General features: G+C 40.9%; 309 protein-coding genes, 2 tRNA genes and 1 pseudogene. 130 read left to right on the top strand and 182 right to left on the bottom strand.

Going from position 1 to position 324,772, the window contains the following annotated elements; translation table 11 throughout:
- Positions 1–564 precede the first annotated feature (564 nt).
- The 3 genes from CH352_RS11815 to CH352_RS11805 all read left to right on the top strand — a co-directional run bounded on the left by CH352_RS11815 (position 565) and on the right by CH352_RS11805 (position 3,136).
- A complete protein-coding gene (locus CH352_RS11815; RefSeq protein WP_244283361.1) occupies positions 565–1,059 on the top strand; it encodes an SCO family protein in 495 nt (164 codons plus the stop codon).
- A 123-nt stretch (positions 1,060–1,182) separates the two neighbouring features.
- Positions 1,183–2,730 carry a methyl-accepting chemotaxis protein gene (locus CH352_RS11810; RefSeq protein ID WP_100707301.1) on the top strand — a complete coding sequence of 516 codons (1,548 nt, stop codon included), beginning with the start codon at positions 1,183–1,185 and terminating at the stop codon, positions 2,728–2,730.
- Positions 2,731–2,854: 124 nt separating this feature from the next.
- Entirely contained in the window at positions 2,855–3,136 is a 282-nt protein-coding gene (locus tag CH352_RS11805) for a hypothetical protein (RefSeq protein ID WP_100707329.1), read from the top strand.
- Between the two features lie 90 nt (positions 3,137–3,226).
- Here CH352_RS11805 and CH352_RS11800 read toward each other — a convergent pair whose 3' ends face one another.
- Both CH352_RS11800 and CH352_RS11795 read right to left on the bottom strand, forming a co-directional pair.
- Complete coding sequence (locus CH352_RS11800) at positions 3,227–3,889, bottom strand: hypothetical protein (RefSeq protein ID WP_125169481.1); 663 nt, start codon at positions 3,887–3,889, stop codon at positions 3,227–3,229.
- Between the two features lie 306 nt (positions 3,890–4,195).
- Positions 4,196–4,597, bottom strand: coding sequence for a DUF1761 domain-containing protein (locus CH352_RS11795; protein ID WP_100707299.1), 402 nt, complete (start codon positions 4,595–4,597; stop codon positions 4,196–4,198).
- An 89-nt stretch (positions 4,598–4,686) separates the two neighbouring features.
- On the opposite strand from CH352_RS11795, the gene CH352_RS11790 reads away from it, so the two are divergent.
- Positions 4,687–5,091: a winged helix-turn-helix transcriptional regulator gene (locus CH352_RS11790; protein WP_100707298.1), complete on the top strand. Its 405-nt coding sequence runs from the start codon at positions 4,687–4,689 to the stop codon at positions 5,089–5,091.
- Between the two features lie 26 nt (positions 5,092–5,117).
- Here CH352_RS11790 and CH352_RS11785 read toward each other — a convergent pair whose 3' ends face one another.
- Together CH352_RS11785 and CH352_RS11780 are read right to left on the bottom strand one after the other, a co-directional pair.
- The gene (locus tag CH352_RS11785; protein ID WP_100707328.1) at positions 5,118–5,966 is read right to left on the bottom strand and encodes a pectate lyase; all 849 of its coding nucleotides are present in this window, start codon (positions 5,964–5,966) and stop codon (positions 5,118–5,120) included.
- A gap of 70 nt (positions 5,967–6,036) precedes the next feature.
- The gene (locus CH352_RS11780) at positions 6,037–6,534 is read right to left on the bottom strand and encodes a DoxX family protein (RefSeq protein WP_100707297.1); all 498 of its coding nucleotides are present in this window, start codon (positions 6,532–6,534) and stop codon (positions 6,037–6,039) included.
- A gap of 417 nt (positions 6,535–6,951) precedes the next feature.
- Between CH352_RS11780 and CH352_RS11775 the strand changes: the two genes are divergently transcribed.
- Positions 6,952–8,112, top strand: a complete 1,161-nt coding sequence (locus CH352_RS11775; RefSeq protein ID WP_100707296.1) for a glycosyltransferase — start codon at positions 6,952–6,954, stop codon at positions 8,110–8,112.
- 101 nt (positions 8,113–8,213) lie between these two features.
- Entirely contained in the window at positions 8,214–8,756 is a 543-nt protein-coding gene (locus tag CH352_RS11770; RefSeq protein ID WP_100707295.1) for a DJ-1 family glyoxalase III, read from the top strand.
- Between the two features lie 52 nt (positions 8,757–8,808).
- On the opposite strand, the gene CH352_RS11765 is transcribed toward CH352_RS11770, so the two are convergent.
- From CH352_RS11765 to CH352_RS11755, 3 genes are read right to left on the bottom strand one after another with little or no spacing between them, the layout of a single operon-like run.
- On the bottom strand, positions 8,809–9,903 hold the full coding sequence (locus CH352_RS11765) for a DUF1574 domain-containing protein (RefSeq protein WP_100707294.1): 1,095 nt from the start codon (positions 9,901–9,903) through the stop codon (positions 8,809–8,811).
- A gap of 13 nt (positions 9,904–9,916) precedes the next feature.
- The gene (locus CH352_RS11760; protein ID WP_100707293.1) at positions 9,917–11,416 is read right to left on the bottom strand and encodes an MBOAT family O-acyltransferase; all 1,500 of its coding nucleotides are present in this window, start codon (positions 11,414–11,416) and stop codon (positions 9,917–9,919) included.
- Positions 11,417–11,420: 4 nt separating this feature from the next.
- Positions 11,421–11,912, bottom strand: coding sequence for an NYN domain-containing protein (locus CH352_RS11755; protein ID WP_207766702.1), 492 nt, complete (start codon positions 11,910–11,912; stop codon positions 11,421–11,423).
- A 74-nt stretch (positions 11,913–11,986) separates the two neighbouring features.
- Between CH352_RS11755 and CH352_RS11750 the strand changes: the two genes are divergently transcribed.
- Entirely contained in the window at positions 11,987–12,835 is an 849-nt protein-coding gene (locus CH352_RS11750; RefSeq protein ID WP_100707291.1) for a hypothetical protein, read from the top strand.
- A gap of 3 nt (positions 12,836–12,838) precedes the next feature.
- Here CH352_RS11750 and CH352_RS11745 read toward each other — a convergent pair whose 3' ends face one another.
- Complete coding sequence (locus CH352_RS11745; RefSeq protein WP_100707290.1) at positions 12,839–13,300, bottom strand: PaaI family thioesterase; 462 nt, start codon at positions 13,298–13,300, stop codon at positions 12,839–12,841.
- A gap of 97 nt (positions 13,301–13,397) precedes the next feature.
- Between CH352_RS11745 and CH352_RS11740 the strand changes: the two genes are divergently transcribed.
- Together CH352_RS11740 and CH352_RS11735 are read left to right on the top strand one after the other, a co-directional pair.
- The gene (locus CH352_RS11740) at positions 13,398–14,405 is read left to right on the top strand and encodes a patatin-like phospholipase family protein (RefSeq protein ID WP_100707289.1); all 1,008 of its coding nucleotides are present in this window, start codon (positions 13,398–13,400) and stop codon (positions 14,403–14,405) included.
- A 105-nt stretch (positions 14,406–14,510) separates the two neighbouring features.
- Complete coding sequence (locus CH352_RS11735) at positions 14,511–15,089, top strand: TetR/AcrR family transcriptional regulator (protein ID WP_008592165.1); 579 nt, start codon at positions 14,511–14,513, stop codon at positions 15,087–15,089.
- Between the two features lie 173 nt (positions 15,090–15,262).
- Here the strand turns inward: CH352_RS11735 and CH352_RS11730 are convergent, their stop codons facing one another.
- The 3 genes from CH352_RS11730 to CH352_RS11720 all read right to left on the bottom strand — a co-directional run bounded on the left by CH352_RS11730 (position 15,263) and on the right by CH352_RS11720 (position 20,045).
- A complete protein-coding gene (locus CH352_RS11730) occupies positions 15,263–17,176 on the bottom strand; it encodes an AMP-dependent synthetase/ligase (RefSeq protein WP_100707288.1) in 1,914 nt (637 codons plus the stop codon).
- A gap of 80 nt (positions 17,177–17,256) precedes the next feature.
- Positions 17,257–18,369, bottom strand: coding sequence for a helix-turn-helix domain-containing protein (locus CH352_RS11725; protein WP_100707287.1), 1,113 nt, complete (start codon positions 18,367–18,369; stop codon positions 17,257–17,259).
- Between the two features lie 41 nt (positions 18,370–18,410).
- Positions 18,411–20,045: a glycerol-3-phosphate dehydrogenase/oxidase gene (locus CH352_RS11720; protein ID WP_100707286.1), complete on the bottom strand. Its 1,635-nt coding sequence runs from the start codon at positions 20,043–20,045 to the stop codon at positions 18,411–18,413.
- Between the two features lie 157 nt (positions 20,046–20,202).
- Between CH352_RS11720 and CH352_RS11715 the strand changes: the two genes are divergently transcribed.
- The gene (locus CH352_RS11715) at positions 20,203–22,212 is read left to right on the top strand and encodes a PP2C family protein-serine/threonine phosphatase (RefSeq protein ID WP_100707285.1); all 2,010 of its coding nucleotides are present in this window, start codon (positions 20,203–20,205) and stop codon (positions 22,210–22,212) included.
- A gap of 134 nt (positions 22,213–22,346) precedes the next feature.
- On the top strand, positions 22,347–24,041 hold the full coding sequence (locus tag CH352_RS11710; protein ID WP_100707284.1) for an FAD-binding oxidoreductase: 1,695 nt from the start codon (positions 22,347–22,349) through the stop codon (positions 24,039–24,041).
- Between the two features lie 41 nt (positions 24,042–24,082).
- Here CH352_RS11710 and CH352_RS11705 read toward each other — a convergent pair whose 3' ends face one another.
- From CH352_RS11705 to CH352_RS11695, 3 genes are read right to left on the bottom strand one after another with little or no spacing between them, the layout of a single operon-like run.
- Entirely contained in the window at positions 24,083–24,847 is a 765-nt protein-coding gene (locus tag CH352_RS11705) for an enoyl-CoA hydratase/isomerase family protein (protein WP_100707283.1), read from the bottom strand.
- Between the two features lie 17 nt (positions 24,848–24,864).
- Positions 24,865–25,674, bottom strand: coding sequence for a hypothetical protein (locus CH352_RS11700; RefSeq protein ID WP_100707282.1), 810 nt, complete (start codon positions 25,672–25,674; stop codon positions 24,865–24,867).
- A gap of 19 nt (positions 25,675–25,693) precedes the next feature.
- Positions 25,694–27,709: a tetratricopeptide repeat protein gene (locus CH352_RS11695; protein ID WP_100707281.1), complete on the bottom strand. Its 2,016-nt coding sequence runs from the start codon at positions 27,707–27,709 to the stop codon at positions 25,694–25,696.
- Between the two features lie 115 nt (positions 27,710–27,824).
- On the opposite strand from CH352_RS11695, the gene CH352_RS11690 reads away from it, so the two are divergent.
- Both CH352_RS11690 and CH352_RS11685 read left to right on the top strand, forming a co-directional pair.
- Positions 27,825–29,273 (top strand): hypothetical protein, encoded by a 1,449-nt coding sequence (locus tag CH352_RS11690; protein ID WP_100707280.1) that lies wholly within the window; start codon positions 27,825–27,827, stop codon positions 29,271–29,273.
- Positions 29,260–30,372, top strand: coding sequence for a cysteine desulfurase family protein (locus CH352_RS11685; RefSeq protein ID WP_100707279.1), 1,113 nt, complete (start codon positions 29,260–29,262; stop codon positions 30,370–30,372). Before CH352_RS11690 ends, CH352_RS11685 begins: the two co-directional genes overlap by 14 nt.
- Before the next feature lie 42 nt (positions 30,373–30,414).
- Here the strand turns inward: CH352_RS11685 and CH352_RS11680 are convergent, their stop codons facing one another.
- Positions 30,415–31,542 (bottom strand): deoxyguanosinetriphosphate triphosphohydrolase, encoded by a 1,128-nt coding sequence (locus tag CH352_RS11680; protein WP_423789713.1) that lies wholly within the window; start codon positions 31,540–31,542, stop codon positions 30,415–30,417.
- 144 nt (positions 31,543–31,686) lie between these two features.
- Here CH352_RS11680 and CH352_RS11675 point away from each other — a divergent pair, with 144 nt between their 5' ends.
- From CH352_RS11675 to CH352_RS11665, 3 genes are read left to right on the top strand one after another with little or no spacing between them, the layout of a single operon-like run.
- On the top strand, positions 31,687–32,316 hold the full coding sequence (locus CH352_RS11675; RefSeq protein ID WP_100707277.1) for a DedA family protein: 630 nt from the start codon (positions 31,687–31,689) through the stop codon (positions 32,314–32,316).
- Between the two features lie 47 nt (positions 32,317–32,363).
- Entirely contained in the window at positions 32,364–32,915 is a 552-nt protein-coding gene (locus CH352_RS11670) for an HNH endonuclease (RefSeq protein ID WP_100707276.1), read from the top strand.
- Positions 32,916–33,431, top strand: a complete 516-nt coding sequence (locus CH352_RS11665) for an LIC11661 family lipoprotein (RefSeq protein ID WP_100707275.1) — start codon at positions 32,916–32,918, stop codon at positions 33,429–33,431.
- Here the strand turns inward: CH352_RS11665 and CH352_RS11660 are convergent.
- Genes CH352_RS11660 through fliS form a run of 3 tightly spaced genes read right to left on the bottom strand, consistent with a single transcriptional unit; the run spans position 33,428 to position 34,784 of the window.
- Positions 33,428–33,910, bottom strand: coding sequence for a molecular chaperone DnaJ (locus CH352_RS11660; protein ID WP_100707274.1), 483 nt, complete (start codon positions 33,908–33,910; stop codon positions 33,428–33,430). The genes CH352_RS11665 and CH352_RS11660 overlap by 4 nt on opposite strands.
- A complete protein-coding gene (locus CH352_RS11655) occupies positions 33,889–34,323 on the bottom strand; it encodes a hypothetical protein (protein WP_100707273.1) in 435 nt (144 codons plus the stop codon). The genes CH352_RS11660 and CH352_RS11655 overlap by 22 nt, the downstream gene beginning before the upstream one ends.
- A gap of 8 nt (positions 34,324–34,331) precedes the next feature.
- Positions 34,332–34,784 carry a flagellar export chaperone FliS gene (gene fliS / locus CH352_RS11650; RefSeq protein ID WP_100707272.1) on the bottom strand — a complete coding sequence of 151 codons (453 nt, stop codon included), beginning with the start codon at positions 34,782–34,784 and terminating at the stop codon, positions 34,332–34,334.
- An 86-nt stretch (positions 34,785–34,870) separates the two neighbouring features.
- On the opposite strand from fliS, the gene purN reads away from it, so the two are divergent.
- From purN to fsa, 5 genes are all read left to right on the top strand, one after another.
- Positions 34,871–35,497, top strand: coding sequence for a phosphoribosylglycinamide formyltransferase (purN, locus tag CH352_RS11645; protein ID WP_100707271.1), 627 nt, complete (start codon positions 34,871–34,873; stop codon positions 35,495–35,497).
- Position 35,498: 1 nt separating this feature from the next.
- Positions 35,499–37,040 (top strand): bifunctional phosphoribosylaminoimidazolecarboxamide formyltransferase/IMP cyclohydrolase, encoded by a 1,542-nt coding sequence (gene purH / locus CH352_RS11640; protein ID WP_100707270.1) that lies wholly within the window; start codon positions 35,499–35,501, stop codon positions 37,038–37,040.
- 1 nt (position 37,041) lies between these two features.
- Positions 37,042–37,674, top strand: a complete 633-nt coding sequence (locus CH352_RS11635; RefSeq protein WP_100707269.1) for a hypothetical protein — start codon at positions 37,042–37,044, stop codon at positions 37,672–37,674.
- Positions 37,675–37,706: 32 nt separating this feature from the next.
- Positions 37,707–38,417 carry a hypothetical protein gene (locus CH352_RS11630; RefSeq protein ID WP_100707268.1) on the top strand — a complete coding sequence of 237 codons (711 nt, stop codon included), beginning with the start codon at positions 37,707–37,709 and terminating at the stop codon, positions 38,415–38,417.
- Between the two features lie 69 nt (positions 38,418–38,486).
- Positions 38,487–39,131: a fructose-6-phosphate aldolase gene (gene fsa, locus CH352_RS11625; protein WP_100707267.1), complete on the top strand. Its 645-nt coding sequence runs from the start codon at positions 38,487–38,489 to the stop codon at positions 39,129–39,131.
- A 22-nt stretch (positions 39,132–39,153) separates the two neighbouring features.
- Here the strand turns inward: fsa and CH352_RS11620 are convergent, their stop codons facing one another.
- From CH352_RS11620 to CH352_RS11610, 3 genes are read right to left on the bottom strand one after another with little or no spacing between them, the layout of a single operon-like run.
- Complete coding sequence (locus CH352_RS11620) at positions 39,154–40,188, bottom strand: DUF1574 domain-containing protein (RefSeq protein ID WP_100707266.1); 1,035 nt, start codon at positions 40,186–40,188, stop codon at positions 39,154–39,156.
- Positions 40,189–40,196: 8 nt separating this feature from the next.
- On the bottom strand, positions 40,197–41,606 hold the full coding sequence (locus CH352_RS11615; RefSeq protein ID WP_100707265.1) for an MBOAT family O-acyltransferase: 1,410 nt from the start codon (positions 41,604–41,606) through the stop codon (positions 40,197–40,199).
- The gene (locus tag CH352_RS11610) at positions 41,603–42,358 is read right to left on the bottom strand and encodes a pseudouridine synthase (RefSeq protein ID WP_100707264.1); all 756 of its coding nucleotides are present in this window, start codon (positions 42,356–42,358) and stop codon (positions 41,603–41,605) included. The genes CH352_RS11615 and CH352_RS11610 overlap by 4 nt, the downstream gene beginning before the upstream one ends.
- Before the next feature lie 93 nt (positions 42,359–42,451).
- Between CH352_RS11610 and lipA the strand changes: the two genes are divergently transcribed.
- Together lipA and CH352_RS11600 are read left to right on the top strand one after the other, a co-directional pair.
- Positions 42,452–43,357, top strand: a complete 906-nt coding sequence (gene lipA, locus CH352_RS11605; protein WP_100707263.1) for a lipoyl synthase — start codon at positions 42,452–42,454, stop codon at positions 43,355–43,357.
- Between the two features lie 44 nt (positions 43,358–43,401).
- Positions 43,402–43,677, top strand: a complete 276-nt coding sequence (locus CH352_RS11600) for a hypothetical protein (RefSeq protein WP_423789706.1) — start codon at positions 43,402–43,404, stop codon at positions 43,675–43,677.
- A 95-nt stretch (positions 43,678–43,772) separates the two neighbouring features.
- On the opposite strand, the gene CH352_RS11595 is transcribed toward CH352_RS11600, so the two are convergent.
- Positions 43,773–44,954, bottom strand: a complete 1,182-nt coding sequence (locus CH352_RS11595) for a lipoprotein LipL45 (RefSeq protein ID WP_100707261.1) — start codon at positions 44,952–44,954, stop codon at positions 43,773–43,775.
- Between the two features lie 90 nt (positions 44,955–45,044).
- Entirely contained in the window at positions 45,045–46,253 is a 1,209-nt protein-coding gene (locus CH352_RS11590; RefSeq protein WP_207766694.1) for a PQQ-dependent sugar dehydrogenase, read from the bottom strand.
- A 98-nt stretch (positions 46,254–46,351) separates the two neighbouring features.
- On the opposite strand from CH352_RS11590, the gene CH352_RS11585 reads away from it, so the two are divergent.
- Entirely contained in the window at positions 46,352–47,683 is a 1,332-nt protein-coding gene (locus CH352_RS11585) for a radical SAM protein (protein ID WP_100707259.1), read from the top strand.
- Here the strand turns inward: CH352_RS11585 and CH352_RS11580 are convergent.
- Genes CH352_RS11580 through CH352_RS11570 form a run of 3 tightly spaced genes read right to left on the bottom strand, consistent with a single transcriptional unit; the run spans position 47,680 to position 49,731 of the window.
- Complete coding sequence (locus CH352_RS11580) at positions 47,680–48,372, bottom strand: TIGR00266 family protein (protein ID WP_100707258.1); 693 nt, start codon at positions 48,370–48,372, stop codon at positions 47,680–47,682. The genes CH352_RS11585 and CH352_RS11580 overlap by 4 nt on opposite strands.
- Positions 48,373–48,375: 3 nt before the next feature.
- The gene (locus tag CH352_RS11575) at positions 48,376–49,047 is read right to left on the bottom strand and encodes a TIGR00266 family protein (protein ID WP_100707257.1); all 672 of its coding nucleotides are present in this window, start codon (positions 49,045–49,047) and stop codon (positions 48,376–48,378) included.
- A gap of 18 nt (positions 49,048–49,065) precedes the next feature.
- Positions 49,066–49,731, bottom strand: a complete 666-nt coding sequence (locus CH352_RS11570) for a TIGR00266 family protein (RefSeq protein WP_165780189.1) — start codon at positions 49,729–49,731, stop codon at positions 49,066–49,068.
- Between the two features lie 90 nt (positions 49,732–49,821).
- Here CH352_RS11570 and CH352_RS11565 point away from each other — a divergent pair, with 90 nt between their 5' ends.
- The 3 genes from CH352_RS11565 to ptsP all read left to right on the top strand — a co-directional run bounded on the left by CH352_RS11565 (position 49,822) and on the right by ptsP (position 53,500).
- Positions 49,822–50,487: an SDR family oxidoreductase gene (locus CH352_RS11565; protein WP_207766699.1), complete on the top strand. Its 666-nt coding sequence runs from the start codon at positions 49,822–49,824 to the stop codon at positions 50,485–50,487.
- A 260-nt stretch (positions 50,488–50,747) separates the two neighbouring features.
- The gene (gene lpxC / locus CH352_RS11560; RefSeq protein WP_100707254.1) at positions 50,748–51,653 is read left to right on the top strand and encodes a UDP-3-O-acyl-N-acetylglucosamine deacetylase; all 906 of its coding nucleotides are present in this window, start codon (positions 50,748–50,750) and stop codon (positions 51,651–51,653) included.
- Between the two features lie 104 nt (positions 51,654–51,757).
- The gene (gene ptsP, locus CH352_RS11555; RefSeq protein WP_100707253.1) at positions 51,758–53,500 is read left to right on the top strand and encodes a phosphoenolpyruvate--protein phosphotransferase; all 1,743 of its coding nucleotides are present in this window, start codon (positions 51,758–51,760) and stop codon (positions 53,498–53,500) included.
- Between the two features lie 49 nt (positions 53,501–53,549).
- Here ptsP and CH352_RS11550 read toward each other — a convergent pair whose 3' ends face one another.
- The 3 genes from CH352_RS11550 to CH352_RS11540 all read right to left on the bottom strand — a co-directional run bounded on the left by CH352_RS11550 (position 53,550) and on the right by CH352_RS11540 (position 57,053).
- Positions 53,550–54,221, bottom strand: coding sequence for an LIC11631 family protein (locus CH352_RS11550; protein WP_100707252.1), 672 nt, complete (start codon positions 54,219–54,221; stop codon positions 53,550–53,552).
- A gap of 115 nt (positions 54,222–54,336) precedes the next feature.
- Positions 54,337–56,379, bottom strand: coding sequence for an AMP-dependent synthetase/ligase (locus tag CH352_RS11545; protein WP_100707251.1), 2,043 nt, complete (start codon positions 56,377–56,379; stop codon positions 54,337–54,339).
- A gap of 167 nt (positions 56,380–56,546) precedes the next feature.
- On the bottom strand, positions 56,547–57,053 hold the full coding sequence (locus tag CH352_RS11540; RefSeq protein WP_100707250.1) for a TlpA family protein disulfide reductase: 507 nt from the start codon (positions 57,051–57,053) through the stop codon (positions 56,547–56,549).
- A 102-nt stretch (positions 57,054–57,155) separates the two neighbouring features.
- Between CH352_RS11540 and CH352_RS11535 the strand changes: the two genes are divergently transcribed.
- On the top strand, positions 57,156–57,575 hold the full coding sequence (locus CH352_RS11535; RefSeq protein ID WP_100707249.1) for a hypothetical protein: 420 nt from the start codon (positions 57,156–57,158) through the stop codon (positions 57,573–57,575).
- On the opposite strand, the gene CH352_RS11530 is transcribed toward CH352_RS11535, so the two are convergent.
- The 9 genes from CH352_RS11530 to CH352_RS11490 all read right to left on the bottom strand — a co-directional run bounded on the left by CH352_RS11530 (position 57,552) and on the right by CH352_RS11490 (position 69,294).
- Positions 57,552–58,688 carry a glycosyltransferase family 4 protein gene (locus CH352_RS11530; protein WP_100707248.1) on the bottom strand — a complete coding sequence of 379 codons (1,137 nt, stop codon included), beginning with the start codon at positions 58,686–58,688 and terminating at the stop codon, positions 57,552–57,554. The genes CH352_RS11535 and CH352_RS11530 overlap by 24 nt on opposite strands.
- Before the next feature lie 28 nt (positions 58,689–58,716).
- On the bottom strand, positions 58,717–59,568 hold the full coding sequence (locus CH352_RS11525; protein WP_100707247.1) for a 3'(2'),5'-bisphosphate nucleotidase CysQ: 852 nt from the start codon (positions 59,566–59,568) through the stop codon (positions 58,717–58,719).
- A gap of 9 nt (positions 59,569–59,577) precedes the next feature.
- On the bottom strand, positions 59,578–60,018 hold the full coding sequence (locus CH352_RS11520) for an LIC11625 family surface-exposed protein (protein WP_100707246.1): 441 nt from the start codon (positions 60,016–60,018) through the stop codon (positions 59,578–59,580).
- A 60-nt stretch (positions 60,019–60,078) separates the two neighbouring features.
- Positions 60,079–62,280, bottom strand: a complete 2,202-nt coding sequence (locus tag CH352_RS11515) for an ATP-dependent helicase (RefSeq protein ID WP_100707245.1) — start codon at positions 62,278–62,280, stop codon at positions 60,079–60,081.
- 12 nt (positions 62,281–62,292) lie between these two features.
- A complete protein-coding gene (locus CH352_RS11510) occupies positions 62,293–65,190 on the bottom strand; it encodes a BamA/OMP85 family outer membrane protein (RefSeq protein WP_100707244.1) in 2,898 nt (965 codons plus the stop codon).
- 88 nt (positions 65,191–65,278) lie between these two features.
- Positions 65,279–65,746, bottom strand: coding sequence for an ExbD/TolR family protein (locus CH352_RS11505; RefSeq protein ID WP_100707243.1), 468 nt, complete (start codon positions 65,744–65,746; stop codon positions 65,279–65,281).
- Between the two features lies 1 nt (position 65,747).
- The gene (locus CH352_RS11500; RefSeq protein ID WP_100707327.1) at positions 65,748–66,353 is read right to left on the bottom strand and encodes a MotA/TolQ/ExbB proton channel family protein; all 606 of its coding nucleotides are present in this window, start codon (positions 66,351–66,353) and stop codon (positions 65,748–65,750) included.
- A 131-nt stretch (positions 66,354–66,484) separates the two neighbouring features.
- Positions 66,485–68,191, bottom strand: a complete 1,707-nt coding sequence (gene recN / locus CH352_RS11495; protein WP_100707242.1) for a DNA repair protein RecN — start codon at positions 68,189–68,191, stop codon at positions 66,485–66,487.
- A 119-nt stretch (positions 68,192–68,310) separates the two neighbouring features.
- Positions 68,311–69,294 carry a GDSL-type esterase/lipase family protein gene (locus tag CH352_RS11490; protein WP_100707241.1) on the bottom strand — a complete coding sequence of 328 codons (984 nt, stop codon included), beginning with the start codon at positions 69,292–69,294 and terminating at the stop codon, positions 68,311–68,313.
- Positions 69,295–69,559: 265 nt separating this feature from the next.
- Between CH352_RS11490 and CH352_RS11485 the strand changes: the two genes are divergently transcribed.
- From CH352_RS11485 to CH352_RS11475, 3 genes are all read left to right on the top strand, one after another.
- The gene (locus CH352_RS11485; RefSeq protein WP_100707240.1) at positions 69,560–70,264 is read left to right on the top strand and encodes a histidine kinase; all 705 of its coding nucleotides are present in this window, start codon (positions 69,560–69,562) and stop codon (positions 70,262–70,264) included.
- Positions 70,248–71,018 (top strand): SDR family NAD(P)-dependent oxidoreductase, encoded by a 771-nt coding sequence (locus CH352_RS11480; RefSeq protein ID WP_100707239.1) that lies wholly within the window; start codon positions 70,248–70,250, stop codon positions 71,016–71,018. The genes CH352_RS11485 and CH352_RS11480 overlap by 17 nt, the downstream gene beginning before the upstream one ends.
- Before the next feature lie 454 nt (positions 71,019–71,472).
- Positions 71,473–71,775, top strand: coding sequence for an ArsR/SmtB family transcription factor (locus tag CH352_RS11475; RefSeq protein ID WP_008592190.1), 303 nt, complete (start codon positions 71,473–71,475; stop codon positions 71,773–71,775).
- A 40-nt stretch (positions 71,776–71,815) separates the two neighbouring features.
- Here the strand turns inward: CH352_RS11475 and rfaD are convergent, their stop codons facing one another.
- From rfaD to CH352_RS11455, 4 genes are all read right to left on the bottom strand, one after another.
- Positions 71,816–72,781, bottom strand: a complete 966-nt coding sequence (gene rfaD / locus CH352_RS11470) for an ADP-glyceromanno-heptose 6-epimerase (RefSeq protein WP_165780188.1) — start codon at positions 72,779–72,781, stop codon at positions 71,816–71,818.
- Between the two features lie 41 nt (positions 72,782–72,822).
- Positions 72,823–74,580, bottom strand: coding sequence for a UbiD family decarboxylase (locus tag CH352_RS11465; RefSeq protein ID WP_100707238.1), 1,758 nt, complete (start codon positions 74,578–74,580; stop codon positions 72,823–72,825).
- Between the two features lie 23 nt (positions 74,581–74,603).
- A complete protein-coding gene (locus CH352_RS11460; protein ID WP_100707237.1) occupies positions 74,604–75,722 on the bottom strand; it encodes an A/G-specific adenine glycosylase in 1,119 nt (372 codons plus the stop codon).
- A gap of 232 nt (positions 75,723–75,954) precedes the next feature.
- The gene (locus tag CH352_RS11455) at positions 75,955–76,707 is read right to left on the bottom strand and encodes an SDR family NAD(P)-dependent oxidoreductase (protein ID WP_100707236.1); all 753 of its coding nucleotides are present in this window, start codon (positions 76,705–76,707) and stop codon (positions 75,955–75,957) included.
- 155 nt (positions 76,708–76,862) lie between these two features.
- On the opposite strand from CH352_RS11455, the gene CH352_RS11450 reads away from it, so the two are divergent.
- A complete protein-coding gene (locus CH352_RS11450) occupies positions 76,863–77,753 on the top strand; it encodes an AraC family transcriptional regulator (protein ID WP_100707235.1) in 891 nt (296 codons plus the stop codon).
- Between the two features lie 49 nt (positions 77,754–77,802).
- The gene (locus CH352_RS11445; RefSeq protein ID WP_100707234.1) at positions 77,803–78,498 is read left to right on the top strand and encodes a Pr6Pr family membrane protein; all 696 of its coding nucleotides are present in this window, start codon (positions 77,803–77,805) and stop codon (positions 78,496–78,498) included.
- On the opposite strand, the gene queG is transcribed toward CH352_RS11445, so the two are convergent.
- Positions 78,463–79,401 (bottom strand): tRNA epoxyqueuosine(34) reductase QueG, encoded by a 939-nt coding sequence (queG, locus tag CH352_RS11440; protein ID WP_100707233.1) that lies wholly within the window; start codon positions 79,399–79,401, stop codon positions 78,463–78,465. The genes CH352_RS11445 and queG overlap by 36 nt on opposite strands.
- Positions 79,402–79,417: 16 nt before the next feature.
- Here queG and CH352_RS11435 point away from each other — a divergent pair, with 16 nt between their 5' ends.
- Positions 79,418–79,780 carry an LIC_11502 family protein gene (locus tag CH352_RS11435; RefSeq protein ID WP_100707232.1) on the top strand — a complete coding sequence of 121 codons (363 nt, stop codon included), beginning with the start codon at positions 79,418–79,420 and terminating at the stop codon, positions 79,778–79,780.
- Position 79,781: 1 nt separating this feature from the next.
- On the opposite strand, the gene CH352_RS11430 is transcribed toward CH352_RS11435, so the two are convergent.
- The 6 genes and pseudogenes from CH352_RS11430 to CH352_RS19250 all read right to left on the bottom strand — a co-directional run bounded on the left by CH352_RS11430 (position 79,782) and on the right by CH352_RS19250 (position 85,771).
- Positions 79,782–80,705 carry a DUF350 domain-containing protein gene (locus CH352_RS11430; protein ID WP_100707231.1) on the bottom strand — a complete coding sequence of 308 codons (924 nt, stop codon included), beginning with the start codon at positions 80,703–80,705 and terminating at the stop codon, positions 79,782–79,784.
- A 13-nt stretch (positions 80,706–80,718) separates the two neighbouring features.
- Entirely contained in the window at positions 80,719–81,474 is a 756-nt protein-coding gene (gene map, locus CH352_RS11425) for a type I methionyl aminopeptidase (RefSeq protein WP_100707230.1), read from the bottom strand.
- Between the two features lie 7 nt (positions 81,475–81,481).
- Complete coding sequence (locus CH352_RS11420; protein ID WP_010515511.1) at positions 81,482–81,715, bottom strand: hypothetical protein; 234 nt, start codon at positions 81,713–81,715, stop codon at positions 81,482–81,484.
- Between the two features lie 238 nt (positions 81,716–81,953).
- Positions 81,954–84,320, bottom strand: a complete 2,367-nt coding sequence (locus tag CH352_RS19285) for a SpiroCoCo family coiled-coil protein (RefSeq protein WP_423789712.1) — start codon at positions 84,318–84,320, stop codon at positions 81,954–81,956.
- A pseudogene (locus CH352_RS19255) lies at positions 84,297–85,535 on the bottom strand (SpiroCoCo family coiled-coil protein); the annotation flags it as partial. The pseudogene CH352_RS19255 and the gene CH352_RS19285, both read right to left, overlap by 24 nt.
- A 92-nt stretch (positions 85,536–85,627) precedes the next feature.
- On the bottom strand, positions 85,628–85,771 hold the full coding sequence (locus CH352_RS19250) for a hypothetical protein (RefSeq protein WP_423789705.1): 144 nt from the start codon (positions 85,769–85,771) through the stop codon (positions 85,628–85,630).
- On the opposite strand from CH352_RS19250, the gene CH352_RS11410 reads away from it, so the two are divergent.
- From CH352_RS11410 to lmtA, 7 genes are all read left to right on the top strand, one after another.
- Positions 85,730–86,380, top strand: coding sequence for a class I SAM-dependent DNA methyltransferase (locus tag CH352_RS11410; protein ID WP_423789704.1), 651 nt, complete (start codon positions 85,730–85,732; stop codon positions 86,378–86,380). The genes CH352_RS19250 and CH352_RS11410 overlap by 42 nt on opposite strands.
- 96 nt (positions 86,381–86,476) lie before the next feature.
- Positions 86,477–86,779, top strand: coding sequence for an STAS domain-containing protein (locus tag CH352_RS11405; RefSeq protein WP_100707228.1), 303 nt, complete (start codon positions 86,477–86,479; stop codon positions 86,777–86,779).
- 52 nt (positions 86,780–86,831) lie between these two features.
- A complete protein-coding gene (locus CH352_RS11400) occupies positions 86,832–87,743 on the top strand; it encodes an ABC transporter ATP-binding protein (protein ID WP_100707227.1) in 912 nt (303 codons plus the stop codon).
- A 3-nt stretch (positions 87,744–87,746) separates the two neighbouring features.
- Entirely contained in the window at positions 87,747–88,493 is a 747-nt protein-coding gene (locus tag CH352_RS11395) for an ABC transporter permease subunit (protein ID WP_100707226.1), read from the top strand.
- Complete coding sequence (locus CH352_RS11390) at positions 88,490–90,154, top strand: GldG family protein (RefSeq protein WP_100707225.1); 1,665 nt, start codon at positions 88,490–88,492, stop codon at positions 90,152–90,154. Before CH352_RS11395 ends, CH352_RS11390 begins: the two co-directional genes overlap by 4 nt.
- A complete protein-coding gene (locus tag CH352_RS11385; protein WP_243396359.1) occupies positions 90,151–91,155 on the top strand; it encodes a DUF4340 domain-containing protein in 1,005 nt (334 codons plus the stop codon). Before CH352_RS11390 ends, CH352_RS11385 begins: the two co-directional genes overlap by 4 nt.
- A gap of 84 nt (positions 91,156–91,239) precedes the next feature.
- The gene (gene lmtA, locus CH352_RS11380) at positions 91,240–91,998 is read left to right on the top strand and encodes a lipid A Kdo2 1-phosphate O-methyltransferase (RefSeq protein ID WP_100707223.1); all 759 of its coding nucleotides are present in this window, start codon (positions 91,240–91,242) and stop codon (positions 91,996–91,998) included.
- Between the two features lie 21 nt (positions 91,999–92,019).
- Here lmtA and CH352_RS11375 read toward each other — a convergent pair whose 3' ends face one another.
- Complete coding sequence (locus CH352_RS11375) at positions 92,020–92,739, bottom strand: LIC_11490 family protein (protein WP_100707222.1); 720 nt, start codon at positions 92,737–92,739, stop codon at positions 92,020–92,022.
- Positions 92,740–92,843: 104 nt separating this feature from the next.
- On the opposite strand from CH352_RS11375, the gene CH352_RS11370 reads away from it, so the two are divergent.
- Complete coding sequence (locus CH352_RS11370) at positions 92,844–94,061, top strand: hypothetical protein (RefSeq protein WP_100707221.1); 1,218 nt, start codon at positions 92,844–92,846, stop codon at positions 94,059–94,061.
- Positions 94,061–94,525, top strand: a complete 465-nt coding sequence (locus CH352_RS11365) for a chemotaxis protein CheX (protein WP_100707220.1) — start codon at positions 94,061–94,063, stop codon at positions 94,523–94,525. Before CH352_RS11370 ends, CH352_RS11365 begins: the two co-directional genes overlap by 1 nt.
- On the opposite strand, the gene CH352_RS11360 is transcribed toward CH352_RS11365, so the two are convergent.
- Together CH352_RS11360 and CH352_RS11355 are read right to left on the bottom strand one after the other, a co-directional pair.
- The gene (locus CH352_RS11360) at positions 94,522–95,484 is read right to left on the bottom strand and encodes a tetratricopeptide repeat protein (RefSeq protein WP_100707219.1); all 963 of its coding nucleotides are present in this window, start codon (positions 95,482–95,484) and stop codon (positions 94,522–94,524) included. The two genes, CH352_RS11365 and CH352_RS11360, sit on opposite strands and share 4 nt — an antisense overlap.
- Position 95,485: 1 nt before the next feature.
- Complete coding sequence (locus CH352_RS11355; protein WP_100707218.1) at positions 95,486–96,091, bottom strand: LIC_11485 family protein; 606 nt, start codon at positions 96,089–96,091, stop codon at positions 95,486–95,488.
- 223 nt (positions 96,092–96,314) lie between these two features.
- Between CH352_RS11355 and CH352_RS11350 the strand changes: the two genes are divergently transcribed.
- Positions 96,315–98,033 carry a DUF342 domain-containing protein gene (locus CH352_RS11350; RefSeq protein ID WP_100707217.1) on the top strand — a complete coding sequence of 573 codons (1,719 nt, stop codon included), beginning with the start codon at positions 96,315–96,317 and terminating at the stop codon, positions 98,031–98,033.
- Here CH352_RS11350 and CH352_RS11345 read toward each other — a convergent pair.
- The 3 genes from CH352_RS11345 to xerD are packed head-to-tail and all read right to left on the bottom strand — an operon-like array spanning position 98,030 to position 99,835.
- Complete coding sequence (locus tag CH352_RS11345; RefSeq protein ID WP_100707216.1) at positions 98,030–98,434, bottom strand: LA_2478/LA_2722/LA_4182 family protein; 405 nt, start codon at positions 98,432–98,434, stop codon at positions 98,030–98,032. The genes CH352_RS11350 and CH352_RS11345 overlap by 4 nt on opposite strands.
- A gap of 60 nt (positions 98,435–98,494) precedes the next feature.
- Positions 98,495–98,920 carry an ATP-binding protein gene (locus CH352_RS11340; protein WP_008592233.1) on the bottom strand — a complete coding sequence of 142 codons (426 nt, stop codon included), beginning with the start codon at positions 98,918–98,920 and terminating at the stop codon, positions 98,495–98,497.
- An 18-nt stretch (positions 98,921–98,938) separates the two neighbouring features.
- Positions 98,939–99,835, bottom strand: a complete 897-nt coding sequence (xerD, locus tag CH352_RS11335; protein WP_040507921.1) for a site-specific tyrosine recombinase XerD — start codon at positions 99,833–99,835, stop codon at positions 98,939–98,941.
- A 173-nt stretch (positions 99,836–100,008) separates the two neighbouring features.
- On the opposite strand from xerD, the gene CH352_RS11330 reads away from it, so the two are divergent.
- Both CH352_RS11330 and CH352_RS11325 read left to right on the top strand, forming a co-directional pair.
- Positions 100,009–100,557, top strand: coding sequence for a tetratricopeptide repeat protein (locus tag CH352_RS11330; protein WP_100707215.1), 549 nt, complete (start codon positions 100,009–100,011; stop codon positions 100,555–100,557).
- Positions 100,554–101,648: an LA_2486 family SGNH/GDSL-type esterase gene (locus tag CH352_RS11325; RefSeq protein ID WP_100733512.1), complete on the top strand. Its 1,095-nt coding sequence runs from the start codon at positions 100,554–100,556 to the stop codon at positions 101,646–101,648. Before CH352_RS11330 ends, CH352_RS11325 begins: the two co-directional genes overlap by 4 nt.
- A gap of 72 nt (positions 101,649–101,720) precedes the next feature.
- On the opposite strand, the gene CH352_RS11320 is transcribed toward CH352_RS11325, so the two are convergent.
- Positions 101,721–103,151, bottom strand: coding sequence for an MBOAT family O-acyltransferase (locus CH352_RS11320; RefSeq protein WP_100707213.1), 1,431 nt, complete (start codon positions 103,149–103,151; stop codon positions 101,721–101,723).
- Positions 103,141–104,451 carry an LA_2490 family SGNH/GDSL-type esterase gene (locus tag CH352_RS11315; protein WP_100707212.1) on the bottom strand — a complete coding sequence of 437 codons (1,311 nt, stop codon included), beginning with the start codon at positions 104,449–104,451 and terminating at the stop codon, positions 103,141–103,143. The genes CH352_RS11320 and CH352_RS11315 overlap by 11 nt, the downstream gene beginning before the upstream one ends.
- 170 nt (positions 104,452–104,621) lie before the next feature.
- On the opposite strand from CH352_RS11315, the gene trxB reads away from it, so the two are divergent.
- Positions 104,622–105,569, top strand: a complete 948-nt coding sequence (trxB, locus tag CH352_RS11310) for a thioredoxin-disulfide reductase (RefSeq protein ID WP_100707211.1) — start codon at positions 104,622–104,624, stop codon at positions 105,567–105,569.
- Positions 105,570–105,640: 71 nt separating this feature from the next.
- Here the strand turns inward: trxB and CH352_RS11305 are convergent, their stop codons facing one another.
- A complete protein-coding gene (locus tag CH352_RS11305; RefSeq protein ID WP_100707210.1) occupies positions 105,641–106,363 on the bottom strand; it encodes a hypothetical protein in 723 nt (240 codons plus the stop codon).
- A 30-nt stretch (positions 106,364–106,393) separates the two neighbouring features.
- Positions 106,394–107,272, bottom strand: coding sequence for an early set domain-containing protein (locus CH352_RS11300; RefSeq protein WP_100707209.1), 879 nt, complete (start codon positions 107,270–107,272; stop codon positions 106,394–106,396).
- Between the two features lie 122 nt (positions 107,273–107,394).
- Between CH352_RS11300 and CH352_RS11295 the strand changes: the two genes are divergently transcribed.
- On the top strand, positions 107,395–111,099 hold the full coding sequence (locus CH352_RS11295) for a tetratricopeptide repeat protein (protein ID WP_100707208.1): 3,705 nt from the start codon (positions 107,395–107,397) through the stop codon (positions 111,097–111,099).
- Between the two features lies 1 nt (position 111,100).
- Here the strand turns inward: CH352_RS11295 and CH352_RS11290 are convergent, their stop codons facing one another.
- The 3 genes from CH352_RS11290 to thiS form a co-directional block, all read right to left on the bottom strand.
- On the bottom strand, positions 111,101–111,931 hold the full coding sequence (locus CH352_RS11290; RefSeq protein ID WP_100707324.1) for a WecB/TagA/CpsF family glycosyltransferase: 831 nt from the start codon (positions 111,929–111,931) through the stop codon (positions 111,101–111,103).
- 98 nt (positions 111,932–112,029) lie between these two features.
- Positions 112,030–112,698 (bottom strand): thiamine phosphate synthase, encoded by a 669-nt coding sequence (locus CH352_RS11285; RefSeq protein WP_100707207.1) that lies wholly within the window; start codon positions 112,696–112,698, stop codon positions 112,030–112,032.
- Positions 112,699–112,705: 7 nt separating this feature from the next.
- Entirely contained in the window at positions 112,706–112,906 is a 201-nt protein-coding gene (gene thiS, locus CH352_RS11280; protein ID WP_100707206.1) for a sulfur carrier protein ThiS, read from the bottom strand.
- Positions 112,907–113,008: 102 nt separating this feature from the next.
- Here thiS and CH352_RS11275 point away from each other — a divergent pair, with 102 nt between their 5' ends.
- Positions 113,009–113,347 carry a hypothetical protein gene (locus CH352_RS11275; protein ID WP_100707205.1) on the top strand — a complete coding sequence of 113 codons (339 nt, stop codon included), beginning with the start codon at positions 113,009–113,011 and terminating at the stop codon, positions 113,345–113,347.
- Here the strand turns inward: CH352_RS11275 and CH352_RS11270 are convergent, their stop codons facing one another.
- The 3 genes from CH352_RS11270 to guaB form a co-directional block, all read right to left on the bottom strand.
- Positions 113,348–114,046, bottom strand: a complete 699-nt coding sequence (locus CH352_RS11270) for a 16S rRNA (uracil(1498)-N(3))-methyltransferase (RefSeq protein ID WP_100707204.1) — start codon at positions 114,044–114,046, stop codon at positions 113,348–113,350.
- Positions 114,046–114,789 carry an outer membrane lipoprotein-sorting protein gene (locus tag CH352_RS11265; RefSeq protein ID WP_100707203.1) on the bottom strand — a complete coding sequence of 248 codons (744 nt, stop codon included), beginning with the start codon at positions 114,787–114,789 and terminating at the stop codon, positions 114,046–114,048. The genes CH352_RS11270 and CH352_RS11265 overlap by 1 nt, the downstream gene beginning before the upstream one ends.
- 81 nt (positions 114,790–114,870) lie before the next feature.
- On the bottom strand, positions 114,871–116,397 hold the full coding sequence (gene guaB / locus CH352_RS11260) for an IMP dehydrogenase (protein WP_100707202.1): 1,527 nt from the start codon (positions 116,395–116,397) through the stop codon (positions 114,871–114,873).
- 88 nt (positions 116,398–116,485) lie between these two features.
- Here guaB and CH352_RS11255 point away from each other — a divergent pair, with 88 nt between their 5' ends.
- Positions 116,486–117,646 carry a DUF1577 domain-containing protein gene (locus tag CH352_RS11255; protein ID WP_100707201.1) on the top strand — a complete coding sequence of 387 codons (1,161 nt, stop codon included), beginning with the start codon at positions 116,486–116,488 and terminating at the stop codon, positions 117,644–117,646.
- A 64-nt stretch (positions 117,647–117,710) separates the two neighbouring features.
- On the opposite strand, the gene CH352_RS11250 is transcribed toward CH352_RS11255, so the two are convergent.
- Together CH352_RS11250 and CH352_RS11245 are read right to left on the bottom strand one after the other, a co-directional pair.
- Positions 117,711–118,994 (bottom strand): EAL domain-containing protein, encoded by a 1,284-nt coding sequence (locus CH352_RS11250; RefSeq protein WP_207766693.1) that lies wholly within the window; start codon positions 118,992–118,994, stop codon positions 117,711–117,713.
- A 95-nt stretch (positions 118,995–119,089) separates the two neighbouring features.
- Entirely contained in the window at positions 119,090–120,865 is a 1,776-nt protein-coding gene (locus tag CH352_RS11245; RefSeq protein ID WP_243396357.1) for a hypothetical protein, read from the bottom strand.
- On the opposite strand from CH352_RS11245, the gene CH352_RS11240 reads away from it, so the two are divergent.
- Entirely contained in the window at positions 120,858–122,399 is a 1,542-nt protein-coding gene (locus tag CH352_RS11240) for an LA_3751/LA_3752 family putative glycosyltransferase (protein ID WP_100707199.1), read from the top strand. The genes CH352_RS11245 and CH352_RS11240 overlap by 8 nt on opposite strands.
- Before the next feature lie 93 nt (positions 122,400–122,492).
- Here the strand turns inward: CH352_RS11240 and CH352_RS11235 are convergent, their stop codons facing one another.
- The 3 genes from CH352_RS11235 to CH352_RS11225 all read right to left on the bottom strand — a co-directional run bounded on the left by CH352_RS11235 (position 122,493) and on the right by CH352_RS11225 (position 125,602).
- Positions 122,493–123,986, bottom strand: coding sequence for an FAD-binding oxidoreductase (locus CH352_RS11235; protein WP_100707198.1), 1,494 nt, complete (start codon positions 123,984–123,986; stop codon positions 122,493–122,495).
- Between the two features lie 17 nt (positions 123,987–124,003).
- Positions 124,004–124,729, bottom strand: coding sequence for an SDR family NAD(P)-dependent oxidoreductase (locus CH352_RS11230; RefSeq protein ID WP_100707197.1), 726 nt, complete (start codon positions 124,727–124,729; stop codon positions 124,004–124,006).
- 75 nt (positions 124,730–124,804) lie between these two features.
- Entirely contained in the window at positions 124,805–125,602 is a 798-nt protein-coding gene (locus CH352_RS11225) for an arginyltransferase (protein WP_100707196.1), read from the bottom strand.
- A 56-nt stretch (positions 125,603–125,658) separates the two neighbouring features.
- Between CH352_RS11225 and CH352_RS11220 the strand changes: the two genes are divergently transcribed.
- The 5 genes from CH352_RS11220 (at position 125,659) to CH352_RS11200 (ending at position 129,882) form a co-directional block, all read left to right on the top strand.
- Positions 125,659–125,970, top strand: coding sequence for a hypothetical protein (locus tag CH352_RS11220; RefSeq protein WP_100707195.1), 312 nt, complete (start codon positions 125,659–125,661; stop codon positions 125,968–125,970).
- 4 nt (positions 125,971–125,974) lie between these two features.
- Positions 125,975–126,370 (top strand): ribonuclease HI family protein, encoded by a 396-nt coding sequence (locus tag CH352_RS11215; RefSeq protein ID WP_100707194.1) that lies wholly within the window; start codon positions 125,975–125,977, stop codon positions 126,368–126,370.
- Between the two features lie 45 nt (positions 126,371–126,415).
- Positions 126,416–126,757 carry a hypothetical protein gene (locus tag CH352_RS11210; RefSeq protein WP_100707193.1) on the top strand — a complete coding sequence of 114 codons (342 nt, stop codon included), beginning with the start codon at positions 126,416–126,418 and terminating at the stop codon, positions 126,755–126,757.
- A complete protein-coding gene (locus CH352_RS11205) occupies positions 126,754–128,049 on the top strand; it encodes a CCA tRNA nucleotidyltransferase (protein ID WP_100707192.1) in 1,296 nt (431 codons plus the stop codon). Before CH352_RS11210 ends, CH352_RS11205 begins: the two co-directional genes overlap by 4 nt.
- 249 nt (positions 128,050–128,298) lie before the next feature.
- Complete coding sequence (locus tag CH352_RS11200; RefSeq protein ID WP_100707191.1) at positions 128,299–129,882, top strand: outer membrane beta-barrel protein; 1,584 nt, start codon at positions 128,299–128,301, stop codon at positions 129,880–129,882.
- Between the two features lie 102 nt (positions 129,883–129,984).
- Here CH352_RS11200 and CH352_RS19050 read toward each other — a convergent pair whose 3' ends face one another.
- From CH352_RS19050 to CH352_RS11150, 10 genes are all read right to left on the bottom strand, one after another.
- Positions 129,985–130,128, bottom strand: a complete 144-nt coding sequence (locus CH352_RS19050; protein ID WP_165780187.1) for a hypothetical protein — start codon at positions 130,126–130,128, stop codon at positions 129,985–129,987.
- Between the two features lie 185 nt (positions 130,129–130,313).
- Positions 130,314–130,715, bottom strand: a complete 402-nt coding sequence (locus CH352_RS11195) for a hypothetical protein (RefSeq protein ID WP_100707190.1) — start codon at positions 130,713–130,715, stop codon at positions 130,314–130,316.
- A gap of 36 nt (positions 130,716–130,751) precedes the next feature.
- On the bottom strand, positions 130,752–134,045 hold the full coding sequence (locus tag CH352_RS11190; RefSeq protein ID WP_100707189.1) for an efflux RND transporter permease subunit: 3,294 nt from the start codon (positions 134,043–134,045) through the stop codon (positions 130,752–130,754).
- Positions 134,045–134,776, bottom strand: a complete 732-nt coding sequence (locus CH352_RS11185; protein WP_100707188.1) for a hypothetical protein — start codon at positions 134,774–134,776, stop codon at positions 134,045–134,047. Before CH352_RS11185 ends, CH352_RS11190 begins: the two co-directional genes overlap by 1 nt.
- A 5-nt stretch (positions 134,777–134,781) precedes the next feature.
- On the bottom strand, positions 134,782–135,777 hold the full coding sequence (locus tag CH352_RS11180; protein ID WP_100707187.1) for an efflux RND transporter periplasmic adaptor subunit: 996 nt from the start codon (positions 135,775–135,777) through the stop codon (positions 134,782–134,784).
- Complete coding sequence (locus CH352_RS11175) at positions 135,774–137,192, bottom strand: TolC family protein (RefSeq protein ID WP_100707186.1); 1,419 nt, start codon at positions 137,190–137,192, stop codon at positions 135,774–135,776. Before CH352_RS11175 ends, CH352_RS11180 begins: the two co-directional genes overlap by 4 nt.
- A gap of 575 nt (positions 137,193–137,767) precedes the next feature.
- Positions 137,768–138,250, bottom strand: coding sequence for a hypothetical protein (locus CH352_RS11165; RefSeq protein WP_100707185.1), 483 nt, complete (start codon positions 138,248–138,250; stop codon positions 137,768–137,770).
- Positions 138,247–140,967, bottom strand: a complete 2,721-nt coding sequence (gene secA, locus CH352_RS11160) for a preprotein translocase subunit SecA (protein WP_100707184.1) — start codon at positions 140,965–140,967, stop codon at positions 138,247–138,249. Before secA ends, CH352_RS11165 begins: the two co-directional genes overlap by 4 nt.
- A 68-nt stretch (positions 140,968–141,035) precedes the next feature.
- Positions 141,036–141,731 carry a type 1 glutamine amidotransferase gene (locus tag CH352_RS11155; protein ID WP_100707183.1) on the bottom strand — a complete coding sequence of 232 codons (696 nt, stop codon included), beginning with the start codon at positions 141,729–141,731 and terminating at the stop codon, positions 141,036–141,038.
- Entirely contained in the window at positions 141,728–142,357 is a 630-nt protein-coding gene (locus tag CH352_RS11150; RefSeq protein ID WP_100707182.1) for a TlpA family protein disulfide reductase, read from the bottom strand. The genes CH352_RS11155 and CH352_RS11150 overlap by 4 nt, the downstream gene beginning before the upstream one ends.
- Before the next feature lie 131 nt (positions 142,358–142,488).
- Here CH352_RS11150 and CH352_RS19090 point away from each other — a divergent pair, with 131 nt between their 5' ends.
- From CH352_RS19090 to CH352_RS11115, 7 genes are all read left to right on the top strand, one after another.
- Positions 142,489–142,974, top strand: coding sequence for a DNA primase (locus CH352_RS19090; protein WP_243396355.1), 486 nt, complete (start codon positions 142,489–142,491; stop codon positions 142,972–142,974).
- Between the two features lie 42 nt (positions 142,975–143,016).
- Positions 143,017–144,357: a 6-hydroxymethylpterin diphosphokinase MptE-like protein gene (locus CH352_RS11140; protein WP_100707321.1), complete on the top strand. Its 1,341-nt coding sequence runs from the start codon at positions 143,017–143,019 to the stop codon at positions 144,355–144,357.
- A gap of 108 nt (positions 144,358–144,465) precedes the next feature.
- Entirely contained in the window at positions 144,466–144,957 is a 492-nt protein-coding gene (locus CH352_RS11135; RefSeq protein WP_100707319.1) for a response regulator, read from the top strand.
- Entirely contained in the window at positions 144,890–146,254 is a 1,365-nt protein-coding gene (locus tag CH352_RS11130) for a HEAT repeat domain-containing protein (protein WP_243396354.1), read from the top strand. Before CH352_RS11135 ends, CH352_RS11130 begins: the two co-directional genes overlap by 68 nt.
- A 1-nt stretch (position 146,255) precedes the next feature.
- The gene (locus CH352_RS11125) at positions 146,256–146,747 is read left to right on the top strand and encodes an LIC_11959 family protein (protein ID WP_100707180.1); all 492 of its coding nucleotides are present in this window, start codon (positions 146,256–146,258) and stop codon (positions 146,745–146,747) included.
- A complete protein-coding gene (locus CH352_RS11120; RefSeq protein WP_100707179.1) occupies positions 146,744–147,244 on the top strand; it encodes a hypothetical protein in 501 nt (166 codons plus the stop codon). Before CH352_RS11125 ends, CH352_RS11120 begins: the two co-directional genes overlap by 4 nt.
- A gap of 44 nt (positions 147,245–147,288) precedes the next feature.
- Positions 147,289–147,362, top strand: a tRNA-Ile gene (locus CH352_RS11115).
- Between the two features lie 328 nt (positions 147,363–147,690).
- Here the strand turns inward: CH352_RS11115 and CH352_RS11105 are convergent.
- Positions 147,691–148,020: a hypothetical protein gene (locus tag CH352_RS11105; RefSeq protein WP_100707177.1), complete on the bottom strand. Its 330-nt coding sequence runs from the start codon at positions 148,018–148,020 to the stop codon at positions 147,691–147,693.
- 256 nt (positions 148,021–148,276) lie between these two features.
- Between CH352_RS11105 and CH352_RS11100 the strand changes: the two genes are divergently transcribed.
- The 5 genes from CH352_RS11100 to CH352_RS11080 all read left to right on the top strand — a co-directional run bounded on the left by CH352_RS11100 (position 148,277) and on the right by CH352_RS11080 (position 154,631).
- On the top strand, positions 148,277–150,160 hold the full coding sequence (locus tag CH352_RS11100; RefSeq protein ID WP_100707176.1) for a PAS domain S-box protein: 1,884 nt from the start codon (positions 148,277–148,279) through the stop codon (positions 150,158–150,160).
- An 89-nt stretch (positions 150,161–150,249) separates the two neighbouring features.
- Entirely contained in the window at positions 150,250–152,127 is a 1,878-nt protein-coding gene (locus CH352_RS11095) for an alpha/beta fold hydrolase (protein WP_100707175.1), read from the top strand.
- Between the two features lie 60 nt (positions 152,128–152,187).
- On the top strand, positions 152,188–152,763 hold the full coding sequence (locus CH352_RS11090; RefSeq protein WP_008592198.1) for a bifunctional nuclease domain-containing protein: 576 nt from the start codon (positions 152,188–152,190) through the stop codon (positions 152,761–152,763).
- Between the two features lie 97 nt (positions 152,764–152,860).
- Entirely contained in the window at positions 152,861–153,214 is a 354-nt protein-coding gene (locus CH352_RS11085) for a phasin-related domain-containing protein (RefSeq protein WP_100707318.1), read from the top strand.
- 97 nt (positions 153,215–153,311) lie between these two features.
- Positions 153,312–154,631, top strand: coding sequence for an MFS transporter (locus CH352_RS11080; protein ID WP_100707174.1), 1,320 nt, complete (start codon positions 153,312–153,314; stop codon positions 154,629–154,631).
- Between the two features lie 56 nt (positions 154,632–154,687).
- On the opposite strand, the gene CH352_RS11075 is transcribed toward CH352_RS11080, so the two are convergent.
- The 7 genes from CH352_RS11075 to CH352_RS19040 form a co-directional block, all read right to left on the bottom strand.
- On the bottom strand, positions 154,688–155,296 hold the full coding sequence (locus CH352_RS11075) for a hypothetical protein (RefSeq protein WP_100707173.1): 609 nt from the start codon (positions 155,294–155,296) through the stop codon (positions 154,688–154,690).
- A gap of 167 nt (positions 155,297–155,463) precedes the next feature.
- Complete coding sequence (locus CH352_RS11070; protein WP_100707172.1) at positions 155,464–156,678, bottom strand: Lsa36 family surface (lipo)protein; 1,215 nt, start codon at positions 156,676–156,678, stop codon at positions 155,464–155,466.
- 34 nt (positions 156,679–156,712) lie between these two features.
- Positions 156,713–157,843 (bottom strand): acyl-CoA dehydrogenase family protein, encoded by a 1,131-nt coding sequence (locus tag CH352_RS11065; RefSeq protein WP_100707171.1) that lies wholly within the window; start codon positions 157,841–157,843, stop codon positions 156,713–156,715.
- 14 nt (positions 157,844–157,857) lie between these two features.
- The gene (locus CH352_RS11060; RefSeq protein ID WP_100707170.1) at positions 157,858–160,008 is read right to left on the bottom strand and encodes a cAMP/cGMP-dependent 3',5'-cyclic-AMP/GMP phosphodiesterase; all 2,151 of its coding nucleotides are present in this window, start codon (positions 160,006–160,008) and stop codon (positions 157,858–157,860) included.
- 32 nt (positions 160,009–160,040) lie between these two features.
- Positions 160,041–160,355, bottom strand: coding sequence for a thioredoxin (gene trxA, locus CH352_RS11055; protein WP_008592903.1), 315 nt, complete (start codon positions 160,353–160,355; stop codon positions 160,041–160,043).
- A 53-nt stretch (positions 160,356–160,408) separates the two neighbouring features.
- Entirely contained in the window at positions 160,409–161,218 is an 810-nt protein-coding gene (locus CH352_RS11050) for a hypothetical protein (RefSeq protein ID WP_100707169.1), read from the bottom strand.
- A 5-nt stretch (positions 161,219–161,223) separates the two neighbouring features.
- On the bottom strand, positions 161,224–161,394 hold the full coding sequence (locus CH352_RS19040) for a hypothetical protein (RefSeq protein WP_165780186.1): 171 nt from the start codon (positions 161,392–161,394) through the stop codon (positions 161,224–161,226).
- Positions 161,395–161,510: 116 nt separating this feature from the next.
- Here CH352_RS19040 and CH352_RS11045 point away from each other — a divergent pair, with 116 nt between their 5' ends.
- The 4 genes from CH352_RS11045 to CH352_RS11030 all read left to right on the top strand — a co-directional run bounded on the left by CH352_RS11045 (position 161,511) and on the right by CH352_RS11030 (position 164,939).
- Positions 161,511–161,759 (top strand): Sec-independent protein translocase subunit TatA/TatB, encoded by a 249-nt coding sequence (locus CH352_RS11045; protein WP_100707168.1) that lies wholly within the window; start codon positions 161,511–161,513, stop codon positions 161,757–161,759.
- Positions 161,760–161,816: 57 nt separating this feature from the next.
- The gene (gene tatC, locus CH352_RS11040) at positions 161,817–162,614 is read left to right on the top strand and encodes a twin-arginine translocase subunit TatC (protein WP_100707167.1); all 798 of its coding nucleotides are present in this window, start codon (positions 161,817–161,819) and stop codon (positions 162,612–162,614) included.
- 1 nt (position 162,615) lies between these two features.
- Positions 162,616–163,716, top strand: a complete 1,101-nt coding sequence (rktP, locus tag CH352_RS11035) for an Arg-Lys translocation region protein phosphatase RktP (RefSeq protein ID WP_100707166.1) — start codon at positions 162,616–162,618, stop codon at positions 163,714–163,716.
- 176 nt (positions 163,717–163,892) lie between these two features.
- Complete coding sequence (locus tag CH352_RS11030; protein WP_100707165.1) at positions 163,893–164,939, top strand: NAD(P)-dependent alcohol dehydrogenase; 1,047 nt, start codon at positions 163,893–163,895, stop codon at positions 164,937–164,939.
- Positions 164,940–165,066: 127 nt separating this feature from the next.
- Here the strand turns inward: CH352_RS11030 and clpX are convergent, their stop codons facing one another.
- The 8 genes from clpX to CH352_RS10990 form a co-directional block, all read right to left on the bottom strand.
- Positions 165,067–166,338, bottom strand: coding sequence for an ATP-dependent Clp protease ATP-binding subunit ClpX (clpX, locus tag CH352_RS11025; RefSeq protein WP_086446494.1), 1,272 nt, complete (start codon positions 166,336–166,338; stop codon positions 165,067–165,069).
- A gap of 12 nt (positions 166,339–166,350) precedes the next feature.
- Positions 166,351–166,944: an ATP-dependent Clp endopeptidase proteolytic subunit ClpP gene (clpP, locus tag CH352_RS11020; RefSeq protein WP_008592146.1), complete on the bottom strand. Its 594-nt coding sequence runs from the start codon at positions 166,942–166,944 to the stop codon at positions 166,351–166,353.
- Positions 166,935–168,323: a trigger factor gene (gene tig / locus CH352_RS11015; RefSeq protein ID WP_100707164.1), complete on the bottom strand. Its 1,389-nt coding sequence runs from the start codon at positions 168,321–168,323 to the stop codon at positions 166,935–166,937. Before tig ends, clpP begins: the two co-directional genes overlap by 10 nt.
- A gap of 37 nt (positions 168,324–168,360) precedes the next feature.
- Positions 168,361–168,432: transfer RNA gene (locus CH352_RS11010), tRNA-Gly, on the bottom strand.
- Between the two features lie 65 nt (positions 168,433–168,497).
- Complete coding sequence (locus tag CH352_RS11005; protein ID WP_100707163.1) at positions 168,498–169,106, bottom strand: molybdenum cofactor guanylyltransferase; 609 nt, start codon at positions 169,104–169,106, stop codon at positions 168,498–168,500.
- The gene (locus tag CH352_RS11000) at positions 169,093–169,530 is read right to left on the bottom strand and encodes a molybdenum cofactor biosynthesis protein MoaE (protein WP_100707162.1); all 438 of its coding nucleotides are present in this window, start codon (positions 169,528–169,530) and stop codon (positions 169,093–169,095) included. The genes CH352_RS11005 and CH352_RS11000 overlap by 14 nt, the downstream gene beginning before the upstream one ends.
- A gap of 1 nt (position 169,531) precedes the next feature.
- Positions 169,532–169,774 carry a MoaD/ThiS family protein gene (locus CH352_RS10995; RefSeq protein WP_100707161.1) on the bottom strand — a complete coding sequence of 81 codons (243 nt, stop codon included), beginning with the start codon at positions 169,772–169,774 and terminating at the stop codon, positions 169,532–169,534.
- Positions 169,775–170,719, bottom strand: coding sequence for a GTP 3',8-cyclase MoaA (locus tag CH352_RS10990; RefSeq protein WP_100707317.1), 945 nt, complete (start codon positions 170,717–170,719; stop codon positions 169,775–169,777).
- A gap of 79 nt (positions 170,720–170,798) precedes the next feature.
- Between CH352_RS10990 and CH352_RS10985 the strand changes: the two genes are divergently transcribed.
- The 5 genes from CH352_RS10985 to CH352_RS10965 all read left to right on the top strand — a co-directional run bounded on the left by CH352_RS10985 (position 170,799) and on the right by CH352_RS10965 (position 173,762).
- Positions 170,799–171,887 (top strand): HesA/MoeB/ThiF family protein, encoded by a 1,089-nt coding sequence (locus CH352_RS10985; protein ID WP_100707160.1) that lies wholly within the window; start codon positions 170,799–170,801, stop codon positions 171,885–171,887.
- A 125-nt stretch (positions 171,888–172,012) separates the two neighbouring features.
- Positions 172,013–172,393 carry an ArsR/SmtB family transcription factor gene (locus CH352_RS10980; RefSeq protein ID WP_100707159.1) on the top strand — a complete coding sequence of 127 codons (381 nt, stop codon included), beginning with the start codon at positions 172,013–172,015 and terminating at the stop codon, positions 172,391–172,393.
- Position 172,394: 1 nt separating this feature from the next.
- The gene (locus CH352_RS10975) at positions 172,395–172,913 is read left to right on the top strand and encodes an SRPBCC family protein (protein WP_100707158.1); all 519 of its coding nucleotides are present in this window, start codon (positions 172,395–172,397) and stop codon (positions 172,911–172,913) included.
- Positions 172,910–173,305, top strand: a complete 396-nt coding sequence (locus CH352_RS10970; RefSeq protein WP_100707157.1) for a hypothetical protein — start codon at positions 172,910–172,912, stop codon at positions 173,303–173,305. The genes CH352_RS10975 and CH352_RS10970 overlap by 4 nt, the downstream gene beginning before the upstream one ends.
- 4 nt (positions 173,306–173,309) lie before the next feature.
- A complete protein-coding gene (locus CH352_RS10965) occupies positions 173,310–173,762 on the top strand; it encodes a VOC family protein (protein ID WP_100707156.1) in 453 nt (150 codons plus the stop codon).
- Positions 173,763–173,805: 43 nt separating this feature from the next.
- Here the strand turns inward: CH352_RS10965 and CH352_RS10960 are convergent, their stop codons facing one another.
- Positions 173,806–175,920, bottom strand: coding sequence for a molybdopterin oxidoreductase family protein (locus CH352_RS10960; protein WP_423789711.1), 2,115 nt, complete (start codon positions 175,918–175,920; stop codon positions 173,806–173,808).
- Between the two features lie 139 nt (positions 175,921–176,059).
- Positions 176,060–176,740 (bottom strand): arylesterase, encoded by a 681-nt coding sequence (locus CH352_RS10955; RefSeq protein ID WP_100707154.1) that lies wholly within the window; start codon positions 176,738–176,740, stop codon positions 176,060–176,062.
- Between the two features lie 107 nt (positions 176,741–176,847).
- On the opposite strand from CH352_RS10955, the gene CH352_RS10950 reads away from it, so the two are divergent.
- Both CH352_RS10950 and hemW read left to right on the top strand, forming a co-directional pair.
- Positions 176,848–178,632 carry a glycoside hydrolase family 3 protein gene (locus CH352_RS10950; protein ID WP_100707153.1) on the top strand — a complete coding sequence of 595 codons (1,785 nt, stop codon included), beginning with the start codon at positions 176,848–176,850 and terminating at the stop codon, positions 178,630–178,632.
- Between the two features lies 1 nt (position 178,633).
- Positions 178,634–179,800, top strand: a complete 1,167-nt coding sequence (hemW, locus tag CH352_RS10945) for a radical SAM family heme chaperone HemW (RefSeq protein ID WP_100707152.1) — start codon at positions 178,634–178,636, stop codon at positions 179,798–179,800.
- A 1-nt stretch (position 179,801) separates the two neighbouring features.
- Here the strand turns inward: hemW and CH352_RS10940 are convergent, their stop codons facing one another.
- From CH352_RS10940 to ilvB, 4 genes are all read right to left on the bottom strand, one after another.
- A complete protein-coding gene (locus CH352_RS10940; RefSeq protein ID WP_100707151.1) occupies positions 179,802–181,877 on the bottom strand; it encodes a methyl-accepting chemotaxis protein in 2,076 nt (691 codons plus the stop codon).
- A 49-nt stretch (positions 181,878–181,926) separates the two neighbouring features.
- Positions 181,927–184,002 (bottom strand): methyl-accepting chemotaxis protein, encoded by a 2,076-nt coding sequence (locus tag CH352_RS10935; RefSeq protein ID WP_100707150.1) that lies wholly within the window; start codon positions 184,000–184,002, stop codon positions 181,927–181,929.
- A gap of 107 nt (positions 184,003–184,109) precedes the next feature.
- Entirely contained in the window at positions 184,110–184,589 is a 480-nt protein-coding gene (gene ilvN / locus CH352_RS10930; protein WP_100707149.1) for an acetolactate synthase small subunit, read from the bottom strand.
- The gene (gene ilvB / locus CH352_RS10925) at positions 184,586–186,295 is read right to left on the bottom strand and encodes a biosynthetic-type acetolactate synthase large subunit (RefSeq protein WP_207766692.1); all 1,710 of its coding nucleotides are present in this window, start codon (positions 186,293–186,295) and stop codon (positions 184,586–184,588) included. The genes ilvN and ilvB overlap by 4 nt, the downstream gene beginning before the upstream one ends.
- A 249-nt stretch (positions 186,296–186,544) precedes the next feature.
- Between ilvB and CH352_RS10920 the strand changes: the two genes are divergently transcribed.
- Complete coding sequence (locus CH352_RS10920) at positions 186,545–187,663, top strand: tetratricopeptide repeat protein (protein WP_100707147.1); 1,119 nt, start codon at positions 186,545–186,547, stop codon at positions 187,661–187,663.
- A gap of 1 nt (position 187,664) precedes the next feature.
- On the opposite strand, the gene CH352_RS10915 is transcribed toward CH352_RS10920, so the two are convergent.
- Positions 187,665–188,624, bottom strand: coding sequence for a metallophosphoesterase (locus CH352_RS10915; protein WP_100707146.1), 960 nt, complete (start codon positions 188,622–188,624; stop codon positions 187,665–187,667).
- A 97-nt stretch (positions 188,625–188,721) separates the two neighbouring features.
- On the opposite strand from CH352_RS10915, the gene CH352_RS10910 reads away from it, so the two are divergent.
- Together CH352_RS10910 and CH352_RS10905 are read left to right on the top strand one after the other, a co-directional pair.
- Positions 188,722–191,268 (top strand): methyl-accepting chemotaxis protein, encoded by a 2,547-nt coding sequence (locus CH352_RS10910; RefSeq protein WP_100707145.1) that lies wholly within the window; start codon positions 188,722–188,724, stop codon positions 191,266–191,268.
- An 83-nt stretch (positions 191,269–191,351) separates the two neighbouring features.
- Complete coding sequence (locus CH352_RS10905) at positions 191,352–191,624, top strand: hypothetical protein (RefSeq protein ID WP_010515454.1); 273 nt, start codon at positions 191,352–191,354, stop codon at positions 191,622–191,624.
- Positions 191,625–191,630: 6 nt separating this feature from the next.
- On the opposite strand, the gene CH352_RS10900 is transcribed toward CH352_RS10905, so the two are convergent.
- Positions 191,631–193,634 (bottom strand): phenylalanine--tRNA ligase subunit alpha, encoded by a 2,004-nt coding sequence (locus CH352_RS10900; protein WP_100707144.1) that lies wholly within the window; start codon positions 193,632–193,634, stop codon positions 191,631–191,633.
- Positions 193,635–193,829: 195 nt separating this feature from the next.
- Between CH352_RS10900 and CH352_RS10895 the strand changes: the two genes are divergently transcribed.
- The 6 genes from CH352_RS10895 to CH352_RS10870 all read left to right on the top strand — a co-directional run bounded on the left by CH352_RS10895 (position 193,830) and on the right by CH352_RS10870 (position 201,681).
- Positions 193,830–195,131 (top strand): ABC1 kinase family protein, encoded by a 1,302-nt coding sequence (locus CH352_RS10895; RefSeq protein WP_100707143.1) that lies wholly within the window; start codon positions 193,830–193,832, stop codon positions 195,129–195,131.
- Positions 195,128–195,361: a FeoA family protein gene (locus CH352_RS10890; RefSeq protein WP_008592751.1), complete on the top strand. Its 234-nt coding sequence runs from the start codon at positions 195,128–195,130 to the stop codon at positions 195,359–195,361. The genes CH352_RS10895 and CH352_RS10890 overlap by 4 nt, the downstream gene beginning before the upstream one ends.
- A gap of 3 nt (positions 195,362–195,364) precedes the next feature.
- Positions 195,365–197,506 carry a ferrous iron transport protein B gene (feoB, locus tag CH352_RS10885; protein WP_100707142.1) on the top strand — a complete coding sequence of 714 codons (2,142 nt, stop codon included), beginning with the start codon at positions 195,365–195,367 and terminating at the stop codon, positions 197,504–197,506.
- Positions 197,507–197,508: 2 nt separating this feature from the next.
- Complete coding sequence (locus tag CH352_RS10880) at positions 197,509–199,464, top strand: LTA synthase family protein (RefSeq protein ID WP_100707141.1); 1,956 nt, start codon at positions 197,509–197,511, stop codon at positions 199,462–199,464.
- Between the two features lie 95 nt (positions 199,465–199,559).
- On the top strand, positions 199,560–200,573 hold the full coding sequence (locus CH352_RS10875) for an N-acetylneuraminate synthase family protein (RefSeq protein WP_100707140.1): 1,014 nt from the start codon (positions 199,560–199,562) through the stop codon (positions 200,571–200,573).
- Between the two features lies 1 nt (position 200,574).
- Positions 200,575–201,681 (top strand): M23 family metallopeptidase, encoded by a 1,107-nt coding sequence (locus tag CH352_RS10870; RefSeq protein WP_100707139.1) that lies wholly within the window; start codon positions 200,575–200,577, stop codon positions 201,679–201,681.
- Here CH352_RS10870 and CH352_RS10865 read toward each other — a convergent pair.
- Positions 201,678–202,559: a DUF4349 domain-containing protein gene (locus tag CH352_RS10865; RefSeq protein WP_100707138.1), complete on the bottom strand. Its 882-nt coding sequence runs from the start codon at positions 202,557–202,559 to the stop codon at positions 201,678–201,680. The genes CH352_RS10870 and CH352_RS10865 overlap by 4 nt on opposite strands.
- Positions 202,560–202,588: 29 nt before the next feature.
- Positions 202,589–203,329: a TrmH family RNA methyltransferase gene (locus CH352_RS10860; RefSeq protein WP_100707137.1), complete on the bottom strand. Its 741-nt coding sequence runs from the start codon at positions 203,327–203,329 to the stop codon at positions 202,589–202,591.
- A 244-nt stretch (positions 203,330–203,573) separates the two neighbouring features.
- On the opposite strand from CH352_RS10860, the gene fliF reads away from it, so the two are divergent.
- The 7 genes from fliF (at position 203,574) to CH352_RS10825 (ending at position 210,507) form a co-directional block, all read left to right on the top strand.
- On the top strand, positions 203,574–205,274 hold the full coding sequence (gene fliF / locus CH352_RS10855) for a flagellar basal-body MS-ring/collar protein FliF (RefSeq protein ID WP_100707136.1): 1,701 nt from the start codon (positions 203,574–203,576) through the stop codon (positions 205,272–205,274).
- Positions 205,274–206,242 (top strand): FliG C-terminal domain-containing protein, encoded by a 969-nt coding sequence (locus tag CH352_RS10850; protein WP_100707135.1) that lies wholly within the window; start codon positions 205,274–205,276, stop codon positions 206,240–206,242. Before fliF ends, CH352_RS10850 begins: the two co-directional genes overlap by 1 nt.
- Before the next feature lies 1 nt (position 206,243).
- Complete coding sequence (gene fliH, locus CH352_RS10845; protein ID WP_100707134.1) at positions 206,244–207,167, top strand: flagellar assembly protein FliH; 924 nt, start codon at positions 206,244–206,246, stop codon at positions 207,165–207,167.
- 200 nt (positions 207,168–207,367) lie between these two features.
- Positions 207,368–208,732: a FliI/YscN family ATPase gene (locus CH352_RS10840; protein ID WP_100707133.1), complete on the top strand. Its 1,365-nt coding sequence runs from the start codon at positions 207,368–207,370 to the stop codon at positions 208,730–208,732.
- Positions 208,733–208,735: 3 nt separating this feature from the next.
- The gene (fliJ, locus tag CH352_RS10835) at positions 208,736–209,308 is read left to right on the top strand and encodes a flagellar export protein FliJ (protein ID WP_100707132.1); all 573 of its coding nucleotides are present in this window, start codon (positions 208,736–208,738) and stop codon (positions 209,306–209,308) included.
- Between the two features lie 157 nt (positions 209,309–209,465).
- Positions 209,466–210,107, top strand: coding sequence for a periplasmic-type flagellar collar protein FlbB (locus tag CH352_RS10830; RefSeq protein WP_100707131.1), 642 nt, complete (start codon positions 209,466–209,468; stop codon positions 210,105–210,107).
- A 4-nt stretch (positions 210,108–210,111) separates the two neighbouring features.
- Positions 210,112–210,507 (top strand): TOBE domain-containing protein, encoded by a 396-nt coding sequence (locus CH352_RS10825; protein WP_100707130.1) that lies wholly within the window; start codon positions 210,112–210,114, stop codon positions 210,505–210,507.
- A 46-nt stretch (positions 210,508–210,553) separates the two neighbouring features.
- Here the strand turns inward: CH352_RS10825 and CH352_RS10820 are convergent, their stop codons facing one another.
- The 17 genes from CH352_RS10820 to fliN form a co-directional block, all read right to left on the bottom strand.
- Positions 210,554–211,588, bottom strand: coding sequence for a DUF3089 domain-containing protein (locus tag CH352_RS10820; RefSeq protein ID WP_100707316.1), 1,035 nt, complete (start codon positions 211,586–211,588; stop codon positions 210,554–210,556).
- 70 nt (positions 211,589–211,658) lie between these two features.
- Positions 211,659–212,192, bottom strand: a complete 534-nt coding sequence (gene gmk / locus CH352_RS10815; protein WP_100707129.1) for a guanylate kinase — start codon at positions 212,190–212,192, stop codon at positions 211,659–211,661.
- Between the two features lie 14 nt (positions 212,193–212,206).
- The gene (locus tag CH352_RS10810; RefSeq protein ID WP_100707128.1) at positions 212,207–212,488 is read right to left on the bottom strand and encodes a DUF370 domain-containing protein; all 282 of its coding nucleotides are present in this window, start codon (positions 212,486–212,488) and stop codon (positions 212,207–212,209) included.
- Entirely contained in the window at positions 212,488–213,696 is a 1,209-nt protein-coding gene (locus tag CH352_RS10805) for a hypothetical protein (RefSeq protein ID WP_100707127.1), read from the bottom strand. The genes CH352_RS10810 and CH352_RS10805 overlap by 1 nt, the downstream gene beginning before the upstream one ends.
- Before the next feature lie 63 nt (positions 213,697–213,759).
- Complete coding sequence (locus CH352_RS10800) at positions 213,760–214,125, bottom strand: hypothetical protein (RefSeq protein WP_100707126.1); 366 nt, start codon at positions 214,123–214,125, stop codon at positions 213,760–213,762.
- A gap of 5 nt (positions 214,126–214,130) precedes the next feature.
- A complete protein-coding gene (locus CH352_RS10795; RefSeq protein ID WP_100707125.1) occupies positions 214,131–216,113 on the bottom strand; it encodes a FapA family protein in 1,983 nt (660 codons plus the stop codon).
- Positions 216,114–216,141: 28 nt separating this feature from the next.
- Entirely contained in the window at positions 216,142–216,942 is an 801-nt protein-coding gene (gene whiG / locus CH352_RS10790; RefSeq protein WP_100707124.1) for an RNA polymerase sigma factor WhiG, read from the bottom strand.
- Positions 216,943–217,164: 222 nt separating this feature from the next.
- Positions 217,165–217,650, bottom strand: a complete 486-nt coding sequence (locus CH352_RS10785) for a hypothetical protein (RefSeq protein ID WP_100707123.1) — start codon at positions 217,648–217,650, stop codon at positions 217,165–217,167.
- Positions 217,647–218,552, bottom strand: a complete 906-nt coding sequence (locus CH352_RS10780) for a MinD/ParA family protein (RefSeq protein WP_008597222.1) — start codon at positions 218,550–218,552, stop codon at positions 217,647–217,649. Before CH352_RS10780 ends, CH352_RS10785 begins: the two co-directional genes overlap by 4 nt.
- Positions 218,553–218,593: 41 nt before the next feature.
- Positions 218,594–219,871: a flagellar biosynthesis GTPase FlhF gene (gene flhF, locus CH352_RS10775; protein ID WP_100707122.1), complete on the bottom strand. Its 1,278-nt coding sequence runs from the start codon at positions 219,869–219,871 to the stop codon at positions 218,594–218,596.
- A gap of 39 nt (positions 219,872–219,910) precedes the next feature.
- Positions 219,911–222,028, bottom strand: a complete 2,118-nt coding sequence (locus tag CH352_RS10770; protein WP_100707121.1) for a flagellar biosynthesis protein FlhA — start codon at positions 222,026–222,028, stop codon at positions 219,911–219,913.
- A gap of 15 nt (positions 222,029–222,043) precedes the next feature.
- The gene (locus CH352_RS10765) at positions 222,044–223,246 is read right to left on the bottom strand and encodes an EscU/YscU/HrcU family type III secretion system export apparatus switch protein (RefSeq protein ID WP_243396352.1); all 1,203 of its coding nucleotides are present in this window, start codon (positions 223,244–223,246) and stop codon (positions 222,044–222,046) included.
- Positions 223,246–224,025, bottom strand: coding sequence for a flagellar biosynthetic protein FliR (gene fliR / locus CH352_RS10760; RefSeq protein ID WP_100707119.1), 780 nt, complete (start codon positions 224,023–224,025; stop codon positions 223,246–223,248). Before fliR ends, CH352_RS10765 begins: the two co-directional genes overlap by 1 nt.
- Positions 224,026–224,034: 9 nt before the next feature.
- Entirely contained in the window at positions 224,035–224,298 is a 264-nt protein-coding gene (gene fliQ, locus CH352_RS10755; protein ID WP_100707118.1) for a flagellar biosynthesis protein FliQ, read from the bottom strand.
- Positions 224,295–225,089: a flagellar type III secretion system pore protein FliP gene (gene fliP, locus CH352_RS10750; protein ID WP_207766691.1), complete on the bottom strand. Its 795-nt coding sequence runs from the start codon at positions 225,087–225,089 to the stop codon at positions 224,295–224,297. Before fliP ends, fliQ begins: the two co-directional genes overlap by 4 nt.
- A 56-nt stretch (positions 225,090–225,145) precedes the next feature.
- The gene (fliO, locus tag CH352_RS10745) at positions 225,146–225,925 is read right to left on the bottom strand and encodes a flagellar biosynthetic protein FliO (RefSeq protein ID WP_100707117.1); all 780 of its coding nucleotides are present in this window, start codon (positions 225,923–225,925) and stop codon (positions 225,146–225,148) included.
- Entirely contained in the window at positions 225,922–226,995 is a 1,074-nt protein-coding gene (gene fliN / locus CH352_RS10740; RefSeq protein WP_100707116.1) for a flagellar motor switch protein FliN, read from the bottom strand. Before fliN ends, fliO begins: the two co-directional genes overlap by 4 nt.
- 313 nt (positions 226,996–227,308) lie before the next feature.
- Between fliN and CH352_RS10735 the strand changes: the two genes are divergently transcribed.
- The 6 genes from CH352_RS10735 to ilvA all read left to right on the top strand — a co-directional run bounded on the left by CH352_RS10735 (position 227,309) and on the right by ilvA (position 232,334).
- A complete protein-coding gene (locus tag CH352_RS10735; RefSeq protein WP_100707115.1) occupies positions 227,309–227,668 on the top strand; it encodes an ArsR/SmtB family transcription factor in 360 nt (119 codons plus the stop codon).
- A 63-nt stretch (positions 227,669–227,731) separates the two neighbouring features.
- Positions 227,732–229,300, top strand: coding sequence for an MFS transporter (locus tag CH352_RS10730; protein WP_100707114.1), 1,569 nt, complete (start codon positions 227,732–227,734; stop codon positions 229,298–229,300).
- A gap of 49 nt (positions 229,301–229,349) precedes the next feature.
- The gene (locus CH352_RS10725) at positions 229,350–229,805 is read left to right on the top strand and encodes an SRPBCC family protein (RefSeq protein ID WP_100707113.1); all 456 of its coding nucleotides are present in this window, start codon (positions 229,350–229,352) and stop codon (positions 229,803–229,805) included.
- A 67-nt stretch (positions 229,806–229,872) separates the two neighbouring features.
- On the top strand, positions 229,873–230,343 hold the full coding sequence (locus tag CH352_RS10720; RefSeq protein ID WP_100707112.1) for an SRPBCC family protein: 471 nt from the start codon (positions 229,873–229,875) through the stop codon (positions 230,341–230,343).
- Positions 230,344–230,472: 129 nt separating this feature from the next.
- Entirely contained in the window at positions 230,473–230,691 is a 219-nt protein-coding gene (locus CH352_RS10715) for a hypothetical protein (RefSeq protein ID WP_100707111.1), read from the top strand.
- Between the two features lie 101 nt (positions 230,692–230,792).
- Positions 230,793–232,334 (top strand): threonine ammonia-lyase, biosynthetic, encoded by a 1,542-nt coding sequence (gene ilvA / locus CH352_RS10705; protein WP_207766690.1) that lies wholly within the window; start codon positions 230,793–230,795, stop codon positions 232,332–232,334.
- A gap of 25 nt (positions 232,335–232,359) precedes the next feature.
- On the opposite strand, the gene CH352_RS10700 is transcribed toward ilvA, so the two are convergent.
- From CH352_RS10700 to asd, 3 genes are read right to left on the bottom strand one after another with little or no spacing between them, the layout of a single operon-like run.
- Positions 232,360–232,851, bottom strand: a complete 492-nt coding sequence (locus tag CH352_RS10700; protein ID WP_100707110.1) for a hypothetical protein — start codon at positions 232,849–232,851, stop codon at positions 232,360–232,362.
- Complete coding sequence (locus CH352_RS10695; protein WP_100707109.1) at positions 232,848–233,177, bottom strand: DUF971 domain-containing protein; 330 nt, start codon at positions 233,175–233,177, stop codon at positions 232,848–232,850. Before CH352_RS10695 ends, CH352_RS10700 begins: the two co-directional genes overlap by 4 nt.
- A 1-nt stretch (position 233,178) precedes the next feature.
- Entirely contained in the window at positions 233,179–235,401 is a 2,223-nt protein-coding gene (asd, locus tag CH352_RS10690) for an archaetidylserine decarboxylase (RefSeq protein ID WP_100707108.1), read from the bottom strand.
- Positions 235,402–235,466: 65 nt separating this feature from the next.
- Here asd and CH352_RS10685 point away from each other — a divergent pair, with 65 nt between their 5' ends.
- On the top strand, positions 235,467–236,402 hold the full coding sequence (locus CH352_RS10685; RefSeq protein ID WP_423789709.1) for an LIC_11366 family protein: 936 nt from the start codon (positions 235,467–235,469) through the stop codon (positions 236,400–236,402).
- A 13-nt stretch (positions 236,403–236,415) separates the two neighbouring features.
- On the opposite strand, the gene CH352_RS10680 is transcribed toward CH352_RS10685, so the two are convergent.
- The 5 genes from CH352_RS10680 to CH352_RS10660 all read right to left on the bottom strand — a co-directional run bounded on the left by CH352_RS10680 (position 236,416) and on the right by CH352_RS10660 (position 242,735).
- Positions 236,416–237,054: an START domain-containing protein gene (locus CH352_RS10680; protein WP_100707107.1), complete on the bottom strand. Its 639-nt coding sequence runs from the start codon at positions 237,052–237,054 to the stop codon at positions 236,416–236,418.
- A gap of 110 nt (positions 237,055–237,164) precedes the next feature.
- Positions 237,165–239,336 (bottom strand): 7TM diverse intracellular signaling domain-containing protein, encoded by a 2,172-nt coding sequence (locus CH352_RS10675; protein WP_100707106.1) that lies wholly within the window; start codon positions 239,334–239,336, stop codon positions 237,165–237,167.
- A gap of 88 nt (positions 239,337–239,424) precedes the next feature.
- On the bottom strand, positions 239,425–240,606 hold the full coding sequence (locus CH352_RS10670; protein ID WP_008592059.1) for an acyl-CoA dehydrogenase family protein: 1,182 nt from the start codon (positions 240,604–240,606) through the stop codon (positions 239,425–239,427).
- A 143-nt stretch (positions 240,607–240,749) separates the two neighbouring features.
- A complete protein-coding gene (locus CH352_RS10665) occupies positions 240,750–241,934 on the bottom strand; it encodes a sterol desaturase family protein (protein ID WP_100707105.1) in 1,185 nt (394 codons plus the stop codon).
- 18 nt (positions 241,935–241,952) lie between these two features.
- Positions 241,953–242,735 (bottom strand): SDR family NAD(P)-dependent oxidoreductase, encoded by a 783-nt coding sequence (locus CH352_RS10660; protein ID WP_100707104.1) that lies wholly within the window; start codon positions 242,733–242,735, stop codon positions 241,953–241,955.
- Between the two features lie 174 nt (positions 242,736–242,909).
- Here CH352_RS10660 and CH352_RS10655 point away from each other — a divergent pair, with 174 nt between their 5' ends.
- Together CH352_RS10655 and CH352_RS10650 are read left to right on the top strand one after the other, a co-directional pair.
- The gene (locus CH352_RS10655) at positions 242,910–243,563 is read left to right on the top strand and encodes a glutathione S-transferase family protein (RefSeq protein ID WP_100707103.1); all 654 of its coding nucleotides are present in this window, start codon (positions 242,910–242,912) and stop codon (positions 243,561–243,563) included.
- Positions 243,564–243,714: 151 nt separating this feature from the next.
- On the top strand, positions 243,715–243,951 hold the full coding sequence (locus CH352_RS10650; RefSeq protein WP_086446559.1) for a hypothetical protein: 237 nt from the start codon (positions 243,715–243,717) through the stop codon (positions 243,949–243,951).
- Between the two features lie 6 nt (positions 243,952–243,957).
- On the opposite strand, the gene CH352_RS10645 is transcribed toward CH352_RS10650, so the two are convergent.
- Entirely contained in the window at positions 243,958–245,922 is a 1,965-nt protein-coding gene (locus tag CH352_RS10645; RefSeq protein WP_207766689.1) for a M3 family metallopeptidase, read from the bottom strand.
- 96 nt (positions 245,923–246,018) lie between these two features.
- On the opposite strand from CH352_RS10645, the gene lsa23 reads away from it, so the two are divergent.
- A complete protein-coding gene (lsa23, locus tag CH352_RS10640) occupies positions 246,019–246,618 on the top strand; it encodes a surface adhesion protein Lsa23 (protein ID WP_100707101.1) in 600 nt (199 codons plus the stop codon).
- 74 nt (positions 246,619–246,692) lie between these two features.
- Positions 246,693–247,868, top strand: coding sequence for a MaoC family dehydratase (locus CH352_RS10635; protein WP_100707100.1), 1,176 nt, complete (start codon positions 246,693–246,695; stop codon positions 247,866–247,868).
- A gap of 44 nt (positions 247,869–247,912) precedes the next feature.
- On the opposite strand, the gene CH352_RS10630 is transcribed toward CH352_RS10635, so the two are convergent.
- The 3 genes from CH352_RS10630 to metK are packed head-to-tail and all read right to left on the bottom strand — an operon-like array spanning position 247,913 to position 250,383.
- Complete coding sequence (locus CH352_RS10630) at positions 247,913–248,227, bottom strand: ATP-dependent Clp protease adaptor ClpS (protein ID WP_100707099.1); 315 nt, start codon at positions 248,225–248,227, stop codon at positions 247,913–247,915.
- A 36-nt stretch (positions 248,228–248,263) separates the two neighbouring features.
- A complete protein-coding gene (locus tag CH352_RS10625) occupies positions 248,264–249,223 on the bottom strand; it encodes a transketolase family protein (protein WP_100707098.1) in 960 nt (319 codons plus the stop codon).
- Positions 249,223–250,383 (bottom strand): methionine adenosyltransferase, encoded by a 1,161-nt coding sequence (gene metK, locus CH352_RS10620; RefSeq protein WP_100707097.1) that lies wholly within the window; start codon positions 250,381–250,383, stop codon positions 249,223–249,225. The genes CH352_RS10625 and metK overlap by 1 nt, the downstream gene beginning before the upstream one ends.
- Positions 250,384–250,578: 195 nt before the next feature.
- Here metK and CH352_RS10615 point away from each other — a divergent pair, with 195 nt between their 5' ends.
- The 3 genes from CH352_RS10615 to CH352_RS10605 all read left to right on the top strand — a co-directional run bounded on the left by CH352_RS10615 (position 250,579) and on the right by CH352_RS10605 (position 253,942).
- On the top strand, positions 250,579–250,977 hold the full coding sequence (locus CH352_RS10615) for a ParB N-terminal domain-containing protein (protein ID WP_100707096.1): 399 nt from the start codon (positions 250,579–250,581) through the stop codon (positions 250,975–250,977).
- A 232-nt stretch (positions 250,978–251,209) separates the two neighbouring features.
- Positions 251,210–252,016: a major surface lipoprotein LipL32 gene (gene lipL32 / locus CH352_RS10610; RefSeq protein ID WP_100707095.1), complete on the top strand. Its 807-nt coding sequence runs from the start codon at positions 251,210–251,212 to the stop codon at positions 252,014–252,016.
- A 171-nt stretch (positions 252,017–252,187) separates the two neighbouring features.
- Positions 252,188–253,942, top strand: coding sequence for an acyl-CoA dehydrogenase family protein (locus CH352_RS10605; RefSeq protein ID WP_100707094.1), 1,755 nt, complete (start codon positions 252,188–252,190; stop codon positions 253,940–253,942).
- 117 nt (positions 253,943–254,059) lie between these two features.
- Here CH352_RS10605 and CH352_RS10600 read toward each other — a convergent pair whose 3' ends face one another.
- Positions 254,060–254,749: an oxidoreductase gene (locus tag CH352_RS10600; protein WP_100707312.1), complete on the bottom strand. Its 690-nt coding sequence runs from the start codon at positions 254,747–254,749 to the stop codon at positions 254,060–254,062.
- Positions 254,750–254,983: 234 nt separating this feature from the next.
- Between CH352_RS10600 and CH352_RS10595 the strand changes: the two genes are divergently transcribed.
- Complete coding sequence (locus tag CH352_RS10595) at positions 254,984–256,261, top strand: adenylate/guanylate cyclase domain-containing protein (RefSeq protein ID WP_207766697.1); 1,278 nt, start codon at positions 254,984–254,986, stop codon at positions 256,259–256,261.
- Positions 256,262–256,276: 15 nt separating this feature from the next.
- On the opposite strand, the gene amt is transcribed toward CH352_RS10595, so the two are convergent.
- The 3 genes from amt to CH352_RS10580 all read right to left on the bottom strand — a co-directional run bounded on the left by amt (position 256,277) and on the right by CH352_RS10580 (position 260,688).
- Positions 256,277–258,550, bottom strand: coding sequence for an ammonium transporter (gene amt / locus CH352_RS10590; RefSeq protein ID WP_100707092.1), 2,274 nt, complete (start codon positions 258,548–258,550; stop codon positions 256,277–256,279).
- Positions 258,551–258,761: 211 nt separating this feature from the next.
- Complete coding sequence (locus CH352_RS10585) at positions 258,762–259,097, bottom strand: Mpo1-like protein (RefSeq protein ID WP_100707311.1); 336 nt, start codon at positions 259,095–259,097, stop codon at positions 258,762–258,764.
- 79 nt (positions 259,098–259,176) lie between these two features.
- Entirely contained in the window at positions 259,177–260,688 is a 1,512-nt protein-coding gene (locus CH352_RS10580; protein WP_100707091.1) for a cryptochrome/DNA photolyase family protein, read from the bottom strand.
- A 191-nt stretch (positions 260,689–260,879) separates the two neighbouring features.
- On the opposite strand from CH352_RS10580, the gene groES reads away from it, so the two are divergent.
- Together groES and groL are read left to right on the top strand one after the other, a co-directional pair.
- A complete protein-coding gene (groES, locus tag CH352_RS10575; protein WP_100707090.1) occupies positions 260,880–261,167 on the top strand; it encodes a co-chaperone GroES in 288 nt (95 codons plus the stop codon).
- 18 nt (positions 261,168–261,185) lie between these two features.
- Complete coding sequence (groL, locus tag CH352_RS10570) at positions 261,186–262,826, top strand: chaperonin GroEL (protein ID WP_100707089.1); 1,641 nt, start codon at positions 261,186–261,188, stop codon at positions 262,824–262,826.
- 55 nt (positions 262,827–262,881) lie between these two features.
- On the opposite strand, the gene CH352_RS10565 is transcribed toward groL, so the two are convergent.
- The 6 genes from CH352_RS10565 to lipB all read right to left on the bottom strand — a co-directional run bounded on the left by CH352_RS10565 (position 262,882) and on the right by lipB (position 272,155).
- Complete coding sequence (locus tag CH352_RS10565) at positions 262,882–267,846, bottom strand: LA_1737 family protein (protein ID WP_243396349.1); 4,965 nt, start codon at positions 267,844–267,846, stop codon at positions 262,882–262,884.
- Entirely contained in the window at positions 267,839–268,060 is a 222-nt protein-coding gene (locus tag CH352_RS10560) for a DUF167 domain-containing protein (protein ID WP_207766688.1), read from the bottom strand. Before CH352_RS10560 ends, CH352_RS10565 begins: the two co-directional genes overlap by 8 nt.
- Positions 268,061–268,080: 20 nt before the next feature.
- Positions 268,081–269,670, bottom strand: coding sequence for a murein biosynthesis integral membrane protein MurJ (gene murJ, locus CH352_RS10555; protein ID WP_100707087.1), 1,590 nt, complete (start codon positions 269,668–269,670; stop codon positions 268,081–268,083).
- Positions 269,671–269,707: 37 nt separating this feature from the next.
- Positions 269,708–270,412 (bottom strand): STAS domain-containing protein, encoded by a 705-nt coding sequence (locus tag CH352_RS10550; RefSeq protein ID WP_100707086.1) that lies wholly within the window; start codon positions 270,410–270,412, stop codon positions 269,708–269,710.
- Between the two features lie 6 nt (positions 270,413–270,418).
- Positions 270,419–271,399, bottom strand: coding sequence for an LIC_12071 family protein (locus CH352_RS10545; RefSeq protein WP_100707085.1), 981 nt, complete (start codon positions 271,397–271,399; stop codon positions 270,419–270,421).
- Positions 271,400–271,465: 66 nt separating this feature from the next.
- Entirely contained in the window at positions 271,466–272,155 is a 690-nt protein-coding gene (lipB, locus tag CH352_RS10540) for a lipoyl(octanoyl) transferase LipB (protein ID WP_100707084.1), read from the bottom strand.
- On the opposite strand from lipB, the gene CH352_RS10535 reads away from it, so the two are divergent.
- From CH352_RS10535 to CH352_RS10525, 3 genes are all read left to right on the top strand, one after another.
- Positions 272,133–272,666: a type II toxin-antitoxin system antitoxin SocA domain-containing protein gene (locus CH352_RS10535; RefSeq protein WP_100707083.1), complete on the top strand. Its 534-nt coding sequence runs from the start codon at positions 272,133–272,135 to the stop codon at positions 272,664–272,666. The genes lipB and CH352_RS10535 overlap by 23 nt on opposite strands.
- 5 nt (positions 272,667–272,671) lie before the next feature.
- Positions 272,672–273,028 (top strand): aspartate 1-decarboxylase, encoded by a 357-nt coding sequence (panD, locus tag CH352_RS10530; protein ID WP_100707082.1) that lies wholly within the window; start codon positions 272,672–272,674, stop codon positions 273,026–273,028.
- Between the two features lie 187 nt (positions 273,029–273,215).
- Positions 273,216–274,064: a hypothetical protein gene (locus CH352_RS10525; protein WP_100707081.1), complete on the top strand. Its 849-nt coding sequence runs from the start codon at positions 273,216–273,218 to the stop codon at positions 274,062–274,064.
- Between the two features lie 75 nt (positions 274,065–274,139).
- On the opposite strand, the gene CH352_RS10520 is transcribed toward CH352_RS10525, so the two are convergent.
- Both CH352_RS10520 and CH352_RS10515 read right to left on the bottom strand, forming a co-directional pair.
- Positions 274,140–274,382: a hypothetical protein gene (locus CH352_RS10520; RefSeq protein ID WP_100707080.1), complete on the bottom strand. Its 243-nt coding sequence runs from the start codon at positions 274,380–274,382 to the stop codon at positions 274,140–274,142.
- 80 nt (positions 274,383–274,462) lie between these two features.
- Complete coding sequence (locus CH352_RS10515; protein WP_244283360.1) at positions 274,463–274,765, bottom strand: hypothetical protein; 303 nt, start codon at positions 274,763–274,765, stop codon at positions 274,463–274,465.
- Between the two features lie 99 nt (positions 274,766–274,864).
- Here CH352_RS10515 and CH352_RS10510 point away from each other — a divergent pair, with 99 nt between their 5' ends.
- The gene (locus tag CH352_RS10510; RefSeq protein WP_100707079.1) at positions 274,865–276,346 is read left to right on the top strand and encodes an HDOD domain-containing protein; all 1,482 of its coding nucleotides are present in this window, start codon (positions 274,865–274,867) and stop codon (positions 276,344–276,346) included.
- Positions 276,333–277,133: an ABC transporter ATP-binding protein gene (locus CH352_RS10505; RefSeq protein WP_100707078.1), complete on the top strand. Its 801-nt coding sequence runs from the start codon at positions 276,333–276,335 to the stop codon at positions 277,131–277,133. The genes CH352_RS10510 and CH352_RS10505 overlap by 14 nt, the downstream gene beginning before the upstream one ends.
- On the opposite strand, the gene topA is transcribed toward CH352_RS10505, so the two are convergent.
- The 6 genes from topA to CH352_RS10475 form a co-directional block, all read right to left on the bottom strand.
- The gene (topA, locus tag CH352_RS10500; protein WP_100707077.1) at positions 277,134–278,978 is read right to left on the bottom strand and encodes a type I DNA topoisomerase; all 1,845 of its coding nucleotides are present in this window, start codon (positions 278,976–278,978) and stop codon (positions 277,134–277,136) included. It lies immediately after the preceding gene.
- A gap of 38 nt (positions 278,979–279,016) precedes the next feature.
- Entirely contained in the window at positions 279,017–279,865 is an 849-nt protein-coding gene (locus CH352_RS10495) for an oxygenase MpaB family protein (protein ID WP_100707076.1), read from the bottom strand.
- Between the two features lie 177 nt (positions 279,866–280,042).
- Positions 280,043–280,972, bottom strand: coding sequence for a cysteine synthase A (gene cysK / locus CH352_RS10490; RefSeq protein WP_100707075.1), 930 nt, complete (start codon positions 280,970–280,972; stop codon positions 280,043–280,045).
- A gap of 123 nt (positions 280,973–281,095) precedes the next feature.
- Positions 281,096–282,166, bottom strand: a complete 1,071-nt coding sequence (locus CH352_RS10485) for a hypothetical protein (protein ID WP_100707074.1) — start codon at positions 282,164–282,166, stop codon at positions 281,096–281,098.
- Between the two features lie 51 nt (positions 282,167–282,217).
- On the bottom strand, positions 282,218–282,775 hold the full coding sequence (locus tag CH352_RS10480) for a gamma carbonic anhydrase family protein (protein WP_100707073.1): 558 nt from the start codon (positions 282,773–282,775) through the stop codon (positions 282,218–282,220).
- A gap of 102 nt (positions 282,776–282,877) precedes the next feature.
- Positions 282,878–284,464: an LA_3751/LA_3752 family putative glycosyltransferase gene (locus CH352_RS10475; protein WP_100707072.1), complete on the bottom strand. Its 1,587-nt coding sequence runs from the start codon at positions 284,462–284,464 to the stop codon at positions 282,878–282,880.
- 59 nt (positions 284,465–284,523) lie between these two features.
- Here CH352_RS10475 and lepB point away from each other — a divergent pair, with 59 nt between their 5' ends.
- The 8 genes from lepB to CH352_RS10435 all read left to right on the top strand — a co-directional run bounded on the left by lepB (position 284,524) and on the right by CH352_RS10435 (position 291,593).
- Positions 284,524–285,081, top strand: a complete 558-nt coding sequence (gene lepB / locus CH352_RS10470; protein ID WP_100707071.1) for a signal peptidase I — start codon at positions 284,524–284,526, stop codon at positions 285,079–285,081.
- A gap of 196 nt (positions 285,082–285,277) precedes the next feature.
- A complete protein-coding gene (gene gap, locus CH352_RS10465; protein ID WP_100707070.1) occupies positions 285,278–286,285 on the top strand; it encodes a type I glyceraldehyde-3-phosphate dehydrogenase in 1,008 nt (335 codons plus the stop codon).
- Between the two features lie 3 nt (positions 286,286–286,288).
- Positions 286,289–287,473, top strand: coding sequence for a phosphoglycerate kinase (locus CH352_RS19165; RefSeq protein WP_100707069.1), 1,185 nt, complete (start codon positions 286,289–286,291; stop codon positions 287,471–287,473).
- A 24-nt stretch (positions 287,474–287,497) separates the two neighbouring features.
- Positions 287,498–288,250, top strand: coding sequence for a triose-phosphate isomerase (gene tpiA, locus CH352_RS19160; RefSeq protein WP_100707068.1), 753 nt, complete (start codon positions 287,498–287,500; stop codon positions 288,248–288,250).
- Positions 288,251–288,385: 135 nt separating this feature from the next.
- Complete coding sequence (gene secG / locus CH352_RS10450; RefSeq protein ID WP_100707067.1) at positions 288,386–288,766, top strand: preprotein translocase subunit SecG; 381 nt, start codon at positions 288,386–288,388, stop codon at positions 288,764–288,766.
- The gene (gene lenA / locus CH352_RS10445; RefSeq protein WP_243396346.1) at positions 288,702–289,466 is read left to right on the top strand and encodes an endostatin-like outer membrane lipoprotein LenA; all 765 of its coding nucleotides are present in this window, start codon (positions 288,702–288,704) and stop codon (positions 289,464–289,466) included. The genes secG and lenA overlap by 65 nt, the downstream gene beginning before the upstream one ends.
- A gap of 5 nt (positions 289,467–289,471) precedes the next feature.
- Positions 289,472–290,596 (top strand): LIC_12097 family sensor histidine kinase, encoded by a 1,125-nt coding sequence (locus CH352_RS10440; protein ID WP_100707066.1) that lies wholly within the window; start codon positions 289,472–289,474, stop codon positions 290,594–290,596.
- Between the two features lies 1 nt (position 290,597).
- On the top strand, positions 290,598–291,593 hold the full coding sequence (locus CH352_RS10435) for a response regulator transcription factor (RefSeq protein WP_100707065.1): 996 nt from the start codon (positions 290,598–290,600) through the stop codon (positions 291,591–291,593).
- A gap of 42 nt (positions 291,594–291,635) precedes the next feature.
- Here the strand turns inward: CH352_RS10435 and CH352_RS10430 are convergent, their stop codons facing one another.
- From CH352_RS10430 to rpsF, 14 genes are all read right to left on the bottom strand, one after another.
- Positions 291,636–292,724, bottom strand: coding sequence for a hypothetical protein (locus CH352_RS10430; RefSeq protein ID WP_100707064.1), 1,089 nt, complete (start codon positions 292,722–292,724; stop codon positions 291,636–291,638).
- Entirely contained in the window at positions 292,721–293,977 is a 1,257-nt protein-coding gene (locus CH352_RS10425) for a CinA family nicotinamide mononucleotide deamidase-related protein (protein WP_100707063.1), read from the bottom strand. The genes CH352_RS10430 and CH352_RS10425 overlap by 4 nt, the downstream gene beginning before the upstream one ends.
- Complete coding sequence (gene argS, locus CH352_RS10420; RefSeq protein WP_100707062.1) at positions 293,974–295,740, bottom strand: arginine--tRNA ligase; 1,767 nt, start codon at positions 295,738–295,740, stop codon at positions 293,974–293,976. The genes CH352_RS10425 and argS overlap by 4 nt, the downstream gene beginning before the upstream one ends.
- Positions 295,741–295,782: 42 nt before the next feature.
- Complete coding sequence (locus CH352_RS10415) at positions 295,783–296,016, bottom strand: hypothetical protein (protein ID WP_100707061.1); 234 nt, start codon at positions 296,014–296,016, stop codon at positions 295,783–295,785.
- Positions 296,009–296,782: a DNA repair protein RecO gene (recO, locus tag CH352_RS10410; protein WP_100707060.1), complete on the bottom strand. Its 774-nt coding sequence runs from the start codon at positions 296,780–296,782 to the stop codon at positions 296,009–296,011. The genes CH352_RS10415 and recO overlap by 8 nt, the downstream gene beginning before the upstream one ends.
- Positions 296,755–297,174, bottom strand: a complete 420-nt coding sequence (ybeY, locus tag CH352_RS10405) for an rRNA maturation RNase YbeY (RefSeq protein ID WP_423789708.1) — start codon at positions 297,172–297,174, stop codon at positions 296,755–296,757. The genes recO and ybeY overlap by 28 nt, the downstream gene beginning before the upstream one ends.
- 64 nt (positions 297,175–297,238) lie before the next feature.
- The gene (locus tag CH352_RS10400; RefSeq protein ID WP_100707058.1) at positions 297,239–299,647 is read right to left on the bottom strand and encodes an HD family phosphohydrolase; all 2,409 of its coding nucleotides are present in this window, start codon (positions 299,645–299,647) and stop codon (positions 297,239–297,241) included.
- Positions 299,647–300,615, bottom strand: coding sequence for a PhoH family protein (locus CH352_RS10395; protein WP_100707057.1), 969 nt, complete (start codon positions 300,613–300,615; stop codon positions 299,647–299,649). Before CH352_RS10395 ends, CH352_RS10400 begins: the two co-directional genes overlap by 1 nt.
- A gap of 4 nt (positions 300,616–300,619) precedes the next feature.
- On the bottom strand, positions 300,620–302,425 hold the full coding sequence (gene aspS / locus CH352_RS10390) for an aspartate--tRNA ligase (RefSeq protein WP_100707056.1): 1,806 nt from the start codon (positions 302,423–302,425) through the stop codon (positions 300,620–300,622).
- Positions 302,426–302,475: 50 nt separating this feature from the next.
- Positions 302,476–303,798 (bottom strand): replicative DNA helicase, encoded by a 1,323-nt coding sequence (gene dnaB, locus CH352_RS10385; protein WP_100707055.1) that lies wholly within the window; start codon positions 303,796–303,798, stop codon positions 302,476–302,478.
- A 12-nt stretch (positions 303,799–303,810) separates the two neighbouring features.
- Positions 303,811–304,275: a 50S ribosomal protein L9 gene (rplI, locus tag CH352_RS10380; protein ID WP_100707054.1), complete on the bottom strand. Its 465-nt coding sequence runs from the start codon at positions 304,273–304,275 to the stop codon at positions 303,811–303,813.
- A gap of 10 nt (positions 304,276–304,285) precedes the next feature.
- Positions 304,286–304,600 (bottom strand): 30S ribosomal protein S18, encoded by a 315-nt coding sequence (gene rpsR / locus CH352_RS10375; RefSeq protein WP_100707053.1) that lies wholly within the window; start codon positions 304,598–304,600, stop codon positions 304,286–304,288.
- A 14-nt stretch (positions 304,601–304,614) separates the two neighbouring features.
- On the bottom strand, positions 304,615–305,055 hold the full coding sequence (locus CH352_RS10370; protein WP_086446612.1) for a single-stranded DNA-binding protein: 441 nt from the start codon (positions 305,053–305,055) through the stop codon (positions 304,615–304,617).
- Positions 305,048–305,323: a 30S ribosomal protein S6 gene (gene rpsF / locus CH352_RS10365; RefSeq protein WP_100707052.1), complete on the bottom strand. Its 276-nt coding sequence runs from the start codon at positions 305,321–305,323 to the stop codon at positions 305,048–305,050. Before rpsF ends, CH352_RS10370 begins: the two co-directional genes overlap by 8 nt.
- 318 nt (positions 305,324–305,641) lie before the next feature.
- On the opposite strand from rpsF, the gene CH352_RS10360 reads away from it, so the two are divergent.
- Positions 305,642–305,920 carry a FitA-like ribbon-helix-helix domain-containing protein gene (locus tag CH352_RS10360; protein ID WP_100707051.1) on the top strand — a complete coding sequence of 93 codons (279 nt, stop codon included), beginning with the start codon at positions 305,642–305,644 and terminating at the stop codon, positions 305,918–305,920.
- Positions 305,904–306,308: a type II toxin-antitoxin system VapC family toxin gene (locus CH352_RS10355; RefSeq protein ID WP_100707050.1), complete on the top strand. Its 405-nt coding sequence runs from the start codon at positions 305,904–305,906 to the stop codon at positions 306,306–306,308. The genes CH352_RS10360 and CH352_RS10355 overlap by 17 nt, the downstream gene beginning before the upstream one ends.
- Here CH352_RS10355 and CH352_RS10350 read toward each other — a convergent pair.
- The 3 genes from CH352_RS10350 to purU form a co-directional block, all read right to left on the bottom strand.
- Positions 306,305–307,513: a CapA family protein gene (locus CH352_RS10350; RefSeq protein WP_100707049.1), complete on the bottom strand. Its 1,209-nt coding sequence runs from the start codon at positions 307,511–307,513 to the stop codon at positions 306,305–306,307. The two genes, CH352_RS10355 and CH352_RS10350, sit on opposite strands and share 4 nt — an antisense overlap.
- Before the next feature lie 108 nt (positions 307,514–307,621).
- Positions 307,622–309,028 carry an SLC13 family permease gene (locus tag CH352_RS10345; RefSeq protein ID WP_100707048.1) on the bottom strand — a complete coding sequence of 469 codons (1,407 nt, stop codon included), beginning with the start codon at positions 309,026–309,028 and terminating at the stop codon, positions 307,622–307,624.
- Positions 309,029–309,066: 38 nt separating this feature from the next.
- Positions 309,067–309,930 (bottom strand): formyltetrahydrofolate deformylase, encoded by an 864-nt coding sequence (purU, locus tag CH352_RS10340; RefSeq protein ID WP_100707047.1) that lies wholly within the window; start codon positions 309,928–309,930, stop codon positions 309,067–309,069.
- 255 nt (positions 309,931–310,185) lie between these two features.
- On the opposite strand from purU, the gene CH352_RS10335 reads away from it, so the two are divergent.
- The 3 genes from CH352_RS10335 (at position 310,186) to CH352_RS10325 (ending at position 311,426) form a co-directional block, all read left to right on the top strand.
- A complete protein-coding gene (locus CH352_RS10335) occupies positions 310,186–310,593 on the top strand; it encodes an Hsp20/alpha crystallin family protein (RefSeq protein WP_100707046.1) in 408 nt (135 codons plus the stop codon).
- Between the two features lie 10 nt (positions 310,594–310,603).
- Complete coding sequence (locus CH352_RS10330) at positions 310,604–310,996, top strand: Hsp20/alpha crystallin family protein (protein WP_100707045.1); 393 nt, start codon at positions 310,604–310,606, stop codon at positions 310,994–310,996.
- Positions 310,997–311,084: 88 nt separating this feature from the next.
- Complete coding sequence (locus CH352_RS10325) at positions 311,085–311,426, top strand: DMT family protein (protein WP_010515410.1); 342 nt, start codon at positions 311,085–311,087, stop codon at positions 311,424–311,426.
- Positions 311,427–311,479: 53 nt separating this feature from the next.
- On the opposite strand, the gene CH352_RS10320 is transcribed toward CH352_RS10325, so the two are convergent.
- The 12 genes from CH352_RS10320 to CH352_RS19155 form a co-directional block, all read right to left on the bottom strand.
- Entirely contained in the window at positions 311,480–312,088 is a 609-nt protein-coding gene (locus CH352_RS10320; protein WP_100707044.1) for an SCO family protein, read from the bottom strand.
- Positions 312,085–313,122 (bottom strand): multicopper oxidase domain-containing protein, encoded by a 1,038-nt coding sequence (locus CH352_RS10315; protein WP_100707043.1) that lies wholly within the window; start codon positions 313,120–313,122, stop codon positions 312,085–312,087. Before CH352_RS10315 ends, CH352_RS10320 begins: the two co-directional genes overlap by 4 nt.
- 16 nt (positions 313,123–313,138) lie before the next feature.
- Positions 313,139–313,453, bottom strand: coding sequence for a phospholipase (locus CH352_RS10310; RefSeq protein ID WP_100707042.1), 315 nt, complete (start codon positions 313,451–313,453; stop codon positions 313,139–313,141).
- A 51-nt stretch (positions 313,454–313,504) separates the two neighbouring features.
- Positions 313,505–315,511, bottom strand: coding sequence for a PLDc N-terminal domain-containing protein (locus tag CH352_RS10305; protein ID WP_100707307.1), 2,007 nt, complete (start codon positions 315,509–315,511; stop codon positions 313,505–313,507).
- Positions 315,512–315,704: 193 nt separating this feature from the next.
- Entirely contained in the window at positions 315,705–317,147 is a 1,443-nt protein-coding gene (gene nhaC, locus CH352_RS10300; protein WP_100733511.1) for a Na+/H+ antiporter NhaC, read from the bottom strand.
- Complete coding sequence (locus CH352_RS10295; RefSeq protein WP_423789707.1) at positions 317,144–318,115, bottom strand: pseudouridine synthase; 972 nt, start codon at positions 318,113–318,115, stop codon at positions 317,144–317,146. Before CH352_RS10295 ends, nhaC begins: the two co-directional genes overlap by 4 nt.
- On the bottom strand, positions 318,108–319,316 hold the full coding sequence (locus CH352_RS10290; protein WP_100707040.1) for a PilZ domain-containing protein: 1,209 nt from the start codon (positions 319,314–319,316) through the stop codon (positions 318,108–318,110). The genes CH352_RS10295 and CH352_RS10290 overlap by 8 nt, the downstream gene beginning before the upstream one ends.
- 251 nt (positions 319,317–319,567) lie before the next feature.
- On the bottom strand, positions 319,568–321,832 hold the full coding sequence (locus CH352_RS10285) for an alpha-hydroxy-acid oxidizing protein (RefSeq protein ID WP_100707039.1): 2,265 nt from the start codon (positions 321,830–321,832) through the stop codon (positions 319,568–319,570).
- Positions 321,829–322,983 (bottom strand): tRNA 2-thiouridine(34) synthase MnmA, encoded by a 1,155-nt coding sequence (mnmA, locus tag CH352_RS10280; protein ID WP_100707038.1) that lies wholly within the window; start codon positions 322,981–322,983, stop codon positions 321,829–321,831. Before mnmA ends, CH352_RS10285 begins: the two co-directional genes overlap by 4 nt.
- Positions 322,976–323,995: a retropepsin-like aspartic protease gene (locus CH352_RS10275; RefSeq protein ID WP_100707037.1), complete on the bottom strand. Its 1,020-nt coding sequence runs from the start codon at positions 323,993–323,995 to the stop codon at positions 322,976–322,978. Before CH352_RS10275 ends, mnmA begins: the two co-directional genes overlap by 8 nt.
- A gap of 108 nt (positions 323,996–324,103) precedes the next feature.
- Entirely contained in the window at positions 324,104–324,334 is a 231-nt protein-coding gene (locus tag CH352_RS10270; RefSeq protein ID WP_100707036.1) for a hypothetical protein, read from the bottom strand.
- A 65-nt stretch (positions 324,335–324,399) separates the two neighbouring features.
- Positions 324,400–324,772 (bottom strand): GGDEF domain-containing protein (locus CH352_RS19155; protein WP_244283359.1); only part of this gene is annotated, 373 nt, incomplete at its 5' end.

The following is a 324,772-nucleotide window of genomic DNA, read 5'->3' as shown; positions in this document are numbered from 1 at the left end:
CCCAGTCCTTGCTTGCAAGGGCTGGGGGTGTAACAACTTCGGTTAAGTCACGCTACTCTATATGTTTTCGAAGAGACTTTCTCTTCTTTCTAATTCCAAATCATTCCAATCAAGTTTATGATCTGAAAGCAAGCTTTCGGTGCGGATAAACTATGTTTGTAGGAATTCCTACAGGGGATTGGAGATCGCCCCCACCCAAGTTCGGGTGGAGGAGGAGGGCCCGTGGGAGAAGCCTTTTCCCCTATACACTAAAATCTCTTAAATAGCAACTCCAATTTCCATATACAACTCTTGTTGGAATTCCAACAAAACAGTCAAAAGTCTAAATATTTTTTACTAAGAAATAACTTAAACTTAACATATTCATAAATAAATTTCCTTTAATTCTTAAGGCCTTTCTTTAGGAAATTTTTTGAATAAAAAGAAAGTTATTCGTCTTTGGTAATATTAGAGGGTTTTTAAATACCTCTTAGCAAAATGCAAACGGCTATTTGGAAATTTGCAATAGGTGGATTAACGGTAATTTTTCCGTTATTCTATTTTTTACCGAGCTCTTCTTCCGGAATGATGGAAGCAGATAGAAATCTTCCTAAATTTCAAATAAGTGAAGAAGACGGTAAAACTGTAGATATACGCAAAACTTTAATCGGAAAAGAGAATCTGGTCTATTTCGGATATCTAAACTGTAAAACCATTTGCCATGGTAGTTTGCAAAAATTGAAAAACCTAATTTCGAAACAAAAAAATCTTAGACTAGTATTTGTAAGCTTAGATCCCGAAAAAGACACTGAAGAACGTTTCGAGAAATATTTTTCCGATCTTAAATCTGAAACTAAATTTATCCGACTGGAATCGAGGGGTAGGGCTTTCGAACTTGCCAGGCTTTTTGGAATTATGGCATTTTCTTCCAATAAAAACGGAGATATAGATCATCCTGATTCTGTATTCTGGGTTAACTCTCAGGGAAAGATCAAAGGATTATTTTTCGAATTTGATAAACACTGGGATCAAAACCCAAAAGAACTTATAAAATTCATAAGCGACAAAAAACAACAATAGTCCCTTAACATTTAAGCGATTCATAATAAACGAAAATACAAACGGGAACTTTCGAAAGACCGAACCCAAAAGAAATAAAGTCCGAAATCGGGCCTAAAAATAAAAATCCTTCCCGGGAAATATATGAATCCGTCTCAGCATAAACATAGTATCCAAGATACTGCCAGACTAAAATTTAAGGAAGAGACTAAGAAAGTAGATCTTTTCTTTTACATTCTTCTTTTAGCTCATATTCCTTTTGCACTTTTATTATCATTAGAATATGGCACCTGGAAATTCGTCTTAAATTCTTCTATAATCATAGGAATACTTTCGAGCATTGGTTTTTTGTTCTTACGAGGCGAATATATTCTAAGAATTTTAAATGCAGTTCTTATCATGGCCTGGTCAGGAATACTGATCCAGTCTCAGTTCGGAAGAATAGAGATGCATTTTCATGTATTCGTTGCATTAGCATTTCTTCTTTATTATAGAGATTGGAAGACACTTCTTCCTGGCGCGTTATATATCGCAGTCCATCATGGATTATTATCCTTCTGCCAAAGTATCGGATACAAAATTTCAGAAACTCCTGTCATCATTTTCAACTACGGTAACGGATGGGATATCGTTCTGTTGCATGCAATTTTTGTAATTTTCGAGACCGGGACATTAATTTACTTCGCCATAACTTTCAAAAGAGAATTTTTGAACCAAGCGATCAATCTGGCAGAATTAGAAGATGTGCGAAAATACAATGTTTCTATCCAGGGAGAAGTTAGAGAGAAATCCGAATCCGTGAATGGGATTTTGGAAGGCCTGGTTCAAAGCTCGGCAACTGTAGCGGATAGAACTACCGATCAAGCAAATAGTTTAGAAGAAATCAATGTAAGCATGAACCAGATCGCCGATGCGATCTCGGACGTATCCGATTCTGCTAAAAAACAGTTAGAAGCAACCGGGACCTTAGAAAATTCTTTTCAAAACTTGGAGATCAGTTTTCAAGATATGGAAGCTGGGCTTGTTTCAACCAAAGCTTTATTCGAGACCGCGTGGAAACATGCTAGAGAATCGGAAGAAAGTCTAATGGCGATCGAAAAATCCATCAAAAGGATAGAATCTAGTTCTTCCGCGACAACCGCAAAATTGGGAACAATCACTGATATCGCAGATAAAGTAAACCTTCTCGCATTAAACGCATCCATAGAAGCAGCCAGAGCTGGTGAACACGGAAGAGGATTCGCTGTGGTCGCAGACGAGATCTCAAAATTAGCAGACCAAACCGCAAGCACCATCAAAGAAGTTTCCAGGCTGATTCGAGATGGCAAAGAGGAAATGACCAAGAATACTGACATCGTTCAGTCCGGTACAAAAACCATCTCATTGATCTTGGGTGATGTTGATTCCATAAAGGAAAGTCTGGATTCTTTCTTTTCTCTTTTAGGAAAACAAACGGAAATCCGGGTTACAGTAGCAGGCGCTTTGTTTAACGCAGGAGAAATTTCTCAAAATGTGCACCAGGCAACGGAAGCAGAAAAGAAAAGTTTGGAAGAGATCCGAAACTTTTTAGATCAAATCCAAAATTCAAATGCAATCATCGCAACCCAAGCAGTTGAGGCAGCAGACCAGGCCAGAAAATGTGAAGAATTAAGCGATTCTTTACAAAAACAGGTCCAAGAATTCAAAGCCTGAACTCTAAAACCAGACCAGGAAATTTCTTTCTCAACTTAGAGAGAATTTTCCATTCTGCACAATTTTTCGTTTGAAATATTTTCTTTCCAAAGGAAAAGTTCCTATTTGTTTCCGGACCCTTACTATGAAAAAGTTTCTGTTTATTTCCGCTTCCGTATTAGCCGTTGCGGTCTTTTTAGCAATTCCAGGCACAATCAGCTCTCAAAGCGGTGATATCGAGGCAGCTATCCAAGCCGCATGTAACCGTTTGGTAGATGGTGGACTATACAAAAGTTGTAAACCAGCCCCAGGATTCTCGCTCGGACAAGGTTATTACAGCCAATCCGCTCAAATTAAATGCCAATGTGAGAACAAATCCGATAACGGAAAAACGATCGTTACCATTTCTCTCTGGCAGGGATATTGATCCTTTCGTAAATCCCGGCTTTCCAAAGTTTGAAGTTTAGAAGATGGACAAGTCGGGATTATGTCGTTTTAGAATTTAAGAACAAGCAATCTATTTCGAACATTTCTTCAGCTCTTTTCGTTTTGCAATTACATTCGATATCACGTCTTTAATCACATCCTTATAATACAGTTGTCCTTCTTTTTGGTCTTCGCCAACCCAGAAAAAGAAAATCAAAGGTAGCCAAAGCCAAGACTTAACCTCATGCAGGTAGGTCTTCCTAAATAGAAATTTTTGATCTTCAAAAACGGAGACATCAAAACTTTCAAATGAAGTCAATCTACTAGGTAAAATACCTAAGCTCATAGTTGAGAGTAATCTTCCGGCATAGCCAAGGCTTGAGAAACTAATCTGATTATTGATCTGAATAAATATTCCTTTGGCAACTTCCGTTCCTTGTTTATCATTCGAGGAGAGAATTCCGGATTCGTTAAAAACCTCCTTTGCCATTACGTCTAGAATTGGATGCGATTGGCCATTGTATTTATCTTCAGTCACTTTTATATTTGTCCTTTTACCGTCTGAAGATTGTTCCGTGCTAATATCGGGAGGAAGCCCATTGATTAGAGTTTTAAAAGCTACAACGCTCAAACAAGAAGAAGGCTCTAAATGATTTCTGGAAAGAGCGGGATCCATTGAATGATAATATAAACAATTAAAACCTATACTCGTTAATATCCCGACGATCAAAATAGAAATAATAGGAGCTTTCATAATCAGCCATTATGGATAGGTGTAAATCGATCGAGTCAAGAACAGTAAATAAATTATTACTTGAATTCTTTTATAAAAAGGACAGGAATCCTATGCCTCCTTTTTTAAAGGCATTCCCGCCATTAGTAATGCGACATAATACCTATTATCGGAAGTTGGGAAATCCCTAGTAAAAGGCGATTCTGATTAAAAATAGCTAATTTGAGCTGCCTGAGAGTATCTTTTCCCAAACCTAAGCTTTCGGAAACTACACAAGCTCGCGGGGTCTCTTCCAAATTCGTCGAAGTGCCTACAAAATCCCGCTTCTCATTTTCCTTTATATGCAAGACCAATTAGAATGCCGCTAATACCAAATTGCAGAAAATGAAAGACTGCTTGTATAGCAAACCAAGAGATCGGATTTACTACTTCAATTTTAGCAGCATTCGCCATTGTAGATACGGAATACAAAAATGTTCCAAAAATAAGGCCAAATTTTAATCCCCCGATAATGGGACGAGCTTCCAAACTTTTGAAATAAGGATAAAGATACGCTAAGACTACTCCCTGTATCAACATTGTAGAAAAGCCCAAGGCAATGATCGGATCCTTCCTATTGTATATGCCGAAGGAATCGTAAAGTTCCTTAAAAAATACGAAATGCCATAATACCCCTAAAACAAAACTAGGAAGAAGATAGCCTAAAACAGCCATTATAAATTTTTTCATAATAATAAACCTCCAGCACATGACTTGCAAATAGCAAGTCATGAATAATAAGTTGCATTTTGCAAGTCATAAATCAAATTTTTAAATAAATGAATAAAAATAACCGTTCTCATTGCCCGATCGTTTTTGCACTCGATATTTTCGGAGACAAGTGGTCGCTTTTGGTCTTAAGGGATTTAATCTTTAAGGATAAAAGATTCTTTAAGGAATTTTTGGAATCTGAAGAAAGGATAGCGACAAATATCCTTTCGGATCGTTTGGAACAATTGGAATTCGCTGGATTAATTTCCAAAAGATCCGATGAAACGAATCGAAAGAGATATATTTATTCCCCCACCCGAAAATCTCTAGATCTAATCCCGGTGATCCTAGAAATTATCAAATGGAGTGCAAAGTATGATCCTAAAACTGAAACTCCTGCCGATTTCCTAGAGCAAGCAGCTCTTCCAGGAAAAAAATTTGAAAAACAAATTCGAAAAAAATTCCAACTCTAAGAGAATAAAATAGATCGCCCGGCTTTTTAAAAATCACTCAGGTCATCATATAAGATCAGATCGTCCAGATACACATTTGCGTAATCAGTTCTGATCCCGGAAGTTCCCCAACTAAAAGTTCCATCCGTTACAGACAATTGCAGAACATTATCTACGTAAAAATCGATATGGTTTCCAATCGAAACCAAAGTCAGCTTGTACCATTGTTTTGTTTGGAAAGACTTTGCATTTCCAGCCTGGTCCTCTAAAGTTCCGGTGGCCAAGGTCGTATAAAGCCCGCAAAGTTTCTTCTTAAAATAAACGGTTCCGTCACTTCGGAGAGATGCCACATATAGATCATTCTCAGTCCTATATCTTGTAAATAGATGGATTCCCTGCCAACTATCCGAGGAAGCCTGCCAAGAATCTATATAGAATCGAGCTTCTAATGCTTGGTCGGTCCACTTCACTCGAGAACCATCGTTCAGGCCTTGGATCAACATTCTGAAATTATAATCTTCCGTCTTGGCCCTTTTATAAACTCCGTTGGAAAGATGTTTAGAGCTCAAGCTGCCGGAAGTAACTTCAATATGAGATTGCATAGATTTATTAGAACTGGCTTCTATAAGACTCCCATCAGCATAGGTTTCAAAGCCCTCGAAAGAAACTCCTGTAGGAGTTTGCCAAGGATAGACTTCGCTGGATCCGCTGGGATAATAACCTGTTCCGGGAAAAAATTCATACGTTCCAGCAGGATTGCAGGAACTCGCCTCAAGTCGGTTTAAAGTTTGAGAAGAAGGACCTAAAACTCGTTCCAAAATGAAATTTGTTCCTAAATCAAAAACGCCTAAGTACAAAAAGCTAGCAAAGCCTAACATTCTAAAGGTGGAAGCCATCTTGTCACCCATCCAATTATTTTCGACCGCCGATCAGACCCCTTTGAGTTTGGAAAGTCAAGTCAGATCTTCACTTATTACTTCCAATGAATATTCTCCGCTTTAAAAAGGAATCCAGAGAAAAGCGACCTGGACCTGAGAAATATAGAAATAAGCATCCGAGTGCCTGCGAATACTCGGATCGAATCTCATGTAGTACTGCCCAAATTCCAAAAATCGGTGGAGCTTGAGGCGGTGCCAAGGGAGAATTTCCGAATAATAGAGGTAATTTTGTTAGATACATTGCAACGAGCATTTGTATAATAAATATGAAGCTTAATGGTTTTGTCAAAATTCCGAGCATCAACATCGTCCCTCCCAAAATTTCCAAACCTCCTATAAAAGATGCCGTCAGATCAGGATGCAAAAATCCTAACTTTGTAAACCTTCCGATTCCCTGATTTATATATAGGAATTTAATGATTCCTTCCCAGATAAAAACTCCTCCTACAAGGATCCGGATAATAATATTACTTCTATCACTCTCCTCAGTTCGAAATAGATGATGAGCTAAATTGCGCAAATACATAGTTTTTCCTTTGGTTTTTGCAACGGTCGAAATCCATGTACCATTGCCCTATAAATTGTTTTACAGTTAGAAGTTAAAAAGTTACAAAAAGTAGAAAGAATACAATATGCCTGAACGAACGATAAAATTAAGAGTTTAAACTCCTATACGAATAACCGGACTCAAAATCACAATACTCCTATTTAAGTTGCCCCGTTTTCCTCCAATATCCGTCTAACTCAATATTCTACCGTTAAGTTAATAATATATTACAAACCGTAATATATTATTTAGACCGTATTACAAAATACGAATAGACCGGTTTCTATTTAAAAAATCCTAACAATACTTCGGTCTGGAAAATTATTTTACCTAGTATGTAATCAATTAATTACTTAAAATCTTGAATTGAAAACTTCCAGATAGGAATTTGGTCCTATGCGACCATCCGTTTCCGTTATACTCCCTACATACAACGAAAGTAAAAATCTACCTATTGCGGCGGATAGGATTACTAGATCTTTGTCCGATTACCGTCATGAGATCATCGTAGTAGATGATGATAGTCCTGATCACACCTGGGAAATTGCAGAACATCTTCAGGAAAAGATCCCACAACTAAAAGTGATCCGTAGGTTGAGCGGCAAAGGATTATCGTCCGCAGTTTTAACAGGTATGGGCGCAGCAGAAGGAGAAGTTTTCGTAGTGATGGATTCTGACCTACAACACGACGAAAAGATCCTTCCTGAAATGATACGTTCTTTCTACGAAAGGGATGTAGATCTTTGTTTAGGTACAAGATACGCAAAGGGCGGATCTACCGGAAAGTGGTCTTTAGCAAGAATCGGGATCAGTAGGTTCGCGAATTTTTTGGCAAAAGGTCTTTTAGGTCTTCCTGTTTCGGATCCAATGAGCGGCTATTTCGGGATAAAACGTTCTGTGTATTCGGAAACTAAAAACTCTATCAATCCAAGAGGTTTTAAGATCCTTTTGGAATTTTTGGGAAGAAGTAAAGAAAATCTTAAAATAGAAGAAATCCCGTATACTTTCCAAACGAGAATGTATGGAGAAACCAAGCTGAATAATTCTGTGATCAAAAGTTTCTTTTTGGCAATCTTAGATATTCGTTTCGGAAAATGGATCTCCCCTACCTTCCTACTTTATTCACTCGTGGGAGCAAGCGGTGTGCTTGTAAACTTAGTAGGATTTTTGATCGCCGAATTATGCAAATTTCCGGAAGTCCAAACGGGCATTTCCTTTTTAGATCCTTTTTCACTTTCCGTATTTTCCGGGATAGAACTCTCGATCCTATCCAACTTCTTCCTAAATAACTACTTTACGTTTTATGAAAGAAGGTATACCGGAAGAAATTTGACCTTTGGATTTCTATTATTCCATTTAGTAAGTATGGTGGGAATTGTGGTGCAGATGTCTGCATTCCATTTTATCTACTACTCTATTTTCAAACAATGGAATGGAGCTTCTGAACTTACATTAAAATTCAGCGCGGATATTCTTTCTATTCTGACTGCGATGGTCTCAAACTATTTCCTGAATTCCAATCTAACCTGGTCAAAAAAGCCGGAACTAAAGAACTAAAAACAAGGTCTCGTCTAAGTTTTAATTGATTTCTTCTCCCTTCTTCTTAAATAATTAAGAAGAAGGTTTGCTACCTTCCCACTCAAGTATCGGAGAAGAATATGCCCAAGGTGTTAGTTCCATTTGCAGATGGAATGGAAGAAATGGAAGCTGTCATCGTAGTGGATGTGCTTAGAAGGGCCGGGATAGAAGTGATCTCTGCAGGAATTTCCACAAAGAATGTTACAGCTTCCAGAGGAGTAAAATTAGTCTCCGATTCACTTTTATCTGAAATCGATCCTTCCTCCTTCGATATGATTATCTTACCCGGAGGAAACCAAGGCACAAAAAATCTAAATGCAAACTCGTTAGTCTCAGATATATTAAAAAAATTTAAAAAAGAAAATCGCTGGATCGGCGCGATCTGCGCGGCACCGAACGTTCTGCTGACTCATAACATTCTTCAAGACCAAAAATTTACCGCGTTTCCGGGAAGTATTCCTCCGAACGAAAAATACACTGGAAGCAGATTAGAACTCTCTGATAAAATTTTAACGAGCATCGGCCCTGGCTCCGCATTCGAATTCTCTTTAAAAATTGTGGAACTTCTTGTCGGAGTAGAAAAAAGAAAAGAAGTAGAAAAGAACTTACATCTTCCTTCTTAAAGATGCAACTTTCTTGCAGGAAAAGCCTGGGAATTCTATCGGAACATACTTCTTACTTTATCTGAGTTTTAGGAAAAGTTTCCTCTAACTTTTTAAAAATATAATCTCCGAATACAGGAAAACAATTCGGGGACATGTGGCCTGGGTCGGCAAATTCTTCGCAATTATAGTTTGGATCCTCGTTCATGTTCCAGAAAGCTGTTCCAGTTTCTTGGTTAAACTTTTCTACAATCGGTTTCCAAACTTCCATTGGAGTTTTGAGTCCTTCCGAAGTTTCGACCTTTCTGGTCATATATAGATTAAAATAAGGACGAGCTACCTTCACCCAAATGGTAGCATAAGGAACATTAGATTCTCTCAATATATGAATGGAATCTTTCTGCATTTCAAACATATTCGTGTGAAATGTATAAGGTTTTAAATAAGAAGAAAAATCCATCTCGGAAGCTTGAAAAAGCTGCTCATCCGTATGTTTCTGTTTAACTAAGTCCCTTGGAGTACTCCCTCTATCTTCCTTTAGCATAGTTAGCACTTTTTGGACAGCTGCCTCATATACCTTTGCCAAAGCGGAAGAATTTTGCATTCTTTCCCAAATTCTCCAAAACTTAGGCCTATCTCTGTACGTATGGAATAGATGTTTGGAAATAAATACGGATAATTCTTCCCGAGAATATCTGGTCCAATGCCTAAAGAAAAATTCCGGAGAAAGCCCGTAGATCAAAACTTCGTCCAAGGCAAGAACTGGAGTCTTATTATAAATTTCTAATGATTGGTCTAAAAGGACAAAATCTGGTCTTGTACCGTCCGATTTAAATCTTTCTATCCAATATAAGAAGTAATCAGGAGAACCGCCTGGAACTGAAAAATTATAAAGCATCCAGTCCGGGTGTTTTTTCTCTAATTCTCTCGTAGGAAGCAAAAGTGCTCTGGAATTTCCGAAGAATACCAGTGTTTTTTTGCGAGCAGATGGATCCTTTTTCAGATATTCTTTCAAATCGAAATATAGGTCCTCTTTGCTGATAAAATTCAGATGAGACAGCGTATTCGAATAATAATATTGAAAAAACTCCAATGTGAACAAGCGGTCCAGACCCAAAGAAATCAAAAGAACAAGTAGAGGAAGAAGTAAGAATGTATTCTTTTTCATAATTATTTCCTGCCTAGAACTGGCAATAGATACAAGCTCCGGAATCTTCCGATAGTAAGGCGATTGCAAAGACCGTCCCCACGCCGCAAGCTACAACGAGCCAATCCTTTCCTTTTCCCCATTGTAATAATAGATCTTTTCTGGATTGGATCCAATGAAATACGATAAATCCCAAATAAGAATATCCTATTTTTTCAATATTCTTCATAGATTCTAAGATAAAAGGAGAAGGTCCGGTTACCAAGGAAATTGAATTTTCTATCCAGCCGAAACCTAAGGATTGTAAAGAAGCAGAAAGATAATCCTGTGTATTGGTCACGAGTCCCACTACATGCTGGAGCATCTTAGTAGCAGAGTTTGCTCTGAACAATATAGCACTGAAAGAGAATAAACAGAATACAAATTGTATCCTTAAAAAATTGAGAATTTTACTTTTGGAATCTTCGTCATTCCAGCCGAACTTACCTACTAAAAATCTTTCGAAAGCGAGTATAACTCCCCAATAAAATCCCCACGCAATAAATGTATAATCCGCTCCATGCCAGACTCCACCCACTGTCATTGTAATGATCAGGTTTAGGTAAGTGCGCCATTCCCCTTTTTTACTTCCGCCCAAAGGAAAATAAATATAATCTCTAAGCCAGAAAGAGAGACTCATATGCCATCTCTGCCACAATTCTCTTCCGGATGGAGAAAACAAAGGTGCATTGAAGTTTTCAGGAAGTTCAAATCCGAAATATAGACCGACCGCTCTTGCCATATCGGTAAGTCCAGAAAAATCGCAATAAACTTGTATCGCATATCCGAATGCTGCTAAAACTAACGAAAGATTATCGTACTGACCTGGATTCGAAAAAACTGGAGCGATCACACCTGCCACGGGATCCGCGATCAGTATCTTTTTGATCAAACCAGAGATCATTAGATAAGAAGCACGGACAATCTTATCCTTGTCCGGATTCAAATGTCCAATATTTACAAAATAATCTTTTGTCCTTAAAATTGGCCCCACGATCAATACGGGAAAGAATATTACAAAACCAAGATATTGTTTGAGACCGATCAATTCTCCTTCCGGTTTTCTATATGCGTCCACAGCTGCGGCAATCATCTGAAAGCTGTAAAAACTCACCGCTAATGGAAGAGAGATCTGCAATATTCTTGGAACTTCGTCAAAAAAAGGATATTTTGTAAGATCAAAAAGTATTCTATTCATAAAATAGAAATATTTAAAGAAACCCAGGTTAATCGCGTTCAGAAGAACTGCAAAGATCATCCAAGCTTTAGCCTTTTCGGAAGTTCTGATCTTAAAGTAAGCGAAGTAATTGAATAGAACGATAATCAAAAAATGAAGAAAGAAATAGATACCGCTTAAGATTGTAGAAGAAGCTACAATATAAAAGATACCGCTCGAAATGAGTAAAAAATCGGATCTTTTCTTTTCCGGAAGGACCCAATAGATAGTATAAACGATAGAGAAAAAAACGAAAAATAAGATCGAATTGTAGAGCACTCTTTTACTTTCCCTTCTTGAATAGTTCCTTCCAGTAGAGAATCTCTCCCGGAGAAAGTTTTGCGCCCGAGTCCTTTTCTTCCCGAGTCGGTTTATCCGCTAAGGCGCTTTCTATTTTTTTTACGAACTCTTCGGATAGTATAGGTTTTGTTCCCAGTCTTTTTGCAAAAGCCAAAATTTCCTGATCGGAAGTGACAACGAATAGATCAGCAGGCCTCGGAGCATATTTGATATATTCTTTGATCAAATCATCCGCCTTTCTTTCCTGGCTGAAATATACCCGTATTTTTCCGTATGAATCTTCTTTGGTTTCGTTCCCTTTTTCTTTTTTACCGTCGAAGAAAACATGGACCTTAGAGCTTTTAAGCTTAGAAGAATAAGATTCCAAAATTCTCAGGAGGCCTACTCTGGCATCCCTCAATCGATTGGAATACATATACTCTTCCAATTCAGGAATTTTGTAAATCAGGTTGAAACCGTCTACGACTAAATGCATCCCTTTAAAACTAGTGACCAGAATGTATGTTTTGGAAAAACTTGTAAACACCGAACCGAATCGGACAATGGCACATGGCGGAAGCAAATTCCCACCCGGCAAAATCCTCTAAAATCCGAAACTTCATACGAACTGTAAAATATTGGAGAAGTGTTTTACCAGGTAGTGCAAGAGATTATTTTCTTTTAAGCCTAGCTGCAATCGACGTATTCTTTTTATTATTCGTAAACTCATACAAGGAATTCATCCACAAGGATATTCCAGCCTACGTTCTCGCATTCGATCTATTCGTCATATTTTTATGGGGAATAGAAGTTTGGATCAAGGTTCGTCAAAAAAAAGACATCAAAAAATATTTGAGAACAAACTGGTACGAATTAATAGGTATTATCCCTCTTTATTTCCTGAGACCATTCTTACTTTTAAGAGGGGTCAAACTAGCAATTGCATTTTATAGATTCGGGACTTCTGGACAGAATGTAAGCGAAGTATTAACTAGAGAGATCACATTCAGATTCAGAGATGTGATCGTGGACACAATTGCAGATGCAGTATTTCTACATTCTTTGGAAAGAGTGGAAGAAGTAATGCTTAGGCTAGATTATAGCCATCTCGCAAAAGAAGCCATCTCCAAACATAATGATCAACTCAACTCCAAGGTAAACGAGTCCTTACAATCTAAGTTTTTATTGGAAGAATTATCCAAGATACCTTTCATGTCGCAGATCTCTCATAAATTAGGAGAAGATATCGGAAGAATGATCGCGGAAGTTCTGGAAACGGAAGTAATCGGTGACATTATGAAAGATATCACTGCAAACATTCTAAAAGAAATGGCGGAACACGTAAAAAAACTTCCTTTAGAGAGGATCACGGAACCGAAAGAGGAAGTAACTTCTCCCCCTTCGATTCCAGAAACTTAATATTCAAGCGGCCCCGCCCGGAAGTCTTAAGATCAAAACTTGAGTAGTGGACTTGGCAAGAAGTTTACCTTCTTCGTCGAAAGCTTCTCCTTCTAGATAAATATGTTGGTTACCTCTTGCGACTACCTTCGCTTGCACCGTGATCCTTTGGTTTTCTTTTACCATGCGAATATAACTAACACTTAATTCTAAAGTGGTAGTAGGTTTACCCGCAGCCAAATAGCATAATGGACCGAAAGTATTATCGAATGCAGCCGCTAAAAATCCACCTTGGAAAACTCCCATTGGGTTGGAGAATCTAGGCTCCACATAAAAACTGCAGACCATCTCCTTCTTCCTTACATAAGAAACGAACTCACCGGACAGTTCCTTGAAAGCAGGAGGAGGGACCTTCAAACCAGGTGCGGCCTTAGAAAACTTCTCCCATTCTTTCTGCATATCTTCTAAATCTTTTTGATTCGCCAAAGTGGATCTCCTATTCTATATTCCGATCTTGTAAAGAAATTGGATTCGGGCAAATTAAAATTGCCATGATTTGGTGACACAACCATTATGTAGGAAAATGAACCCGCTCTTTTTTATAGAAACCAAATTAAAAAGCGGTATCCGGACCGCATGGCAAGAACTAGGAACTAAAAAGGAAATCGCTCTTGCAATCGCGGGAGGTGGGATCAAAGCGTTTTATGGGTTGGGCTTTGCATATACACTAAGGACCTGGGGTCTTAAAATTAAAGAAGTTTCCGGAGTAAGCGCCGGAGCTGCCATGGCAATCAGCACTTTATCCGAAACGGAAGAAGATAGTTCGAATTACTTCCAAGAACTTACTAAACGAAATCCTAAAAACTTTTACTGGAATAGACTTCTAAGGATCAGCGCACCCTTCCCTCATCATGGGATTGCAAGAAGGACCGTAGAATACTGTCTTAGATTTTCCAAACTCATCTCCAAGTCCGCAAAGATCAGGATCCACACCGTAGAAATCCCGAATGAAAGTTTGGATAAAAACAAAAAGGGTCAGCCGATCCAGAGGATCCTTTTTGCTAAGGCAGCTTCTATCATTCGTGCTTATTTTAAGGACGAGACTTTAAGAAGAAAGGGAGAACAACCTTTCGAAGTTATAAAAAAGATGAAAGATTGGGGATGGAGAGAAAAAGTTTTTACGGAGAAGGACCTAACCGATCCTGAAACAATTACCCAAATTGTAATGAACTCTTGCTCCGCCTTCCCAGTATTACCGCTTCAAAGTTTTAACGGGAATTATTATCTGGACGGGGGCTTAACTAATAATCTCCTCCTAGAAAACTTCTCCTCTGACCTCCCTAAGATAGGAGTATTTTACGAACCTACAACCTTGGTAGGAAAATCGCCCTCAGTCTTATCGGACACATTGCTTGTTTCTCCTGATGGACCATTTATAGAGCAAGGGTTTGATTATACTAGTCCAAGCCTAGTGAGGTATGCATTCGAGACAGGACGTAAGGATGCGGAGGATCAAAAGGAAAGGATCTTAAGTCATCTTGACCCAAACTGGAAAAAACACTTGCATTCTTTTTTCGAACAAATAAAATAATTAACTTGCTCCTTCAAAAGAGGAATAGTTCCCCTTTCCTCCTCGAAATGAGCCTTAGAAATAGCGAAAACAGTAAAAAGAAAACACTCTTCAGGACAGCATGAAATGCCCAAAATCGTAAATCACGAAAAATACAAAGCGGAGATTCTCTCTAAATGTGTGGATATTTTGGCCAGACGAGGATATTCGGCTGTCTCAATGCGAGAAATCGCTACCGAACTGGATGTTTCCACCGGAACTCTCTACCACTACTTTTCCACTAAAGAAGATATATTTAAAGAACTCGTAAAGTTCGTACTCAACAAAGACATCGAAGAATTGCAGGTTTATTCAAAGGGAGAAGATAACCAAACGATCGAAAAAAGAGTAGAAGCTCTTTTTACAATGGTAAAGGACAGAGAAACTTATTTCCAAAATCTCCTTTATATCATCTGTGACGTTTCAAGATTAAAAAATCATGAAGAAGAAAAACAACTGATCGCAGAAGCGATGAAAGAATACGTAACCATCATCACAAAACATTTAGGGATCACTAATCCGAATTTAAACAGACTTTTGATCAGTATTATTTTAGGAACAGTGGGCCAAAGGATCGTAGACCAAGATTCCATAAAACTGGATGAGGTAGCGGAAGTAGTGAAAGATTTTATGGGAGTGGTTCTCGCGAACACTTTTACTTTCTGAAATTTTAAGACTTGAGAAACTTGTTGGAATTCCAACAAGGACTGAGCCTGAAAAATCAATTGCAAAGATTAGGATTATATGATATAGGGGCGGAGCGCTCCCACGAGCCACTCCCCACCACCCAAAGCTAGGGTGGGGGCGGCGTTTTTCATTCATGTTGGAATTCCAACATCCTATCTCAAAACTTCTTCCTTCTTACCTGAATAAATATCTCTGATCAATCCTGAATACTTGTCCGTCACAACATGTCGTTTCACTGAAAGTTTCGCAGTAAGTTCATCTCCAGTTTCGAATGGTTTAGGCAATAATCTAAAGTCCACTACCCTTTCGAATGATTTGAATCCATTCGTTGAAGAGATTGAATTTTTAATTACTCCTTGGATTTTCACCGCGCATTTCGCCTCTTCTTCCGCAGAGCTAAAACCTATTCCAGATTTGTAATCAGGAAAAAATTCAGGGTTCGGAACGATCAAAGCAGAAAGATATTTTTGATCCTGACCAATCACCATACATTGAAGTATGAATTCGGATTGGCTTAGAATATTTTCGATCGGGACTGGCTCCACATTCTCTCCACCCAATAGAACGATTGTTTCTTTTGTCCTACCTACAATTTTCAAACAATCATTGTAAGTCATCATTCCTAGGTCTCCGGTATTGAACCATCCATCATTCATCACTTTGCGAGTATTCTCTTCATCATGATAATATCCGGACATGACCTGATCCCCTTTTACATGAATCTCACCCTTAATACCGTATCCTTTAGGTCCTCCCTCTTCTGTGGCCCAAAGAATTTTAGAAGTGTTTGGATCCATAATGCGTATAGAAGTTCCCTTATACAAAGGACCTACAGTTCCCATCACTGCCTGGTCTAAAATACGAACAGAGATTACAGGAGAAGTTTCAGTAAGACCATATCCTTCCAAAACCTGGATACCTATCGCATTGAAAAATTTATCCACGTGAATAGGAAGGGCTCCTCCACCGGACACAGTTCCTTTCAATTTTCCGCCGGTTGCCTGACGGATTTTTTTTAGCACGATCAGATCCAGCAGTGTGGCTGGAAGAATATTCAAAATATATTGTAGAACTTTGAAAATCCCCACAAAAAAGGAAACGATTGCGTTTCTCCCAGTCAGATCCAATTCTCTAAAGCCAAGCCATCTTTTTGCAGACTGAATATTCGAAGAAAAGAAGAGTGCTGCATGAAAAAGATATTGTTTTATACCGGAAGACTTAGCCACAGTCGCGTAAATCCCTTGGTATACACTTTCCCAAAGTCTAGGCGCAGATGCCATGAATGTAGGTTTCACTTTTTTTAGATCTTCCTTCAGAGTTCTAACGGAAGAATAATACGTACCAGCTCCGAAATAGATACATACCATTTCGAACATTCTCTCAAAACTATGCCATACAGGAAGAATGGAAAGGATCCTTTCTCCTGCTTCGAGTTTAATCGGGATACGATTGATCTGGGACATGATATTTCTATGAGTTAAAGGAACTCCTTTGGGACGACCAGTGGTCCCGGCAGTATAGATCAGTGTGAAAAGATCTTCCTCTTGGATTTGGGATATTCTATTCTCCATCTCACGGTTACCAGTTTCTCTCAGTTCTTTTCCTCGTTGCACTAGATCCCAAAACCTGAGTTCCTTTCCAGTACCCTTAGCATTCTTATCTATTAGAATAATTGTATGTACATTTTGGATAGAGTTTTGGTTTTGGTAGAGTTTCTTTAGTACTGAATCGTTTTCTGCAAATACGATCGTTGCACCGCTATGAGGAAGAATATGATTCAGGTCCGAATCGGTAACATCTGTACCTCTCGGAACATCCGCTCCACCCGCCATTACGATCGCATAATCGGCAATGATCCATTCCAAACGGTTGTCTGCAAGAATGGCAGCATGTCCCTGATACGGAAATTCTAATTCTATAAGCGCAGTCCCTAATTGTAGTCCTAACTCGTACAATTCAGAATATCCTACAGATTCGAATTCTCCTGAGGAATTTTTAGTGAGAAACGCGGATTGATTCCCATATTTATTTTTGGACGATTGATATAAATCGGCAAGAGTTTTCATGCCACCTCCTAGGATGGAGGAAAGTATAAAGTGCATTTGAAAATTTGTCGTCCTGGCGTATAACTCAGGACGTGCGAATTTTAAAATTTTAACGAAGCCTTATATAAGATCGCTGTTTTTCTGAATTCGCTAGGTGTAGAGTCCGCAAATTTCTTAAATGCTTCATTGAATGCTGATTTAGAATTGAATCCGACTGATTCAGAAATTGCTAAAATAGACCGTTCCGTATCTTCTAAGAGTAAAACCTTAGCTTCTTCAATTCTCCATGAATTGATATAATCAGAAAATTTCATAGATAGACGTTGGTTTAAAAATTCAGAAAGTTGGTGATTGCTCAGTCCCAATTCTTCTGCAAGTTGAGAAAGTGTAAGGTCTTCGTCCGCGTAAACTTTCTCTCTCTTCATCAATGTTTCTAAACGGTCCTTGATCTTAGATTCATCCATTCCTTTTAGCCTGGATTTTTTATAACGGACCTCTCTTAGACTTTTTCCCACAAAGCCTAACCAATTCGGCTCCCTTTGAGAAAGTAAAAATCCGACTACTAAAAGAACTGGAAGACTGAATATACTTTCTTTTACGAATTCTATTCTTCTTAAAATAGAGCCTGTGAGTCCCCAAAAGATCACAAAACAAACTAGGCATATGAAGATTAAAAACATTCTTCTGGCCCGTTCTTCATTCTCGTCTTGTTCCGAACGAAATAAGTAACTTCTGTACATCCAAAGCAAAGGTAAAAAATAGGAAAGGATGGAAATTTTAGGAGTAATCTGTAAAAACGCTAGAATACTCGAATAACTTTTACCCTGTGTAATCTCTTGTAATGCGCGAAGTCTAAATTCTTCCCCGCCTAACCAAAAAGGTAGAAGTAAAATTACGCAGAGTAGATTAGGTAGAAAATGAAGAAGGATCTCTTTTATAGAAATCTCGAGTCCGAGCAGAGTGATCTGAAAGTGGATGTAAAGAAGAGGAGCAATCCCTAACGCAAAAGGAATATGTATCCCATACAAAACCGGATAAGTTTTGACCAAACCTGAAAGAAATGTTGCACCTCCTACAAGCCAAAGGGAAGAAAAGAACATGATAAGGGCCGCTCTGGTCCTCTCCCCCAAAGAAGCAGGAGAAAGTAAGATCCCTAAAGACCAGATACAGCCAAATGCCGCTCCAAAAACTAAATAGCCGGTTTCTAAATCCATTTAACTTATTTAGAGATAACAGATCGAAACTAGATTAAAAGTCAAAAATGATAACGAGAAAGTATCTCCGCAATTTCCGATTTTTTGCGAGCAGGGTTCCATCCTAAGGTCTTTCCTAATTCTTCTACAATTTTGTGTAAGGATTCGGAAGGAGGAACTCCAGGTACTCCTACTCCGGATCTACGGAAGAAGAAATCTGTTCCCTTTTCAATTTTTTCCTCGGAAGCGATATAACGGATCTCCGCTGTGCTGAATTTTTCTCCGTTATTCAAGCTTACTGATTCGTCGTTTGATTTTTGGTATTTTAGGACTTCGTAAGCTAAACTTCCGTATCGAGCGCCTAAAGTTTCCAGATATTCTCCGGAAAGTTTCGGATATTTTTTAGTTAGCCCTTTGACTAAAGAAGAATGATCCGAAAATTCTCCGGAAGAAAGTGGGATCTGATCCGTTTCGCAAGGTAAAAATTTTCCCGGCAGATATTCGCAGAGTTTATCCGTAATCTTCTCCGCTAGATGTCGACTGGTCGTATACTTTCCACCTAATGCAGTGAAAAATCCAGGAAGTCCTTTTTCCATATGATCTAAAATTTCAGTTTTACGGGAAGCATTGTAAGTGTCCGATTTTTCACCCGGATCTTCCACGAGAGGTCTCATTCCCCCGTAGAAAAAGTCCACGTCCGATTCCGTAAGATCTGAATAACCGAATGCAACATTAATTTCTTCTAATAGATCTTGTACGTCAGATTTGGTGACCTTAAATTTATCCGGAGAATCCGAAAACACAGTATCAGTGGTCCCGATAATTGTTTTCCCTCTCCAAGGAAGGACAAACATATGGGTCTTATCTCTTTTTTTCAAAACGATTGCCTTAGAAACCGTTAAAGCTCTAGTTACAATATGGATCCCTTTGGATCGGACTAACACCTTGTCCATTCCGACTCCTGCTAAAGATTCCACAAAATCCGCCCATGGTCCTGCTGCATTCACTACAGTTTTTGCAAATACTGGATACGTTTTGCCGCTTCTTTTGTCCTTTAAGATTGCTTGATATACTTCTCCTTGTCTGGAGATCGCGACTAGCTCGGTATAATTTAAGGCCTTACCTCCTTTTTTTTCGGCGGAGAAGATAAACTCGCATGTATGTCTTTCAGGATTCGTGTTCTGATAATCGTAATATAAAAATCCGCCTTTTAGTCCTTCTCTAGGAAGACTAGGTGCTTCCATCACTACTTCTTCAGGAGATAAGGATCTGTATTTAGGGATCCAGGAATCCGAACTGATATCCCTATTTCTATCATATGAAAAATAATCGTACATTTTGAGGCCGACATTCGTAATCCACTTTTCAGAATTAGAATATACTGGAATAATAAAGCCTAATGTCTTGAGTGCGTGCGGACTGATTTTTGCGAGTATTCTTCTTTCTCTTAAAGATTCTCTTACCAACCCAAACTCTGCATTCTTTAAATATCTTAAACCTCCGTGGATCAATTTGGAAGTGGCCTGCGTCGTTCCCGAAGCAAAATCATTCTTTTCTACGAGAAGTGCCTTTAACCCGCGTAAGGTGGAATCCCATAAAGTAGTAGCACCCGTGATCCCTCCCCCTATCACTAAGGTATCGAAAACTTGAGAAGAAATCGGAAAGGAAGAAGTTTTAGCGTCTTTCGTTTTGACCATAGATTCACAGTTTGGATTTAAGAACTCGGTCGGTCAAGACTTTAGAAATTACACAAGTTCTTTACTCCAAATGAGCAGATGATATTTTTTGCTTAGACCCGGTTCTTATTTCCTACTTATTTAAGGGACCTGAACCTAACGGAGTTCAATTCAATAGATGTCATATACTTCCTCCCGGGCAGGTAGTTTTCAGAATAAATGGAATTCTATTCTAGGTTTTTTTAAGAAGGACCCGGATAGAGAAGTCTATAAAAAAGAATACGTTGAAGACCTAAAAAGACAAACTCGAAGTATCCAATATCCGGGTGCAGTGCTTGCAATGTTCGTTTGGTTAGGTTTCGCTTTCGGAACAGACCAAAAATTACATCCTGAATTTCCTGAACTTTTTTATTTCCGGATCGGATTTTCCTTAGTTGGCCTTCTTAGTCTAATTTTTCTTCTATTGGACACCCTGTTCAAGATCCCAACTCGTAGATACAGTTTAGAAATGGCGTATGCGTTCATCGCTTATCTACTTCTTTGCACTTCCTTTTTTACGGGTAGAATTGCGGACGATCCTAATTACGTATCCGGACTTCAGATCGCTCTGATGTGTATCGTATTCATTCCACTTCCAAAAAATTCATATTTTGTATTCTTAATATTATCCTTAATTTCTTTCGTAAGTTCGGTTCTTATCTACTCTCCAAACTTGAGCACACCTCAGGCTGCATATTCCATGCAGAATCTGGGAATTGCATTTCTTCTTACCCTGGTATTCTCGGTGATTTTGGAAAGATACCGATTCGTAAGTTTTGTAAGCAGATTTAAGATCCAGGAAAGCAACAGAGAAATTTCGGAGAAGATGTTACAGATTCAAGCATTGAAAGAAAAGCAAGACGGAGATTATTTCTTAACTGCGTTACTTCTTTCTCCTTTGATCAAATTGGACAATTCCGAAAATTCCGCAGTCAAAGTGGAATTCTTACTCGATCAGTACAAAAAATTCTCCTTCAAAGAAAAAGATTATGAGCTAGGTGGAGACTTTTTAAGCGCCTATATCGTAAAGATCCAAGACAGAGATTATACCGCATTTATCAACGGAGACGCAATGGGAAAATCCATCCAGGGTGCAGGCGGCGCCTTGGTTTTAGGTTCCGTATTCAATTCTATCATTAGCCGCACAAGACTTTCCCCGGAGGTCCAATCCAAATCTCCTGAACGTTGGCTGAAAGAAGCCTTCATAGATCTGCAGAACGTATTCGAGACATTCGACGGATTTATGTTGATCTCTGCCGTTTTAGGGATCGTAGAGCATTCCACTGGCGCGATGTATTATATCAATGCAGAACATCCTTGGCCGGTTTTATATAGAGATGGAAAGGCGATGTTCCTCGGGGCGGAATCCAATATTCGTAAATTAGGGATTTCTGAAATGTTCGGGACCAAGATCCAAGTCCAAACATTCCGCATGCTTCCCGGAGATACAATTTTCTGCGGATCAGACGGAAGGGATGATCTGGTCTTAGAAGAGGATTTTTCAGGCAAAAGGATAATGAATGAGGACGAGACAATCTTCTTAGCCTCAGTGGAAGAAAGTGGCGGAGAATTAAAAACGATCCGGAGATCACTGATCAGTCGAGGGAAACTTTCCGACGATTTAAGTATATTATCTATTTCTTATAATCCTTCCAGAAATCCTTACGCGGAAGACAAAAAATCCATTATGGAAGCGGAATCCTCTTTTCAAAAAGGAAATACGAAGGAAGCGATTCGTATCTTGGAAGAAGGTCTAAAAAAGTCCGGCACAGTGGGAGAACGTTATTTTCCTCAAGTCGCCAGACTCCTTTCCAAATGGTATGATAAAATATCCGAATTCAAAAAAGCGGCGGAATGGGCAGAGAAGTCAGTCTCCTGGGATCCATCCGAAACAGAACTTTTATTCTATTCTTCTATTCTTTGGAAGAAGGCATATACCCAGAAAAAAGACACTGAATACTTAAAATCCGCGGCTGAGTTAGGGGAAAAATTAAGAGTACGTTCTCCAAATCATTTGAAAAATTTGATCAACCTGTCGGATATATATAGGTTACTTGGAAATTCTTTCCGGGCTAAAAAGTTATTAGATGAGGCATTCACTCTTGCACCGGACGATCCAAAGATCGCAGAGTTAAAAAAGCGTCTATAGGACTTCTCTCTTACTTGGATGTAGGAGTTCCTACATCTGATATTTGATCCGCATCGAAAGGCCTTTTTACCTTGCCCTCTGGAAAGATTCGTATTTATTGGAAACGTTTTTAATTAATCGGAGATAAGACCAAAATGTTCTACCACGAGCTCAATCCCAAAATCGACTATTCCAGATCTAACCTTAGATGGAACGCCTGGGGTGCAAACGATCAAGACTTCGGTAGAAAGGCGCAGATGCCTGAAATACTCAAACTTCTCCAAAGAGAATTCAAGTTAGACTCTATCCGTGAAACTCCTTCTGTTCCCTTGGATGAGATCAAACTGCCTAATGGCAAATTAAGTTCTAACGATATCAAAAACCTAAGCGCGATCGTAGGTAAAAATAATCTCAAAACGGATAGATATGAGAGGGTCTTTCATTCTGCCGGTAGAAGTTACTACGACGTTGTTCGACTTCACTTCAATACTCTTAAGTCTTTCGTAGACGGAGTAGTTTATCCTAAAAAAGAATCCGAGATCATCAAGATTTTAGAATATTGTTCTAAAAACAAGATCACTATCATTCCGTTCGGAGGAGGATCTTCCGTGGTAGGTGGTGTAGAAGTTTTGAAAGGAAAAGGACAAAAAGCGGTTCTATCCTTGGATATGACTGAAATGAAAGAGTTGGTATCCTTCGATCCGATCAGTATGACCGCAACTTTTCAGGCCGGGATCTATGGTCCTAAATTGGAATACGGATTAAATTTGAAAGGATACACTTTGGGACATTTTCCTCAGTCCTTCGAATACTCTACCCTGGGCGGTTGGGTCGCCGCAAGAAGTGCGGGACAACAATCGAATAGATATGGAAAAATAGAAGAAATCCTAAGTTCCGTAAAACTGATTAGCCCGAGTGGAACGGTAGAAACTTTAAGAGCACCTGCGGCTTCTATCGGTCCGGACTGGAATCAGATCATCGCCGGTAGCGAAGGTTTGTTAGGAATTATTTCAGAAGTAACTGTTAAAATACACAAGATCCCTGAGACTAGAAAGTATTTCGGTCTGGTCTTTCCGGATCTACTTTCTTCCCTCAACTTTATCAGAAAAGCAAACCAAGAAGAGATCAAAACTTCCATGACGAGACTTTCTGATGCGAACGAAACCAGACTTTACGAATATCTGGGAGAATTAGGAAAGAAGAATACACCAATCCGTAAATTGAAAAAAATCCTGCAAAATTCATATCTTAAGTTCGCTGGGATCGGAGAGAACAAATGTGTGGTTTTAGTCGGACTGGACGGGTCTAGACAGGAAGTAGATCATTCTTTCGAGAACCTCAAAAAACTTTGGAAAAAAAGCGGAGCCATCTTCGCCGGAGAAAAATTAGGACAGAATTGGATCCATAGCAGATACAATATGCCTTTTCTTCGAAACCACGTAATGCAATACGGAATGGGAGTCGATACGATGGAGACTTCCAGCACCTACGATAAACTGGAGGATCTGCATAAAGCAGGAATTGAGTCCTTACAAAATTCTATCCCTGGCTCGATCGCTATGTGCCATTTATCTCATAGTTATCATGAGGGAGCTTGTTTATATTATACGATCTTATTTCCAATGGATGCTAAAAAACCGGAAGAGCAATGGTTTAAAATGAAAAGATCCGTTTCAGATACATTCACTTCTTTTAAAGCTCCGATCAGCCATCACCATGGTGTCGGTTTCGACCATAAAAAATGGTACGAATCGAGTTTAGGCAAACCTGGAGTAGAAGCTTTAAACGGACTTAAGAAAGTATTGGATCAGAAAGAAATTTTGAATCCTGGAAAATTATTCCATTCTTAAAAATGCAGCAGGCCTGGGAGAAAATTCCAGGCCTTTACACATCAGGTAAAGACCGGGCGTCTTCTTTCTAAAATAGACTTCATTCCTTCTTGTCCGTTAGAACTAGCGATCGCTTGTGCAAGAAGATCCACATCTCTCTTTTCTAAAGTATCTGCAAGCAAACGTTGAGAATCTCTTAGAGCGATCTTCACTCCTACCACTGATTCCATTGCCATATCTTGGAATTGGGAACACCATTTTCTAGCTTTAGGAATAACTTCTTCCGGAGTAGCAGACTCTTCGACCAGTCCGACTTGGACCGCCTCATCCGCTTTTAATCCTCTTCCGCTATACAATAAATCTCTAGCAGTTTTCATTCCGACTAGGTCTTTCAGAACTGTTCCCGCAGTGGATGGAAAATTGATACCGATGAGCGATTCAGGAAAACCTAATCTTCCTTTTTTCTCTACTAGAATTCTATAATCGGAGAATATTGCGATAACTGCTCCCACTCCCATAGAGTGGCCGTTCATCGCACAGACTACCGGTTTAGGAGAAAATAGAACTCTTCCGCAAGCCCCTAGCGCTTCTCTCAGAACTTCTTTAATTTCTTCGAGGTTTTTACCTACGAAGATCTCAGGATCGAATCCATTCGAAAAAAACTTATCGTTCCTTCCGGATAGAAGAATGGATTTTACGGATCTGTCGTTTTCCGCTTGTTCGAGAACTTCTCTAAATTTGCGGAAAAATTCCCTTCCCAAAGAATTGGTTTCGTTTGTTTTGATATAAAGTTCTAAAATATGGCCGTTTTTTTCTACGTCTAACATATTCACTTTCCTTAATATTAGAACCCGAACACTACTTGATTCAATTTATCAGTGCGGGATACTTTTTTCATTTTAATCTCTATGCGGTTCTGGTCGGCTCCATCCGTTCTGGAAACGATACGGGTGATCGTGGTCTTAGGAGGAAATTCCACTTCTCCTTGTACGCTTGTGACTGCCTTTACGTTCTTGCCACTGGAATCCCATTCCACGGAACGAATTCCGTTTTCCGCAGTGTAGTAAGTCCATTCTTCTCCCGGTTTTCTGACGAGTACAATTCCGTCGTTCGGCTGAACGAGCGTCCATTGTGGTTTGAACAATTCTGCATTTCTATTGGAAAGAAGATAATAGATCACAGGAAAAGGAACTACTGTTTGTTTTCCTGTGCTAGGATCAGATAATATAATATCATCCATAGCTTGTTCATGGATCTTATCCACCGAAACAGCTTTGATCCGAATTGACTGCCCGTCGCTAAACACCTTAGAAACGCTGATCCCGAAGAGTTTATCGGTCAATTCTATCTGCATTTTACCGGTCGGCTTATCATAGAAGATCTTTCCGGCTAAAGAGAATACGTCCTTTTTAGGAAAAAAATTCTGGATACGTATATCGAATTCTCCCGAATAAGAAGTATTCGATTCTTCTAATTTACGAAGGCCGTCTAAATACTTGGAACCTTCCTTAGATTTGGCGCTCCAAAATTTGACCTTTCCTTTTTGACGGAAAGTAACCTCTTCTATATCCGTAGTCACACAAGATTGAAAGAATAGAATAAAACAAAATAATGATCCGAATATAGAAATTCGAGTGAAATGGTTTGTTTTCAAAACAAGTCCTCCCGGTCGTTTAAGATTTACTTGAGACCGGATTCGTTCTTAACCTTTCCAATTTTTCCCGAATTCGAACTTTGTCTTCCTTCTTTTGAAAAAGGGTTTCCGATTTTTCCCAGAATCTTCTGGCATCTGCAAACTCTCTTCTTTCATGATGAACATCTCCTAAATGTTCACAGATCGTAGGATCGGATTCGTTTCTATCCTGTAAAATTTGGAAGGCAAGATTCAAATGTAATAAAGCCTCATCCACTCTTCCCTTTTTATAATAGATCCAACCCAAACTATCTTGATATGCTTCGTTATCAGGAGCGAGCTCCACAGCTTTTCGGATCAGATCGAGCGCTTCATCCAAGCGAACTCCCTTTTCGGAATAATGATAACCTAGATAATTATAAGCGATCGGATTTTCGGGATCGAGTTCCATAGACTTACGAAGATCGGCTTCCATTTCAGGAAGCCTTCCTAGTTTTTCTAAAGTGGAAGCCCTGTAAAAATGATACACGGAAGATTTTGGTTCCAATCGAATTGCTTGCTCGAATGCTCCTCGACTTGCTTCCAATTTTTCCGATTGGAATAGCACAATCCCTAAAAGATAATACGCATAATGATTGTTCGGATCGTTTTTGAGAATATTCTGGATGATCTCTTCGGACTCTTGGATCTTTCCTGGAGGATTTCCTCTTAGCAAGAATGCCAGATGTAATTCGTACTTTTTAGAATCTTCCGGAGAAGATGTATATTGGATCGCCTTACGGACTGAAATAATAGATCTAAAGACCGAGCCGGATTGTTCATAGACTCCTGCTAAAAAGTCGTATTGTTCCGCAAGAATTCTTGGATCCATTTTTTCTTCTTCCGTGATCTTGATTGATTCGAGAAGTAATGTTTCTGCAAGTGTAGTCAATTGGGACTGGAGAGCAATTGAGGCGACTTCCACCAATTCCCTAATATATTCTTTTTTATTAATATTTGCGTCTCTTTTTTGGATCTCCAAAACGCCCAGGCGGATAGAAAGCCTTTTAGGAAATTTTTCTTTTAAAGGAAAAAGTATCTTTCTCGCCTCTGAATATCTGGAATTCAGAACGGAATAAAGCCCGAATAGGACTCCATCCTTATTTAACTTTCCTTTCTTTTTCAGATCCTCAAAATAACCCGCTGCCATAGATCTACTTTCTATAAAGTACATCTCTCCTAACATTAACTCCACGGAAGAATTTCCTTGGATCTCTTGTAAGATTTTCTGTAGTTGTTTTTTGGCTTGGGAAAATTTGCCTAACTGATCTAAAATTTTTGCCAGTAAAAATCGGATCTCCCAGTTTTCGGGTCTCATCTCCAAATAACCGGAAATATAAAAGAGAGCCTTTGTATTTTGGCCTAAAGCAAAATATGTTTTTCCTAAAGATAAATATACGAATTCAGGATATTTAGGATTGGAATCCTTATGTTTGATCAGATCTCTTAAAGAACTTAAATATAGGACAGATTTTGCATCATTCTTCAGAGCGAGCTCAGCAGAACTTAATAAATAATAAAAATCAGGATCTTCCGAAAACTTACTCAGATGAGATTCTAAATATGTGGCTGCCTTATCATATTCTCCGCTGTTTAAAAGAATTGTTCCCTTTAAAATATAGGATTCTCTAAAATTCGGATCGGACTTTTCCGCCAGATCCAATTCTGAAATCGCGTCTTTCCACTGGCCAAGATAATAATGCGCCAAGGCCTTGTTCCAACGGAATACCGCAGAAACAGGAACTCCCACAGCTTCCGAACATCGAATATAATCTTGGAAATTTCGGACCGCTTCTATGATATCTTCGGTTCTTTCTCTTCCTTCGGAATTTCTGGCCTTGTTCATGCTCTCTAAACCGAGAGAATAATAATATGCAGGCCATACAGCTCTCGCCCTTCCGGAAGAATCGGTGTCCCTACATACAAAAACGGAGTCAGTATTTTGGGGAGAAGCAAATAGCGTAACTACATCCAGAACGGATATCAGAAGGATCGGAATAATGCTTGCGTGTTTCATAATCCCCGGACTTGTATAGGGTTTGGAATCGAAAAAAACGAAATCTTCACTCTCTCTACTCTCAAGCGAGGGACTCTATTCGTCTAACGAATTTTCCGGAACCTAAGGAAAGAAATTGTTCAGCATTCTAAAAGAAAAGAAAAAGTTATTCTTAACACTTTTGTTGATTTGGACCCTGGCAGCGATCTATATCTATCCCAGAAGATTCCAAATTTTACGTTCCTTCGCTCTTTGGTTGGAACCTCCCGTCTTAAATCCCTCTCTTTCAGCAAAATTGCAGTCCAAGGGAGACGATCTATTATCTGAAAAAGTAGAATACAGACAGATTGAACATTATCTCAGAACGGACCAATTGTCCAGAGCCTGCGTCCGCGCCTATAGAATTGGGAAAGAAGGTACCGGAGATATTTTTAGGATTCCAAGCTGGATGGAAGCAAAACACCAAGGCTGGACCATGGAAAGACTTTCGAATCCGAGCGAGACCAAATTTTCCACAGGAGAAAAACCTGTGGATCCATTCGAATACTGGGAAGAATTCTACCAGATCCCTCTGGAAGCTTTAGATTATTATAAAAGAGCCTTAAACTATAATCCCTTTGACGGATACAATTCTCCACCGACTCAAGGCTCCCTAGGAAAAGACAAACCGGAAATCGCAGGCAAAAGTTTATTAGAGAAGATCAGGATTTCTTCTTTTGCTTCTTGTCGTCCGGAAGAAGCGATACTCGCTCATTTCCAAGCAATCCAAAGAATAGAAGAACTAGTATTCGAAAAATTGAAAGAAGTAAAGCCTCCGTCTATTCCTTGGTGGAAACGTATCCTGAATTTTTTCAGTTTCAGTTGTAATAAGGAAGAAGAACAGAATGTAACGGAAGATCTTCCCAAAGAGATCCGAATCTGGAAAAAGATCACAGAGTCTCAATCTTCTCCTATTGTATTTTCCGAAGATTATCCGGATACAACTACATTAACCGCGAATAAATATAAAACACTTCTAATGAAAACATTAGAGTTGCTCAGACTTAGAACGGATGAATCTCATCCATCACTTTCGCCGGAAGAATCAGTCTCCTTATTCACAAGAGTTCTATATTTTTCCTGTTCCACAAGAGCCATTCCTGCTGAGGCAAAATATTGGGGAGCAAGTGCAATCGCTGCGATCCCTTGTGAGGCTTCAGATACGGAAGGAGCGAAGGTATTTTATTCCAACTTGAACCGAAATGCTCAACTATTCTATAAATTAGGAGATAGAGATTCCAATTATAGAAAAAAAGCAAAGGATATGTTCGAGGCAGTGTATAAGTCTTCCGCAACCGATCTTGGCACAAGATTCCAAGCTAAACTAATGAGAGTCAGATGTTTATTGCATGAATCCGATTTTGACCAAGCACTCAAAGAATTGGATGCTTTAGATACGGAAGTCTACACGGTAGATCCAAATTATCGCAATGATAAGTCCGGTTACGACGACCTGATCGAAGATAAAAAGAAACTATTGCAGTACACACTTCGTCGAAAAGGAAGATACGAAGAAGCAGACGATATTTTCGATGAAAAGAATTAAATACTTCGATTATAATGCGACCCATCCTCCAATTCCAGGTTTATTAACTAAGATCTTAGAAGAATACGAGGAAGACTTTTTTAATCCCTCCGGGCCTACTCGCTTTTCGTTAGCAAGGCAGGGTAAGATTGAAGAAGCTAGGAAAGTTTTAGCAAAACTCACTGGAAAAGATCCGAAAGGATTTGTTTTCGTATCCTCAGGAACGGAAGCGGATTATTCTTTAATTTACTTTGCAAAACAATCCATCAAAACAACCGCATATCTTTCTCCTTTCGAACATGCCGCCATGTATTCTTCCTTTAGAAGTTTAGGAATTCCTTATAAAGTTTTGGGCACAGATAAATCGGGACTTGTTTCAATTTCAGAATTAGAGTCTCATCTGAAGAATGAGCCGGGTCCTGTGTTTATCCTACACGCAGGCAATGAAACAGGAGTCATCCAACCGATCGAAGAATTAGCCGAAGTTTCCGCTAAATATGGAATGCCTTTTTATTCCGATTTAATCCAGTCATTCTCAAAAATTCCTGTGCCATTTTCAGTTCTAAACGGATTCACATTCTCCGGTCATAAAATCGGCGGAGGACTCGGCTCTTCCGTTCTATGGTTCGATCCGAAACATCTTCCGGAAGGTGGAGTGTTCCAGGGTGGAAATCAGGAGAACGGACATAGGGCCGGAACGGAAAATTCTCCTTCTATTTTAGCCTTGGCAGAAGCTGCAAAGATCCAGTTTGCTGAAATGGAGAATAAGAACAAAAGATTAGAATATTATAGAAATAAGATAGAATCCAAACTCAAAAGTTTAGGTGCGGAAATTGTAGCGGAGAATTCAGCAAGGCTATTCTCCACAACGTTTGCATTGCTTCCTTTGGACGATCTTGACTTTTTTATGATGGGAATGGAAGAGAAAGGATTTGCAGTTTCCACAGGATCTTCTTGCAAATCCAGGTCCAGAGAAGCAGCGCCTTCTCTTTTAGCAATGGGTTATACCAATGAAGAAGCTCTCAGAGCGATCCGAATTTCCACTGGATTATATACAACAGAAGAAGAAGTAGATTCTCTCTTAATTGCTCTGGAAGAAACAATTCTTTCTATCAGATAATAACATGTTTCAAAAATTTAAGCACGCAAATGCGGTCGGAGTCTATTTTCCTATCGTAGATGCCATTTCTTCTGCGTATCTGTCCGTCATACCGGCAACATAATCGCATACACATCTTTCGAGGCCTTCTTTTTCGATCCTTCTCTTGTAGGTTTCTGGAATTGAGTCAGGCTGTTTTCTGAAATGGAAAAATAATGTTTCTATAATATCTCTCCCTCTATCGCTTGTAACTATTACGGAAGGATGTCTATACAATGTTTTGTATAAAAAGGATTTTAATTCCCGGACCTTCTCCCCATAAGCGGGCTCGTACGTTGCGATCCTTTTTCCATCTTGGTAGGCAAGATTCAAATCATTTCGATCCGAAATTTTCCAATCGGAGATCCTCGATTCAATAGTTCTGATCATATTAGAAACCATACTATTGGTCAGTTCTCTGATTACAGTTCGAACGAATACTTTTCCAGCTAGTTTTGGAAATTTACCTTTCAATATTTCAGAAGTTTCTGCCCAAAGGGACAGTGAATTCAGATCTTCCGCTTTTAGATATCCCATTTCTAATCCATCATCTATATCATGACTAGTATACGCGATCTCATCCGCTACATCCGCACATTGTGCTTCTAAACTCGGGCCTTCTTCTTTTCTTTCCTTTCCAAAATTGGAACCGCCATATTCCGCTCCGTGTTTCATCATACCTTTTATGGTCTCTTTGGAAAGATTTAATCCAGGGAATTCCGGATAACGTGTTTCCAACATTGTAACGATCCTCACCGATTGTTTGTTATGTTCGAATCCACCGAATTCGCCCATCAAATCGGAAAGCATATCTTGGCCTGCATGTCCGAAAGGCGTATGGCCTAGGTCATGAGCGAGTGCGATCGTTTCTGCAAGTAAAGAATTGAGTCCTAATGCGGAAGCGATCGTTCTAGAAATCCCTGCAACTTCTAAAGTATGAGTGAGGCGATTGCGATAATTTTCCCCTACTGAGTAAACGAACACTTGGGTTTTATATTGTAATCTTTTGAATGCGCTGGAGTGAACTACCCTGTCTCTATCTCTTTGGAAAGGAATACGGTACGGGTGTTCTTCTTCTTTGTATTCTCTTCCTCCAGTTTCGTCCTGTAAAACTGCGTAGCTTGCTAATAGAGAATTTTCGGCTTGGATAATTTGGTTTCTGTCTTTTTGCACCTGAAACCAATTTGGAACCTAAAAAGACTTAAAAGCAAGCCAAACAAATCTAGTTTTTCGGTTCCAATTTGCTCTGGATAAGTTTCACTGGTGCAATTCTACTCGGAATAGATAGAAGCATTCATGGATCTAGTTAATATCCCGGACTTAGTAAATTTTTTTTCCCGCTTTGGAAATGAGTTCTCTTACCTAGCAGTTTTCTCTACCCTTATTCTATGCGGTTTCGGTCTTCCGATCCCTGAGGATATCTCCCTGGTTTCCGGAGGAGTTTTAGCTGGTTTAGGCTACGCAAATGAACATGTAATGTTCGGAGTAGGAATGGCTGGAGTTCTTGTAGGAGACGGTTCCGTATTTTTACTCGGAAGGGTTTTTGGAGAGAAGGTACTACAAATTCCTTTTATCGCCAAATTTTTAACCCCGGAAAGATTTTCCAAAGTTCAGGAGAAATTTTCCCAATACGGAAATTGGGTTGTATTCATGGCTAGGTTCATGCCAGGTCTTAGGATGCCAATCTATCTAACTGCCGGGACTTCGGATCGAATTTCCTTCTTTAGATTTTTGTTTTTGGATATGTTCGCTGCGGCGATCTCTGTTCCGATCTGGGTTTATCTTGGTCACTATGGTGCAAAAAATTTGGACCAGCTCAGTAACTTAGTCCACCAAGGCCAAATTACAGTCTTTGCATTATTAGGAATTCTTGTATTAGCCCTTGTTCTATATTTCACGATCAAAAAGAAACGTTCCGGGAAATAATACTTTTACTCGACATAATTTTATGAATCTATACAGTTTGGTTAGATATGGATGTTCTAACCCAACCTGTGTTGGTGCTGAACGCGACCTATGTCCCGGTTGCGATCCGGACCGTTAAAGACGCCGTTATCCTTCTTATTCTTAGAAAAGCAGAACTCATTAAAGACGAAAAAGGCCTATTTATCAGGTCTGAAAAGCTTAAGTTATCCACTCCACGAATTATTCTACTCACAGACTATTACAAGGTCCCTAAACGTAAGCATAAGCTCTCTAGAGAAAATATATTCCTGCGAGATGATCATGAATGCGTCTACTGCAGGCGTAAACTTCCTTCTTCCAAACTTACCTTAGATCATGTGATCCCTAAAAGTCGTTGGGAAGAGATCCCTCGGGAAAAAAAACCGAAGGATTATCATACCTGGGAAAACCTGGTCACAGCTTGCCGGGACTGCAATACCAGAAAAGGAAACAAACTTCTCCAAGAACTCAAGTGGGAGATCCCTGAAAATCGGTCGACAAACAAGAGACGTTTTCCACAATTTTCAGTATCCACCCAATTGGTCGAAAAATTCGGCTGGGCGGATTATATACACAGCTAAATGAATCTTTTTTTATCCAGAAGAATATGTATATTCTTCTCTAATCTACTACTCATCCTTTCCTTAGTATCTTGTTATAATTATTCCACAAATCGGATCGTAACGACGCCGCCTACTTTGGTGGGAATCACTTTGATCGGTACTGGAGTTTACGAACTCAGATTGAGGGCCGGAAATCCGGAAGCATTTTTTAGCGGTTATACTTTGTATACAGGAAGTACTGCGGACGCATCTAGGAATCCTGCAGATTTTTCTTCCGGAAAAGCATGTGAACTTCCTTTGAATATGCTTCCAAACCAACCAAAAGAATATTCAATAGAAGTAAATCCGACTGCCGGTCCACTCGCAGTTCCTGGCGCTGGAGAAAATACGAACAGAGTCTGTAAGATTGTGGCTACTTTAAATTCAGGGGATTACGTAACTCTTAGATCTTCAGTGATCTCTTTGGATCTGAATAGTGGAACAAAAGATATCTATGTATTCTCTATGCCTTCGAATACATTACAAGTCCCTTAATCTTTAAACCATACGCTTATCTTTTTAAGAGTGCTCTCAGTATCTTCTTTCCAGATACTTTTGGGAAATTTTTCCAAAAACTCTTCCAATTCTTTTTTAGCGGTTTCTAATTCTTCTCTTAAACGTAGAAGTGCCGGATTATCTTCTTTCTTTAAGTATACCGGATTTCCGTCAGTGAACTGAAAATATTTTTCGATCGCTTGGGCAGCTTTTTGTTTAGCGAGCTTATAAAATTGAAATCCTTCCGGATCTTCTTTAGAATTTTCTAAAATTACAAAAGAATCGTTTTGGAGAGAAGATAACAAAACATCCCTTAATTGGACCAATTCCTTAAACAAAAGATCCGTTTCATATTCTCCGGAATCCGGATGATATTTACGAGAAAGTTCCCGGAATCTGCTCCGGACTAGATTTGCGTCGAATTTTTTGGGGAGTCCGTAAAAGTCCAGGGCACGGCTCAGCAGGTCCCCGTCTTCCAACCTAACTTCCTATGAGCTAGGAATTTTTTGAGTTGGATCTTGGATTGAACCAAGTTCAACTCTTTGCGATATTCCTGCAGAATGATCTCCATCTTTTCCCCTACTTGGGAATTCAAATCCCTGGACTCCTCCAATTTTTGGAAGATCGTATCGGAGAGTCGAATAATTTCCAGAGTTTGAGGAGAAGATTCTTCTAATTGTTCGATCTTACGGTCCAGTCGTTTCATCTTTTCGACTAGATCTGAATTTTGGATTTCCAGCTTGGCAGTGCCTTCTCCGTCTCCAAAACCCAAGATTTGCAACTGGCGTTTTTGGAGTTCTATCAGTTTATCCAAAAAGGAAATTTTCTCCTCGTAATAAGAGAAAAGTTTTTCTTCCGTAGAATTTAGATTTTTAGGAACCCTACCCGCCATTAAAAGTCCTAACCTTGGAGAGAGAGTCCAGTACCTCTCGAACCGGCAGCAGGCATTGGAACCACGGAAGAAGTTTTTTCCTTCTTCTCAATTTCTTCCCAAGCAAGTTTTAGATCTTCCAGGTATTTGATAATTTCGGAAAGGATCTCACTGTCCTTCTTCATATTGGCTTCTAATAAGCGCTTTTTAATATAAACATAAATTCCAAGAAGGTTGTTTGCAACCTCTCCGCCGTTCTCCATGTTAAGAGCAAGCATCAGTTCAGTCACAATTTCTTGGGCTTTTAGGATATTATTGTTCACCACGTCGTACTTGCGGGGTGTATTATTCTCGATGGCAACGTTCAGGAAGCGAATTGCCCCTTCATATAACATCACGATAAGCCGGCCCTGACTCACAGTAGAAATTTCATTGGATTTATACTGTTCGACGGACGCCGTCGATTTTCTAGCAAGTGACATGTGTCTCTCCTGAAATACTTTTCGACAAAATTCCGGACCGCCTTAACGTGGACTGGTAATTCTTATCGTATCGGATGCGAAAATTCTTGGCAAGTCTGATTCCCAAACCCAGAAAAAAGCTTGTCTTTTTGGCCTCTGGGCGGGGGAGCAACCTGAAAGCTGTCCTTCAGGTGATCCAAAAGGGAAAAATTCCCGGAAATCCTGCATTTTTAGTCACAGACAACCCTGAGGCAGGTTCTATACAGATTGCTGCTAGCCATAATGTGCCGGCCAAAATTTTAGACTGGAAGTCTTATTCCAAAAAAGAAGAATACCATCTGGATCTTCTCCGTACCCTGGAAGAAATCTCCCCGGATCTGATCGTGGCCTGCGGGTACATGAGAATTCTAAAACCGGAAATCATCCGAGCCTTTCAAAATAGGATCATCAATATACACCCTTCTCTTCTTCCCTCCTTTACCGGTCTGCATGCTCAGAAACAGGCATTCGATTATGGGGTCAAGTTCGCGGGTTGCACCGCTCATTTTGTGGATGAAGGTGTGGATTCTGGTCCTATTATTTTGCAAGGAGTTGTTAAAATCGAGGAAGGAATGACCGAAAGAGAATTGACTCTTGCCATTCTCAAAGAGGAACATAAAATCCTGCCCCTCGCGGTTAAATACTTCTGCGAAGATCGGCTCTTCATCAAAGACAGGAAGGTCTCAATCCTCTAGCATGGTCAAAATCACTCGTGCCCTTATTTCAGTTAGCGACAAAACAGGACTTATCGGATTCGCTAAGTACCTCGAATCCAAAGGAGTGGAAATCATTTCCACTGGCGGAACCCTCAAAACACTCACAGAAAACGGAATCAAAGCGATCGCAATAGACGATTATACCGGGTTTCCGGAAATTTTGGACGGAAGAGTAAAAACTCTCCACCCTAAAGTCCACGGAGGACTCTTGGGTGTGATCTCCAAACCGGAACACAAACAGAAGATGGAAGAATTAAAAATTCCTAAAATCGATCTGGTAGTTGTGAACTTATATCCGTTCGTGCAAACTGTTTCTAAACCTGGGGTCCATCTGGACGAAGCGATCGAAAATATCGATATAGGCGGACCTTCTATGATCCGCTCCGCTAGTAAGAACTATAGACATACGATAGTAGTTACGGATCCGAACGATTATAAAACGGTTGAAGAATCCATGAAGGTAAACGATGGTTCCGTGGACGCGGATACTTCTTTCCTCCTGATGAGAAAAGCGTTCTCTCATACTGCGATGTATGATACTGCAATTTCTTCTTGGTTCAATAAGCTTGCCGGGGAGAAGTTCCCGGACATTCTAAATCTTTCCTTCACTAAAAAACAAAAACTCAGATACGGAGAGAACCCTCACCAGGGAGCCGCATTCTACGAGCCTTTGTTTACAAAGAGTGAATTTTCTCCTCTTCAAGGAAAAGAATTATCTTTTAATAATATGTTGGATTTTGACGCGGCATTCCATATTTCCGCGCTTCTTCCTGATAATACGGTTTGTATCATCAAACATTTGAATCCTTGTGGGATCGCATATGCAGACGATATATTAGAAGCATTCCGTTTGGCAAAAAGAACGGATCCTATTTCCGCGTTCGGTGGGATCATTGGGATCAAAGGAACAGTCACAGGAGAATTAGCCGTCCTAATCGGAGAAACTTTCGTAGAGGGTGTGATCGCTCAGAAATTCGAACCTGCGGCTTTGGAATATTTTTCTAAAAAGCCGAATGTTCGTCTGATAGAGATCGCAGATTTCCAAGAAGCATTGGATGAAATGGATTTGAGACCGATTCATCACGGAATTCTTCTGCAAGATAGAGATTATGCAACCATCACAGAAAAAGATCTGAAGATCGTTTCTAAAAAACAGCCTACGGAAGAAGATATTCGCGGTCTGATGTTTGCTTGGTCTACTGTAAAATTTATCAAGTCCAACGCGATTGTTTATACGGAAGAGAACGCAACCTTAGGAATTGGTGCAGGACAAATGTCCAGAGTGGATTCGGTTCAACTAGGAGCGACCAAGGCTCTAAACGTTGGACTTTCCGTTGTAGGTTCTTATGTTGCGAGTGATGCGTTCTTCCCTTTCAGAGATGGAATTGATGCGATCGCAAAAGTAGGAGCAAAAGCAATCATCCAACCCGGAGGTTCTATCCGGGACGAAGAAGTGATCAAGGCAGCTGATGAGCATGGGCTGATCATGGTGTTCACCGGCATGAGGCATTTTAGACATTAAGATGGAATTCTTTCTCTACCTAATCTATTTAGTTATCACATTAGTAGTTGTTTCCTTAGGAGACTATTATTTCCGACTTCTTTACTTAAGCGGAAAGGATACTTTCGAAAAACAAGAACTGACTGATTGGGCGAGAATTATTCCTTCTAAGATCGTTTCTATTTTTGAATCAGCGGGAAGTCTTCAATATGGACTTCTCGCATTCGGGCTCTCTGCATTCTTTGCGTATGTCTGGACACTAACCGGGGGACTTATCGGTTCTCCTCATTATACGGATTCTTTTGGAAATTATTTCTTTCTATCCTTTATCATGCCGGTGCTTGTACTTGCATTTTACTCTTTTATTTCTTCCGAAGTTTTAAGAGCGGCCAGGATCTCTCGAAACAGTGGATCCTTTCTGGCAAGACTTCTAAACCAAGAAATTCCCTTACTTTCCGGGATCTTTATCTCTGTGATCGCCTCGAATCTAGCGGTTTACGGCCTCTACCATGAGATTTCCTTTTTATTCGTTCTTCCGAATGTTCTGATCCTTTTGGTCCTTCTGATCTTAAGATGGAACGGAAAGGTAAAATTCGGGGGAATTCGCGTGGACAGAGAGGAAGAAGACCTGGAGGATTTGGGGGAAGATTCCTAATTCTTGTTTGGTTTTCTGCCGATAGTTAAAGAATGAAAGGGCAATCCATCTTCCTGTTCTTATTCTCCCTACTCCTTCCTTGGAGTTCCGTATTTTCTCAGTTTCCGGGAGATAATTCCAGAAATAACGGCTCCAAACCCACCTTAGACGGATTTGCGGAAGTCTCTTGGGAAGCATCCTATGCCCAAGTTAGAGACAAGTTTTTATCCTTAGCAGCAAATCCTCAAAGTGAGGAAAAGATTGAAGTAGTTCATGAAGATAAAGAGAAGTCCCTGCTTGTAAGAAGAAATGGGATCTTCTATCTATACCGTTTTTATTCCACTCCTAAGTTGGTGCTGGATTCCCGCCCGAAAGATAAGAACCAACCTCGTCCTGAAAAAGAAACTTCTCCGGATGAAGACGAACATCTAGAGCCTGGTAAACTATTCTCCGTTGGTGTTTCCTTTCGTTATCTTCCAGGAAAAGAAGTTCAGTCCAAACTGGAAAATAAGTATGGAAAGCCTAAAAAAGAGACCCTGGATGATAAGAAGATCGGGGGAGCAGTCATTTGGGAATTAACCGACGAAAGACAGGCGCCTCCAGCAGGCGGATTCATTGTCCAATGGAAGGAAGCTTATAAAAAACAACCTTTTACAAGAAGAGTGGATTATTTCAGTTCCAAGGTAAAGGCCCAGATCGAAAAAGAATATAAAGAGTTCTTCTCTGCTGAAGAAATCAAAACTTTAAGAGATCTGATCCCGTAAGAAATCCTTGACCGAAGGCCCCTAAGGCTACCACTATCCAGAGAGATTCAAAATCTTTCGGAGCAAACCGTGGAATTATATTTAGATACAGCAAATGTGGACGAGATCAAAGAGATCGCGTCCTACGGTCTTTTGGACGGAGTTACTACAAACCCGTCTTTGATCGCTAAATCAGGTCGTAGCTTTAAAGAAGTGATCAAAGAGATCTGTGCAATCGTGCCTGGTCCTGTGAGCGCAGAAGTACTTGCAACCAAACATGAAGATATGTTAAAGGAAGCGGACGAACTTGTAAAGATCGCTCCAAACGTAGTGATTAAAGTTCCTTTAATTCCGGAAGGATTGAAAACAGTAGTAAAACTAACTGAGAAAGGAATTCCTACAAACGTAACTCTTTGTTTTTCCGCACCTCAGGCGCTTCTCGCAGCAAAAGCCGGAGCCACTTATATTTCTCCATTTATCGGTCGTGTAGACGATACTTCCTGGGACGGAATGGAACTTATCTCCGAGATAAGAGAGATCTATGATAACTACGGTTATGAAACTAAAATTTTAGCTGCTTCTATCAGAGGACCAATCCACTTGAAAGAGTCCGCTCTTCGCGGAGCTGATTGTGCTACTATGCCGATCTCTGCTTACCAGCAGTTATTCAAACATCCTCTCACCGATATCGGTTTGGAAAAATTCTTAGAAGACGCTAAGAAACTTAAGTGGTAAGCCGCTTCGCTTAATCGATTTTTCAGGGAAGTTTTTTCTTCCCTGTGAAATCATTCATTAGAATTTCAGATTGTTCTGAAATACAAAATACACTCTGGTGAGAACCATCGTAGTATAGATCGCAAGAGCTTAATGTATTCATATCGGCCGCAGAAGCGCCATATTTGAATGCAAGTTCCCTGACGCGAGGCCACCAGGATTTTTCGAGCCCTAATTCGTAATATCCCTCTCTATATCCTGGATACACTTTCGGCCAAATCAAATAGGCCTTGATCCCTTCCTTCTCCGCGAGTTTTAAGAATTCTTCCACAAAGAAAAATTCGGTCTCCCCTAAGGTAAATCCGGATAGATAAATACTCTTAAGACGAAGTGCATCCTTTTCTAGTTTTTTAGGATTATTGCTCGCACTTGCATAAGCAAGCTGCTCTCCGTTTCCAAGTTCCAAGATCAGATTTTCGTGATTCTGATCCGGTCTATACTGTTTTAGTTTTCCGCCGGTGAACCTGGACCAAAAAAGTTTAAAACCTGGTTTTATCTTTCGAATGCTGAAGAATTTCTCCTTCCAGATTTCTAATTTATCAGAGAAGGAAAAATTTTCCCAATATGTTTCCTTAAATTCTTGGTCCGCTCCCAATCTTAAAAAAGGTTCATAGAATAAACCCTTAGAATCATCAAACCCTTCCGGGCTGATCACATAAAATACGGCCTTAGGTTTAATTCCTGCTTCTATAATTTTACGAAACCAATAGAAGCCGTAAGCAGGAACAGCTTGTGGTCCCGAAAAATTATACACTGTCCAATCGTTCGCAAAAGAAGGAGGAAGTGTTTTAATAGAATATGGATAAGCTCTAGAATCCCCGAACGCCAAAAGCAAATTTTTGTCTTTGAGAGATCCGTCTTTTTGAAGTTTCTCAAATAGATTTCTTCTTTGAGTGTAATAGACAGGATTTCCTTCTTGGTAAAAAGAAGTTTGGAAGAAGTCCAAAAGGAAAATTTTATCCGCAAAGAATAAAACGATCAGAAAGAGTAAAGGAAGATAGATATATTTCTTTTTCATGATATTTCTCAGAATTGTCCGTAAAAGAAATCAGCGTTTCCACTCGGTAGAGCAAGTAAGACCAAGATCCACACGATAGGAAGAAGCGCCGCTTTCCATTGGAACCTAACCTTAAATTTCTCGGGCCATTCTTCTGCTGAATGGAATAAGATCGCGACTAAAAGTGCAAAAATACAAGGTTCCATATTCGGGAAAGAAACTCCATTCGCCCAAATAAATATTCTTTGCACCGCCGCCAGAGCAGAACCGAAATCAGGAGTGAAGAATAATATCCAGGAGATACTATAAATATTCAGAACGAATAAGTATGTGATGGTTCTTTTTACATAAGGGATCTCAGGAAGGATCTTAACCTTCCAATCATTCAATACTCTTTCGATTGAGAGATATAAACCTGTTAGAACTCCCCAAAGAAGATAATTCAAATTGGCACCATGCCAGAGTCCGCCAAGACCAAATGCTACTAGGTAATTAAAACAAGTGCGCAATGTTCCACTTCTAGAACCGCCGAGTGGAATGTATAAATAATCTCTGATCCAAAAGGAGAAGGTCAAATGCCATCTTCTCCAAAAATCTCCGAACCCATTGAAGAAGAACGGAGCCCTGAAGTTTTGAGGAAGAGTAAATCCTAAAAGTTTCCCCATTCCTCTGGCGATATCGGTCAGTCCTGAAAAATCTAAGTAAAGATAGATCGCAAAGAAATAGACTGTACTTAAAAGTGCCGCTCCTGAAAAAGCAGATGTTTCCGCAAATACCTGGAAGATAGATCCGGACATCAAAACGGAAACTACGGACTTTTTGAAAAGACCGATGACCAAGAGCCAAAGCCCATCTACCATATCTTCCTTTTCCATTTTAGGAGAATCGAATTGGGTTGCCACATCGTTAAACCTTAAGATGGGTCCAGCGATCATAACAGGAAAAAGGAAAATATAAGAAGCAAGTTTGAAAAAACCGATTTCCTCTGCGATCGTTCCTTTCTTCTTATCCACTAAAAGGGAAATGAATTGGAATGTATAATAGCTAATCGTTAAAGGAAGAACCACTTCGAATCCAGCCCAGTCCAAAGACTTGGAAAGTATTCCATCTAAGCTGACCTTGTTTTGGAAATCTGGAATTCCTAAAAATATCCCTGCGAGATCCGCGAAAAAATAGAAATATTTAAAAAAGGCTAAATTAAGAACATTGAATCCGATGGAAACCGGTAAGAACCATTTTTTTGCTAAGAAAAACCGTATGAATGCCCAGTTGATCGCCACCACAAGGATGAGATGGAATAAAAACTTCCAGGAGGAGAATGCGTAAAATAACGCAGAACTTAGAATGAGAAAATATTTCTTTAAAGCGTCCGGAAGATTCCAATACACCAGAAATACTAGACAGAAAAAAAATAAAAATTCTAAACTGGTAAAATTCATGGTCTCCAAACTTTAGGATCGAGTAAGACAAACTTACCTTCTCCGATTTTCAATTTTTCCAAAGAAAGTTTTCCGATACGGATCCTTTGCAGATCGATTACTCTTCCGCCGAGTATTGTGAACATTCTGCGGATCTGTCTCTTTCTTCCCTGCTTTAAGATCACTCTGAATTTAGAAGATCCTTCTCCTTTTGTTAAGGATGTAACCTTCTCCGCTTTTAAAAATTCTCCTTCGTCTATAAATCCCTTAGTGAATCTGTCCTTCACTTCCTTGGAATCCAATTCTTCTTCCAACAGGACTTCGTATTCTTTTTCGGAACCTTCGGATGGATGAGTGATCTCTTGGACTAAATTGCCTTGGTCGGATAAAAGAAGAAGTCCCCTGGAATCTAGGTCCAATCTTCCTGCGATAAAAAGTTTTCCATACTTTTTAGGGAGTAATTCAAAAACAGTATTGGAATGAAAACGATCGTTATGGGAGCAAAGAAAACCTTTCGGTTTATTTAATGCGAGGAACACCGCGCCTGTAGGGGGAACTAATTTTTTATTTCCTACCTGAACTAGATCAGATCCTACCCGGATCTTTGTGCTTAGATTTTTTTCGACGACTCCATTGACTTTCACTTTGCCGGAAAGAATCAATTCTTCCACTTTTCTGCGAGAGCCTAGCCCGCAGTCTGCCAGGAATCGATTGATCCGGATCTCTTTGGAGGAATCTTCCCCTGATTTTTCTTTTGCGCCTTTTTCGCCCAAACTTGCCCTCAGTCCCTCCAGATTCGGACACCCGCCTATTTCCGGCTACCCAAAACACTTGACTCTTTTAGGACTCAGACGGAGGCTTTAAGGGTGAATCCTCTAAAAAAGAAGCCCAGATCCAATGCATATCAACCCGCTCCCGAAAAACCGGATTGGTTAAAGGTCAGGCTTCCTTTCCGGGGAAAGGAAAATCCGGTCGATTTCGTCCGCAGTTCCGTAGAGGACGGAAAACTCAATACAGTCTGCGAAAGCGCTTCCTGTCCCAACCTGAATCATTGTTGGTCCAGAAAAACCGCCACCTATATGCTCGCAGGGGATATCTGCACAAGACGTTGTTCTTACTGTGATGTTGCCTTTGGAAAACCGCTTGCGTTAGATCCGGAAGAACCTCTAAGAGTTGCAGAATCCGCAAAGGCATTAGGCCTAAACCACGTAGTTATCACATCAGTAAACAGAGATGACCTATCGGATGGAGGAGCGGCTCATTATAAAAAAACTGTAGAACTGATCCGAGAAAGATTACCTGAATGCAAAATTGAAATCTTAGTTCCGGACTTCAAAATGAGAGAAGAAAACTTAGAGATCGTTTATTCTTCCAAGCCGGACATATTCAATCATAACTTAGAAACAGTAGAGAGATTATTTCCTACTGTAGCTCCCGCCAAAAAATACGAAAGATCTTTGGATGTTCTGGGGCACGCATCGGGAAGAGGACTTTTAACTAAAAGTGGATTGATTCTTGGACTAGGCGAAACTTTAGAAGAAGTTCACCAAACTCTAAAAGATCTCAGATCAGTCGGAGTGCAGATGATTACCCTTGGACAATATCTGCAGCCAACTCCTACACATCTTCCTGTGAGCGAATATATTCGTCCGGAAGTATTCAAAGATCTGAAAGAATTTGGAAAAGCCTTAGGATTCAGAACTGTGTTCTCTGGACCTTTGGTTAGAAGTTCTTATCACGCGGACGAGCAAGTGCCGTGGTTCGAAAATTAAAAAGGTTCAAAGATAAATTTCCGGAGATTCCGGATACCGGAGAGATGAAAAAGATCATCTTCCATTCTATTCTATCTTATCTTTCTAAACAAAATGGTCATGTTTCCAAAATGGAGATCAAAGACGTTTTATTCGATTCTATCAGTTTGATCCCTGGCTTTAGAGTTGAATGGGGAGAGATCCAAAAATTCGGTAAAAGTAAACTGCTCGTGAATTATAAAGATAAGCTTCTAGTTTTAGATCTAGAAGAAATTTCAAACATGATCCTAAGACTCTGGGATCATTACTTAGACACTCATCCTAATCATAAAGCCAGGTAATTTCGCAAGGAGATCACAGATGCTTATAAATAGAAAAACCCGAGCCACCTTTCGGTAACCCGGGATTTTTCCACCTTTAAGCTTGTGCCTGTGGATTAGTTTTCGGATTTAGTTTGGAAGTCGTAGATAACTTCTTTTACATCATCCTGGTTGATCTTCTTAATACCGTCTTCGGTATGGACGATCATTGTACTACCTTGCTGGTCTACGATCGCTCCGATGATGGTAGTTTTGCCATCAGCCAGTACGATTTTTTCCAGTTTCTCGTAGTAGTTTACAAGATCCTTATTGGTTTTCAGGTTTTTAGGAGCGGAAACAAGAACGTTCTTGAATCTTTTTAGCTCGTCAGATTGACGCTTAGCTAATTCTTCTTCGATTTTCTTTCTTTCTGCTTCGTTAGCAGCGTTAGTAGCTTCGTCTACTTTGCCGGACTTAGGATCGATATTCAGTTTTACTAATTTATCGGTAGTATCTTTGTCCAGAGTAACGATAGTTCTGATCTCTTCTTCTTCGGTTTTGGAAACTCCAGCACCAGTTAGTTTAGTAACCGCTTTCGGAATGTCTTTTTCCAAAGTAGCGTCTAGCTTAGTAAGTTCTTTCTCACCGAATTTTTTATCAGGAGCTTTTACTATGGAAGACTCGTCTTTTTCTAAGATAACTTCAGCTTTGTCTAATGAAGCTTTGATCTTTTGCAATTCTGCATTCGCAGAAATCTCTTCAGCAGTTGCACCTTCCAGAGCACGAACTCTTGGGGATACTGCAACGGATCCTTCTAATACTTTTACGACAGATCTGTCGTTTTTAGTACGATCCACAACGAAAGAAGTTCCTCTAACTCCCGCGATTGCGGTCGGAGTTACTACAGAGAACTGGTCGTCTTTGCTTGCTTTATTTACTTTAGCGAAAACTTTTCCGGAAACTAAGGACAGTCTAGTGTCAGTGTTTCCTTGGGTATTCAAAGCGAGAGCGGAGAATTCCAAGCTAGACTTTTCAGCCAAACGAACAGCTGAACCGTCGGAAAATTGGATATCAACTTTTGCTTTTGCCTTGGTTTCAACTTTGTCCCCTTCTTTCAGGACAGTTCCAAGACTAGCTTTGTCTTCAGTTAAATCAGCGTGTTGGATTTTTGCTTCCCCTACGCTAAATACTACGATTGCCGATGGTTGGCTCTGTTTTGCGTTCGCGGAATCCGCGTTCTCCGCAGGCTTTTTACAAGCTCCGGATGTCAACAGACCGACCATTAGGACGGCTGATGCAACGGAAATGATCTTATTCATACCCCTATCCTTCTTTGATCGAGATTAATCAGAAACCGCGGTGGAGGCAGTCCGATCTATATTGGGTTAACATCTATGGATTTGGGATTTTCAATTTATTTCAATTTTTTTTCCAATTTGGAAGATATTTCCTGAACTAAAATCACCAAAATACAGCTCCCCTGAGGAATCTTGGCCAAATGTGCTGATTAGGAAGTGAGTGCTCCCGAGTACAGTTAGTTTCCTTTTACCTTCTGTTTCGGTAGAGAAACCAAGTAGTTTTCCGGAAACAAAGTCGGCAAAAATGTACCATCCATAGTATTTAGAGAGATTTTTCCCTCTGTAAACATACCCACCAGTGATAGAACGGCCTAAATCATGATCATATTCCAGAATTGGATCGGTTAATCCCGGTTTTTCACATTCCGTCTTAGGTAAAAAGCAGTGAAACCCTTCCTTTATATTCCAACCGTAATTTTTGCCTTTTAGAACCAGATCTACTTCTTCCCACTCGTCCTGTCCTACATCTGCCAGATACAGATCTCCCTTTTTTGTATCGAATGAGAACTTCCAAGGATTTCTAAGTCCATAGGCCCAAATTTCCGGTAAGAAGCCCGGTGAATTTTTATAAGGATTATCTTCCGGAATTTTATAAGGAGGAGCATTGGAATCCAGGTTAGGCGTTATTCGGATCAGAGTTCCTAGATAGGTAGAAGTATTTTGTCCGTGTTTGTAAGGATCTCCACCGGCACCGCCGTCGCCAAAACCAATATATAATTTTCCATCCGGACCAAAACTGAGCTGCCCTGCATTATGATTGGAATAAGGTTGATCCACTCTGAGTAATATCCTCTTACGATCCTGCCAACGAATGACTTTTGAATCATCCCATCGAAATTCTAAAATGAATGTTTGGTCTTTCCCCGCTTCCTTAGAAACAGCATTGATATAAAAGAGTTTATTTTCGGAAAACTTAGGGTGAAATGCAAGGCCAAGTAAACCTTCTTCCGATCTTGTTTCTACGTTTCCCGTAAAATCAGCGATTAGCTTCGATTCTTTATTTGTAAAATTCCAAAGAAGGATTTTTCCTTTCTTCTCCAAGACGACCATCTCGTCTGGAAGGCTGGAATGAAATTGTATATCTGTGATTTCTTTAAATCCGGACGCAACCTGGGTCCAACCGAAAACATATTCTGGTACATTCTCTTTTTTAGGTTTTTGTTTTTTAGTTTTGGCAAGAAGAAGGTCTGCTCTTGCAGAAAGTAACAAGAGTCCCAAAAATAGAGAGAAGGTTAAGATCCTAATGCAAAATCGTCTCATTCTGGCAGAAAAAAATACAGTTTGAAATCTCTCAGTCAAGGATGAAAAAGCCAAAAACTAGCTGCCAAAACTTGCCCACAAACCAGTCTGGAGTTAAGATGAGCACGAGTACCCTTCGCCCCGAATCTTCCATAGCCTTGCTAGAGGAAATGGAAAAAAAATATAAACAGATCCCATTCGAAGCAATTCTGAAGCAGGACATTCTGAGGCAAGGGATCCATTTTCTTCCTGAATCTTTTCAGATAGAGGGGGATTATAAGACCAAGGATTATTTCATCTTCTCCTTTGACCATATTCCACTTGCGGATATGAAAGAAGGCACCGACTCCAAGGCACCAGAAGAGATTAAAATCACTGGCGGTTATTTCGATTTATTACCCACTGTAGTATCTACTCGTAATAATCCGAACTCACCTTATAAAGTGAAACGTATCCCTCCTGGCGAAAAAGATGAAGGAAGACCAGGTCTTTATCTGAACGAAACATTTTTAGGAAAACTGGAATATCCACCTAAGCCTGCTTGGTACAGACACAAAACAAAGTCCGGAAAAATTCCAGGAGAGATCGCACCTGTTATTGAATGGGGATATCTCATCTACTTAACTGTATTCCGCAACTGCCAGTATTTCGGTAAAGACGAAGAATGTGCTTACTGCGATATCAATCATAATTATAGACAACAGAAGAATGCAGGCAGACCTTACACAGGTGTTAAAGACATAGAAGATATTTTAGAAGTTCTATCTTGGATAGATGCGGAAGATGATATCGCAAAAGTTTATACAATCACCGGCGGTTCCGTAATCACTTCTCTCAAAAAGAAGAATGAAATAGATTTTTATTTAGAATACGCACAAGCAATCGAGCAGAAGTTCCCAGGAAGATGGATGGGCAAGATCGTTTCCCAAGCTTGGGAAAATGATGACTGCAAAAAATTCAAAGATGCAGGTATCCAAGTCTATCATCCAAACTACGAAGTCTGGGAACCTGAATTATTCAAAAAAATCTGCCCAGGAAAAGAAGCATACATCGGTAGAGATACTTGGATCAGAAGGATCGTTGATTCAGCGGAAATTTTCGGACCTTCGTATGTGATTCCTAACTTTGTAGGAGGAGTAGAACTTTCTCAGCCTTGGGGATTTGAAACAGTAGCGGAAGCAATTAAGTCTACTGGAGAAGGTTTAGACTTCTTCATGTCCAAGGGGATCATGCCTAGATTTACTGCTTGGTGTCCTGAACCTTATACGACTCTCGGAACACAGGCCGGTCCTCCTCTGGAATATTTCTGTGAATTACTCACAGTCTGGAAGTCTACATTCGAAAAATATAATCTTCCTACACCTCCGGGTTATGGAGAACCAGGACCGGGAAAGGCGGTATTCTCTGTTTCCGCCTTTATGGATGTGATCGGGTACCCGGGAAGGGCTTAGTCCCCTCCTCCTACGCTTGTAGAACGTTGCACTCTTCTCCAGCTATTTGCCCAAGAAGCAAAAGAGTTTTGGTTCCTAGTCTGTAGATAAAGTTTTCCTTTACCTGAAAACTTTGCCACTAGTCCTTCACCGGATAAGAATAGAGATTTTAATCCGCCTACCTTATCTATATGATAATCCAAACTAGGTTCGAATGCCACTATATGTCCTGTGTCTACGATATACATTCCGTCCACATCTACTTGATGAATTGCTCCAAAGCTAGAAAAGAAAAGGTCTCCTGTTCCGGAAACTTTTAGGAAGAATAAACCTTCTCCTGCAAAAAATCCTTTGAAGCCTCCCCATTTGCTGTCTATCACAAGCTCAGTTCCGCCTGCGACATAGGCTCCTCTACTTAAGATCAATTCTTCGTTTTTGAGAGTTCTGTGTTCCAAGTCTCCTTGGGTGGCAGAGGTCAGAAATAATTCTCCATTTCCATTTTCTACGGTGAATGTATTTTGAAAGAAGGACTCACCACTAAACAAAGCTCTTTTTGCAGATGCAAATATTCCACCTTGCGCCTTTGTCTCCATTTTGACCTGAGGAGACATTGCAACCATTGCTCCGGATTCCGCGCGAATGGATTCTCCTGAGCTCATATTCAATTTTAAGATGGGAAAATCAGGTTTTGCTAATATTTCAAATTTCATAGTTTATTCCTTTCTAGGTGGTAATTCGGATCTGAACCAAGCGCCGAGTGTAGGCACATTTCTGGATTGGAGCCAAAGTCTTCCTTTGCCTTTAAATTTGGCGACTAAACCTTCTCCGCCTAAGAAGAATGATTTCCAGCCTCCGAACTTTGTGATCTCGTATTGAAGGCCTTCTTCAAATGCGACTATATGGCCTGTATCTACTATAAATTCACCTTCTACATCCAGGACTTCTATCCCTCCGTAACTGGAGATTAAAACCGGTCCGCTTCCTGAAAGTTTTAAGAAGAATAAAGACTCTCCGCTGAAAAAACCTTTCAGACCTTGGAACTTTGTATCTATATCTATCTCAGGTTTTGATGCGAGGAAGGAACTGGACTGTATAAAAATTGTACCGTTCAATTCCAACTTTTCAATGTCTCCAGGAAGTGTAGGAGCAAGTAAAACTTCTCCGGCTTGTGATGCGGAGAATGTATTCATCCAGAAAGATTCTCCTCCTAAGAAAGCGGCTTTCAAGGATTTGAATAACCCACCTTGTTGTGCTTTGCTAGTTTGCATTTGGATATGAGAGCTCATACTCATCAGAGCTCCCGCTTCCGCCTTAATAGATTCTCCGGAACTTAAATTAACTTTCGCTACGGAATAAGATGGTTTGTATAAAACTTGGATATTCATTTTGATTCCTAATGTTTGTTAAACTGGAAGAAGTTTAGTAAGCCAGCTGATAAATCCGGAAGGCACCCTGGATTGGATCCAAAGAGTTCCGTTACCTGAAAAATTCGCTACCAAACCTTCTCCACCGAGCAAAGTGGATTTCCAATTTCCTCCAGCCTTTCCTACTTTGAATTGTAGAGAATTTTCAAAAGCGACTATATGACCTGTGTCTACAGTATAATTTCCTTCTACTTGAATTGGAATAATAGCACCGTATGAACTTAAGAATACTTTACCTGTTCCTGAAATTTCTAACAAGAACAGACCTTCTCCGCCGAATAGAGAACGAAGACCCCCGAATTTAGAAACAACTTGGATACCAGGGTCGGAAGCTAGATAAGATCCTGATTGTACAAAGATACTTTTTCCATTTAGATCTAGATCAATGATATCTCCAGGAAGATCGGGAGCGAGTCCAATCTCTCCGCCTGAATCAGGAGCAGTATATGTATTGAAGAAGAATGATTCTCCACCGAAAATTTTCCTGGAAAGTGCCGAAAGAAAGCCACTTCCCATTTTGGTTTCCACGCCCATTCTGGAACTCATATACACCATGGCTCCGGCTTCCGATTTAATCGATTGACCGGGACCTAATCTAAGTTTCAATAAGGAGAAGGAAGGTTTATGAGAGATCTGGAATTGCATACGCGGGAAAGTTTGGAAAATATTTTCCGGGGCGTCAATCGATTCCCGGCATCCAGTATTTCTTTCTAGACTTCTTCTTATAGAAATTTAATCCCAATGAAACAAGTTTTGATCACAGGAGCCAATCGAGGAATCGGTTTAGAGCTCGCAAATTTATATTCAGAAAAAGGTTACACCGTTTACGCTGCTTGTAGAAAAAGCTCGGAACCTCTCCGCAGGCTTGGTGTAAAAATTTTTGAAGGTTTAGACCTAACCCAAAGTCATACTTTCGAAACTCTCTCCGGTTTTTTGACCGGGGTCAAGTTAGACATATTCATAAACAACGCAGGTATCCTAATCCCGGATAATTTGGAGAGTGTGGACTTTACAGAACTCGAAACCCAGATCCTGGTAAATGCGATCGGACCTATAAAGTTAAGTCGTCTGCTTCTTCCTAAACTTGGCGCCAACTCCAAACTAATATTTATTACTAGCCGAATGGGGTCTATTGCAGACAATACTTCCGGAGCCTATTACGGATACAGAATGTCCAAAGCCGCTCTGAATGCCGGTGCAGTTAGTCTTGCTCGCGACTTGGCACCTAAAAAAATCTCTGTAGGTATTCTCCACCCTGGGATGGTAGCTACCGAAATGACGGGTAGACAAGGAATTCCACCGAGAGAAGCAGCCGAGGGACTCGCCCATCAGATCGAAAAACTCTCTCTGGAAAGGTCCGGAAGATTCTTTCATCAAAACGGGGAAGAGTTACCATGGTAATTGGATTCTGTCTCCCTAAAACAACACTGTTGTAAAAAAGAGACAGAAGTACAGAAATTTCTTTCAAATTATGTCTAGTAATCTCTGTACCGAGCTATACTGCCCGTCTAAAATCATCTTTTTGCACTGCACCTGGCATGGATATTGCTAATATAGTCCTAAAGGGTTAATTTTTATTGGATCCCATAAGCGTCCAATAGAGGAGAGCCTGGTGCAAAGCGAATGGATTCCGGAATCGAAAGTTTCCGGGGCAGGAAATGATGAATTTCACAGAACATAGAAAAACTCTTAAAGAAACAGTTAGAATTAAGGGGATCGGATTACATTCCGGTAAGGAAGTAAATCTGGTCGGGCACCCTGCTCCTGTTGGAACAGGTATAGTTTTTGAATATAGAAAGGGAGAAGATAAAGCATCCATCCCTGCAGAACTGAGCAATGTTGTAGATACGAGTAACGCTACCACTCTTGGAGACGGACTCCATAGAGTCCAAACCGTTGAGCACCTGATGGCGGCGGTATTTTCCGTAGGAATTACCGACATGGTCTTGGAAATCGACTCAGTAGAAGTTCCGATCATGGATGGATCTTCCCTTCCTTTCCTGGAAGCATTCGAAGGAACAGGTTATACCGAGTTCGAAGAAAGAATCGAACCTATTTATGTAAAAAACCCAATGTGGGTAGTAGACGGGGACAAATACCTTGTGATCCTTCCAAGCGAAACCTGGAAAGTGACCTACACAATCGACTTCCCTCACCCCCTCCTAAAAGGCCAGAATATCACAATCGATCTGGACCGCGACATCCTCAAAAACGAAATTTTACCAGCTAGAACATTTGGATTCTTAAAAGACGTAGAAGCACTCCAAGCAAGAGGACTTGCTATGGGAGGTTCCTTGGACAACGCAATTGTTCTGACTCAAGACGGATATCTAAACGAATCCCTTCGATATGAGAACGAATGTGTCCGACACAAAATTTTGGATCTGGTAGGAGACCTTTCCATCGCAGGAAGACCGATCATCGGACATTATCTGGCCTCCAAGGCGGGACATGCGCTGGACGTTTCCATGGCTAAATTAGTCATGAGCTCCGTAACTGGAAACGAACTGGGCAAATACAAAAGCCGCCGGATCCCACTCTTCAACAGAAAAGCGGCGATGGTCTAATCAATTCGATCTCCCGCCCTCCTTTCTGGGTGGGAGTCCCCGAATTTATAAAAGACTTGTCGATTCACTAAACTACTGTATTTCTACCTGCGGATATTCATTCGATGAATGGCGTTGGAAAAAGAACTACATACATGGGGATAGTCGCTTTTCCCGGCAGATTTTACGGTCGTTGCGTAAAAGTCGGCACGAAGAGAAGACATCTCGCTCACGGCGCCTATATCCACGAGAGCCAAAAACCGGAAGAACTCAAAAAACTTTCTAATGCTCTCGATTCTTCCAAAATAGAATTAAAATCGATCATTTCCAGTCTCAAAACAAGAGAACAAGATAGAGAACTGAAAGAAATTTTAGAAACCCAGGTCACAATTACAGAAGACCCAGGACTACAGGATTCATTCAGAAATCGGATCAAAGAATATAATGAAAACGCATTTTTAGCGGTCCAAAATACGATCAACGAACTCACGGATAAGTTCACTCGTATGGACAATCCATTCTTCCGTGAAAGATCGGATCATTTTCAGGATATCTCAAATCGGATCCTGGAAAACCTATTAGATAAAAAAGAAGAAGTTTCCTTCTTAGCAGACCAATCCGAAGACGTGATCTTGGTTGCTAGGCAATTGACTCCTTCTCAGATGATCCTCATGGACAAGAGTAAAATTCGAGGGATCGCGACAGACCTAGGTGGAAAAACAGGTCATATGGCGATCCTCGCTAGAAACTATGGGATACCAACCATCGTCGGTCTAAAGGAATTTTACAGAAATATTAACGATTTTGAATATGTTTTCTTGGATGCGGACACGGGCCAGATCGTAAGAAATCCCACAATAGAAGAAGTGAAATACTATGGTGCTTCTTCTCCTTTAAGTTTTGAGACCAAGGTGATTAAACCTAAAAAAGCAGTCACAAAAGACGGAATCAAGATCCGACTAAAATGTAATTTGGAATCTGACACCGACTGCGATCTTGCTAAAAAAGCGGATGTGGATGGTGTAGGACTTTTCCGTTCAGAGTCTCTATTCTTAAAATACCAGGACAAAAACGTTTCCGGGGAAGAACAATTCTTAGCCTATAAAAGGATCGCAGAAGGAATGGATCCGAATCCTGTGTACATCCGGACATTCGATATTGGTGCAGATAAATTTTCCACAGGCGAATTTGAAGAGAATCCTTTTTTAGGAAATAGAGGAATTCGATATAGCCTCCAAAATCCGGAATGGTTCAAAGAACAATTGATCGCAATCCTCAGAGCCTCCGCCTATGGAAATTTGAGCATACTACTTCCTATGGTGACAAGTCTAGGGGAGATCAAAAAAACAAAAGAAATATTAGAAGAATGTAAAAGAGAACTCACTGTTAGCAAAGAAAAATTCAATAAAAAGATTAAACTAGGAGTAATGGTAGAAACGCCATCCGCAGTATCGTCAATGGATGTTTTGGCAAGAGAAGTTGATTTTTTCTCGGTTGGGACAAATGATCTTTTACAATATCTAATGGCAGTAGATCGAAATAATATAACCGTTTCCTCTTTATATAATCCATTCCATATTTCCTTTTTAAGAACTCTTGTGCAGATCGTAGAGACCGCTTGGAAATATGAAAGGCCGTTAAGCATTTGCGGAGAGATCGCTTCGGATACAAATTTTACGATCTTACTTTTGGGAATGGGATTCAGAGAACTTTCGATCTCCATACCTTTCGTGGGCCCGATCCGTAAAATTTTAGGATCGGTAAGTTTAAAACAGGCGAATTTTCTTTTAAAGAAGATTTTAGAACTTTCTGAGAATGAAGATTACGAAGCGATCGAAGCGTTCTTATTTAGCAAACACTTAGAGTAAAAAATGGGAATCGCATGTAGGAGTTCCTACATCGCACTCACCAAAAAATCTACTGAATAATATCCGAATATTCCAAACTCAAAAATAAAAACGGATCCTGATCGATCTTCTTTTCTTGTAAGAACAAAGGTCCCAAAGATTCTTTTGGTTTTAGAAAATTCAAATAAGACTGTTTTTCAGTTCTGAGGAAAAAATTCCCTTCCGCTTTTTTCTCGGAATGAAAATGAGAGATCTTTTTGATTACTGAAGGAAGATTCCTTTCTTCCGAATGGATGTCTGAAAATAAGATCAGATAATTTTTCTCTTTCCAAGTTCCTTGAAAAACAAATCCTTCTTTGGAGAAAAATTCTTTAAAAGGGATTTTTTCAGAGATATCTTCCAATCTGGAATATTGGAAAACTTCTTCTGTACCTAAAACTTTAGGTAAGAAAGAATCAATTTTAAGTCCGGGAGCTTCTTCCCAGCCTGCACTTAAGCAGATCCCTTTTTTAAAACTTGGGTTTAGATTTTTGATCTCTAGTTCCGATTGGAACTTCTTCCAAGTTAGTTCAGCTCTCGCGAATATAAATCCTAAATTTAAGACGGAAAATTCTCTTACTCTGGAAAAGTCCCAGACTTCCCTTTCTCTTAACGTGGAAAAATAAAGATTGTCCAGAGCATACAGGTCCGAATGACCATAAGGTTCGAAGATACTGGGTTTAGAGAGGATCGTTTTCGCCATACAGATTAAATATCGGCGGCTTATATAATTCCCCTCAGGGTAAAAAAAAAGCCCCGGTTTACGACCGAGGCTTCTTCTTTCCTTTTTTTAGGGGGTTAACCCATATGAAAAAGGATTATTTATCTGTTGTGTAAGCTTTTTTAATCTTATCCGCGTATTTTTCAGCGATTACGTGACGTTTCATCTTCAACATATTGTTTAACTCGTCTCCTACCTCGAAAGGTTTGGAAACCAAGAAGAAAGGAGTCACCTGCTCGAAGGACTTGAATCCGTTTTTAGCGTTGTTAAGCGCCTTGATCTCTTTTCTATATAGATCCACTACTTTCGGATTTTCGATCAAAGAGTCTTTATTGGAAGTATCCACGCCGTTTTCTTTCGCCCATTCTTCTAACTTGTCGAAGTCCGGAATGATGATAGCTCCTAAATTTTTCTGATCTTGACCTATGATCATACACTGGCTGATATAAACGGATTCTTGGAGCTTGTTCTCGATAGGAACCGGCTCGACGTTTTCTCCGCCTAACAATACGACTGTGTCTTTTGCTCTACCGGTAAGAGTTAGGGTATGTTTGAAGTTGATCATCCCCATATCGCCAGTATTCATCCATCCGTCTACCAGAGCCTTAGAGGTTGCTTCGTCATTTTTGAAGTAACCTTTCATCACTTGCGGACCGTTTACAAATACAACACCTTTACGTCCAAGTCTACCTTTGATCACTTTTCCATTTGCGTCTATCTCTGTTAGAACTTCGTTATTATCATTTCTGATCTGAAGATGAGTTTTAGGAACGATAGAACCTACGGAACCTATGATCAACTTTTGGAAAGTTCTTACGGAAAGTACAGGAGAAGTTTCAGTCATACCGTAACCTTCCAATACGTTGATCCCGATATTGTTGAAGAACTCATCCACATGACGAGGAAGGGCTCCTCCTCCGGAGATAGAAGCTTTCAGTCTTCCACCGGTAGCAGTTCTGATCTTGGAAAGAACGATCTTATCTAAAGTTGCGCTATTTAAGAATACTCCAAGTCCCGCTATAATGTAAAGAGGCAGACTCAAGAAAGAGAATTCAGTAGAAGCAAGCAAATATGCAGCGATCGAAGAGACCACAGTTAAAGTGAAAGGTCCTGTCAGGAGCAACTGGACTAACATTAAGATCCCGTAGAAGAAAGAGAAGATCGGATTTCTTCCGTGATAATCCACTTCTTTGCCGGTAATAAAACGAACTGCAGCGTTTTTCTTGTCTGAGAAGAAATATGCAAGTTTGAATAACCCACGGCGGATCGCAGGAGTCTGGCTTGGATCGTTGATCCTTGTATAAATACCGTTATAGATATTTTCCCAAAGACGAGGAGCAGAACCCATGAATGTAGGTTTCACGGTTGCTAAGTCTTGGCGAAGATCACGAACGTTAGTGTAATAGGTAGCGGCACCTATGCTGATACAAACATATTCCACAACTCTTTCAAACACGTGCCAAACAGGAAGGATCGAAAGTAGTTTTGCTTCAGCATTGATCTTTAACATAGGAGTTACGTTCAATACTTGGTGCATCATATTAGAATGTCTTAATTGAACACCTTTAGGAAGACCGGTAGTACCGGAAGTATAGATCAAAGTGAAAAGGTCCTCAGGTTTGATAGCAGCGACTCTATCTTCTACCTTACGAGAACCAGAGGCTCTTAAACTTTTTCCTTTTTCTATAAGATCGTACATTTTCAGAACGCCAGGAGCTACGGATTCTTTATCCATTAGGATAATCGTTTTCACTTTTCCGAGCTGGGATTTGTTTCTGTTGAATTTCTCCAACATTTTATCGTTCTCTATGAATACTACTTCGGACTCGGAGTGACTAACGATATACACAATCTCCGAGTCAGTGATATCTGTTCCTCTTGGAACGTCAGCCGCACCGGTCATAATAATACCGTAATCTGCGATGATCCATTCTACACGATTATCTGCGAGTAACGCGACATGGTCCCTAGATTGGATGCCTAGGTCGATCAAAGCCTCGGCAAGATTCAGACCTGCTTCGTATAACTCCGAATAGTTGATCGGCAAATAATTCTTTTGCGCGTCTTTGTACAAGAAAGCAGGTTGATTTTTAAATTTTTCTGCCGACTCACGAAATAATTGGGCGAGATTCTCAGCCATGAATGGAAATTCTCCTGAAATGAATTGGAAAGATGGATGATGTCCGGCAGCACCTACCGGTGATCTGATTCCAGATTCAAACTAAATGCTGAAAGATAAATCCTTTTTTTTAAAACGAGTCCGAGTTTGGCTTTTTATTACACGATCGTTATGGATAAAAGCTAATTTTAAGGGGATTCGAGCCAGTTTTTTAGTCTTCCGGTCAATATTGGTAGATCTTTCTCTGAAATTCCGTATTGGGAATGAAGTTTCTTTCCGGATTTACTAAATACGAATAATGCAGGCTGCCCTTCTATTTTGAGAGGGGTCACAAGTTCCCATTTCGGGTCCAAAAGGCTTGGGTATAACATTCCGAATTCGGAAGCAGCTTTTTTAATCTCCTCTAAACTGAGATCGTCTTCCGTATTCACACCTAACACGATGGCAGGAGAATCTTTCAATTTTTCTCTCAGTTTTTCAACAACAGGCACTGCCTTTTTGCAAGGTTCACACCAGCTCGCCCAAAAATCCAAGACCACTAACTTGCCTTTGTCTTCTGAAAATTTGTGGGAATTGCCATCCCAATCTTGAAGGGTCACCTGATAGAGCAACGGTTGCTCGTCCGATCTACAATCGTTTAAGAATAAAATGGAAAAAAGAAGAAGGAAAGCAAGCCAGGCTTTTCTAAAAACCATACTTCCAGATTACAAATAAGAATCAAAGCTACAAGTAATTTACTACCAATTCTACCTTGCTTTAAGGAGTGGAGATCAAAAACTTGTACAAGGTTTTCACCCTTGGAAGAGACCAGGATCTATAATTACTATTTCCAATTTTCCGAATTCCAATCTTATTTGGAAGGTAAAAGGTTCCATGGAAAAGGTATCCATTTTGATTCAGGTGCCCCCGAAGGAACTGCTAAACCCCCGATTCTCTCCGCATTTTTGGATCCCAAAAAAGGATTAATCCTACAATTAAGATCCGGCAAAACTTTAGAAAAGATCTGTACCGAGTGGACTGACGGATCTTGGACAAGAAAAGAAGATCTATTCGTTTGGAATGTGAGCCCAACCGAACAAATCTATTTCCAAGCATTGGATAAAAATCGGATCCATATCCATTGGAAATCTTCGACTGATATTATTTTTTCGGGAACGATAGAAGTGGGAACAAAATCCTTTTTCCAAAAGATCTTAAGCTTCTTTACCGGTAACTAGATCTCTAAAGATCTTTTTGACAAGCAAGGCGGACTTCTTTCTTTCGAATCTTTTCAGATCTACCTTTGGAAACTTAAACTTCTTCTTTTGAAAATCCAAAATTGCATTCTTCCATTCCTCTGATGATTCGGGAGAAATATACACGCAGGATTTTTTTCCTATTTCCCTAAATACTTCTAGATCGGAAACGATACAAGGAAGAGAATAAGCAAGCGCTTCTAAAAGTGGGATCCCAAATCCTTCGTAAATAGAGGGAAAAATGAAAAGACTCGCCTGAGAATATAGATATTTTAATTCTTCTTCATTTACGAAATCGAACCAGTAAAGTTCTCCGGACTCGGAGGACTCTTTGAATTTTCCTAAAAACTCAGGAGATTCCCAACCTTCTTTTCCTGCATGAACCCAAACCAGATCCGATCTTTCTTTTCTGGCTTTTTGATATGCGTTTAGAAGTGTTCCGAAATTTTTTCGAGGTTCTAAAGTAGAAACTGTTAGAAAGAATTTTTTAGGTAGTTTAGCGATCCGTTTTGTAGGAGGAGTTTTGATCTTTAAGATCTCTTTCGGATCATAACCGGGATAGATAACTTCTATTTTATCCTTAGGAAATGAAGAATACTTAAGGATCTCCGAAGAAGTGAATTCGGAGTTTGCCAATATAAAATCGGCCCTTTGGATACTTCTTCTTAAATAGAAAAGCTGCTGGAATCTTGCGATCGGCCTCATAGTTTCCGGAAAACGATAGGCCACAAAATCGTGATAGGTCAAAACTCCGGGAATACTCTTGGATAAGAATAAAGGAAATACTTGCTGCGTTCCCCAAAACAGATCGATCTCATATTTTCTCAATTGGAAAGGAAGGTAGAATGCAAAGTAAATGCCCCCTTTTTTAGAGAATAGACCTTGCCCTATCACAGGCTTTATATTAGGATTTTTGAATAGATCCGTATATCCATCATGGATTGGTCTATGGGAAAAAAGATAAAATTCAAAATCAGGATCTTTTTCGAAACCTTTCAAAACGGATTCGATCAACCTACCCACTCCTGAAACCGGTGTGGATAACGGCCTTGCGTCCAAGGCGATCTTATATTTTTTTCTGTTTAGATTGGACAAACTAAGAATGGCCTTTTCTAAGATTGATTTACCAACGATCTCTAACTGAACCTTGGAGGGAAGTTTTAAACTTTTCCCAAAACTGAGTTACTAATCCGGATTCTCCGGCAAGCAATCCTATCCCAAGTTTAGAAGTTAAAAATGGATAATCTTTACCTGAACGAATTTCCAGATCCTTTCCTAGAGAAGCTCGGAGTATCGCAATCCCACCCGCCACGTCCCAATCGTTTTTAGGTCGGAGAGAAAGTGTTAAAGGATATTTACCAACTGCAACCAAGGCAAGTTTATAAGCAATAGAACCTTTAGGTTCTAATACAAAATCATTTCCATAGTCTAGTTTTTTGAAAAGTCCAGCCTTCGTTTCAGATATAGATACTAAAATTTTAGGAAGCTCCGAAGATTCTAATTTTGGAAGATAGAAAGTATTCTTCCAATCGATCTGATTTTCGATATAGGGGGACTTTAAAATTGTATAATACGATCCCTTCCCTTCTAGCCCCCAAAAAAATTCTCCGGTCGCGGGATTCATTACGATCCCAAAAACAGGTCTACCTTCTTCCAAGAGTCCTAGGCTGATTGCAAATTCAGGATTTTTGGCTACAAATTCTCGTGTGCCATCGATTGGATCTAAGATCCAAACTCTTTCTTCGCCAAGAGAAGAATGAGAAAAATCCGAATCTTCCTCGGAATAAACTTTGTCTTTTAGGATTTTGCGGATGCCGCCTGCGATGATCTCGTTTGCTTGCAGGTCGGCTTCAGTGAGAGGATCCCCTTTGGATTTTTCCATCACATGGAAATTCGTTCCATAGATGGAAAAGATCCGATCTGCGGCTTCCAGAACAAGTTTAGAAACTAATTCCGCTTCTTCCGGAAATCGCATGAAAAAGGATTATTTTCCGGTAGTAGGCGCGGCCGGTTGTTTATCTTCCTTATGAGGCTCTTCGTCCAAATTATCAGGACGAACATAGAATACCTCGTTGATAGGAGTTTGGAGATAAATTTCCGGGTCCATTAGATAACTGTAAAATACGATATACGTTTTGTATTTTACATACACCCCAAAAGTTCCTTTTTGAGGCTCGTACGAAATGGAATCCGCCTTAAGGTCCTTGGTGTATTCCTTATAATCCAGGTATTTGCGATGAAGGCTGTATTTTAAAGCGGAGAGAAGATTTTTTTCCAGGGTCGCTTTTTTAGCGGATTCGGAAACTTTTCGATTCTTATTAAATTCTTCTACTTTATTAAATTCTTCTACTAAACCGCTGACTTTTCCAGCAAACAATGGGGTCCCGAGGCAGATAGCCAAGGCTAGTATTACGATCCGTTTCATTGTTTCTCCTATGTTCCTGTGAATAATATCGGTATTTTAGGGGGTGAACTTTCCCCCTCGTTATAATTTCTCTAAGGGAGTATAGGCAAGGAAAAAGTTCTTCTCCAGGCTCCCAAACTTGATTTTTACCTTCCGGTTTTTGCCGGTCCCTTGAACGGAAATCACCTGTCCGAGGCCAAATTGGGCATGTTTGACCCGATCTCCTTCCCGGATATCTGCCTCTTCTCCTAGAGGTTTGGAAGAATCCTCCCTTTCTCTGGGGGTTTCCTGGATTTTATATGCTCCAGAAGAAGCAGTCGGAGGACCTTGAGGTCTGCGCACTCCCTTTTGGGCGAGAATACCTTCTTCCCCAAAACATTCGGACGGAATTTCAGGAAGGAAGCTGGATGGGATCCGGTCCTCTACTTTTCCGAATTTACGAGAGGTCCTGGAATAGCTCAGATATAATTTCACTCTAGCACGGGTTAATGCTACGTAAAAAAGTCGTCTTTCTTCTTCCTTTCCGTTCGGCTCTTCCAGGCTCATGGAATGGGGGAAGGTCCCTTCTTCCAAACCGGTCAGAAATACTGTGGGGAACTCGAGTCCTTTGGCATTGTGAACTGTCATTAGATGAACATAGTCAGTAAGCTGTGCTGTATCCTCTTCCGAGGTGAGAAGGCTGATCTGATTCAGATACTCATCCAAATTGGGAGAATCTTCTCGGGACTCGTATTCTTCGATGGAGTTCACAAACTCTCTTACGTTCTCTACTTTAGAGACCGCTTCCTCGTCATGACCATCTCTTTCCATATAATCGATCCAGCCAGATCTTGTTACGATCTCTAAGGCGATCTTAGAAGGGAACTCTCCTTTTTCTTTCCGATCGATCAGATCCTCGAATAGATGATAGAGTTCTTTAGCTTTTCCTAAACTTGCTTTCTTTAAAGGAAGATCAGGATGTCCTATCGCTTCTAAAAAAGAAATTCCTTGGTCCAAGGAAAATTTACGGATCTTTTCTATACTGGCTTCGCCTATTCCGCGAGGAGGCGTATTCACGATTCTTAATAAAGAATTGGAATCCATAGGATTTGCGACCACGTTCAGATACGCGATCATATCCTTGATCTCAGCTCGATCAAAGAATCTAAAACCACCGAAAATTTTATACGGGATACCTGAAGATCTGAGTCCTTCTTCAAAATATCTGGATTGAGCGTTTGTTCTGTAGAAGATCGCAAAATCCTTGTAGTCCGCTCCGCGTGCAGACCCCGCTCTTATTTTTTTTACGATATCATACGCTTCTTCAGTTTCATTCTCGAATTGTGAAATAGAAATAGGTTCACCCAATTCGTTATTTGTGAATAATTCCTTTTCTTTTCTTCCGGTATTATTTGCGATCACCTTGGAAGCGGCGCGGATGATCCTGGAAGTAGAACGATAATTTTCCTCCAGCTTGACCACATATGCATTTGGAAAATCACTTTCGAAATTTAGAATATTCGAAATATCTGCTCCTCTCCAAGAATAGATGGACTGATCATCGTCTCCTACCACGCAAAGATTCCCTCTATCTCCGGAAAGCATGCGTATTAAAGTATATTGCGCTTTGTTTGTATCCTGATACTCGTCTACCATGATATAATTCCATCTATCTTGGTATGATTGTAAGACTCCTGGATTCTCTCTGAATAATTCCACGGTCTTTTGGATCAGGTCCCCGAAATCTAAGGCCTGGTTTTTTTTCTTACGTTTTTCATATTCTTCGAAAATGTTTGAGATCATCTGAGATCTGTGGGAAAAATTCTCTTTTCGTATATATGAATCCGAATCGGAAAGTCCGTCCTTCCAGGAAGAAAAGATCCCTGTCAAAGAAGAAGGTTTGTATTGTTTAGGATCCTCATGCAAATCTTTGATCACTTGCTTAATTAAGGATTCTTGCAATACGGAATCATAAACCGTAAACCCGGAAGGCATTCCAAGATAGGAAGTTTCTCTTCGTAAAATATATAAACAGAGAGAGTGAAATGTTTTGATCTGGACATTCCAAGGAATGGAAGGCACAAGTTTTGCCACCCTTTCCAACATTTCTGCGGCTGCTTTATTAGTGAAAGTCAGAGCGCAGATCGAATCAGTTCTTTTATTTAGGATCAGATTCGCGATCCTATGAGTGATTACCCTAGTTTTTCCGGAACCTGCACCTGCTAAAATTAGAACAGGACCTTCCAATCTTTCGACAGCGGCTTTCTGAGGATCGTTCAAGCCTTGCACTAGATCAACTGACAAAGCGAAAACTCCCTAAAATCTGTAATCACCGATACCGAATACGAATTGGAATGCGTTGTCCGATTCATATCTTTCGAAAGGTGCCCAGAAATTTCCGGTAGGTTTTAACTTTTGCGCGAAATAAATACGTAAAGGAAGAACAGGGATCTGAACTCTTAAGCCCACTCCCCAAGAATATCTCATTCTGTCCATTGCAACGTTATCCGATGATAAGATCAATCTTCCTGGGTTATTCAATTCGTCATATGTTACGTCGGCCTTACGTCCATTCTGCAAATTGAAATTATTTTGGATGTACCAGCCGATCGGGTTTGCGGCAATCTGATCCGCCTTATTCTTATCGTAAGATTCGAAATAATCCTTTTTAGTTCCTGTTGCACGGTTCACTTGTTCGTAAAGTGCTCCTCCGTCTAAGAAAACCACAAGCCAGAGTAAGCTAGGTTCTATCGGAATTCGGATCTCCGTATCAAAAAGGATACGATGTTGGGCACCATCTCTCCATTCCACAGGATATTTTTGGTCGTTATAATACCAACCTCTCAAGGACTCGTAACCACCAATGATGAGCAAATCCTGAGGACGAATATAAGGATCCTGAACAGGGTCCTGATTATGAGATCCCCCTGCCGGTGATCTTTGGAAAATAAAAGTATCGGAAGTCCTGAATTCCTGGACAACTCTCCATCTACGAAGTGCGTTGTTCCGGATCAAACCTCCGAATGTAAAGTCGAACCAAGTATGATAGTACTCCGCTAAGACCCTATATTGGTCGAAGTGAGAAGATCCACCCAAATACTGTCCCACGTTATCCACCTGGAAGAGCAGATCGTAACCTCGAGTAGGAGCAAATACGTTATCTCGAATATCATAAGCGAGACCGTTTGTGACCTGAGAACGGAATTGCCATCCCCTTCTCACGTTAGCCAAAACCGCATCAGACACAAGTGCGGTCGGGTTGGAATAAGAATAGAATGCAGGAGTATATCTATGGAAGTGAGTCCAGTTAGTTCCAAGTCTGTGAGCCACACCCATGGTGACCCCCAAACCGTTGTTATCATAGGTAGCGTTCTCAACAGTTGGAGAAGTTGTACTATCCGAAATGGAAATCGTAGAAGTGGAACCTAAGAATATTGTCCGAGAGAAATAGAACATGGAAAGTGAAAGAGACCAAGGAGTATCATACATCCAAGGTTCCGTCCAAGAGATCTGAAAGGATCTGCGATAGGGTCCGAATTCCAAACGTCCCGATACTTTTTGCCCGGTTCCGTTTAAGTTGTTCTCCCCAATCTCTGTGAAGATAGTAAACCCTGTGATGGTTCCATAACCACCACCCATGGAAACCGTTCCGGTAGGTTGTTCTAATACTTCGATGACCAGGTTCATCTTAGTGTCATCCGAACCGGGTCTCATATTAAAGTTTACCTCTTTGAAGTAACCTAGGTTGAATATCCTTTCCCTGGAACGGTTTACTAGACTGGAATCGAATAAGTCACCCGGTTTGAAAAGTAACTCCCTACGGATTACCTTGTCCTGGGTTTTCTTATTTCCTTTGATGATTACGTTTTCGATCTGAGCCAGGTTGTTTTCGCGAATGGTAAAGTCCACATGAACGAACTTACGTCCTCTCAACTCGGGATTATCTCTAAAAATTTCTCTTAACTTGCGAATATTTAATTGTTTGTATTCTTCTTCACAGGATTTCTTTTCCACCTCTGTTCTTCTTGAGGCACAATTTTCATAATATTCTAAACTTTCAGAATCCAAAGAAACGATCTTTCTTCTAGGAATTACCTGAGCGAAAATATGACCTTTAGATCCGTAGAGTTCATTTACTGTTGCCCTATCTCTGGAGAATACGGTCTCGTCGAAAATTTCTCCTGCATCTTTAGAACTATAATCCAAGGATTTTTCGATCTCCGGGATCGTGAATAGAGGTTTTAATTTATCCTTAGGAGTTTCCGGAGGGTTATTCTCTTTGTTTAAGAAGATGGGTCTACCGTCCCCATCCGTAGTCATATCATGGGAAACAGTATATCCGTTAAAATAATAAACCTGCCCTTCATAGAGTTTGATATTAACTATAATTACCCTTCTGTTTTTCTTTTCGGCGTTTTCCCAATGGATCTCCCAGTTAGTGCCTTCACGGATCAATTCTGAATCCAAGTATCCTTTACTTCTCAAATAAGCTTGGATGACTTCCTTATCTTTTTCAAAGGAGCTTTCTTTGAAGTTACCACCTTCAAATAGACCTTCTTCCTTTAACTCCATGAGTCCAATGATCTCTGAAGTTTCGATTGTTTCGTTTCCGTAGATATTGATCTTTGCGACCGGTATCTCTTCTCCCTCGTCGATGATGAAACGGACTTTCACTAAGTTTGTTTTAGGGTCGGGTTTTCCAAGCTCCACTTTTACATAAGCAAGGAAGAACCCTTCATCTTTATATTTTTGTAATATAATATCTCTGGACTTAGTGACTTTTTGCGGAGTGATCACCTCGTTGTCCTTGAGAGGCATTTTGTCTCGAAGGTCAGCCGGAAAAACTTCGTCGGCTCCGATAAATTCAATGTCCTTGACTCTAGGTCGTTCTCTGAGTTCGAAAATAACCCGGACACCACCTTCCATTTCTTCCGCTTTGATATCGATAAAGTAGAAGAACCCGGATGCAAATAATGCTTTTAAGTCTCGGTCTATGATCCCTTTGGTGAGAAGTTTACCTGTTCGGAGTTCCAAAAGACCGCTGATATCCGAGTCGGATGTATTCTTGTTTCCGTTAAATTTTATTTCTCTAACGATCTTTCCGAAATAATCGCTCTTTTTGGAGAAAAGTTGAGAGATCTCGCCGGAGTAAAAAAAGAATCCGCTTACAAAAATAACGGCAAAGGATTTATATATAGATACTTTTCGTTTCAAGAGTCTTTTGAAATCGCCTTAAGGCTTTATTTAAAATCGAGAAGGTCTATACCTTCTCGAAATAAGTCTTTAGATCCACCTGAGCGGATCACTGACCTCCCGGTTGACGAACCATCGCAAGATTAAATCTTGTTACTCCGGCTTCGTTCACTTTATCGATCACCTTGACGATGGTTTGGTAATTCGCTCCACCATCACCTCTGATAATCACCCGATTTTTACTCTGTTCTTTTTTGTCTTTGTCGTCGCCTTGGTTTTGGCCATTGAACAATTTTATCTTTTCTGTCAGTTTTTCCAAAGGAACAGGCTCAGTGTCTTTATCTAGGAAAATTTTTCCGTCTTTATTGACAGTGATAACCAATTCGTCCTTTTTCTTTTCCTGAGCAGTGCTAGAAGATCTAGGGAGTTCTATCTTTACTACTGTGGATTTTTCCAAAGTAGCGTTCATCAAAAAATAAATTACGATGAAGCAGATAACGTCGATCATAGGTGCAAGCTCGATCTGGCCTGCCCTAAAACTTCCGCTTTCTCCCCGACTCCACTTTTTGAATTTCATCTTATTTTAAAAACCTAAGTGCCTGCTCGGAAAGGCTTTCCATTTCGGAAATCGCGTCTTCTTTTTTCTTTTGAAAGAAGTTATGGAAAATATAAGCTGGGATCGCAACCGCAAGTCCCATTGCTGTGGTGATCAATGCTTCACTGATCCCTACTTCCGCTCCTCTTGTTCCGGAACCTTCTGCGAAGGAACGAATGATCCCAAGAACTGTTCCCAATACTCCTAAAAGTGGGGAGATGGTAGCAATGGTAGCTAACGGAGAAAGGAATTTTTCCATTCTTTGGATCTGGTTCAAACCTTGGGTTAAGATCTCATCATCTACGGAAGATGCATTTCTCTTAAACTGGGTGATACCAGCTTGTAAAACCTGGGAGACTGGTCCCTGGCTCAGACTTCTCATCAGGTCGGAGGCTGAGTCGTAGTTTTTTTCTCTGAGTAGATCTTTTACTCTTCTCCAATCGTCCGGAGTAATTGCTTTCCAACGAGAGAAAAAGATCAGCCTTTCTATGATGATTGTAAATCCTACTATAGAAACTAGAAGGATCAGAATAGGTACGGTTTCCGGTGGAATAATAGAAACCAAAGAATCTGTTTTGGCAAGAATCATATCGGCTTGAGGTTCTCCAAGGAGTAGGGTTTCCAACTCGGCTGTCCCTGCCAAACGATTTTTAAAAGGAAGTTTTCCTTTTTACCGGAAGCGAATTTACCCCCGGTAAAAAGAGAAACTGAGAAGACGAATTATACAGCCTTCTTTTTGAGCAGTTCCTTTGCGTGATGGAGAGCGCCTTTGGAGATATTTTGACCCGCGATCATTCTCGCAAGTTCCATAGTTCGTTCCTCCATTCCTAAGAATTCAGTTTCGGAGACAGTTCTTCCCTCTTTGAGTCGTTTACTTACAAGCAGATGATGGTCCGCAGCCGCAGCTATCTGCTGTAAATGTGTTACCAAAATGATTTGGTGAGTCTTAGAGAGGGTTCTAAGTTTTTTTGCTACGTCAGAAGCAATCTCTCCGCCCAGACCAGAGTCAATCTCATCAAAAACTAAAACTTTTCCATCAAAATTGGAACCAAGCACACTTTTGATGGCCAACATTACTCTGGAAATTTCTCCTCCGGAAGCGATTTTACGGAGAGGTCTTGGCTTTTCACCTGGGTTTGGACTAAAATAGAATTCTGCCTGGTCCAATCCGAATTCGTTTACTAAATAAGATTTTCCTTGGGCTTCTACTTCTCCTTCCGGGCTTGTTTCCCAACGAAGTACTACTTGTAGCCCGGCACCTTTCATTCCCAGAACTTCTAATTCAGATTTGAGTTTAGATTCGAACTTATTCAATACTTCTCGTCTAGATTTAGAAAGTTGCAAACAAGCTTGGGTCAATTTGTCTGCCGCTCTTTTCTTTTCTTTTTCCAGAGAAGTTTTAGAATCTAAATTCTGTTCTAAAGCAGAAAGTTCATCTTCCGCCTTCTTCTTTGTTTCTAAAATTTCAGAGATTGAATTCCCGTATTTTTTCTTTAATTTTTGGATTAGGTCCAATCTGGATTGTACATGAGAAAGTCTTTCTGGGGAGAAAAATACTTCTTCCTTTTGGTCTTGGGCAGTAGTATTGATCTCACGGATTGTAACATACGCTTCCTTAAGGGCAGAATCCATTTCGTTTAATGATTCGTTCAAAACTTTGATCTTATCGGAAGCGGCAAGCACCTTGGGAAATATTCCTAAAACAGAAGACTCACTTTCGTGCAAGTAACCAGTGATTATATCCAGGTTCTCTGCGAGTTTTTCGCCGTGAACGAGTAGATTCTCTTCCTTACTCAGTTCTTCCTCTTCTCCCAATTTTAAATTAGCAGAATGGATCTCTTCGATCTGGTATTGAAGTATCTCCTTTTTACGGTTTCTGTCCGCATGAGATAATTCTAATTCCTCTAATCTTTTTTTGAGACTTTTATAGGTTAAAAATCCCTCTTTTACTTCTCCTCTAAGTGCATGTAAACCTGCAAAACCATCCAGTATGTCCAGTTGCTGGGCCTTGTCTAAAAGCAGAATTTGGTCGTTTTGGTTATGGACTTCGGATAGAATCTCTCCTAAACCGCGAAGCACCTGAGCAGAAGAAAGGGAATGATTGATCTGGATTTTTGTTTTTCCGTCTCGGGTGAATTCTTTTCGGATCACAATCGCTGAACCGCTTAGAGGAAATCCATGTTCCCGCATCCAGGTTATGGCGCCTGGATTTTGGGAAACATCGAACTCAGCTTCCAAACAATACTTATCCGAGCCTGTTCGGATATCCATAGTACTGCTCTTTCCTCCGAGTAAGGAAGAAAGAGCATCTAGTAAGAGAGATTTTCCGGAACCAGTCTCCCCCGTAATCGCAGTTAAGCCCCCTCTTAAGTCGATCTGGGCTGATTCAATTAATGCAAAATCTCGAATACTAATTGTCTGAAGCATGGTTTTTCCTCTTAGCTACAGCATACTATTCGTATGATTATATACTTTTGTAAACTATTTTTTTGTATAGTATTTTTATTTTTTCCCTCTCCCAAAATAAAAGAGAAGGAAAAGTCATCTCAATTAGATCGCAACTTTCCTTGAAGCAATTGTTGAAACTGTTCTTTGGGAAGAGTCATCTGTTTCGTTTCATTTTTAGACGGGTTCATTTTTTGGACCGCGCTTAAATCCGTGATTCCTGAACAAGGTTCCTGCGGGTTAGGTTTTTGTCCTTTAATGGCTTGGATCCATGTGCAAGCTATCTTCATATAACCTAATCCACTCGGATGGACTCCGTCACCGGAATAGTCAGGTCCTGGTTGTAAAACTTGGGACATATCTACAAGCGCCATCCTTGCCCTGTTCGCAGGCGGCATATTATTCCAATTATTTGAAATGTAATTATTGTACTTAAAGATGACTTTATTTACCGTATTATAATCGAAAGAATTATAAGGAGCCTGAGGCGCCGAAACTTGGATGATTTTGGCAACGAACACGTAAGCTTTTGGGTTATTGGCAAGTAGCTGGCTAAGCAACTGAAAAAGACTCACCCCAACGGAAGACGCCACTTGATCGATCTGAGCATCCGTTGGATTCTGGATCTTTAAGATCTGCCACATATCATTCGTACCAGAATGGACGAGCGTAATATCCGAAAAGCTAGGCAAACCGGCAATTGGCATCAATGCTTCATTTGTCCAGCCAGGATAACCATCATGCATCTGCGTATTGGATACCCATTGGCTCGTATTTGATCCTCCTGCTTGGTATCCTTCGGTAGTGAATATGATACCATCTCCTTCAAAGGAAAATAAAGTCATCCATCCCCGATAGCCTCCTCCGATTGCAATAGGAGGCGAGCAAATATATTGTCCGATAGCCGGAACTGGGCAAAAAGGAAAACCAGCAGCAAATTGAACTCCATATGTGATGGAATCTCCAAATGGTCGTATACGTACAGGATTTACCAATTTATAAGGAGCAGGTTGCGCGGGAAGTCCCAAACTGCTAAGGATTAGAAAGAGAGGAAGCAACCGAAGAATTAATTTTACGAGTTTCATTTTTATTGATCCGGATCGAAAAAGATTACGAAATATTTTTTCCAAATTAGAAAATCGGCAACCTCAAATCTAGAATTTTAATTATAACGAGCAAGGCAGAAACAGGCCGTTCATCATTATTTCGGTTTAGGTTCGCGAGGGACGCGGCCAGACATTTACGTTTGTATCCTTTTTGAGATCTGGGACCCGAGGATTTTTGATTGCATGAATCGTCCTGGGGGAAACACTGGGTATCGATTTTTCTCCTACAGAGGACTAAACGAGCATGGCAAAAAGTTTCAAAGATCTAGACGCCCAGCTCTCAGAATACATCCTCAGCCGCTCCCGCATCTCCGTTCAATCTTCCAGAATGAATTCCAAATTGGAAAAATACGTTTTACGTATTCTAACAGAAGTTCTGGAAAAATTAGGCCAAACAAGATACATCGAGATGCTGTATACGATCACCAAAGAGATGGCGATCAACGGAGTAAAGGCCAACCAAAAGAGGGTTTTCTTCGAAGATCTTGGTCTGGACATCCGAAATCATGAACATTATGACCAAGGTCTGGCCCAATTCAAAGAGAACTTCTCCGAAAAAATGGCTGACGAATACGGAAAGCGTTGTCTTGCCAGAGGTGTTTTTGTCAAAATTTCGGTCACTTACGCCTCCGAAGGTTTGGTAGTCGAAGTAGTTAATAATACTCCCGTAATCGAGATCGAAGAATCTCGTATGAGGGAGAAAATGCGAAAGGCGATGGAATACAATGATATCGCCGAGTTCTATATGGATAATATGGACAATACTGAGGGAGCCGGTCTTGGGATTGCTCTCATCATGATCCTTCTCAAAAGTGAGAATATTGATCCAAACCTATTCAGGATCCAAACCAGCGCCGCTGAAACTGTCGCCAGGGTAGAAATCCCTTTCACCGACAATTATGTAACCATTAGAAGTAAGGAAATCAACCAAGTTGGAAATCACAAATAAGACTGCCGTAATCACCGGTTCCGCCGGAGGTTTAGGCAAAGAGATGGCCCTTCATTTTGCGAAATTGGGAGCCAATATCGTTCTATCGGATATCTCCGCAGACAAACTTGGTGGAGCTAAAAAAGAGATCGAAGCACTAGGTGCTAAGGTAATCGCAGTTCCGACAGACGTTTCTAAGGAAAAAGACGCTGTTGAACTTATGGAGCAAGCGGTTTCCGCCTTCGGTTCCGTCGATATCGCAGTTTTGAATGCCGGGATCTTAAGAGACGGTCTCTTAATAAAAGCGGATAAACAAACTGGTAAAGTTGCCTCCAAAATGTCTTTGGCAGAATGGCAGGCCGTGATCGACGTTAACCTGACTGGAGTATTCTTAACAGGTAGAGAAGCGGCAGTTCAAATGGTAAATAACGGTACCAAAGGTGTGATTATCCCTATCGCTTCCGTTTCTATGCATGGCAATCCTGGTCAAACCAACTATTCCGCGGCAAAAGCGGGTGTAGCAGCCATGACAAAGTTATGGGCGAAGGAACTCAGCCGTTACGGCATCAGAGTCGCAGGAATTGCACCTGGATTCATCGCTACTGAGATGGTAATGAAAGATATGAATCCGGAAGCTCTAAAAAAATGGGAAGCCTTGATCCCGATCGGTAGATTAGGCAGACCGGATGAAATTGCAAGCACCGCGGTATTTATCGCTCAAAACGATCTTGTAGACGGAGTCGTTTTGGAAATTTCTGGAGGGGTCAAAATTTGACCCCTTTGTTTCTTTTATTCCCTTCTTCAGTCCATTAGTTTTCCTTAATTCTTCCACACTTTTGCCTTCAATAATTCCATTTCGCCTATCTTCGTTAAGCTGAAAGCTTGTTCACACTTCTAAACGTTTTCTTGCATTAGAATTCCGGCAAATTCGAAGTTTATAATAGTACATTTTTAGTTTATTGTTAAATTAGAATATTGAGTTTTTGGGATCTTCTAAACGTAAGAGGGTTCTAATATTCGAAGGATTGAAAGTTATAATATTCAATATATGTAAGCTTTGAGGTTATTACTTCTACAATTGGTAATAAATTATTTTCCATTTTATTTACATAATTATATCATAATTTACATGATTTATAATTTTACAAAAAATAGAGATACTTTTCGGAAATCCTTGTAAATTTCAAAGGTTATGTTAGAGTGGATTCAAATACAACAGAAGGCAGATTATGGCAGCCCAAAAGTTAGAAATTAAAAAAACTCATCTGGATTCTACCATCCGCGGACTTAAAGCAGTAGCTCATCCTGACAGATTAAAAATCCTTCTCCATCTTTCTAGAAAAGAACACAGCGTGGGAGAACTTGTAGACGCACTTGGTATCAGCCAATCAGCTGCATCTCAACACTTAAGCAAAATGAAAGAAGCAGGATACTTAGGAAGCAAAAAAGTTTCTAACCAAGTATTCTACTCTATCAAAGACGCAAAATTCAAAGCATTCGCAAAATCTTTACTTCAGATCTTTTCTAAGTAATTAATAGCTACTGCGGGGTTCCCTTCAAAGGAGCCCCTTATTAATCTTCTTTTCTCAGCAGATCCACGTAATCCGCAATCGCAGTTTCCAAATCAGTAAATCCTTCTTTGTAACCGCTTGAGATCAGCTTTTGAGTCTCAGCTTTTGTATAATATTGGTATTTTGCCTTTAAACTTTCGGGCATTTCCATATATTCTATATTTTCCGGTTTTCCCATCGCCTTAAATAAAGCGGAAGCAAGCGATTTCCAGGTCTCCGCTTGCCCTCTTCCCACATTATATAAACCGAATTTACGGTTTTCTAAAAGAAATAAGCTGATCTTGGCCGCGTCTTTTACGTAAAGGAAGTCCCTTTTTTGTTCTCCATCCTTATAATCTGGACGGTAGGACTTGAATAATCTCAATTTTCCTTCGGAAGAGATCTGTTCGTATCCTTTCAATACTACGGATCTCATGTCCTCTTTGTGAGCCTCTCCGAATCCGAATATATTGAAGTATTTCACTCCTGTGATCTTATCTAAGAATCCTTTTTTCAGGGCATATAGATCGAACATATGTTTGGAGTATCCATACATATTCAGAGGTTTGAGAGAATGGATCGGCGCCTTATCGTCGTATCCAAATTGCCCTTCTCCGTAAGTGGCTGCGGAAGAAGCGTATAGGAAATGTATCTTTTTATGAAGAGACTCCTCCGCTAAGATCTTGGTATATTCATAATTGTTTCTGATTAGATAAGAAGCATCCGTTTCAGTTGTAGAAGAACAAGCACCTAAATGAAAGATATGAGAATAATCTTTTAAGATATCTGTGGTTTGTACTTTTTGTAGAAATTCTTCTTTTTCGGAATAATCTGTATATTCCAATCCTCTTAGGTTTTTCCATTTGGAAGAGGTACCCAAATGATCTACTACAAGGATATCTGAAATACCTTGCTCATTCAGAAGTCTAACTACATTACTTCCAATTAGCCCGGCTCCGCCGGTAACGATTACTCGTTTCATTCCCATTCTTCCATTTGATTAAAGTTCACTTTTCCTAGGACAAGTTCCTATAGGGAATCCAAAAGTCTACCAAATCTATCTTCTACTTGTTTGGAGATTTTAGGATCTTCTTCTAGAACAGGAGGATACCAGGTTTTTAATCTTGCATCTACTAGGATCGGACCCTCGAAAGAAATATGATTTCGAACAACTTTCGAATCTCCGTAAATGTCTGCTGCAGGTTCAAATCTGGTAAATACATTCCAGATAAAATCGTGATCCGATTTGGTTGCTTCTTCCGAATTATCTACTAAGAATACGAATAAAAATCCTTGGGTGATTGCTTCTTTACGTAGTGCCTCTAAGATCCGGTCCCCTTTTTTATATTTCGGTCCTGAAACCACCAAGGCTCCAGGACAATATACTTTCGGATTTTTGAATTTAGAATTTTTAATATTAGAAGTAATCTTCGGTTTTAACTTTTGAGTCTTAGGCCCAACTCCAAGTAAAACCGCCTTGCTTCCTTCGTTTACTTTCGGTCCTGTATAATCCAAAGTATCTTGAGAAATATTAGAGAATATATGTAAGTCAGTCTCAGGTTGAAATCTTTCAAGAGCTGCGAGGAAAGTAGTTTTAAAGTTCATTAATGGGACTTCTTGATCGGTCACGATCAGGAATTTAGTGAGAGACAGTTGTCCTTCTCCTAAAATCCGAAGGGCTCCCATGAAGGCTTCTTTTTTGTATCTTTCTTTTACGATAGCGGCTGCTAAAGAATGCACTCCGGATTCTTCGTAAGCCCAAATTCCTTTTACCTGAGGCATCACGATCGGGAACATAGGAGATAATAAATGTTGTAGATATTCCGCAATCCAATGATCTTCTTGCGGAGGACGTCCTACAACTGTTGCGGGCCAAATTGCATCTTTACGAGCGTAAATTTTATCCACTTCGAATACCGGATAATCATGTTTTAGTGCATAATATCCGTAATGATCTCCAAAAGGGCCCTCTGGTTTTCTGATCTTAGGAGGAATTTTTCCGATCAATGCAAAGTCAGCATCCGCAACAATTGGAAGCGGACTGATCTTTTTATTTTTTAGTACCTTTAATCTTTCACCTAATAAAAGTGAGGCGAGGAGGAACTCACTGATCTCTTCCGGAAGTGGTGCTACTGCGGAAATTGTAAGAGCAGGCGGACCTCCTACATAGATATGTGCAGGCAATGCATTACCTTCCTCTTCCGCCTCGGAATAATGAAATCCACCGCCTCTATGGATCTGTATATGCATCCCGGTAAGTTTTGGCCCGTGGAATTGAATACGATACATTCCCAGATTTCCTTTTCCGGTTTTGGGGCTTTCCGTATAGACCAAAGGTAATGTGATAAATCTTCCCGCATCCTTGGGCCAAGATTTTAATGCAGGTAATTCTTCAATACTCTGCAGCTCCGAATCCAAAATAGGAGCCTTACTAACTTTACGCAGACCTACTTTTAAGGCAGTCCAGGCAAGAGATCTCGCTTCCCAAACTTTTTTAGGAGTCGGAGGCATTAGATGTTTTGCAGTATATGCAATTTTCTGAATAAACTTTTCAGGATCTTCTCCGAATGCGATCTTGATCCTATTTTCCGAGCCGTATAAATTAGTGGCTACGGAAAATTTGGATCCTTTTACGTTCGAGAATAGAAGTGCAGGGCCTCTTTTGGCAACTACCCTTCTCTGGATCTCTGCAATCTCCAGAATAGGATCCACTTCTTCTTTGATCTCCAAAAGTTCTCCTTTTTTAGAAAGTTCTTTTACAAATTCAGAAGTGGATCGAATGCTCATAGTTTTCCTTTTTTATTATAAGTTTAATTTTCTAACCCTGGCAAAACTGCTCCATCTTTAGCCAGCGTTTGTTTGATCTTTTTTGCTATCGAAGAAGGAAACTCAGTCTCCAAATTTTTCCAATTACAATATTTAATCTCTATAGAAGGACGAATTTTACGGAAATTCTCCAGGATCTTCTTTTCCGATTTTTGATCCAGTTCGGTTTCGGAAACGAAACCTTGGATCTTATGGTGTGTAATCGTATGTTTAAATTTGATACCTAGATCGGAAGGTTTTAGATGCCAATGCAAAATAGGATCAGCCTCGTAAGGATTTTTTCCTTCAAAAGAAAAAGGTAAAGAATAGATCGTTTTAAAAAATCTTCTCTCCGGATAACGAACAAGAATTATACCTTGTTTGGTTTTTAAAATAAAAAATCGGATATTTAAAGGGATTTCCTTTTTTCTCTTTTCCATTTCAGGAATACTGTCTTGGACACCATTTTGGTATGCCAAACAATCATCTTGAAGGGGGCATTCAGTACATAAAGGTTTTGGAATACAAATGCGAGCACCCAATTCCATTACCGCTTCATTATGGTCTCCAGGAAATTCCAAATTCAAAAATGAATCTGCGATCCTTTGTAAGGCTGGATCTGCCTTTGGCCCTGATTCTCTGAACAATGCTAAACGAGAGAGAACTCTTTTGGCATTCCCGTCTAAAACTGCAAAAGGTAAATTATAAGAGATAGAAAGAATTGCACGAGCAGTATAAGGTCCTACCCCAGGAAGAGAAAGAGCATCGTCCAAACTTTTAGGAAATTTTCCACCGAACTCATTGACTAACTTTTGAACCCCAGCCAAAAGATTTTTAGCTCTGGAATAATAGCCAAGTCCTTGCCAATAACGAAATACTTCTTCTTCTTCAGCGATTGCAAGATCTTCCGGTTTTGGAAATCTATCTATAAACTTTTCGTAAAGAGGAAGCATTGCAGCAACTCTCGTCTGCTGCAGCATGATCTCGCTCACCCAAGTAGAGTAAGGGGTTCTATTTTTTCGAAATGCCAGGTCTCTTTTTTCTTGGACGAACCAATTTCTAAGCTTTAAATTCGTTTTAGGATCGAATTCGTAGGTCGGAAGATCGGATTGACCGGCGCGCATGTATCTGACTATCCAAGTCTTTTACTCCAGGGAGAAAAGGAGTTTTCGAAGTGGATTTGTTGGAATTCCTACAAAATTCAGGGAAGGGTCTCCCCGCCCTTACTCTGGGCGGGGGCTGGGCGGTGGTACCAAACCCACTGCCATATCACAGAAATCTCAAACTAGCAAGCACATTCCCAACCCAAAATCCTGTAGGACCTCCTACAAGCGCTTCCAGATTAAGTTCCCTCACCTATAACAAAAACCCTCCGGAAACCTCTAAGTCTTGTGCAGTTACCCAAGAGAATTCATCCGATAACAAATTTACGATCACCTTTGCAATATCGTCCGGACTTCCAATCCTTCCCAGAGCTGTCTGATCCGCTAATGGTTGGATATATTCAGGATATTTATCGAATGCGCCACCCCCAAGGTTCGTATGCGTTGGACCTGGAGAAACTGCATTCACTCTGATCATTCTGGGAGAAAGTTCTTTTGCCAGATATTTTGTCCAAGAAGTCAAAGCTGCTTTAGAAGCTCCATAAGCAGAATATCCTACAAAAGATCCGTGGCTGGAAGAACTGGATGTATTTACAATTCTACCATTGTCTTCTATTAATTTAACAAGTTGTTGTGTTATGAAGAACGGCCCTTTAAAATTTGTGTTCAGTATCTGATCGAAATATTCTTCCGTGATCTCCGTAAAAGGCATTCCTCCCCCTATACCTCCGTTGTTCACTAAGTAATCAAAAGTTCTTCTTTTCCAAATCTCTTCTAGGTTCTTTTTTACAAGCTCTGTAAAATTTTCGAAAGAAGACTTTTGGCTTAAATCCAACTTCAGACAAACCGCTTTGGATCCATTCTTCTCTACTTCTTTCACTACATCTTCTGCACCTTTCTTATCAGAATGATAAGTAAGGATCACACCGATCCCACGTTTCCCTAATTCGATCGCTGTATTTTTTCCGATCCCGTTGCTTGCTCCTGTTACAATTGCTACTTTCATAAAGTTCTCCAATACGTTAGATCATAAAGGATTTTTAGATATCGTAAAGATCGGATCATACCGATTGATTGCCTAATACTACCTCACCATTATTAAATTAAAATATCCTTCGGATTTCGCTTTAGAAAATACGGTTCTTATTTTTCTATTACAGAATGAAGGAAATCCTAAAAGAGATTGCCGAACTAACGATCCGAGCAACCACTCAGCCGACAAAGACGGAGCTTCCGAAAGTATTACTTATAAAGGGAGAAGTATCCGAACATCAACTTGCGGCGATCTATGAGCCTATGATCGGATTAGTTGTTCAAGGAGGTAAGACTATCTCCATCGGAGAACAGACTATCCAATTAAAAGCACCGTCTTACTTTGTAATTTCCGCAGATATCCCGGCCACAGGAAAAGTGCAACAAGGCAAGACTGGACCATATATATCCTTGGGTCTTGAATTAGACCAAGATTCCATTCTAGATTTATTAAATGACCTGCCCAAAGATCCTTCGGAAGCACATTCAAATGATGAATTCATGGCGTGTGAAGCTTCGACTGAATTTTTGGAAGCCTGGGTCAGAATGCTCCGTCTTCTAAAAACCCCGGAACATATACCTGCACTTGCACCTATCTATGAAAGAGAAATATTATATAGAGTTCTTCTTGGCCCGCAAGGATGGCGTTTAAGAAAATTCTGCGAAGCGCAAGGTAAAGGACCAAGCATATACCCAGCAATTCGCTGGATCCGGGAAAATTACACTGCATCTATGGAAATCAAACGACTGGCAGCAAAATCCAGATTAGGAGTTACTACATTTCACAGACAATTTAAGCGGATCACCGGCCTAAGTCCTGTCCAATTCCAAAAACAACTTAGACTACTAGAAGCAAGAAAACTTTTAGTTCATAGCGCTTACTCTGCATCACGTGCAGCCTATGAAGTGGGATATGAAAGTGTAACTCAATTCAATCGAGAATATTCCAGATTTTTCGGAGACTCTCCAGTGAGAGATGCTTCTAATGTAAGAGAAAAAATAGCATTGACGAACTTCTGAAACTAATAAGAATCCAGCGATCGATTTTTCTAAACGGAGAAGTAATCATATGCAAACTTCTAAACTGAATCTTACTCTGGCTCGGTTAGTATTCGCTTCTACCGCTCTGGTTTGCTTTATAGGTGTACTATTAGAACTTTGGTATGCCTACTATCACAAATCATCTCTTCCGCCAAACGCAGGTTTTACTCGAACATTCGGTCCTGGAATAGACAGCCTACTCAATCAATTTTCTTTTTTTACGACTCAGTCCAATTTAATTTTAGGGATTACTACTTTACTCCTTGCATTAAATTTGCATCGGACTTCTTCCGCTTTTCATATATGGAGGTTGATCGGGATAATAAATATTACAATCACCGGGATTGTTTTTAATTTCGTTCTGCAGACTGTACCTAAAAATGATATCATCGCAGATACTGCGAGCAGATTAGAACATGATATCGCTCCCATAATTGCAGTGATCGGTTGGATCATCTTCGGGCCGGCAAATAAAGTAACTCTTCGCAGAATTCTTTTAGCCGCCATTCTTCCGATAGCATATGCTATATTCACTCTAATTAGAGGCGCGATTATGGAATGGTATCCCTATAATATTATGGATGTTCCGCGCCTAGGTTATTCAGGAGTTTCGATAAACATTGTAGGGATCTTTGTCCTATTTTTGTTGATCGCAGGATTTTTGGCGTTAATAGATAAATTTCTATCTTCAAAATTTGGTAGAATCTCTTTCCCAAGCAGTTAAATTTCTTTTCATCTGCTTGTAGGAGATCCTACTGACTGCGGAATCCTGAAAATAAGTTTTGAATTCTTTCTCATCCAGATCCGAGAGATTTTCTTTTTTAAATAGATCTCGGATCTTAAATTCACCTATTTCCGTTTTCCAACCTTTCTTACGGGCTTTAACCTGATTCCAAGGACAGATCTCTTGGCAAATATCGCATCCATATACCCAACCATATAGAAAATCTACATTTTCGGATCTATCTTCTATCGTTTTATAAGAGATACATTTTCGAGCATCAATTTTGTAAGGCTCCAATGCGCCTGTTGGACAAGAATCTAGACAGGCTCTACATGTCCCACATCTATCCTTTGCTTTTACGGAAACAAAACTCAAGGGAAGATCAGTAAATATTAAACTGATAAAGAAGAAGGACCCATATTCTTCATGAATGAGATTCGTATTTTTCGCGATCCAACCAAGACCTGCTTCTCTTGCTAAAATTTTTTCAGGAACAGGAAGAGAATCTACTCCCTGTCTAAATTTTTGGTTCGGAAACTTCTTTCTTAAAAACTCCAACAAATCGGAAGCTTTTTTACGAAGAACGGAATGATAATCTTCTCCCATCGCGTATCTGGAAAAACGATAAGGCAGATCTAAGTTTTCATATTCAGGATCATTATATAATGCGCCTAACGCGATCACTGATTCAGGTTTGAATCCGAGCCCTTCCAGTTCTAATCGGAGGTTCATGTTTTTCGGATACCAATCCATATTTCCATGACGACCTTCTTCTACCCAGTGAAGAATATTCTCCTTGTCCTCGGGCGGAACAGAAGCAGGCCCCACTCCGAATAACTGGAATCCGTTTGTCTCTGCGATATTTTTCAGCCTATCCAGAAGTTCTTTACTTTCGAGAAGCATATCTTATTCTTTCTTTATGCAGGAAGGAGAAGAAACATCCTTATATTCTATATCAGGAGGAATTCCTCTCCAGGAACTTTTAATCGCGGCAAAAGAAGCCGGCTTGGATCTTCCTAAAGAAAGAACAAGACCCTTGGGCAGGATTTTACTCGCAGGACTTTTAGGAGCGCTGCGTGGATTTGAAGAGAGAGGACTTTCTCCCTTCTTACCTACTCATAAATATATCTTTGCCGAGATCGTTTCAGATCTAACCGATGCTTATTCTATCCTATCCCAAGAATCGGATGAAAAAATGATTTTACAAGCAGCTTGCGACTTCGGGATCAAAAAAGTATATCACTTAGAATGGAAATTATACTCTTCCCGTGACTTATTCTAATTCAAACCGCGAAAAATATGATAGCGGAGAAGGATACAAGCACCACCGCTTCCAAAAGCCCTGCTCCGAAATTTTGGTCCCTTTCAATTTCTTCCTTTAATGTGGAACCAGGCAACACAACCCAGTCTGCAAAAAAATGTAAAATAGGAATGATAATGAATGCAAGACCCAGATCTAACAATAATAAGATCCCTGTTTGGTATAAGGATTCAAATTCTCTAAACAATGCTCTGGTGAGTAAAATCCCTATAGCAAGTAAAGCTCCTGCAAATGCAGTTCCTGCCGCCAAATTCTGTTTTTCTTCCAACTCTAATCTGAGTTTGTAAGGGATCCAAAGTTTATAATATACTGAGAATAAGATCATCCCGATCTGTCCCACGGAGAAGAATATCACGGAGATAATGGCTCCGACGATGGTCTTTTCCACAAGCGGAGAAACTGCAATTCCCAAACCTTGCGGAAATACTTTCTCTCCTATATCTCCATTCAATGCAGCCGCGATAAAAAAGGAGCTCGCGATGGTCCCTCCGAATAGAACGGAGGCTACTGCTAGGTTTCTTTTTTCATAAATTTCTTCGATTGCGTCTATCCCGCCTAAGATCAAACCATCGTTGATCTTTTGGGAGAGAAGAAGAAGAAGAACTCCTAAGATAGAAAAGGAAGACACTTGGAAAAGATCTCCGAGCAGATCTCCTTTTTCCCCAGGATGAGAAACTATAGTGATAAATAATATAATGACCCCGATATAATAACCGGATAGACTCAGTGCTAAGGCGCTGTTATCGGATTTTACTAATTCCTCGTCTAACTTGCGAGGCTCCGTCCAGTCTTTCAATTTTTTACCGATGTAAAAAACTAAAAATCCTAAAACGAAAAAGGCGAGATCCCTACCTAGTAAAGAAATATATTTCCAAACGAAATCCATGCACGACAGATTACTATGCTTGGGTTAAAATTTCATAGCCTTTTTCAGTGACAAGAATGGTATGTTCGAACTGGGCGGACCATTTTCCGTCCTTTGTAGTAACAGTCCATCCATCCTTTTTAGAAAAGATCACTTCCCAGGTCCCTAAATTCACCATCGGTTCTATAGTGAAGGTCATTCCAGGTTCTAATTTGGCTAGTTTACGGCCGGAGCGGTAATGAGGAATTTGAGGCTCTTCGTGAAAACCTCTTCCTATTCCGTGACCCATTAGATCTCTAACGATCCCATATCCTTTAGGAGTTAAATAGTCATCGATCGCATTTGCTATATCGCTAACACGATTTCCAGGTTTGACTTGCTCTATCCCGATCCACATGGCACGTTCTGCATCTTTTACTAAGCGTTCCACTTCGGGAGAAGTCTTACCACCTACGATAAAAGTACGGGAACTATCACCATGATATCCGTCCACGATAGGAGTCACATCTACGTTGACGATATCCCCTTCTTTCAAAACGTCGATCGCCTTAGGGATCCCATGACAAACGACTTCATTGATAGAAGTACAAACTGATTTCGGAAAACCCTTGTAACCTAGAGGCGCCGACTTGCCTCCATTCTTCTTAGTGAACTCTTCACAGAGATCATTGATCGCAAGGGTACTTATACCGGGTTGAATGAACCCGGATATATAGTCCAGAAGCGCGGCGGCTAGTTTGCCCGCCGCCCTCATTTTCTCGATTTCAGTCTTGTTCTTGATGTAGATCAAGAATGGATTAGAAGTCGGTTGGTCTAACCGTAGTGCGTTTGTTCGCCTCGGTACGTTTTAAAGCATCGTCGATCAGTCCGTATAACTTTTCATTCAAGCCATCGACCGCGTCTCCGGAAGTCATAAAGCCTTTAGATTTGATATAAGCTTTTACCTTGCTTGCGACGATGAGGGTATCCTTTTCAGCGCTTTGAGCCATGGAATTCTTCCTCTTAACAGTAGTTTTCTTTTTTTGTACCATACGAACGAGCTTTTGGGAGCATCTCCTTATTCCATCCCGAGACTTTTCCGGAACGTGTCAAATATACTGTGATACGTTTCCAGACGCCTCGAAAAAAGGAATCATTTTCGGATTGCTTCCATACAATTTCAGTTTTTTATTAAAAACGAAAGGTTTCCCCCATGAAATTTTTTGCATGTCGTATAATACAAGTGGGAACGAGACATATTGGGTGAAAAGATTGGGGTCAAGAAAAAAATCATCCCTTTTTCACCGTCTCGTTTTGAATGATGGTTTGGACCAAAGAAGTTTCGAGCCCTAATTTTTCGGCGATCGTCTCTGGTTGCCAATGGAAATTATGAAATAAATTCAACACTGTTGCTTTCTTTCTAGCTACTAGGGGATCTTGGCCTTGAGTCTTACCGGATTTTCCCCCTCCGGTCTTAGACATATTGGTTTGGACCACATCCATGAATGTAGAAAGTTTTTCGAAAGTATCTTCTGCTTCAGAAAGTAGACCTTCTAGATCATCCTTAACCGATAGAGCACCTTCTTTCATGTCATCTAATCTCTGTTGGAGAGTACTGATCTGTTTATGACGCTCTCCTAATTCAGACATCAGGTCTTCTATCTTATCGAACTTAGCTTCTACAGAAAGTATTTCTTCTTTTCTACCTGCGAGAGTCTCTAGTCTATCATCAGTTTTCTTAAGAGTTTCTGCGACTTCTCTTTCTCTTGCTTCGATAACGGAGATCTCTTTTTCCATCTCACGTATCTTTTGAGCTAACTTGAATGAATTTTCCTTATGACCTTGGCTATCTTGATCAAGCTGCTTGATCTCTTCTCTAACGGAAACAACTCTACCCAAACGATCTTCCAGATCCAAGAAGCGGGATTCCATTTCGAATGCCCTCTCTCCTGCCTCGACCAACTTGCGATGAGTATCATTCCACTGAGAAGATTCTTCCATGATCCTTTCGAATTCTTCTTTTAAGACTTCTGCTTTCTCTTCTATGGAAAGAATTTCCGAACTTCTCTCTTCAGCTTGAGAAATACGGGTTTCTAGATCTTCTTGTACTTTTTTGATCCGAACTAAGTTTTGGTCCAGATCCTCATACGTTTTTTCCGTATGATTTGCATCTTCCAGAGCCTCTTTCATCTCGGAGACAAACTCTTCGGAACGTTCTATAATTTCCTTTACATCTAAGAAGAGTGCAGAACGTTTTTCCGCATCTAGGATCCTTTCGGAGATCTCGTCTACGGAAGAACGTAATTTCTCGGCTTCTTCTTCCAATTCGGAGAAGAGGGAACGTTTTGCATCTTGGATCTCTTCTAGATCTTTGCGAAGATCGATCTGAAGAACACGATATTCTTTTTGTGCCTTCTGGAATTCTTCTCTTCCTGTTTTTAGGAATTCTTCCGAAGATTCTTCGGTTTCTTTCAGTAAATATTTTACCTGATTCTGGAATTCCTTCATCTGGCCTTCGCTTTCTTTGATCCCTGAATCTAAAGCTTCTTCCAGATGTAATTTTACGTCCGCTAAATGTTTTGCGATCCTTTCTTCCAATTGGCTTAATTGGATCTGGCCTTTATCTAACAGAGCGGACAATTGTCTGTTGATCTTGGAATCGATCGTATCGTTCAGACGATCGATTTTTTCTTCCTGTCTTTCGAAGAAATCTTGGCCGGATTCTTTCAGTTTGTCTAGAACAACTCGCGCTTGTTCTCCTGCCTTTTCCAACTGAGATTCGGTAGAAGTACGGATCTTCTCCGCTTGCATTTCTAAAAGTTTTTCGTTCTTACGCAGAAGGTTTTCGAATCTTTCTCCCGCTGCGGAATATTCAACTTTTACGTTTTCCACACTGGTGATTGCTTCTGCTTTCAGATCTTTAAAACGAGAAACAAGCTCCCCTCTGACCTCTTCTCCCTCTTTGTGGAAGTTCGCCTTATATTTAGATACGAACTCTTCGATCTTGTCCTTTTGCTCGGCATAAGATTTGGAAAATTCTTCCAGGTATTCCGCACCTTTAAAGTGGATCTGTCCCAGTCTTTCTTCCAATCCACGGATCGCATCCATGGTATGATTTTTCTGCGATTGTACATCTTCTTCCCAGGAACGAGAGAAGTGTTCGAATCTTCTGTCCATTTTGCGGAACTCATCTTCGATAGAAAGACCGATCTCGCTTACTTTGGATTCTGCTTCGGCAAGAATATCTCCGGCAGTTCCTTCCAATGCTTCTCGGATATCTTTTACATAAGAATCCATTTCTTTCATCCGGGTAGAAACCTGGACGTCGAAAATTTTTACATTCTCTCGAATAGAATCCCATTCAGAACGAAAACGATCCGAATGAGAAGCATGTAATGCACCAACTTCTTCTTCTAAGGAACCTTTCAAATCTTTTACGGAAGCCTCGATCTCTTTCATTCGAGTAGAGATTTGAGAAGAATATTCCTTCACGTTTTCTTTAATAGTTTCCCAGTCCGCACGGAATTTTTCCGCCTGGGAAGTTTGAAGAACTCTTAGTTCTTCTTCCAAAGATTCTCTAACTTGGTCCAGCCTAAGTTTGGATTTTCTTTCTTCTTCTGAACGGGAAGATTCTAATGCGGAATGGAATTCTTTCAGTCCGGAAAGGATTTCCTTTCTCAGATCTTCCGCTTCTATTCTTAAACTGCTGGAAATACGATTGAATTCGTCTTCGAAAGAATCTATCTGACGCATCAGGTCCGCTTTACGGGAATCTGCTTGCTTGAGTAATTTGTTCTCCGCTTCCAAATATTTTTCTTGGAAGATATTGATTGAGTCGTTGATTCCTTCTGCTTGGCGTCTGGTCTCGTTTAAGATTTCGTCGCGTCTAGTCAGAGTTTCCAGGCTCATTCCTTCTATTTCTTTACGAATTGCCTCGATCTCTATACGAACTCCGTTTAGAAATGCTTCTTTAGAGTGAACAACTTGTTCTAATACTTGATCGTATTTTTGGCGAATGACTGATTCATTATGGGAGAATGTTTCCTCTAACTTACGATCCGCAAGTTCCGCCTTCTCATCCACTCTAGTTTCTAAACGATCTATCTTTTCGGATACAGATAAGAATGCTGTCTGCATACGATCTGTTCTTGCATCTATATCTTCTTCTTTTACTTTTACTGATTCAAGAAGAGACTGAACTTCCTCGCGAGCGTTATCTACTTTGCCAACGGTTTCATGATATAATGACTTGGTTTGAGCCTCTAATCTTTGGCGGAAAGCTTCTCCCAATTCTTCCAAACCGGATTCGATACGATCCGCTTTAACTTCTAATAATCCTTCTAACTCCACAATTTTAGAAGCGAGAGATTGTAGAATATCGTCAGATCGGAAATTCAATTTTTCTTGGAATGCTTCGAGTAGGACTTCTGCTTCGGAGCGAAGTTCTTGGATACGATTTCCGATCCCATGTACTTCTTTTTTGCCCAATTCCAATCTTTGTAATCCGTCTTGGATGGACTGTGACTCTTGGCGAATATCGGAAGAAAGATGAACTACTTCTTTTAGATCTAATGTAACTGCGTTTAAAAAATCCCGATTGGAACGAATTGTCTCCAATAACTGCCTGGATTCTTCGTTGAGACCTTTTACCTCTTCCGAAAGTTTTCTGGTCTGTTTTAAACTGATCTCCAGTTCTATTCCGGAATCTTTTACGGATTGGATTTTTTCCAGGGCAATCTCTTGTAATTCTTCCTGGAGTTTGCCAGTATATCTTTTGATCTGGCTGAGCTTATAATTCGACTTGTCCATCCTGCGAAGAAGGATAGTAATGCCTACACTGGCTAAAAAAGGTAAAAGAAGTTCTAGGCCCATACTTAGAGTTTCACGAAGATTCGATGAAGAAAACTCTTCAAAGAATTATGTCGCATCAAATGGATAGGAATACTCGCGAGCAGGGGAATAAATCAAGAATTATTTCTCCAATCCCCAAAAAAAGGCCGTATAGCGCATTTGCAGGCATTTATGACGGGGTCATGAAACGGGCACCTTATCTGGACTGGGCTAAGATGATTTTGGAATCTTACCAGATTGGAACCCAAAAAAACCATCCCAAAATTGCTTTGGATCTTGGCTGCGGCACCTGCAAAATTTGGAAATTTCTACCATCTTCTACAGAGCTTTGGGGAATCGACAATTCTCCTGAAATGCTCCAAATCGCCGATTCTCAAGCAATTAGAGGGATCCGGAAATTAGGGGACCTTCTCTCCTTCCCCCCTATGAACAAATCCTTTGACCTTGTTTTTTCAGTCCATGACACCTTAAATTATTTTCAAAGAGAAGAAGATCTCTCTCGGGTATTTGCCCAAGTTTCGGGTGTCTTGGAGAAGAAAGGAGTCTTCTTTTTCGATGTGAGCACCGCTGAAAATTTTCGAAAAAATTTTCAGGATAAGGTCCTGAAAGAGACCCATGGGAAGACAAAACTTGTCTGGAAGAACGAATTTGATCCGAAAACTTCCATTTTAAAGACCAGTTTAGAATTTTCTCTGAACGGTATTTCTGAGGTGGAAGAACATTTTCATAGAGCTTATCCGCTTGAAACGTGGTCGAAGTTACTACAAAATTCAGGCCTCGAAATTTTAGGAATTGGCTCGGATTATGAGGCATGGGAAATTTTTCCAAAGGCCAATTATTGGAATTTTATGTGCTTAAAAATTTAAGCTGCTTGTTTGGATAGTAGGCGCTTACTTCCTCTGCATTTTATTGTTGGGATGCGCTAGTTTTAGGCGTCTATTTCAACAAACAAGCTGTACCTTATGGCCAAATTAACGATACAAAATAAACACGGAATCGTTCGTTTCGAAAATCAACTTCTGGACGGATACGAAAAAGTTTTCGATGAGATTTCGGAACAGGCATCCAGGGCGCATATCCAAAACCTTACTTTGGACATGACACCAACCAAAAAAATTACTTCTAGCGGCGTTGCAAAGCTACTCACTCTTAGAAACCTTTTGGATCATTTCGGAGTAAAATTAGAGGTAGTGAATCTTCAACCTACTCTAATGGATGTGCTTCGTAAGTTCAAAGTGGATACAATGCTCCGCATCAAGGCATAATTTCCCGGGAAAAAAAGTTGCATAGGTCTTAAGGCCCGAAAGAATAACTTTCGTGGCCTCTCTTCAGGTATCCGATCTTTCTAAATCCTATTTTGGGAAGGTCGCGATTTCCAATCTAAATTTCACCATTCCTAAAAACAAGATCACAGGTTTACTTGGACCTAACGGTGCAGGTAAAACAACCGCGCTTAGAATACTTACCGGATTTATACAACCAGATAAGGGTTCCGTTCTTCTAGACGGAGTCTCTTTAGAAAAAGATCCTCAAAAGATAAAACGAAGATTGGGTTATCTTCCGGAATCTTCCGCAATCTATCCGGATATGACTGTGGGAGAATATTTGGATTTCATCGGAAATGCAAGAGGAATGGATTCCTCCTTCTTCAAAAAAAGAAAAAGAGAAGTATTAGAAATTTGTGATCTAAGATCCCAAACTTTTTCTTTAGCTGGTATCTTATCCAAAGGCACAAGACAGAGATTGGCTTTAGCAGGAGCATTACTTCATGATCCGGATTGGGTTGTTTTAGATGAGCCTAGTTCAGGTTTAGATCCGATCCAAATTTCTCATTTCAGAGAAGTACTGCGAAATTTAGGAAAAAATAAAATAGTATTATTATCCACTCATATACTTTCAGAAGTGGAAGAAACCTGCGACCATGCCCTGGTTCTACATAAAGGGAACCTAGTTGCGGATCTTCCGGTTTCGGAATTCAAAAGATCTGATTCAGTTCTTCTAATAGCCAAAGCGGACAAAGAAATTTTGAAAAAAGTTTTAGAAGGTAAGAACGTTCAGATCCTTTCCGCAGAAAAAGAAGGTGAATATACAAAATTCAGATTGGAATCTTCTTCCCTCAAGCCGGAAGAAATATTTGAGATCATTCGAAAAGAGTCTTTTCCGATTTCAGAATATAAGATTTCTCAAAAGTCCTTAGAATCAGTCTTTCAGGACCTGGTATCCGATTAAGATATGAAACTTCCGAATTTGCCTCCGGGACTTGTTGCCGTTTTTAAAAAAGAATGGGCCAGTTATTTTAATACTCCAATAGGCTATGTATTCTCAATTTTATACTTATTTCTATCTTCCTTCTTATTCTTTTACGGTCTAGGAGAAGGTTCTTTCTGGGACAGAAAAGTTGCCGGAATGGAAGAATACTTCGTATGGACTCCCTTACTATTCGTCGTATTTGTTCCTGCGATCACTATGAGACTTTGGTCCGAAGAAAAAAGATCAGGAAGTTTGGAGATCTTATTCACTTTACCAATCTCAAAATGGGAAATCGTCGGTGCAAAGTTTTTGGCTGCCTGGGCATTTTTAGGATTCACTGTTTGTTTAAGCATTAGTATCCCGTTTTTTATCTGGGCATTCGGAGATTTAGATTTAGGGATCGTATTTGTTGGATACGTCGGCTGCTTATTGCTCGGAGGAGCTTATATCAGTCTTGGGATCTTTCTTTCTTCTTTCGGACGAGATCAGATCAGTTCTTATATTCTCACAGTCCTTGTTTGCCTTTTCTTTTTTCTGTTAGGAACCCAACCTGTTCTGAAATTTTTCGGAGGAGGACCTTCTGCATTTGCGTATTTATTCGCACTATCTTCTCATTTTGAATCCTTTCGTTTGGGGATTATGGATCTTTCGGATACTCTTTACTTTTTTAGTTTTATCTCGGCAAATCTAGCAGGGAACTTTTTTTTTCTTAGGAGAAATTATCCATGAGAGAATTACTCCGTCCCTTATTAGAAATCTCTAGATCTCCTTGGTTTGGGCTCGTAAACGGAATATTACTGTTTATTCTTTTAAATGGGATCTTCTCCGCAATTCCATGCAAAGCGGATCTTTCCAGATCAGGAAGATTCCAAATTACTTCAAGCACTGTAAAAGTATTAAAAGAACTAGATGATCCACTGTATATAGACGCTTTTTATTCTTCAGAGATCCCAGGCGAATATAAGGCAAGAGCAGAACTTAGCAAAGAGCTCTTAAAAGAAATCTCTAAGATCGGAAAAGAAAATGTTTCCTTACGATTTTATGATCCTTCTGCATCGGAAGAAGATGCAAGAAAGGCAGCGGAGTTAGGACTCGAACCTCAGATACTGCAACAAACTTCTAGAAATTCCGCTTCAGTCAAGCAGGCATTTATGGGGATAGTCCTAACCATAGGCCATAAAACAGAAGTTTTATCTTTTGCTTTCTTCACGGAAGATCTAGAATACCAGATCTTAAATTCTATCCGCAAAATGCAAAGACAGGACTTAGACTCGGGGATTGTTCTATTAAAATCGCAAGGGAATCTTTCCATCCAAGAACAAGGTTCTCCTAAAGATAGAATAGAAATTTTCGCAAGAAGAGTTCTTCGAGGTGAATATGGTCCGATTTTAGAATTAGATTTGGAAACAGAAGATCTTCCCCCGGAAACTGAAGTGGTACTTTGGATCGGAGGAGGAACTCTTTCTAAAAATACAGAACGTAAGCTAGACAAATTCATTATAGAAGGAGGAAGTTTACTCCTTCTATCCAAAACAATGGAGTTCAAAACGAACGCAGAAAGAGGAAGTTTTGGACTTCTTTCCGGTGATCTTGGAGCTGGACTCGCACAAAGAAATCCTTACTCGGAAGAGATGGTCCGATTTTTAGAACATTACGGAATTCGAATTAATTATGATATTATCCTAGAACCGGATCATTCCTTACCAATGGGCTCAGTGATCGAAATAGAACCCGGAGTTTTAGGAAAATATCCTTATCCCCCCTGGATCGTTCCGGACCAAAAATCAAAAACTTTAGACAATCACAGTTTGTTTACCAAAAACCAGGAAAGTCTTCTCATACCTTGGTCTTCCAGTCTCAACATTCTGCCCGAAAAACAAAAAGAAGTTCAGTTTACTATATTAGCAAAAAGTGGAAAAGATGCAGAATCCAGAATGGAGCCGATTTCTTTAGGAGAAAAACAAATCCTTTCCACCCCAATCCAAGCAAATGGAGGTCCTTTTATTCTAGGAGTTTATGCGGAAGGAAAATTTACTTCTTATTTCTCGGACGCCAAACAAAAAGCACTGGATCTGCAATCTCAAAACAAGTCACCGAAAACTGGTAGGATCCTAGTATTTGGATCCCCTTATTTAGTCTCCGATCTTCTGGCATTTCCAGAATTTTCGGAAATACTCAAAAACTCGAATATTCCTTTTTTATTAAATGCGATCGATATACTTAAAGGAGAAACGGATCTTTTAGAAGTTCGCTCCAAACAGTCTGCGGTTTTAAAACTAAAACCTTTACCATTCTTCTTAGAAACTTCGATCAGTTTATTTCATTTGTTTTTGGTTCCATGTTTATTAGCTCTTTATGCTTTTCGCCGATTAAAAAGAAGGAACGGATGATGGATTTTTCAAAGCTTTCAGACCTTCTTCGCAGCACATATAAAGAATATCCGCAAATCCTATTATTTTTTGCGAATATACTTTTAGCTATTTTACTTCTAATTGTAAAAGATCCTTGGGATTGGTTCAAAAAGACCTACCAAAATTCGGAGCCATTCTATAAAACCAAATCAGAAGAGATACAAACGATTATCAGCGGCCGCAAAGGACAAGAAAGTATTCTCAATCGAAATTTGGATGGATGGAAAGCCGAGTTACCTTCGGGGCTAATACTGCCCGGAGATTCTGCCAGGATCGAAGAATTGATCCAAACCTGTTTGCATTTACGTAAATTCACTTTGCTCTCTGAATCCAATTCAGTCTCTAAGGAAGAATTCGGATTAGGAGGAGATGAACCAATCATCGAACTTAAAGACGTTTCCGGAAATTCTCTCGGAAAAATTCTAATAGGGGCACCGGTCAGAAAGGGACAAGGAACTTATATCCTGGATGAAAAAAACCAAATCTGGTTAGTTAAAGAAAATCTAAAATCTGTAACAGGTGGAGGCAAACTGGATTTTTTCCTAAGTAGATCTCTAATTCCTCCCTTCCCTTCCAGAGAAAAAGTTTCGAAGATAGCAATTTCAGGACTTTCCTCCATAAATTTTAGTTTAAGTAAACAAGATGAGAATTGGATCTTAGAAACTTCCGGCGGGCAGATCGTCGCATATCCAGAAGAAGTGGAAAACTATCTGGAAGAGATCAAAAAACTAAGTGCAGACGAAGTTCTTTTGGAGAAGTCGGAAGAACTTACTGCAGTTCCTAAAGACAGGAATTTTAAAATAGAAATAGTGACGAACACGGACCGTTATTTAGTTTCTCCGGTTGGAATGACCAAGTTAGGAAGTTATGTTTTCCAGAGAGAGGGCCTAAGCTACAGATTGATCTTGGATCCTTGGAACCTGGAGAGGATCCTACAAAAGGATCTTGCAGACTTTTCTACCAGGTTCCGTTCTCCTTAAACAACTTAAGAATCAATGGTTGACACTCCGAGGGTATAAAAGTTTCCTTCCTTAATAATACTATAAACCTTAAAAGGAATTCGTATGGCATTAATCGAAGAATTGGATCAGCAGGGGAATTTTCTATTTCGCTGGAGATCTTATATACCTGGATTTATTCTTCTCCTTTGTCTATACTCCTTAAGCAAGTTCGAATTTTTAGAAGATTCTTACGAGATCAACTTATACTACGCGGGTGCTTGTTTTGTAGTTAGCTTACTCGGCTTAGCGGTTCGTTGTTTTGTGATCGGTTACGCTCCCGCTCGCACTTCCGGCAGAAATACAAAAGAACAAGTAGCGGATGTGGTCAACCAAGAGGGAATTTATTCCTTAGTTCGCCATCCACTTTACTTAGGAAATTTCTTAATGTATTTGGGACCGGTCCTGTATTTCAGAGACGTTCCTTTACTTTTAGTATTTTCCTTATTTTTCGGATTCTATTACGAAAGAATAATGTTCGCGGAAGAAAAATTCTTAAGAGATAAATTCGGCCAGGATTATTTAAACTGGGCGGATAAGATCCCTGCATTCATTCCTAAATTTTCAGGTTATGTAAAACCTAAACTCGGCTTCTCATTCAGAAATATTCTGAAAAGGGAATATCCAAGCTTATTCGGGATCTTAGTGATCTTCGTAGTATTCGACTATGCTGCAAGTTTTAAGGTAGGATTCGGAGATTGGAGAGAACCTTGGACAGTGATCACCGAGCCTCAAATCTGGGCATTCGGAATTGGCGCTGCGTTTTATACAATCGTTAGAGTTATAGTAAAAACCACCAAGTGGTTGGTGGTAGAAGGCAGATAATTTCCTGCCTTCTTCTTATCTTCAAGCGTTAGCGGTATATTCCAGATAAGATTTGAACTTCTCCCCGTCCTTGGTCAAAAAGATCGGGGTCGGGTATTCTCTTTTTAAAGGAAGTAATGCGAAACCTTGATCGTAAAAAACGATCTTCTCCACTTCATTCAATTTATAACTAAATTCTGAATTTCTAGCCTGGAAAGTAAACCCTCCCGGGATCTCTCTAATACTTCCCTTTCCCATTCTTCTAAAACCTTTCAGAGTCTCAGGACGAATCTTTTCTTGTAATGCCTCATAAGGTAATCTTCCTGAAAGATCTAAGAACAATACTCCTTCCATAGACCATTCTTCTTCTTTAGGGATTCTAGGCTGGGCGCGTTCGGGCTCTGTTACCATTTCTAAAACTTCTCCCCTTTTTGTTTCATCCCAGATCTCAGTTCCGAATTCTTCTGGATCGGAAACTTCTGACTCCGTCTCCCTCGATTCCATTCTCTGTCTTTCAGAAAGAGGACGGATCTTTCTCTCTTCTGCAAATGCAATATCCATTTGAGAATAGATTTCTGAGCGTCCTTGTTTTTTCAGAGAAGCTAATGATTCTTGAGAAATTTTTTTCTCTCTCGCTGGAGCTATATTTCCTTTTGGGAATGAACTTGCGCTAAACTCTTTTTTAGAGTTTGGTTGGAAGGAAACATAAATAAAACAGAGGATCCCTACTAAAATGAGTGCTAAGGCGATATAAAGCATCATTATATGTATCTATCCATTTTCGCCGTTTCTGAAGCATTTTTCGGGCGGTTTTTCTCCTTTACAGATTCCAGGCGCGGCCCAGTCTTCCTTGTGAACGTAGTTTTATGACAAATCCAGACGGAATTTCAATTAAAGATATTTTATTCAAAGTAGGATCGGCGACTTTTCTAACCATTTTAGTCTCGATGTTAATCCTAATGTTCTTAAAGTCGGATGTGGAACAGGTAGGCGTAGATATGCTGGCCGGAAAGGCAAGCATCACAATGGGAAGCATTGACGACCAAAGTGTCCCTATCGATTCATTCAACGCAGCCAAAAGATTCTGTATCCAGATGTACCAAGGTCAAGGCTCCGAGTCACTTTGGGCAGACTGCGCCTTCCAATCTTTAAAAGGACAATATATTTTCCGGAAGATCGGAAATTCGGTTGGTTTCACAATCAGTGAAGAATCCGAAAAACAGGCCCTTATGCAAGAAGCTGAAAAAGTTTCTAAAAATTCGCTCCAGGGAGCAGGATATTCCGAGGAAGACCTGAGAAAACCGATAGAAATTTATCGTCAGTTACTCCAGCAGGCACCGCTTCGCTTTAGGATCGATTATAAAGTGTCCCAGGCCTTATTCCAAAACTTCCTTCCGACAGAGATCCGACGCACGGATGGCGAATTGAATATCATGTCAGAAGCCTCGGGAGCCAGAGTGGACCTGGATGCAGTTTTATACACAGAGGAAGATTTAGTCAAAGCTTCCGAAAGAAATCTGGAGCCTACAGACGCTCAATTGAAAGAGCTCTATGAGAAAGAATCCTTAGATCCAAATACCTTAAAAGGCAAAGACGGTAAACCAGTCCCATTCGAGGAAAGAAAAACCGTCCTAAGAAGTAAGTTCTTATTAGAAGCGCGTAAAAACTCTTTAGAATCTTTAAAAGCAAAATTAGTCGCTCTACAAAACGAGCCGGACGGCCTACAAAAGATCGCTGCACTTTTAGGAAGACAAACTGTTTCTCTCAAAAACAAATCTCTCTCCGATCTGAAAAAGATCAATGCCGGAAAAGATGTATTCTCTTTGAGTTCCGACAAAAAATTCTTACAGGATTTGAGCCTTCCAGGTTTAACCCAAAAGAAAAACATCGGACCTTACAGAGAAGGAGAAAAATACGCGATCGTTTCCTTCTCCGGAGTCAAATTAGGAAATCCGGATCCGTCATTCTTGAGAACCAGGGATAACGGCTCTTTACTCACTGCAATACTCATGGAAATTCCACAGTCCCTAGAGGAAAGTATCAAAGTCGAACGAGCATCCGTTAGATCCGTTTCGGAGGAATAATGCAAATCCGCGCCGAGTTAGTAAACCCATTCCTGGAAGCAGCTACAATCGTCTTCCGGGATATATTACAGACCGACCTGATCCGAGGAAAGATCGGTATCAAAGACACACCGGAAACCACCTTAGAACTTGCGATCATCATCGGAGTTTTAGGAACGTTTAATGGAGAAGTGATCTACGGTTTGAACTACGACGCGGCTTATAAAATTTCCAAAAAGCTGATGCCTGGAATGGGCGATGAAGATATCAAGAATGAATACAAAGATATTTTAGGTGAGATCGCAAATATGACTACCGGTAACGCGATGAATATTTTTGCAACTGCCGGTCAATCGATTGAGATCACTGCTCCAAATATCGTGGATGCAAAAAACGAAACAATCAAGATCCCTAAAAAACAAGCTCTTGGGATCAGTCTATTTTCCAAATTCGGAAAATTAGAAGTAAACGTAGCCTTAACTTAAAGATCGCTTTTTGCAAAAGATTCCATTTCAGTTCTCAAGGGGGAATACACTCCTTGGGACTCGGAAACGGATTTATCCAAATATTTTTTTAAAAAACGTTTTGCCCATTCACCTTCTCCTGCCTTATAGCTGGATTTAAAAAGTAAATAAGCACCCAGTTCTTTTTCTTCTCTTTGTCTTTTGAATTCTCTTGAATTCGTATCTTCCGCATTCGGGAAAGTTTTACCGAAACGATTCCAAAAATCCATCAAATAACTGCGAGCATCCGAATATCTTCCCATTCTGAAAAGCATATCACCTAATTGTAATAATGCTCTGGATCTGTATTCTCCCTCTCCCTCAGTTGCGGTCCTAAGAAGAATGGACTCTGCTTCCGAATTTTTACCTTGCGCCCTAAGAGATCTTGCAGTTTCCAAAGAAGTTTTCCATCGAGAATCGTCTTCCGCCGGCGCTTCCGCGTTTGAATCGGTAGCCTTTGCATTTTCTAATTTAGATAATTCTAATTTTGCCTGGGAACTTGCGGTTCCTTCAGTAGAAGCAGCCTTACCGAATTCTTCTTTCGCTGCGTCTTTCTGTCCATTTCTAAGACGCAAAAGCCCTCTCTCGTAAGCTGCGCGACTTGGATCAGAGACTTCCTTCTTCTTGCCATTTTTTTTATCTTTTCTTTCCGTAAGATTCGGAAGTTTCGTTTTCTTTTCTTTTATTGGCTCTGAAACAGTTTGTTTCGTTTCCGCAATCTTTGGATCTTCACTAGCAGTCAGAGTATTCTCAGATACAACTTCTTCCGATTTTTGTTCTGCAACTACAGAACTCGCATCAATAGGAGGGAGAGGTTCATCCGGAGAAGGACCCTTGGAGGAAAAACTGCCCTCGCTTGGTTCCGGTATAGGCAAAGGAAAATCCGCTGCGAGTTGGTGCGCGAAAAAAAAGATACTTAAAGAAAACAGAATATATTTCATCTCATTCTCCCCTAGGCCTTTGTTCTTTTCTAGGAGGACGGCTCAACCTGGATTCTTCTTTTTCTGCAGGAAGCTCTCTATTAGGTTGCTTTGTGCTTGGTTCTAAACGAGGAGAATCCGATCCTTTATCACTAGGAGCTAAATCTTCACGAGCCGGTCTTTCGTTTTCCGTTGGGAAAAACACTCTTGAATCTCCATCCTTCATCTTAGAATTGCGGATTGTGTCCGACTCTTCCAGTTCAGGTTTAGGGGAAGAAGGTTCCGTCTTCGGTTTTTCCAAAGAATATCTTTCAATATCCAAGGAAGAACTTCCGGAATCCGAGTAAGAAGGATCGCTCCATCTTACGTCCTTTCTTTTCCGATTATATTCTCTTTCTATATCTTCTAAAAATAATGCCTTACGATCCAGTTCTTTGGCTTGGTCTTCTTCCCCCGCCAATGCCAGACCTTTTTGAAAACTAAACCAGCCTAGAACCATTGCTACAAGAACTGCCAAGCCGAGAGCCGCGGTTCCGATCGTTTTTACCACTTTTGGAGGGAGATTTCCCAGAACCTGGTCTATCGATACCCTGATGCTGGTTAGGATGGAGAACGGGTTGAATGCCATACGTTTACCCTAGGATCATCGGTCGAATCCGGAAGTTTTTCAAGGACATAATTTTTGAAAAAAGGAAGGGAAATCCTGACTTGTAGTAACTTCGACAGACCAAATCCAGTCTGAAAAACATTAGATTTGAGAGTTTTTTCTTCCTTTTTCCATTAAGTCTTTTTACAGGTTTTCGATTGTAAAAAATAGGATGGGACTTACTCTCCAACAACGGCCCCCCAGGATGAGCGACTCGATCCGCAATTTTACTGAATCATTATTAAAAGATCTGGAAGAGAACGAAAACGGATTTTTCAAAGTAGAAAATCTGGACGGACTCGCATATCTCACCATCTTCCCCGCAGGAAAAAAAGGAAAGGAAGTAGAATATCGCGAAATTCTAAAACGATTAGAAGTATTTAAAATTTCTGGAATTAGTGAAGAAGAAGTCAAACGTATCCTAAAGACCAAAGACTCAGAACCACACCTGATCGGGAAATGGCCCGGCAAACCGGAAGCATCTAGTCTGGACCTAAAAATTTCGGAAGATAAAATGACAGTCCATGGGATACTTCATCCTCCAAAATTCGGCGGAAAATTATTAACTAGAGACGAGATACTTTCCCAATTACAAGTAAGTGGGATCGTTTTCGGGATTATTGAAGAATCTGTTCTCAAACTTTCTCAGGCGGAAGATTATGGAAAAAGAACTCTTGTTGCCCAAGGCGAACCTCCTGTCCCCGGAAAAGACGGAGATATCAGGATCTTATTCCAACATCCTGGAACACCAACATTAGAAGAAGATGAATTCGGAAGAGTTGATTTCAAAAACATTCAGATCATCCAAAGTGTGAAGAAGAACCAAAAACTTGCTGAAAAAGTGTCCCCTTCACCCGGCAAGCCGGGCAAAAACGTAAAAGGAGAAGTTCTTCCATTCGAAGAAGGTAAACTTGCAGAATGGAAATTAGGTCCTAACGTTAAAATTTCTGAAGATGGAAACTTAGTACAATCTCTCATAGATGGTCGACCTTTAATGGATCGTTTCGGAGTGATTCGTGTTGATGAAGTTTGTTTACTGGAGAATGTAGACTTCTCCACTGGAAACATAAACTTTCCGGGAACGATCATTGTAGAAGAATCTATCGCGGACGGTTTTACTCTCGAAACAGACGGTTCCATCATCGTTAAAAAATCAGTAGGTAAAGTTTTCTTAAAAGCAAAAGGAGATATCGTTCTTTCCGGAGGATTTATGGGAAGAAACGGTGGAATGATAGAATCAGGTTCCGATATCTATGCAAAATTTATAGAACAAGGAAAAATGATCGCTAAAAATTCGATCTTCATCGAAGAAGCTGCGATGCATTCCGAGCTAATCGCGGGAGAATCGGTTGTAGTCAGAGGCGGAAGAGGAGAAATCATCGGAGGCCAATGTGTAGCCGGAAAAATGATTACCTGTACAAAGTTAGGCGCCATCGTAGAGACAAGAACAGTGCTTAGTTGCGGAATGCCTCCGGAACTTCTTTCCGAATTAGAAGATCTGAAATCGGAAATCCGCAAAAACCAGGATATATTAAAAAAAGTAGATACTAGTATCCAAAAATTAAGCGACGACTCCCAAAGAAGAAGTCTTGGCCCGGAAGAAAAAGAGAGTCTACCAAAACTACAGGCGATCCGTCAAAAATATAGTTCTATCCTGGAAAATCTGTTTGCACAGGAACAATCCGCAATTCTATCATTTGATCCCGATAAGGATTCTTATGTAGAAGTTGAGAGAGAAATTTTTCCGGGAGTAGAAGTAAACCTGGGCAGAAATAAGAAGTTCAGCGTAAAATTAAAGGAGATCCCAGGCCCTTCCTTCCTATATTTGGGAGGAGACGGTCAGATCGCTCTTTCTAAGGTAAAACCAAAACGACTCGGGCTCTTACAGGAAGAATCTTCCGACTCCGACTCTTCCACAAATTAATTCCCGTCAGGAAACAATTCCCTGCAAGATGGGATCCCACCCGCCTGCTCCATTTCTGAACAAGGAGTTTTAAGAAGATCGTCCATACAGCGTTTCACTTTTCCGATCTGCTGATCAGTGACCTTTTCATAATCGTCAGGAAGAATGGACTGGTTACTTTGTTCCGCCATACATTGTTCCAGGGAAGAAAATCCGGACCTGGCGGCATTCTGCTCTCCGGAAGGAAGTGATTCCAGATATTGAGCAGAACATTCTAAATTCTTTTTACATAACTCTTTAATATAGTTCTGGCTTAAGTTCCTCACCTCTTCTTTGGATAAGGAAGGTCCCTTTCCGCAGGAAAGAATGAAGATCGAAAATACAAGTATAGAGACAAATTTCATTTGGATCACCGAAAACATATACTCGGATTATACAGAATAGACGGACAATTCTACTATTCTGCAAGCCGTTCTTTTTAATTATTTCATTTTTGTGAGAATCAGCCGATTCCCTTTTCCGGATTGGTCTATATAAAAATGATCCGTTAGTTTTCGTACCAAGTAGAGTCCGATCCCTTCTTCCCTATAATCTCCAGGATCGTATCCTCGAATTTCGGAAATATTTTTTTGAACTCCGAAATCCCTGATCCGAACTTCCATACGATTCTCAAGAACCGTGACTTCTATAAAGATAGGATAATTTGTTTTTCCAAGATAAGCATGTTTAATCACATTTAAAAGACATTCCCCCACTGCCAATTTTAGGTCGGCAGCATCGTAGAGGGAAAATCCTGATTCTCTTGCTAGGTTATAAACGAAGTTCCGCGCTACAGTCACGTAACGCGGATGGGAAGGAACTTGTATCCGAAACTGATTCGAATAGTCGTTTTTTTTGATCTCGGCCAAAATTAGGTTCGGGGGAAATTATCCTCTTGGATGGAATTTCTTATGAACTTCCTTCAGAGTTTTATTCGCCATATGAGTATAGATCTGGGTAGTCGAAATATCGATATGCCCCAAAAGTTCCTGAACCGATTTTAGATCCGCGTGGTTTTCCAACAAGTGTGTCGCGAAAGAGTGTCTCAGAGTGTGAGGAGTCACTTTTTTCTTGATACTTGTTCTTTTGATATAATGGTTCAGAAGTCTCCAAACAGATTTTCTATTAATGAAAGATCCTTTTTTGGAAACGAAAAGATAATCACAATTTCTGTTTTTTAGAATATAAGGTCTGCTTTGTTTTAAATAACGATTCAGAATGTCCAAAGATTTTTCACCGAATGGAACTAGTCTTTGGCGTCCACCTTTACCTTCTACGGTTAAGGTCATTCCGGACATATCCATATCGGTTAGTCTTAGGTTACATGCTTCTGAGATCCTAAGTCCCGAAGAATAAAGAAGTTCAAAAATACATTTGTCTCTGAGTTCATAGAGGTTATCTTCTTTGATCACATTGAACAATTCCTCGATCTCTTCTTGAGTTAGATAATCGGGGATGGATCTCATCACTTCAGGAGTTTCGATCTTCTCCGTTGGATTTGAATCCAGCTTCTTTTCGTCTTTTAAAAATTTATAAAATTGGCGGATGGCAACCACTTCGCGAGCGATCGTCTTTGCTGAAATTTTGCGATTCCTTTCTTCGTTCAAGAAACGAACTATGTCGTTCGCCTGGACTTCCAGGAAGTCGAGATGTTCCTTTTCTAGGAAGTTCTTAAACTTGTTCAGATCGTACCCGTACGAGTAAATCGAATTGTCGCTCAGACCCTTCTCAACCGAGAGGTATTCTTGAAAATTTTGGAGTAGATTCTTATGAGAAGATGTCACTTTCTTAGTCCCGCTTCCGATTATTACAGTACTAAATCCTTCGGACAAATTCTCCCTCGAGATTGAAACTTTTTTAAGATTGCGGCACGAGGAGGCCCGTAAATTGTACAAATTCGACGGGCCGACATAACAAAAAACCGTCCTTTTTCTTATCCCCTAAGGGAAAAAAAACTATGGAAATGAGACAGAAGTTCCGATACGCCATAATTTTGCTTATGTCCCAAATTGCTTTGAATTGCGATTCCTCAGGGGAGCTAGCAAGTAAGGCTAGAGAAAAAGAAGCGCAAGGTAACACTGCAGAGGCTTTATATTATTACGATTTAGCTCTTCGAGAAAATCCGGAAAATTTTACGGCGAATAAAAATTTAGGAATTCTTTTAGCGGAAAGCGGAGAAGCACCCGGATCCGCCGCACTTTATCTGGAAAAAGCTCTCAAAAAAGATCCTAAAAATCCGGAAATACTTCTCTATCTTCTGGAAATTTATTTATTAGCAGGTTCCAGAGACGAGACCGAAACAGTTTTGAGAGGATTTTCGGAAAGTTGGGACAAAGACAGAGAGAGTCTCGCCAAGTTTTTAAGCTCTTGTATCCTAGATTCTAAGAAGAATCTTTCGGAAAGAAAACGTTTTATAGAAAATCGTATACCTGAATCTAATCCAGCTTCGAAGAGACTCTTTGAACTTTGTGGAAAAAAGCTCTATGAGGAAACTTCAGGTAAATGAGAGAGATTTCTTACTCACGAAAGATCCGTTTTCAATTTTTATTATATTCAATTTTTCTTTTTTTTCTTTTAGAAGTCCTGCTTAGACTTCCCACTTTTCCTTCTATTCAATTCAGATTGGATGATAAGAAACTCCACTGCCTCCAAACTTCAGGCGGACTGTTTTCCATTCCTTGGATGAGGCTTTACCAAAACCAAAGTTTGGAATTATACCACCCAGAGAAGAATATTCGATATCATGTTTCTACTGATTTTAGAGGAGAAAGGTTTACTTCTGTTGGTTCGGCAAACGGTAGTGATAGTGCCGGTAGGAATTCCTACAACGTTAATGCACCGGAAATTTGGGTTTTAGGAGATTCAGTCGCCTTAGGCTATTTGGTTTCCGATCAGGAAAGTCTTCCTTGGGCTCTGCAAAATGAACTGATAAAATATAAAAAGTCTGACATTGTTCGAAATCTGGGAGTAGATGCACTTGGAAGTTTCGGCATCCAGGAAAGACTAACCGAAGTTTTACAAACTTCTCCCCCGCCTAAAGTCGCGTATTGGATCTATCATATCTCCGATTTTACGGATTCTTTTAGGGAACTAGAATTACAAAATTCCGTTAAAAAGAGGATATTCGTTAGAGTTTCTTATTTTCTTTCTAAGTATAGTGCCGTATTCAATGCATTCAAAATTTCTTATGAGAAGTATAAGCCTGAGTCAGCGGACAATTTAGTGATCCCTTCTAGTGGTTCCGTTTTAGGTCCAGATCATCCTCATAGAAAAGCCGCTGTTTCTTTATTTACATATGTAAAAGAGAAAAACATCCCGCTGGTTCTTGTATTTCTTCCTGAACCGAACGAAAAGTATGAGCCAATAGTAGATTCCGCATTAGTGAAAGAAGTCAGACAAATCGCAATTGATTCTAAAATCCCGGTGTTGGACCTCCAACAACCGATTTATGATTATTGGAAGAAAGGAAATCAGGAGATCTTTCTTCCGAAAGACGGGCATCCGAATCCAGCTCTGTATCGCTTTATCGCTGAAGAGTTAGGGAAGGGTATTATTAAAATAATTTCGCACGGAGCTCACAGAGAACACGGAGGATAAATAGCTCGCTAAGAAGTCCCTACCTTATAACCCCTCTGTGCTTCTCCATGAACTCTGTGCGAACCCCAAGTTCTAGAACTGAAAATACAAGAAAGGCGCGCTTACGGTTACACTATATAAGATAAAACAGATGGAGATCAGGATGCCTGAGATCCCATAAACCCAGATACGATTTTCGAAAAGTTTTTTTGCCCAAGGAGTTTCTTTTTCCATGAGATAATCGCCGAGCATTAGAATAAATACTGTCAAAAGAACGGATAACGGTACTGGTAAGAAGTCGCCATCTACTCCGGAGAACATTCTACTTACCATTGCCCAACCTACTTGGACACTGTTTCCAATCCCTTCTACCGGTCTTGCTCGGAAGAAATACATGGAAATTCCAAATATAGTAAAAGGATATGCTACTTTGATAGTGCTCGGGATCTTATCCCAATAATTTTTGATACGTTCGAAAGAGAACGCAAATCTTTCTATCACCATTAAACTTGCGTGAACGAATCCCCAGACTACGAAATTCCAATCAGCTCCATGCCAGATCCCGCTCACGAATGTTGTGAGGAATAAGTTGATATAAGTTCTGGAGACTCCTTTTTTGTTTCCGCCTAAGAAGATGTACACATATTCTTTTAACCAAGAACTGAATGAAATATGCCAACGTCTCCAAAATTCGGATACGGTTTGGGAAAGGAATGGTTGCCTGAAGTTGACTGGGATATGAAATCCCATGATCCTTCCTGTTCCGATAGCTACATCCGAATATCCGGAAAAGTCACAATACATTTGGATGATGTATAGAGAGCCCGTTACTGCTAAGGAGAACCAACCGTAATGAAGTGGATCCGCAAATACCGGATCAATGACTGCTGCAATCGGATCTGCTACGAATGTTTTTTTGAAAAGTCCCCAAGCGAGTTGTCTGATCCCCGGGAGTAAATTTTCCTTTTTGAATGTATATGTGTCTAGGAATTGGTGGAGCATGTCCTGAGCACGGATGATCGGTCCAGCCACCAACTGTGGAAAGAAACTTAAGAATAATCCAAACTGGAATAAATTTTCCGCGCGTTTTACTTTTTTATGATATACGTCCACCGCATATGCGATCGCCTGCAAAGTGAAGAATGAGATCCCCATAGGTAGCAGGATCCCTGAAGGATATGCATAGTATGGCTCGCAAGGAACGAGTCCCAGGATCGTATTCCATACCGTAAAAGAAAAATCCAGATACTTGAAGAAGTAAAGTAGAGATAAGTTTCCCCAGATAGCTATATTCAGAAAAAATAATTTTGCAAATCTGGATTCAGACTTATCCATCCAAAGCGTACAGAAATACGTGATCGCGATGGAATATATCAGCAATAAGATGAATGGAACTCTGAAAACTGCGTAAAAATATAAGCTTGTGACTAATAGCCAAAGTTTTTGAAATCTGGAAGGTACCAGAAAATAAACTAAGATGACTATGGGTGCGAAGAATAAATAATGAAGGGAATTAAAGAGCAAGGTCCGTCTCCTTCAATTTGGCCTTGAGAGAATCCGCCGCCCAAATATTTCCTCTTTTTGTAAAATGCCCGTCTTCCGGAATATAATGATCTAAGATCCCGAATTTTTTACCGTTTTGATCGAAACCACACATGGAAGAGGTTTCCTTTTTGAACCGCAGAACTTTCACTCCTCGCTTTTCAAAGAACGAGGAAGCCCTGGTCGCATAGTTTTCTAAAGGGTGGTATTTTCCGTTATTATAACAATAGATCTCTTCTATTTGGATAGGGAGAATTACAGGAACAAGTTTAAATCCCCTTTCCTTGGCAAGATCTATCATCTTTTGGTAATATTCTTGAGTGAGATCAGGCAAAGCAGGAAGAGTTTCAAAAGAAGGGGCCGAATCCACACAAGAAACATGAGATGGGACCGGTTCAGGACACATCGCCCCAAATACTGCAGAGGTTGGTGTGATATCCGAATCGCAGTTTGGCCTTTTAATAGTTCTGAAAAAGGAAGATTTAAAATAAGAAACTACATTTCCGGAAGCATGTTTAGGTCCTGAGGAAACTTGATCTCCATCCAGTAAATTACATCTATAAAACCCTACCGAATCTAACTCTTTACATACGGAAAGTTTTGTGACTGCAAACGTAACTTGGATCTGTTCATAAGCAAGTTTAAGCGCTTGGAGTGTATAAGAAATTCTTGTTAAAATAAATTGTAATTTAAAATTTCTGGCATAGTTCGGATCTTTTTCTCGGATCGCATCCGTTTGGTCGTCGGGTAATATTCCTTTTTTTGCTAGAACTTCCGGCATATCGAAATCGTTTGGAGAGATAAAGAAGAGAACTTCCTTTACGTTATCCAGTTTAGAAGAAATATCTTTAAGTCTGTAGTAGGAACCTCTGGATCCGTAAGCATCGACTCCCAGATTTAAGGCCTGTCTTGCTTCTCCCTTTAATTGGATCCCATCTAAGAGTTGGCAGAATGTATCAGAGTCACCTACTCCGAATCCCATTACCAAACTATCACCTAAACAAAGAAGTTTTGGTTTTCCTGGGATTGGTTCTTCTTTTCCTCTTAGGCCGAGTGAGTTGATACTGAACTGGCCTTCCCATTTACCTGCAAAATGGCTGATATATTTGGATCCGCCAGGCTCTAAAGCCACGTAATAATCTGGATGAAAACTATGGATGAGTTTGAGATCTCTATAATATTGGAGAGAAGGACTGCGCAATAGAACCAAACCGGCTTCGGTTCCGAGGAAGATTAAGATCAAAAAAACTAGGCCGAAAAACGATTTTTTGGCGAAATCCATGAATACTGGATAGCATTTGGATTCCTACCCGGATGACAAGACAATTCATCTAGGAAAGGGACTGTTGGAATTCCGACTCTTTCTTCTCGAAAAAAAAGATCTACTTTACAATTCCCCAGTCTAAAAATAAAATCAATTTAGAATCATTCTAAATTATTAGAGGAAATGAGATGCCCCATAAAGTAGTCATCATTGGATCCGGCCCTGCGGGTCATACTGCAGCAATTTATGCAGCCAGAGCGAATTTAAACCCTGTTATGTACGAAGGATTTATGGCGGGAGGAATCGCAGCAGGCGGTCAGCTCACCACTACCACTGAGGTAGAAAATTTTCCAGGCTTTCCGGAAGGAATAGATGGAACGCAACTTACGAATTTGTTCCGCGCTCAATCTGAAAAATATGGCACTAAAATTATCACCCAGACAATCACAAAAGTCGACTTCTCCAAAAGACCTTTCCGTATTTGGTCAGACGATGAATTGATAGAAGCAGAGACTGTGATCATCGCAACAGGCGCCACTGCAAAAAGAATGTTCATCCCAGGTGAAGATTCTTATTGGCAAAAAGGAATTTCTGCATGTGCGGTTTGTGACGGCGCTCTTCCTATTTACAGAAACAAGGAATTAGCAGTTGTCGGCGGAGGAGATTCCGCGGTTGAAGAAGCGGCACACTTAACCAAGTTTGCATCCAAAGTGTATTTGATCCACAGAAGAGATTCTTTAAGAGCTTCTAAGATCATGCAGAAAAGAGCAACCACTCATCCAAAAATAGAAATTATCTGGAATACTGCTGTAGAAGGCGCACAAGGAAATGGAAACCAACTTACTTCCCTTTCCGTAAAAGAACTTACCACTGGAAAAACAAAAGAACTAGCTGTGGGTGGTTTATTCTACGCGATCGGTCATAAGCCTAATACTGAAATTTTCGAAGGCCAATTGGATCTGGATGAAACAGGTTATATCAAAACTGTTCCAGGTACCACTCGCACAAGTGTAGACGGTGTATTTGCCGCAGGGGATGTTCAAGATAAAACATATCGACAGGCGATCACTGCTGCGGGCTCCGGATGTATGGCAGCACTCGAAGCTGAAAGATGGTTAGAAGCTCAAGAAGAATAAATTTATTCCAAGCTAACCGAGGAGCTTGATCCGAGTGAGCCGAGGATCCTGCTCCGAGCAAGCCGAGGAGCCTATGGGCGATCTATCATCTGACCTCTTTTTTGAAGAGTATCATAAATATATAATGTAGGAAGATTCGGCTTCTTTTTGTTGGGGCCGGACTCTTCTTCCCTTTTTACGATCATAACAAGTTTATTTTCTGGAGTGTCCGGAAGGATTTTTTCCAAATAGAATTTTTTGGGAAGAATTGGAAGTAGTTCGTCAGAGTTCGGATCGTATACAAAGACTTTTTTGGAATCCTTTTGGTTCAGATATCCGTCTTTGTTTGTGTCTTCAGGCATTCCAACGATCACGAATTTTTTTCCAGTTTTTAAACCTGAAAATACATCTTCTGAAACTTCTTGGGCTTCTGAATCTGAACTCAACTTTTCAGGTTCTGCTCCGTAAAAATAATCCCAGATATAAACGCTTTTATTAAATACCTTGCGGTTCCTTCCTGTTTGAAGATCTACGAATACAAGATTTTGGGCATGATTTAATGTTTTACGAGGACCGAAGTTTTCCCTGTCCCGATTAAGTCCGAGTGGATAATATAAAAATTTTCCCCAAACTACGGAAGAATGTTCCACCAGGTCGTCATCCGGTTCCACATATACAGTCTGGATACTGTTAGACGGATGTTTTGCGAGCTCGATCCCTCGGTCGTATACAAACCAACTTTTAAGAAGGGTGAATACGATCAGGATAATGATTATCCCGATCACAAAATATACGGAGAGACGCAACTTTTCCATAGAACGGATCTAAAGAATCCGTTTTATGCCTTAGGGGTCAATCTTCTTTCTTTCCAAAACTCCGGTTCTTGTAGGAACTAATAATGCGGAAGAGATCTCTCCTGTGTCTTCTCTTAACACTGTCAGAGGATTATAAGTATCCACTACGATCTTTCCATCTACTAAGAAGTTGTATTGGTATTCACCCGGTTTTAATTTTTTGACTACTCTAAAGGTTCCATTCCTTTCTTTGATCAAAAAATCGGACTCCGGATCCCAATGATTAAAATCTCCGATCAGACTCACCGACTCAGCTTGGGGTTGATAAATTCTGAATTCGACTGTTCTAAATTCTTTTTCTTCGTAAGGAGAATCTTCTAAGACCCTGGTGCTTGTCTGTTTATTAGGTCCGCCTTCTCTGAATGCGATCCTGGAAACTAAAGAACCTTCTCCATCTTCTACAGTGTCCGGGTTTTCAGGATCATGTGTAAAGATACCGTCTACCTTAAACTTGTATTCATAGGCTGGTTTTGCTTCATAGAGTTGGTCTCCGTGGATGTCCACTACTCCGTAAAATATTCCCTTATCATTCTTCTGTAAGGAAACACATTGCCAATGACTGAATTCTCCGCAAACGCTTACCTCGTCGTTTGCAAGACCCTCATAACTGAATAAAACTCCGCGGTTTAATAATTTTCCGGTCTTTAATGCGGAGAATGTATCCACAAATCGGATAAATCTAGGCGGGACAGCCTTTCTCAAATTTTCCAATTGCCAGAAATAATAAATTTTTTCTTCAGGAAGGGCTTCTTCTCCTTCCTCATAATCCACTGACCGGAAGGCTCCGATCCAATCTTCTGCCTCTTCCGCAGCAAGGGCGAAGGTCAATATCAAGGTAAGTAAGGCAACTGCCTTGGCTTTATGCACCATAAATCGATTGTCGTAGGTTTTCCCGGAAACCCTAAGCGTATTTCCGGGGCCTGTCCTAGATCCGACATAAGGAAAAAATCTTTGCTCTTTCTAAGACCAGCCGATACTATTGGAAGGACTTTATGGCTGATTATTCAGAACAGGAACTGGATCAGATCCGCTCCATCTTGGATCCGTTGAACAAGAATCCGGAATCCTCCGAAGATTTGAATCCTATGCTTTCCTCGTTCCGCGAGAAGATGGGATACGGCGTTCCTATATCTATTGGGGACGACGATGAGGACCAACCGGAAGAAGGATCCGAAGACAGTTTCGATCTTGGCGACGAAGAAGAAGCCGAGCCTACCCAAAAGCCAAAGCCATTATCCTTCTCTGAAGACGATGATATCGATCTAGATGAATTATTAACTGAGCCTTCGCAAGGAGCAAGCGAATCAAGTGCCGATGCGGAAGAAGATCCTTTTGGAGGATTTGACGAAGCTCCTACAGCGTCCGACGATTTCGGAGATTTTGCAACTCCAGAGCCGGAATCAGACCCATTTGCGGATTCGGGACTAGATGATTTTGGCTCTCCTTCCGAACCAGCAGCAGAACTGGAAGATTTCGGGGCTCCTACAAATGAAGAAGACCCATTCGGTGGGTTCGATTCTGCCCCTGCACTAGATACTCCTTTTGATACTTCTCCTACCGAAGACTTCGGTTCTACTCCAAGTGCAGATCCATTTGCAGATTCTGATCTAGGAATGGACGACTTCGGCGCTGGAACTTCCGATTCATCGGAAGATCCGTTCGCAGGTATGGGCGGAGAAGAAGGGCTAGAAGATTTCGAAGCTCCTACAAGCTCAGGTGGAGATGATCCTTTTGCTGCATTCGATGCATCCGGAATGGAAGATACTCCTGGAGACGAATTCGGCTTAGAAGAAGGTGACCCGTTCGGAGCCTCCCCAACTTCCGGAGATTCTGATTTCGGAGACCTAGGTGGTTTCGATTCAGAACCTTCCGACTCTGGAGACTTCGGTGCCGAAGCTCCTACAGACTCAGACCCATTTGCTGACTTCGCACCTGTTTCAGGCGGAGATCATGATCCATTCTCAGATCTTTCGGGAGCGACTTCCGTTCCAGAATCGGACCCATTTGCAGACTTTGCAACAGAACCCGCTTCCCAAATGGAAATGGAATCTGTTCCGGAATCTTCCGATTTTACAAGTTTCTCCCCTGACCTGGATTCAGACTCAGGAGACGAAGATTTAGGATCAGCCGCATTCGAAGAAGACTTACGTTCTTTGGGCGGAGAAGATAAGGACGAGATAGATAAGTCCCTGACGGACGAAGAACTCGCAATTATACAAAGAGAAATACTTCGTTATCCTCCACTCTTACGAAGAACGGTCATCGAGTCGATAGTCCAAGACCGCCTTTCTAAAAAGGCCCAAAGAGATCTATTAGAACTCATTAAAATAGAAAGCACTCCTGAGGATATCGCCGCATTTTTATCTTCCGCGTTAGGAGTCACAGTTCCTCTTACGGATAGAAGCGGAGCTTACTCCGCAGATGGCGTTCCGATTATTTCTTCCGACCCGATCTATACGAGAGAAGGTGTATTAGAAAGAAGGAAGAAGATCCGCAGGACATTCTTCACTGCTGCCGCAGCTCTTTTGATCGGATTTGGAAGTTATTTCACTTACAAGCATATCATTCTTCCGAGACAAGCCGCTCAAAATTATGAAGCTGGCCTCGAACAGATCCGTGAAATGGGAGCAAAAAGATTCGCAGGAACTTTGGGTGAAGAAGATAGAAAAAAATATCTGATCAGTATAGAAGATTCTTATGATAAAGGATTCGATATCGATCCATATAATCTCAAATATATGAACCGGTACGGCGTAGAATACAGTCGTGCAGGAGAATACGAACTTTCCTTCCAAAAATTATTCGGTAAGATAGAACCGGATCTTGGAATGGGAACATTAGATTCTTGGAATAAAAGAGAACAGTCTCCGATGGTCCGATTGGCCCAAGGAGAATCTTGGAATGATAAAAAACTGAAAACCAGCGCTGGTGTAAACAAAGGAATAGAAGGGATCAAATTCCTTTTAGACCAGGAAAAAACTCCAAGAAAAGTTCTGATCGCAGGTGCATTCCTTGCAATGAGACTGAAAGAAAGGACTCATGATAATAATACCTACAGAAATCTAGGCTGGTTCCATTCTCAGATCATGCCTGATTTTGCAGAACCTACGGAAGGTAAAAAAGGAAGATATAAGAACGACGCGTTAGCTGTTGATTATTATTCCAAGGTATTCACTGACGGAGAAAGTCCTTACGATGAGGATTCTACCGCAGGTATCGCTAAAATATATTATAATAGAAGAGAATTCGGAAAAGCAGCGTCTTTTTATAATCGAATTGTTGAAGCGAACCCTACAAGCATTCCAGGCCAAGCCGGCCTTGTTTCCACTTATTTGGAAATGTGGAAAGAAAGTGGGGATCCTCAATTCGTTTTAAATCACCACCGACTGCTTAGGAACAATCTAGATATGGAGTCTGAACTCCCCTTCTACACTCTTGCAAAGTTAGCATCCTTTTACGCTGCTATCGATCCGGAAGAACTGAGGATAAAATATAATATCAATCCTGTAGATCAAGTTTCCGGAATAGAGATAGAAGAAAGCGCAATCCGACTTTTAGACACGATCTACAGAAAGTCCATGGAAGATGAAAGGACCGGAGTGGAGATCGAAGGAAAGGATTACGCAGAAGGCTATTACCAAAGAGGAAAGTATTATCTTTCTCAAAAGGAAAATAGCCAGGCAAGAAGATTCTTCGAAAAAGCGGCTACATTAGATCCTAAACATTGGTTAGCAGTTCTTGAACTAGCAGAACATTCTATCCGAGTAGGAAATTTTGAAGAAGCGAAAGATCTCCTTAAAGAAGCAGAATCTCGTTATGAAAATAGCGAACGTTGGTTCGGCTCTAAAGATGAAGACGAAACATTATTTGAAGGAAATCCTGCTCGTATTCATTTCGATTTAGGAAAGATCAGATATTTATTATCCGCAGGATTATCAGACAAAGATTCTTTAAAAGAATTTCCTGGTCGAAAAATTTATCCGTTCCGCGCTCGTTCCGAATCCGATGGGAAAAGCCTTTCTGTCTTAAAAGAAGAAGAAGAAAAAAGGAATCGTAGGAACGAACTTAGAAACTCACTCCAAGAATTTGCAAAAGTGGATTCGGAAGAACCTAAGTATGATCTAATCCGCAAATGGAGAAGAGAACTCCCCGGCTCCATGCTAAGAGAAATGAAATTTTTCAAAGGCTGGGTGGAATATATGGACTCAGACTTCGACAAATCTTTGGCAGATTGGACAGGTTTCGAAGACAAGGATGAATATTATAATCCTACTCTCCTAATGGCAAAAGGAAATGCATTCTTCTATACTGGTCAGACAAAAACCGCTCTTGGATATTTCCTAAGAGTAAAAGATGATATGGAAGAAAAACTCCCTCAAATGAGTTCTCCTAAAACGGAAGATCCATATCACCAAGAGGTGTATCAGACCCTAACCGCTGCTTATAATAATATTGGTGCTTGTTACGAAACTCTTTCTAAAAAGGCAAATGTACAGGAATCCGAGAATTATACCGCTCAGGCTCTGCAGAATTATTGGAAGGCAATTGAAACTGCGCGTAAGATCAACGAAGCAAGCGAAATCGCACTTTCCAACAAAGATCTTCTATTCAAGAAGGAAGCTCTTAAAAGAGAACCTCTCTTAGAAGATTGGGTTTCACCCACTTTAGATTCGATTAAAGATTTGGTGCGTAAGTAACTTACTTCTTCTTTTTTACAAAAAGAGATTTGATAGCTACAACGATAAAAAATCCGAACATTCTGCTCAGGCGGATTAGTCTCCAAGGGCGGACCATAATTCTCCAAAGCCAAGTTAGACCTTTTAGTTTGAAAACATTCGGAGCCTTTTTTACTTTTCCGGAAAGAATGTCCATAGCAGGACCTACACCGATCACTACTGCGTGACCGAAAAATGCTGTATTATTCTCTACCCAGATCTCTTGGTCCGGGAAATCCATTGCGAGAAATATAATATTCGGACTTGTCTTACGGATGGATTCCTTAACAAGCAACTCACGTTGTGTGTTTAAATATCCCGCATGACGTCCTACGATACGAACTCCAGGAAAATGTCTGGAAAGATTAAAATAAACTTTCTCAACAATCTCTTCCTTTCCGCCTAAAAGAAAAATCGAATAATTTCTAAGCTCGCATAAACGGACTAAGTCCATCATAAGTGCGATTGTGGGAATTCTCTCTTTTAATTCTCCACCTAATTTTTTAGCAGCCCATTGTAGACCTGCACCTTCCGCTAAAATTAAACTAGCTTTTTGCGCGATCCGATGTAACTTCTTTCCTTTACGGATAGCCATTGTCTTGATCGGATCCAAGAGAAGGACGTGATGGAATTTATCCTTCTCTTCCATGAGATGATAAATTTTTGCTACTGCCTCATCTAAGCTCGCGTTATCAAATGGCACACCTAAAATGGGAGCCTTTTCCAAATCGTCCACATTCAGGGTCTGATAATCTAGTAAGTAGTCGCGATCATCCTTCGCAGATAGATGGCGTATTTCCCCTGGCTGTTTCATAGGGATCATCTTATTGGACATAATTTGGGAGTCAATTGAAACTTGGAATTCCGAGCCTCCAAAAACAAGGAAGAAGCGGCATACCTGTCTCAAGTCCTTTACGGATTCTTTATCTCCTTAAGGATACGAATGCAATCGTAAAAAGAATCTCTTTCAGAAGCGGATGCAATCATCGCATACGATAATGGGCCTAACTCTGATAACTCGATAATCTGTTTAGGGCCTATTCCTCCGATCGGAGTGACAGGTATTTTAGCAATTTGTAAGGCTTCTTGGACGCCCAAAATCCCTACTGGAATATCTTCCGTCTCTTTTGAGTTCGTAGCATATACAGGCCCAAGGCCGGTATAGTCCCAGACTCCAGGTTCTAAACCTGCAATGTCTTCCGAATTATGACAGGAAGTACCGAAGTATAGACCGCTAGAGCGGATCTTCTTTTTATCCTCTAAAGATAGAGAAGCATAGTCTTCTTTTCCGATATGAAGCCCGAAACATTTCCATTCTAATGCTTCTTCCCAATAGTCGTTCAATATGATCGGGAAATCAGGAAAGGTATCTATCAGACTTTTATAAACCTTCTTTAATGTATCCAGAGTCTCTTTTTTAGCACGTATCTGATAAAATGGGATCCATTCTCTTTGGTAATTCCAGAGTTCCACGATACCGATCGGGTCCTTGGAAAATTTAGAACAATATTCTAGATCTAAGATTGGATAAATGCCGGGTGCTTTCCAGATACTATGTCTGGGTCTAAGTGGGAATTCCAAAAAGGATTCAACCTCCTCCTACAAATTTCAGGATCTCAATTTTATCCCCTTCCTCTAGGAAAGAATTCTTCCAGTGGTCCCTTTTTAGGATCTCTCCATTTTTCTGGATCGCTACCGTTTCCGGTTTTAATTTTAAGGATTCTAATAGGGAAAATAAATCCGGAGAAGAAAGTTCCTTTAGAGAAAATTCCTTACCGTTTACGATCATTCCATGCACCTCGGTCTAGATACTTCATTCCGGCGGATTCTCCGCTAACGTCGAATGTTTTTTAGTTTACCGTTCTGTCCCGGCCGAAAACGATTTACTTATATGACCCGATTTCTCCCGTTTTTTCTAGCAATCGCACTCCTAGGTATTGTATCGTGTAATACCGGAGAGAGAGATATCAAGGGAAATGCTTTGGCTACTTTCTACGCAAATTGCACCGGCGGATCTTATCCTGCCTGTAAGAATGCTTGCGAAAATAAGTATGGCACCACGGTCACTACAACTAATTTAGCCGGTTTGAATTCCTGCCTTACTTCTTGTAATACAAGCTGTAATGTTTCTACATTTTGTTTCCAATTATCCCAAAGCTGCAAAAGTGATTGCGACAGTTATATGACTAATTGTGTTTTGATCTTAGGTGCTACCGGATTCGGTCAATAATCAGCGCAAGTTTCCTAGTCTAAACAGAGAGGCCGCAAAAATTCCAGCGGTCTCTATTCTTAAAATAGATTCTCCCACATTCACAGATAAAACTCCAAACTGAGAGATCAGTTCTAATTCTTCTTTCCTAAATCCACCTTCCGGTCCGATTAAAACGGTTTTGTTTTGTATGTTATCCGGAGTAATCTGCACTTCAGATCTCGGATCAAAAAGAAGAAGCTCCTCTTTGTTCGATTTCGATCCTTCTAAAAATTTAGAAAGTGCGATCGGTCCTTTGATCTCAGGCAAAAGATCCTGGCCGGATTGAGAAGAGGCTTCCGCAGCAACTTTCAAAAGTCTTTCCGGATTTAGGTCCTTTCGATCCGAATGAGAAAATACTAAAAAAATAAATTCAGTGATCCCAAGCTCGGTTCCTTTTTGGATGAGCCACTCTAGTCGATTCCCTTTCGGAATTGCAGTCGCTATCTTTGCTCTAGCTTTAGGTCTTTCTATTTTTTCCGTGCGGACAAGACTTCCGATTTTAGAAGAAGAAGGTACATTATACACAAAACTTGCACCTACACCGTCTTTGATAATGACAGTTTTATCTTCCGAAAAAACTCGAAATGCTTTTAAATGAGAGATCTCTTCTCCCTCTAGTTTTAGTTCAGGAGAAGAAGAAAATCCAGGTCGAAAAAAAACGATCTCTTCAGGCGACATCAAAGTCTGTTTAGATTATCCAATTCGAATAGAGAAGGATCCGGTTTTACATCTCTGTCCACTTCAGTATATTCCAATACGCTGATCGCACCCGTATTCAGATCCAACATTTCCAATCTACTAACTATATCTTCTTTTGTGATCTTCTGTTTCGCTTTTACCTTAACAGGACCGTACTTTATGTTCATTGTTTTGTAAAGTACCCCGTCCTTATCATGAAAATCTAAACGGATCGGTCTCAATGTATCCGGTTCCAAAAGTAAGATTAGTTTGGAATAAAAATACGGAACGATTGGTCGAAGTGCCACTCGTTTCATCTTCTTACCCGCAATATCTAAATCGCTTTGAACAATCGGATTATAATTTGCTTGGTACGAAGTTCCTGCCAGATCCACAAAACTGAATCCAGTATTGAGGTGATTCTCGTATTTTTCTTCGTCGTTCTTTTTGAAAATTTTTCTGGAAAGTGCATTGAAGGCGAAGATCAATTCTCCGTCTTCCTTGAATAAGATCTTATATTCTAGACCGCGGCCCTTACTTTCGAATAGGGAGAGTGAATCTTCTCCCTTTCTGAAAATACTCATGTCCCAGGTCCAAGAATCACCTGTTTTTTTGATCAGGATCAGGTTTGCTTTGACTAAACCGTCCGTCTTCAAGAGTGCTTGATCCAGTCTAGCGACTAGTTCCTGAGCGACTCTTGCTTTATCAGGTGGAGCCTGAGCGTGGGAAATTTCCCCAGTCATGAAAATCGGGAATATTAGGATTATCGAAATAAGATGAAACTTTTTCAAAACCTTTCCTTCCCGGCAAATCCAAGGCTATTATTATTCTGCTCTCAAACTAGGTGCGCTATAAGAGTAAAGACTATGAACAGAACCTTGGGCCTGAGCGGATTCACTTCTTCTTTCGAATCTAAGTTTTCCTTCTCTAAGCCCTTGGTGTAAATCTTGGACGGAACGGAATCCCATATCTTGAAAAGAAAGTCTGAGTCCAAGGCTTAAATATGGAATAAAGTTCAGAATTGAACCTCTATCCACTACGGAACCGCTAACTCCCTGAGCCACTTTTACTTTTTGGCCTTCGTTAAAATAACGTTTGTCCCCGCCGGCTTTCATTGCCTCGATGCTGGCCATTCCGCGATACTTTTTGAGACGTATTCCATTTTCGTAAAAATACTCTCCAGGTGCCTCGGATGTTCCGGCGAACATAAATCCCATCATACATGCGGAGGCTCCGATTGCCAAAGCATTTGCGATATCTCCAATATTAGAAATTCCACCGTCTGCAATGACAGGAACGTCATATTTTGCCGCATGTGCAGCAGTTTGGTAAACCGCAGTTGCTTGGGCTCTTCCTACAGCCATTGTGTCCTGGGTGATACAGATAGAACCTGGTCCCATTCCGATCCTTAGTCCATCCGCTCCTGCACCGATCAGATTTTCAGCCTGGCCTCGAGTTACAACGTTACCGCCAATCACTTCAAGATTTTTGAAATTAGATTTAATGAATTGGAGCATCTCGATCTGGTAGATTGAGTTCCCTTGGGCGGAGTCAATGATGATAACATCTACTCCCGCTTCATACAATGCAGCGACTCGGTCCCTGGATTCAGGTAGAGTAGAAACTGCAGCTCCACATCTAAGTCTTTTATTCTCATCCTTAGAAGAATCAGGGAATTCCTTATTCTTTTTCAGATCGGAACGACTCACTAAAGAGACAAGTTTTCCGTCTTTGTCTATAATCGGAAGTTTTCCGATCTTTTCTTTTTTGATGATATCGTTTGCTTCTTTTAAAGTGATCCCTGCTTTTCCGGTAATCACTTCCGTAGTCATGACTTTTTCCACAGGGATAGAACGATCTCTTTCAAAATCGATATCTCGATTGGTTACAATTCCTACCAGTTTAGAATTTCTAGTCCCATCTGCGGTGATCGGGATTCCGGTAAATCCCAAAGTCTCTTTGATCCTGTCTAGATCATGGATCGTATTTTTTGGTCCGAGGACAACAGGGTCTGAAATAAAACCGTTTTCGAAACGTTTCACTTTGCTGACTTCAGCAACCTGTTCTTCTACAGTATTATTATAATGAATAATTCCGATCCCTCCCATAAGGGCCTGTGCGACAGCCATGGAGGACTCAGTCACAGTGTCCATTGGAGAACTTACGAATGGTCTCTTGAGTTTGATCTTTTTAGTTAATCTAGTCTCTAGTTCTACGTCGGAAGGATTGAAATCGATAAAACCGGGCAGGACTAAAAAGTCCCGATAAGTAAGCCCGATTTGCATGCTGAAAAGTTCTTCGCCGGATAGGCCGTCTAAAAATTGGGAGTCTCGGTAAGATTGGTTTGACATTAGTGTACCTTACCTATTACATCAAAACGAAGCCAAAGGCTGGAATCAAGATAATTTTCCGCCGGAATCCGATCGACCTAGGAATTTAATGGAAAAGGTTCAAAGGAAACAAAGAGACAAAGAGTTCATCATAGATCCTGGTAAAAAACTCCATATCATTGGAAAATTTCTACTCAAAACAGATCTACTCGTAAGGGATACGGAAACTCACGAATCCGTTCAGCTTCTCTCCGTCAATAAGGACGCCACAAAAATTTTAGTACAAGGTCGAATGGCCGAACAATTTAAGCTGAATGCTCATATTGTTTTGTACAAATTACTCGCGAGATACGTCGAACTAGAATGCGAGGTCCTGGAAGAAAAACCGAATAATCAATACATCATGCAAGTGGAACATGTTTCCATCGCAAGTAGAGAAAGAAAATTCACCAGGATCAAACCTCCGGAAGGAAGTGTTTGGATCACGAACCTGCGTACTAGCAGGACCACAATTGATGCGAACCTATTCAATATCCCTACTTCCGTAAAAGTGAATTTTGCGGATACGGAAAGAACTCTCAAACCTAAGTTCGATATAGTTAAAATAGACGTTTTCAATTCTATAGGGGATAAATTCGATTTAGTAAAAAAGACGGGCAAAATATTATATATTCCTAATACACAGAAGCCGGATTGTTATAAATCTTCCGACCCGAGCGGATTCATAGATTATGAACATGAACTGGGCGATGAAGACGATGTTCGTAAAAAGATCATAGAATACGCCAACCAAAAGATCAAATCGGAGCTGATCGTTCCGGTTATCTATATCAACCATGACGAGCAGGCAATTCCAATCGGATATATACATGCCCAAAATAAGACCAGGGAAATAGATATAACCGAAGTGATGGAAATTAAAACCCTCACTTTTGATATGGTGGACCGGATCAGAGAATCTAATACCATTCTAGTGAAGGAAAGATTCTCAGTTATAGATCTTTCCACTGGCGGTTTGAGAGTAAAGATCAACCATCCGGATTTAAATAGCGAGCTACCTAGAAGAAAAGGATTTACATTCGATATATTTTTCAAAATGCAATCTCCGATTACTGCGTATGGAGTAGTACGTTCTATTGCGAGAGATACGGATGGAAACTTATATGTAGGACTTTCGTTGGAAGGAAATTCTGCAAGGCCTGGAGAGAGAAAACGTTTCACTGACAACGTAAATCGTATGCTTTCCGACTCGGGCGTAAAAGTCGGCTAATATCGAAATAATCTTTATTCAGTTGGATCAAAAGACTACAAAGCTAGCGGAGACTGTAAAAGTTTTAAGGAAAGTCCCACATCCGAACGTCTACGAACAGAACATTTCCTTCTTCCATACTTTTTGAATACGTTACCAAGAGTAGATTGCTTTCTAAATCATAGTATGGATTGCTTGCGATCCAACCTCCGGAAGAGTCTTTTGCATTTTTATAAAATTGTTCTAAGAAATACGGTCTCCAGCTCCAATTCCTTCCAACAAAGGAGTCGTCTTCTATCATTCCGGAATCTGAAATTTCAGAATAGTTAGGAGAAAGTTGTCTTCCTTCATGGTTAGTCACATACATCCTGAAAACGGATTTTTCCAGAAGATAAGAATTTCTTAATTTAATAGTTACGATCCCATTAAGAGAGATAACTTCGATTCCGGAAGATTCTAAACGATCTTCCAGCTCCTTTTCCTTTTTGATCCTTCGTAATAACTGATACTTTTTATAATTAAAGAATAGCTCGTGAAGTTGCGAGAATCGGATGCTCAATCCATTGATATCCATTAATTCAGGCGCAGGTTCTGCAAAATAGAAACCTTGTAAAAATCTGGCACCATAGGTTAAAGCATTATAAAGTTCAGTTTCTGTTTCCAGACCCTCAAACAGAAGAGAACATCCCAAACTTTCCGCCAATCTGGACAAAGTGAATAAAATCTCCTGGAAATTTCGAGAAGCAACGGAACTCCGAATAAGCCCCAGATCCACTTTGATGATATCCGGATATAATGCACCTATACGATCCAGGTTAGATGATTTAGAACCGAGATCGTCTATAGCAACTAAAAATCCAGAGCGTTTGTATAAATTGATCAAAGGTTTTAGCTGATCGATCTCTCCTGAAAAATGCTCCTCTACAATTTCTATCACAATTCTTTTAGGATCCAGGCCGAAACTTTTTGCAATCTGTAAAGTATAAGGTTCTTCATCAGTTTTGGAAGATAAATAGTCCTGCATGAAAGAAGGAGATATATTCAGAAAAAGTTTTGCTTTAGGATCCAGGCCTAAAGTATTACTGATCTTCTCCACCGCTTTTTTGCGAATGGTCCTATCTATTTCTAATTTAAGATTTTTGAATTCTTCTCTTTCGGAAACGGAAAAAGAATGAGGTATATCCGCTAAGAAGAATGGTCCAAGGCTATGGACCACACCCGCCTTATCTATGAAACGAGCAAGAGCCTCGTAACCGAAGATTGAGTCTTTTTCGACGGACAAAATGGGCTGGAAGTAAGGAACAATCTCACCTTCGGAAAACCATTCCCGCCATTTGGATGCATTCCAAGAAGCTCTTCCTTCGCTCATTCTTAACAATAAAATGAGAACCCTGTAAGAAGGATCAAGAATTTAAAATCAAAAGTTGAGATTCAAAGCTAAAAGAAGAATGAAGATAACTTAAACTAGTACCCGACTCCCAGTCCACAGCGGAAATCTTCCGGAATTCCTACCCAAGGAGTTCGTGGCCCAAAATTTCGTATTAAATTTCTATTACCGCCTGAGTTTTCTCGGAGAATTTCCACAAATCTCTCTTTTGTGAAAAGATCTTCTGATTCGGTTAACAATTTCAAGCGATCATAGTATACTTTTAGATTAGGATCTTGGATCTGATTCTTCCCGGAAGTAACTGATTCTAAGTATCCTAAAGGAATATTCCGAGTAAAATGCCCGACTCTCCAGTTAGAAACTGATTTCAATTTACTTAATAAAGGATCCGTTAAAGCATTAGAATCTATAATCTTACGATTTTCACCGGCAAAATAGCCATAAAAGCCTACATTGATCGTAGCACACGCTTTGTCCGGGTCCTTAGGAACCTTTTTGGACTTTCTACCGGCGTCGGCCCAACCATGAGTCGGAAATTCTTCGAATTTAAAGGAGCGTAGAAGATTCGTGCTTCTAAAATAAGCACCTTTCTCATCTTGGATCTCCCCATCGTTCCTAAGCCTAGTATAGTCTTTTGTAATATACAGATAAGAATTTTGGTTTAACAAGAATAAGGCGACAAAAAATAGAACGCTCACTCTAGGAATAGAAGTAAAGGAAAGATCAGCAAACAAGAATACGCACGCCACAAAAGGAAGAGCAAAAAATCTTCCCGCCATAAAATCCCCACCGATCGAGCATACATATAAAATATAAAGCCCTACACCTGCGGAAGTCGCAGCCTGTAAAAACTTCTTTTTCAGTAGAAAATAAGGTAAAAGTAAAATTGCAGAAGTAACCGAAAAAGAAGTGAAAATATCCCAACGAAAACTATTCTCCAAATAATCCAAACCGTAAGGCCATAAATGAGAAACAGTCAGATCAGTGTTTAATTTTGCATAGGCAGTATTCGGGAACAGATATCCGTAATACACTAAAGAAAATGCGGACCAGAAAAAAACAGGCAGGAGTCCCAAAACCGCTGCACAGGCAAACTCCCGCCAGGATCTTTTCTCCATTAAGGGTTTATAGAAATATAAAAGGAATGGAAGCCCCAAAAGAATAGTATCTTGTCTGTTCAGATAAGATAGAGAAAGATAAAAAAAGAAAAGAAGAATGCTACGGAAATCCGATTTTTTTTCCAGATCAAACGCCTTCTCCAAAAACAAAACGATCAAAAGAAATGAAAGAGGATTTTCCAAACCGGAGCTGGAAAAATCCACGAATGCTCTGGAAGTCAGTAACACTAAAAGGATCCAGGAGCCGCGAAACAATCCCCCTTCTCTTTTTCCAAAACGAGAAATGAGCAAATAGGCTGTTGCCCCAATACAAATCCAAGAAAGAATTAAAGAAGAATAATATACTGGAATTTTAAAAAACGAAAGAAGAATGAGTCCGAATAACCAAAGAGGATGAGTGTAAGCCTGAACACGTTCGTAAGTATTCCATCTAAGTCCGTAACCATTTAAAAAATTTTCCACGGTCCGAAAACTGATATAAGCGTCTTCGGTGACCCAGGAATTCACGATCACCACATAAACGAACAGAATACAGGAGATCGGAAAAAAGAATTTTGGAAGAGGTTTTTGGAAGAAGGATCGGATCTTTTCTAAGACAGAATTCACAACCTCCAAAGAAACATTCGGAACCCAAGTGTCATTCAGAATTCGGACGCTAAAGAATGATCCAAAACTTTCCTTCGGGATTTCTTCTTGACCCTGGATTTTCTTAGGACTTCCTAGCAGAATGTTCAATCGTCTTCTTTCCCGGATAACTTCCTTCACAGGCAAACCATCAGGCTTCCTGATTTTCGGAACTGTATTTTTATCCTTATTTCTAGCATGGCAGTACCAAACCGGAATACGGGTTGGGGATGGAGCGATCAAACAACAACAACTCGCGGATCTTTTACAAAACGGTCTGCCAGATTTCTCCTGCAGATACTCAGGAAAAGAAATAGATCCTGAATTTAGATTTTTACCTTTGGATCTTAAAAAAGGGTCCACCATGACCCATGTTTATAAAGGAAAATGTTATTACGTTTTCCCTTTTTACTATACCGCAATCCAGTATCCATTCGCTCTTTTAATGGGAAGATTCGGAAGTTTCTTCTTATCTTTAGTCTTTGGAGTTTTAACTCTAAGAGCATTATTCCAAATTTCAGAACTGTTCCAGTTAAAGGAAAAAGCAAAGTTTTTCTATCTGCTTTTATTACTTTTAGGTTCTGCGTTCAGTTTATTTTCTACGGATCTTTCCGAAACAATCATAGCGATCTATGGAGTCACCCAAGGAATTTATTTTTTACTTAAAGAAGACGAATCTTCTAAATCTATCGACTTAGTATTATCCGGTGGTTTTTTCGGGTTTGCCGCTTTTTTCAGACAGGAAACAATTTTATTAGCCGCGAGTCTTTCCATAGTTTATGCTTTTAGAATATTCAGAAATCCAAAAACTGCATTGTTCCCATTTACTTTCGGTACTCTTTTGATCCTCCAAGCAGTGATCAATTATTCAATCGTGGGGCACCCTCTCGGCTCCAGAGGATATCTCCAAGAGTCCTCTCCTTACGACTTAGTCGCGCAAATCTATTATTTAGGACAATTGGTGTTTTTAGGAAATGGATCCCTGGGATTATTCGGAGCTTATCCTGCATTGGCATTTATCGCTTTATGGAGACCAAAATCCGATCCTTTAACTCGGATACTTTATGGATTAGGGATTTTCATACTTTTATCCGGTTTTTTAACCTCTACTAAATTTTGGCAAGGGGTACTATTCGGACCTAGGTTCTTAATTACCATTCTACCTTTCTTGCTTTTGTTCTTATTTTCTATCTTAGAAAAAAATTGGGAAACTCTTAGCAAGCCATTTAAAATAACAGCCGTCCTTCTTCTTTCTTATTCTATCGTTGGGGGAATCGCATTCGACAGATTATATTACAAATTCACAAAATCGGTTGTTACTGAACAAAAAGAACTCAGTGATCACACTTCTAAAACTGTAATCTATAGAAAAGGTTCCGTGTTTTTACCTTCTAATTCCTTCCGGGAAGAAAGAGAAGTATATGAAATTGATTCTACAGAATCCTTCGACGCACTTTTAGAAAAATTAAATGGCATCGGAAAAACACAGGTAACTATTGTAGGTTTTAAGGATTCCTACCCAAAGGAAATTTTAGTCCCTCAATCTGAACATTTTGAATTTAAAAATAGAATATTCTACCAAAGTCCTTCGATCAATATGGAGACTTTAGATTTCAGTAAAGTCCACGCGAAGCCGCAAAGATAAAAAGAGCCTTTTACTGAACTTTTTGCGATCTAGGAGTTCCTACAAACGAATCAACGTCGCATGTTGGAATTCCAACACGCGACTACGGAAATTTTACTTCCCCCAGACCCTTCTGAATAGATCAGACTCTAATAGATTTTTCGGATCCAGTTTCTTCTTCATAGCTTTGAATTTTTCCAGGTTTTGTTTCGGCATGGACCTTCTGTAAACTTCCGGACGAAGAGTACTATCTTTTGCAAAATAGAATCTTCCTCCATTCTTCACAACGATCTCATCCATTTCTTTGGCAAGTTCCCAAAGTTTAGTTTTATTTCCTTTGGTCATAGGAAAGTCCATAGCCATAGAATAACCGTCTACAGCATGAGTGAGTAAAAACTTATCCGGCCTATGTTTCTTGAATACTCCAAGCCAGTTCACGATCCCTCTTTTTTGGCAAAGACTCAGGATCTCTTCAAAACCTTTAACTGCATTTTCTTTAGGAATAAAACTTTGGTACTGGATCATTGCACCAGGCTTGTACATAAATTTCCAATTCGGAACATAGTCCAAAAGAAAAGCGTATTCTGCATGTCCTTGCTCGTAAGGTTTATTATTATTTAAAAACCCGGAGATCCACTTTCCAAAATTCACGAATCTCATTCCAAGTTTATTGCTAAACGGATACATGAAAAGCCACATCCACGATTTAGGAACGATCCCTAAGAATGTGCTTGGAAGAATTTGATTTTCCAATTTGCAATTTTCAGGAAAGCCAGGGTCTTCTCCTGCTTTTAGATGAACTGCTTTGTGGATTTGGCCTCTTCCCAGACTTTTTCCGGAAGCAAATCCATCCACCCAACCTACAAGATAATCGGATTGTTTGTATTCTTTTTCGAAATAATCATACATCTCTTGGAGGTTTGAAGTATTCACTGGCCAAACCTTCATTTTGCCAGAGTAGATTTTTTTGAGCTTGATGGTTACTGTAAGAAATGCCCCGAGCATTCCAAAACCTGAAATCGCTGAGTAAAATATATCCGAATTCTTTTTAGGAGAACAAACTGATTCTTTTCCATCAGGACTTAAAAAAGTAAATTCTTGGATATGATCTCCGATCGGTCCGACTGCAAAGTTATTCTTTCCATGAATATTCATAGAAAGAGCTCCGCCTAATGTGGGAAACATTGTACCACTTACAACAGGAGGCCAAAATCCTCTTTCGATACCGAACTCCCAAAGTTGTTTGATAGTCACTCCGGACTCCGCTACTAAGATCCCTGTTTTAGGATCAAAGGATAAGATCTTGTTAAAATTACGGATATCTACTACGATCCCTTTTTCGTTAGTCGCAGCGTCACCGTAACTGCAACCACCACCTCTAAATGCAACTTTTGTATTCGTATCTCTCGCGTAAGTGAATAGATCCTTGAAGTCCTGGATAGAAGCAGGTAAGAAAACCTTACTATTGGAGAAATGGTTCATTCCCCAGGCTTCCACCTTTTGGACTGGACTTAAACGAGATTCGAACTCTTTCAGATCGAAACCCATTTTTTTAGTTTTGGGAGTTACCTTTTTTTTAACGGTCTTTTTTTTAGAGGCGGTTGCCATTTTAGATCACCTTTTCCTTAAATGGAAAGTTTTCTGAAAATAAATGAAGGGATAAGTCTAATAATCAAAGAGACTAAGGCCCAACGAGCAGGCACATAGAAGTTCTCTTTTCCAGCATTCACTTTTGCTAATATAACTTGAGCAGCTTCCTTCGCAGTGATCAACCACATAAGACCAGGCAAACCTTCTGTCATTGGTGTTTCGATCATTCCAGGTTTTACTGTGACTACTTGGATCCCTTTTACTGCTAAACGATTTCTTAAAGCTTCCAAGTAAGTGGACATTCCTGCTTTAGATGCGTTATAGACCGGGTTACCTCTACGTCCTCTATCGCCCGCGATGGAAGATATACCGATTATTTTGCCGGCCTTCTTCTCTTGAAAATATGCTGCGGCAGAATCCAACCAAGCAACACAACCAAGAAGGTTGACTTCCAACATTTCCAAATCTTTATCGATAGGAAATTCTTCCGCGCCTACTCTATGCATCACACCTGATGCGTAATAAATTTCGTCCAAGCCGCCTAAAGCTTTTACAGCTTTAGCAAATTCTCCTGGGACTTTGGAATATTCAGTAACGTCGTGTTTAACGAATAAGTTTTTTACCTTGGAAGAAGGAAGTTTTTTCAATTCCTTCTCTCTTCTTGCAAAAGCAGCGACCTGATGTCCTTGTTCGATCAATTGAGATGCAATTTCTTTTCCGATACCGCTAGAAGCGCCTACTACGATGATCTTTTTAGCCATACCAACCTTTCTGAGACGCAAGGCCAGTATGACAAGCCTGATTTGGGCGGTTTCGGAGAGAAGAATGACCCGAGTTTAAGTATGAATACGTTTGTCTCCGTTCGGACCATTTTCTAAAATATAATCATAAAGAAAAGATTCACTCTTCTTCCAAATACCGGTGTTACGATCCAAGATTTCCGCAGGCTTCCAATTCTTTTTATAATCCATCTTAGGATGGCCAGGAAGAAAAAGACCCAATTGAAATTCTTTAAATCCGTTTTCTTTGGCCCAAAGAATAGAAGAAAGAATGAGAAAATTACCCAGACTTCTTTTAGATTCTTCCGGATCAAAAACGGAATACACAGCTGACAAAGTTTCAAGCCCAAGATCTAATAGGATCCAACCTAAAAGTATATCGTTTTTATAAAGGAGAAGTTCCGCAGAATTTTCGGAACCCTCGTACATTTGGAATTTCATGTTCTCCAAAATATCCGACTCTGATTCGCCGTAACTTCCTTCGTGCCGAGACCTTTGGTATTTCACATATAAATTCTTTTTATCAGGATCGATAAGAGGTAGGGAAATTTTCAGAGTCAGATCATGATTTTTTTTGATCATTCTTTTGTGGTTCGAACTAGGAAAGAATTCGGACAACAAGACGCGATAACTCAGGCAATGAGAACATACGGAACAATTGGTCCTATAAAAGAAATTGCCTGACCTTCTGAAACCGAAACGAAAAAGATCATCCAAAATTTCAGGAGGAAGTTTCTCCTTAGAAAAGAAACCCTTCACCTTAGAATTCCTTTCCGGATAATAGGCACATTCCGACTCAGGGGTCTCCGGCAGAGAACCTAAGAATGTAAAATAATCCAACCCCATCTTTGCCATGATATAGATCCATTTTTACATTGCCAAACCAAAGCCCCCGAAGGATAGGACTATTGATGGTATTTGGTTTAATGATGGATCATCCGGCACGTTGGAACGCTTATAGATTGGCTTTCGGATTCACAGTTCTCAGCTATCTTTTTTATTTTTTATCCCTTCCTTTCGTATTATTCGCCTTATTAGCAGCCGGACTATTTTGCCTGATCGGAGGGTTATTCTTTCCTCATACATTCGATCAGTTATATAGGACTTTCCAATTTTTGCTATTAGGCATACTCTCCTTTTTGCTTTCCTTACTGATCCTGATCGGGTATTTAATTTTTTGGAGACCTTTTCAATTCGTTTTCGGATCTAAAAACGAAGACTAAAAAAGTGAAAAAGTTCAAAATATACTGCGACGGCGCATCCAAAGGAAATCCAGGACCTTCTTCCATTGGAATAGCCGTTTACGAAGGCGAAACAGAGGTACATTCTATCTCTCGTAGGATCTCCGACGGAACCAATAATATGGCTGAATGGGCGGCCCTCGAAGCAGGGATAGAATATTGTCTTTCCCAAGGCGCAAGTGAGGTAACTGCCTATCTGGATTCTGAATTGGTAGTCAAACAATTCAAAGGGGAATACAAGGTCAAATCCCCTCACCTTCAAATCGCTAAAGAAAAAGTAAAAGGCCTCACGTCCAAACTCAAACTTTTCTCTATACACCATGTTCTTCGGGAAAAGAATAAAAGAGCGGATAAGCTAGCGAACTTAGCATTCGAATCTTAATAAAAAAAGGTTTCCTCTTGAGATTCCTCTCGAAAAATTCCATGTATGGGCCGTAAGAAAATACTAATTCTGTTCTTACTCTTATTCCAGACCTGCAAGGCAAGTATTTTAGACAAAATGAAAGATCTACAAAAAGAAGGAAAGTATTTGGAACTTGCAATCCTCTGCAACGAGCATACTGACCAAGAATACAAAGAGATCTGCAATACTGCCTGGAATGAAACAGGAAGAAGGATAGATCAAATCCTTTCCCAACAAGCTGATCTTCCCTTCTTACGAGTTTCAGTAGACGAAAAAACCAAAAAGCAAGTTGAGGAAATTTTTTCCAAGAACCCTGCACTCAAAGAACGTTATTTACCGATTTGGAAAAAGATCGTCCAGGAATGATGAACTCCGATCCCAAGCAACTTATCTCCCAAATCCCTTCTCCCTCTTTAGAAGATCTAATAGAGATCAGTACTATAATACGAAATCATGGAGGAGAAGCTTATCTTGTAGGAGGAAGTGTACGTGATTTGATCTTAAATAAGATCCCTCACGAATACGATCTTGCAGTTTCGATCCATCCGGAAGAAATACAAAAGATCTTCAAAAGAACCGTTCCAACCGGGATCAAACACGGAACCATCACAGTATTATTCCATGATAGATCTTACGAATTGACTACATTCAGAAAAGACGAAGATTATTTAGACGGAAGAAGACCCGAGACTGTACAATTCGGAGTAAGTCTGAGCGAAGATCTAAAAAGAAGGGACTTCACAATGAACTCTCTTGCCCTGGATCTTCAAAAAAAGACATTAGTGGACGAACATTCCGGATTAGAAGACATTCAAAATTCTTTAATCAGGACCATAGGAAATCCGGTCTCCAGATTTACGGAAGATGGACTTAGACCAGTCAGGGCCATTCGATTTGTTTCCACATTAGGATTTATGATCCACCCGGAAACCGCCGAAGCAATAGACGCCTGTAGACAAATCACTGGGAAAGTTTCCCCGGAAAGAATACACGATGAATTTTTAAAAATTCTTAAAAGCAAAAATCCGATCGGTGGATTGGATCTATTAAGAAAACATAAAACTCTGGAATTATTCAGCAAAACAAAATTATATTCCGGGGATTGGGAAAAGCATAAAAACGGATTTTCCAAACTTCTCCAGGCTTCCGAAAAATCTAAAATTGCCTATTTTTTAATTTCCTGTTTCTCGGAACAAACCTGGCTTTCAGAATCGAATATATTTTTCAAAGAGCTGAAATTCTCCAACCAAAGGACCAAGGATTCCCAGTTTTTAGTAAGAACCTTATATTCGCTCATCCAACAAAAAGAAGAATTAAGAACTTCCCCTGGACTTCGCGCTCATCTACTTCATCCGATCGCACAATATGCGGGAAAAAAAGATCTATGGGACTGGTGCTTAGAACTTTCCTTTCTTTGGTCCGCATTCTTAAATGAAGAAGCATTCTGGCTCGCAAGCGCAGAACAAGAATGGAAGAAGAGTCCTCCACTTCTTCTATCTGATCTTACCATCGATGGAAATCTGATCCGAGAGAAATTCCCAGAACTTCCTGCGCCTAAACTAGGAGAAGCATTGCGCTCTTCTTTGCTTTCCGTTCTCCAAGATCCAAGTCTCAATTCAGAAGAATTTCTTCTAGATCAGATCCGTAAATCTTACTAATCCGAAAGTAGTAAAAGGGTAATTTGTCGAAGTGCCTACAGCTTTTGTTTAGTCTTTCAGCATTTCAAATTGCGCTTAATTTTTAAGCACTATGTTAATATATAAAAAATAATCCGAAAAGCTTATAAAATATGAGCATCAAATATTGGATTTAGAATCGTTTTTAAGCCTGATTTAGTCTCTTTGCTCATTTTTATCACGTTGGCACACTAGTTGCATAGTTAGGAGCATAGGAGATTTAGGAGAATGATGAGAAAAAAAACAGCCAGCCTCATTGCTACCTTTACTCTGGTGACCGCCTCTTCGATTTTTGCCCAGCCGAAGAAGGAAACGCCGGACCCGAAGGCAGCAGGTGCAGTGAAAGCTGCTCCGGCCCCAGAACCTGAAGATACGAAATGGTATGATAAGGTAGACTTTTCTGGATTTGTGGATGTGTACTACATGTACAATAACAACCCACTCCAAGGAAGCGCCGTAGATACTACCAGAGCATTCGAGACCAGCAACAAAAACTTTGGTGTTAACGCAGCTGCACTTGCTGTACAGAAGACCGCTGAAAAATCCAGCCCTTGGGGATTCCGTGTGGATTTCCAAAACGGACAAAACAACGCCTACCAAGAAGCTCCTTACGTTCAATCCAACGGAATTTACAACTATAACATGCTGAAACAAGCATACATCAGTATGTATTTCCCTGTGTTGAAAGGGATGACCTTAGACGTTGGAAAAATGGCAACGCATATTGGATATGAAGTGTTAGAATCGATGAACAACCCTAACTACTCGATAGGGGCCATCTTCCAAAACACGATCCCGTTCATTCATACCGGTGCTCGCTTAACCACTCAATTTACAGACAAATGGGCAGGAACCTTTTATCTGTATAACAGTGGTGCAGGTACCGGTTATAGAACTGGAGTTCCGGACGGAAGTACTACAAATAACTACTTCTTCGAAGCGGCAACTCAGCATAAAGCGATTGGAACTCAGGTAAAAGGAACCTTGATCGAAGACAAATTGGCCATTACTTGGAACACTTTGTATTCTCAAGATGGTGCTACTGGAAGGATCGATCCAACACAACAATTTGTAGCTGACCAATTAGCGGCTCAAACCGGAGACCCTGCTGTAGCAGCTCTTACTGCTCCATCAGCAAAGTATAATAAAGATTATTGGTTCATGAACCATGCAATCTTGTCCATCACTCCTACCGACAGGATCCAAGTTGATTTGGATTATACTTGGAGTGAGAAAGCAGGTGGTGCCGCAGCAGCAAACCTTGCACAACAGCAGTACAACCCAACAGGTGCGGCTACAGTTGAAACGATCCTAGGTGGAACCGTATCTACCGAAAATACTAAAAGTTCTTATAAAGCTTATGGTATCTTCAGTAAGTTCAAGATCGGTGAAACTTGGGGAGTTAACGTCCGTGTTGAGTATATCGACGATAGCCACAACAACGGTCGCTTGACTACTTTCAACCCGTTCGCAGGATCTCAAGCAGCTAACTCTTGGTATGCAGGAAAATATGCACAAGATAAAGCAATTGCAGAGCAGATCATTGCAGCTACTCCTGCATTGGGAGGCTTAACTGCTGACCAACTACTTGCAGCTTTAGACCCGAAAAACTACAAAGATTACGGTGGATCTTCCAACTACGGACAGTATAAAACATTTACTGTTACTCCAGTATGGAACTATACTGAAAATCTACTCATCAAATTGGATATGAGAAGAGACTGGGCAACCGGTTATCAATTCGTTACCTCTTCCGGTGAGAAAAGCAAAGACCAATACGGTATAACCTTAGGCGTCGTTGCTAAATTCGATTAATTCGAATTCGGTAGATTTCTACGAAAAAGAGCGTCCTTTATGGGCGCTCTTTTTTTATCTTCACTGAGATTGATAAATTGATCTAAATAAGGAAAGAACGGATCAGAAATCCAGCTCAGATTGTCCGGACATCGCAACTAATTGCCTTCTGAAAGAGTGAGGAAGAATATTCCAACAAGATCTGAATGTCTTTTTCCAAAAGCCGGTTTCTGCTTTTTTAAGTTTTGCCTTTAACTGCTCGCTCATCTCAGATCCCTCTTAAGATTTTTAGAGCGAAAAAACTTTAAAAAAATTTCGAACTGTCAGTGATTTCCTAGTTCGGAATTTCAAAAATCTATCCAAGAAATTGTAAGGTCCTTAGATAGATTTTTATGATTTATACGTCGGATAGCAGATCGGTTTTAAAACCGGTTAAGTCTCTAACCCTTCTATTAAGCTACTAAAACCCCATAAACGATAATTGCAATCCCCACTAAATTTGCAGTGACTCCAATTGCACCAATGATCTTTCCGAGAGGAGGATTTTCCTTGAATTCGTCTTTGATCCCTTGGAGCCAATCCACTGTATCTTTCAGAGCGATAAATCCGGATGAAACTGCAAAAGAGATCGCTCCTACCAAAGCAGCAGTCTCTGAAAGAGGAGCCAGCTGAAATGCAAAGACTAACCCTAAAATCATAGCGCCTTGCATCAACGGTCCGATATGAGCAGCTTGCAGATATCTGGAAGGAAATTCAGCCTTCATTCTTGCAAATGCATACGCAAATCCTGTCAGACTTCCGTATGCTAAATTAAAAACTCCGGTTAGGATCAAAATTTTTTCGGGTAAATTCATGTCATCACCTATCTATATTTAGGCTAAGTGCATACCCTAACGCCTTTTTTTAGCGACAACTTTTTTCTTTACCTTCTTACTTCCATTCTTGTGAGTAGGAGAAACATCTTCCAAATCTTCCTCATCGTATAAGGAAACGTATGCTTCCGGATGAAGTTCGAATGTTTCCGCTTCAACAGGATGTTTTCTATCTCCTACCACTACCAAATATAACGAAGGAAGCACGCTCAATACTAGGAATAGTGCGGAGAATAATCCTCCAACGATTACAGTAGCCAAAGGCCTCTGAACATCGGAACCTACCCCTGACGCCAAAGTAGCAGGGATCAATCCGAGAAGTGCAAGTAACATTGTCATCAACATCGGTCGCAATTGGATCACCGCAGCTCGCGTGACCGCTTCTTTAGTAGTCAAAGTAGGCTCATCTATTAGAAGGTGATTTGTCCTGGAAACGAAAAGAACCCCGGACATCGTAGCGATCCCGAAAAGGGAGATAAATCCTACTCCGCTGGATACGTTAAAATAATATCCTCTAAGTAAAAGAGCATACATTCCTCCCACCAAAGAAAGAGGGAGACAAGCCAAAGCTACATAAACGTATTTTAGATTTCTATAAAGTAAGAACAATACTCCAAATATGATCGCGATAGTGACCGGAATAACGATGGCCAACTTTTTACCCACCCTAGCAAGGTTTTCGTATTGTCCTCCGTAACGCACCTCGTATCCTTCCGGAAGTTTTATCTTTTGCTGAACTTTTTTACGAAGTTCATTTACGAATCCACCCTGGTCTCTTCCTCTTACGTTTGTCCTGACTGTGATCGTCCTTCTACCTTCCTGACGGAAGATCATAGTAGGTCCATCTTCCAAGGTAATCTTTGCCAATTGAGACAGCGGAACTCTTTCCCCTTTAGGAGAGATAATTGGCATTGACTCGATCGCTCTTTTGGAAGCTCTATAATCCTTGGAGAATCTGACCACAATCCCGAATCTGGCAGGAGTTTTCGGTGGAATGTCGGAAGGCCCCTCGTATAAAGTACTGATCCTCTGCATTCCAATGGCTGCTTCTACCATTTGTTGTATATCGCTTACGTTGATCCCGTAACGTGCGGCAGCTTCTCTATCAATCCTAACAGTTAACTGAGGACTGTCTGCTTCTTGTTCGATCCCGAATTCACTTGCACCATGCATATCTTTTACGATTTCCAGGACCTCTTCTGCAAGTTTACGCATCACTTTCAAGTCCTGTCCTGATATGAAGACAGCAAGGTCGGCAATGGTTCCCATGATCGCCTCGGAAAGGTTGTCCATGATAGGCTGAGAAAAACTGATCCTTGCTCCAGGAAGTGTTGCTTCTAGATCGTTTTTCATTCTTAGAAGAAGTTCCTGTTTGGTGATTCTTTCCTTCCAGTCATCGTAATCTTTCAAGCTTACGAGTACTTCCAATCTATTTGGAGGAAGCGGATCCGTTCCGTCGTCATTTCTTCCTAGCTGAGAAAGTACCACGCTTACTTGTTCATTTTTATAGATCGTTTCCCGGATCTTAGGCATAAATTTACGGGCTTCCGGAAGAGAAATTCCTACAGGGAAAAATATCCTTAAATTGAAACCGCCTTCATCCATTTCAGGTAAGAATTCTGTACCTAATTTGTATCCGCCTATACCTAAAAGTATGACCACAGCGGCGAAAGTGTAAAGGACCACCCTTTTTGATCTTTCTACGAGATAATCTATTAACTTTTTATAACGTTCTTCCACCCATGCGTAAAAAGGATTATGCCACGCGATCGGTCCAGGCTTCTCCGATTCGAAATATTTCCGGAACATGTAAGTCATTAGTACTGGAACGACTGTCATAGAGAAAATTAATGCTCCGAAGATTGCAAAGGAAATAGTAAACGCCATTGGTTTGAATAGGCGGCCTTCAATACGTTCGAAAGAAAAAATAGGTAAATAAGCAAGTATGATGATCAGAATGGAGAACAAGATCTCAGTACCAACTTCTCCCGCTGATTCGGCAGTGAGCTTAATGATCCCTTTACTCTTGTCGGACGGAGTTGCGTCCCTATATCTTCGGATGATGTTTTCCACCATGATCACTGCACCATCTACTACGATCCCGAAATCGATAGCACCCAAAGACAATAAACTTGCAGGGATCCCAGTCATATTCATCAAAAGAAATGCGAATAATAAAGCAAAAGGAATAGTTGCCACTACCACAAGAGATGCTTTGGCACTTCCAATAAAGAAGATCAGTACCAAACTGACAACCATCACACCTTCCAAAAGTGTCCTTCCGATAGTGCGTAACGTATAATTCACAAGATCACTTCTATCGTATGAAGTTCTTAGTTGGACTCCATCTGGAAGATAGTTCTCATTGATCTCCTTCACCTTAGCTCGGATCCGATCCCCCATCTCGTTCGGATCTCCCCAACGGCGCATTGCTACAAGACCTTGGACTGAAGAATCAACATCCATGATCTGATCGTCGATACGAACAGTATAACCTAAGACCCCGCTCGGAATAGGGTGTGAAATTTCCACTGTGGCCAAATCACGAATAAAAACAGGAACTCCATTCACAGTTTTTACTACGATATTCTCTATATGTTGCGCTTCTCGTATCGCACCTAAAGAACGAATCGGAAATCCTTGCTCACCTTGTAAGAGGAGATTTCCTCCAGTATTCAAGTTATTTTCCTGAACCGCTTGGATCACATCGTTTATCGTAAGTTTATAACGTACTAATTTATCAGGAGAAGTTACTATATGAAATTGTTTAGGTAAACCTCCGAATGTAACTACATCCGCAATTCCAGGAATAGAAAGCATCTTTGGCATTACGATCCAGTCCTGGATCGTTCGGAGTTCCATCGGAGTGTGATTTCCGGAAGACTCCACGACATATCTGAAGATTTCTCCTACTGGAGAACTCATAGGACCTAAAGCAGGCTGGACTTCCTCAGGAATATCCGCATCTGCGACTCTTTCCATAAGTCGCATCCTTGCAAAATAATCGTCTGTTCCGTCTTCGAAAACGAATTGGAATACTACAAGACCGTTGATTGTTCTAGAACGACGAACTGCAACTTTAGGGATTGCATTCAAAACCCTTTCAATCGGAAGAGTAACTCTTTCTTCCACTTCCACGGCTGCTTTGCCTGGAAATTTTGCGATCAAGCGGACTTGGGTGTCTGCGATATCGGAATAAGCTTCTTTTCGAATATCTGTCCAAGCCCAAATTCCTAAAATCGCTACGAAAACGGAAGCGACGATAGTAGGAACTCTATACTTTAATACCGATTCTATGAGTTTATTGATCATTAGTAAGACCTCGTATCGAACAGGTAACCCAGTTGGATCAAGAGTTGCGGATTTTTATAATCTCCGCTTCCAATTCCTCCACCAACCTGCAGAAAGAAATTTCCAAGAAGGAAATCATAGGTAAGCCCTATATATCTTTGGTTTAAAGTTACCTTCTGTTTATCCCTACTTTCATATTCCAGAAAAGTAGCTAGATTTGGATTCTGTTGAGCTACATAAGAACGAACGATCAGATCTTCAAAAGTCGGATCCCTATGTTGATAGCCAGGAAAATCAGAACCTGTAGGATAAGAAGTTTGTCCACCTCTTCCAATCTCAGGAGCAAAAGGATCCACTTGGAATTGCCCGAGTACAACAGAAACGCTATGAGCGATAACGGAAGTTTTCCAAAAGCTAAATCCGAGATCCGCCTGCCATCCCCACCAATGAGGTCCCCAATGACCACCTGATCCGCGTATTACGATATCTTTATAGTAGTAACCTACGTTAAAGTTGATACTTCCCGGAGAACCGATACTTGCCCCATATACGAAAAAGTTCGTAGATTTAGGGAGAGTCTTCTGAGTGAGATCGTTCTTTTCTTCTTCTCCGAATCTGGTTTTGCGCTCTGAGTCGGGAGCCCATTCAGGAGAAATATCCTCGCTCTTATCCTTCTTCTTTTCCTCCGAATAAACGGAAGAAACAAAAGAAAATAAGAATATTATAATAATAAAACTTAGTATTCTTTTCATACAGATTAAAAACCGAAACTAAGTCCTTTTAATAGAATGGCTCCTTCTACAACCACCCTGTCCCCTTTGGTCAAACCTTCCAGAACATTGACTCTTTCTCTGGTGGAAATCCCAAGGACCACTTCTCTTCTGGAAAATTCATGAGGAGTTTCTTCTACAAATACGTAATTTTTACCTTCTACGGTGACCACTGAATTGAAAGGGATCACAACTGAATCACCTCCTGTTTCTTCAGGAAATTTTACCGTTGCGAACATTCCAGGTTTTAATCTATAACCTTCATTTTTGATCGCGATCCTGACTTTTACAGTTCTAGTATAAGGATCTACGTTATCTCCCAACGCTTCCGCGGTGCCAGCCCATTCCTGGTTCGGGAAAGAGTTGAATACAACTCTCACTCTTTTTCCTTTTTGCAGACTGGAAAGTTGTGACTCAGGTACGTCTGAAATGATCCACGCTGTTTGGCCGGGTGCCTTTTTGATCAATGCAGGATTTAAACCGACTGCTCTCAGCTTTCCTTCGAATTCAGCGAATTCAGCCTCATCGTTATTTACCTCGGTTTCTGCTTCGATCAGGTCCTTCTCCGTAGCGACTCTATGTTTGAACATGTCTTTGATACGATCCAAGTTTTTGCGGGATCTGTTCAGACTGTTCTTCGCATGAACATAACCGACATATAGATCGTTCAACTCAGCAGATTCGAATAATACGATCTGTTCCGAATCGGATACGGAAGGAGAAGTAGTGGCAATCAATCTTGCAGGAGCTTCTACGTTTACAAATTCCCCTGGTTTACCTATTTCCGCACTTTTCACGATCTCTAGGCCGGGACTATTTTCCTTAAACTCTATCCTTTCACCATGATCATGGACAATCGCCTTTTGAGGCCGAGGAGCATTCTTCTTCCCGGCCTTGTTCAAGGTAAAAGAAACAATGGAAACGGAAACTACCGCCACCAGAACGATTAATATAATTCTAAGCTTATTAGATGATGGAATCATTTCGAGCTCCCTTCCTTAGCACCACCGGATTCTCCGTTGGATTTGTAACTTGGGACGATCAGCCCCGTTCCGACCGAGTAATTTACTCCTTCGATCGCTTCCATTCTGTCCGTTTGGAGGCGTAACATTTCCACGATACTAGATCTGTATGTTTCGAAGAAGTCGGCGAATTCTAAAATGGATATATAACGTTTTTCGTAACTAAGGATCATATCCTCCGCTAGGTCGGCGTAATCCTTAGTATAGGTGTTTCTGAATTTTTTATAAAGATCGTCTTTTGCTTTTGCGGTTGCCAAAGCGACACTCACATCGTTCTCCACTTCCAAGATCAGATTTTTCAATTCTTGTTTTCTGACTTGGATAGATTTTTCGGCGGCCTTGATATTACCTTGATTCCTATCGAAGATCGGAATATTCAACTGAGCGGTAACCCCCCAATAGTTCTGGAAGGCAGTTCCCCCTCTGTTGTACATAGGGCCGAATGCAAGATCCGGGATCGCGTTCGCGTGCTGTAATTCTAGGTTTGCTTCTTCGTATCTTAATGCTTGCACCGCTTTTTTCAGGTCGGGTCTGTATTCCCTGGCCTTAGTAAGCATATTATCTAATTTTAAACCTTCAATGGTTGCTTTTTCTACGAAGTCCAGGTCCAGAACAGGAACGATTGCGACTGCTTGGCTTTTATAAGTCTCTTCGTTTAGTAAAACTCTTAGATCAGCTTCCTTCTCCAGGACTTTTATCCTGAGATCTTCTCTTTCTTTCCTTAAAAAGAATAAAAGTGCTTTTAAACGTAGAACTTCGGATTGAAGAACAGCTCTTCTTTTATATGCAAGCTCCGCAGAGTTTACCGTTTTATCCAGAGCGATCAAACTTTTATCGTAAAAAGCGATCGCGTCCCTATAATAATGAATAAAGTAGAAGGTCCTACGTAGTTTAGTGATAAGCGCTCTTGCAAGATCGTAAAACTCTTGCTCGCTCATCTTAGCGCTTAACTCGGCAACTCTAATCCGTTTGTCGATCTTACCGCCGAGTAAGAATACTTGTTGGATCTGCACAACAGTTTGTCCCGATCTAGTAAAATCGAAATAACGTTGAGTAGGTTCCGCAAAAATACTCTGATCCACGAAAATGTTCGGGTTCGCATAGAGACCTGCTTGCTCTATGCCTGCTTTTCTAGCGTCTATATTAAATTTAGAAGCGAGTAATAGAAGGTTATTCTTCCAAAGTAATTCTTCAGCCTTGGCAAGTTCCAAACGAACTTGTGTCCTTTCCTGATCTCCGGAAGCAGCCGCGATCTTTTCTTCAGAATACAAAGGATCTATTCCAACGGAAGCCGCACCAGGGCTTGGATCCGGCTGAGATACTGTCTGATTCGTGGCCCAGACCAAGATTAGAAACGTTATTATCTTTTTATTCATAGTTGTACGAAGTTATCCCTAAAGATAGCTTAAGCTTACGCAAAGACCCCCTATGGAACGAAATCGATAGACCTATGGCACGAAAATCGTTCCGAAGTAATATTAGTTGATTAGGTCAGGCTAGGTGGGGGTAGATTTGTTAGGGAGAAATGGAGGAGACGGTTCGATCTGTACCGACCGTCTACAAATACGATCTTAGAATCGAACGTGGATGGAGTCCAAGGATAGCTAGATAAAGCTTCTATGAGAAAGTCAGCAAGTCTGCTGTCTCTTTCTCTAGCCTGTGTATAAACTAATCCTTCGGAATCCGTAAGATCCGATTCAAGGGCAGTTGAAATGTTTTTCTTTGTTTGGGATAAAGAAATATGGCGGCTTTCCTCTTCCTTATCCACCCATTCCAAAGTAGATGAGAAGACTACCAGAGCTATTTGTAAGAAAATCAGCAGAATGTAAGGTATGCGCCGCACTATTATGCCAAAAGAATATAGGAGTATATTCCGTCAATCCTTACTATATATTACGAATAAAGACCCGACTTTCCAATTCGTTTTTGGTTAAATTAAATAGAAGATGGCTTAACGATTTGGACTAGGTGAAGTATGACCCACATGGACTACTGCACCTCGCTGAAAGCGTATTAAAATCTCTCTGTCCGGCCTAGATCCTTCTGCAAATTTGGAAACAGGCCTATAGTATAACCATTCTTCCATTCCCGGTGCCCAATTGTTCACGGTCCTTTTTTCGTCGGGCTCTCCCAGTTTGTTTTTCACAAATAATTTATTTTGGTACAACAAGGACCGAACCAGCTCTTCTCTGATAAAAATGGTAGTGGAAGCTTGTACTGCGTTTGGATCCGCATCTTTGCCCAGTAAACTTATGTCTGCATCCGGAATAGATTTGAGTACGAATTCCTTACACTTTGCATCATCTGCAAAGGTTTCCATACATTCAGAATACAAACGATTTGGACTCTTAGATTCTCTATTGGATTCAGGAGAAAAGTAAGTACATTGAAACAGTAAGAATAGACAAAGAGTAAATACGAAAGAGGATCTCATTTTCTTTTTCTCCGACTGGTTTTCCTTTCAGAGGAACCTCCCCCTCCGGAAGTCACCGGCATTGCTTCTGCCGCAGGATTTTTAGGTTTAGCTCCCTGCAATTCTTGGAAGCCTCCTGTAAGTTCCTGTCCTACTTTTTTATACTCTTTTTTCTCTTCAGGCAACTGAGTTTTTTCAGTAACTTCTACACGAACTAAGAAGCTAACGATCTCATATTTCATGTTCTCGATAGCTTGATCGAATAATCTGAAACCTTGTAGTTTATATTCTACGAGTGGATTCTTTTCACCATAACCGACTGTCCAGATACCTTCTCTCAAATGGTCCATGGAGTATAGATGTTCTTTCCAACGATGGTCCAGAATATCTAAGAAAATATTTCTTTCTAAAAGTTTCCAAACGTCTGCGCCGATACGATCCGCTTTTTCTTGGTAAAAGTTCTGAGCAGCATTATTTAAAGAATCAAAAATAGCCAACTGAGGGTTCTTGGATTTTTTAATTGCGTCTTGGTCTACTTTCCATGGAAGCCCTAGACCTTCGAACCATTCTTTTAGAACATCCCATTCCCAACCGTTAGGATTTCCTCCCTCACAGGTGGCGACCACTTGGGCTTCTATCATTTCTTCTAAGAAACTTTTTGCCTGTCCGGTTACGTCTCCGCCTTCTAAGACTTCGTTTCTCATCTTGTATATGACGATCCTTTGGCGGTTCATTACATCGTCGTATTCCAAGAGATGTTTACGAATATCGAAGTTATGACCTTCTACCCTTTTCTGGGCTCTGGCAATCGCGTTAGACACCATTGGATGCTCAATTTCTTGTCCTTCCGGCATCTTGAGTCTTTCCATGATGCCTGCAATCCTATCGGATCCGAAAATCCTCATTAGATCGTCTTGTAAGGAAAGATAGAATCTACTGGAGCCTGGATCTCCCTGACGACCGGAACGACCCCTAAGCTGGTTGTCTATCCTTCTCGCCTCATGTCTTTCTGTTCCTAAAATATGAAGACCACCTGCTTCCAGAACCTCTTCATGGTTCTTTCTCCAGATTTTTGCACTGGTCAGAATGTCATTTGCTTTTGATTTTTTTGTCTGAGAATCTAATCTTTGAGAAATGGATTCTGCTCTTTCAAAATCTGCACGAACTACCGCTTCTTTAAATTCACTGATCACCGGATCGGATTCTTTCCAAGACTCCAGACTTTCCTTAAATAGCTGAGCACCACCAAGAACGATGTCAGTTCCCCTTCCCGCCATGTTAGTAGCGATCGTGACCGCTGCAGGTTTTCCTGCGTTTGCAATGATCTCCGCTTCTTTTTCGTGGAACTTAGCATTCAAAACGTTATGCGCGATCCCCGCCTGAGCCAAAAGTCTAGCTAGAACCTCAGATTTTTCGATGGAGATTGTTCCAACAAGAACAGGTTGTTTTTTATCACGGCAATCTTTGATCTCGTTTAAGATAGCAGTGAACTTTTCTTTCTCGGTTCTATAAACTCGGTCCGCTGCATCCTTTCTTTGAACAGGAACGTTCGGAGGAATTACGATTACATCCAGATTATAGATCTTATGGAATTCTTCCGCTTCTGTGTCTGCAGTTCCAGTCATACCGGAAAGTTTTTCGTATAATCTGAAATAGTTTTGAAAAGTGATACTCGCTAAAGTCTGGGATTCTCTTGCGATTGGAACTCCTTCCTTAGCTTCCAGAGCTTGGTGAAGTCCGTCAGAATATCTACGACCGGACATCAAACGGCCGGTGAACTCATCCACGATGATCACTTCTCCGTTTTGGACCACATAGTCCACATCTCTCTGGAATATTTTATGAGCTTTTAATGCTTGGTGAACGTGGTGCACTAAATCCACGTTTTGAGGCGCGTATAAGTTTTCGATCCCGAGGATCTCTTCCACATGCGCAACACCCTTTTCTGTCATAAGGGTGTTTTTAGCCTTTTCATCCTTCTCGTAATCCTCGCCTTCGATTAACTTAGGAATGATCTTATCTATACGGGTATATTTGTCTGTGGATTCGTCAGAAGGACCTGAAATAATAAGTGGAGTTCGTGCTTCGTCGATCAAGATGGAGTCAACCTCATCCACGATCGCAAAATAATGCGCTCTTTGCACCTTGTGATCAATATGAGAAACCATATTGTCTCTCAAATAATCGAAACCATATTCGTTATTGGTTCCGTATGTGATATCGGAAGAATAAGCCTTCTTACGATCGTCATGTTCCATATCATGTTGGATGATCCCGACGGACAAATCCAGGAAATCATAGATCGGCTTCATCCACAAAGCGTCCCTTCTTGCCAGGTAATCGTTCACAGTAACAACATGAACCCCTTTACCCGCTAACGCATTTAGATAAACTGCAAGTGTAGAAGTAAGTGTTTTACCTTCTCCGGTTTTCATCTCGGAAATATTTCCCCAATGAAGAGAGATACCACCCATCATCTGCACATCAAAATGGCGCATCCCTAATTTTCTTAAGGCGGCTTCTCTTACTGTAGCAAATGCTTCCGGAAGAATATCATCTAAACTCTCTCCTTTAGCGAGTCTTTCTTTGAACTTTCTAGTTTGAGAAGAAAGTTCAGAATCGCTGAGAGAGCGCATGGACTCTTCCAAAGAATTAATTTGGACTACAATCGGAGTGAGTCTTTTAAGATCTCTTTCGTATTTACTTCCGAATAGGACCCTGAGTAATTTCTGAATCATGTATGCACCATCAACCGTTTCAATTCAATAGATAATAGTCCCGGAATTCGGGACATTGGATAGAAATATTATAAATCCAAAATTCCTTCAAAGAGCGCTCTACCTGCTCTTTCCATCTGAGACCTAAGATCTTCCGTTTCGGGTCCGGGAATCCATCCTGCTTTTTTGATAAACTCAGAATGTACATTCTTCCAGACTTCGAGCATGGACTCGGTCACTTCGAGATGACATTGGATACCGAATACTCGATTCTTATATCCAAACATCTGGTTAGAATAAAAACTTCCTTGTAACAGATGATCCGCGCCTTTCGGGATCTCAAATACATCTTCATGTAAATGGAATGCAGGAAAAGAAGAAGTACCGTTCAATTTCAAAAACGCAGGATTAGAAGGATTCACCACTTTTACATCTGAGAATCCTACTTCTGGTCCCTTCTCCCCTTCATAAACCTTAGCACCTAAAACAGTTGCTAAGATCTGAGAACCCAAACAGATCCCGATCACCTTCTTATCTTTCATAGATACCAAGTGAGATGCAAGCTCCAGCCAAGGTTTGAAAAATTTATGCTGCTCGGGATCATGTACCGTTTGAGGTCCGCCTAAGAATACAACTAAGTCGAACATTTGATGAGCCGCAGGAACTATGTGAACTCGTTCGTCGTATGCGTTATGATAGGTAATCCTATAATTCCTAGCTTGCAAAGAATCTAATAGAGTTCCGGGACCTTCGCAGTCCTTGAACCGAACGATGAGACATCTCATGATTGGCCGGCCATTCTTTTGAAGAAGATCACTTTCATATTTTTAGGGATTTTATTCGGGTCTGATTCTTCACTGATCGGCCCAATAAAATTATAATATAAGATCAAAGGTTTTGTTTTGAATAGAAGTGTTTCCGGAGTTCCAGTTACGAGTCCTTCGGTACGATCCACTTTGAAAGGTGGCTTCATGATGAGAACCGGAAGTTGTATCCCGAATTTTTTAACTTCTTCTTTCATTAGAACTGCAGCTTCTTTCATTTTTTGTTCTGTAGAAAGAGCTTCCGGATTATCAAAAAATATATCCGGGTCCACTATCATGTATAACTTGATATGCGGAGTTTTTTTCAGTTCTGCATTCAGATAATTTAAAACCGGGATTTCCTTAATGCAAGGAAGGCAATTCGGTCCATACACGTTAAGAGCAATTCGATCTGCAGCAATATCCGATATTCGGATATTCTCTCCTTCCAAACTGATGCCTTCAAAATCTTTGACACCTAGATTGGATTGTTCGGATGGAGCACAAACAGTAAGAAGGCTCACTATTAATAAAAGGTTTAGGCGGAAGAAAATCCCCTTGGAAAAGGGAAAACTAAGCCTGGAATCGGAGTTGGCCTGAGAATCCATGGGCGTTTACCAAAATCGAAGATTCTTCCCAGAATTCAAGGAATAAACGAAAGATATAAGGGATTGACAGAGTAGAGAAATTGAGAATGATGGTAGTTTCAAAGGCCTCTATCCCCTCTCAGGAATACAAAATGACCCAGAACCAGAATTCAGAATTCGATATTGTAACTTTGATTGAACTGGCCAAAAAAAACAAGTATGAAAGAGCTGTAGCTGGCTTTCAAGTCCTGGATAGAATCGACAGACTCGAATTACCTAAAAAGATCAAAGGACGCAAACTTGCCGTCCAAGCGATGTTTGCACTCGCAAACGACGAAGTTCAGTATAAATACGTAACTAAAGAAGAAAGAGCTATAACTGAAGCAGAAGCTCAAGGCAACGGAGCCACTTATTCCCAATTCAACGGACTATTCGAGGCTCCCCAAGCTCCCATCGCAGAAGAAGATATGGAAGAAGATTTCATTCCGGAAGAAGCTGCGAAACCTCTTATGGACATGGAAGACGGTGAAGAGGGAGAATCCTACGACGAAGAGGAAGATGATTCCGATGACGACGAGGATGAAGACGAAGAAGATGATGATGATTCCGACGATGAGGAAGAAGAAGACGAGGATTAATCTATCTTCCAGCTTGTCCGGCAATCTGACGGTTCTTTGAATTTGAAGGAGGAAAATTCCTCCTTCCATCTACATTCCACACAAAATCCAATCAAAGAGGGAGAGAGAATCTCCCTTTCTATTCCTCAATCCTTACAAAAAGACGAATTCCTAGTGATTATTGGGATTGGCTGTGGGTATCATGCGGTTTCTTATCTGAAATCTGTCGAAGATACTACAAAAATCCTTCTACTCGAACCATTCTCCGAATTAGAAGCTTTGGTTGGCGCGGAACTTAAGGAAAAATTAGGCAAAGTTCCGATCTATTACGGTTGGGAGAAATTCGAAAAACTAGATAGATCCGACTGGATGCCTACAGGAACCAAGAATCTTCGAATTTTCATTCATCCGAATTATTCCAGACGTTATCCTGATCTAAGCAAAAAGATCTTATCCTTCTTCCAGAAAAAAGAATCTATTTCTCAAAATAAACTAGCGAAGCAAGAATTCGGAAGACTCTGGGTCAGAAACTTCTTCAAACATCTAAAAAAATCCTCAGAAAGTCCGGACTCTTATAGGATCTTGGGAAAAACTCTTTCGCCGAGTCCTGGAAAGATCGGATGTTTTGTAGGAGCTTCGCCAAATTTAGAATCTGAGATCGATTGGATCCGACAAAACAAAGAGAAATTATTCGTACTCAGTTCAGATACTGCACTTGGGTATTTATTAGAAACTGGAATCCAGCCACATGCAGTGCTTTCAATAGACAGCGGACTTGGTACATTCTACCATTTTCCGGAGCACATTCCTGAGAATATTCCAATCTTCACTTGGTTTGGCGGGGCTTGTAGGATCTTCGACCTGAAAAATCCAAAGATCATCTATCTTTCTACTCATCCACTGGACCAAATCCTGGGAGCAAAATTTTATCCAAATGCACCGATCTTGGAAAACCCTAGCCTAAATGTGGCGGGACTCGCAGTTTCACTACTCCAATCATTAGGAGCAGGATCCGTTCTATTGAAAGGATTCGGGTTCGAGAGAGAAGGAGGAAAAACTCACTGCAGGTCCACAGGCTATGAAAGATACGACAGATTTTTCATAGATCGAAAGCGAAGCTTATATAATTCGAGATATACACCTGAATCTCGATGGAGAACAAGAACGAGCGTCCTAGAAATATTAAAAAAATGGAGTCCGATCCCGATTCTTTCCGAAATCGACTCGAATGCCAAGAATGCCGAGGCATTCTCCGGTTGGGAAAATTCCTTGGAGAGCTACCCTTCTTCCTTTCCTGGTTCCGGACAAAACTGGAGAAAAATCTGTTCCGGGATTTCGGAACTTCCAAATGACATCCAGATCCTTCTTCCCAGAGAAACTAGGCTTTTAGATCCAAGAACCTAATTTTGAGTCGAAGATACTACAAGAAGAAGATTCTACTACTTGACATTCCTGGAGAATTCTCCAAAACTCTCTAGTTCCGGGAAACCGGCTACCTTTCGGTCTAGGATTATGAATAAAGGTTATATTATTTGTGTCGATGATGAAGTGTCGGTCCTTGAGACTCTCCAGGAACAGCTTCATAACGAGTTCGGTAAAACTCATGAGATCGAAACCGCACGAAGCGCAGAAGAGGCACTCGCCTTATTGGATGAGATCCAAGCTTCCGGTTATGTGATCGAAGTTATTATTACGGATCAGGTGATGCCCGGTATGAAAGGCGCCGATTTTCTAGAATCGGTCCATAAACGGTCTCCCGATTCGATCAAAATTCTGCTCACCGGTCAGGCCGGCTTGGATTCCGCCATCCACGCGATAAATTTCGGGGGATTGAGCAGATACGTGGAAAAACCTTGGAATATAGAGGATCTAACTAAAGACATCCGATCTTTGATAGATAAGTTCCGGCAGAACCTGGAGAATCAACATTTAGTCAATGAGCTTAACAGAAAAATTAAGGAACTCGAAGAAGAAAACCGCAAACTGCAACAAACAGGCGAATAATCACCTGAAGCATTCCGGTAAAATTTTCCTAGGAAGCATTTACTCGCTCTCCCTGATACTTTGTTTGTTTTCTTTCGGCTCCTTAGCCGCTAAAGAAGCTCCGCCTAAGCCTAAATATACGGAAGAACAGATCCGCAAAAAGAAAGAAGTTCTCTCCAAGGTCTTAAAATACGGAACCACAAAAGAAAGAGCAAGCGCTCTCAGAGAACTAGAAGATTTTCCAAAAGAAGACGCAGGAGAATTGTACGACCAAGTCGGAGTGATCCTTTCCAAGGATCCGGATTGGTCCATGAAAATCTACGCTCTTAGAATTTCAGGAATTCTAAAACTCACACAATTCGAAGATAAGATCATCGCATTATTAAAATATGATCAACAAGACGTGCAGAAAGAAGCTGTCTATGTAGTCAAAAAACTCAAATTCGATTCAGGAATTCCTGTTTTAACCGAATTACTCAAAAGCCAAGACTTCACCAAAAATTCGAATTTTCTGATCGCGCTCATCGAAACCTTGGCAGAATTTCCTCAGGCAAACGAAGCATTCTCCGTATTAGAAGCAAGATTCCAAGAGAAATTTAATGATCCCGAAGTAAGGGCTCAGATCGCACTTTATTTCGGGAAAGTAAAAAGGTCTTCGATTGAGAATGTTCTGATTGCAACAGTAAAAGACGAAAAAGAACCGATTACACTTCGCGCCTACTCGGTAAACGCCCTCGGAAAGATCAAATCAGAAGCTGCAATTACCCCACTCAGAGAACTTTTGGAAAAGATCCGCGCCTTAAAATCCAAGAACGATATTCAGGATTACCAAGCACTCAAGATACATACGATCACTGCCCTTGTCGCCTTAGGAGATAAGGAAATTATAGAAGAATTATATTCTTTCGCAAGAGACGACGATGCAATGGTCAGACTTCGAGCCATCAAACATTTGGCAGAAACAGAAGATCCGGCGGTGATCGAAATTTTAGAGTATAAGGCGCAAAGAGATCCTAGCGAAAAAGTAAAACGTGCCGCACAAAACGCGTTAGACCAACTTCGCAAAAAACTGGATCCTAGTTTTGTTCCTGCAAGCACAGACACTAAACCTACAAAAGATACTAGCACAAGAAAAGCCGGAGGTTCCGGTTCTTCTTCCAGAAGGTCCAGACCTAGCGGTGGAGGCGGAGAAGGTTCCAATCCAGTTCCATTGAGTGGAGAAGGAAGCGGATCCTCCTCCGGAGATGGCAGCGGTGGCGGTTCTTCCGGAGGAGGAAAACCTTCCGGCGGAGAATCCGAGGATCTGGAAAACGATTAGTATGAAACGATTTCTTCTCCTATCCACGATCCTTTGTTTGGTACCAGCATCGGATGGGAGAAGATTGGACGCGGAACCCGCCGGAAACACCTACCGAGGGACAATCACTCTACAAGAACCTAGAGCGCTAGATATAAAAGAATCCTTAACGGATTCTTCTCCGAATTATCCGGAAACAATCAAACTATATTACCAAGGCCTAAAGGAAAACTACGTAGTATTCTATGATTGGAACGGACATACATTATATTATAAATATAGAGATAATAAATTCGATAGAAGATTAAGAAAATATGTTTCTAAGTTGGCTGCCGGTGCGCCTTACGAAGTCACAGGAGAATACCAAGGAATATTCATATTTGAAAACAAAACCATTCGAAGATTCAAGAAGAAAGGAGAAGATACACTCATTGACAGAAAGGAAAAACAATCCATCCCGGTATTCCAGCTAGTCAAATACAGGGAATTGATCTTAGAGGAAATCATCTTTTGATCAGGCTTCCATTCTCCAAAATCTTTCCGTTCGTATTCATTCTCATAAGCATATCCCTAGATTCTGTTCCCTTAGACCCGGACCAAAAAGTCTACCAACCCGGAGAAACATTTACAGAAGACTTTATTAAGATTGATTTTCCGGAAAAAGCTCTCGTCCGCACCGATTCCAGAAAACGTTGGAGAGCAGTTCCGCTCAAAGACAGACCTTGGCTTGCCGTCTGGAGAAAACTGGATAGAGTCGGAGAAGAAACCCTCGGAACCAAGGTATTAGAAGCGGTATTTCCGGACACAACCCCGGAAAAATTCAGCATATACAGGACGGAGATCCTACGCTGGTCCAAAGAGGACAATTCGGGAGGAAATCCGCTCCAACTCTATTTCTTTCTGCTCCGAAAAGAAGACAAGGCCTACACATTTTACATTGCTTTCTATAAAGAACGCCAAGATCTGAAAGAATGGTTTTCCAACCCAAACCGTTACCTAAACCCACAGTAAAATCGACTTGCTAGGAGGCGCGGGCCTCAAAAAATGGAGCCTCCGGGCCTATAGCTCAGTTGGTTAGAGCAGCAGACTCATAATCTGCGGGTCGAAGGTTCAAGTCCTTCTGGGCCCAAAATTTCTTTTCTTTTTACAATCCAAACTTATAGCGGCCCTTTTGAGCGCCCCTTAGGAAGCGAAAAACCCGAAGGGTGACTGAGTGCAACGAAGTCAAATTTCAAATCAAACAAACTGCAATCAAATCAACAGAGACAGGAAGCGTCGCAAATACGCCGCGAGCCAGGAAGGCAAACTGCGTAGCGGCAAGTCCTTCCTTATAATGTTCATCCCGCGGAAGGGATACGCAGGGCGTCAGTCCGGCCTCGCCGGATGAGCGGAACGCGAACCCGTAGTAGCCCGGTCCGAGCGAAGCGAGGAGCCGCCCCGCAAGTCCAACAAACCAATCAACCACCCACTCCGTGATCCAATTTTGCTCTCAAAATCCAATCTACACCAAAATATAAAAAGATACTTCCTGCGTAGAATAGCAGAAAGAAGATCCACTTCGATCTAGAACCGTAGCCTAAGCCAAAATACACGAATACAAACACATTCAAAATATGTTGTATTCCAACAACCATATAAAGCCATAGAAATGCGCGATCCAGATCGGTATAATGTCCGTCCGGAAAACCAATTAGAGATCTTTCATAGAAAAAATAGACCGCGAGTAAAGTTGAAGTGAGCCCAAGATAGATCACTGTCGGTAAAATTCGTTTTTGGAATGCGTTCATGTTCGCTCCGAAATTTCGCGTGTAGGATCTTCGACGAGTCCTTTCACAACAAGACATAAACTCTATTATGGGACAGAATAATGTGAAGAATTTTTAATATTATGTCTTTTGCATTAGTTTTTACGGAAACTGATGTAACTAGAAGCCAGTCTAAATTTTTCAGTTTTGCTTGCCCTCTCATTTGGGATATCGTAATTTGTGTCATAATATCTAAATTAGTCAAAACTTTGACACAATTTACGTTAGGAGAGTCGGGATGATCCAGACCGTAGAAAAAATTTTTAGAGAATACTTCCCCATCCCGGAAGAAAGAAAGAAAACCATTCTGCTTGTGGAGGATGAAGCCATCATCGCTCTTTCTGAAACCCAAAGATTGAAAAAAAATGGGTTCAAGGTAATCTCCGCTTACACTGCAGATGAAGCGGTGCAAATAGCGACTAACGACTACGCCATCGATCTAGTTCTCATGGATATTGATCTTGGAAGAGACGAAGATGGAACAGATGCTGCGGTTCGTATTCTAAAAACAAGGGACATTCCTGTCGTATTTCTATCCAGTCATACAGAGCCAGAGATCGTTGAAAAAACGGAGAAGATCACTTCTTACGGATATGTTGTCAAAAATTCCGGAGAAACCGTTCTAATCGCATCCATCAAGATGGCCTTCAAACTTTACGAGTCCCACCTTCGTTTAAAAAGAAGTGAAGAATCATTAAAGGAAAACCAAGAACTCCTGAAAGCAACATTAAGATCCATCGGTGACGGAGTTATCTCCACAGATGAGTTAGGCAATATTACGGATATGAATTACGTTGCGGAAACTTTGACTGGCTGGTCGAGAGCGGATGCAATCGGTGAACCTATAGAAAGAGTTTTTAAGATCGTAAACGCTAAAACAAAAAGAAGAATGAGAAACTCCGTAGATGTATTTTCCCCGAAAGAAAAAAACATGGGGTTGGAAAACCAAGCGTTACTTATTTCGAAATCTGGTTCGGAACATCGGGTCGCAGAAAGTTCTGCCCCGATCCGCTCCGAAAAAGGATACACTGTCGGCTCCGTTTTGGTTTTTAGAGATATTTCTAAAGAATACAACTTGTTGGAGAATATTAAAGAAAGTGAATCTAGGTTTAAAACTGTCGCGAATGCCGCTCCAGTAATGATTTGGGTTTCCGGTTTGGACAAAAAATGCAATTGGTTCAACCAAACCTGGTTGAACTTTACAGGAAGAAGCATGTGCCAAGAGCTCGGCGATGGCTGGGCAGAAGGAGTCCATCCGAATGACCTAGAGGAATGTATCCAGATCTATTCCAGCCATTTCGACGAAAGAGAAGCGTTTAGCATGACCTATCGTTTAAAAAATAAAAACGGGGACTGGAGATGGATCCAAGATAATGGGCTCCCAATTACGAATGAATCGGGGATTTTTACCGGTTTTATCGGTTCCTGTGTTGATATTACCGAAGCAAAAGAAGCCTTGGAAACTTTGGCAAAAGATCTTCACGAAAGAGAATATCTTTACAAGGAACTCCAACATAGGGTCAAAAACAGTATGAGCATGATCAGTTCTATCGTAGAGATAGAAGCATCCAGATCTTCCAATCCTAAGCTGGAAAATACTTTGGGAAATTTAGTAAATCGGATCCATTCAGTGGGGAACTTGTATGAGATGTTGTATACTTCCAACAATTCTCATTCGGTCCGTTTGGATCGTTATATACAAAAGATCACGGAAAATTTACTAAATGCATTCCAAGAGAAAACAAAAGAGATCTCTCTGCAGTTGGATCTGAACGATCTAGAAATAGACGTAAAAAGTGCGATCCCTCTCGGGCTCATCTTGAACGAACTAGTCACCAATATTTTCAAATACGCATTCCCTAAAAAGCAAGCAGGCAAAATTTCCATCCGACTTTTCAAAGAAGATTCTTGGGTAAATCTAGTCGTCTCAGACAATGGAGTCCCTTTTCCGAAAGGATTCCGCACTGATTATTCTCCGGGGCTCGGACTTCAACTTGTGAACATGTTAGTCGATCAGTTGAAAGGAAAGATACAATGGAAATTGAATGGAGAAAAGGAAGTCTCGATCCGATTCTGCAACAAAGAAGAACACTCGGATCAATTTATATTCGCAAAATCCTAGAAATTTCTTCCCACTTTTTCCGAATTTCCTGCCAAAATTAGTCAGAATTCCAGATTGCCAGAGTAAAGGGCGAAATGGAAACTTAAACAATGGACCAGACCCTAGCCCGAAAGGTCAACCCCAAGCCCCGCAGGAAAGGGAACGCTTATGCGGTAGGAGCGGAAGATATTTATATCTTTCCACTTTCTGAAAGTACTAACTTATTCCTTCAAAAAGTTTGGACTGCATTCGTAAACAAGATGGTCTCCATGACCCTTCCGAATGGAAAACCTATATTCCAATATGCAATTTTCGAGGCGATCCAAGATAAAAACCTTAAGATCGTAGCATCTTCCACTCATTTTAGAATGAAACAGGTGACCGATAGGATCGGTCTCCAAAGTATTGATGACTTTATTCGCAATACGATCCCAATCTCTATCCAAGATCCAGGAAATCTGTCCGCTAGATATTTAAGAGAAGCGATCCTCTCTGTGGAAAAGAAGGCAAGACCCGAAGTCTATTTTCATAGCTTGGACGACGAAAGGGTCCATCCCAACTTAAAGCAACTTCTTACTAAAACAATGAACTATGCCGCTGGAATTCCTTTGTTCGTAAAAGGTTCTCCTATCGGAATGTTATGGGGTATCCGCAGGGACAATATGAGTCCCGAACAAGAAGAAGAAGTTCGCCAGCAATTATACAGTCTTTACGACGTAGTGGACTTTGTAATCTCGAAAGAGATGGGTCTAAAAGGAGATCCTTATTACGCTCGAAAGAATATCGAAAAATCGGATCTTCATTCCAGGGCAAAACATCTATTCTATACCCGAGGTTTCGGCCAAGACGAACCTGTTACTACCATAGTATTTGATTCTCATACCTACCAAAGATCTTACCGTTTAGACGCAAGTTTTCTAATCCCTTCCGGGGACGGATACTCAGTTAGTTTAAAGCGTTTCGAACCGAAGGAAAGGAATGACACTGGTAAGAACCTTCTTCTTATCCCTGGCTTTTTTTGCAGAAGGTCCGTAATGGACAAGGTGGCCAGAGAGTTATCTCTCCGCCATGGTTATAGAGTTTTCTCAATGGATATGAGGGGAAGATCCAGACGGACACTACCTCTTTTCGGTATCCGTGAAGGCTGGACCGTGGATGACTTTATCCAAGAAGATTTTCCGGCAGTTCTGAACTGGATCAAAGAGAATTTTCCGAACGAACAACTAGTAGTAGTCGGCCATAGTATGGGGGGAATGATACCTCGCTTTTATTGCTCCGCATACGAAGAAATCGTAAAAAGAAAAAAGGACTCCTCTTTTCCACTTCCTCGTCCGGACGAACTGATATCTGGGATTGTTTCGATTACTTCTCCGAATTTTGTAAGACTTCAGGCGCAAATTCCAGGTCTGGACATTCTGAAAATGGGACTAAAACTGGTTCCTTCTAAAACGATTTCCGATTTTCTTTTTGATCTGACTTCTTTTTCTCTGCAGACTACTCTTCCCACAGTGGATCTGAATAAATTTTTTAAATTTCTTCTTGGGCTGCATTCTTCTTTGAGAGCGGTTTCATTCGATCTGCATGCAAAAGTTGTAAACCTGAGAGACTTCGTGGGTTATAAACAGATCTCTCCTCCTGAATGGTATTTTTTGATCGAAGATATTTTTTGTGAAGAATCTACAAAAGTAGTTCTTCAATTTTTAAGATCTCAATTGAGCCAAGACAGATCTTTTCTTTCCTACGATGGAACTTTGGATTATACTGCTCTCCAGAAAAATCTGCAGATCCCACTTTTTTCAGTTTTGGGTTCCGTAGATAAAGTAGTTCCGAGCGAAACAATCGAGAACGATCTTGCTGCACTTCCTCATAAAAAAAATAAGATTCTTTCCTACGAACAGGGTCACTTAGGTATCGTTTTCCACATGCCGGTGGTGAAGGAAATGTGCTCCGAAATTGACTCCTGGATCAAAGGATTGGACTCGACTTGATCCCCAGGTTTAGAACGCTTGACATTTCGGGAAACGAAAGATAGGTTCAAATACTAGGAAATGGATCTTTTGGAAGCGACCATATATAATATCTCTCTCACGAATGTGGGCTTTGCCGTATTTTTAAAGGCAAAAGACGATTCGGATCAGAGGGTCGTTCCGATTTTTATCGGTCCTCTCGAAACACATTCAATCACTTCTGTTTTAGAAGGTACAAAACCTCCTAGACCGATGACACACGATTTGATGACAATCCTACTCACCACTTTGGGAGTGCAGATCGTAAAGATTGCGATCGAAGAGATCATAGATAATACCTTCTACGCAAAAATTACTCTACGTAAAGACGAGGAACTAATCGTACTCGACGCTAGACCAAGTGATTCTATCGCGCTTGCACTTCGTGCTAACGCTCCCATTTATTTGGCAAAAAAAGTCATCGAAGAAGCCGGGATAGTAATGAAAGACGACGAGATCCCTGGCGAAACCATCGGAAAAGAAAAAATTTCCCAATTGCCTAAGTCCCAGTTGGAGATCCTACAGGACTCTTTAGATAATGCTCTAAAAGCGGAAGATTACGAGACAGCTGCAAAGATCAGAGATCAGATCCGCAAACTTCTGGAAAATCCCTCCTAATTTCTTTTCAAATCCGCAAAAAATCGGATTTTTACTACGAACATACTGGACCTAAGTGCTTTCCTTTTGTATCCTTGGTTCCCTTGGAGCAACAATCATGGAAAAATCTCTAATGGACATCCTAAATGCCGGAATCGCATTATTTCAATCCGGAGAAGATAAACTAAAACAAAGCCTTTCCGATCTGGACCATGCCTACCAGGATCTGAAGACAAAGGGAGCCCTAAACCAATCGGAACAAGCAAATAGGCTCAGGGACCTGATCCAGAAAACTGTGGGGGACGCTCAGGATAAACTACTCGGCGCGAACGAAAGTTCTAAGGCAGTGATCAGCCAACTCAAAGAGAATTTCGAAAAAATTTCCCTACAAATTGACGAGGCTCTTCCGGAAGAATTTAAAGCAAAGGCTAAGTCCGCTTTAGAAGAGCTGAAAAAGCTCACTAAAAAATAAAATTCGGAAAACTTGATAAAAGCTATTCCTTAGAAAAATTCGGGACAAAGAAAGCGGGTCCCGGATACTAGGCCTCATCTTATTCAGGCCATTCGTGATGAGGAAACAATCCTTCATATTAATACTTACAGTCTTCATTGACATGATGGGATTTTCTCTCATCTTCCCTATCTTTCCAGAAACGCTAAATCATTTCCTGGCCCAAGCGGGTGATCCTGTCTTGGACCTTTTAGCCGGTTGGACTTCCCGCATTTTGGACGGAAGAACAAGTGACTGGAAACTTTTTGTAGCGCTCTTCGGCGGGATCGTAGCCAGTTTATATTCTATACTTCAATTTTTATTCTCACCTATTTGGGGAAAACTTTCGGACGGCACCGGCCGTAGACCTGTTTTAGTTTTTACGTGCACAGGTAGTTTTTTAGGATACTTAGTCTGGTTATTCTCCGGAAGTTTTTCCTTATTCGTTCTTTCAAGACTAATCACTGGACTTATGGGTGGGAATGTATCCGTGGCGACTGCTGCGATGGCGGACTCCACGTCTGAGCAAGATCGTACCAAAGGAATGGGAATGATAGGAGCCGGGATCGGCCTCGGATTTATCGCAGGCCCATCTATCGGAGGAATTTTAGCTCACACGGATCCTTCTTACCTTCTTCCTTTTTTACCTTTAGATAAGATGACGATCTTTCCGTCTGTTGCGCTAATGGCGACTGCAGCATCTTTCGTAAACTTACTCTTAATTCTTTTCAGATTCAGAGAAACTCTTCCTCATCATTTGCGTAAAAAACCGGAAGGAAGAATACATCCTGCATTAGGAGTTTTTGATATAGGTTCCAAAGAGATCATGTATTTGGGTTTCTTAAATTTATACTTCTTGTTGTTCTTTTCTGGATTCGAATTTTCACTTAACTTTTATTTGGATCAGTTTTTAGGATATAAACCGGTTAGTATAGGTTACACTTTCGTTTATATTGGACTCATCATCGTCTTCGTGCAAGGAGGGATTATCCGTAGGATCAGTGGAAAAGTTCCCGAAAAAAATGTTGGGCTTCTCGCTTCCGTATTTTTGATACTCGGATTTTCTTTCTTATATTTTTCCAGCACATCTGTGATCGCTTCCGAACAGTCCACATTCTTATTGTTCGTGGCGTTGACATTCTTGGCAATGGGAAGTGCATTCTTAAATCCTACTGTATCTTCAATCGTATCCTTATTCTCTTCTCCAAGTGAGCAGGGAAAGAATCTGGGGATCTTAAGAAGTTTAGGATCTTTCGGACGAGGAATATCTCCGATTATATTCAGCGTAGTGTATTCCCAAAAAGGACCACAAATCTCCTTCTTGGTATCTGGAATTTTAAGTTTTGTTTTCTTTGGCCTATTCCTGTTTGTAAAACAGCCAACTCATAAGAATCAATAAAGAAGAAGGACCACTGTCCTTTATTAAATAATCAGCTGCGATCGGCGCAGTTCTTCTTAGAGAACTGCGTTTAAAGCTTCTTTCAATCGATTGAAATGAAGATTTTCATTCAGTTTAGATCCATTTTCCAATCTAAGCAAAAATGTATCTCTGACCTGACCTGAATCCGTTACAGCTTTGAAAGATAGAATATCCACTCCGAACAAAAATAAGATCTGAGAGATCTCGAACAAGATACCGGGTCTATCTTCCATCCTGAGATCCATAACTGTGGAATCGCTGATCTCAGAGTTGAATAGGAAAATTTCCGGAGCAGTTTCGACCTTGGCTCTTAAACTTTCCATTTTTTCCGGATGGTTAGCCAGATAGTTCATCACGGACATTCCACCGTAAAACAGCTCGTGAAGATCTGCATGGATTGCATTCAGATGTTCGTCCGTCATAGGAGCACCATCTATACGTTTCACTATAAAGATGTCTTGGATATAACCGTCCATGGAGGTTTCGGCGATTGCCTCTTCTATGTTCCAACCGTGAACATATAGAACTGCAGTGACCCTATAAATGATCCCTATCTCGTTTTTAGAAATATTGACCTTTAGGGCATAGGACTCGCCCCTAGGGATACAAGAGAGATGTAGAGGTTTTCCTGGAGTAGTGATCATCGGATACCTTTGATGCTAAATGCTGAATTCCTAAACACTAAATCCATTGGATTCCAGACTTTTGCATTCTACTAACTATACTGCAAAAGGCGTGCCTTTTTTATATATGATTATAATAAAAATAAGAGAAATGGACAGCCCGGTCCCCCGGGCTGTCGGATTGTATTTTATAGAGCGAATTTAATACCTAGGTTCGCAGAATAGATCTTATCATCAGTAGCCATTGCTTCTGCTAATACCTTGAACATCAATATATTCAATTCGAAGCCACCCACGAAATAATTCATCTGAGTTCTAACGTCAGCGGATCCACTGGTCCTTAAGGATAGTGTACCACCTGCATTACCATTCATCTGCTGGATTACTTGAGGAGGAAGACCGGAAGCATTCGGGTCCAGAGCTAAATATAGAGGACCGCTTACACCCAAATTCAATTTTGTATATCCGGTATTATTAGAAATACCTGCACCCGCAAATAGGGTTAAGATATAGAAGAGTCGAACCCCAGTCCTAATATCCACCGGAACAGATTGCACCTTGGATTGATAAGCGAAGTTCACATCTGCATCCCATCTACCTGTAGCAGGACCGAATGCAACTTTAACTGCGTCAGTTCCACTCGGATGATAATTCATATTGATCTCTTCCCATTTTCTATGGAAGCCAATCCCTAAACTCAGTCCTGTAAATCCGAAGAAGTCCAGCTTAGTATATCTTTCTTTCGCAATCTGAAATCTAACAGTCATTCCAAAACTGTTTATATTTCCTGACATAGATAAGTCTTTAGAAGTGGAATCACTCAGCGATTTAATATCTCCATTAGAGATATTACCTTGGAAGCCGTGAGCATAAATATTGATCCTGTGGAGAAAAGACCTACCTGAATCCTTCTCGTCGTCAGTCGGTTGGTGAGAAGGCCCCTGACCGAGTAACCAGCCTAGGTTCACGCCTACCATTACTCCAGGGTTGATCGAAGCTCCTACATTCGGGAACTTAGGAATAGAAATATCACCGTATTGGATATTGATATCGTCCTTTTTGACTCCGGCAACTCCAAGGCCAGCTCCCACTTGGAATCGGTTAACGGTTCCCGGTCCCATCATGGAAGAGTTAATATTGGCAAGAACAGATGCATCCGCCATGGACTTGGTCAGTTCATTCAAATACTCTTTACGAATGGTTTCTTCCAAACCATTGAACTGAGCCACTGTGGAGGCTGGGATTAAACTACAGACATTATTTCCAGAAGCAGGAGGAATACAAGAAACCTGCGCATCTGCAGAGGAAACTGGGATGAAATATAAGGAAGAAGCTAAAATAAGGAAGGCGGTACATCTAATACACCGCCTAATTATACTCTTTAAAGGAGCCATTCGATCCATTTTACCCTTGGACGATGACTATTTCGAGATTATTTCAGAGTCCTAAACTTCCACCAATAATTTCTTTCATGATTTCGGTGGTTCCTGCGTAGATCGTTTGGATCCTTGCATCCAAATACGCTCTTGCGATCGGGTATTCCATCATATAGCCGTACCCTCCAAAGAATTGGAGACAAAGGTCAGTATGACGTTTTTGCATCTCAGTGGAATAATACTTAGCCATAGAAGCCTCTACAGTTAATTTTTTTCCAGCAATATGCTCCGAAACCACTTTGTCGACGAAGGTGCGGCACATTTCCAGTTCCGTAGCCATCTCCGCCATTTGAAATTTGATGTGTTGAAAACTTCCGATTTTTTTCCCGAAAGCCATCCTCTCTTTAATATATTTTAGAGTCATTCTTTGTACTAGTGCAGTGGCTTCTACCGCTGCAATCGCTAGTACGAGACGCTCTTGAGCGAGTTTCATCATCAAATAACGGAAACCTTGTCCGCCTTTTCCGATTACATTCTCTTTAGGAACTACTACGTCGTTGAAGTATAATTCCGAGGTATCCTGAGCTTTAAGCCCGATCTTCTCGAGATTACGGCCTCTTTCGAAACCTTTCATCCCCTCTTCTATCATAACAAGCGAAATCGTGCCGTTTTCATGTTTCACGGCGGTAATTACTAAATTTGCAAGCTGTCCGTTGGAAATAAATGTTTTTTGACCGTTGACCACATAATGATCTCCTTTATCCACGGCGCTAGTTCTGATATTTTTGAGGTCAGAACCTGCTCCAGGTTCAGTCATAGCGACCGCTAAAATGCTGTCTCCACTGCAACAACCAGGTAACCATCTTTTCTTTTGTTCATCGTTTCCATAAGCACTGATATACGGTGCGATCACATCGTTGTGAAGAGATACGAAAAATCCGCTGTTTCCTGATCTGGAAGATTCTTCTATTACAACAACGTTATATAGGAAGTCCGCACCTGATCCGCCGTATTCTTCCGGAACATCAGGGCACAGCAGTCCGCTTGCTCCCGCTTTTTTCCAAAGTTCTTTCGGGACCATTCCGACTTTTTCCCATTCATGATGATGAGGAGCTACTTCAGTTTCGAAAAACTTGCGTGCCATATCTCGAAAAGCTTCATGCTCTTCGGTAAATTGTAGGACTCTTTCCATTTATATCTCCCGTGTCAATAGACGGTATTCATTCTCATGTAAACGCCGGGATTCCGTTTAATGTACTGGATGAGTTCGTTCTGAGAAATAGAGAACAATTCAGTTTCTGATTCCGCTTGGAACGTGTAATTGGACACCAGCTTTTTGGATATCGAGTAAATCTCTCCCACGAAATCTCCATCGGTCAACTCGGCCAATTTTTTGCCGTGTTGATATACGCTTACTTTTCCATGACGAATAATATATGCCTCGTGGTAAAACGCTTTTTCCGTGATAAGCACTGAACCTTTGTTCACCTTAGAAAGTCTCATGATCATTTCTAATTGAGTGACCTGATGGCTTGTAAGTCCTTTGAAGTGGCGTGAATCTAACAGTGTTTTCCAAGAGTTACTATCACGAATGCTGTTCAGTCTTATTAAATTTTGTCTTAGGTCCGTATTTCTGATAAACTGTAAGAACTTATTCTTCTCAATTGTAAGAGCTACTACATCTGTTTCCGCAAAAACGTCCGCTGCCCTAGGAAGATCTAATACGAGAGAAGCCTCGCCGAAATATTCATACTGTCCATATCGTTTAATGGGCGCTATATCGGAATCTCCAAGTAGTCCTTCGAATTTTACATTCCCGGAAGCGATAATATAGAATTTATCGCCAGGAGTTCCCTTCTTTATGATCTGATCTCCGCGCTTGTATTTTTCTTCGCGGACGATCAATAGGAATTCCTTCGCCTTCTCTATCGGGAAACCGCTGAAAATATCTATTTGGCTTAAGATGTCTAGAAGGTTATAAGCCTCCATATGTTTAGGAGGAGTGATCTCCGGATAAACAGTGTTCTCTATTCCAAAACGAGCCAGTTTGAGTTTGGTATCCGCAGGCATATCCGTTCTTGCGATATGATACACAGTGATCTTTTCCTGGATCTCAGGAGGCAAACTGGCTAAATAACTAACTCTTGTATGAAGAGGAGGAATTCCAGCCTCATGATAAATAATCCTTCTGTCCCAAGGAAATTCCTTTAAGAATTTCCAGCGAGATTCAGGAAGAACTCCCTTCTCATACATCTTATCGTGAACTTCAGGTTCATTCAAATGATCGGAAGTATACACAAAAGATTGGTCTTGGAAGAAGAATTCAAATCCTACGGAAGGAATAGAATGTAATGCATAATGAAAATTGAATTCTCCGCCGTTAATCATCGCAGGTCTTCCTATGATGATTTGTTGGAAATTGAAAAGTTCCAATAGTTCCTTACGGGGGATCTTAGTAAGTGCGGAATATTTACGTATAAAACTTTCCATCACCGTTGCAGTAGCGTGAATAGTGATCTTGGTCTCTTCCATAATTTTTTGGAAGGTTCCTGCGTCATGATCTGCGTGGCAGTGAGTGAGAATAACGTGGTTGATAAGTTTAGGATTCACATTGGACATGCGAAGCCACTCTGTAGAATTTACAGGTGGATCCACCATAATACCTTGGTGGTTCAACCAGATAATAAAACCGGAAGTGTTGTCCTCAGGATCGAATCCATGAGAAGGTCCGAGACAAGTAATCCCAAGTAAAGGTGCTTGGAAAGGCTCCTCTAGTCTATGACCGATCTCATACTTAATATTGAATCCGACTTCTCCAGGGATCTCGGTTTCTTTAGTACCATCAGTAATTCTAAAATCACCTGAAGGAAGTTTACGTACCAAAACCTTTCCCAGGTTGACCATATTATCTCTATCGAATACTTGAAAGTCGACTACATCGTCTAGTCCTTTGTATCCTCTAAAATAACCCATCTCCGCTTTCATATCAGGAAAGCCGAAAGATTCTGCACCGTCTAGATATTCCGATTCCAGATTGATCTCTTCAGGACCCATTAAGGATTCTTTAAGTACTGTGATGAGCTGATCTTTTTGTTCCGCAGTACAAATGATCGTGGTCTTTTTTTGTCTTAAGAAGAAGTTAAAGTAAATCGGGAATTCAAGCTCTGCAGTGCTGATCCCCTTTTCTACATGGAAAAATTTATTAGGAAGTATAAATACCAGGGGTGTCTTTTTTTCGGCCATCGTGTCTTTGATGGTTTCGGGAGGAGAGCCGATCTGAAAGAAGCCCTCACTTGTTTCGACTAAATAACCTCCTCTAGGAAGTTCTATGTATCCCCTGGTTTGTTCTTTTAGCATGGAAAATTCCGCCGCAGTCGAGATCGAATTTTTTATTTATGTCTTTCGATGAAACTTTTGATTTGCGCCTTAGGAAGGGCTCCTATGATCTTATCCACCAATTGTCCGTCTTTGAAAAGTAGAAGGGTCGGCAAGGATTGGATATTTAATTTTTGTGCCGTGTCCTGGTTGTCGTCTACGTTTAATTTTTTAATTTTTAAGATATCGTTCATCTCGGACGAAAGCTCTTCCAGAACCGGGGAAACCATTCTACAAGGACCACACCATTCTGCCCAGCAATCTACTAGAACCATGCCCCCGTTGATCTCGGAACTGAAAGTTGAATCGTTTATTTCGGTCAATGCCATGAGTTAGATTTTCTCCTGTTTTTTTCCCACTCTTTATAACAAATTGGACGGGTCTATTTCTTCTTTTTCTTCTTTTCCTTCTCGGCTTCTATCGACTCTACCTTTTCTTTTAGGGATTCTATCAGGGTTTTTGTCTTTCCTAGGTCCTCTGTTTCGCCTGTTGTTTGCAGGATTTTACGGTTTACCTCCAAAAGGGATATGGATTTTTTCAGATCCCCAGCGTCCTGGGTGGACAAATCGAATTTGGCGCGATATTCCTGGGCGGCAAAGTTACAAAGTTCCAGAATTAAATTATAGTGTTCCTGTCTGGGATAATAAAACGGATTCTCTAAGTCTCTTTCCTTCTCAAAAGCCCGAAAGTCAAAAAGATTCTTACTAAGTATGGCTATTTTGAAATGTATCTCCGGAAAACTCCATTTCCATTTAGAGTTAGAGCCGAATGCCTCGATCGTGTTCGTGGTACAAGTCCTGAGTCCCTTCACGTAATTCAATCTTTGGAGAGGATTAAATTCTATGATTTTGGCGAGAAGGTCCTTATTTTCTCCCAAACCAGACTCGAAGTCGGTTCCGACTACCTTCTCCATAAAGGAAATCGCACTATAAATTTCTTTCCTCCCTTGGTTGAGGTAGGTATCCGATTTCAGATCCAGAATGGCCACGGAGATCTCATTTATCAAAAGGCAGGTATTTATGTTTTTGATAGAATTTAGAGAAAGAGCCACATTGAAGTAAGCTTCCATTTTAGGATCTTTTCTGGACTGGGCTTTTAGAAGGTTCGCTTCCTTCTTCAAATCCTCCAAAAATGCGCGGAAATCCGCTAGTTTCTCCTGGAATTCCTGCTTCTGTTCCTTGGTAAGAGCCATTCTAATTACACCTGCACGTTGATCAAACTTCCGACGGAAAGAGCATATACATAATCGGATTTTGCTGCGGGTTCTTCCGCTTTTTTCCGATCCGCTTCTATTTCTTCCTCTCGACCCGGTTCTCGGACCGGTGGAGGAACGGAGAGTGAATCTAATGGGTTGGATTCTATTCTCATATTCCCGTCCGTTTTTCCTTTCTATCCGAACCGAAGTCCCAATAGAATTATCGGCTTGTTCCTACTAACTATTTGACATATATTACAGAGGCAAAATCCTAACTAAGGAGATAGTTATGTACGCACCACTCGCATTTTTAAATTTAGGCCCTTGGGAAATCTTTTTCATACTAGGTTTAGCTCTCCTGCTTTTCGGGGGCAAGCGACTTCCCTCTTTAGCAAAGGATTTAGGGGACGGAATCCGCCAATTCCGCAAATCTCTTTCCGGAGATGCTGAATCGGAATCCGCTAAAATCCAGGAACCGGAAACAAAACAACCGGCGGCTCCTACTTCTTCTCCTAAAAAGTCCAAAAAATCCGCTTAAATATGATAAGGGCCCTCGGGCCCTTTTATAACCGGGAAGGAATTCCAACCTTTCGATATGCCTTCTAAAAAAAAGAGCCTCTCTACTACTCCCCAACCTATAATCTCCGCTCCGGAAGAAAGTCTTCCTCATGACAGAGAAAAGTTTATGACCCTGGGGGAACATTTAGAAGAACTACGGTCCGTTCTAATTCGTTCCATTCTGGTATTTACGGTTTTCTTCGTGGTAGCTTTGTATTTCGGAGAAGAGCTTCATAAAATAGTGATCAAACCGTACAAGAACATTTTGGGAGAATCTGCTACATTCTACCAAATCAAACTCATGGCTCCTTTTATGGTTTATCTGCGAACAGGATTTATGGTATCTATCTTGATCACCTTTCCTTTCGCGTTAGCTTTTTTATGGGGATTTGTTTCTCCAGCATTAGAGACGAGAACCGCAAGACTCGGAAAAGCACTCATCGCATTTTCCACAATTCTATTTTGGTTGGGAGTTTGGTTGTGTTGGGCACAAGCATTCGAAAGTTTTCTAAAAATATTTTTAGTCACTGTTCGACCTCTGGATATTGAGACAAGGCTTCCAATAGACGAATATTACGATGTATTCTTCAATATGCATTTGATCTTTGGATTGTCTTTCCAACTTCCAGTGATCATGGTATTATTAGCTGCGGTTGGAATATTAAAACTTTCTTTCTTACTTAGTCATTGGAGAGAAGCATTCATAGGGATCGCATTTGCGGCAGCCGTATTATCTCCTGGACCGGATGTGATCTCTATGCTAATGTTATTTGTTCCATTGCTGGTCTTGTTCGGGATCTCATTGGTGCTAATCGCGATTATAGAGAGGAAATGAATTGTTTCCAAATCTTCAATCCAAGCATAAATTAGCGTTCGCTTCTTTTACTGCCTCTTTCGTATTATTTTTATCTTATCTACTTTTAGATGATTTCCTATTTGGAGAAGAGATCAGAAAAGAATTAAGGGCATTTGTTTGGATCCGATTAGGTTTCGGGCTTTTTTTCTCAGTCATACTTGGAATACTCACCTATTTTCTTTTGAATTTAAGTTTTAAATCTCTTAAATCTATTTCCCAGCTATTACAGAACTGGTCCCAGGATGTTTACGAAGATTCAGGAGAAGCAGAGAGAACGGATGAGCTGGGAGAACTTGCTAGACATTTCCGGATCGCTCTCTACCAGAAGAAGACAAAAGAAGAATCTGTTTCCCAAGAATCCTTAAACAAAAAGGAAAGAGAACTTTCAGACAAGATCCAAAAATTTTTCCATAAGATCAGACTTCATAAGATCAAAAACCTGGACATCACTGTTTTTCCTCGTTCCTCCGACAGCGGGGAATCAGATTATGCAAATATCATTCCGACTGCAGACGGTTGTTTTGGAGTATTAGCTGGATTTCCGAATCACGGGGCAATCGAATCTTCTCTCAAGGCAAGGATAGAGGGTATGATCTCCCTTGCTCAGGAGACCACCGGTCTAAGGGGAGAAGATCTACTCTATAAAATCGACAGAGCGCTCAGATCCACTCCAATCTCTTATTTAAATCTTACACTATTTTATTTAGAAACCAGGAACGGAGAAGCAGGTATTCTGCAGTTCCAAAAACTACCTGCACTACTTCACAAAAGCGGGAAAACGAATATATTACCGATCTCTAAACAAGTGTTTTATGATTTTAGAAGTTCTACAAGAGAAGTGAAAAAGATCCAAGTTAGACCCGGAGAATATTTGGTATTTCTAAGCGATAGATTAACGGAACTCACTAACTCAGCAGGCGTTGCGCCACTTTTGATCCAACTCCAAAACTGGAGTTCCGGCAGAGAATATAAAAACTCAAGAGAACTCACGCTGGATTTCGGAAGATTTTTAGAAATGGAATCAGGCAAAAAAGGACTTTCTAAGGCAGCTATCCTGACTGTTGGTCGGGTGAGGGATTAATCAGACCAACGCGGATGCGATCGACCGGAGGTCAGTATTAAATTTTCAGAATAGAAGAAAATAAAAAACAAAACTTACACGTTCCTGTCTAACTAGGGAATTTTTCAGATCGAAAATTCCCGAATTTCTCACCACTTGAAATTCATCCAATATTCCATTAACAAACGAGGAAGAAAATGATCCCAGCAAAAGGTTATGCTGCAGCTATTGCAAAGGCTCCCTTGGCACCTTTTCAATTCGATAGAAGAGATGCAAAAGACCAAGATATAGTCATCGATATTCATTACTGCGGTATCTGTCATTCGGACATTCACCAGGCGAGAGACGAATGGGGAGGATCCATCTTTCCTATGGTTCCAGGCCACGAGATCACAGGTGTTGTGTCAAAGGTAGGATCCAAGGTTACAAAGTTCAAAGTAGGAGATAAGGTAGGAGTCGGATGTTTTGTGGACTCTTGCAGAGAATGCGAACATTGCAAAGCAGGTTTGGAACAATTCTGCGAAACCGGAATGAGCGCCACCTACAACGGGAGAGAACAAGACGGAAAGACCCCAACCTACGGAGGTTATTCCAATAAGATCGTTGTGGATCAGAATTACGTATTAAGAATTCCTGATAATCTTCCTTTGGATGCTGCTGCTCCATTACTTTGTGCGGGGATCACTTTATATTCTCCACTTGCACATTGGAAAGCAGGTCCTGGTAAAAAGGTAGCGATTATCGGCCTTGGCGGACTCGGCCATATGGGAGTGAAGATTGCCCATGCTTTAGGCGCGGAAGTTACAGTACTAAGCCATTCCAATAAGAAGGAAGCGGATGCAAAACGTCTAGGCGCGGATCATTTCTATGCTACTTCAGAAAAAAGCACATTCGCTAAGTTAAGAGGAAGTTTTGATCTGATCATCAACACTGTTTCGATGCCTCTGGATTGGAACGCTTATCTCAGCCTATTGAGAGTGGATGGATCTATGGTAGTAGTTGGTGTTCCGGAAGAACAAGTTCCGATCGGAGCATTTTCTTTGGTCATGGGTCGTAAGAGTCTTGCCGGTTCCCTGATTGGTGGGATCCAAGAAACACAAGAGATGTTGGATTTCTGCGGAAAGCATAATATCACCAGCGATATTGAACTCATCCCAATCCAAAAAGTAAACGATGCTTATGAAAGAGTCGTTAAAAGCGACGTACGTTACAGATTTGTGATAGATATCGCTAGTTTGAATTAAGAGAAAGTTTCGCACCGAGGTCACTGAGAACATAGAGATTTAGAGATATAAGGAATGGAAATATTACCATTTCCTAAAGCCCTCTCAGTGACCTCGGTGTTCTCTGCGCGAAATCGCGTTACCGCTCTTAAGCGATTTTTGGTTCTTTTTTCAGAATTAGTTTCGGAGGTTTGGTTCCGGTTACAGCTTCTTCCGTGATGATCACTTCTTCTACGTCTTTACGAGAAGGAATTTCGTACATCAAATCTAACATTAGATTTTCTACGATAGCGCGTAGTCCCCTGGCTCCGGATGCCCTTTCGATCGCAAGCTGGGCGATCTTGTCGATAGCTGCTTCTTCGAAGGAAAGTTTTACATTTTCCATTTCTAGGATCTTAGTATATTGCCGTAAGATTGCGTTTTTAGGCTCTCTGAAAATACGTTTGAGCATTTCAACACTCAAGTCTTGCAGAGTAGCGATCACAGGCATACGACCTATAAATTCAGGGATAAGTCCGAACTTCATTAAGTCCTCAGGGATCACACGAGCTAAGATCTCACCTTTGCTCTCATCTCTTAAGATTTTGCCGTCTTTCTCATCGCTACCGAATCCGATTGTTTTTACACCGGTTCTGGTTTTGATAATATTATCCAGGTCAACGAATGCTCCACCTAGAATGAATAGAATATTTTTAGTATCTACTTGCAGATATTCTTGGTGAGGATGTTTTCTTCCACCCTGAGGAGGAACGTTTGCTACGGTTCCTTCTATAATTTTTAAAAGTGCTTGTTGCACACCTTCTCCACTCACGTCTCTCGTGATGGATGCGCTGTCTGATTTGCGAGCGATCTTATCTACTTCGTCTATGTAGATGATACCGATCTCCGCTTTTTTGATATCGTTGTCCGCGTTTTGGATCAGCTTGAGAATGATGTTTTCTACATCTTCTCCTACGTATCCAGCTTCAGTAAGTGCAGTTGCATCTACGATCGCAAACGGGACTTTAATGATCTTTGCTAGAGTTTGAGCGAGCAAAGTTTTTCCGGAACCCGTAGGGCCAATCAGAAGAATATTCGATTTTTCTAATTCGATATCCGCCTTTTTGTCTTTGAGATAAATTCGTTTGTAGTGATTATAAACCGCAACGGACAAAGCTTTTTTAGCATGGTCTTGTCCGATTACATATTGGTCTAAGATCGCTTTAATAGCAGCAGGATTAGGGACTTCTCCCAAAAGTTCTGTGCGCTCTTTTTCCTGTTCTGGCTCTTCCGCAATGATCTCATTGCAGAGAGAGATACACTCGTCGCAAATATAAACACCTGGGCCGGCAACCAGTCGTTTTACGGAGTCTTGTTCTTTTCCGCAGAACGAACAAAATAATTTTTGTTTATTATTGGTTCCGGTCGGTTTTTTTGCCACGGGATCCCCCTATCAGTTCTTTTGACGCTCTATCGAAATTACAGAATCAATGATTCCGTATTTTTGGGCTTCTTCCGGAGTCATGTAAAGGTCCCTTTCGGTATCCTTTTGCACTTCTTCCACAGACTTGCCCGTGTGTTTAGCGTACAAACCATTTAACACCTGCTTTAATTTCAGAACTTCCTTAGCTTGGATAGCAATATCGGAAGCCTGACCGGTAGCTCCTCCGGTTGGTTGGTGCATCATAATTCTGGAATGAGGAAGAGCAGATCTTTTGCCCTTTGCCCCGCCAGCCAGAAGAAGTGCCGCCATAGAAGAAGCCTGACCAATACAAAGTGTACGAACGTCGGCCTTAATATACTGCATAGTATCGTAAATGGCAAGTCCGGAAGATACATATCCGCCGGGGGAATTCAGATATAAATAGATGTCCCTGTCCGGGTTTTCCGCGTCCAGAAACAGTAATTGGGCGATGATCACGTTCGCGTAATCGTCGGAAATTGCGTCACCTAGAAAGATAATTCTGTCTTTTAAGAGGCGAGAAAATACGTCATAACGCATTTCTCCACGACCGGTTTGCTCTATAACTGTAGGAATTATTGCCATACTTCTCCAGTTTCCTTATTAGAAAGGAATTCCTTTAGCTGACGGATACTCATCTTCTCGTTGTATTTCTTTTCTACAAGCTGGAAGAGGGTATCGTCTATCTTTTTTGCTAAAAAATTGTCCCGGTAAGTTTCCAGAAGTTTACCTTTTTCCAATTCTTTTTTAAAATCGGCGTCAGACATACCATATCTTGAGGCAAGGGTCGAGATTTCGCGGTCGAAATCCTCGTCCGTCAAAACAATATTTTCCGCAGAAGCTAGTTTCTGTCTGGAGAAATACCCTTTCAGTCTGTTTTCGGCGATGGTTTTGAAAGAGTCCCTTACTTCTCCTAAAGGCTTTTTTACCATTTCCGCGTATTTTTCGATACTTGGGATCTGTTCTTTAGGAATTCTGGCCTGGCCTCTTCCTAAAACATCTTGCATCATATTTTGATACACATGTTCTGATTCTTCCGTAAGATACGATTCAGGGAAAACAAACTTGGAATCTGCTACCAGTTCCTTGTAAATTTCTTCCATCTTTTTGGATTTTACAGCTTCGTTATAATTCTTTTGTAGATCGGTTTTGATCTTATCCTTTAGGACTTGAAGGGAAGAAGAACCATCATATTCACTAGCGAGATCGTCGTCCAATTCCGGAAGAACTTCTTTATAGATCGCCTTCAAGGTCATGGCGAATTCCATTTTTTTACCGGCCAGATCTTCTCTTGGATAATCGCTAGGATAGGTATAGGTGAAGTTCTTGGTCTCTCCGGTTTTGATACCGTATAGGTTGTCGTCAAAACCGGGAAGATTATTAGCTTCTCCTAATTTATAATCACTTGAACCGTTTTTAGCGTTCTTAGGTTCCTGACCGTCTTCCTTCACTTCGAATTCCATATCTACGATATCGCCGTTCTCGGCTCCTTCGCTTGGTTCTCTCAGAAGTTTTCTGGCAAGTTGTTTACGAACGAACTGAAGCTCCTCAGTGATATCCTCGTCGGTCACTTGTACTTCGGGAAGTTTGATCTTGATCTTTTTGTATTTCCCTAAGGAAACTTCCGGATCAGTATCATAGACCGCAGTTGCCACTAAACTTTTTTCAGGAACATAGTCCTCGACAGTAAATTTAGGGAAACGTACAATCTTGTGTTCCAGTTTCCCGGAAAGTTCACTTACAGTTTCTAATAATAGAAGATTGATTGCGTCGTTTGCTACCGAGTCTCCCAAATGGCGTTTTACCATTTCGATCGGTGCCTTGCCGGGACGGAAGCCCGGGATCTTGAGATCCTTTTGTTTCTCTTTATAAGTCTTTTCGAACGCCTTTTCCAGATCGTTCTTATCAAAGGTTAACTTAAGGTCTACGGATGCGTTTTGATTTTTCTTTGTCTTGAATTCCATGGTCTCAGAAGACAGAAAGCGGAGGACGCCTTCTGTAAGCGGGAAACGGGATTCGAACCCGCGACCCCCTCCTTGGCAAGGAGGTGCTCTACCACTGAGCTATTCCCGCATGGTTGGTAGAACCATGATTTCTCTCTCGGACCCCATGTAAATCGGTTTTTGACCGGAAACGTATCACTTTGGAGGCTTTAGATCCTCTGGAGAATTCAGGTTGATGAAGGAAGATTTTTCCATTTCCGGAACCTCCAAAAGACTAGGATTTCCTCTTTGGATCAAAACCTTAGGAGAAATGGAATTTAAGACCCCTTTTTCGAATTCTTGGAATAAAAACCTAAGATACTCGGAAGAATAAAGACCGCATAACGGTTCAATCCCCTCGCCCGTTTGATAAAAAACTCCAGAACCGATTATCTCTTTTTTGGAATATAACCTAGCCAATGTTTTGATCCTCATATAAGGAATATCCACTGCTAGAACCAAAAAATTTTTAACATTAGGATCGTTTTGGAAAGGAAGAAAAGAACTGAAAATCCCTTGGAGAGGACCTTCCAGGTTCTGAATGGAGTCGGATACCAGAAACTCATTCGGAACATGTTTTGAATATTCTTCTCTTTGTTCTTCTCGAATGGAAACTCGAACATTCTTACATAAGAATTTTAGTTTTTTGTAAGATTCTAAAAGAAAGAATTTTTGGCTTTTTAAGGAGAGAAAGGACTTATCCCTTCCCATTCTGGAACTTTTTCCGCCCGCGAGTACGATTCCTACGGAATCAATGGCTCTCATGCACGCAGCCCTTCGACCACTCGGAAGAACCATCGATATAAAATTCCTTTTTCCAGATCGGGACCTCGTGTTTTACTCGGTCTATGATATACCGATTGGCTTCGTAAGCCTCCGCCCTATGCATAGATCCGGTCTCGACGATTACCGCAATTTCAGAAATTTGTAATCTTCCTACTCTGTGAATACAGTTTGCATGAAGAAGGTCCCATTTTTTGCGAGCATCTGCAAGAATTGCCCGGATCATCTCATCTGCCATCGGAGCATATGCTTCGTATTCCAGATGGGTCACCTTCTTCCCCTCGTTTAGATTACGAACGATCCCGGAAAATACCACAAAACCACCCATTTCAGGGATATCGGGCAACTGAGAAGAGACAAAAATCGGAGAAGAAGAAATATGAGAATGTGCTTCTAATACGGACATATCAACCGCCGCTGGAAGGAGGTAGCACTGCAACCACAGAACCTTCCATCAAAACAAAATCATCACCCACAATGGACTGGTTCACTGCAAACCTGCTAACTTTTAAAATAGATTCCGAACCTGGATTTGTATGAGTGAGAATTTTACGAAGATTTAAAATAGAATCCCCTTCGGAGACTTCTATTTTTTTGAGATCCGGAAAATGATCTTTGACTGCGGCAAAAAACAAAAGTTGAATATCCATCTATCCGCCTATATATTTCATAGAAAGTTCGCTTCCGGTAAACTCGTTTTTTTTTGTTTTCATCGCGAGATCCAAAGAATGCTCGAGATCAGACTCATTTTCTGAAACTGGGAAAGAACGAAAATCACTCAAACATCCGTAAATTTTTCCCAAATGGTCCATCCGGAGTCGATTACAACCATCACAGAATGGCCCAGTATGATTTGCAATAATCCCGAACCTATAATCTTCAGGAGTACGAAAATATTTTGCGGTGGATTCAATCGGAGTAATCTCCGGTTCAAAATTAAATTCCCGACCCAACTCTTCTTTGATCTTTGCAGCGGAGAAGAATAACTCGGAATGTTTTGTTCTAAGGGGCCCCATCTTCATTAATTCCAAATATCGGATCGGAAGATTTCTTTCTCCTGCCCACCGAAGAAGAGGACGGATCTGATCTTCATTATAACCTTTTAATACAGTGCAGTTTAGTTTTACTTCCAGCCCTTCTTGGAGGGCTTCCTCTATCCTGTTTAATAAGCGAAGTACAGGAAGATTTTTACCGGAGATCAAAGAAAAAGATTCCTGAGAGAGTGAATCCAAAGAGAAATTCATTCTATCAAGGCCTGCGAGTTTTAGATCTCGGATCAGGCCGTCTCTAAAAAATCCGTTGGAGGTCAGAGCAATATTTGGGATCTTTGCTTCTTTAGCAACTTGAACTAACTTAGGAAGATCTTTATGAAGAGTGGGCTCTCCACCCGTTAAATGGATCTCCTTAAGTGAAATTTTACGGGAAAGAAGATGTATATTTTTACGAAGAAGTTCCGCACTTAGGAAAGAACCGTGTGCTCCTTCTCCATTTAATGCGGTGCCTGGAGCACAATACACGCAGCCGAATCCGCAAGAGGAGGTAACACTCACTCTAAGCACTTCGAATTTTCGGCCATAAGCATCCACGATGTCCAAGCTTACCATACCCGGACGCATATGAAAGCCAATTAAAAAGTCTTGTCTAGCTAGCGAAAATATAAGATCCTTTCCTACGATGAGTCCGGAGCAGAAAAAGTATTTTTCCAGACAAACTAAACTGCCTTTTTTAGGAGAATCCGGTCAAAATGGACTTCTTCAAAAATCCGCATTGGTAATCGGTCTTGGAGGTTTAGGTTCCCCTGCTTCTTTACATTTAGCAACGGCAGGCGTGGGAAAAATCGGCCTTTGGGATTTCGATACTGTAGAATTAAGCAACCTTCATAGACAGACCGCATTCACTCTTTCCGATATCGGTAGAAAGAAAACGGAAGTCACCAAGGAATATATACAAGCCAGGGTACCAGGCATCCTACTTGAAACATTCACTGAAATTTTTTCAGAGAGAATAGATCCAAGTATATTCAATAATTGGGATATTGTTCTAGATTGCACGGACCAGATCCAAGCAAAATATACGATCAATCGATTCTGTATCCGAAATCATAAGCCCTTGGTCACGGCTTCCGTTTTTAGAACAAGTGCTCAAGTAGCGATCTTCTCCCCTTTAGGAAAACCTTGTTATAAATGTTTGTATCCCAATTTGGAAGGCTCCGAACTTCTTTCCTGCGAAGACGGAGGAGTTTTAGGTGTGCAAACTGCAATTGCTGGTTTATACCAAGCATCTTTTGCGATCCAATACCTACTCTCCCCTGAAAAATCCCCCACTAATTCCGCATTCCAATTGGAATGGGAGTCTCCCTTATTCTACGAAACTTTTTTAGAAGCAGATCCGAATTGTACAGAATGTGGTTCTGGCAAAAGAGAAGAACCCCTACGGGGCAAGCCTCTGCGGGACGAGACCCTGAAAGACGAGATCGATCTCAAAGATTGGAAAGAATGGAAGAAGGACCCGAAATATATTCTACTAGATGTAAGAGAATTCGAAGAAAGAAAAGAAACTCCAATAGGTAATTCTATATTTTCTCCTCTTTCGGAACTTTCAGTGGATAGTGCATTGGGTTTTTCAAAAGAAAAAATCTATATTACAATTTGTGAATCCGGCATCAGGTCCAAAAAAGCGGCTAAGATCTTGAAGGAAGCTGGACTCACTGCGTATTCTCTGCAAGGCGGACGAAAAATTTTAGCACTAGAAGAAATTCTTTAAGAATAAGTATCAAATTCCATTCTTCCCCCTCCTTCGTCACACTCCTAACTACAAACGAATTCGAAAATAATTTCCCAAAAAGTACTTGATTATTTAAAATATATAACCATATGGTTATATAAAATATGAATCATGCACTTAGTCAGTCTGCTCGATTGGATGCGACTTTTGCCGCGCTCTCAGACCCAACCAGAAGGGCAATCCTGTCGCGTTTGGCGAATGGAGAGGTTTCCGTAATGGATCTGGCAAAACCATTCTCCATGAGCCAACCAGCAATCTCCAAACATCTAAAGGTTTTAGAAAGAGCGGGTTTAATCTCGGGGATCAAGGATGCACAAAAAAGATTACGCAAACTAGAAGCTAAACCGTTGGAAGAAGCTACTGAATGGCTGGAAAATTATAGAAAATTTTGGGAAGGAAGATTCAAACATTTGGACTCACTTTTAGAAGAATTAAAATTTTCTAAACAACCTTCCCCAAAACGTAAGAATAAGAAAGGAGAATAGGATGAGCAGCTTTATTGGAACCTTAAAGGTAGAAGCTAAAGGAGACAGAGAAATCGTAATGACTCGGGAATTCAGTGCCGGGAAAGACCTAGTATTTGACTGTTTTACAAAACCTGAATTAATCAAACGCTGGTTATACGGTCCGGATGGATGGAGTTTAGACGTATGCGAAGTAGATCTGAAGGTCGGCGGAAAATACAGGTATGTTTGGAAATATTTGAAAGATGGATCTACAATGGGAGCCGGAGGAAGTTACAAAGAAATTTCCGGACCGGACAAACTAGTGCATACCGAATCTTTTGACGAAGCTTGGTATCCTGGAGAAGCTATACTCACGACTACGTTTGTAGAAAAATCCGGCATAACATTTGTTACGATCAATATTTTATACGAAACCAAAGAAGGAAGAGATATAGTGATCAAATCTCCAATGGAAGGAGGAGCTTCTCAAAGTTATAATCGCTTGGAAACTTTACTAGGTACTCTTACTGAAACTTCACAAGGAAGAAAAAAATCATGAATTCAAAAACAAAGTCCATCTTAAAAAGTATTGGAGCGGTAATTACAGGTATTTTGATCAATGTGATACCTGCGATAACAATCGATGCAGTATTACATGTTACTAATTGTTATCCTCCTATGGGAGAAAGAATGTCTGACAGCCTATTCCTTCTCGCGATCTCTTATCGTCTAGCTCTTGCTATTTTGGGTGGATTTTTTACCGCAAAACTTTCGCCATATAGCCCGATCGGCCACGTGATCACCTTGGGTGTAATTGGTACGATCGCAAGTACATTGGGACATATACAAATGGGAGACCAAGGACCCGCTTGGTATTCTATCGGATTGATCGTAATTTCCATCCCGCTCTCTTGGCTGGGTGGATTTATCTACCTAAAACGTAAAGGATAAGATCATGCATAAGGCAACACCATTTTTAATGTTCGAAAAGGGCTTGGAAGAAGCACTCCAATTCTATTCTGGTATATTCAAAAATATGAAAATAGAAAATCTTACTAAGTTAGGAGAAGGTATGGCTTCCGCAAAGTTTGAGATAGAAGGACAAAAGTTTTTGGCCTTTACCGGAGGTCCTCATTTCCAATTTACCGAGGCATTCTCCATCTATATCAGTGCGGAAACTCAGGCAGAAATCGATGACCTCTACGAAAAACTTTCTGCAGGTGGAACTAAACAACCATGTGGTTGGGTAAAAGATAAGTTTGGCTTATCTTGGCAGATCATTCCTCCAATCTTAGAAAAATATCTATATGATAAAAACCAAGAGAAGGCACAAAGGGTGATGCAAGCAATGTTGCAAATGCATAAGATAGAGATATCTAAATTGCAAGAAGCTTACGATAAGAATTAAGTTTTAATCCGCCTGGGTTGGCCCAAGGCGGATCTTTACTGAATTACGCAGATCTTTTACTTAAGGAAACAGGAATGCCACTAAATGCTGCATTTCCGGAGAGTTCATCCAAAACCTGATCGTCAGTCAGATCGTTGATACTGGAACCGGCAAACTTAGATGCAACTTGCAATGAAACTCCTTCTTTTGCATGTCCGAATCCATGAGGAATACTCACCACTCCTCTCATCATCTCTTCCGTAATTTCTGCGGGTAGTCCAATCTTACCTACTCTGGATTCCACAAGCACTACTTCTTCTTCTTTGATCCCGAGTAAATTTGCATCTTCCGGATGTATCATGAGTGTGCAGCGATCTTTTCCAGTCATTAGTTTTGGTAGATTATGCATCCATGAATTGTTGTTTCTTAAATGTCTTCTTCCTATCAGCAGGAATAGGCCCTTCTCTTGTTTATCTGAGAGAAGTTTTTGCTTGTATTTTGCCAATCGATCCAGATCGCCTACTACTTCTTTAGGTGTTAGTCGGATCATCTTTTCTTCTGTCCAAAGTCTTTCCGGAAAACAAGGTTTTAATGCTCCCAGATCCACTCCATGAGGACTGTTTTTCAAAAGTTCCAAACTCATTCCGACAGAAGATCCTGATTTTTCTCCGTAAGGACCGGACTTCAAGGCGTGATCGATGATCGCAGAAGGAGTGATCTTAGTTTTGATCAATTCTTTAGGAAGAGGCTTTTCAGATTTTAGAAGTTCTATTCTTTTCGTTAGATCGGAAAAAATTTCCCAATCGTGAAGCATTCCTTCTTCCGGTTCGAATGCGGGTTGATTATATCTGGCTGTGTTCCTTACCGCAAAAACGTTAAACACTAAATCGTAATGGTCATGCTCTAAGGCAGAACTTGGAGGGAGAATATAATGAGCGTGTTTTGTAGTCTCATTCAAATAAAAGTCCACGCTTACCATAAATTCCAGATTAGAGACCGCCTTCTCCAATTGAGAACCGTTCGGTGTTGAAAGTACAGGATTTCCTGCAGAAGTCACAAGTGCTTTAACCTGGCCTTGTCCTGGAGTTAAAATTTCTTCTGCGAGAGCAGCGACAGGTAATTCTTCGTTAAATTCAGGTAAGTCTCTGACTCTTGATCCGTAGGTGTGAAAACTTCCAGGAGAACTTTTCATCACTCCTTTAGGATCTACCATGTCCACTGCAGGAAGTGTAAACATTGCACCTCCTACCGAGTCCATATTTCCAGTGATACAGTTAATAGAATTGATCAGCCATTGGCAAAGTGCCCCAAATGCTTGTGTAGAAACTCCTACACGACCATAACAAACTGCACCATTTGCTTTGGAGAATTCGAGTGCGATCCTCTCTACTGTTTCTGAGGAGATTCCAGTCAGTTTTTCCGTTTCGGCTGCAGGGTATTGTTCGGCAATTGATTTTAGCTTTAGTAAATCTTCTTCCTTGATTAAAGAATTCTTCTTTGTTAAGTTTTTCTTAAATAATGCATCTATAATGGACAGAAGGAAGAATGCGTCCGTTCCTGGAACGATAAAATGATGTTCGTCCGCGTGAACTGCAGTCTCAGTCTTTCTTGGATCTATGACTACGTATTTTCCTCCTCTTTCCTGGATCTCTTTGAGTCTCTTTTTTACGTCAGGAACAGTCATTAAACTTCCGTTAGATGCGAACGGGTTTCCGCCGAGGATCAAAAAGAAATTGGTTCTATCTATATCGGGGATTGGGACAAGTAGTTGATGACCGAACATCCAATAGGAAAGTAATTGGTGAGGAAGTTGGTCTACAGAAGTTGCAGAATAATTATTTTTAGTTCTTAAGCGTCCTATAAATCTTTGGCCAAATAACATTGTACCGTAATTATGAACGCCCGGATTTCCGCTATATACTGCAATAGAATCGTTTCCGTATTTCTTCTGGATCTCTACAAGTTTTGTAGCAATATCAGTAAGAGCTGTGACCCAGTCTACCTTCTCCCATCCGTTCTCTGTGCGTTTTAAAGGAAATTTGAGCCTGTCAGGATCTTCGTATAAATTTTTAAGTTCAGGACCTTTGGCACATAGATGCCCCCTACTAAACTTATCCTCTTTATCTCCTCTGACTGCGACTACTACATTGTCTTCAATCTCTAATCTAAGTCCGCACATAGCTTCGCATAAAGTACATGATCTATAATGTTGGTGTACCATCTCTTGCCCCTGTCCCAGGAAGGAGTTATCTCCAATCCGAAATTAGAAAGCAAGCATTTACGAATATTACGGAACTTTATATAATTTGAAGTTCGAACTATTTCAATAGTTTGTTCAAATATGGAAGGAGTTGTTTGGAGAGTATCTTATGACCCTCTGCAGTGGGATGGATCCCATCATCTTGATTCAATCTCCTATCTCCAGCAACTCCTTCCAGTAAGAATGGCATAAACTCCGTCTTTTCCTTTTTAGAAACCCTTGGAAAGAGAGAAGCAAACTCTTTTGCGTACACCGGACCCATATTCGGAAGTGTTCTCATTCCGATTAATAGAATTTTAATAGAAGGATATTTTGCCCGAGCCTCTCGAATGATCCTAGTTAGATTGTCCTCGGTCATTTTGGTGGGAAGTCCTCTCAAAGAATCGTTTGCCCCCAATTCCAAAACAAATACATCGTATTTTCTATTTAAAACCCAGTCTAATCTTGCAAGTCCTCCTGAAGTAGTGTCCCCACTCACTCCCGCATTTACATATTCCAGATCCGGATATTGTTTTCGGAGTTCCAAGTAGGCCAAATGGACGAAAGATTCTTCCGGTCCGTTCAAGCCGTAACCCGCAGTTAAACTATCGCCAAAGAATAGGATTTTTTTGCCGTTTGTTTTTGTTTCCATCTTAGGAGTGGCCTGGTGTTCTTGTTCAGATCCTTCTTTATTGCAAGAAGCAACAAAAGAGAAGATTACTAAAATACTAAAAAATCCATAATACGATAAACGGCTCATTTTTTCTCCTATCCCCAATCCGACCCTACTCATTTAACCAAGGTCCCAAAAACTGGGCGCTTCAAGTTCTGCTTTACGAATACGCAACCGATTGGGATCTAGTAAGTATGTTCAAACGGTTACTAGTCGCAGGCATTTCTTCTGCTTGCTTACTCTTCTTATTCTTTTGGTTGGGCCAATTCAGAAGTGAACTCCAAGCCCAGGAAATCCAAGAAGGAATGCTTCGTCAAGCTGAGGAGATTACTTCCAAACTTAGCTCCGAAGAATTAGTAGGTCAAGTCATCCATGTTGCGATCCCAGGGACCGTTTTAGATCCGATCGCTAAAAAAGAAATTGAGACGATCAAACCTGGCGGAGTGATCTTATTCGGAAGGAACTTAGGCTCCAAATCGGAAATCAAATCTTTGAACAAGGATCTTCAAACAAGTGCATTAGAAAATACTGGATTACCATTACTCATTTCAGTAGACCAAGAAGGCGGAAGAGTGATCCGAGTTAAAGACGGAGTGACTCAATTTCCTGGAGCAATGGCACTCGGCCAAACCAAGGACAAGGACATGGCTAAAAAGGTCGGCTTTGTCACTTCTTACCAATTGAGAAAACTTGGACTGAACTTTTTATTCGCTCCCGACATGGATATTAATAATAATCCATTCAATCCAGTGATCAATACTAGATCTCTTGGAAGTAATCTAGAAACGGTATTAAACGCAGGTGTTTCCTATGAAGAAGGAGCAAGACTTGGCGGTTCCATTCCTGTAATTAAACATTTCCCAGGTCATGGGGACACCAATGTCGACAGTCATTTAGGACTTCCTAAAATAGAAAAAACATTGGAAGAATTGAAAAGTTTCGAGCTGATCCCATTCCAAACCGCTATCCAAAACGGCGCTGATGCGATTATGAGCGCGCATATTGTGTATCCCAAGATTGATCCGAATTTCCCCGCGACTCTGTCTTCTAAAATTTTAGGAGACCTACTTCGCAAAGAATTCCAATACCAAGGATTGATCATTACTGATGCAATGGAAATGGACGCGATTGACGAACATTACCAAAAAGAAGATCCGGGTGTGCTCGCTCTAATTGCAGGTGCGGACATTATCTTAATGACTAGCTGGGGTCCAACCACTCAATCCATGAGAGACCAGATCTTAAAGGCATACAAAAAAGGAACCCTAGTCAGAGAAGGAAAAGATCTACTAAAAGAAGCGGTCAAAAGACAAATTTATTATAAATTAAAATACGGGATCATTTCAGAATTTGGAGATCTTGCTAAAAATGGAAGAGCAAATTCCGTGTTCCCAAAAGAATTGCCTGAAGTATTAAAAAATCATTTTGCTGAGCAAGATAAGAATAGAGAAAATTTATTCTCTCAATATTACCAAGATACGCTAAACAGAGATGTAAGCAGAAAGGCGATCGTTTCCTTTCCTAAAACTTTTCTTCCTGAGAGTGCAACTGTCGAAAATACAGTATTCTATTTAAAAGGAGAAGAATTTCTCTCCGATCTGAGATCTCGCTCTATTTCCAATTCTGATTTGGCGACTCTTCGTAAAAAATTAGAAAAGAAAGAAGCAAAACGTGCAGTCGTCCATTCATTCACTCAAACTGAATTGGATCTAGCTCTTTCTCTTGCTCAAAAATTTCCGGAAGCAGAGATCGTATGTTTACATTACGGAACTCCATTTTTGGATCTGCCGGATGCACCAAATCTGAAAATATTATTCTCCTTCTCCCCAACTCCAGAATCCAAAAAGGCATTATTGTATTCAGTATTGGATAGAAAGAATGAGATCCCATTGGTAGATCTGATCTTAAAACCGAATCCCAAAAAAGCAACCGCCGTCACTGAGACGGAAGAAGACTCGGTAAGTAAGAATACAAAATAATTTGGAAACACAGAACCCGGTCATAAAAAAAACAAACAGGCCGGGCATCTATGTACATTATCCATTCTGTGTTCACAAATGTAGCTATTGTGATTTCTATTCGGAAGGAATAGGATTAGATCCTTCTCCTTTAGAAAAGGATCTATTCAGCAAGTATAAAGAAGAAGTTTCACTCAGACTTAAAAATTTTCCCGACTACAAAGACCTAACATTCGATAGTCTATTTTTCGGCGGAGGAACTCCTTCTAAAGCTTCTTATACACAATATGCGGATTTTATAAAATTCTTAAAAAATAATCTAAATCTATCTCCGGACTCCGAGATCACATTAGAATGTAATCCGGAAGACGTAACTCCTGAATACCTGCAAGGACTGTATGATGCCGGGATCAACAGAGTTCATGTGGGAATACAATCGTTTCTTCCTAAAAATCTGAAATTTTTAGATAGGTATTTCGATCCGGAGACTTATTCTAGAACCCTAGAAGCATTACAAACTTCTAAAATAAAGAATTATGGCGCTGATCTAATGTTTGGAGTTCCTGGACAAACTGAAAAAGAATTTTACGAAGATGCAAATTCTGTCCTGGCCTCCGGAGTCTCTCATATCAGCATTTATGCCCTAACAGTCGAAAAAGGCACGGAGTATAGTCGAAAAGTTTCTGCAGGAGCGGTTGCCGCGCCTTCGGAAGAAGTGCAGGAGAAAATCCTCCAAGACTTACCCGATTTTTTGAGATCTAAGGGATTCATTCAGTACGAAGTCTCCAATTATTCCAAACCTGGGCAATTCTCTCGTCATAATATGAAGTATTGGACTTATGAATATTATTTAGGAATCGGTCCCGGAGCCCACGGATTCTTACCTTCAGGCAGATATTCCAATCCAAGAAATACTTCTGCCTACATCAATGGCACTGGAAAAAATCCAACCTCTTACGAACCATCTGATCCATTTGAAGAAATTTTAATATCCCTTTTTAGAATATTTCTTCCGATAGACCTAAAAGACTTCTTGGACTATTTCCCGGATAAAAAAGAAACAATACTCACTAAGTTAAAACAAAAAGCCTCTGAAGGAAAATGCACCTTGGATGGTACAATCTTTCAGTGGGACCCTAAATCAGTTCTATTTTTAGATTCAGAAATTTTAGATCTGACGGATAGGTAACCTAATCCACTTTAAACTTTTCTATCAGTTTGGAGAGTTGTTCCGCTAACATTTGAGTTTCACCTGAGAATGTAGTCAGATCGTCCGCTCCCCCTGCGATTTCCTGAGTTCCTTCCGAAATACTGATAATCGTTTTAGTGATCTCATTCGTTGCGTTTTTCTGCTCGAAAACAGCTTCTTCTATCTGCATACTAAAAGAAGTTAAAGTATTGGAACTAGTTTGAATCCTACTAGTATTCGATTCCTGATCTTTTACGGAAGCCAAGACCTTATTAGCGGAAATTTCGAATTCGTTCACGCTTTGTTTCAGTTTTTTTAATATTTGAGAAGCCTCTTCCACCTTAGAGTTACCGTTCATCACAGCGTCGTTTGTGGAATCAACCAGTTCACCGATCTCCTGCACTGAACTGGAAGTTTGAGATGCAAGTTTACCTATCTCTTCAGCAACTACAGCAAATCCTTTTCCTGCTTCTCCCGCTCTGGCTGCTTCTATTGCTGCGTTTAATGCGAGAAGGTTTGTTTTTTCGGAAATCTCGGTGATAATAGATAAGATTTCCGTAATTCTAGAAGCGCTTTCCCCAATCTCACCCATTGCATTTGTGGAGGCAAACATAGCATTCTCGCCTGTCACTGCTTGTCTTTTAGATTCGACTGCAAGATTGACTAACCCCTGCATCTCTTGATTGATGCTTACAATCTGTTCTTTCAGACGCATCGAGTTACCGTCGATTTCTTTTGTATTCTCCACGGCTTTTTCCATGGACTTACCTACGTTTTGAGCGGAAGCAGCGAGTTCTTCCACAGCCGCGGAAGATTCTTCCGCTGCGGAGGCTTGGGTCTGAGCGATGTCCGCAAAATTCCTGGAAGAAATCGCCATCTCTTCCGATTTAGAACCCAATTTTTCGGAAGAAGATCTCATCTCCTTGACTACGCCGAGAAGATTTTCCCTCATCTGGTCCATAGAAATGAATAGTGTGCCTATCTCATCCTTTACAGGATAATTATTTTGGACTGTGAGATTTCCTTTAGCGATCTCATCCGAGAAACCGATCGCTTTTAAAAGACCGGAACTCACCAGTCGAACGAATATTAAATTTAAAGAAAGTAATACTACAACTAGTATCAGAAAAGAAGAAAGTACCGCTTTTAAAATGATTTCTCCAATACTTTCATAATATACTGAATTTGGAATGCTCACCATTAGCGTCCAAAACTTAGGATCCTTTCCGATATGGAACGGAAAATAATAAGAGGTGTCTCCGCCGGATTCATAGACAAATCTATTTCCTTCTTTTGCGCTTTCCAAATATTGTTTTAATTCGGCTTCATCCGGGATTTTTTTGCCAAGCAATTCAGGATTTTCTCCATTGATCGCATACAAACCGGCGGGAGAAATAAGAGCAATATGACCTTTACCGCGAAAAGGTTTTTTATTTCCTATTCTCTCTTGTAGATTTTTCAGGTCTATATCCATACCTGCGGCGCCATAAAAATGACCATCCACACTGATTGGGACAACGAGAGAGATCATCAGAATACTTTTACCGCTCACGGTATAATGATAGGGACCTACCACACTCATCTTATCAGTCTTCTTAGTAATCTGGTAAAAATCGCCGGTGCCATCCGTATTATTATAATCTCTTAATGGTTCGAGATCCACTAGGTCCTTGGCACGAGCACGATTCAAATAAGGAATAAAACGACCGGACTCGTCGTGTCCCGGCCTGTTCTTATACAGTGCATCTTTTCCGTCATACGCATTCGGTTCGTAACAAAGCCACATACCGAAATAGTCTTGGTTCCGTTTCATGATTTCCTGCAGCGTTTGGACCACCTGTTCTCTCGCCGGAGAAGCGTAGATCAAAGGAAAACGAAAACCGCGGATCAAACCCATACGAGTATTCAACTCTTCCATAATTTCGTAAGTCCATCTTTCCGCAGTGACATCGGAACTTTGTTCCACTTCCTCTCTCAGGTTCTGGTAAGAAGAATAAGAATTATAAGCCGCAAGCAGTGAGAATGCGATAAATAGAACGATGGAAATATATAAAGAAATTCGGAGCCGAATACTCATAAGGGCTCCATTCTTAGAATGGAAAGAAATTTTGGAACGCTTTTTCTTTCTAGCTGACTTTGAATTTTCCGATCAAGTTGGACAATTGTTCCGACTGGCCATGCATATCTCCGGAGAATGTGGTAAGATCGTCCGCGCCTGTAGCAATCTCCTGAGTTCCTTCAGAGATGTTTACGATGGTTTTGGTGATTTCCTCCGTAGCCCTTCTTTGCTCGGTCACTGCCTCTTCAATCTGTAAGCTGAAACTCATCAAAGTATTCGCACTTTCCGCGATCTCTTTCGTATTGGATTCCTGGGTTTTAACGGAACTCAAAACCGCCTTCGCGGATTTATCGAATTCGTCCACCCTCTCCTTGATCCTTAGTAGTATCTGAGATGCTTCTCCCATTTTATTATTTCCATCCAACACTGCGTTGTTGGTAGAATTTACCAATCCCCCAATTTCTTGAACGGAGCTAGAAGTTTGGGAAGCGAGTTTTCCAATCTCTTCTGCTACCACCGCAAATCCTTTTCCTGCTTCTCCGGCCCTGGCTGCTTCTATCGCCGCATTTAATGCGAGAAGGTTCGTTTTTTCGGAAATCTCAGTGATCAAAGAAAGTATCTCATTGATCCTGGAGGCACTATCGCCGATCGCACCCATTGCACGGTTAGAAGTGCTCATCGCGGATTCTCCAGTAACAGCTTCCTCTTTGGAAGAAGCAGCCAAACTTACCAGATTTTGCATTTCCGCATTGATACTTGCAATCTGCTCTTTTAATAAAATTACGTTACCGTCAATCTCTCTCATACTGGAGACGGCTCTTTGCATGGACTTACCTACGTTTTGGGCAGAAGCGGCGAGTTCCTCCACCGCTGCGGAACATTCCTCTGCCGCGGAAGCTTGCGTTTGAGCAACATCCGAAAAATTTCTGGAAGAAACTGCCATCTTCTCAGCTGTTCCGGACAACTTGTTTGTTGATACTCCGATCTCGTTCACCACACCGAATAGATGTTCTCTCATCATATTCATTGCGGATAACAATGCGCCAATCTCGTCATTACGATTATAATCGGAAGAAGCAAGTAGATTTCCTTTTGCTATCTCTTCTGAAAATCCGATCGCCTTTAATAATCCGGCAGAGATCAATTTTTGGAATATAAAATGAAGAACGACTACGATCAAACTCACGATGAGCAAGGAAGAGATAGCATTCTGTAGAAGAACGCTGAATAGTTCTTTTGCAAAAATTGAATTTGGAATGCTTATCTGCATCACCCATTGTTTCTGTCCTTTCCCTATCTTGAATGGAAAAAAATGATGAGTGTGACCATCGGACTCATACGTAAAACGTTCGTGTTCTTCCGATTTGGATTGTATTAACTTTAATTCTTCTGCGTCAGGAATTACCTTACCTACCAGATTATGATCACCGCCATTGGCTGCATAAATCCCTTTAGGAGAAATCAGAGCAAGATATCCTAGACCTCTAAACGGTTTTATATTTCCCATTGTCTCTTGGAGTTGAGCGGTAGTGATATCCATTCCAAGTACACCCCAAAACTTTCCGGCATTGCTTACGGGAACACAAAGAGAGATCATCTGTACTTGCTTTCCACCCGCAGTGTAAGTGTACGGATCCGTTACGAAAGGCTCCATTGTCTTTTTAGGGATCTGATAAAAGTCCCCACTTCCATCGGTAGCCTCATAATTGACGGAAGGTTCTATCACTGCATCAGTAGTCGATTTTACGGAATGAACATAAGTGATAAATCTTCCGGTTGAATCATGTCCCGGCTTATTTTTAAACTGAGCATCAAAGCCATCAAACGCATTCGGTTCATATACGACCCACATTCCGAACCATTTTGAATTTCGATGCAGGATCTCTATCATTGTGTTGATTACTTCTTCTCTTTTAGGATTGGAGAAGATGAGAAGCATTCGAAAACCTCTGGTCATTCCCATAGCAGTATCCAGATAATCCTTCACTTCAAAGGTGTATCTTTCCGCACTTAATGCAGAACCGGACTCTATTTCAGTATGCAAACTACGATAAGAGATCACCGAATTGATCGCAGTAAGCACTGCAAAACCTAAAAATAGAACTAAGGATAGATATAGTGAAATTCGAGCCCTAATACTCATAGGAGGGAATTAGAATAGGTAAATTCCAAATATGGAACAAAAAAACTCTTTTCGATACGAAATTGTACCGATCAATTAACCGGGAAATTCCCGGTCTTTTAACAAAATCAGGTAGATCTGTATTTTAAAGCAATCTGGCCGGTACGCGCGATTTCTTGGATCCCATACTTCTGCATCATTTCCAGAAAATGTTCCACCTGTCTGGTGTTTCCGGAAAACTCGACAGTCATTGTAGTCTTGGTCAAGTCAGCGATCTTTGCCTGGAATACTTCGCAAATAGAAATGATCTCAGTTCGGTTGGAATCTTCTACTTTTACAACAACAAGCACGAGCTCTCTGCTGATACAGTCATGATAGGCGAGATCCTCTACCTCGATCACGTCAGGTAATTTTAGAAGTTGGCGTTTTACCTGTTCAACTACTGAATCATCTCCTTTAACTACGATCACCATATTCGAAATTTCAGGATCCTGGGTAACACCTACCGCGATAGAATCTATATTATAACTTCTTCTGGTAAATAGACCGGACACATGGCTCATCACACCTGGATGATTGTTTACCAAAATTTTCAGTATATGTTTCATTTTTTACCGGCCCGAACTGTGTCGGAAAATTCGATCATGTCTTTTTGGGATTTGCCCGCAGGGATCATAGGGAATACTTTCTCTTCCGCAGGGATCATCACTTCTAGGATCCTTGCATCGTCATCTTCTAAGAAAAATTCCAGCGCCTTGTCAATTTCAGATTTATTAGAAATCCTTAATCCTTTTATGGAATAAGCCTCTCCCAATTTTACGAAATCCGGATTATAATTCCATTCAGACTCTGAGAATCTTTCCTCGTAGAATAATTCCTGCCATTGGCGGACCATCCCCAAGAAATTATTATTAAAGATCAGGATCTTTACACCCTTCTTATACATCGCGATAGTTGCCAATTCCTGGATATTCATCTGGATGGAACCGTCGCCTGAAACACAGATCACTGTTTTATTAGGATTTCCGAATTTAGCTCCAATCGCTGCTGGAAGACCGTAACCCATTGTACCCAATCCGCCTGAAGTCAGCCAACGATTTGCTTCTTCAAAAAGAAAATACTGAGCGGCCCACATCTGGTGTTGTCCCACGTCTGTGGAAACAATTGCCTTTCCCTTACTCTTTTCGTATAATTTCTGTAAGAATCCTTGAGGCTTGATTGTATCCGTAGAATCATCAAATTCTAATGGATGGTTCTTCTTTAATGTATCTAAGAATCCGACCCACTCAGGACGATCTACCTTATTCACTTTTGGAATAAGAGCCTTTAAAACTTCTTTCAAGTCTCCATGCAAAAGATAATCTACGGAAACCCTTTTGTTGAACTCTGCCGTGTCTATATCTATATGAGCACGTATAGCATTCTCCGCAAATTCTCCAGGTTTAGCGACTCGATCGTCGAACCTAGCACCCAAGTTTAGAATATAATCACATTCTAATACAGCCTTGTTAGCATAAGCTGTTCCGTGCATCCCGAGCATCCCGACTGAAAGTTGGTGAGTGCCAGGAAATGCTCCGATCCCCATAAGAGTTGTGGTGACAGGGATATTTCCCTTCTCCGCAAGCTCCTTAATCTCTTTGGAAGCATTCGCATTGATCGCTCCTCCTCCCACATAAAGAAGAGGACGTTTAGCTTTATTTAATGCCGCCGCGAAAGAATCCAGATCTCCTCCGATCGGAGGTTTTTGATAATGTCTAGAATCTATTTTAAGTTTATCCACTTTACGAACGGAAGTAAGTTCAGTCTGAACATCTTTAGGAAAATCCAAAAGAACAGGACCGGGTCTTCCACCTAAAGCGACTAAGGTCGCCTCTTGGAAATGTCTAGCGATATCATCCGCAGACTTGATAAGTGCATTATACTTTGTGATAGGAATTGTGATCCCATAAATATCCGCTTCTTGGAAGGCATCTGTTCCAATTGCGTTGGTCGCGACTTGCCCAGTAATTGCAAGTATAGGAACCGAGTCTAGTTTTGCATCAGTAAGTCCGGTCACAAGGTTCGTAGCACCCGGACCGGAAGTAGCGATACAAACTCCAAGCTTACCTGTAGAACGTGCATACCCTTCTGCCATGTGGATCGCGCCTTGTTCATGGCGGACAAGGATATGTTTTATTTTAGTACTTTTATATAATTCGTCGTAAAATGGCAGAATTGCTCCGCCTGGATATCCGAAGACGATATCCACTCCATATTCTTCCAGGAGTTCGACCATCAAACGGGCACCGGAGATTTTTGCTTCGGTTTTCGGCATCTTTCCCTCGTTAGAATCCATTCCATGCGAACTAAGGGCCCTGTCAAGAAGGAAGAATGGACTATAACTTTCGTATTATTTTATGCGCTGCAAACCGAGATTTCTCTCTTTTTTTCTAATTTCAAATTTTCTTTACGGATTTAGTACCAAGGAAAACCTTTACTCATCCGTCAAAGTAATATTAAATAAAAAATTGAATGAAGGATCTCCCAGATCTTCTTTCTAAATTTAAAAAGGAACTTCGGTCCTATGAACGAGCCTATTGAAAAACCCCAAGCAGGAAAGGAAGAAGAAGATTCAAATTTTGCTCAGATCAAAAGTTTAGCAAAAGAAGCCTACCGTTTTCTGGATAGCAGACAATGGGACAAGGCCGAATCTAAATTGAAGGAACTTCTGGCTAAGGAACCTAGCAATACCTACGGTTTAGTCGGAATGGGAGACCTTCATTTCAAACGAAAGGAATTCAGACAGGCTCTGGATTTTTATAACAGATGTATCAAAGAAGATTCATCCAATAAGTTCTCCTTAATGGGACTTATGAACTGCTATAGAGAGATGAACCTACTCAATCGGGTCATCGAAGTAGCTGAAGAATATAGACATATTACTATCACTGACGCATCCATCTTAAGTAGAGTTGCGGACGCACATAGAAAACTCAAAAACTTCAAAGAATCAGAAGTATATTATATGCAAGCACTGCAGATCAATCCTAAGGATCAGTATGTGATCGTAGGCTTGGGGCATTTATTCTTTGCCTGCCAAAGATACAAAGACGCAATCAGCTGGTGGGAAAAACTTCTAGTCATCCAACCGGATAATATCAAGATCTTAACTGAGATCGGTAATAGTTATCGCAAGATCAAAGACTTTGACGAGGCGATCCGTTATTATCGCAGAGCTGCGGATCTGGATCAAAGGAACTTCTTTGCTCTGTACGGTTTAGCAGAATCTTATCGTGGTAAAAAAGATTTCCGTAAAGCAAACGAGTTCTGGGAAAGAATTCTGGAATTTGATCCGGATAATAAACTGATCATCAATAGATATGCGGATAGTTTAAGAGGTATGGGAGAATTCGACAAAGCATTAGAATGTTTTAATAGAATTCTTTCGGAAGGTGAAGACTATTTCGCACTTCTTGGAAAAGCTTCTTCTTTGAAAATGAAAGGCGCAAGAGACAAGGCAGAGGAAATTTATGTGGATCTTCATAAAAAGTTCCCGATGGATCCTCGCCCTGTTGTAGAACTTTCGGAACTTTATTCCGATTTGGGAAAAAGAGACGAGGCTCTCAAGTTATTAAACGACTTCCACAAAAAGCAGCCTTTAAACGAGGAAGTAAAACAAAAGCTGGATTCTTTCTCGGAATAATTCAGCCTTTTATTTCTATCCGATTTTTCTCCCTCTCTATAAACTCAGGGAGGGGAAAAATTTCCTCCACTCCATTCTTCAAATATTTCGCTTCCGCATCCCAAATCCCATTTTTTCGGATCAGCTCCACATGATGATGCCAGATATTTCCTTCTTTATCTGAAAAGATGCGTGGGACTCGAGCTGGATTTAGATATAATATACCTTCTTCTTTTCTTTTCCAAATCCTAGTCTTAACTTTTAATTTTCTGGAAGAATGATGCATATGCCCTGCGATCACGACCTTGGGCCTTTTGTCTTGGTCCGCAAGTTTTCGGATAAAATCGCCTAGGTCCTTATCACCGAAGTCCCCTTCTTCGCTCTTAAAATCGCAACCCCAAATATCGTGAGCCCTAGCTCCTAAACCGGAAGGGCCGTTATGAGCAAGAATGATCAGATCTCGCTTTTGGAAGTCAATGCCATGGATCAATTCATTCAGTTTTTTCTCCGATTCTTCATAGGAAGAAATTCCAAATACAGATTTGAGAAATACCTGAAAATTAAACCGAGCTCCCATAGAAAGAGGTCTGGCCCCCAAAATAGAAAGCCCCTGCCCGGCCTCGAAAAGATTATATTGGCAAATGTGAGAATCACCCAGATCTTTGAGCAGCTTTTTGTATCGAAGCAGATGAAATGTATGACTTAAGTAGCCCATATTAGGTGTAGCATTGGTGATTTCCATAAGTAACTGAGGAATAGAAGTAGTATCATGATTTCCTAAAATGATATACTTTGGCTTCAGAACTTTAGAGACTAATTGGGCGATCTTATTTGTGTTCCCCGGCCGATTATTCCCAAGGTCTCCGGTGAATATCACAGAATCATAATTACTTTTGGAAAAATACTCAGTATCGACCCAGGTCCAGAATCCATGTATATCGCCCACTACTGCAATACGCTTGTCAGAAGAATCAAATATCAATTTTATATCCCTAAATTTTAGGTTTCGCCTCTAGGCCTTTTTAAAAGAAACTTTTTTAGATCATACTAGGTCGAAAAAAAATCAACCAGGATCGCGCATGAAAAACATAAACAAAGAAATTTCCGTATTCTCCGCAAGATTTCTGTTCTTAACAGAAGGTTTAGGTTATCTGATCGGAACTCCATTTGCGATCGTATTTCTGGTCCATTTTATGGATTTGGATCTAAGAGGAGCTGATTCTCTTTGGTTCGTCATGGGGGTGATCTTCGTTCTAGGACTCATCACCAGTACACTTTCTTCTTTTTATAAATTAAAACCGTTACGAAAATATTCCAAACAATTTGCAGAAGGTGCAGTAACTAGAGAAACTGTGATCGGCGCCCAAAAGGCAGTCTTCCGTCTTCCTGTTCTACACGCATTGGACATACTGGTACGGATCTGGATAGGGGGCGGGATCTTCGTAGTTGCTCTCGGGATCTTTTTGCCTATCAGCAAAACTGATTATTCTATCCTACTAGGGCTGATCGTATTCGGAGGACTTTGGAGTGCCATTTATTTTTACCTAGTCACTGATTGGCTAAAGGACGATCTGACTAGAACGGACCTATTCGGTTCCATTTCATTGGAATCCTTAGTTAAGCTCAATCTTACTAAAACCCTAACATTGATCTTCTTTTCTATCGTTTTGGTCCTAGCGATAGGCGTTTCTTTAGTAGTTTACAAACTCAATTACGAATCTTTAAAGAATGCTTATACAAACCAAATGTTAAATGTGGCCCATACATTAGACCTACTTACCCAAGGTATCTATGAGGACACGGAAGACGAAGCTGACCTCATCATTCGGAACAAAACCCTTGGATCCCTAGTCTCTCAAAAAAATTGGAAAGAGGCGGAGAATTTTCTAAGTAACTTTTTAGGATCCAGCCAAAGATTTGAAGGGATAGCAGTCTGGAAAGAAGCCGGAGATTGGTTTTCTCATTCTGTAGGAACAGGAACATTAGCAAGTAGTACTATTGTGCCATTAACTTCCTCATTCCAACTTCCCGGAGCGGAAGAAATACGAAATACAAACAAAGAAAAGGCATTCTTTTTTAGCGAACCTTCTAAATCTACTCAAAACGGTTCTCCGGTCATTTTGTATATTAGAGAATTTGAATTAAACGACGGCTCTAAGGCATTTTTGGTGTTCTCTGTTCGGATAGGAGATCTAACCAATAATATCGTTCAATCTATTAAGATCGGCAAAACAGGTTATCCTGGACTTCTCACAGCTAAGATGACCTTTCTAAATCATATCAGCGAAAATATGAGACTGAAAAAAATGGAAGATCTCCCGTTTGCAAAATCATTCGAGAATGCACCGGACGGAGTACCGATCAAATACGTAATGGACGGCGCATATAAATCCATGGTAGTTCATACGAATAAAAAATATGGATTTAGATCTTTTGTGACCATCGTAAACGAAGAAGTTTCCAAAGAAGCAATCTCTACGATATTCTATATGTTAGCTATTTCCTTTAGCGGATTGTTTGTGATCGGATTTATCATTTATTTCATTCTATCCAAAAGTTTAAAACCTTTAAGAGATAGCCAAAACCTGATCGAAAAAATGTCGGAAGGAGATCTTACCCATAAGCTAACCGTTCTTTCCAAAGATGAGATCGGAGAGATGGCGATCAGTATCAATGAGTTCAATCGTAAGGTAAAAGGTGTTCTTCATAAAATTTTTGATGCATCTCATAGTCTTGCAAATTCTTCCGAAGAAATGTCAGGAACTTTAAAAACAATCTCCGATAATGCGCAAAGCCAAGCTGCTGCCTCCGAAGAAATTTCCGCTTCTATCGAGGAGATCTCGGCAGGAATGGATGCGATCTCCTATAGAACAAAAGAACAAGTCACTCTTTTAAACTCTCTGGATTCAGAGATGTTCGAATTTTCTTCTTCTATCCAAGCCACTTCTGAAAATCTGGAAAATACTCTTTCTCATGTAAAAGAGATCACGGATGAAGCGAGAAGAGGAGGAAAGTCTTTGGAATTAACGGACCAAAGTATCCGTAAAATTTCCCAGAGCTCGGACCAGATCACGGGTGTGATCGAGATCATCACGACCATCTCGGAACAGATCCATCTTCTCGCGTTGAATGCAGCCATCGAAGCCGCAAGAGCGGGAGCAGCGGGAAAAGGATTTGCAGTAGTCGCAGACGAAATTTCCAAACTCGCGGACAAAACTTCCGATAGTATGAAGGAAATAGAAAACATTATCCAAGCTAACGAAACCGAAATTGGTATCGGAGTCAGCAATATCCGGGACACGGTAAGTGTGATCGGAGGGATCATCCAGAGAATCGAGACAATCTATATCCGGATGAACGAGGTATCTTCCGTGATGGGAGAGCAACTGGTCCGAAATAAGATCGTTAACAAAAAAGGCCAGGAAGTGAAGGAAAGATCGGAAGGTATCCAAACCGCGATCCAGGAGCAGAAGCTGGCGATCGAAGAAATTTCAAAAACAATTTCAAGCATAAACGACCTGACCCAATCTAACGCTTCTTCCACAGAAGAATTGAGTTCCGGTTCAGTGGGACTTGCCCATTTGTCCGAGGATCTGAAAAACCAAGCTGACTATTTCCATTTTTGAAAATGTCCGTCGGATTTTCGGGAGAAAAATAAGATTTCGAAACTTAGTTGCATTTTAGAGAATTTATTCTAATTTGCGCTTATATGGAATGGGAAAAGATCTTAAGGGACTCTGTAAGGGACGGTTCAATCAAAGAATTGTATCTCAGGAGAGTTCCCACCCTGAAAACCTGTGATGATTGGAATAAGGTAAAGGAAATAGGTCTGATTGATCACAAAACCAAATACGCCCATTATAAGGGTGGATTGGTCAAATTCGGGGAAGGTCTTTTTTTCGTGAGCGAAGAAAGGCTCCAAGCCTTGGCTCCATTCCGTAAATGGGAATTCAAAACCAAGATCAAAGTCACTCCGGACTGAAATAGACTATCGAGTAAGGTTGATGATCAGGTTCAGTTTTTCTGCAACTGTGATCACGTCTTGGACCCGAGTTTTATCCACAAGCACTGCGGTTGGTCCAATCTCGTCTAAAACGATCTTCTTCCCCTTGATTTGGCCAAGTAGAAGCTCCATCACGTTCTGGTCTTTTGTACGAACAAGTACACAATCTTCTGCGACTTCCACCACAGGTAGGTTTCCACCCCAATCTTCTAATAAGAATAGAAGGTTTTGTGCAAGTTCCGCTCTGCTAGAAGCTTTTAAGAAGTCTACGAACTCATTCGTTTTGTATCCCAGAAGAATTCCCAATTGGTAGGCTTCTTTGGTCAGAACAAATGTATAAACTCTGTCGTAGTCCTTCAGTTCTGTGAACGCTTTTAAAAGATGAATTCCATAAATAGAAACTTTTTCCGGGAACGCGATCACGGAGAAGTCCGGGTTGATCGTAATTCCGCCCTTCTCCGTAGCTCCTGCGAGCTCTCCAGTTTGGAAGAAGTATTCTCCAAGTTTGGAAAGAGTCAAGAAACGGTTCGGGTATTCTACTTCTAATAATCCGAATAAATGCAGATAGAAGATCGCACTCATGATCTCTTTACGAAGATCAGCCAGATCGGTCTGGAAATTTTTAGTGCGGAAGCCAGGGCTAAAGATCAGATGTTCCCTGATAATATTAGAGAAAATAACGGAAAGATGGATACGTTTGGACTTGATGATCAGGTTCACACATTTGTCCAAGATCATCTTATCGTAGAAAGGCATTTCCGTAGGTTGGAAAACCTCCGGAGGATTTACTCGTTTCATACGAGCCTCGTTCACCTCATGGATGACGAGTTTCATGATCTCGAAAATATCCTTACTCAGGAAACCGTCCAGGTCCCCTCTCAGAATAATATTCTCCCCTTTGATGTCCGCCAAGTTTAAAAGTTTCAGTATAGGAAGGATAAGTTCCATCTGATAGATCTGGCTTTTTTCCGGGAAGATACTGATGTCCGGATTTAATAATTCCTGCTCTGTTCTCTTATGATCCGCCTGTTTTACCTTACCCGATTTTGCCAGAACCAAGCCCTTTCTGCTAATATAAGAAAGAAGCTTTTTAGTATTTAAGAAGAAGTCCAACTCATTGGTAGCGAGTTTTTCCTGTCTTTGGCGAGTTCCTTTTTTAACGGAAGGAAGGATCGGATTGTTTTGGATATATTTTAGAAGTTCTTCCGGAAGAGCAAAAATCCTTACGAACTTTTCCTCTACGAAACAAACATCGGCGATCATTCCCTTTTCAACTAGCGCAGGAATGATCGTCTCGTATTTGCCTCTGCTCATTACGATAAAACTTCTGATATCGTCTGCGTCAGCCGCGCCACCGCTCAGATAGATCCTGACCACAGTGTCCCTTTCCAATTCGGATAAGGACATGATAGCCGCCTCATACGCCTCATCAGAAGTCGCGTGAGTGATAAACTTGCGGATGCTGTCGATCTTTGCAGGCGCCTTGACTGCCTTCTTCCATTCGTTGGAAATATCAGTCAGCTTTTTGCGATCTAAAAGTTTTTCGACGGAGACTTTATATTTGTCCCCTTTTAAGTTTTGGTCTAAGGAAACTAGTCCTGCCAGCTCGTCAAAAGCATGATACTTATCCAGGTTATTGGTAAGTCTTTCTCTGTTTTTTCTTTGGTAGACAAGCTCGTATTTGCGGAGAAGGTTAAGTTCCATCTCCACGTTGATTGGCGGAATGTTTACTTTACGGGAGATCTCTCCCAAAGTGAGAACATTCTTATTTTTTAAGATAGAAGTATAGATATTAACTTGGAGAACGGTGAGCTTTTCGAGTACACCTTTGAGGTAAAACTCATCCTGAAAACTATCGAAAAGGAACTTAACGTTCTTATTCTTTTCTTTGAACGGAAGTTTTGGAATGTTCCAGAGAGATGCGGTCTTCTTTAGGTCATTCAGTTCGAGTTTTTCTAATTCTTGTAATAAAACCGATTCGCCGCTCATACCACTGACCGAAATTCTCGTTCGAAAGCCATACTCTAATTCTCGCCGCTCCCGTAAACCAAAATACGGTTTTCTCGGCGGAACATGCAGAATAGACCCGAGTACCTTTCTTCAGGTTCCTTTATCCAGATTAGAGGATCTTTTCTTCCTGATTTGGATTGTGTTCCTTTCAAGTTCTCTTAATCTGGAGCTGAAATGCCAGGATTCCTAGACCAACTTCTGCAAGGAGTAAACAGCGCTAGTCGTATAGTGACCAGTAGTTATGTTTTTTCCACCAAAACCCTCCTTCTTTTAAAAGATTTGGCTACGGGGGGAAGCGGATCCCGTAATATTCCAGTTCGATTGAGAGAAGCGTTTGAAGAATTAGGCGCAACGTATATTAAATTAGGCCAGTTTATCGCTTCTGCTCCTTCTCTCTTCCCGGAAGAGATCGTAACGGAGATGCAAAAATGTTTGGATTCCGTACGACCTCTTCCTTTCTCCGAGGTCCAAAAAGTATTAAAGAAGGAACTAGGCAGAGATTACCAAAAATTATTCCAAAGTATAGACCCTGTCCCAATGGCATCTGCATCTATCGCGCAGGTCCATTCCGCAGTGACTAAAGACGGCTTGGATGTGGTAGTAAAAGTACAAAGACCTGATATAGAAGGTGCGTTAGGAGCCGATCTCAACCTTCTATTTTTAGCCTCTAAACTATTTGAAATATTCGTACCCGGTCTGAACAAATCAGGGCTTTCAGAGATGGTAGGAATGTTCCAATCTTCCATCTTAGAAGAAATAGATTTTATAAAAGAAGCGAACAATTGTGAAGAATTCGAAAGATATCTTCTATCTTCCGGCGAGACCAGAGCAAGAGTTCCTAAAATTTATAGAGAGCTTAGCACTAAAAGAGTTTTGGTCATGGAGAAATTTTACGGTGCTCCCATCACTGACGAAATCTCTCTTCGCAAATTCAGTTCGGACCCGGCTAAAACTCTTTCCGACGCGCTTGAGATCTGGTTTTCCACACTTTCCAAATCTGGATTTTTCCATGCAGATGTACATGCAGGAAATCTAATGATCCTAAGAGATGGAACGGTAGGTTTTATAGATTTCGGGATCGTAGGAAGGATTTCTTCCAAGGTCTGGGAAGGTCTGATGATCTTTTTAGAAGGTCTTGCATTGAATAGAACCGACAGGATCGCAAGTGGCCTAGTTCGTATGGATGGAACTGCTCAAGGTATAGACGAGAAAAAGTTAGCCAAGGATCTGGAGACTGTTTTCGATCAAATGAGTAAGATGGTCCTGGATATTCAAATGGGAGAGCTGGACGCTTTCGATGAGAAGAAGATGAATACTATCCTTTTCGAGTTCAGAGATATTTCTGATCGGAACGGATTAAAGATCCCTAAAGAATTCGGACTTCTCATTAAACAAATCTTATACTTTGACAGATATATCAAATCTTTCGCACCGGAATTAGATCTGATCCGGGACAGGGAAAAATTTATAAAATGAAATCCAAACTTTTCGAATTAGAAGAGGGAGAATCCGGAAAAATCACCGGAATTAAAAACGAATCAGGAAAAACGGGCCTTGTCAGAAACCTTTTAGATATGGGCTTTCTTCCCGGAACTAAAATCACTGTGGTCCGAAAATTCCAGGACCAAGACAAGATGATCGTAAAACTGGGCCTCGTCCGATTGGCCATTCGAAAATTGGAAGCGGATCTTCTGGAATTGAACTAGTTTATGAAATTATTAAATACTGAAATACATACCCAGGAACATAAAACGGAAAAGTTCCGTGTCTTACTCACAGGGAATCCAAACTGCGGTAAGTCCACGTTATTTAATAGACTTACAGGACTTAGACAAAAAACGGGAAACTATCACGGTGTCACTGTAGAAAAAGCGGAAGGCTCAATCCATACAGAAGATAAAACTATACACATAGTAGATCTTCCAGGCGCATATAGTTTAGGCGGAGAATCGGAAGACAAACAAGTTACAACCCGCATCTTGCTCTCGAAAGAAACGGAAGATAAATTGATCTTCGTACTGGATGCAGTCGCAATCGAAAGAGGGCTTCAATTTTTACTTCAGGTATCTTCTCTCAAGATCCCAATGTTAGTTGCAGTCACAATGAACGATACCTTGGAAAAAAAGGGAGTTCATTTAGATCTGAAAGTTTTATCCAAGGCTTTCGGAGTTTCTTTCTATTTCGTAAACCCAAGGTCAGGAGAAGGTGTAGAGGTTTTAGAGAAAGTTTTGACGGACCCTTCTTCTTATAAGACCCCAAACCCAGATTTTTCCTGGGACAAAAAAAGAACTGCTTTGATCGAGTCCGTACTTTCTAAACTTTCGGTAGACGATCCGGATCCGGTTCGATTCGTATTAGAAAATAGTTTTAAAGAATTCAGCGGAGAAAGTCTGCAAACTGGGCTTCCCTCTTCCAATTTTTTTCCGGAAAAAACTCGTGATTTCATCCGATCGGAATGGGAAAAATCTAAATTAGAATTTTCTTATGGAGAAGAACTTGTCCAAAGATCCATCTGGATCAAAAAACTTTTGTCCAAAGCAATTTCCGGTTCTGAAATTTCCGAAAAAGGGATCTTAGGATTCGCAGACAAAATACTTCTCCACCCTATTTGGGGACTTGCGATCTTTTTAGGGATCATGGCATTAGTATTCCAATTCTTATTCACCTGGTCCGAAGTTCCGATGGATTGGATAGAAGGTAGAATTGGAGCTCTCGCGGATTGGACTGGAAATTATTTACCGGACGGCCCTGTGAGATCTCTCATCCAAGAAGGAATGATAGGCGGCGTAGGAGCAGTTTTAGTATTCGTTCCTCAGATCAGTTTGTTATTTTTATTCATAGGGATTATGGAAGAAAGCGGATATATTGCGAGAGCTTCGTTCCTAATGGACAGGTTTATGGGAAGATTCGGTCTTTCCGGAAAATCATTTATTCCGTTACTTTCCAGTGCGGCATGCGCTGTCCCAGCCATCATGGGAACTAGAACGATCGAAAACAAGGCGGACAGACTTACTACAATTTTAGTATCACCTCTGATTACATGCTCTGCAAGATATCCGGTTTATATTTTAGTAATAGGAACAGTCTTCTCCGCAGAACCTGTTTTTGGGATCTTCTCCCCTAAAGTACTAGCGTTATTCGGTCTTTTTTTATTGGGGATGTTTGCCTCTATGGGAGCTGCGTTCTTATTCAAAAAGACTTTTTTCAGATCAGAGCCTGCTTACTTTTTAATGGAACTTCCCAGATACCAATGGCCTTCTCTAAAAAGTTTATTTTTTACCGTTTATAAGAAACTAAAAGCATTCATAGGAAACGCAGGAAAAGTAATCCTATTTATTTCTATTATACTTTGGTTCTTGGCAAATTATCCAAGGGTAGAAGGTACTAAGACCGAAAATCTAAGCGCCTCACAAGCAAAGTCATTACAAATCTCTGAGTCATATGCAGGAAGAATGGGGAAAATGATGGAGCCTATCTTAGAACCGATCGGATTCGGTTGGAAGATGGGACTCGGGATCATCACTTCCTTTGCAGCGAGAGAGGTAATGGTGTCCACATTGTCCATTGTTTACGGGGTCCAAGGAGAAGATTCCGAAGACGAAAATCTAAGATCAGCTCTCAGAAAGGACAAAGATCCGGAAACTGGAAAACCTGTTTGGACAATCGCAAGCGCTTTGAGTTTACTCGTATTCTTTGCGTTCGCATGCCAATGTATGTCCACTCTAGCAGTAGTAAAAAAAGAGACAAACTCTCTATTTTGGCCATTTTTCATGTTCACGTACATGACTGTTCTTGCATATACTTCTTCTTTTTTAGTTTTCCATTTTTCTAAAGCAATAGGCTGGAATTAAGAATGTTAAAAAGGCTGCCTACAAACTTTAGGATAATTTTATTCTACTCTTTTTGCTTTCTGATCCTTCTTACCATCTTTAGATTTACATTACTCTTTATCTATTTTTCAAAACTGGGAAATTCGCCGACTAGCGAAATAATCACTTCCTTTTTGATCGGGATACGTTTCGACCTATGCGTGATCTCCATAGTGATCGCACTATCTTGGATCTTATCTTCTTTTCATTATCCGAACCGTTGGATAATCTACAGATATATTTGGGGAATTCTACCAATTCCATTATTCTTATGGATGACAGGACATTTGATCGGAGACACGATCTATTTCGGAGAGGCTGATAAACATCTAGGCTACGAAGGTTTTGTATTTTTAGGAAAAGATCTATTCATACTGATAGAAGCAGCGGTCAAAAATGACACTTTAAAAGTGGTTTTAGGACTAATCGGAATCTTCACAGGACTCCCAGCATTAATTTATCTTTTTATAAAATACAATGGGTATCAATATTCTTCTGAAAACAAGACCAAAGAATTAGCACAGATCCCCATCTCAATTATTCTATTACTGCTTCTTTTCCGAGGAGGGCTCCAAGCCAGACCATTAAGATCAACGGAAGCGATCCATTCAGAAAATCCGTTCTTAAACCAGCTTCCTTTGAACGGAGTGTTCACCACTATCATGGACCTAAAGTCCAAATCTATTCTTCCCGAATTACAAATGTCTAATGAAGAATCGATCCGGATCGTACAAAAGGAGATCGATTATCCGGGAGCGAAATTTATCGACCCTGAATATCCGCTCCTAAGAGAAACTTTAGAGACCAGAAAAGAAACTCCTCCCAATATAGTACTCATTCTTCTGGAAAGCTGGACTGGAAAATTCCTGAAACCGAACGGAGATGGTATTGTAGGAGGAAAAGAACTTACTCCTAATTTTAATTCTCTAATAAAAGAAGGCAGATATTATTCCAGATTTTTCGCAACCGGTGGGAGAACTGTGAACGGTCTCATGTCTGTTCTGACCGGAATTCCGGATCGCCCAGGTATTACAGTAGTTAGAACGCATCAAGTTTTAGGAAATTTCGGCGGCTTAGGCTCTTTGTTAAAAACTTTAGGATATTCTACTTATTTCGTGCATGGTGGAGATGTAGGATTTGATAATATGAGTTTTCTTTTTCCTCATTGGGGTTTCGACACAATCATCGGAAAAGAAGAAATTGAAAAAACAGGAAAATACAAATCAGGTGCCTGGGGATTTTACGACGGAGATGTATTAGAAGAACTGCATAGGACCATCTCAAAAGCAAAACAACCTTTTGCTGCAGTCAGCCTTACCCTAACCACTCACTATCCCTACCAATTACCCGAAACAGGAAAAAGTCCTTATCCGGAAACAATGAAGGATGGCGATTATTTTAATACTTACTCTTATTCGGACGAAGCCATCGGAAAATTTATGGAGAAGGCGAAAAAGTCTCCGTATTTTCAAAACACCATTTTTATATTCGTCGCGGATCATACTCATCATAGAGATCTTAATCCATTCGAAGATCGTAATATTCCACTTTTGATCTACTCTCCTAAGTATATTAAGCCTGGACTAGATCCTAAAATTTCCTCTCAGTTGGATATGATCCCCACTATCTTAGGTATTGTAGGTAAGAAGGTTAAATTTTCCTCCTTCGGTAAGGATCTACTTTCTAATTCGCCTCAATCAAAGCCCGGCGGTTCTTATTTTGCATTTTCAAGCGTGATCGGCTGGATCGAGAACGAGTATGCTCTTTATAGATCAACTGAGGGTGAACTTAGGGAAGCCTATCCTATGCCTTGGAGCGAGAACAAGTCAAAGTGCGCTTCTATCAAAGAAACCTGCGATGAGTATGAGCAAAAGGCAAAAGCGTTTTTGAATCTTAGTTATGAGCTTCTGAATACGAACCGGATCTTTCCGGAGAAGTAAGGGCGGTGCCCAGTGGATCAAAAATCCTTCCCTTTCCGACCAGGTATTCCGATCTTAGTCATGAGAGTGTTTAGCCTTTCATTTCAGGAGAAAGAATGTCTTTTTCGAAAAGTTTTCGTTTGGAAGAAAAATGGGAGATTAGTCCGGATTCTTCCCCGTTTATAATCGCCGAGATTGGATTGAATCATAATGCGGATCTGGAATTAGGTAAAAAAACCATCCAGGCTGCGAAAAAAGCGGGCGCAAACGCAGTAAAATTCCAGACCTATAAGACTGAAAATTTTTTAGATATTAAAAATCCGAAAGCTAAGGTCCTGGTAGATATTTTCCAGACTTACGAACTTTCAGAAAAACTACATATTGAATTTCAAAAAGCGGCAAGGGAAGAAGGTCTTTTCTTTTTCTCCACACCACTTGATCCAGGAAGCGTAGACCTTTTAGTAAACTTAGGAGTAGGAGCTCTTAAGATCGCAAGTGGAGATATCGTAAACAAACAGCTTCTCCAAAAATGTGCAGGCACAGGACTTCCATTATTTTTATCCAGCGGGGCTGCGGAAGGTTTTGAAGTCATCCGCGCATTAGAATATTTGGAAGCGGAAAAAGTAAAAGATCTAGTATTATTCCATTGTGTTTCTCTTTACCCTACTCCTCCGGAAAAAGCAAATTTACAAACCTTAGAATATTATAAAAATATATTTAACGGCCCTCTAGGTTTTTCTGACCATACTGCAGGAAGCCTCGCAGGAGCATTAGCGGTATCACTCGGCGCAAACGTTTTGGAAAAACATTTCACCTTAGATAAAGCTCTTCCTGGTCCGGACCATACTATTTCTGTTGATCCTTCTGAACTGAAATCTTATGTAGAAAATGCAAGACTTGCGTTTCAGATGAGAGGTGAAAGGAAGAAGGTTGTACAACCTCAGGAAGCAGGCGGTAGATTTTTCGGAAGAAGAGGATTATACGCGGATCAAAATGGAAATCCGATCTCTCTTCGTCCTGACCTAAGCCAAGAAGATAAAAGATATTTTGATTCTTGGAAGTTAGATGAGGCAAATTCCCTCGTCAAACAAGGCAAGGGTCCGAAACCGGGAGAATCTTTCTTATCTTAATATGATCCGAAAAATCTGTCTTTTATTTACGGCTCTTTCTTTCGGTATATCCGCAGCCCCCAAGTCTTATGGATCCTTGGGTTCCGAAGTGGATTTTTTGGATTTCGGAAAAGTGACAGTGGCACCCTTTTCTTATTCTGTATCTTCTTCTTATGACGAAGAATACGGTGCATTCAATCTATTCGATTCAAATCCTAAATCCTATTGGTATTCTTCCGGGGAGAATAAACCGGAGTGGATCATTGTAGATTTCGGTTCCAAGAGACTGATCAATTCGATCGAAGTATTGGTGCCCATGTTCCGAGGAAAAAGAGCGACTGACGAATACGAGATCCAAGTTCTCCACCAAGAAAACTGGAAAACTATTTTTAAAAACGATAAAGTCGATCTAATCAACCACCATGATCTTCCTCCGATCGACGCTTCAATTCTTAGATTATATTTTCCTAAAAAAGAAGAAAAGAGTATAGTGATCGGTGAATTTAAGATCCTGCTAAATGGTACGGTCCTAAATTCAGTATCCAGTAGATTCACCGGGTACCAATACCCTGTTCCGGACGGACTTCTTCCTGAAAAAGATTATCAACTCCCTGGGGCACCTAGAGAATATAGGAACGGGATCCACAAAGGATTAGATATTTATTATAAACGAGAAAAGATCGGTCCGCCTAGACGTTTGACCTTCGAAGATGTTCTGGTTTCTCCGGCCGATGGAACGATTATCCGCGCAGATCTAGATTATTCTCCTATGACACTTTCTGAATTTCAAAGATATTCTGCATTAGCCCAGAAAAATGGCGTAACTTATGTGGAAAAAGATTTTGGAGGCAGACAGGTTTGGATTGATCATGGGAACGGAGTTATGACTTCTTTTAACCATCTTTCCTCCATAAAAAGAGGGATCAAACCTGGAGCAAAAGTAAAATCAGGCGAAGAGATAGGTAACGTAGGCAACTCAGGTCTCATGGGAGAAGCAAAAGGAAATGATGAAAATATCCATTTGCATTTCGAGATCTGGGTAGATGGAGAATATTTAGGCGCTGGAGTTCCAACTAACCAGATTCGAAAACTTTTACAATTTTTCTTTTCTAAATCGAATCTAAATTAAAGAATTCCTTTAGATCTTAAATAACCTAAAATTTTTACTCCGAAGAACCAAGTGATCCAACCTCCGATTGCTGCAAATGCGTAGAGGAAGGAGAATAATAATCCGTATTTGATAGTCCACTCCAAGGATATTTTACATTTCTTTAAAAAAGTAACAAATCCTCCGGAGACTGCACCTGTTTCCTTTAATGTGAACTTTATCGTACAGAATTCATTCTCCTGATCAAATTCGCCTAACTTCACTCCTAGGTCTTGGATCTTACCTTCTATTTCTAAAATTTCTTTTTCCAGAGAGATCAATTCTTCTATTTTGCCGTTTCTTCCTTTTAAGCTTAAAAGTCCTGCTTTGGATTTTTCCAATGAGATTCGAGTGGCAGTGATGTTTTTATATTCGTTTGTTTTGTCAGTTTTGTTCACTGAGATAGAATCGATGGTTCCGATTGTCTGTATGGATTCTACCATAGAATCGAATTTGTCAGGATTTACTCCTATACCTAACTGTAATGTTCTTTTACCTGCAAGTCCGGATCTTTGTTCGTATTGGATGACACCTTTTGCATCTTCTACCATCTTACGGGTTTTCTTTTCGCTTTCATCAAACTCGGAAGTTTTGGAAGAAACTGCAGCTACCTTCTCGTATTTTTGGGAAGAGGCAGAAATCGGAGCCTTATCTTGGGGAGCATAAAACTTTTCGGACGCATAGTTCTTACGTCCATAATCGAAATTGATAGAAGAACCTTGCTCTTGGTTTACGATATTCGTTTCCGGACCGACTGCATAACTGTAGAAGAGTCGAATTATAAATAAAAAGGCAAAAATCCCTGCAAATACCAAAGAAAATTTTTTAACAAACTTAGAAACGCCGCTGAATTGTTCCATTCTACCCTACTTTTGGTCGAAATATTGATTTATTGGACCCTTGTGGATTCCGATCGGATCCTTTGCAACAAATCTGATTCCACAAGATTTCCGTTATGAAGACACTTTTTATAATAAGAATTTCGGATATAGACCCTCTCCTCTTCCGTTAAAGCCCAGTTGGGGACTTCCTTTCTCAATCTAAATACAAGATGAGAAAGCACAATTGCCACTGTTACCGAAATATTATAACTTTCAGTAAAACCGTACATTGGAAGTTTTAGAAATGCGTCCGCTTCTTCCATAGAATAAGAAGATAATCCTCTTTCTTCCGATCCGAATAATATTGCGGTCGGTTTATCTAACGGCAAAGTATCTAATTCGTAAGAATTTTCTAATATATGAGGAGAAGTTGCCACGATCCTGTAGCCCATCTCCTTTAAACCGCTTATACAATGTCTAGTATTATCGAAATTCTGTTTTTGGTATTTATGGATATGGATCCATTTTTGTGCGCCCAGAGAAATTCCTTCGTTCGGTTTGTAAGTGTTTCGATTCTCCACAACGTGCATCTCGGTTAAGCCTAAACATTCTGAAGTTCGCACCGGAGCACTAGCATTATAAGGTTGGAATATATCCTCCATTACAATTGTTAAGTACTTTGTGCGAAAAGAGGCAACTTCTTGGATCTTAGAAACCTTCTCCGCTGATATTAAAGTTTTAAAATATTCTTCTAACTGCTTCGCTTCTTCTAGATTTATAAAATTTGAATGTTCTTGAGTGAGTTTCATGTTCAAAATGTTTTATTTCCTAGACAATTCCTAAGCGAAAATCGGGGGCCATTGAAATTCCACTAAACATAAGAGTAGCAATTATGTACAACAAGATTTATTTTTCGCTTCGAAGCAGTTTCTAAAAGAGTTAATATAAAAAATCCGTAGAAAATAAAAAAATTCTAAAGTTTTTTTAAAAAGGGATTGTACTTTGTTTCCGAAAATCTATTATGTCCCCTATCTTGTCCGGTGGTGAAGGAAAATGCCCGAGCAATTACAAAAGATTCTGAACAATATCAAGGAGTTCTTCAACTCTTTAGATACTACAAAGAAACTGATTTTAGGTGGAGTAGCGATCACTGTGGTCGTTGCCTTAGGGCTTCTGACAACCGTTTCCTCTCAAAAGAATAAGGTTATACTCTTTCAAAACCTTACTGCAAAGGATTTTGCAGAGGTTACTAAAAAACTGGATTCCATGGGTTATTCTTACAGCACCGGAGACACGAGCATTGTGAGTGTGGATCCGGAACAAAGGCAAGAAATTATCACTAAACTTGCCCAAGAGAACCTGATCCCTGCAGGCGTGCAAGGATGGGAACTATTCAACGTGGAAAAATTCACGGAGACCCAGTTCGACAAGGACATCAAAAAATACAGGGCATTAAAAGGAGCCATCGAGCAATCCTTGATGACCCTAAGACCTGTAGACAAGGCATTCGTAAACATCGCAATACCGGAAGATGAACTGTTTAACTCGAATGCTTCTCCGGTAAAAGCCTCAGTCATTTTACATTTTATCCCTGGAGTCGAAGGGATTTCCAAAAAAGAAGTGAAAGGTATCGTAAACTTGGTCTCCAGAGCGGTTCCTAAACTCAAACCGGAAAACGTAGTAGTCGCAGATGCAGACGGCAAGATCATCTCCGACTTCGAAGAAGACTTAGAAAAAGAAAGATTAGAACTTAGAGTTGTCCAAGAGAAATTGAGGATCCAAGAAGAACAAAGGATCCAAAGATTAATCGACGTTAGAAATACTCTTCGTTGGTTCTTAGGCGGAGAAGACAGAGTAGATATCACTCGCTTTGAGTATATGCTAAACTGGGACAAAGAGTCCTATAAAGACAACCAAGTTTCTCCAGTAATCGAAAGACCGGACGATCCTAATACTCCTTACTCTGAATTAAAGATCGTAGACGGTTATAGTTTAAAAGTTTCTTCCAAAGAAACCAGCGAACAATTCACAGGAAGAGGTTTTACTCCGGATGGCCCTGCAGGAACGGAACCTAACCTTCCACCTGGATACAAAGACACCGACTATCAAAAAGCGGATTATAAGAAAACCGAGAATATTAATAACTTCGAATTCAACAGAAGAGTGAGCGAAGTCCAAAAACAACCTTGGAAGATCGAAAAAGTAAATCTTTCGGTGGTAGTGGACGGTCAATGGACTAAAAAAGAAAACGCAGACGGAACCGGATACGACAGAACTTATATCCCTGTTTCGGATGATGATATTCGAACTGTCCGCAAAAACTTAGAAGCAGCAGTAGGAATAGACAAAGCAAGAGGAGACCAAATCTCCGTAATCAGCATCGCTAAAGACCGCTCTGCTCAGTTCGCCGCAGAAGACGAAGAATTAAGAAAACAGAAAGCGATCCGCCAAATGGTTATCGCATCTTTGGTTATCGTTTTATTCTTAATACTCACTATCCTCATCTACAGAGCGATCAAAAAAGAAATCGCAAGACGCCGCAGACTGCGCGAAGAAGAACTCGCAGCAATGCAGCAGATGATGAGAGAAGCAGCTCTCCGAGTCATGGACGACGGAAGCGCAGAAGTCGAACTCTCTCTGGACGAAAAACTCAGAAGAGAACTTCTCGAAAACGCGATCAACCTTGCCAGGGAAAAACCGGAAGAAGTCGCACAACTTCTCCGCACCTGGTTATCTGAAGAGGAAGCAACCTAATGAGTATCCTGTCCGGAAAAAGAAACCGGGCGGGACAGCTCCTCCGAATCCTGGGGGAGCATCTTCCCCCGGAAGTGTTTCGCCATCTTGGTCCTCAGGACACGTCGAAACTTTTAGAAAGTTTTCACAAGTCCGGCAAAATAGAAGCGAAACAAGAAAGAGAACTTTTGGGATCCTTCTTAGAAGGACTCTCCAGTGTCCCGAAAGAAGGGATCGATCGAGATACCTTGGCTTTAATCCAAGAACTCGAAACCATCTTAAAAGAAGATTTGGTTACAGAACCGGATTGGTCCGAGGAACTCAAATCCTATACAAAGGATGAACTTTCTAAGATCGTAGCGGGAGAATCCGCAGACAGGATCGCACTCATATTCTGCTACGCGGATCCGGATACTTCTGCCAGAGTATTGGAAGAATTCCCGGAAGAAACCCAGGAGGAGATCCTACTTTCCATCCGGAATTTGGACCTTTCTTCTGCGGGACTTATGGACTCTTTGGAGAGGTTTCTACGCTTCAAAAAAGAAGTCCTGAAATCTCCCCAGTCTGGAGTTCCTACCAGGGATAAGGGTGGCAAGAGAGCCGCAGAACTTTTGGGTAAATTGGACCCCCAAGATTCCCAGAAATTATTCTCCCGGATACGCGAAAAGAGCCAGTCGTTTGCCGAAAATATAAATAAGCATTTCTTCCGAATGGAAGACCTGATGGATCTGAGCCGTGAAGCCCTAAACAAGTTTATGGGTGAACTCCATCCGATCGTGACCGCGACCGCTTTTAAAGGCACCGAACCGGAAACGAAACAGGTCTTATTGGAGAGGTTAGATCCTTCTCTTGCCTCCTCCATCCGATTGGAAGAAGATTCTATGGGCCCGGTTTCTCTCGCAGAGATTGAAACCGCTCAGAACGGACTACTTGAAATTTTTAAGGAATCCGTAGAATCAGGAAGAATCAAGTTCCGGAGAAAGAACTAATATGGCAAAACTAGTCTTCAAACCTATCCAGATAGCGGACATGCAGGATCAGGTAGAGCTGCAAATTCCGGACAAATATAAAAAATTCCATAGGGACGAAGACGCCGAAGAGTTCGAAGTCGACCAAGAAGGAAATATTATAGAGCAATACCAAGGTCCTTCCATCGAAGAGATCGAAGCAGAGCTCAACCGTTATAAAGAAGAAACGGAAGAAAATATCAAAACAATGCTCGAAGAATCCCGCCGTAAGTCGGAGGAGATCGAGGAAGAAGGTCGTAAAAAAGCCTTCCAGATGATCCAGGATTCCAAAGAGAAAATCAAACTCGACGAGGATTCAGGTAAGGCCAAAGCGGAACAGATCTTGGAAAGAGCCAAGATGGAAGCCGAAAGAATGATCAAAGAAGCCGAGATGAAAACGGCAGAGATCGAACACGAAGCTTACTTAAAGGGATTCGAAGCAGGACGAGAAGTTGGTTTCAGAAAAGGACAAGGAGAAGTCCGACGCCTTATTGACCGTCTCGGAACAATCGTAGGTAAAGCGATAGATATCCGTGCCGAACTTATCCAGGCTTCCGAAAAACAGATGGTGGAGATGATCCTGATCATCGCTCGTAAGATCATCAAAGACGAGATCATAGAACGTAAAGAAATCGTACTCAATAATATTCGGGAAGCCCTGAAACGTATCAAAGACAGGGACCGCGTGGATATTCGGGTCAACTTTGCGGATTTGGAAATCACCACTGCTCACAAAGACGAGCTTATCAAACTCATGGAGTCTCTTCGCAAGGTCAATATCTACGAAGACTCTCGCGTCGACAGAGGCGGGGTCATTATCGAGACAGATGTTGGTGCCATCGATGCAAGGATCTCTACACAGCTCAAAGAAATCGAAGAAGCTATTCGAAATGCGGAGCCGATCTAATCTAACATTCACGTCCAAACTTAGTCTCCTACCCGGCCGCCGAAACCAAAGGCGGTCGGGTCAGGGGGGTTTTCTTTGTAGGCACTTCGACAGATTTTACTTTGCTCTCCTAAGTGACATAATTCAGTTATATTCTCATTATCACTTGACTCCGGGTAAAATCCCAGGGACAGTATCCTCACTCTTTCGAGCCTAAGATCATGATAGAGAAGAAGTTTCACGAAAAGGTAGACGTCATCTCCAAGTATTTCCTGATCTTGGACCGGACAGAAACCATCCGCAAATCCGGGCGAGTCGTTCGCGTCTCCGGGAACGTAATTTATTCAGAAGGACCTCCGGACTCCAAGATCGGAGAGATCATGGAAGTCCAAAAAGCAGGAACAGAAGGCTACCTACAATGTGAGATCGTAGGTTTCGAAAATCATGTATATACACTAATGCCTTTGGGTCCCGTGGAAGGAGTATATCCTGACGCATTCGTGTTTTCTTCGGGAAGAAGTTTGAATGTTCCGGTAGGCAGAGAACTACTTGGCCGAGTTCTGAACGGCGTAGGACGTCCAATCGACAAGAAAGGGCTTATCATCACTTCGGAAGAAAAATCTCCGGAGGGAGAAAGTATCAATCCTCTGGATCGACCGGTGATCCGGGACATTCTTCTTACAGGCGTAAGAGCGATAGATGGAATTTTAACAGTAGGTAGAGGACAAAGATTAGGGATCTTCTCCGGATCCGGTGTCGGAAAGTCGAGCTTACTAGGTATGATCGCGAGATTCACTAACGCAGATGTAAACGTGATCGCACTCGTAGGAGAACGAGGCAGAGAGGTGAACGAATTTTTGGAAAGAGACCTAGGAAAAGAAGGTCTCGCAAAATCGGTGGTCTTCGCTGCAACCTCCGACGCGCCTAAGATGGAACAGGTAAACTGCGCCCTACTCGCCACTTCCGTTGCGGAATATTTCAGGGAGCAAGGACTTCACGTAAACTTAATGATGGATTCCCTGACTAGATTTGCACATGCAAATAGAGAGATCTCCGTTTCCAACCATGAACCTCCGATCACAAGAGGATTTAGTTCATCTGTTTTTACTAAATTAGCAAAACTTGTTGAACGTTCCGGTACTTCCAAATCAGGAGGAAGCATCACGGGATTTTATACAATACTGACAGACACGGACGAGATGGAAGACCCTATCGCGGATGCAGTCCGAGGTTATATAGATGGTCACATCATTCTTTCCCGTAAACTTGCGGAAAGAAACCATTATCCTGCAATCGATGTGCCCGCTTCTCTTTCCAGGGTAATGCAATCGATCGTAGAGGAAGACCAGTATATGAGAGCTGGTATGATCCGAGAATTGATCTCCACTTATAATTCGGTGGAAGAATTAATCTTATTAAACGCGTATGTAAGAGGATCCGATCCAAAAGTGGATCTTGCCATCCGTAAAAAAGATAAGATAGATTCTTATCTAAAACAAAGACTAGCGGAAAGAAGTCTTTTTCCGCAAACTGTCAGCGGCTTAAAAGATATTTTAAAAGAAGAAAGAGAAGAAGAGGAATTTTAATCTATGAAAAGATTCCAATTCAGGCTCGAGCCAGTACTTCGCTTAAAGAAGATCAAAGAGGACCAGAAACTCAAAGAACTTTCTGAACTTGTAGCGGAAGTAAACCAAAGACAATCCGAAATAGATTCTAACGAAGCCAAGATACATTCCTTATCTTCTACCGAGCTGGGCGGAAGCACAGACTTAAGAGAATATTCTTATTTGCAGACTTATATGAGACAACTTCTAACTCGAAATACAGAGTTAGAGACCGAGATACGTTCTTTCGATGAACCTGTGGGAAAAAAAAGAACGGAAGTTTCTGAGGCAAGAAAAGAAAAGAAGGTACTGGAACTTCTAAAAGAAAACCGCTTCAAGGAGTATATGCATTCCTATAGAAAAGCGGAAAGAATCCAGGCAGAAGAGCAATTTTTAGCAGATCTTTATAGGAAAACTAGGGAGGAAATTTATGGGGACGATAGATCTAAGCGGGATCCGAAAGTATTTACCTATGATACGGGAGGCGTCGAGCGCACCGGTACAGAAGATGCGGGACTTTCTGAACTCAGAAAACTTTACGAGCGTTATAAAAAGTGACCTCCCTTTTTTAGAAGTACGCAAAACAGTAGAATCTTCCGATCCTTTAATCGGGAGTATGGCAAATCTCCAAGATAAAATTTCTCATTTGGAAAATAAGGCAGGAGAATTGGAAAAAAGAATTTCAGGCTCCAGGCTGGACATCCGGGTATAAAAAGTGGCAAGTTTAACTGACAAAGCAAGAGCAGTATATCTAGTACTTCTGATCTTCTTCCTAGTGTTGATCGGATTTTTTGCGTTCCATTATTTTCAGATCATAGACGCTGCTGAAATTTTTCCTTTTTTAAGAACAGAACCTGGCTTAGTGAATGCCGACTCTGAGTCCCCTTCCGAATTAGAAAAGTTGGAATTCCGTAAAGAAATGGAAAGACTCGCCAAAGACAGAGACGAGATCTCTCAGAAAGAAGACGAATTAAAAAAAGAAAAAGAGCGCTTGGAAGCGGAATTGGAAAAGATTGAGGAACTCAAGAGAGGTCTTACTTCCAAGGAGAATGAGCTCAAGTCTTCTGAATCCGAAAGGAATAGCCGAGGTAAGTTGGTTAAGGTTATGGCGGAGAAGGTCGCAAATATGCCTCCGGACAACGCAGTGCAGATGTTAACCAATTGGCCGGATAAAGACATTATAGATGTATTCATTCAAATGGACAAGGACGCGGAACAGGACGGTAGACAAACAATCACCACCTATCTCCTCACCCTGTTCCCTGCAGAACGTAGGGCGAATATTACAAATAAATGGTTATCCCGATCCGACGTGATCAAAGCTCCCGAATCCAATTCTGAGTCGGAAGAACTTTAAAATTATGAAAAAGAAAACAATTCTCTTTTTTTCACTATTCCTAATTTCTACGGGAGCTATTTACTCTAAGAGTAAAAAAGCTTCCACGCCTGCAAAACCTAAATATGTCTCTGGCGAAGAGCTAGTCAATAATCCAGGGAAAGCCGTAGGAGAAACTGTTAGAGTCGCCGGGACAGTAACTCATGTACTATACAAAGGAAATTCTATCCGATTTGTAGTCCACTTCTCTGGAAAACCGGTGGTCTTAGACTCGGACGATTACAGCTTAATGAATCGTGTGTCAGTAGGTTCTTACGTTGAGGTCTGCGGGTTTTATTTAAAAAACAAGAAGTTAGATCTGGATGGAAGAAGAACTGATATGCCTTCTATCGTGATAGAACAGACTTATTGTTCGAATTAAAGTTTCGCACGGAGACACAGATTACTTTTTAAGCTCTGTGTTCTCCCTACTTCTTCTTTAAAAAACTTTCTAATCTTTCTTTAGCGTTTTTTCTAATATTCGCGTAGAAGAAATGAAAATCTCCGGTATGTAAATTTCCATCTTTTCCTAGGTTTGGGGTCCGGCTTATCTCAGGTTCATGTATCCATAAAACTCCGGAATTACATTTCGCGTCAGCAATACCAGGGATCAATTGATCAAAACTTCGATTTATGCTTCCCAAATTTTCCGACTTAGCAGAATACTCCTCATCCTGTTTCCAACTCAATGGATTCACACAAACGGTCTCTTTTCCATATCTGTCCAATAATCTACCAGGAGAATTTCCCCAAATATAGGAATTCCAACCTACAACACATCCTGTTTGTTTCGGATCGGAACATACAGGCAAACCCGTCTCTTCTTGTTTAAAAGGAAACCCGATGGAATAAGAAACAATCAAGTTTTTCTTATATTCCGAATTAGAAGAAATCACCTCTTTAAGTAAACGGACAGAATGCCTGGTGCCTTGGCTATGAGACGCAATGATAAAAGGCCGACCTTTATTCCAGTTTTTCATATAATATAGAAAGGCGTTCTTCACATCTTGGAATGCAAGATCTAACGCGGCCTCACCTTCCGGAGCATCCTTTGTAAAAACAAAAAATGCCGCCTGTCTGTATCTCGGAGCATAGACCTTACAACATTCGTTGAATGCGCTTGCTTGGGTTTTGATCGGATGTTTATCAGTTCTTTCGTTTAGGCTCTCATCTTTTAGATCTCCGTTCCAATATTTAGGTCGAAGAAGTAAAGTAGTTGGATGAATATAAAAAATATCCGCGTCTGCCAAAGATTGGTTTTCCTTTAAACCTGAATTTTCAGGAACAAGATCCGCATTATCTTTTTTATCAGGAAGTGCAGCCCAAAATTCCTGTTTAGAATAATCAGGAGGAGTTAAATTTTTACTCTCTTCAAAATCCTTTCTGGGTTTGATAAGCATTATACATTGGAAACTAATAACTGCGAGTATAGAAACGAAAAGTGAATTGCGTAAGAATTTCATATTACTAGGTCCTTGATCCAAATATAAGAAAGTGGTAATCTGTTCAGGTTTCCGAATTTAGTGGAAATCCTTAAAATAAAATTTCTTCCAAACGAGACAATGCATGGTCCAGCTTATCGTTCACTATGAGATGATCGAATTCGTCTTTGTGAGCCAGTTCTTCCTTTCCGTTCTTGATACGTTTCAAGATACTTTCTTCGGAATCGGTGCCTCTTCCTCGTAATCTTTTCTCCCATTCTTCTTCATTTGGAGGAAGTATGAAAATTGTGATCGCTTCTTTTCCTAATTTTTGTTTTACCTGGGCCGCACCCTGCACATCCAGATCCATGATCACCGATCTACCCGCGGACATACATTGGTTTACGAATATTGCAGGAGTTCCGTAGTAATTATCATGGACCTTGGCCCATTCCAAAAATTCTCCCTTGTCTATTCCGGATTCAAATTCTTCTTTGCTTAGAAAAAAATACGTTACGCCTTCCTTGTCTCCGGGCCTAGGAGCCCTTGTAGTACAAGAAACTGAAAAAGCCAAATCTGGATGTTTGGCTCGGATCATTTGGATGAGTGTGGATTTGCCTCCTCCTGCTACGGAGGACAGAACGATTAGCTTGGGAGATTTCAGTCCTTTTCTTCCTCTTCTTCTGCGATAGAATTATCCCTGCTTTCTATCCTTCTTGTAAGAGCTTCTACTCTTAAGTTGGAAAGGATCAAATGGTTGGAGTCCGTAATTATGATGGACCTGGTCTTTTTTCCCTGGGTCGCGTCTACCAAACTGTTATGACTTTTGGCTTCGTTTCGGATCCTTTTTGCGGAAGCCGAATCCGAATGAATGATACCAACGATTTTGGAAACCATGACTATATTTCCAAAACCAACGTTCAAGACGCTAAATTGGGACATTAGGTCCTCCTATTTCTCTCCAACCTAAATCTTTCGATAATGTCCACCTCACCGGTGGCGAGATCCAAGGCTTCTGAGATTTCTTCATGAGAATATCCTTTTTTCAAGAGGAAAACGACCTTCTCAATTTTACTCGCACCTTCTCCCAGGTCTTTTAGCGCAGTTTCAGAAGAAATTTTTACGGAATCCTGTTTTTGAGGAACGTAGCCGGTCATTTTCCTTTCCAGGATTTTTCCGAAGTTTTCCTCCAAAGGAATTTTATTGTCCGTTCTTTTGGATTTAGAACTCGTTTTTTTAGGATCTAATTCGGGAGCATAATCAGGCCCCGCTTTTAAGTGGCCTCCGCTAATATCTTCCGGAAATTCAATTTTATTTTCTTCGAATGGATCTCCATCCAAAGAAATATCAAATGTAGAACTTGGATTGTACATCGGCTGAGGAGTTCTGGTGGGAGAAATTTCAGACATCAATTCCCCGGAATCTTTCCAGCCCATTACATCTTTGATCTTCTTGCCAAAGTTTTTCAAAATTCCCAAAGTGCCTGAATCTTCTTCTCCGGAAGAAACAGTTTCTTTTTTGAAATTTTTTCTTTCCGGATCCAAAAACGGTTTAGGATTTTCAGTAGAATAATTTTCTCTCAGATTTTGTTTATAAAGTCTTCCTACACCTTCCCCAGCTTTTGCGGCAAGTTCTTGTTTCCGATTTTCTAAAGATTCGGTCGGAACAGTTTTCAGTTCTTTCTGTTTTTCCCTAATGAGAGTAAGATATTCGTTCTTAAATTTTTCCTCATCGGAGATATGCACTTCTTCCCGGTGAGTTAGGATAGAAGGCTCGCTGGTTTCTAATTCTTCCTCTACGCTCTCGAATTCCAATATAGGTTCGGGAGCTACATTCTGTTTTTCTAATTTTATTCCTTCGTTAGAAAATATTCTTTCCGGAAGAGATTCCAGCTTTTGGAGAATAGATTTATATTTATCTTCCAAAGCATCCGAACGTTGGACCAAAATTTTATAAGCTTGGATCTTAGAATTTAAAAGTTCTATCTGACTTTCTGTTTCCGTTTGGATCTCGTCTACTAATGTACGGATCTCTTCGTTGATACGTCGGATCATATGAGAACGTATTCTCTTCGTCACTTGCGCGGACACACCAACGTACAAGCCTACGGCTATAATAATATTTAAGAATAGGACTGTGAATAATTCCATCGCACAAGCGTCCTTTTCGAGGATATTTCCAACAACATTCCTCGGAAAGCCGGCACGTTTTTATTAAGCTATATAGTCCACTGTGGAACGAGTAGGTGTCCGAATTTCGGTCTTTCTACCGCTCTTATCATAGGAGAAAATTCTCTCCTTTCCACCCTCAGGTTTTGGCCCTTTAAAAGAACGGATTTCCTTTTCTATTTCTCCGATCCTTTGGGTGTATGAAGTGCGAAGTCTTTCTCTATATTCAGGTGAAAGAGAAAAAGTCTCGGTGTACATCTGCACCGCGTACTTTTTATCTATAGAATACTCTCGGACCGATTTTTCGTTCTGGGCGATTACATTCGAAAGAGTATGTGGGTTCTCCACCATAGTCCTTCGGACCAGATCGTTCGCGGCGCCGTATCCGGAAAGAGGTTCGTTCAGCCTCATATCCTTTATTTTCCTCTAGATCTGTTTTTTCTCCAGTCTTTTTTATCCGGTTCGGGGTCTTGGTACGGCAATTGTCGGATAACCCCATTCTCTTCCACGAAGCTCTTATGTTTGATCTCGTTACGTGTTTTGAATTCCGCACTTTTGATCTTGATCGTGACCCCTCCGAATAAGGTCTTTTCGACGCTGATTTTTCCGTTTGCGGCTCTTTCTTCTATATATGCCTTGAGATTCTGGATCTCGTTTTCGTATTCTCGGACCCGGATCTCCAGCTTTTCAGTAGCCTTACTTGTTTTGATCAACTGCTGCTCATGGTCTTGGGTGAAAGAAGCAGGGTCATTCTCCTTTCTGGCCTTAAGTGTTTTAAGACTTTTGGAAATCTGCTCGAACTTGTCTTGGTTTTCGGCCAACTTCTCTTCGTATTCGGAGATTTGTTTTAATACTTTAGGGTCTGTTCCCACAATGAGCTCGGTCGCAGGGTTGGCGGAAGATCCTATTACCTTTGCTGCGATCGTATCGGAAGCACGGATCGTACCTCCTACAATCTGTCCCCTCTTACCGTTGGAGATTACTTTTCCACCTGCGCTCACAAAGCAGTGAAGAATTCCTTCTTGGACCACCACATCTTTCTCAGTGACTACGGTTGCGTTCTGTATAAATTTCGCGATTACGTTTCCGCCGGTGGATTCGATCCGGGCTTCGTCTCTTCCGGAAACCCCTTGGCGAATAATAATGTCTCCATCCGCTTCTACGTTTGCTTTTTGGACAGTGCCATAGATCTCTATGTTTCCTGCAGCCTTGACTGAGTAATTATCTTCTACATTTCCAGTGATAATCACAGAACCTAAGAATGTAACGTTACCAGTTTTGATCCCTACGTCACCGTTCACTCTATAAACTGTTTCTACAGAAAGCCTTCCACTCGCATAGACAACTTGACCGTTTACTTCTGCGGTGAGTTTGGTTCTATCTTCGGAAAGGATCGTTCCCTTTCCTTGTTTGAGTTCAGTATCTAATCCGTCTTTTGCAGGTAGAAGTTCGTTGAATAATGTACGACCGTATTTCCCTCTTTCTGCAGGGACTTTTTCCGCAAGAAGTTGCCCAACTACAACGTTTTCTATCAAGTCCATGTCCTTATAGTCCACTTTTCCGGACTCGTCTTCTCTGAAGACTACCTTCTTACTGATACGAACATGGAAGATTACCTGTGCATTCTTTCCGTTAACAGGAGGATCTCCTTCTGCAGCGGTGAAAGGCTGGTTATAGAATTCATCCTCCAACCTTTTTTGGATCTCTTCTTCTTTTACTCCGTATTTGATCCCTGCATTCTTGAGATAATTGACTACATCTTTTACTTCCAGATCCCTTCCTGCTGGTTTAGGAGGAATGAAAGTAATCTTGGCCCTCATCTTATCAGGAGCAATATCCAATACCATCTTCGCCTCGGCACCTTGCCTTGGTTTCATATTGGAAATATAGATCGGCTCTCCCTTGGCCTCTTTTACAATTTTACGGATTTGGTTATCATCTACTTCGGCAATTCCACGAACTGAAAGTCTGCGAGAAACTTCCGAAAGTTCGATTGCCCTTCCTTCGCCAGAAGGTGGATATACAGTAAGATAAGTTCCATTTCTGAAAATTTGAACGACTGCTTTTCCATCTCTGTCCTTAGGTTGTAGGAACTCCTTCAGATCTTTGGAGACTAATTTTCCTGATCCACCGGTTAACTTTTTGTCCAGTTCTGAAAGTTCGTCTAAGAACGTATCTTCAGGAAGAATGGATGCCCGGATATGCCAAGGTTCGGAACCGAAAAGTTTTTTCTTTCCGCGTTTAATGACTATATAATCTAGCTCGTGAGACTTTCTTTTGAGATGAGATGCTGCTAATTGCAGACATTTTTCCAATGTAGGAGCTATGACTTCTACCTGCTCGTTTTGGAGCTTGTCTAGTTCTTTAGATTGGTCTTTTAGAAAGGATGTAAGACTCAAAAGAAACTCCTCCGAGACAGTTAAGTTATTATTTTTTGCTAATAACCGATTTCACCTTTCCTAATTTACTACGAAGTCTTGCTACAGCTCTCGTATGAAGTTGGGAAATCCTAGATTCGGTTACTTCCAATACTTCTCCGATCTCTTTTAAGGTTAGATCTTCGTAATAATAAAGAACGATTACTTTTTTTTCTTTGTCCGGAAGTGTTTTGATCGCTTCCACGATCACGTTTTTGATCTCCTCTTTTTCGATGATCGTGTCCGGGTTCATGTTCATCGGAGATTCTAATGTCTCCATGAAAGAAACCTCGTCGTTCTCATCACCAAGGAACCAAATATCATTTAAAGAGACGAGTGATGTGCCGCTGATCTTAGTAAGAAGGGAGTTGAACTCCTCGACGGAGATCCCCATTTCTTTTGCGATCGCTTCATCTTCTACATGAGCGCCCTCTTTGTTCTCGAGCATTCCGATAATTTGCTCCAACTGTTTCGCTTTTTGGCGAATGGAGCGAGGGATCCAGTCGATGGAACGAAGTTCATCGAAGATAGAACCTCTGATCCGGGTCATTGCATAGGTCTTAAATTTAATCTGTCTTTCCGGATCGAATTTTTCGATCGCATCAAGAAGACCAAACACGCCGTATGAAACAAGATCATCGAACTCTACGTTTTGAGGCATACCAATCGCGATACGACCAGCCACGTGTTTGACTAGAGGAGAGTATTTTTCTACAAGATAACTGCGAATATTTTGGTCTTTAGTTGCCCTATACGACTTCCAAAGTTCGGTTTCATCCGTATTATTGTATTTTTCGAAAAGTTTGGACATAACAACGGAATGGGCTGGTCCTCTGCTTAAGAGTGTCGTGGACCAAACCGATTTGCAATAGCATTTTTTGTCTCAAAAACGGGAAATCAAGCAGTTTTTTGTCTCATTGGGTTTCTGAGCAGATTTACGCTAAAATCGAGATGTAAAAACCGTGAGTCGGAGTTCCTACATTCGAAACCTCTGCGATCTCGGTGCGAACCAAAATTTGTTCTGTCGAAGTTACTATTTGTCTTGGTTGCCGTCGTCTTTCGCGAGCATAGTCCGGATCGCCTCCGCCATTAACTTAGGCTCATTCTTGATCGCAATATTTTCCACGATGATATGATCTCCGAATTTATCCGCTTTTTTACGAGGAATCCCGCTCGCAGCGGCCCGAATTTCGTCTGCGCTACTTGGAGAATCAAAATTAGCGGTAGAAGTATCCATATCCGCATGTTCCGAATGAGAATGACGGCCGCCGCCTTCGTGACCTTCTTCATCTCCTCCGGAATATGCCCCGGTGAAATTGCCGATAAGTTCCAAAAACTCAGGAACCTTAGAAGCTAAAACTGAATATACCCCAAATCCGAAAACAGCCATACCGACCGTGGATAAAAAAGTAATAAATATGATATGGCCAAAGTAATTTCCGACCATGATGCCGCAGACCAGACTTATGATGAGTCCTAAAAAGGAGAAAAAAGCGAGGAAACCAATTTGTAGGTTCACTCTTCCTCGCTCTGTTGTTTTTCTCTAACATCCACAAAATTGAAAAACTTACGGAAGAATCCGGTGATTCCGGAATCATCTAAATTATCCATTTCTTGGTTGAGTAGAGAATATGTGATCCGATTCAAACAAGCGGCAGCTTTGCTCTTAGGTGAATGAATGATATACGGTTTTTGTTCCCGGATACTTTTTTCCACCTCGTCGTCTTGGAAGATGAATCCTAAATTTTCAACTCTCACTTCTAAGAACTGACCGGAAATATCGATCACTCGGTCCGCAACCTTCTTCCCTTCGATGGCGGAACGTACACGGTTCACTACCATCTTAAGATTTTTATCTCTACTTTGGGAAACGATCGCCTTGATCAATCCATAAGAGTCGGTGATTGCAGTAGGTTCCGGTGTGGTAACTACGATCACATCGTCAGCAGGAAGTGTGAGTCCGATCACATTTGAGCTGATCCCTGCTCCGGTATCTATGATCATATAATCATACGAATCCAGATCAGCGAATCCTTTGATCAGATTATTTCTTTGGGTATCGTTCAGGTTTGCAAGTTGAGAATAACCGCTAGCGCCTGCAATGATATCAACTCCTTCCGGAGCTTGGATGATAATATCCTTTAAACTTTTATGTCCCTTGACTACGTGATACAAATTATACTTAGGGATGATCCCTAAGATCACGTTCACGTTAGCGAGTCCTAGATCTCCGTCGAATACTAGAACCTTCTGTCCTGCCTTAGCCATAGAGATGGCCAAGTTTACGGAGATAGTACTTTTACCGACCCCACCCTTTCCGGAAGCGATCGCTATAATCTTAGTCATAGGTTTGGTTGAAGACACGAGTTTCAAACTCGTATTACCCTCGGTAAGTTTCCGCAACTGAGTCGCTTGGTCCATCCTAACCTCTTTCTCTGGGACTTAGGTTTTCTACCGAAACCTTAAGCGGAGAATACTTCTCCGCGGATCTCGATGATTTTTTCCGGATTTACTGCGCATTCGGCGAGTTGGTGTTTTTCCGCTGGGATCATATCGAAGGGAACTTCTTGGCCAACACTTAAATGGGTAAAACCCTTATTAAGTGTATCGGCTAGTTCCAGAAATCCACCCAAAAATTCCGCTTCGTCCAGTTTAGTTAATAAAATTCTACGGAAACCAAGAGGTTCGTAGGCTTTCATTACGGAGTGGGTGTGATGATACGAAGAAGTGGCGGATAATACAAGGATATTTTCAACGTTGTCCCTTTCTCCGAAAGCGGAAAGGTATCCGTACATTTTGCTAAGCTGGTCCACATTACGATGGCTATAACCCGCAGTATCTATTAAGATCAGTTCCGATCCGTCTCTTGCGAGAGTCTCCTGAAAACGTTTCAGATCTTTTACCGCATAAAAAGGCATTTCCATGGTATCGGCGTAGCGTTTTAGCTGCTCGATCGCCGCAATCCTGTAGTTGTCAGTTGTGTACAGAGACACCGATTTTCCCATATGAAGATGGTACTTAGCGGCTAGTTTTGCAATACTTGTTGTCTTTCCGCTACCGGTAGGTCCCACAAAGAAGACTACTTTTCTCTGTCCTCTTCTGGTTCCCTTGAAAATGTCCGGCTCCACTTGCACTCTTTCGGAAAGAACTTCTACAATTTTTTCCTGAACTGCAACTGTGCGAGAGCGATCCAAAGGAGAAAGTCTCTGCTCCACTTGGGAAATAATTTCTTCAGCGTAAGCCTCGCTCATTCCTTCTTTAACAAGTTTATCCCTCATTTTAAGGATATTGGAGTCTTGTTCCTTACGAACGGATCTGGAAATTTTAGGCTCGAATTCTTTTGAAAAAGAAAGTCCTAAATTTTCTTCAGACTCTAGTTCTTCAGAAGTAATATCTATCAGTTCTTTCGGCAAAGAAGAAGTCCTATTTGGGCGAGAAGTTCTTTCTTCCCAGCTCGGCAATTCTTCTAGGCTTCTTCTTTTTTCAGAACCAAGAGTGGACTTTTGTTTGAGTAGTTCTTTTAGGTCTTGGAGTTTTTTCTCCACCTTCTCTCTGGAACTTGCCTTTTCAGGGATACCAACCTGGATCTCCACGACCTTGCGAGCCATGAGACCGGTCCCAAACACCCCACCTTCGGTCAAAATTCTATGTTCGATGACATGGGCTTCTGGGCCATATTTCATCTTCATCTGCATTAGGCAGTCCTGTAGATCCTTGCCCCTTATCTTTGCGAAATCCATGTTATCCTCCTGTTTTTTCGATTAAAATATTACGTTTTCTTAAACCACTTCTGCGGGTTCCGCCGCCTGGGCTTGTGCAATCCTGAGTTCGCCTGCGATTACCGTAGGAACGGAAGAATGCACTTCTTCTAATGCGAGAACGGCAAAGTTCCTAGGCGGGAATTCTTTCGCTAAGAAATAAGCAAAAGGCATTCTGACTTCTCTGTTCACCACATAGATAGGGAATCCTCTTCCTTCCTGGACCCTACGGTTCATATCCGCTACCGATTCCAAAAGTCTTCTTTGGAAATCCGGAGGAAGGACCAAAATATCCCTTCCTTCTAAACGATCTTGCGCGAGAGATTTGTTCAATCTGTCGAGCACCCGACCTTCTACCACGATGACTTGGAGTTTTCCATCCACCATATAATCTTTTACGATCGTATTGGAGATAGACTGTCTTACGAATTCCGTAAGAACATAAGGATTTGGATACTTGCCCATTTTGTTCGCGACTGTTTCCAAAATCGGGACCAGATTGCGAATTCCCAGACCTTCTCTGAGAAGATTTTGAAGAACCTGCTGCAACATTCCCAAATTGCCCGGCTTGTCTGCTTCCAATTCTTGGATAAGTGTTGGGTATTGAGATCTGTAATGATCCAGAAGTTTTTTGACTTCTTCTCTTCCAAGCAAACTAGAAGCATGAGTCGCAAGCAATTCTCTTAAATATGTAATGATAACTGTAGAAGAATCCACCACGATAAAGCCTTTGGACTCCGCATCACCTTTCGAATCAGCAGAGATCCATTTTGCAGTTCTTCCATAAGCAGGTTCCATGAAAGATTCCCCCTCGATGGAAGAAAGGTCCTGACTTTCTGCGGAAGGCATCGCCATTAGTTTTTCAGGGCGGATCGTGCTGGAACCAACCTCCACTCCATTGATCTTAATGGTAAATTGATCCGGAGGTATTTCTAAATTATCTAATATACGAATTGGAGGAATAACGATCCCGCTCTCACGTGCGAATTTTCCTCTTAAGTTGGAAATTTGGTCCATCAATGTTCCGCCTTGGGAAGCATCCACAAGTGGCACCAAATGATAACCGAATTCGATCTCGATCGGCTCGATCCTAAGTTCGTCGTAATAATCCCGAGGTTTGCGATCTCCAACGGCTTCTTTTTCCTTCTTCTCCAAAACCTCAAGCTGTTCTTGTACAGTTTTTTCGAGAGAGTATGCGAGATATGCAAGTCCTCCAGAAAGAAGCACCATGGGAATAAAAGGTAATCCTGGAATAAATGCTCCCATTCCCATGGAAGCGGCGACTACATACAATACCTTTGAGTTTGCAAATAGCTGGGTCTTGAATTGTTTTGCAAGATCGGATTCAGAACCGGAACGAGTCACGATTATACCTGTAGCAACAGTGGTGAGAAGTGCTGGGATCTGAGAAACAAGTCCGTCACCGATCGTGAACTTTCCGTAAGTTTCAATCGCAGATATGAAAGATTCTCCACGGATACTTGCTCCGATAATCACTCCACCAACCAAATTGATCGCAGTGATGATAAGTCCTGCTCGCACGTCCCCTTGGACGAACTTACTCGCTCCATCCATGGACCCATAGAAGTCCACTTCTTCTTCAATCTTCTTTCTTCTCTTGCGAGCTTCCGCCTCATTTATATTTCCGGTAGAAAGTTCCATGTCGATTGCCATTTGCTTACCAGGCAAAGCATCCAATGTGAATCTTGCTGCCACTTCGGAGATACGGGTGGCACCTTTAGTGATCACGAGAACCTGAACGATCACTAAGATTAAGAAGATGATAAATCCAACTACGTATTTACTTAAACCGGATTCGCTTCCTACGATAAATGAACCGAATGCGTCTATGATCGCACTGTTTACTGCAGGACCTTTGGACAAAATTTGTCTCGTCGTAGAAACGTTAAGTGCTAATCGATAGATCGTAGTAATAAGCAATAAGCTAGGAAAAATGGAAAACTCGGATGGCTCCTTAATAGATAAAGAAGTCAAAACAATGAGTAGACTCAAAGCCAAACTGAATAAGATCAGAATGTCTAAGATAAATCCAGGCAGAGGAACGACTAACATTCCGACAATTGCAACTGCTCCCGCACCCAGGATGAAGTCGGATTGTGTGTACCATTTCTTATCCATAATATTCTCCTAGGTTTAAGAAGCGTTTCGGAACGCTTTCCGGAAAGATTCGAGTTTTGTAAAGATCACACTGAGTGCGGTATAGAATTTAGCAGGAACTTCCTGGCCAATCTCCACCTCGTCATAAAGTGTTCTCGCCATTGGGCGGTCTTCAACTGTAGCGATATCATTCGCCTTTGCCACCCGGATAATACGTAACGCGAAATCGTCCACGCCCTTTGCGATCACAATCGGCGCCCTATGTTTGGAAGGTTTATATTCCAATGCTACTGCAAAGTGAGTCGGGTTTGTAATGACCACATCCGCTTTGGGAACTTCTGCCAGCATCTTGCTTTTTTTGATCTGGTCTCGAGCCATCTGTCTTCTTCTGGCTTGCAAAGAAGGATCTCCGTCCTGTTCCTTCATCTCTCTTTTGGACTCGGAAGGAGTCATTTTGAGTGCTTCTTCGTATTCATATTTTTGGAAGAAGTAATCCCCGACGCTGATCGCGAGTAATAGTATCCCCACTACTATAAAAATTTTGAATGCAGTATAAGTGATTAATGCTACGGATTCTTCGAGGCCCATATTTCCGAGCATCAATATTTTGAAGAAGTCCTTCTCTATTACAAAATAAGATACCCAAGCAATTACGGCTACTTTGACTAATGACTTTGCTAAACCGAATAATGTCTGGCGGTTCGGAAGCACCTTTTTGAAATTCGGACGTATTCTTCCAAAATTGAATGCAAGTGCCCTAGGTGCGAATAAAAATCCAGTCTGGACCACGTTACCTACAATCGCAGCAACCACAGTAATTCCCATCAAAGGAAGAAGTAGCTGAGTGATATCTACGAGAGCGTTGTTCAAAAGTTCGCTCATTGCTTCGGAAGTAATCACATTCGCGGAACGTATTCCGAAAAAATATTTTCTCAAAAGATAATAAGATCTCATGAAAAAATATTCTCCCATGAGATACATTAGAACAATACCTGCTAAAAGAACGACAGCAGATGCGACTTCCGGGCTTTTAGGAACGTTTCCTTTTTCTCTTTCTTCCCTTCTTCTTCTTTCGCTGGCAGGTTGGGTACGTCCCTCGTCTTCCGCTGCGAATAATTGCAGGTCGATTCGGAAAGGAACGTTAGCAGGGACTGGCTGTGCGCGTGGAATCGTGTGTTGGAATTCCAACACGTCAAACTTAGAGAAAAGGCCCGATATCTTCTTCCAAAAGGATCCCATTAATTTGGCCATCCTTTCAGCATTAGGTTCATCTTTTCGAAAGAAAGTTGGAAAGCATTGTCCATCTGAGTGATCAAAAATGGAACAATCAATATCATCACTACAAGGCCGATTGCGATCTTGATTGGAAAGCTTAGCTGTAGAATATTCAACTGAGGGGCTGCTTTCCCCATCAAAGCTTCCGAAACAGTGACTAAAAATAGAACTCCAAGTATCGGCAGCGAAATTTTGAAAGCAACCAGGAACATTGCACCTACTGCTTCTTCCATCGCTTTGTAGAGACCATCTTGGATCTCAGGCACAAGTTTCAAAACTTGCACCTTCTCAAAAGAATATACCAAACTTTCGAATAGAAAACGATACGCTCCCAAAGAGAGAAATAGAAGCATGCCTAACATATTCTTAAGAGTACTGATCACAGGAAGACTGGTTTGGGAGATCGGATCTAAGATCTCAGCATAACCGAAACCAAGCTGGACGTTAAAAAATTCTCCCGCCATCTGGAATGAGGAGAATACTAAACTGACCAGAAAGCCCATCAATATCCCGATCAGCGCCTCGGCCATCACGACCAAACCATAATCTGTCATATTACCTGGGATCGGAGGAACAAAAGATGCGCTTACTGGAAATAAAATTACAGAAATCAGAAAACCAAGAGTCATTCTTTGCGGAAAACTGATGGAGGCAAAAGAAAACACAGGAGCAACGGATAGAAGCCCCACAATCCTTGCCAGGATCAGAAGAAACACTTGGAAATTTCCTATAAAGTATTCCATTTTTTGAATCTAAAACTTCTCTATCATCAGGAAGAGATCCCTGGTATAATCTGTCATTGTTTGGAGCATCCAACCTGCAAAGATCACAATCACTGCAAAAATGGATAATAACTTTGGAACGAAAGCGATCGTAGGTTCTTGGATAGAAGTTGTGGTTTGCAAAATCCCTATAATAAGCCCTACCACCATCGCAGTTAGCAAAATGGGAGAAGAAAGTTTAAGAGTCACAAACAATGCGTCTCTGATCAGAGTGATTGCATCTACTTCCGTCATTTATAACTCCTTACGAGCTCGTAGACGATTAAATTCCAACCATCCACCAAAACGAATAAGATCAATTTGAACGGTAAACTCACCATTACAGGAGGAAGCATGTTCAAACCCATGGAGAGAAGTGCGGAAGCAACCACAAGATCTACTACGATAAATGGAATAAAAATGATGATCCCGATCCAAAAAGCTTTCTTAATCTCCGAAAGCATAAATGCGGGAATAAGAACGTAATTCGGAACATCGTCAAAGGATTCGACATTCTCCACTTTTCCGATCTTTAAAAATAGAGCGACGTCCTTAGCGCCACTCGTCCCGATCTGCCTCATCATAAATTCTCTAAGCGGGACCATGGACTTATCGAAAAATTCGTTTGTGTCTATTTTGCCTTCCATATATGGATTCAGGCCCTTCTCATACACAATATTCAAGGTGGGAGCCATGATGAAGAATGTCATGAATAACGCGAGTCCCACCATTACTTGGTTAGGCGGAAGGTTTTGGATAGAAAGCGCCCTTCTCACAAAATCCAATACGATTACGATCTTAGTGAAAGAAGTCAGGGACATTACAATGGCAGGAGCCAAAGAAAGAATTGTGACTAAGAACAAGATCATCAAAGAAAGGCTTGTTTCTCTAGGACCTTTCGCTTCGTTCACATTGATATTCAAATTTGGGATCGGGATCCTAGGAGCCTTTGCTTGGGCAAAAGTCTCTTCCGGGATTGCAATGACCAATACTGCAAAAAGAAGAACACCCGAAAGTATCTTCCACATAACTCTATTATGTCTCATACCTTCAGAAAACTTTTTTCCTGCCTCTGTAGCAAACCCCTCTCCCACTTTTCCCCCTAGTTCAAATCGAATAATCCGTTTTCCAGATTATTCCTTTCCTTCTTAATTTCGTCTAACTTCTCTTTGAGTTTTCTCTGTTTCTCTTTTCTTTCACCCGGTGTTTGGCGAAGAGTTTGTTCTTCCTCTTCCGACTTTCCGGTAAGACGAATATTCAAATCCTTTAATTGTTCCAAAGCAGTGACCAAAAATCCACCTTCCGGAGGTTTAAATTCGTCCCTCATTCTTTGGAGTCTCGCCTTAGTCTCCGTATCCGTAATTTCGGAAATTAAATTAATACCGTTATCCGCTACGCCTAATACAAAAATTTGTCCGGTCACCTCTACTATCTGCAACTGTTTGTTCGTACCAAGATTCAAACTTCCAAGTAGATTCATCTCTCCTCTAACAGGAAGAGAACCTTCTCTGGATTTTGCGAGAGTTCTTAAAATCCAATACGCAGCTCCACAAAGAATTCCGAGTACTAGAACGATCCTAAACAAGATCCCTGCGAGACTTGGCCCATCCGAAACAGGCTTGTATCTTTCTTCCACAGGGTTCGGCGTAGACTCAGGTGCCGTTTCCTTCTTCTCCTCTTGTTTAGGAGCAGAAGATTCAGGTGCCTTTTTGTCCGCTGTGCCTAGTTCCTTCTTGAGAACTTCGTCCATTTGTTCTCTTTCGGAACCTTGAGAATATAAACCCCCGGCAATACCCGATAAAATACAAAAGACTCCGAACGCCAAAGCGAGGGAGCCGAATCCTGAAAAAAACGAATGGATCGTTTGAAAAATTCGGCTCATCCGCCTCCCGACTCCGGCTTGATCCTATCCGCCGGACTTACGATATCCGTTACACGCACACCGAAGTTTTCGTCGATGACCACGACCTCACCCTTCGCAATCAACTTGCCGTTTACCAAAAGGTCCACCGGCTCACCCGCGAGTTTATCCAACTCGATGATGGAACCTTCTCCTAAACCTAAGATATCTTTAATGTACATCTTAGTTCTTCCGAGTTCCACGGTCACAGACATTTGAACGTCCATGAGAAGGTTTAGGTTCGGAGTGCTCTGGGCGCCGCTCGCAGTGGCAAGATTCGGGAAAGAAACTCCTTTCATTCCTACTTGAGAAATTCCGCCGCCTCCCATTCCACCTTGGTAGCCACCGGAAGCATAATCTCCTCCCCCTCCTCCACCGGACCTTTTGGAAAGAGAGAGAATATCATTCGCCATAGATAAGGAAAGAATGAACTGAATTCTGAAGGATGGAAGTCCTTCTATCGCTAAGTTGAAGAATGTCCGAACAAGCGGATCACCTTCCGGAAGTACCAATGCAGCTGGAGAAGTTACATGTCTAGTCTCCGCAGGAGAACCATTTACTCCACCGCCGGTTTTAGCAGCGATCTGAGATTGAAGCGCTCCCATAATAGGAGTCAAACTATCTCTTAAAGTTTGGAGCTGGCCTTCGTCCAGGCCGCCCGAATCGAAACCGCCCATCATCATGTTTGCAATACGGGCCGCATTGTCTGCACCCATTGCAAGCACAACTCTTCCGTTCAGATTTCCTGAATAGGTAGAATATAATAAAAACGTGTTGGACTTAAGTTCTGCTTCTACGTCCTTCCGGGATTTTGCCTCGGAAGTAGGATTCATAAAATTAGAAGTTTTGGAAAGAATGGCCGCTAAGGTATTCCCAGCAGTCATAAAACAATGAGAGAGAAAATCGGACAAAAGGTCCCTATCTACCGGAGAAAGACCGGCAGCTTCCTTGGACCCGCCTCCGGCAGCCATGCTACCGCCTGGATCGAATGTATCATTTGCACCCGCTAAAAGGGCGTCTATTTCTTCCTGGGAAAGGGATCCTTCACCCATCTTGGGCACTCTCTCTTAGTTTTGGATTAGGAGACATAATAAAAAGAAATTTGTCGACCCTTTTTTTTCTTGCTCAGAAAATCGGTGGGAAAAGGCCGGAGAACTTTACTCTATTGGAGCTTGAATTTCACCGATAGTCAATTCGTTTCCCAAAAAGCCCCATCTAATGTAACTTCCTCCCTTTTTGGCGAATTTCTTTTCTGTATAACACCCAGACGATCCTCCTAAGTCAGATTTTTTCTGACTTTTATCGTAGAATGGGCTTGACTGGCGATTTAAAGTCCTGTATTTTACCAAATGGTAAATTAACTAAATGGTTAAATACGATACAGAATCCGATCGACTGAGCAATACTTTCGCGGCCCTCGCAGACCCAACAAGAAGGGAAATCCTTCTCTATTTGGTCTCCGGAGAGGCAACCGTTAAAGAACTGGCAGAACCTTTCAATATGAGTCTACCCGGAATTTCCAAACACCTCAAGGTCTTGGAAAAGGCAGGGCTGATTGAAAGAGGAAGAGAGGCCCAATGGAGGCCTTGCAAGATACGACCGGATGGCCTAAAGGAAGCATCCGGTTGGTTAGATCATTACCGTCATTTCTGGGAAGAAAGTTTGGATCGTTTAGATGCGTATCTGCAACAACTCCAAGGTAAAAATACGGAGCCGGAAAAATAGATCGGCTCCTTCGGGAATTTGTCCCGGTGATATATTAGAATTATATAAAAAGGTACATTCAGAATGTCTGAAACTAAAACTGAAAACTCAACCAAAGCCACCAAGAAAGAGTGGATCGGCTTGGCAGTGATCGCACTGCCCTGCCTGCTATACGCGATGGATTTAACGGTTCTATATCTGGCTGCTCCTCAATTATCAGCGGATCTGAATCCTACTCCTTCTCAACAATTATGGATCATGGATATTTATGGCTTCTTAGTCGCTGGATTTCTTGTGATCATGGGAAATTTGGGAGATAGGATCGGGCGTCGCAAACTTCTTCTCTACGGAGCGGCAGCATTCGGGGTAGCATCCGTTCTTGCAGCATTCTCTACTAGTTCAGAAATTTTGATCCTGACCCGCGCGATCTTAGGGATCACTGCAGCCACTTTAGCACCTTCTACATTATCATTAATTCGTAATATGTTTTTGGATCCGGAAGAAAGGACTTTTGCGATCGGTATTTGGGGAATGAGTTTCTCTTTAGGTGGAGCGATCGGTCCTCTTGTGGGCGGAGTTCTATTGGAATATTTCTGGTGGGGTTCCGTTTTCCTAATGAGTGTTCCGATTATGATCCTTCTTCTTATCGTTGGCCCCAAACTTCTTCCCGAATTTAAAGATCCAAATTCAGGTAAGATGGATCTGCCTAGCGCGGTCCTATCTTTGGTATCCGTACTTTCTATTATCTACGGCTTGAAACAGATTGCAGAGAATGGTTGGGGATTCGTTCCCATTCTTACGATTCTTGCTGGACTTTTGGTCGGAGCGATCTTTATCAAAAGACAAACTACTCTTACTGATCCGATGATAGATCTTCAGTTATTCAAACTTCCCGCTTTCAGCGCTGCGGTTGTGGGAAATACGATGACCATCTTCGTGGCATTAGGAACCTTCTTGTTCATTTCCCAATACTTACAATTAGTTTTAGGACTTTCTCCTTTAGAAGCTGGACTTTGGACTCTTCCAGGAGCAGTGGGCAACGTGATCGGTTCTCTTGCAGTTCCAATGATCGTTAAACACACTCGTCCGCTATATGTAATGTTAGGCGGTTTAGTATTAACTGCTATCGGAATGTTCCTATATGCCCAGATTAATATGGAAAACGGGATTTGGGTGATCATTGTCGGAGCTTTGACCATGTCTCTTGGGATATGTGCAGTCGTGATCTTGGGAACGGATATCATCGTTAGCTCCGCTCCTCCGGAAAGAGCAGGAGCTGCAGCATCCATTTCAGAAACAGCGGCCGAATTCGGTGGCGTTCTCGGAATCGCAATCCTTGGAAGTATAGGCGTCGCAATCTTCAAGTCCAGGATCAATTCAATTGATCTTCCAGGACTTACTCCAGAGCAATGGGAAAGTTCTCATAATACTTTAGCTTCTGCGGTAGCCGTAGCGAAAGAACTTCCGGAACCAAGTAAGCAAATATTGCTCAATACCGCCCGGGACGCATTCACTGATTCTCTACATTTTGTTTCCCTTTTAAGTGTTGGGATCTCAATTGCTTTGGCATTTGCGATCTTCTTCATTTTAAAAGATAGAAAAGAACGGGAAGTAGTCGCAGAACCGGTAGAATTGGATAAAGCAACTAGATAATATTAGAATAATATAAGTTTCGATACTAACTATAAATAAGGAAAATAGAATGAAGGCAGAAGTTTCTATCGTAGGAAAAGAAATTATAGGGGTTAAAACTTTAGATGCCCCAAGAGAATTAGTTTGGGAAGTTTGGACTGACCCGAAGCAAGTTGCTATCTGGTGGGGGCCCAACGGCTTTACGAATACAATTCATGAAATGAGCGTAAAACCGGGAGGGATCTGGAGATTCACAATGCATGGTCCAGACGGTACGGATTATCCTAATCACATTCAGTTCATAGAAGTGGTTAAACCTGAAAAACTTGTCTACGATCATGGAGACGATTCCAATCCGAAACAATTCCATGTAACCGTCCTTTTCGAAGAAGAAGGTTCCAAAACCAAACTTACTATGAGATCCAGATTCCCGAGCGAAGAAGCGATTAAAAACGTAGCAGATTTCGCATTGGATGGGCTTAGAGAAACTCTGGGACGTCTAGAGGTATTCCTGGAAAAGAAATAAGAAGTTTCTGACCTATTCCGGAGTATTTTCGAATATAATAATTTTATAAAGATGGAAGAAGAATCGTATGAACGAGACCAAACAACCTGAATTTAAAGAAATGATACTTACTAGGACTATAAATGCTCCAAGAGACCTAGTTTGGAAGGCTTGGACAGATCCTAATATGGTATCGCAATGGTGGGGTCCACATGGCTTTACCGCACCTCTCTGCCAGTTGGATCTTCGTTCCGGCGGAGAATTACTCATCCATATGAAAGATCCTGAGGGTGGGATCAATCCGATGAAAGGTACATATAAGGAGATCGTTCCTAAAGACAAGATCGTATTCTCCTCATATATCGCATTCGAGATGGATGGCAAAAAACCTGCTGCTGAAATCCTAATCACCATTCTATTTACCGACAAGGGTTCTCAGACCGAACTTCAAGTGCGCGCACTTCCAATCAAGGTGGATCCGGAACTTTATCCTGCAGTGGAAGGTATGGAAGAAGGTTGGACCCAAACCCTGGATAAACTTACAGCGATTTTCGCTTAATTGATCCGGATCCGGTATATATTAAATAAACATTAAGGAAACAGAATATGAAAGTAAATCCGTTGCAAATAATAAGTTTTTGGATCATCATCTTTCCTTTCCAAAAAGGAAAAAGAGCCGGAGCTTAAGATGGACTCAAAAGCGGGAAGTTACTCCCGCTATTTTCATAAACCTACCAACAATGAAGAGATCCAGACAAAAGAAACTCAGCATGAACTTTTTCGTAAGAAAAAGATCTTCTTTACAGCTCTCTTTTCGGTTCCGGAAGAAAAGAAGGAGATAGGTAGATTCTGGACAGAAGCCTTAGAAAGATTAGCGGAACTTCTCCGCAAGATCCAAGGATCTTAAAACTTCAGTATTTTTGACAATAGGCGGAGGAAGATTCTCCTTGGATCAAAAAATCTTTGGAAGTAAATCCGAGTAGATTAAATTCTATCCCCAAGAGCTAAATGCTCTTAGGGATTTCCTTTGTGATAAATTATATCCGCAAAATTTTAGACGCGAGAGTTTACGATGTCTCGGTCCATACACCCTTAGACCCAATGATCAGAATGAGCCAAAGATTAAATTCTTCGGTTCTTTTAAAAAGAGAGGATCTGCAACCGATCTTCTCCTTTAAGATCAGAGGAGCGTACAATCTAATTTCCAGACTTTCTCCTGAGGAAAAAAGATCCGGAGTAATATGCGCTTCTGCAGGAAATCATGCACAGGGAGTGGCACTCTCCGCTCAAAAATTAGGGATCAAAGCAACTATCGTCATGCCGATCACTACCCCATCCATCAAAATAGAAGCGGTTCAATATTTTGGAGCAGAGATTGTTCTGTACGGAGATACTTTTGACGAAGCCTATTCTTATGCTAGGAAATTAGAAAAGGAGAAGAAGCTAAAATTTATACATCCTTACGATGACCCGGACGTGATCGCAGGGCAAGGCACGGTAGGTTTAGAAATTTTACAGCAATATCCAGATCCGATCGAAGCTGTTTTTATCCCAATCGGAGGCGGAGGGTTGGCTGCAGGTGTCGCCTCTTATATAAAATTTTTAAGACCTGAGATCAAAGTAATCGGAGTAGAACCTTCTGACGCAGCTTCTATGAAAGAAGCCATCTCTGCAAACAAAAGAGTTATCTTAGATAGAGTTGGGTTGTTTGCGGACGGAGTCGCAGTCAGACAAGCCGGAGAAGAAACATTCAAAGTTTGTAAAGAACTCTTGGACGATATATTAGTAGCAAATACCGATCAGATCTGTGCCGCAGTGAAAGATATATTCGAAGACATGAGAGTGATCGCGGAACCTGCAGGAGCTCTATCTCTCGCAGGCTTAAAATCCTATACAAATCAAAATCCGAATCGAACCGGAGCACTCATCGCGATCAATAGCGGTGCTAATATGAATTTTGATAGACTCAGACATGTGGCGGAAAGAGCAGAAATCGGAGAATCCAGAGAAATTTTACTCGGAGTTACCATTCCGGAAAAACCCGGAAGCTATCTTAAATTTGTCCAGACCTTAGGAAATAAGATCATTACCGAATTCAATTATAGATACGCCACAGACAAACAAGCTCACGTATTCGTTGGTTTAAAATTGAAAGGCTCCCATTCTGAAAAAGAAAAAGTAATCTCGGAATTGGAATCCTTGGGTTACGAAGTTCTGGATATAAGCGCTAATGAAACTGCTAAGATCCATATCCGTTACATGGTTGGAGGAAGAGTTTCCGAACTAAAAGATGAGATTATCTTAAGATGTGAATTCCCGGAACGCCCGGGCGCTCTCTTGAAATTTTTGGAATCAGTAGGGACCAATTGGAATATTACATTATTCCATTATAGGAATCATGGAGCGGATTACGGCAGGGTATTAGTTGGGTTTCAGGTTCCTTCTCCAGATAGGGAAGGTTTTAGAGAAAGACTTAAAAGTTTAGGATACCCTTATGAAGAAGAAACGAATAACCTAGCTTATAAAATGTTTTTGCGAACGTTTGATTAAGAACGGTAGTAGACAATGCTAATTTTTAGGTATCTACTCTAAAATAGGCCCTTTTGACCATTTTTTGGATATCATATCTTCGCCCTGGATCTTCTCCAAAACAAAAAAACATGATCCCGTACATTATGTTTTCCTTAAATAAAGTGATATGTAGAATATGAAGATTACTTCCCTTATCCTTATAATACACTCTGAACGCGGGGCGACCTGCTACTTCTAATTCTCCGAATTCAAGTATCCTACCATTTCCTTTTTTGATGGATTCTATGATCCCCATCTGGAAATCCCGATTTAATGCGCCTTGATCCACAGGTTCAGTTAATTCCTTTCGAGTGATCAGAACACTTGCCGACTCATTATAATCTTTTGCCGCAAAAATCCCTCCCGCAAACGGTTCCATAGGGAACCAATCGAAAGGAATAATCAGGTTGAGAGGAGAATTAGGTTCCTTCTTTATTTCTGGAGAAAGAGATGAGAATACAGAAAATATCAGAAAGACAAAAAGGACCCGATTCATGGAATTCCCAAGTCCCCAGGTTCTCCCTGCCAATAGAGTCTGAGAGAATCGAAGCTATAAATTCCGGTATTGTGGTAATCTCCCCAAACCAAATTAATTGCGTATCTTCCCACCTTAGAAAAAGACAATAATTTGGCCTCTTTGATCCCGCTAGTCGTCGCTCCTACTTTTCCCCCATGGCCTCCCTTGCAAACTACGCAAGGGCATCTTTTCCTGAGTTCCAAAAGAGGAAATTCGGAGACGACTCCATCTTTCCATTCAATTTTTAGAATATTCTCATCGAATTCTATGTTTTCCGGTGTGGTCGATTTTAAACTAAGACTCATATTATCTAGGAAGTTTTAAGACCTGTTTTCTGAAAGTTCCAATCGTGGTTCCGTAGGTTACCTTTTCGTTAAGAGGAAGGTCAGCAAAATCAAAAGTATCTCTTTCCAGGATCAAGATCACTGTGGAACCCATTTCAAATCTTCCCAGTTCCGCACCTTTTTCGATCATAATGGAAACGTCTTTATAATCTTCTTCCTTAGTAGTTCGGATCAAAGTATTAGTGATGATCTTTTTGTCGTAAGTTACACGGATACGACCTACATTCGAAGCACCTACTTTGATTACCGCAACCAGTCCGAATTCGGTTTGCAAAAATGTGATCAACCTTTCATTCTTAGGGAAAAGGCCTCTGATCCCAAACACTGCCAATTCGTTTACCGGAAAAAGTTTTCCAGGTTCATAATAATATCCTAATATTCTTCCGTATGCAGGAGAATGGATCCTATGATAATCCTGAGGAGAAAGATAGAATGTGATATATTTTCCGTTCTGGAATTTGGAAAGATACTTATCCCCACCTATCAATTCTTTTAGGTTATAATCCACACCTTTTGCCTGAAGGATCACTTGGTCGTTAATATCACCGAATCCTGTGATCCTTGCATCCACAGGAGAAACAAGCGCATTCTCCGCAGAGTCTATAATCCTTGCACCGGCCTTTAAGGCTCTTGTGAAAAATTGGTTTAAGGAATTATACTCTTGGATCTCGAGCTCCGCTTCGTTCAGGTTGATCTTATACGCTTTTGCAAATGCCTTTAAGATCGGGATCATGATAAATCTAGGCAGTCTTAAAGCAGCCAAGATCCCAAAGAGCAAAGAAACCAAGTTTTTCGGCAGAATAGAAAGAAGAAGGAGGTAAAAGTCCTTAAAGATTTCGTAATGTGCCCCACCCTCCAAGAATTTCCGGAGTTCACCCTGGGCCACTTTAGCCAAAAGAACCAAACTAATTAGAACCGGCACGGCGGTAATAAGCGCAAGCCCGTAACCGATACCGAATACTTGTAATAGAAACCCTTCTCCATATTGGACATACGCGTATGCTGAACCAAGCAAAGACGCTACGAATAAAATCCGATAAGCGTTTGCGAATTTTTCTCCGAAGATATAACGAGCGTTTTGTTCTCCAGTATAGAACCATCCGGAGATTGCAACTATGGAGAATAATAAGAAGGATGCAATCAAAGCAAGTCTTGCAGGATCAGTAGGACCGTTTATTAATACGAATAAGAAATTTTTAACAGACTCAAGGTCCTTTACCCCAAAGGAGAATAATGCATAGATCACCAAAGTAGAGATCACAAAACCTTCGAAGAATGTTGCGAGCATACTCACAATCCCCTGCTTTGCAGCGGAATCAGTACGAACCACTCCAGCTACCCCTGCACTTTTTCCGATCCCAGTTTCAGTGGATAAGAAGAACATTCCAGTTCCAGTACTGAAAATCCTTGCAAGAGAAAAACCTCCTCCAAGCAGCAAGGAGAATGGTTGCATCGCTTCCTTAAAGACTGCTTCTAAGAATGCATAAAAATTTCCTAAATGATCTCTAAACAATAGAACATAACTTAAGAAAAATAGAATAAGGCCTATAGGAGCAATATACGAAGAAACTCTTCCAATCCTTCTGATCCCACCTAACACTACGAACACGACTATGATGGAGATCAAAAACGGAACAGTCATCCCTTGGATATCCAGTCCATTCTGCGCTAAAAAGGAAGCTCCTAAAACCGGGATTGCACTTCCCATTGAAAGTACAGTCAACAAACAGGCCAAAGAAAAAGCAATAGCGAGCCATCTAGCTCTAAGTGCCTTTTCGATAAAATACATTGGACCCGAAAGATATCTTCCGCTTTCTAATTTAATCCTGAATCGGATCGCGAGTGTAGAAGAAACAAAACGAAGTGGCATGATCAGAAAACTGGAAAGCCAAATCCAGACTAAAACTCCCGGACCTGCCAGTACCAATGCTAATGCGGAACCGAGTACTGCTCCAGGAAGTAAAGAGGAACCAGTTCCGGCATAAAATGCTTGAGAATGTACCAAACGTCCTCGGGAACCTTTATAGTCCATGTTCCCGGAAAAAATTTTAAACGCTAAAAATAAAAAACGAATTTGTGGAAACTTTAATCGAATGGTTAGGTATAACCCTATAAAAACTAAAAAGTAAAAATACGGTTTTAAAAGATCCAAATCCAAGAACGGAAATAGTTTAGTTGTCAGCATTCCAATCCATCTTTTCCTTAAAAATAAAGGCTTTTACAATTCTTCCCCCGGAAAATTCTGCTAGCATGCCGGGTTCCTACACAGTTTTCACGCATACAGTCCCAAAACCACTCCTTTTTAGAAAGCCGTCCGGCCCCAGTGGAAGAAGAGCAAATTTCTATTCGATCATCATGACTGGGCTTTTGTTTGGAATGATTTCCTTAGGAGCGGAAGAAAGCGTCACGACAACCCCTAAACTGAAGGAAATGCCTGAAAACAGGGTTTCCGAGCCTTCAGATACTTGGGAATTCGGAGCTAGATTCGGTTTTGGAATGAGAGGGCCGAATAGATTCGATCAGAATTTAAACGGTTTTAGTTCCAACTTGAATCCTCTAGTGGCCAGCCAAACAAAGCAGGAAAACACAAGAGGAAGTATCCAAGGAGAATTTTTAGCGAGGACCAGACTGAGCGAAAATTTTAAGATCGGGATGATCGGAGGATATAGATATTTCGATCCGTTTCATCTCACGAATTTAACTTCCGAGCCTTTTTATACGAACCTGAATTTCCAAATGGAAAGTTTTTACGTTTTAGGAATGGTCTGGCAAGAAGGTAGACTGAACAGATACTTCCGTTGGGAGACCGGGTTAGGACTCGGGATCACAAGAGCTTTGTGGGTGACAAAAGGTTACGCAACAAACGGAAAAGAATACTACCAACAAAATGGAAACATGAGAGGAAGTGGGTTGGAATTCCGACTGGAAGGTTCATTGATCCATCCAATCAACGAACGAGTCAGCCTAAGTTTCGGAACTTATTTAGCCTGGATCAATATCACTTCCTTTGACGGTTCCTTTAACGGAGATACCTCGTCCTTCTATGTGAGACAAGACGGCAGGGTTTCCCCACTAACTGAATCAGCTAACCAAGACAATATACTACTCTCCAACCAATATTCCAGAAAGTTGGACATGCAGTCCGCGTATGGCGGACTATTTTTCGGTGTTAATTATAAATTATAAAATCCTAATTTACTTATTTAGGAACGGGAAGGATCAGATCCGGATGTTTGGGAGAATTGACATACTTAGACTCGGTCACCTTCTCTTTCATTTTCCTTAAAGTTTCATAAGGAATATCCACTACTACAAAATTTGCTATCGAAGCAGGAATACTTCCACCCGGTTCGCTTAGGATTTGATACGTGACTTCTATCTCGTCTCCTACCGGCACAAATTTCCAAAAACCTTTGAGAGTACCTCTCACTAGTCCTTTTTTCTCAGCGACAATATTTGCGATAGGTCGAATTGTATAAGTCACAGCCCCAGTTGTTTTGTCCTGGCTGAAAGTAGTGTGGATCACAAAGTCTCTGTCATCCACAGGCCAAGGAGCGCCATTCTGAATATAAATATACTTTTCTCTTGTATTTAAAACTTTAACCGCTTCCGCATGTTTACAATTTTTGAACCAAGTCACGTAATTCGGATTGTCTTCCATTAGAGAGATCACAGTATTCAGATCCGTTTTGAGTTTTGTTTTTCCTCTAAACTCTTTTAGTTCCGAACCTTCTACAGGTCTCGTATGGACTGTGATCCCATTCTTATCCTTCTCCAAATCCCAAGAGAATATTTGAACTGGAATCAAAAGAAAAATAATAAGATATAAATGTTTCATAAGAATACTTAAACCTCTCGGCAAATGATTACGATCAGAACCAATGATCTAACCTGATCAAAAATCAGATCAACCGTAAAATTGGATTAAACTTTATAAGTTAGTAAATATTAATCAATATCTAAGAAGCTCGGTTCTCTTTTATATTTGAGAGGTTTTTGAAGATATTTGATTAAGAGGACCTTATTTCCTTTTTCGTTAAATTTTACCACGTCGAAAACTTTCCGGGTCATCATTATCCCGCGACCATGTGTATAACTTTCCTCGTTTAGTTTTTCTCCGTCCAAATTTAACATCTTCTTAAAATCAAAACCTTCCCCCTCATCTTCTATCTCGAATCCGATCCGTTTCGAATTTAGGGAATAAGCTACTTTTACGTTCCTTGCCCCGTAAAAAGCCTCCCTTTGCCTTTTTTGGATGAATTCCATATAATTTCCGGACTTCATCGCTTCTGTTTTTTCATCGAAGCTAATCCCTAAATTTCCATGTTCGATCGCATTGATCAAAACTTCTCTAAGGCAAGTTCGAATTGCAGTGATCACTTCGGAACCGGCGAACTGGCTTAGGTTAGAAGTAAGTTGCCTACTCAGGATATCCGCATTTCTAAGATAATTATTCACCGTAAAATGCATACTCTCCGAGATCAAAAAGCGGGATAAAATGTCTTCAGAGATCTCCGAAACTTTACCAAGAACCTTTCTTCCAGCTTCACTCTCAAAAGATTGGAGACGGATCTTTACCGGTTTAGGTTCCATTACATATTTCTGTTTGAACTCAGAATGGAATTCGACCGTCTTTCTGGCCCTTAAATGTTCTTCTAATTTTTCTTTTGCGAGAAGAAGAACGATTGAACCTTCCTGGGTATCTACAGTATAGATCAGATCTAAGAAATTTTTACCTTCTACTTCCGCAGGTTTATAGCCAGTGAGTCTTGAAAGAGTACGATTTGCGTCCTTAATATTCCCCTCCTGGTCCAATGTAAGAAGAAGTTCTTCTGCTCCTTCAAACAAATTCCTAAATCTAAGCTCGGACTGTTCTATAGCTTGTTTAGCTTCATTCAAATCTTCTACCTTAGAGGAAAGATCCTTGGAGAGATCATTGACTCTATCCGCTAAAGCTAAAGCCAAGAGAAGAATATGCATTGCAGTTCCGATCTCCACCCCCCAATACGCTAAAGAGATTGTATGAGGAATGATACCGGAAAACCGGAGAATAAATACAAACGCTCCCGTAACTAATACAAACCAGGCACCCAAAAAGAAAAGCGCAGGTCTTAAATTCCTCGAAAATCCCTGGAAGCCCAAATATAAGATCGCAACCAAAGTGATCGTAGACAGAAAAACATAAAGTGCCAATGCGAAACCGAATGGGAAAAAATATCCGACTACAACAAGTATATAAGATAAAATTGATATTCCCTTTAGTAATTTGTTGGAATTCGGATAATTATTGGGAGCATCAAAATAGAACCTAATAAAATCCGCAGTGGTCCCGGAGACCAAAAACGTAAAAGAAGTGATGATATGACTTGCCCACACCACGGAGTTCGGCCAGAAAAATTGGAAAGAATATCCTTGAAGGGACCACTGTGCGAGCACTCCGGCACCAACATATCCGAAAAATGCCAAATACGTTTTTTCCTTTGTGGATAAGAACAAAAACAGATTATATAAAGCCATTACCAAAAGAGATCCGAAATAGATCCCGAGTAATATCTGCTCATTGCTTATATTATGGAAAAAATCCTCAGACTTATACGCAAAGGCGGCAAAGTTGACCGAACTTTTGGTTTGGATCTTTAGATAGACTGTGTCCTTCTCTCCGGCTTTTAACTCTAAAGGAAAGCTCGGAAATCTATATTGGATAGGTCTTTCACCAAAAGGGATTCTATCTCCGCCTCGGAACAAAACCTTGTTTCCTTTGGAGGCAAGATACAATTCTGCCTTGTCCAATTGACTATAATGGATTTCCAAAATCCAAGAAACTGAATGAGAAGATCTGTTTTCTATGGGGATCTTGAACCAATGAGTCAGATCCGAATATCCCAAACTCGCAGAAGAAAGAGGATAAAACTCTTTCTTTTGCATTTTTTCGAAGCCTGTATCACCCTCTTCGTCCGCCCAAACTTCCGCATAGGAAACCAAAGAAATCCCATCATAAGGTAGAGAAGACGGATCGAACGCAAAAACCGGACTGAAAATGGAAAAGGTCAAAAAAGTGAACGAGAGTTTACAAAAAACTCTCCAAGACAAAAAATTCTGAATGTCTAAAAGTCTTTTCACTCTTTTTAAAAAACCGGAGGGAAAAGTTTGACTTCTGCCGGATCGGCAAGCAAGTCAAAATTCTCCCCTTGGAGACTAAAAGAGAATTTTACCCTTTTTTGTTTTTGGATGCCGCATCTTTTATGAGTCCTGCGGCAATTTCGTTCCTCTGGATCTGGCTTGTGCCTTCGTAGATCTGTAGGATCTTAGCATCCCTGTAAAATTTTTCCACAGGGTATTCTTTGGTGTATCCGTAGCCGCCAAAAATTTGCACCGCGTCGGATGCCACTTGGACTGAGGAATCGGATGCATAACATTTTGCCATTGCAGAAAATTTTGCCGCATCTTTATGGAAAGTTTCCGCATACACTCCAGCCTTGTAAGTCAAAAGTCTGGAACCTTCTATCTTGATTGCCATATCGGCGAGCATATGTTGGATCGCTTGGAAAGAAGCAATCGTTGTTCCGAACTGCTCTCTTTCTCTTGCATATTCAATTGCAGCATCGAATGCACCTTGCATAAGCCCAACCGCACCGGCTGCGACTGCAGGTCTAGAAAGTATAAGGGTTTTGAACGCATGTAAAAATCCCATATTCTCTTTTCCACCCAAAAGATTTTCTTCCGGGATCTCACAGTCTTCCATTATGAGCTGTCTTGTTTCAGAACATCTGATCCCCAGTTTATCTTCCTTCTTTCCGAAGGAAAATCCTTTGGTTCCTTTTTCTATGATAAAACATGAAATCCCTCTTGGGCCTCTGTCTTTATCAGTCATCGCAAACACAGTATAAATATCAGCTTGGCCGGCACTACTGATCCATTGTTTGGTCCCATTCAGAACATAACGGTCCCCTTTTTTCACTGCGGTAGTCGCCATCGCAGGAACATCGGAACCTGCACCAGGTTCGGATAAACCGAATGCAGCAGTTTTTTCGCCTGAAGCAAGAAGAGGAAGCCATTTGTCTTTTTGAGCCTTGGTCCCTCCCACATCGATCGGCAAAGCTCCTAGTTTTGTGGAAGTGAATGCGGTATTTACTCCCAAACACCCCCAGGAAACTTCTTCAGCGAGGACGATACCTCCCATCATTCCGTAACCTAGTCCGCCATGTTCTTCGTCGAACAAAGCCTGGTACAATCCTGCTTCTTTAAATTTTTGTAAAATAGCTTTCGGATACTCGTTATTTTCGTCGTAGTGCATTCTGTTCGGAACGACTTCCTTTCTGACTACGTCCCTGACCAGTTCTCTGAGTTGTTGTAATTCCTCTGGTAATTCGAATTGAAGCGGTGAATTCAAGCTTGCCTCCCAATGATATTCTTTTTCAAATTCGGATTTTGATTCCTAGGCAATCTTTAGAAGAAGGTATGGATTGATCAAGCGAAGCTTTTCACTTCGCCTGATAGAATCAGGCTATATTGTTTGTTACACGAACTAAAATATTATTTTAGATTCCAAACTAGAAGACACAATAACACAAACTTCAGGACTTCCCATTTTTCCATCTTAGCTCTTCCGTTCCATACTAGACCCAAACTTAAGAATGCAAAGAAAAACCAAACTCCAAAGCCTGAATACAAGGCCAGAGACATCTTTCCTAATTTTAAAAGTTTTAATAAGTAAGCGGAAAGTCCCGCAAGAACTATGAACTGTAAAACTCCATATACCTTTCTGGAATTAGAAATAGACGGATCGAATTTTGTATAAGTGGACCTGTTTATTTCAGGTACCTTCTTCTCTCCGCCTAACGAATCAGGTCTCCAGTCGGGTTTTTTAATAAGAAGAAGAAGTTTATCTTTCCAACCAGGAGTGGCCTTCACTAAATTCCAAAGAGAAACATATACATGTAAATTTGCCCAGATAGGATTGAATGTAGGAAGAGGTTCCGTTAGTCCGTAGATCGGCTCCTTCTTCTCTTCCGCATACGTTCCGAACATGCGATCCCAGAGGATCAATATTCCTCCATGATTCTTGTCCAAATATTCCGGATCTCTTCCGTGATGGACCCTATGATGAGAAGGAGTGAGTAAAACTTTTTCCATCCAGCCAAGCTTTCCAACCAGTCTAGTATGGACCCAGAATTGATAGATCTTTAAGATCCCGTGACAGATAAAAAACATCCACCAAGGAATTCCGAGTAGAGCCAACGGAAGATTGAAAGCATATTCGAAAATTCTCTGGAACATGGATTGTCTAAGTGCAACAGTCAGATTAAATTCTTCGCTGGAATGATGGGTTACGTGGCAGGCCCAGAGAAAATGGATCTCATGAGTTGCCCGATGGAACCAATAATAAATAAAATCCACAGCGATCAGAACAAACGTCCATGCAAGAAATGATCCTAAATTGAATTCCCAGCCGTTAGCAGTTTTTGCAAAAGGAGATGAAGACGGAAATTCCGCTACATGAAAAAGACTTTGGATAGAATAGTATATTCTAATTTTGTCATATAGAATAATGGCACCTAAAGTGATTATAACTCCGGTAAAAGAGTATAAGATCCCAGTCGCCAAATCGGAGATAGAGTCGTTCCATCTATAGATGGATCTCCTTCTCCCCCATATAAATTCCACCAAAGCTAGCCCTAAGAAAAAAGGAACCGCCTTGTCCAAAATCGTTTCTTGCATATCCCCACACTCTTCTATCTAGTTTACTGTATTTAAGAATTTTGCCAATTTACGGACCAAGAACCTAGGAGTGATCCGAATAGATTGTGCCATTACCTTGTTTGCCATTCCTGAGATTACAACCGCCTTGCCTGCTTTAACGCCTTGGTAACCAATCTTTGCAACATAAGCCGCATCTGCCTTGGGCACAAGAGCGCTATTCAAGATCGCAGACTTATCCATCTCCGCTCTTTTGAAAAATTCTGTTTTAGTCGGCCCAGGACAAAGACATGTAACATTCACACCATCTTTCCGGACTTCTTCCGCAATACCTTCCGAAAAGAATAGAACGTATGCTTTGGAAGCATAATAATTTGTCATCATCGGACCAGGCTGGAAAGCTGCAGTAGAAGCCACGTTTAAAATTTTTCCCGTATGTCTTTCTCTCATGTCCTTCAAAAACAGATGAGTCAACTCCACAAGAGAAGTCACATTGACTTGGATCAGATCCAATTCTTCTTTCAGATCTAAAGAATGGAATTTTCCGTTTGTCCCGAAGCCTGCGTTGTTCACCAGAAGATCCACAATCGCTTTTTTCTTTTTAGCGAAGTCGTAAATTTTTTTAGGAGACTTCGGGTCGGATAAATCTGCGGAAAGGACTTCTACATTCGCTCCTAAACTTTCCATTTCCTTTTTTACGGAGTTTAAGGTTTTAAGATTTCTTGCTACGAGTATCAGATCGTAACCATCTTTTGCGGCTAATTTAGAAATTTCATAACCGATGCCTACGCTTGCTCCGGTAATTAATGCTGTTTTTTTCATGATTTGGAAGATTCCTTTTCAAAAGACTATAAGTGTTTTTTCGCTGCCAATTTTAGATTTAGATTTCCTTTCAGGAAAGTAGAAATTGAAAATTCATCCAAGTTCCTATTCTTTCTGATCTTTCATGAAAAAGACTTTACCACTTTGCTTCTGATTGGATGATCCTAGGCTCTTATGATAAAACTATACGGTTACCCGATCAGCAATTATACGAATAAGGTCAAATTGGCACTTTTAGAAAAAGGTTTGGAGTTCGAAGAGATTCGCACCGGTTTTTCTCAAGATGAGGAGTTCCTGCAAAAAAGCCCGATGGGAAAAATTCCTTATTTAGAAGTAGATGGAAAATATCTGGTAGAGTCCCAAGCTATCCTGGAATTCCTAGATGATGCTTATCCCAACACCAAACGTTTGATCCCTTCCGATCCCTTTGAAGCGGCTGAAGTTAGAACGATTATATCTTTCATCGAAAATTATATAGATATCCCTGCCCGCAGATTGTACGAGTCGATCGTAGAAGGTAAAACGATCTCACCTGAAACTGTGGAATTCACAAGACTCTCCATCCAAAAAGGAGCGAGAGCGCTTTCCAGAGTGGCAAAATTTTCTCCGTACATCGCTGGAAAAGAATTCACTGCGGCGGATTGTTCTGCGTTTGCCACCTTTCAGATCATAAGCGATCATATCGCAGATTGGATCTCTCCGAATCCGCTCTTCGAAATTCCGGAACTGCAAGAATATCTGGATATGATGATGCAGAATCCGAATGCGGTAAAAGTGGACAAACCGAAGTCAGTCGTAATGAAAGCTTTAAAAAGACTCCGCAAATAGAGCGGATCTAAACTTAGATTTTGTGCGCTGCGTTTTCTATTCAGAAAATAAAGAACTTTCATTTCAAAATGAAAAATTATGCCGCGTTGTTGCATTTTGAAAAAAACCTAGTTGACTGGTTCAGTTCGCAAATTAACTTGCTGGTGTCTTTATGGAAGCAGAGAAAGTCATTTCGGTCCCTATCAAAGAACTTCCTCACTTAAAAGTGATCCTAGCCGGATGGTACAATTTTTTAAAGGATAGTTACGATCAGAAAACGATAGACGCAAACGCCTTTAAAGACTCTTTAAAGACGAATGTGGTCTATAATATTGATTCCGACCAGGTAGAATTACTACTTTCAGGCACGGAACAATTGCTTCAAAGTTTCCGCAAAAAACTTTCTTAAGATCTCTTAGGCTACTAAATCATAGAGTTTTAATAGAGCGTCCGGTTCAGGATCTCGTCCAAGAAAACGTTTGAATAGCACCATTGCGTTCTCGGAGCCTCCTTTTTCCAAAACCTCGGTTCTATATTTTACCGCCAGATCCTCATCAAAAATTCCCTTGGATCTAAACGCAAAAAACGCGTCTGCTGCTAAAAGTTCTGCCCATTTATAACTATAATAGCCTGCTGCATATCCTCCTGAGAAAATATGACCAAATCCATTCTGGAATTTGTTATATCCAGGTGGAAAAAGAACACTGACTTCTTTTCGAACAGTATCCAATATATTCTGCACTTCCGCTTCCGAATATTTTTGGAGATGGATCCTTATATCAAAAATTCCGAATTCTAATTGTCGGACCACTCCCATTGCCGCCAGAAAGTTTTTGGTATCCTTTAACTTTTGAGCTAGTTCCTTCGGGATTGGCTTTCCTGTTTCATAATGGAATGCAAAAAAATCCAACACCTCGGGCTCGTAAGCAAAATTTTCCAAAAACTGGGAAGGAAATTCCACTGCGTCCCATTCTACTCCGTTGATACCGCTTACGGGAGGCTCTTCAATTTTTGCACATAGATGGTGGAGTGCATGTCCCATCTCATGGAAAAATGTTACTACATCAGAATGATTTAAGAGAGAAGGAGCGCCATCCTTAGAAGGAGGAAAATTACAAACCACGAATGCAGAAGGAAGGATTGTTTTACCAGAAAGTTTATTTCTAGTTTCCCAATGATTCATCCAAGCCCCACCTTGTTTGTCCTTTCTAGCTTCCAAGTCCAAGTATAATCTTGCGATAATTTCAGAGCCGTTTTTTACATGATAGACTTCCGTTTTAGGATCCCAAATGGGAGCCTCAGTCTTCTCGAATTTTAATCCTAAAAGTTTTTCCAAAAAGGAGAAGGTTCCCTTTACCACAGTATTCTTTTCGAAATAAGGACGGGTCAGCTCTTCGTCAAAATCATAATCCTTCTTCTTTAACTTCTCCGAAACATAGGCGCTGTCGAATGCCTGAAAGTCGGAAATACCAAGTGTCCCAGCAAATTTTTTGAGTTCAGAGATTTCCTTCTCGGCTACCGGCCTTGCAAGTTTTCCAATTTTTTGTAGGAAGTCCAACACTTGCTCCGGAGAATCCGCTACCTTAGTCGCCAAAGAAGATTCTGCATAATTTTTATATCCGAGTAATTTTGCAGACTCATCTCGGAGAGCCAGTATCTCTTCTAAAATTTTTCCATTTCCCGAAGCTCTAGTTACGTATGCTTTATATAATTCTTCTCTCTTGGAACGATTGCTTCCATAGGTCATATAACAATTATAACTCGGGAACTGAAGAGTAAATGTGTAAGTCCCGTCTTCGTTTTTATACAATGCCTTGTCTGATTCAGGAATTTCTTTTACATCTTCTTCGGATTCGATTTTCATTTCGAAAGAATTTGTGGAGTCTAAAAGATTTTGAGAGAATTGATTAGAAAGATCGGAAAGCTTGAGTTGAATTTCTTGCAGTCGACTTTTTTTATCATCTGGAAGTCCGACTCCTCCCAGTTTGAATTGTAGGATCGCGTCTTCTAAGACCTTGTTCTTAGGCCTGTCTAAATAAGATTTTTCTTTCTCATAAATTTGAGAGTATAGTTTGAATAATTCTTCGTTCTGACCCAGTTCAGTATGAAATTCTGTGATCTCAGGGAGGATCTCAGTATATTGTTTTTGGGTTTCTTCACTATTTTTAACACTATTTAGGTGAGAAAGTACAGTAAATTCTTCCTGCAATTCTTCCATAGAATCGTTCAGAGGTCGTATTACAGACTCATAATTTACATCCTTCTTCTGTAAAACTTCTTCCAAAACCTTTTTAGTGTTTTGGATCTTTTCTCTCACCTTCTCCTTTTGGGCAGAAAGTGCAATTTGGGGAAATTCTCTGAATAGAATTAAGGAACTCATCGATTCCAGACTTTCTCTTCCCGAATGGAAAAGCACCTATTTTCCATCTTGACAAGATTGAAAAACTGATTCGAATTCCTCCATCTCGATCCTCTCATGAAATCTTATCTTCTGGTCCCACTATTCTTTCTTTATTTAGGCTGCACGAGTCCGCCTTTGCCTGTATTCAAAAACACAGACGGGATCTGCCCCAAGTCGGATCTTTTCGTATTATCCCAACCTGAGATAGATGTGCAGACCGGGAATGATCTTGTAGGCATCTACTGTAAGGCCAATATCACTCCGATTGGATTCGAATGGGAAATCAGTTTAGTGTTTCGAGATGAGATCCATCCAAGCAGCTGGAAGGATTTTTTCTATAGGGTCTACAGAAGGATACGTTATGGTAGGACCTACGACATAGAAACCTTTTTAGTCCGACTGGATCCAGATGGTAAAACTTTCCAATTGGATCTGAAGAATGTTTACTCAGGAGATCAAATCTTCCAAGAGGACCCAGTCGTCCATAAGGACAGGATACTTTCTTCTTCTTTTTTAGAAAATCGGAACTCACTGCCCATTCTGTATGTAAACACATGGAATCATATGTTTGGGGAGAAGGACAATAATCCGGAGCTTACGAAACAAGAGATCCAAATTTCCGAGTTCCGTTTTGGATCCAGAACCCAACTGGACGGGTATTTCGGGACTTATTAGACCGAAAAAGCCTTTTCCGAGCGGAGGATCTCAAAATCCTGGAAGAAACTAAAAACGAAGCAGGAGTTCTCACTATGGCTAAAATCCCTACTTCCCCCTTCGCGGAACTAGGTCCTAAAACTCCGGTGGAAACCGGAACCGTAAAACGGGGCATTTACGGCAGATATCTGGAAGAATTTACAGAAGGTGCAATTTTCGAACATCCAAGAGAACTGACGATCGATCGTTCTTTTGCCCAAGAGTTTGCTACCACTTTTATGGAAGCAAATCCACTTTATCTTTCCGCTCCTTATGCACAAGCTCACGGATTTAAGGATCTATTAGTTTCTCCTTTGATGGTGTTCAACGTGGCACTTTCCTTGGGAGTTCAAAACGATTCCGAAAAAGCACTCGCGAACCTTGGATACTATGACGTTCAATTCCTGAAACCTGTGTATCCAGGAGATACTCTTTCTGCTAAAACCAAAATTATCAAAATAGATGATAAAGGGCCGGACAAACCGGGGATTGTTCATGTTCGCACAATCTGTTTGAACCAAAACAAGGAATTAGTACTTCAATACGAAAGAAAGATCATGATCTATCACTCCAACGGAAAACCGAAAGGAACTCCTAAACCGGTGATCAAAGATGCTTTCTTCCCGGAGACTGATAGCCCGGTGATCGAACTTCCTGAGCTAAAGTTCCCGAAAGGTTTCGAGACGGCTACTTGGACGGATACTTATTTCGAAAATTTCGCAGCTGGTCAGATCTATATCCACCAAAACGGAAGAACTATCACTGACGAACACTTCCCTTGGACGTACAGAGTTGGGAATACTCACCCGCTTCATTACGACAAACTTTACTCTTCCGGAATTTCCGGACCAATGGGTGGAGAACCTGTCGTTTACGGAGGACTCGTATTTGCATGGTTATGCGGACTTTCTTCCAGAGATGTAACTGAGAATGTTATTTGGGATCTTGGATTCACAGAAGGATATCATACTCAACCTTCTTTCAGCGGAGACACTGTAACTGCGATCACCAGAGTTCTTTCCGTAAAAGATAGAGGAACCGAATTTGGGATCCCTGCGGGAGAAGTCCATCTTCAGTTCATCGGTCTGAAAAACATCAAGGCAAATGACGCCTTCGAAAAATTCGGAGCGGATCTATTCTTAAAAGAGAACGATAAGAAAAAACACGGTAAGGAAAAACTTCCTGAGAAAATTTTCGAAATCGAAAGAAAGATCTTAATTAAGAAGAAATAACACTTCTTTGAAGGCCCGGCACTCAGCCGGGTTTTTTATTACCGTCACTCTTCGAGAGTTGCGCTCATAGAGCCCTTAGAAGCGGGCAAAAGCGGATCCGGTCCGTAATTTAAGATCAAATCCTGGATATGTTCTGCGTGCTCTAATTCTCCGGCAAACACTACAGTTTTTTTTTGAGCGTCTACTTCTACAGCATGACCGAACGCTTGCTCTGGAGTCATCTTGCATACATCCATGAGCATTGTGATCACATATTCGTAGGTATGTTCGTTATCATCCCATAAAACCACTCTCCAGGGGCCTCCGATTTGCACCGGATCTTCTGTGGTGGTTTCTTCTATTGAGGGTGAGTTAGGCATAACCGAATATACGCGTCCCGAGCGGCAGCCGAGGGATTATTTGGATTGGACTGCTTTTTTCGCTAGTTCCACTATGTTTTTAGATCTGAGCCCGAAATAATCCAGAAGTCCGGACCAAGTCCCGGATTTACCGAATGTGTCCTTCATTCCTAATTTCAGAACTCTCACAGGATGTTCCTCGGATAAGAATTCGCTGACTGCGGAACCTAATCCACCGATCACATTATGCTCTTCACAAGTGACAACTGCACCGCAAAGTTTAGCATATTTTAATATAGCTTCTTTATCGATAGGCTTGATGGTCGCCATGTTCAAAAGAGTCGCTTGGATGCCTTCTGCTTCCAGTTCTTTTACTGCGATCATCGCTTCGTTTACAAGAACTCCGTTTGCAATGATAAGAACGTCTTTACCTTCTCTCATCACTTCCGCTTTTCCGATCTCGAATTTGTAATTTTCTCTTTCGATCAAAGGAAGATTAGGACGGCCCACTCTTACATAAACCGGTCCCTTATAATCTGCGATTGCATGGATGATCTGTTTGGTTTCGTTATAATCGGAAGGACAGATCACAACCATTTCTGGAATGGCTCTCATAGTGGCAAAATCTTCGATACATTGGTGAGAAGCTCCGTCCTCACCTACAGTAATTCCACCGTGAGAAGCTACTAATTTTACGTTTAAGAAAGGATAAACTACGCTGTTACGAACTACTTCCCAAGCTCTTCCGGATAAGAACATCGCGAAAGAAGAAGCAAATGGAACGTAACCTGAAAGTGCGAGTCCGGCTGCGTGTCCCACTAAATTCTGCTCTGCAACCCCTACGTTAAAAAAACGATCTGGAAATGCCTTCGCGAATTTATTGGTTTTAGTAGAACCGGAAAGATCCGCGTCTAGTACTACGATATCGGTACGCTCAGCACCTAATTCGTGCAATGCGTCTCCGTAACCGTCTCTCGTTGCTTTTTGATCTGCGCTAGATGCGGATACTGCTCCCATTAACCTTTCAATGCTCCTGCTTTATCAGTTCTTTCCCAGGTGAATGTTTCTCCACTTCTTCCGAAATGCCCGTAAGCAGCGGTTTCCCTGTATTTTCTTCCCTTCTCCAACAATTGTAAGGACTCAGTGATCCCTCTTGGAGTCAGTTTGAAGTTTGCTTTAATTCTTTTTACGATCTCTTCTTCGGAAAGTTTACCTGTTCCGAAAGTATCAACGTGAACCGAAACAGGCTCAGCAACTCCGATCGCGTATGCCAACTGCACCTCACACTGAGAAGCAAGTCCTGCAGCTACTACGTTTTTCGCGATATATCTACCCATGTATGCAGCTGAACGATCCACTTTGGATGGATCTTTTCCGGAGAATGCTCCACCACCATGTCTTCCATAACCACCATAGGTATCCACGATGATCTTACGTCCTGTCAGACCTGTATCTCCGTGCGGCCCACCGATGATAAACTGCCCTGTTGGGTTGATAAAATATTTCGTATCTTTTAAGAAGTTTGCAGGGATTACCTTCTTAATACATTCTTCAATTACGGATTCCTCAATTTGTTTGTGAGAAACTTCAGGAGTATGTTGGGTAGAAATAACCACGGTGTCTATACGAGTAGGTTTTCCGTTTTTGTATTCTACAGTTACTTGAGACTTTGCATCAGGGCGAAGCCAATTCAACTTACCGTTATGACGTAATCCAGCCAGATGTCTAACTAACTCATGAGAGTAATAGATAGGCATAGGCATAAGTTCAGGAGTTTCGTCGATCGCGAACCCGAACATTAAACCTTGGTCACCGGCTCCTTGCTCTTTAAACAGACCTTCTCCCTCGGTAACACCTTGAGAAATGTCAGGGCTTTGGGCATGAATATGAGAAGAAACTACTGCAAACTCAGCGTCAAATCCTAAGGAAATATCATTATAGCCGATCTCTTTGATCACATTTCTTGCGATCTCAGCCGCGTCGATTTTTCCCTTGCTGGTAACTTCCCCGGCGATAACCACTAGGTTTGTAGTTACTAGAGACTCGCAGGCTACCCTGGATTTAGGATCCTGAGCTAAATAAGCGTCCAGAATTGCGTCGGAAATTTGGTCGCAAACCTTGTCCGGATGTCCTTCCGATACGGATTCCGAGGTAAAGATGAAGTCTTGAAGGGACATTCGATTGTAATTCCTGTTAAAATTATTTCGAAGGGGAGAATCTTCCCCGCCTAAAACTATAAACCTATGCAAGTCGTCACTGTCAAGTGAATCCGACCCAACCTTTTCCGATCCCAGAAGGGTCCGGAAGGAAATTTAGTCAAAACTTCTGAAATTGGTTTGTAGGATTTATACGGTGAAAAAAGCATTTCTTAGATGAAAATTCGGGTCTCCGATATTAAGGTAAAGAACCGCATTCGTAAAGATTTGGGCGACTTACATGGCCTAAAATCTTCCATACAAAACTTAGGACTTTTGCATCCGATCATTATCGACCTGGACAATAAATTAGTCTCCGGCGAAAGACGCCTAGAATGTGTAAAACTTCTGGGCTGGGAATATGTTGATGTTCGGATTGTCGATGTACGAAGTAAAAAAGAAAGAGTTTTGATCGAAGCCGAAGAAAACAATGTACGGCTACCGTTTACCCCGGAAGAACAGGAAAGGGCTCAAAAGCTATTAAGAAGATATTCCCATACTGGGATCCTTGGTAGATTATTTGCCTGGCTCATGGATCTTTGGGAATGGTTTTGGTCCTGGCTTTTCAAAAGCTAAACTATTATCTATCCATCATCCCCTCATTCAAGACACTCTTTCCGTTAGGAGAGCTGGAAATTTTTTTACTCTCCTAATGGAACTTGTTATATGATAAGCCGGGATGTAAAATTACCCTTTTGTAAAATTTTTGCACCGCAACAGGGCCCGGAAAACAAAAAATTATTAATTAGATTTACAAAAAGGAATCTCTTCTCTATCTTGAGCAATCCATACCAAGGAGATCTCTCGAATGAAAAAATCTTCGATCCTTATAATCTCCACCGCTATAATGGTCAGCTTTGCTGCATGTATCGGTGGACTTCCCGGCCTACAAAGTAATTTCTCGGTCGGAGAACAAGACATTCCAGGAGTAGGAGTTAAGAAGCTTTTCGCGCCTTATTCTGAAACTGTGAACTATTGGGGATACATCAAACCAGGACAAGCCGCTGACGCAGTAGTAAACGGAAAGAAATCATATTTCCTTTATATTTGGGTTCCAGCAGCTATCGTTGAACTAGGCGTTCGTCTAATTTCCCCTACCGGAGAAATTGGTGAGCCATCTAGCGGCGACTTCGTGAGTGAGGCTTTCAAAGCTGCAACTCCTGAAGAAAAAAGCATGCCAAACTGGTTCGATACTTGGATTCGCGTAGAGCGCTTAGCAGCTATTATGCCGAACCAAATCGAAGGAGCAGCTAAAGGAAAAGCACTTCAAAATCTTGGCGACAATGATGATGGAGACGATACTTACACTGAAGAGCGTCACAACAAGTACAACTCTTTACTTCGTATCCAAATTCCTAATATTCCAAAAAGCTTGGATGAACTGAAAAACATCGACACTAAAAAACTTTTAGTTCGCGGTTTATACAGAATTACCTTCACTACTTACAAAGTAGGCGAAGTTAAAGGTTCTTTCGTAGCTACTGTTGGAGTTCTTGGCCCTCCAGGTGTTCCAGGTCTTTCTCCTATTCTTCACGCAAACCCAGCTGAATTGCAAAAATTGGCTGTTGATGCAGAAGAAAAATTGAAAGCTGCAGTTGCTGGAGACAAGAAGTAATCCTTCTTTTTTCCCGCTTTGCTTAAAGCCGAAAGCCGTCGGGTCAAACCGGCGGCTTTTTTTATATTTTCCCTCCACTTTTTCCCTTTCCATATAAAATCCGAATAATAAGGGTCTCTTAAGAAACAATGTCAGGATGAACAAAAGTTCATTTATATTCGGAGAATATCCATGCTGGAAAATAATTATTTCTTAGAGAATGAAGACTTAAAACAATATTTCGAATCCTTAATAGACTGGGAAGAAGTGGTAGAAGCGTTTGAACAAGGTTTTTCCGACAAAAAAGAATACGAAAAAACCGGAAAAGAAGAATTTGCATTAGCCCCGGGAAATAAGGAAGAAGCCATTGAATTTTATAGATCCGTATTAGAATCCGCGGGAGAGATCGCAGGAAAGGAAGTGGCACCTTTTGCTCAAAAAATGGATGCAGAAGGTTTAATATACGAAAAAGGTAAAGTTCGTTTTCCAAAGGAAATGATAAACGCAGTCAATCAAGTTAAGGATGCCGGAATTCTCCCCTACTCAATCGGCCGTAAACATGGTGGATTAGGTCTACCATGTTCAGTCCAAGCAATTCTTATGGAAATATTTTCCAGGGCAGACGGCTCACTTGCGATCGCCTTAGGCTGTATGAATCTTGCTGAAACCATAGAAAGATTCGGTTCGGAAGAAATGGTAGAAGCTTACGTACCGAAAATGGCGGCAGGAGAACTCTGCGGAGCAATGGCCCTCACTGAACCTAATTACGGATCGGATCTTCCTAACTTGCAGACAAAAGCGATCAAAGGAGAGGATGGAGTCTGGAGGATTACCGGAGCAAAAAGATTTATCACGCATGCTTGCGGTTTCGATAATAAGCCTTCCATTATTCTTACATTAGCAAGAACAGGAAGTCCAACAAGCGGTGCAAGAGGACTCTCCTTCTTCATAGTTAAAAGTGAAGATGTGGAGATTGCCGGAATAGAGAAAAAAATGGGACTTCATTGTTCTCCGACATGTGAGGTCGTCTATGAAAACACTCCAGGTATATTAATCGGGGAAGAAGGTTATGGACTCGTAAAATATTCCATGGCAATGATGAACGGGGCAAGACTTTCCATTGCTGGACAAGCGATGGGAATCGGTGCTGCGGCTTATTACGAAGCCAAAAAGTATGCGGACGAAAGAGAACAATTCGGGAAGAAGATCAAAAATATCCCTGCGGTAAAAAAGATGTTAGATCTAATGGACAGAGAAATTATAGCAATGCGTTCCATTTTACAAGAAGCTTCCAGATCCATAGATCTTTATCATTGGAAATCCGAAAGAATGAAAGAATCCGGTATAGATGAAAAAGAGATCAAAAAAGACAATAGCCTAAAAAAATGGGAAAAACTCGCCAATCTATTCACTCCATTATCTAAATATTATATTACGGAACAGGCAAATAAGATCGCATTTGACGCACTCCAGATCCACGGAGGTGCGGGATACACTTATGACTACGATATTTCCAGGATCTACAGAGATGTAAGGATCACCAATATTTACGAGGGGACGACACAATTGCAGGTTGTGGCAGCAATTGGAGGAATTGTCACTGGGCTCGGAGCAAAAGGGATTTTAAGACAGTACCTGGACGAAGAAATGAGTCTATTCTCCCCTTCCGGTGAACTTTTAGAAAACCGCAAAAAATTAGAAGACTCCCATTCATTCTACACTTCTTTAGAAAATGGAACGTCCAAAGACGAAGTTGCATTCGAACTAGTGGAATCTGCGACTAGAGTCATCATTGGAGTGATCTTAGAAAAAGGCCTGAAAAAACTGGATGGAGAGGCGAAGGTGCAAAGAGCGGCTCTGGTTCATTCTTATAACCAAGATAGCACAGCTTTATTAGAATATAATAAAATCCGCATCCAGAATAAGAAGGAAGTAGCACTAGTTTAATTTCGCACAGAGATCACGGAGGACACAGAGAGACTCACCATGTAGGAACTCCAACATAATCTGTTGCTGTATCTTTGTGGCGAACCTTGGCGGTCTTTGCGGCTCCGTGTGCAAAAACTAAAGAATCGTATCCAAATTCGCTCTCGCAGAAGAAGCTCCCAAAATCTGGATCTTATCCGATTCTATGATCTGCTTTCCTGTTTTTCCTGACCAAGCCAAGTTCAACATGGACTTGGCAACTGTCTTTGCATGAATGGATCTGTATTTTTTAAAAGGACCTATAAGTAAAGGATTGATCAAGAAGGCAAGTTTGGACCCGATCTTCTCCCCTAACCTGAACTCTTTTCTATCCCCTTCTAAAAGAGAAGGCCTGAAAATTCCGAAAGTTTCAAAACCGAGTTTGGAAATTTCTGCTTCTACTTCTCCCTTTACCTGATTATAAAATACGAATGAATTCGGATCGGCTCCGAGTGCGGTCACGATAAAGAATGATTTTACACCCTTCTCCCTTGCGGCTTTTGCAAAACTGATTGGATACTCTAGGTCCACTTTTTTAAAATTCTCCTTCGAGCCCGCTTTGCCGATCGTAGTTCCCAAAGTGCAGAATGCATCAGTCACTCCCTGAGGAAACTCGAGGGATTTTTCCCAATCAGTAAGGATCAATTCAAGTTTAGAATGGGTCCATTCTAAAGGTTTTCGGACAAGAAGATAAACTTTATCCCAAGATGGATCTATCAATAATTCCTGTATAAGCTCTCCACCAACGAGACCAGTCCCGCCTGCAATGATTGCAACTCTATGGTTCATTCTTAACATCCTGTTCTATCCAAGGGTTAATCGATCTTGGTTTTATTTAAAAGTTCCACTGATTCGTGTATTTATTTTGGAATTATAACATTCCTTTTGTTATCCGAGTCAGTCGAAAACAATAAGAAACGATTGAAGCAAAAATGGAAAGGAGTATTTTGGGAAGCTATGCCTATCAAAGATTATCTACCTAAATTTCTTTGTAATATCCTAGAAATAACCGATCGAAACAAAATGGACGATTCAGTCCGCAAGGTTTTAGAAAATGAAGAGATCATAGGCGCCTATGTATCCAACGTATTTCGGTACGTTCTTCTTCTATTTTTCGCAATCCAAATCACAGTAAATTGGAAAAACGGAAACTTTTTAGCTAATGGGATAGGATTCGCTTTTTTCGCGATGATCACTATAGCGCATACATATGTGATCCGAACCTGTACTAATTGGGCGATCAAAGGATTTTCGTATTTAGCGCTATTTGCAGATTTTATAATTATCACTTCTATATTACTTTATTATACTCTTCATCAAGATAAGTTTGATCTGGGTTTTGCCTTGAAAAACCCTATGCTGAACTTTTATCTCTTTCCTTTAGCATTCTCTCTGATCCAGTTTAGATTAAGATATGTCGTTCTTAGCGTAATTTTATTTTATACTGTTTACTTCGGGATCTTTACTACAGCAATAGTATACGATAAAGTTGTTTTCGCTCAGGATTGGGGCGATTATGTAATGGGTCCGAACGTTCTATTGACGGATATTCTTTTCGGTCGCCCCATCTTGTATATGATCCTAGCTTTCTTCTTTTGTTTCGGGATCTTAAGAACTCTAATCATGATCCGACGAATTGGCGAAGGGGAAGCACAAAGATCCCTACTCTCTCGCTACTTCTCCCCCGGAATGGTGGAAGAAATGATGACAAACCCGGATCTATTGGAAGGAAGAAGGCAAACTGCCACAATTTTATTCACCGATATCCGAAACTTCACTGCACTTTCCGAAAACATGGACCCTCTTGAGCTGAGTAGATTTCTTTCCTCCATTAGAGAAACATTAACTGATTGTGTTTTTGAATTCGGAGGAACCCTGGACAAATATATAGGCGACGCAGTCATGGCAACATTCGGGACTCCTTATCCATCCGAAGATCCTGCCTCTGACGCAATTCGCGCTTTACAATGCGGACAAAGGATGTTGGAAAAATTAGGAGAATTTAATAAAGCCAGAGAATCCAAAGGGCTGGAGGCAGTAAGGATCGGAATCGGGATCCATACAGGCGAAGTTTTCTCCGGAAATATTGAAACTAGTAGAAGAGCTGAATTCACAGTGATCGGAGACGCAGTCAACACCGCGTCTAGAATTGAATCTCTTACTAAAAACTTCGGAAAAGAACTTTTGGTGTCTGAGGAAACCTGGAAACTAGCAGGTGCAAATTTCAGAGGGGAAACTCTTCCTCCAGTGCAGGTAAAAGGAAAAGAAAAACCTGTGACTGTAGTGGCAGTTGGAGCCTGAGGAACCTCAATAAATTTAACCTGCCGTGGGTTCGATTTGGAAAATATCTACTACTCGATGCATTCGGATCGTTTGACCACTCAACATAAGACTCATCTTCTGAAGTTCATCCAACAAAGATCCGATCCGAACTGCTCCATCTTCAATTTCGCAGAAAAAGTCCCTCATTCGATTCAATTCGGAATAACGCTTTTCCATATTACCTTCGACGGATTCGCTCATATTCGCTACTCCCTGGATAGAAATTCCCAAATTTTGCGATCTTGCAGAATACTCTCGGACGGATTCAAACGCATGTTTCATTGTTTTGGAAAGTTCAGGAATTTTAATTAAGATCGACTTAAAGGAATCCACAGTCTCAGATAAAGACTCTAAGGAACTGTTTACGGTTTCCCAAATCTCTCTCAAATATTTATTTGCCTGTTTTGAATTTGTAGAAGATCTTTCGGCCAGAACAGAAATTTGTTCCGCTACCACAGCAAATCCTTTATCTCCACCTCTCGCAGATTCGATGGCAGCGTTAATGGAAAGCATTCCAAGTTGCTCTGCGATCTTTTGAAGAATACTTACTAGTTCTTCCACTTTTTTCGCGGAACCGTTCAAACCCTGCATACTTTTAACGGTATTCTCCAAGGTTTTTTCTCCAGTGAACGCGATGGATTGGATAGAATCACTCACCCTATCCGAAGATAAAATATCCTCTTGTAGATCTTTCATTCCAAGGGACATCTCTTCCGACATCCTGAGCATTTCGACTGCTCTTATTTTTTCTTCTCTCGCCAAATCCAAAACCGATTTGAGAGAAGATTCCAATAAATCCGAAGTTTCCCGGATCACTATGGTTCTATCTTTCTGTTTTTCGATCTCTTTCGTAATAGCAAGAGTGGAATTTTCTAAATGCTCGGATTCGTTCTCGATCTTATTAGAGTTCTCCTTCACAACTCCTATGATTTGGGTTAAACTCAAAAGTAAACGATTGAATAATTCTGCAACCGCTCCTGATTCTACTCCCGGATCTACATCTATCCTTTTTCTCAAATCCTTAGAATCGGCAACATATTTCATCGCATTCATCAGATCCAACCAAACAGTTTTAGCTCCATGTTCAGATTCGTTTAATCCCCTTTCTTCTTCTTCCGAAGATACACGAATTGATATTGTAAACTTCATCAGAAAGAATAGAATGAGTCCCATACTAAAAGCCCAAATCGCACAAACAGCAACACCTGTAAGCTGGGCCTGCCATTGATCCCAACTGCGTAATGACTCCTCTTGCGCAAATAAACTCACAGCCAAGGTTCCCCAAATACCTCCGACCCCATGCACTGGAAACGCACTCACTACATCGTCTAACTTTAGAAAATTCTCCATTATCCAGACCGCAACTTCTGCAAGTATACCTGCGATCAATCCAATGATCAAAGAAGAAGCAGGACTCATTACATCGCAACCTGCAGTGATTGCAACTAACCCTGCAAGGACTCCGTTGATCGCTCCTCCAACATGAGGAACACCTTTCGTAATATAATCGAATATGATGGCGGCAATACAACCTGCACAAGCAGCCAGACTAGTATTTACGATAATTTTCGGAACAGCGTCAGTAAGAGAAAGCGTACTTCCTCCGTTAAATCCGAACCAACCAAACCATAAGATGAAAGTTCCCAAAACGGAAAAAGGAAGATTATGACCGTACAATTCTCTAGGTTTCCCATCGGAATCAAAACGATCTTTTCTAGGTCCAAGAACGATCACTCCGGCTAAAGATACCCAAGCTCCTACCGAATGTACTACCGAACTTCCTGCAAAATCGTGAAAGCCGGATTGACTCAACCAGCCTCCTCCCCAAGCCCAATGACCGAAAACGGGATAGATGAATAAAGAAACAAAAAGAGAACAGACTAAATATGCCTGGAATCTTATCCTTTCTGCAACGGCTCCGGATACGATAGTCGCCGCCGTTCCCATAAAGGTAACTTGAAAAAGAAAGAAAGCGAATTCTTTACCTGTGCTAAGACCTTCTAAAAGAAATAGATCCTTACCGAACCAACCATTGAAGCTGGTCCCATACATCAAACCATAACCGATCAAGAAAAAACATATAGTACCTACAACATAATCGAGTAGGTTTTTGATCGCTACATTGATCGAGTTTTTAGATCGTACTAATCCGGATTCTAAAAGAAGAAAACCGGCCTGCATAAAAAAGACAAGTGCGGAGGCGAAAATCACCCATAGGGTGTCTACATTCTTTGCTAATTCTTTGGCGGCGGGAAGAACGTGATCCAATGAGAGAACCTCTCTTCGTTCTAAGAATGAGCATATCTATTGATTGATCCAGGATTGAGAAAGAAAAAAACGTAAGCCGGCAATAATTTATAACGTAGCTTAATAAGCGAACTAAAACTATAGCGCTTCAGTAATAGGAAAATATCCCTCAATTGAGGTATTGGTCACGAAATCGCAAGTAACGTTCCTGCGACTTCGCAACGCGTAGAAATTACTTCACTCCTGCCTTTTCTAGTTCCTTACCTAGTTGTCCAGTAATCGTATAGAAATACATTCTCCAATCGCTCACGAAAGATTTGAACGGATAAATAAATGTAGCAGGACGGTTTTTTTCTAAGAAGAAATGCCCTATCCATGCAAAAAGATATCCGCTAAACAATGCTCCTAACAAGTACCAAGCATTTAGATAGAAGATTGCAGAAACGATAAACACCAGCGCACAGGTGGTTCCTATAAAATGAAATATCCGGTTCATCTTGTTCGAATGTTCTCTCAGGTAGAATGGCCAGAATTCCTGTAGGGTTTCGTATTTTTTGTTTTCAGTCATCTTTGTCCCTCCGGAACTACATAATACGGCAACGAAAAAGAATCCGCAACAACTTCTCTCCAATTTATAATAACGGCTGTTATTTAAAAAGTCGTAGTTCCGACAATCCTTCCAAGGATTGAATATATTCCAGATAAGGTTTTATTTTAAATTTTTTAGAGGTAGAGTCCGAGGACATATAACGGATATTTCCGAACACTGCTCTCTCCGGCGACCAAGGCCGATCAAATGCACCGAAACACCATAGAATACCTGTATATGAATTCGGGTCTCTTCCATCATAGGCATATTTATGATTCAAATCTTCTAATATACGAAATGCTTCTTCGGGTGAAGAAGACCACTCTATTACTTTTTTACCCCAAAGCATTCTAAGATAATTTTGGATGGTTCCAGTGAGAACTAATTCCTTCTGGGCTGCATTCCAAATAGGATCATGGGTCATCGCCTTCTCAAATTCTTCCTTGGAATATGTGTATTCTCTTATATCTCCCCGATGAGCTTCCAAAGAAAGTTTTGCCCAATTCGGAAGAATGGAAAGATCCTTTCTAAAACTTGGCTCCTCATAAAACAAAAGATAACCGAGTTCCCTCCAAGTCAGAAGTTCATCTAAAAAAGAATTTATATTTGGGTCCGGATGAAAGAAACCTTCGTTCTTTCCTCTATAAGAATGGTTTAATATATCTGGATTCCAATCTATTTTAGGATCAGATCCCAAAACTGCAGTGACGATCTCGTCAACTGAGATCATTCCAAAATGTAAATAAGGAGATAAGTAAGATGATTTGGTCTTTTCAGGAGGTCTTGGCTCACTTCTCTCTTCTAAATAAAAAGGAAGTCCTTCTTTTAGGAATTTTTTCAGAAGTTTTAGACCTTCTTTTCTTCCCCCATGTTTACCGGAAACAGGACGAATATCCGGAAACTTAGAATTCATTTTTTGCAAATAGGAAGAGATTTCCTCCTTCTTCCCGGAAAATAGAAAGTTCGGTTTTTTATTAGTATCAAGACTCGGAATTCCTTTTGCATTCGGTTTAGGATTGGATCTATGAACATAAGATTCCACAAACCTATCGTGAAGTTTCGGTCTTAAAACCCTCGCATATCCAAAAGATTTTTCATAAGAAGCGAGTGGAGTGATCGAATTAGAATCCACGAGTAGAAGTTTGCAATTTAGGATCTCGGAAATTTTCTGCGCATGCAAAGGCAGGAAAAAACAAGGAAAATCATCCGTAATTACTATAGAAGATCTTTCTAAAATACTCGGGACCATCTCAGAAAGTGAATGTTCTTTTGTTTCTACAAAGGGCCAGTATGTAAATCCGGCACGGGTCGCATCTTCTGCAGTATCACAAATTCCTTCTAAAAGAAATTGTTGGAGCCTAGGAGAACTCCATTCAAAATCCATCATGACGGATTCAAAGATCACCAATGGTTTTTTAAATTTTTTGGCAAGATGAATGGAATAATCCAAAGAATGATTCCAGGCCATTCTTCTATTCGCACGTAGCCAATAGAGGATATATTCTCCTTCTTCAAAGATGGGCTTTTTGTTCCCTTCTCTTACTCTGATTAAATTTCTTTCTGAAAACAAGATTCTCCCTTAGACGTTGTTCCCTGAAAAACGGGAGATGAAAAATTTAGGGGTTTAAGCGGAATTTAGGCAATATTTTAGCACTCTTAAGCTCAAAGTGCTTGACCGCCTACCCGTCTTTCGGATTTCCTGGAATTTATATTCAAGCACTCATTTATTACAAGTGCTAAAGAGACTGAAAGGAGAAAGTCATGGCGATTAAACCACTGGGCGACCGTGTTCTGGTTGAACCTAAACAAGACGCCGAAGAAAAAATCGGCAGCATCTTCGTTCCTGATACGGCTAAAGAAAAACCGCAAGAAGGAAAAGTTGTAGAGGTAGGAAGCGGACGTTATGAAGACGGAAAGCTTATACCACTAGAAGTTAAAGCTGGTGATGTCGTTCTGTACGGCAAATATTCCGGAACTGAAATTAAATCCGAAGGTAAAGAATACTTAATCATTCGCGAAAGCGATATTCTTGCCATCGTGAAAAAGTAATAGGCCGAGGTAATAAAAATGGCAAAAATTATCGAGTATGATGAAACAGCTAGACGCAAACTTTTAGAAGGCGTTAACAAACTTGCAAACGCTGTAAAAGTTACCCTTGGACCTAAGGGAAGAAACGTAGTAATCGACAAAAAATTCGGATCTCCAACCATCACTAAGGACGGAGTTACCGTAGCAAAAGAGATCGAATTAGAAGATTCCATCGAGAACATGGGCGCTCAGATGGTAAAAGAAGTTTCCACAAAGACGAATGACGTTGCTGGAGACGGAACTACCACCGCTACTATTCTCGCTCAATCCATCGTTAACGAAGGATTGAAAAACGTTACTGCTGGCGCAAACCCTATGGCGCTTAAACACGGTATCGACAAAGCGGTTTCCGCTGCTGTTGATAGCATCAAAAAACGTTCAGTAAAGATCGAAAACAAAAAAGATATCGCTAACGTTGCGACTATCTCCGCAAACAACGACAAAGATATAGGAAATCTGATCGCAGATGCTATGGACAAAGTCGGAAAAGACGGAGTTATCACTGTTGAGGAAGCAAAATCTATCGAAACCACTTTAGACGTGGTAGAAGGTATGCAATTCGACCGTGGATATGTTTCTCCTTATATGGTAACAGATCCTGAAGCAATGATCGCTACTTTAAGTGATCCTTATATTCTGATCTATGACAAAAAGATATCTTCTATGAGAGACCTTCTTCCTGTATTGGAAAAAGTTGCTCAAGCAGGAAGACCTTTAGTGATCATCGCAGAAGAAGTAGAAGGAGAAGCATTAGCTACGATCGTAGTAAACACTCTTCGTAAAACTATCTCTTGTGTGGCTGTTAAAGCTCCTGGATTCGGAGATCGTCGTAAAGCGATGTTAGAAGATATCGCAATCCTTACCGGTGGACAAGTGATTTCCGAAGACCTCGGAATGAAACTGGAGAATGCAACAGTTCAACAACTGGGACGCGCTAAAAAAGTTACCGTGGATAAAGAAAACACCACCATCATCGAAGGTCAAGGTGCTTCTAAAGATATCCAAGGCCGTGTAGGTCAGATCAAAAAACAGATCGAAGATACTACTTCAGAGTACGATCGTGAAAAACTCCAAGAACGTTTGGCTAAATTAGCTGGCGGTGTTGCAGTGATCCATGTTGGTGCAGCTACTGAAGTTGAAATGAAAGAGAAAAAACACCGTGTGGAAGATGCACTTTCAGCTACTCGCGCAGCAGTAGAAGAAGGTATCGTTCCTGGCGGTGGATTAACTCTTCTAAAAGCTCAAGAAGCAGTTGCAGCTCTTAAATTAGAAGGCGATGAAGCAACCGGAGCAAAAATTATCTTCCGTGCATTAGAAGAACCGATCCGTATGATCACTTCTAACGCAGGTTTAGAAGGTTCCGTAATCGTAGAGCAAGCAAAAGGTAAGAAAGGAAACGAAGGTTTTAACGCTCTTACTATGGTTTGGGAAGACCTACTACAAGCTGGAGTCGTAGACCCTGCGAAAGTAGTTCGCTCTGCGCTTCAAAATGCAGCTTCTATCGGATCAATGTTATTGACTACAGAAGTTACAATCACCGACAAACCTGAAAAAGACGGCGGCGGAATGCCTCCTATGGGTGGAATGGGCGGTATGGGAGGAATGGGCGGCATGATGTAATGCCAGCTCTTCCTTTCGGAAAAGTCAAAAGCCGGGGAGAAATCCTCGGCTTTTTTTATAACTTGATGCCAAATACCCTATCTATCTCATTCCCATCCTTAGTGATCGTGTGACTATATAATAAATTTAGAATAGAGTATTTACTGTATTTGGTCTTGGTTTCATATTCCCAATCCCAAAGAAGGCCTCCCATTCCAGGAATTGCCAAAATTCCCATAGCGTGCAAGCCGTTCATATTATTCCCATATTGTCTATAGTAGAATAATCCAGGGCCTACAAGCATCAGATCTTCCTCTTTAGAAATTTTTTGATTTCTATAATACAATAATCCAAGACCAAGCATATCAAACCTTCCGTCTTTTTCGGAGGAGAAATATCCTAATACAGGCGGGATCAAAGAAGCGGTGCCGTCTGTATCTGAATGATAATAATAGACCGGAAGGAAATTCGCCAGAGTTTCTCCCGGAACGGTCTTCCAACGTAACCAAAGGAAATTTGTATCGGAATAATCGGGGCGCCTTTCCAGTCCCGCGAGTAGGCCGCCCAAGACTGCAATTCTAGTTCTTTGTTCTTCTAATTCAGTATGGATCAAGCCTAAGAAGAAGTTCAGATTTCTCCTCTTTTGATAATTCTCGAAATTTGTATCAAAAATTCCTGCAAGACCCCAACGATCCCAATCATTATCTTTATAGCTATAAAAGCCGAATGCAAACCAGAATCTAGACTCTTTACTTTTCCTATAGAATGCAAGAGGAGCGAGGCCATAAGCAGTACGTTCCGAATTATCCAAATAAAAAGCGGGACCGATCACTATCCTTTCCAAACCGGTATTTCCGGATTTATAATCCGTAATTAACAAAAAGTTTAAGTGTTTTTCCTTCTTAAACGGATCGTTTTCAGACTCAAATCTATATATAGGAAAAAGATAAGATCTGAAATACGAACTAATCGTTTCTTCTTTTTTTAGATCCTTAGTTGTATGCAATGTATTTGAAAAAATGAAGAATGCATTAAAGTCTCTCCACTGATCTACTACCTTATCCTGGCTACCCTCTTTAGCGGAGATGGATTCGTATTTGGAATAATCGATCAATTTCAAAAAGGTAACATCCCTCTTGAAGTATTCTTTATTTTCCAAGTTTTGTTTTTCTGAATAAGTATATAAAAGAGGAATCGGAACAAAATAAAAGGAAGAACTTGTTTCCAAGGTTTTACTTCCAGAAGAGGAAAAAATTCCGAACGGATTGGCGTTGAAGGAGTTCCAATTTCCTGCTTGGAATTCAGTCCTATCCGAATAATACAAAAGTCCCCAGGTGATCCTTTCCTTCAAAACATTCGGAATATTTCTCTCGGTATTGGAGTAGAAAGGATAAATTGCGAAAGAATTTTCCTGGTCGGAACCTGAGCCGCTCAGAAATCCTAATACATTCCATCCGGAACCTTTTCCTTTTTTATAACCGTAATAAAGAATAGGAACAGTAGTATAACTTTCGATCGTCTTCTCTCCTTCCTCCTCAGAGCCGGAAAAATAAAAAGGAAATATATGGAAGGAACTCGAAATTCTCTCTCCTTTTTTCTCCTTCGAGGACGAAACGATTCCAAGAAAATTTCCACTCGAAACAGATGGAGAAGATTCGCGATAATAACCGAGTAAAAAGAACTTACTCTCTGCAGGACTCCTTTTCCAATAAAAACCTGGGATTAGTAAAAAATCCGTTTTAGTAGTTTGTTCAAGAGCCTCACCCGCTCCTCTTGATCTATTAGAATAATAGAATGGAGTCAATAAGGTGCTCGATTCTGCTCCGTTCATTTCCTTTTTACTGGAATAATAAGATAATAATGTATAAAAATTAGACTCTGAGGATTCTCCTGCAGAAGTATAACTTCTGGATCCTAAACTTAGATACAAAGGTATAAATAGACTATAAGAGTTTTCTTGGAATATATCTCCAGCCTGGTTTAATTCCGATCCGGAATGATAAAAAGGAAGAAGCAAAGTATGAAAGGATCTGCTCGTGATATTCCCTTCTAGTATTCTTTTTCTATAATAGAATGGAGAAATAGTTCTAGAAAAATCTTTAGACTGATCATGTGCAACCAAAGGAAAGATCCTAAATCCCCAAGCATCAGAAGAAAAATATAATCTAGTGATAGGCCATAAAACGGAATAATCCCTGACTTCTCCCTGCTTTCCTCTCAAGAAACCGAATAGCAGATAAGATTCTTGGAAATTTTCTTTCTGTTCTTGCCTGCCGTAAAAAGGAAATAGAACAAAATAAGATTCATCTCCAATTTTACTCCAAAAAAATAGAGGAGCAGCATATACTTTATCCGATGTTTTTTCCGACCAAGAGAACCAGCTCAAAGGGAGAAGTCTAAAATGTCGTCGATCGTCACCTCTTTCATAACTAAAAATTCCGAAAAGAGCACTGACGCCCCAGAAAGAACGGACCTTCTCTCTTGTTAATCGGTTGTATTGACCTAAACCTTCTTTTTCTTCCGGAGTATTTTTTACAAAAATATTCTCAACCGCCGAATTAGCCGTAACAGATTCACTCGGGTGATTTTCTTTCCAAAATTGTAATTCTTCTTTATTTACCGAGGTTCTTGTAGAAATGCTAAATAAACTATAGAACAAAGAAACATCTGCATCTAGATAATAATCTTTTTCCGTAGACCCAACTCCGGCGGTTCCAGAAAAACTCCCTAAAGTCTTAGAAGAAGAATAAGCCAATTTTAATTCTAAAGACTTATCCGCTTCGTAATAGTTTAACCAAAGAGGAAGGAACATATCTCCCTTACTTCTGGAATTACTCCAATTCCAATATAAAGGAAACCAAGTGGAGAATTCCTCTTTACGGACCTTATCTACATTCGAAAACCATAATAAAGGCCAAATCCAAGTATTATCTTTTTCCGGGGAGCGATTCCAATAGTGAAAAATCCCGAAATGTGTGTAAATATCGTAATCCTTTCCGAATCTAAAATAAAAAGGTAGGACTAAACGAAAACTATCCCGTTTATAAAAATAGAATGGGAACGCGTAACTATACTTTGCATCGCCTACTTTGTCGAATCCCCTACCCGTCAAACCAAGCACATTCCAATATGAATATTCGTTTGTAGTATTAGAAAAATAGATCGGATAGAACCTTCTTCTAGATTCCTGATCCGTATCATATCTCTCATACAATGTGACCAGTGAATATTTCTCAAACTTGGTCTTATATTCTTTCGAATAAGAAAGTGGAGTGATAAGTTCTTTATATTCTGAAGTATCGTTCCACTGAAAAATCGGAAGAAGAGTGTAACTTTCCGACTTATTATTCTGCCAACTATCTCTGTAAAAATACCAGAAAGGAAATAGTATCCATCTTTCAAATTGATCTCCTAACTCGCTCTTTCTGGAATAAAACGGGCCTACCCAAGTTCTATTCTTATTCCAGTAAGTGAATAACGGAATGATCCAAGTATATTCGTTTCCGGTTTGATTTCCCTTCGCCCATATAGGCAGAAAATGAAAATATTCCTGTGATTTATAAAACCAAAAAGGAAAGAAAATCCCTCGTTTAAATTCTCCCTTTTCATCCCAAGAAAGATAAGTATTGATCCAATAATTTTGAGAAGCAACTTGTTCCTTATTCCTATAATATAAAAACCAAGGAAGCAAAGTAGTGGTTTCAGAGGAATCGAAAGAATAATAGGAAATAGGCGTGATTACTTTAGATTGATTCGGCTTAAATGAATGATAATAGAAAGGGAAAAATAAAAATTTAGAGTTTCCCTGCCAGTCATTAGAATAATAAGAATTTAATGCATAAAAATTAATCTCAGTTGCAGTACGTTTATGATAAAAAGGAACGGGTAATAAACCGAACTTTTCCGTTCCATTATCGAAATAAGCGGGGAATAGATATAAATATTCGTTCTTCTTATGGAATAATAATGGAAAAAGATAAGAACTTTCATATTCTCCCTTTTCATTGGAACTCCAACCGCTCAGTAACAATACGTTGGTATTAGATTTACCCCCGTTCTCCCAATTCCGATGAAAAACGATCGGAATATTTGCATTATATTTTTTTAATTCTCCATTCGAATATCTTTGATCGATAAACAAAAGAAGGTAATAGGAAAATTTCTCCTCATCTTTTCCACCACCTCCTAATTGAGGCGTTTCCTTCCAAGTCCGGCCGAAAAGCGGAGTAAAGAATGCCCCTTCTTCTCCGGAATCCCAAGAATTATAAGAGAAGAGAGGAAAAATAGTAAAATGAAAGTTCTCTTTATTAGAATACGAATTATAAAGAGTATTATAAAAAAATATCGGGAAAAAGCTAAAATGGAATTTTCTTTTACCGGAACCCCAATACACCAAAGGAAGAATGGAGCCGTAAGAAGACTCTCTGTCCTCTCCCCAATGGAAGATTAGGAAATGGTTCCAATTATCGTATAAGTCCCGATTCCGAAAGTATAAAAAAGGAACTGCAAAATAGAACGATTCTTCCTTACCGCTTTCGATCGTTTTACTTCTACCGAACAAAGGAAGAAACGAAGGAAAAGACACCCAACTTTCCGAAAATTTTTCTCCCCTTAATTCATACGAATTATAATGAAATAAGGAAAAGTTTACTCCAGAATCCGACTGAGGCCCCTGGATACGTTGCGCGTAATAGAGAGGGAATAAATAGGAGCGAAAGGACTCGTTTTCTTTGGCAGACACATGATCTAACAAGGGAAAAAAGCTGGTTTGTTTAAACTTAGGATAATCAGTGTACGTATACAGAACCAAAAGGTTCAAAGAATAATGAGGTCCCCAATTCTCTATACTTGCAAACGGAGGAAGCCTGAAAGTGTATTTATCTTCTTTATCACTTCCTAATATAGGTTTTTTTTCAGCTATTAAAGTATCAAAATAATCCGAGGCTCCGATCTCGGAAGAAAGACAAATGAGAAAGATCGGGAAAAATAAAACGGCATTCCCGATTTTAGGAGAAAAAATTTTCAGAAAATTTCTAATCATAAACTTCAAGAAGTTTTAACTTACTCTTTTCTCCCCTGAGAATTTTTACCTTTGAGGGAGCAAGCCCCAGTTCTTCCGCAACTGCCCGGACAACAGCTTCATTCGCCTTACCTTCGGTGGCAGGTTCTTTTACTGCAATGATCCAAACACCATCTTCTCCTTTAGTTACGGACGGTTTTTTAGAATTTGCTTTTACCCTGACCTGAATTTTCACCGCGGATCTTCCGGGCAAAATTACTTCTTACGAAATATTTTTCCAGCTATTAACCGTATCTCTTCTATACCCAAAAGCAGACTGATTAGGAAAAAAATTGCCATGCCGGGAAAGACAGCCGCGCAAAGCGAGATCCTGGAAGAATTCGCATAACTTAGTCCTTTTTCCGAGAGAAAACCTAAAGCCCAAGGATGGACTGTCTCCTTGTATAAGAATAAAAATGCAGCCATAGCGAAAAGAGGAAGGAGCAAATTCCCAATTTTAGAAAGAAAACCTTCCCAAGGAAAAGTGACCCTATGTTTTTTTAAACTATTCGATAACAAAGTCCAAGTCACTACGGTAGAAACTGCGGATGCCAGCGCGATTGCTGAATGTTTTAGATAAAATATCAGTGAAAAGTTCAAGGTCAAGTTCAGAACAAAAGTGAATGCCTGGACCCTCAAAGGAGTTTTAGTATCTTGGAATGCATAATAAGTAGAGATCAAAACCTTATTCATACTATAGAATGGAACTGCCAATGAATAAAATACCAGAGGTATAATCGTAGTCTCCGTAGCCAAATGATCCCATCTTCCTCCATAATAAATGGAATCTAAGATAGGACCCGCCAAAATCCCGATCCCTAGAGCGGCTGGCGCAGTTAAAAAAGCTGCAAATCCTAAAACTCCCAACATTTCCTTAGGAACTTCGGAATGTTTATCTTCCTTTAAGGAAGAAAGTAATGCGGGCAAGGTTGTGGTTGCAAGTGCAACGCCAATAATTCCGGTGGGAAGCTGAACTAACCTCTGCGCATAATCTAAACTAACGACCGCGCCTAAACCTGGATTCGCGTTCTGCACATAGTTTGCTAAAAATATATCCACCAAAAGCCCTAATTGATAAAAACCGCCTCCAACTGCGGCCGGCAACATCAGTTTAAATATTTTTAAAATAGCAGGATGTTTATAATTCCAAGAGAATATCGGGCCTTCTCCATTTTTAGAAACATACCAGGCTTGGACAGCCAATTGAATAATTCCCCCGCCTACGATCGCAAAACAGAGAACTCTCACCTTAGTTAAAAGTTCCCAATCTACAAAAGGAAAAATTCCCAAAAATACAGTGAGATAACTAAGGTTCAATATGATAGGAGAAAGAGAAGGAACAAAAAATCTATTTTTGACGTTGGAGATCGCCATATAGATCGAAGATAGACTCGCAGTAACGATTAAGAAAAACAGAATATAGGTAAGTTCGACTACAAGCCCGGAATATTCTGCGGTCCCGCCGACAAGGATCGGCAAAGCAAAAGGAGAGAATGTAAATACGATTACTACGAAACTTAGTAGGATTACGAAAAGAAAACTTAATACTGCACCGCTCATTTTTCGAGCAGCGTCCACTCCTTCCTTCTCCGCATCCGAGTATAATGGCATGAAGGATTGGGAAAGAGTTCCCTCTGCCAATAAATTCCGGAACATATTTGGCAATCTATATGCGACTGAAAATGCGGAGGCCACTGTGCCTGTCCCGAAAGACACGGCCATAAAATGGTCTCGGAACACTCCTAAAATTCTAGAAATGAGGGTGTAAAAAGAAAGAGCGAAACTTCTTCTAGCTGCTTGGGACAAGAGATCCTACGTGGTCGGTGTTTCCGGCGAACTGAAACTAACCTAATAGTTTCTCCAAGTATCGAACTCCACCGGTGCGACTTACGTCAAACTGAATTCCGCAATTAGGACATTGGTGACGGCCAAGACTCTTGATCCTAAGTCTTGCTCTACAAGACTCGCAATACAAGACCCTTTCTTGGAAGTTTCGCGCCTGCTCTAAGGAATGGTCCAGATCCTTACCGATTTTAGTCTTCTCCGCCGGCTCTTTTCCATGGATTGGAACAGTACTGATCTCAGGAACATATACGTCCGACTTGCTAAGACTGGAAGAAGGACTTGAATAAAACTGGATTGGCTTAGTTTGTCTTAGAGAAGAAATACTTTCCGACTTTTCGGATCTCGTCCTTCTATCCTCAATTTTTAAAGAAGAAAGCCAAACTTCTGCGTCTTTTTCATTTTTAAAAAAGTTCGGGTTCTTATTCAAACCGAACAATCCTAAAACAAGTAAACCTTCTTCATTCCAATCGCTGAATGCAATATTACCGCCGAATTTATCGAAGAAGTTTTTTAACTCTACAAGTGCGGAAATCCCATCTTCTTCTATATATTCCACGGAACGAGAATTGACTAACACAAGTCTTTCCCCTTCTTCCCAACGAGTTTTGATAAATCGTACGAGATCGAATGCGGAATAAGAATCGAGAACCCCTTTCGGAGTTACCTTCAGTATATGTCCTAGTTTTGTAGTATGAATTTCCAAAAAAGTTTATCCTAGATAGATAGCGTCTATAATTTCCGCTTTCTCCCTATTGACTGCTTGCGCAGTAGAAGGAGCAGATACCGCAGGGGTCACCGGCACATTACTCGGAGAAACAGGAGCCGGATTTTGACTTTGGTAAGAAGTTGAAGTAGATGGATTTTCTCTCCAACGGATAGGACCTTGTGTTTGAGCAAAGTCGACCTTCTCCCATAAAGGAGGAGAAGAAGGATCCGCAATATACTTTCCATCTTGAGTAAAGGAAGTGCGAACACTCTTAATGAGTAAATGAGCAAATCCTAATATAAAAGCACAGATAAGAGCGATAATCGCATTATTCTGCAAAGTCCACCAGAATAGCTCTGTCTGTATCTTTACAAAATGTGTAAAATTCCCTCTTTCATATTTCATATGAAGAGAAGCTACCCTTTCCAATTTTTCAGGATGATATACTGCCATGGAAAGAAGAACGCTCGGTTCGGAAATTTCAGGGAAATACGGAGAAACGATCTGCATCAGTTTATCATTCTGGAATGTATTCTTTTCTCCCAAAAGGATCGGAGTTCCAATCTGCCATTTTCTCAAATGATGTGCTGCCGTATAACTTGGAGATAAAAACTTAGGTTCAGGTCTTCTTTTTACTCTAGGGTCAGACACATAATCTTCGTTAGATGATGCAAGAACGATCCCTGAATCATTAGTCAAACTAATCTCAGAAATAATAAATCCTTCCTTATCTCCCGAAGTCACTTTCACAAGTCTAGTGAATGCGAAGTTCAGATCTTCCAATCTGTCTTTGCTTAATTTTCCTTCACTGGATTTGGAGATGGCACCGATAGTGTCCCTGGCTCTTTGATCCGAAAGATTTTTGATCTGCTCGAAAGAAGCAAGAGAAGATTCCAGGAAGGCCCATGCAGAGGCTCCGGCTGCGATTCCTTCACAAATCAAAAGTGCTAAAATGAAAAATAGAATATGTTTAAAAATTTGCACCTGGGAACCTCTCTTCTTTTAAAAATCGGCCGATTTCGGCTTTTTTCTAAAGAATAAAAATCCATTTTAGGCGCGGATCTTGTCTTTAATCGGCCTTAAATTTTCCAGAAATTTGGACTGAAATGCTTGGATCCATTCCTTCTTCTTATCTTCTCCGCTCGGAAGCCCGAGTTGGGCGACTGAAATCATGGACTTCCAGTCCTGTCCGCAAGGATGGATACACTGAAAGGCGGAAAAATCGTTAGAAACGTTAAGAGCGATCCCGTAGCTAGTAAACCAAGACTTGAACAAAACTCCCATCGAAAGAATTTTACGATTGGGAGAAGTAGAAAGATAAAGTCCGGGGGCGTGAGGATTTTTCACAAGATCCAAACCCCAAACTTTCTTTGTGGAATAAATTGCAGATTCAAGCACTTGGTCCAGAAATTCCGCGATGGAAATTTCCCTTTTTTTCAAGTCCAAATGTACATAGGTAACGATCTGTCCCGGCTCATGAGCGGTATAATCCCCTCCTCTTTTTATGTATTGGAGAGAGATACCTTGTTCGGAAAGGAAGTCCTCATTTCGGAGAAGATTGTCGATATTATAATTGATCCCCCCGGTAATCGTAAGAGGGTGTTCTAAAAATAGAATCGATTCCCTTCTATTCTCCCGGGACTTTTCCTGGAAGCGAACGTAATCTTCGTACGGAAGGGGATTTTTCAGGGAAAAAGCCTGCACACTCGTATTATTTATGGAAAAGCTGCTCGAAGTCATCTCCTTTATACTCCAAAGATCTCCCAGAGGAAGAAACCGTCAGGAACTCGCAAAATTGGTCTATCTTTCTGACGGAGTATTCTTCCAAAAATACGCCAAAGTGATTACGGGGCAAAAATATATCCATTTGGAAGATTCTCCTTATCCGATGGAGCTGAATCAGGCACTTCTTCACCTGAAAGAAAATCGTCTAATAGATGTGATCCCAAAATTGACCGAGACCGGGATCTCGGGTTATTTACTAACCTGGGTAGGAACTGAGCATGAGGACGAAATAGACCTGAATCGCCAGGAAAAAAGGATCCTTCGCAAGGTTCTGGAAAATTTCAAAGGAAGCGTTTACGACGAGAACAGAGTGTATCCGAATTTGTATGAGAATTACGTGATCACTCCTCTTTTCTCGGAAATTAAGTTTAGCAAAGAAACTATTAACACTAAAATCCATTTCTTTAAGAGAAAAACGCTTTTGAATATCTCGGGCAAAATATTTAAGGTACTTTTTAGCGAGTAAACTGAATGCTCATCAATATTTGCAAAGGTAAAATCCATAGAGCCACCGTAACCGACGCTGACCTCAATTACGAGGGAAGCCTGACGGTCGATATGGATTTAGTAGATGCCGCAGGAATGTATCCTTACGAAAAAGTTTCCGTTGTGAATGTAAACAATGGATCCAGATTCGAGACATATCTGATTGAAGGCAAAAGAGGTTCCGGAGAGATCTGCTTGAACGGTGCCGCTGCCCGTCTCGGAATGAAAGGAGACAAGGTAATCATCATCTCCTACGGCTCCTTGGAAGAAAAAGATCTGCCCAAGGGTTACAAACCCCAAGTCGTACTCGTAGACGACAAGAACCATATCAAAGAAGCCTAATTTCTTAGGCTTTTTCCAAACTTTAATCCGCTGGACTAAATTTCCTAGATTCGATAGAATCGATCCGTTTTTCCGCCCGAAGCGGAATTCTTCTCATTTTTTTGAGGAAAACGAGAAGGAACGGCTAAGTTTCGAGGCTAAGAAGTCGATATTCAATATGAAGAACCGTACTGGGACAATAAATCGCATGAAATCCGTCGCAAAATTTTCTTTTATCCTATTATTCTTAATTTTGGGAAATGGCATTTCCGGCCAAAACAATGCAGAGAAGGAAAGCAAAGGTTCCGAAGGAGTGGAATACTATCCACTCGCGTATTACGACGATAGACTCTTAGTCAAAGAAGTTTCCTTCTTCCGTAGACATGCGGACAACGGAAAGGGCGAGTTTATGGACGTGATGGTAGAACTCGAGAACAGAGACTTCGACCCGGCGAACTTCTCCATTTATATTTTAGCAGTAAACGAAACTCCTCTTTCCAGAGTAGACGATCGCAGAGAACTGGTCCCCTTCCCTAAATGGAGACAGTACGATGTGGAAGAAGAAACAAAGGTAGTAAACTTCCAGAACCTGGTTCCGGTAAAACTAGACAGTAAAAACGTTTGGGGAGAGAAGAAATACGGAGAAGTGAAAAAGAGCTACGATGAAAAGATCGCGAGAGGAGAAAAAGTAAAATTCCCGAATCCGAATCTGGACACTCTGGTTCATTATCTCACTAATAATCCTAAGGATGCGCTTCCTATCGTTCTTTATGGAGAAGAAGGTCCAGCAAAAGACAAAGTGCTCGTAAGTAACTTTGTTCCTCAAACTGCAGAAGATCTGCAAAAACAAAAGCACGACACTTTAAGCAAACACACTTATACCGTATACAATGCTAAATACAAATCCACGATCTTCTCTCATCATTACACGGAGTATCGTCCTGGATATTTCACTTTTAACAAGGTGGTAGTTCTGATCTTCAACCCTCAAAAAGAGAAGAACAAACTTGTCTATCGTAAGATCATAGACATTAACGGTTTGAAATTGGTGAACTAAGACTAAAAAGACCTGAGCTTGCTTCTCAAGTCAGTATAATAAAAAAGGACCCGTTTTTGGGTCCTTTTTTTGTGCTCAGGGACTTTGACCAGATTGCGGTCTATGGTAACGATCTATGCTGCCCGGAACGAATCTTGTGGTCCAAAGTCCTCGGTCGATGTTTTTCTCCACCCAACCTTTTCCATGATCCCATCTTCCATCCGATATAAAATCGAAAAAGTAAGAGGAGTTCATGTACCGGTAGGAGTCCATGATATCTAAGATATCCCGACTCTCCGAGTCCTCAGGAGCCTCTTCGAAGTAGAAGTTGCTATCCATTCGCCTCTACCATGAATCTTTCCATCCAAATGTCCATCTTTATTTGCGTAATGAGAAAATAATCTAGGATTGGTCCCATATTAAGACTCATCCCCTGATACCTTAGACTCCGGCTCCTCCCTATTCCCCTCCCTCTGGTTAGAAATAGAATAAAGGAAAGGCAAAAATCCCTGGTTTTTTTCTGGATTAGGTTCCTTTCTTAAAAACTTGGATCGGGTCTTTCTATAAGATTGTTTGGTCTGCCTGAACTTCTCCGCCTCATCCAAAAGTCCATCCAATCGATTTTCTAGAAAAAATCTGAGTTCTTCCTGCAAATCCTCGCCGATTTTTTCGGCTCCTTTTTCTGAATTTTTTGGCTCCTTCTCCATTTCCGGCCCCCACATTATATTTTAGGTTTTCCCCGGACAAACAGGTGCCTAATCCGAAGAATGGAGCGCATTTTTTTTCTTGCGACAAGGGAGTTTAGGCCCAAATTTGAGGGAATGCTAAATCCTACAGAACTCACGGAAGCCCTCGTCTCTGGGAAAGATATCGAACTGGAATATAGATTTATTTCGGACGAGGATCACCAGCAGATTTATCTTCTGCTCTTACAGGTTTTGGGAAACTTGGACAGGTTGTTTCTCACGGAAGTGGTTTCCACCATTCTAAAAGAACTCTTGATGAACGCAAATAAAGCGAACGCCAAGAGACTTTTCTTCCTTACAGAGGGATTGAATATCAACGAAGCATCTCATTATAACAAAGGGATGAAACGTTTTCTGGAAGATATCATTCATAAATGGGATGAACAAGAAAAGGTACTAAAAGGTTCCAATTTAGCCGTGCGTCTTCGCGCAAAGATCATGAATCAGAACCTGATCTTTTTGATAGAAAATGATGCCGCACTTCTTCCCCAAGAATCCGAAAGGATCAAGGCTAGATTAGAATCGGCGAGTAAGTTCAACGATCTATCGGACGCATTCATGTCTATGGCGGACAGCCAAGAAAGCGCAGGCCTAGGACTTGTGCTCATACAACTATTATTAAAAAACTCAGGCATAGGCCCCGATAAATTTAAGATAGAAACTGACGGCAAGATTACAAGAGCGACCTTGGTGATCCCTAAACAGATCGTTCCATTGGATGTGGCCACTAAACTCAAAGACAAGATCTTTGCAGAAGTAGATGGACTTCCCCCTCTTCCTCATACTCTCACACGGATCATAAATCTTTGTAACAATCCTGATTCGGATCTAGGAGTGATTGCAAACGAGATAGAAAGGAACCCTGCAATTAGTGCGGATCTTCTAAAACTATCTAACTCTGCCGGTTTCGCGAGTAGGAATAAGGTAAATACAATCGTCCAAGCTGTTAAGGTTGTGGGACTGAAGAACGTCCGAAATCTTTTGTACGTATCGGGAGTCCGAAAGATTATGGAAGGAAGATATTCCAAACTGCAGGAAGTATGGAATCATTCCAACCTTGCGAGTTATTTCGCAAGACAGGTTTCCCAAAGAGCGGGACTCGGAAAACTTTCCGATATCGCAGCGGTCGGTGCTTTACTCCATGATTTAGGAAAATTCATTTTGCTTTCATTGGATCCAACATTATTCAAACGTTTGGCATCTTACCAAAAGCATAGAGACCTTTCCAATTCCACGATCTTAGAAGAAATTTCCACAGGCATTTCTCATCCTACCTTAGGCGCAATGCTTGCGAGAAAATGGGATTTTCCTCCTGATCTTGTTCATATGATAGAATTTCATCATAGAGCCTTCATGGCAACTAACACGATTTATACGGATTTAGTTGATTCTGTATACGTCGCAAATATGATGTGCGATTATCTGGATAAGAAAACCAGCTATTACGCAGCTGATTCGAGTATACTAAAAAAATTCCAGTTAGATGATAAGGCAAAGTTCGAAGAGACCTGCGAAAAATTAGCAAAGGCCTACGAGATCGCGAATGAAGAAAACTGAATCCAATAATCTGCTCAATTTACACGGAATAAAGTTTTATAGATCCGGGACTCCCATTTTAGACGGGATCGACTTTCAGATCAATTCCGGAGAGCATTGGGTTCTATTAGGACGCAACGGTGCCGGAAAGACCACACTTGTAAATTTGATCTACGGTTCTGTTTGGCCCACCGCAGGTAGGATCAATCTTTTTGGAGAGACATTCGGAGAAACTCCTCTGCAAATCTTACGTAATAAAATTGGGATCTTGGATTCTTCCCAGCAAGAAAGCGCACTCCAAAAAAGTCTTACAGTTTATGATGTTCTTCTCACTGGTTTTTTTCATACCATAGGTTTTTATAGAGAATCCAACGCTTGGGAAGAAAAAGAAGCAGAACGAATTTTAGAAGAGAACGGTTTCGGCGCTAAAAGAAATCAATTATTTCGCACTTTATCATCGGGAGAAAAGAAGAAGATACTCTTTTTAAGAGCGATGTGCACTTCTCCTGAATTTGTGATCTTAGATGAGCCTTGCTCCGGTTTAGATCTGACCGCGAGAGAGGAATTTATAGACTTCTTGGACGAATATAAGAAGAATCGAAACTTCACTTCTATTTACATCACTCATAGGATCGACGAGATCCCTCCTTTTTACGAACATGCAGCTCTTTTGAAGTCAGGCAAAATTTTATTTTCAGGTGAGATCAAAGAAGCATTCAGTTCTGCACGACTTTCAAATCTATATGATCGCAAGGTAGAAGCGGAAAACCGTAACGGCACCTGGGTTGCAGTCACCGAGAGAAAGTAATCAAAGATATTCAGCGTAATCGCAAGCGGGAAATCTAGAACAGATATAATATTCTTTCTTTTTGGGAGATTTTTTTCTAACTCTCTCACCCTCTTTGCAAACAGGGCAAATTCCATACTTAGGCGTTTTCGGTTTTTCATTTAGCTGCTTATTGATCGCAATTATATTCGTTTTCTTTAATTGAGAATCCAAAACAGAGTAAAATTCAGAAAGCACCTTGGATCTACTTTCTTCTCCCGAAGCAATAGAATCCAATTTTTGTTCCATTTCGGAAGTAAATTTTTCTCGAAATAGATCTGCGAACGCAGCCTGAAGAAATGCATTCACTTTTTCTCCTAGAGTCTCTGAATATAATTTTCCTTTTTCCGAATATACGTATTTTCTTTTATATAATGTTTCCAGGATAGAAGCAAATGTAGAAGGTCTACCTATCCCTTCTTTTTCTAGTTTAGAGACGAGACTTGCTTCCGTGTATCTGGGAGGGGGTTCCGTCGTCTTTTCTTGGATTTCCCATGGATCTGGAGTGAGAGTTTCTCCCTTTTTCCAAGAGGGAAGTACGTCGGGGCTTAGATTATAGATCTTTTTATAACCAGGATCTATAGTAAAAAGTTTTTCTCCTTCCCAAACTTCTCCACCGCCATTTGCTACAAATTCTAATCTTTTCCATGTTTCCGGTTTCATTTGAGAAGCGACTGCACGTTTCCAGATCAGTTCGTATAATTTTTTGGAATCTTTACTCAGATTACGATCAGCAACTTCGAGTACAAAAGAAGGTTCTAAAAATACATCCACAGGTCGGATTGCTTCGTGAGCATCCTGAGACTTCCCTTTCGTTTTTTTGAGCCTGTAAGTTTGGGTTTTATCCGATATGAATTCTTTTCCGAATTTGGACGCGATCTTTCTGCGGATAGAATCTCTCGCCTCTTCTCCGATCCGAACTGAATCTGTTCTCATATAAGTGATAAGCCCTTGGGATTTTCCTTTTCCCAGATCCGTTCCCTCATACAATTCTTGCGCGAGTTTCATTGTTTTAGAAGCGGAAAATTTTAAGACTCTGAAGGCTTCCTGCTGCAAAGTTGCAGTAGTAAAAGGAGGTGGAGGTAATGTTTCTCCAAACTTTTCCTTTCTTTCAGCGACCTGCAATACTTTCGTTTTTTTTAATATAGAATCCAAGAATTGAGATGCGTCTTTTTGCGTGATAAACGCGTCTCTTTTGGAATAAAAAACGATCCTTTCATTTTCTCCAGATCCATAAAATACTGTGGCGGAAACAAGCCAGGTGGTAACCGGAATGAAACTACGGATCTCTTCCTCTCTTTCGCAGATCCATTTTAGAGCGACAGACTGGACTCTTCCTGCTGAGAGACCTTCTCCGCCTACTGCTCTCCATAAAAACGGACTGACCTTATATCCGATCAGTCTATCTAAGATTCTTCTTGCTTTTTGGGAATCTACCAGGTCCAGATCTATCTCATCCGGTTCTGAGATTGCCTGTAAAATTTTGTCCTTCTGGATCTCTTGGAAACGAATTCGGGAGATCTTTGCCTTCTTCCCTAATTTTTGGGCCAGGATATATCCTATAAATTCTCCTTCTCTGTCCGGGTCGGTTGCTATGAGTACAGAAGAATGAGATTTAGCCTCTTTTAAAATGGATGATAGGACTTTCTTTTTGCCTTTGAGAGGAACATACTCCGGCTCGAAATCTTTTTCTATTTTGATCCCGATCCGATCCGTAGGAAGATCCAAAATATGTCCGAAGGTGGCGAGCACCTTATACTCTTTTCCCAAATAGGAAGAGATTGTTTTGACTTTGGTAGGAGATTCTACAAGTACTAGGATGGACATTTTGGATCGGGCCGAAAATCCGACCCTTCCATATTTTTCTAATGTGGTCCTAACTCTTCAATCAAATATCCATTCGGATAAGTAGGGTTATTTCGTTTAGTCACGTAATACGGAGTTTTTCGAGGGGGCCAAAAATATCGTAAGACAAATGCCCTGAATTTCAAAACCACATGAGTTAAAGCTGCGACGATCGGATTCGCTTTTGGAAATCCCATTGCTTCTCTAAGAGGTTTGTCCATGAGAGAATAGACTGCATGATATACTAAATATTCCAAGCCGGGGATCTTTGGAATTCTGGCAGAAGCGATTTTCATAGTCGCAAGCGCTACTTGTTCAGAATCAGGAGTGCGGAGGAATTTTTCCTTTTCGAAACTTTGATTAAACTCCAACATTTCTTCGTAGGTTTCCGGAATATTTTTGATATTCATCATTTTTCCGATCCGTTTCCAAAGATAGAAGTTAGCGAGCCTTTCTTTTTCAGTGCTCCTTCTCCAGCCGAACTTTTGGTTCCAGCGATCCGGCTCGAATATAAATGTTGTGAGAGTATAGAGAAAATCTTCGTTCTTGATCGCGTATTCTTTATGGATCTGGTTCAGCCTTCTCATAGCTTCTCTTCCTCGTTCACTGTCCAGTCCATTCTCTATAAATTCAGCGAGTATCAAAGCTGTATCGTCGTATCTCTTCTGTCCTGCGTATTCGAATCGTTTTGTTGTATTTAGTATTTTAGAAATGGAAGGAATTGCAAATGTCCTGAAGAATGAAATAGCAAGTGAGATCTCCACATCCTGAGGAAAATCATAACTTCCTGAAAGGAATACGATCTTCTGTGCATCCTTCTCCGCATCTAACTCATTGATTTGTTTTAATATTTTCAAACGGTTGAACATCTGTTTATTTTTTCCTTTGATATCTAACTTTTTATTATATCACTTTTTCGCACAGATGTTCGATTAAATTCGAAACGCAAGTATTTTATTATAATACTTTTATAACAAACGATAAAGGTATAAAAAAATCCCGACGTTTCCGCCGGGATTTCAAAATCTCAGACTTAGAATTAAATCTTAGCCGTTAGATGGAACTGGGAAAAGTCCTTCGATAGAAAGGTATCTTTCTCCTGTGTCATAATTGAAGGTAAGAACTGTAGCTCCTTCCGGAAGCTCAGGAAGTTTTTTAGCAACCGCTGCTAAAGCTGCACCGGAAGATACTCCTAAGAAAATTCCTTCTTCTTTTGCTGCACGAAGTGCGTATTCGAAAGCTTCGTCCTTAGAAACTTGGATCACTCCATCTAGTAGATCGGTGTGTAAGTTTTTAGGAATGAATCCAGCTCCAATTCCTTGGATCGGGTGTGGTCCAGGTTTTCCTCCGGAAATCACTGGGGAAGCTTCCGGCTCAACTGCGAATACTTTAGTTTTTGGGAACTTCTCCTTTAGGACTTTAGCAACTCCAGTGATATGTCCACCTGTTCCTACTCCAGTAATCAGAGCATCCACTCCGTTAGGGAAATCTTTCAAGATTTCTGCTGCAGTAGTTTCGACGTGTACTTTAATGTTTGCTTCATTCTCGAACTGTTGAGGCATCCAAGCTTTTGGATTTTCAGAAACTAGTTGTTTTGCTCTTTCGATTGCTCCAGGCATTCCCTTTTCACGAGGAGTCAGGTCGAATTCTGCGCCGTAAGCAGCCATAATTCTTCTTCTTTCCACACTCATAGACTCAGGCATAACCAGGATCAAACGGTATCCTTTTACTGCTGCAACAAGAGCTAAACCAATACCGGTGTTTCCGGAAGTCGGCTCGATGATTACTGTATCCTTAGTGAGTTTTCCGCTTTTTTCAGCGTCCTCGATCATAGAAAGCGCGATACGATCCTTGATAGAACCGCCTGGATTGCTACGCTCTAATTTAGAATATACATTGTATTTAGATCCAAAGAGTCGGTTGATTTTCACATGGGGAGTATTACCGATCGTCTCTAAGATATTATTTGCTTTCATTAGGAATTCCTACCTTTGCAGCTGGATTTTTGTGAACTTGTCAATATATTAAACATCTTTTTCAATATATCAAATGCGATCAATGAAAAAAGATCAAAACTGTCCGGATATTTCTAAGATGTGCTAAACTTCTTTCAAGACAATTCCGGCTAAAAAGGCCTCCGTTTCCGGTCGCCAGGAAAGTCCTAACCCTTTATAAACCGCATAGATGGTGGAAATATGCACATTCGAATCCCCAGGAGTGGCGGCATATCCGCGTATTTCTCTTCCATTCACTTCCAGTGCGGAGATTGGAAATACTGCATGAGAGAAAATCCGTCCGTACACTCCTCGATCTCTTCCTGAGGAGAAGATTGAGTTCGTAGAAACCAGTTCGGTGATACTTAAGAACGGATCATTATTGATCTTAGATACCAGCCATTCTTTAGAAACTTCTCTTTTTAAGCGAAGATGAAACCGGATTAGGTGCATATATGGGGAGTTGATCGTTACGGAAGAAGATCCCAATTTAATCTTAAATCCAAGATCAGCGTATACTTCGTTCAATAATCTTCCATGGTGGGTCCCGGTTTCCGATTCAGGAAGAACAAGTAAAGGTCCGGTCACGTGGGGATCATTCTTTGCCATATCCGCATCTCGACGGATCACAAAAAAATCAGCCTCTTCTAAAATGTTTACCAGCTCTTGTGGTTTTTCCGAGTAGAAGGGCCTAAGTATCCCGGCTAATGTATGAGTGTTACATGTAGAAATATGGATGAACTTAGGAGGATTTTTTTCTAAGAGTGGAGAACTTTCAGGATACAAAAATTGTGGTCCGAAAGAATGTTCACTTCCCTGAGCTATAAAAAGTTTAATCTGATCGTAGATCTGATCTGAGTATTCGGACTTTCTTTTGTCTGCGATCCCGGGCGGGGAAGAATCACATACTACAAGAGACTGGGACAATGCATCCTGTTTGGAGATCCATTCCGGAAAAAAATTTTGAACTCCATTGGAGCCATCGTCTACTATGACCCCGCCTTTTTCGAGCAGCGAAAGTATTTGAGGTATTTCAGATTTTTGTAATTTATACGGTTCTATAAATACCTGGAATCCGCCAAATTTATTTTTTAATAATAATAACAAAGAAGCCAGAGGCCAACCTATGACCCCTGTCCCTCTTAGGTATACTCCCGGAATTTTTGTTTCGCTCACATAGTAAAGTTTTCCGCAAGTTCCCTAAACGTATAGGAAAATTTTGTAAAATTAAACTATGCTGATCCTATAGGAAAAATCATCCAGATAATTGTTCTTATAGGTGACGTAATTTGCAGCGGTTCTCTCGATCAGATTCCTTTCTTCTTCAGTAATATCTCTTACGATCTTTGCGGGAGATCCCATCACCATCGCTCCCGGTGGAATGATCTTACCTGGAGTTACCATTGCGCCTGCGGCCACGAAAGAGTATTCTCCTAATTCCACTCCATCCATGATGATCGCTCCCATTCCCACGAATGAATTGTTTTTAAGTTTACATCCATGAAGAACAGCTCTATGACCCACGGAAACATTATCTCCGATCTCCACTGGATGAGTGTTTCTGGAAACATGGACCACCGTCATGTCCTGTATGTTTACATTGTCTCCGATACGAATATAATTTACGTCTCCCCGGATCAATGTTTGGAACCAGATAGAGGAATCTTTTCCGATCACTACATCCCCTACTACCAAAGAACCAGGAGCTAAGAACACTCCGTCTTTGAAGATAGGACGTTTACCCATGTATTCTAATATATTTCCGGCCAGATGTACTTCTTGCATATACTTTCCCTCGGTAGCACTCCCATTTTACAACATTTCTAGACCTAAACAAGTCCAAATTATGAATGCGTTTCTTGAGCTTAGCTAATGTTATATCAAAATCTAATTTCGCTCAAATTTTAGAATTTCTATTTTTTCTAAAGTTTGTTTCGAGATCTTGTTCCAGCCGGATCTTAAAAACCAATCTTGCATCTCGGTTCCTAATTTCTCTGAATTGTTTTTCTCTAAGGTTTGTAAAAGAGATAATGTGATCGGCTCATAACGGACCAAGGAAATGGATCCTTTTTTAGAGGAAAGGATCTTAGTTAATTCCGGAAGATCTTCTAGCTCCTCTATCCTTAATACTTTCTTACGTAAAATTTCCTGACCAAACAATGCGGATATACTCGACTCCGTTGTCAGATATATTTCCGAATTAGAGCTCAATAAGAACTCGTTGTATTTTACGTATTCCTTGGAAAGTTTTTCTTGAGTCAAAAAGTAGATCTTAGAAAAGAATAAGGTCACCAAAAATAAAATTCCCGTCAAAATCCAAACAGTCTTAGGAACTCTTTCTGAATTCTTTTTGGAGAAGAATAAAACGACGATCGGAACAATCAGCCAAGAAAGATATCTGGTCCCCCAATCTATATTGGAATCGTTTGGAGCCAGATAAGCCCCTAAAAAAAGGGAAATTAAGATCGCCAGAGAGAGTTTTTTTTCAAATTTCTCGAGTTCTTTCCAACGAATAAAAAAGTATACCAACCAAAGCAAAACCCAAGGGCAGAAGAATAAAAAACCGACTCTTGCATTTCCGAAAATAAGAAGAGAAGTGTATTTTTCGAATCCGGTATCCCAACCTATTTCTGCATTGGTCTCTATTCTAGTTCCCAAGGCGGAACCGTACAGATAATAGTTTAAAATTCCGTAAAATATCACTCCGATACCGGTTCCTATGAGTAGGATCAACCTGTCCTTATCTCTTGTAGAAACCTCGGATCTACCTTTTTGAATGAATTCAGCCAGGTGAAAAACTCCGAGGACGAAATATAAGATCGTATTCTCCGGCCGAAAGAAGAACCCGAGTCCTACAAAAAATCCTATAAAGAGACCGAGCGGCCGAGTCTTTACCGGGCAGGCGTAAAATGTGAGTCCTACACAGGTTAAAAGAAATGTAATGGAATAATCCGGGAATAATGCTGAATGGAAAAAAGCGGGACCGAAACTTAAAAATAGGACCGAAGCCCATTTTAAGTCCAGTTCGAACTTTAGGAAAAGTACTCCGATCCAAAAAAACAAAATAGAAACGTAAAATAGAAAACTATAATCTCCTAATAGACCGAATATGGAAGCGAACAGAGAGAATGCTACAGGGAAAGGTCCGGAAATTCCGTTTTGTAACTGGACCTGCCAGCTTGGAAAAAATTTACAGCCGCCTAGATCCTCTAAAATTTTACAACTAAGATACTCGCTTTTATATCCTGAATCTATGAATGCTTGTGCCTGAACGATCTTGTTCTGGTTGTCGGAGACTAAAACTGAATTTGCATCTATCTTAAATAAGAATAATGCAGTGAATACAATACAACTAAGAGGAAATAAAAACTGAAGTTTAGAAATTAGGCTTTTTCCGCCGATTGTTTCCAATGAGAAGAAGGTTCCTTTATTTTCGAATTTGAATATATGACCCTCTAAAATCTGATATTTCAACTTTTTTTTAAATAAAATCTACTTTGCCCATTTTCTATACATTCATACCCTAGCCTATAATGTTCTCATTGAAAAAAGAGTTCGGAGAGAAGGAAAAAAAATTCGATCGAAAGAAATTCGCTCAGGTTCTTTCGATCTCTCTTGTGGTTGGATTTTTATTCGCGACCGCAGTTCGAATCTGGTTTGTATTTCCATTCGTCCCAGAAACGGAAGAGATGTCTCCTGCGCTCCCTAAAGGAAAAAGAATTTATATCTCCAGATTCGTTCGAGATTCTTCCTTGTTTTTAGGGGATGTGGTACTCGTGGCACATCCGACGCAAAAAGGAAAAGTAGCTTTGGTCCGTATCATGGGAAAATCTGGAGACCAGATCTCTATCAAGGACAAGGTCCTTTACAGAAACGGCACCTCCGAGGCTCAGGAAAAATCAGACTTCTCCTTACAATTCAAAGACGCAAGGCCAGCCTTCTCCGGGACTTATTCAAGCAGGGATAATCTTTCCAACCTAACAGTAGAAGATCGAAATTACTTTCTTCTATGTGATAACCGAGACGACTGCGTGGATTCCAGAGATTTCGGCCCCATACCTTTCGAAAAGATCATAGGCAAAGTCCTTTAATTCAACCGCGACAGCGATGCGCAGGGTTTAGTCCGAAGGACCGAAGCCCGTAGCAGCGCGGTCCGGACGGAGTCCGGAGTCGCCCAAAAGCTCGAAAAAAACGGATTTTCAGGATGGTTTTGTTATAAAAACATGTATTTGAAGAGCCCAAGGCTCCTGTTTTATCAAATAACATTAAGGAAATAAAGGGAAGAAAATGACAAGAATCGCTATCAACGGTTTTGGCCGAATCGGTCGCCTGGTATTCCGTTCCGGGATCAAAGACCCAAATATTGAATTTGTAGCAATCAACGACCTAGTAACTCCGGACAACCTAGGATATCTTTTAAAATACGATTCTACTCATGGACGTTTTAACGGCACCGTTTCGCATACTGACGATTCACTTATCGTTGACGGTAAAAAAGTTCTTTGTGTATCCGAAAGAGATCCAGAAAAACTCCCTTGGAAAGATCTAAAAGTGGATTATGTAATCGAATCTACCGGTTTATTCACAGACAGAGTCGGTGCAGAAAAACATATCAAAGCCGGAGCTAAAAAAGTGGTGATCTCCGCTCCTGCAAAAGACAAAGACATCCCTACTTTTGTTATGGGAGTGAATAACGAAAAATATGATCCAAGCAAGGATCATGTGGTTTCCAACGCTTCCTGTACTACGAACTGTCTTGCTCCGATCACTAAAGTAGTTTTGGACAATTTCGGGATTGAAGAAGGTCTGATGACCACTATCCACGCTACTACTGCGACTCAGCCTACTGTCGACGGGCCTTCTAAAAAAGACTGGAGAGGAGGAAGAGGAGCAATGCAAAACATTATCCCAGCTTCTACCGGTGCAGCTAAAGCGGTTGGTCTTTGTATTCCTGAAGTTAACGGAAAACTAACCGGTATGTCTTTCAGAGTTCCAACTCCAGACGTTTCTGTTGTAGACTTAACTGTTAGAACTACTAAAGAAACCAGCCTAAAAGAAATTTCTGCAAAAATGAAAGAAGCTTCTGAAGGGGCTATGAAAGGGATTTTAGGTTATACTGACGAGATGGTTGTTTCTAACGACTTCTTAAGCTCAACTCTTTCTTCTATCTTTGATGCTGACGCTTGTATCGAGTTAAATTCCAGATTCTTTAAATTGGTTTCTTGGTATGATAACGAGATGGGTTACTCTAACAGAGTTTTAGACCTAATCCGTTACATGGCTAAAAAAGGTTAATAGATGCAACAATTACCCAGACTCGAAAACGAGGACGTCAAGGGGAAACGAGTTTTTCTGAGGGTCGATTTTAACGTCCCTCTGGATAACGGTAAAGTTTCCGACAAGACTAGAATTGAAAAGACACTTCCTACCATTGAATTATTGGTAAAAAAAGGTGCCAGGGTGGTGATCGCAAGTCACCTTGGCCGTCCTAAAGGTAAACCGGACCCTCAATATTCTATGGAGCCGGTTTACGAAGTTTTTAAAGATCTAGTTAAAACTTCCGTAATATTCTCAAAAGACGTGATCGGGGAGAATGTAGTAAAACTTTCCAAAGAACTTAAGGATGGAGAGATCCTGATTCTTGAAAATTTACGTTTTCATAAAGAAGAAGAGGAAAATAGTCCTGCTTTCGCCAAAAGCCTGGCTGCCCTCGCCGATGTTTATGTAAACGATGCATTCGGTGCTGCTCATAGAGCTCATGCTTCTACGGAAGGAATTGCACATCTTCTACCTTCTTTTGCTGGTTTGTTGATGTACAAAGAGATCACCGAACTTTCTTCTCTTCTTTCCCGCCCCGCAAAACCTTTCGTTGCAATCATCGGAGGTTCCAAGGTTTCTTCTAAGATCAGTGTGATCAAAAACCTGATCGAAAAAGTGGATCATATTTTGATCGGCGGAGGAATGGCTTATACCTTCCTGAAATCCAGAGCGATCCCGGTTGGAAATTCGTTAGTAGAAAGAGATTTCGAAGTGGAAGCTTTCCAACTGATAGAAAGAGCTGGAGTCGCAGGCGTGGACTTCCAACTTCCTGTGGATCATGTGATCGGTGATAAATTTGATGCGAATGCTAAGACCAAAACCGTAGACAAGATGGGAATTTTGGACGGTTGGATGGGAATGGATATCGGTCCTAAAACGATCGCAAATTACGAAAAAGTAATTAAGAATGCGGCTACGATCGTTTGGAACGGTCCTATGGGAGTTTTCGAATTCGATAAATTCGCAGCAGGTACCATGGCGATCGCAAAAGCGGTTTCTAAGTCCAAAGCCAGAACTGTAGTGGGTGGAGGAGATTCCATCGCTGCGATCAATAAGGCTAAAGTGGAAGATAAGATCACTCACGTTTCGACTGGAGGAGGAGCCTCCTTGGAATTTTTAGAAGGTAAAAAACTCCCCGGAGTTGTGGCTCTTCTAAAACAATAATCTAACGAATCAAAGGAAATATATATGCGCCCTAAAATTATCGCCGGTAACTGGAAAATGAATCTTTCCGAAAAGGAAGCGTTGGCACTCGCAAGCGGCCTAAAGGAAAAGTCTTCTTCTCTTCCCGATAATAAAAAGGCGGTTGTATTTCCTTCTTCCATTCATCTGGCTGCAGTTGCTCGAATATTAGAAAATTCGAAAATTGCTGTCGGAGCACAAAACATCTACCCTGCTCCTCTCACTGCTATGACTGGTGAAACCGGTCCTGATCAACTTTCCGAGATAGGTATTAAATTTGCTCTCGTTGGTCACTCAGAAAGAAGACAGTTCTTGGGTGAAACAAGCGTATTCTGTAATCAAAAGATCTCTTATCTGACTAAACACGGTTTTACTGCTGTGTATTGTGTGGGAGAAACTCTGGCAGAAAGAGAATCTGGAAATACTTTCGAAGTTCTGAAAAAACAGATCCAAGAAGGTTTAGGCTCTATTGAAAGCGACCAATTCTCTCGTATCTGGGTAGCTTACGAACCTGTCTGGGCGATCGGAACGGGTAAAGTGGCAACTCCTGCGCAAGCGCAAGAAGCCCACGCATTTATTAGAAAAGAAATTTCCGGATTATTCCAAAATGGGAAAACAATCTCGGATGCTATGCCTATCCTTTATGGCGGTTCCGTAAAAGCCGATAACGTGAAGGAACTCCTTTCCCAATCGGATATAGATGGAGGGCTCGTAGGCGGGGCCAGCCAGAAGCTGGAAAGTTTCTTAGCTTTATTCTAATTTCTTCCTACCGTCATAGGCACATGTTTAGGAATGTACTAAACGGCTTGTCAGCCTAGGGCTTGGCGGTAGTTTGGATTTAAAGCGGATTATTTCGCCAAAAAACATACCTTTTTACCTTTAGGAATTCGACTCATGGGCTTTATCACCGGAACCATTCTTGTTCTTTTCGTTTTTGTCAGTCTATTTCTGATCCTTCTTGTTATGATCCAAACAGGCAAAGGAGGAATGGGTGGAGTTCTTGGTGGAGGAGCAAGCCAATCTGTTTTTGGTTCTTCTACTGCGGATGTTTTGACTAAGGCAACTAGAGTTGCTGGACTCACTTTTTTGGCTTTATCTTTGATTCTTTCTTTCCTTTTTGCGAAGACTAGTGGATACAATACCACTCCAACGCCTGAGATCCTTCCTCCACCCGCTGCGGAAGAGGCCCAGGGCAACCAAGGAGGGACAAATGCCCAAGAATCCGCGCCTACTAACGCACCAAGCACAGAAGCACCAGCGCAACCTAAGCCTTAATTTTTATTCTTCTCCGAAGACGGCCTTTCAGGCCGTCTTCATTCTACTCCTTCTTCTTTCCTCTCTTTCTATTAACGCTCAAAACCAGGATGGGACAAAATCCCAGAATAATTCCTCCCCTTCTTCTACCCAAATGTTGAACCAACGTATCTTACGTGCGTATGAAAGCCTAAGTGTTGCCAGAGAACTTTTGAAATTCGAAAGAATGGAGGCTCTTCCGATTGGGACATTGGTAACTTGGGTGGGAAATTATCCGAACCGTAAAGGTGTGAAGATCACTAAGTTCTCCGTGACCCAGTCTGCCTCTCCTGGAGGGATAGAGAGAGCGGAAGAAAAGTCCATTCTTCTGGAATTTAACGGATCCACTCTTTCCAAGGTGGTTTCTGAAATTAAAACCGCAAATTATTCCGCAGACGATACGATCATGATCCGGATGACGGACACTACTCCTTTGGATAATAATGTGGACGATCTGGTGATTTACGCGGATAAGAACGGTAGAGAGGCAGAATATCCTCTGAATTACCTACCTGATGAGGGGGTAAACCGGGATAGATCCGAGTTTAAGAAAGAATTTTACTTAAAGCTGATCGAGGATTTTTTCGTGCATGTTCTAAGACTTCAGGAAATGCAGTCTCAACATTCTTCCAGAAATCAAAAAAAATTACTGCAAAGTTATAAAGAATCCCTAGAATATTGATCCGGATGTCATCCCTAATGGAAAACCTCCACGAAAGAGCGGAGGAACTCCAAGCAATTCTGGACGGAATCACGGAGCCCCTAGTTCTGATAGACTCAGGCTTCCGGGTCCGTCGTGTAAATAAGGCCACTCTCGAATTTTCGAGTGAGCCTGACTTCCCTTCTATCCTCGGCAGAAAGTGTTACGAAATTCTGTACAACCGTTCTGCAGTTTGTCCTTACTGTCCGATGAAAGATCATCATGAAAATGAACCCGACTTTGATGCTGGGTTCGAAGGAAAGGGAGAAGTTGGGCGTGAGATATTTCACGTAGCGAACGATCAAAAAGAGACCTTATATTTAGATTTTTTCCCAATTCGTAAGGATGGAAGTATAGTTTCGATCGTAGAAAAAATCAGTAATATCACTCGTATCAAAGAAAAAGAAGAAGAGAACCTTAGGATACGTAACCTTGCTTCCCTTGGTATTTTTATCTCCGGTGTAGCCCATGAGTTGAATAACCCACTTACGGGTATGAGCCTCACACTTCAAAACTTGATGAATAATCTATCAAGCATGGATCCTGCGTTTTTCCGTAAAAGATTAGAGATGATCAAAGAAGATCTTACTCGTGCGGCGATGATCGTGTTGGATGTGATCAGTTTTGCTAAGCCTGACAAATTAGTAACTACAAATGCAGATATTCATGAAACCATAATGAAGGCAAAGGACTCTGTTACTTGGGTCTATCCCGTTCTTTCTAAAAATACTGAATGGGAAATTTTAAGCGAACCTGGCATGACCTTCCAATTTAATCCAGTCAAGATGGAGAGATTGTTTATTAATCTTTTCAAAAATTCTCTGCAAGCTTATGATTACGGAGAAGGTAAGATCAAAGTAGAAGTCAGGCGCACTCGTAATATGATGCATATTTTTGTGGAAGATACCGCTGGAGGAATTCCGGAAGATATGCTGGATAAAATTTTCTCTCCATTCTTTTCCAAAAATAAGTCCGGGATCGGAACAGGTCTCGGACTTTCCATCTGCCATTCCATCGTAAGGGAACATTCAGGAGAATTAACTGTTCGTTCTTATGATAGAAGGACCAGATTTAAAATTTCTCTTCCATTAGTACAACCAAAAGGAAACTAAATTGTCCAATCATCGTATCTTAGTAGTAGAAGATATACACTCCATCCGGGAGGCAGTAAAAGATATTCTGATCCGAGATTACGAAGTTTTCGATGCGGAAAATTACGATGAGGCGGTTAAAATTCTTTCTAACGAACATATAGATCTGGTAATCACTGATATACGTATGCCAGGAAAGTCTGGGTTAGATCTGATCAAGACCATCCAAAAGGAATATCCTTCCGTCCAGTATTCCTTGATGACCGCTTATAATATTAACGATTACATTAACTTCGCTTACCAACATGATATCTGGAATATCATTCCTAAATATTCTTTTTTGGATATCAATCTGATCACAGTGATGGTCAAAAAACTTCTCTACAAAGATATTTTCGGAGTAGAAAAATATTTCGGTCCGGACTTCAAGATCTTAGAAGGAGAGGGAGAAGAAGTATTCTTAGTTCCTCCGGAAAACGGGATCGTGTTCCGCAAGATCAGCTCTGATAAAGACAGGAATTATATTTGCAATCGTGTTGGTAAATTCCTGATCGAAAAAGGAGCTCCCAATGCAGTTCATCAGATTCTAGAAGAGTTAACTTCTAACGCAATGATCCGCGCTCCAAGAGACTCCAAAGGAAATTCAAAGTATCAGTATGAACTTCCATCTAGAGACCTTTTGGTTCCTTTGGAACATATTCAACTCGCAGACACGGATTATTTTGAAATAGGTTATGGGATTGCGGAAAATTCATATATTGTTGTAGTTCGAGATCATTTCGGTTCTCTGAACAAAAAAGAAATTTTAAAACGTTTGGACAGACATATTACTGTAGATAGTCCTACAGGTTTGCCTGCAGGACTCGCGGATTCTCATGGTCGAGGTTTGTATATCTGTAGAGAGATCTCGGACCAGTTGATCTTTAATATAGAGAAGGACACAAGGACGGAGATCATTGCGTTACTGGACAAGCAGACAAATAAGGGTTATAAGTCACTTTCGATCTACGAGGTTTGAGCACCGTAGTACTCGCGTGTTGGAACTCCAACATCGCAATCTTTATCTCGCCAGTTCGCGATAAAGAACTATATCATTCCCGCCTTCTAAGAAGGCTTCTCCATTGCGGCCAGAAGAATAAAAACGAAAGGGTTTTTCTCCAGTACGGATCTTTTCTTCCTTAAGAATATGACCTTCTTCATCTAAGAAGAATAAGTTTCCTTCCCATTCTCCTGCAAACCAAGAACCTGAATGGAATACAGTTTGATATACTGATTGTATTTTGTTTCGATTTTTTTCGAAGAGTATTTTTCCTGATTTAGAATATAAGGTCAGTTTATCTGAGAAGCCGGCAAGCACTCCACCATTATCCGAAACTGCAAGATTCACTTTATAAGGGATCACTCTGCCGAGATTCCATTCTTCCGATTCGGATCCGTCTCTATCGTATACTCGAATAAAGTCTCGATTGTTTTTCAAGAAGTGAACTGCGATCTTCTGTCCGTTTGCTGAGATAGAAAGGCTTTTCGCAAATACAGGTTCCTTCTCACCTAATATGGCTTCGAAAAGTTTTTCACCTTTCCCATCTAAAAGGAATAATTCTCCGCCTGAAAATATGACTGCAGTCTCTCCATTAGAAATTCCTTTTGGAGCAAATGAGATATCAGTTAAAAATCTACCGTCAAGTTTTTTCGCGCCCAAAGAATTTCCGTTAATATCGGAAACTAAAACTTGGTTATTATCTCCGGATAAAAAAAGGACCAAATTCCCATCAGGATGGATTCGAGGATAACTTTTATAATCTTTGGTCCAAAGTAATTCTCCGGCCTCTGAAAAAAACTCCACTGAACTTCCGATCTTTTTATAAGCCAAATACCCTTTGGCTCTGAGTGGATATTCTATCCGAAGTGAATCGTCGGTCGGAATGGATTCTCCCCATGGAATTCTGATATAAGAAGTTTTAGTTTTATATCCGTTTAAAGTTCTCTCCGGATCGAAATCACTGCGAGGATCAGGAAAGCTGGCTAACTTGGATTCTTTGTTCCAATACCAAGTTTTTTGTATTGTTCTCGCAGACTCGTATGGATTCCCTAAAAAATAATAAAACCCTAAAAAGAATACTAAGCTTAGGGCTAAAATCCTATAGATCATACGAGTTTCCTCAATCGATTGTACATTAAATAAAGAGAAGTAGCGGCCACCACTTCTCGGAAGAGTTCTCTCTTGAATGGAAGAAAGAGTTCCTTCACTTCTGTTTTTTCACCTTTGATGTGAGTTCCTATAAATACAGTTCCTACTTTTTTTGTAGGAGTTCCACCGCCCGGCCCGGCAATCCCGGTAATGCTGATTGCTAAATCAGTTCCGAGAAGTTTTGCTCCGTTATCCGCCATTTCTGTTGCGGTTTCCTCACTCACTGCCCCATGAGCCTCTAGGGTCTCTCTTTTTACCCCTACTATATTTTCTTTGATCAGATTGGAATAACTAACTATAGATCCTAAAAAGTAATCGGAAGATCCTGCTCGGTCGGTAAGTATCTTAGCAACGAGTCCGCCTGTACAACTTTCGATCGTTCCGATGGTTAGTTTTCTTTCTGCGAGAAGTTTGGGGAATTCTTCGAATAAGTCCCCTGTACAAAGTCCGCCGTATTTCTCCTTGGTCTTTTGGATCAAGTCTTCAACTAAATTCTTGTTTTGAGATTGGTAGGTGACTCGGATAAATCCTTTTTTTGCGGCAACTCCCCAGACTGCTTTTCCGTTCTTTAAAGCTTCAATACCTTCTATAAATTCCTGTTGGAATAAGGACTCGCTCATTCCCCAGATAAACAGAAAATCTGAATATAGTTCGCCTGAATGGAATTGTTTCTGGATAAGAGGAACTAATTCCTCTTTGAACATTGCCACCATCTCGGAAGGAACTCCTGGCATACATGCCAAGTAAGCGCCAGATTGGAGCTCCGACCAGAATCCAGGAGCAATTCCAACGGAGTTATTCAAAACGGTCGAATTAGAAGGAATAGAAACTTGGCGTAACGCAGTAGTCAGTGCCTCTTGGAAGCCTTTTCCACGAAGCCGATACAAAGCCTGCAACCTATCATGCGCTTTTTCGTTCAGCACAGCTTTAGAAGAAGTAAGTTCACAAACTACTTCTAAAGTATAATCATCTTCGGTAGGTCCGAGTCCGCCGGTCATCACAAGAAGGACTGGATTTTCTTTGGAAGCTCCGGCAGCCAAATTTTTCAGTTCTTCTCGGATTAGTTTAGGATCATCAGGCAATACTAGGAATTTTTCAGTCGAATACCCTAATCCGAAAAGTTCGTTAGCGATCCAGGAAGAATTTGTATCTTGGCTTCTTCCCGCAGTCAGCTCTGAACCCGTGGAAATTACTATAACCCGAGGGGAATTCAATTTTCTTTCTCCAATCTCTCCGGAGCCGAAACTCCAAGCAGAGCTAAACCTTCCGAGAGCACAACACGAACAGCTTGGCAAATTCTCGCGAGTCCCAGTCTTGTCGACTCATCCGAATCTTTCAGCCTATTATTCTTAGCTATATAGAATTGAGTAAATGCCCTTGCAAGATTTTGGAGATAATTTGCTATCCGATGAGGCTCCAAGGTTGCAGCAGCGTCCAACACTTCTTCCGGAAAACGAGAGATCCAGAAGAGAAGTCTTTTTCTCTCTTCTGTCATTTCAAGATTTTCTAATGCTTTTGCATCCGAGCTTGTCCCTACTTCTCTGAAGATAGAACAAACTCTCGCATGCGCGTATTGTAGATAGAATACGGGATTTTTATCAGACTCATCCTTAGCCAAATCCAGATCAAAATCCAGAGGGGAATCCAAGGACCTCATTGTAAAAAAGTAACGGGCTACATCTTTCGCATGTTTTCCCAAATATCCCAAAAGATCTTCCATGGTTTGGAATTCTCCCGCACGTTTACTCATCTTCATCTTCTGTCCTGCCATCAGAAGATTCACTTGTTGCGCGATGATCACTTGGAAATTTTCTTTAGGAAAACCCAATGCTTGGACAGCACCTGCAAGCCTTGCGATATATCCGTGATGATCCGGTCCCCAGATATCTATGATCTTCTCATATCCCCTGGAAATTTTATCATTGTGATAAGCTATATCAGCAAGAAGATATGTAGGACGTCCATCATCCCGGACCACAACGCGATTTTTGTCGTCTCCATAATCTTCCGATCTAAAGAGCTGTTTTCCTTCTTCTTCAAAAACTTTGCCGGATTTTTTTAGATTTTCCAGAACTCCCAAAACCTTTCCGGACATATGAAGTGTTGTCTCAGAGAAGAATCGATCGAAGCCTACTCCGAATAGATCTAGATCTTTTTTTTGCCAGATCAAATTAGATTCAACGGTCCAGCGGGAACATTTTTCCGCGAGAGCTGAATATTCCTTTTTTTCAAGATGGGACTTGATCTCTTTTTCAGTATTCGAATTTTCTAATAATTGTTTTGCGATGATATTGAGGTAATCTCCTCTATATCCTTCTGCAGGGATCACGTTTTGGGAGAGTAATTCTTCAATCGACCGTCCGTCTTCCGCATTCTCTTGAATGGAAAAAGATTCTCCCAGAGCTTCCCTGATACGCACCAATGTAGAAACTCCAAGTAAAAATACCTGGTTTCCATAATCGTTTACGTAAAATTCCTTATCTACTGAATGTCCTACTGCTTTGAGTAGATTTGCAAAAGCTTCTCCGGTAGCCGCTGCTCTTGCGGACACAATATTTAGCGGTCCCGTTGGATTCGCGCTTACAAATTCCAAATTTACTTTTTTAGGATTTTCTAATTTAGGAAAAATGTCATTTTTCTGGACCGTGTTTTCCAAAAAACGGATCAGGAAGGAAGGAGAGACCCTAAAATTTACGAAGCCGGGAGGAGTAAAGTCCACCTTTTCAAAAAGATCCGTCTTTGCCTGAAGGTAACTCACCAGAAGTGCAGCTGAATCCAAAGGTTTCTTGCCGAGCAGCTTCGAATTTTCCAAAGCGAAAGAAGTGGAATAATCTCCGAAGGATTCTTCCCTAGAATATTCTATTCGAATCCTTAGATCTGAAAAAGAAACGTTAGGCGCTTCTTTTTCACAATAGAGTTTTACTCCTTCCTTTAAAGCTTCTAAAACGAGTTGTTTAAGAATTTCCGTTTCTTTCATTCTGTCTTTTGTAGTAGTTCCTATTTTTTAGCGGGCATCATCTTAATCTGGAAACAATCTTTTCGTTCCGATCTGTTTCCAACTTTTATCCAGCGCCCCAAGAACCAGATTTTTCTCCCTAAGGATACATTCAAGATATTGGCATTTTCTGGAGGCCTCGGCAATAGCAGGACGAGGCACAGAATCCTTCTTCCCCCATCTTTCCTGAAGAACGATCAGAAAAACCAAGCCCAATGTATAGATAAGTAAAAATGCTGTTTTAAAAAGTTTATCCAAGATTTTCCCCTAAGGATTCGTACAACATAGGTTCCGATTTGAGTCTTTTTCCAAGAAGAGGTTTTAAGGCCCGGTTGCTTAAGCTATCCGCCTCCTTCAGGAGTTCAAGGGAAATCTTTTTGTCCTTCAAGTCCCTGTATCTCAATGCAAGGCAATCTTGGACGAATAATACTAGTCCAAACTTATCCGGTTTAGGGTTTCCACAATCTCCGCAAACTATCTCAAAATGGTTCTCGTCCAAACTGCAGGATTGGATCTCTGAGAGACTTTTTCCACAGCTTGCACATTCCATTTCCTTGGATAAAAACCCGCCTACGTATAATAACTTCAGTTTGAAAAAAGGTAGGAATACAGGTTTATAACCGTCTTCATCCAATTCTTTCAATGCACCCAGAAGAAGTTTATATTCCATTGGATGAGAGCCGCCTTCGGTCAAAAAGGAAGAAACAAGTTCTACAAGATAAGAAACCAAAACGGTTCCAGAATATCCAGTCTTTGCCTTATCGAATCTTCTAATCAACCCGATCTCTTTTACATTAAACGTTTCTCTTCCTTGGGTGAAATAATAGTCCAATACAGTAAGAGATCCTGGTTCCACTGCAGCAATAGGTCTTGTTTTACTTTTTTTAATTCCTTTAACACGGAAACTTCCCACTTCACCTTGTTCCGGTAGAAGTCTCAGGAATGCATCTCCTTCCGGAAGGATGCGGCTTTCCATCACGATTCCGGTGGTTTTTTTTAAGGCCCCAGGACCAGATCCAGACATAGATCCTCCTTCTCCTTCATTAGAGCCTCATCTTCTTCTCCACGTTCATGATCGTAACCGATTAAATGTAAAAAACCGTGTACGAATAATCTAAAAAATTCATCTTCTTCGCTATGACCTATACTTTTTGCCTGGGCCTTACAAGTATCCCAAGAGATCACAATCTCACCTAAGCTCAAGATCGGTCCGAAATTTTCCTTTTTGTTCGGGGGAAGTTCCCAAGGGATCAGATCAAAACTTAAAGGAAAAGAAAGGACGTCGGTCGCATAATTTTTACCTCTGCGAACACGATTTAATTCCTGAATCGACTCATCGTCAGTTAAAACCAAAGAAATATGAGTATTTATATTAGGAAAAGAGAATGCACTTAAAATTTTCCAGCGAGATTCCAGAGAAGATTCGGATAACCAAGAAGGAAGAGAATTCGGATCGAAATCCGAAGAGAACTCGAACAAATCAGTGGCTCTTAGGGGCGTGTTTCCCCAGGATATTTTTATTCTTCTCTTCTAAAGCTTTTGTATCCTCAGGTTTAGGATATTTAGGCCTAGAGTGAAGACTAGAAAGAAGAACTTCCTTAAAGGAGAATTTTACAACTTCTAGATCTCCCAAAGTGAGCCCACATTCGTCCAATTGGTTCTCCGCCAATTTTCCATTTACGATCTTAGTGATAAGAGCATCTAAGGCTTCTGGCGTCACTTCTTCCAAGGATCTACTCGCGGCTTCTAAACTATCCGCGATCATCACAATCGCAGTTTCTTTTCTCTGAGGTTTAGGACCCGGATATTGGAAGTCAGCTTTTTTCAGTTTTTTCTTCTGGGAAGGAGAAAGTTCCGCAAGCGCCTTATGATAGAAAAACGCCATGGTAGAAGTCCCATGATGTTCCGGAATAAAATCGATCACTTCTCTAGGAAGCCTTGCCTTCTTCGCCATCTCAATTCCATCCAAGACGTGATCGATTACTATCTTTGCAGCCTTTGCAGGATTGTTCTTATCGATGTTTTCTTTTTTAGGGATCAGGTGTTGGTTTTCTACGAAGAAACCGGCATTCGGGATCTTGCCTATATCGTGAAAATACACACCAACTCTAGTCAAAAGCCAATCCAACTCCAAATTTTGCGCCGCTCTTTCTGACATAGCGGCCACTAAAAAGGTATGAGTATAAGTAGAAGGTGCCTTAGTCAGCAAATCCTGCAGTAATGGGTGCCCGGTATCTGCAAGTTCCAGCAACTTAAACCTAGTAGGAATATTGAACACATACTCATAAATAGGAAGTAGTAGCTGGGTCAAAGTGGAACAGACGAATCCATTCACTAAACATAATAAATATAATCTGAATATATTCGATTCCCAAAGGTCTCTCAAATGAGAACCGGAAGGCACAGCCACCCAATAATTTCTAGAATCAAATAAATATCCGGATGAAGAGATCAGCATTTGGACCAAGGCCATGTAGAACCCAGCCTTAATAAAATCGATCCTCTTTCTCATCTTTCTTCCGTAAGTAGCTGCGACCACAGTCATTACAAAAGCAAGAATGAAAGAAGTTGGATTATATCTAGAAGCCGCAAATACGAAGAAGGAAAGGAAGAACCCGATCGCAATCGACAATTGTTCGTCATAAATCATAGACAAGATCAAACAAACCATTCCGGTCGGGATCACAAGTGCAAAGTAAAAGACAGAATCGTAACTATTCTCGAAACTGAAGAATGCCTTGGATGCCAAATAGGCCCAAAGCACCAAGGACCAGATCAATGTGAATACGATTACGTTACTCGAAACGTCATTCAAACGTTTTGGATTATACTTCTTTAAGAATGCATAAACTATAATTACAAAAATAGATTGGATCAAAAGAATAGAAGTTATGGACGCAATATTCGCTCGAGTCGCGTATCTATTCACTATTAACAATTTCTGATAGATATCAGGAGTGATCGTTTCTCCCGCTTTTACTATAGTCTCGCCTGCATTGATCCTACTGCTTACAGGTTCCGTCCTATCCATAACAGATTGTTTTTGATTTTTGGTTTCTTCTACATTATAAGTACAGGCAGGATTAGAATATACGTAAGTTAATGCAAGTTTTTGGATCACGGAAAGAAGCTGAGGATCTGTTGCTTGTAACTTCTCGGCAGCTAAACGATTCAAAGCATCTATGGTAGCACTATCTCGATACAGATACATACGAGGGATCACAAGCGTTCCCTCGACAGAAGATATTTGTTCCTTGTTCCCACTCGCGCCGGAGTTGCGGACCCTGGCTTCTGCTGAACGGATTGCGGAATAATCTCCAGGCTGGTCCCTTAAGATACAAAAATTAGAAAAAACTAAATTACTATATTGTTGGACAAGATCACGGACCCTAGACTTTCCAGGAGTTTTAAGTAGGAGTTCCAACTCTTCCTTGGATCTGTTCTTCCATCTTGGAACTGCAACAAGCAATTCGGCAGAAGTTTTCACTTCTCCGGTAGGTTTTGGTTCCCTATACTTCTCCATATCCTCTTGGATGGCAGGGCGAATGACCTCTATTAGAATTCTATAATCTCTGTCGAAAAAATTCGGGGCAGATTGGAAAGCCTTTAATCGTTTGGCCTTTGTTTTTTCTTCGTCTTCGTAAACGATATCTTTAGTGGAAACGACCTTATCTAAGGCATTCTTGCCTTCCGAATAAGGACCGTCTTGAGAGAGATTAATTTTATCCTGACCGAAAAACGGGATCGCCAACATCCAGGTCACGATGATCAAAGTGATCGCTGTCAGGATCACCTGGAATTTTCTCACGAAAGAAATCGGACGGATCTTGGTCAAGGTATCCGTGATCCAAGCCATCCCTCTTTCTAAAAGTGATCCCAAAGGAAACATTACAATTCCTCGAACTTCCTCACGATGGTTTCAACCAGCGGGTGTCTTGTGATATCTTCTTTTCCGAAAAACACCTGGCCAATTCCTTCGGTCTGTCTGAACAAGTTTACCACACGATCGAAACCGGATCTACCATGTTCTAAGTCGACTTGGGTCACGTCTCCGGAGATACACATCCTGGAATTACGGCCTAAACGGGTCATAATCATCTTAAGCTGAGCGAGAGTACAGTTTTGGGCCTCATCCAAAATGATAAAACTTTTGGAAAGTGTCCGTCCTCTCATAAACGCAACGGGTGCGATCTCAATTTTAGTAAGTGCGATATATTCTTGGGTTTTCTCAAAACCGATACATTCGTTCAAAGCATCATATACTGGACGAAGATACGGATCCACCTTTTGGTTCAGATCCCCCGGTAAAAATCCAAGGTTTTCTCCTGCTTCGACCGCAGGTCTTGTTAGGACGATCTTATCTACGATCCCGTTCTGCAAAAATCTGCATGCCATTGCAACGGAAAGGAATGTTTTTCCTGTTCCCGCAGGACCGATCCCGAAAGTAATCAAATTATTTAAGAAAGATTGAATATACTTTTCCTGGTTTTTCGTCCTGGAGTAGAGATGTTTTCCCTTGTAGGTGGTGAGAATTTTTTCGTTGGGCTTGAAGGGCTCGTCATCCGACTTACGCTCTTCCTTCTTCTTTTCCTTAGTAGCTTGTTTAAGAAGATAACCGAAATCGAAGGAATCCGTAAAATCCCGATCCGGTCTGTCCCGATAATTGGTTTCCAATAATCTGAAAAAATCTAAGGCAAATTCTACCTTTGTAGGAATTCCTTCCACTTGGAAACCGTTCCCTCTCGGGATTAGATCGATCTCCAATTGTTTTTCCAAATTTTTGACGCCTGTATCGTTGATCCCGCAGATCTTACGATACAGGTCTTGGTTTTCGAAAGTAAATTGTTCTTTCCTGATACGATTAAACCTTTATCAACCTAAGCTTCAATTCTTGGAGCTGTTTCTCTTCCACTTCAGACGGACATTCGCTCATCAAACAAACACCCTTCTGGGTTTTAGGGAATGCGATCACATCTCGGATGGATTTTCCGCCGGTCAACAGCATCATGATCCTGTCGATACCGAATGCAATCCCTCCATGAGGAGGAGCCCCATATTCCAATGCCTCCAATAAGAAGCCGAATTTTTCCTTAGCTTCCTCTGGTCCAATCCCCAAAGTAGAGAAGACTCGAGTCTGCACATCTTTGGAATGGATACGAATGGAACCTCCGCCGATCTCCACTCCGTTTAGCACCAGATCATAGGCCTTTGCAAGAGCATTTCCCGCTTCTTTTTGGAGTCTTTCCTCGGAAGAAAAAATTTCCAAACTGGAATCTCCAGGAGAAGTGAACGGATGGTGTAAAGAGTCCCAGCGTTTGCTGTCCTTGTTCCATTCGAACATCGGAAAGTCCACAATCCAGGAAATATGAAAGCTTCCTTCTGCAGGTTTGTCAAATCTTTCCGAAAGTTTCAGACGCAAGGCGCCCAGAGAATGATTTACGATTTCTCTTTCATCCGCTCCGAAAAAGACCATGTCTCCTTCTTTAGAGCCAACTAAGCTTGCGATCTTGGAAAGAGCCTCCGGGGTGAATCTTTTTGTAATAGTAGATTCTAATCCTTCTGCCCCGTGTTTCATGTAAGCGAGGCCTTTTGCTTTATAATCTCTGTTCAACCAAGCGGTCAGGTCTTCGATCTCTTTTCTGGAAATCACAGAACCACCCGGAACACAAACCGCTTTTACGACACCACCGTTTGCAACCGCACCCGCAAATACCTGGAAATCGGAATCTTTTACGATCTCGGAAACATCTACCAGCTTCATTCCAAAACGAAGGTCCGGTTTGTCCGAACCATATTCTTCCATAGCCTGTTTGTAAGGCATTCTGGAGAATGGACCCTTGAAATCCAAACTGAACACATCCTTCATTATTTTGGAAAAAAGACCCTCGATCTCGGAAAGTATCTCTTCTTGGGAAACAAAGGAGAATTCCATATCCAACTGAGTAAACTCAGGTTGCCTGTCCGCTCTTAGGTCCTCGTCCCTGAAACATTTTACGATCTGGAAATATCTCTCCATTCCTCCAACCATCAGGATCTGTTTGAAGATCTGAGGTGACTGAGGAAGAGCATAGAATGAATTCGGATTTAGGCGAGAAGGTACCAAAAAGTCACGCGCTCCTTCCGGAGTGGACTTGTTCAGGATTGGAGTTTCAATCTCTACGAACTTGCGTGAATTTAGATAATTACGAATTGCGAATACGAACTCATGACGTTTAATCATTCTGTTCTTAAGTTCGTCCCTTCTGAAATCCAAGTATCTGTATTTAAGGCGGTTCTCTTCTGAAATCTCTTCGAACTCATCCAAGGAGAATGGAGGAGTTTTTGCAGAGTTCAGAATGATCAGTTGGTCTACAACAAGTTCAATCGTTCCGGTTTTCATCTTAGGATTGATACTTTCTGCTTCCCGCTTCTTAAGCTTTCCTTGGACTGCAATCACATACTCGGAACGGATCCTTTCTGCCGCTGCAAAATGTTCTCCCAGGATTTCTTTACGTAATACTACTTGCAGGATGCCTGTTCTATCACGGAGATCCACAAAGATGACCCCGCCTTGGTCGCGAAATCGAAAAGACCAACCGAATAGAGTGAGAGTTTTTCCTTCTTGGGCATCAGTTACTTCTCCTGCCCAGGCTCTTGATTTATAACCTTCTAAAATCCAATCTTCCAAAGAAATTCCATTTCCTTATTATATAATATAAAAGCGTGTTCCTAAGGAACTTACACGTTATCAAATCTGGAAAGTTCAGGTCGGAAGGCAAGTGGAAAAGAACCTGTTGGCCCGGACCTGTTTTTGGCGATGATGATCTCCGCCATTCCCTTCATTCTAGGATCTTCCTCTTCGTCCTTTCCTTTCTCTCCGCGATAAATGAATGTAACAATATCCGCGTCCTGCTCGATTGCGCCTGACTCTCTTAAGTCGGCAAGTTGCGGTCTTTGGTCCTTGGATCTCTGCTCGATGGAACGGTTCATCTGAGAAAGTGCAATCACAGGACATCTTGCTTCTTTTGCCATCTGCTTAAGCGCTCTGGAAATCGAAGAAACCTCTTGTTGCCTTCCCCCATCCCTGTTTTTGGGATCGTTCATTAGCTGGAGATAATCCACTATGATAAGTCCAAGATTTTCGTTAGTCAGAAGTTTGCGGACTCTTCCCTTAAAATCGTCCACACTCAGAGCACCTGAGTCATCAATATAGATGGGAGAAGAAGTTACCTTAATGATTGCATCAATCAATTTAGGCGCATCCGACTTAGTAACTTCGGAACGTTTTAATTTGTTGGATTCTACCTGGGCATAGGAGCATACAAGTTTGAGTAGAAGTTCCATTCTACTCATTTCTAAGGAGAAAATCACCACCGGTCTGTTATGGATGAGAGCCACATTGGAGGCAATATTCAGAGCCAGAGTAGTTTTACCGTTACCCGGTCTCGCAGCCAAAACCATCATCTCGTATTCTTTCAAACCGGAGGTCATCTCGTCGAACTGAGTAAAATTAGTCCTCAGGCCTTTGATCTGGCCTCTACTCTCCATGATCTCTTTGATATATTCAGAGAGAGCCGCTTTATCTCCGGAAACAGGAAGAAGTCCTTTTACATCCGCGGATCGGGATACCTCAGTAAGGCTTTGTTCGATTTGATTGAATACTGATTCGTTTTCGCCCGGTTCTTTCTGGATCAGATCCAGGGCATTCATTAATAATTTAGAATATTTTCTTCTTTCGGAAAGACGTTTAATTCTTTCCGCATAATAACCCAAAGGATGGGAAACTACAGAATCCTTATAGAGAGAATAAATATATTCGTATTCTCTTTCCGGATCTTTGAGTAGAGAGTTTTCCTTTAAGAAGTTTAGGACGGAAACCGGATCTACTGCGGTCCTTTTGTCCACAAGGTCAAGAATTGCCTTGTAAATCCTTCTGTTTGTATCTTGGTAAAAATCCTCAGGAATGAGGGGGATATCGATTAGATTATCCGCTCCTTTAAGAAGCAGAAATCCGAGAAAAGATTTCTCGGATTCCAATTCAAACAAGGAGTCGGCTTGCATTCTTGCTCCGGGTTACGCTTCGGTAGAAACGACTTCCTCTTTCTTCACATGAACTGTGATAGTTGGGAGGATACCTTCTGCAAGACGCACTTTCAATTTATAGGAACCTAGGTTACGGATAGGTTCTGCAAATTCGATTTTACGTTTGTCTACTTCGAATCCTGCAGTTTTTAACAACGCTGCTACATCAGCAGGAGTTACCGCTCCAAAAAGTTTATCCCCGCCTCCGGTTTTAACGGAAATTTCAAATTCTTTCCCGTTCAATCCGGAAGATATAGATTCCATATCTTTCTTACGTTTTTCTTTTTTAAGATCTGCAAGTTTTCTTTGGTGAAGCGCCATTTTGGTCTTACCTTCAGAAGCTCTTACAGCAAGTCTTTGAGGAAAAAGAAAATTACGAGCAAAACCGTCCGCAACTTCCTTTACATCTCCCGCGTCTCCTAAGTTAGAAACATCTTTTTGTAATATTACTCTCATTAGTTTCTCCTTAGTTTACTTTGAACGGTAGAAGACCGATGCTACGCGCTTTGCGGATTTCTCTCGCAAGTATCCTTTGATACTTTGCAGAAGTTCCGGTAATTCTTCTCGGAATGATCTTACCACGGTTAGTGATAAATCTTTCTAAAAGTTCGGTGTTCTTATAATTAATTTGTTTAGCAAGCTCAGGGTCTGCAGTAAAACGGCAAACTTTCTTCTTATACTTGTTTTGTTTTTTAGGCGGGCGTCCTCCTTCTTGATCTAAAGGCATGCCCTCAGCAGTCATTTCCTGCTTTAATTCTTCTTGTGTTTCATTATCTGACATGAATGTTGTCCTCGTTAAAAAGGTATATCGTCGTCCATTGCAGAACTTCCCATATCATCTTGAGCAGATGAATAAGAAGAAGATCCGCTACTAGCGGAAGAGCCATACTCTCCGCTTCCATTCTCCCTAGCACCGCCAATCATCTGGAAATTTTCCACGACGATACGAATGCGGGAGGCCTTCTTGCCTTCCATGGTTTCCCAGGTATCCTGCTTAAGGCGTCCCTCGATCACGAGTTGTTTGCCTTTTTTACAGTATTGCTGGATGATATCCGCGCCTTTTCCCCAAGCCTCGCAGTCGAAAAAATGAGTTTCCTCTTTTTTCTCGCCGCCGGTTACATAAGTGCGACCGTTCGCTAAGGAAAAATTCACAAGAGAAGTCCCGTTTACGGTTTTAAATTCCGGATCACGGGTCAGGCGCCCAACAAGGGTCACCCGATTGATATCGTTAGCCATTGAGGCGGACGATCATAGAGCGTAGTAAATTTTGGTTCAGACCAAAGTCACGCTCTACCTTTTCTAAGGCGGATTGTTCTGCATTCACTTTGAAGTGAGTGAATATTCCGTAGTCTTGGTGTTGGATTGGATGCCAAAGTTTTTTCTGACCCCAATCTTCTTCTGCGGTCACGTTGATGGAATGCTTTTTGAAGATCTCAAGGACCTCAGTTTTAGCAACTTCCTTCGAGGTAGAACGCGTGATTGTAGTAATCTCGTAGTTTCTCAAAAGTTTCTCCTATGGGAAAATGCCCGTCTGCGCAAATGCGGCGAGCAGAAGAACCGAATTTTGTCCTATTTTCGGCTTTAGGGGCAAGGGGTCAAGTGGAATAGATTTGGGCGTCTTAGCTTCGAAAAAGCTTCTAAGACGTAATTAGAATCAATATTCCGATAGCCTTCTCTATTTCTAATTTTCATTTTCGAGACCCATTCTTGACTCCTCCCCAAAATGCGAGGGAATGTCTTTTTCCATCCTAAGGCTTTCAATTTCATGAAATATGCTTTTAATTTCATAAAATATGATATCATATTCTGAAAGGTTCAGAATATGGCAAACTTACAAGTCCGGGACATAGACGACAGACTCTACGAAGCATTAAAAAGGAGGGCCGAAATGGAACACAGATCCGTAAGCCAAGAAGTTGTTCTTCTAATTGAGAACTATCTAGCACACGACAATAAAGAATCCGAACGTAAGACCTTGAGTTTTTTAGAATTATCTGGGTCCTGGGTGGATGACAGAAGCCCAGAAAAGATCGTAGAGGAAATACGCTCCTCCCGAACTAAGAACACACGCGGAAGAGATGCAGATGAGCTATTTGATTGATACGGATATCATCATCTATAGCATAAAGGAAGATCCAATCGTTCGGCAAAATTTTTTGGACCGTAAGAACTCCATTAAATCACTCTCAGTAATCACTTACGGAGAATTGATCTTTGGTGCCCAGAAATCTAACTACAAAGAAAGAAATCTGGCGACGGTCCGAAGAATTGCCGAACTTTTTCCAGTGATAAAATTGACTGAAGGAATTATGGAAACGTTTGGAGAGCTCAAAGCTGCTCAACAGAAAACAGGAAATACAGTGCAAGACTTTGATCTGCTCATAGGATCTACGGCTTTATATTTGAACTATACCTTAGTCACAAATAATGAAAAGCATTTCCAAAAAATTCCAGGATTGAAAATAGAAAACTGGGCTAATGTTGTCTAGTCAAGTTCCACCCAACCTCTGTCCCCTTCGATCCGAATCTTAGTGCCCAGGTCTTGGGAAAGGACCGCGACTTCTTTTAAAAAATTCTCGGCTTCTTTTCCTTCGAGAGGCCTGACCAAATGATCTTCGTTTTGGAATTTTCCGAAAATAGGAACAAGCTCTATATTGATCAATTTGCTTTTTTTAATATGGAGTATTACGATTAAATTATGATTTAAGTAGGCGTTCCTGCTCCCAAAGATCAGATTTCCTAAAGAATACAATACGATCGTATTCCCTATTTTTTCGATACCTTGTGGAATATGAGGATGGTGTCCTACTATAATATCCAATCCTCCGTCAGCCAAAGTCTTTGCGATCTTTCTTTGTTCAATCGTTGGAAAAGGAGAATATTCCACTCCCCAATGAAGTGAAAGTATCCTGAATTGTTTTCCGGGGGAAATCGCTTTAGATCTTTTATCTTTTTTAGGCGCACGAGATGAATTCAGTTGGAATTTTTCTACCTGGAACTTTTTCAAGATTAGTTCCGGATCCAAAGGCATAACCCCTGGACTTTGTCCTGCATAATGAGATCGACCTTCCGCTACATTAGTAGCGGAATAAACTCTTAGATTTGTATCCTTCCCTTCCCAAATCCAAGGACGAAAAGCGGACTCTAAATTTTTTCCTGCACCGATGGAGGCGATGTTTCTATCTCCCAAAAACTTGAGAGTTTCTTCCAATCCTTCCGGACCATGATCCATCGCGTGGTTATTACCTAGAGAGACAAGATCCACTCCTAAAAAGCTCATGCTTTCTAGATCAGATGCTTTTGCCTGGAATACGTAAGCCTTACCGTGATCCCAACTTCTTTCGGACACGACGGGAGTTTCCAAATTTAAAACTCTTAGATCAGCACTTTCAAAAACGGATTTTAATCCTTTAACCGGGGCCAATTCACCTTTAGATTTAATCGTGTCCCGGATCCCCCAATTAAACATAACGTCCCCGCCCAATAGGACTTTTACCACTTCTGGATCTTCTTCTTTTCCGAATAACTTATCTATTTGGGTTTCTATCTTTGATACGATACTTGTTTGTGTTTCTGGGATAGGTTCGGTGCCAGAAGTATTTTCCGGAACTCCGGTGCATGCGAGCGCAAGCAAAAACGGAGAACAGAAAAGTATCCGGATCGAGGAAATGAAGTGTTTTCGAAAAAACAACATGTTTCGGGACAGTTTTAAGTCCCGATTCGTTTTCGGAAATAAATAATAAGAAAGAATTCTACTCTTCTTTAGAAATAAATAAACCGTCGATGCCGCTCGCAGGATCGATTATTTAAAGATCAGGAATCCCAAAAGGACCAGAACCAAACCTAAAATTCCGATCCTCACACCCACTTTGGCCATATCCTTAATCTCAAAACCTCCAACTGCATAAGCAACTGCGTTCGGTGGAGTAGATACAGGCAATGACATTGCCAAAGAAGCGCCTAACGCAGATCCTAAAACTAATTGGATCGCATAGGATTCGTCACCTGGAAGTAATAAGGCAGCGACAGGAAGAGCCAAAGGAACCAAAAGATTCGCAGTAGCAGTATTCGATAAGAACGTGGAAAGAAAAAGTCCGATCGAAAAAAAGATCCCAAGCACCCAGAGACTTTCTCCTGGGCCTGCCTGTTTGCCGATCAATTCTCCGAACCAAACGCCTGCCCCACTCTTCTCTATTCCTGTTCCTAGAGCGATCCCGCCTGCGACCAAGATCAAAACATCCCATTCTAAAGAACGTAAATCATTGGATTCTAATATTCCAAACGCGGTAAAAAGAAGAAGTGGGAATAGGGCAACAACACCCGCAGGAATTCCATGAAATGATTCAGTCAGCCAGAGAAGGACTGTTACCAAAAATCCAAACAAAACAAATCTCAGTCTTTTCTCGGAACCTTCTTCCGAGATAGTTTCATAACGAAGAGAAAGACTTAAACCGTGACTGGCCGGAAAAGCACGAAGAAGCCAAAACCATGCCGCAAAAAGTAGAATGATCAAAAGAGGAACTGCAACAAGCATCCAACTTCCGAAAGAAATAAAGTCTCCATATCCTTGGTTTTTCAAATTTGCAAACGCGATCACATTCGGAGGAGAACCGATTGGAGTTCCTATCCCTCCTAAATTCGCAGCGAAAGGGATCCCTATCAGGACCGCTTTTCTAAATTTTTCATCCTTATCCAAGACCATGAGCAATGGAAACACCAAAGCGATCATCAAAGATGCCGTGGCAGTATTACTCATCCAAAGAGAGATGGTGGCAGTAATACACATAAGCCCTAGTAAAACATATTTAGGAGAAGTTCCGAAATAAGGCAAAACCCGATTTGCCAACCAACGATCCACTCCTACTTTTACGCAAGACTTAGCCAATGCGAAACTTCCTAAAAACAGGATCACTGCGGAGTCAGCAAGAGATGCTAAAAAGACCGCAGGAGCGTTTGGTTTTCCTGGGCCTGCAAATTGTTTTAAGAATTCCCATTTACCTGGATTGGAAAAAAGAATGATCTCAGAAAGTATGATCAGAATAGAAGTCGCATGACCTGGAATAATTTCATAAATCCATAACCCGGCGGCGATCAAAAAGATAAAAAACATACCGCCCACAGAAGGAGGAACATAACCGTAAAAGGAAAATATAAGAGGAACACAAGCGAGTAGTATGGAAAAAATAAAACCGACGTATTTTAATTTCATGTATGTTCTAAAAACCTAATATTATAGTAACGATTAATTTATTCGAAAATGATCGTTCTGTTTTGAAAGATCATCACTCTATCTTCCAAAAGTAAACGTAGAGCCTTGGACAAGACTACCTTCTCCAGATCTCGTCCGTATAAGACCAAACGTTCCGGAGAATATCCGTGATCCACATGACAAACGTCTTGGACTAAGATCGGTCCTTCATCCAAATTTTCAGTCACTATATGAGCAGTTCCACCTATGATCTTCACCCCACGTTTATACGCTTGCTCGTACGGTTTTGCTCCCACAAATGCTGGTAAAAATGAATGATGGATATTTAATATTCGATTTTCCCATTTTTTTACGAACTCAGGAGTGAGTATCCTCATATACTTTGCGAGAACGATCCAATCCGGTTGGAGTTCCATCAAATAAGAATCCAATTGTTTTTCATGTTCTTCTCTACTCATTCCTTCGCTTGCGATACAATGAAAAGGAAGTTTAAAATCCCGGACCAAGTCCCCTAAAATTTCGTGATTGGACACTACGCCCAAAAGTTCCATCGGCAATTCACCGTATCTCCAACGAAGGAGAATATCTCCCAAACAATGAGGCTCTTTTGTGGCGAGTAGAACTACCCTAGGAAATCTCGGGTTGGATAAAGTAAGCTCAGCGTCTTTTGGAAGGATTTTTGCAAGTTCGGAAATGAGGCCTTCTTCTTTTGCTCTGTTCTCGAGAGAGTATTCGGTTCTCATGAAGAATACTTTCTCCAATGGTTCCACGAATTCTTGGTTCCCGACAATATTGGCGCCTATTTTTGCCAAAAATCCTGTGATCCTATGGATCAGTCCCGCTTCATCTTTGCAACGGATCAAAAGTATTCTGTTCTTTTTCAGATTGGGTTCCGGGTTCAAAATTTCTCCTTTCTGGTCCGAGAGAATTGCCTAAGAAGTCTAAAATTTCGGCTAATCTTCTTCCTGAACCAGAAAAGGAATATCTTCTTTTTTCCCTCCAAAAGCCTGTTTTAGGCCGGAATAGCCGGGATTCAGAGCTTTTCCCCAATTAGCACTCCAAATTAAAAAGTGCTAATTTTTATAAAAAATAGTGGAACCTTTTTTAAAATTTAGCACTCTATATATATAAGTGCTAAATACGCCCAGGAGGCAATAATGAGAACACCAAATTTTTTTAGCGAAGTCAGAAGAATTCAAAATAGATTCCATAATTTATTCGATCCAGTCTCGGAAGGCGGACAGGTATATCCTGCCCTAAATGTTTATACCGACCAAGACAAGATCACAGTGACTGCCGAGATTCCGGGACTTTCTCCCGAAGACCTGGACATCACAGTAGCACATAACCTTCTCACCATCTCAGGTGAATGGAAGGAATATACCCAAGACAGACCTCGCCGGATAGAAAGAGCCAGAGGCAAATTCCAAAGAAGATTAGAATTACCAGTAGCAATAGATTCGGAAAAGGTAGAAGCAACCGTAAAAGACGGAGTTTTAACCTTAGTGCTTCCAATTCTGGAAAGCGAAAAACCAAGAAAGATCCGTATCGAAGCAAAGGCATAAGGAGAAAAAAATGAGCGTATCAGAATTACTTAAAACAGAAGAAAAAGCAGCAGAACAAGAGAAAACTCAAAGACCAAGGCCAACTTACACTCCTTCTACTGATCTCTATTCCAATGAGGAAGAATATCTTCTTGTTCTGGACCTTCCAGGCGTAAAGGAATCCGATCTAGAAATTTCTTTGGAGAAGGACGAGCTTAGGATCTCCGCAAAAACCAATGTCTCCGAACCGAAAGGAACCTTAAGATATTCGGAATACGGAACAGGAGATTATAAAAGGACCTTCCTTGTATCAGAACCTGTGGAAGAAGATAAAATTTCCGCAGTTCTTAAAAATGGGGTCCTACAGCTAAAACTACCCAGAAAGAAACCTTTAAGCAAAAAGATAGAGGTAAAAACTAACTAATTGTTTTTCAGCAAATCCTTACTTGTAAACCGGGCCCTCAGTCCGGTTTTTTTTTGCCTCCATTCTTCCTTTCGATTTTCCTGGATTTATGAGGACTTTTCTTTTACTCACACTTTCGAACTTATTCATGACCTTTGCTTGGTACGGCCATTTGAAATTTTGGAAGGATGTCCCTATTTGGAAAACCATCCTTATCTCTTGGGGAATTGCATTCTTAGAATATTGCCTTATGGTACCGGCAAATCGGATCGGATATGCGGAGGATGGTTTAAGCGGTTTCCAACTGAAGATCCTTCAAGAAGTGATCACTATCACCATTTTTGTGGGATTTGCAATTTTGGTCTTAAAGGAAAAAATGAAATGGAATCACGCAGTAAGTTTTTTCCTGGTGATCCTTGCGGTTGTATTCGCTTTTTATGATAAAGAGTAAGGGTTTCACACGGAGATCACCGAGAGCACAGAGTATTTTATTATTAAAAAAATTTATAAAAGTTCTCTGATCTCTTTTGCAAGTTCTTCTCCTTTGATCCCTGTCGGATAAGCTCTTAATATATTTCCGGTCCTATCTACTAAATAAATGAAGAGAGTATGATCCATTCCATATTCTCCATTTCCCTGAGGAACTTGTGTCTTTTGGGAGAATACTCCAAATCCTTTCTGCAATTCCCCAATCTGGTCCTTTCCGCCAGTTAAAGCAACTAGCTCTTTTCCTGGAAAATGAGAAATATATTTTCTTAATACTTCCGGAGTGTCTCTTTCCGGATCGATCGTGATAAACACCGGAGTGACGGTTTTAGAATCTTCTTTTAAGAAAATAAATGCATTCTCGATATCATTTAAAGCCATCGGACACATATCAGGACAATGGGAAAATCCGAAATAGACTACGAACAAATTTCCGGGTAATTCGGATGGTCTAATAGATTTTCCTTCGGTATCTTTTAAAATGGCGGTTTTCCATTCTGCGACAGGAGCCTCGGATGCGAATTTAGAAGAAGGTTTCTTCTTCATATAAAAACCTACTCCGAAACCGACTCCAAGAATTAATAGAGAATAGATTATGTTTTTATAATTTGATTTTAGAAAATTCATACCGCTACGATCCAACCCATAGCTCCCCTATCCGCCATATAAGTCTGGTGAGGATGGAACATATATCTTCCTCTTTTAGTAAGTGTAAATTCCACAATTGCCCTTTCGGTTTGACCAAGAGTGATTACGTCGGTATGTTCATCAGGCACAAGTTTAGTTCCTGTTCTATACACATCGAATGTTTGAGAATGAAGATGGAAAGAAGCTATCGGATCATGTTCAGTCATATTCGCAATATACAATCTTACTTTTTTTCCAACAGGGACCTTGATCGGAAAACGATCGTAAAATCCTGCAATCCCGTTCCAAGCATATATATCGTTACGGCCAGATTCATTTAGGTCCCAACCGGCAAGTATCAACATGAACTCTAGTGCGGGTGGTCTTCCTCCGGGAGGATCCACTATAAATCCACCATACAAACCCTTGGACATATGGCTCGCTAAAGGAGGAACATGACAATGATAAGGGTGAAAACCGATTGGACCCGCGGTGATCTTATAGATTTTTTCCGCACCTGGAGCAATCGGTTCCCAACCATCTTGCTGAGGATCATGAGTACCATGAAAATGAACTGAGTGAGGATGATTGGAATGATTTCTAAAAAGTAATTCCATCTCTTGACCAAGTCTTGCACGGATTACTTTTCCTGGCACAATACCGTCAAAAGTCCAAGCATCCACGACAGTATTATGAGCCACAGTCAATGGCATTTCTATAATATTAATCTCTGAACGGAACTTTGGACCGGAAGGAGCTTGAGGGATCGTAGAATGTAATTCCATCCTAGACAAGAACGCAGAATCTGCGAACATCGGAGGATGGACCATACTTCCGTAGGAATTCCCACCTATAGATCCAGGTAGTCGGATAGAAGGATTCGGGGCAGAAGAAGTCTGCCCTGAAACAGAAGATCCTGTCGTCCTACACAGTGGATCTTCTTTTCTGCCCGAGGTAATTCCGGCGATCCCGGTTCCCGCTGCGAGTCCGGCACCGCCTATTCCTAACCAACGAAGGAAATCCTTCCGATTCATCGTATCTTTCCGTTTTTTAGAATCTTGCGATAGTGGAGATCAGAAGTGTTAAGACCAAAAGGCCGATCCCGCCATACACAAGACTATTCTTTGCCCAAGATGGGATTTTGGAACCGCCGACTATGTGATACGCTCCTGCCCCGAATAGAGGGACAAGAATGATTGCCGCTGTCCATAAACTTCCTTTCTTAGCATCCACATCTTCTCTTTTAGACAAATCTATCAGGGCCAAAGGAGCCCATAGAGCGAATAAAATGTAGAAAATATAGTATCCGTAAAAGTTGAAAAGTAAGGTAAAAAATCCTGGATCGTAAAATTGAGTAGTTTCCATAATAACTCCTTATTATATTCTAAAATTCTAATGTATTAAATTTCCCGAGAATCAACCCGCACCCACGTTCCCTACTATGGTGAACCCAAGGTAGAAAATGAAGGCCAAGGAAGCTCCAAATCCGGCAAATACAAGAGTGAATCTCAAGTATTTAGGATAGGAAGATCTGCCTGAAAGAAGATAAGCTCCTCCTCCAATATAAGGCACCAAGGAAACGAATGCCAACCATACATATTTACCGATGCTTGTTTCCGATTTAGAAACTAGGTCATAAACACTTAAGCTGACCAGACATACGTAAAGAAGCAGTGGAAGTAAATATCCGAACCAACGGAACAGCACGATTTGAATATCCAAAGGTTTAGGAACTGAGAATCCACCCAGAACATCCCCGAACTTAGGTTTTCTTTCCGCGAGGATTTTAGCCGCCTCTTCCGGAAGTTTTACCTTATCCAAATCCAAACCGAAATCCTCGAAAGGACGGATCGCAGGTTTTACTTGTGCAGAAACTCCGCCAGGCATATTTGTTTGTGGAGGAGGAACCGGTTGGTTCTTCCAATCTCCGCTCGGATAAATTCCGTGAGTCGCATCCACCATTAAAGAAAGAGCGTTATATGCCGTAAAAATTTCTCCGCCCATAGGGATCCTGATCCCTGAACCGCAAGAATTCGTTTTTTCTAATAAAGGAGGAACTGAAGTTTGGAATTTATTGTTAGAGAAACAGTTTCCAATGCTGATCGGTCCTGCAAGGGTCAAGTCCCCAAAACCGGAAGAATGTACAATGTTGCCTTCCACAATATTCCTATGAGAGAACCAGAAATTTTCATCTAGATTAGGAAAGATCGCAATACCATGGTTATCATGTCCGATCACAACGTTATTCTTGATTACGTTATTAATACCACCTGCAATCAAGATCCCTGTTCCATAAGTAGGATATTCCAGAGGTTTGATTGGAGCAGTCAGGTTATTATTATCGTAAATCAGGTTCCCGATGATCGTGGTCTCTCTTTCAGGAGGAAGAAGTTCCCTATCTAAGGAATTCGGACCTAAACCCACAATATTGTTTCTCCAGATGGAACTGATGATATATAATTCTCCTCCAGCGTTCGTTCCGGAATAACCTAAAGCGCTATTCTCAGAGATCACATCATAAAGGATCGCTTTACAAGGATAACATTGTCCAACATAGATCCCCGCGTCAGGAGATCCGGAAGCATAAGAATGTTCTAATACTCCATTTACCGAATCGAAAGCGTAGATTCCGTAGTCTCCGTTATTGTAAGCAGTTAGATAAGAACCTCTATATCCTTTTACACCTGTCCAAAAAAAACCGTTTAAAGTAGAGTTCCTTGCAGTCATGTTTTCCACTGCAACACCGTTTGCTCCAACTACGATCACACCATTCGCTCTTTGGAATTGGCCGTCTAAGATTACTTTGTTTCTATCCGTTCCTCTTAGGGTAATAGAAGGAGTAGTAACCACCACTTCTTCATTATATACACCTTCGTCGATCAGGATAAGGTCGCCAGGAGCTGCTGCATCCACCGCGTTTTGGATAGTAGGATACATTTGCGGAACCTTACGAGTAGTTCCGGAAAATTTTTCAGCAACCTTCCAATCCTTACCTGCTCTTGCCGCAGGATTATAAACCGCATTTCCAACTACTATATCAGCAACCATTCCGCTTTTTCCATCAGGAGAAGCGTGGAAGCTACAGTAATAAGGAAAAACACCTTCCTTAGGATAAGTGATCTTTACCTTTGCGCCTCTTGGCATCACGATATTACCGTAACTCTTTTCGGTAGACCAGGACTTATCCACTGCGATCGCATTGTGAGGGTTGGCCCCTGAATTTATAAATTCGATCTGACCACCGACCGGGATCTTTTGCATAGGCGGAGAAAATGCATTATCCACCATGACCACATGGGCAAAACCTTCCGTTGTTTCCCCTTCTTTGCCGCTGCAAGAAGAAGCGAAAGCTCCCATCAAAATCCCCAGGACCAATAGTCCAATCAGGGAAACGTATCTTTCTTTTAAATGGAATTTAGGCATCGGAACTCCTCTCCTCATATTCGAAGTATCTCGGAATTTCACCCGAGACATGCCTTTCTAAAATGTGAGCTTTTGCTCACTTTTTTAGTATTTTCGCATATCGCTGTGACGACACAAGCATTTTTCTAAGATTTATAATCGAGCAAATGTTATAGAAACCTTGTTCTTCTTAAAAGCTAAAAAGAGTTCAAGATTACTCTTTTTTAGATTCCAGATCTTTTCCTGCCAGGCCCCAACCTGTCCATCCCGTGACTAAGGAAAATAAAGGAGAAAGTAAATTTAAGAATGCGTAAGGAAGATACACGAGTGTAGGAACTCCTAATGCGGTAGCCATAAAGGAACCGCAGGAATTCCAGGGAACTAATGCGGAGGTCATTGTTCCAGAATCCTCCAAACAGCGGGAAAGATTTCTTGGATCCAATCCTTTTCTGGAATAAGCTTCTTTGAACATTTTGCCTGGGACTACGATCGCAAGATATTGATCCGCACAGAATAGATTTGTTCCAACACAGGTAAATACTGTAGCTGCAAATAGAGATCCTCTCGCGTTGGCCCAGTTCAAGACCTTCTCGGCTAAAACTTGGGTCATCCCTCCTCCTTCCATGATCCCTGCATAAAACATGGCGGAGATAATGAGCCAAACTGTGGAAAGCATAGAAGACATTCCGCCTCTGGATAATAATCCGTCTACAACCGCGTGTCCTGTTCTTACCTTCGTTCCTTCCGAGGCGGCAGAGACCAAATTTTTAAAAGCGGAAGAAGCAGCATCTTGGAAGTTTAAAGAATTTGCATATATATTAGTTTGGGTCAGCACGAAACAAACTCCCCCACTCAAAACCCCTATAAATATGGAAGGAATTGCAGAAACTCTAAAATAGATCAGAAAAAATGTAAGCAAAGGAGGAAAAAGTAAAACCCAAGAAATATGAAATTCAGCTTTGAGTGCGGAAATCACAGGACCAGTTGCAGTTTCCGTTTCTCCTTGGTTACCACCCCATCCCAAAAACCCAAATGCCAAAAGACAGATCCCGAATGCCGGCAAAGTGGTCCTAGCCATATTACGGATATGTGATAAAAGTGAAACTCCAGTAATGGAAGATGCTAGATTTGTAGTTTCCGAAAAGGGAGAAAGTTTATCTCCGAAGTAAGCACCCGAAACTACTGCCCCGGCAACCATTCCCAACGGTTTCCCAAGTCCTGCTCCCACTCCAATCAAAGCGACTCCGATCGTTCCAACAGTGGACCAAGAACTTCCTGTAGCCAGAGAAACGACGGAAGATAAGATAAGTGCAGACGGTAAAAATATCTCAGGCTTTAGTAGTTCCAATCCCCAGACTATGAGCGCAGGAACGATTCCAGAACGGATCCAAATCCCGATTAATGCTCCGATCAGAAGTAAAATGAGTATTGGCTGGAGAACGTTTCTTAGAGAATCTAAAACTGTGTCTTCTATCTTCTCCCAAGAAATTCCTCTGATTCTGGAAATTCCCGCGGAGATCGCACCGGCACTGAACAATAAAATTTGGGCAGGTCCTTCCGCAATACCGCTTCCGAATAAATAACCTGCAGTGCTCAATGAAAGGATCAAAAATCCAAGAGGAAATAAAGAGATCCAAAACCCTGGTTTTTCGTTCATTCCGGAAAATCCTCCGGCAAATCCGATCCGATCTTAGTTTTTATTCCTGTAAATGGATGAATGAACTTTAGAGAACTTGAATGTAGAGCTTGTCTATTCATTCCAAGTTTAGCGATCAAATCAGGGTCCTTTCCTTCTATAAATTCTATAAACGCACTCTCATCCTTGCCGTAAATTTTATCTCCAAGTAATGGAAATCCTAAAGAATACAACGTGGCCCTGATTTGATGGAGCCTTCCTGTTTTTGGAAAACAATACACTTTAGAAAAAGGCACCCCATGAAGTGTGCCTTCTCCTATTTTTCTAAAATTAGTTTCGCAGGTTTCCGAATCTTCTTCCGGAATTTCTAATTTTTGAAAAAAATCTTTTTGGACGAATTTTCTCTTTTTACGAATTAAAGAAGAAGGATCCGATATCAAATATCCTTTTGCCCTAAAGGAAGTAGGAAAATTTCCCCAAACATAAGAAATATACGTTTTGTTTACTTTCCTTTTGGAAAATAGATCTGCAAATTTAGAAGCTGCTTCCGAATCTTTTCCAAAAACTACCACTCCGGAAGTTTCTCTGTCCAATCTATGAATAGTATAAATCTTTTCAAAACGGGAATCTTCTTCCAATAGATCCGTAAGATTATTTTTTCTGTATCTTCCGGCACTATGAATCGGAATATCTCCAGGTTTTTCGACTGCGATATAACGAGAGTCTTCGAATAAAATTTTGAAGTCGGTTTGAACAGGAGGTTCGAAAATTTCTCCAGGCAAATAAAGTATCTCGTCACCTTCTTTAATGGAGTAAGAAGGTTTTGCCACTTTTCCTTGGACGAGTATTTTACCTTCTTCTAATATTTTTCTCCAATTGGATCTGGATTGGTAAGTAAATCGGAAAGCGAGAAATACATCCAGTCTGGAACCGGCTTCTTCTTTCCCGACCTTTGTTCTTAGACCTTCGTGCGCAGGAGAATTAGACAGACTCTTCTTCTCCTTCAAAACCCATATCCGGAATATCTTCCGAAACTGTTTCCATTTCCGGAGCAGATCCAGCTTCAGATGGAAGACTTGATTCTTGCACAGTAGATTCCGGAGCTTGAGAACCTTCTCCAGGTCCTAATCTGGAATCCACGAATTGGTTCAGCATCTCTTCTTCTTTGGAATTTAAGTTAAAGAATTGCAAACCGATACGGAACATTTTGTCGGTATTCGTGATGTTTCGGATAGCGGCACGATAAGTTCCTCTCAATTCTTGGTTCAACTGCAGATCGAAGAGTAATATTTCTCCCACAGCAAAACTTCTGGAAAAGAAAATAGATTGAGCATGGAAAAATCCAAGTCCACTTCTGCTTATATCTTCTGCGATACATCTTTCCTTGGATTCTTGGAAGAACCCTGAAGCAATCACGTCCCTAGAGACGGCAGCAGCGAATAATGTGATCTTATTATAATCTTCAGTATCTAACGGCTTTTCGGATAGAACCTGCACATAGCCGAGAGGAGTATAATTTTTATAACGTATCAGAACTGAAATTTCGGAAATAAATCTGGATTCTATCTTATTCAATGCAAGAAGTTTCAGATATTCTTCAATCGGAACGAAATTTTGCCCTGCTCCACCGGAACTTCTTTCCAAACGGTTGGTAACAAAAATCGATTGTTCGAAGTTGTACATGATCCTGAGACGGTTATCCATTCGATCCGAAAAATAGATCAAAGACTCCGGATAGGTCTCTTTCATTTTTTTGGAATGTTTCTGAAGGATGGTCTCTACTATTTTATCAATAAAACCTAATGAACGCCTTAAGTGGAGCTGGTTGATGATATTGGTAAGGATGATCGGCTCTCTGCCGTTTTCCAAATCCACCCTACCTTGCGCACGTTTTGCCTCACTGACCTTTACCGCTTGGATCCTAAGTAATTCTAAAGCGTTACCTTCATTTCTTTGAACAACAGTAAAAACGCCGTGAAAAAAATGATTATTATGAGTGAGAAATAAGATCCTGGTCTTCTCTCCATCCGATTTTCCGGGTAGAGACGCCAGAAGATAGAGACCGTCTTTGATCCCTACAATTTTTGCGGGATAGGACCTGCCCTTAATTTCCACAGAAACCGGTAGTCTCGCAAATAATGTTTGGAGGATTTTAGTCAGAGCCTCTGTTTCTTTGACTGTCCTATCCAAACTTTCCTCCTAAAGGAATCCCTGACCCTTTAACAAGGAATCCGAGTTTAACGGCTCCCTTGTTTAGGGAAAGGAAATTACTAGTTCCAAGTAATTTTCCAGATCAATTCTTCTTACTTTAGTTGGAACTCCAACCGGGAGCATAAATCTATACTTTGCATTATATTGTACTAATACGTTGAGGGGATACCCGAAAACCTTTTGTGGAATTATATCAAAAGTCGGGTAAAAAGAAAAATCTAAGCGGGATTTTACGAGGAAGTCTCCTCTTTTTTTCTGAAAATAAATTCTTTCCTAATTTCGGAAATTTTAGAAACTCCTACCGTATTCATCGCCTGTGCCAATCCTTCCGTGTATTGGCTCACTAAAAACCGGACTCCGGCAACTCCTCCGCCCACTGCGGAAATTGCCATAGGTCTTCCGATAAGAACGTTGTTTGCGCCTAATGCATGCATTTTGAAAACGTCTGCCCCACTTCTCACACCTCCATCTACGGAGATTGGAAAATCAGGTCCCAATGCTTCACGGATCATAGGAAGAACTCTCGCAGTTCCTGGCATGTCATCCAAAACTCTGCCACCATGGTTAGAAACAACGATTGCATCCGCCCCTGCTTCTCTCGCAAGGATCGCATCTTCAGGACTCATTACACCTTTTAAGATAAAAGGAAGTTTAGTGTAAGAACGTATTTTAGAGAGTGCGTCCACTCCTCTTGTGACGGAAGGGATTTTTTTCTGCACCAGAGTTTTGAAATTTACCGCGTCTATATCCATTCCGAGTGCGATGACACCCTGCGCCTCTGCCTCTTGAAATCTTTCTTTGATGAGTCCCTCGTCTTCGCGAGGTTTACAGATAAGGATACCTTTACCGTCCACTTTTTTGAGAGCTTCCAGAATGATCAGATATTTCTCCGGGCTTGCGCCATCGCCTAACCATGCCAAGCTGCCAGAAGCCAAACATCCTTCCAATAAAACTGCGGCTAATGTATATTCGTCCATGGCTCCGCTCATGTTTGTGATTGCACCCGTCATTGGAGCGCACATGAACGAAGTCGATAATTTCTGACCTAAAAATAGGCTCTCGGTATTCGCTTGCACATTGTCGCGGATATATCTGGGTAGAATAGAATATTCCTCCAATGCTTTTGTATTGTCCTGGAAGCTGAGCATTCTTCCTACTCCGCCCATCCCGGGAACTCCGGAAGCACAGTCAGTTCCGTCACAAACCTTGCAGACCCAACAGATTTCCTTTCCAAAACGAGATCTTGCGTTAGCCGCGATCTCTTTCTCGGAAATGGAATATAACTCGTCGCAAGTAAATTGAATCGTTTCTAATACTTTGGAGAATACACTCTCTGCTTGACTCAAATTTTCCGCAGAGATGATCACATGCCCGGTTTTTTCAATATTGTTCGTGGGTTCCGGGATAATATCTCCTACTTTGTGTAAGAGGTAAATATCAGTTACACCTTCGATCTTCTTAGCTTCTTCCAGTCCGTCGATTGCAAGAAGTTTTCCCTTAGGCGCAAGCAATGCTCTTTCAATGGATACTCGATGAAATAACGGCTCTAAATTATCAGGCTCTTCTCCAAGCGCAATCAATATGGCTGCTCTATTTAGATTGATCCCGCTAGATAAAGGAAAAGTAAATGCAGACATGAATCCACCGGAAAGACGTGCCGCGATCTCTCCCACTTTTACACCTGTAGGTGTAACTTTAATATCTCCTTTACCTGCACCTCTTCTGATCCCGAGAGCCTGCATTCCACGGAACATCACATCTTCTATTTCTTTTTGGATCTCGGGAGAAAGAGCAGAAGGCATATTATGGCCCATCTCTATAAAATAGGGTTCTCTTTCAATGATACGGTCCGCAAGACCTGTGATCATATATTTTCCGTCCCATGCAAGCGCATCCACGGAAACTTCGGGACCTGGCATATATTCTTCTAAGATCATCTCACCAGTCGGTGAATATTTTTTTGCATGTTTGAATGCGGCCTGTAGCTCTTCCCGATTGTTTACTTTTACAACTCCGCGGGCTCCCATATTATCCGCAGGTTTCATTACCAATGGGAATTGTAGGAATTCCAACGCATCACGTGTATCTTGGATACTCCAAACAGGAGCAAAACCTGGAATCGGAACTCCTGCTTTTTTCAGGCGTTCTCTCATCTTTACTTTATTAGAAGCTGCTTCCGCATCCACAAATCTGATACCAGGAAGATCTAATGCGTTAGCTACTGCGGCAACAGTCATACTCGCATCCGTTCCTGCGGTGATGACCCCATCTATCTTTGTAGTAGCGGATAATTTTTTAGCCTCTCTTACCATTCCTTCTATATCCTTTGTGGACATGATAAGAGGAAGATCGCAAATTTTCAGACCGGGCGCATCCGGATTCATATCCGCCACCACTGTCCTAAGAAGCATCGTTTTTGCCGTTTGGATGATGGGGACTTGTAAAAGTCCTCCGCCTATAATTAGGATCGTCTTACCTGCGATTTTTTTACTCACGGAAGAACGCTTACTCCTAGTTCCGAATTTTCTAATATTGTAAGATCGGATTTTTCGTAGGTGATCACACTTCCTTTTCGGATAATTCCACCCGCGAGTAAATAATCAGAATCATTCGGATAGAAGACAGCGGATTGACCTGGGGCCACTCCCTTTACTTCTTCCAAAGGAAATACTTCTATAAAGTTTTCGTTACGTACTACTTTTGCTTTGATAGGACGGGAACGGTATCTTACTTGCACTCTACATTCTGAGCTTTCCGTTTCTAAAACTGGGGCCCAGGCTTGAAGATTCAGATCTTCTACGATAAAAGATCCTACGAAGGTTTGTCTCTCTTCTGCCAAAACAACTGTTCCGTCGTCTTGGATAGAGATTACATATAAAGGAGCCTTCCAGGCAATACCTAAACCTTTTCTTTGTCCAATGGTGAAGTTTTCTTTTCCGGAATGTTCACCAATCACTTGGCCATCTTGTAATTTGAAAACTCCAGGAGTGAAGTTAATATTTTTCTTAGCTAAAAACTTTCTGTAATCGTTTTCAGGAATAAAACAGATCTCTTGGGATTCCGCTTTTTCAGCTACTGGAAGTCCCATTCTTCTTGCGATCTCGCGCACTTCAGGTTTTGTCATTCCACCCAGAGGAAAAACTGTATTTTTCAGATTCTCTTGGGACAGACCATATAGATAATATGCCTGGTTCTTATTCATGTCTTGCGCATTGGAGACGGCATATCTTCCGTCTATCTCTACGATATTTGCATAATGCCCCGTAGCAATTTTATCAATTCCTAATGCTTGCGCCTTTTCAAATAAGGCACCGAACTTCACGAAAGTATTACATTCCACGCAAGGATTCGGGGTCTTTCCTTCCTTGTAATCGTTTACAAACCTGTCTATGACCTTCTCTTGGAAAAGTTTCTCCATCTTGATCACATAAAAAGGAATATTTAAAGAAAGACCAACGTCCCTCGCGTCCCTTATATCTTCCGGAGAACAACAGGATTTTTTGGTAGTATCGCAGGCGGGAGCCTCATATTCCCAGGTGCGCAGGTTGACACCGATCACTTCGTAACCTTGTTCCATGAGTAGGCCTGCAGTGACCGCACTGTCCACCCCTCCACTCATCGCTACTATGATCTTACCCTTACTCATTTCCTGGGACCGATTCTTTTCCTACTATACCAATAAGACTCCTTTTTGTGTCCAAAAGAATTCGATAGTTTTCCATCCAATTCCGGCCAAGTATCCCGACGATCCCTCTTCGATGGTCGGAATGTAAAGCGTCTGGAGGAATTCCCCCGGGAAACACCTCCAATTCAGGAGTGCAGAAGCCTATTCCTTCAGAATCGTTTTTCACGAAAACAGGACAAAAAGGCCGAAGCGTTCTGATCTTTGCCTGAAGTCTTCCACCGCCGAAGTTGAACACGGTGGCTTCTTTTCCTTCTACATATTCTGTAGGATGATCCGACTTGATTGTCTCCCAGTCTAGAACACTGTATTCCGCTCCTGTGTCAAATATCCAAGATTCTTTTCTGGTTCCAGGGGGACGAAGAAGTACCGCAGACGGTTGGCCGGACTTCAGAAACATAGGAAATAAATTTTCTTCCAAAAAACCGGGAGCTGGGCTGGAGATAGAAGATCTCCAAATAGAAATTCTTTCCGGCAAATCAAGAACAACAACCGAACCTAAGAACGCATTCATTCCTAAAATCCCATCCACTCTCAGCTCTTTAGGGAACACATGAGAATAAAATTCCACCGATTCGAACGGACGGATCCCTCCGATGAATAGATCGTTTTTGATCGTTCTTCTTACGGACTGGACAGAACCTCCAGGAAAACTTGCGCTCAAAACTCTTTTAGTAGAATTTTCCGGAACATGATCTTCCGAAAGGAAAGAAACAAATGCGCCTGTATCTATCAGGAACCTAAGAGGTTCTCTATCCTTGTCCAAAGAAAGATAGATCACAGGAAGATGATCCACTTCTTTTAAAGGAAGCCTGATCCAAATTCCGCCCGCATCCTTTTCGTAACGGATATAACCTGAGAATAAATTCCGAAAATCGAAAGTAGTACATCCGGCTACATAAAAGAAGAAAAACCCAAGGACAATCCTGGAAAGAATAGTTCTTTTTTTGAATGTACGATTCGGAAGAAAAAACATCTGAATGATTCGAAAACCCGATTAGGATTTCAAATTTGAGGAAAAAATCGATTCTTTTTTATTTGGAAGAAATTTGGAAAAGCGAACTCCTAAGAGTTCGCGTTTGAATTAGAGTAGTTTTTTGATACAGCGGGAATTTGGACAACGTGTATAGTCGATCACGCAGTCCCTATACTCTATTCCTGTCTGAACATCCTTTGCCTTATACTCTATAAAGCAGGAATAAGGAGAAAAATCGAACTCTTCTCTTCCTAAAGCACGATTACGGATACGTTTTCCGAGCTCCGCCTCTTCAATCTGGCTGATATAATAATGGTCCAGCTCAAGTTGTTTTTCCATGATAGAGGTTTCGGTCGAATTTTAGAATTCGATAAGCCCGAAATCCCTAAGAAAATGGGAAAAAACTAGTTCTGGACCGGGATTTGGAAGGAAATGGTCCTGTTTTTACCGGAATGTTTTGCTTCGTAAAGCGCCTTATCCGCTCTTTCTATCAGATCCTTATTGTTTCGATCGCTGGACCAAAACTCGGAAACTCCTATAGAAAGAGTAACTTGGAAATCAGGGCCTCCGTTCGGATTCGGGATAGAAGCGGCCTCTACCGCCTTTCTGATACGTTCTCCCATTTCGAAGCCGCGTTTTAAATCCGCTCCAGGCATGACTAAACAAAATTCTTCTCCACCATATCTGGCGGCGATATCATGTTTGCCCGCAGATTGGATCAGTCTTGCAGCAACTTCAAAAAGTTCAATGATACTCATGGGCACCAAGCAGGGGACC

The organism is Leptospira hartskeerlii, from assembly GCF_002811475.1.
Lineage (GTDB): Bacteria > Spirochaetota > Leptospiria > Leptospirales > Leptospiraceae > Leptospira_B > Leptospira_B hartskeerlii.
This window is presented reverse-complemented; position numbering and strand designations above follow the sequence as displayed.

Excerpts from the sequence above, each read along its gene's own strand:
- CH352_RS10970 (WP_100707157.1), top strand. The coding sequence starts at position 172,910 with ATGAATTCAAAAACAAAGTCCATCTTAAAAAGTATTGGAGCGGTAATT.
- CH352_RS11105 (WP_100707177.1), bottom strand. The coding sequence starts at position 148,020 with ATGAACGCATTCCAAAAACGAATTTTACCGACAGTGATCTATCTTGGG.
- recO (WP_100707060.1), bottom strand. The coding sequence starts at position 296,782 with ATGTCTGGATCTGGTCCTGGGGCCTTAAAAAAAACCACCGGAATCGTG.
- CH352_RS10565 (WP_243396349.1), bottom strand. The coding sequence starts at position 267,846 with ATGATTAGAAATTTTCTGAAAATTTTTTCTCCTAAAATCGGGAATGCC.
- CH352_RS11135 (WP_100707319.1), top strand. The coding sequence starts at position 144,466 with ATGAATAAAGGTTATATTATTTGTGTCGATGATGAAGTGTCGGTCCTT.
- CH352_RS11630 (WP_100707268.1), top strand. The coding sequence starts at position 37,707 with ATGAAAGGGCAATCCATCTTCCTGTTCTTATTCTCCCTACTCCTTCCT.
- CH352_RS10515 (WP_244283360.1), bottom strand. The coding sequence starts at position 274,765 with ATGTGGGGGCCGGAAATGGAGAAGGAGCCAAAAAATTCAGAAAAAGGA.
- CH352_RS10400 (WP_100707058.1), bottom strand. The coding sequence starts at position 299,647 with ATGTTTCCTTTGGGATCACTTTTAGAAAGAGGGATGGCTTGGATCACG.
- fliS (WP_100707272.1), bottom strand. The coding sequence starts at position 34,784 with ATGTCACTTGCTAGAAAATCGACGGCGTCCGTCGAACAGTATAAATCC.
- queG (WP_100707233.1), bottom strand. The coding sequence starts at position 79,401 with ATGCTTCTCGAAAGTAAAGAACTTCTGGATAGGCTGAAAAATATCGCA.
- CH352_RS11075 (WP_100707173.1), bottom strand. The coding sequence starts at position 155,296 with ATGATCACTACTCCAGGAAAACCTCTACATCTCTCTTGTATCCCTAGG.
- argS (WP_100707062.1), bottom strand. The coding sequence starts at position 295,740 with ATGAAAGAAACGGAAATTCTTAAACAACTCGTTTTAGAAGCTTTAAAG.
- CH352_RS11490 (WP_100707241.1), bottom strand. The coding sequence starts at position 69,294 with ATGAAACTCGTAAAATTAATTCTTCGGTTGCTTCCTCTCTTTCTAATC.
- CH352_RS11455 (WP_100707236.1), bottom strand. The coding sequence starts at position 76,707 with ATGAAAGTAGCAATTGTAACAGGAGCAAGCAACGGGATCGGAAAAAAT.
- tpiA (WP_100707068.1), top strand. The coding sequence starts at position 287,498 with ATGCGCCCTAAAATTATCGCCGGTAACTGGAAAATGAATCTTTCCGAA.
- CH352_RS10880 (WP_100707141.1), top strand. The coding sequence starts at position 197,509 with ATGTTAAAAAGGCTGCCTACAAACTTTAGGATAATTTTATTCTACTCT.
- CH352_RS11230 (WP_100707197.1), bottom strand. The coding sequence starts at position 124,729 with ATGGCTAAAAAGATCATCGTAGTAGGCGCTTCTAGCGGTATCGGAAAA.
- thiS (WP_100707206.1), bottom strand. The coding sequence starts at position 112,906 with ATGATCGTAAACGGTAAGGAATTTTCTCTAAAGGAACTTTCTTCTCCG.
- CH352_RS11460 (WP_100707237.1), bottom strand. The coding sequence starts at position 75,722 with ATGCGCGCCGGTCAATCCGATCTTCCGACCTACGAATTCGATCCTAAA.
- CH352_RS11545 (WP_100707251.1), bottom strand. The coding sequence starts at position 56,379 with ATGGCTGAGAATCTCGCCCAATTATTTCGTGAGTCGGCAGAAAAATTT.
- flhF (WP_100707122.1), bottom strand. The coding sequence starts at position 219,871 with ATGGATTTCGCAAAGATAAGGGGCAAGGATCTACAGGACTGCCTAATG.
- CH352_RS11205 (WP_100707192.1), top strand. The coding sequence starts at position 126,754 with ATGATGAACTCCGATCCCAAGCAACTTATCTCCCAAATCCCTTCTCCC.
- CH352_RS11235 (WP_100707198.1), bottom strand. The coding sequence starts at position 123,986 with ATGGCAACCGCCTCTAAAAAAAAGACCGTTAAAAAAAAGGTAACTCCC.
- secG (WP_100707067.1), top strand. The coding sequence starts at position 288,386 with ATGGGCTTTATCACCGGAACCATTCTTGTTCTTTTCGTTTTTGTCAGT.
- CH352_RS11330 (WP_100707215.1), top strand. The coding sequence starts at position 100,009 with ATGGAAATGAGACAGAAGTTCCGATACGCCATAATTTTGCTTATGTCC.
- CH352_RS11620 (WP_100707266.1), bottom strand. The coding sequence starts at position 40,188 with ATGAAAAAGAAATATATCTATCTTCCTTTACTCTTTCTGATCGTTTTA.
- CH352_RS11685 (WP_100707279.1), top strand. The coding sequence starts at position 29,260 with ATGAAAAGAATTAAATACTTCGATTATAATGCGACCCATCCTCCAATT.
- CH352_RS10870 (WP_100707139.1), top strand. The coding sequence starts at position 200,575 with ATGATCCGAAAAATCTGTCTTTTATTTACGGCTCTTTCTTTCGGTATA.
- CH352_RS11005 (WP_100707163.1), bottom strand. The coding sequence starts at position 169,106 with ATGAGAGCCATTGATTCCGTAGGAATCGTACTCGCGGGCGGAAAAAGT.
- CH352_RS11465 (WP_100707238.1), bottom strand. The coding sequence starts at position 74,580 with ATGAGCATTCGATCCACTTCTGAATTTGTAAAAGAACTTTCTAAAAAA.
- CH352_RS10805 (WP_100707127.1), bottom strand. The coding sequence starts at position 213,696 with ATGGAATTATTCACAGTCCTATTCTTAAATATTATTATAGCCGTAGGC.
- CH352_RS11805 (WP_100707329.1), top strand. The coding sequence starts at position 2,855 with ATGAAAAAGTTTCTGTTTATTTCCGCTTCCGTATTAGCCGTTGCGGTC.
- CH352_RS10950 (WP_100707153.1), top strand. The coding sequence starts at position 176,848 with ATGTTCAAACGGTTACTAGTCGCAGGCATTTCTTCTGCTTGCTTACTC.
- CH352_RS11000 (WP_100707162.1), bottom strand. The coding sequence starts at position 169,530 with ATGTCCGTATTAGAAGCACATTCTCATATTTCTTCTTCTCCGATTTTT.
- CH352_RS11240 (WP_100707199.1), top strand. The coding sequence starts at position 120,858 with ATGTTCAATCGTCTTCTTTCCCGGATAACTTCCTTCACAGGCAAACCA.
- CH352_RS11585 (WP_100707259.1), top strand. The coding sequence starts at position 46,352 with ATGAGCACGAGTACCCTTCGCCCCGAATCTTCCATAGCCTTGCTAGAG.
- fliQ (WP_100707118.1), bottom strand. The coding sequence starts at position 224,298 with ATGACGGAAGTAGATGCAATCACTCTGATCAGAGACGCATTGTTTGTG.
- CH352_RS10865 (WP_100707138.1), bottom strand. The coding sequence starts at position 202,559 with ATGGAACAATTCAGCGGCGTTTCTAAGTTTGTTAAAAAATTTTCTTTG.
- CH352_RS11750 (WP_100707291.1), top strand. The coding sequence starts at position 11,987 with ATGGCGGAAGCAAATTCCCACCCGGCAAAATCCTCTAAAATCCGAAAC.
- CH352_RS10345 (WP_100707048.1), bottom strand. The coding sequence starts at position 309,028 with ATGAAATTAAAATACGTCGGTTTTATTTTTTCCATACTACTCGCTTGT.
- CH352_RS11580 (WP_100707258.1), bottom strand. The coding sequence starts at position 48,372 with ATGAAATTTGAAATATTAGCAAAACCTGATTTTCCCATCTTAAAATTG.
- CH352_RS10335 (WP_100707046.1), top strand. The coding sequence starts at position 310,186 with ATGAGAACACCAAATTTTTTTAGCGAAGTCAGAAGAATTCAAAATAGA.
- CH352_RS10965 (WP_100707156.1), top strand. The coding sequence starts at position 173,310 with ATGCATAAGGCAACACCATTTTTAATGTTCGAAAAGGGCTTGGAAGAA.
- CH352_RS10330 (WP_100707045.1), top strand. The coding sequence starts at position 310,604 with ATGAGCGTATCAGAATTACTTAAAACAGAAGAAAAAGCAGCAGAACAA.
- CH352_RS10650 (WP_086446559.1), top strand. The coding sequence starts at position 243,715 with ATGGAAGCAGAGAAAGTCATTTCGGTCCCTATCAAAGAACTTCCTCAC.
- CH352_RS11375 (WP_100707222.1), bottom strand. The coding sequence starts at position 92,739 with ATGATGCTTTATATCGCCTTAGCACTCATTTTAGTAGGGATCCTCTGT.
- tig (WP_100707164.1), bottom strand. The coding sequence starts at position 168,323 with ATGGAATTCAAGACAAAGAAAAATCAAAACGCATCCGTAGACCTTAAG.
- clpP (WP_008592146.1), bottom strand. The coding sequence starts at position 166,944 with ATGGCAATAATTCCTACAGTTATAGAGCAAACCGGTCGTGGAGAAATG.
- CH352_RS11065 (WP_100707171.1), bottom strand. The coding sequence starts at position 157,843 with ATGGAAAGAGTCCTACAATTTACCGAAGAGCATGAAGCTTTTCGAGAT.
- trxB (WP_100707211.1), top strand. The coding sequence starts at position 104,622 with ATGCCCCATAAAGTAGTCATCATTGGATCCGGCCCTGCGGGTCATACT.
- CH352_RS11615 (WP_100707265.1), bottom strand. The coding sequence starts at position 41,606 with ATGAATTTTACCAGTTTAGAATTTTTATTTTTTTTCTGTCTAGTATTT.
- purH (WP_100707270.1), top strand. The coding sequence starts at position 35,499 with ATGGTCAAAATCACTCGTGCCCTTATTTCAGTTAGCGACAAAACAGGA.
- CH352_RS10935 (WP_100707150.1), bottom strand. The coding sequence starts at position 184,002 with ATGAGTATTAGGGCTCGAATTTCACTATATCTATCCTTAGTTCTATTT.
- CH352_RS10510 (WP_100707079.1), top strand. The coding sequence starts at position 274,865 with ATGCTAAATCCTACAGAACTCACGGAAGCCCTCGTCTCTGGGAAAGAT.
- rpsR (WP_100707053.1), bottom strand. The coding sequence starts at position 304,600 with ATGTCAGATAATGAAACACAAGAAGAATTAAAGCAGGAAATGACTGCT.
- CH352_RS10315 (WP_100707043.1), bottom strand. The coding sequence starts at position 313,122 with ATGAATCGGAAGGATTTCCTTCGTTGGTTAGGAATAGGCGGTGCCGGA.
- CH352_RS10960 (WP_423789711.1), bottom strand. The coding sequence starts at position 175,920 with ATGTGCGGACTTAGATTAGAGATTGAAGACAATGTAGTAGTCGCAGTC.
- CH352_RS10360 (WP_100707051.1), top strand. The coding sequence starts at position 305,642 with ATGGCAAACTTACAAGTCCGGGACATAGACGACAGACTCTACGAAGCA.
- gap (WP_100707070.1), top strand. The coding sequence starts at position 285,278 with ATGACAAGAATCGCTATCAACGGTTTTGGCCGAATCGGTCGCCTGGTA.
- CH352_RS11405 (WP_100707228.1), top strand. The coding sequence starts at position 86,477 with ATGGCCAAATTAACGATACAAAATAAACACGGAATCGTTCGTTTCGAA.
- CH352_RS11590 (WP_207766694.1), bottom strand. The coding sequence starts at position 46,253 with ATGAGACGATTTTGCATTAGGATCTTAACCTTCTCTCTATTTTTGGGA.
- CH352_RS10630 (WP_100707099.1), bottom strand. The coding sequence starts at position 248,227 with ATGCCTAACTCACCCTCAATAGAAGAAACCACCACAGAAGATCCGGTG.
- CH352_RS11125 (WP_100707180.1), top strand. The coding sequence starts at position 146,256 with ATGAAACGATTTCTTCTCCTATCCACGATCCTTTGTTTGGTACCAGCA.
- CH352_RS11045 (WP_100707168.1), top strand. The coding sequence starts at position 161,511 with ATGTACGCACCACTCGCATTTTTAAATTTAGGCCCTTGGGAAATCTTT.
- asd (WP_100707108.1), bottom strand. The coding sequence starts at position 235,401 with ATGCTGACAACTAAACTATTTCCGTTCTTGGATTTGGATCTTTTAAAA.
- guaB (WP_100707202.1), bottom strand. The coding sequence starts at position 116,397 with ATGTCAAACCAATCTTACCGAGACTCCCAATTTTTAGACGGCCTATCC.
- CH352_RS10725 (WP_100707113.1), top strand. The coding sequence starts at position 229,350 with ATGAAGGCAGAAGTTTCTATCGTAGGAAAAGAAATTATAGGGGTTAAA.
- CH352_RS10600 (WP_100707312.1), bottom strand. The coding sequence starts at position 254,749 with ATGAACCATAGAGTTGCAATCATTGCAGGCGGGACTGGTCTCGTTGGT.
- panD (WP_100707082.1), top strand. The coding sequence starts at position 272,672 with ATGCTCATCAATATTTGCAAAGGTAAAATCCATAGAGCCACCGTAACC.
- CH352_RS10635 (WP_100707100.1), top strand. The coding sequence starts at position 246,693 with ATGGCTAAAATCCCTACTTCCCCCTTCGCGGAACTAGGTCCTAAAACT.
- lipL32 (WP_100707095.1), top strand. The coding sequence starts at position 251,210 with ATGAAAAAATCTTCGATCCTTATAATCTCCACCGCTATAATGGTCAGC.
- CH352_RS11365 (WP_100707220.1), top strand. The coding sequence starts at position 94,061 with ATGCAAATCCGCGCCGAGTTAGTAAACCCATTCCTGGAAGCAGCTACA.
- CH352_RS11370 (WP_100707221.1), top strand. The coding sequence starts at position 92,844 with ATGACAAATCCAGACGGAATTTCAATTAAAGATATTTTATTCAAAGTA.
- CH352_RS10275 (WP_100707037.1), bottom strand. The coding sequence starts at position 323,995 with ATGTTTTTTCTTCCGAATCGTACATTCAAAAAAAGAACTATTCTTTCC.
- CH352_RS11720 (WP_100707286.1), bottom strand. The coding sequence starts at position 20,045 with ATGGTCAAAACGAAAGACGCTAAAACTTCTTCCTTTCCGATTTCTTCT.
- CH352_RS11195 (WP_100707190.1), bottom strand. The coding sequence starts at position 130,715 with ATGAATTTACCCGAAAAAATTTTGATCCTAACCGGAGTTTTTAATTTA.
- CH352_RS10715 (WP_100707111.1), top strand. The coding sequence starts at position 230,473 with ATGGACTCAAAAGCGGGAAGTTACTCCCGCTATTTTCATAAACCTACC.
- CH352_RS10645 (WP_207766689.1), bottom strand. The coding sequence starts at position 245,922 with ATGAGTTCCTTAATTCTATTCAGAGAATTTCCCCAAATTGCACTTTCT.
- trxA (WP_008592903.1), bottom strand. The coding sequence starts at position 160,355 with ATGGCATTGACCGAAATAAACGATTCAACTTTCAGTTCCGAGATCAAC.
- CH352_RS11665 (WP_100707275.1), top strand. The coding sequence starts at position 32,916 with ATGAATCTTTTTTTATCCAGAAGAATATGTATATTCTTCTCTAATCTA.
- CH352_RS10985 (WP_100707160.1), top strand. The coding sequence starts at position 170,799 with ATGAGTCCGGAGCAGAAAAAGTATTTTTCCAGACAAACTAAACTGCCT.
- lmtA (WP_100707223.1), top strand. The coding sequence starts at position 91,240 with ATGGCATTAATCGAAGAATTGGATCAGCAGGGGAATTTTCTATTTCGC.
- CH352_RS10440 (WP_100707066.1), top strand. The coding sequence starts at position 289,472 with ATGTCATCCCTAATGGAAAACCTCCACGAAAGAGCGGAGGAACTCCAA.
- CH352_RS11185 (WP_100707188.1), bottom strand. The coding sequence starts at position 134,776 with ATGAAAAGAATACTAAGTTTTATTATTATAATATTCTTATTTTCTTTT.
- CH352_RS11770 (WP_100707295.1), top strand. The coding sequence starts at position 8,214 with ATGCCCAAGGTGTTAGTTCCATTTGCAGATGGAATGGAAGAAATGGAA.
- CH352_RS10495 (WP_100707076.1), bottom strand. The coding sequence starts at position 279,865 with ATGTTCAACCGTTTGAAAATATTAAAACAAATCAATGAGTTAGATGCG.
- CH352_RS11670 (WP_100707276.1), top strand. The coding sequence starts at position 32,364 with ATGGATGTTCTAACCCAACCTGTGTTGGTGCTGAACGCGACCTATGTC.
- groES (WP_100707090.1), top strand. The coding sequence starts at position 260,880 with ATGGCGATTAAACCACTGGGCGACCGTGTTCTGGTTGAACCTAAACAA.
- CH352_RS11655 (WP_100707273.1), bottom strand. The coding sequence starts at position 34,323 with ATGGCGGGTAGGGTTCCTAAAAATCTAAATTCTACGGAAGAAAAACTT.
- CH352_RS11450 (WP_100707235.1), top strand. The coding sequence starts at position 76,863 with ATGAAGGAAATCCTAAAAGAGATTGCCGAACTAACGATCCGAGCAACC.
- fliJ (WP_100707132.1), top strand. The coding sequence starts at position 208,736 with ATGAAAAGATTCCAATTCAGGCTCGAGCCAGTACTTCGCTTAAAGAAG.
- CH352_RS10325 (WP_010515410.1), top strand. The coding sequence starts at position 311,085 with ATGAGGACTTTTCTTTTACTCACACTTTCGAACTTATTCATGACCTTT.
- CH352_RS11155 (WP_100707183.1), bottom strand. The coding sequence starts at position 141,731 with ATGAGATGTCTCATCGTTCGGTTCAAGGACTGCGAAGGTCCCGGAACT.
- CH352_RS11445 (WP_100707234.1), top strand. The coding sequence starts at position 77,803 with ATGCAAACTTCTAAACTGAATCTTACTCTGGCTCGGTTAGTATTCGCT.
- CH352_RS11030 (WP_100707165.1), top strand. The coding sequence starts at position 163,893 with ATGATCCCAGCAAAAGGTTATGCTGCAGCTATTGCAAAGGCTCCCTTG.
- CH352_RS11595 (WP_100707261.1), bottom strand. The coding sequence starts at position 44,954 with ATGAATAAGATCATTTCCGTTGCATCAGCCGTCCTAATGGTCGGTCTG.
- CH352_RS11360 (WP_100707219.1), bottom strand. The coding sequence starts at position 95,484 with ATGAAATATATTCTGTTTTCTTTAAGTATCTTTTTTTTCGCGCACCAA.
- CH352_RS10355 (WP_100707050.1), top strand. The coding sequence starts at position 305,904 with ATGAGCTATTTGATTGATACGGATATCATCATCTATAGCATAAAGGAA.
- ilvB (WP_207766692.1), bottom strand. The coding sequence starts at position 186,295 with ATGCCGAAAACCGAAGCAAAAATCTCCGGTGCCCGTTTGATGGTCGAA.
- CH352_RS11100 (WP_100707176.1), top strand. The coding sequence starts at position 148,277 with ATGATCCAGACCGTAGAAAAAATTTTTAGAGAATACTTCCCCATCCCG.
- CH352_RS11395 (WP_100707226.1), top strand. The coding sequence starts at position 87,747 with ATGAAACTTCCGAATTTGCCTCCGGGACTTGTTGCCGTTTTTAAAAAA.
- CH352_RS10605 (WP_100707094.1), top strand. The coding sequence starts at position 252,188 with ATGCTGGAAAATAATTATTTCTTAGAGAATGAAGACTTAAAACAATAT.
- CH352_RS10595 (WP_207766697.1), top strand. The coding sequence starts at position 254,984 with ATGGACGATTCAGTCCGCAAGGTTTTAGAAAATGAAGAGATCATAGGC.
- CH352_RS11740 (WP_100707289.1), top strand. The coding sequence starts at position 13,398 with ATGAACCCGCTCTTTTTTATAGAAACCAAATTAAAAAGCGGTATCCGG.
- CH352_RS11275 (WP_100707205.1), top strand. The coding sequence starts at position 113,009 with ATGACCCGATTTCTCCCGTTTTTTCTAGCAATCGCACTCCTAGGTATT.
- CH352_RS10505 (WP_100707078.1), top strand. The coding sequence starts at position 276,333 with ATGAAGAAAACTGAATCCAATAATCTGCTCAATTTACACGGAATAAAG.
- CH352_RS11180 (WP_100707187.1), bottom strand. The coding sequence starts at position 135,777 with ATGATTCCATCATCTAATAAGCTTAGAATTATATTAATCGTTCTGGTG.
- CH352_RS11755 (WP_207766702.1), bottom strand. The coding sequence starts at position 11,912 with ATGCATTTAGTCGTAGACGGTTTCAACCTGATTTACAAAATTCCTGAA.
- CH352_RS10655 (WP_100707103.1), top strand. The coding sequence starts at position 242,910 with ATGATAAAACTATACGGTTACCCGATCAGCAATTATACGAATAAGGTC.
- CH352_RS10995 (WP_100707161.1), bottom strand. The coding sequence starts at position 169,774 with ATGGATATTCAACTTTTGTTTTTTGCCGCAGTCAAAGATCATTTTCCG.
- CH352_RS11165 (WP_100707185.1), bottom strand. The coding sequence starts at position 138,250 with ATGAGATCCTCTTTCGTATTTACTCTTTGTCTATTCTTACTGTTTCAA.
- CH352_RS11695 (WP_100707281.1), bottom strand. The coding sequence starts at position 27,709 with ATGAAACACGCAAGCATTATTCCGATCCTTCTGATATCCGTTCTGGAT.
- CH352_RS11090 (WP_008592198.1), top strand. The coding sequence starts at position 152,188 with ATGGATCTTTTGGAAGCGACCATATATAATATCTCTCTCACGAATGTG.
- CH352_RS10900 (WP_100707144.1), bottom strand. The coding sequence starts at position 193,634 with ATGAGCGGCGAATCGGTTTTATTACAAGAATTAGAAAAACTCGAACTG.
- CH352_RS11540 (WP_100707250.1), bottom strand. The coding sequence starts at position 57,053 with ATGGTTTTTAGAAAAGCCTGGCTTGCTTTCCTTCTTCTTTTTTCCATT.
- mnmA (WP_100707038.1), bottom strand. The coding sequence starts at position 322,983 with ATGAGTAAGGGTAAGATCATAGTAGCGATGAGTGGAGGGGTGGACAGT.
- CH352_RS10660 (WP_100707104.1), bottom strand. The coding sequence starts at position 242,735 with ATGAAAAAAACAGCATTAATTACCGGAGCAAGCGTAGGCATCGGTTAT.
- CH352_RS10665 (WP_100707105.1), bottom strand. The coding sequence starts at position 241,934 with ATGCAAGAAACGATTTTGGACAAGGCGGTTCCTTTTTTCTTAGGGCTA.
- CH352_RS11675 (WP_100707277.1), top strand. The coding sequence starts at position 31,687 with ATGGATCTAGTTAATATCCCGGACTTAGTAAATTTTTTTTCCCGCTTT.
- CH352_RS11390 (WP_100707225.1), top strand. The coding sequence starts at position 88,490 with ATGAGAGAATTACTCCGTCCCTTATTAGAAATCTCTAGATCTCCTTGG.
- CH352_RS19050 (WP_165780187.1), bottom strand. The coding sequence starts at position 130,128 with ATGAGCGAGCAGTTAAAGGCAAAACTTAAAAAAGCAGAAACCGGCTTT.
- CH352_RS11775 (WP_100707296.1), top strand. The coding sequence starts at position 6,952 with ATGCGACCATCCGTTTCCGTTATACTCCCTACATACAACGAAAGTAAA.
- metK (WP_100707097.1), bottom strand. The coding sequence starts at position 250,383 with ATGTCCCTTCAAGACTTCATCTTTACCTCGGAATCCGTATCGGAAGGA.
- CH352_RS10890 (WP_008592751.1), top strand. The coding sequence starts at position 195,128 with ATGAAATCCAAACTTTTCGAATTAGAAGAGGGAGAATCCGGAAAAATC.
- CH352_RS11475 (WP_008592190.1), top strand. The coding sequence starts at position 71,473 with ATGGCAGCCCAAAAGTTAGAAATTAAAAAAACTCATCTGGATTCTACC.
- CH352_RS11730 (WP_100707288.1), bottom strand. The coding sequence starts at position 17,176 with ATGAAAACTCTTGCCGATTTATATCAATCGTCCAAAAATAAATATGGG.
- CH352_RS11810 (WP_100707301.1), top strand. The coding sequence starts at position 1,183 with ATGAATCCGTCTCAGCATAAACATAGTATCCAAGATACTGCCAGACTA.
- CH352_RS11250 (WP_207766693.1), bottom strand. The coding sequence starts at position 118,994 with ATGAGCGAAGGAAGAGCTTCTTGGAATGCATCCAAATGGCGGGAATGG.
- CH352_RS19250 (WP_423789705.1), bottom strand. The coding sequence starts at position 85,771 with ATGGTTTTTTTGGGTTCCAATCTGGTAAGATTCCAAAATCATCTTAGC.
- CH352_RS10940 (WP_100707151.1), bottom strand. The coding sequence starts at position 181,877 with ATGAGTATTCGGCTCCGAATTTCTTTATATATTTCCATCGTTCTATTT.
- fliO (WP_100707117.1), bottom strand. The coding sequence starts at position 225,925 with ATGAGCCGAATTTTTCAAACGATCCATTCGTTTTTTTCAGGATTCGGC.
- CH352_RS11575 (WP_100707257.1), bottom strand. The coding sequence starts at position 49,047 with ATGAATATCCAAGTTTTATACAAACCATCTTATTCCGTAGCGAAAGTT.
- CH352_RS10920 (WP_100707147.1), top strand. The coding sequence starts at position 186,545 with ATGAACGAGCCTATTGAAAAACCCCAAGCAGGAAAGGAAGAAGAAGAT.
- CH352_RS10680 (WP_100707107.1), bottom strand. The coding sequence starts at position 237,054 with ATGAAACATTTATATCTTATTATTTTTCTTTTGATTCCAGTTCAAATA.
- CH352_RS11190 (WP_100707189.1), bottom strand. The coding sequence starts at position 134,045 with ATGATCAATAAACTCATAGAATCGGTATTAAAGTATAGAGTTCCTACT.
- ilvA (WP_207766690.1), top strand. The coding sequence starts at position 230,793 with ATGCTCTTAGGGATTTCCTTTGTGATAAATTATATCCGCAAAATTTTA.
- CH352_RS11050 (WP_100707169.1), bottom strand. The coding sequence starts at position 161,218 with ATGGCTCTTACCAAGGAACAGAAGCAGGAATTCCAGGAGAAACTAGCG.
- CH352_RS10975 (WP_100707158.1), top strand. The coding sequence starts at position 172,395 with ATGAGCAGCTTTATTGGAACCTTAAAGGTAGAAGCTAAAGGAGACAGA.
- CH352_RS10850 (WP_100707135.1), top strand. The coding sequence starts at position 205,274 with ATGAGTATCCTGTCCGGAAAAAGAAACCGGGCGGGACAGCTCCTCCGA.
- CH352_RS11225 (WP_100707196.1), bottom strand. The coding sequence starts at position 125,602 with ATGGCAAAGATGGGGTTGGATTATTTTACATTCTTAGGTTCTCTGCCG.
- CH352_RS19090 (WP_243396355.1), top strand. The coding sequence starts at position 142,489 with ATGACCCAGAACCAGAATTCAGAATTCGATATTGTAACTTTGATTGAA.
- CH352_RS10770 (WP_100707121.1), bottom strand. The coding sequence starts at position 222,028 with ATGGATAAGAAATGGTACACACAATCCGACTTCATCCTGGGTGCGGGA.
- CH352_RS10820 (WP_100707316.1), bottom strand. The coding sequence starts at position 211,588 with ATGAAATTCTTACGCAATTCACTTTTCGTTTCTATACTCGCAGTTATT.
- CH352_RS11210 (WP_100707193.1), top strand. The coding sequence starts at position 126,416 with ATGGGCCGTAAGAAAATACTAATTCTGTTCTTACTCTTATTCCAGACC.
- CH352_RS10370 (WP_086446612.1), bottom strand. The coding sequence starts at position 305,055 with ATGGCTAACGATATCAATCGGGTGACCCTTGTTGGGCGCCTGACCCGT.
- CH352_RS10685 (WP_423789709.1), top strand. The coding sequence starts at position 235,467 with ATGCCGGGTTCCTACACAGTTTTCACGCATACAGTCCCAAAACCACTC.
- CH352_RS11815 (WP_244283361.1), top strand. The coding sequence starts at position 565 with ATGATGGAAGCAGATAGAAATCTTCCTAAATTTCAAATAAGTGAAGAA.
- CH352_RS10525 (WP_100707081.1), top strand. The coding sequence starts at position 273,216 with ATGAAATCCGTCGCAAAATTTTCTTTTATCCTATTATTCTTAATTTTG.
- CH352_RS11500 (WP_100707327.1), bottom strand. The coding sequence starts at position 66,353 with ATGATTCTTGCCAAAACAGATTCTTTGGTTTCTATTATTCCACCGGAA.
- CH352_RS10320 (WP_100707044.1), bottom strand. The coding sequence starts at position 312,088 with ATGAATTTTCTAAAATCAAATTATAAAAACATAATCTATTCTCTATTA.
- CH352_RS11635 (WP_100707269.1), top strand. The coding sequence starts at position 37,042 with ATGGAATTCTTTCTCTACCTAATCTATTTAGTTATCACATTAGTAGTT.
- CH352_RS10695 (WP_100707109.1), bottom strand. The coding sequence starts at position 233,177 with ATGAGTCTTAGTTTAAAATCGACCACACCGGAAAACATAGAATTCGAT.
- CH352_RS11570 (WP_165780189.1), bottom strand. The coding sequence starts at position 49,731 with ATGCAATTCCAGATCTCTCATAAACCTTCCTTCTCCTTATTGAAACTT.
- cysK (WP_100707075.1), bottom strand. The coding sequence starts at position 280,972 with ATGAAAGCAAATAATATCTTAGAGACGATCGGTAATACTCCCCATGTG.
- CH352_RS19165 (WP_100707069.1), top strand. The coding sequence starts at position 286,289 with ATGCAACAATTACCCAGACTCGAAAACGAGGACGTCAAGGGGAAACGA.
- fliP (WP_207766691.1), bottom strand. The coding sequence starts at position 225,089 with ATGAGACATAATAGAGTTATGTGGAAGATACTTTCGGGTGTTCTTCTT.
- CH352_RS11790 (WP_100707298.1), top strand. The coding sequence starts at position 4,687 with ATGAATAAAAATAACCGTTCTCATTGCCCGATCGTTTTTGCACTCGAT.
- CH352_RS11130 (WP_243396354.1), top strand. The coding sequence starts at position 144,890 with ATGAGCTTAACAGAAAAATTAAGGAACTCGAAGAAGAAAACCGCAAAC.
- rfaD (WP_165780188.1), bottom strand. The coding sequence starts at position 72,781 with ATGGGAATGAAACGAGTAATCGTTACCGGCGGAGCCGGGCTAATTGGA.
- CH352_RS10895 (WP_100707143.1), top strand. The coding sequence starts at position 193,830 with ATGCCAGGATTCCTAGACCAACTTCTGCAAGGAGTAAACAGCGCTAGT.
- CH352_RS11200 (WP_100707191.1), top strand. The coding sequence starts at position 128,299 with ATGAGAAAAAAAACAGCCAGCCTCATTGCTACCTTTACTCTGGTGACC.
- lenA (WP_243396346.1), top strand. The coding sequence starts at position 288,702 with ATGCCCAAGAATCCGCGCCTACTAACGCACCAAGCACAGAAGCACCAG.
- CH352_RS11420 (WP_010515511.1), bottom strand. The coding sequence starts at position 81,715 with ATGGTACAAAAAAAGAAAACTACTGTTAAGAGGAAGAATTCCATGGCT.
- CH352_RS11785 (WP_100707328.1), bottom strand. The coding sequence starts at position 5,966 with ATGGCTTCCACCTTTAGAATGTTAGGCTTTGCTAGCTTTTTGTACTTA.
- CH352_RS11150 (WP_100707182.1), bottom strand. The coding sequence starts at position 142,357 with ATGGATTCTCAGGCCAACTCCGATTCCAGGCTTAGTTTTCCCTTTTCC.
- fliH (WP_100707134.1), top strand. The coding sequence starts at position 206,244 with ATGGCAAAACTAGTCTTCAAACCTATCCAGATAGCGGACATGCAGGAT.
- CH352_RS11265 (WP_100707203.1), bottom strand. The coding sequence starts at position 114,789 with ATGACTGGGGAAATTTCCCACGCTCAGGCTCCACCTGATAAAGCAAGA.
- CH352_RS10810 (WP_100707128.1), bottom strand. The coding sequence starts at position 212,488 with ATGTCCCAATTTAGCGTCTTGAACGTTGGTTTTGGAAATATAGTCATG.
- ptsP (WP_100707253.1), top strand. The coding sequence starts at position 51,758 with ATGAATGGCGTTGGAAAAAGAACTACATACATGGGGATAGTCGCTTTT.
- fliR (WP_100707119.1), bottom strand. The coding sequence starts at position 224,025 with ATGGAATACTTTATAGGAAATTTCCAAGTGTTTCTTCTGATCCTGGCA.
- CH352_RS11385 (WP_243396359.1), top strand. The coding sequence starts at position 90,151 with ATGATGGATTTTTCAAAGCTTTCAGACCTTCTTCGCAGCACATATAAA.
- CH352_RS10615 (WP_100707096.1), top strand. The coding sequence starts at position 250,579 with ATGAAAATTCGGGTCTCCGATATTAAGGTAAAGAACCGCATTCGTAAA.
- CH352_RS11350 (WP_100707217.1), top strand. The coding sequence starts at position 96,315 with ATGAGCGACTCGATCCGCAATTTTACTGAATCATTATTAAAAGATCTG.
- CH352_RS10305 (WP_100707307.1), bottom strand. The coding sequence starts at position 315,511 with ATGCCTAAATTCCATTTAAAAGAAAGATACGTTTCCCTGATTGGACTA.
- dnaB (WP_100707055.1), bottom strand. The coding sequence starts at position 303,798 with ATGCAAGCCGACTCCTTGTTTGAATTGGAATCCGAGAAATCTTTTCTC.
- CH352_RS10720 (WP_100707112.1), top strand. The coding sequence starts at position 229,873 with ATGAACGAGACCAAACAACCTGAATTTAAAGAAATGATACTTACTAGG.
- CH352_RS10980 (WP_100707159.1), top strand. The coding sequence starts at position 172,013 with ATGAATCATGCACTTAGTCAGTCTGCTCGATTGGATGCGACTTTTGCC.
- CH352_RS10535 (WP_100707083.1), top strand. The coding sequence starts at position 272,133 with ATGGAAAAGCTGCTCGAAGTCATCTCCTTTATACTCCAAAGATCTCCC.
- CH352_RS10955 (WP_100707154.1), bottom strand. The coding sequence starts at position 176,740 with ATGAGCCGTTTATCGTATTATGGATTTTTTAGTATTTTAGTAATCTTC.
- nhaC (WP_100733511.1), bottom strand. The coding sequence starts at position 317,147 with ATGAACGAAAAACCAGGGTTTTGGATCTCTTTATTTCCTCTTGGATTT.
- CH352_RS11435 (WP_100707232.1), top strand. The coding sequence starts at position 79,418 with ATGCAGGAAGGAGAAGAAACATCCTTATATTCTATATCAGGAGGAATT.
- CH352_RS10800 (WP_100707126.1), bottom strand. The coding sequence starts at position 214,125 with ATGAGGCTGAACGAACCTCTTTCCGGATACGGCGCCGCGAACGATCTG.
- CH352_RS10585 (WP_100707311.1), bottom strand. The coding sequence starts at position 259,097 with ATGACTGAAAACAAAAAATACGAAACCCTACAGGAATTCTGGCCATTC.
- CH352_RS11410 (WP_423789704.1), top strand. The coding sequence starts at position 85,730 with ATGATTTTGGAATCTTACCAGATTGGAACCCAAAAAAACCATCCCAAA.
- CH352_RS10625 (WP_100707098.1), bottom strand. The coding sequence starts at position 249,223 with ATGGGAGCAGTATCCGCATCTAGCGCAGATCAAAAAGCAACGAGAGAC.
- CH352_RS11430 (WP_100707231.1), bottom strand. The coding sequence starts at position 80,705 with ATGGATTTCGTTTGGAAATATATTTCTTTACTAGGTAGGGATCTCGCC.
- CH352_RS11795 (WP_100707299.1), bottom strand. The coding sequence starts at position 4,597 with ATGAAAAAATTTATAATGGCTGTTTTAGGCTATCTTCTTCCTAGTTTT.
- CH352_RS11220 (WP_100707195.1), top strand. The coding sequence starts at position 125,659 with ATGGTATTTGGTTTAATGATGGATCATCCGGCACGTTGGAACGCTTAT.
- CH352_RS11710 (WP_100707284.1), top strand. The coding sequence starts at position 22,347 with ATGTTCTACCACGAGCTCAATCCCAAAATCGACTATTCCAGATCTAAC.
- CH352_RS11800 (WP_125169481.1), bottom strand. The coding sequence starts at position 3,889 with ATGAAAGCTCCTATTATTTCTATTTTGATCGTCGGGATATTAACGAGT.
- CH352_RS11765 (WP_100707294.1), bottom strand. The coding sequence starts at position 9,903 with ATGAAAAAGAATACATTCTTACTTCTTCCTCTACTTGTTCTTTTGATT.
- CH352_RS11715 (WP_100707285.1), top strand. The coding sequence starts at position 20,203 with ATGTCATATACTTCCTCCCGGGCAGGTAGTTTTCAGAATAAATGGAAT.
- CH352_RS11600 (WP_423789706.1), top strand. The coding sequence starts at position 43,402 with ATGAAAAAGATCATCTTCCATTCTATTCTATCTTATCTTTCTAAACAA.
- CH352_RS10735 (WP_100707115.1), top strand. The coding sequence starts at position 227,309 with ATGGTTAAATACGATACAGAATCCGATCGACTGAGCAATACTTTCGCG.
- lpxC (WP_100707254.1), top strand. The coding sequence starts at position 50,748 with ATGAATTTCACAGAACATAGAAAAACTCTTAAAGAAACAGTTAGAATT.
- CH352_RS10430 (WP_100707064.1), bottom strand. The coding sequence starts at position 292,724 with ATGATCTATAGGATTTTAGCCCTAAGCTTAGTATTCTTTTTAGGGTTT.
- CH352_RS11725 (WP_100707287.1), bottom strand. The coding sequence starts at position 18,369 with ATGGATTTAGAAACCGGCTATTTAGTTTTTGGAGCGGCATTTGGCTGT.
- CH352_RS11295 (WP_100707208.1), top strand. The coding sequence starts at position 107,395 with ATGGCTGATTATTCAGAACAGGAACTGGATCAGATCCGCTCCATCTTG.
- CH352_RS10875 (WP_100707140.1), top strand. The coding sequence starts at position 199,560 with ATGTCTTTTTCGAAAAGTTTTCGTTTGGAAGAAAAATGGGAGATTAGT.
- CH352_RS11705 (WP_100707283.1), bottom strand. The coding sequence starts at position 24,847 with ATGTTAGACGTAGAAAAAAACGGCCATATTTTAGAACTTTATATCAAA.
- CH352_RS11095 (WP_100707175.1), top strand. The coding sequence starts at position 150,250 with ATGGACCAGACCCTAGCCCGAAAGGTCAACCCCAAGCCCCGCAGGAAA.
- CH352_RS11550 (WP_100707252.1), bottom strand. The coding sequence starts at position 54,221 with ATGGCGAAAACGATCCTCTCTAAACCCAGTATCTTCGAACCTTATGGT.
- CH352_RS19040 (WP_165780186.1), bottom strand. The coding sequence starts at position 161,394 with ATGAGAATAGAATCCAACCCATTAGATTCACTCTCCGTTCCTCCACCG.
- CH352_RS10780 (WP_008597222.1), bottom strand. The coding sequence starts at position 218,552 with ATGGACCAAGCGACTCAGTTGCGGAAACTTACCGAGGGTAATACGAGT.
- CH352_RS10840 (WP_100707133.1), top strand. The coding sequence starts at position 207,368 with ATGATAGAGAAGAAGTTTCACGAAAAGGTAGACGTCATCTCCAAGTAT.
- CH352_RS10730 (WP_100707114.1), top strand. The coding sequence starts at position 227,732 with ATGTCTGAAACTAAAACTGAAAACTCAACCAAAGCCACCAAGAAAGAG.
- CH352_RS10825 (WP_100707130.1), top strand. The coding sequence starts at position 210,112 with ATGAAAAAGAAAACAATTCTCTTTTTTTCACTATTCCTAATTTCTACG.
- CH352_RS10270 (WP_100707036.1), bottom strand. The coding sequence starts at position 324,334 with ATGGAAAAACAACTTGAGCTGGACCATTATTATATCAGCCAGATTGAA.
- topA (WP_100707077.1), bottom strand. The coding sequence starts at position 278,978 with ATGTCCATCCTAGTACTTGTAGAATCTCCTACCAAAGTCAAAACAATC.
- CH352_RS10520 (WP_100707080.1), bottom strand. The coding sequence starts at position 274,382 with ATGGATAGCAACTTCTACTTCGAAGAGGCTCCTGAGGACTCGGAGAGT.
- CH352_RS10350 (WP_100707049.1), bottom strand. The coding sequence starts at position 307,513 with ATGTTGTTTTTTCGAAAACACTTCATTTCCTCGATCCGGATACTTTTC.
- tatC (WP_100707167.1), top strand. The coding sequence starts at position 161,817 with ATGCCTTCTAAAAAAAAGAGCCTCTCTACTACTCCCCAACCTATAATC.
- CH352_RS11070 (WP_100707172.1), bottom strand. The coding sequence starts at position 156,678 with ATGGATCGAATGGCTCCTTTAAAGAGTATAATTAGGCGGTGTATTAGA.
- lepB (WP_100707071.1), top strand. The coding sequence starts at position 284,524 with ATGTTCTCATTGAAAAAAGAGTTCGGAGAGAAGGAAAAAAAATTCGAT.
- CH352_RS11780 (WP_100707297.1), bottom strand. The coding sequence starts at position 6,534 with ATGTATTTGCGCAATTTAGCTCATCATCTATTTCGAACTGAGGAGAGT.
- CH352_RS11175 (WP_100707186.1), bottom strand. The coding sequence starts at position 137,192 with ATGAATAAAAAGATAATAACGTTTCTAATCTTGGTCTGGGCCACGAAT.
- CH352_RS11735 (WP_008592165.1), top strand. The coding sequence starts at position 14,511 with ATGCCCAAAATCGTAAATCACGAAAAATACAAAGCGGAGATTCTCTCT.
- CH352_RS11080 (WP_100707174.1), top strand. The coding sequence starts at position 153,312 with ATGAGGAAACAATCCTTCATATTAATACTTACAGTCTTCATTGACATG.
- CH352_RS11315 (WP_100707212.1), bottom strand. The coding sequence starts at position 104,451 with ATGGATTTCGCCAAAAAATCGTTTTTCGGCCTAGTTTTTTTGATCTTA.
- secA (WP_100707184.1), bottom strand. The coding sequence starts at position 140,967 with ATGATTCAGAAATTACTCAGGGTCCTATTCGGAAGTAAATACGAAAGA.
- rplI (WP_100707054.1), bottom strand. The coding sequence starts at position 304,275 with ATGAGAGTAATATTACAAAAAGATGTTTCTAACTTAGGAGACGCGGGA.
- CH352_RS11300 (WP_100707209.1), bottom strand. The coding sequence starts at position 107,272 with ATGGTGCATAAAGCCAAGGCAGTTGCCTTACTTACCTTGATATTGACC.
- CH352_RS11345 (WP_100707216.1), bottom strand. The coding sequence starts at position 98,434 with ATGTTTTCGGTGATCCAAATGAAATTTGTCTCTATACTTGTATTTTCG.
- CH352_RS11505 (WP_100707243.1), bottom strand. The coding sequence starts at position 65,746 with ATGAAATTCAAAAAGTGGAGTCGGGGAGAAAGCGGAAGTTTTAGGGCA.
- CH352_RS11355 (WP_100707218.1), bottom strand. The coding sequence starts at position 96,091 with ATGGCATTCAACCCGTTCTCCATCCTAACCAGCATCAGGGTATCGATA.
- fliF (WP_100707136.1), top strand. The coding sequence starts at position 203,574 with ATGCCCGAGCAATTACAAAAGATTCTGAACAATATCAAGGAGTTCTTC.
- CH352_RS11060 (WP_100707170.1), bottom strand. The coding sequence starts at position 160,008 with ATGCTAAAAGAACAAACCAGGGGATACATAGAACTTCCTAGAGGAGGT.
- CH352_RS10910 (WP_100707145.1), top strand. The coding sequence starts at position 188,722 with ATGAAAAACATAAACAAAGAAATTTCCGTATTCTCCGCAAGATTTCTG.
- ilvN (WP_100707149.1), bottom strand. The coding sequence starts at position 184,589 with ATGAAACATATACTGAAAATTTTGGTAAACAATCATCCAGGTGTGATG.
- CH352_RS10765 (WP_243396352.1), bottom strand. The coding sequence starts at position 223,246 with ATGGGATCCTTTTGGAAGAAGATATCGGGCCTTTTCTCTAAGTTTGAC.
- CH352_RS11485 (WP_100707240.1), top strand. The coding sequence starts at position 69,560 with ATGGCAAAAAGTTTCAAAGATCTAGACGCCCAGCTCTCAGAATACATC.
- CH352_RS11305 (WP_100707210.1), bottom strand. The coding sequence starts at position 106,363 with ATGGAAAAGTTGCGTCTCTCCGTATATTTTGTGATCGGGATAATCATT.
- whiG (WP_100707124.1), bottom strand. The coding sequence starts at position 216,942 with ATGTCCAAACTTTTCGAAAAATACAATAATACGGATGAAACCGAACTT.
- CH352_RS10700 (WP_100707110.1), bottom strand. The coding sequence starts at position 232,851 with ATGAATCGGGTCCTTTTTGTCTTTCTGATATTTTCTGTATTCTCATCT.
- CH352_RS11255 (WP_100707201.1), top strand. The coding sequence starts at position 116,486 with ATGGAAAAGGTTCAAAGGAAACAAAGAGACAAAGAGTTCATCATAGAT.
- CH352_RS11085 (WP_100707318.1), top strand. The coding sequence starts at position 152,861 with ATGGAAAAATCTCTAATGGACATCCTAAATGCCGGAATCGCATTATTT.
- feoB (WP_100707142.1), top strand. The coding sequence starts at position 195,365 with ATGAAATTATTAAATACTGAAATACATACCCAGGAACATAAAACGGAA.
- lipB (WP_100707084.1), bottom strand. The coding sequence starts at position 272,155 with ATGACTTCGAGCAGCTTTTCCATAAATAATACGAGTGTGCAGGCTTTT.
- CH352_RS11525 (WP_100707247.1), bottom strand. The coding sequence starts at position 59,568 with ATGCGATTTCCGGAAGAAGCGGAATTAGTTTCTAAACTTGTTCTGGAA.
- groL (WP_100707089.1), top strand. The coding sequence starts at position 261,186 with ATGGCAAAAATTATCGAGTATGATGAAACAGCTAGACGCAAACTTTTA.
- CH352_RS11325 (WP_100733512.1), top strand. The coding sequence starts at position 100,554 with ATGAGAGAGATTTCTTACTCACGAAAGATCCGTTTTCAATTTTTATTA.
- CH352_RS11520 (WP_100707246.1), bottom strand. The coding sequence starts at position 60,018 with ATGAAACGGATCGTAATACTAGCCTTGGCTATCTGCCTCGGGACCCCA.
- CH352_RS10480 (WP_100707073.1), bottom strand. The coding sequence starts at position 282,775 with ATGCAAGAAGTACATCTGGCCGGAAATATATTAGAATACATGGGTAAA.
- fliN (WP_100707116.1), bottom strand. The coding sequence starts at position 226,995 with ATGGGTGAAGGATCCCTTTCCCAGGAAGAAATAGACGCCCTTTTAGCG.
- CH352_RS11290 (WP_100707324.1), bottom strand. The coding sequence starts at position 111,931 with ATGAAACAGCCAGGGGAAATACGCCATCTATCTGCGAAGGATGATCGC.
- lsa23 (WP_100707101.1), top strand. The coding sequence starts at position 246,019 with ATGAAATCTTATCTTCTGGTCCCACTATTCTTTCTTTATTTAGGCTGC.
- CH352_RS11270 (WP_100707204.1), bottom strand. The coding sequence starts at position 114,046 with ATGTCGCCTGAAGAGATCGTTTTTTTTCGACCTGGATTTTCTTCTTCT.
- CH352_RS10860 (WP_100707137.1), bottom strand. The coding sequence starts at position 203,329 with ATGAAACTCACTCAAGAACATTCAAATTTTATAAATCTAGAAGAAGCG.
- CH352_RS10310 (WP_100707042.1), bottom strand. The coding sequence starts at position 313,453 with ATGGAAACTACTCAATTTTACGATCCAGGATTTTTTACCTTACTTTTC.
- CH352_RS10905 (WP_010515454.1), top strand. The coding sequence starts at position 191,352 with ATGGAATGGGAAAAGATCTTAAGGGACTCTGTAAGGGACGGTTCAATC.
- recN (WP_100707242.1), bottom strand. The coding sequence starts at position 68,191 with ATGCTTCAGACAATTAGTATTCGAGATTTTGCATTAATTGAATCAGCC.